Below are 452557 nucleotides of genomic sequence, written 5' to 3' on the forward strand. Positions count from 1 at the left end.
AGACCTGGGATGACAATGGTACGCTGCCCACCGCTGCATCTTACCAAATCATGCGGCTGCCACAGATAAGGATGACGCGGTGGGTGGGGGATCGCCTTGCACACCAAGAAAACCGACAACAAAAAAGGCGGTGCCTTGCGGCACCGCCCTTCTTCATTCCTAAACGAAGCGAAAGATCAGTTGGTCTGCGCTTCGATCTGCTTGGCTTCGCGGTTGACGGCCGAAATCTCGATACGGCGCGGCTTGGCGGCTTCCGGAATGTCGCGCAGAAGATCGATGTGGAGAAGGCCATTCTTCAGCGAAGCGGCGCGCACTTCCACATGATCGGCGAGCTGGAAGCGGCGCTCGAAGGCGCGCTTGGCAATGCCGCGGTAGAGATACTGGCTTTCCTCAGCCGTTTCGTCCTTCTTCTCGCCCTTGACCGTCAGTGCATGTTCGCGCGCCTCGATCGACAGTTCGCTTTCATCGAAACCGGCAACCGCCATGGTGATGCGGTAGGTGTTTTCGCCGGTGCGTTCGATGTTGTAGGGCGGATAGGTCTGGGCCTGCTCGGGCTGGCCGAGGCTATCGAGCATGGTGAAGAGACGGTCAAAGCCGACGGTGGAACGATAGAGGGGGGAGAAATCGACGTGACGCATGGTGTCCTCCTTCAGAGCAACGGTTGCGATCGATAAAAGGCGGCACCCGATTTCTGGAAGGTGCAGCCCGGTTCATCCGGCGTCCGACCCTCTTTGGCGACGGAAGCCTCGACGGACCCTTTCGGCGCCCGTGACGATGAAATGGGAACGCTTTTCCGACGGTTCAAGGGGTGCCGGACGGCCGAAAATTGCCCGGTGAAGAAATTTTCGAGATGAACGGCGGATGAACGCCCGCTTCGGAAACCGTTCAGCTTCACCTTGCTAGAACCGCATCATCGGAAGCGAAAACTTCTGAGACCGGGGTGCAACGTCCCTTCCTCCCTGGTCAAATTGCGCCGGACTGCATGAGGGCTACCCCCGTTGCCCCATGCATCCGGCTTTTTTCTTTGACGGCACGAAACCCAGCGCCTATCCATCCAGGAAGCAATTCCCGCCGAGACCCGCCCCGCGCCATGGATTCCATCCTGCACGCCACCGCCGACAATCCCGTTCCGGAGAACCATTTCGCGGGTTTCCTGGAAGGCCGCGGCGGCGTGAAGATCCGCTATGCCGTGTTCCGCTCGAAGGAGCGTGAGGCCAAGGGCACGGTCGTGCTGCTGCAAGGCCGCAGCGAGTGCATCGAGAAATATTTCGAGACGATCAACGACCTCACCGCCCGCGGCCTGTGGGTCGCCACCTTCGACTGGCGCGGCCAGGCGGGTTCCGACCGGCTGATCAAGGGCAACCGCGCCGGCCATATCGGGCGATTCGCCGATTACGAGGCCGACCTCTCGCTCTTCCTTGAAAAGATCGTGCTGCCGGACGCCCGCCTGCCCTTCTTCATCGTCGCACACTCGACCGGGGCGCTCGTCGCGCTTTCGCAGGCGCCCTATCTGGAAAACCGGATCGAGCGCATGGTGCTGGCCGCCCCCTTCATCGCGCTTGCCGGCCAGTCGATGAGCCAGAGCAAGATCACCGTCATCGCCCGCCTCGCCTCGCTTTTCGGGCTTGGCAAGCATACTTTCCGCAAGGGCGATCCCGGACACGATTTCCCGCGCAATGTCGTGACCTCAGACGAGCGCCGCTTCATCCGCAACGCCGCCATCTTCACCGAACATCCGGAGCTTTCCATCAGCTGGCCAAGCGCGCGCTGGCTGAACGAGACGCTGCGCACCATGGCCCGCGTGACGCATCAGGATCACCTGACGCGCATCCGCATCCCCACCCTGCTGCTCTGCCCGACCGCCGATGCGCTGGTGCCGCGCCGGACGATCGGTGACCTCGCGCGCATCTTCCGCGCCGCCCGCCTCATCGAGATCGATGGCGCCAAACACGAACTGTTTCAGGAAGCCGACCGTTTTCGCGCGCAGGCGCTGGCCGCGATCGAGGCCTTCATTCCGGGCAGCGACGCCGAAGACACCAGCCTCGGCGCCTGAAGTTCGATTAAGCCTTGAGAAGCGCCATCGCCTCGTCATAGACCTTGCGGCTGCCGGCCGCGATGATCTCGCCGCCCATTTCCGCCGGCCCGCCATCCCACGCCGTGATGATGCCGCCCGCCTGCTCGATGACGGAGATCAGCCCGCCGACGTCATAGGGCTTGAGCCCGCATTCGACAACGAGGTCGACATGGCCGGCCGCGAGCAGCGCATAGGCGTAACAATCGACGCCATAACGAAACAGCCGCACCTTGTCCTGCACCGCCTCGAACCGCGTCTTGCGGGTGTCCGTAAAGAGATGCGGCGAGGTGGTGAACAGGATCGCGTCCGAAAGCCTTTCGCATGACCGCGTCGAGAGCACCTTGCTGCCATCCGGGCCGGCATAATGCGAAACCTTGCCATCCGCGAAATAGCGCTCGCCGGTGAAGGGCTGGTCGATGAGGCCCATCACCGCCTCGCCATTGCGATAGAGGCCGATCAGCGTGCCCCAGACGGGCACGCCGGAAATGAAGGCGCGCGTGCCGTCGATCGGGTCGATGACCCAGACATATTCCCGGTCGAGACCGACCGAGCCATGCTCCTCGCCCAGGATGCCATGCTCGGGAAAATGCTCTTCGATCAGCGCGCGGATCGCCGTCTCGGCGGCGCGGTCGCCTTCCGTCACCGGATCGAAGCCGGCGGCCTCCTTGTTGACGACATCGGCGCCGACGCGAAAGCGCGGCAGGGTCTCCTTGGCCGCAGCATCGGCAAGGCGGTCGAAAAAGGCGCGATCAGGCAACATGGGGGATCTCTCGGAGGGGACTGCGGACTGCCCTTCCCTTACGCTATCGCGCGGCAAAACGGAACCGGATTGACGCAGAACATGTCCGCAGCCCCGCGCAGGAAAATTGCTTAACGGATCTCAAATTTGTCCCGCAGTTGCGCTTGACATTTGTGCAGCGCAACATTATTGTTTCCTTACAGTCATTCGTGACTGTAAATACCCTCCTTGGGTGTTTCCTCCCTAGACTTAACCGCGCCCAAAGCGCGGTTTTTTTTGAGAGGAACGTGGCCTATTCGGCCGCCAGCGCCCGGTCCGCGGCATATTCCTCAACATGGTCGGAAAAATCCTGGAGGAAGGCGGAAATCGCCGTCTGCAACACCGCGAAATCCGGCTTCTTGGCGAGCGTCGTCTCGTCGACGTAAAGACCGCGGTTCACCTCGATCTGCAACGCATGCAGCCCCTTGGCGGGCCGGCCATAGTGCTCCGTGATGAAGCCGCCCGCATAGGGCTTGTTGCGCACGACGGAGAAACCCATGTCCTCCAAGAGCCGCATGGCGGTGCGCGAAAGCTCCCCGGAGGCGCTGGTGCCGTAGCGGTCGCCGATGATGAAATCCGGCCGCACGCTGGTGCCCGAAACCCGGATATTGCCCGGCATGGAATGGCAATCGATGAGCACCGAAAAGCCGAAGGTTACATGGGTGCGCACGACGAGACGGCGCAGGCACGCATGATAGGGCTTGTAGACCGTCTCCACCCGCTCCAGCGCGTCCGCCACCGGAAAGCGGTTACGATAGATCTCCATGTTCTCCGCCACGACCCGCGGCACGGTGCCAAGCCCGCCGGCAACGCGGATGGAGCTGATATTGGCATAGGACGGCAGCGAGCCCTCGAACATGCGCGGGTCGAGCTCGTAGGGCTCGCGGTTGACGTCGAGCCAGGCGCGCGGGAAATGCGCGACCAGCATCGGCGCCCCGAGGGCCGGAGCGACCGAGAAGAGTTCGTCGACATAATGGTCTTCCGAACGGCGGATGCCGAGCGCGTCGAGGCGCGACTGCGCGAGGAAGCTCTGTGGATAACGCCGGCCGCTATGGGGAGAATTGAAGACGAGGGGCACGCTCTGCGAAACCGGCTCCAGCACTTCGAAGTGGCTGTTTTCGCTCAGAGCCTCCGCCATTGCCGTCCTTTACCATGCCTGAAAGTCATACCGTCACCCATGTTGCCAGCGCCCCCCGCCCGTGTCCATACTGAGAAACGAGGGATTAGGGGCTTGCCCTGCCCCATTCACCGGATATTTACCGGAATACGCTCTTGTAACAGAACCGCCCGTCCGCGGGCCGACAACCTTAGCAACGGTTCCCGAATTCCATGACACCCAAGATTCTCCTCGCAGAAGACGACAACGATATGCGCCGGTTCCTCGTGAAGGCGCTCGAAAAGGCGGGCTACCAGGTGCTGTCCTACGACAACGGCGCCAGCGCCTATGACCGGCTTCGCGAAGAACCCTTCTCGCTGCTCCTCACCGACATCGTGATGCCGGAGATGGACGGCATCGAGCTGGCGCGCCGCGCGACCGAACTCGATCCGGATCTCAAAGTGATGTTCATCACCGGCTTTGCCGCCGTGGCGCTGAACCCGGATTCCAAGGCCCCGAAGGATGCCAAGGTCCTCTCGAAACCCTTCCATTTGCGCGATCTCGTCGACGAGGTCAACAAGATGCTGGCCGCCTAAGACCCGGAAAACACCACAAAATCGGGCCGTAAAAAAAGCTTCAAAAAGCTATTGACGGCGCCCAAGGTTTTGTGGTCTATCCGCCGCATCGGATGGGCGTGTAGCTCAGCGGGAGAGCACTACGTTGACATCGTAGGGGTCACAGGTTCAATCCCTGTCACGCCCACCATTCGAATTCGAAAGGCCTTGCGGGAAACCGCGAGGCCTTTTTCTTTTGCCGGTTGGCCAGTGCGCCGGCAGGGGCGTTTTGTAGGAAGAGCATCAGTCGAGCGCGATTTTTGAGGTGGCGATGCTCTGCCAATGGGTGCCAATCTCTTAGAGGGCCGCGCTGTATTTCGCCGCTTCGGCATGGTTCCCGTCAATGCCGGCCTCGATTCCCTTTTACGCGAGGGCGAGGCTTTCGACTCACTGGGATTTTCAGGCTATTTTCGAGGCATTCGCCGCCCCTTCAGGCAGTTTTTGCACCGCAACAGGCGGTTGCGCGGAAATACACATATGCCGTTCAGGAAACAGTTGACGGCGGAAGGTATTTTGCGTTCAAATGAACCTTGGTTCAGGTCGTTATTCCAGTGCCAACACTATGAAATGGCGCTCAAATTCCGGAAAATGCCGGCACGCGGCGAAGGCTTCCCACCGCGCGATTACCCCATGAATGCGTAAAGTGTTTATTGCCTGGCCATGCTTGAGCTCTCCACCGCCGCGCGAAAGATAGCGCACCCCGTTGGAGGACGGGCTGTGGTTGGTCGACGTGATGGGAGGAGTATCCATGAGCGACATATCCAGCATACACCCGGTGGACGAGAAGCTGCCTGCGAGCAGGCTCGCGACGCTGGGCATCCAGCATGTGCTCGTCATGTATGGCGGCGCCGTCGCGGTGCCGCTGATCGTCGGGCGGGCCTTGCAGCTGAGCCCGCAGGACGTGGCCTTCCTGATTTCCGCCGACCTCTTCGTCTGCGGCCTGGTCACCATCATCCAGTCGCTCGGCATCAGCCGCCATGTCGGCATCCGCCTGCCCGTCATGATGGGCGTTACCTTCGCTTCCGTCGGCCCGATGGTTTCCATGGCGACGATGGCCCCCGGAGCGGAAGGGGCGCGCATGATCTTCGGCGCCATCATCGGGGCCGGTTTCGTCGCCCTCCTGATCGCGCCGATCATGGGGCGGCTGCTGCGCTTTTTCCCGCCCGTGGTGACCGGCACCATCATCCTCGTCATCGGCGTGTCGCTGATGCGCGTGGGCATCAACTGGACCTTCGGCAACCCCTTCGGCCCGACCGCGCCCAAGCTGATAGACCCCACCCACACCGAGTGGCTCGCCCAGATGAAGACGCTTGCCGAAACCGGCGGCCCGGCGGTTCCGGACGGTTTCGCCATCGCGCCGACCGTTTCCAACCCGGTCTATGCCGAGCCGAGCCACATCGCGCTTTCGGCGCTGGTGCTGATCTCCATCCTGGTCATCGCCCGCTACGGCCGGGGCCTCATCAGCAATATCGCGGTGCTGGCCGGCGTCGTCATCGGCTGCATTGCCGCGTCGATCCTCGGCATGATGCATTTCGACCGTGTGGCCGATGCCGGCTGGTTCGCCGTGGTCACGCCGCTGCGCTTCGGCATGCCGATCTTCGATCCGGTGCTGATCGCCACCATGACGCTGGTGATGATCGTCGTCATGATCGAATCGACCGGCATGTTCCTGGCGCTCGGTGAAATCACCGACAGGCCGGTGTCGCAGCAGCAGCTCACCGCCGGCCTGCGCGTCGATGGCATCGGCACGATGATCGGCGGCCTGTTCAACACCTTCCCCTATACGAGCTTCTCGCAGAATGTCGGCCTCGTCGGCGTCACCGGCGTGAAGAGCCGCTACGTCTGCGTCGCCGCCGGCATCATCATGATCATTCTCGGCGTCATTCCGAAGATGGGCGCGCTGGTGGAAGCCGTGCCGACCTTCGTTCTCGGCGGCGCCGGCCTCGTGATGTTCGGCATGGTGGCGGCGACGGGCGTGCGCATCCTCTCGAATGTTGACTTCAAGACCTCGCGCAACAACCTCTTCGTGGTCGCGGTCTCCGTCGGCTTCGGCCTGATCCCGCTGCTTGCGCCGAACTATCTGATGTGGATGCCGCACGCGATCCACCCGATCATCGAATCGGGCATCGTGCTCGCCTCCATCGTCGCCGTGCTGCTGAACGCCTTCTTCAACGGCGTCCGCTTCGAGCAGGCCGACGCCGTGGAAGCAGCCCGCCTGGCCGACAGCCACTAGGCAAGCCACGCTCTTCGGGAAAACCCGGCTTGCCGCGAGCGAGCCGGGTTTTTTAATGCCCAATGTGGGCCACGGCATTTTCTTGCGCCCGCTGACAAGGCATAGCAGGGGAAAGAAACCGCGGCTTCGGGAGCATTCATGGCGGGCATGATGAGGGCGCGCGAGGCGCTCATTCTGGCGGTCACGCTCTGGACGGCGCTTTCCATCAACGATTTCCTGCTGCTGCCGGGCGGTTTTCTTATCCTCGCCCCCGGCTGGATAAGCAGCATCCTGCTGGCCCTCCTGCTGGCGCAGGTGCTGCAACGCCTGGAAAACCTGCCGCGGCAACAGGCGATCGGCTTCGGCGTGATGGCCGTAATGGCAACGGCGGCAAGCCAGGCCGCCTTCGATGTCACCGCCATCATGATGATCGGCCCGCATGTGCTTCCCGGCGGCACCGGCGTGCCCGGCTTTGCGATCGCCGACACCTTTGACAAGGCCATCCTGCAATTCCGTATGGGCCTGATGTGGAACACCGTCGCGTTCGGCTTTTATGCCGCTGCAATCTCGCTGCTCAACGCGCAGCGGCGAAAGCTCGATGCGGAAATGCGGGCGCTACGCTACGAGCTCAATCCGCACTTCCTTTTCAACACGCTGAATTCCATTGCCGGCCTCATCGAGGAGGGATCCGGCGGGCGGGCGGACCGCATGGTGCTGTCGCTCTCACGCTTCCTCCAGACAACGCTCACGCTCGACCCGCTGCATGATGTGCCGCTTGTGGACGAGATCGCGCTCCAGCGCGACTATCTGGAAATCGAGCGCGAGCGCTTTGCGGACCGCATGGCCTTCGACATCCGCTTGCCGGCCGGGCTGGAGACGGCGCTCGTTCCTAGCCTCATTCTCCAGCCGCTGATCGAGAATGCGGTGAAACACGGCGTTGCCGCATCGCGCACACCGGTGACCATCGTGCTGGAAGCGCGGCGGGAGGCGGATCGTCTTTTGCTGAGCGTCGAAAACGGGCTGCCGGAGGAGGGTTTGGCTTATGGCAAGCCCGCGGGCATGGGGGTTGGTCTCAGGAACATCGCCGACCGGTTGCAGGCGCGTTTCGGAAACCGGTGGCGTTTTTCGACGGGCCCGGTGGAGGGCGGGCTTTACCGCGCCTCAATCGAGCTGCCGCTTCGAATGGTCTGAGGGTGCAGTCCCGGCGAAATCCGGCCGGAACTGCATGGCGCCTATCAGTTCAGCGGGATCTGAAAGCCGCCCGAATCCGCGGGCCGGGCATAGGTCGTGTTGTTGGCTGCGGTCGTGCTGCAGCCTGCGAGCACCAGAACCGCGAGTGCCGCGACGACGAAACCAGATATGGGGCGCATGTGCCTCTCCTTTGTGTTTGCCCGTATGACATAGGGATGCGAAGCGCTTCCGTCTACCGAGGTGCGGACATGAAAAAGCCCGGCGCGGGGCCGGGCTTCTCCAATTCGTTCCGAGGGCGGGTTTACCACTCGGCCACGCTGCCATCTTCATGGCGCCAGACGGGGTTGCGCCAGCGATGGCCTTCCTTGGCCCGCTCGATGACGTAAGCCTCGTCCACCTCGATGCCGAGGCCCGGCCCCTGCGGGATCGACACGAAGCCGTCGGCGTAGTGGAACACCTCCTTGTTGGAGATGTAGTCGAGGATGTCGTTGCCCTTGTTGTAATGAATGCCGAGGCTCTGTTCCTGGATGAAGGCATTGTAGGAGACGGCATCGACCTGGAGGCAGGCGGCAAGCGCGATCGGCCCCAGCGGGCAATGCGGCGCCAGCGCCACGTCATAGGCCTCCGCCATCGCCGCGATCTTGCGGCATTCCGTGATGCCGCCGGCATGCGACAGGTCCGGTTGCAGGATATCGACGTAGCCATCGGACAATACCGACTTGAAGTCCCAGCGCGAATAGAGCCGTTCGCCCAAGGCAATCGGTGTCGAGCAATGGTTGGCGATCTCCTTCAGCGCCTCGCGGTTTTCCGACAGCACCGGCTCCTCGATGAACATCAGCTTGAACTGTTCGAGTTCCTTCGCCAGCACCTTGGCCATCGGCCGGTGCACGCGGCCGTGGAAATCGACGCCGATGCCGATATAGGGGCCGACGGCCTCGCGGATCGTCGCGATGGTTTCCACCGCCTTCTCGACCTTGTCCCAGGTGTCGACGATCTGCATCTCCTCGCAGCCGTTGAGCTTGATCGCCTTGAAGCCGCGAGCGACGACTTCGCGGGCATTGTTGGCGACGTCGGCGGGGCGATCGCCGCCGATCCACGAATAGACCTTGATCTTGTCGCGCACCTGGCCGCCGAGCAGGGCATGGATCGGCTGGCCGTAAGCCTTGCCCTTGATGTCCCAGAGTGCCTGGTCGATGCCGGCGAGCGCCGACATATGCACGGCCCCGCCGCGATAGAAGCCGCCGCGATACATGACCTGCCAATGGTCCTCGATCAGCAGCGGGTCCTTGCCGATGAGGTAGTCCGACAGTTCCTCCACGGCCGCCTGCACCGTCAGCGCGCGGCCTTCCACCACCGGCTCACCCCAGCCGACGATGCCCTCGTCCGTCTCCACCTTCAGGAACAGCCACCGCGGCGGCACGATATAGGTCGTCAGCTTCGTGATCTTCATGGGTTTGCGTCCCTCGTCAGTTTGTCTTCAAATCGCCGGCGTCGCCCATCAGGCGGGAGAGGTCGCGTGCGGCGAGATCGAGAACGTGGCGCGAGCAGGTTTCCGCCCGCGCGCCATCGCGCAGGCGCAGCGCATCGACGAGCTCACGGTGCACGTCGAGCGCCTCGTCGCGCTTGACCGCTGCGCGGTTGGACGCGTGCAGCGCATAGGAGAGTGCCGCGTGGATGATCGAGGAGAGCTGGTGGAAGACCTTGTTGTGGCTCGCCTTCAGCAGGGTCTCGTGAAAGCGGGCATCGGCGGCCGTGAAGGCTTCGAGGTCACCCTCCGCATCGCCCATGTCGTCGCAGGCCCGTTCCAGGTCGGCGATTTCCTGCGCCGTGGCGCGCGAGGCCGCGAGGAAGGCGGCAGCGGGCTCGACCGTGCGGCGCGCCTCGAGGATCGAGCCGAGCAGTTCCGCCGACAGCACGTCCGGCCCCATCCATTCGAGGATCTGCGCGTCGAGCACGTTCCATTCCGCCCGGTCGCAGACGAGCGTGCCGACCCGCGGGCGGCCGCGCACGAGGCCCTTGGTCTCCAGCACCTTCAGCGATTCGCGGATAACCGTGCGGCTGACGCCATAGGTCTCGCAAAGGTCGCTTTCGCGTGGCAGAACCGTGCCGGGCGGAAAACGCCCGCCGCAGATATCCGCGCCGATCGCCGCCGTCACATTGTGGCGCACGCGCGGCCGGCGCGCCGGCGACCGCTGCGCCTGTCTCGTTGCCTTGTCAGCCAAAGTGCCTCCCGCAAGCCACGCTAAATCATCATACAATTAGTCAATAATTATACGACAAATTGATGGCAAGCGCCAAGATACCCGGCCGTATCGGTGCGTAAAATTCCTGATATTGACTTTTGCTGACAGAGTGCATAATGCGCCGAACCCAACCGCAGGAGCCGCCATGCTCGCCGAACTTCCCGCCGTTCTCGTCCTCAACGCGAAAGACAATGTCGGGGTCGCGCCCGGCAATGTCGATGCCGGCCGAGCGCTCGTCAACGGCGTGACGGCCGCCGAGCGCATACCGCGCGGCCACAAGGTGGCGCTCGCGCCGATCGCCGAAGGCGCGCCTATTTTTAAATACGGCCAGATCATCGGTTACGCGACGAAGGCGATCCGTCCCGGCGAACATGTGCACCTGCAGAACCTCGCCATTCTCGACGTCGCGTTGAAACACGAATTCTGTGTCGACAATGCACCGCCGGTGATGGTGCCGGAGGCCGAGCGCCGCACCTTCGAGGGCTACGACCGCGGCAACGGCCGCATCGGCACGCGCAACTATATCGGCATCCTCTCGACCGTGAACTGTTCCGCCACGGTCTCACGTTATGTGGCGGAGCACTATGCCCGCAAATTCCGCGAGACCGGTCATGAGAACATCGACGGCGTGGTGGCCCTCACCTATGGCGGCGGCTGCGCGCTGAACCTGAAATCTGAAGGCGGGCGCATCCTGACACGCACCTTCAAGGGCTATGCCCGCAACCCGAATTTCGGCGGCATCCTGATGATCGGGCTCGGTTGCGAGACCTTTCAGTATGGCCCGCTGGTCGAAGAGGCTGGGCTGGAGGAGGGAAAGACCTTCCGCAAGATGATGATCCAGGAACAGGGCGGCACGCGCAAGACGATCGAGGCGGCCTGCGCGATGATCGACGACATGCTGCCGGATGTCGGCCGCATCCGCCGCACGCCGCAGCCGCTCTCCGGCATCAGGCTCGCGCTCGAATGCGGTGGCTCCGACGGCTATTCCGGCATTTCCGCCAATCCGGCGCTGGGCGTCGCCTCCGACCTCCTGGTCAAGGAGGGGGCGACGACCGTGCTCTCCGAAACGCCGGAAATCTACGGCGCCGAACATCTTTTGACACGCCGCGCCGCCCGGCCGGAGGTCGCGGAAAAGCTGCTTTCCCGCATCGACTGGTGGCGCGACTACACCGCCAGGAACGACGCCGAACTCAACAACAACCCGTCCTTCGGCAACAAGGCCGGCGGCCTCACCACCATTCTGGAAAAATCGCTCGGCGCCGTCGCCAAGGGCGGCTCCATGCCACTGAACGCCGTCTACGAATATGCCGAAGAGGTGACGGAAACGGGCTTCGTCTTCATGGACACGCCCGGCTATGACCCTGCCGCCGTCACCGGCCAGATCGCCGGCGGCTGCAACCTCGTTGCCTTCACCACCGGCCGCGGCTCGGTTTCCGGCTACAAGCCGGCGCCCTGCATCAAGATCGCCACCAACACGCCCATGTACGAGCACATCAAGGAAGACATGGACATCAATTGCGGCACGATCGTCGACGGCAAGGAGACGATCGAACAGGCCGGCCGCCGCATCTTCGAATTCGTCATCGACACCGCCTCCGGCCGCAAGACGGCCAGCGAAGCCTACGACTACGGCGACAACGAATTCGTCCCCTGGCAGGTCGGTGCGATCACCTGAGGCGGCCTCCAAAAGACATCACACGAAGAGAATGAATCTCCCCTGAAATATCCATTATAAAACAGTGAATTATCAGCAGTTTCAAACCGTTCTGTTAATGCCGCCACCAAACATGCCTGGTGCGGCTTCCCCAGCCATTTTGGCGGGGAGGACGGGCGGGAGCCCAGAGGAGTACTTTCTTGAAGAAACTGGTGATGTTCGTGCTTGCCGCAGGCCTGTTCTCTTGCGGTAGCGCAATCGCTCACGCCCAGACAAAGGGCGACTGGGTACTCGGAAACTACAAGGGCGCCGGCTACTGGTTCCCGGGGGTCGTTGAGAAGATGGGCGGTGGCCAGATCACCATTCGTTACGACGACGGCGACCGCGAAACCGTATCGGTCAACGACGTCCGGCCCTATGACTGGATGATCGGCATGAAGGTCGAATGCAACTACAAGGGCCAGGGCGAATGGTACGGCGGCACGATCGCGTCGCTGGCCGGCGAGAAGATCGGCATCGCCTATGACGACGGCGACAAGGAAACGACCAAGACGGGCCGTTGCCGCACGCAATAATAGGCTCGAAAAAAGGGGGCGGGTTCGACCTGCCCCCAGACCAGCGCATTCAACTGACCATTAGACGTGCATGAGGATATTGACGAGCGTGTCGGCGGGATCGCGCACGAAGAAACGCCGTACGCCCCAGGGCTCGTCCGCCGGACCGTATTCGATCGCGTAACCGCCCTTCAGCGCGGCCTGATAGGCCGCCTCCACGTCGTCCACCTCGACCGAAAGGCCTGGCACCGGCGTGCCGGAGCCGCCTTCCGAGGCAAAACTCACCTGCAAGGGCATGGTGCCGCCGGTGCCATAGGTGGCGATCCAGCCGTGATCCATGAGAAGATCGAGGCCGAGAACGTCGCCGTAGAATTTCGCGACGGCCGCCGGGTCGGCTGTTTCGACATTCGCGACGATGCGTTTGACCTTCACGACGACCTCCTCAGCGCGCAATGGGGCTGGCATAGACCGGCATGTCGGGCCGGTGCGCCGCGCGCAGTTCCGCGACGCGCTGGATGACCTTGGGCAGCGACACGGTGATGTGGTGTTGCAGGGTCTCGGCGGCACGCTCGCTGTCGTCCACGTCGAGCGCGCGGAACACCGCGAGATGCTCGGCGATGAAAGGCTCGCTTTCAGGCATGCGATGCGAGACGCCGATGATGTGCTTGCTGACATTCAGCATGAACCGCGCGCGACGCAGCGCGATCAGCAGCTCCCGGTTGGGGCAATAGCCGAGGCAGGTGATGTGCAGGTCGGTTTCGAGATCGTCCATCGCCGGAACCGAGAGGTCCGGATAGACCGCCAGTGCCTCCTCCAGCCGATGCGTCATCGCACGGCGCTCGGCGGGTGGGATGAAGGGCGCCGCCCGGGTCAGCGCCAGAGGCTCCAGCGCCACGCGGATATCGTGCAGGTCGCGCATGCGGCTTTCGTCGAGCGGCACCAGCGTCCAGCGCATGCGCTCGTCCTTTTCCATGATGCCGAGCGCTTCGAGCCGCGTCAGCGCATCGCGCGCCACCTGCCGGCCGACGCCGCGGGCGCGCGCCAGCTCCACCTCGTTGATGCGGTGGCGGCCGAAAACGGAGATATGCACCATCTCGCGCTCCAGGCTCTCATAGATCGCCTCCCAGCCGGGCGCCTTGCGCAGGCCCGGCGCCTCTTCGTCGAGGCCGAGCATCTCGGCGGTCAGCGCCACGCGCTTCGGACCGCTGCGCCCCTGCCCCACGAGGAAACCGCGCCCATCGAAACGCCGGATCGAACCCGCCGCCTCCAGCAGCGCGAAGGCCTGACGGACGGGCGTGCGCGTTGAGGCAAAAACACCGGCGACCGGGCCTTCGAGCAGCAGCGCCCCCCTCGGCAGGCGGCCGGCGGATATCGCATCGGCCAAGACATCGCGAATGCGCAGGTAAAGCGGGCTCTTGTCGAGCGCCGCTTCGGCGCTTTCCGCGCCCGTCTCTGCCAAAACCTGACCCGCTTCGTTCATGGCGCGGACCATGGCATGAATGCCTTATGCCGACAACGGTCATGTCCGGCGCAAGTAGGCAGCAAGGAAATTGCGCCGCACCGTCAAAAAATCGTCATTCCTTTCGTGACGCGCGGGGCGTTTTGCGCTAGGGAAACCCTCTCAAGGCTCGCAATCCGGCCCTCGAAGGGCCATATGCGAGCAACGTCCTATGTCAAGGAATGGAACCATGCCCGCATACCGCTCCCGAACCACCACCCACGGCCGCAACATGGCCGGTGCCCGCGGCCTCTGGCGCGCGACCGGCATGAAGGATTCGGATTTCGGCAAGCCGATTATCGCGGTGGTGAACTCCTTTACCCAGTTCGTGCCCGGCCACGTGCACCTGAAGGACCTCGGCCAGCTCGTCGCGCGCGAGATCGAGGCTGCCGGCGGCGTCGCCAAGGAATTCAACACGATCGCCGTCGACGACGGCATCGCCATGGGCCATGACGGCATGCTCTATTCGCTGCCGTCGCGCGAGATCATCGCCGACTCGGTCGAGTACATGGTCAACGCGCATTGCGCCGACGCCATGGTCTGCATCTCGAACTGCGACAAGATCACGCCCGGCATGCTGAATGCCGCCATGCGCCTCAACATCCCCGCCGTCTTCGTTTCCGGCGGACCGATGGAGGCCGGTAAAGTCGTGCTGCACGGCAAAACGGTTGCGCTTGACCTCGTGGACGCCATGGTCGCCGCCGCCGACGACAAGATCTCCGACGAGGACGTCAAGGTCATCGAACGATCGGCCTGTCCGACCTGCGGCTCCTGCTCCGGTATGTTCACGGCCAATTCGATGAACTGCCTGACGGAGGCCCTCGGCCTGTCGCTGCCCGGCAACGGCTCGACGCTGGCGACGCATGCCGACCGCAAGCGCCTCTTCGTCGAGGCCGGCCACCTGATCGTCGATCTCGCACGCCGCTATTACGAGCAGGACGACGAGAGCATCCTGCCCCGCTCGGTCGCCAACAAGCGCGCCTTCGAGAACGCCATGTCGCTCGATGTCGCCATGGGCGGCTCGACCAACACCGTGCTGCACATCCTCGCCGCCGCCTATGAAGGCGGCATCGATTTCGACCTCAGCGACATCGACGCGCTGTCGCGTCGTGTGCCCTGCCTCTCCAAGGTCGCGCCCGCCAAGCAGGACGTGCACATGGAAGACGTGCACCGTGCTGGCGGCATCATGCGCATCCTCGGCGAACTCGACCGCGGCGGCCTCATCCACCGCGACACGCCGACCGTGCATGCCGAAACGCTCGGCCACGCGATCGACCGCTGGGACATCACCCGCACGACCAGCGAGACGGTCCGCACCTTCTTCCGCGCGGCGCCGGGCGGCATCCCGACGCAAGTCGCGTTCAGCCAGTCGGCCCGCTGGGACGAACTGGATACGGACGGCGAAAACGGCGTCATCCGCTCCGTTGAGCACCCGTTCTCCAAGGACGGCGGTCTCGCCGTGCTTTCGGGCAACATCGCGCTCGACGGCTGCATCGTGAAGACGGCGGGCGTCGATGAATCGATCCTGAAGTTCTCCGGCCCGGCGGTCGTCTTCGAAAGCCAGGACGCGGCGGTCAAGGGAATCCTCGCCAACGAGGTGAAGGCCGGCGACGTCGTCGTCATCCGCTACGAAGGCCCGAAGGGCGGCCCCGGCATGCAGGAAATGCTCTATCCGACGAGCTACCTGAAGTCGAAGGGTCTCGGAAAGGCCTGCGCGCTCGTCACCGACGGCCGCTTCTCCGGCGGCACCTCGGGCCTGTCGATCGGCCACGCCTCGCCGGAAGCCGCCCAGGGCGGCACGATCGGCCTCGTGCGCCAGGGTGATCTCATCGAGATCGACATCCCGAACCGCACGATCAACCTCGCGGTTTCGGAGGAAGAGCTGGCCGTGCGCCGCGCCGAGCAGGACAAGCTCGGCTGGAAGCCGGCAGCACCGCGCAAGCGCAACGTCACGACCGCGCTGAAGGCCTATGCCGCCTTCGCCGCCAGTGCCGACAAGGGCGCCGTGCGCATCCTGCCGGAATAAGCTTTTGCCGGGCGCCAGGTTTTCCTCGCGCCCGGTCTCGTCTCAGAGGTGCCGCGTCTCTTCCGGCGTGTTCCACCAAGCATTGTTCCGCCCGTCGAAATATTGCACCGGCAATGCCGCAAGCTCGCTGTGCTCGATATCATCGAGGCAGGCGACATTGATCGAGACATAGGCGCCGCCGATCGCCTCAACATAGCCTTGGCCGAACGGCGAGACGCCGCAGTTCTTGCAGAAGTGGTGGTGCCCGCTCATCGTGCCGAACTGGTAGTCGCCGAGATCCGCCTCGTCGCATTGCAGGCGAAAGGCATCCGGCTTGATCTGGGCACCCCAATACCGCTTCTTCGAGCAGATCGAGCAATTGCAGCGGCCCGTGCCCTGCGAGAGGTCGATATCCGCCTCGTAGCGGATCTTTCCGCAGTGGCAGCTTCCCTTGTAGGTCTTCAACATGATGTTTCCTCGCTTGCGCCACGCGCCCATAAATGACAATATGCTGTCAAATTCACTTTTGCAGAATGACAACATGTTGTCAATATGAATCCGGATCGCACCCCCGCCGGCGACGCTTTCGCCGCCTTCGCCATTTCCGTGCTGCGCCTTGCCGGGCACTTGCAGACGGCCGGCGATGCGCTGGCCAAACCCGCCGGCCAGACCAGTGCCCGCTGGCAGGTGCTCGCCGCCGCCGACCATGCGCCGATGTCCGTGGCAGACGCCGGCCGGGCGCTCGGTATGACGCGGCAGGGCGTGCAGCGCGTCGCCGACCTGCTCGAAAAGGACGGCCTGATCCTCTATGCGGAAAACCCCGCCCACCAGCGCGCCAAGCTGATGGTGCTGACCGACGCGGGAAAGACGACGCTCGACGCCATCAAGACCCGCCAGGCCGTCTGGGCCAATGCCCTCGGCGAGCTCTTCGATAAAAAGCAGCTCCGCGAGGCAACCGAGACCGTCATCACGGCGTTACAGGTCGTTGAGAAACAGTCCGTGCCGGACGACTGAAACCGGTCGATGCTTTGACACGGGCGATAAATGTTGATACCAACTTATTTGTCGAAAGCCCGTGAAAGAGGAGTCCCGAGCATGAGACCGAACCACGAGATCGTATCCCAGGAAGAATGGCTCGCCGCCCGCAAGGCCCTGCTGGCCCTGGAGAAGGAGGAGACCAAGCTGCGCGACAAGGTGCGCGCCGAGCGCCTCACCCTGCCCTGGGTCAAGGTGGAGAAGAACTACACCTTCGAAACGCCCGAAGGCCGCAAGACGCTGGCGGAACTGTTCGATGGGCGCAGCCAGCTCATCGTCTACCACTTCATGTATGGTCCCGACTGGGATGCCGGCTGCCCCGGCTGTTCCTTCATGGCCGACCATATCGACGGCATGCTGCCGCATCTCAACAATCACGACGTCACGATGGTCGCCGTTGCCCGCGCGCCGTTGGAAAAGCTTGAGGCCTACAAGAAGCGCATGGGCTGGGAGTTCCCCTGGGTCTCGTCCTTCGGCAGCGATTTCAACTTCGACTACCATGTCTCCTTCACCAAGGAGGAGCTGGCCCGCGGCAAGGTGATGTATAACTTCCGCGAGACCGACGCCGCCGATGCGCATGATGAACTCCCGGGCCTCAGCGCCTTCTTCAAGGACGAAGACGGCATCGTTTACCACACCTATTCGGACTATGCCCGCGGCGGCGAAGAAGCGCTCGGCACCCTGATGATCCTCGACCGCGCACCAAAAGGCCGCAACGAGACGGGAACGCTCAGCTTCGTCAAGCGCAAGGACGAATATGACGATGCGCCGAAGGCGCATTCCTGCTGCGACTAAGCCCAGAAGACAACGAAGGAACGACGACATGCACAAGGACTATGGCCGGTTCTGCTGGTACGAACTGATGACGAACGACGTCGCGGCCGCCGAGCGTTTCTACGCATCGGTCGTCGGCTGGTCGATCCGCGATTCCGGCATGCCGGACATGAACTACCTGCTCGCCTATGCCGGCGACACGCAGATCGCCGGCATGATGGCCCTGCCGGCGGAAGCGAGTGGCATGCCGCCGGCCTGGATGGGCTATATCTTCACCGACCGGATCGAGGAGACCGCCCGGGAGATCACCCAAAACGGCGGCTCGGTCATGCGCGAACCGGCCGACATTCCCGGCATAGGCCGCTTCGCCGTCGTCGCCGATCCGCACGGCGCCGTCTTCTCGCTCTTCGCTACCCAGGACGAGAGCCCGGCCCGGCCCGAAATGATGACGCCCGGCCATATCGGCTGGAACGAGCTGATGGCCGGCGACCTCGACACCGCCTGGGCGTTCTATTCGAAGACCTTCGGCTGGACCAAGGACCAGGCCGTCGACATGTCGGACGCCGGCATGGGCATCTACCAGACCTTCGCCGCGGGCGGCGGCAACGCCATCGGCGGCATGATGACCACTCCGCCCGGCATGCCCATGCCGCCGGCCTGGGGCTATTATTTCGTGGTCGAAGGCCTCGATGCCGCCGGCAAACGCGTCACGGATGGCGGTGGCAGCCTCATGATGGAGCCGATGGAAGTGCCCGGCGGCGCCTGGATTCTCAATTGCGTCGATCCGCAGGGCGCCTATTTCTCGCTGGTCTCCATGACCCGCTAGAACTCTGTTCTGCGTGGGGCGGCCTTGCCTGCTCCACGCAGCTTTCACAAAACCGTCACAGACACGTCATGACCAAGGGCCATATTGACGACGGTCAGAACCGGGTCTCGCCCCGGCCGCAGGATGCGCTTTCTGGTAGCCGCTATCGGCATGATCTGTAGCTGCGTATTTTTCAGAAATCATCCCCATGCGTCTTTCCATAAAGCTTTCGCTTGCAGCCCTGCTGCTGGCCGTCATTGCCATTTCCGCAACCAGCGTCGCGAGCCTTTATCTCAGCGCCAGCCAGTCGACCGAGGCGGCGGTGACGAAGCTCGAAACGCTGGCCGACGGCCGGCGCAACGAGTTGGCGCAGTACCTGCAATCGATCGTCAAGGAGACCCGCGACCTGGCCGGCCAGAAGGTCGTCGCCAAGGCGCTCGACGATCTTTCGGGTGAACTCGGCGCGATCGGGGGCGACCGCGCCGCCGAGTTGCAGCGGCGCTATGGCGGCAAGGCGGAGCTGAAATCCGCCGAGATCGACAAGTTCGACCAGATGCATGGCCGCTACCACGGCTTCTTCCTTCGGCAGGCGGAGGCGCAGGGTTTCGACGACATGCTGCTCGTCAATCTCAGCGGCGACGTCGTCTATTCGCTGAAGAAACACGATGATTTCGGCGCCAACCTCACGACCGACGCACGCTTCGCCGGCACCGGCCTTGCCAAGGTCTTCGCCGAGGCGGCCCCCAGCACGGAAACCGCCATCGTCGCCTTCGGCGACTACCAGGCCTATGCGCCGGCCGGCCGTGCCACGGCCTTCCTCGCCGCCCCCGTCGCCTCCGTCGCCGGCAAGATCGGCGTGCTCGTCGTGGCCCTGCCGACCGAGCGCATCGCCGCCCGGCTGAACAATCCGGTGGGCCTCGGCGAGACCGGTGAAGCCATGCTGCTGAACGCCGACGGCACCCTCCTCACCCGCCCCTCGCATGGCACGGATGCCGACGTGCTCTCGATGCGCATCGCACCGGAGCTTCTGGCCGCCGATGGCGGTGCGATCGCCAAGGCCACCCTGCCCGATCACCGCGGCCGCGAGGTGAAACTCGCCGCCGCCAGCTTCGATTTCCTCGGCCGCACCTGGACCGTCGCCGCCGTCATGGCATCGAGCGAAATCTTCGCCGGCCTCACCCGCCTCATCCACTGGACGCTGCTCGTCTCGCTTTGCGTGCTCGTGGTGACGGCCGCCGTCGGTTTCCTCTTCGCCAGCCGCCTTTCACGCCCGATCACCGCTCTTGTCTCCGACATGAACCGGCTTGCCGGCGGCGACACGACGATTGCCTGCGACGGTCAGGCGCGGCGCGACGAGATCGGCGACATGGCCCGCTCCGTGCTCGTCTTCCGCGACGCGGCAATCGAAAAGGAACGCCTGCAACGCGAAACCGCGACGATCCGCGAGGAGGCCGACAGCGAACGGGCGGCCCGCGAGGAGGCCAAGCAGGCGGAAGACGCCGAGACCGAGGCGGCCGTGCTGCGCCTCGCGGGCGCGCTGCAGCACCTCGCCCGCGGCGATCTTACGCAGCGCATCGACACGCCCTTCATGCCCGCGCTCGACCGTATTCGCACCGACTACAATGCCTCCATCGAGCGCCTCGCCGAGGCTATGACGACGGTGCGCGTCAACACGCACCGCATCCGCGACGATTCCAGCGAGATGCAGGAGGCGCTCGTCCAGCTCTCCAGCCGCACCGAGCGGCAGGCCGCCTCTTTGGGCGAGGCCGCGACGGCACTTGCGGAAATGACGCAGGCCGTGCAGTCCGCCGCCGAGCGCACGACGGTCGCCGAACGCCTCGCCTCCGACACCAAGAAGAGCTCGGCCACATCCGAACAGGTCGTCGACAACGTCGTCAGCGCCATCGGCAAGATCGAGACATCGTCGCACGAGATCGGCAATATCATCGGCGTCATCGACGACATCGCCTTCCAGACCAACCTTCTGGCGCTGAATGCCGGCGTGGAAGCGGCGCGGGCGGGCGAAGCTGGCAAGGGCTTTGCGGTCGTCGCGCAGGAAGTGCGGGAACTGGCGCAGCGCACGGCGAGTGCGGCGCGTGAGGTCAAGGCGCTGATCACCAAATCCGCCGACGAAGTGGCGCGCGGCGCAGGCCTCGTGCGCGAGACCGGCAGCGTGCTGCGCGACATCGCCGGCAAGATCAACGCGATCGATACGGAGATCAAGGAGATCGCGCGCGCCGCCCGCGACCAGTCCGTCGGCATCCACGAGATCAACACGACGATCCGCCAACTCGACGCGGTGACCCAGCAGAATGCCGCGATGGTCGAGGAAAGCAGCGCCGTCACGCACCGCCTTTCCGACGAGTCCGCCACGCTTGCGCGCCTCGTCGGCCAGTTCGAGACGCCCAGCGAGGCGTCGCGCCAACCGGCGGCAAGGCCGCACCTGCGCGCCATCGCCTGATCGACGGTGACGGTGGGCAGCGATCCCGCTTGCAATCTCTCTTCGCATTGCACAAACTCTCCTCGATGGCGGCAACAGACCGTCACCGAGGGGAAAAAGAGAGCGCATGTCGATCAAGGCCGGTATCTACCACCTCACCCATTACAAGTACGACAACCCGGTCCGGCTCGGACCCCAGATCATCCGGCTGAAGCCGGCCGCCCATTCCAAGACCAAGGTCATCAGCCATTCGCTGAAGGTTTCGCCGGCAAACCATTTCGTGAACCTCCAGCAGGACCCCTACGGCAACTATCTCGCCCGCTACGTCTTCCCCGATCCGGTCACCGAGCTGAAGATCGAAGTCGACCTCGTCGCCGACATGACGGTCTACAACCCCTTCGACTTCTTCATCGAGGAAGAGGCAGAGCACTGGCCCTTCGATTATCCGGAGGATCTGCGCGAAGACCTGAAGATTTATCGCGCACCCGAGCCCATGGACCCGGCGCTCGAAGCCTATATGAAGACGATCGACCGCTCGCGCCGGCGCACGCTGGACATGGTCGTCGCCCTCAATGCACAGGTCCAGCAATCGGTCGGCTACGTCATCCGCATGGAGCCCGGCGTGCAGACGCCGCAGGAGACGCTGACGACGGCGCTCGGTTCGTGCCGCGATTCGAGCTGGCTGCTCGTGCAGATCCTGCGCAATCTCGGCTTCGCCGCCCGCTTCGTCTCCGGCTATCTCATCCAGCTCAGCCCCGACCTGAAGGCGCTGGATGGCCCTTCCGGCACCGAGGTCGACTTTACCGATCTGCATGCCTGGTGCGAGGTCTATCTCCCGGGCGCAGGCTGGATCGGCCTCGACCCGACCTCCGGGCTGCTCACCGGTGAAAGCCACATCCCGCTTGCCGCCACACCGCATTTTCGCAATGCAGCGCCGATCAGCGGCGGTTATTTCGGCGAGGCGAACACCGAATTCGATTTTGCCATGACGGTGGCGCGTGTCGCCGAGCACCCGCGCATCACCAAGCCGTTCTCCGACGAGAGCTGGGAGGCGCTGAATGCGCTGGGCCGCAAGGTCGACACCGTGCTTTCGGACAACGACGTGCGCCTCACCATGGGCGGAGAGCCGACCTTCGTCTCCATCGACGATTTCGAATCCGAGGAATGGAACACCGCTGCCGTCGGCCCGACCAAGCGCGAGAAGGCCGACGAGCTGATCCGGCGCCTGCGCGAGCGTTTCGCGCCCGGCGGCTTCCTGCATTATGGCCAGGGCAAATGGTATCCTGGCGAAAGCCTGCCGCGCTGGACCTTCTCGCTCTACTGGCGCAAGGACGGCAAGCCGATCTGGCACAATCCGGACCTGATCGCCACCGAGGGCGCCGACACCGAGGTCACCGAAAAACAGGCCGAGGCGCTTCTCGCCGGCATCGCCGCCGAGCTCGAGATCGAGCCGGACATGATCATCCCCGCCTTCGAGGACCCGGCGGAATGGATCATCAAGGAAGGCAGCCTGCCGGAAAATGTCGACCCGTCGAACTCCAAGCTCGAAAGCCCGGAAGAGCGGGCGCGCATCGCCAAGGTGTTCGAGCGCGGCCTGACGACTGCGACCGGCTATATCCTGCCGGTGCAGGCCTGGAACGCCAAGGCGGGCGGGCGGCGCTGGGTGAGCGAACGGTGGCGCACCCGCCGCGGCAAGATCTTTCTCATTCCCGGCGATTCGCCGATCGGCTTCCGCATGCCGCTCGGCACCCTGCCCTACGTGCCGCCGTCGCAATATCCCTATATCCACCAGGCCGACCCCTCGATCCCGCGGGAGCCGCTGCCCGACTACAGCGCCCCGGCGAGGACATTGGCGCAGGCATCGCTGCGGGCGAGCGAGCCCCAGCAGGACCGCAACGAACAGAACATCGCCGGATCGACGGGCGACATCCGCGGCGCCGTGCGCACCGCTCTCAGCGTCGAGCCGCGCGATGGCCGCCTGTGCGTCTTCATGCCCCCCGTCGAGCGCATCGAGGACTATCTCGACCTGATTGCCGCCGCGGAAAAGGCTGCAGCCGATCTCGGCCTGCCGGTCCATATCGAAGGCTATGCGCCGCCGCACGACGAGCGCATCAACGTCATGCGGGTCGCACCCGATCCGGGCGTCATCGAGGTCAATATCCACCCCGCCGCCAACTGGCAGGACTGCGTCGACATCACCACCGCGGCGTACGAGGAGGCCCGCCTCACCCGGCTCGGCGCCGACAAATTCATGATCGACGGCCGCCACACCGGCACGGGCGGCGGCAACCATGTGGTCGTCGGCGGCGACAACCCCAACAACAGCCCGTTCCTGCGCCGGCCGGACCTCCTGAAGAGCCTCATCCTCCACTGGCAGCGGCATCCGTCGCTCTCCTATCTCTTTTCGGGCATGTTCATCGGCCCGACCAGCCAGGCGCCGCGCATCGACGAAGCGCGGCACGACACGCTCTACGAGATGGAGATCGCCTTCGCGCAGGTCCCGCCGCCCGGCCAGGGTGCCGCACCGCTGCCCTGGCTCGTCGATCGCCTTTTCCGCAACCTGCTCACGGATGGCACCGGCAACACGCACCGTTCGGAAATCTGCATCGACAAGCTGTTCTCGCCGGACGGCCCGACCGGCCGCCTCGGCCTCGTCGAGTTCCGCGGCTTCGAAATGCCGCCGAATGCCCGCATGAGCCTTGCCCAGCAATTGCTGATCCGCGCGCTCATCGCCCGCTTCTGGCAGAACCCGGCGGATGGCGGCTTCGTGCGCTGGGGCACCACGCTGCACGATCGTTTCATGCTGCCGCACTATGTCTGGCAGGATTTCCTGGACGTGCTGGCGGACCTCAAGACCAACGGCTTCGACCTCAAATCCGAATGGTTCGCCGCCCAGCTCGAATTCCGCTTCCCCTTCTGCGGCGAGGTCGAATACGAGGGCGCCAATCTGGAAGTGCGCCAGGCGCTGGAACCGTGGCATGTCATGGGCGAGCAGGGTGCGGTCGGCGGCACCGTGCGCTACGTCGATTCGTCCGTCGAACGCCTCCAGGTGAAGCTGGAGACCGCCAATCCGGAACGCTACACCGTCGCCTGCAACGGCAGGCCCGTTCCGCTGCGCTCGACCGGCACCAAGGGCGTCTCCGTCGCCGGCGTGCGCTACAAGGCTTGGCAGCCCGCCTCTGGCCTGCATCCGGCGCTGCCCGTCAACACACCGCTTACATTTGACATTTATGATACATGGTCGCGGCGGGCGATCGGGGGCTGCATCTACCACGTTGCCCATCCGGGCGGACGCAGCTATGACACCTTCCCGGTGAACGGAAACGAGGCTGAAGCGCGCCGGCTGGCGCGATTCGAGCCCTGGGGGCACAGGGCGGGCGGCTATACGCTGTGGCCGGAACCACCGTCGGCGGATTTTCCGCTGACGCTGGATCTGCGCCGGCCGTCCGGCATCTAGCCCTCCATTGGAGTACAGGAATTGAAGACCACGAGTGTGGAGGCAGAACGCGTCAAGGCCGGTACGGCGCAAAAGCCGACGCGCGCCTATGCACCGCCTCCGGGCGTCGCCGACGAGATGGTCGACACGAACGGCGAAGTACGGCCGGTCTGGCGGCATTTTCTCGCCGCACTCGGCAAGATGGACGAGACCGAGCTTGCCGGCCGCTTCGCCCGTGCCGACCGCTACCTGCGCGACGCCGGCGTCTTCTACCGGGCCTATGGTAAGGAGGCCGGCGCCGAGCGCGCCTGGCCGCTCTCCCACATTCCCGTGCTCATCGACGATGCCGAGTGGGAGACCCTGTCACGCGGCCTCATCCAGCGGGCGGAACTGCTGGAGGCGGTCGTCGCCGACATCTACGGCAAGAACGAACTCGTCGCCAACGGCCTGCTGCCGCCGGCCCTCGTCGCCTCTAACAGCGAATTCCTGCGCCCGCTCGTCGGCGTGCAGCCCGCCGGCAAACATTTCCTGCACTTCGTCTCCTTCGAAATCGGCCGCGGGCCGGACGGCAACTGGTGGGTGCTTTCCGACCGCACGCAGGCACCATCGGGCGCCGGCTTCGCGGTCGAAAACCGCGTGGCGACGACACGCGCCTTCTCCGATGTCTTCGCGGAAACCCACGTCCACCGCCTCGCCGGTTTCTTCGGCGCCTTCCGCAGCACGCTGCAGGGCAACAAATCCGCGGAAGACCGCATCGCGGTCCTGACGCCGGGCCTCGCCAACGAAACCTATTTCGAACACGCCTATATCGCCCGCTATCTCGGCTTCATGCTGCTGGAAGGCGAGGACCTGACGGTCGTCGGCGGCAAGGTCATGGTGCGCACCGTTGCCGGCCTCAAGCCGGTCGGCGTGCTCTGGCGCCGCCTCGATGCCTCCTTTGCCGATCCGCTGGAATTGAACCAGAACTCCCATATCGGCACGCCCGGCATCGTCGAGGCGCTGCGCTCCGGCTCCGTCAGCATCGTCAACGCGCTCGGCGCCGGTGTCGTCGAGACCCGCGCCATGCTCGCCTTCCTGCCCAACATCTGTCGCCAACTGCTCGGCGAGGACCAGATGCTGCCCTCCGTCGCCACCTGGTGGTGCGGCCAGAAGAGCGAACGCGAACACGTCGCGGCCAATATCGAGCGCATGGTCATCGGCCCCGCCTATTCGACCCGCCCTTTCTTCGACGACAACGAGCAGTCGGTGCTCGGCTCCTCGCTGCGCGACACGGCCAAACAGTCGATCGCCGAATGGCTGGCAACGGACGGCGTGAAACTGGTCGGCCAGGAAGCGGTGACGCTGTCCACCACGCCCGCCTTCGTCGATGGCAAGCTCGTGCCGCGGCCGATGTCGCTGCGCGTCTTCGCTGCCCGCACGCGGAGCGGCTGGCAGATCATGCCGGGCGGCTTTGCCCGCATCGGCGCCGGCGACAATGTCGCAGCGATCGCCATGCAGGAGGGCGGCTCCGCGGCGGATGTCTGGATCGTCAGCCGCAAGCCGGTCGAGCGCACCTCGCTGCTGCCGGCCGAAGAGATGTTCACCCGCAACATGCCCGGCAGCCTGCCGAGCCGCGCGGCCGACAACCTCTTCTGGCTCGGCCGCTATATCGAGCGGGCGGAAGGCGCATTGCGCGTGCTGCGCGCCTGGCACGGGCGCTACGCCGAATACGCCAATCCCGAGCAGCCGCTGCTGAAGGACGTCAGCGACTATCTCGACGCGCTCGGCATCGACACGGCGGAGGCCATGCCGACGAGCCTGATCCGCAGCATCGACAGCGCCGTCTTTTCCGCCGGCAACATCCGCGACCGCTTCTCGCCGGACGGCTGGCTGGCGCTGAACGACCTGTCGAAGACCGCTCGCCGCTTCCATGTCAGCGTCCAGCCCGGCGACGACGCCACGCGCGCCATGACCGTGCTCCTGCGCAAGCTCGCGGGCTTCGCCGGCCTCGTGCACGAAAACATGTACCGCTTCACCGGCTGGCGTTTCCTCTCGATCGGCCGCTATCTCGAACGCGGCCTGCACATGACGCGCCTGCTTGGCCACATGTCCGGCGAAGACGCGCCCGACGGCGCACTCGACATGCTGCTGGAGATCGGCGACAGCGTGATGACCCACCGCCGCCGCTATAACGTGGCGACGGCGCGGCTGACGGTCACCGACCTACTGGCGCTCGACGCCCTCAACCCGCGCTCGATCCTCTACCAGCTGAACGAGATCAAGAACGAGGTCGAGCAGCTGCCGAACGCCTATGCCAATGGCCAGATGTCGCCGTTTTACCGCGAGGCCATGCGGCTTCATGCGGGGCTGGCGGTAATGACGCCGGAAACCATGACGGATGCGGTCTACAAGCGTTTCGAGACCGAACTCGAAAAGCTTTCCGACATCCTCGCCCAGACCTATCTGAGCTGAACAGGGAGGAGACGCTGTGACCATGCTCTACGACGTCAACCTCCAGATCAGCTATCTCTACGACACGCCGGTTTCCGGCGGCCGGCATATCGTGCGGGTGCTGCCCCTGTCGATCGGCGGCCGCCAGCGGCTGGTCGCCGGCACGGTCGGCGTCAATCCCGGCCCCGGCGAGCGGGTTGACCACAACGACTTCTTCGAAAACCCGATGAGCTCGATCCTCTTTCGCAACGCGCATGAGCGGCTGGACATCCGCATGCAGGCCCGCGTCCATGTCGACATGCCGGAGCCGGCCGCGGATTTTTCGCCGCGCGTCGCCGACTTGCCGGAGGACATCGCCAATTACTGGTCGCTCGATGCCGGTTCGCCCCATCACTACACCGGCGCGAGCCCGCGGCTGAAGGATTGCCCCGAGATCGCCGAATACGCCCGCGCCATCGCCAAGCCGGACATGACGATCCGCGCCATCGCGACCGCCATCTGCGCCCGCATCCACAAGGATTTCACCTACGATCCGAAGGCGACCAATGTCGACACCACCCCGCGCGAGGCCTTCAAGCTGAAGCGCGGCGTCTGCCAGGATTTCACCCATGTGATGATCGTGGCGCTGAGAAGCCTCGGCATTCCCGCCGGCTATGTCAGCGGGTTCCTGCGCACCATTCCGCCTGCGGGCAAGGAGCGGCTGGAAGGGGCGGATGCCATGCATGCCTGGGTGCGCTTCTGGTGCGGCCGGGTGAACGGCTGGATGGAGCTCGACCCGACCAACAACATCCCCGCCGGCACCGACCATATCGTCGTCGCCTATGGTCGGGACTACGCCGACGTCGCCCCCGTCATCGGCATCCTGAAAGGTTACGGCCAGCACAAGACGACCCAGGCCGTCGACGTCATCCCGGTGCGCCAGACCGCGTGAAATCCCGTTTGGAAACAACGGGAAAAGCCGGAACTGCGGGATCGGCGCAATTTTACGAAAACTATACCACGCGCCCGAACCGTTAAATAACACTTCGCTGCTAGTTTCGCCCCACATTATGAAGATGCTGGGTGAACGCTCATGACGAAGAATACGGAAAAACGGTCCTGGCTCTCCCGCCTCCTGCGGGATCGTCGCGGTAATTTCGGAATGATGACGGCCCTCGTCTTCCCGGTCATGCTGGCGGCCGGCGGCGTCGCCATCGACCTCACCAAGATGGTCATGATCAAGGCCGAGCTGCAGGACGCGACCGACGCGGCCGCCCTCGCCGCCGCCTCCTCGCTTGCCAATGATGGCAAGACCGTCGCGCAGGCGAAGGAACTCGCCATGCGTTTCCTGAAGAGCCAGATGACGACCGGCGGCAGCGCGAATGCCGAAGGGGAACACGAGGACAAGGACAAGAACGACTACTCGACCTCCACCGTCATCGACATCAAGGAGACCGTGCTTTCCGGCACCGCCAAGTCGTTCCAGGTGGATGTGGCAACGAGCTATACGCTGGATTTCAATCCCTTCACCCGCCTTCTCGGCCAGACATCGACCCAGATGCATGCGAGAAGCACGGCCGAAAGCGGCACCGCGGAAAAGAAACAGTCGGTTTCGATGTTCCTCGTGCTCGACCAGTCCGGTTCGATGTCCTTCATCACCAACGAAAAGGACCCGACCCCGAACAAGAAGTGCCAGAATCACACGTCGAGCAATTGGTACACAGCCAATCTGAAGGAAACCTCGCCGTGCTATATCTCGAAGATCGCGGCGCTGAAGACTGCGGTGGCAAGCCTCGTCACGCAGCTGAATACCGCCGATCCGGACAAAAAATACGTCCGCACCGGCGCCGTATCCTACAATGACAAGATGCTGACCACCGTCGATCTCGCCTGGGGCACGGCGGGCGCGCTCGCCTATGTCAACGCCATTGCGGCAGTACCGCAGGGCGGCACGGATTCGAGCGGCGCCTTTGCACAGGGCCTGAAAAAGGTGAAAGACACCGCGGAAGACACCATCCACAAGAATAAGAGCGGCCAGACCCCGACACGCTTCATCGTGTTCATGACCGACGGCGAGAACACCCACTATAACGGTTCCCCGAACGATACAAAGTCAGACGAGGAAACGAAGAAGAGCTGCCAGGCTGCCCGTGAGGCCAAGATCGAGGTCTATACCGTGGCTTTCATGGCGCCAAAGCGCGGCCAGGATCTCTTGAAAGCCTGCGCCACCACCGGATCGAACTATTTTGAAGCGACGAACATGGCGGGTTTGGTCAGCGCCTTCAAGGAGATCGGTAGCCGCACGGCCGCAGCGGTTGCCCGCCTGACCAAGTAAACCGCAAAACCATCGCCAAAACGGACCCGCCGCGCATTGCGCGGCGGGTTTTTTAGCATGTTCGGCGTGTTTCAGGCATGTCGAAAATGCATGTGGCCTTTCTTGAAAAGGCGTATTGCAAGCGCTTCGGATAGATGCATAAATTGATTTAAACGCGACTTTCGCGAGAACGACGCACCAAATGCGAGGGGACAAAAGTTCACCATGATGAACCGGGTTACCAACAACGATCTCGCCCCGGCCCTCCGATCTTCGGACCGAGAACAACTCGCCACCGAACTTCTGGAGCGCCTCAAATACCGTATCGGGAAAGACCCGAAAGTGGCCAAGCCCCATGACTGGCTGACGGCCGCGATCCTGGTGGCGCGAGACCGCATCACCGACAAGTGGATGGACTCCACCCGCCGCACCTATGCGACGGGCGCAAAGCGCGTCTACTACCTGTCGCTCGAATTCCTCATCGGCCGCCTGATGCGCGACGCGATGACCAATATCGGCATCATGGACGAGATGCGCCACGCGCTCGCCTCCCTCGGCGTCGATATCGACATCATCGCCGAGCTGGAGCCGGATGCCGCCCTCGGCAATGGCGGTCTCGGCCGCCTTGCCGCCTGTTTCATGGAAAGCATGGCGACGGTGGACGTGCCCGCCTACGGCTACGGCATCCGCTACGTGCACGGCCTCTTCCGCCAGCAGATGGCGGACGGCTGGCAGGTCGAGCTGCCGGAAACCTGGCTCGCCCACGGCAATGCCTGGGAATTCGAACGCCGCGAAAGCTCCTACGAAATCGGCTTCGGCGGCGCCGTTGAGACCATCAATATCGGCGAGGACAAGCAGCGTTTCGTCTGGAAGCCGGCCGAGCGCGTCATCGCCACCGCCTTCGACACACCGGCCGTCGGCTGGCGGGGCAAACGCGTCAACACGCTGCGCCTGTGGGCCGCCAACCCGATCGACCCGATCCTGCTCGACGCCTTCAATGCAGGCGACCACATCGGCGCTCTGAAGGAAAGCAACCGAGCGGAAAGCCTGACGCGCGTGCTCTATCCGGCCGATGCCACGCCCGCCGGCCAGGAACTGCGCCTGCGCCAGGAGTTCTTCTTCTGCTCCGCCTCGCTGCAGGACATCCTGCGCCGCCATCTCCAGCAATATCCGGACTTCACGTCCCTGCCGGACGCCGTCGCGATCCAGCTCAACGACACGCACCCGGCCATTTCCGTGGTCGAACTCGTGCGCCTGCTGATGGACGTTCACGGGCTGGATTTCGACGTCGCCTGGGATATCGGCCGCCGCACCTTCTCCTACACCAACCATACGCTGCTGCCCGAAGCGCTGGAAAGCTGGCCGGTGCCGCTGCTCGAACGGCTGCTGCCGCGGCATATGCAGATCGTCTATGCGATCAATGCCAAGATCCTGGTCGAAGCCCGCAAGGAAAAAGGTTTCGAGGACCAGCGCATCCGCAGCATCTCGCTGATCGAGGAATCCGGCGAGCGCCGCGTGCGCATGGGCAACCTCGCCTTCGTCGGCTCGCACTCGATCAACGGCGTGTCGGCGCTGCACACCGAGCTGATGAAGGAAACGGTCTTCGCCGACCTGCACAAGCTCTATCCGAACCGCATCAACAACAAGACGAACGGCATCACGCCGCGCCGCTGGCTGATGCAGTGCAATCCGGGCCTGTTCAACCTGATCCGCGAATCGATCGGCGAAGCCTTCATGGACGACGCCGAGGCGCTGAAGGCGCTCGACGCCTTCGCCGACAAGAAGGACTTTCAGGAGCGTTTCGCGGCGATCAAGCGGGAGAACAAGAACCGTCTCGCCAACCTGGTCGGTAGCCGCATGGGGGTCCGCATCGATCCCGCCGCGATGTTCGACATCCAGATCAAGCGCATCCACGAATACAAGCGCCAGCTCCTCAACATCATCGAGGCCGTGGCGCTCTACGACCAGATCCGCTCGCATCCGGAACTCGACTGGGTGCCGCGCGTCAAACTCTTCGCGGGCAAGGCGGCGCCGAGCTACCACAATGCCAAGCTGATCATCAAGCTCGCCAACGACGTGGCGCGCGTGATCAACAACGACCCCGCCGTGCGCGGCCTGCTCAAGGTCGTCTTCGTGCCGAACTACAATGTCTCGCTCGCCGAGATCATGGTGCCGGCCGCCGACCTCTCGGAGCAGATTTCGACCGCCGGCATGGAAGCGTCGGGAACCGGAAACATGAAGTTCGCGTTGAACGGTGCACTGACCATCGGCACGCTCGACGGCGCCAATGTCGAGATGCGTGACCATGTCGGCGAGGAGAACATCGTGATTTTCGGCATGACGGCGGAAGAAGTGGCGAAGGTGAGGGCCGAAGGGCACAATCCGCGCGCCATCATCGAGCAGTCGAAGGAACTGTCGCAGGCGCTGGCCGCGATTTCTTCGGGCGTCTTCTCGCCGGATGACCGCAACCGCTTCACCGGCCTCGTCGACGGCATCTACAATCACGACTGGTTCATGGTGGCGGCCGATTTCGACGCCTATTCAAAGGCCCAGCGCGATGTCGACGCCATCTGGCTCGACAAGACGGCCTGGTACTCCAAGACCGTGCGCAACACGGCCCGCATGGGCTGGTTCTCGTCCGACCGCACCATTCGCCAATACGCCAAGGAAATCTGGAGAGCCTGATGACCGCACCGCCGAAAAAAGGCACGACGGACCAACCGTCAGAGCTTCTGGCAAAAGCGGACATCGATGCAATTTTGGAAAGCCGGCACTGGGATCCGTTCGCAGTGCTCGGCCCCCATCCGGCGGGCGACAAATATATCGCCCGCTGCTTCCTGCCGGGTGCCGCCGAAGTCACCGCCGAGACATTGGCGGGCAAGGAGATCGGCGCGCTCACCCAGGTCGATCCGGCCGGCATCTTCGCCGGCGAGGTCTCCCTCAAGAAACTCCAGCCGATCCGCTATCGCGCCCGCAACGAGGGCGGCGAGTGGGTGGTGATCGACCCCTATAGTTTCGGGCCGGTGCTCGGCCCGATGGACGACTATTATATCCGCGAAGGCTCGCATCTGCGCCTTTTCGACAAGCTGGGCGCCCATCCGATGACGCTCGACGGCATCGAAGGCTTCCATTTCGCCGTCTGGGCGCCGAATGCCAAGCGTGTCTCCGTCGTTGGCAATTTCAACGAATGGGACGGGCGGCGCAACGCGATGCGCCTGCGCCGTGACACCGGCATCTGGGAAATCTTCCTACCCGGCATTACCGAAGGCCATGCCTACAAATACGAGATCGTCGGCATTAACGGCGAGGTCCTGCCGCTGAAGGCCGACCCCTTCGCCCGCCGCTCGGAACTGCGCCCCAACAACGCCTCGATGACCACCGGGCCGATCGCGCAGGAATGGGAGGACGAGGCGCATCTCAAGCATTGGGCGACCGCCGATGCGCGCCGCCAGCCGATCTCGATCTACGAGGTGCATGCCGCTTCCTGGCAGCGCCACGGCGACGGGGCCATGCTGACCTGGGACGAGCTCGCCGACCGGCTGATCCCCTACTGCGTCGACATGGGTTTTTCCCATATCGAGTTCCTGCCGATCACCGAATATCCCTTCGACCCGTCCTGGGGCTACCAGACGACCGGCCTTTATTCGCCGACCGCCCGCTTCGGCGAGCCGGAAGGTTTTGCCCGCTTCGTCAACGGCTGCCACAAGGTCGGCATCGGCGTCATCCTCGACTGGGTGCCAGCGCATTTCCCGACGGATGCGCATGGCCTGCGCCAGTTCGATGGCACCGCGCTCTACGAACACGAGGACCCGCGCCAGGGTTTTCACCCGGACTGGAACACGGCGATCTACAATTTCGGCCGCGCCGAAGTGCTCGCCTACCTCATCAACAATGCGCTCTACTGGTCGGAAAAATTCCACCTCGACGGGCTGCGCGTCGATGCGGTCGCCTCGATGCTCTATCTCGACTATTCGCGCAAGCACGGCGAATGGGTCCCGAACGAATATGGCGGCAACGAGAACCTGGAGGCGGTCCGCTTCCTGCAATCGATGAACGCCCATGTCTATGCCGCCCATCCCGGCATCCTGACGATCGCGGAAGAATCCACCTCGTGGCCGAAGGTGTCGGCACCCGTGCATGACGGCGGCCTCGGCTTCGGCTTCAAGTGGAACATGGGCTTCATGCACGACACGCTGCAATATCTGTCGCGCGAGCCGGTGCACCGCAAGTTCCACCACAATGACATGACCTTCGGCCTGCTCTATGCCTTCACGGAGAACTTCGTGCTGCCGCTGTCCCACGACGAAGTGGTGCACGGCAAGGGCTCGCTGATCGCCAAGATGGCGGGCGACGACTGGCAGAAATTCGCGAATCTGCGCGCCTATTACGGTTTCATGTGGGGGTATCCCGGCAAGAAGCTGCTGTTCATGGGCCAGGAATTCGCGCAATGGCAGGAGTGGAGCGAGGAAAAGTCGCTCGACTGGAACCTGCTCGAATATCCGCTGCACGAGGGCATGCGCCGGCTGGTGCGCGACCTGAACGGCACCTACCGCCGCAAGGCCGCGTTGCATGCGCGCGACTGCGAAGGCGACGGCTTCGAATGGCTGATCGCCGACGATCGCGAAAACTCGGTCTTCGCCTGGCTGCGCAAGGCGCCGGGCGAGAAGATGATCGCCGTCGTCACCAACTTCACCCCCGTCTACCGCGAGAACTACGGGGTGCCGTTGCCGGTGGAGGGCCGGTGGCGCGAGATCCTCAACACCGATGCCGAAATCTACGGCGGCAGCGGCAAGGGGAATGGCGGGGCCGTTCAGGCCAAGAAACAGGCAAATGGAAGAATCTCAGCCGCCATCACGCTGCCCCCGCTGGCAACGCTGATGCTGGAACTGGACGCGTAAAAAATCGACTGTCGGGAGGACACTATGGAGCAAAAGCGGATTCAACCCCTCGCCCGTGACGCGATGGCCTATGTTCTTGCCGGCGGCCGAGGAAGCCGCCTCAAGGAGCTGACCGACCGGCGCGCCAAGCCCGCCGTCTATTTCGGCGGCAAGGCGCGCATCATCGACTTCGCGCTGTCCAATGCGCTGAATTCCGGCATCCGCCGCATTGGCGTCGCCACGCAGTACAAGGCGCATTCGCTGATCCGCCACCTGCAGCGCGGCTGGAACTTCTTCCGCCCCGAGCGAAACGAAAGCTTCGACATCCTGCCGGCCAGCCAGCGCGTGTCCGAGACGCAATGGTACGAGGGCACCGCAGACGCCGTCTACCAGAACATCGACATCATTGAGGACCATGGCGTCGAGTACATGGTTATCCTGGCGGGCGACCATATCTATAAAATGGACTACGAGCTGATGCTCCAGCAGCACGTCGATTCCGGCGCGCAGGTGACCATCGGCTGCCTGGAAGTGCCGCGCATGGAAGCGACCGGCTTCGGCGTCATGCATGTCGACGAGAAGGACCAGATCATCGCCTTCGTCGAGAAGCCGGCCGATCCGCCGGGCATTCCCGGCCAGCCGGACCTGGCGCTCGCCTCCATGGGCATCTACGTCTTCCACACCAAGTTCCTGATGGACCTCCTGCGCCGCGACGCCGCCGACCCGACGTCGAGCCGCGATTTCGGCAAGGACATCATTCCCTACATCGTCCAGCACGGCAAAGCCGTCGCCCACCGCTTCGCCTCCTCCTGCGTGCGCTCGGATTTCGAGCGCGAGGCCTATTGGCGCGACGTCGGCACGATCGATGCCTACTGGCAGGCCAATATCGACCTCACGGACATTGCGCCGGAACTCGACATCTACGACAGTACCTGGCCGATCTGGACCTTCGCCGAGATCAAGCCGCCGGCAAAGTTCGTGCATGACGACGAGAACCGCCGCGGCTCGGCGATCTCCTCGCTGGTTTCGGGCGATTGCATCATCTCCGGTTCGACGCTGCACCGCAGCCTGCTCTTCACCGGCGTGCGCGCCAATTCCTTCTCCAGGCTGGAGGGCGCGGTCGTGCTGCCCGATGTCAGGATCGGCCGGCACGCGAACCTCAAGAATGTCGTGATCGACCGCGGCGTCATCATTCCCGAGGGCCTCGTCGTCGGCGAGGACCCGGAAGCCGACGCCAGGCGCTTCCGCCGGTCGAGCGGCGGCATCTGCCTCATCACCCAACCGATGATCGACAAGCTGGAGCAGTAGTCGTCCTGATGAATATCCTTTCGGTGGCATCCGAAGTATTCCCGCTGATCAAGACGGGAGGCCTCGCCGACGTCGCCGGCGCCTTGCCGATCGCGCTTGCCGGGCACGGCGTGCATATGCGCACGCTGATGCCCGGTTATCCCGCTGTCATGCAGCGGCTGGAGTCGCTTCAGGAGGTCGCGCGCTTCGACGACCTGCTCGGCGAACCCGCCCGCATCCTCGCCGCCAAACACGAGGGTCTCGATATCCTCGTGCTCGATGCGCCAGGCTTCTTCGACCGGACAGGCGGCCCCTATTCGGACGCCACCGGCAAGGATTTCGTCGACAACTGGCAGCGCTTCGCCGCCCTCTCGCTTGCGGGCGCCGAGATCGCCCGCGGCCTGTTGCCGGACTGGCGGCCGGATATCGTACAGGCGCATGACTGGCAGGCGGCGATGACCGCCGTCTACATGCGCTATACCGGCCTGCAGCACATTCCGACCGTGCTCACCGTGCACAACCTCGCCTTCCAGGGCCAGTATGGCGCCGATATCTTCCCCGACCTCGGCCTGCCGCCGGAGGCCTTCACCGTCGACGGGCTGGAATATTACGGCGATGTCGGTTTCCTGAAGGGCGGGCTGCGCACCGCCTGGTCGATCACAACCGTCAGCCCGACCTACGCCCACGAGATCATGACGCCGGAATACGGCATGGGTCTCGAAGGCCTGATCAATGCCCGCGCCAGCGACCTCGTCGGCATCGTCAACGGCATCGACACCGCCGTCTGGAACCCCGAGACCGACACGCATATCGCCCGCCCCTATGCGCCCGGCGCGCCCAAGCAGCGCGCCGCCAATCGCCGCGCGCTTGCCGAACGCTTCAGCCTCGGCGATGACGACGGCCCGATCTTCTGCGTCATCAGCCGCCTCACCTGGCAGAAGGGCATCGATCTCATCGCCGAGGTCGCCGACTGGATCGTCGAGCAGGGCGGCAAGCTCGCCGTGCTCGGCTCCGGCGACCAGGGCCTCGAAGGCGCGTTGCTGGCCTCTGCCTCCCGCCACCGCGGCCGAATCGGCATCGTCATCGGCTATAACGAACCGTTGTCGCACCTCATGCAGGCGGGCGCCGACGCGATCCTCATCCCCTCGCGCTTCGAGCCCTGCGGCCTCACCCAGCTCTACGGCCTGCGCTATGGCTGCATCCCCGTCGTCGCGCGCACCGGGGGGCTGGCCGATACCGTCATCGACGCCAACGAAGCCGCGCTTTCCGCCCGCGTCGCCACCGGTTTCCAGTTCACGCCGATCAATGCCGAGGGCCTGCGCCAGGCGCTGCGCCGCGTCTTCAAGGCCTATAACGAACCGAAAATCTGGGCACGCATCCAGAACCAAGGTATGAAGTCGGACGTTTCCTGGGAAAACAGCGCCGCGCGCTACGCTGACCTCTATTCCAGCCTTCTTTCGAGAGCCAACCTTTCCTGAAGAGCCAATCTTTCCTGAAGAGTATGAGCCGATGACCGTCAAGACCGTAACGACCACGCCTTACACCGATCAGAAGCCGGGCACCTCGGGCCTGCGCAAGAAGGTCCCCGTCTTCCAGCAGCCGAACTATGCGGAAAACTTTATCCAGGCGATCTTCGATTCGCTGGAAGGCTTTGCCGGCGAAACGCTGGTGATCGGCGGCGACGGACGCTACTACAACCGCGAGGTCATCCAGCTCGCCATCAAGATGGCGGCCGCCAATGGTTTCGGCCGCGTTCTCGTCGGCCGCGGCGGCATTCTCTCCACGCCCGCCGCCTCCAACGTCATCCGCAAATACAAGGCTTTCGGCGGCATCGTGCTGTCCGCCAGCCACAATCCCGGCGGCCCGACGGAAGATTTCGGCATCAAGTACAATATCGGCAATGGCGGCCCGGCGCCGGAAAAGATCACCGACGCGATCTTCGCCCGCACCAAATCGATCGACAGCTACAAGATCGCCGACGTCGCCGACGTCAATCTCGACCATGAAGGCACGCAGGACGTCGACGGCATGACGGTCACCGTCATCGACCCGGTCGCCGACTATGCCGAGCTGATGGAACAGCTTTTCGACTTCGCCGCCATCCGTGCGCTGCTCGCCGGCGGCTTCCGCGTCGTCTTCGATGCCATGAGCGCCGTCACCGGCCCTTACGCCAAGGAAATCCTCGAAAACCGCCTCGGCGCCACCAAGGGCTCCGTGCTGAACTTCATGCCGCTGCCCGATTTCGGCGGCCACCATCCGGACCCGAACCTCGTGCACGCCCGCGCGCTCTACGAGACGATGATGGCGGACAACGCGCCGGACTTCGGCGCCGCCTCCGATGGTGACGGCGACCGCAACCTGATCATCGGCAAGGGCATCTTCGTCACCCCCTCCGACAGCCTCGCGCTGCTCGCCGCCAATGCCCATCTCGCTCCCGGCTATGCCGCGGGTCTTGCCGGTATCGCCCGCTCCATGCCGACCTCGGGTGCGGCCGACCGGGTTGCCGAAAAGCTCGGCATCGGCATCTACGAGACGCCGACCGGCTGGAAGTTCTTCGGCAACCTGCTCGATGCGGGCCTTGCCACGATCTGCGGCGAGGAAAGCGCGGGCACCGGCTCCAACCATGTGCGCGAGAAGGACGGCCTCTGGGCCGTGCTGCTCTGGCTCAACATCCTCGCCGTGCGCAAGGAAAGCGTGCTCGACATCGTCCAGCAGCACTGGGCGACCTACGGCCGCAACTACTATTCCCGCCACGACTACGAGGAAGTCGATACCGACGCCGCAAACGGCCTGGTGGCGAACCTGCGCGATCAGCTCGCCACGCTGCCCGGCAAGAGCTTCGGCGCCCTCACCGTCGCGACGGCCGACGACTTCGCCTATAACGACCCGGTCGACCAGTCGGTCAGCAAGAACCAGGGCATCCGCATCCTTTTCGAAGGCGGCTCGCGCGTGGTCTTCCGCCTCTCCGGCACCGGCACGTCGGGCGCGACGCTGCGCGTCTATATCGAGCGCTTCGAGCCCGATGCCGCGCGCCACGACGTCGAGACGCAGGAGGCGCTTTCCGACCTCATCGCCGTCGCCGACGAGATCGCCGGCATCAGGACCAGAACCGGCCGCGACGCGCCGACCGTGATTACCTGATATGACCACCGCCCCCTCCTTCGCACCGGGCGCAACGCTCTCCGGCGACGGAGTGGAGTTCGCGGTCTATTCGCACGATGCCGGCCGCGTCGAGCTCTGCCTGTTCGACACGGACGGCAACACGGAACTCGCCCGCCTCACCATGGGGCGGGATGAAAACGGCTTCCACCGCGTCTTCGTCGAGGGCGCAACCGCCGGCACGCGCTATGGCTTTCGCGCCGAGGGCGTCTATTCTCCCGACCACGGCCTGTGGTTCGATCCGGCAAAACTGCTCGTCGATCCCTACGCCAAGGAACTCGACCGCCCCTTCGTGCATGACGGCCGGCTCACCGTCTTCGGCACGGACACGACCGATATCGTGCCGAAGGCGATCGTCACCCGCGACCGGCCGGTCACCGTAAAACCACCGATCTTCCGCCCCGGCGGTTTCGTCTACGAGATCGCCGTGCGCAGCTTCACCATGCTGCATCCGGATGTGCCCGAGGCAATGCGCGGCACGGTCGGCGCCCTCGCCCACCCCGCCGTGCTCGCGCATCTCAAGCGCCTCGGCGTCGATGCGGTCGAGCTGATGCCGATCACCGCCTGGATCGACGAGCGGCACCTGCCGCCGCTCGGCCTGTCCAATAGCTGGGGTTACAATCCGATTGCCCTGATGGCGCTCGACCCGCGCCTCGTGCCCGGCGGCATGCAGGAACTGGCCGACACGGTCGCAGCCTTGCGGGCGGAAAATATCGGCGTCGTCCTCGACCTCGTCTTCAACCATTCCGGCGAAAGCGACCGCCATGGCGCCACGCTCTCCATGCGCGGCCTCGACAACCTCACCTATTACCGCCATGTGCAGGATCGTCCTGGCGACCTCATCAACGACACCGGCTGCGGCAACACCATTGCCGGCGAGCACCCGGTCGTGCGCCAGCTTGTGCTCGACAGCCTGCGCCATTTCGTCCGCCATGCCGGCGTCGACGGCTTCCGCTTCGACCTCGCCACCATTCTCGGCCGCGAGGCGGACGGTTTTTCCGCCCGGTCCGCGCTTCTCTCCGAAATCTGCGCTGATCCGCTGCTGAAGGACCGCGTGCTGATTGCCGAACCCTGGGATATCGGCCCCGGCGGCTACCAGCTCGGCAATTTCCCGGCACCCTTCCTCGAATGGAACGACCGCTACCGCGACGACACGCGCACCTTCTGGCGCGGCGACAGCCACCGGCTCGGCGCCTTTGTCACCGCCTTTGCCGGCTCCTCCGACATCTTCTCCCGCCACGGCGGCGAAGCGACGCGCAGCGTCAACTTCCTCGCCGCCCATGACGGCTTCACGCTGATGGACCTCGTCTCGAACACGGTGAAGCACAACGAGGCGAACGGCGAGCAGAACCGCGACGGCCACAACGAAAACCACTCCTGGAACAACGGCGCCGAGGGCGCGACGAACGACGGCGCGGTGCTCTCCGCCCGCCGTGCGGACGTGAAGGCGCTGCTTTCCAGCCTCTTCCTCTCGCGCGGCACCGTCATGCTGACGGCCGGCGACGAGGGCGGGCGCAGCCAGCAGGGCAACAACAACGCTTATTGCCAGGACAATGCCATCACCTGGATGCACTGGGACCAGCTGGACGAAGGCCTGATCGAACACACCAGCATGCTCTCGGCCATCCGCAAGCGTTTTTCGGCCCTTGGCGAAACGACCTTCTGGAGCGGTGCCGGCGATGTCGACTGGCGAACGCTCGCCGGCACGCCGATGACGGCCGGCGACTGGGAAGCGCCGTTTGCCGGAACATTGCTTGCCATCCTCAAGACGCCCGACCTACAACAGCAGCGGATCGTCCATCTCGCGATCGCCATCAACCGGACGCACGGCGAGCAGGCGCTCGCTTTGCCACCACCGGAGGGGCGCGACTGGACGAGCCTGCTTTCCGCCAACCATCCCGCGATCGGCATGCTTCATTCACGCACCGTCGAGATTTTTGTCGAAAAGCACTGATCTTCATTACCCGGACAAACCGCCTCGCTAAAGCATGTCGCGCAAAAGTGTGCCGCGGTTTTGCGACAACGACATGCGAGACGCAAAAGCCGGGGCGCGAATCAAGCGGCGGGAAAGCCAAATGCCAGCACATATCCACCTGAAGGACATCGATGCCCTCGTCGGCACGGAGATCGGCCTGTCGCGCTGGTTCACCGTCGACCAGACCATGATCGACCGTTTCGCCGGGGCGACGGAAGACCATCAGTTCATCCACACCGACCCGGTGCGCGCAGCGGCGGAAACGCCCTTCGGCGGCACGATCGCGCACGGTTTCCTGACGCTCTCGCTGCTCTCCGCGATGAACTACGATTGCGTGCCACGCATCATCGAGCAGACGATGGGCATCAATTACGGTTTCGAGAAAGTGCGTTTCATGACGCCGGTGAAAAGCGGCGCGCGGGTGCGCGGCCGTTTCATGCTGGCGGAAGCCCGCTTCCGCGGCGCCGGCATGGTGACGATCCGCTACGACGTGACCGTCGAAATCGAGGACGAGCGCAAGCCCGCGCTCACCGCCGACTGGATCACCATCATCCAGTTCGACCCGAAGGACCGGCCGGAACATGTCTGAGGCGGGCACGCGCAGCGCGGTCATCCGGGCATCGTTCGATGACCAGGCTGCCGCCTGCGCCGCCCTCGGCTCAGCCTTCACGGCCCGCCTGTGCAGGCTTCTCGGCACGCGGCTCGATGAGGAAAATGCGGTGGGCCGGCGCGTCCTCGCCTGGCCCGGAGATCCCTCCGGAAAACACGACGCCCTCGCCCTGCGGCTTGCCGGCGCCCTGCATGCGCTGGTCCTCGCCCACACAAACCCCGCGCTCGCCGCCTGTTATCCGCCCGCAACGCCTTCGAAACCGACGAGGCCCTCCTTCTCGAACGGCTCCTGTCGCCGCCGCAAACCAATGAAGTCCGCCGGTCCGGCGCCCTCCTGCCGGGTTTCCTGACCATCGCCGCCCTCTGCGGCAAGCCGCTCGTCCTGTCGGAAGTCGGCGCCAGCGCCGGCCTGAACCTGCAATGGGATCGCTACGCCTACCAGCTCGGCCAATCGTCTTGGGCGATCGAGAATTCCGATATCCTCATTGCCCCCGAATGGTCCGGCCCCGACCCCGAAATGGCGGACATGCAAGTAATCGACCGGGCCGGTTGCGATCTCCGGCCGGTCGACCCGGCCGATGCACAGGAACGGCTGCGGCTCCTCTCCTATATCTGGGCCGACCAGGCGGACCGGATCGAGCGGACGGGCAAGAGCCTGGCCCTTGCCGCCGAAAGGCAGCTTCCCGTCGAGCAGGCCGACGCCGTGGAATGGCTGGAGCGGCGGCTTTCGACGCCCTTTCCGGGCGCTGTGCACGTCGTCTACCACTCGATCGTCTGGCAATACCTGCCGGCCGAAAAGCGTGAAGCCGGCCGGCGCGTCCTCGAAGCCGCCGGCGCCAGGGCGACAGTGGATGCGCCGCTCGCCCACCTTCAGATGGAAGCCGACGACCAGCCAAAAGATGGCGCCGCGCTGACTCTCCAAGCTTGGCCCTCGGGCCGCAAGAAGATGATCGGCCGGGCCGATTTTCACGGCCGGTGGGTGCGCTGGTTCGGATGGCCGAAACCGTGAGAGCCACCGCTGGGCCTGGTTAGAGGCCAACGTCCTCCGCGCCTTCCGCTAGCAGGCCGAAGGCATAGGGCGAGAACGAGCGCCAGCATTCGACACGATAATCCTCTTCGCCCGTGCGCAACAGCACGATCTCGATCTTGCCGAGCACGGTGCGGGCAGCCGCACCGACCGGGAAGATCGCGTTGCCTAGATCGAGCGGGCAGGCGCTGGCAATCGCGCCGGCCGCTTGCGGGCCGGAGACGAGGACGGCCGTGTTGCGGTGGGAGACATCCGTCGCCGAATGCAGCACGCCGGAGCTTGCGGCCGCCGCCATCAGGTCCGCGCCGTTTTCGTCGATCAGCAGCCATTCGTCCGGGCCGAGCCAGAGCGCGTGGCGACCGTTGGCCGAGGCCGAGGTTTTCGGGCGCGTCGGCAACGTCAGGCCGAAGGCGGCCGACAGCGCGCCGAGCGCGTCGCTGCCGGCACGCAGCGACAGGCGGGTTGCGGGACCGGCGGGCGTGACGCGCGCGCCGGCGGAGCCACCATGACGGCCGGCGAGCGGCGCCTTGCGAAGTGCTTGATCAGCCATTGAGGCGTGCTCCTTCCTTGTCGATGAAGACCATGTCGCTGACCTCGACCGCGATCGTGCGGTCGGGCATCGGCACGTAGAGCGTCTGGCCGAGACGGGCCTGGCCGCCGGCGACGAGCGCCATGGCGATCGACCGGCCGCAGTTTTCCGACCAGTAGGACGAGGTGACGTGGCCGAGCATTTTCATCGGCTTCGGCTCGTTCGGATCGGCGACGATCTGCGCGCCCTCCTCCAGAACCACGTTCGGGTCCTTCGTGAGAAGGCCGACAAGCTGCTTGCGGCCCTCCTTCACGAGGTCCGGCCGCTTCAGGCCGCGGATGCCGACGAAATCCGTCTTCTTCTTGGAGACGGCCCAGCTCAGGCTGGCATCGTGCGGCGTGACCGTGCCGTCCGTATCCTGGCCGACGATGATGTAGCCCTTTTCGGCGCGCAGGACGTGCATGGTCTCGGTGCCGTAGGCGCAGGCGCCGAGCGGCTCGGCCCGCGCCCAGATTGCCTCCAGTACGGACTGGCCGTAATCGGCCGGCACGTTGACTTCGAAGCCCGCTTCACCGGTGAACGACATACGGAAGAGCCGGGTCGGCACGCCGCAGATCTTGCCTTCGCGCACGCTCATATGCGGGAAGGCCTCGTTGGAAATGTCGATGCCCTCGACGAGCGGCTCGATGATCTCGCGCGCCTTCGGCCCCTGCACGGCGATGACCGCCCACTGTTCGGTGGTGGAGGTCAACCAGACCTTGAGGTGCGGGAATTCCGTCTGGAGATAATCTTCCATGTGGTTCATGACACGCGGCGCACCACCCGTCGTGGTGGTTACGTGGAAGCGATCCTCGGCAAGGCGACCCACGACGCCGTCGTCATAGACGAAGCCGTCCTCGCGCAGCATGATGCCGTAGCGGCAGCGGCCGGGCTTCAGCGTATCCCAGGCGTTGGTATACATGAGGTTGAGGAACTCGGCGGCATCCGGGCCGACGACCTCGATCTTGCCGAGCGTCGAGGCATCGAAGACGCCGGCGGCGTTGCGCACCGTGCGGCACTCGCGGTTGACCGCGTCGTGCATCGTCTCGCCGGAGCGCGGATAGTACCAGGCACGCTTCCAGTTGCCGACATCCTCGAAGACGGCGCCCTGCGCCTCTTCCCAGGCATGCAGCGGCGTCTTGCGCGCGGGATCGAACAGGTCGCCGCGCGAATGGCTGATCAGCGTGCCGAAGGTCACCGGCGTATAGGGCGCGCGGAAGGTGGTGAGGCCGATCTTCGGGATCTCGCGGTTCAGCACTTCCGAGGCGATGGCCAGGCCATGGATGTTGGAGAGCTTGCCCTGGTCGGTCGCCATGCCGTTGGTGGTGAAGCGCTTGATATGCTCGATCGAATGCATGCCCTCGCGCACGGCAAGGCGGATATCCTTGGCGCAGACGTCGTTCTGAAAGTCGACGAAGGCCTTGACCGTCGTGTCGACGCCAGCGCCTTCGCCCGCCCCGGCCATGCCGCCGGTCCATTCGAAGGCGTTTTCGCCACGAAGCTCGACCTTGCTGCCGCCCTCGTTGCCGGTGGCGCGCGCCATCAGCTCGCCGGCTGCCAGCGATTCCTCGATGGTCGCCTGAAGGCCGTCCGTGCCGTTGCACGAGCCGACGGAAAGGCAATCCTGCGCATAGGTGCCCGGCAGGAAGCGGCCGGAGGCGGCGTCATAGGCGACCTTGCCGCGCGACTGCGAGAAGAGGTGCACGGAGGGCGTCCAGCCGGCGGACATCAGCAGCGCATCGACCGGGATCGAGCGCGCCGAGCCGCCGCCATTGCGGGCGACCGAGATGGAGGAGACGCGCAACTTACCCTTGGTATCGACGACCGAATGGCCGACGAGCACTTCGATGCCGAGCTTGCGGGCCTCGGCGAGAACAGCCTCGCCGGGCTTGTCGCGATTGTCGACGATGGCCGCGATCGTGACGCCGGCGCGCTTCAGGTCGAAGGTGGCTTCATAGGCCGAATCGCTCGCCGTATAGACGCCGACCTTGCGGCCGACGGCGACGCCGAAATGGTTGAGATAGGTGCGCGCCGCCGACGCCAGCATGATACCCGGCCGGTCATTGTTGGCGAACACCATATGGCGCTCGATCGAGCCGGTGGCGAGAATAACGCGCTTGGCGCGGACCTGCCACATGCGTTCGCGCGGCAGCTTCTTGTCGGGACGCGCGAGGTGATCGGTGACACGTTCGACGAGGGCGACGAAATTGTGGTTGTAATAGCCGAAGGCCGTCGTGCGGGTGAGAACGGTGACGTTCTCCATCGCCTTGAGTTTAGCGGCCGTCGCCTGCGCCCAGGCATAGCCGCTCTGGCCGTCGATGGTGACCGACGTGTCGTAGTGCAGCGCACCGCCGACTTCCGGCTGCTCGTCACAGAGGATGACGCGGGCGCCGGTTTCCGCGGCCGCAAGCGCAGCGGACAGGCCGGCAACGCCGCCACCGGCGACCAGCACGTCGCAATAGGCGTAGCGGCTGGCATAGTGGTCCGGGTCTTCTTCCGTCGGGGCGACGCCGAGGCCGGCGGCCTTGCGGATGAAGGGCTCATAGACCTTTTCCCAGGCGGCCTTCGGCCACATGAAGGTCTTGTAGTAGAAGCCGGCGGCAAAGAACGGCGACAGCAGGTTGTTGATGCCGCCGATATCGAAGGACAGCGACGGCCAGCGGTTCTGCGATTCAACCTGCATGCCGTCGAAGACTTCCTGCACCGGCGCGCGCACGTTCGGCTGGCGGCGGGCGGCATCGCGGGAAACGTCGATCAGCGCATTCGGCTCTTCGGGGCCGGCCGAAAGAATGCCGCGCGGGCGATGGTACTTGAACGAGCGGCCGACGAGGTGCACACCGTTGGCGAGCAGCGCGGAGGCAACCGTGTCACCCTCCAACGCCTGGTAGGTCTTTCCGTCGAAAGTGAAACGCGCCGTCCTGGCGGGCGTCAGGCGGCCCTGACCGGCAATGCGATTAGCACCGCTCATTTCGCGGTTCCTTCCGTGGCTTCATAGGTTTCGACGGTTTTCTCGGTGGCGGGGGCGTTGCCGGAAAGATCGGGCTTCGGCTCGCCGGCCTTGTAGCTCATCACGAACTTGTCGCTCACCGTGTCGCGCGCCGCATTGAAGAAGCGGCCGCAGCCATGGATATGGCGCCAGCGTTCGAAGATCAGGCCCTTCGGGTTGTCGCGCAGGAAGAAGAACTCCTGGAACTCCTCGTCGGTGATGTCGGCCATGTTGGTCGGCCGGGCGATGTGCGCGTCGCCACCGTGGCGGAATTCGAGTTCCGAACGCTCTTCCTCGCAGTAGGGGCAGTAGATCAGCAGCATTGTTTCCTACCTGTTAAAGCTCTGGACCCGTCACGAACGTGCCTGGGTCCTGGTCGCAAAGTCGTCGGCCCATGGTGACGAAGGGTGCAAGCCGGTAAATCAGCTGCCGGGTGTCGTCATAGGGAGCCAGAACGTCCGTCATTCCCAGATTGGCAATACTCATCGCAAAGAGATCGACATCAATGTTGAAGGCGCGGCTTGAGTCCGTTTCATCCGGAACGAAATAGATCGTCCGCTGACCCAATATCCTTATGCAACTCAACATCCCGCTCTCGGCGACGAATGGCCATTCCTTCTCGCCCGCTGCCTTCTGGATCTTCTGAAACCGAAAATCTCCCGGTGTCGGGATGATATCGCCGACCGGCAAGACACCGGCCGCCATCAGAAATCCCGCAAGCAGCGCGCCGTTCATCAATGGGCGACCGCCGCCGCCGCTGCCTCGTCGATCAGGCGTCCGGTGCGGAAGCGGTCGAGCGTCAGGCCCGACGCCAGCTTGTGCGGCTCACCCTTCGCGATGAGATGCGCGAAGAGATGCGCCGAACCGGGCGTCGCCTTGAAGCCGCCGGTGCCCCAGCCGCAGTTGACGAAGAGGTTCTTCACCGGCGTGACGCCCTGAATCGCCGAACGGTCCGGCGTGTTGTCGGTGATGCCGCCCCACTGGCGCATCATCTTGACGCGGCGGAACATCGGGAACAGTTCGCAGATGGCGTCGAGTGTATGCGTGATGATCTGGAGACCGCCGGTCTGGGAATACGAGTTGTACTGGTCCGTACCCGCACCGATGACGAGCTCGCCCTTGTCCGACTGCGAGATATAGGCATGCACCGTGTTGGACATGACGACGCAGGGAAAGATCGGCTTCATCGGCTCGGACACCAGCGCCTGGAGCGGCACCGAATGCAGCGGCAGCTTGACGTCGGCCATCGACAGGATGACCGAGTTGTGGCCGGACGCCGACACGGCGACCTTCTTGGCACCGATGAACCCCTTGGAGGTCTCCACGCCCGTCACGGCGCCGTCCGGTCCGCGGCGGATGCCCTTGACCTCGCAGTTCTGGATAACATGCACGCCGCGATCGGATGCCGCACGGGCATAACCCCAGGCGACGGCGTCGTGGCGGGCGGTGCCGCCGCGGCGCTGGAGGGCAGCACCGTTGATGGGGTAGCGGGCGCTGGCCGAGATATCGAGCGGCGGGCAGAATTCCTTCGCCTGCTGCGGCGTCAGCCATTCGTTGTCGATGCCGTGCAGGCGGTTGGCATGGATGTGCCGGCTGAAGGACTGCTTGTCGTGCACATTGTGCGACAGCATCATCACGCCGCGCGGCGAATACATGACGTTGTAGTTGAGATCCTGGCTCAGGCCCTCCCAGAGCTTCAGCGAGTGCTCGTAGATGTCCATGCTCTCGTCATAGAGATAGTTCGAGCGGATGATGGTCGTGTTGCGGCCGGTATTGCCGCCGCCGAGCCAGCCCTTCTCGATCACCGCGACATTGGTGATGCCGTGCTCCTTGGCGAGGTAATAGGCAGCACCCAGGCCATGGCCGCCGCCGCCGATGATGATCACATCATAGTCCTTGCGCGGCTCGGGCGAGGTCCACTGCGCCTCCCAACCCTTGTGGCCGCGCATCGCCTCGCGGGCGACGGCGAAAACCGAATATTTGCGCATCCTAAGTCCTCAACGTCTCGCCGGCATCGGCCGGCTGTTTCCTGCCCTGATAGAAAGCAAATCTTGCGCGCGGACGCCGTATCCTTTGCGACGCATTCGGGCGCACCTTGTACCACATGCGACATGAGCCCCGCCGAAGCTTTTTCCCGGCGTTTGTGAGGGCCACGCGCAAATATCCTTAACATCGCGGCGTGCAAGGCTGGACTTTCCCGTGGCGATCTGGTATCCGACGCGCCAATTGCCAGCCTGTTGGGCTGCGCGACCGCAATCTATTTGCCTGGCGACCTGTGCTCGCCCGGGCTTACAACGAACGAAGGAACGGGATTCTCGTGCAGGTACTTGTCCGCGACAACAACGTTGATCAGGCTCTCCGCGCTCTCAAGAAGAAGATGCAGCGCGAAGGTATTTTCCGTGAAATGAAGATGCGCGACTTTTATGAAAAGCCGTCGCAGAAGCGTGCGCGTGAGAAGGCTGAAGCCGTTCGTCGCGTCCGCAAGCTGGCCCGCAAGCGCGCCCAGCGCGAAGCCGGCGGCGTCAGCGCTCGTCCGAGCGCCCGTTAATCGGCCGTCTTTTCGACGTTTTCGGATGCAAGACCGGGCGGGGGCGAACATTTCGCCGCCGCCTTTTTTGACGTGACCGGATGTTTTTTCACCATTGTGAAAGACTTCCCATGCAATTCCGGGCGCTTCCGCTACGCTCCTTCGCCGGAACTGCTTTCAAGGCGTAGCGTCTTTCTTCGCGCATGAGGCGCGGTAGAAGCCCACTTTGAGGATTCGCACTTGGACATGGCTGCATCGACCGGGTTCCGGACTGACCGCATTTCTCTTTCGGCACCCCGCGCCGTCCACATTCGCCGCTCCCTGATGGCTGCCGTCGCCGCCACCTCGTTTGCCCTGCTTCTGTCCGGCTGCCAGTCGACCACGTCCACCGACGTGCTGAAGGTCGAGCGCGCGCAGGGCTCGGAAGAGAACATCTCGTCGCTGTCGGCCGTCATCGCCGCCAACCCGCAGGACCCGGAAGCCTATAACGTGCGCGGTTCGGCCTATGGCCGCGCCGGCCAGCACCGCCGGGCGCTTGAAGACTTCAACCGCGCAATCGAGCTCAATCCGCGATTCTACCAGGCCTATGCCAACCGCGCGCTCGTGCAGCGCAGCCTGGGCGAGCAGGCGCAGGCGGCGGCCGACTACAACATGGCGCTGCAGCTCAACCCGAACTATGACGTCGCCTATATCGGCCGCGGCAATCTCTATCGCCAGGCCGGCCGTCTCGACGACGCGTTCAGCGACTTCAACCGCGCCATCCAGCTGGATACGACCGATCCGCGCGCCTATCACAATCGCGGCCTGATCTATCAGGCCCGCCGCCAGCACGATCCGGCAATCGAGGATTTCTCCAAGGCGATCTCGCTCTCGCCGAACTCCGCCGAACCCTATAACGGCCGCGGCATTTCCTATGCCGCGCAGGGCGACGACGACAACGCGTTCTCGGATTTCAACACAGCGATCAACCTCGACGGCAAGCTCGCCGAATCCTGGGCGAACCAGGCGCTGATCTACGAGCGCCGCGGCGAGATGGCGCGCGCTGCCAAGTCCTATTCGCACGCGCTGAAGCTCGACCCGAACTACACGCCGGCCAAGGACGGCCTCGCCCGCACCCGCGGCGCCGTCGCGACCGCGGCCAAGCAGCCGGCCTGATCCAGAAAATCATCGACAAACAAAAAGCCCGCGATCATCTCGCGGGCTTTTTCGTTTCAGGCTTTTGCCAGATCAGTGGTTCATCGCCTTGACGATGTCATCCGTCATCTTCTTGGCGTCGCCGAGCAGCATCATTGTGCCGTCCTTGTAGAACAGCGTGTTGTCGATGCCGGCATAACCCGAGCCGAGCGAGCGCTTGACGAAGAGGCAGGTCTTGGCCTTGTCGACGTCGAGGATCGGCATGCCGTAGATCGGCGAGGACTTGTCGTCGCGCGCGGCCGGGTTCGTCACATCGTTGGCGCCGATGACATAGGCGACGTCCGCCTGGGCGAACTCCGAGTTGATGTCCTCAAGCTCGAACACTTCGTCATAGGGCACGTTCGCTTCAGCGAGCAGCACGTTCATATGGCCGGGCATGCGGCCCGCGACCGGATGGATCGCGTATTTGACCTCGACACCGTTCTTCTTCAGCGCGTCGGCGAGCTCACGCACCGCATGCTGTGCCTGCGCCACCGCCATGCCGTAGCCCGGCACGATGATGACCTTGGAGGCGTTCGCCATCAGGAAGGCCGCGTCGTCGGCAGAACCCTGCTTGACCGTACGCTGCACGCCGTCGTCGCTGGCAGCGGCACCGCTATCGCCGCCGAAGCCGCCGAGGATGACGGAAATGAACGAGCGGTTCATGCCCTTGCACATGATGTAGGACAGGATCGCACCCGAGGAGCCCACCAGCGCGCCGGTGATGATCAGCGCGAGGTTGCCGAGCGTGAAGCCGATGCCGGCTGCCGCCCAACCCGAATAGGAGTTGAGCATCGAGACGACGACGGGCATGTCCGCGCCGCCGATCGGCACGATGAGCAGCACGCCGAGCGCCAGCGCCAGGATGACGATCAGCCAGAAGTCGAAATGGCTTTCCGACAGCGTCAGGCCGACGATGAAGAAGACGATCGCGGCGAGCAGCACGATGTTGATGACATGCCGGTAGGGCAGCATGATCGGCTTGCCGGACATGCGCCCGTCAAGCTTCAGGAAGGCGATGATCGAGCCGGTGAAGGTGATCGCACCGATGGCGGCACCCAGCGCCATTTCGATGAGCGCCTGGCCGTGGATTTCGCCGACCTGGCCGAGGCCGAAGGAGACCGGCGAATAGAGCGCGGCCGCGGCCACCAGCACGGCGGCAAGGCCGACGAGCGAGTGGAAGCCGGCGACGAGCTGCGGCATCGAGGTCATCGGGATCGAGCGGGCGATATAGGCGCCCGCACCGCCGCCGATGGCCAGGCCGAGCACGATGAGCACCAGGCCGCCGAAGGACGGCGTTGCCAAGAGCAGCGTCGTGCCGATGGCGATGCCCATGCCGACCATGCCGAGCGTGTTGCCGCGGCGGCTGGTCGTCGGATGCGACAGACCGCGCAGTGCCATGATGAAGAGCACCCCGGAGACGAGGTAGAGGAAGGCTGCGAAATTTGCGTTCATCGGGCCGGCCTCACTTCTCTTTTTTCTTGTACATCGCCAGCATGCGCTGGGTGACGAGGAAGCCGCCAAAGATGTTGACGGAGGCGAGGATCAGCGCGACGAAGCCGAAGCCGGTCGCCACACCCGAAAGCGAGATGCCGACGGCGAGCAGCGCGCCGACGACGATGACCGAGGAGATGGCATTGGTGACGGCCATCAGCGGCGTGTGCAGCGCGGGCGTCACCGACCAGACGACATAATAGCCGACGAAGATCGACAGCACGAAGATCGCCAGCCGGAAGACGAAGGGGTCGATTGCCCCGCCCGACACGCCATGCGCGGCAGCGGCGGCGGCGTCCGGCAGATAGTCGGAGGCCGTGCGCACGGCTTCCACGGCGCGCTCCAGATCGGTGATCGCCTTGTCCAGAAGTTCGTTTGCCATCACTTGCCCTCCCCTAGCTGAACGGCACCGCCGAAGTTCGGATGCACCACGGCGCCGCCGTGGCTCAGCATCGTCGCCTTGACGAGTTCATCCTCGACATTGACCGAGACCGATTTCTTCTCCTTGTCGACCATCGTTTCGAGGAAGGTCAGCAGGTTCTTGGCGTAGAGCGCGGAGGCGGAAGCGGCGATGCGGCCCGGCACGTTGAGATAGCCGATGACCTTGACACCCTCGACCTCGGCGACGCTGCCGGCCTCGGAGCCTTCGATATTGCCACCGCGTTCGACCGCGAGGTCGACGGCGATGGAGCCGTTGCGCATGGCCGATAGCATCTGGCGCGTCACGAGACGCGGCGCCGGGCGGCCGGGAATGAGCGCGGTGGTGATGACGATGTCCTGCTTGGCGATATGGTCGGCAACAAGTGCTGCCTGCTTCGCCTGGTATTCGCGGGACATTTCCTTGGCATAACCGCCGGCGGTTTCGGCGGCCTTGAACTCATCGTCCTCGACGGCGATGAATTTTGCGCCGAGCGAGGCGACCTGCTCCTTGGCGGCGGGACGAACGTCCGTCGCGGAAACGGCGGCACCGAGGCGGCGCGCGGTGGCGATCGCCTGGAGGCCGGCGACGCCGGCGCCCATGACGAAGACCTTGGCGGCCGGCACGGTGCCGGCGGCGGTCATCATCATCGGCATGGCGCGGTCGAATTCATGGGCGGCGTCGATGACCGCCTGGTAACCGGCAAGGTTTGCCTGCGAGGACAGGATGTCCATCGACTGGGCGCGCGTGATGCGCGGCATTAGTTCCATGGCAAAGGCGGTGAGACCGGCATTCGCCATCTCGGCGATGGCGGCTTCGTTGCCGTAGGGGTCCATGATGGCGATGACGATGGCGCCGGACTTGTAGCCGGCGATCTCCGACGAGGTCGGGCGACGCACCTTGAGGATGACATCCGCCGATTTCGCCTCTTCCGGCCCGACGATGCGGGCACCGGCGGCCTCGTAATCCGCATCCAGGATGCGGGACTTGAGACCTGCGCCGGCTTCCACCAGCACCTCCAGCCCCAAACCCTTCATTTTCTTGATCGTTTCAACGGAACCCGCAACGCGGCCTTCCGCCGGATCACTTTCCCTTGCCACAAAAATACACTGACTCAAACCGTGGTCCTCCCCCCGAGACTGGCCGTGTTGAAGCGCGACGCCGGATGGCGCCGCCACCAAACCGCAAATGCGGTTGTTCAGATCAACGCAGCAGGAAGAAGCCGGCGACGTTGAGAATGATGAACAGAAGCACCGCGCTGAAGAAACCAGCGCTGGTGAAGAAGCCGGCCGCCATGGCGATCAGCAGGGCGACGCAGAACAGCGTGCCGTACTTGGCTGCACCGATGAAGAAATTGTAGGTCTTCTCGTGCTCGGGATAATCCATCGGAGCGCCCATTTCGACCGGTCCGGAATGATGTTCAGCCATAGTCACCTTCTCCTAAGCAACCACGCCCGCGAGACGGAAAACTCCATCCGATGAGCGCTTAATACAGGCCGGAACCCGAAGTTCCGGCGATTCCCTCAGGCGCGACAAGCGCGCGTCTTTCAGGCCTTACACAATGGATCGGCAAAGCGCAACGGCATGGAAGGTGAGAGCGTTCGACCTGTAACGTTTCCGAAACAGAACGGGCCGGTTTCTTGCGAAACCGGCCCGGCATGCGACATCAAAACGCAAGTTATCCGGCGTAGGCACCGCCGGAAAGCTGGATCCGCTCGCCGCCGAAATGGGCGCGGCGGGCGGTCGGGCGCACGGTCAGTGGGCTGAACGGCAGGTCGTCGCCGCGGGCGAACATCATGCGGCGCTCATAGGGCTCCGACTTGAAGAAGGGAAAGCGCTGGTAGAGCGACGGCAGCGTCTCCTTGACGTTGGTCGCCAGCAGCATCAGGTCGATGATGAACTTGCCCTGGTTGCTCTTCGGCGAGGCGACGAAATCGGCGTCGAAGACGCGCTTGTAGAAGGCCGCATGGGCAGGCTTGACCATCTGCACGCAGCGATCCGTCTGGAAATAATCCGTCGCCATCGTGGCGATGCGCAGCGTGAGATATGGAATGGCCGGCATCTCGCTCCAGATTTCCGGGTCCGCCGCAAGGCGCACCGGATCGATCAGCGACATTCCCGCATCGAGGAAAGCGTTGATCTCGTCCGGGAAGACCTTGCCCGACGAGGTGACGCGATGGTCCGGCGTCACATGGTGCAGGCGCACCGTCGAGATCAGCCGCTCCTCGTAATAGATGCCGAAGACATAGGCATGGCTGTCGAAATCGGAATCGTCGATGAGAACCGACTGTTCGCCCAGATGCATCACGGCGCCGGCCTTGTAGGCCTTATAGCGGATGCGGGCGACGTCTTCCATGTCCTCGCCCGTCTCGACGCGGCGGTACTCGATCTTGTCGAGCAGTCCCAGAAGCTTGTCCGAAAAGCGATTGGTCGCCGTCTCTACGCTGGCCATAGTCCCCGTATCCCCGATTGAAAAACACCGGCAGCCACCGCGCTGCCCTACCTACAATCGCCGATATAAGACAATTTGTGTAAAATACCATTCATTAACCTTAATATATGGTTAACGCTAAATTTGAATAAGCTGATATAGCTTATCGACTTTGCACATCACGGGAAATGGCGGCGGGAAGGATCAGGCGACGCGGCGGCCGCGACGGCGGGGTTCGCCGGGCTTGCGGGCCAGCGTCTCGTAGAGATCGCGCAGCGCATCGGGCGACATGGGCGCAGCGAAGACGTAGCCCTGGACGAGGTCGGCGCACTGGTACTTGTTGATAAGGGCGAGTTGCTCGCGCGTCTCCACCCCCTCCACCACGATCCGCAGCCCCAGTTCGCGCGACAGGTTCACCGTACCGCGAAGCAACTGGAAGCGGCGCGGGTCCTCGCCGATATTGCGCACGAAGGACCGGTCGATCTTGATGACGTCGAGCGGCAGCTGGTCGAGATAGCTGAGGCTCGAATAGCCGGTGCCGAAATCGTCGATGGCGATGGTGATGCCGCGGGCGCGAAGCTCCTGCAGGATCGCCTGCACCTTGACCGGCTCCTCCATGAGGCAGCTTTCGGTGACTTCCAGGTGCAGCCGGTGCGGCGCGAGACCTCCTGCCGCCAGCGCCTCGGCGACGAGGTCGATAATGCTGGTGCCGCGCAGGTCCTGCACGGAGAGATTGACCGAAACGCCCATATGCTCCGGCCAGGTCGCGCAATCGGCGCAGGCCCGCATGATCATGAAGCGGGTGATCTCGGAGACGATGCCCATCTCTTCGGCGATCTGGATGAACACGTTCGGCGGCACCGGCCCGCGTTCCGGATGCGTCCAGCGCGACAGCGCCTCGCAGCATTCGATGCGCGAACCGTCCGGCACGAACATCGGCTGGTAGGCGACGGAAAGCGTGTTGGTGGCGAGCGCCTCGCGCAGGTCGTCCTTGAGCTTCTGGCGGTCGATGTAGCGCGCATCCATCTCCTGCTCGAAGACGGTGACGCTGCCCTTGGCGCGCGACTTGGTCTCGAACAGCGCGAGATCGGCGCGGATCTGCATTTCCTCCAGCCGGAAATCGCCGCTCGGCACCATCACGCAGCCGGCGCTGAAGGAAACGAGGAAGGTCATGCCGTCGAATTCGTAAGTGCCGCCCAGCTGCTCATGGAAGCGGCGCATGCGGGCTTCGAGGTCGCGGCGGTTGCTTTCGTTCGGGAAGAACAGGATGAACTCGTCGCCCATCAGGTGGCCGGCGATCACCTTGTCGCCGGCAAGCCGGCGCAGCCGCTCGGCAATGGCACAGAGCAGCCGGTCGCCGGTGACGTGGCCCTTCATGTCGTTGACATGCTTGAAGTCGTCGATGTCGAGCACCATGAAGCCGACCATGCCGGGCTTTTTGCGATCGGCAAGCGCCTCCTGCACGAGATCGGAAAAGTAGGTGCGGTTCGGCAGGCCGGTGAGGCTGTCGTAACGCACCATGTGCAGGATCTTGTTTTCCGCCCGCACGCGCGCCGTCACGTCTTCGAAGATCAGCACGGCGCCGCCGTTCTCGCGCGGGGAAGCGGTGAATTCGAGATAGAGGCCGTCCGTCACCTGCACGAGCGCGCGGGAACGCTCACCCTTCAGAAGCTCGTCGAGCTGGCGCAGGATCGCCCTGCTCTGGTCGGCATTCAGGAAGGTATTGCGCACGCCGAAACGCAGGACCACGTCGAGGTGACAATCCTTCAGGCGCTCCTGGTTGCCGAGATGCAGAAGCTCGCAGGCGCGACGGTTGGCGACGAGAATGCGGTGGTCGGCATCGAGCATGAACAGGCCGTGCGGCATGTTGTTGAGCGCCGTGTCGAAACGATCGGCGATGATCGAAACCTCGCGCGTCGCCAGCACGTTCTTGTAGAGGAATTCGCGCACGCCGTTCGCCATCATGCGCGTCGTCATCACGAAGGGCAGGATGAGGACCGCCAGGACCGCGTGGTAGAAATCCCCCAGGCCGAGAAAGCCCACCACCATCGGGAAGCAGGCGGAAAAGGTCATGTAATCGACGGCCCGCTTCGAGCCGCAGTTGCGCCCGACGACGGAGACCATGGTGGCGAGCGTCACGGCAATTGTGGCAAGTTCCGCAAAACTGTCGCGGCTGAAGAGCAGGCTGTAGCCACAGGCGGTGCCGAGCGCCATCGTCGTGCCGACGGCACCGAGATTGTACCAGTTCTCCCAATAGCGGATGCCGTCCATGTCGAGGGCGTCCTGGTCCACCCGGTCGAAGTGGCGCATGCCGACGGCGCGCAGCGACCAGATGAGCACGACGAGCCCGCTCCAGGCGAGGAAAAACGGGTCGGCGGTTTTTGCGTATACGAAAGAGAACGTGATGACATGCGAAATCATGCCCACGAAAAGGGTCTGGCGGTTCCCGTACAGCGAACTGACGAACGACAGGTAGACATCGGCCGGCAGTGTGTTTTGACCCTTATCCTTCATGGACTAGGCACTCCCTTGACGAGAGAGGGTTACCGACCAAAATTTAATGAATGATTTCGGGAAATTACCCAATAACGAGGGTATAGTCCGACATAATTGCACGCAAGTTCAACCGATGGAAGTGGTATTCAACCCAATATTGCAATATTGCCGGTTTCAGCCCGCAAAGTTCAACCTGGCATGAGTAAAAGACGCAACTTCCTGACTCCACTGCGACACAGTATTGCGTGAAAGCGGAGGGAGAAAAACCTTTTGTACAATCGCTGTTTGCAAGCCTTTGGTTAACGACCTGTCGCTGTAAGACTATCAAATATCATCACGCAAGGACAGGGCCTCCAACCCGCCTACCGCCTGAAACAGCGCTTCCGTCGTCATTTCGCCCGAAAGGGGGAATTGACTGGGACGGGATTTGATAGCAAATCCTCAATTGGTATTTCTTTTTCCGGAGTCCATCATGTCGAAACCCGTCGTCGCCATTCCCGCCGATATCAGGGAAATCGAAGGCAACGTCTGGCAGGCCACCCCGAACCAGTATGTGCGCGCCGCCGTCAAGGGCGCCAACGTGACCGTCTTCCTCGTGCCGGCGCTCGAAACCGACAACGATTTCGACGGCATCCTGGACCGGGTCGACGGGCTTCTGGTCAGCGGCTCGCGCACCAATGTGCACCCCTCGCTCTATGGCAAGGAAGCCACCGAGGCGGAAGGCCCCTATGATCCCGCGCGCGACGCAACGAGCCTGCCGCTCATTCGCCGGGCACTGGAGCGCGGCATTCCGCTGCTCGCCATCTGCCGCGGCATCCAGGAACTGAACGTCGTGCTCGGCGGCACGCTCGCCAACGAGATCCAGGAACAGCCCGGCATGTGGGACCACCGCAAGCCGGACACGCCCGTGCTCGACGTCGCCTACGGCATCCGCCAGACGGTCACGGTCAAGGAAGGAAGCTGCCTGGCCGCGGTCGTCGGCGCCGGCGAAGTGCAGGTGAACTCGCTGCACCGGCAGGCGATCTCCGAGATTGCGCCGCGCCTTGCCGTGGAGGCCGTCGCCGAAGATGGCACGATCGAAGCCGTCTCCGTCATCGGCGCCAAGGCCTTCGCAGTCGGCGTGCAGTGGCATCCGGAATATTGGGTCGGCTCCGACCAGCCGTCGAACAGCCTGTTTGCCGCTTTCGGCGAGGCGGTGCGCGACTATGCGGCCACCAAGCAGGGTGTTGCCCGTCCCGCCGAGGCCGACGTGCTGGCCTTCGGCTCCGTCAAGTCCGCCTGATCGCATCCCGCGACCAGAGAGCGAGCGCGGCGAGACTGAAGGCCGCGCCGGCGACGCACACGCCCGTCCAGCCGAAACGCGCATAACTCGCCGTCGACGTGATCGCGCCGAGCGCGCTGCCGGCTGAATAGAACACCATGTAGCCGCCGACGAGGCGGCTTCGTGCTTCCGGGCGCCGGGCGAGGATCAGGCTCTGGTTGGTGACATGCACCGCCTGCACCGCGAAATCGAGAACCACGACACCCAGCGCGAAGACGACGAGCGAGCGGGGCAGAAACCCGATCGCCAGCCACGACAGGCAAAGCAGTGCCAGCGAAAATCCGGTCGCGCGTTCCGCAAAACCCCGATCGGCGAGGCGCCCGGCGCTGCCCGCCGCAAGCGCTCCGGCCAGTCCCGCAAGCCCGAACAGGCCGATCTGCGTGTGCGAGAGCGAAAACGGCGCGGCGCTAAGCGGCAGCACCATCGCCGTCCAGAGCGTGCTGAAGCTCGCGAAGACCAGGAAGGCGAGGCCGGCGCGCAGGCGCAGCACTGGCTCCTGCCAGAAGAGAAGCGGGATCGATTTCAGCACCGCCGCATAACGCTCGGAACTGCCAATGGGAATATTTCGCGGCAGGACGCGGACGAGAAGCAGGCCGAGGACCAGCATGAGGCCGGCGGAGGAAAAATAGACCACCCGCCACCCCCCGACATCCGCCAGCACGCCGGCCACGAACCGCGCCGCCAGAATGCCGACCACCACGCCGCTCGTCACCAGCCCGACCGCCTGCCCCCGCTCCGCCGGCCGCGCCAAAGTCGCGCTCAATGCCACTAGCACCTGCACCACGACGGCCAGCAAGCCCACCACGATCATGCCGGCAAACAGCGCGAAAACATGGGGCGCACTGCCGATGGCGGCCAGTGCGATGGCGGAAAGCAGCGTCTGGGCGACAATGAGCTTGCGGCGATCGACGAGGTCGCCAAGCGGGACGATGAAGACGAGGCCCGCCGCATAACCCACCTGCGTCAGCGCCACGACGAGGCCGACGGTGCCCGGCGATATGCCGAACGTTACCGCGATCGCGTCGAGCAACGGCTGCGCATAATAGATATTCGCGACGCTGGCGCCGCAGGTAAAGGCAAAGACCAGCAGCGTCCAGCGCGGCAGGGCCTGTTGTGTGGCGGTCGTCGCATCCATCATCGGTCTCCAGTCATCAAGTCCTATGATGAGACCACTTGCGGCAAACGCATTCCAGTTCTATTTTAAGACCAGTTTAATGTCAGGAAAGCAGACGATGAAGCGCAAGAGTTTTCGCGAAGCGGAGTGCCCCGTCGCGCGCACGCTGGATGCGATCGGCGACTGGTGGTCGCTGCTGATCGTGCGCGACGCCTTCGACGGCATCCGGCGTTTCGGCGCGTTCCAGCAGAATCTCGGCATCGCCAAGGGCATGCTGAGCACGCGCCTGCGCGATCTCGTGGAAGCCGGTGTTCTCGACCTCGCCCCCGCGTCCGATGGCAGCGCCTACCAGGAATATGTGCTGACCGAGAAGGGCCACGGCCTGTTTCTCGTCATCGTGGCGCTGCGGCAATGGGGGGAAGACCACCTCTATCGCGAAGGCGAACGGCGGTCCGTTCTGGTGGATGCGGCAACGAGCACACCGGTCTCGCGGCTCGCGCTGCATGCGTCCGATGGACGCCGGCTTGAGTGGGCGGATACGCGCCTGGTCTAGTCGGCGGAAATCATCGTGACCATGGCATCGGCGGGTTCAACCGCCTCATAGGCGAGCCCATCGCCATCGACGACGGTGAGGATCGCCTCGCCCCGCGCGTCGGCGACGACCACCGTGCCGTCGCCATTGCTGATCCAGGTCCGCGCCGCCGAGAGGCCCGGCCATACGGCCTCGCAATCGCCATTGGCCGTAAAACGTTCGCTGCGGCTGGAAATCCGGCTGCCCCGCTCGGCAAGGCAGGCGGTGTTCGCCACCACGTTGGAAATCGTATAGCTGTGGCCCGTTGTCTGTGCCGGAATGGAATTCGAGATCACCGGATCGATCGCCGGCGTCTCACGGCTGACCACGCTCCAGAGACCCAGCGACAAAACGCCGGCCGCGGCGGCAATCATCAGCGTCTTCATGGGGTCTCCTTTCGGCTCGTTCCGACGCACAAAGCATGCGCCCGCAAACTTGCCGAAAGGTTAATGAAGGCTTTCCAGGGCCTACCCGGCTTTTCGCGTAAAGGGCGTTTCCGGCACCGGCGTCACCGCCGTTCCGCGTTCGAACCAGGCAAAAAGATTGTCCGCCACGAGATCGGCCATGGCATCTCGCGTCGCGACCGACGCCGAGGCGACATGCGGCAGCAGCGAGACGTTCGGCAGGTCGAGAAGCGCCTGCGGCACATGCGGCTCATCATAGAACACATCGAGGCCGGCCCCCGCGATGACGCCATCCTTCAACGCCGCCGCAAGGGCCGCCTCGTCAACCGTCCAGCCGCGCCCGACATTGATCAGCACGCCATTGGGGCCGAGCGCCTGAAGGATTGCCGCATCGATCGTGCGGTGCGTCTCCGGCGTCTTCGGCACGATGGCGATGAGGATATCGACCGCCTCGGCAAGCTCCGCCAGCGACGGATAATAGGCATAAGGCACGTCCTCGCGCGGACGCCGCGTGTGGTAGGCGATGTCGATGCCGAAACCCTTCAGCCGTTCGGCGATCGCCATGCCGATGCGCCCGAGGCCGTAGATGCCGGCCTTGCGTCCGCGCAGGCTGAGCGGCGTCAGCGGAAACGCGCCGTCGCGCACCCAGCGGCCTTCGCGCAGCCAGCTTTCGGCCTGCGGGAAACGGCGCACGGTGTTGAGCAGCAGGCCGATCGCCGTGTCCGCAACCTCGTCGTTCAGCACATCCGGCGTGTTGGTGACGACGATCCCGCGCGCGGCAGCCGGCGCCACATCGATCCCGTCATACCCAACGCCGAAGCTCGCGATGATTTCCAGCCCCGGCAGGTGTTCGATCAGCGCCGCACCACAGCCGCCGGAGACGGCGATGCCGGAAATGCTCGCGGCTTCAGAACGGGCCAGCAATGTCGGATCCGGCCGCTCGATGCGCACGACATCGAAGGCCTCCGTGATGCGGTCGAGCACCCGCTCGCGGATTGTGCCCGGCACGAGAATGCGTGTCTTGGCCGCCATGGCAAAACCTCCCTGCTGTCTGAAATGCCTCAGCCTTCCGGATGGGGCTTCAGCGGTCCGGTGGATTGCCGGATGCGCATTTCCGGCTTGATGAGGTGGATGCCGTCCGGCTCGTGGCTGCCCGAGAGCTTGTCGAGCAGCGCGCGCGCGGCATTGCGCCCGACTTCGGACTGGCCGTTCCAGACGGTGGTGAGCGCGGGTGTCGCGATTGCCGCCTCTTCGAGGTCGTCATAACCCGTGACGGAGACGTCGCGGCCGGGCACGAGGCCGGCGCGCGCAATGCCGTTCATCAGGCCGATCGCCACGAGGTCGTTCCAGCAGACGGCCGCCGTCGGCTTCTGCGGCAATGAGAGGAAATGCACCGCCGCCTCGAAGCCGCCCTGCTTGGTGCGGGGGCCGGGAATGCGCAGGCTCGGATCGACCTCGATATTCGCCTTGCGCAGCGCGTTGACATAACCCTGGTAGCGGTCGCGGCCGGTCGACGTCTGGTCCGTGCCGCCCACCATGGCGATGGTGCGATGGCCAAGCCCAATCAGGTGGTTGGTAGCAAGCGAAATGCCATAACTGTCGTCGCCGCGGAAAATCGGCACGTCCAATCCCTCGATGGAGCGCGCAATGAGGATCGCCGGCATGCCATTGTCCTCGGCAAGCTGGATATCCTCCGGCGGCGTGCCGATGGCCGGCGACATGATGACGCCGTCGCCGCCGAGCTGCAGCAGCGTCTCGACGAAATTGCGCTGCTTCTCGACCGAATCGTAATGGTTGGAGAGGATGAAGGTCTGCCGGTCGCGATCGAGCTCGCTTTCGATGGCCTTCAGGATTTCCGCGTAGAACGGGTTCATGATGTCGTGCACGACGACGCCTATGATGCCCGAGCGGGACGTTCGCAGGCTCGCCGCGCGGCGATTGTAGATATAGCCAAGCGCGCGGGCCTGTTCCTTGATGCGATCCCGGGTCGAGGCCGCGACGAGCGGACTGTCCCTCAGCGCAAGCGATACCGTCGCCGTGGAAACGCCGAGCGTCTCCGCGATGGTGGAAAGCTTGATTTTCTGGGCCACGACCCCTCCCCAGACGAATGCGTTTAAAACCGTTTATTTAAACAGTTTAAATGTCCTCGGCAACAGGCTTTTCGCCGTTGAGTGGTGGGTCAGTTTGAATTGTTCACCAGGGCGTTTCTGATGGCTGCCACGCCGACAAACAGGACAACACCGCAGATCATTGCCCCCGTCAGAAACCCCATCGTCTCCGCAAAATTGGCAGGCATCACGCCGCCCAGAACAGCACGAAGGATGGCGATCGGAAATCCGAAAGCGATCCCGTAAAGAGCCGCCTTCTTTAAATTCCATTTTTGAGCGCTTATTTCCCGAAACCTTCGGAAGCCGATATGCCTTCAGTCTGCCGCACTATCGCCGTTGCGTGGGCCATCCGGCAGGTTGGCGTGGAGGTTCTCGTCCATGGTGCGCAGCAGCTTGAGCAGCTGGCGCACATCCTTTTCGCTCAGGCCTTCGGCCGCCTGCTCTTCGCTGAGCCGCCCGGCTTCGGTGATCGTCTCGACGGTGGCGCGGCCGGACTCGGTCAGGTGCACGACGGTAAGCCTCCCGTCGGTCTCGTCGGGCCGGCGTTCCACGAAACCCTGCGCCTCCAGCCGGCCGATCGTGCGCGTCATGGTCGGCGCCTTGACGCCGAGGCGGGTGGCGAGCGCGCCGGCGGTCAGTCCCCCCTCCTCCGAAAGCGCGAGGATCACGCCGTCCTGACCGGCATAGAGGCCGGTCGCCAGAAGATTGCGCGACAGCACCGTGCGCATGGAGCGGGCCGCATTGACGACCGCGCTAGCAAGGCCGGCACCCGTGACGTCATCGTGCGACTTCTTCTTCTTGCTCTTCTTCGCGTCCTTGCCGTCCTTGTGCTTCTTGCCCATCGATCGCCTCTCCCGAATGCTTCGCCGCCCTTGCGTCGCGGGCCCCGCCTTCATATGACTCAGGTTACAGGCGCGCGGCAAGTCAGGATCGGAGCGGAAGGAATGACGCATCCCAAGATGCGATGGACCGAAAACGATCCGGACCTGCCAGCGGAAGCACGCGCGGACTGGATCGCCGTCCTGCCGCTCGGCGCCCATGAGGGCCATGGCCCGCATTTGCCGCTCGAAACCGACACGCTGATTGCCGAGGGCGTCGCCGCGCGGCTGATGGCCGTGCTGCCGGCGCACCTGCCCGTCACCTTCCTTCCCGTCGAGCCGGTCGGCTATTCGCCCGAACATCTCGACGTGCCGGGCACGCGCTCGCTCGATTATGCCGAGGCCATCGAGCGCTGGCTTGCGATAGCCGGGGACCTGCGCCCCTTCGGCATCCGCAAGCTCGTGCTGCTCAACGCCCACGGCGGCAATTCCCCGCTGATGACCATCGTCGCGACCGAGGCGCGCATCCGCTTCGACATGCTCGTCGTCGCGACCGCCTGGACCCGCTTCGGCCAGCCGGACGGCTGGATCACGCCGGAAGACAAGGCAATCGACATCCATGGCGGCGACATCGAGACCTCCGTCATGCTCGCGCTTCATCCCGACGTGGTCCATATGGAGAAGGCGCAGCGCTTCGGCTCGCGCCAGGCGGAATTCGCCGCCCGCTTCGCGCATCTGCGCGCCTACGGGCCGCATGCCTTCGGCTGGAAGATGTCCGACCTGAACCCCAAGGGCGTTGCGGGCGATGCCAGTGCGGCGACCGCGGAAAAGGGCGAGCGGCTGCTCATGCATGCCGTGCGCGGCCTCGTCGCCCTCCTCGAAGACGTCGCCGCCTTCGATGTGAAGGCACTGGACTAAAGCAACTCCAGCAAAAGTGCGGAACGCGGTTTTGCGTCCGGAATTGCGCAACGACAAGGCCGGATCGCATTTGCGCTGGCCCGTTCGATCTCCTATATCAGACGCCAACCGGACGTCTCAGCCGTCCCCGCAATCGCTCGAGGTTCCCATGACCGAAACAGCCCTCCCGAAGCCCATTCCCGTCACCGTGCTCACCGGCTATCTCGGCGCCGGCAAGACGACGCTGCTCAACCGCATCCTCACCGGCAATCACGGCAAGCGATACGCCGTCATCGTCAACGAATTCGGCGAGATCGGCATCGACAACGACCTGATCGTCGAATCCGACGAGGAAATCTACGAGATGAACAACGGCTGCATCTGCTGCACCGTGCGCGGCGACCTGATCCGCGTCGTGGAAGGCCTGATGCGCCGCCCCGGCCGCTTCGACGCGATCATCGTCGAGACGACGGGCCTTGCCGATCCGGTGCCGGTCGCCCAGACCTTTTTCATGGACGACGACGTGCGCCAGAAGACCGAGCTCGACGCCGTCGTGGCCCTGGTCGACGCGAAGCACCTGCCGCTGCGCCTGAAGGACAGCCGCGAGGCGGAAGACCAGATCGCCTTCGCCGATGTCGTGCTGATCAACAAGACCGACCTCGTGAGCCCTGAAGAGCTGGCCCGCATCGAGGCGACCGTTCGCGTCATCAACCCGTCCGCCCGCATCCACCGCACGACCCGCTCGGAAATTGACCTCACCAAGGTTCTCGACCAGGGCGCGTTCAACCTGGAGCGTGCGCTCGAAAACGATCCGCACTTCCTCGACCACGATGCGCCGGACCATGTCTGCGGCCCGGATTGCGGCCATGACCATGATCATCATGGTCACGACCACGATCATGCGCACCATGATCACGATCATGAACACCACCACCATGATCACGACCATCACCACCACGATCATGACCATGACCACGACCACGGCGTCTCGCCGATCCATGACGTGACGGTGCAGTCGATCTCGCTGCGCGGCGGCGAGATGAACCCGGACCGCTTCTTCCCCTGGATCCAGAAGATCACCCAGACCGACGGCCCGAACATCCTGCGCCTCAAAGGCATCATCGCCTTTGCCGGTGATGACGAGCGTTACGTCGTGCAGGGCGTGCACATGATCGTCGAGGGCGATCACCAGCGCGCCTGGAAGGACGGCGAGAAGCGCGAAAGCCGCCTCGTCTTCATCGGCCGCGATCTCGACCGCGAGAAGATCGAACGCACCTTCAAGGCCTGCGAGGCACAGGCATGACGCCGAAAAGTGTGAAACGGTTTTCGGGCAACGTCATGCATGGGGAAAAGACTTACTGATGCCGACTGTCGCTCCTCTTGATCTCGACGGCCACGTCGTCGCGGCCGCCTTTCTCGGTGACGTGCCGTTCTTCGCCTCCGCCTCCGGCGCCATTAACCGCCTCGACCATGGCCACAAGGTCACCGAGGCGCATGACGGCCTGCTCGCCTGCGTGCGCGACGAGGCGAACGACACGCTGATCACCGGCGGTGAAGATGGCAAGGTGATGCGCATTGCCGCCGACGGCAGCGTGAGCCTTGTCGCCGAAGTGCCGCGCAAGTGGATCTCGATCGTCGCCGCCGGGCCGCAGGGCGTGGTCGGCTTCGCGGAGGGCCGCACGGCCCGCGTCCGGCTTGCGGACGGCACGATCAAGGAGTTCGTGGAGGCACGCTCCGTCGAGGGCGTCGCCTTCGCGCCGAAGGGGCTGCGGATCGGCCTGGCGCGCTACAACGGTGCGTCTTTGCACTGGGTGGCGATGGCGGCCCAGCCGGTCGATCTCGAATGGAAGGGCGCCCATACCGGCATCACCTTTTCGCCGGACGGCCGCTTCGTCGTCACCAGCATGCAGGAAAATGCGCTGCACGGCTGGAAGCTCGACTCGAAGCCTGGCGGCGATACCCGCCACATGCGCATGACCGGCTATCCGGCGAAGGTGAAGTCGCTCTCCTGGTCGGCGAAGGGCAAGTGGCTTGCCTCTTCCGGCGCGCCGGCCGCGATCGTCTGGCCTTTCTCCGCTAAAGACGGCCCGATGGGCAAGCCGCCGCTGGAACTCGGCACCCGCAGCGACGTGATGGTCACGGCCGTCGCCTGCCATCCGGCGGAAGAGGTCGTCGCCATTGGCTATTCGGATGGCATGGTGCTCGCCGCCCGTTTCGCCGACAGCCGCGAAGTGCTGCTGCGCCGCCCCGGCAAGGGCGCCATCACCTCGATCGCCTGGAGCAAGAGCGGCAAGCTGATCGCCTTCGCCAGCGAAGCCGGCGATTGCGGCGTCATCGATATCGCGGGATAACAGCATAAACCCGGAAGAGCGACGCTCTCCCAGGCCCACGGACCGCAAGGGTGGGGATGGTGCGGTCAGTGTTTGCGCTTCTTGCAGCCGCAATCGCTGCCGCCGAGAATGCCGAGCGTGTTGCCATTGAGGATGCCCGACAGGGTGCCGTTGAGCACGCCATTCAGGACCTTGTTGTTGTCGTTATCGGTGAGGATATCGCCGATGCCGAGCCCGACGCTCGGGGCGATAACGATGCCGCCCGTCTTGTTGCCGTTCAGAATGCCGAGGCCGCCGAGAAGGCCGCCGGCGGACGCCTGGCTGGCGCCGGCAAATGCGAAGATGGTTGCGATGAGGATGGTGGTGCGGGTCTTGCTCATGTTCTCTCTCCTTCGGTTGTGTACCTCGGTGGTACGCAACTGAAGGTAATATAAGCGCCGATTTACTCAACCAGATTTCCCAATCGTAGCAAATAGTTAACCATAACAGAGACAAGTTTAACGATCTGATACCAATCACAACTCATAATAGATAAAATCGCAATATCGACACGAAATTCAATCATTGAGAGAAATTTTAACCATGCAACTCTAGGATTCTGTTCCATTAACAGACAGGGGCAGGATCCGATGCGCTTCCTTCGTGGCTTCATTTGCACGGCTCTGGCGCTTGCCGGATACAACCAGGCTTCTGCGGATTCAACCGTCGATTACAAGGTGGGCGGTGGCTGGACCTCGAATATTTTCCAGGACCCAAGCAGCATTTCGGCCGCCTTCAGCGAGGCAAAGCTAGGTTTGCGCGGCAGCCTGGCGCTGGAAGATTCCCATCTCGCCTATGCCCTGAGCGCCGGTGTGCGCCGCGTGCCAAAGTATCGTTTCGCCGACCAGCGCATCGCCGGCGTCGAACTCGGGTATAGCCATGACCTCAGCAAGACGGTGAAGCTGACATTGAAGGGCGGCGTCGAGCATCGGCGCACCGGCGACATTTTTCTCGACCTGCCCGGCGCGCTGATCGGCTACCGCAAGGTGGACGTCGTCGCCACCGCCAGCGCCGGCATCACGGTCGAGCGCTGGGGCGGCCGCAACCACCTGACTGCAACCGTCTCCAAGCTCGACCGCGGCAAGGCGCATTTCACGTTGCGCGGGCTGAGGCCGACCCAGCTCGAAGCGGGCTACACCCTGTTCGACGTCACCGGCGGCCATATCCGCCCGCTCTTCGGCGGCGAGGTGGGTGCCACGCTGCAATATCGTGCAAGCCAGATCGCCAGCTCCGAACGCAGGGCCTTCGAGCGTTTTCCGGCCGAGACCCTGCGGGGATCGCTCGCCTATGGCCGTGTCTTCGGCAAGAGCATCACGCTGATGGCGGAAGCCGGCGTGGTCGGCGTGCAAAGCCCGCATCTCGGCAAGACCGTAGAACGCGCGCGGCCCTTCCTGAAAGGCGAGTTGACCTGGCAGCTCCCGCATGAGGCCGTGCTGAAGGCGAAAATCACGCGCGACATCCAGCTTGGCGACATCGACGATTCGCTCGGCGAAGACGTGCGCACGGTCGGCCTCTCGCTGGAAAAGGCGCTGACGGAGAAGCTGAAGCTCGCGCTCGCCTATGAGCAGGCCTATAGCGACTGGCTCTATTACGATTATCGCACGCGCACGAAATCGATCTCGGCGACGCTGAGCTATGCATTTTCCAAGAGCGCCACCGCCTCGCTGGAATACAGCCACCTCGTGCGCCGCGAAAACGACAAGGCCGCCGACTTCGAGGTCGACGGCCTTGCGGCACGGTTTTCGGGCTCGTTCTGAGCGTTCACCACTCCAGCTCGACCTGGGGCCGGCCGTTCGAGGTTTTCTCGGTCGTGCGCCCCGTCTCGTCGACGGTGCAGTTCACCCGCTGACGGAAGGCGGAGAAGCTGTCGAAGGTCACCACGTCCACCGGCTCGTCGAAATGCAGCGTCATGCGGTAGCGGCCGGGCTGGCTGGTCAGCGCCTGCACGCCGAGGATTTCGGCGTCGAAGGGCTGGCCGAGATAGTGCCCGCGCACGCGCGAGCCGAGCATCCACGGATTGAACGGCGGCCGGTTGCCGACGACGGCATGCAGCGTGTTCCAGTCGCGAAAGCCATATTGCGCGGCGATGAGTTCCAGTGCGCGGGAATGGGAAATCGCCTGGTCGTCTTCGGCAAAACGCGCACGCAGCCGCTTCGCCTGGTCTTTCAGGGCATCGAGGGATGGTAGGGGCGTCGATGTTGGACGCATGTCGGATCTCCAGTGTCTGCATGCGTCATTTCGGAGGGAGCCCGCATTGCCACCGGTTCGCATGCATGATGCTGGAAGACCGATCGTCATTCAGAGAGACTTCACCAAAGCTAACGCTCGCGGACGGCAGGGGCTCTCACCCTGCCCCGCACATAAGGCTTCGCGCGCCGCCTGTCAAATGGCGGGCTCTTGCATCGCCGGCTGAGGCATGGGAGCAATCGCAGCGGGAGGAACCACCATGACCCTCGTCACCCTGCTCGCCTTCGCCGCCGTCGCCTTCATCGGCATCGCCACGCCCGGCCCGACCGTCCTGCTCGCACTCACCAACGGCTCGCGCTACGGCATCGGCCGCGCACTGCCCGGCATGGTCGGCGCCGTGCTGTCGGATTTCGTGCTGATCGGCGCCGTCGCACTCGGCCTCGGCGCGCTTCTTGCGGCGTCCGAATTCTGGTTCACCGTCGTCAAATGGCTGGGTGCGGCCTATCTCGCCTTCCTCGGCATCCAGATGCTGCGCTCCACCGGCACGCTCGGTCGCGCCCTCGACGACGCACAGGCCACCGGCCGCACGACAGCGCGGGCGATCTTCTCGAAGAGCCTGCTGGTCGCCGTCACCAATCCCAAGGGCTACCTGTTCTTCTCGGCCTTCCTGCCGCAGTTCATCGACCCATCCGCCCCGCAGACGCAGCAATATGCCCTGCTCGCGCTGGTCTTCGCGGCCATCGATTTCGTGGTGATGTTCGGTTATGCGGCGCTGGGCTCGCAGGCTGTGCGCCTGCTCAAGACATCCGGTGCCGCCTGGCTCGACCGCATCTGCGGCGGGGCGCTGCTGGCGCTTGCCGGCTCGCTCGCCTTCTATCGCCGCGCCGCGAGCTGATCAGCTCTCGGCGGTGCCGATAATCTTGGCCAGGAGATCATGCAGGTCGTCGCGGTAGCCGGAACGGGCGGAAGGGTCGCCCTCGTCGGAGGTCATGGCGACCGTCAGGCCGAGGTCCGGCACGATATAGAGCATCTGGCCGCCAAAGCCCCAGGCATAATGCACCGTCTTGCCGCCGATGACCCGCTCGAACCAGCCGTAGCCATAGCCGTCGTTGGAAAAGCGCGAATTGGTGCGCGACTGCCAGGACTGGCGGATCCAGTCCTCCGGCACGAGCTGTGTGCCGTCCGCGGTGCGCCCGCCATTGCGGTAGAGCTCACCGAAGGCCAACAGAGAGCGCGCGCTCATCGCCATCTGGTTGCCGCCGAGATAGATGCCTTGCGGATCGCGATCCCAGGCGCCGATACGGAAACCCTCGAGCGGACCGAGCCAGTCGCGGGCAAGCGCCAGCGTCGACTTGCCGCCGACTTTCGTCAGGATCGCCGAGAGAAGATGCGTCGAGCCGGTGGAATAGAGCATCGCCCCGCCCGGCTCGTCGGCGAAGGGCATGGCGAGAGCCGCGCGTACCCAGTTGCGGCTGGCGACCCAGCGGCCGTAATTGCCGCCGGAGGTGCGCTCCAGCCCCGCCTGCATGGAGAGCAGGTTGCCGATGGTGATGCGGTCGAGCCGCGGGTCGCGTTCCACCGGCAGGTCGCTGGCGAGGATCGGCGCGATCGGCTGGTCGACGCCTTGGAGCAGGCCCTTGGAAATCGCGATCCCGACAAGGGCCGAGATGATCGATTTCGACGCCGACTTGATGTTCGCGCTCTCGGCCGGCGTATGCCCGCCATAGCCACGCTCGGCAACGATCTTGCCGTCGCGCGCCACGACGACCGCCTTTAACTGCGACAACGAGGCGGCCGCAGACAGCGTCTCGGCGATCGTCTGCGCCGGCTGGGCGAAAACGGGCTCCTGCGCGCGGGCGCCTGCGAGCGGCATCGCCAGGGCAAGACCGATGATGAAAAGCTGCTTCCTCATGGGAAGGCAGATAGGCGACGGGCGGCGCAATTTCATGGCCGATGGCCAGGCTTCACGCAGTGTTGAAAACCCGTGTACACCGGCCATGAACGGCGCGTTCCTCAGAAGCGGTAGGTGACGCCGGCGCCGACCAGCCAGGGATTGAGCTTCGCCTTGCCGGTCAGCGGCGTGCCGTTGAAGTCGACCTTCCATTTCGGTTCGAGAAAAATCTTCTTCACGTCGAAGTTCACGCCCCAATGATCGTCCAGCATGTAATCGAAACCGACCTGCAGGGCGGCGCCGACCTTGTTCTCGATATCGAGCTTTGAAAAATCGCCCGAGCCGGACTGGTTGTAGAAGACCGTATAGTTCACGCCCGCGCCGACATAGGGCTTGAAGGCGCCGAAATCGGTGAAGTGGTATTGCAGCGTCACCGTCGGCGGCAGCAGCCAGGCCTTGCCCACCTTGCCGAGCCCGGCGATCGAGCCGGCCGCATCGACATGCGCATAGGTCGTGCCGAGAATGAGCTCGGCCGCGATGTTGTCGGTGAAGAAATAGGAAATATCGAGCTCCGGAATGACCGTATCCGAATAGGAGAGGTCGGACCCCGCGATCCCGTTCACGGCACCCGAATCGTTCGTGATGACGCCGAGGCCGCGCACGCGGATCTGCCAGGGGCTTTGCGCCGCAAGGTCGATGGTCGCCTCCGGCGGCGCCATGCGCTCTTCCAAGTCTGCTGCAAACGCCCCGTTGCCCACCAGCACCAGCCCGGCGGCAAGCCCCATCCAATTCCCAATCATGTCGTCTCTCCTGATCGTCTTTGCGGAGCGACTATGGAGCTGGCGGAACAGGCCTTCCCTTGAGATGGATCAAACGGCGACGAGATCGGTGCGAAATTAGCACCGATCTTGACAATTTCACAATTAAAACAATGACAAGCGTCAAGTCCGGCCGGAAATCAGGCCGCCTTGCGCATCTCCGCGCCGGCCAGGCGGCGGCCGCTGGCGACGAGCATGCCGGCAACACCGTCGAGCCAGCCGTCCTTCAGCTCCAGCGCAAGGAAACGCCGGCGCTCGAACGGGCCGGGCATGACGAGGTGCTGCGCCTTGTCGGCAAAGAAGCCGAATCGCTCGTAATATTCCGGATCGCCGACGAGCAGAACCGCGCCGTGGCCGCGGCCACGCGCTTCGGTGATGGCAGCCCGCATCAGCGCGCCGCCGATGCCCTTGCCCTCATGCTCGCAATCGACGGCGAGCGGGCCGAGCAGCAGCGCCTGCACGGCATTGCCGTCGGAATCGACGCCCGCCTCGACATTCCAAAGGCGAACGGTGCCGATGACATGGCCATCCGCATCGCGGGCGACGAGTGCAAGGCCTTCCGCAGCCACGCGGCCGCGGCGGATCTTTTCCGAAGACTTGCGGAAACGCCCCTCGCCCATGACCCGGTCGAGCAAGCGCTCGCGCGCGACGACGTCGCCGGCATTTTCCCGGTCGATGGTAAAGGCGGCATGCGCGAAGAACGCGCGGACAGAATCAAGAACAGTGGCCATCGTTGGGCCTCCCGAACTCAAAACCGATTCAAACGGTATCTGGAAGGAATTGTGAATTTGGCGCTCCCGCTCGAAACGGGAGCGCCGATAGGCTTAGATGACGTAGGCCTTGAGCGGCTCGAAGCCGTTGAAGGCGACGGCCGAATAGGTCGTCGTATAGGCGCCGGTGCCCTCGATCAGAACCTCGTCGCCGATCGAAAGGGTGATCGGCAGCGGATACATGTTCTTCTCGTACATCACGTCGGCCGAATCGCAGGTCGGGCCGGCGAGCACGCAGGGCTCCATCTCGTCCTGATCGCGCGCGGTGCGGATCGGGTAGCGGATCGCCTCGTCCATGGTTTCGGCGAGACCGCCGAACTTGCCGATGTCGAGGAAGACCCAGCGGTGGTTGTCATTGTCCGACTTCTTCGAGACGAGAACGACTTCCGCCTTGATCACACCCGCATTGCCGACCATGCCGCGGCCAGGCTCGATGATGGTTTCCGGGATCTGGTTGCCGAAGTGCTTCTTCAGCGCACCGAAGATCGCCTTGCCATAGGCTTCGGCCGACGGAACGTCGCGAAGATACTTCGTCGGGAAGCCGCCGCCCATGTTGACCATCTTCAACTCGATGCCCTGCTTGGCAAGCTGCACGAAGACGCGCTTGGCATCGGCAAGGGCCGAATCCCAGGCATCGACCTTCGTCATCTGCGAGCCGACATGGAACGACACGCCGTAAGAGACGAGACCGTTCTGGTGGGCGTAGACGAGCACGTCGACGGCCATCTGCGGTACGCAGCCGAACTTGCGCGACAGCGGCCATTCGGCACCTTCGCCATCCGTGAGCACGCGGCAAAACACGCGTGCACCGGGAGCGGCACGGCCGATCTTCTCGACTTCCTCATGGCTGTCGACCGCGAAGAGCGAAACGCCGAGCGCATGCGCCTTGGCGATATCGCGTTCCTTCTTGATCGTGTTGCCGAAGGAGATACGGCTCGGGGTGGCACCGGCATCGAGCGCCATTTCGATTTCGGCGACGGACGCGCAATCGAAGTTGGAGCCCATGGAGGCGAGCAGGCGCAGGACTTCCGGCGCCGGGTTGGCCTTGACGGCATAGTAGATCGAGCTGTCGGGCAGCGCGTGGCGGAAAGCCTTGAAATTGTCACGCACGACATCGAGGTCGACCACGAGGCACGGGCCGTCGGGACGTCGGGTGTTCAGGAAGTCGATAATACGTGCAGTTGCCATTTCGGTATTCCCCATATCCAGGTTGCTCCGGGAAGCCCGGAGGACAAAGGGCAGAATGCAAGCACGCTTTGGAACCAGCCGGTGGAGACCCCGGAACCAAACGTGCGCATCATGCGCGATCGGTGAACCGAAGCCCGCCTAGGCTTCAATTCGGCTTTGTCTGCCTTGGATTGGCGGGAAAACCCGACCGCACGTCCGGCAATGAAGGTGTGCCTCTTCAGTAACCCCGGCTGTTGGAAAGCCGGCAGACACCAGAAAGGCCCGCACCGTCGTTGCTTCAAGATGTCCTCGCTCTTCCGGTTGGCCGGAGAAACGACTGGAGGGGTTAATTCCAGGTACCTTACCGAGTTCCTCACCAAATCGAGGGTCGGCGGACACCCACAGGCACGTGCGACTTTGGGCAAGGGGGAGATAAGAAGAATCGCTGTCGTAATCAAGAGGTTTTTTGAAAGTCGCTATTGAAAATATTTTGACAGCCACGACATTCGCCGGACTGGTTTTCACAGAATGGTGATTACGCACCGGCCACCGTTTCGGCCGCAGCCGCGTGGGGACACATGGACACTCTGACCCGAATCCGGGCCTTCATCGACGTCGTCGACGCCGAAGGCTTTTCCGCAGCCTCGCGCAAGACCGGCCGGTCCAAGGCGCTGCTTTCGAAATATGTGCGCGAACTGGAGGACGAACTGGGCACGCTCTTGCTCAACCGCACCACCCGCCAGTTCTCGATGACCGAGGCCGGCCACACCTATTACCGCACCGCCTCCGATATCCTGAAGGAGATCGACAACCTCGCCGATCTCGTGCGCGAGAAGAACACGGACCTGCGCGGCAAGCTGAAGGTTTCCGCGCCCCGCACCTTCGTCGATGCCGATATCGGCCAGTCGATCATCGATTTCGGCAAGGAGCATCCGGAACTGTCGCTGGAAATCGTCTCCGACGATCGCTTCGTCGACCTCGTGGAAGAGGGGTTCGACGTGGCGATCCGCATCACGCGACTGGAGGATTCCGCGCTCATCGCGCGAAAACTCGGCGATTTCTTCCTAAAGATCTGCGTGAGCGAAGAATTCCTCGCCCAGGCCGGCCCGATCAACCATCCAAGCGACCTCGCCCGCCTGCCCTGCATCATCGACACCAACGGCAAGTCGCACAGCAACTGGCGCTTCATCGACGAGAAGGGGGCCGGCTTTTCCGTGCCGGTCGGCGGGAATATCGAAGTGAACAGCCCGACGGCGGCGGTGCGTGCGGCGGCAAGCGGGCTCGGCGTCGCGCAGGTGCCGGCCTTCATCGCGCGCCATTGCCTGGAAACCGGCAAGATCGTCTCGATCCTCGAAGATTACCTGCCCACCGACCGCGGCATCTACGCGATCTATCCGCATCGCCGCTACCTGCCGGCGAAGGTGCGCACCTTCGTCGATTTCCTGCACGCCTGGTTCCGTCGCAATCCCGGCATCGAGGCCTGATAAAGTCCCAATTCCGACCCATTTGCGTTACATTCAACCGGACGATTCTGAACGCCCGCGAGAGGACTGACACCCATGCGATTCCTCCCCCTCCTCCTTGCCGGCGCAGCGCTTGCCGCCCCGGCGGCGGCGCTCGCCCATCCGCACATCTTCGCGGAAGCCCGGCTGGAAGTGGTGGCGGGCGAGGACGGCACGGTCAGCGAGCTGCGCAATGTCTGGCGCTTCGACGAGATGTTTTCCGCAAGCGTCGTGATGGATTTCGACAAGAACAGCAATGCGGCGCTCGATCCGGACGAACTGGCGGACGTCGGCAAGACCGTTCTCGAATCGCTCGAAGAGTTCAGCTACTACACGACGATCACCGAGGACGGGAAAACCATCAAGGTCGGCAAGCCGGACGCGATCAACGTCGACTACAAGGACGGCCAGCTTCTGATGTTCTTCACGGTCAAGCCCGGCGAGACGATGCCGCTCAAGGGCAAGCTCACCTTCGGCGTCTACGACCCCACCATGTACGCCGCGATGGATTTTGCCTCGGATGACGATCTCGTCGCTGTCGGCGACAAGTTTTCCGCCTGCAAGCGCGCCGTCGTGCGGCCCGATGCTGACGAAGTGCTTGCCCAGAACCAGGATAGCCTGACGGAAGCCTTCTTCAACGACCCGGCCGGCACCGACATGTCGAAACTCTTCGCCACCCGTCTGGAGATGACATGCTGACCCGCGGCCGCGCCCTCACGCTTTTTACCCTGACGCTCGCCATCGCCGCGACCGCCGGCCTCGCCCACGCCGCGTCCCCGCTCGGCATCGGCTCGGCGGAGCCGGGCTTCAACACGACCGGCACCTTCGGCAGCCTGTTCGGCTGGATCAACGCGCAGCAGCAGGGTTTCTACCGGCTGATGACCGGCGCGCTGAAGGATATGCGCGAAAACCCGTGGGCGGCCTCCACGCTCGTGGCCCTCTCCTTCGGCTACGGCGTCTTCCATGCCGCCGGCCCCGGCCATGGCAAGGCGGTCATCTCCTCCTACATGCTGGCAAACGAGGTGGAACTGAAGCGCGGCGTGCTGCTCTCGTTCCTCTCATCGATCCTGCAGGGCGTGGTCGCCATCCTGCTCGTCGGCGCCGCCTTCCTGTTCCTGCGCGGCACGACCGTGTCGATGACCGACGCCACCCGCGCGCTCGAAACCGGCAGCTACGCGCTAATCGCCCTCTTCGGCGCCTGGCTGCTGTTCCGCAAGCTGCGCCCGGCCCCGCGCCGCGCCTCCACGCTCGGCGCACAGGCCGTCGAGGTCCATGACCATCATCACCACGGCCACGATCACCACCACCATCATGCCGGCGAAATCTGCTCAACCTGCGGCCATGCCCATGCGCCGGATCCGTCGCTCCTGAAGGGTGAGCGTTTTGCGCTCAGAGAAGCCTGGTCGGCGATCGTCGCCGTGGGGCTGCGCCCTTGCTCCGGCGCGCTCATCGTGCTGAGCTTCGCGCTGTTGAACGGCCTCTATCTCGGCGGCCTGCTCGCGGTCTTCGCCATGTCGATCGGCACGGCCATCACCGTCTCGACGCTCGCCACCCTCGCCGTCACGGCCAAGGGTGCTGCCGTGCGCTTCGCCGGCAACGGCTCCGCCGCCTTACGCGTCGGCACCGCCATCGAAATCGGCGGCGCGGCGCTGGTCATGGTTCTGGGATTGCTGCTGCTCGGAGCCTCGCTCCAGGCCTAGTTTTCGTGGTTGCGCTGGTAGCGCGCGCGAAGCCAGAACAGCAGGAAGAAGCCGAGCACGAGCAGCGTGCCGAAGATGCCCGCCAGCCAGGGCGAGACGCCGCCGAGCGCGATCATGATGCGCGGCAGGAAATAGAAGGCCACGCCCGTTCCCAGAAGGATGGCGAGTGCCGCCAGCACCGGCGACTTTGCCTTGCGATCCCCGCTCATGCCGACAACCCGGCGCGGATGTCTTCCAGCTTGCGCTTCTGCTGGCCGTCCGCATCGAAATTATCCGGCGACAGCCAGGTATCGAAGGCCTTGGCGACGACGGGCCATTCGCCGTCAATGATCGAGAACCAGGCGGTGTCGCGGTTCTCGCGCTTGGACAGCATGTGCTGGCGGAAGACGCCCTCGAAGGTGAAGCCGAGGCGGGCCGCGGTGCGCTTGCTCGGCTCGTTGCGGTTGTCGCACTTCCACTCGTAGCGGCGGTAGCCGAGATCCTCGAAGACGTGTTTGGCGAGCAGGTACTGCGCCTCGGTGGAGAGCGGCGAGCGGGACATGGCGCCGCCATGGGCGATGCCGCCGATCTCGACCACGCCGTTCGCCGGGTCCGGCCGCATGTAATGCGCCATGCCGACGACCGTGTCGTTCGCCTTGTCGATGATGACCTCGCGCACCCAGCCGGACTTGAGCACGGCCTCGGACCAGGCGTCGAAACCCTCGATGCCGGTAAAATCGTCCTGTGCGAAATATTTCAGCAGCGGATTGATCGCCATGCCGCCGAAGGCATCCCAAAGGGCCTGAAGGTGTTTTGCGCGATCATAGGGCTCGAGGCGCACGGTGCGGCCTTCGAGAGCCACGGGGGCCGGCGGCGGGCAGCCTTTCCAATCCTTGAGGTCGCGCATGAAAAATCCTCCTTCGGTCTTTGCCGAAGGGATAGAGCAGCGCGCGGGCGCACGCAATGTCGAAAGCAGGGAGCGGCGTTCGGCCGCTCCCCTCATGAACTTAGACGGTGGCGGCGGAAACCGTCGCTTCGATATGGTCGACCAGCGCATCCGGCAGGTTGAGGCGGCCGGCGAGCAGGTCGAGATAGCCGCGTTCGGCGCGCGACTTCGGCTCGATGGCGAGGCGCGAGGCGGTGTAGAGCTCGACGCGCTGCTCTTCGGTCGTGGCGGCGGAAATGATCGCGTCGAGATCGACCGGGTTGGCAAGCTCCTCTTCAAGGAACTGCGCGGCATCGGCGCCAAGGCCGGAGACCTTCAGCTTGTCCATGATGCGGGCGCGCTCGGCCTCGTCGATATGACCGTCGGCACGCGAGGCGGCGATCATGGCGCGAACGAGGATGAGGGCGAAATCGGTGCTGACGGCTTCGGGGTGGAAGCCGGAATCGCTCGGCGGGGGCAGCAGTTCAGGGGTCGTGCCCTGCGTCGTCTCAACCGGGTTCTGGCCGGCCTTGTAGTTCTTGTACGCCTGGTAGCCGAGGCCCGCGATGGCGGCGAGGCTGCCGAGCTTCAGCGCGGAGCCTGCCACCTGGCGGCCGGTGCCCGTACCGAGAAGAACTCCGGCAATGGCGATCGAGGCGAGCGGGTTGTCCTTGGCGAGCTGGGTGACCTGGCCGGCGCGATCGCGCACGGATCCACCGGCGCCGGGCACCTGCGAACCGAGGAACTGGTCAAGCAACTTCTTGGCGTCAAACATAGGGCGTCTCCGTTTCGCTTGTTCTCTTGTCATCGCAAGGGCCGACTGCAAGGCAAGATAGGAATGCGCGCGGAGGATTACAAACGCATAACGGGCGACCAAAGGCCGCCCGCTTGCAAATCCGTTGAACTTGGGCCTCAGCTCTTGAGCGCTGCGGCTTCCGCGGCGAGCTTGGTGATGCCGGCCCAGTCGCCCTTGGCGACGAGGTCCTTCGGCGCGACCCAGGAGCCGCCGACGCAGATGACGTTCGGCAGCGAGAGATAGTCGCGGGCATTCGACAGCGAGATGCCGCCCGTCGGGCAGAACAGCGTGCCGGCCAGCGGCGAGGCGAGCGACTTGAGGTAAGCGGCCCCGCCTGCCTGTTCGGCCGGGAAGAACTTCAGCACCTGGTAGCCCTCTTCGCGAAGGCCCATGACTTCGCTTGCGGTCGCCGCACCCGGCAGCAGCGGGATGTCGGAATCGTGCGCCGCGTCGATCAGTTCCTGCGTCGTGCCGGGGCTGACGACGAACTGCGAGCCGGCTTCCACGGCCGCCTCAAACTGCGCGGCATTGAGGATGGTGCCGGCACCGGCGACGGCGCCCTCGACCTCGTTGGCAACGGCGCGGATCGCCTCCAGGGCGGCCGGTGTGCGCAGCGTGATCTCGATGGCCTTCAGCCCGCCCGCGACCAGCGCCCGCGCCAGCGGAACGGCCGTCTTGACGTCGTCGATGACCAGCACCGGCACCACCGGCTGCAGCTTCAGGACGGAAAGGAGCTTGGCGTTTTTCTCGCTCATGGCATGACCTTTTAAAACGATTGAATTGGGACCCGAATAGCGCGTCTGCGACGTCATGTCGAGCTTAAAGCAAGATTCATGGACTTGTCATGACACACTTATCGTGTAGTCTGCCCGTCGCCTTAAGCCTGTCTCAAACAGCGAAAGCGTGCCTATGGCAAAAGAGATCGAGCGGAAGTTCCTGGTGTCCGGTCAGCGTTGGCGCACCTTTGCAGATGAAGGCATCGCCATACGGCAGGCCTATATCGTTGCCCAGGAGGACCGGTCGCTCCGCGTCCGCATCTTTGGCGACGGGAAGGCCCGCATGACCCTCAAGATCGGCCACGCCGTGCTCGTCCGTGACGAATACGAATATGACATCGACCGCGACGAGGCCGAGGACATGCTCCGCCATGCGATCGGCAATGTCATCGAGAAGGTGCGCTACAAGGTGCCGCACGCGGGCTATGTCTGGGAAGTCGACGTCTATGGCGGCGCCCATCATGGCCTGGTGATCGCCGAGGTCGAGCTTGCATCGATCCACGACGACCCGGACCTGCCGAACTGGGTGGGCCGCGAGGTTACCGGTGAAAGCCAGTATTCCAACCAGTCCATGGCGCTCGGCGCCAGCAACGGCGCGAGCCTGCGCCAGCTCGCCTGAGAGCTGCAACAGAGCGCCGCATTGCCTGGAATGCGCCGAAGCTGTATGTGGCGGCGATGACAAACGAGATCTCCTCACCCGCTCCGGAAAGCGGCTTCCTGGTTGCCGCGCTCTATCATTTCGTCTCGGTTCCGCGCTTTGCGGATCTGCGCGACCCCTTGCAGGCGCTCTGCGAGGAAAACGGCGTGCGCGGCACGCTGCTTCTCGCCCATGAAGGCATCAACGGCACGATCGCCGGCCCCCATGCCGGCATCCGCACGGTGCTCGCCTTCCTGCGCAGCCAGCCGGAATTTTCCGGGCTGGAGCACAAGGAAAGCTTTGCCGCCGACATGCCGTTCCTGCGCATGAAGGTGCGGCTCAAGAAGGAGATCGTCACCATGGGCGTCGAGGATATCGACCCCACCCGCTCCGTCGGCACCTATGTGGCGCCCGCGGACTGGAACGCGCTGATCTCCGATCCGGACACCATCGTCATCGACACGCGCAACGACTACGAGACGGCGATAGGCATGTTCAAGGGCGCGGTCGACCCGAACACCAAGACGTTCCGCGAGTTTCCCGACTGGGTGCGCAACAATACCGGCCTGCACAACAAGCCGAAGATCGCCATGTACTGCACCGGCGGCATCCGCTGCGAGAAGGCCACGGCCTTCATGAAGGAACAGGGCTTCGACGAGGTCTTTCACCTCAAGGGCGGCATCCTGAAATATCTCGAAGAGGTGCCGGCGGAAGAGAGCCTGTGGGAAGGCGCCTGCTTCGTCTTCGACGAGCGCGTCTCCGTGCTGCACGGGCTGGAGGAAGGCGAGCACAAGCTCTGCCGCGCCTGCCGCCATCCGCTGACGGCTGAAGACACCACCTCGGCGCTCTACGAGCCCGGCGTCTCCTGCCCGCATTGCCACGCGAGCCGCAGCGAAGAGGACCGCCTGCGCTTCCGCCAGCGCCAGAAGCAGATGGACCTCGCCAAAAAGCGCGGCGAACGCCACCTCGGCAAATAATCAGCCCGCGACCGCCTGCACGTCGGTCGGCGGCGCCAGCAATTCGCCGATCGCCTTCTCGCTCATCGGCCGCGCGAAAAAATAGCCCTGGAGCTGGTCGCAGCCGCAGAGATGCAGGAACGCGGCCTGTTCCGCGGTCTCCACGCCTTCCGCCGTCACCGGCATGTCGAAGGAGGCGGCGAGGGCCACCGTCGCCTGCAACATCGCTCCGCCCTTTGCCGATTGTTCGCCGGCAATGGTCAACGAGCGGTCGATCTTCAGGCGATCGAAGCCGAAGCGGATGAGGTAGCCGATGCTGGAGAAGCCGGCGCCAAAATCGTCGAGCGCGATGCGCACGCCGCCGGCCTTCAGCCGGTCCATGACGAGCTTGGCGCGGCCGGGATTCTGGATGAAATAGCCCTCGGTGATCTCCAGCGTGACGCGCGACGGCTCGATGCCGGTGGCCTCGATGATGCCGAGCGCCTGGTCCGGGAAATAGGGATTGCGGAACTGCGCCGGCGAGACATTGATCGAAACGCCGATCTCCGGCCAGTTGCGGGCCGCCTCGCAGGCACGGCGCAGCACCAGCGGCCCGAGCACATCGATGACGCCGGTCGCTTCCGCCAGCGGAATGAACACATCCGGCGGCACCGACACCGTGCCGCCGCGATACCAGCGGGCGAGCGCCTCGACGCCGCAGATCTCGCGCCCGCGCGCCTTGACGATCGGCTGGAACACCACGTCGATCTCGCCGCGCACGACAGCGGCGCGCAGCGCATCCTCCATCTCGCGCCGCTCGTCGCGGTCGTCGTCCATCAGCGTTTCGTAGTGCATGGCGCGCCCGCGCCCAGCATGTTTTGCCCGGTACATGGCGACGTCGGCGCGGCGCAACAGTTCCTCGCCCAGGACCACGCCCTTGCGCGAGACGGCAAGGCCGATGCTGGCGCCGACGACGGCGACACGCTCGCCGATCGCAAAGGGTTCTGAGAAGAAGTCGAGGATGGAGCGGGTGAGGCGCTCGGCCTCTCCGCCGTCGGCACTGTCGAGGAAGACGATGGCGAACTCGTCGCCGCCGATGCGGGCGAGCATAGCCTTTGCCGGCACGAGGCGGGACAGCCCGGCAGAAACGCCTCGGATCAGCCGGTCGCCGACCGCATGGCCGTAAAAATCGTTGACGTCCTTGAAGCCGTCGAGATCGAGATAGAGCATCACCACGTCGCGCGCCTCGACGATTGCGCGGGCGTTCAACTCGTCGAGGCCGAGATAGAGGCCCGTGCGGTTCCTGAGCCCACTCAGCCGGTCGGTCAGGGCCTGGGTGCGCGCCGTGTTCTCATCGGCCTTGAGGCGGATCGCGAAGGCGGCGCCCGTCAGCACGAGCAGCGCGAAGAAGAAGATCACGCCGGCAAGCGCCAGCAGGACGAGCGGGCGCACCTGCGCATAGCTCTGGTCACCGGGCGAACTCGGCGTCCAGGAAAGGAAGCCCAGCGTCTTGCCGTCGGGATCGGTCAGGACCACGCCGTTGTGCCCCTCGGGAGACCCCTCCTCCAGCATCAGGCCGGAGATCAGGAAGTTTTCGGCAATGCGCGCGATGCGCGCCGGCGTGAGATGCCGGATGATGAAGAGCGTGCGCAGCGCATCCGCCGGCGCCTTCACCGCATCGGAAACCGGGCGGATGGCCGAAACGGCCGCGACCGCCGGCCCGTCCGGCGTCTGCAGGAAGGCGCCTAGTTCCTCACCCGGCTCCAGGCCGGCATGCAGGATCTTGCGGTGCATCTCCACGAAGGCTGCCCCGCCATAGGCGCGTGCGTCCGCCTCGAAGGGCGCGCCGTCGCGATAGGCGAGCATGGTGCCGCCCTTCTCATCGACGATAAAAACGGTATCGAAAAGCGGTCCGCCTTCCGTTGCGAGCCCCATATTGGTGGTGAGCCAGGGCATGTCGGCCTTGCCGTAAACGGCCGTTACCGCATCGTCCCACACCGAATAGTCCCGCACGGTGGTGACCATGGAACTGCGCATGGAGGAGAGCGCACCATACACCGTCTGGCGCGTGCGCTCCTGGTCGAGCTCGTTCGCCCGGGTCGCGAGGAAACCGAGCGCCATCATGACGAGAATGGTGGCAAGGCTGACGACGACGGCAAACGACGCAAGCACGCCCAGGACGACCGCAAGTCGTCGGGCGCCGATCATGCCAGAAAGGTGGCGCGCAAGTCGCAGCATCGTCTTCTCCGACCAAGCTGCGATGATGCGGCAGAACCGTTATGAATCCTTTACGGTACAGGCGACAATGCGAGGGATAACAGCCTCAGGTCGTGCGGTGGTTGCCCTTCGGAAACTGGACGGCAAGGGCTGCATACCAGTGGCCGCTCTTCTTCACGGTGCGCAGCTGCGTCTCGTAGTCCACATGCACGATGCCGAAGCGCATGCGGTAACCCTCCGCCCACTCGAAATTGTCCATCAGGCTCCAGGCGAAATAACCGCGCATGGGATAGCCCTCGCCGATCAGGTCCGCCGTGATGCCGAGATGGTCGGCGATGTAGTCAAGGCGTGGCTGGTCGTCGACCAAGCCGTCCTTGATGCCCATATTGTAGCAGGCGCCGTTTTCCGTGATGTAGCAGTCGGGCAGCGTATAATCCGCATTGAGCTTGCGGATGAGATCGCCGAGCGCGGGTGCAAAAACCTCCCAGCCGATATCGGTCTTGACGTCCACGACCGGCGGGGCCGGCACCGTTGCCGGGAACTCCGCGCCCTCCGCCGGATCGTCTGAAACGCGCATGGGCGTATAATAATTGAGGCCCCACCAGTCGAGCTTCTGGCTGATCGTCTCCATGTCGCCCGGCTCGATTGCCGGCATGCGGTGGCCGAGCGCGGTGAGGAAGGATGCCGGATATTCGCCCTTGAAGACCGGACCGAAAAAGACGCCGTTGTGGAAATCGAAGGCGCGGGCGGCGGCCGCCTGATCCGCAGCATCGTCGCTGCCAGCATGGATGGAATGGGCGTTCAGCACGAGACCGACGGGAAGCGACGGCCGCTCGGAGCGGATGGCCGCGACGCCGAGGCCGTGCGCCAGGTTGGTGAAATGAAGGGCGTGCAGCGCCGCATCCATGTTGCGCTCGCCGGGCGCATGGATGCCATAGAGATGGCTGAGCCAGACGGAACACCAGGGCTCGTTGAAGGTCGCCACCGCATCCAGCCGGTCGCCGAGCCGGGCGATGACCGTTTTTGCGTAGCGCTGGAAGGCATAGGCCGTCTGCCGCGCCGTCCAGCCGCCGTCGCCCGCCAGCATCAGCGGCAGGTCCCAGTGGTAGAGCGTCGCAAAGGCCTTGATGCCGCGCGCCTTCAGGCCGTCGACGAGGCGGTCGTAGAAATCCAGCCCCTTCTCGTTTACCGGCCCGGTGCCTTCCGGAATGATGCGCGGCCAGGCGATGGAGAAACGATAGGCCTCGACGCCGAGTGACTGGATGAGATCGAGATCCTCCTCCAGCCGATTGTAATGGTCGCAGGCGACGTCGCCATTGTGGCGGCCATAGACCCGGCCCGGCATGTTGGAAAAAGCATCCCAGATCGACGGCTTGCGGCCATCGGTCTTCGTCGCCCCCTCGATCTGGAAGGCGGCCGTCGCCACGCCGAACACGAAATCACCGGGAAAACGTCCGGCAAAGGTCTTGGGATCCATCGTCATCGTCTCTGAAATGCGGCGGGAGGGGCGCCCGCGAGCCTACTGCAACGTTGCAGTATTGCCGTTTTCAGCAAAAATCAATGGTCTTCATGCCCTGCGCGACCAGATTGGCCACCGTCAATCCACCTCACCCAGGCGCGTATTAATCAGCCATTCCTTAAACGAAGGTTAGGACCTTGCCCTTTAAAGTGTCCATGGCTTGGGACGGAGACACTTACGTGGTACGGCGAATTCCAAAGCATCTTGTCCGAAAGGGCATGTTCGTGGAATCGGTGGAATGCCCAAACGCCGAGTTTTCGGACCGGCGGTTCCTCGTGCAGTCCGATGAGACCGTGCGCGCCATCCTCGCTACCTCCGCCGCCTATGCGCTGGTCAATCCGCAGAAGAGCACCGTCGACATCGACACGGCCACCGCCCTCTCGCCCGCGCAAAAGCAGGCGGAGGAGCGCAAGCTCACCACCGAAACGGTGGCGCAGTCCGCCCGGTCGCTGCGCGAAAGTTTTGCCGCCGCGCAAGCCGGCCAGCTTGAAATCGAGGCACTCGGGCCGGTCGCCGACGATATTTCCGACCGCATCGACGCTGCCCCGGATATCTTTTTGAAGGTCACGCGGCTGAAGACCAAGGACGAAGGCACCTACGTGCATTCGCTGGCCGTCAGCGCGCTGATGATGCGGCTGGCCCGCCTGATGCATTATGAGGACGGCGCGGTGCGGGAGCTGGGCGTTGCCGGCCTGCTGCACGATGTCGGCAAGCTGATGGTGCCGAACGCCATCCTCAACAAGAAGGGCGGGCTCGATACGGACGAAAGACGCCTGGTGCGCGGCCATCCGGAGATCGGCTACCGCCTGTTGAAGAAACAGGGCAACGTCTCCGACACCGTGCTCGACATTTGCCGCTACCATCACGAGATGCTCGACGGCAGCGGCTACCCGCTCGGCCTGAAGGCTGAACAGCTCAGCCCGGAAATCCGCCTCGCCACCGTCTGCGACGTCTTCGAGGCGCTGACCAGCACGCGCCCCTACAAGCGGCCGTGGACGACGCGCGACGCGCTCAACTGGATGTACGACCGCGGCCACCTGTTCGACAAGAAACTGGTGCTCCGCCTCGGCAGCATTTTTCCCTGACGGGAACACCGGCCGCCGCGATGGCGCGGCAGCCGGCGGCTTTGCCTAGACCTTCACCCAGGCACCGTTCTTCTTCGAGGACTGCACGCAGGCATCGACGAAGACCATGCCCTTGAGGCCATCGTCCACCGTCGGATAGACGACGGCGGGATCGAGCGTTGTGCCGTTGCGCTTGGCGTGGATGGCGCGCGCGGCTTCCGAATAGATGTTGGCGAAGCCTTCGAGATAGCCTTCCGGATGGCCGGAGGGCACGCGGCTCATGCGCGCGGCCGCGGCACCGGCGCCTGCACCATTGCGGGTGATCAGGCGCTTCGGCTCGCCGAAGGGCGTGTACCACAGGTAGTTCGGATCGGCCTGCACCCATTCGATGCCGCCCTTGGTGCCGTAGACGCGCACCTTCAGGCCGTTCTCGTGGCCGGGCGCGACCTGGCTGCACCAGAGCATGCCCTTGGCGGCGACACCGTCCTTCTCCTTGAAGCGCATCATGACATGGGCATTGTCATCGAGACGGCGGCCCGGCACGAAACTGTCGAGATCGGCGGAAAGCTCGGCAAGGTCGAGGCCCGAGACGAAGCAGCCAAGATTGTAGGCATGGGTGCCGATATCGCCGGTGGAGCCGCCAGCACCCGATTTCGTCGGGTCCGTGCGCCACGCCGCCTGCTTCTGGCCGCCCGATTCGATGTCTTCCGTCAGCCAGTCCTGCGGATATTCCATCTGCACGAGGCGGATCGTGCCGAGCTCGCCATTCGCGATCATCTCGCGCGCCTGGCGGACCATCGGATAGCCGGTGTAATTGTGGGTGAGCACGAAGAGCGCGCCGCTCTCCTCCGCCAGCTTCTTCAGCTTGCGGGCGTCCGACAGCGTCGAGGTCAGCGGCTTGTCGCAGATGACGTGGATGCCGCGCTTCAGGAATTCCTTGGCCGCCTCGTAATGAACGTGGTTCGGCGTGACGATCGCCACCGCCTCGATGCCGTTCTTCAGCTTCGCCTCGCGGATCGCCATTTCCTTGAAGCTGCCATAGCTGCGCGACGGATCGAGCCCGAGTTCGCGCGCCGACTGCACGGCTTTCTCCGCCGAGGACGACAGCGCGCCGGCAACGAGTTCGTAGTGATCGTCTAGCCGCGCGGCAAAGCGGTGCACCGCGCCGATGAACGCGCCGGAGCCGCCGCCGACCATGCCCAGCCGAATCCGGCTCTCCCGCGCTTCGCTTGCGCTTCCTTCGATTGCCATGGGTATTCCTCCTTAAAGTCCGAGCATACGGCGGTTGGCGGCCTCATCGGTGCCGGAATCGGCGAAATCGTCAAACGCCTTCTCCGTCACGCGGATGATATGCGCCTTGACGAATTCCGCCCCCTCGCGCGCGCCATCCTCCGGATGCTTCAGCGCGCACTCCCATTCGACCACGGCCCAGCCGGCAAAGTCGTTGGCCGCCATCTTGGAGAAGACCGCGCCGAAATCGACTTGGCCATCGCCCAGCGAGCGGAAGCGCCCGGCGCGGTTGACCCAGCCCTGGAAACCGCCATAGACGCCCTGCCGGCCGGTCGGGTTGAACTCGGCATCCTTCACATGGAACATGCGGATGCGGTCCTTGTAGATGTCGATATTGTCGAGATAGTCGAGGCACTGCAGCACATAGTGCGACGGGTCGTAGAGCATGCAGGCGCGAGCATGGTTGCCGGTGCGCTCCAGGAACATCTCGTAGGTGATGCCGTCGTGCAGATCCTCGCCCGGATGGATCTCGTAGCAGACGTCGACGCCGTTATCCTCGGCATGATCGAGGATCGGCTTCCAGCGTTTCGCAAGCTCATCGAAGGCAGTCTCGACGAGGCCCGCCGGCCGCTGCGGCCACGGATAGACGAAGGGCCAGGCGAGCGCGCCGGAAAAACTTGCCATGGCATCGAGGCCGAGGTGCTTGGAGGCAGTCAGCGCCATCTTCACCTGCTCCACAGCCCAGGCCTGGCGCGCCTTCGGATTGCCGCGCACTTCGGGTGCCGCAAAACCGTCGAAGGCTTCGTCATAGGCGGGATGAACCGCGACGAGCTGGCCCTGGAGATGGGTGGAAAGCTCGGTGACCGCGACGCCGTTTTCGCGCGCCTTGCCGGCGAATTCGTCGCAATAGGTCTTGGATTCCGCGGCCTTCTTCAGGTCGATGAGGCGCGCATCCCAGGTCGGGACCTGCACGCCCTTGTAGCCGATATCGGCGGCCCATTTGGTGATCGAGTCCCAGGAATTGAACGGCGCGGCATCGCCGGCAAACTGCGCGAGAAACAGGGCCGGGCCCTTGATCGTCTTCATCGGTGACTTCCTCCCATGACCTGACCGCACCGGGCGGCCAGTCGAAGATATTTTTGCGGTACGTACCGCAACGTGCGGAAAGCTATCGGCCTTTGGCGGGTCGGGCAATGCTGAAATCACCGCCGCGCGGCAAAAAGCGCTTGTGACATTGGGGCTGGCAACACTCCTACCTCTCCTCCGTCATCCTCGGGCTTGACCCGAGGATCCATGGCCTCTGCTGGAGAGTGGATCCTCGGGTCAAGCCCGAGGATGACGTCGAGAATGGAGCGTGGGCTTGCAAACCAGCAAAATAAACCGCCCGGGTCATCATGTCCCGGGCGGCTCGATTGCTGTCAGATCAGAACGGGGAATCCGGGAAGTAGAAGTCCTTCGCGTTCTCCTTGGTCACCAGCGTCGCGTCGATCGTGTAGACGCCGCGCACCGGAACCTGACCGTAGAAGTTGGCGACGGTCATCTCGAGCGCCGTGCCCACCATTGCCGGCGGATAGAGCACGTCGACCGGGATCATCTTGTCGCCGTCCATGACCTTCTTGATCATGTCCTTCGAACCGGCACCGGCGATGACATACTGGATGTCCGTGCGGCCGGCCTGCTCGATGGCCTGAAGCACGCCGACAGCCATGTCGTCGTCCTGGCACCATACGACGTCGATCTTCTGGTACTTGGTCAGGTAGTCCTGCATGACCTTGAAGGCGTCATCGCGGTTCCAGTTGCCGTACTGGCGGTCGAGGATCTTGACGCCCGAGCCTTCGATGCCCTTGTCAAAACCGTCCTGGCGTTCCTGGTCGATCGGGATCGCCATGCCGCGGATGACGACGACTTCGGCTTCCGGCGTCGTGGTCTTGATATATTCGCCGGCCGTCTGGCCGAGCGCGAAGTTGTTGCCGGCAACATAGAGGTCACGCACGGAATTGTCGTTGGTGCTCGGCGCACGGTCGACGAGGGCGACGAACGTGCCCTTGCTCTTCACTTCCTTGATGGCGTTGACCAGCGGATCCGGATCGGTCGGCAGGATGACGAGCGCGTCGATGCCCTGCGTTTCGAGGTCCTGCACGGCATTCGCCTGGCTTGCCGGGTCCGGCGAGGTCTTGACGATGACGTTAAGGCCCGGATTGCGCTCCATGAGGAGCTTGGCGACGCGTTCGGCATGGAAGACGACGCCGGACGTCCAGCCGTGGTCGGCGGCCGGGATCGAAACGCCGATCGTTACCTTCTTTTCTTCCTGTGCGTGGACGACGCCGGCCACCAGCGCCATCGCGGCAACCGTCAGGCCCAATAGTTTCTTGCGCATGAGTTTCCTCCCAAATGCAGGTCTTTACTTCGCGGCCGGGCGACCTGTGGACCCGGCTAGAGGTTTACGACTTCCGCACCAGCGAGCGCTGGACGAGCATCGCAATGATGATGATCGCGCCTTGGATGGCCCCGATCAGATATTCGCTGATGAAGTTGGAGAGCAGCATGATGTTGCCGACCAGTTCGAGAATGAAGGCGCCACAGATCGTGCCCCAGACGCGCCCTGCCCCGCCCTTCAGCGCCGTGCCGCCGACGACGACCGCGGTGATCGCCTGCAACTCCCACAGGATGCCGGTCGTTGCCGAGGTGGAGCCGAGGCGCGGCACGTAGAGAAGCACGGCAATCGCGACGCAGAGCCCCTGGATGACGAAGGCAATTGTGCGCACGCGGTTCACCGGAATGCCGGAATAACGCGCGACGTCGCTGTTCGAGCCGACCGCCACCACATGGCGACCATAACGCGTGCGGTAGAGAATGAAGGCCGCGACGGCTGTGACGGCGAGGATGACGACGATCGGCACCGGCACGCCGAGGATGTAGCCGAAATAGGCCGGGCGATAGAGCGCCTGCAATTCCGGCTCGCGCAGCGTGATCGCGCCGCCCTGCGACAGCCAGGTGGTCAGCCCGCGATAGATACCCATCGTGCCGAGCGTGGCGATGAAGGGCTCGATCCGGCCGACGGTGGTGATGAGGCCGTTCGCGAGACCACAGGCGCCGCCGATGACCATGGTCAGCACGACCGCGGCCGCCAGCATGAGGCCCGGATCGGCGATCGCGCCGGAATTCATGAAGATGATCATGATCGAGGCGACGAAGGCCACCATGGAGCCAACCGAAAGGTCGAGGTCGCCTGACGAGATGACGAAGGTGGCGCCCACCGCGATGATCGCGATGAAGGCGCTGCGCGTCGCGACATTCGCCAGGTTGTTGATGCCGATGAAGTTGGGATTGACCAGCGCACCGACGATCAGAAGCAGCGCCAGCGCCGCAAAGGGCGCGACGGCCCTCAGATCGATGTCCCGCCAGCTGCGGCCCCTGCTCTTCGTTTCGACCGCGTCTTCGCCTGCCGTCATGTTCGTCCCCGACGTAATTTGTTGTTTGATGCCGCCCGGCCGATGGCTCAGGCGGCGGCCTTCTTCTTCAACCCTGCCGAATAGCGCATGATCTCCTGTTCAGAGATCTCCTCGCCTTCGAGAATGCCGACGATCCGCCCTTCCCGCATCACGGCGACGCGCGTGCAGAGCCCGATGATCTCCGGCATCTCGGAGGAGACGACGATGATCGACTTGCCATCGCGGGCGAGTGCGGAAATGAAGTGATAGATCTGCTGCTTGGTGCCGACATCGATGCCGCGTGTCGGCTCGTCGATGATGATGATGTCCGGCTCGGTCTCCATGACCTTGGCGAGCAGCAGCTTCTGCTGGTTGCCGCCCGACATGCGCCCGGCGACGACCCGGCCGTCGCGCACGCGGATATCGAAGCGCCGGCGTGCCCGCTCCAGCGCCTCCGCCTCGCTCTTCGGGTTGAGATAGCCATAGCGGCCATGCCGATCGAGCGATTGCAGCGTCAGGTTCGCGGTCATGCGGGAGTTGAGCAGCAGGCCCTTGTGCTTGCGGTCCTTGGTCATATAGGCGATGCCGACGCGGTTGGCGGCATGCACGTCGCCTCCAGGCACACTTTCACCGCGCACCAAAACCTCGCCGGAAAGGCGCGAGCGGAGCCCCGCCACCGCCTCCATGAGCTCCGTGCGGCCGGAGCCGATCAGGCCGGAAAAGCCGAGGATCTCGCCCTTGCGCACCTCGAAGCTCGCATCCTTGACATAATGCGTCGTGAGCCCCTCGACGGAGAGCGTCACCTCCTCGTCGATGCTCGGCTCCTGCTTGGACGGGTAGAGGCTGGAAAGCTCGCGGCCGACCATGAGCTGCGCAATCGACTCGCCGTCGAGAATGCTGGTCGGCGCCGTCTTGATCCATTGCCCGTCGCGCAGCACCGTGACGCGGTCGGTGAGTTCCATCACCTCGTCGAGCTTGTGCGAGACGAAGACGAAGGAGGTGCCCTTTTCCCGCAGCTTGCGCACCTGGCGGAACAGGTAATTGGTCTCCTCGCGGGAGAGCACGGCGGTCGGCTCGTCCATGAAGATGATGCGCGCATCGCGGCTGATCGCCTTGGCGATCTCCACCATCTGCTTGTCGGCGATCGACAGCGAGCTGATCAGCGCATTCTCGTCGACATGCGAGCCGAGCTGGTCGAGCACGCGGCGCGTCTCGCCGCGCATGAACTTGCGGTCGAGCATGCCGTAGCGCGTCACTTCGCGGCCGAGGAACAGGCTCTCGGTCACGGTCAGGTGTTCGGCGAGGTTGAATTCCTGGTGGATGATGACGATGCCGAGCGATTCCGCCTGCCCGTTCGGCGGCAGTTTCACCGGCTGGCCATCGAGGAGGATTTCACCGGAGGTCGGCTGCTCGAAGCCGGACAGGATCTTGACGAGCGTCGATTTACCGGCGCCGTTCTCACCCATCAGAGCATGGATTTCGCCGGCGCGAAGCTCGAAATTGACGCTGAAAAGCACCTGCACGCCGCTGAAAGACTTGCTGATGCGGCGCGCGGAAAGAACGACGGGAGCCCCGTCGGCAGCGTCCGGATTCATGATTTCCTCCCTGCGGCTCCTCGACCGCTTGAGCCATGATGTAAACCTTTACATGATCTATGTAAAGGTTTACATCACTGGATATCCGCAATTTTCACCAAGCGCCGTTTGACCCTCAGACAAGTCTGTGTAGTGTCGCCGCAATGCGAGCCGAGTGAGAAAATAGAGTGTCATCTTCCAGCCCCGCCACGATCGAAGATGTCGCGCGGATCGCGCAAGTCTCGATCGCGACCGTTTCCCGGGCGATCCACACGCCGGAAAAGGTGGCGAACTCGACGCGGCTGAAGGTCAACCAGGCCATCGCCATTACAGGCTATACGACGAACGCCATGGCGCGCAGCCTGCGCCTCGGTCGGTCGAACATGATTCTCGTCGTAGCGCCCGATATCGGCGACCCGAATTTTTCCAACATCCTGGTCGGCCTGGAAAACGAGGCGCGCTCGCACGGCTACGGCATCCTGATCGGCCATACCCACAACGACCCGCAGCGCGGGCTCGAATATCTGAAATTCCTGAATTCCAACCAGGCGGCCGGGCTGATCCTGTTCACCGGCATCCTGCCCTTCGGCCACCAGTCCATGACGGCCCGCCTGCCGCCGAGCGTCGGCGTCTTCGAGCCGGTCTATAATGGCGGCATTCCCTATGTCGGCGTCGACGATATCGAGGGCGCGCGCAAGGCGGTCGATCTTCTGGTCGCCGAGGGCCACCGCAAGATCGCCTTCATCGGCGATTCGCGCACGCGCCTCGCCTATAGCCGCCGCCGCCAGGGCTACGATGCCGGGCTCGATGCCGCAGGCGTGCCACCGGGAGAGCGCACAATCCTGGAAGGCGACGGCACGATCGAAAGCGGGCGCCTCGCGCTCGAACAGCTCTTCATGCGCGACACGCTTCCCACCGCCTTCATGTGCGTCAACGACCAGACGGCGATCGGCGTGATGATCGGGCTTGGTGCTCGCGGCTACGACATTCCCGGCGATTTTTCGGTCACCGGCTTTGACGACGTGCCGCAAGCGACCTTCATGACGCCCTCCCTCACCACCATCCGCCAACCCCGCACCGCCATCGGCAAGAGCGCCATGGCGCTGCTGCTGGAACTGCTTTCCGGCAGCGAACCGCCGGAAACCGAGATCCTGCTGCGGCCGGACCTGATCGTGCGGAACTCCGTGACGGCGCCCTCGCGGCGGTTTCAGAAACGGTAGGCCTATCCCCCTTGAGGGGAGTGTTCATGTTGGACTCGCGAGGCGTTTTCTTGCGAGGAAGATGTCGAGTGTGATCTGGAGCATTTCGAGTGTCTTTGAGGCGCGCTTTGTTTTCCGGTTGAAGCGGGCCAGCATGTCGCGGAACGAGGCGTTCGAGGACTCGATGAGGTGGGTCTGCGCCTTGGTCTGCCGATGCGGTTCGTCCGCCTCGATCCGCTCGAAGGCCAGATGATAGCAGGAGTTGGCATCGGTGAAGATGGTACTGATCTGGCCGACGGTCGCTTTGGCCAAAGCGTAGATGGCCATGGCACTGCGCACGCCCTGATCGCCGATATGGTATGCGACGACCCGGCGGTGGCGACGGCTATAGGCCGTCCAGATCACTGCCCGCTGCTGTTTTTTTGGACATAAGTGTAAATCTCGTCCATCTCGATGACATCGGGCATGGCGGTGTCCATCGGCTCGGCCTGGGCCACTTTGCGCTGCAAGGCAGCATGCTCCTTGCGGATCCAGTTCAGGACCGTTGCAGGCGATGCCTCCAGCACTCGGCCGATCGCCCGAATGCCCATGCTATTCATGTACATCTCGATCGCAATGGCCTTGGTCTTCGCGCTAAACCGGGGCTGACTGTCGGTGCTATAGCGGCCGCAGGTGCGACATCGATAGCGTTGATGGCCGGCCTTGCTGCCGCGCTTGACCAGATCGACACCACCACAGCCCGGGCAATCCATCACCTGCCTCCACGCAAATCACCCCCATAGCAGAACCTCAAAAGCGTTCCGTGTAAACACTCCCCCCTTGAGGGGGAGATGCCCGGCAGGGCAGAGGGGGGAGCCTCACCCGTAGCGGCGCTGGCCCGCCTTGGCCGCCCGCTCCCCCCGCCCCGCCGACACTGTGAACCGGTCGACCAACCCCTTCAGCGTCGTGCTGATCTGCATCAGATTGTGCGTGGCCGCGTTGGTCTCTTCCACCATCGCGGCGTTCTGCTGGGTCATCTGGTCCATGCTGCCGACCGCCTTGTTGATCTCCGAAATGCCGGCGGATTGCTCGCGGGCCGAGCTGGCGATCGCGTCGATATGCCCGTTGATATGCACAACCTGCTCGCCGATATGGTGCAGCGCCTCGCCGGTCTTGTTGACCAGCGACACGCCGAGCAGCACGTCCTCGAAGGACTTGTCGATCAGAGCCTTAATCTCCCGAGCCGCGTCCGCGGATTTCTGCGCGAGTTCGCGCACCTCCTGCGCCACCACCGCAAACCCCTTGCCCGCCTCGCCCGCCCGCGCCGCCTCGACGCCGGCATTCAGCGCCAGAAGGTTGGTCTGGAAGGAAATCTGGTCGATGACGCCGATGATCTGCGTGATCTTGCGCGAGGAATCCTCGATCGCGCTCATCGCCGAAACCGCCTGCTCGACCACCGCGCCGGAGCGTTTCGCCTCTTCGGTCGCGCTGCCGACGACGCGGCGCGCTTCCTCCGCCCGGTGCGCCGCCTCGCGGGAAATGGTGGTGATCTGCTCCACGGCGGCCGCGGTTTCCTCCAATGAGGCCGCCTGCTGCTCGGTGCGTTTCGCCATGTCGTCCGTGGCGTTGACCAACTCGCCGGAATTGCCGGCCGCATCCTCCGCCGCCGTCACGATGGCGCCGAGCGTGTCGTCGAGCTTGTCGATCGCGGCATTGAAGTTGGAGCGCAGGCCCTCGAACTGCGAGGCGAGCGGCCTGGTGATGGCAGCAGTCAGGTCGCCGCCGGCAAGACGGTTGAGCGAGGTGTCGAGTGCGCCGAGCGCCTCTTCCTGCTCGGCATTCAGCACCTGCCGCTCGGCCTCCACCTTCTCACGCTCCTCCTGAAGGGCCTCCAGATAGACCGAGATCGCATAGTCCATATCGACCAGCGCCGCCTTGACGATGGCCGAAATCTCTTCGCCGAGCGCGGCCGCTTTCTTGCGGTAGAGGAAACCATCGAGATGCTTGGCGACGACGCTCTCGACGATCGCTTCGAGGATCAGCGCATAACCGCCGATATACCAGCGCGGCTCCAGGCCGAGACGGGCGTGCGTGCGGCCGATCGTGGTGACGGCATCGACATATTGCGCATCGAAGCGCGCCGAGCCGATCAGCTCCCAGTGCTTGGCCTGCCGGCCCTTGGCACTCTGGATATGCGCCTCGCTGGAAAAGAAGCGGGCCGTTTCCGGCGTGGCGCGGGCCTTGCGGTAGAAGATGTCGAGCGCGCCGTCGAGCGAGGCCGAAATCGTCGGCAGCGCCCGCTTCAGGGCATCGCGCTGGCCACTGTCGAGCGCGACGAACTGCAGGCGTTCATTCAGTTGCTGGGTCTTGGCATCCTGCGCTGACATCGGACAAATCCTCAAGCTGTTGGAATGGTGGCCGGCGCCAAGTCCCGAATCGGGTTTCTCGCATCCAGCCTGTCGCGATTCTTTGCAGGAGACAGTAAACAAACACTATAGTCGCCGATGAATTACTTGAACCAGAATTGATAAATCGCAATTGAATCGCAAATTTATATGGATCTCTCGCTTATTGTTATCAAACACATCAATATATACGAAGGTCGTACGAGACTCAGTTTACGTAGGCAAAAGTATATCTCACCTTACGTGAGGCATGACTTCGCAAACAAAAAGGGCGCCGGAAGGGCGCCCTCTTGTTATCGTCGGGAAGTGTTCGGTCAGACGTAGCGGTTGACCACGTTTTCCAGAAGCTCCTGCTTGCCGGAGCGCGGCTCCGGGTTGATGCCGTCCTTGAGCACGTAGGCTTCCAGCGCTTCCAGCGAGGAGCCGCCGGACAGGATCTTTTGCGCCTCGGGCTTCTGCCAGCCGGCATAACGATCGGCGAGCGGCGCGGAGAGCGCCTTGTCCTCGATCATCTTCGCCGCCGCCCGCAGGCCGCGTGCGCAGCAATCCATGCCGCCGATATGGCCGATCAACAGGTCCGCCGGGTCGATCGACTGGCGGCGCAGTTTTGCGTCGAAGTTGGTGCCACCCGACGTGAAGCCGCCGCCAGCGAGGACCTGGTAGTAGGCCAGCGCCATTTCCGGCACGTTGTTGGGGAACTGGTCGGTGTCCCAGCCGGACTGGTAGTCGTTGCGGTTCATGTCGATGGAACCGAAGACGCCGAGCGCGTTGGCGAGCGCCAGTTCATGCTCGAAGGAATGGCCGGCGAGGATGGCGTGGCCCTGCTCGATATTGAGCTTCACCTCGTTCTCGAGGCCATACTTCTTGAGGAAGCCGTAAACGGTGGCGACGTCGTAGTCGTACTGGTGCTTGGTCGGCTCCTGCGGCTTCGGCTCGATGAGGATCGCGCCCTTGAAGCCGATCTTGTGCTTGTATTCGACGACCATGTTGACGAAGCGACCGAGCTGGTCGAGCTCCTGGCCGATATTGGTGTTGAGCAGGGTCTCATAGCCTTCGCGGCCGCCCCACAGCACGTAATTGTCGCCGCCGAGGCGATGGGTGGCGTCGATGCAGGTCTTTACCGTCGCGGCGGCGAAGGCGAAAATATCCGGATCCGGATTGGTCGCCGCACCGCCCATATAGCGGCGGTTGGAGAAGAGGTTGGCGGTGCCCCAGAGCAGCTTGACGCCGGTCTCCGCCTGCTTCTTCTCGAAATAATCGACAATTTCGTTGAGGTTCTTGGTGTTTTCAACGAAATCCTTGCCTTCCGGCCGCACGTCGGCGTCGTGGAAGCAATAGAAGGGCACGCCGAGCAGCTGGAAGAATTCGAAGGCGACGTCCGCCTTCAGCTTCGCCGCCTGGATCGAATCCTCGAACCACGGGCGCTGGAACGTCTGCCCGCCGAAGGGATCGCCGCCCGGCCAGACGAAGGTATGCCAATAGGCGACGGCGAAGCGCAGGTGGTCTTCCATGCGCTTGCCCGCAACGATTTCATCGGGATTGTAGTGACGGAAGGCGAGCGGGTTGGTGCTTTCGGGACCTTCATACTTGATCTTGGCGATATCGCCGAAGAAGCCGGTGGCCATGGGTGTCTCCTCTGTTGTGTTTGTTCGGTCAGTAAGCGGCGCGGATCGCCGGGTAGAGGCGGCGGTAGCGCTGGTAGGCGTCCTCGTAGGCGGCCGTGAGCGCCGTCTCGGGTTCGATGGTCTCGGCTGTCGCCGGTGCGCTGCACACCGCGACCGGGTCGGCACCCGTCGCGGCGATGAGGCCAAGGCGGGCGGCGCCGAAAGCGGCACCGAAATCGCCGTCTGCCGGCAGGTCGACGGGCAGGTCGAGCGCCGTGGCGATGGATTTCAGCCAGTAGCGCGAACGCGACCCGCCACCGATGGCGGTGACGCGGGAAAGCTGCGTGCCGGCGGATTTCAGGGCTTCCAGACTGTCGCGGATGGCGAAGGAGACGCCTTCCAGCACTGCCTGCGTCAGCACCGCGCGGCCGCTCTCATGGCCGAGGCCGAGGAAGGCGCCGCGGATCGCCGCGTCATTGTGCGGCGTGCGCTCGCCGGAGAGGTAGGGCAGGAAGGTGACGCCGGATGGCGCCTTCAGCGTCTCGCCGAGTTCCCCGGTGAGATCGGCGGCGGAGGCGCCGGTGACGCGCGAATGCCAGTTCAGCGCGTCGGTGGCCGAGAGGATGACGCCCATCTGGTGCCAGGTGTTCGGAAGCGCATGGCAGAAGGCGTGCACGGCGCTTTCGGGGTTCGGCAGGTATGTCGCATTGGCGGCAAAGAGCACGCCGGAGGTGCCGAGCGAGACGAAGGCCGCGCCCTCGCGGACCGTGCCCATGCCACAGGCAGAGGCGGCATTGTCCCCCGCCCCGCCGGCAACGACGATGCCGTCGCCAAGTCCCCATTTCGCGGCCAGCTCCGGCCGCAGCGTGCCGGCGGCGTCGGTGCCTTCGACGAGCGTCGGCATCTGGCGCTCTTCGAGCCCGGTCGCGGCAAGCAGTTCACCGGACCATTTGCGCGCACCCGTATCGAGCCAGGCGGTGCCGGCGGAATCCGACATTTCCGACATATGCTCGCCGGTGAGCCAGACGCGCAAAAAGTCCTTTGGCAGCAGGACCCAGCGGATTTTGGCGAAGAGATCCGGCTCGTTCGCCTTCACCCAGGCGAGTTTTGGCGCGGTGAAGCCGGGGAAGACGATGTTGCCGGTGATCTTGCGAAAGCGCGGATCGGCATCGAGCGCCGCTGCCTCGCGGTGGCTGCGCGTGTCGTTCCACATGATGCAGGGGCGCAGCACCTTGTCCTCGCCGTCGAGCAGGGTCGCGCCGTGCATGTGGCCGGAAAGGCCGATGCCGCGCACGGCCGCCAGTTCCGCCGGGTGGGCGGCACGCAGGCCGGCGATCGCCTCCTCCGTCGCGCGGACCCAGTCGGCCGGGTCCTGTTCCGACCAGCCGGCATGCGGGCGCGTGGTCGCAACCTCCTTGCTGGAGGCGGAGCCGATGACGGCCTGGTCGGCGGCGATCAGCATGGCCTTGACGCCGGACGTGCCGAGGTCGATCCCGAGATACATGGTGTTGCTCCCTAGTTGTTATCGTCCTCGTCCGGGCCGGCCGGGAGGTTGTCCTTGATGAAGATGTCGAGGCGGATGCGCTCCTGCGCGGCAATGACCGGCAGGCCGTCCGCCTTGGCGCGCAACACGCGGATGGCGCTGCGCACCTCGTGGCCGGCATCCTGGTTGAGCACGGCGTCAATGATGCCGGTTTCGAGGGCTGCGCGGGTGTGGGCCGTCAGCTCGTGGGCGATGACGCAGAGATCCGTCCTGTCGGCGAGGGCCGCGACGAGGCCCTGGTTGCCGGCGCCGAGGCTGTAGATGCCGGCGAGGTCCGGCGTGGATTCCAGGCAGCCGGAAACCAGCGACAGCGACAGCTTCGGATCATCCTGCCCTTCCAGCACCGGCAGCACCGCGCGGCCGACCGGCATGTCCGCGATGGTGGCGAGGAAGCCGTCGAGACGTTCGCGGTGGTCGCGCACGCGCATCGAGCCGGCGAGTACCGCGACGGAGCCTGGCCGGCTGCCAAGGAAACGGCCCATCAGGCTGCCTGCGGTGCGGCCGGCGGCGACGTTGTCGACGCCGACGAAATGATCACGGCCGGAATTTGCGAGATCCGAGACGAGCGTGACGACAGGAACGCCGGCCGCATGCGCCCGGCCGATCGCCGCAGCAACCTCCGGCGCATCGACCGCGACGGCGGCGATGCCGGAGACCTGCTCGGCGATGGCCGCTTCGATCGCGGCGACCAGGGCCGCGGCATCGAAGGCCGGCACCGGCACGACGGAAAGCCGCGTGCGCTCGGCCGCCGAATGAAAGCCGGCACGGCGAACCTCCGCCTCCAGCCCGCGCATGAAGGGATTGTCACCGGCGGGCAGGATGAAGACGAGCGGATAGACGCGGCTCTTCGCCAGGTTCGCCGCCGCCACGTCGCGCACATAGCCAAGGGACGCGATGGCCGCCTCGACCTTGGCCTTCGTCACGCCGCGCACACCCGGCCGGTCGTTCAGAACGCGGTCGACCGTCGCAAGGCTGACGCCCGCCGTATCGGCAATATCGTGAACCGTGGGTCTCATCGCTCCTCCGTCCGAGACCCTTTAGAGGAATTTTTGATGTACGTAAATCAGAAATTTCCAGGCGAAGGATTCGAGCGCATTTTTCGCTTTAGAGGCGCTTGCTGAACGCGTGGGTGAAGACGATGTCGCCCGGATTCTGTCCCGCGTGGGCGAGCGCCACGTCCATGACGGTGTCGGTGATGCGGACCAGCGCGAAGCCGCCGAGGAAGGTCGCAATGGGCTTGAAGATGTCATAGCCCTCGCGGTTGTAGATCATCGGCGTCGGATGTTCGTGGCCGTGGAAGATGCCGACGACATTGTGGTTTTTCAGCGTGGCGATGAGACCGGCGCGCTCCTCGTCGCTCCACCAGTGCGCGGGGCCGGCGCCATGCGGATCGAAGGTCTTTGCCGCGGGATCCCAATGCTCGGTGGAAAACTGGTCCCAGCCGTAATGCTGGAAGAGCACGACAGGCCGGCCGTCCGCGGCGTAGGTGGCGAGGTCTTGCTGGAGCCAGGGCAAGCCGCTGATCGCGCCCTTCGTATCATCCCCGCCAAAACGCTGGAGCTGCACGAGATGCAGCCCGCCCCAATCCCAGGAATAGTTGTCGGAATCGATGTCATAATTCGTCACCGGCACGGGCGCCTTGTAGAACACGGTCGAACGATGGTTCAGTTCGACATAGTCGCGCAGTTCGCGGCGATACCAGTCGAGATGCGGCGACACGCCGTCCTGGTCGAGATCGTGATTGCCGAGGCCGTTATAGACGGGATAGTGCACCCGGTCCGGGCCGGTGCCCTGCTGGTAGCGGCTGGCGAATTGCTGGAGCTGGCGCCCCTCGCCCGGCACCTTCACCTGCCCGCCGCCGTCGTCCGTCATGTCGCCGCCCAGCACGAGGCCGAGCGGCGTGGCGATGCGCGTGCCGGCGCTCGCAAGACCGGACGGCTTGCCGTCGATCTCCGCCGGCCAGATGAGACCGCCGACGGTGTTGACCGCCGCGACATGCCGGAGCAGCGCCGCATCCGTCTTGCCCTCATCCGCACAGTTCGGGCTGAGGCTGTCGGCCGAGACGAGGCAGGCATGCACGTCGCAGGAGAAGAGAAAGGTCGCATCCGTCGCCGGCCGCGCGGTCTGCGCCAGAAGGGGCATGCGGGGCAAGGCGAAGGACAGACCGAGGCCGGCGGCCCCGGTCAGGAGATGGCGGCGGGTGGGCTGGAAGGGCATGCGGATCTCCGGCGCAAACTGATGTCCCGCATTTTGCGGCAGGACGACGCTGGCGTACAGAGGCCGAACGATCCAGCCTTGAGCGATGCCTTCCGACTTGTTACCACCAAGCTTTCAGGGAGGCGGATGATGAAGCTGCGTTTTCACACGGTCGATGTGTTCACCCGGACCCGGTTCGGCGGCAATCCGCTCGCCGTCGTGCTCGATGCCGATGGCCTGACCGGCGAAGAGATGCAGATGGTTGCCCGGGAATTCAACTATTCCGAGACGAGCTTCGTGCTGCGCCCGAAAGACGACCGGCATACGGCGCATGTGCGCATCTTCACGCCCACCGTCGAGGTGCCCTTCGCCGGCCATCCCAATGTCGGCACGGCCTATGTGCTGGCGGCAATGGAAGAGGCCGGACCGGTGGAGGAATTCGTCTTCGAGGAGGCGGCGGGGCTCGTGCGGGCGCAGATCCTGCGCGAGGAGGGCGAGGTCGACCAGGTTCAATTGACCGCGCCGCAGCCGCTTTCGGTCGGGCGCAGCATCGCGCCCGAAAGCGTTGCCGCTTGCCTGTCGCTGTCGGAGGCGGATATCGCCTTCCGCCTGCACCAGCCCTGCATCGCCTCGGTCGGCCTGCCGTTCATCATCGTCGAAATCGCCACGCGCGAGGCCCTGCAACGCGCCAAGCCGGACCTCTCGGCCTTTTCCGCCATCCTGCCGGCGGATGGCGTCGATGCGATTTATCTCTACTGCCGGGAACTGCGGGAAGACGACGGCACGGTGGATTTCACCGCCCGCATGTTCGCGCCCTTCGACGGCCTGCCGGAGGACCCCGCAACGGGAAGTGCCACAGCGGCAGCCTGCGCGCTGATCGCCAGCCTGGAGGGCGGCAGGCCGCGCCGTTTCCAGGTGGCGCAGGGTATCGACATGCAGCGGCCGAGCCTGCTCTCCGTCGAGGTCGTCGACCGGGACACCGTCCGCATCGGCGGCGCCTGCGTGCCGGTGATGAGCGGAACCCTGAGCGTCTAGATTCAGTGCCCGCCGCCACCACCGCCGACGGCCTGGGGTTTCTTGATGATGAAGGCGCAAAACACAAGGGAGCCGAACAGCACTGTCAGCAGCACGAAGACATCCGCGAAGGACAGGATCGTCGCCTGCCGCTGCACGAGGCCGGCCATCTTCTGGATGGCGATGGTAGCACCGTCGAGGCCGTGTGACGTATAGGTCGCGGCCATGTTGCGCATCTGGTCCATGGCTTCCGGATTGCCCCACTGCACATGCTCGGAGAGCCGGGCATAGTGCTCCTGCTGGCGCTGGGTCAGGATTGTGTTGATGATGGCGAGCCCTACGGCACCGCCGAGGTTGCGCGTCAGGTTGAACACGCCGGAGGCGCCGCGAACCTTGTCCGGCGACAACGTGCCGAGCGCGACGTTGTTGATCGGCACCATGCAGATCATCAGGCCGAAACCGCGCAGGATCTGCGGAACGAGCAACTCGTAAAAATCCCAGTCCACCGTGAGGCTGCTCATGATCCAGGTGCCGTAGGAGAAGCTCGCGAAACCGATCATCATCATGAACCGCGGATCCATGCGGCTCGACAGCGCCCCGGCAATGGGCGCGGTGAAGAACATGGTGAGGCCGCTGACGAACATGGTCTCGCCGATCATCAGCGAATCATAGCCGCGGATGCGCCCGAGATAGAGCGGATAGATATAGGTGAGCCCGTAAAGGCCGATGCCCATCACGAAGGAAAAGAGCGAGCCGAAGGCGAAATTCCGGTTGGAAAAGGCGCGCAGATCCACCACCGGGAACTCGACCGAGAAGACCCGGTAGAAGAAGATCAACCCGCCGATCACCGAGGCGACCGCGCCCAGCACGATGTGCTCGTCGTTGAACCAGTCGTTGGCATTGCCCTCTTCGAGCACATATTCCAGCGCGCCGAGGAAGACGGCCATGGCGGCAAGGCCGAACCAGTCGAACTTCTTCATCAGCGAAAGCTGCGGCTTGTCGAAATCGATGAAGTTCCAGGTCACGATCGTCACGATGATGCCGGGAACGATGTTGACGAGAAACAGCCAGTGCCAGGAAAAGGCGTGGCTGAGATAACCGCCTACCGTCGGGCCGATCGTCGGTGCAAGCGTCGCGACGAGGCCGATCATCGGCGAGACGACGCTGCGCTTGGAGGGCGGGAAGATGGTGAAGGCGGCCGCGAAGACCGAGGGGATCATGCCGCCGCCGATGAACCCCTGGATGGCGCGGTAGACGATCATCTGGTCGATATTCGTCGCGGTGGCAGCGAGCGCGCTCGCGGCGGTGAAACCCGCGGCGGACACGGCAAACAGCACGCGGGTCGAGACGATGCGCGCGAGCGTGCCCGACAGCGGAATCATGATGACTTCCGCAATCAGATAGGAGGTCTGCACCCAGCCGATCTCGTCCGTGCCCGCACTCAGGCCCGCCTGGATTTCGGCAAGCGAGGCGGAGACGATCTGGATGTCGAGGATCGACATGAACATGCCGAAGACCATCGCGAAGAACGCGATGACGCGGCGGACGGGAACCTTGTCGGATTGGGCGGGCGCCGCCGCAATCGCGCCGGCTGTGGGTTGAGCGGTCGCGGCCATGGCCCGCGCTCCTTTGCTGGATGAAGCCTATTCGGCCTTCGCGGCGACCGCCGTCGAAGTCGGCGCCGTACGGCTGTCGACGTCGACGACCACGCTCAGGCCCGCCCTGAGCTTGCCCGTGTCCAGCGCCTCCTTGGGGATGGCGATGCGGACGGGCACGCGCTGCGTGACCTTGGTGAAGTTGCCCGTGGCGTTTTCCGCCGGCAGCAGCGAGAAGACGGAACCGGAGGCCGGCGCAATCGAATCCACCGTGCCGAGAATGTCGTCGTCCTCATAGGCGTCGACATGCAGGTGCACCTTGGAGCCCGGCACGAGATGGGCGATCTGCGTTTCCTTGAAATTCGCCTCGACATAGAGGTCGCGCACCGGAACGAGTGCCGCAAGCCGCTGGCCGGCCGAGACGAGATCGCCGACCTGCACGGCGATATTGCCGACGACGCCGTCATAGGGCGCCTTGAGCACGGTGAAGCCGAGGTCGCGCTCCGCCTTGTCGCGGGCGAGTTCCAGAGAGCGGACCTCGCTTTCGGATTCGTTGCGCTGCGCCTGGAGCACGGCGATGCTGGCCTTGGCAGCAACGATATTGGCATCCGCGCCGACGAGATTGGCCTTGGCCTGGTCGAGCGCGACGGTGGCGCTGTCGAGCGAGGCCGTGGTGCCGACCGCCTTGGCGTTCAGCTCCTTGGCACGATTTTCGGCAACTTCGGCGCCGCTGAGCGCTGCCTGATAGGCCGTCTTCTGGGCCTCCGCCTGGGCGAGGCTCGCCTTGGCGCCCTCGATCTGCGCATCGATGCGGTCGAGCGCCAGCTTCTGCGTCGCGATCTGGGCTTCCGCCTGCTCCTTGGCAAGGCGGTAGTCGCCGTTGTCGAGCGTCACGAGCGGGTCGCCGGCCTTGACGGCCTGGTTGGCCACGACGTTCACCACCTCGACATAGCCGGAGACCTTCGGAGAGATGGAGGCGATGTCGCCCTCGATATAGGCGTCGTCCGTCGAGATCATGAAGCGGCCGTTCGTCCACCACTCGTGACCGTACCAGCTGCCGGCGGCGACGAGCACGAGGCCGAGGAGCGGCAGCACGAAACGGCGGCTGCTCTTTTTCTTCTCGGGCTGGGCGACGGTGGCGGCAGGGGCCGCTTCGGCCGTCGTCACCGGCCGCGCCTCTGCGGTTTCGGCCTGGAAATCATCATTGACCGGACGAACCTTCGCCGTGCCGGCGCCATGGGTAGTCGACATGGACGTGCCACCATCTCTGGGATAAAAATTCCGAACTGAACCGTTCGGTTCGATTTGACATAGTCTTCTTTCTCGCGCATATCAAGAGGAAATCGAACCACGCGGTTCGAAATAGTTTACACCAGGTTGCGAGCACGGAAAACGGAGATGCAGACGACGGAAGAAAAACTGGCCGCCCCGCAGACGGGCCGCCGCGTCGCCGGCGAGGACCCCGCCAAGCGCGAGCAGATCCTCGACGGGGCGAAACGCGTGTTCATGGAACAGGGTTTCGAAGCCGCCAGCATGAACGACATCACGCGTGCGGCCGGCGTCTCGAAGGGCACGATCTACGTCTATTTCGAGAACAAGGAAGACCTGTTCGGCGACATGATCGAGCGCGAGCGTCGGAAACTGACCGAAACCGTGCGCCATGCGCTGGACAGCGACCAGCCGCTCGACAAGGCGCTGCACGATTTCGGCATGCTCTTCGCCACCCATATGACGGCGGACCAGACGATCCGCGCCATGCGCATGGTGATCGCGGCCAACCATCGCCTGCCGAAACTCTGTAGCCGCTTCTTCTCCGCCTCGGCGATCAATCCGGTCTCCGTGCTGCAGGATTATCTCGACCGGCAGGTCGCCGCAGGCATCGTCGTGTCGGACGACACCGCGCAGGCCGCCAAGCAGTTCATCGAGCTCACCACCGTCGGCCTCTTCAAGCCGCGCATCTTCGGCTCCATGGAAGACGTGCCGCCGCGGGCCACAATCGAGAAGAATGTCGCCTCGGCCATCCGGGTTTTCCTCGCCGCCTATGGCGCGAAGGCCTAAAAGCGCAACCGCGATCAAGTGACGAGTATCCGGGGACGCCATAAGATGGCTGTCCATGAGGAGCGACACGTCCATGCATCCCGTTGCCAAGGCCATCTGGTTCATCGAAAGCCATTTCGGCCGCGCCATCGCGCTTTCCGAAATCGCCGCGATGGCCGGCATGTCGCGCCATCACCTGTCGCGGCGCTTCGGCGAGATGACCGGCCAGAACCTCAACCGCTATCTGCGCGCCCGCCGCCTTTCCGAGGCGGCCCGCCAGCTTGCCGCGGGTGCCGAGGATATCCTGGCGGTGGCGCTCGATGCCGGCTACGGCTCCCATGAGGCATTCACCCGCGCCTTTCGCGAGGAATTCGGCCTGACGCCGGAAGCCCTGCGTGCGAAGGGCGACCTCGCCGGCCTCGCGCTTCAGGAGCCCATCCGCATGTCCGCCATCGAAAAGACCGATCTTCCCGCCCCGCGCATCGAAACGCTGGATGCCTTCACCATCACCGGCCTCGCCGCCGACTTCGCGCCCGGCAAGGCCGCCGGCATTCCAGCACTCTGGCAGAAGTTCAATGACTATTTCGGCCACATCCCGGGACAGGTCGACAAGACCGCCTATGGCCTCTGCACCATGCTGAGTGATGGCAAGGCCGGTTTCCGCTACCTCGCCGGCGCCCGCATCTCGACGGACGACGACCTGCCGGCGGAGTTCGAGACGGTCACGATACCGGCGCAGACCTGGGCGATTTTCCAGCACCAGGGCCATGTCAACGGCATTCCGGCGACGGTCGACGCCGCTTTCCGCACCTGGCTGCCGGCCTCCGGCCGCACGGTCGGCGCGTTTCCGGACGTGCTCGAATTCTACGGCGAGGATTTCGACCCGGAAACCGGGCTCGGACGGGTGGAAATCTGGCTTCCGCTCGCCGATCGGATGACGAATCCGTGAAATCCGCACAGAGCGCGGCCGGCCTGCTTGCCAGCGGTTGAAATCTGCATAAATACGGGAGGCCATTCTCAAAACGTATTCATGGAGAGGAAGACCGGATGGACAGTATTCTTGCACTCATGCAAGACCCGGCCGCCTGGATTGCGCTCATCACGCTGATCGTGATGGAAGTCGTTCTCGGCATCGACAACCTTATCTTCATCTCGATCCTGACGAACAAGCTGCCGCCTGAACACCGCGTTCAGGCGCGGCGCATCGGCATCGGGCTCGCACTGATCATGCGTCTCGGGCTGCTCGGCACCATCGCCTGGATCGTCCAGCTCACTACCCCGGTGTTCGAGGCCTTCGGCCACGGATTCTCGTGGAAGGACATGATCCTGATTGCCGGTGGTCTCTTCCTCGTCTGGAAGGCGACGAAGGAGATCCACCACAATGTCGACCCCGTCGACCACAAGGAAGACATGGTGGGCGGCGCGGTCGCATCGTCGTTTACGGCGGCGATCGGCCAGATCCTGCTGCTCGACCTCGTCTTCTCGGTCGACAGCATCATCACCGCCGTCGGCATGACACCACATCTGCCGATCATGGTGGTTGCCGTCGTCGTCGCCGTCGCGGTCATGCTGCTGGCCGCCAACCCGCTCGCCAACTTCATCGAGAAGAACCCGACGATCGTCATGCTGGCGCTCGCCTTCCTCCTGATGATCGGCACGACGCTGATTGCCGAAGGCATGGGCTTCCACGTACCGAAGGGCTACGTCTACGCGGCCATGACCTTCTCGGCCCTCGTCGAAATCCTGAACATGGTCTCGCGGCGCGCGCGCCAGAAGAAACAGGGCACCACCACCCACTGAAGACAAAACCGGCGGGACCATCATCCCGCCGGTTCTTTTTGAATTGTATCGAAGACGAGACGGACGGGTTGGGAGCTCGTCTGCCGTTTCGTTGGCCACGGGAAGAAACCGGAAAAATCCCCGTGTTCTCCATCCCCGCCGCGTCCGGTTGACACGACCCGCCTTCTCCTGGAAAAGCGTTTGAGCGGCGGGATTGTTCCGCTAAAATTGATGAATGGTTTTCGTCGTTTAACGGTGGAACCGAAAAGGCCCTGACGGAATTCATGTCGAGCATCGTCCTGCCGCACGGGCCATTAACAGTATGACAATCGAGCAGACCTTCGCCTTCGTCGTCATCGGCCTGATGATGGCGGCGTTCATCTGGGGACGGTTTCGCTACGACCTTGTCGCCTGCTGTTCGCTGCTGCTGGCGCTGGCGCTCGGCATCGTGCCCTTCGACAAGGCATTTTCCGGCTTCAGCGACGACATCGTCATCATTGTCGGCAGCGCGCTGATGGTGAGCGCCGCCGTCGCGCGCTCCGGCATCGTCAATCTCGCGGTCAAGCGCTTCTTTCCGAACCTCACCGAACGGCGCGCCCAGCTCGCGTTGCTGCTCGTCTCGGTGGCGGTGCTGTCGGCCTTCATCAAGAATATCGGCGCTCTCGCCATCATGATGCCGCTCGCCTTCCAGTTCGCCAGGAAATCCCGCACGCCGGCCTCGAAATTCCTGATGCCCATGGCCTTTGCGGCGCTGCTTGGCGGCCTGATGACCCAGATCGGTACCTCGCCGAACATCGTCGTCTCGCGGCTGCGGGAAGAAATCACCGGCACAAGTTTCACCATGTTCGATTTCACCCCGGTCGGTGCGGTGCTCACCGTCTGCGGCATCCTCTTCATGCTGTTCTTCAACCGCATCGTGCCGGAGCGGGAAAACAGCAGCGCCAGCATCGAAGAATCTCTGGAGGCGGCCGCCTATTCCTCCGACGCCACAGTGGAGGAAGGCTCGCCCTCGGTCGGCAAGTCCTTGAACGAAATATTGAAGAACGGCGACGGCGAGGTCATCGCGACCGCCATCATTCGCGGCCATGTCCACCTGGCGCCATTGCCGGACGTGCGGCTTGCCGTCAACGACACGATCCTGATGGAAGGCACGGCCGGCGCGCTCGACAAGGTGGTCTCCGCCACGGGCCTGACGCTCTCCGGCAAGCCGATCCGCGCCGGGCGGGGCGAAGAGGGCGAGATCAGCGCCATCGAGGCCGTCGTCGGCAATGACAGCCGCCTCATCGACATTTCGGCGCGCAGCATCGCGCTGTTCCATTCCTACGGCATCAACCTGCTCGCGGTCAGCCGGCAAGGCCAGCGCCTGCGCGAAAAACTCTCCGAGGTGCGGCTTCGCCCCGGCGACATGATCGTGCTTCAGGGCAACAACCGCACGCTGCCGACACTGCTGCCGGAACTCGGCCTGCTTCCGCTTGCCCAGCGCGAAATCCTGCTCGGCGCACCCCGCCGGGCGATCATCCCCGTGCTGATCCTGATCGCCGCCATGGCCTCCACCGCGCTCGGCCTCGTGCCGGTCGCGACCGGCTTCTTCGCCGCCGCGGTCGCCATGGTGCTGTTCAAGGCCGTGCCGCTGCGCGAGGCCTATACCGCACTCGACGGGCCGATCCTCGTCATGCTTGCCGCCCTCATTCCCGTCTCCGACAGCCTGCGCACGACCGGGGCCAGCGAACTCATCGCCGGCTGGCTCGGCGATGTCGCCGTACACCTGCCACCCTTCGGCGCGCTTGCCCTCATCCTGCTCACCGCCATGGCGGTGACGCCCTTCCTCAACAATGCCGCAACCGTGCTCGTCATGGCGCCGATCGCCGCCAGTTTCGCCGGTGCGCTCAGCTATCGGCCCGAGGCCTTCCTGATGGCAGTGGCGATCGGCGCAGGCTGCGACTTCCTCACGCCCGTCGGTCACCAGTGCAACACGCTGGTCATGGGGCCGGGCGGCTACAAGTTCGCCGATTATCCGCGCGTCGGCCTGCCGCTTTCCTTCCTCATCGTCATCGTCAGCGTGCCGACGCTGCTCGCCGTCTGGCCGGTCAAGTAACGCTGGCGGAGTTTTTCTTGACGCGCCGGGCTGAATATGGTCTCAACCCAGCCCAACGGAAAGCCTCTTCCCGCCGTTTAAAACGGCACAAAATCGGGCTCTCCCTCCCATAAGTCAAGACGGGCCATATCATGAGCACTTCCGGAACCGCCTCCGGCGTTCGCGTACGCATCGCACCCTCCCCGACCGGCGAGCCGCATGTCGGCACTGCCTATATCGCGCTCTTCAACTATCTCTTCGCGAAGAAGCACAACGGCACCTTCATCCTGCGCATCGAGGATACGGATGCCACGCGCTCCACGCCGGAATTCGAGCAGAAGGTGCTGGACGCGCTGAAATGGTGCGGGCTGGAATGGTCGGAAGGCCCGGATATCGGCGGCCCCTACGGCCCCTACCGCCAGTCCGACCGCAAGGACATGTACCGTCCTTACGTCGATAAGATCGTCGCCAACGGCCACGGCTTCAAGTGTTTCTGCACGCCCGAGCGGCTGGCCGAAATGCGCGAGGCCCAGCGCGCCGCCGGCAAGCCGCCGAAATATGACGGCCTCTGCCTGCACATTTCCGCGGAAGAAGTCACGCGCCGCGTCGATGCCGGCGAACCGCATGTCGTGCGCATGAAGATCCCGACCGAGGGCTCCTGCAAGTTCGTCGATGGCGTCTACGGCCCGGTCGAAATCCCGTGGGATGCCGTCGACATGCAGGTCCTGCTCAAGGCCGACGGCATGCCGACCTATCACATGGCGAATGTGGTCGACGACCACCTGATGAAGATCACCCATGTCGCGCGCGGCGAGGAGTGGCTTGCCTCGGTGCCGAAGCACATCCTCATATACCAATATCTCGGCCTCGAACCGCCGGTCTTCATGCACCTGTCGCTGATGCGCAATCACGACAAGTCGAAGCTGTCCAAGCGCAAGAACCCGACCTCGATCTCCTACTATTCCGCGCTCGGCTACCTGCCGGAAGCGCTGATGAACTTCCTGGGCCTGTTCTTCATCCAGATCGCCGAGGGCGAAGAACTCCTGACCATGGAGCAGCTTGCCGAAAAATTCGACCCGGAAAACCTCTCCAAGGCCGGCGCGATCTTCGACATCCAGAAGCTCGACTGGCTGAACGGCCGCTGGCTGCGCGAGCAGCTGACGGAAGAGGAATTCACGGCGCGCGTGCTGAACTGGGCGATGGAAAACGACCGTATCCGCCAGGGCCTGAAACTCTCGCAATCGCGTATCTCCAAGCTCGGCGAACTGCCCGACCTCACCGGCTTCCTGCTGAAGTCGGATCTCGGTCTGACGCCGGAGGCCTTCGCCAAGGTGAAATCCACGCCGGAAGAAATCCTTGAAGTGCTGAACCAGGTGCAGCCGGACCTCGAAAAGATGCCGGAATGGACCGTTGAGAGCATCGAGGCGGAACTGCGTGCCAGTGCCGACCGGCTCGGCAAGAAGCTGAAGGTCGTCGTGGCCCCGCTCTTCGTCGCCGTCTCCGGCTCGTCGCGCTCGCTGCCGCTGTTCGACTCGATGGCGATCCTCGGCCGCTCCGTCGTGCGCCAGCGCCTGAAGATTGCGGCGCAGGTCGTCGCCTCGATTGTCGGTAGCGGAAAGTAAGGAGTAAAATGATGACTGATTTGATGGGATTTCAGCCTTCCGGTGCCGCAGTCGAGAAGACAGAAACCACCCTTTCCTCCGATCCGACGGAAGTCCGCCGCCAGAAGCTCGATCAGCTTCGCCAGACCATCGGCGACGTCTATCCGGCGCATTTCCATCGGACGATGACCAATGCCGAGCTTGCGGCAAAGTACGAGACGCTGGAACTCGACACCGAGAGCGGCGACGTCGTGACGGTTGCCGGCCGCGTCTATTCCTCGCGCAATTCCGGCATGTTCATGGATATCCATGATGCCTCGGGCAAGATTCAGATCTTCAGCCACAAGGACACCACGCCGGAAGAGGCGCGCGCCCTGCTGCCGATGATCGACATCGGCGACATCATCGGCGTCACGGGCGTCGTGCGCCGCACCAAGCGCGGCGAGCTGACGATCAATGCCCAGCAGATCGTCATGCTGACGAAGACCCTGCTGCCGATGCCGGAAAAGTGGCATGGCGTGGCGGATGTCGAAATCCGCTACCGCAAGCGCCATCTCGACATCATGACCAACGAGGAATCGAAGCTGCGTTTCCAGCAGCGTTCGAAGATCGTCTCCGGCATCCGCCGCTTCATGGAAAACGACGGCTTCATGGAAGTCGAGACGCCGATGCTGCACTCCGTCTATGGCGGTGCGACGGCCGAGCCCTTCAAGACGCACCACAACACGCTGAAGCTCGACATGTTCCTGCGCATCGCGCCGGAACTGTTCCTGAAGCGCACGCTGGTCTCGGGCCTGACCGACAAGGTGTTCGAGATCAACCGCAACTTCCGCAATGAGGGCGTGTCCACCCGGCACAATCCCGAATTCACGATGATGGAATGCTACTGGGCCTATGCCGACTACGAGGACATCATGGACCTCGTGGAGCGCCTCTTCGCCGAGCTGGCGGTCAAGATCCATGGCTCGACGGAATTCGCCTATGGCGACAAGGAACTCTCCTTCAAGGGTCCGTTCAAGCGCGTGCCGATGCCCGATTCCGTCAAGGAAGCGACCGGCATCGACTTCCTCGCCATCAAGACCGACGAGGAAGCGCGCGCTGCCGCCAAGGCGGCCGGCTTTGAAGTCGAGAAGGACTGGACCTGGGGCGAATGCCTCGCCTTCATCTTCGAGGAGAAGGTCGAGCCGACGCTGATCCAGCCGTCGCACGTCACGCATTTTCCGAAGGACATCTCGCCCTTCGCCAAGGAAGTGCCGGGCGAACCGCGCCTCGTCGAGCGTTTCGAGACCTATTGCAACACCTGGGAACTCGGCAACGCCTTCTCCGAACTCAATGACCCCGAAGAGCAGCGCGCCCGCATGGTCGAGCAGCTCGAACAGGCCCATGCCCGCGGCGAGAAATCCAAGCAGCTCGACGACGAGTTCCTGGACGCCATCGACCAGGGCATGCCGCCCGCAGGCGGCCTCGGCATCGGCGTCGACCGCCTGATCATGCTCTTGACCAACGCCCCGTCGATCCGCGACGTCATCCTCTTCCCGGCCCGCCGGGCGAAGGCGGACTGAGACCCACACGCCGCCGGCATGACCCCTCATCCGCCTGCCGGCACCTTCTCCCCGCAAGCGGGGCGAAGGGACAAAGCTCCATGGTCTCCTAAAATCGGGAAGTCGGTTCCGCATATCCCTTCTCCCCGCTTGCGGGGAGAAGGTCGCGGCAGCGGGATGAGGGGGCAAATCGCCTCAGCGCATTTAATGTTCGCTCGCGGCAACCTCATGCGAGCCTTCTTCGGCCGCAGCATGCTCGCCACCGCCCTCGCCTTCCGCAGCATGGCCTTCCGCCGGTGCCTCGTGGCCGCCTTCAGCCTTCGCCTCGCCATGGCCGCCGGCTTCTTCCGCCACCGCATTCGGATCGACGCAGTCGGCCCGCTCGTCCATCGCCGTGACGATGGTCTTGATCTCGTCCAGCGACAGCTCCTTGCGCTCGCCGTAGAATTCGCCGTTGCCGGCGGGCGTGCCGTCCGTGTAGCGCGCGACGAAGGGCGCCGTCATGCCGGGGATTGACGAGGGATCGCGGGCGAAAAGCACCTCGGCGCCGATGGCGCGGCCGCGCATGTCGGCGCGGTTCACGGGACCTGCCGCATCGAGCAGGATGACCTGGTAGAGATCGGCTTCCTCGTGATTGGACACGGCACCGGCAACGCGCAGCGCCGTCTTGATGCGAACCGCCCCGTCCTTGGCGTCGGAGCGCACATATTTGCGCAGCCAGTGCTGCCCGTTGCGGTCGAGCCGCACGGTGGTGATGGTCGTGCAGGCGACGCCGGAAACCTGTTCCGCCGGCGGGCCGAGCAGTGCGTCACGGCCGACGAAGATCGCAGCGGCGCCCGACGCGCCCGTCAGCACGACGACACCGGCGACGATAATCAGAAGCTTCCGCGACAAGCGGAACGAGGTCGGAAGGAGCTTCACGGGCGACAAACTTCTCTTTGAACGCAGAACACGGACGCGCCGAGAGCGCGCGAACTCCGTGCACTCTACCCACGGGGCGTTTCGGAAGTTTAAACGCGATGCGTGCGATTTCGGCACGTTTTTGCGAATGATTTGCAATTGCGTTGACAGGCGCCAAAAGCGCCTTATAGTTTAATGCAACTCATTCGCAAAAGCAGATCAGGAGAGCCTATGCTCCGCCGTTCGTTTCATGCCCTTCTTCTCAGCCTGCCGCTTCTGTCAGCCGCACCCGCCATCGCCCAGGAAAAACCGAAGGTCGTGACGACCTTCACCATCATCGCCGACATCGCCTCCAACGTGGCGGGCGACGCCGCCGTGGTGGAATCGATCACCAAGCCGGGTGCCGAAATCCACAACTACCAGCCGACGCCGCGCGATATCCTCAAGGCGCAGGATGCCAAGCTGGTTCTGTGGAACGGCCTCAACCTCGAACTCTGGTTCCAGAAATTCCTCGCCAATCTCGGCGACGTGCCGAATGTCACGGTCAGCGAGGGCATCGAGCCGATGAGCATCGTGGAAGGTCCCTATGAGGGCAAGCCGAACCCGCATGCCTGGATGTCGCCCAGCAATGCGCTGATCTATGTCGAGAATATCCGCAAGGCGCTGGTCGCCCTCGACCCCGCCAATGCCGCGACCTACGACGCCAATGCCAAGGCCTATAGCGAGAAGATCACGGCGCTCGGCGCGGAGATGAAGGCGAAGATCGATGCGCTGCCGGAAGACAAGCGCTGGCTCGTCACCAGCGAAGGCGCCTTCAGCTACCTCACCCGCGATTTCGGTTTGAAGGAACTCTTCCTCTGGCCGATCAACGCCGACCAGCAGGGCACGCCGAAACAGGTGAAGGCGGTGATCGACGCGGTGCGCGAGCACAATATCCACGTCGTCTTCTCCGAAAGCACCGTCTCGGCCGACCCGGCAAAACAGGTCGCCGCCGAGACGGGCGCCACCTATGGCGGCATCCTCTATGTCGACTCGCTGAGCGAGGCGGACGGCCCCGTGCCCACCTACCTGGATCTGCTGCGCGTGACCTCCGAAACCATCGTGAAAGGCCTTTCGCAATGATGATGGGCAGCAAGCCGAAGAGGGTGGACGGCATCGTCGCCGAGGATGTCACCGTCACCTATCGCAACGGCATGACGGCGCTGCGCCATGCGAGCTTCTCCGTGCCGAAGGGCACGATCACCGCTCTCGTCGGCGTCAACGGTGCGGGCAAATCCACGCTCTTCAAGGCGATCATGGGCTTCGTGCCGGTCGCCGCCGGCAAGGTGACGATCCTCGGGCTCTCCGTGAAGGAAGCGCTGAAGAAGAACCTCGTCGCCTACGTGCCGCAGGCCGAAGAGGTCGACTGGACCTTCCCGGTGCTGGTCGAGGACGTGGTGATGATGGGCCGCTACGGCCACATGAACTGGCTGCGCATCCCCACCAAACACGACCACGACCTGGTCGATGAGGCGCTGACGCGCGTCAACATGGCCGCCTTCCGCAAGCGCCAGATAGGCGAACTCTCCGGCGGCCAGCGCAAACGCGTCTTCCTCGCCCGGGCCTTGGCGCAGGAGGGCCAGGTGATCCTGCTCGACGAGCCCTTCACCGGCGTCGACGTCAACACGGAAGAACAGATCGTCGAGCTGCTCGGCAAACTGCGCGACGAAGGCCGCGTCATGCTGGTCTCCACCCACAATCTCGGCAGCGTGCCGGATTTCTGCGACCGCACCGTCTTCGTCAAGGGCACGGTCATCGCCTCCGGCCCGACGAAGGAAACCTTCACGGAAGCCAACCTGGAACGCGCCTTCGGCGGCGTTCTGCGCCACTTCATCCTCGGCGGCCATGATCTGCACGACGACGAGGACAAGCGCACAGTCAAGGTCATCACCGACGACGAGCGCCCCTTCGTCATCTACGGCGAGCGCGACACGGAGAAGACACCGTGATCGATACCCTGCTCGAACCCTTCGGCTACGGCTACATGGTCAACGCCATGTGGGTCAGCGCGCTGGTCGGCTGTATTTGCGGCTTTCTCTCCGCCTATCTGATGCTGAAGGGCTGGTCGTTGATCGGCGATGCACTTTCGCACTCGATCGTGCCGGGCGTTGCCGGCGCCTATATGCTTGGCCTGCCCTTTGCGGCCGGCGCCTTCCTGTCCGGCGGGCTCGCCGCCGCCGCCATGCTCTTCCTCAACCGCAAGACCAAGCTGAAGGAAGACGCGATCATCGGCATGATCTTCTCCTCCTTCTTCGGCCTCGGCCTCTTCATGGTCTCGCTCTCGCCGACGCCGGTGAACATCCAGACCATCGTACTCGGCAATATCCTCGCCGTCAGCCCGGAGGATACGATCCAGCTCGCCATTATCGGCGCCGTCACGCTGCTCATCCTGCTTTTGAAGTGGAAGGACTTGATGGTCACCTTCTTCGACGAGAGCCACGCCCGCTCGATCGGCCTCAACCCGACGGGCCTGAAGATCCTGTTCTTCACCCTGCTCAGCGCCTCCACGGTCGCCGCCATGCAGACGGTCGGCGCCTTCCTGGTCATCGCCATGGTGGTGACGCCGGGGGCCACCGCCTATCTGCTGACCGACCGCTTCCAGCGCCTCATCGTCATCGCAGCAGCGCTTGGCGCCGGCACCAGCTTCGTCGGCGCCTATATCTCCTACTTCCTCGATGGCGCCACCGGCGGCATCATCGTCGTGCTGCAGACGGTGATCTTCCTGCTCGCCTTCCTCTTTGCCCCGAAACACGGCCTCCTCGCCGCGCGCCGCAAGGGCCGGCTGGCGCTTGAACCCGCGGAAGGCGCCCAGCCATGAACGAGACGCTCGAACTCGCGATCATGCCCTTCCAGCTCGCCTTCATGCAGAACGCCTTCCTGGTGACGCTGATGATCGCCGTGCCGATGGCGCTGCTCTCCTGCTACCTCGTGCTGAAGGGCTGGTCGCTGATGGGCGACGCGGTCTCCCATGCCGTGCTACCGGGCGTGGTCATCGCCTATGTCGTCGGCCTGCCCTTTGCGGCCGGCGCCTTCGTCGCCGGCCTGTTCTGCGCGCTCGCCGCCGGCTACCTCAAGGACAACAGCCGGGTGAAGGAAGACACGATCCTCGGCATCGTCTTCTCCGGCATGTTCGCGCTTGGCCTGGTACTCTACGTCAAGATCCAGCCGGATATCCATCTCGATCATATCCTGTTCGGCGACATGCTCGGCATCGCCGTGTCCGATCTTGTGGAAACCGCAGCGATCGCCACCGCATCCACGGCCTTCATCCTGCTCTTCCGCAAGGACCTGCTGGTGCATGCCTTCGACCGGCAGCACGCGTCCGCCATCGGCCTGCCCGTCAACCTGCTGCATTACGGCCTGCTCGCCGTGCTGTCGCTCGTCGTCGTCGGCGCGCTGAAGGCGGTCGGCATCATCCTGGCCATCGCCATGCTGGTGGCACCGGGCGCCATCGCCGCCCTCGTCACGCGGCGCTTCCCGAGCATGCTGATGGTCGCGGTCAGCGTCGCCCTCGGCGCCACCTTCTTCGGTATCTGGCTGAGCTTCATCATCGACAGTGCGCCAGCCCCGACCATCGTGCTTTTGATGACCATCCTCTTCGTCTTCGCCTTCCTCTGGAACGTGCTGCAAAGCCGCAAGCCCGCGCAGGAGACCTGATCCGGCGCGGGCGGGGGTCTGTCGACAGACGTCCGGTTTACGTCTATCGTCCCGCGCGATCGACAGGCGGTGCTTCGCGGCCGGTCGCAACGAAAGATAGAACAAGCACGGGACGGCATGGCGCATATCGGTATCGTCGGCAGCGGCCTCATGGGCTGCGCCACAGCGCTCAATCTGCTGGAGCAGGGCCACAGCGTCACCATCCTGGAGCGGGACGCCGGCGGCCTGCCGGCTTCCGTCGGCAATGCCGGCATCCTGGCGGTGCCGGAGATCGATCCGCTCGCCCGGCCCGGCATGCTGCTGTCCGTGCCGAAATGGCTGCTCGACCCGCAGGGGCCGCTCACCGTGCGCTGGCAGGATCTGCCGGCACTCGCCCCCTGGCTCATCCGCTTCCTGATTTCGGCAAGCGCGGACAAGGTCGCCGCCAGCCGCGCCGCTATGCTCTCCCTCATGAAGACCGCGGAGGCCGATCATGTGCGCCTCGGCACCCTGGCCGGCATCAGCGGCCATCTGCGCGACACCGGCGCGCTCACCGTCTTCGATAGCACTGCTGCCCGCGACAAGACCTTCGCCCATGAGGCGGAAAATGCCCGGCTGATCGGCTGCAATATCGAGAAGCTGACGGCCGAGGAAGCCCGCCGCCGCGTGCCCGCCTTGCAGGGCGCCTTCGCGGGCGCAATCTTCAGCGACGGCTACAAGACCTTCGACTATCCGCTGACCTTCCTGCGTCGCCTCCAGGCGGTGCTGCGCGAACGGGCGACGCTGCTGGACGCCACCGTGTCTTCGGTTGCGCGCGCGGAAAACGGCGTCCTCGTGCGGACGGAAGGCGGACGGGAATTCACCTTCGATCGCCTCGCCATCACCGCCGGCGTCTGGTCGCGCCGCTTCGTCGCCGATCTCGGCCTGACGGTGCTGCTCGAAACCGAGCGCGGCTACAACACCACCTTCATGAACCCGTCGACCACGCTGGAAATGCCGGTCTTCTTCTCCGAGCACGGCTTCGTCGCCACGCCCTTCGAGAATGCGCTGCGCATCGGCGGCGCGGTGGAGCTCGCCTCGCCGGAAGCTCCCGCCAACTACAAGCGCGCCGCCGCCATGCGCAAGAAAATGCGCCGCTATGTGCCGGATCTCCAGGAAGAGGGCGGCACGGAATGGATGGGCCGCCGTCCCTCGACGCCGGACACGCTGCCCGTGATCAGCCTGCATCCCGGCGATCCGCGCATCGCCTTTGCCTTCGGCCACGGCCATCTCGGCCTGACGCTGTCGGCAACGACCGGCCGCCATGTCGCGCGCCTGCTCGCCGGCGAAGGCGACGCGGCGCTCGCCCCCTTTTCCATCGCCCGTTTCCAGTAGGCGCGCGATCTCCATAACAACAACAAACAAGAGACCGACCATGCATAAGGTTATTTTCGATACGGATCCCGGCGTCGACGACGCGATGGCGCTGCTGTTCCTGCACAATCACCCCGAGATCGACCTGATCGGCATCACCACCGTCTTCGGCAATGCCTCCATTGAGACGACGACGCGCAACGCGCTGTTCCTGAAGCGTGAATGGGGTATCGAAGCACCTGTCGCCAAGGGTGACGGCAAGACTTACAACCCGATGCGCAACCCGATCGACTGGCCGGTGATGATCCACGGCCATGACGGGCTCGGCAATATCGACGTGCCGGAAACGATCGACCTGCCGCTCGACCCGCGTTCCGCGTCCCGCTTCATCATCGAGACGGTCCGGGCAAATCCCGGCGAGGTGACGCTGATCGCCGTCGGCCGCATGTCGAACCTCGCTTATGCGCTGAAGGAAGACCCGGCGATTGCAGGCCTCGTCAAACAGGTCATCATCATGGGCGGTGCCTTCGACGTGCCCGGCAACATCACGCCCGCCGCCGAAGCGAACATCCATGGCGACCCGGAAGCCGCCGATGCGGTGATGATGGCGCCGTGGAAGGTGGTCGTCGTCGGCCTCGATGTGACGATGAAGACCGTGATGACGCGCAAGCGCCTCGCCGAACTGACCGCGCAGAACGGCAAGCACCTGAAGCTGCTCTCCGACATCTCGCAGTTCTATATCGACTTCTATGGCCAGCATGTGAAGGACGAGGGCATGGTGGTGCATGATAGCTGCGCCTGCATCTACCTCGTGGCACCCGACCTCTTCACCACCCGTTCGGGCGCGATCCGCGTCGTGGCCGGCGGTATCGCCGATGGCCAGACAATCCAGAAGCCTGACGCGCGCAGCTTCCCGCCCGGCAACTGGGACGACCAGCCCAGCCAGCACGCCTGCATCGGCATCGATTCGGAAAAGGTGATGGCGCTGCTCGACGAAACGCTCGTTCGCTGAAAAACCCGCCGGCCGATGCCCGTCACCGGCCGGCGTATTCCTCCCACCATTTGAGGACGCGCAATGCCCGAAGCGTAACCCAGCGCGAAGGCTCTCCCACCACCTCCATCTCGAACCACACCGGCCCCTTGAGCTGCCAGTCGAGCGGCCAGGTGCCATCCTGCGATTGGCGGGCGCGCAGATGGTCGATGGCCTCGCCGAGGCGGGGATCGGGCGCCGCGCCGGTCGCAAGAGACGCTGCGCGAAAATATTCGAGCCCGCGCAAGACATCGTAGCGCCAGCGGTTCGGGTGCAGGAATTTCAGATAACGCTCATCGGCCGGTGCGCCGGTGCTCAAACGGCGAAACAGGCCGCGTTCCAGCAGATATTCCTCACCCGCCGCCCGTGCCGCCCGCGTTTCGGCCGTGGCGCCCACCGCCTCCTCATAGGCGAGAAGGCCTTCCAGCACATTGATCGTTGAATGGAAGGAAGAGCGGTGCGAGCCGTTGCAGCGCTCGCAGTTCCAGCCGCCATCGGCCTGGCGTTCGCCGAGCAGGCGCGTGACGATCGGCGAGACATCGACGCCGAAATAGGCCCCGGCTATCACCGTGCGCCCGTTGATGCACTCCTCCACCTCACCGTCCCAGTAAGGCTGGCCGTCATGGTCCCAGCGGGAATTCCGGCCGATAAGATCCACCGTGCGCTGCGCGCGTTCCGATGTGGGATCGAGGCCGAAATCGTAAAGCTGCTGGAGCGAAAAGCAGGTGGCGGTCCAGGCCTGGCCGAGTTCGCGCCATTTCTCTTCCGAATAATCCGCCGGCATGAAGGCGCCGCCGGCCCATTGCCCGTCCGCATCCTGATGGGAGAGAAGTTCCGCGCCCCAGCCTTCGGTTTCCACCTTGGCGCGCTCGGCCTGCCACGCCGCTTCCGGCGCATCGAGGAGATCGCGCAGCACCTGCCAGCGGATCGCGGGATCCGAAGCGAGAAGCCAGTCGATGACCGAGCCGGAGGGAGCCATGGAGCGAAGTCTAGCAGCCCCGCATGGCAATTTCTATTCCGGCGTCGCGGGAAGCTGCCAGTCAATCGGCTTGCGTCCATGTTCTTCGAGGAATGCATTCGCCTGCGAAAACGGCTTGGAACCGAGGAACCCATTATGCGCCGAGAGCGGCGACGGATGGGCGGAGCGCAGCACGAGATGGCGGCTGCGATCGACGAAGGCCGCCTTCTTCTGGGCATAGGAGCCCCAGAGAATGAAGACGACGGGCTTTTCCTGCTCGTTGACGGCGCGGATGACGGCATCGGTAAACCGCTCCCAGCCGCGACCCTGATGCGAGGCCGCGCGGCCCATCTCCACCGTCAGGACGCTGTTGAGCAGCAGCACGCCCTGCTTGGCCCAATGTTCCAGAAAGCCATGGCGCACCGGTGCGATGCCGAGGTCCGTCTGCATCTCCTTGTAGATATTGACCAGCGACGGCGGGATGCGCACGCCCGGCTGCACGGAGAAACACAGGCCATGCGCCTGCCCCTCGCCGTGATAGGGGTCCTGTCCGAGGATGACGACGCGCACCTCGTCGAGCGGCGTCAGGTCGAGCGCGCGAAAATATTCCGCACCCTTCGGGAAGATGCGCCGCCCCTCCTGCTTCTGCTCCAGCAGGAACTTCTTGAGGTCGGCCATGTAGGGGCTGGAGAATTCCGCCGAAAGAGGGGCCTTCCAGCTCTCGCCGATCTTCACATCCGTCATCGTCCGCTCCCGTCCAGCACTTGCGAAAGGAAGCGGAGTTTAACGCCGGATGGCCGGGAGGACCGGCCAAAGGGCCGGTCATCCACAGCTAATCTCAGGCGACGCCCAGCACCGTCATCAGGCTTTTCATGCGCGCGGCCGCCAAGTCCGGCTTGTCGAGCACATTCGCCTGGTCGGCAAGGCGGAAGACATCAGCATAATGCATGACGCCGCGGGCGGACTGCATGCCGGCCGGCATGGTGAAATGGTCCTGGTGGCCGTTCAGCCAGGCAAGGAACACGACGCCCGCCTTGTAATATTGCGTCGGCGCCTCGAAAATCTTGCGCGACAGCGGCACCGTCGGCTCGATGACGGCGCGGAACGTCTCGACATCGCCAGCGGCAAGCGAAGCGAGTGCCTTGGAGGCCTGCGGCGCCACCGCATCGAAAATGCCGAGCAGCGCATGGCTGTATTTACGGCCATCGCCCTCGATCAGTTCGGCATAGTTGAAATCGTCACCGGTAAAGCACAGCACGCCCTCCGGCAGCCGATCGCGCAGTGCCACTTCCTTGGCGTTTTCGAGCAGCGAGATCTTGATGCCCTCGACCTTTTCGCGGTTCTCCTCGATGATCGAGAGCACGGCATCCAGCGCCGGCTCGAAACTGTCCGAACCCCAATAGCCTTTCAACTGCGGATCGAACATGTCGCCGAGCCAGTGCAAAACGACCTTGTCCTTCGCCTGGCCGAGGATGTGGCCGTAGACCTTGCGGTAATCGTCCGGCGACGTGGCAAGGCGGGCAAGCGCGCGGCTCGCCATCATGATCGCCCGGCCGCCATGTTTCTCGACGAAGCCGACCTGCTCCTCATAGGCCCGGATCACATCGTCCAGCGAACGCGCATCGGCCGGGTTGAGATGGTCCGTGCCGGCACCGCAGGCAAGATCGGCGCCCGGCACCGTGCGCGCCTCGGCGAGCGAACGGCTGATCAGCTCCTGCGCACCCGCCCAATCGAGCCCCATGCCGCGCTGCGCCGTATCCATCGCCTCGGCGATGCGGAAACCGAGCGACCAGAGATGGTGCCGGAAGGCCAGCGTCGCGTCCCAGTCAACCGCCGGCGCTTCCCACGGCCGCACATCGCGGCGCGGGTCGGAGACCACATGCGCCGCCGCATAGGCGATACGGTTGAAGCGCGGCAGCGCGGACGGCCGGGCAAGCGGCGTGCCGATAAGATCGTAACGGGCAAGGCCACCATCCGTCTGCGGCAGGGTAAGGCTGATCGACATGAAATCCTCCCAAGGGGTTTTCCACGGCAATAATTTAGATCGTTCCAAATTTCAAGGTGATTTTTAATGCCTGGCGCCGCGACGTCCCCAACCATGACGCCTCCTCAACAAAGAGAGCGTGGCGCAGCATTTCCGTAAGTATTTGAAAATACACAAAATATTGATCAGGATGTCAACTCCGACCTCTCCCGAAAACACGCGCAATTCAGAAGAACATTGGCAACCGATACTCCTTTCCTCGAATCCAACCGACAAAATATCTGGCAGTCCCGCTTGACAAATTTGGAACGATCCAATTAATTAGAACCAACAAGCGGGCAGACTTCGCACCGCTGAGGGAGGATGACAGTGAACAAGAGCCGGGTGACCGTCGTCGATATTGCGCGCGCCGCCGGCGTGTCGAAATCGACCGTCTCGCTCGTCCTCCAGTCAAGCCCGCTCGTCAACGAGACGACGCGCGCCAAGGTCAACGCCACCATCCGCGAACTCGGCTATGTCTACAATCGTGGTGCTGCGAACCTTCGTCAATCCGCCTCCTCGCGCATCATCGGCATCATCGTCAACGACCTCACCAACTCCTTCTTCGCCGAGCTTGCGGTGGGCATGGACATGGTCATGCAGTCCGCCGGCTATGTGCAGTTCCTGTCGAATTCCGCCGAAAGCGTCGATCGCCAGCGCGAGGTCATCGCCTCGATGCGCGAACACGGTATTGCCGGCCTCATCATCTCCCCCGCCCGCGGCACGGAAGCGTCCGACCTGAAGCCGCTCGCCGCAAGCGGCATCCCGGTCGTCGCCGTGGTGCGCAACGTGGTCGGCGCGAAGGTCTCGACGCTGTTTTCCGACAATTATGCCGGCGCGAAGGATGCCGTGCGGCACCTGATCGACCTCGGCCATCGCCGCATCGCCTTTCTCGGCGGCATCGCGAACACCACGGTCTTTGCCGAACGCGTGCAGGGCTGGCGCGATGCGCTGGCGGAAGCCGGCCTCGACGCGCCCGACAGCTGCGTCATCGGCTCGACGGCATCGCGGGCCGGCGGGGTCGCCGCCATCGAGCGCGCGCTCTCGCTGCCCGAGCCGCCGACGGCCGCCCTCTGCTTCAACGACGCGGCCGCCTTCGGCGTCTGCGACGGCCTGCGTACCGCCGGCAAGGAGCCCGGCCGCGATTTCGGTGTGGTCGGCTTCGACGACGTGATCGAGGCCGAGACCGCCGTGCCGGCGCTGACGACGGTGTCCGTCGATCCGCAGGGCATGGGCCGGCGGGCGGCACAGATGCTTTTGAAACAGGTCAATGCGGGCCGGGTGGAGCCCGAGGCGATCGTCAGTTCCGTGCGCCTCGTGGTGCGCCAGAGCTGCGGCGCCGGGCTGAAGGATAAGACGAGGAGGATTTCGGCATGACACGGTGGGGTTTGATCGGGGCGAGCACGATCGCCAAGGAATGGATGATCGGCGCGATCCGCGCGACGGGCGGCGAAATCGTCTCCGTGATGAGCACGAACGCCGAGCGCGGCAAGGCCTATGCGGCCGAGCAGGGCATCGCGAAATCGGTAACGACGCTCGCCGAAATCGTCGATGATCCCGGCATCGACGCCGTCTACATCTCGACGACCAATGAACTGCACCGCGACCAGGCGCTGGCCGCCGCCAAGGCGGGCAAACACATCCTCTGCGAAAAGCCGCTCGCCATGTCGCTCGATGATGCCCGGGCGATGGTCCAGGCCGCCCGCGACGCAGGCGTCGTCATGGCGACCAACCATCACCTGCGCAATGCGGCGACGCACGGGGCGATGCGCGAGGCGATCAAGGCCGGCCGCATCGGCACCCCACTCTCCGCCCGCGTCTTCCACGCCGTCTATCTGCCGCCGCACCTGCAGGGCTGGCGGCTCGATCGCCCGGAAGCCGGCGGCGGCGTCATCCTCGATATCACCGTGCACGACACCGACACGCTGCGCTTCGTGCTCGACGACGATCCGGCGGAGGCGATCGCCTTCGCGCAGGCCGGCGGCATGGGCAAGGCGGGGCTGGAGGATGCCGTGATGGGCGTGCTGCGCTTCCGGAATGGCGTGATCGCCCAGTTCCACGATGGCTTCACCACCAAATTCGCTGAAACCGGCCTGGAAGTGCATGGCACGGACGGCTCGCTGATCGGCCGCAATGTCATGACGCAGCGCGCCGCCGGCACCGTGACGCTGCGCGACGCGAGCGGCGAGCAGGAATTGCTGCTCGACCATCGCAATCTCTATGAAACCGCCCTTGCGGCCTTCTATGCGGCCATCAAGGGCGAAGGCAAACCGTCCGCGACCGGCGAAGACGGCGTCTGGTCGCTCGCGGCGGGGCTTGCCGTCGTCGAGGCGGCGCGCACGGGCCGGGCGGTCCGTATCGAACCTGGAATTTAAGTCCTATGAGCAAGCATATCACCCCGCGCCAGGCCGCGGACCTGATCCCGGACGGCGCCGTCGTTTCGGTCTCCTCCTCCTCCGGTCTCGGCTGCCCGGACCTGATGCTGAAGGCGATCGGCGAACATTTCGACGAGACCGGCAGCCCGAAGAACCTGACGACGCTGCACCCAATCGCCGCCGGCGACATGAGCGGCATCAAGGGCGTGGATTACATCGCGAAAAAGGGTCTTTTGAAGAAGATCATCGGCGGCTCCTACCCGTCCGGCCCCTCCTCCTCCGAACCGCCGCTGATCTGGCAGATGATCGGCAGCGACGAGGTCGCGGCCTATAACATCCCCTCCGGCATCCTCTTCGACATGCACCGCGAGGCCGCTGCCAAGCGCCCCGGCGTCATCACAAAGGTCGGCCTCGAAACCTTCGTCGACCCGTGCCGCGAAGGCTGCGCGATGAACGCCTCGGCCGCACGCGAACCCGTGGTGGAAAAGATCACTTTCGCCGGTGAGGAATGGCTCTATTTCAAGGCGATCGCGCCACAGGTGGCGATCATCCGCGCCACCACCGCAGACGAACGCGGCAACCTGACCTATGAACACGAGGGCGCCTATCTCGGCGGACTCGATCAGGCGCTCGCCGCCCGCAACAATGGCGGCATCGTCATTGCGCAGGTCAAGCGCATCGTCAAGGAAGGCTCGCTGAAGCCGCATGATGTGCGCGTGCCGGGCGTGCTGGTCGATTATGTCGTGGTCGATCCGGACCAGAAGCAGACGACGCAGACGTTGTACGACCCTGCCATTTCCGGCGAGATTTTCAGGCCGCTAGACACATTCCGCGTGCCGGAATTCAATATCCAGAAGGTCATCGCCCGCCGCGTGGCGCAGGAGCTGGAGGGCGGCAGCGCCGTCAATCTCGGCTTCGGCATTTCCGCCAACGTGCCGCGCATCCTGCTCGAAGAGGGCCTGCATGGCGCCGTCACCTGGGTGATCGAACAGGGTGCGGTCGGCGGCGTGCCGCTGCTCGACTTCGCCTTCGGCTGCGCCTCCAATGCCGATGCCTTCATGCCCTCGCCCTACCAGTTCACCTATTTCCAGGGCGCGGGCTTCGATGCCTCGCTGCTCTCCTTCCTGGAAATCGGCAAGGACGGCTCGGTCAACGTCTCAAAACTTTCCTTCCGCCCCCATGTGACGGCAGGTGCCGGCGGCTTCGTCGACATCACGGCGCGGGCGAAGAAGATCGTCTTCTCCGGCATGTTCAATGCCGGCGCCAAGCTCGCCGTCGAGGGCGGCAAGCTGGTGATCGAGAAGGAAGGCAAGCTGAAGAAGCTGGTCAATGCGGTCGAGCATGTCACCTTCTCCGGCCCGCGCGGCGTCGCGCAGGGGCAGGACATCACCTATGTCACCGAGCGCTGCGTGCTGAAACTGACGCCCAAGGGTGTCGTGCTCACCGAGATCGCGCCGGGTGTCGATCTCCAGGCACATATCCTCGACCAGTCGGAATTTGCGCTGATCGTTTCGCCTGACCTGAAGGTGATGGATGCCGCACTCTTCACCGATGCGCCGATCGGCCTGACGCTGCCGCAGAAGGCCCCGCGCCAACTGGCAGGAGCGCACCATGGCTGAGCCGCGCATCCGCATCTCCATCGAAGGCGCCATCGCGACGATCACCGTCGCGCGGCCGGAAAAGCTGAACGCCTTTGATATCGACATGCTGAAGGAACTGTCCGCCGCCTGTGACGAGGTCGAGGCGAATGCCGCGATCCGCGTCGCGATCCTTACCGGCGAGGGCAAGGCCTTTTCCGCCGGCGGCGACATCCGCGCCTGGGGCGGCATGGATGCCAATGAATTCGGCCACGCCTGGGTGCGCTTCGGCCACCGGGTCTTCGAACGGCTGGCGACGCTGCGCATGCCGCTGATCGCCGCCGTCAATGGCCACGCACTCGGCGGCGGGCTGGAACTGGCGGCTGCCGCCGATATCCGAATCGCCGAAACGCAGGTGAAGATAGGCCTGCCGGAAGCGGGCCTCGGCATGGTGCCCGGCTGGTCCGGCACGCAGCGCCTCGTCAAGCGTTTTGGCGCGCAGGCCGTGCGGCGCATGCTGCTCGGCGGCGAAGTGCTGACGGCGGCGGAAGCGGAAACACTCGGCATTGTCGATCAGGTCGTGGAGACCGGAACGGCCGTCGAGGCCGCGAAGGCCTATGCGGCGCGCATCGCGGCACGCGGGCCGGCGGCGACGGAAGTGTCGAAGCTGATGATCGCGGTGGCGAACAACGAAGACAATGGTGCGGCGGTGGAGGCCCTGGGCTCGATCCTCGTCGCCAAGACCGGGGACCTCAAAGAAGGCGTCGCCGCCTTCACGGGAAAACGCCCCGCAGACTTCAAGGGAGAATGGTAATGACCGCGCATGTGAAACCCAAGGCGCTCGACAATTTCCAGGCACGCGATTTCCGCATGCTGATCGACGGCGTCTGGACGGAAGGTGCCGGCCCGGCACTTGAGCGCGTGGCACCCGGCCACGGCATCGTGGTGAGCCGCTATCCGGCCGGCACCAAGGCCGATGCGGAGCGCGCCATCGCGGCAGCCCGCAAAGCCTTCGACGAGGGTCCGTGGCCGAACATGACGGGCGCTGAGCGCTCCAACATCCTGCTGAAGGCCGCCGACCTCATCGCCGCACGCGCCGACGAACTCGCCTTCCTCGACTGCATCGAGAGCGGCAAGCCGATCAGCCAGGCGAAGGGCGAACTCGGCGGTGCCGCCGATATCTGGCGCTATGCGGCGGCTCTTGCCCGTGACCTGCACGGCGAAAGCTACAACACCCTCGGCCAGGGCACGCTCGGCGTCGTGCTGCGCGAGGCGATCGGCGTCGTCTCGATCATCACGCCCTGGAACTTCCCCTTCCTGATCGTCAGCCAGAAGCTGCCCTTCGCACTCGCCGCCGGTTGCACGACGGTCGTCAAACCCTCGGAACTCACCTCCGGCTCGACGCTGGTGCTCGGCGAAATCCTGATCGAGGCCGGCGTGCCGGCAGGCGTCGTCAACATCCTCACCGGCACCGGCCCCGAAGTCGGCGCACCGATGACGACGCATCCAGATGTCGACATGGTCTCCTTCACCGGTTCGACCGGCGTCGGTCGCCTGACCATGGCCAATGCCGCGCAGACGCTGAAGAAAGTCTCGCTGGAACTCGGCGGCAAGAACCCGCAGATCGTCTTCCCCGACGCCAATCTCGACGAATTCATCGACGCCGCCGTCTTCGGCGCCTATTTCAACGCCGGCGAATGCTGCAATGCCGGCTCGCGGCTGATCCTGCACAAGTCGATTGCCGCGGACGTGACCGCGCGCGTCGCGGAGCTGGCGAAAAAGGTGAAAGTCGGCGATCCGCTCGATCCGACGACCCAGGTCGGCGCGATCATCACGCCACAGCATCTCGAAAAGATCGGCTCCTATGTGGACGGCGCCACCAAGGCCGGCGCTTCGGTCGCCCTTGGCGGCGGTGCGCTCGATCTCGGGCTCGGCCAATTCATGGCGCCGACGATCCTCTCCGGCGTGCTGCCCGACATGACGGTCGCCCGCGAAGAGGTTTTTGGCCCGGTGCTTTCGGTGCTGACCTTCGAGACGACGGAAGAAGCGATCCGCATCGCCAACGCCATCGACTACGGCCTGTCGGCCGGCGTGTGGAGCCGCGATTTCGACACCTGCCTGACGATCGGCCGCAAGGTGCGCGCCGGCACGGTCTGGATGAACACCTTCATGGACGGCGCCTCGGAACTGCCCTTCGGCGGCTATCGGCAGTCCGGCCTCGGCCGCGAACTCGGCCGCCATGCCGTGGAGGACTATACCGAGACCAAGACGCTCAACATGCATATGGGTGCGCGCACCGGCTGGTGGATGCCGCGATGAGCAAACCCTTCCCGGCAACCAAGGCAGGGACCGGCTCCGCCGCCCGCTCAGGGCGTCGGGAAGCTGAATTGCGGGTCCTGCAGGATCGTCAGGTCCTCGACCGGCTCGCCGCCGATGCGCTGAAGGAGCAGCTGCCCCATCGCCTCGCCGGCCGCCTTCAAATCCTCGTAGATCGTCTCGACCTTGGGCTGGATTTGGCTGAGCAGCAGCGAGGTCTGCTTGGCAACGATGTCGTATTCCGTGCCCAGCGTAAAACCCTGGTCGCTCATGCCGGTGATGGTGGCGAGCGCCGAGACTTCGCCGGGACAGGCGAAGCCATCCGGCGCATCGGGCTCGGCGCTGCGGCGGCGCACATAGTCGCGGATCATGTCGGCGGGACTATCGAGATCGAGCGTCTCGGGGATTTCGTAGGCGATGCCCGCCTCGCGCACCGCGGTCATGAAACCGTGCAGCATGTGCTGGTAGAAGGTGAGGCGTTTCGGCGGCAGGATGATCGTCACCTTGCGCCGGCCCTTGACGATCAGCCGCTTGGCGGCCTCGTAGGCGAAGGCGAAATTGTCGTAATCGACGAAGGCATGCGGGGTGGAGAATTCCGTGCGGCCATGCGTGACGAAGGGAAAGCCGTTTTCGAGCAGCAGCCGCACGCGCGGGTCAAAAGGTTCGGTGCGCGAAAAGATCAGGCCGTCGGCCATGCCGTTGCGGATGATGTAGTTGACCGCATCGACATTGCTGCCGTCGAGAAAATTCGGCGTGACGATGAGATGGTAGGGCGTCGCCTGGAGCGCGCGCGCCAGGCCATGCATGATGGACGTGCCGAAGCCCAGAATTTCCTCGTGCGGGTCGAGCAGCACGGAAATGACATTGGTGCGGCCGGTCTTGAGGCGCTGGGCTGCGCGGTCCGGCAGGTAGCCGATCTCGGCGGCCACCTCGTGCACGCGCCGGCGGGTGTTTTCCGAAATCTGCGGCGCATTGCCGAGCGCGCGGGAGACCGTGGTGATCGCAAGGCCCGTCAGTTCGGCAATGGTCTTCAGCGTCGGCTTGCCGGCTCGGGGCGGGCTGCGGGCGGGTTCACTGTCGGCGGGCTTTTCGATGCGGGACACGGGTGCGTTTCTTTGGATGGCGGACGTCGATCGGCGGCACCATACCGGCGCACCCCGCCTCTAGCAATCTTGCGCTGCACAGAATTTAAAACGTTTTCCGTGCACTGCAAAAAGCGCCCTGATTTGCGGCAATTGCCTGCACTGCCTGAATTTACTGCATTTGCGAAAGCACATGGCCTCCGCTACCGGAGCGACTTGACTCCGCAAATTTACAACGTTTTAAATTGGCGCGGCACTTTGAGCCGCAAACGGAATTCCGATGCCTTCAAGGGCGTCGGGGAAATCGGCGGGAGGAGGCTCTCGCCCTCGAACTTGCAAACGGGAGGAATACGATGCGCAAGTTTCTGACAACCACTGCGATCGCCGCGGTGATGATGACCATGGGCGGCATGTCCGCTACCAAGGCAGCCGAAGGCGTCGAGGTTCTGCACTGGTGGACCTCCGGCGGCGAGGCAGCCGCCCTCGACGTCCTGAAGAAGGATCTGGAAGCCAAGGGCATTTCCTGGACCGACATGCCGGTTGCCGGCGGTGGCGGCACGGAAGCCATGACGGTTCTGCGCGCCCGCGTCACGGGCGGCAACGCCCCGACCGCCGTGCAGATGCTCGGCTTCGACATTCTCGACTGGGCCAAGGAAGGCGCACTCGGCAATCTCGACGACGTGGCCGCCAAGGAAGGCTGGGACAAGGTCATTCCGACCGCACTCCAGCAGTTCTCGAAATATGACGGCCACTGGATCGCAGCACCCGTCAACGTGCACTCCACGAACTGGGTCTGGGTCAACAAGGCAGCCCTCGATGCAGCCGGCGGCAAGGAGCCGACGAACTGGGATGAACTCGTCGCCCTTCTCGACAAGTTCAAGGAACAGGGCATCACGCCGGTGGCGCATGGTGGCCAGCCGTGGCAGGACGCGACGATCTTCGACGCGGTCGTGCTCTCCTTCGGCAACGACTTCTACAAGAAGGCCTTCATCGACCTCGATCCGGAAACGCTGGGCAGCCCCCAGATGAAGGAAGCCTTCGACCGCATGACGAAGCTGCGCTCCTACGTGGACGACAACTTCTCGGGCCGTGACTGGAACCTCGCGTCCGCCATGGTCATCGAAGGCAAGGCCGGCGTGCAGTTCATGGGCGACTGGGCGAAGGGCGAATTCATCAAGGCCGGCAAAAAGCCGGGCACGGACTTCGTCTGCATGCGCTTCCCGGGCACGCAGGGTTCGGTCACCTTCAACTCCGACCAGTTCGCGATGTTCAAGGTTGCCGAAGACAAGGTTCCCTCGCAGCTCGTGATGGCATCCGCCATCGAGAGCCCGGCCTTCCAGTCGGCGTTCAACGTGGTCAAGGGCTCTGCCCCGGCGCGCACCGACGTCTCCGACGAAGCCTTCGACGATTGCGGCAAGAAGGCCATCAAGGACCTCGCGGAAGCCAACACCAACGGCTCGCTGTTCGGCTCCATGGCACACGGCCACGCCAACCCGGCCTCCGTTAAGAACGCCATCTATGACGTCGTAACCCGCCAGTTCAACGGCGAGCTTTCCTCCGAGGAAGCCGTGACGGAACTCAAGGCCGCCGTCGAGGCCGCGAAGTAAGGGGCTAGCCCCTCACCATACCCTCTCCCCGCTGGGGAGAGGGGATTTGAACGTCGCGGCAAAGCCCTTCTCCCCGGCGGGGAGAAGGTGGCGGCAGCCGGATGAGGGGGCCACGCGCCGCCCTGCAACCCGATTTCAACGGTGGTATCGACCATGGATAGCCGCAGCCGGCTGCAGGAGCTTTTGCCGAAGCTCGTGCTGGCACCCAGTTTCCTCATCGTGCTCGTCTTCGTCTACGGCTTCATCGCCTATACGGGCTTCCTGTCGCTGACGGACAGCAAGATGCTGCCCTCCTACAATTTCGTGGGGCTGAGCAACTATTCCAAGCTCTGGGCGCTGCCGCACTGGTGGCGGGCGATCTCGAACCTCGCGATCTTCGCCTCGCTCTACATCGTCATCTGCTCGGTGCTGGGCCTGGGGCTCGCCATCCTGCTCGACCAGAAGATCCGCGCGGAAGGCATCCTGCGACCGATCTATCTTTACCCGATGGCGCTCTCCTTCATCGTCACGGGCACCGCCTGGAAGTGGTTCCTCGATCCCGGCATCGGGCTTGAGAACACCATGCACCTCTGGGGCTGGGAAAGCTTCGCCTTCAACTGGATCAAGGACCGCAACTACGCCATCTACTGCGTGGTGATCGCCGCCGTCTGGCAGTCCTCCGGCTTCGTCATGGCCATGTTCCTCGCCGGCCTTCGCGGCGTCGACAACGAGATCATCAAGGCCGCCCAGATCGACGGCGCCTCGACCACCACCATCTATCGCCGCATCATCATTCCGCTGATGCGCCCGGTCTTTCTGTCGGCCTTCGTCGTGCTCGCCCACCTCGCCATCAAGGCCTATGACCTTGTGGTGGCGCTGACCGGCGGCGGCCCCGGCCAGGCGACCGAACTGCCGGCGACCTTCATGTATTCCTACACCTTCACCCGCAACCAGATGGGCATCGGCGCCTCGTCGGCCATCATCATGCTGGTCATGATCTTCTCGATCATCATCCCCTACCTCTATTCCGAAATCCGCGGAGGCAAAGGCCGATGAGCGCTCAAAATCCCGACAACGTCATCTCGCACAACAAGCTGACGCGCGCCCTCATCTACACCGCGCTCATCCTGTTCGCCGTCTACTACATGCTGCCGCTCTACGTGATGCTGGTGAATTCGCTGAAGCCGCTCGACGAGATCCGCCAGGGCGGCATGCTGAACCTGCCGCAGGTCTGGACGATCGAGCCCTGGCTGCAAGCCTGGTCGACCGCGCAGATCGGCGTACAGCCGACGGGCCTTCGCCCCTTCTTCATCAACTCGATCCTGATGGTCGTTCCGGCCGTGGCGATCTCCACCATCATCGGCGCGCTGAACGGTTACGTGCTCACCAAGTGGCAGTTCAAGGGCTCGAACATCTTCTTCGGTCTGTTGCTGCTCTCCTGCTTCATCCCGTTCCAGATCGTGCTGATCCCTATGGCGCGCATCCTCGGCATGCTAGGACTAGCCGGCTCGCTCTGGGGCCTCATCCTGGTGCACATCGTCTACGGCCTCGGCTTCACCACGCTCTACTTCCGCAACTATTACGAAAACTTCCCGACCGAGCTGGTGCGCGCGGCCCAGATCGACGGAGCGAGCTTCTTCCAGATCTTCTACCGCATCCTGCTGCCGTCCTCGGGGCCGATCATCGTCGTCTCCGTCATCTGGCAGTTCACCAATATCTGGAACGACTTCCTGTTCGGCGCCTCCTTCTCCGGCGCCAACACCACGCCGATGACGGTGGCGCTCAACAACCTCGTCTCGTCCTCGACCGGCGTGAAGGAATACAACGTTCACTTCGCAGGCGCGATCCTCGCCGCACTGCCCACCCTCATCGTCTACATCGTCTCCGGACGGTACTTCGTGCGCGGCCTGATGTCCGGCGCCGTGAAAGGATAAGCCCCATGTCTTCAACACAAACGTCATTCCTGAAGATCAGCAATCTGCGCAAATCCTACGGTTCGCTCGAAATCCTCAAGGACATCAACCTCGAGATCGAGCAGGGCGGCTTCCTCGTGCTGGTCGGCCCGTCCGGCTGCGGCAAGTCCACGCTGCTCAACACCATCGCCGGCCTGGAGCCGATCACCTCGGGCGACATCGCCATCGACGGCCGCTCGGTCGCGGGCCTGCACCCGTCCAAGCGCGACATCGCCATGGTGTTCCAGTCCTACGCGCTCTACCCCAACATGACGGTCGGCGGAAACATCGCCTTCGGCATGGAAATTCGCGGCGTGCCGAAGGACGAGCGCGACAAGGCGATCAAGCAGGTCGCCGACATGCTCCAGATCGGCCACCTCTTGGAGCGCAAGCCCGGCCAGCTCTCCGGCGGCCAGCGCCAGCGCGTCGCCATGGGCCGGGCGCTGGTGCGCGATCCAAAGCTGTTCCTGTTCGACGAGCCGCTGTCCAACCTCGACGCGAAGCTGCGCGTCGACATGCGCACCGAGATCAAGCGCCTGCACCAGCGCATGAAGACCACCATCGTCTACGTGACGCATGACCAGATCGAGGCAATGACGCTCGCCACCAAGATCGCGGTCTTGAAGGACGGCGTGCTGCAACAGTTCGGCTCGCCGGCGGAAATCTACAACAACCCCGCCAACATCTTCGTCGCCGACTTCATGGGTTCGCCCGCGATGAACCTGCTTTCGGCGAAGATCGAGCAGAACGGCGCCGGCATGGCGGTCTCACTCGCCCGCCACCAGGCGGAGCCGCTGGTGCTGTCCGTGCCGAACGCCCCCGGCGGACTTGCCGCCTACAAGGGCAAGGATGTTATCTTCGGCATCCGCCCGGAAGCCCTGACGGACCCGGACGGCGCGGACCGCAATGCCCGCACTGTTGCCGAGGGCGATTGCCTGATCGAGGTGGTGGAGCCCGCCGGCGCCGACACCTTCGCCGTCACCCATCTCGGCGGCAAGGAGATAGTCGCACGGCTTCGCGCCGACGTGCGCATCTCCGCCGGCCAGACCGCGCGCCTCGCCTTCAACCTCGACAAGGCCGTGTTCTTCGACCCCGCCAGCCAGCTTCGCATCGCCTGAGCAGACCATGACAACGCAGCCGGACATCGTCATCATCGGATCGGGCATCGGCGGCTCCACCATGGCCGCCGCGCTTGCCCCGACGGGCGCAAAGATCGTCATCCTGGAAGCGGGCGACCACCTGCCCGACCGTCCAGAAAACCGCGACCAGCGCGCCATCTTCCAGCGCGGCCATTTCCGCCCGAAGGAGATGTGGTACGAGGCCGACGGCACCGCCTTCAATCCCGGCAACTACTACAATGTCGGCGGCAACTCGAAATTCTACGGGGCGGTGCTCGTGCGCTACCGCAAGGAAGATTTCGAGGAGATGCGCCACCGCGACGGCGTCTCCCCCGCCTGGCCCTTCCCCTATGAAGAGCTGGAACCGTGGTACTCCGCCGCCGAAAAGCTCTACAATGTGCGCGGCACGCTCGGCGAGGACCCGAGCGAACCGCACCATTCCGCGCCCTACCCCTTCCCGCCCGTGCCGGACGAACCGCCCATCGCGAAGGTGCGCGCGAAGATGAAGGCGAACGGCCTGCATCCCTATTCGCTGCCGCTCGGCGTCGATATCGACCGCTGGCTCGCCAAGGCGAAGACGCCGTGGGATGCGCATCCGAACGCCAACGACGGCAAGATGGATGCCGAAAGCACGGCGCTCGCCGAAGCCCTCAGGCACCCGAATGTCGAGCTGCGCACCAATTGCCGGGTGACCCGGCTCGCCACCGCCCCGCATGGCCGCACCATCTCGACCGTGCACTACATGCGCGACGGCGAGGCGCACAGCATCTCGCCAAAACTGGTGATCCTCTCGGCCGGCGCCGTGCAATCGGCCGTGCTTTTGCTGCGCTCGGCCTCGGAAGCCTTTCCGAAGGGGCTTGCCAACAGCTCCGATCAGGTCGGCCGCAACTTCATGAACCACAATTCGAGCGCCGTGATCGGCGTCTCGCCGTTCTACCGCAACACCTCCGTCTACCAGAAGAGCTTTGGCTTCAACGACTACTACCTCTCGGACGGCAATGGCGGCGCGCCGCTCGGCAATGTGCAGCTCCTCGGCCGCGTCTCGGGAAAGATCCTGAAGGCCAACATGCCCTCCGTGCCGGAATGGCTGCTGGAACAGGTCGCCTCCCGCGCCATCGATTTCTACGCGATGAGTGAAGACCTGCCGCATCCGGAAAGCCGCATCACGGTGGACCGCGACCGCATCGTCATGAAATGGACGCGCACCAACTGGCAGGCCCATCTCGACCTCGTGACCAAGCTGAAGGCCGCGCTGAAGAAAGCCGCCTTTCCCATCGTGCTCGCCCGCGCCTTCGACAAGCGCACGCCGTCGCACCAGTGCGGCACGGTGCGCATCGGCAACGATCCGGCGACGGCGCCGCTCGATATCTGGAGCCGCGCCTATGACCATCCGAACCTCTTCGTGGTCGACGCCTCCTACCTGCCGACCTCGGCCGCGGTGAACCCGGCGCTGTCGGTCGCCGCCCAGGCGCTGCGCGTCGCGGACCGCATCAAATCGAGGGATCTCGCCGCATGACGACACCAGCACGCCCCGTCGCCATCGTCACCGGCGGCCGCCGCGGCATCGGCCTCGGCATCGCAAAAGCGCTCGCGGCGCAGGGCTTCGACATCGCGATAACCGGTATCGGCGACAGCGATGCCGCGACCGACGCCATGCTCGCTGAATTCGAAGGCCGCGCGATCTACCTCAAGGCCGACCTCGCAGACCTCTCCGGCCATGCCGCAACCGTCGCGGCGATAGAAGACCAACTCGGCGCCATCGGCTGCCTCGTCAACAATGCCGGCGTCGCTTCCGTCGTGCGCGGCGATTTCCTCGATCTTGCACCGGAAAACTTCGACACGATCGTCGCCACCAACCTTCGCGGCACGGTCTTCTTCACTCAGGCCGTGCTGAAGGCGATGCTGCATTCGAAACAGGCCGCCGGCCCGCGCTCGGTCATCAACATCACCTCCGTCTCCGCCTCGCTCGCCTCGCCGGAACGGCTCGACTACTGCATGACCAAGGCTGGGCTCGCCGCCTTCAGCCAGGGGCTGGCGCTGCGGCTCGCGGACACCGGCATTTCCGTCTTCGAAATCCGCCCCGGCATCATCCGCTCCGACATGACGGCCGGCGTTTCGGGAAAATACGACACGCTGATCGAAGGCGGCCTCGTGCCGATGAAGCGCTGGGGCGAACCGGACGACATCGGCTCCGCCGCCGCCGCGCTCGCGACAGGCCAGTTCGCCTTCGCCACCGGCTCGGTGATCAATCTCGACGGCGGGCTTTCGATCGGCCGGCTGTAAGCCGCCGCGCCCGCGAAAAATTCTGAGGACGAAGACATGACCTACGACTACATCATCACCGGCGCCGGGCCTGCCGGCTGCGTGCTGGCAAACCGCCTCTCGGAAGACCCCAGCGTGCGCGTGCTGCTGCTGGAAGCCGGCGGCGGGGACTGGAACCCGCTGTTCCACATGCCCGCCGGTTTCGCCAAGATGACCAAGGGTGTCGCGAGCTGGGGCTGGGAGACCGTGCCGCAGAAGCACATGAAGGGGCGCGTGCTGCGCTATACGCAGGCGAAGGTTCTCGGCGGCGGCTCCTCGATCAACGCGCAGCTTTATGCCCGCGGCAATGCGGCCGACTATGACCTCTGGGCCAGCGAAGACGGCTGCGAGGGCTGGAGCTATCGGGAAATCCTGCCCTATTTCAAGCGTGCCGAGGACAACCAGCGTTTTGCCGACGACTACCATTCATATGGCGGGCCGCTCGGCGTCTCCATGCCGGTCTCGGCGCTGCCGATCTGCGACGCCTATCTGCGCGCCGGCCAGGAGCTCGGCATTCCCTACAACCACGATTTCAACGGCCGCCAGCAGGCAGGCGTCGGCTTCTACCAGCTCACCCAGCGCAACCGCCGCCGCTCTTCCGCCTCGCTCGCCTATCTCTCGCCGATCAAGGATCGCAAGAACCTGACGATCCGCACCGGCGCCCGCGTCGCCCGCATCGTGCTGGAAGGCACGCGCGCCGTCGGCGTCGAGGTGGTGACGGCGAAGGGCATGGAGACGATCCGGGCGGAACGCGAGGTGCTCGTCTCCTCCGGCGCCATCGGCTCGCCGAAACTGCTCCAGCAATCCGGCATCGGCCCGGCCGACCACCTGAAATCCGTCGGCGTTGCGGTCAAACACGACCTGCCCGGCGTCGGCTCCAACCTGCAGGATCATCTCGACCTGTTCGTGATTTCCGAATGCACCGGCGACCACACCTATGACGGCGTCGCCAAGCTGCACCGCACGCTCTGGGCCGGCCTGCAATATGTGCTCTTCCGCTCCGGCCCCGTCGCCTCCTCGCTCTTCGAGACCGGCGGCTTCTGGTATGCCGATCCGGATGCGCGCTCGCCGGACATCCAGTTCCACCTCGGCCTCGGCTCCGGCATCGAGGCGGGCGTCGAAAAGCTGAAGAATGCCGGCGTGACGCTGAACTCCGCCTACCTACATCCGCGCTCACGCGGCACGGTCCGGCTGTCCTCCGCCGATCCCGCCGCCGCGCCGCTGATCGACCCGAACTACTGGGAAGACCCGCATGACCGGAAAATGTCGATCGAAGGCCTGAAGCTCGCCCGCGAGATCATGCAGCAGGCCGCGCTGAAACCCTATGTGCTGGCCGAGCGCCTGCCGGGACCGAAGGCGATGACCGACGAAGACCTGTTTGCCTATGGCTGCGCCAATGCCAAGACCGACCACCACCCGGTCGGCACCTGCAAGATGGGCACGGGGGCGGACGCCGTGGTCGGCCTCGATCTGAAGGTGCACGGGCTTGAAGGCCTGCGCGTCTGCGACAGTTCTGTCATGCCGCGCGTTCCTTCGTCCAACACCAATGCGCCGACCATCATGGTGGGCGAAAAGGGCGCCGACATCATCCGCGGCCTGCCGGCGCTGCCGGCCCAGGTCTTCCTGCATGAACGCAACGATGCGCGGCCCCGTGCCCGCGCCGACATAAGATAGGGGATACCATGATCCGCCACTGCGTCTTCATCCACTTCAAGCCGACCATTTCCGCCCACTACAAGGCCGAGCTCTTCAACGAGATCGACGCCTTGAAGGAGCGCCTGCCGGGCATGCTTGCCGTGCATATCGGCACGAATGTCAGCCCGGAAGAGGGCATGGACAAGGGCTTTGCCGACGGCTTCATCGTCGACTTCGCCGATAGTTTCGCGCGTGACGCCTATCTGGAGGACCCGGAGCACAAGCAGACCGGCGGCCGGCTTGTCGCCGCTGCCGAAGGCGGCATCGCGGGCATCCTCGTCTACGACCTCGAAACCGACGACTAAACCCGTCCAGCCCGACGCGACAACACCCGCTCGACGGCGGAAAAGGCGTCGTAGATCAACACCGCCAGCACCGCGACCACCAAGCCGCCCTGCAGCACGAAGGCGAGGTTGTTGGATTGCAGGCCGGCGAGAATGACCTCGCCGAGCGTCTTGGCCGCCACCGTCGAGCCGATGGTGGCGGTGGCGAGGCTGATCGTCACCGAGAGACGGATGCCCGCGAGAATGACGGGCAATGCCAGCGGCAGTTCCACCTTGGTCAGCCGCTCCCATGCCGTCATGCCCGTGCCGCGCGCGGCCTCGACGATGGCCGGCGGCAGGGTGGAAAGACCCGTCATGGCATTCTCGAAGATCGGCAGCAGGCCGTAGAGGAAGAGCGCGATCAGCGTCGGCTTCTCGCCGAAGCCGACGGCGGGAACGGCGAGCGCCAGCACCGCGACGGGCGGAAAGGTCTGGCCTATATTCACGAGGCTTCGCGACAGCGGCAGGAATTCCGCGCCGATCGGCCGTGTGACGAGAATGGCAAGCCCGACGGCGACGATGGTCGCGGCGAGCGTCGCGGTGAAGACCGTCGCGAGATGCGAAAGCGTCAGCGACAACAGGCTGCCCTGGTTATAGACCGCCGGGGCATTGGCCTGCACGAGCGGCTTCAGCAACGGCTCGAACAGCATGGGCTGCACGAGGAAGGCGATCAGGATCACCAGCACCGCCAGTCGCAGGAGATTGGGCAGGAGCCGCTTCATTGCGGCCTCGCGGCACGGCGCGTCAGGGAGGCAAGCGTCACGCGGCCGAGCGGCGCGCCATCGGCGCCCACGACCGGCAGGGCCTCACGGCCGGACCAGAGCAGCGCGGAAAGCGCATCGCGCTGGCTGAGCGCTGCGGCAATCGGTTCCCCCTCCGCCTCGCCGGCCTCCGCGGCATCGGCGACGGTGCCGATCGACAGCAGCCGGAACGGCCGCTCGCCGGCGCCGATCAGCGTCTCGACGAAATCGGTCGCCGGGTTCACCAGCATGTCCTGGGGCGCGGCATATTGCACGATCTTGCCCTTGTCCATGACGGCGATCTTGTCGGCGAGGTGGAAGGCCTCTTCCATGTCATGCGTGACGAGCACGATGGTCGTGCCGAAATGTTTCTGGATCGCCAGCAGGTCTTCCTGCGCCTTGGCCCGGATAACCGGGTCCAGCGCGCCGAAGGGTTCGTCCATCAGCAGGATGTTCGGCTCGGCCGCAAGCGCGCGGGCCACCCCGACGCGCTGCTGCTGGCCGCCGGAAAGCTCGTGCGGATAACGCGGACCGAAGGCGGCGGGGTCGAGCTGGAAGAGCGTCAGCAGTTCCTTCACCTTGGCATCGATGCGGGATTTGTCCCAGCCGAGCAGCGTCGGCACCGTGGCGATGTTTTCCGCGACGGTGCGGTGCGGAAAGAGGCCGTGGCCCTGGATGGCATAGCCGATGCGGCGGCGCAGCTCGTAGCCGGGGATCGCGCTGTTCGGCTCGCCGTCGATCAGGATTTTTCCAGATGTCGGTTCGACGAGGCGGTTGATCATGCGCATCAGCGTCGTCTTGCCGGAGCCGGACGTGCCGACGATGACGGTGATCGTGCGCGGCGCGATCGTCATCGAGACCGTGTCGACGACGGTCGTCTCGCCGTAGCGCTTGGTAATGGTGTCGATCTCGATCATGCGGCCCTGCCGGGTTTGTTGCTGGAAAGTTCGGTTGCGGCATCGAGAACGATGGCGGCGGCGAAGGCGAGCGCGACGGTCGGCACCGCGCCGAGCAGCACGAGGTCCATGGCCGTCTGGCCAATGCCCTGGAAGACGAAGACGCCGAAACCGCCGCCGCCGATCAGCGCCGCAATCGTCGCAAGCCCGATATTCTGCACGAGCACGATGCGGATGCCGGTGAGGATGACCGGGAAGGCGAGCGGCAGTTCGACGCCGAAGAGCCGCTGGCGATCCGTCATGCCGATGCCGCGGGCCGCGTCGTTCGCATCGCGCGGCACGCCGGCAAGGCCGACAACCGTATTGGCGACGACCGGCAGCAGCGAATAGAGAAAGAGCGCGACGAAGGCGGGCGCTGCGCCGATGCCGCGAATGCCGATTGCCGCGGCCCCGGGAACATTGAGCGCGATCCAGCCGAGCGGCGCGATCAGCAGGCCGAACAGCGCGATCGACGGGATCGTCTGGATGATGTTCAGCACGTTGAGCACGCCGGCCCGCAGCGCCTCGACGCGGTGGCAGAGGATGCCGAGCGGCAGGCCGACGAGCACCGCCGCCGCCAGCGAGCCGAGCGCCAGAACGACATGCCGGCTCGCCTCCAGCCAGAAGGTTTCGGCGCGGCTGCCATATTCCTTGAGGATCGACAGGCCATCCCAGACGCCGGACATCAGCAGCGCCGCGGCAGCCGCAGCGACGGCGGCGAGCAGCGCGACCCGGGCAAGCGGCGAGAGCTTCAGCCGCGCCAGCGCATCGGTGGTCACCAAGGCGAAGGCAAAGCTCGTGAGCCAGAAACCGGAGGCCGGCGAAACGCGGGCATAGGTATTTTCCGGCGGCGTCAGGTGGCCGGCGGCAAGACCGATGAGGATGGCGAGCGCAAGCAGCGCGACAAGGCCGAGCACCAGTCGAAAGAAGGTCGGCGTCTTCGCCACGATGAGAACGATGGCGACGATGGCAAAGGCGAGGAACGCGGCGCCAAGCCCCGCGGGAAGCGCCTCGATGATCGACCGCGCCTCGCCGGGCACGATGCGGTTAGCCCGAAAATTGGCGAACGGCGCCAGAAACGCGCCATAGGCCAGCAATGCGGCGATCACCACGCCGAGCTTGTCGATCCTGAACCGCATGCGCACCTTTCGGGGAGAGACGTCCTCCGCCCGGCCGGGCGGAGGACAAGCGAGCTTACTTGATGAAGCCGTTCTTCTTCAGGAAGTCCTCGGCAACGGCTTTGGCCGGCTCGCCGCCGACCTGGACGCGACCGTTTAGATCCTGCAGCGTCACGAGATCGAGCTTTTCGAAGACCGGCTTCAGAATTTCCTCGATCTGCGGATTGGCCTTCAGCACCTCCTCGCGAATGATCGGCGACGGCTGGTAGACCGGCTGCACGCCCTTGTCGTCTTCCAGAACGACGAGGCCCGACGGCGCGATGCCGCCATCCGTGCCGTAGACCATGGCGGCATTGGCATTGTTGGTCTGGTTGGCGGCGGCGGCAATCGTCGCGGCCGTGTCACCGCCCGAAAGCGTGATCAGCTGTTCCGGCTTCAGCGTGAAGGCATAGGTCGTCTGGAAGGCCGGAAGGGCCGCAGCCGAGTTCACGAATTCGGAGGAAGCGGCAAGCACCACCTGGCCGCCACCGGCGACATATTTGCCGAAGTCGGTCAGCGTCACGAGCTTGTTCGGCTCGGCCACATCCTTGCGCAGCGCGATCGCCCAGGTGTTGTTGGCCGGCGACGGCGTCAGCCAGACGATCTTGTTGGCGTCGAAATCGAGCGTCTTGGCGAGCTCGTAGGCCTTGGCCGCATCCTTCCAGGCCGGGTCGTCTGCCTTCTCGAAGAAGAAGGCGGCGTTGCCGGTATATTCCGGGTAGATGTCGATCTCGCCCGCGATGATCGCCTGGCGCACGACCGGGGTGGCACCAAGCTGCACGCGGTCGGTCGTCTCGATGCCGTTGGCGTTCAGCACGGCGAGGATGATGTTGCCGAGCACGCCGCCCTCGGTGTCGATCTTCGACGAGACGACGACCTGGGCCTGGGCGGCACCAGCCATGAGGCCGAGGGCCAGAGCGGCTCCGATGAATTTGACTGCAGGGCGCATGAGAAAACCTTTCGTTCTGTGCGGGAACCCGGAGTGGCATTCAGACCACGTTTGGGAACGCCCGTCCGGGCAAAGCATTTCATATATGGCAGTGAATCGCAAAAAATAGACCGCGCCAGCGAGACTTTGCACGACGTTTGTTGCCGCGTTCAAAGCGCTTTCAAGATTGTGCGACGAGAACGGTTTTGGCAACAGAAACGCGTTGCAATTGCCGGTCGCATCCGACACTCTTCGCGAAGGCCCGCTCCCATTTTCAAAGACCGCATTTCATCACCTTGCCGGGGAAACGTCCCGGGCCGATGTCCGGCGCAGATTTCATGAGGGGACACATGAGCATCTATATTCTTGCCTTGCTGATCGGCGTGGTGGCGGGGCTTCGGGCGATGACGGCACCGGCCGCCGTCAGCATCGGCGCCGCGCTGGGCTGGCTGCCGGTTTCCGGCACCTGGGCGGCCTTCATGGGCTATCGCTTCACGCCCTACATCTTCGGCATCCTGGCGCTCGTCGAATTCGTCACGGACCAGTTGCCGAGCACGCCGAGCCGCAAGGTGCCGCAGCAATTCGGCGCACGCATCGTCAGCGGCGCCTTCTGCGGCGCTGTCATCGGCACGGCCGGCGGCGCGCTGATCGGCGGCCTGGTTGCCGGCGTCATCGGCGCAGTCATCGGCACGCTCGGCGGCGCGGAAGCCCGCCAGCGCCTCGTCGCGGCCACCGGCGGCAGGGACCTGCCGATCGCGCTCTTGGAAGACGCCGTCGCCGTGCTGCTCGGCCTCTTCGTCGTTTCATCGGTCGTCTGATGCGCACGTTCGACGCCATCATCATCGGGGCGGGCCAAGCCGGCCCGTCACTCGCCGGCCGGCTGACGGCCGCCGGCAAGACGGTCGCCCTCATCGAGCGAAAACTCGTCGGCGGCACCTGCGTCAACACCGGCTGCATGCCGACCAAGGCCATGGTCGCCAGCGCCTACGCCGCCCACCTCGCCCGCCGCGGCGCCGAGTATGGCGTGGTGACGGGGGATATCTCGATCGACTTCACGAAGGTCATGGCCCGCAAGGACAAGGTGCGCTTCGATGCCCGCAAGGGCAACGAGGATTGGCTGGAAGGCATGCAGGGCCTCACCTTCATCCGTGGCCATGCCCGCTTCGAAAGCCCGACCGAGGTCCGTGTCGGCGACGAGCTGCTATCGGCCAAACAGATCTTCCTCAATGTCGGCGGCCGGGCCGTCGTGCCGGATTTCCCGGGCGTCGGCGACGTGCCCTATCTCGACAACGTGTCGATGATGGACCTGACCGAGGTGCCGAAACACCTGGTCGTCATCGGCGGCAGTTACATCGGGCTGGAATTCGCCCAGATGTTCCGCCGCTTCGGGTCGGAGGTAACGGTCGTCGAGAAAGGCCCGCGGCTGATCGCCCGCGAGGACGAGGACGTCAGCGCCGCCGTGCGAGACATCCTGGAGCGCGAAGGCATCCATATCCGCACCGGCGCGGAGTGCATCCGTTTCTTCCGGCAGGAGGACGGCGTCGGGGTGGGCGTCGATTGCACGGCCGGCCCGCCGGAGATCGTTGGCTCGCACATCCTGCTTGCCACCGGCCGGCGGCCGAACACCGACGACCTCGGCCTCGACAAGGCGGGTGTGACGGTGGACAAGCGCGGCTATATTTCCGTCGACGAGCGGCTGGAAAGCAACGTGCCGGGCATTTTCGCGATGGGTGATTGCAACGGCCGTGGCGCCTTCACCCACACCGCCTATAACGACTTCGAAATCGTCGCCGCCAACCTGCTCGACAACGAGCCGCGCAAGGTCTCGGACCGCATCCAGACCTACGCGCTCTACATCGATCCGCCCCTCGGCCGCGCCGGCATGAGCGAGACGGAGGCGCGCAAGACCGGCCGCAAACTGCTCGTCGGCACCCGCCCGATGACACGGGTCGGCCGCGCCAAGGAAAAGGGCGAAACGCTCGGTTTCATGAAGGTGATCGCCGATGCCGAAACGAAGGAAATCCTCGGCGCTTCTCTCCTCGGCACGGGCTGCGACGAGGCGGTGCAGAGCATCCTGGACGTCATGTATGCGGGCAAGCCCTACACGACGATCACCCACGCGGTGCATATCCACCCGACGGTGGCGGAGCTGATCCCGACGGTGTTTGGGGACATGCAGCCGGTGGAATGAGAAAAGCCCGGGATCGCTCCCGGGCTTTTTACATTTGTGAGGGGCAGCGCCGAGGCTACTTCCTGATCGTCAGCGCCGGGTTATGGGCGAAGAAGTTGTGCGGCATGATGTGCACGGTCTTCCATTCCGTCGACATGACCGGCCAATCCTCCATGCGCGGAATGTGGTGGAAGCCGGCGGAGAACCAGGTGACGATGTCCTTGCCCATCAGGCTCTGGTCCTTTTTCACCCATTCGGCGAGCGTATCCGAGCCATCGCTCTGCATGGCGAACTTGCCACCGGCATAACGCTGTTCCGGATCGTAGACCGTGTTCCACACCGAATATTCGATATAGGCATTGCGCTTCATCGGCGGGTCGTTCTCGAAATCGAACGGGCCGTAGGACACGTCGCCATGGTGGATCATGTAGCCCGGCTCATGGCCGAGATACCCTTCACGGGACGGGTCGGAGATATGGAAGTAGCGCGGCTGCGAGGACGAGAGCTTGTAGCGCGCCTCCAGCTCCGTCATCGGCATCTTGTGCTCGACCGTCCACATCGACTTGCGCGGGCTCGACGCATCGAGCTTGGCGGGCACGATGTCCATCGTCGAAAAATGGTTGATCGGCTGGTCGACGTCGAAGTCGATGCGGAAGTTGAAGTAGTGGTCGTGGTTGGCAGCGACGAGGTTCGGCGCGATCAGCGTGCCATAGGCCGTGTCCGCCTTCGCCGTCGGGTCCTTCATCGAGGTGGAGGCAACGCCCTTCACCGCATCGAGGCCGGTGGCGCCGACATAGATGTTGACCTGGCCGTTCTGCTGCAGGCGGTAGTCGATCAGGTAGTCATAGTTGCCGACTTCCGAGGCCGTGCGCACCACGAGTTCGGTCGCCGGCCGCCCTTCCGCCGGCACCGGGTTTTCCGGCGTCTGCGCGAAAACTTCGAAGTGGCGCCAGGCGGGATCGCCGATATTGCGCTCGAAGACGCAGATCGCGTCCGGAATGACGAGCGGCGCGCCCTTGTCGTCGGCAATCGTCGCCGGCAGGAAGGTGGCGTGCGAGGGGCAATCGATACCGGCGCGCAAGGGGCTCAGGAACAGGCCGAAACCATATTCCCCGCTGTCCATGTAGGTGCGCCAGTACCAGCCTTCCGTCGGGTCCATATAGGGCACGAAGACTTCGGAAAGATGCGCCTGGTAGATGACAGAGCGCCAGGTGCCGGCGTCGTTGACATCGAGATTGGAGACGACGAGGCCGGGGCGCTTGTCGACGCGGAAGTTGAAGCGCCACATATCCCATTCGATATGGCTGCCATCGATCTTGTAGTTAGGGCCGCCTTCCTGCACGAGCTTGACGGGCTTGGTTTCCGGCCTGAGCGGCAGCCGCTTGGCGACCTCCTCCTCCGTATAACCCCAGCCATCCTTCGGGCCTTCGACGACGCCCGTGTCGATGACGCGCAGCACTTCCTTCTTGCCGATATCGTAGACGGCGAAGAGGCCTTCGACCGGCTTGGCATAGAAGTTGGAGCCTTCCGGCACCTGGTAACACGGCACCTTCATCAGGCGGGAATTCTGGTATTCCTCCGTGAAGAAATTGCCGCCGGTCAGCGGCAGGCAGAAGGCCTGTTCCGGCTTCAAGCCGCGCTTGGCAAGCCCCGCCACCATGTCCGGATGGCCGAGCGCGCCTTCCAGCGCATTCATGAACTCGGTGAAGAGCACCATGGGCTGGCCGGCCGTCTTGGCATTGCTCTCGACCGTGCCCTTGGTGATGTTGACGACCGCCTCGCTGAAACCTTCGGCGCTGGTGAAATAGACCGTCGCCTTGCGGTCGAGGCTGTCGCCTTCCTTCCACGCCAGCACATCGGCCTTGGCGGGCTCCTTGAGCTCGATCAGCGGATAGAGCGTGTTGTCGTCCGCAACCTTCTCACCGCGCAGGATCTGGTTGATCTTCTGGTATTCCTCGGCCGTCAGCCCGTCGAGCGGATGCGCGGCCGCAGCACCGGCGGCAAGGCCCAGCGCCAGCGCCGTCGAGGCCAGGTGTTTGAAAAGTCTCATGATCGTTCCCTCTTCTTGCTTGGTTCTGTCAGGCGAAGACCACCTGGATATCGGTGTATTCGGCAAGCCCCTCTTCGGCGAACTCGACGCCGATGCCCGAGGCCTTCACGCCGCCGAAGGGCGCATTGGGCTGGATGGCGCCGTGTTTGTTGATCCAGACCGAGCCGCAGGCGAGCCGGCTCGCGACCTTCTTCGCGGCCGCGATATCGGAGGACCAGACGGAACCGCCGAGCCCGTTCGGGCTGTCATTGGCAAGCCGGATCGCCTCCTCCACATCGGAATAGCGAATGATCGGCAGCGCCGGGCCGAACTGTTCCTCGTCGACCAGCGCATCGCCGTTGCGAAGCCCGGAAACGATGGTCGGCGGGAAGAACAGGCCTTCGCCCGGCTCGCCGCCGAGCAGCACCTTGCCGCGCGACTTCGCATCCGCGACGAGCCGCAAAACCTTGTCGAACTGCATGCGGTTCTGGATCGGCCCGAGAATGCTCGCCTCCTCCATGCCGTTGCCGACCGGGATCGCCTTCGCATAGGCGACAAGCGCATCACAGACGGCGTCATGGATCGAGTCATGCACATAGAGCCGCTTCATCGCCGCGCAGGTCTGGCCGTTGTTGATGAAAGCGCCCCAGAAAAGGCCTTCGGCGATCTGCTGCGGATCGGCATCCGGCAGCACGATGCCGGCATCGTTGCCGCCGAGTTCAAGCGTCAGCCGTTTCATGGTTTCGGCGGCAGACTGCATGACCTTCTGCCCCGTGGCGCAGGAGCCGGTGAAGACGATCTTGCGGATATCCGGATGAGCCGACATCGCACCGCCGAGATTGAACGCCTTGTCATCGCCCGTCACCACATTGACGACGCCCGGCGGCAGCACCTCGTTCATGATCTCGACAAGGCGCAGCGTCGAAAGCGGCGTATAGGGCGAGGGTTTCACGACGACCGTATTGCCGGTGCGCAGCGCCGGAAGAATGTGCCAGACGGCAATCATCACCGGGAAATTCCACGGCGTGATGGAGCCGACGACGCCGAGCGGCTTGCGGGTGAGTTCGATCCGGCCCTGCTCGTTGTCCTGCAACACCTTGACGGGCATTAAGAGCCCGGTCGTGTAACCCGCCCAGGCGACGGCGCCGCCGATCTCCCAGCGCGAGCCGAGCCCGTTCAGCGGTTTGCCCTGCTCCAGCGTGATGATCTCGGCAAGTTCTGCCGCATGCTCCTCGATCTTCGCCGTCACGGCGGCGCAGGCGGCCTGCAAGGCTTCGTCGCTCTGCGCCGACCACGTCACGAACGCCGCCTTGGCGACAGCGACGGCGGCATCGAGCTCCGCTCCGCCCATGTTCGGCGCGCGGCCGACTTCTTCGCCCGTCGCCGGGTTCAACACGGCAAAATCCGAGCCGACACTGGCCGGCTTGCCGCCAATCGTTGCCTTGAATTCCATCATTTCCGCCTCCTCCAAGGAACGGCCCACCTCCGGCGGGCACATCTGGTGGCAGAGAATAGGCGTTGGCGGGGCGTCAGACTTGGACGGTGCCGTCCCGCCTTTTGGACAAAAGCGTCAATGGCAGCGCGCGACCGCACCCGGCGTCGTGCCGTATTTCTTGCGGAACTCGCGGTAGAAATAGGAAAGGTCGTTGAAGCCGCAATCGAAGGCGACAGCGGTGACGCCTTCCGCGGGCTGATCCCCCTTGCGGATGGAAAGCCGCGCATGGGCAAGCTCCAACCGGCGGTTCAGCAGCCGGTGGCCGGGCGTCTCACCGAGCGGCCGGAAATGCCGTTGCAAAGTGCGCTCCGGCACATTGAGGCGAGAGGCCAGTTCGCGCGGGCCGAAAGCCGGGTCTGCGCGATGACGGTCGATCATCGCCAGCGCCCGCGAGAGCAGCGTCTCGGCCGGGCTGGCCGCGCCCATCACGCGCGTCGAATGCAGGTAGGCACCCATCAGGCAGAGGAAGGCCTCGCCAAGCTGCGCCTGCGCGCCCTCCTCCATCAGCATCTTGGCGATCACGGCGCGCATGGCGAGCCAGAGCGGATCGTCACGCGAGATCGAAAGCCCGCCGGTGCAGGCATTGCCGAAGCGGTGCACCATCTCGTCGCGCGGAATGTGCAGCGACACCTGGTTCGAGCGCTCGCCACGATAGAGAAAGGTCGAGGGTTTGACGGAATCGACGAGGAACATGTCGCCGGGCGAGAGTTCCGCGACATGATCGCCCTGCTCGACGCGACACTGGCCGGCATCCTGCACCAGAAGGAAGAAATACTCGCCGGGATCCTGCCGGATGGAGCGGGTGTTGCGCGCGACCTCCGAGGCATCGAGCGCCACGATCGCCGTATCGAACGGCCCGACGCGCCGCGTGGTGACGTCGCCATTGACGACACCGCCCCGTCGCATCGGCTCCAGGTCGAACGAGCCGCAGACCCGGCGGATCTCGGCCTCCAGAATTTCCACCGCCACCGGCTTGTGTCCCGGCGTCATCAGCGACTGCATCGCGCCCTCCCCGGCTCCAGCAGAATGCCCACACTCCCAAACTATCTCATCACAGTCCGCAGCGCTTGCCTATCGTCTCTATTTCGCAAGCGCTGAAAAACTGCCGGCTTCCACCGACCGACGCAGACCCTCGCACGGCGGATCGGCAAGGCCGTCCGAAGCAAGCCGGTCCAGCACGGAAACGACCTCGGCAAGCCCACGCGCCTCCGCATAATGCATCGGCCCGCCGCGCCAGCGCGGAAAACCGTAGCCGTGGATTTTCACGAGATCGATATCGGCCGCGCGCAGCGCCACGCGCTCCTCCAGAATACGCGTCGCCTCGTTGACCATCGGCAGCAGGATGGCGTCGGCGATGTCAGCCTCGTTCCACACGCGCTGCGGGCGGCCCGCCGCCTCTTCGGCAATGATTGCCGCCACCGCTTCCGACGATTTTGGCGCACGGTCGCCCGGCTGGTAATCGTACCATCCGCCGCTGGATTTCTGGCCGAAGCGTTCGATGGCGCAAAGCCGGTCAGCAACGGGCGCGAAGGGTGTTTCGCCGCGTGCGCGCGCCGCCTTGCGCTGGAAGGCGGCGATGTCGAGGCCACCGAGATCCTGCGCCTCGAAAGGCCCCATCGGCAGGCCGAAGGCGCGCATGGCGGCATCGACCGTGGACGGCGTTGCGCCGGAGAGCAGCAGCCGCTCGGCCTGCGCGCGCGTGACCTTCAGGATGCGGTTGCCGATAAAGCCATCGCAGATGCCGGCACGGACGGGGATTTTTCCCAGGAGGCGGGCGAGTGCGAAGCCGGTTGCCAGAACGTCCGGCGCTGTCGTTTCCGTCGGCACGATCTCCAACAGCTTCATGATATGGGCCGGGCTGAAGAAATGCAGGCCGAGGAAGCGTTCGGGATGGCTTATGCCTTCGCTGATCGCATTCGGATCGAGATAGGAGGTGTTGGTGGCCAGCACCGCATCCGGCCGGCAGACCGAAGAGAGTTTTTCGAAGACGGCGCGCTTAACGGCGAGGTCCTCGAACACCGCTTCTATCACGAGATCAGTGTCGGCCAGCAAACCATAATCGTCGCCACCGGTGACACCGTTGATGCGCTCATCGGCGACCGCCTGCGTCATGCGCCCGCGCTTCACCGAACCCTCATAGATGGCCCGCACATTGGCAAGCCCGCGTTCGACCGCCGCCGCATCACGCTCGATGAGAACAACCGGCAGGCCGGCATCGCGCAGCGCGGCGGCGATGCCTGCGCCCATCGTGCCGCCACCGATGACGGCCGCGGAGCGGATATCGCGCGCCGTGATTCCGGCAAGCTCCGGCGGGCGCGGCGCGGCACGCTCGGCGAAGAAGACATGGCGCAGCGCCGCCGCCTGTTCGGAACCACGCAGTTCCAAGAAAGTCTCGCGCTCGAAGGCCATGGCGCTGGAAAAATCTGTCTCACTGGCTTTGCGCAGCGAGGCGAGCGCCCGGAGCGGCGCGATTTCGCGCCTGGCCTTGGCGGCGACCGCCTTTTCGGCGCTTTCCCAGAAACCCGCTTCGACCGCCGGCACGTCGCGGCTGGAGATCGGCTGCGGCAGGAGTTTTTCCGCCACGTCCCCGGCGAAGGCGATCGCGCCGGCCCTGAGGTCGCCGTCAAGAACCGCATCGATAAGGCCGAGCCCTTCGGCCTTCTTGGCGCCGACCGGGCTGCCACTCGTCACAACATCGACGGCTGCCGCGGGACCGATCAGCCGCGGCAGGCGAACGGTGCCACCGGCACCCGGAATGATGCCGAGCTTGACTTCCGGCAGGCCGAGGCTGGCGGAGGCGACCGCCACGCGATAGGCGCAGCCGAGCGCCACTTCCAGCCCGCCGCCAAGCGCGCTGCCATGGATCGCCGCGACCCAGGGCTTTTTCGCCGCCTCGATGCGCGCCACCACATCCGGCAGATGCGGCGGCTGCGGCGGCTTGCCGAATTCGCTGACATCCGCCCCGGCGATGAAGGTGCGGCCGGCGCAGATCAGCACGACGGCCTTGACCGTCGCGTCCGCATCCAGCTCCGCCACCGCCTCGACGAGCGCCTGCCGCAGCGCCTGCGACAGGGCGTTGACGGGCGGGTTGTCGACGGTGACGACGGCGATGGCGTTTTCGCGGGCGATGGTGACGGTCATGGTGTCATATTCCCAGATAAGCGGCGCGGATGCGTTCGTCCGCGATCAGTGCGGCGGCGGGTCCGGCCATGGTGATGCGCCCCGTCTCCATGACATAACCGCGATCGGCGACCGAAAGCGCGCCAAAAGCGTTCTGCTCGACGAGAAGCACGGTGACGTCGAGCGCCTTCAGGCTCTTTACCACGTCGAAGATCTGCGCGACGAGGATGGGGGCGAGGCCCATGCTCGGCTCGTCGAGCAGCAGGCAGGAGGGGCGCGCCATCAGCGCGCGGGCGATTGCCAGCATCTGCTGCTGCCCGCCGGAAAGACCGCCCGCCGCAAGGTTCCGCTTCTCCTTGAGGATCGGGAACATCGCGAAGGCGTCCTGCATGTCGCGCTCCACCTTGTCGTCGGCGAAGAGATAGGCGCCGAGCCGGAGATTTTCCTCCACCGTGAGGTTGGTGAAAATCTGCCGGCCCTCCGGCGACTGGGCGAGGCCGCGGCGCACGCGGGCATGCGCCGGCACGGTCGTCAGCGCCTCGCCGCGAAAGACGATGGAGCCAGACGACACCGGCTGGATGCCCGAGAGGCATTTCAGCAGCGTCGTCTTGCCGGCACCGTTCGCGCCGACCACCGTGACGATCTCGCCGGAGGCGACGTCGAGGTCGATGCCGTGCAGCACCTCGATGCGGCCGTAGCGTGAACGCAGTCCCTCAACCGTCAGCATTCTGGACCTCCGTCGCCTGGGCGCCGAGATAGGCTTCGATGACGCGCGGATTGCGCGAGATCGCCGCGGGCTCGCCCTCGGCGATCTTCTCACCGTGATCGAGCACCACGATATGGTTGGAAATGCGCATGACCATCTTCATGTCGTGCTCCACCAGCAGGATCGACACGCCCTCGGCCGCGACCTTGGCAATGAGATGATCGATCTCCTCCGTCTCGACGGCATTGCAGCCGGCGGCGGGCTCATCAAGCAGCAGCACGCGCGGTTTCAGCGCCAGCGCGCGTGCGATTTCCAGCCGCTTCAGCGCGCCGTAGGAGAGCGAGCCCGCCTCCTGTTCGGCGGCGCGGCCGAGGCCGACGCGGTCAAGCAGCGCGCGGGCGCTGTCCTCCGATGCCTTGCTGCGGCGCCGCGCGGCCGGAAGCGAGAAGAGATCGGCGAAGACCGAGCCGCGCTCATGCAGGTGATGGCCGGCGACGGCGTTTTCGAGCACGCTCATCGACTGGAAGATCTGCAAATTCTGGAACGTGCGCGACAGGCCGCGGCGCGCCAAAAGGTGCGGCGGCATGCGGGTGACATCCTCGCCGTCCAGCACGACGCGGCCGCGCGCCGGGGCGTAGACGCCGGAGATCATGTTGAACAGCGTCGTCTTGCCGGCGCCGTTCGGGCCGATGACGGAGACGATCTCACCGGGTTTCAAGGAGAAACCGACATCGTGGACGGCGCGCAGGCCGCCGAAATCGATCCCCAAACCTTCGATCTGAAGCAGGCTCATTCTGCCCTCCCCCGGATGCGGCGCACGATGGAGGGCAACAGGCCCTCGCGCATGAAGATCATGACCAGCATCATCACGAGGCCGAGCATGAGCTGCTCATATTCCTGGAAGACCGTCAGCACCTGCGGCAGCGTGGTGAGGATCGCCGCCCCCAGGATGGCGCCGAGGACCGAACCGGCGCCGCCGAGCACCGCCATGGTGACCATCTCGATCGAATGCATGAAGCCCGCGACATCCGGCGTGATGAACTTATTCTGCAACGCCAACAATGACCCGGAAACCGAGGCATAGACCGCCGAGATGACGAAGGCGACGAGCTTGTAATGCGCGACATCGACGCCGACCGTGCGGGCCGCGACCTCCGAGCCATGAAGCGCGCGAAGGGCGCGGCCGGTCGGGCTGTGATAGAGGTTGAGCGCCAGCCAAGCCCCGATCACCAGCACGAGGCCGGAGAAGACATACCAGAATTCGGTGTTCGACAGGTCGATGCCGATGGCCTTCAAGACGGCGCGCAAGCCCAGTTCCGGCACCGCCATGCCATCCGGCCCGCCGGTCAGCTGCGCCTCGTTGGACAGCACCATGGAAACGAGGATGCCGAAGCCGAGGCTGGCGACGGCGAGGTAATAGCCCTTGAGCCGCAGGATCGGCCGGCCGACCAGGAAGGCGATGGCGGCGGAGAGAAGCGCGCCGAGCACGGCGGCAAGTGCGGGATGCAGGCCGAGATGAACCGGCGCCAGCGCGCAGGCATAGGCGCCGATGCCGGCGAAACCCGCATGGCCGAGGCTGATCTGGCCGGCATAGCCGATGAGGATGACGAGGCCCGTCACCGCCAGGCCGTTGACGAAGATCAGCGAGCCGACGCGGAAATAATATGACGAGGGAAAGAACACCGGCGCGATCGCGATGACCGCTGCGAGGATGAGGAGCGTGGTTGCCTTGCTAGAGAGCCGCATGGTCACACCCGATCCGTCGACTTGCGGCCGAACAGGCCCTGCGGCATGGCGAAGAGCACCGCAAGAATGACGACGAAGGCGGCCGCATCCTTGTATTGCGAGCTGATATAGCCGGCCGTCATCGCCTCAAGAACGCCGAGCAGCAGGCCGCCGACCAGCGCGCCCTTGGGGTTACCCATGCCGCCGAGCATGGCGGCGGCGAAACCCTTCAGCGCCAGCGCAAGGCCGACATCGTAGCTCGTCAGCGTGATCGGCGTCACCAGCACGCCAGCGAGCGCGCCGATCGCGGCGGACATGGCGAAGGAGAGCGTCATCACATAGTTGGTGTTGATGCCGACGAGCTGCGCAGCGACGCGGTTATTCGCCGTCGCCAGCACGGCGCGGCCGATCAGCGTGCGGGTGAAGAACAGCCAGAGACAGACGAAGACGGCGAGCGCGCCGGCAATCACCCACAGGCTCTGCGGCAGGATGGTCGCGCCGCCGATGAGGATCGGCTGGTCGCCGGAAAAGGCCGGGAAGCGATGGATCTGCTTGTCGAAGACGAGCTGCGTCGCGCCGCGGATGAAGATGGAGGCACCGATGGTGATGATGATCAGCGAGACGACCGGCGCGCCGCGCGCGGGCTCGATGGCGAGCTTGTTGAGCGCCACGCCGATGCCCGCCGTGACGATGATGGCGATGAGGGCTGCAAGCGGCAGCGGCAGGCCGGCGGCATGCGCAAAGAAGGTGATCATGCCGCCGAGCATGACGAACTCGCCCTGGGCGAAGTTCACGACATCGGAAGCGTTGTAGATGATCGTGAAGCCGAGGGCGACCAGCGCATAGACCGCGCCGACCGTGATCCCGGACAGAAGGAATTGCAGGAGTTCGGGCATGGATGCCTCCGCGGTCCGCGCGATGGTTCCGCCGGCCGCACCATCGTGCAGGCCGGCGGCACGAGAGGATTATTCGACGATCTTCCAGCCGCCCTTTTCGATCTGCAGCATGCGGAAGGCCGAGAGATCGAGGCCGAGATGGTCTTCGGTCGACATGGTCACCGTGCCTGTAGTACCGACGAGGCCGGACGTGCCCTCGATCGCATCGCGGATCGCCGACGGCTCGGCGCTGCCCGCCCGCTTGATCGCATCGACGAGGATGCGCAGCGCATCATGGGCATAGCCGCCGAAGGTCGAGACCGGCTTGCCGGTCGCCTTCTCATAGGCTTCCTTGTAGGCGACGACCACGGCGCGCTGCGGGTCGCTTTCCGGCAGCAGGCCGGCGACGAGCAGCGCGGTGCCCGGCAGGCGCACGCCTTCCGCAGCCTCGGCGCCGGCAAGCTCGATGAAACCATCCGAAGCGACGCCATGCGACTGGTAGAGCGGCAGGCCGACGGCAAGCTGCGCATAGTTGCGCGTGACGATCGCCGGACCCTGGCCGAAGCCCGGGTTCAGCACGGCCTGGATGCCGTCCTTGCCCTTGATGTTGGTGAGCTGCGGCGTCATGTCGGCGTCGGTCGGGCCGTAGGTCTCGTCGGCCAACACCTCGATGCCGTAGTCGCCGATGATCGCAAGGCACTGCTTGTGCATCGAGGCGCCAAAACCGTCGGAGCCGGAGATCATGCCGATCTTGCTGATGCCGGCCTTCTTCATGTCTTCGAAGATTTTCGCGCAGGCCATGCGGTCCGTGTGCGGCGTCTTGAACGTATAGGGTTTGACCGGATCGATGATCTCGATGGCACCGGCCAGCGAGATGAAGGGCACTTCGGCATCCTCGAAAACCGGGATGATGGCCATGGAGGTGCCGGTCGTCGTGCCGCCGATCACGGCGACCACTTCGTCGTCCTCGACGAGGCGGGTCGCGAAGGTGCGCGCCTTGTTCGGGTCACCGCCGTCGTCGTAGATAACGAGTTCCAGCTTCTCGCCGTTGACGCCGCCGGCCGCATTGATCTCCTCGACCAGCATTTTCAGCGTTTTCGCTTCCGGATCGCCGAGGAAGGAGGCGGGGCCGGTTTCAGAAATGGTGGCGCCGATCTTGATGTCGGCAAGGGCGGGCGCGGCAAGGCCGAGCACGAGGGCAAGCGCAGTTGTGGTGAGCGAAAGTTTCATGTCGGTTTCTCCTCCCAACAAAGACAAAGGTTTACGCCGCCGCGGGGCGACGCCACATCACCACGCGGAACCGGTTGGCGACAAAAGCCGCATCCGTCAGGCTGGCATTGCCCGCGGGGTTCGCACCGGTGACGTGGAAATCGCTGAAGGCGGCGCTCTGGTTCACATAGATGCCGCCGGTCAGGTTAACCGAAAGATTGACGCCCGCCGTCGCAAAACGATCGGCGGCGGCAAGGATATGCGCCTCGTCCGTCTCGTAGAGGGCGGCGGTGATGGCGCCTTTGCGCTCGGCAAGGTCGGCGGCACGGTTCACGCCGTCGGTCACGTCATCGACCGCGACGACGAAGGCGATCGGTCCGAAACGCTCCTCCCCATAGGCCTCCGCATCCGTCGCATCGACGGCGAGGATCAGCGGGGTGGCGGTGCGCGCATCGTCGAGGCCTTCCACGGGTGCAGAGTCGCGCACGACGCGGCCGAGCGGCCGGCTCGTGGCGATGCGGGCGAGCGTCGCCGGGTTGGCGATGGCGCCGCAGACACCGGCGGCGCGCGCCGGATCGGCGAGCAGGCCATCGACGGCAGCGGCGATGCCGACCGCAACGTCGTCAAAACTCTTGTGGCCCTCATCCGTCTCGATGCCGCCGCGCGGCACGAAAATATCCTGCGGCGCGGTGCACATCTGACCGCTATAGAGCGACAGCGAGAAGGCGATATTGCCGCACATGCCGGCAAAATTGTCAGTGGCGCCGATCACGATGGAATTGACGCCCGCCTCTTCCGTATAGACATCGGCCTTGCCGGCATTTTCGCGCACCCAGGTGCCAAACGCGTTGGAGCCGGTGTAGTCGACGATGGCGACCGCCGGGTGCTGCACGAGGTCCTTGGTGATTTCGGCACCGGGCGCGTCGGCAGCGAGCAGCACGATATCGGCGGCAAAACCCTCTTCCACCAGCACCTGCCGGGCAATCTCGACGGTGATGGCGAGCGGCAGGATCGCCGCCGGATGCGGCTTGACGATGACGGTGTTGCCGGTCGCAAGGCTGGCGAAGAGACCGGGATAGCTGTTCCAGGTCGGGAAGGTGTTGCAGCCGATGACAAGCGAAACGCCGCGCGGGAGAATGCGCCAGTGTTTTTCCATGACGATCGGCGCGCCCCTGCCCTGTGGCTTGGTCCAGGTCGCCTGCGCCGGTATGCGGCTCATCTCGGCATAGGCATAGGCCACGGCTTCGAGGCCGCGGTCCTGCGCATGCGGGCCGCCGGCCTGAAAAGCCATGGCGAAAGCCTGGCCGGTCGTGTGCATGACGGCGTTCGCCATCTCGAAACTGCGGGCGTTGAGACGGGCGAGGATTTCGAGACAGATGCCGATGCGCACCTCCGGCGATGCGGCAGCCCATTGCGGCGCTGCGGCGCGCGAGGCCATGATCAGCATGTCGGCCGAGGCGGCGGGATAGGTGATGCCGAGGGACGATCCGTAAGGTGAGACTTCCGCACCAACCGTGCCTTCCGACGGATGGTCGGGCAGATCGAAGGCCTTGCCGAGCCGCGCCTCATAGGCAGCGAGGCCGTCATCCTTGGCGGTTTCACCGTAGATCTTGCCGCTGGGCACTTCGGGATAGGCGGACCAGTAGTCACGCTTGGAGGCGGCAGCAAGGGCCGCTTGCAGCGTCGGGCGATGGCGCTCGAAAAGTCCGGTCATCTCTGGCTCCTCCCAGTCAGTGCTTTTATAATTGACTGACCGGTCGGTTTATGCAAGAGTTTTTTACGGTCGCCGCTGGGAAGGGCGACAGGGAGGAAAAATGTCTCAATCCGACACCATTCTGTCGGCGCTCGCCGATGGCGTCCTCAGCCTCACGCTGAACCGCCCCGACAAGCTCAACGCCTTTAACGAAGAGATGCACCTTGCGCTGCGCGCCGGCTTCGAGCGCGCCCATGCCGACGAGAGCGTGCGCGCCGTCCTGCTGACCGGCGCCGGCCGCGGTTTTTGCGCGGGGCAGGATCTCGGCGACCGCGACCCGAAGAAGGGCGTGCCGGATCTCGGCCACACGATCGAGACCTATTATAATCCCCTGCTCCGCCTCATCCGCAGCCTTGAAAAGCCGGTGATCTGCGCCGTTAACGGCGTCGCTGCCGGGGCCGGCGCCAACATCGCCTTTGCCTGCGACATCACACTTGCCGCCCGCTCCGCCCGCTTCATCCAGGCCTTCGCCAAGATCGGCCTCGTGCCCGATTCCGGCGGCACCTGGAGCCTGCCGCGGCTGATCGGCGAGGCACGCGCCAAGGCGCTGACGCTGACCGCCGAACCGCTCGGCGCCGAAACCGCCGCCGACTGGGGCCTCATCTGGCGCGCCGTCGACGACGACACGCTGATGGAAGAGGCAGCGGTACTTGCCACCCGCCTCGCCGCCGGCCCGACCCGCGGCCTCGGCATGACCAAGCGCGCCATCCAGGCCGCCGCCACCAATTCGCTCGATGAACAGCTCGACCTCGAACGCGACCTGCAACGCGAGGCCGGCCGCAGCGCCGACTATGCGGAAGGCGTCTCAGCCTTCCTCGAAAAGCGCAAGCCGGAGTTCAAGGGCAAATGAGCGCCGCCAGCCTTTCCCCGCAGGCGCTGGCCGAAGCCTGCGCTAAAGCCATGTGGGACGACGACAACGCCACCCGCCATCTCGGCATGGAACTCGTCTCCGTCGCCCCCGGCGAAGCGACGATCACCATGACGATCGCGGAAACCATGACCAACGGCCACGGCACCTGCCATGGCGGCTACATGTTCACGCTGGCGGATTCCGCCTTCGCCTTTGCCTGCAACACCTACAACCAGCGCACCGTCGCCCAGCACTGTTCGGTGTCGTTCCTCGCGCCGGCCTTCCGGGGCGACCGGCTGACGGCGACGGCGCGGGAAGTCTCGCGCCGCGGGCGGGGCGGCATCTACGATATCCGCATCACCAATCAGGAGGGCGAGCACGTCGCGGAATTCCGCGGCCACTCGCGAACAGTCAAGGGCACCCATCTGCCGGAGTGAGGCAGACCATCCCGCATTCTCGGAGGAGATTTTCATGGAAGACCTGTCCCCCCGCCCCGGCGAGCTCGAAGCCATCGAGACGGCGTCGCGCGACGAGATTTCCGCGCTGCAGCTCGAGCGCATGAAATGGTCGCTGACCCACGCCTACGAGAATTCCCCCTTCTATCGCCAGCGCTTCGACGAGGCCGGCGTACACCCCTCCGACCTCAAGACCTTGTCGGACCTCGCGAAATTCCCCTTCACAACCAAGAAGGACCTGCGCGATACCTATCCCTTCGGCATGTTCGCCGTGCCGCGCGAAAAGCTCGCCCGTATCCACGCCTCCTCCGGCACGACAGGCAAGCCGACCGTCGTCGGCTACACGGCCAAGGACATCGACACCTGGGCGACCGTCGTCGCGCGCTCGATCCGCGCCTCCGGCGGCCGGGCCGGCGATATCGTGCATGTCGCCTATGGCTACGGCCTCTTCACTGGCGGCCTCGGCGCGCACTATGGCGCGGAAAAGCTCGGCTGCACCGTGGTGCCGATTTCCGGCGGCATGACGGAGCGCCAGGTCACGCTGATGCAGGATTTCAAGCCGCGCATCATCATGGTCACACCCTCCTACATGCTCTCCATCCTCGACGAATTCCGCAAGCACGGCATCGACCCGCGCGAAAGCTCGCTCGCCGTCGGCATCTTCGGCGCCGAGCCCTGGACCAACGCCATGCGCGAAGAGATCGAGCAGGCCTTCGACATGCATGCCGTCGACATCTACGGCCTGTCGGAAGTCATGGGTCCGGGCGTCGCCAACGAATGCGTCGAGACGAAGGACGGCCTGCATATCTGGGAAGACCATTTCTACCCCGAGATCATCGATCCGGTAACCGGCGACGTGCTGCCGGATGGCGAGATGGGCGAACTGGTCTTCACCACGCTCACCAAGGAAGGCCTGCCGATCATCCGCTACCGTACGCGCGACCTGACGCGACTGTTGCCCGGCACCGCCCGCGCCATGCGCCGCATGGAAAAGATCACCGGCCGGTCCGACGACATGATGATCCTGCGCGGCGTCAACGTCTTCCCGACGCAGATCGAGGAGCAGATCCTGAAATGTCGCGGGCTGGCACCGCATTTCCAGATCGAGCTGACCCGCGCCGGCCGTATGGACAACATGACGGTCCATGTCGAATGTACGCTGGACGCGACCGACGAGGGTTCTCGCGCGGGATCGGCGAAGGAACTCGCCCACCACATCAAGAGCGTGGTCGGCGTCTCCACCAAGATCCTCGTGCACGAGCCGGGCGGCGTCGCGCGCTCCGAGGGCAAGGCAAAACGGGTGGTCGACAACCGCCCGAAAGAATGAAACGCCGGGATAGCCCGGCACCGGCTTGACTGTGTATAGGAAGGGCGGCCGCCCTTCCCGCGACCCAATCAGCCTGGAATAAGCAGAGCAGGACGACATGGCACGCACGCGCGCAGTGGATTTCGAGGAAAAACAGCGGGGCATTCTCTCGAGTGCCGCGGCGGTCTTCGCCGAGATGGGCATGGAGAAGGCCTCCATGTCACTGATCGCCTCGCACAGCAACGTCTCCAAGGCTCTGCTCTACCACTACTACCCGAGCAAGGACGCGCTGATCTTCGATATCGTGCGCACGCATCTCTCGGAGCTGGAAAGCGCAATCGAAGCCGCGGACCGCCCCGACGTCGCGCCGCAGGAGCGGCTGCGCCTGCTGGTAAAAGCCGTACTGGCAAACTACGAAGGCCGCGACAACGAGCACAAGGTGCAGCTCAACGGCACCAGCGCGCTCTCGGAGACACAGCTCGCCGAATTGCAGGCAATCGAGCGGCAGATCGTCAAACGCTTCTCCGGCGTCATCCGCGACATCAACCCGGACCTCAACAAGGATCGCCCACTGCTGATGCCCGTCACGATGTCGCTCTTCGGCATGATGAACTGGGTCTATATGTGGTTCCGCCCGAACGGGCCGATCACGCGGGACGAATACGCGGACATCGCGACGACGCTGATCCTTGAAGGCGTCAAGGCCGTTACGTAAGCCTTACCTAACCGTCCTCCGACCGCTCGACATCCTTGCCCGTCGCGGCAACCGATTCCAGCCGCTCTGCGAACTCGCGCCGCAGCGTGCGGCGCAATTCGGCCGCCTTGTAGCGGCGGATATCGACCGTGCTCTTCGGCTCCAACTCCGGCACCCGCACTGGCCTTCCGGCTTCGTCGACCGCGACCATCGTGAAATAACAGGAATTGGTGTGCCGGCGATGGCCGGTGCGGATGTTCTCCGCCTCGACGCGAATACCGACCTCCATGGAGGTGCGGCCGGTATGGTTGATCGACGCGCGGAAGGTGACGAGTTCGCCGACATTGATCGGTTCCTTGAACATCACCTGGTCGACCGAAAGCGTCACCGCATATTGCTGCGAATAGCGCGAGGCGCAGGAGAAGGCGACGCGATCAAGCAGGTTGAGCAGCGCGCCGCCGTGAACCTTTCCGGAAAAATTCGCCATTTCGGGCGTCATCAAGACGGTCATTTCCAGGCGGCGCGGGTCCTGCTCGATCGGCGTCATGCGGTCACTCTCTCGTTTTGGCCACCATCGTCAGAACATCGTATTGCGCGACGGTGGCGCCCGTCTGGTTCGTCACGTTGCAATCCCAGCGCACCTCGCCGTGTTCGGCATTGGCACGCGGATTGATCTCCTTGCAGGTGAGCTGCACCTTCAGCGTATCACCCGGATTGACCGGTGTCAGGAAGCGCAGGTTGTCGACGCCGTAATTGGCGAGAACCGGACCCGGCGCCGGATCGACGAACAGGCCGGCCGCAAACGACACGATGAGATAGCCATGCGCCACGCGCCCGTCGAAGAACGGGTTCGCCTTGGCGGCTTCCTCATCCATGTGAGCGTAGAACGTATCGCCGGTGAAGTTGGCGAAGTGCTCGATATCGTCGAGCGTCACCGTGCGTGTCGCCGTGATCAGCTGGTCGCCGATCTTGAGCTCTGCCAGCGACTTGCGGAACGGATGCTCGCCGCCCGCCCGCGCCTCAGCGCCCGGCAGCCAACGGCCGGTGACGGCGGAAAGCATGGTCGGCGCGCCCTGGATGGCGGTGCGCTGCATGTAATGTTTGACGCCGCGCATGCCGCCCAGTTCCTCGCCGCCACCCGCGCGGCCGGGGCCGCCGTGCACGAGGCCCGGCAGCGGCGAACCGTGGCCGGTGGAGGACTTGGCGCTGACGCGGTTGCCGATCATCACGCGGCCATGGAACGGCGCAAGGCCGAGCACGACCTCTTCGGCAAAAGCCGGATCGTTGGTGAAGACCGAGGCGACGAGGCTGCCCTTGCCGCGCCGGGCGAGATCGACTGCTTCTTCCGCGGTGTCATAAGGCATCACGGTGCTGACCGGGCCAAAAGCCTCGACATCGTGGATGGCGCGGGCAGAACCCGGCTTGTCGCAATAGAGCAGCACCGGATTGAGGAAGGCACCGGCCGCCGCATCGCCGGATGTGATGCTCGGATTGTCGGGATCGCCGGCGACGATCTCGGCATCGGCAGAGAGATCGCGGATGCGGGCGCGCACTTCCTCGCGCTGGTCGAGGCTGGCAAGCGGGCCCATGCGCACGGCTTCGTCGGCGGGGTTACCGATCGCCGTCTTACCGAGGCGCGCGCCGAGGCTTGCGATCAGCGCCTCGCTATAGGTGCGCGGGGCGATGACCCGGCGGATCGCCGTGCATTTCTGACCGGCCTTCACCGTCATCTCGCGGGCGACTTCCTTGACGAAGAGATCGAATTCCTCCGTGCCGGGCGCGGCATCGAGGCCGAGTACGGCAGCGTTGAGGCTGTCGGCCTCCATGGTGAAGCGCACGGAGTTTTCGACGATCGCCCTGTGCGTCTTGAGGCGCTGGCCGGTCGAGGCCGAGCCGGTGAAGGTCACGGCATCCTGGCCTTCGACATGGTCGAGCAGGTCGCCGACCGAGCCGCAGACGAGTTGCAACGCGCCTTCCGGCAGGATGCCGGTCTCGACCATGCGGCGAACCATCAGTTCGGTGAGATAAGCTGTCTGGCTTGCCGGCTTGACGATGGCCGGAACGCCGGCCAGCAGCGTCGGCGCCAGCTTTTCCAGCATGCCCCAGCAGGGGAAGTTGAAGGCATTGATATGCACAGCGACGCCCTGCAACGGGCTCAGGATATGCTGCGCGGAAAAGGTGCCGTCCTTCGAGAGCAGCTCCACGTCGCCATCGAGCAATACGCGGGTGTTTGGAAGTTCGCGCCGGCCCTTGGAAGCGTAGGACAGCAGCGTGCCGATGCCGCCCTCGATATCCACCCAGCTGTCGGCGCGGGTGGCGCCGGTCGCGGTCGAGAGCGCATAGAACTCTTCCTTGCGTTCCATCAGGGCCTGGCCGAGCGCCTTCAACATGGTGGCGCGTTCGTGGAACGACAGGCGCCGCAGCGCCGGGCCACCCTTTTCGCGGCCGTAGGCGAGCGCTGCCTTGAAATCCACACCGGTGGAATCGATGAAGGCGACCGGGGCGCCCGTCGAGGCGTCGAACAGCGGCACGCCTTCCCGGGCGCCAGCGACCCACTGGCCGCCGACATAGCTTTCGAGCCGGCGCGGCCGGTTTGCCATGACGTTCATCTCATTATCCTCTCACTTCAGTCCGAGCGCAGAAAGCTGCGCATCGACTTCGGCCCGCCATTCGGCAAGCAGGGTCTCGTTGGGTGTGTGCCGCAGGCCGAAACGCGACTGCGTCTCGAAGCGGGCCGAGCCGGAATGGCCGAAACTCGCGGCGACGCGCGGATACCAGTAGGCGATGGAGGCCTTGGCCTTTGCGCGGCCTTCCGCATTATCGACGATGCGGATGAGGCCCGCGAGGCCGAGTTCCGCATGCCGCGTCTCGCGCGGCAGGATGGCGCGGAAAACCTCGGCGAGCGGCTGGTAGGAAACGCGCGACAATTCCTTGAGCTGCACGACGCTCGCCCGGCCCATCAGCACGTTCATGACCACGGCATCGACCCAGCCTTCCAGCGGATAGTGGAAGACGGAAAGGCGCATGTCGCCCTCCCGCCGGGCCGCGCCGATATCCGCGTCACGGGTGAGCCGCACGGCCCAGGGGTGATGCACAGCGTAGCGCCCGCCGTCCGCGCCAAACGTTTCCATGATCGTCAGCACCTTGCCGGCATGGTCAGCCTTTTCCAGCACGATGCGGGCGGCGGAGATGCGCTCCTGGATGCCCGGCGCATCGTTGATCGTATCGGCAAAACCGGCGGAACCGGCCAGCTCGCTGTCGACGAAACTCGCCATCAGGCGCAGCAGTTCGCCGCGGTAGCGCGGTGACACATTGGCCGGCGACGTGAGCACGCCGCCTTGCGCCAGATAATCCTCGATCGGCATCGTATCGGACATGCGCGTTCCCCCTACTGGTCGTAGCTGACGACGATGCGGTCGGTGAGCGGGTAGCACTGGCAGGTCAGCACATAGCCCTGCCGCACCTCGTAATCTTCCAGCGCGTGGTTGGTCTCCATCTCGACTTCGCCTTCCAGAACCTTGGCGCGGCAGGTGGAACAGACACCGGCCTTGCAGGCGTAAGGCGCGTCCATGGCGTTTTCGAGTGCGGCGTCGAGCAGGCTCTGGCCGTGCTTGGGGAACTTGAAGATGCGGGTCGCGCCATCGAGCGTGACGGTCGCCTCGCAGGCGGCGGCGTGATCGGCACCGTTGACCTGCTCCACCTTGCGCCGCGCCCGGCCGGGCTGCGAGGAGGCGAAAAGTTCGAACTTGATCTGGTCGTCTCGAAGCCCATGCTCGCGAAGGGCGGCGGCGATCGCCAGCATCATCGGCTCGGGGCCGCAGATGAAGGCCGTCGTCACCGACTTCGGGTCGATCCAGTTCTTGAACAGCGCCGCGCATTTCGCGCCATCGATGCGACCGGTGAAGAGGTCGATATCCTGCGCCTCGCTCTCCAGCACATGCAGCACGGAGAGGCGGCCGAGATAGAGGTTCTTCAGGTCCTCCAGCTCCTCGCGGAACATGATCGAGCTGATCTGCCGGTTGGCATAGACCAGCGTGAAACGGGCGCGCGGCTCGCGCGACAGCACCGTCTTGATGATCGACAGCACGGGCGTGATGCCGCTGCCGCCGGCAAAGCCGAGATAATGTTTGGCCGTTTCGGGCTCCAGCGCCGTGAAGAAGGCGCCCATCGGCGGCATGGCCTCCAGCGTATCGCCGGCCTTCAGGTTCTCGTTGACCCAGGTGGAAAAGCAGCCGCCATCGATGCGCTTGATGCCGACCTTCAAGACGCCCTCGTCCTTGCCGGCACAGATCGAATAGGAGCGGCGCAGCTCTTCGTCCTCGAACTTGCGGCGGAAGGTCAGGTACTGGCCTTGCGTGAAATCGAAGACGGCGCGGTCCTCGTCGGATGGCTGAAGCGTGACCACGACCGCATCGCGCGTCTCGCGGCGAACGTCGGTCACGGTCAGGGGATGAAAACGTGCCATGCGCGGGCCCTCTCTAATGGGTCAGATGCACTTGAAATAGTCGAACGGTTCCAGGCAGTCGGTGCAGCGGTAGCTCGCCTTGCAGGGCGTCGAGCCGAACTGGCTGATCTTTTCGGTATTCGCCGATCCGCAGCGCGGACAGGCGATGGTCAGGTTCGAGCGGCCCGAAAGCCGGTCGACGCGTTTCATCAGAACGCCATCGGCGGCCGTGCCGTCGATCGGCGGGGCGATGCCGTAGTCGCGCAGCTTTTCGCGGCCCGCGGCGCTGATCCAGTCCGTCGTCCAGGCCGGCGAGAGCTGGCGTTCCAGCTTCACCTTGGAAAGGCCCTTTTCGGCGAGCGCCGTCTCGATATCGAGATTGATGATCGTCGTGGCGGGACAGCCGGAATAGGTCGGCGTCACCGTCACCACCAGCGTATCGTCCCGCCAGGCGACATCGCGGATGATGCCAAGGTCGGTGAGCGAGATCACCGGGATTTCCGGGTCCGGCACTTCAGCCAGCCAGTGCCAAACCTCATCGATCGAGGGACGGAGCGCCGGGTCCATGACCGCCCCCTACCAGGTGGCGCCCGGATAGGCGCGCTGGAGGAACTGCATCTCCGACAGGATGAAGCCGAGATGCTCCGTATGAACGCCGCGCCGGCCGCCCTTGTGCATATAGCCGTCGGCGGGCTTCTTCAGCGTGCCTTCGGTGAGCGCTTCCGCAACGATCTCGTCCCAGCCGGCCTTCAGGCTCTGCGGTTCGGGGATGATCCCGGCTTCCACCAGGGCTGCATCCACCGCATCGGCAGCGAACATCTCGCCGGTATAGGGCCAGAGATCGTCCAGCGCCTCCTGCATGCGACGGTGGCTTTCCGCCGTGCCGTCGCCGAGGCGGATGACGAGGTCGCGGCTGCGGTCGAGGTGGTAAGAAACCTCCTTGAAGGCCTTTTCCGCAATCTCGGCGATGCGCTTGTCCGTCGAGCCCTTCAGCGCCTTCAAAAGCAGATAGTGCCAGGCATCGAACAGGAACTGCCGCATCAGCGTCTTGCCGAAATCGCCGTTCGGGCGCTCGACCAGCAGGATGTTGCGGAAGTCGTAGCCGTCGCGCAGATAGGCGAGATCGTCCGCCGAGCGACCCTTGCCCTCCACCTCGCCGGCAAGGCCGAGCCAGAGCTGCGTCTGGCCGATCAGGTCGAGAGCGGTGTTGGCAAGCGCGATATCCTCCTCCAATGCCGGCGCGTGGCCGCACCATTCGGAAACGCGATGGCCGAGGATCAGCGCATTGTCGCCGATGCGCAGCAGGAATTCGAGAAGCGCGGCCTGATCGACCGCCGGTTCAAGTGCTGCGGTCGCCATCACATGTGCCCCACTTCATCCGGAATGTCGAAGAAGGTCGGGTGACGGTAGACCTTGGAATTCGACGGGTCGAACAGCGGACCCTTTTCCGACGGGGCGCTGGCGGTGATCTCGGATGACCGCACCACCCAGATGCTGACACCCTCGTTGCGGCGCGTATAGACGTCGCGGGCATTGTTGATCGCCATTTCGGCATCGGGCGCGTGCAGGCTGCCGACATGGCGATGGTTGAGGCCGTGCTGGCCCCGGATGAAGACTTCCCAAAGCGGCCATTCGCTGGACATCGTGCTCTCTCCCTTACTCGGCGGCGATCTTGGCGGCGGCGCGGCGGTCGGCGGCCTTTTCGGCATGCGCCGTCAGGCCGTCGCGGAACCAGGCGCCGTCATTCCAGGCCTTCTTGCGGGCGTCGAGGCGTTCCGCATTGCAGGGGCCGTTGCCGGCGATCACGTTGAAGAACTCTTCCCAGTCCGGCTCGCCGAAATCGTGACCGCCCTTTTCCTCGTTCCACTTGAGGTCCGGGTCAGGAATGGTCAGGCCAAGGTATTTGGCTTGCGGCACGGTCTGGTCCACGAATTTCTGGCGCAGCTCGTCGTTGGAATTCTGCTTGATCTTCCAGGCCATCGACTGGGCCGAATGCACGGAGGCATCGTCCGAGGGGCCGAACATCATCAGCGACGGCCACCACCAGCGGTTCAGCGCATCCTGCACCATGGCCTTTTGCGCCGGTGTGCCCTTCACCATACGCATCAGGGCGTCATAACCCTGGCGCTGGTGGAAGCTTTCTTCCTTGCAGATGCGCACCATGGCCCGCGCATAGGGGCCGTAGGAACAGCGCTGCAACGGCACCTGGTTCATGATGGCCGCGCCGTCGACCAGCCAGCCGATCGCGCCGATATCGGCCCAGGTCAGCGTCGGATAGTTGAAGATCGAGGAATATTTGGCCTTGCCGGAATGCAGCTGCTCGTACATCTGGTCGCGGCTGATGCCGAGCGTCTCGGCGGCGCAGTAGAGGTAGAGGCCGTGGCCCGCCTCGTCTTGCACCTTGGCGAGCAGGATCGCCTTGCGCTCCAGCGTCGGCGCGCGGGAAATCCAGTTGCCTTCCGGCAGCTGGCCGACGATTTCGGAATGGGCGTGCTGGCTGATCTGGCGCACCAGCGTCTTGCGATAGCCTTCCGGCATCCATTCCTTCGGCTCGATCTTCTGACCGGCGTCGACGCGTTCCTGGAAGGCGCGCTCCACGGGATCCATCTCGTCGAGGGACCGGACGCGCGCCGCGTCAGTCTTTACCATCTGTGCATACATGGTCTTCTCCTCAGGCTGTGCGCGTCAGACGCGTTCGAGAATGATGGCGATGCCCTGGCCGACGCCGATGCACATGGTACAGAGTGCATAACGCCCGCCCTGGCGATGGAGCTGATAGGTGGCTGTCGCCACGAGCCGCGCGCCGCTCATGCCGAGCGGATGGCCGATGGCAATCGCGCCGCCGTTCGGGTTCACATGCGGCGCATCGTCCGGCAGGCCGAGATCGCGCAGCACGGCAAGCGCCTGCGAGGCGAAGGCCTCGTTGAGTTCGATGACGTCCATCTGGCCGAGCGACAGGCCGGCGCGTTCCAGTACCCGGCGCACCGCCGGCGCGGGACCGAAGCCCATGATGCGCGGCTCAAGACCAGCCGCCGCCATGGCGACGACACGCGCTTTCGGCGTTAGGCCTTGCGCCCGTGCAGTTGCTTCGCTGGCGATGAGCAATGCGGCTGCGCCGTCATTGACGCCCGAGGCATTGCCGGCGGTGACGGACAGGTCCGGGCCGTTGACACCCTTGAGCTTGCCGAGCTGTTCGGCCGTCGTGCCGGGACGCGGATGTTCGTCGCGGTCGACGACCAACGCATCGCCCTTCTTCTGCGGCACATGGACGGGCAAGATCTCATCGGCAAAGACGCCGGCCTCGTGCGCGGCGGCCCAGCGGGCCTGGCTGCGCGCGGCAAAGGCGTCCTGGTCCTCGCGGCTGACGGCAAAATCGGCGGCGACGTTATCGGCGGTTTCCGGCATGGAATCGACGCCGAACGCCTTCTTCATCTTGGGGTTGACGAAGCGCCAGCCGATCGTCGTGTCATAGACGGCATTGGCGCGCGAGAAGGCGCTGTCGGCCTTCGGCATGACGAAGGGCGCACGGCTCATGCTTTCGACGCCGCCGGCAATGACGAAATCGCAGTCGCCGGCGCGGATGGCGCGCGCGGCCATGCCGACGGCGTCCATGCCGGAGCCGCAGAGGCGGTTGACGGTGGTGGCGGGAATGGAAACGGGAAGGCCGGAGAGCAGCACGGCCATGCGGCCGACATTGCGGTTGTCCTCGCCGGCCTGGTTGGCGCAGCCATAGATAAGATCATCGACCTTCGACCAGTCGACGCCGGGATTGCGTGCCATCAGGCCCGAAAGCGGTAGGGCCGCCAGATCGTCGGCGCGGACCGACGACAACAGGCCGCCATAACGGCCGATGGGCGTACGGACAGCATCGCAGATATAGGCTTCGGACACGCGGTTTCCTCCCTGTACCGAAGGCCGGCTTGCCTCTCCCGAAACATTCGCCGACCGATCGGTTGGTTATTTACCACCCAATGCGTCACAAATCAATGGCAATTTCTCCAGATTCTGTGATGTTTCATTTCAGCAGCCGATATCATACCACAAATAGGGTTTTTCCGCGTGAAAAGTGCCTCAGATGGCGTCGCGCAACAGCGAAAGACGGCGCAGGGTCGCCTCGCTCGCCTCGGGCAACGCACCATCCGCCGTCACGAAATGGTGCGCCACATGCTGGTCGGCCTCGGGCGAAAGGCGAAGGTAGAGCTCGTTGAAAAGCCGACGCGCCTCCTCGCCCGGCCAATCGGCCGGCAACGCCGCCTGCGGCAGGCGCGGATCGCGAAGCACGACGAGGCGGAACTGATGCACCAGCACCAGCCGGGCGACAAGGCTTTCGGCCGCCCCCAGCCGCACGCCGCCACCGAGCAGATCGGCAAGCCGCCTGAACCTTCCGATGAAGCCGCGATAGGCATCCGCATGCTGCGCAAGGTTCCAGTGGTCCGCCGCAAAGGCGCCGAGGTCGCCTTCACCGCTCACCACCTCCGCCCGGAAGAGCACGGCCGGCTGTTTCAAGGACGGCATGGATCGTGCGCCCACCGCGAGCCTCGGCCCCAGCCGCGCATGGCCCGCGCGCTCCAGCACCTGCATCGCCTCGTCCGGCGCCGAACCCGTCAATTGCACGAAATGCCAGTCCGCCACTTCCGGCGGGCCGAAGAGCATGCGGGCGGCGGCGGCAAATTCGGTGCGCGCCGGCGCTGCCAGCCGATAGAAGCTGCGGCGCCCTTCCCGCTCGCCGGACAATTGCCCGGCGGCAACAAGACGCGAGACGGCGGTGCGCACCAGCGTTTCGCTGATGCCGACATCGGCGCAGGTCTCGATCAGGTTGCCGGTCCATACGACGCCGCCGCGCGGCTCCACCACATCGCCATAGATGGTGACGATAAAGCCGGCAGCCTTCAGCGGGCTTTCCTCGATGATCGCCCGGATGAGCGCGCCGAATGCGCTTTCCGTCCTGTCGTTCTCCGGCAAACCCGCCCCCTGTGATTTCGATTGTGCCGAGGACTACCCCAGAATGGCCCCGCCGGCAAAGCCCGTTGGACAAGATAGGGCCATCCCGCAACCTGGCCGGAGAGGCCCGCCTCTCGTCAGTAAATATTAAGCTGCATCTGCAATGGTCTCCCGATAGCCAAAAATCCCGCCCGAAAACCCCGAATGGAGACGAACGGACCGCGATGAACGACCGGAATGCGCAACTATCCTTCCGGGGGTTGGGATACTACGTCCCCGCCATCGTCGTTGCGTTCGCCGTGTTGATCGCCGTCCTGCTGGCCGATGCGCAGAAGCGCCGGCTGGAGGAGGAGTATCTGCGCTCCTTCACAACGGAACAGCTCGGCCTGCTGCGCTCCCGCCTGCAGGGCAATATCCTCGGCGACGTCAAGCTGGTTCAGGGCTTGGTCGCGACAGTATCGACCGAGCCCGACATGTCGCCGGAACGTTATGCGGACCTCGCGGGACGCCTTTTCCGCGAAGAGACGCAGCTGCGCAGCGTGGCCATCGCTCCGGATTTCGTCGTCTCGCTTGTCTATCCGGTCAAGGGCAACGAGCGCAGCCTCGGCCTCGACTATCGCAAGAACGAGCGCCAGCGCGCCGCGGCGTTGCAGGTGCAGGAGCTCGACCGCATGGTCGTCACCGGCCCCGTCGATCTCGTGCAGGGCGGGCGCGGCGTGATTGCGCGCTATCCAATCCATGCCGGCAAGGACAATGGCTTCATCGGCATCGCGTCTGCTGTCATCGACCTCGACAAGCTGCTTGAGAAAAGCGGTTTCAAGAGCGCGCTGAAGATCGCCGTGTCGCTTTCCAGCCGGGCGCACGACGGCAGCGAAAACAACGTCTTCTTCAATTCCGCGGCCGCCGTCGATGCGGACCCGGTCGTGATGACCATCGACATCGGTCACGAGGCCTGGACCCTGTCGGCCGCGCCGCTCAAGGGCTGGCAGCAGCCCTCCGCCGATCTCGGCCTCTTCCGCGGCGGGCTTCTGGCGATCGCCCTCATCATCGTCGTGCCGATCTTCTGGGCCGGTTATCTGATGAAGGACCGTCACCGGCATATCCTGGCGCTCCAGGATCGGGAAGACCGGCTCGAAATCGTCTCGCAGCGCCTGCAACTGGCGCTCGACGCCTCGCGGGTCGGCGTGTGGGAATATGACACGCAGCATGACACGCTCACCTGGGATGCCCGGATGCGCGAGATCTACAACGTGCCGCCGAAGCAGCTGATCTGCGGCTATGCGGATTGGCGCAAGGCGCTGCATCCCGATGATATCGAGGAAGCCGAACGGGTCTTCGCAAGCGCCATCGAAACCGAAGAGCCTTACATCACCGAGTTTCGCGTGCTGACGCCCAGCGGCGCGGCACGCCACATTCGCGCGCATGGCATGACATACCACGCCTCCTCCGGCGCAAAACGCATCGTCGGCGCCAACTGGGACGTGACCGAAGACATCCGGTTGCAGGCCGAGCTGCTGCAGGCCAAGCTCAACGCCGAGGGGCAGAACCGCGCGCTCGAAGACGCCCGTCTGGTGCTGGAGCACAATTCGCTGCACGACGCGCTGACGCGGCTTCCCAACCGGCGCTTCTTAGACCAGCAGCTCGCACTGGCGGGTGCCGTCGGCGACGGGCGCCCGCTGACCCTGCTCCACATCGACCTCGACCGCTTCAAGGACATCAACGACACGCTCGGCCACGCCGCCGGCGACGAGGTGCTGAAACAGGCGGCCGGCGTGCTGCGCGCCCATGTTCCGGCGGCGGATTTCATCGCCCGCATCGGCGGCGACGAGTTCGTGCTTCTGTCGCGTCGGGACCCGGCAGAGGCCGATTTCAGCGCGCTTTCCGCCCGCCTCATCGAGGCGATCAGCGAGCCGATGACGATCGAGGGCCATGATTGTCGCATCGGCGCAAGCATCGGCATCGCCACGCGCAACGAGGCGGAGGAATCCGCCGAACAGTTGCTCGTCAATGCCGATATCGCGCTCTACGAGGCCAAGCGCCGCGGCCGCAACCGCGTCGAGGCCTTCAACGACGAGCTGCGCCTGCGCACCGTGGAGGTGAAACGGCTCAGCGACGATATCCTGCGCGGCCTGGAGCGCGGCGAATTCCACCCGTTCTTCCAGCCGCAATTCGATGCGGAAACGCTGGAGATCGTCGGCGTCGAGGCGCTGGCACGCTGGAACCATCCGAAGCGCGGCTTCATCGCGCCGGATACTTTCCTGCCGGTCGCCGAAAGCCTCAATGTCGTGGCCCGCATCGACGAGGCGATCCTTGACCAGGCGCTGTTCCAGGCGATGCGCTGGGAGGGCCAGGGGCTCGGCATTCCGCGCGTCTCGGTCAACGTCTCCTGCCAGCGCCTGCGCGACGAAAACCTCATCGCCAAGCTCAAGGCGATGAACATCAGGCCTGGCACGCTGACCTTCGAACTTTTGGAGTCGATCTCCTTCGATACGGCGGACGACGGGCTGAAACAGGCGATCGAGGAAATCAAGGCGCTCGGCATCGACATCGAGATCGACGATTTCGGCACCGGCCATGCCTCCATCATCAGCCTGCTCGAACTGTCGCCGAAGCGGCTGAAGATCGATCGCCGGCTGGTGCAGCCGCTTCTGGAATCGACCGCGCAGCAGAGCCTGGTGCGCTCGATCATCGAGATCGGCAAGGTGCGCGATATCGAGACGGTGGCCGAAGGCGTCGAGACGCTCGCCCATGCCGAGCTGCTGCGCCGCCTCGGCTGCCATACGCTCCAGGGTTATGCCTTCGCGCGGCCGATGGGCGCGGAGGATTTCCTCGCCTTCGCCAAGGCGCGCGCATGGATGCCGAAAACTAAGCCGACGGCGGTAAAAGCGAGCTGAGCACGTCCGCGACCGTGCGGCCATCGTGTTGGCCGCGTTGCCACGGGTCCTCGAATTCCCCGATCAGCACCTCGGCACCAAGCCGGGTGCCGACATCCTCCAGCGCGCCGTTGCCGAGATAGGCGAAGGGGCCGACAGTCTTTTCGAAGGGCAGCAACTGGCGGTTCGCCAGCACATGGGTGAACGGCCGCACATCCGCCCCGCCGCGCGCGCGCCACACCTCCGCCGCCACCTCCAGCATGCTGGCGACGTCCATCCCGCGCGTTTCACGGCATTGCAGGATGTTGCCGATGAAAATCCGGCGGGCATGAACGTTGCGCGCCATGGCAGGAACGATGTCCTCGACGAAGAAATGCGGCAGCACGCTGGTGAAGAAACTGCCCGGGCCGAAGACGATGGCATCGGCACTTTCCAGGCTCTCGATCACCGCCTCGTTGGCCGGCACCCCCGCCCCGTCCTTGCCGGACAGCACGATCTCCCGAATGCCGACGTCGCTTTCCGCGTCATCGAGCGCCGTCACCCGATGTTGACCCTCGACGGACGTGCCGTCGTTCAGCACGGCGGAGAGATCGACGCCATCGGCCGCCGTCGACGGCCAGACGTGGCCTTCTATGTCGCAGAGCTTGCGGAAGACGAAGATCGCGGTGTTGATGTCGCTGTTATGGGCGAGATGCGCGCCGGTGAGGATGAAATTGCCGATGCTGCCGTTGCGGAAATCGAAATCCGACCCGATCGCCGCACGGAACGTGCGCAGATAGTTGAGGATCGCCCCGCGCAGGCCCGGCTCCATGCGCTCCAGAAGCGGATGCACGCCCTCGGCATAGAGCGCGAATTCCGTGCGGGCATCTTCCTCCTTGCCGCTGGTCATGCGGGCGTTGCAGACCTTGACGACGTCGCCCGCCCGGCCCTCGCCGTGGGCCATGGTCATCAGCGCCTGGCGGATATCGCCGACGGCGAGCACGCCGAGGCTTTCGCGGATGACCTTGGAACTGCCGCCGCTGTCCCAGGCCGGCACGATGCGCGTCAGCCGCACCGGCTTGGACAGCAGCGCCAGATTGGTCGAGCGGCACGCGGTGCCGCCCGAAAAGAGCACGATATGCGGCAAGCGGCTCTCGGCCATCGATCCCCCTGGATTTACGGCCCGATATTGTAGGCGGCGCCGATCAGGGTCTTTGTATAGTCTGCCCGCGGCGCGCTGAAAATGGCGTCCGTCGGTCCCTCCTCGACGATCTTGCCGTCCTTCATCACCACGACATAGTCAGACATGGCGCGCACCACCGAAAGGTCATGGCTGATGAAGACGTAGGACAGCCCGTGTTTGGCCTGGAGATCGCGCAGCAGCTCGATCACCTGGCCCTGTACCGAACGGTCGAGCGCCGAGGTCGGCTCGTCGAGGATGACGGCCTGCGGTTTCAGGATCATGGCGCGCGCAATCGCGATGCGCTGGCGCTGGCCGCCGGAAAACTCGTGCGGATAGCGGTTGCGCGCCGCAGGATCGAGCCCCACCTCCTTCAGCGCCTCGATCGCCCGCTTGTCCCGGTCGGCGCGCGAAAGCTGCGGCTCATGCACGTAGAGCCCTTCGGTGATGATCTCGCCCACCGTCTGGCGCGGCGAGAGCGACCCGTAGGGGTCCTGGAAAACGAGCTGCATGCTGTGGCGCAGCGGCCGCATGCCGTTGCGGTCGAGGTTGGAAATGTCCGTCCGGCCGAAACGATAGGCACCCTTGCTGGAGATGAGGCGCAGCAGCGCCCGGCCCAGCGTCGACTTGCCGGAACCGGATTCTCCGACGACGCCGATCGTCTGGCCCTCGTGCAGACTGATGCTGACATTGTCGACCGCGCGGAAGGTCGAGGCGCGTTTCTTGAGCAGGCCACCGTCGATCTTGTAGTCGACGACGACATTGCGGCCTTCGAGGATGATCGGCGCATTGTCCGCCGGCGCAAACTTGCGGCCGTGCGGCTCCGCCTCGATCAGCATGCGCGTATAATCGGCCTGCGGGTTCTCGAAGATATCGGCCGTCGCCCCCTGCTCGACGATCTCGCCGCGCCGCATGACCGCGACGCGCTCTGCAAAATGCCGGACGATGCCGAGATCGTGCGTGATGAGCACGATCGCCATGTCGAAACGCGTCTGGAGATCGCGGAGCAGTTTTAGGATCTGCGCCTGGATCGTCACGTCGAGCGCGGTCGTCGGCTCATCGGCGATCAGGATGTCGGGCTCGTTGGCAAGCGCCATGGCGATCATCACGCGCTGGCGCTGGCCACCGGACAATTCGTGCGGATAGCTGTCGATGCGCCGTTCCGGTTCCGGAATGCCGACGAGCTTCAGCAGTTCCAACACGCGCGGGCGGGCCGCCCGGCGCGAGCCGCCGCGGTGATGCACGATCACCTCGGCGATCTGCTTGCCGACCGGGTAGAGCGGATCGAGAGAGGTCATCGGCTCCTGGAAGATCATGGTGATCTTGGCGCCGCGGATCTCGTTCAGGCCCTTGGGCGGCAGGCCGACCATCTCGCGGCCGCGATATTTCGCGGACCCCGTGACGCGACCGTTCGAGGCGAGCAGGCCCATGATGCCCATCATGGTCTGGCTCTTGCCGGAACCGGATTCGCCGACGACCGCGAGCGTCTCGCCGGGGCGCACGTCGAGGTCGATGCCCTTGACCGCATTCACGTCGCCGTCCGGCGTCGTGAAGGAGACTTTCAGGCCCCGCACGGCGAGGATCGGTTCCATGGTGTTTTTGGTGTCTGCCATGTCAGCGATCCTTCGGGTCGAATGCGTCACGCAGGCCATCGCCGACGAAATTCAGCGAGAAAAGCGTGAGGACGAAGAAGATGGCGGGGAAGATGAGCAGCCACGGCGCCGACTGGATGTTGTTGGCGCCTTCTGCGATCAGCGAGCCCCAGCTCGTCAGCGGCGCCTGAACGCCGAGGCCGAGGAAGGAGAGGAAGCTTTCGAGCAGGATCACCTTCGGCACGATGACCGTCACGAAGATGACGACGGGACCGATCGTGTTGGGGATGACGTGCCGGCGGATGATCTGCCAGTCGGTCATGCCAAGAGCTTCCGCCGCGCCGATGAATTCGCGGCGTTTGAGCGACAGCGTCTGGCCGCGCACGATGCGGGCCATGTCGAGCCATTCCACCGCCCCGATGACGATGAAGATCAGCACGAAGCTGCGGCCGAAGAACACGACGAGCACCACGACGAGGAAGACGAAGGGCAGCGAATAGAGGATCTCGACGAAGCGCATCATGACATTGTCGACGCGCCCGCCCATATAGCCCGAGATCGCGCCGTAGACGACGCCGATGCCGAGCGAGACGAGGCTGGCGAGCAGGCCGACGGCGAGCGATATCTGCCCGCCGAGCATGACGCGCGCCATCAGGTCGCGGCCGTTGGTATCGGTGCCGAACAGGAAATATTCCCGGTCGACGACGCCGGTCAGCGTTAGCTTGCGGCCATCGTCCTCGGTCGAGGTGACCGCGGTCTTGTCGAATTCGTTGGCGCGGTCGAAGTAGCGCGTGGTGCGCGGATCGATCGGTTCGGCCGCCGTGATGACGGCCGTGAAGGTCTCGCCTTCGACGGAGAAGGACTGGAGTTCGACGCGGGCGCGCGTCGCGACACCGTTCATCGCCTCTTCCAGTGAATCCTCGCCCGGCCGCGGCTCGAGGCTCGGCGGGATGGTCACGTAGGAAGAGAAGACCTGGTCGTAGCTGTGACTGATGAAAAACGGCCCGAAATAGGAGAAACACGCGATCAGCACCAGCATGACGCAGCCCGCCATGGCGGGGCGGTTGCGGCGGAAGCGCATGACGGCGAGCTGGAACAGGCTTCGCCCCTTCACCTCGCTGTCGGGAACGGGGGAAACGACGGCATCAGTCATGGCGAACCCTCGGATCGAGCAGGCCATAGAGGATGTCGACAGCCAGATTGAAGACGATGACGAAGATCGCGATCAGCACGACGGTGCCCATGACGAGCGTATAGTCGCGGTTGATCGCGCCGAGGACGAAATAGCGCCCGACGCCGGGGATGGTGAAGATCGTCTCGACGACCGCTGAGCCGGTGAGGAGTGCGGCCGCGCAGGGTGCCAGATAGGACACAACCGGGAGCATGGCGCCGCGCATGGCGTGCGTGATCACCACCGATTTTGCCGGCAGGCCATAGGCCCTCGCGGTGCGGATATGGTCGGTGCGCAAGGCCTCGATCATCGAGCCGCGGGTAAGCCGCGCGAAGACGGCGAGCTGCGGCAGCGCCAGCGCGATCATCGGCAGGATGAGGAAGCGCAGCGACCCGTCGCCCCAGCCGCCGGCTGGCAGCCAGGCGAGCACGATGGCGAAGATCAGCGTCAGCACGGGGCCGACGACGAAGTTCGGCACCGTGACGCCGACGGTGGCGACCGACATGACCGCGAAATCGAGCACGCTGTTCTGGCGCAGGGCAGCGATCGTACCGACGGTGACGCCGCCAACGAGCGCCAGCAGCAGCGCGTAGAAACCGAGTTCGATCGAGTACGGCAGGCCCTTGCCGATGAGCTCGGCGACGGAATTGTCCTTGTAGATGTAGCTCGGACCGAAATCGCCGGTGACGGCATTGCCGATATAGGTGAGATATTGTCGCCAGAGCGGCTGATCGAGCTGGTAGGCCCGCATCAGGTTTTCCATCGTGGCGGGCGGAAGGGGTCGTTCGAGGTTGAACGGTCCGCCGGGCGCAAAGCGCATCAGGAAGAACGAAATTGTGACGACGATGAATAGCGTCGGCACGGCGCTAGCGAGGCGCCGTAGAACGAAAGCAAGCATGGCCAAGACTCCCGAGCAAACAGTGCGCGGCTCGGTGGAGCCGCGCACCCGTCAGCGGATCATTCCGAAACGCTGAGGAAGCGGCTCAGGTGCTGGTTGGCGGCATTGTCCTGCCAGCCCTGGACCTTGCTCGAAACGAGCCAGAGGTCGGCCTGCGTCAGGAACGGCGCGATCGGCTGTTCCTTCATGAGAAGGGCTTCGGCCTCATGCAGGACCTTGGCGCGGGCCGCCTGGTCACGTTCTTCATACGACTTCTTCATGAGCGCGTCGTAGTCGGCATTGTTGAACTTGCCGTAGTTGAAGGTCTTGTTGGTGCTGACGCTCAGCGCCAGGAAGTTCTCCGCATCCGCATAGTCGGCGACCCAGCCGGCACGCGCCACGTTGAACGCGCCGCCTTCCTGCAGGTAGGCGTAGTGCGAGGACACGTCGAGGTTCACCAGAGAAACCTCTGCGCCAAACGTGTTCTTCCACATGTCGGCCACCGCCGTCGCCACGCGCTCGTGGTTCGGGTTGGTGTTGTAGCGGATCTCGATCTTGAGCGGCTTGCCGCCCTCGCCGTAGCCGGCGGCCTTCATCAGTTCGAGCGCCTTGTCTTCGCGGTCGAGCTGCGAGAGCGAGCCGAAATCGGCCATTGCCGGCTCATAGCCTTCCATGCCCGGGGGCACCATGGAATAGGCCGGGAGCTGCGAGCCCGAATAGATTTCCTTGGCCAGGAAGTCGCGGTCGACGGCCATGGAGAGCGCGCGGCGCACGTTGACGTCGCTATAGGGCTCCGTGCGGGTGTCGAAGGCATAATAGTAGGTCGCAAGCGTCGGCGAGACGTGGACCTGTTCGCCATAGCTCGTCTTCAGGCGGTCGATCTGGTCGGCCGAGAAGTTGTAGACGAGGTCCATTTCCTTGGCTTCGAAGCGGCGCACCGAGGCAGCCTGGTCGTCGATCGGGTAGAAGATCACCTTGTCGAGCTTGACGTTGGCGGCGTCCCAGTGGTTCGGGTTCTTTTCCATCACCAGATTGTCGTTCGGCACATGGCTGACGAGCTTGAACGCGCCGTTGGACACCATCACGCCGGGCTTGACGAAGTCTGCGCCGTTCTTCTCGACGCTGGCCTTGGAGACCGGCAGTGCCGTCTGGTGCGCGAGCAGTTCGAGGAAGAAGGGTGTCGGGCGCTCCAGCGTCACTTCCAGCGTCTTGGCGTCGACGGCCTTGAGGCCGAGCTGGTCGAGGTCGACCTCGCCCTTGTTGGCCTTTTCGGCGTTCTTGATCGGGTAAAGGATGTTGGCGTAGCCGGCCGCCGTCTTCGGGTCCTCGACACGGGCGAAGGAGAATACAAAGTCTTCCGCCGTCACCGGCGAGCCGTCCGACCATTTCGCGTTTTCGCGCAGCTTGAACGTGTAGACCGTGCCGTCGTCGGAAACGGTCCAGCTTTCGGCAGCACCGGGAACGATCTTGCCGGCGGCGTCATAAATGGTCAGGCCCTCATAGAGGTCCTTGAGGATGAATTCCTCGATATTGATGGAGGTGTGCGCCTGGTCGAGCGTCTGCGGCTCGCCGGCATTACCGCGGTGAAGCACCGTTTCTGCGAGGGTCGGACCTGCGCCAAGCAGGATCGCACCGGCCAGAAGCGCTGCACGAAAGCCAATCAGTCTGTTTGCCATTTTTTGTTTTCCTTCCCCGTTGTTTTTTTGGGTGCCCAATCAATTGTCCCTGTTTTCGCGCTTGGCAAGTCCCCAAAAACAGGAAATGCACACCCGCGGCTCAACTCCCGCGCGGCCCGCCAAACCGGGCAAAACGAGGGCCTCAAGCCCGATCCACCGAAAAAATTGAGAAGAATATTTCAAATCGCCGAATTTATTCGCAGTTTTCTGCCCATCGTTTTGCACGGATTTCTGCGATCAATCGCCCAATCGAATTCACGCAGAACCCAATCGAATTCACGCAAAAACGGAGTCCCAAGATGAACTGGTTGAAGACCATCGCCGCCGCTGCGGCTCTCCAGGTCGCAATCCTCGCCCCCGCGCATGCCGGCGAAAACCTCGCCGCCATCCAGGCGGCCGGCGCGCTGAAGATCGGCACCGAAGGCACCTATGCGCCCTTCACCTTCCACGACACCGATGGCAAGCTGGTCGGCTTCGACGTCGAGATCGGCGAGGCGATCGCCAAGAAGCTCGGCGTCAAAGCCGAGTTCCTGGAAGGAAAGTGGGACGGCCTGATCGCCGGCCTCGACGCCAACCGCTACGATGCCGTGATCAACCAGGTCGGCATCACCGATGCGCGCAAGCAGAAATACGACTTCTCCGAGCCCTACATCGCTTCCAAGGCCGTGCTGATCGTGCGCGCCGACGATGACAGCATCAAGGGTTTCGCCGACCTCAAGGGCAAGAAATCCGCCCAGTCGCTGACCAGCAACTTCAGCAAGATCGCGGAAGGCGCCGGCGCCGAACTCGTCGGCACCGACGGCTTCGACCAGTCGATCCAGCTCGTTTTGACCGGCCGCGCCGATGCGACGATCAACGACAGCCTGTCCTTCCTCGACTTCAAGAAGCACAAGCCCGACGCCAACGTGAAGATCGCCGCCGAACAGGCCGACGCCGACTATTCCGGCGTGATCATCCGCAAGGGCGAGCCGGAGCTGCTGGAAGCCATCAACAAGGCGCTGACCGAGATCAAGGCCGACGGCACCTACAAGGCGATCGCGGACAAGTATTTCGGACAGGACGTCTCGAAGTAATTCTTGCCTCAAGGGCCGCTTCGCGGCGGCCTGTTCCTCGCATATAGATAAACGCATCAACTGGCCGGGGATCGCCCCGGCCAGCCGCATTTCCGGAGGTTTGCCCGTGCCGCCGTGGCTTCAACTGATGCTGGACTCGCTTGTGCCGCTCCTCTGGGCCGCACTCGTCTTCACCATTCCGCTCACCCTCTTGTCCTTTGCGCTCGGTCTTGCGCTTGGCCTCGTTACCGCCGTCGTGCGGCTGTTCGGGCCGCGGCCGCTCTCCGCCATCGCGCGCTTCTACGTCTGGGTGATCCGCGGCACGCCGCTCCTGGTGCAGCTCTTCGTCATCTTCTACGGCCTGCCGAGCCTCGGCATCCTGCTCGATGCCTTCCCCGCCGCCCTCATCGGCTTCACGCTGAATGTCGGCGCCTATACGTCGGAGATCATCCGCGCCGTCATCGCCTCCGTGCCGCGCGGGCAGTGGGAGGCGGCCTATTCGATCGGCATGAGCTGGTCGCAGGCCATGCGCCGCACCATCCTGCCGCAGGCTTCCCGCGTCGCCGTGCCGCCGCTCTCCAACACCTTCATCTCGCTGGTGAAGGACACCTCGCTGGCCGCCGCCGTCACCGTGCCGGAACTGTTCCAGACCGCGCAGCGCATCGTCGCCACGACCTATGAGCCGCTGATCCTCTATATCGAGGCGGCACTCATCTATCTGGCGCTGAGTTCGGTGCTCTCGGCGCTGCAAGTCAGGCTCGAAAAGCGCTTCGCCCGCTATGGCGGCTTCCTGGAGGCGCGCACATGATCGAGCTCAGCCATATCGAAAAGCGCTTCGGCGACAATCACGTCCTGCGCGATATCAGCCTGACGCTCGCCGAAGGCACCGTGACGGCGCTGGTCGGCCCCTCCGGCGGCGGCAAGAGCACGCTGCTGCGCTGCATCAACCTGCTCGAAACGCCGACATCGGGCGCAATCAAGCTCGGCGACGAAAAGATCGATTTCGCGCCCGGCCGCAAGGTCGGCTGGCCGGCGATCCAGAAGCTGCGCCGCCAGACCGGCATGGTCTTCCAGAATTTCCAGCTCTTCCCGCACCAGACGGCCATCGCCAATGTCATGGAAGGCCTCGTCACCGTGCTGAAATGGCCGGCCGACAAGGCGCGTGTCCGCGCGCTGGAACTGCTCGAAAAGGTCGGCATGGCGCACAAGGCCGATGCCTGGCCGGCGACCCTTTCCGGCGGGCAGCAGCAGCGCGTGGCGATCGCCCGGGCACTCGCCCCCTCGCCCCGCGTGCTGCTCTGCGACGAACCGACCTCCGCGCTCGACCCCGAGCTTGCCGAAGAGGTGGTCGAAGTGTTGAGCCGGCTTGCCCGCGAGGGCACGACCATGGTGATGGCGACGCACGACCTGCGCCTCGCCTCCCGCGTCGCCGACACCGTCGTCTTCCTCGATGGCGGCGTGATCGTCGAACAGGGACCGCCGCGTGCCATCTTCTCGACGCCGGAGCGCGACCGCACGAAAAAATTCATCGCCTCGCTCAGCGCGCCGCACAGCTACGATATCTAGGATACTCCCAGAATACCCCCAGGTTCACGCTACGGTAGTGATGAAATGTGCTTCCCGGCAGTTGCATCGCACCGGCGATTCAAGCAGAGTGAGGAGATACCAGTGCCTCGCCATGCCCCGGCATGTCCTATAGGGGAGAAAGCCTCATGATCAAGAAAACACCGAATCCGATCGACGTCTTCGTCGGTTCCCGCGTCCGCCTGCGCAGGCTGATGGTCGGCATGAGCCAGGAGGCGCTCGCCGATCGGCTGGGCGTGACCTTCCAGCAGGTGCAGAAATACGAAAAGGGCACCAACCGCATCAGCGCGAGCCGCCTCCAGGCGATCTCGGAGGTCTTCCGCGTGCCGCCGAGCTTCTTCTTCCAGGACGAAGACAGCGCCATGCCGTCCGCCGGTGCCGGCCACGAAACGGGCGACGTCTCGACCTTCGTATCTTCCAAGGAAGGTCTCGACCTCAACCGCGCCTTCCTGAAGATCGAGGATGCGGGCGTTCGCAAGTCGATCATCTCGCTCGCAACCGCGCTTTCCAAGGCAAGTGCCGCCGCCGCAGAGGCGAACGAACGCGCAGACAACGCACCGGAACTACGGATCTGACCGCAAATGCCGGCACGGCTGCAGACGCTTGGACATCTGCGCCTGCTCGACGAGGGCGGTGAGGACATCGTCTTTCCTGAAAAGGCGCTGCTGATCCTTTGTTATCTCCAGACGCGCGGCGTGCCGGACATGCCGCGTGCCGACGCGGCGAACCTCTTCTGGGACGACGCCAACAGCGCCGCCTCCTTCGCGAGCCTGCGCCAGACTATCTCCCGTGTGCAGAAACGCCAGCGGGAACTCGACCGGACCTACCTCACCTTCACCGACACGACGATCGCGCGCGGGCCGGAGCCCATCGAAAGCGACGTGGACAAGGTGCGCGATGGCGCGAGCCTCGATGTGCTCGCCGACCTCCTGACCGACGATTTCCTGAAACAAATCAAGCCGGGCAACCGGGCGCTTTCGAACTGGATCGCCCTGCAGCGGGCGGGCCACGCAGCCTTGTTGCGCAGCGCTCTGCTGGACAGCCATACGCGGGATCGCGGAACTCGGGCCGCCCGCGCCACCGCCGCCCTCCGCCTGCTCGAAAGCGCTCCAGAGGATGACGAGGTGCGCGCCCTGCTGACCGGCCACGCAGCCGCGACCTCCAGCCTGATGACCCTCCATCCGCCCGCTCGAGTGCTGACACCGGACGAAGGTGATATCGCGCCGGCGCGGCAGAACCCGCCGCGTGTCGTACTATTGCCGCCGGTCACCACCCTCACTCAGCGCAATGCTGCGCGTTTTGCCGAAGCGCTGATCGAGGACGTGACGATCGGGCTCTGCGCGCTGCGCTCCATCTCGATCATCGCGCCGCACACCGCAGCACAGATCTCGCTCCAGGCCGACCGGGCCACGACCTACGAGCGCCACAAGATCAGCTATATCCTTGAGACGCGGCTGCGCGACGAAGGCGCCAGCCATACGCTCTTCGCCCAGCTCATCTTCTTCGGCAGCGACGAGGTGATCTGGGCCGAGCGTTTTCCGCTGTCGGCGGAAGGGCTTGCCCGCTCGCGCCAGATGATCGCCCACCAGATCGCTGGCGCCATCGCCACCGAGGTGGAACGCAACGAACTGGTACGCGGTGACTATGAGCGGGACGCCGACGCCTATCGGAGCTTCCTCATTGGACAGGGGCAACTCAAGAGCCTTGACCTGCGTGATATCCGCCGTGCTCGCAAGAGTTTTCGTGAGACCCTGCAGGTCAGTAATGGCTTCGCCCCGGCGATGGGTGGCCTCGCACGTAGTTATTTCCTTGAATGGCTGGTAACGGCGCGCGGTGACGCGGATCTTCTGCGCCAGGCCGAACATCATGCGGAAGAAACCATTCGAGCCGATGACCGCCTGTCCTCGGGCTATCGCGAACTCGGCGTTGTCAAGCTTTATGCCCGACAGTTTGACGAAAGCGCCGCCTATCTAGACCGCGCCGAGGCGTTGAGTCCTCGTTACGCCAATGTCATCGCCAGCTATGCCGATACGCTTGTGCAGGCCTCGCGGCCGGATATCGGCCTAAAAAAGATCGAGCAAGCGATCGAGCTTAACCCGCTGCCGCCGGATGAATATTTCTGGACTGCGGCAGGCGCCGCATATGGACTCGGCAAATATGAGGAGTCTCTGGCTTACATAAACCGGATGAAGGACAAGGAGCCGGTGCACCGTATATCTGCGGCATGCTGGGCCATGCTTGGGGACCTCAAGAAGGCTCGACTGTTTGTGCGTCGTACCTACGAAAGCAATCCCAATTTCGATCTCGAATCTTGGATCGCGATTATCCCTTTCAAGGAGGAATGGCAGCGTAAACACTATTACGACGGGCTTAAAAAAGCTGGATTTTGATTAACTAAACAAAAGGAGAATGAGCATGGCAAGAATCGTTGTTTTGGGGACCAAGGGTGATGACGGTCTCTGGGTCGCCGACCTCGATGCAGGGACTGTTACACAGATCGCCGCGCCGGCCAGCGGCCCCCTGAAAACAGCAGACGATCTCCGCAAGGCGGGCGCTACGATAGTAGCAGGCGTCAATCTCGCGGTACGCGCGCCGGCTGACGCGACCGTTAACAATTTGACGGAACTGTCTGGCGGCTTTTACGATACATAATCTTGGGATAAGGGGCCGAGCCACGATGGTGCCCGTCCCCTTGTGATCCACTATAAGGAATCCCGCTTTTCTTGAAGCGGATTAACTGCAGTAGCGCTAAGCATCAACATTCTCAGCTTCAACCAACCTAGGAGGAATGAAAATGTCGAAAGTCGTCGTTCTTGGACTCGAAGGCGAAAACGGTCTTTGGGTCGCTGATCTGGAGGCGGGCACCATTACGGCGGTTACAGCCGATGCCGCAGATGGTCTGCGCAAAGCTGGTGAAATGGCTCCGCGTGGCGTCAGCTTCGCGACAGTGGCCGAAACGGCTGATCCGCTCTCCGGTGGCTACATGGACAGGTGAGCCCTGGCAAAATTCAGCCTGTGTTATCTTACTCGGACCGCATCTGCGGCCCAGAGCAGACCTGGAACCGGATCGAGGCGCTTCTGCCTCGGTTCGGCATCACGCGGCTGTCGCGCCTGACGGGGTTGGACCGTATCGGCATCCCCGTCTGGAACGCCGTCAGTCCCAATGCCCGCTCGATCGTCATCAACCAGGGCAAGGGCATCACCGATATCGACGCAAAAGTCTCCGCCGCCATGGAGGCGCTGGAACGGGCCATTGCGGGCGAACCGCTCGTGCCGGTGCGCCACGCATCGCGACGCGATTTTGCAGATGCCGGCGAGAGCTGCCTGCCGCTCGATATCTTCGTTGCGGCTGGGCAGGCGTTCCTCGCCGAGGAGGAGAAGCTCGACTGGCTCGCCGGCCGGGATGTCACCACGGGTGAGCGCGTCTGGGTGCCGCGCGAGGCGATCTGCCTTGACAGGACCGATCGTGCACCGCGTTTCTGGCAGTCCTCCGACGGCCTCGCCTCCGGCAATTCCGAAACCGAGGCAACCCTGCACGGCCTGCTGGAGCGCATCGAGCGGGATGCCGACCGTCTCTGGCGCCTGCTGCCGCGCGACAAGCGCCTCGCGACCGCCATCGACCCCGCCGGTTTCGACGATCCGGTCGTCGATGCGCTCGTTGGCCGTTTTCGCGAGGCCGGGCTGGAGTTGCGCTTCTTCGATATCACCAGCGACCTCGCCATCCCGACCTATGCTGCCGTGCTGGGCGATGCCGGCATCCTCGACAAGAGGGAGCCGCTCTTCCACGATGCCACGGTCGGCTACGGCACCCATCCCGTCGCTGCGCGCGCCATCATCCGAGCGCTCACCGAGGTCGCGCAATCGCGCCTCACCTATATCAGCGGCGCGCGGGACGATCTTTTCGCCGAAACCTTCACCCGGCCACTGGCGCCGGAAACCCTCGCCCTCTTCGAGGCCCGGCCCGGCCCGCTGAAAACCTACCCAGCCCCCTCGGGCGACGCCGCGGCCTTGCTCGCCCATTGCCTGGAGGTGCTCGCCGCATCCGGCATAGTACCCGTCGTCGCCGTGCCGCTGACCGACGCCTCGCTGCCCGTCTCGGTGGTCAAGATGGTCGTGCCCGCCCTGGAAAACCCGGAGGGCGCGCGCCGCCATGCCGTCGGCTCGCGTGCACTCTCCCGCATGTTGTTCGGAACCTCATGAAAATTCTCTTCGCCGGTCCCAGCCTGCCCGATGCCGCCAGGCTCTGCGGCGACGCCATCCGCGTCCGCCCGCCGGCTGCGCATGGCGACGTGCTGGCCGCCGTGCGCGAAGGCGCCACCGCGATCGGCATTATCGACGGCAATTTCGAGCATGTGGCGCCCGTCTGGCACAAGGAGATCCTCCATGCGCTCGACCAGGACGTGGCAGTCTTCGGCGCGGCCAGTATGGGGGCGCTGCGCGCCGCCGAATGCGATGCCTTCGGCATGATCGGCATCGGCCGCATCTATGAGGACTATGCCGGCGGCCGCCGCGTCGACGATGCCGACGTCGCCCTGCTGCACGGCCCGGCCGAACTCGGCTATCCCGCCCTCTCGCTGCCGCTCGTCAATGTCGACGCGACGCTCGATCGGCTGGAGGCCGACGAGGCCCTTGATAAGACGGATATTTCCCGCTTGCGGGATGTCGCGCGGCAGCTCTTCTACAAGGACAGGACGTGGTCCGCGATCATCCATTCGGCCGGCAAGGCCGGGGAGCGGCAACACCTCCTGCAACTTCTCCACGCAACAACCGTGAACCAAAAGCGCGAAGACGCCGTCGCGCTGGTGCGAATCCTCGCTGATTTTGCCCCGCAAAGCCCTGCAAAACGGGGAAACTGGGTCTTTCGGGCAACGACACTCTGGCGGACCGTCGCGGATCAACCTGAAACCTCATAAAACGTGCAGTTTCCCATTCCGCGTGTGTCACGCTGGAGTCACGCGCACCATCCGGATGTCACGCCTATACTGCGACGCAGGGGCTGAGAGTGAGCGTTGCTCCGGGGGCATAGGACATGAAAATAGAAACCATGGAAATTGAAGACCGCGGCGCGGAGATGATGGCGCTGGCACGGCTCGTCGCTTTCGCGCTGGAATCCGCCAAGGCAATGGATGCCGAGGTGGTGGAATTCTGCCTGGATAAGGCGCTGCGTGCCGTGCTGGACCAGATCGACGAGCCGTCGCGCATGACGCTGACGTCGAGCGATATCATGCTGATGAACCGGTCGGCGCTCTGCTGACCGGAGAGGAATCGACCGGCCTGCTAGTCACCTGGCTGGCCCGCCGGCCGAACCATAGCCGCCGTCCTCCTCCGCGGCGCTGATCGCGCGGCCGGCCCGGACCTGCGGGCCGCCGCCGATCTTCCTGGATTTCTCCAATTGCGAAACGAAAACACACGGTTGCGCTGATCGCGGAACTCTGAAAAGTTCTCCTCCGAAAACGCCCGGCAAACGGGGCGAAAACACGGGAGAGGAGAACAGCATGCGGACGTTCCTGACGAGCGGCGTGACAGCCCTTGCGTTGATGACGGCGGGCGCGGCGCAGGCCGAGCCGGTGAAGATCGGCGTCATCACCACGCTTTCCGGCGGCGGCGCCGGCCTCGGCGTCGACATGCGCGACGCCTTCGTGCTCGCGATCAAACAATCCGGCAACAGCGAGATCGAGCTCGTCGTCGAGGACGACGCGCAGAAGCCGGAACTCGCGGTGCAGATCGCCGAGAAGATGATCCAGAGCGACAAGGTCGACCTGATGACGGGGATCATCTGGTCGAACCTCGCCATGGCGGTCATTCCGAACACGGTGGCGCAGGATATCATCTACCTGTCGCCGAATGCCGGCCCGTCGGCGCTTGCCGGCGCAAACTGCAACCCGAACTACTTCAACGTCGCCTACCAGAACGACAATTTCCACGAGGCGATGGGCGAATATGACAACAAGGACTACAAGAACACCTTCATCCTCGCGCCGAGCTACCCCGCCGGCAAGGACGCGCTGACCGGCTTCAAGCGCTACTACAAGGGCGCACTCGCGGGCGAAGTCTATACGCAGGTCGGCCAGACCGACTATGCCGCAGAGATTGCCGAAATCCGCGCGTCCGGTGCTGATTCCGTCTATTTCTTCCTGCCCGGCGGCATGGGCATCGCCTTCATGAAGCAATATGCCCAGTCGGGCGTGAACATCCCCGTCACCGGCCCCGGTTTCTCCTTCAGCCAGGACGTGCTGCCGGCGATCGGCGATGCCGCATTGGGCGTCAAGAATTCCGGCACCTGGGCGAAGGACCTCGACAACCCGGCCAACAAGGCCTTCGTCGAAGCGTTCCAGAAGGAATATAACCGCCTGCCGTCGATCTATGCCGCGCAGAGCTGGGACACCGCAAACCTCATCCTCTCAGCACTCGGCAAGGCGAGCGTCAAGGACAAGGCGGCCTTCCGCGCGGCGCTGAAGGAGGCGGATTTCGCCTCGGTGCGGGGGAAGTTCAAGTTCAACAAGAACAACCATCCGATCCAGGACATCTACGTGACCGAGGTTGTGAAGGAAGGCGACGTGCTGACCAACAAGATCATCGCCACGGCCTTCACCGATCATGGCGATGCCTACGCCGACAAGTGCGCGATGTAATCCGCAAGCAAGCACCCGCCCCCACGGCGGGTGCCCTCCCTGACCTTCCGGATCGGTTGCCTTGCCCCTAGCCCATATCCAATGAGCACGCTCGCAGCCTATGGCGGCCTTTTCCTGGCCGCGCTCATCGCCGCGACCATCCTTCCCGCCCAGTCGGAAGCGGTTCTGGCTGGCCTGCTGGCGACCGAAACCTACTCGCCGGCATTGCTGATCCTCGTCGCCGGCATTGGCAATGTGCTCGGGTCCGTCATCAACTGGCTGCTCGGCCGCGGCGTGGAGCGTTTTCGCGAGGCCCGCTGGTTTCCCGTCAGCGCCAAGAACCTCGACCGCGCCGGGCGCTGGTATCGCAAATACGGCTGGTGGAGCCTGCTTTTGAGCTGGATGCCGATCATCGGCGATCCGCTGACGGTTGCCGCCGGCATCATGCGCGAGCCGTTTCCGCGGTTCCTGCTCGTGGTCGCAATCGCGAAGTTCGGCCGCTACATCGCGCTGGCCGCCATCGTGCTGCACTGGCTGTGAACTTTTTTATGCGCGCGATGGAATGAGGATCGTTCGGCTCTCGTATACTGGGTCATGAACGGAAAGACACCCGGCTTCAACGTGATCGGACAGCTTGCAGCGCTCAGGCGCTACGCGCTGTCGCTCGTCCGCAATCCGGACGATGCCGAAGACCTCGTGCATGACGCGCTGGTGAAGGCCTATGAGCGCCAGTCGACCTTTCGCACCGGCGCCAATGTGCGCAACTGGCTGATGTCGATCCTGCACAACGCCCATGTCGATCGTCTGCGCCAGCGCCGCTCGCAACAGCGCCGTCACGACGCGGCCGCGGAACTGGGCGAGACCTCCGTGCCGGCGAACCAGGATCATTCGGTGCGCCTGACGCAACTACGCAACGCCTTCTTCGCGCTCTCGGAAGAGCAGCGCGCCGCGTTGCATCTCGTTGCGATCGAGGAACTTTCCTATCAGGAGGCTGCCGATACGCTCGGCATTCCGGTCGGCACGCTGATGTCCCGTGTGGCCCGCGCCCGGGAGCGCCTGCGCGCCTTTGAACAGAACGGTGCTACCGCGACCGTCCCCCATCTCAGAATCGTCGGAGGCACTGGCGATGACCAGCAATGACCCGATCCTCGAATCCGATCTCAATGCCTATGTCGACGACCAGCTCGCCGTCGGCCGGCGCATCGAGGTCGAGGCTTACCTTTCGGAACGGCCGGAGATCGCCGCACAGATCATGAAGGATTTGCGCGTGCGCGACGAACTGCGTCTGGCGCTCGCCGATCACCGTGCTGTGACGCGGCAGGCGACGCGCGAAGCCGCGCGCCTGCTGGAACGCTCGCTCGCCCGCCGCCGCATCTTCTCCGTCTTCCGTCGCGCCGCTGCCATCGCCCTGTTCGTGGCCGCCGGCTGGACCGCGCATGCCGTGCTCGGCCCCTTCGGCGCGACCGAGGTCATCGCCTCCACCCCGCCGCCCGCCTTCGTGGAAGAAGCCGTGCGGGCGCACAAGACCACCCTCATCCGCGATGCGATGAGCTCGCAGCCGGAGGCCGCCGTCTTCGACCCGGCCGAAATCCGCTCCGCGACGGCGATCGTCCTGCCGGACCTGCCGAAGGGCTGGGCCGTGGTCGACACGCAGGTCTTCCCCTCGGCCTATGGCCCGAGCGTCGAGCTGGTGCTGGAGCCGAAAAAGGACGAACGCCTGTCGCTCTTCGCCGTGCGGCCCGACTCGTTCGGCGTGCAGCACGTCCTGCTCTTCCACGCCGACAATGCCCGTGCCGCCTACTGGCAGATCGGCGACGTCGCCTATGCGCTGGTGTCGGAAAGCCGCAAGGCCGACGACCTGGCAGAGACCGCGCGGGACCTCTCGCGCACGCTTTACTGATCAACCGTTCCACCGAAGGAGACCCATGATGGAACCCGTACAACAGCGATTTGGCTATGGCGCGCAGGCGCAGTCGGCCGCCCTCTTCGACGAGGGCCTGCGCAAGCACATGCTGCGCGTCTACAACTACATGGGCGCAGGCCTGGTCATCACCGGCCTCATCGCCTTCTTCGTCGGCTCGACGCCGGCACTCTACGTGCCGATCTTCTCCTCCCCGCTCAAGTGGGTGGTGATGCTGGCGCCGCTCGCCTTCGTCTTCTTCTTCTCGTTCAAGATCCAGACGATGTCGGCCAGCACCGCACAAGCGACCTTCTGGGCCTTCTGCGCCGTCATGGGCCTGTCGCTCGCCTCGGTGTTCCTCGTCTTCACCGGCATGAGCATCGCCCGCACCTTCTTCATCGCCGCCACGATGTTCGGTACGACGAGCCTCTACGGCTACGTCACGAAGCGTGACCTGTCGAAGTTCGGCTCGTTCCTGATCATGGGCCTGATCGGCGTGGTCATCGCCTCGATCGTCAACATCTTCCTCGGCTCCACCGCCCTGCAGTTCGCGATTTCCGTGATCGGCATCGTCGTGTTCGTCGGCCTCACCGCCTGGGACACGCAGAACATCAAGGAACAGTATGCCGAAAACATCGACCAGGAATCGCAGCAGAAGATGGCTGTGTTTGGTGCGCTCTCGCTCTACCTGAACTTCGTCAACATCTTCCAGCTGCTGCTGAACTTCACCGGCGAACGCGAATAGTTTTCGCTAATGATTTCAAAGGGAACGGCGGGGAAAAACCCCGCCGTTTCTTTTTGTATGCGGCGCAACTTAAAGTAAGTAAAAACTTACATATTTTACCGTGTTGACAAATCATCTCCGAGCGTCTTTGCTTAAAGCATTCACCAGGGGGGTCCCGACAAGGGGCTGAGATTCTGCTGGCTTTCGCAGCGCAGTGACCCGTTGAACCTGATCCAGTTCATACTGGCGTAGGGACGGTGCAAGCGCTGTAGACTCGTATTCCGCTCCCCGGATTCCGTGTCGGCGTCTTTCCATCATTCCGGCTCTAGGACTGGGTCTCCAACTTTGAACCTTGGAGCCTCACGATGAATATTGCCGCCCAAAAGCTCACCCCCACCGTCACTACCGGCGCCCTGCCCGCCTCGCGGAAAATCCACATTCCCGGCGAGCAGCACCCGGATATCCGCGTGCCGCTGCGCGAAATCGCCCTGCACCCGACCGCCGGCGAACCGCCGGTCGTGGTCTACGATGCCTCCGGTCCCTACACCGACCCCACCCATGTCGTTGCGATCGAAAGCGGCCTGCCGCGGCTGCGCGAAAGCTGGGTCGCCGCCCGTGGCGACGTGCAGGATTACGAGGGCCGCCATATCCGCCCGGAGGACAACGGCTTTGCCACCGGCGAGCGGCTGACGCCGGAATTCCCCATCCGCAACCACCCGCGCCGGGCGAAGGACGGCAAGGCGGTGACGCAGCTTGCCTATGCGCGGGCCGGCATACTCACCCCGGAGATGGAATTCATCGCCATCCGCGAAAACCTCGGCCGCAAGGCCGTGAAGGAAGCGCTCATCCGCGATGGCGAGAGCTTTGGCGCGCATATTCCGGATTTCGTCACGCCGGAGTTTGTCCGCCAGGAAGTCGCGAGCGGCCGCGCCGTCATCCCCGCCAACATCAATCACCCTGAAGCCGAGCCGATGATCATCGGCCGGAATTTCCTGGTGAAGATCAACGCCAATATCGGTAATTCCGCCGTCACCTCCTCCATGGCCGAGGAAGTGGAGAAGATGGTCTGGGCGATCCGCTGGGGTGCCGACACGGTCATGGACCTGTCGACCGGGCGCAACATCCACAATATCCGCGAATGGATCATCCGCAATGCGCCGGTCCCGATCGGCACCGTACCGCTCTACCAGGCTCTGGAGAAAGTGAACGGCATTGCCGAGGACCTCACTTGGGAGGTCTATCGTGACACGCTGATCGAGCAGGCCGAACAGGGCGTCGACTATTTCACCATCCATGCCGGCGTGCGGCTCGCCTATATCCCGCTCACCGTCAACCGCGTCACGGGCATCGTTTCGCGCGGCGGCTCGATCATGGCGAAGTGGTGTCTTCATCACCACCGCGAAAGCTTCCTCTACGAACATTTCGACGAGATCTGCGACATCGCGCGGGCCTATGACGTCACCTTCTCGCTCGGCGACGGCCTGCGCCCGGGCTCGATTGCCGACGCCAACGATGCCGCACAGTTTGCCGAACTGGAGACGCTTGGCGAGCTGACCAAAATCGCGTGGGCGAAGGACTGCCAGGTCATGATCGAAGGCCCCGGCCATGTGCCGATGCACAAGATCAAGGAGAACATGGACAAGCAGCTGAAGGTCTGCGGCGAGGCCCCTTTCTACACGCTCGGGCCGCTGACGACCGACATCGCGCCCGGCTACGACCACATCACCTCCGGCATCGGTGCTGCGATGATCGGCTGGTTCGGCACCGCCATGCTCTGCTACGTCACGCCGAAGGAACATCTCGGCCTGCCGGACCGCGACGACGTGAAGGTCGGCGTCATTACCTACAAGATCGCCGCGCATGCCGCCGATCTCGCCAAGGGCCACCCGGCGGCGAAACTGCGCGACGACGCCCTGTCGCGCGCCCGTTTCGAGTTCCGCTGGGAGGACCAGTTCAACCTGTCGCTTGACCCGGAGACGGCACGATCCTTCCACGACGAAACGCTGCCCAAGGAGGCGCACAAGGTCGCGCATTTCTGCTCCATGTGCGGCCCGAAATTCTGCTCCATGCGCATCTCGCACGATATCCGCGCCGAAGCGCAGAAGGAGGGGCTGGAGGCGATGGCGGCAAAGTTCCGCGAGGGCGGCGATCTCTACATGCCGCTCGAAACAACAGCCGGAGAGTGACCATGCGCATCCTCGTCAAGGGGGCCGGCGTCGCCGGCCTCACGGTCGCCTGGCAACTCTATCGCCACGGTTTCGACGTCACGATCAGGGAGCGCGCCGAAAAGGCCGGCGCCGGCGCCTCCGGTTTCGCCGGCGGCATGCTGGCGCCGTGGTGCGAGCGGGAAAGCGCGGAAGAGCCAGTGCTCACACTCGGTCGCCTCGCCGCCGACTGGTGGGAAGCGGCCGTCCCCGGCCATGTGCACCGCCGGGGAACGCTGGTCGTCGCCGGCGGGCGCGATGCCGGCGAACTCGACCGCTTCGCTGGCGGCACTAGCGGCTGGGAATGGCTGGACGATGCGGGGATTTCGGCTCTGGAGCCGGATCTCGCCGGGCGCTTCCGCAAGGCGCTGTTCTTCCGGCAGGAGGCGCATCTCGATCCGCGGAAGGCGCTTTCCGCTTTGACCGCCGGGCTTGAGGACGGCCGCATGCGCTTCCTCTTCGGCCAGGCCGGGGAGCCGAACGAAGGCCGCTACGACCGGGTGATCGACTGCACGGGCGCCTCGCGGATCGGCCACATGCCGGAGCTGCGTGGCGTGCGCGGCGAGATGTTTTGCCTCGAAACCGGCGAAATAAAACTCTCCCGCCCCGTCCGCTTACTGCATCCGCGCTATCCCATCTACATCGTGCCGCGCGAAAAGAACCGCTTCATGGTGGGCGCGACGATGGTCGAAAGCGAGGATGCCGGCCCGATCACCGCCCGCTCGCTGATGGAGCTGCTGAACGCCGCCTATGCGCTGCACCCCACCTTTGGCGAGGCGCGGCTTGCGGAAACCGGTGCCGGCGTGCGCCCCGCCTTCCCCGACAATCTTCCGCGCGTGACGGAGGACGGCAACACCATTCATGTCAACGGACTCTACCGCCACGGCTTCCTGCTGGCGCCGGCCATGGCCGGAGAGGTCGCGCGGCGCCTCGTCGCGCAACAGCAGCAACCGGAAAGGAGGGCGTCATGACCTTCATCATCAACGGCGAGGAACAGGATGTCGCGGCCAAGACGCTCGCCGACCTGCTCTCCGCCCTCGACTACGAGGGTGACTGGTTGGCGACAGCCGTGAACGGCGAGCTGGTGCACCGCGAGGACCGCGATGCCTTCACGCTCGCCGCGCGCGACCGCATCGAAATCCTCTCGCCCATGCAGGGAGGCTGAGATGCTGAAGCTCTACGACGTCGAGGTACAGTCCCGCCTCCTGCTCGGCACCGCCCGCTATCCCTCTCCCGCCATCCTCGCGGAAGCCGTGCGGCGCTCGAAGGCGGAAATCGTCACCGTATCGCTGCGCCGGGAGACGGCCGGCGGCAAGGGCGGTGGCGCCTTCTTCGAGCTGATCCGCGAGCTTGGCGTGCGCGTTCTGCCCAACACGGCCGGCTGCCATAGCGTTCAGGAGGCCGTGCTGACGGCGAAGATGGCGCGCGAGGTTTTCCGCACCGACTGGATCAAGCTGGAGGTGATCGGCCATCACGACACGCTGCAACCCGATGTCTTCGGCCTCGTCGAGGCAGCGCGCATCCTGACCGACGAGGGTTTTCAGGTCTTCCCCTATACGACCGACGACCTCGTCGTCGCGGAAAAGCTGCTCGAAGCCGGCTGCCGCGTGCTGATGCCCTGGTGCGCGCCGATCGGCTCGGCCATGGGGCCGGTGAACCCGATGGCGCTGCGCACCTTCCGGGCACATTTTCCGGATACCCCGCTGATCGTCGACGCCGGTATCGGCCGCCCCTCGCATGCCGCATCCGTCATGGAACTCGGCTACGACGCCGTGCTGCTCAACACCGCCGTCGCCGGCGCAGGTGATCCCGCCGCCATGGCCGAGGCCTTCGCGCTCGCCATCGATGCAGGCCGGCTTGCCCACAAGGCCGTACCGCTGGAGCCGCGCGACATGGCGGTTCCTTCCACCCCCGTCATCGGAAAGGCCGTCTTCTCATGAAGCTCGACCCCTTCTACCTCATCGTCGACAGTGCCGACTGGATCGAGCGCCTCGTGCCGATCGGCGTGAAACTCGTGCAACTGCGCATGAAGGATTTGCCGGACGAGAGGCTGCGCGCCGAAATCCGCCGCGCCAAAACCATCTGCGCCGACCACAACTGCCAGCTCATCATCAACGACTACTGGCAGATCGCCATGGAGGAAGGCTGCGATTTCGTGCATCTCGGCCAGGAGGACTTGGCAGAAGCCGACGTCGCCGCCATCCGCGCCGCCGGACTGAAGCTCGGCCTCTCCACCCATGACGAGGCCGAACTTGATATCGCGCTCAGGGAAAAACCCGACTACGTGGCGCTCGGCCCGGTCTGGCCGACGATCCTCAAGAAAATGAAATGGGCGCCGCAGGGCTTCGAGCGGCTAAGCGACTGGAAAGCGCGCGTCGCGCCCATCCCCCTCGTCGCCATCGGCGGCCTCAATCCGGATCGCCTGGAGGCCGTCTTCGAAAACGGTGCCGACAGCGCCGCCGTGGTGACCGACATCACGCTGAACGCCAATCCCGAAGCGCGCACGCGCGAATGGATCGAGCGCACGGGGCGCTGGCGCTAGCTCAGACCTTCCAGAGCCGTTTGGCGTTTTCCGCAAACACGCGGGCCTTGTCCTCCAGGCTGACGCCGGAGAGCAGCGCCTGTGTCGCGCCGATCCAGGTGGAAAGCCCGCCGCCGAGCGTGCAGACCGGCCAGTCGCTGCCCCAGACCATGCGGTCGAAACCGAAACTTTCCGCCACATGGGCGAAATAGGGTTTCAGGTCCTCCAGCGTCCAGCTTTCCGCGCCATAGGCCGGGATGCCGGAGAGCTTTACCGTCACGTTCGGCCGACGCGCGATCTCCGCGACCGGCCCCTTCCACACATCGAAGCCGCCGCCCTTGATGTCCGGCACGCCGCAATGGTCGAGCACGAAGGAGACGTCCGGCGCGAGATCGGCAAGTGCAATCGCCTTGCCGATCTGGTGCGGCAGCACGCAGAGATCGAAATTGAGCCCGGTGCCCGCGAGCCGCTTGATGTTTTCCCGAAAGAGCGCACCTCCGGACAGATCGTCCGGCACGACATGCAGCACACGGCGGAAACCACGCACGAAGGGAATGGCGCGCACGCTTTCGAGATAGGCCGGAAACTCCGGTAATTCCGGCCGGCAGGCGGCGATGGCCCCGGCAAGCAGGCTCCCCTCCTCATCGGCCAGCGCCTCGATCATCGCCGTCTCGCGGGTAATGTCCGCCTCAGCCACGTCGACTTCCATATGCAGCGCCGCGACGATGCCGAGCCGGCGGGCTTCGCGCGCATAGGCATCGTGGGTGAAATCCGCATCGAGCGCCGGCACACCGGAGAGCCAGGGGTAGGAGAGCCGGTCGCGATAGATGAGATGCAGGTGCGTGTCGATGATCATGCGGGTCTCCTCCAGACGTCCAGACACTGCCACAGAAGAATGATCCATTCAAATACGAATCACAGCCGGATCATTGGACGACTGCGCCTTCCAATTCGGCACCTCCCCTCTAGGTTCTCTTTCGAACAACAGGAGAAAATGATGAAGATCAGCGCACGCAATCGCCTCAAGGGCAAGATCGTCGAAGTCGTTCTCGGCGCCACGACGGCGCATGTCCACATTGATATCGGCGGGCAGGTCATCACCGCGTCGATCACCAACGACGCGGTGAACGAACTCGGCCTTGCCGCCGGCCACGACGCCTATGCGGTGATCAAGGCATCGGATGTGATGGTGGCGATCGACGATTAATCGTCGATCTTCTTGCACATCTGCACCGCACCGGTTTCGAAATCGCCCTTCTGGGGCGGCGCGATCGGCTTGAAGAGGCTGCGGTCCGGCTTGAGGTCGAGCAGCGGCGTGCCGTCCAGGCAATCGAGGCCGCGCACGAAGAGCCGGTTGCCCTCGATCCTTTCCAAGACGACGATCGACGTGCCGATCGGATTGGGCCGCACCGGCGAGCGTAACGAGAAGGTGCCGTGCACCTCGCCGTTCGAGGCGGGGCTTTGCAGCACGAGATCGCGGCGCGACTCGTGCAGCCAATAGAGCACCTCCAGCCGCTCGAAACGCTCGACGCCGGCGAGCGCCTCCACCCACGGCTCGAAAATCTCGATTTCGCAGACCGGCCCGTCGGGACGGCCCTGCCGTGGCGTTTCGAGGCGCGAGGTCCAGGGCGTCGAAATCCGGCCGATGAAGATCAGCGTGGCATCCGTCGGTTCCGGCGGCGTGATCGCGACCTCGTTCTCGCGGATTTCGTTCAGCCGCACCATGCAAATCTCCCACGCTGTATCTTTCAGAATACGACGATAGCGGGCGGGCAAATGTTTTTAAAGATATAAATCTCGATATATCTTGATTTCCGATATATCGAGATTTATATCGGCACTATGAGACACAGAATGGGATGCGGCCCACACCGCCACTTTTCACCCCCCGACGATCGTTCGGGTCCCTTCCATCGCGGCCGCGGTGGCCGCCACGGCGGACGCCTGTTCGACTATGGCGAGCTGCGCCTGCTGCTTCTCGCCATCATCGCGGACGCGCCGAGCCATGGTTATGAGCTGATCAAGACCGTCGAAGATCGTTTCGGCGGCAGCTACAGCCCGAGCCCCGGCGTCATCTACCCGACGCTCGCCTGGCTGGACGACATGGGCTACACCGTGATCGAGCCGGCGGAAGGCGGGCGCAAGCGCTATCGCATCACGCCGGAAGGCGAGGCTTTCCTCGCCGCCAACCGCGCCGCCATCGACGAACTCATGGCCCGCGCCGGCCATAGGGGTCCCGGCGGACGCGAAGGCGTGCCGGCGCCTGTCGTGCGCGCCATGGAAAACCTCAAGCTCGCCATGCGGCTACGCCTCCGGCGCGGGGAAATGAGCGAAGAGGCGTCGGAAGCCATCGCCGCAGCACTCGACCTTGCGGCCAAGACCGTGGAGAAAAGCTGATGAGCACTCTCAAGAGCGAAGCCGCCATCGCCACCGAACAGGCGAGCCGCTACCTGCAACAACTCTGCAAACATTTCGCCCACAAGCGCCCCGTCACCTTCGACGCGCAGGCCGGCGAAATTTCGTTTTCGGTCGGCGACTGCCGGCTGAAAGCGGAGGACAATACGCTGCGCCTTTCCCTGACGGCGCCAAACGCCGAAGACATGGAGCAGTTGAAGGACGTGGTGGTGCGCCACCTCGTGCGCTTCGCCTTCCGCGAGGAATTGCAGGTCGATTGGCAGGATGCCTGATCAACCCGCGCCGGCAGCTTCCGAATTCTGCCGGCGCCACTCGGTCGGCGAAACACCCGTGCGCTTGCGGAAGAACCGCGAAAAATAGGCGGGATCCTCGAAGCCGGTCTCCCGGCCGATATCCTCCACGGGGCGGATGGTGAAGCGCAGCAGGCGCTTGGCCTCCAGCAGGCGGCGCTCCAGAACCATGTCCTTCACCGTCTGGCCGAAAACCGTGCGCGCCGCCTTGTCAAGCAGGTGCGGCGTCGTTGCCAGACGCTCTACATAATGACTGACCGGCCAGTCCTCGCGATAGTGCCGGTCGATCGCGCGGCGTAGGTCCAGCCCCAGCGCCACCGCGGGCGATGCGCCTTCGAAACCGACATTGCCGCCGAGCCGGGCCATCAGCGACAGGACCACGCCGATCAGCCCCGCCAGCACCCGCTCGCTCGCGGCAGCACCGCCGCGATAATCCTCCATCACCATGTCGAGCAGCATGCCGATCCGCACCCAGCCCGCCGCATCCGCCTCGCCGGAAAGCAGCACCGGCGCGTCGAGCGCCAGGTCCACCTGCGGCGCCATGGCCCGCAGCAGGTCGTCGGAGATCGACACGACGATCGCATCCGACTGTTCGCCGACATCGAAACCGTGCACGACATTGCTCGGCACGAAGCTGATTGCCGGAGCGGAAAAATTCCAAGTGCGATCCTCGACCCGGTAGCAGCCCTCGCCCTTGAACCAATAGGTGATCTGCCCCATCAGCGGGTGCTTGTGCGGCGCGACACTGCCGAAATGCAGGCTTTTTCGCTCCATCACCGTTTCGACATGCAGAAAGCCGACGTCGAGCACGCGGCTCGGCTCGCCGTAGACGAAGAAGGCGGGGACATCGTTGCGTGCGCTCATGGCCGGAAAAAGTACCAGCGAATTGCCCGGTTTGTCCATGGCGCCCGCCGCCCGGCGGACTTAGCCTTTGCCAGGATTTTTTGGGAGGATCACCATGCGCGCCGAAGACCATCGCAGCGACAAGACACGGCCGTTCACCGGCGCCGAATATCTCGCGAGCCTGCGGGACGGGCGCGAGGTCTATATCAACGGCGAGCGCATCGCCGACGTAACGACGCATCCCGCGATGCGCAATTCGGCCCGCTCGCTGGCCCGCATGTACGATGCGCTGCACGACCCGAAGCGTAAGGAGCGGCTGACGTCACCGACCGATACGGGCTCCGGCGGCTACACGCACAAATATTTCCGCGTCGCCCATTCCGCCGCCGATCTTGTTGCCCAGCAGGGCGCGATCGCCGATTGGGCGCGCATGTCCTACGGCTGGATGGGCCGCACGGCCGATTACAAGGCGGCGCTGATGAACACGCTCGGCGCCAATGCCGACTGGTATGGCCCCTTCAAGGACAATGCACTTTCCTGGCACAAGCGCGCGCAGGAAAGCGTGCTCTTCATGAACCACGCCATCGTCAATCCGCCGATCGACCGCCACAAGCCGGCCGATGCGGTAAAGGACGTCTTCGTACACATTACCAGGGAGACGGATGCCGGCATCTACGTATCAGGCGCCAAAGTCGTCGCCACCTCCTCGGCGCTGACGCATTACAATTTCCTCGCTCAGAGCTCGGCGACCGTCACCGAGGACCCGTCGCTGTCCGTCATGTTCATCGTGCCGATGAATGCGCCGGGTGTAAAAATGTTCTGCCGCACCTCCTATGAGCAGACGGCGGCGACCGCCGCCCATCCCTTCGACTACCCGCTCTCCTCGCGCTTCGACGAGAACGACGCGATCCTCGTGCTCGACAATGTTTTCATTCCCTGGGAGGACGTGCTGGTGCTGCGCGATGCGGCAAAGATCCTCTCCTTCCACCCGGCCTCCGGCTTCATGCACGGCTATTGTTTCCAGGGCTGCACGCGGCTTGCGGTGAAGATGGATTTTCTGGCCGGCCTGCTGGCAAAAGCCCTGCGCGCCACCGGCGGCGATGCCTTCCGCGGCAACCAGGCGATGCTCGGGGAGGTCATCGCCATCCGCCACCAGTTCTGGTCCTTCTCCAATGCCATGGCCTATAACCCGATCCCCTGGGCGAACGGCGCGGTGCTGCCGAACCTCGAAGCCGCGCTCTGCTACCGCACCTTCATGTCGGAGGCCTATCCGAAGGTCATCGACATCGTGCGCCGTACGGTCGCCTCCGGCCTCATCTACCTGCCCTCCTCCGCCAAGGATTTCGCCAATCCGGAGATCGACCGCTACCTCGCGCAATATGTCCGCGGCTCGAACGACATGGGCCATATAGAACGCATCAAGATCATGAAGCTGTTGTGGGATGCGACCGGCACGGAATTCGGCGGCCGCCATGCGCTCTACGAGCTGAACTATGCCGGCGCGCCGGAAGAGGTGCGGCTTCAGGTGCTGAAGGGTGCTGAGCGCGGCGGGCGCCTCAAGGAAATGGAAGCGCTGGTCGACCAGTGCATGGCCGATTACGACGAGACCGGCTGGACGGGCGACACCTGGCTGCCGCCACGGGACGACGATGCCCTCAGCAACGCTGCCGAATGAGGGCCGTGTCATGGACCTCAATGTCTCGAAGACCGAATTCCGCAACGCGATGGCGCGGGTCTGCGCCCCCGTCAACGTCATCACCACCAAGGGAGCCGCCGGCCGCGGCGGTTTTACCGCCACCGCCATGTGCTCGGTAACGGACGAGCCGCCGACGCTGCTCGTCTGCATGAACAGCCGCTCGGCGCAGACGGGGCTTTTCATCGAGAACCGCCGCTTCTGCGTCAATGTGCTGACACAGGAGCACAAGGCACTCGCCGCCTCCTTCGCCGGCCAGCAAGCCGACATGGAGGCGCGTTATGCCGATGCCGCGTGGACGGACCTGCCCTCCGGCAACCAGGCGCTGGCGGACGCCATCGTCTCCTTCGACTGCCGGCTGACGGAGGCGCGGCTGGTCGGCACGCACAATATCTTCATAGGCGAGGTCGTGGATATACGCTGCCGGCGCGATGGGCATGCGCTGATCTATTTCGACCGCAACTATGTGCACGTCCCGACCCAGGCCGGCAGTTTCGGCGGCTGATGCCTCTTGACAAGTGGCCTTATATTTAACACGTTAAATAAAAAGCTGCGCGCCGGGAGGAACCATGCCGCACCTGACCGTCGAATATTCCGCCAATCTTGAAGGCCGCACCGATCTCGATGCGCTCTGTGCGGCGCTGCTGGAGACGGTGCTCGCAACCGGTCTTTTCGAGGTCGGCGCCGTCCGCGTGCGGGCGCTCCGGGCCGATCACTACGCGATTGCCGACCGTTTGCCGGAAAACGCCTTCATCGACCTCAACTTCCGCATCGGCAAGGGGCGCAGCGCGGAAGAAAAGAAACAAACTGGCGACGCGCTTTTTGCCACGGCAAGCCGACTGCTCGCCCCCCTCTTCGAGACGCCGCACTTCGCGCTTTCGCTGGAAATCCGCGAGATCGACGCGGAGCTGAGCTGGAAGAAGAACGCCATCCATCCGCGCCTGCGCGGCAAATAACAGGAAATCCCATGTCGAAACTTCAGGAAAACAGCGCGAAGGCGGAGGCCTATCTCGCCCGCTTCAAGGAAAAGGGCGTTCTCAACCGCATTGGTGGCGAGGACCTGCCGGCCGAGGACGGCGCGACCTTCGAGACCATTTCGCCCGTCGACCTGAAGCCGCTCGCGACCGTCGCGAAGGGCGGGGCCGCAGATATCGACCGCGCGGCGAAAGCCGCCAAGTTCGCCTTCGCCGATTGGGCGGCCATGCCGGGCGATGCGCGCAAAAAGCTGCTGCACAAGATCGCCGACGCCATCGTGGCGCGGGCGGAGGAAATCGCCTTCGTCGAATGCATGGATACCGGACAGTCGCTGCGCTTCATGGCCAAGGCGGCACTGCGCGGGGCGGAAAACTTCCGCTTCTTTGCCGACCGCGCGCCGGAAGCCCGCGACGGCAAGACGCTGCGCACCGAAGGCCAGGTCAACATGACGACCCGAGTGCCGATCGGCCCGGCCGGCATCATCACGCCCTGGAACACGCCCTTCATGCTCTCCACCTGGAAGATCGCCCCGGCGCTCGCCGCCGGCTGCACCATCGTGCACAAGCCGGCGGAATTCTCGCCGCTGACGGCGCGGCTGCTGGTCGAGATCGCCGAGGATGCCGGCCTGCCGAAGGGTGTCTGGAACCTCGTCAACGGCTTTGGCGAGGATGCCGGAAAGGCGCTGACCGAACATCCGCTGATCAAGGCGATCGGTTTCGTCGGCGAAAGCCGCACCGGCTCGATGATCATGAAACAGGGCGCCGATACGCTGAAGCGCGTGCATTTCGAACTCGGCGGCAAGAACCCCGTCATCGTCTTCGCCGATGCGGACCTCGAACGCGCCGCCGACGCCGCCGTCTTCATGATCTACTCGCTGAACGGCGAGCGCTGCACCTCCTCCTCGCGCCTGCTGGTGGAGGAAAGCGTCTATGACAGCTTCACGACGCTTGTCGCGGAGAAGGCCAAGCGCATCAAGGTCGGCCATCCGCTCGATCCCGAAACCGTCGTCGGGCCGCTGATCCATCCGGTGCACGAGAAGAAGGTGCTGGACTACATCGCGATCGGCCGGGAGGAAGGCGCGACGGTCGCTGCCGGCGGTGAAAAATTCGACGGACCCGGGAGCGGATGTTACGTCTCGCCGACGCTGTTCACGAAGGCGAACAACGGCATGCGCGTCGCACAGGAGGAAATCTTCGGCCCGGTGCTGACCGCCATTCCCTTCAAGGATGAGGCCGAAGCCTTGGCGCTCGCCAACGACGTCCAGTACGGCCTCACCGGCTATCTCTGGACAGCGGATGTCACCCGTGCTTTCCGCTTCACCGATCATCTGGAGGCCGGCATGATCTGGGTGAATTCGGAGAATGTGCGCCACCTGCCGACGCCCTTCGGCGGGGTGAAAAATTCCGGCATCGGCCGGGATGGCGGCGACTGGTCCTTCGATTTCTACATGGAGACGAAGAACATCGCCTTTGCCACCAGCGCCCACGCCATTCCGAAACTCGGCGGCTGATCCGCCCGACAAGACTGCGCTTGAGGAGGACCCCATGCCCGTACCCCAGCCGAACCTCTACCCGCCGTTCAACATCGTGCGGCTCTCCCATGTCGAATTCGGCGTGACGGACCTCGCAAAATCCCGCGCCTTCTATGTCGATACGCTCGGCCTCCAGGTGACGGACGAGACGGCGGACACGATTTATCTGCGCGCCATGGAAGAGCGCGGCCACCATTGCATCGTGCTGAAAAAATCGGACAAGCCGGAAGCCCGCGACCTTGGCTTCAAGGTCTTTGACGAGGAGGATCTCGAAAAGGCCGTGCATTTCTTCAAGGGCAAGGGCCTGCCGGTGGAATGGGTGGAACGCCCTTACCAGGGCCGCACCTTTCGCACGCGCGATCCGCAGGGCATTCCGCTGGAATTCTACACGAAGATGGACCGCCTGCCGCCGATCCACCAGAAATACGCGCTCTATCGCGGCGTGAAGCCGCTGCGCATCGACCATTTCAACTGCTTCTCGCCGGATGTCGATGCCAGTGTCGCCTTCTACAACGAGATCGGTTTTCGCGTGACGGAATATACCGAGGACGAAGAGTCCGGCCGGCTCTGGGCAGCCTGGACGCACCGGAAGGGCGGCGTGCACGACATCGCCTTCACCAACGGCTGCGGCCCGCGCCTGCACCACACCGCCTTCTGGGTGCCGACGCCGCTCAACATCATCGACCTGCTCGACCTGATGGCGACGACCGGCTGGGTTTCCAACATCGAGCGCGGCCCCGGCCGGCACGGCATTTCTAACGCCTTCTTCCTCTATATCCTCGATCCGGATGGCCACCGCATCGAAATCTATTGCTCGGATTACCAGACCGTGGACCCGGACCTCGAACCCATCAAATGGGACCTGAAAGACCCGCAGCGCCAGACGCTCTGGGGGTCGCCGGCGCCAAAATCGTGGTTCGAGCATGGCAGCCTGTTTGCCGGCACCGAGGTCACGGATTCGCTCCTGAAGGCGCAACCGATCATCGCCCCCTGACGGGCATTGCAAATCGACGGCCGAGCGCCGAGAAGAACCAATGCCGACAAGGGAGTGAAACATGGACAGCGAAGAATTCCGTCAGTGGTCGCGAACGGTGGCCGATTGGGGCGCCGATTATCGCGCAGGCCTGCGGGAGCGGCCGGTGCGCGCGCAGACGAAGCCGGGCGACATTGCCCGCCAGATCGACGCCGCCGCCCCGGAAGCAGGCGAGACGATGGAGGCGATTTTTGCGGATTTCGAGCGCATCATTCCCGACGGCCTGACGCATTGGCAGCATCCGCGTTTCTTCGCCTATTTCCCGGCCAATGCCGCGCCGGTCTCGGTGATCGCGGATTATCTCGTCACCTCCGTCGCCGCGCAATGCATGCTGTGGCAGACATCACCGGCGGCGACCGAACTCGAAACCCGCGTGGTCGACTGGCTGCGCCAGGCGCTTGGCCTGCCGGATGGTTTTGCCGGCGTCATCCAGGATTCCGCCTCGACTGCGACGCTTGCCGCCGTGCTGGTCATGCGCGAAAAGGCGCTCGGCTGGAAGGGCAACAGCGAGGGGTTGTCAGTGCACAAGGCGGTGCGCGTCTATGCCTCGAAACAGGTGCACACCTCCATCGACCGCGCCATATGGATTTCCGGCATCGGCGAGGCAAACCTCGTGCGCATCCCCACCAAGGGGCCGTTGAACGGCATGGACCCGGAAGCGCTCGACGCCGCGATCAAGGCCGACCGTGCCGCCGGCCATATCCCCGCCGGCGTCATCGCCTGCACCGGCGGCACCTCGATCGGCGCCTGCGATCCGATCCGCGCGGTGGCTGACGTCGTCAAGGCGCATGGGCTCTATCTGCATGTGGATGCGGCATGGGCGGGTTCGGCGATGATATGCCCGGAATTCCGATCCCTCTGGGAGGGCGTCGAGGCGGCGGATTCCATCGTCTTCAACCCGCACAAATGGCTCGGTGCCAATTTCGACTGCTCGGTGCAGTTCATCCGCAGCCCGGAAGATCAGGTGCGCACGCTCGCCATCCAGCCGGAATATCTGAAGACGCACGGCCATGACGGCATCATCAACTATTCCGAATGGTCCGTGCCGCTCGGCCGCCGTTTCCGGGCGCTGAAACTGTGGTTCCTGATGCGCTATCACGGGCTCGAAGGCCTGCGCACGATGATCCGCAACCACGTAAAATGGTCGGAGGAACTGGCCGCACGGCTTGCCGCCGAACCGGATTTCGAGATCGTCAGCGAGCCGGTGCTCTCGCTCTTCTCCTTCCGCCACAAGGGCGGCGGCGATGAGCACAATATCGCGCTGGTCAACGCCATCAACGACGATGGCCGCATCTACCTGACGCAGACGCGCGTCGATGGCCATATCGCCATCCGCTTCCAGGCCGGCCAGTTCGAAATGACCCGCGACGACGCCGACACCGCCTTTACGGTGATCACCGAGATCGCCCGCAGATTGAGATAGGAGACCATCGTGACCGAACGGCCCCGCCTCGCCGGCTTTTCCCATCAGGGTGCCTTAAAATATGGTCTCGTCAAGGATGACGGCATCGTGGACCTTTCGGCGCGCCATGGCGGACGCTGGCCGAGCCTGCGCGAGGTGATCGAGGCGGGGGCGCTCGGCACGCTGGCGGAAGAAGCCTCGGCGCTCCTCGCCGATTACGCGCTCGCAGATGTGACGTACGAAATCCCGATCCCGGCGCCGGAAAAGATCATCTGCGTCGGCGTGAATTTTCCCGATCGCAACGAGGAGTACAAGGACGGCCAGGCCGCGCCCGCCAATCCTTCGCTCTTCATCCGCTTCCCGCGCTCCTTCACCGGCCACGACCGGCCGCTGATCCGCCCGCCGGAAAGCCCGCAGCTCGACTACGAGGGCGAGATCGTCATCATCATCGGCAAGGGCGGGCGGCGCATCGCCGAGGCCGATGCGCTGAACCACATCGCGGCACTATCACTCTGCAACGAGGGCACGATCCGTGACTGGGTGCGGCATGCCAAGTTCAACGTCACGCAGGGTAAGAACTTTGACAGCACCGGCGCGATCGGCCCGTGGCTGGTGCCCTATACGGACGAAAGCCAGCTCGCCGACATCAAGCTGCAAACCCGCGTCAACGGCGAGGTGCGCCAGAGCGACCGCACCGGCCGCATGATCTTTTCCTTCCGCAAGATCATCAACTACATCTCCACCTTCACCACGCTCATTCCCGGTGACATCATCGTCTGCGGCACGCCGACCGGCGCGGGCGCGCGCTTCGACCCGCCGATCTGGCTGAAGCCGGGCGACGTGGTCGAGGTGGAAGCCGAGGGTATCGGTACGCTGCGCAACACCATCGCCGACGAGGTTTGACCATGATGACGCCGGACGAAATCCGCCTTGCGGCGGAAAGCCTCGACGAAGCTGAGCGCACCCGCATCCAGACGGGCCTGCTTTCGCTAAAATACCCCGCCATCGACATGGACGACGCCTATGCGATCCAGAGCGCCTGGGTGAAGAAGAAGATCGCCGATGGCCGCAGGGTGATCGGCTGGAAGATCGGCCTCACCTCCAAGGCCATGCAATATGCGCTGAACATCGACATTCCCGATTCCGGCGTGCTTTTCGACGACATGGTGTTCGAGGACGGTGCGACGGTGCCGGCGGGCCGCTTCATCCAGCCGCGCGTCGAGGCGGAAATCGCCTTCGTGATGAAGGCGCCGCTGAAAGGCCCCGGCGTGACCGTCTTCGACGTGCTGAACGCCACGGATTACGTGACGCCGGCGCTCGAAATTCTCGACACGCGCATCCAGCGCGTCGATCCGCAGACGAAAAAGGCGCGCACCATCTTCGACACGATCTCCGACAATGCGGCCAATGCCGGCATCGTCACCGGCGGCCGTGCTGTGCGGCCGGACCAGATCGACATGCGCTGGATGAGCGCCATCGTCAGCCGCAATGCGGAGGTGGAGGAAACCGGCCTCGGCGCCGGCGTACTCAACCAGCCGGCCCGCGGCGTCGCTTGGCTCGCCAACCGGCTGGCGCAATATGGCGATGGCATCGAGGCAGGGCAGATCGTGCTCGCCGGCTCCTTCATCCGGCCGATAGAGGCGCGCCACGGCGATACGATCGTCGCGGATTTCGGCCCCTATGGCACCGTCAGCCTGTTTTTCGCATAAGGATTTTGCCATGGCCGCTCAGAAAAACCGTTTCAAGCAGGCACTGAAGGAAGGCCGTGCGCAGATCGGCCTCTGGCAGGCGCTCGCCAATCCCTACACGGTCGAAATCTGCGCCGAGGCGGGTTACGACTGGCTGCTGCTGGACGCCGAGCACGCGCCGAACGACGTGCCGCTGCTCGTCTCGCAGCTCCAGGCGATGAAGGGTTCGGCGAGCCACGCCGTCATCCGCCCGCCGATCGGCGAAACCTGGATCGTCAAGCAGTTGCTCGACATCGGCGCGCAGACGCTGCTCATCCCCATGGTCGACAGCAAGACGATGGCACAAACCATGGTGAAGGCCGTGCGCTATCCGCCGCATGGCGTGCGCGGCGTCGGCGCATCGCTCGCCCGCGCCTCCGCCTTCAACCGCACGACGGACTATCTGCAGACGGCCAATGACGAGGTCTGCCTGCTGCTGCAGGTCGAAAGCCGCGCGGGGCTCGAAGCGCTCGACGACATTGCCGGCATGGAGGGCGTCGACGGCGTCTTCATCGGCCCGGCGGACCTTGCCGCCGACATGGGCTTTCTGGGCAGGCCCGGCGCACCGGAAGTGCAGGCCGAAGTGGAGACGGCGCTCCAAAAAATCCAGTCGCATGGCAAGGCGGCGGGCATCCTCACCGGCGATCTCGGGCTTGCCAAGCGCTACCTCAACCTCGGCGCGACCTTCGTCGCGATCGGCAATGATGTCACGCTGCTCGCCAATGCCACGACGAAGCTGCTCGCCGATTTCAAGGCCACGGATCCGGCGAAAGCCCCGCAGAACGCCAAGGTCTATTGACCCTCTATTCCTCGCCGCCCGCCTTGCCGTCGAGCTTGAGGGCGGCGAGTTCTTCCAACATGTCGAGAAGCTGTTCGGTGCGGCCGGCGCCGAAGCGGGCGTCGATATCCGCGTAGACGCGGCGGCTGTCCGGCATCACCTCGTCGATGATCGCCTGCCCGGCCGGCGCAAGCTTGAGCAGGACGCGGCGGCCGTCGTCCTTGTCCTTGTGCCGGGTGATGAAACCACGCTCCTCGAGCGAACGCAGCATGCGGGTGAGGCTCGGCGCGAGAATGAAGGCCTTTTCCGCCACTTCCGTCGCATCGAGCAGGCCGGCTTCCGAAAGCGCGCGCAGCACCCGCCATTGCTGCTCGGTCACGTCGTGATCGGCAAGGATCGGCCGGAAATGGCTCATCACCGCCTCGCGCGCCCTGAGCAGGCCGATCGCCAGCGACCGCCGGCGGTCGCGTGGCGGCAGATCCTTCGTGTCGTCGAGAGAAGCAACTTTCGTCATCCTGCCTCTATCTTCGATTTTTCCGGTCCGTGCAATGCGCGCGAACCGATCGGCCTCACCGCGAGCGCGCGAGCCAGGCATCGAGGGACAGCAGGCCTGGGCCTCGGCCCGCGATGAACAGCAGGCAGGCGGCCCAGGTGCCATGCGTCGGCCAGGCGCCGGGATAGACGAAGATCTGGATGACCAGCGTCATCGCCAGGAGCGCCAGCGCGGAGAAGCGGCTGGCAAGGCCGATGACCAGCAGGACCGGGAAAAGATGTTCGGCAAAGGCGGCAAGGTGCGCCGCCAGCCAGGGATCGACGAGCGGCAGCTTGTATTCGTTTTCGAACAGATAGAGCGCGCTGTCCGACACCATGAAACCCTGCACCTTCGTCTGGCCCGACTGCCAGAAGACGGCGGCGATCGAGAGGCGCGCAACGAGGGCGATGAGATCGTTCGGGATGCGGGTCAGCGCCTGCAAAGCCTGGTCATAAAGTCTGCGCGGCAGCGGCAAAGCGGCATCAGGCATCGTGTCGGTGTTCATCGGGGTTTTCCTCTCTGATGGCGGTGAAGGCTCCGGAGCGGAGCAGGACCGCGAGGTTTGTCGAAAGGTCGAAACGTTCATCCGCCGCCATCGCGGCCTCGGCCGCCAGCCCGAGCGTTTCGCCCGCGGCAAGTAGCCGGTGAAACATCGCACCGCCCGGTGGCAGCGGGATCACCTCGACGATCATCTGCGGACGGACGACCAGGGCATCTTCACCCTCCCAGCGGTCGAGGGATGTCAGCGGGCGCTCGCCGGCATTCATCGCCCAGATCGTCACGGCCGGATGCGGCGAGGAGAAGATCGACAGCGCGGGATGCGGCTCGAAGACGAGATCGCCGAGCCAGGCCGGATCGACCGCCGTCAGCGCCTGCGGATTGAGCGGCGCCGCATCGGCGGCGTGGTAGGCACGGCCGCGGGCGACCTCCAGGCGCATCACATCGGGCAAATAGGCAATGTCACGCGCCGGCTCGAAGGCCGCGACGAAATCCGGAAAATCATCGCCATAGGCGAGAAGCAGCGGCGAGCGCGGCGGGTGGAGCCGGACGAAGGCCTGCGCCATGGCCTGGAAGAACTCTGTCCCGACGATGCGCTCGGCCATCGGGAAGCGCGAGGACAGCGCGCCCGTGAGGCTTGCCGAGACATTGTTGCGATAGACGCCGTAGCGGCGTTCGGGCGCGGGCGAATTCCACGCGGTCAACCCGGCGGGCGGCGGCGTGGCCGCGAACAGGCCGGCGGCGAAGGCGGTCTGGGTGGCGGCGGACATGGTTCACGCCGCCCTTTGGCGGGTGGCCGCATCGAGGATGCGCTGGGCGGCCATCGCCTCGTCGCGCAGCACGGGCCAGGCGGGCACGTCATTGTCCCATTCGACGAGGCTGGCGACCGGCCCGATGCGGCCGATCACCGTCTCGTAGAGCGCCCAGACCGGATCCTTGACGGGCGTATCATGGCTGTCGATCAGCAGGGCCGCGCCAAGATCGTCCACCGTCTCGGAATGACCGCTCAGGTGGATTTCGCGCACCGCATCAAGCGGGAAGCGGGCGATATAATCGCGGGCGTCGAGATTGTGGTTCGTCGCGGCGACGAAGACATTGTTGACGTCGAGCAGCAAGCCGCAGCCGGTGCGCCTCGCGATTTCGGCGAGGAAGGCCGTCTCCTCGATCGTGCTTTCCTCGAAGAGCAGATAGGTGGCGGGGTTTTCGAGCAGCATCTGCCGCTTCAATACGTCCTGCACCTGGTCGACATGCTCGACGACACGGACGAGTGTCTCCTCGGTATAGGGCAGCGGCAGCAGGTCGTTGAGGAAGACGCTATCATGCGTCGACCAGGCGAGATGCTCGGAAAAGCTCTCCGGCTGGTAACGGTCGCACAGCACCTTCAGCCGGGCGAGGTGATCGCGGTCGAGCGGCTGCATGGAGCCGATCGACAGGCCGACGCCGTGGATCGACAGCGCATGATCCTCACGCAGCTTGCCGAGCTGGGCATGCGGCGGGCCGCCGGCGCCCATGTAGTTTTCCGCGTGGACCTCGAAGAAGCCGATGGGCTCAGGTGCGGAAAGAATATCGGCAAAATGCTCGGGCTTGAAACCGACGCCGGCACGGCGCGGAAGGCGGGAGGGGATCATGTCGAACCTCTTCGAAGGGAAGCGACGGCGCCGGAAAGACGCCGTCCGTTGCGGGCGAAGCGAAGGCCTCAGGCCGGCGCCATGCCCTGTTCCAGCGTGCCGTGGCCGTTCGGCGTCTTCATCGAGACGCAGGTGCCGGTCGGAACCAGCTTCCAGGCGTTCTGCTGGTAATCGATCTTCGAGGTGCCGGCGCAGGTCGTGCCCGGGCCTGCCGCGCAGTCGTTCTGGCCCTTCATTGCGATGCCGTAGCATTTTTCCTTGCCATCCTCGGCGGCGGCCGGCATGGCGATGGTTGCGAGCGCCGAAGCAAGCGAGCCGGCAAGGGCGAGGGTAACGATCGTGGTCTTCATGTCTGTCTCCATTTGTGGCCAGCCGCGATTGGCTGTTGCATTGGGGGCTACGGAGACAGGTCCGGCTTCGTTACAGCCTGGGGCGTCGTTTTTTCCGCGCGCCCCTTGCCGAAAGGTCGGCGGCGTAAGAAAAAGGCTCGGCGCATCAGGCTCTTGGCGCGTTACGAATTTCTTTCGGGATCACGCGGTAACAAAATCGTGTGCCCTGGCGTAGGGGAAGGAAACGGTGAAACAGTCGGCGCGCGAAGAGGAATGGGCGGATTGGCTGCGTCTCGCCATCAAGGGCGATGTGCAGGCCTATAACCGTTTCCTCGTGGCGGTGACGCCGCATCTGCGCCGCATGGCGCGCCGGCGCTGCGACCAGTATGGTGCGCCGGCGAGCGAGGCGGAGGATGTCGTGCAGGAAGTGCTGCTCGCCATTCACCTGAAGCGCGGCACCTGGGATCCGGCCCGGCCGCTCGGCCCCTGGCTGACGACGATCGTGCGCAACAAGCTGGTCGACAGCCTGCGCCGCCGCGGCCGGCAGGTCAGCGTGCCGATCGACGACGTCTCCGATTTCCTGGAGGCGGGCGACGAGACGCACGAGGCCGCCGACCGGCTGGATACGGAGACGATGCTGGCGCAGCTCAGGGATCCGCAACGCGATATCGTCCGCTCGATCTCGATCGAGGGGGCGGGCATCCGGGAAACCGCGGCACGGCTGAAGATGACGGAGGGCGCGGTGCGCGTCGCCCTCCACCGGGCGCTGAAATCGCTCGCCGCCCTCTATCGGAGCGACTGACATGAAGACCGACGACCTGATTACCCTGATGACGCAAGACGCGCCCGTCGGCCTGCGCTACGGCCGCGCGCTCGCCATCGCGCTCGTCGCGGGCGTTGCCGTCTCCGGCGTGCTGCTCGTCATCACCGTCGGCCTGCGGCACAACATGGCGAGCGTCTTCGAGACAGCGCGCGTGCTGTTCAAGATCGTCGTGACGATCGCGCTTGCCGTGCTCGCCGCCCGGCTCGCCATGCGCATCGGCCGGCCGGGAGAGGCACTGCGCCTGCCGGCCTTGCTGCTCGGCCTGCCGGCGCTGCTGGTCGGTGCGGCGGTCGCGGCCGAACTCGCGGTGCTGCCGCAGGCGACGTGGAAGGCCAACATGGTCGGCGGCAATGCGCTGTTCTGCCTGTTCTTCATCCCGGTCCTGTCGCTGGCGCCGCTTGCCGGCCTGTTCTGGGCACTGAAGCAGGGCGCCCCGGAAAACCCGACGGCGGCCGGTGCGGCCGCCGGGCTTGCGGCCGGCGCGATCGCCGCCGCCATCTATGCCTGGCACTGCCCGGACGACAGCCCCCTTTTCCTCGCCGCCTGGTACACGATCGCCATCGGCGTCGTGACCGGCGCCGGCGCATTGCTTGGTCGCCGCTGGCTGCGCTGGTAAGCCAAAACCCGGAGGCCTGCGACAGCACGCCACGCGCCATCGCGGTCTTGTTTGATCAACGTCAAAGAAGGCGCGACGCGGCGGGGCTACCTCCTTCGCCATGAACGAGAGACGTTCGGCAGCAAGGAGACTTCCAGTGCGTATCATGGCAACCAGCATCGTCGGTGCTGCAGCAATCCTCATGGCGCTCGCCCTTCCGGCGGCGGCGGCAGATTTCGAAGTGCATATGCTGAACAAGGGGGCCGAGGGCGCCATGGTGTTCGAGCCGGCCTTCGTGAAGGTCGCGCCCGGCGACACCGTCACCTTCATCCCGACGGACAAGGGGCACAATGTCGAGACGATCAAGGACATGATCCCCGAGGGTGCTGCGGCCTTCAAGAGCAAGATGAACGAGACCTACAAGGTGACCTTCGACAAGCCGGGCGCCTATGGCGTGAAGTGCACGCCGCATGCCGGCATGGGCATGGTCGGCGTGGTCGTCGTCGGCGATGCACCGGCTAATCTCGATGCCGTCAAGACCGGCAAGCTGCCCAGGAAGGCGCGCGAGCGCATGGACGCCGCCCTTACGGCGCTGGGGCTGTAACCGCCTCCACCAGACCGCCGGCAGCCGTCACGATCGCGGCCGGAAGCGGCAGGGATTTTCGACCTGCCAGATCGAAATAGACGGAGACGGCGAGCAGTTCCGCACACAGCACGCCGTCCGCCTTGTTCGTCAGCCAGTGCCGGGTGGTGAGCGAGGTGCGCCCAACCTTCACCACGGCACTATGGATCTCGAACAGGCTGCCGACCGGCAATTCCTGGCGAAAATCGATCTCGTAGCGGCGATCCGCCCACCCCTCCCTGCGCTCCGCGATCCACGCCGCCGAATAGCCGCTAGCGGCCATCAGGTGCCAGAGCGACTGGTCGAAGGCGGCGATATAGAACTGCACGTTCATGTGGCCCATCGCGTCACATTGCGCGGGATAGACGACGCCCTGATAGGTGAGAAGCGGCACGGCAAACCTCCTTCGTGCGGGTGAGAGACCTTTGACGGACGATTGCATCATGCAATAGTTACCGCCGGAAGCATAAATTCAGGGAATGATGCACATGGCACGGCAGAGACGGCGTTTCGTCTGGGAAATCGACTGGAACCTGCTGCGCACCTTCATGGTGATCGTGCAGGAACGCGGCCTGACGGCGGCGGGCGAGAAACTGTCGCTCAAGCAGCCGACCGTCAGCAATGCGCTGAAACGGCTGGAGACGCATATGGGCTGCCGGCTCGTCGAGCGGAACGCCTCGCATTTCGCCGTCACCCCCGCCGGCCAGCGGCTGTTCAGCGAATGCGTGGCCCTCTTCGACATCGTCTCCGGCCTGCCGCAGCACATGGAGGAACAACCCGGCGACCTCACCGGCCATATCGAGATGACGCTGGCGAGCCACGTCGTCTGCCCGTTCCTCGACGAGGTCCTGGCGGGCTTCCACCGCGCGTTTCCGCAGGTCACGATCTCGCTCTCCGTCGCCTCCAGCCAGGATGTGGTGGCGGCCGTGCTCAATCGCGACGCCTGCTTCGGCTTCTGCCTGATGCAGGAGCGGCATCCGAAGCTGGAATACGAGGTGCTCTACCGCGAGAGTTTCGGCTATTTCTGCGGCGCGCGGCACCCCCTGTTCGGCATACCCGACCTGCCGCTTTCGGCGCTGCGCAACGAGCCCTACGTCTCCTTCAAGACGGACCAGATGTCCGGCGCGCTCTGGCCGGTGGCGCTGCTGCGCCAGCAGGAAGGTTTTGAAGGTCAGACCGTCGGCACCTCCTCGCATCTCGAAGAGGTGAAGCGGCTGATCATCGCCGGCTTCGGCTTCGGGCCGCTGCCGATCCACGTCGTGGAAGAGGACCTGCGCGCCGGCCGCCTCTGGCGCCTGCCGCCCTACGAGAATGCGCCGGTCATCGACGTGCATCTCGTCTATGACGGCGCTGCCCGCCGAAGCCGCGCGGAAAACATCCTGCTGGCCGAACTGCGCCAGGCGATCGCCGCCATTCCCTTCGACCAACGGACCTATCCCGACAGCGCCCCGAAGCCGGTGAGGAAGGATGTCAGGTTGTCGCCGAGTTCGTCGCACAGATAACCGCCCTCCTGCACGATGACCGTCGGCAGGCGTAGCGCCCCGATCGCCTCCGCGATGCGCGCGAAACCGGGTGTCGAGACCGAAAGGCCGCCGAACGGGTCGTTCTCGAAGGCATCGAGGCCGAGCGCCACGACCAGCGCGTCCGGCGAAAAGGCCTCGATCCGGCGGATGGCGACGGCAAGGGCATAGAGAAAGATGTCGTCGCCGGATTTGCGCGCCAGCGGCAGGTTGAGATTGTAGCCGAGGCCGAACCCTTCGCCGCGCTCATCCGCATGGCCCCAGAAGAACGGGTAGAAGCGCACCGGATCGGCATGGATCGAGACGGTCAGCACGTCGCGGCGCTCGTAGAACATGCCCTGCGTGCCGTTGCCGTGGTGCAGGTCCACGTCGAGGATGGCGACGCGTTTTGCATCCTTCAGGAGATGCTCGGCGGCGATGCCGGAATTGTTGAAGAAGCAGAAGCCGCCGGCGACATCGCGGAAAGCATGGTGGCCCGGCGGACGGCAAAGCGCATAGGACCAGGCGTCGCCGGCCATCACAGCTTCGGCCGCGGAAACGGCCGTCGAGGCGCTCCAGCAGGCGCTCTCAAACGTATGTTCGGAGATCGGGCAGGACGTATCCGCCATGTGATATCCCGCCTGCCCGACGGCGGACGCCGGATAACTCCCGGTTCGGGCAATCGGGTGGATGTTCGGGATCACCTCCTTCGACGCCCCTTCGATGCGCTGCCAGCGCTCATGAATGCGGCCGAGGAAGTCGATATATTCCGGCGTGTGCACGGCGGAGACCGGGCCAAGCCCGTGATCCTTTGGCCGCACGATCTCCAGGCCCGCCGCCCGTGCGCCGGAAAGCAGGCGCTCGACGCGCTCCGGCTGCTCCGGATTCGGCTGCGGCGCGCCGCTCGAGAGGAAGAAGCTCGGATCGTGGCGCTTCTGTTCGTCCGCAAAAAACGTCTTCATGGCTCTTCCCGCTCTGCAAATGCATCGAAATCCGCACCCTTGATCATGTGGATCTGCTCGTCGCGGGCGTGGCGGATGCCGAGCCGCTCATAGAAGGCCTGCGCGCGGACATTTTCCACATCGACCGAGAGCCGGAGATAGCGCGCACCCTGCGCCCAGCCGCGCTTTGCCGCCGCATGCAGCAACCGTTCCCCGATGCGCCGGCCGCGAAAGGCGGTCTCGACGATGAGGTCCTGCACGTAGATGCCCGGCGTGCCCATCCAGGTGGAGAAGATGGGAAAGGTCAGGCAGAGGCCGGCGAAGGTGCCGTCCGCCTCCGCGATCAGCACCTCGAAGGCCGGTGCTTCGCCAAAACCGTAGCGGCGGACGTTCTCCACCGTCGCGACGAATTTCTCCTCCGCATCCATGCTCGTCGCCAGCGCCTTCAGCCCGGCATGGATCGTCTCGGCGTCATCCGCCACCGCCAGCCTTAGCCGGATATCGTCCTGCATGATCCCTCTCAGAATGCGACGCGATCGCCGCCCTTGAGGCCGAGCATAATGCGCGCCTCGTCCGGCGTCGCCACCTCCAGCGAAAGACCTTCAAGGATCGCGCGGATGCGGCGCACCTGATCGGCGTTCGAGGTGGCAAGTTCGCGACCATCGAACAGACTATCCTCCAGCCCGACGCGAACGCTGCCGCCCATCGTTGCGGCCATGGTGATCATCGGCATCTGCTTGCGGCCGGCGGCGAGCACGGAGAAGCGGTAGTCGTCGCCAAAAAGCTTGTCGGCGATGCGCTTCATGTGCATCAGGTTTTCCGGATCGGCGCCGATGCCGCCGAGCACGCCGAAGACGAACTGCATGAAGGGCGTGCCGGGAATGAGCCCGCGATCGCGGAAATGCGCGAGCGTATAGAGATGCCCGACATCGTAGCATTCGAACTCGAAGCGCGTGCCGCAACCTTCGCCGAGCCGGCGCAGGATGGCCTCGATATCGGCAAATGTGTTGCGGAAGATCGTGCCGCGGGTCGCTTCCAGCAGTTCCGGCTCCCAGGCATGCTGCCACTCGCGCGGCCGCTCGAGCATCGGGAAGAGGCCAAAATTCATCGAACCCATGTTGAGCGAGCACATTTCCGGTTCCGCCGCGACCGCCGCCGCCAGCCGGTCCTCCAGCGTCATGACGGAGGAGCCGCCGGTGGTGATGTTGATCACCGCATCGCTCGCCTGCTTGATGATCGGCAGGAAGCGCATGAAGATTTTCGGATCGGCCGTCGGCCGCCCGTCTTCCGGATTTCGCGCATGCAGGTGCAGGATAGAGGCGCCCGCCTCCGCCGCCTCGATCGACTGGGCGGCGATGTCCTCCGGCTTGTAGGGCAGATGCGGCGACATGGAGGGCGTGTGCACCGAGCCGGTGACCGCGCAGGTGATGATGACCTTGTTCGACTTCATGACGGCACCTTATTTGCGGATCGGCAGCGAGAGTTCGCCGGCAAGCTGGGCGAGTGTCGCGTCAAGGATCGCCACGATCTCGCCGACCTGCTCTTCCGTGGTGATCATCGGCGGGCAGACGAGGAAATGATCGCCCTCCACGCCGCCGCGCGTGCGTCGCGAATAGATGATCAGGCCGCGCTCATAGGCGATATCGACGACACGCTGGTGCGCCTCCAGCGCCTTCGGCAGCGGCGCCATGGTCTCCCGATCCGAGACGAATTCGGCAGCGAGCAACAGGCCCTTGCCGCGCACGTCGCCGATGAAGGGGTAGCGTTCCGCAAGCGCCTCCAGCTCGGACCGCAGCAGAGCGCCGATGCGGGTGGCGTTGCCGAGCAGATCCTGCCGCTCGATCTCGTCGAGCACGGCAAGCCCCGCCGCGCAGGCGAGCGGATTGCCGGCATAGGTGTAGCCATGGGCGAAGCCGCCGCGATCGAGCACGGGCTTGACCAGCCGCGAATGGGCGATCATCGCGCCGAGCGGGCAATAGCCGGCGCCGAGCCCCTTGGAGAGCGCGATGATATCCGGCCGGCAGCTCCAGTGGTCACCGCCGAGATAACGGCCGGTGCGGCCGGCCCCGCTCATCACCTCGTCATGGATCAGCAGGATGCCGTATTTGTCGCAGATCTCGCGGATGCGCGGATAATAGCTGTCGGGCGCGACCAGCGCGCCGGTGGAGGCGCCGCCGATCGGCTCCATGACGAAGGCGAGCACGCTTTCCGGCCCCTCCTCCAGGATCTTCTCCTCAAGAAGGTCCGCATAGCGCACGCCGCGTTCTTCCAACGAAAAGTTGTCGCGGTCGAGATAGGCGGTCGGCGCCTTGATGTGCGGCATGTCGCGCAGCATCGGCAGGAAGGGCTTTTTCAGCGCGTCATAGCCGGTGACGGCGAGCGCGCCGAGCGTCGAGCCGTGATAGGAGGGAAAGCGCGAGATGACCTTCCAGCGCTCCGGCTGGTCGGTCGCGAGCGCCCATTGCCGGGCGAGCTTCAGGCAGGATTCCACCGCTTCCGAGCCGCCGGAGACGAAGAACACCCGGTCGAGCCCTTCCGGCATATAGCCGGATAGGCGACGTGCCAGGTCTTCCGCCGGCTGGTTTTCGAAATGCAGGCGATAGGCGAAGGTCGCCTTGTCCATCTGCCGCTTCATGGCATCGAGCACGTTGCGGTTGGAATGGCCGATATTGACGACCATCGCCCCGCTCGACCCGTCGATGACCTTCCTTCCGTGTTCGTCCCAGATGTAGATGCCCTCCGCGCGGTCGGCGAGCGGCCGGCGCATGCGCGACTGGTAGAAGAGGTGCGATGCCGGGCGTTCGCCCGTCGATGTCGGTTGCTGGCTCATGATCGGTCCAATGGATTTTAATGCGGCATCTAGCCGTTGAGGAATTTCTTGAGGAAGCCGCGGGTGCGCTCCTGCGTCGGGTTGCGGAAGAGGTCTTCGGGCTTGCCCTCCTCCACCACCGCTCCGTCCGCCATGAAGATCACGCGGTCGGCGACTTCTGCGGCAAAGCGCATCTCGTGGGTGACGATCACCATGGTCATGTGCTCGGCCGCAAGCTGCTTCATGACGAGGTTGACCTCGTCCACCAGCTCCGGATCGAGCGCCGAGGTCGCCTCGTCGAACAGCATGACCTTCGGCTGCATGGCCAGCGCCCGGGCAATCGCCACGCGCTGTTTCTGGCCGCCGGAAAGCCGGGCCGGGAAGGCATCGATCTTGTCGGCGAGGCCCACCTTGTCGAGCATTTTCAGGGCAAGCCTGCGGGCTTCCGCCTTCGCCATGCCCTTCAGCTTGATGGGGGCGATGGTGATGTTTTCCAGCACGCTCAGATGCGGGAACAGGTTAAAATGCTGGAACACCATGCCCATCTGCTGTCGCACGCGGTTGATGTGGCGTTCGAAGGCGCGGCGGGGAAGCGTCTGGTTGACCTTCACGCCGTCCAGCCAGACCTCGCCGCCATCCAGCGTTTCGAGATGATTGATCGAGCGCAGCAGCGTGCTCTTGCCGGAGCCGCTCGGGCCGATGACGGCGACGATCTGCCCGCGCGCCACGCTGAAATCGATGCCCTTCAGCACCTCCAGCGGCCCGAAGAACTTTTTCGCCCCGCGCACCTCGATCATCGGACGGACATCGGTCATCGCGAAAGCTCCACTTTGCGTTCGATCCCGCGCAGGACGGCTTCGAGGACGAGATTGAGAATGTAGTAAAGGGCGGCGGCCGTCAGGTAGAATTCGAAGGGCCGGTAGGTCTCGCTGATGACGAGCTGCGCGCTGTGCACCAATTCGGCAATGCCGATCATCGAGACGATCGAGGATTCCTTCAGGAGCGCGATCATCATGTTGCCGACGGCCGGCACCGTGTTGCGCACCGCCTGCGGCACGACGATGTAGAAGCGTGTGCGCCAGGCGCCGAAACCGAGCGACCGCGCCGCCTCCGTCTGCCCCTTGTCGAGCGAGGCGATGCCGGCGCGAAAGATATCGGCATTGTAGACAGCGAAATGCAGGCTGAGGCCGATGATGCCCGACCAGATGGCCGGAATGTCGATGCCGATCTGCACGAGGCCGAAATAGATGAGGAAGAGCTGCAACAGCAGCGGCGTGCCCATGAAGAGCCACATGAAGAGGCGCAGCGGATAACGCACCACGGGCGAGGCATAGAGCACGAGCAGGGCAAAACCGATGCCGGCGATCACGCTCAACACGGCGGAGGCGGTGGAGATGACCACGGTCCACCACAGGCCCTTGCCGATCAGCGGCCAGTATTCCGGAACGATGCTGAAATCCAGTCCCTGCATGGCTCAGGCCTCCCCGGCATAGGCGCGGTCGAGACGGTCGATGATAACAGTCAGACCGTAGACCATGATCATGTAGAGCACCGCCGTCACGGCAAAAATCTCGAAGGGTTTGTAGGTGGAGCCGATGAAGCGCTGCGCCGTATAGGTCAGTTCGACGACGGAAATGGTGGCGACGAGCGCCGTGCCCTTGACCAGCGCCACGGCATTGACGCCGAGCGGCCGGATCATCAGCTTGGCGGCCTGCGGCAGCACGATCCAGCGCATGGATTGCCCCTCGGCGAAACCGAGCGAGCGCGCCGCCTCCATCTGCCCGCGATCGACCGAGAGCACGCCGCCGCGGATCGATTCCGCCATATAGGCGGCGATGTTCAGCCCCAGCGCGATGGCGCCCGCCGCTAAGGGCTCAAGCTGGATGCCGACCTGCGGCCCGCCGAAATAGAGCAGGAAGATCTGGATGAGCGCCGGCGTGCCGCGAAAGACGCTGACATAGGCCGTACCGAAGAACCGCAGGATCGCCACATGCGACAGGCGAAGCCCGGCGATCAGCGCCGCGACGGCGAGCCCGATGGCAAGCGAGATCAGGGAGAGTTCGACGGTCGTCCAGGCCGCCTGGACGAAGACAGGAATGATGCGGCCGACAAGAGCGATATCCATACGGACCCTCGGCAATCGGTGAGGCTGCCGGCGGGTGCGATCACGCGCCGGCCGGAGCCACCATTTCAAGGACGATCAGCGGATATCCGAGCCGACCCACTTCATGGCGATGGCTTCATAGGTGCCGTCGGCCATCATGTCGTCCAGTGCCTTCTGCATGGCGGCCTTCAGCTCCGGATTGCCCTTGCGGATGGCGATGCCGATCTTGTCCTCGGTGCCGGCAAATTCCGCGACGTCGAGCTTCACGACCTTCTCGCCGGTTTCCTTGACGGCGATCGAGACCGGCACGGCATCGACGATCATCGCCTGGATACGGCCGGCCTTCAGCTCGAGGAACAGTTCCGGCAGGCCCTTGTAGGTGCGGATTTCCCAGCCGCCGCGCTCGCGCGCCCATTTCTCGTGGGTTTCGCCGAGCGTCACGCCGATGGTCTTGTCCTTGAGGTCGTCGATGGACTTGATGTCGGAGCCTTCGGTCACGAAGACGCCGCGGCCTGACTTGTAATAGGGACCGACGAAATCGACGGCCTTTTCACGCTCCGGCGTGATGGTCATGCTGCCGATGACGGAATCGTATTTGCCGGCAAGCAGGCCGGCGATGATGCCGTCCCAGGCGGTGCTGACGCCGGCACCCTTCACGCCGAGGCGCTTGGCGATCTCGTTGCCGATATCGACATCGAAACCGACCACTTCGTTCTTGTCATCAACGAAGCTGAAGGGCGGATAGGCGCCGCTGTTGGCAAACCTGAACTCGCCGGCGGACTTGATGGTTGCGAGCTCATCCGCGCTTGCGGACAGCGGCAGTGCGACGGCGGAGAAGGCGAGGCCGGCGGCCACGGCATAGGACAGAATGGTCTTCAACATGATCGTTCCCCTTTTTGGCTCCAGGGAAGATCGGGCAGGATCATGCATTACACAAATAGATAGTCAAAATGCCAAGCATTCTGAAAAGGAATGATCAATCCGCCCATTCGGGATCGGTGGTGAAGGCGATGGTCAGCCAGCGATCCGGCCCCTCGTCGCCGATCGCGATGCCGATCTGGTCGCGGATCTCGTCCCATTCCTGCAGCTTCTTCGCCGGAAAATCCTCCGGCACGATGAAGAAGAGCTCGATCTGCCGGCCGCGGCCGACGCGCGCGACATAGGCACGGTAGGAGAGGAAGCCATGCTTCTCGACGATCGCCTGCGCCACCTTATCGACATGGCCCTTCAGGTCCGCCGGCGTGACCAGCAGGATGTCGGCGAGCGCCTGGCGGATCGTGTCGGCGGGGATGGGGATGATGACGAGGCAGACGAGCGCCAGCGCAACCGGGTCGATGTAGGGCGACAGCCATTCGTAAGGCGAGCCCTGGATCAGGTAGCCGAAGACGAAGGCGATGAGCAGCGCGGCGGTCAGCCCCGCGGACATCATCCAGGCCTTGGCGTCGAGCGCCACGAAATCCGACTTGATGGTGCGGTTCGCCCGGCTGCCGAGGATCGCCATGGCGATGGTGACCGTGAGCGTCACGACGGCGTAGATGATCGCCTGGTCGAAATCGAGCGGCCGGCCGCCCTCCATGATGCTGCCGATGGCGTTGATCAGCGCGTAGATCGCCGCACCCGTCAAAAGGATGCCGTTGAGGCCCAGCACCATCGGCTCCAGGTGCCAGAAGCCCATGGTGAAATGTTTGACGAGCCGGCCCTTGGCCGCGCCGCCGACGCCCGACGAGGCGATTAGGTTGGAGACGAGCAGGGCGAGCACGGTCATCGCCGCATCCGTCAGCGCATAGACACCGTCGAAGACGATGGCGAAGGAGCCGGAGAGAATGCCGAACAGGATGCCGAAGCCGGCCAGCAGGACCGTGACGGCGATAGAAATGCGCAGCAGCCCCTGTTCCGTCTTCATGGCTTCGCCTCTCCTTCATCGATACGGCAGGCCGCCCCGGGCCTTTTCCGCTTATAGCCGGCGGCAAGCGCGAATTCCATCTTCTGCATGATGTGGATTTACACATTTAATTTTCTAATGGCCTCGCCCCCTGCTAATTTCAGGCTCACAAACCAATGGGATAGCGCATGCTGAAACTTGCCCTGCTGTCGGCCTGGCTGTTCCTGGCAGCCTCTACCTTTCTTGCCGCGGGCTACGCCATGGATCTTTCTTTGCACAAGGCGGCCGCCGCCGATGATGCCGCGGAAATCGCGGCGCTTCTCGCCAAGGGCGCCGAGATCGATGCGCGGGACGGGAGCGGGGCGACCGCGTTGCTCGTCGCAACGCACGGCAACAAGGTGGACGCCGCCCGCGCGCTGATCGAGTCCGGCGCCGATGTGAACGCCAAGGATGACATTAACGACAGCCCCTATCTCTATGCCGGCGCGCGCGGCCATCTCGACATCCTCAAGCTGACGCTCGCCCACGGCGCCGACCTCAAGAGCATCAACCGCTATGGCGGCACCGCGCTCATTCCCGCCGCCGAGCGCGGCCATGTCGAGACGGTCGACACGCTGATCAAGGCGGGTGTCGACGTGGACCACATCAACCGGCTCGGCTGGACGGCGCTGCTGGAGGCGATCATCCTCGGCGATGGCGGGCCACGCCATGTGAAGATCGTCGGCCTGCTGCTGGATGCCGGCGCCAAGGTCGATCTCGCGGACAATGACGGCGTCACGCCGCTTCAGCATGCCCGCGGGCGCGGTTACGGAGAAATCGTCGCGCTGCTGGAAAAGGCGGGCGCGAAGTAACCAAAAACAAGGCGGCGGCGCAGACCGACGTCAGAAAATACTGGAAACACTCAAGACAAAGGGCCTGAGACGATGCAACGCAGCTACTATTCCTCCCTCGGCGGCCATCCGCCGCAGAGCGACCTCCTGACCGGACGCGCCGTCTTCACGGAGGCCTATGCGGTGATCCCCAAGGGGGTGATGCAGGACATCGTCACCAGCTTCCTGCCCTTCTGGAACGGCACGCGTCTCTGGGTGATCGCCCGCCCGCTCTCCGGCTTCGCCGAGACCTTTTCGCAATATGTCGTGGAAGTGGCGCCGGGCGGCGGCAGCGACCGGCCGGAGCAGGATGCGGGTGCCGAAGGCGTGCTCTTCGTCGTCGATGGCGAGGTGGAACTGACGCTGCCTTCCGGCAAGCACACGCTCCAGCCGGGCGGCTACGCCTTCCTGCCGCCGGGCCTGAAATGGTCGCTGCACAACCGCTCAGGTGCCCATGCCCGCTTCCACTGGATCCGCAAGGCCTATGAGGCCGTCGATGGCCTCGATCATCCCGAACCGCTGATCCTCAACGAGAAGGACATCAAGCCCTCGGAAATGCCCGGCACGAATGGCGGCTGGGCGACGACGCGCTTCGTCGATCCGAACGACCTGCGCCACGACATGCATGTGACGATCGTCACGCTGCAACCCGGCGCCGTCATTCCCTTCGCGGAAACCCATGTCATGGAGCACGGCCTCTATGTGCTTGAGGGCAAGGCCGTCTACCGGCTCAACCAGGATTGGGTGGAAGTGGAGGCCGGCGATTTCATGTGGCTGCGGGCCTTCTGCCCGCAGGCCTGCTATGCCGGCGGCCCCGGCCCGTTCCGCTACCTGCTCTACAAGGACGTCAACCGCCACATGACGCTGCGCCCCTTCGGCGCGCGCCGCTAAGCCCCGATAGAACTCGCGCCCGAAAACGGCGCGGGTTTTCTCGTTCAGCCGGAAGCGGGCATCGCCGCCGGATAGTGCCGAGGATCGAAGCGCAGGTAGAGCAGCGCCGTGACGAGCACGCAACCGAGATGCAGCGCCCAGCCAGCGGCAAAGCCGCCGGTCCAGTCATGCAGTAGGGCCATGGCATAGGGACCGATCGCGGCGATCAGGAAACCGCCGCCCTGCATCAAGGCGGCAAGTGAGCCAGCCTGTTCGGGGCGCGGCAAATGGTCGAGCGCGGTGACGATGGCGAGCGCGAAACTGCCGCCGAGGCCGGCGCCGCAAAGCCCGGCCCAAACAGCCGGCGCCATGGCGGGAAAGCTTGCAAGGCCGAAGAAACCAATGGCCTGGAAGGCGATCGTCAGCCACAGCCAGCGGCGGCGATCGACATTGCCGCGGGCGAGGATGGGCAGGCCGAGTGCGGCGGCGGCCTGACAGGCGGCCATGACGGCAACGAGGCCGCTGCTATCGGTACTCGTCCAGCCCTGCGCCTGGTAATAGGGCGCAAGCCAGGCGATCATCGAGGTATAACCCGCATTGATCAGCCCGAAGGCTGCCATCAGCACCCAGGTGCGCGGCCGCCGCAGTAATTGGCGGGTAAGCGTGCCGTCGGGCTTGTCCGACTGCACATCGGAGAGGACACGCCAGGAAGCGGCCAGCGCGATTGCCACCGGCAGCGCCAACCAGGCAAGCGCCGCGCGCCAGCCATAGCCGGCATGCACCAGCACCGGCATCAGCCGAGCGCCAAAAGCGCCGCCGGCCATGATCATCGCGGAATAGAGGCCGGTGACGACAGGCACATGCGCCGGGAAGCGCGCCTTGATGATGCCCGGAAAGGCCGCCTGGATGAAGGCAACGCCCATGCCGGAGAGTGCGGCCGTGAGGATCAGCGACGCGCCGTCCCACACAACGAGGCGCAGTGCCGAGCCGGCGAGCAGGATGAAGAGCGCGATGAGCAGGCCGCGGCGCGCGCCGAGCTTCATCTGAAGGCCGGGCGCCACGAAGGCGCCAAGCCCCATCAGGAACATCGGCAGCAGCGTCAGCATGGCGATGCCGCCATAACCCAATCCGGTATCCGCGACGATTTCCGCCAGGATCGGCGCCGGCGCGGCAAGGAAGGGCCGCAGGTTGAGGCCGATCAGGACGACCAGTGCGAGCATGGCCCAATCGCGTCCGGCATGCGTATCCGTCATGGTTCGACTTTCGTGCTGAAAATGCTTGTCCCGGCGACGAGGGTGCCGCCGATCATGGCCTATCGCTAGCACCGGCTTGAATCATGCGCAAATTAGATGTTTAGATAGCGACTATTCCGTTTTCCAATGGAGATGCCGTGCTCGATCCGCGTTTGCTCCGGGCCTTCGTGGCGATCGCCGATGCCGGCAGTTTCACGGCGGCCGCCGACCGCCTGCACATGACCCAATCGACGATGAGCCAGCAGATCGCCCGGCTGGAGGAAGCGATCGGCCGCGATCTCGTCGATCGCGCCGCGCGGCCCGTGCGCCTGACGGTGACGGGCGAGCGCCTGCTCGGCCACGCCCGGCGCATCCTGGCGCTTCAGACCGAGGCGCTGACGCTGGTCGCCGAAACCTCCGGCACCACTTCCGTCAGGATCGGCATGCCGGACGATATCGCCACACCGGAAATGGCCCATGCCTTCGCGGCCTTCGCCAAGCGCCACAAGGAGGCCCGCCTCGACGTTACCACGGGGCTGCGCTCGGACCTCACGCGACGCTACCGTTCCGGCGAGCTCGACATCGTCGTGCTGAAGGAGGACGTGCCGAGTTCCGACGCGTGGGCGAGCTTCGAGGAGCCGATCGCCTGGTTCACGGCGCTGGATGCGGCAAGCGACCTGCCCGATCCGACCCCGCTCGTCACCTTCCCGCCTGGCGGGCTCTATCGTGACGCCATGTTCGAGCGCATGGAGCGCGAGCGGCGGCGCTGGTATGTCGCCTTCACCTCCGCGAGCCTGCGCAACGTGCTGATGGCGATCGAGGCGGGTCTTGGCCTGTCGCTGCTGCCGGTCGATTCGGCGAAGGGATGGCGGGTGAAGCCGCTCGCCGAATTCGCGCCGGAACCGCCGGTCGTGGCCTCGCTCTATTCCTGGGAGCGCGGCGGCATCGTCGGGGAACTGGCAAGCGAGGTGCTCGACATCCTCAAGCGGCATTTCGCGCCGGAGCGGCGTCAGGCCTTGTAGAGCTCCGCATAGGTGTCGCGCAAAACATTCTTCTGCACCTTGCCCATCGTGTTGCGCGGCAGGTCGTCGACGAAGAGCACGCGCTTCGGCTGCTTGTAGCGCGCCAGCCGGTCCTTCAGCCCGTCGAGCACCGCCCTTTCGTCGAGCGCCGCGCCCTTCTTCAGCACCACGACGGCCGTCACGCCCTCACCGAAATCCGGATGCGGCACGCCGATGACCGCACTCTCGATGACGCCCAGCATACCATCGATCTCGGTCTCCACTTCCTTGGGATAGATGTTGTAGCCGCCGGAAATCACGAGATCCTTGCCGCGCCCGACGATGTGCACGTAGCCGCGCTCGTCGACCTTGCCGAGGTCGCCGGTGATGAAAAAGCCGTCCGTGCGGAATTCCGCGGCGGTCTTTTCCGGCATGCGCCAATAGCCCTTGAAGACGTTCGGGCCTTTCACCTCGATCATGCCCGTCTCGCCGTCCGCCAGGGGTTTTCCGGTCTCCGGCTCGGTGACGCGCAGCGAAACGCCGGGCAGCGGGAAGCCCACCGTGCCGGCGACACGATCGCCGTCATAGGGGTTGGAGGTGTTCATGTTCGTCTCGGTCATGCCGTAACGTTCGAGGATGGCATGACCCGTCTTTTCCGAAAAGCTGCGATGGGTTTCCGCAAGCAGCGGCGCGGAGCCGGAGACGAAGAGGCGCATGCCGGCGGTCGCCTCCCGCGTCAGGCCGGCATGTTGCACGAGCCGGACGTAGAAGGTCGGCACGCCCATCATCACCGTGGCGTTTTCCATCAGCCCGAGCACCTCGTCGGCGTCGAATTTCGGCAGCAGGATCATAGAGGCGCCGGAGAGCAGCGTGACATTCGAGGCGACGAACAGGCCATGCGTGTGGAAGATCGGCAGCGCATGGATCAGCCGGTCGGCGCTGGTGAAACGCCAATGCTCACTGAGCGTCAGGGCATTCGAGAGCAGGTTGTCATGCGTCAGCATGGCGCCCTTGGAGCGGCCGGTCGTGCCGGAGGTGTAGAGGATCGCCGCGAGATCGTCGGCCCCGCGCTCCGCATCGGCAAAATCCGCTTCCTCACCCCCGGCCCGTTGGATCAGGCTGCCGCCGCCGATCGCATCGAGCGTCTCGACCGTGCTGCCATAGGCCTCGGCGACCGCCGTGACGCCACCCACGGATTTCGGGTCGACGACCACGAGCCGCGGCTCGGCATCACCGATGAAATAGTCGAGTTCCGTCAGCGTATAGGCCGTGTTGAGCGGCAGGTAGACCGCGCCGGCCCGCACGCAGGCGAGGTAGAGCATCAGCGCCTCCGGGCTCTTTTCCACCTGCACCGCGACGCGGTCACCCGGCTGCACGCCGAGGCCCACGAGCGCTGCGGCCAGCCGGCCGGAAAACGCGATCATCTCGCCATAGGTCCAGCGCCGCCCCTCGGCGGTTTCGATGAAGACGGCCTCCGGTGTTGCGGCGGCGCGGATCGCGTCGAAAAGATGATTGCCCATGGTGACCTCCTGCACTGTTTTCCCGCACCTTGCACAAGGTCGGCGGGGAACGCCAGAGGGTCAGCGCAACAGGCCCTGCCCGCCGTCGATCCACAGCGGAATGCCGGTAATGTGGCGGGCCTTCGAGGAGGCGAGGAAGAGGATGGCGTCGGCCACCTCGTCGGCCGTTCCGGGCTTGCCGTCGGAGACGGGAATGTCGCCCTCCGGCCAGACGACGGGAATGCCGGATTCGCCGGCACCGCGCTGCTTGGTGTTTTCGTCGATGCTCGTTTCGATCGCGCCGGGGCAGACGGCCGTGACGCGGATGCGCGCCTTGCCGAGCTCCAGCGCGAGCTGCTGCACCATGGCAAGCTGTGCTGCCTTGGTCGCGGCATAGGCGGTGGCGCCGGGCGTGGAGAAGGTGCGCGTGCCGTTGATTGAGGAGACGACGACGATGGCACCCTCGCCCGCCTTTTTCAGGAAGGGTACGGTCAGGTGCAGCGTCAGATAGGTGCCGCGCAGGTTGACGGCGATCGTCTCGTCCCACTCCGCGGGCTTCAGGTCGTCGATCGGCGCCCAGACGCCATTGATGCCGGCATTGGCGATGACGACGTCGAGGCTGCCGAAGGTGTCGACGAGCTGTTCCACGGCGCCGCGCATCGAGGCCTCGTCCGTCACATCCGCCGCAAGCGCAAGGCCAGCGCCGCCGAGTGCCAGGATTTCCTTCGCGACGGCCTCGACCTCTTCCGCGGTACGGCTCAGCACGCCGACGCTGGCGCCATGGCGAGCGAAGGCCAGAGCCGTGGCCTTGCCGATCCCCGATCCGGCACCGGTGACGAGGGCGACCTTTCCTGCAAACAGCATGGGCAACTTCCTCTTCGTTATGCCGGTTCGGCTCGACAACAATGCCCGGGAGACACGTCGGTTCCCCGGTTTTTTGGGAACCAAGCCGCAGCACCCGCGTTTGGTCAGCAGTCGAAGCCCGTTCGCAGGAGTGTACCCGTGCGCCAGAAGAAGAAGCCGCTAGCCCGCAAACCCGCTGAAACCCCGGACGCCGACCTTCGCAACACCCGCAAACGCCGCAATTCCTGGGAGCCGCAGGTCATCGTGCCGCAGCAGGTCGATCTGCCGCTTCGCCAGCCGGAGCGGGACGAGGTGGTCGTGCCCGCCGCGCCGAACGGCCGCAGCCTCATCAACGGACGGCTTTGAAGGGGACTGACCAAGATGCTTGTCAAGGACGTGATGTCCGCCCAGATCGTCACCGTCTCCCCCAATGACACCGCACAATCGGCAGCCCGGCTGATGGCCGAAACCGAAGTGGGCGCGCTTCCGGTCGAAGTGCCGGGCGTGGGCGCCATCGTCGGCATCATCACCGATCGCGATATCGTCGTGTCGGTCCTGGCGCGGGGACATTCCACCTCCACCGCCATTGCGGAATTCATGACCGTGTCGCCTGAGCTGTGTAACGAGAAGGACGACACGGAAACGGTGGCGGCCCGCATGCGCGAACTCGGCGTGCGCCGCCTCGTGGTGGTGAACGACGACCGGCGTGTCGTCGGCATCGTCAGCCTTGTCGATATTCCGGCCGAAACCCAGAGAGCGGAGGGCCAGCAATGACCATTTTTGCAACCGACCGGCTGTGGGACGAGGCGGTCGTGCTCGAGGGCGACCAGCAGGTCCTACGCGTGCAAAGCACGCGCGACGCCCTGCTCTGCATAAAGAACCATTGGCCGATCAAGGACGGACCTGCGGCACTGACGGCGAAAAGCGTCTGCGAGCAGGGGCTGGCAAGCGACGACGACCCGGCCTTCGCGCGCCGGGCCTTTATCGAGGCCGCCAAGGAGGCCGGCTTCCGCGTGAACTCATGGACGGCGGCATAGACCGCTGCCACTTGTCGAAGGGACATATCATCGTGAACGACGAACGCCAGGAATGGATCAGCAAGCGTGCCTATGGCCTGTGGGAGGCGGAAGGCCGCCCGCAGGGCAAGGATGGCGACCATTGGGAACAGGCGGCGCGCGAACGCGCCGACCTCGAAAAGGTCGCGCTGCCCGAACATGCCGCAAGACACAATTCGCATGAGGCGGACGAAGCGACCCGCGCCGCCGTCGACCTCACCCGCCAATCGCTGCCCGAAGACAGCGACGAGGAATCTTCGCTCCGCCACTGAGGCGGCGGCGAAGGCATTCCGCAAAGCCCCGATGGGGCACCACACATGAGAAAGGATAAGCCATGCCCTCCATCAAGGAAGCACGCGTACTCATTCTCGCCACCGACGGCTACGAGCGCTCCGAACTGCGCGTGCCGCTGGATGAACTGAAAAAACGCGGCGCGGCGGTGAAGATCGCCTCGCTGGAAAAGCGCCCGATCAAGAGTTGGGACGAGAAGGACTGGGGCGATACGGTCGACGTCGACCTGACCGCGGAGGAAGTTTCCTCGAAGGATTTCGACGCGCTCGTGCTGCCCGGCGGGCAGATCAACCCGGATCTCCTGCGCGCCGACGAGAAGGCGATGCGTGTCGTCAAGGACTTCCTGGCTTCGGGCAAGGTGGTGGCGGCGATCTGCCATGCGCCCTGGCTGCTCGTCGAGGCGGATGCGCTGCGTGGCCGCAAGGCGACCTCCTATGCCTCGATCCGTACGGACCTCGTCAATGCGGGGGCGGACTGGCGCGACGAGAAGGTGGTGACCGACAAGGGCATCATCACCTCGCGCTCGCCGGAGGATCTCGACGCCTTCGTCGCGAAGATCGTCGAGGAAATCGAGGAAGGCCGGCACGAACGCCGCGCGGCCTGAGATCATCTAACCGCTGAAGCGCCGGCTATGCGTCCTGCATGGCCGGCGTTTTCTTGCGCGCACGGCGGCGTGCATTGCGGCGGCTTTCGAGGAAGCGCAGCAGGCGTTCCTCCTCCGCCCGCAATCCGGTGATGGCGAGTGACGGGAAGCGTAGCGCCAGGCGCAAGGCCTCGGGCGCTTCGGCGAGCGCGATGATATCGGGATGAATGTAGCTCGACCGGGCGATGGCCGGCGTGTTGTGCAGCGTGTCCGCCGCCGCCTGCGCCATGCCCTTGATCGTCGGGCGGCCGTCCTCCTCGACCGCATGGCGCGCCATGGCGAAGGCGGCAAGGCTGCCGGCCCAGGTGCGGAAGGTCTTGGCGGAAACGGCAATGCCGGAAATATCGGCGAGATACAGGTTGAGCCGGCCGGAATCGATCGGCCGCACGAGATCCGTGTCGTCCTTCCAGACGAAGAGCTGGCGGCCCGGCAGGTCGGCGCAATCTTCCAGCAGGCGCTGGAGGCGGGGATGTTTCAGCGTTCGCTGCACACGCTTGCCGCCCTTGGCATTGAAGCGCAGTTCGATTTGCCCCTCGGCAAGCCGGACATGGCGTTTGAGCAAGGTCGTCGCGCCATAGGTCTTGTTTTCCACCGCATAGGCCCTGTTGCCGACGCGAAGCTGCGCCTCGTCGAGCAGCACGGTGATGGCCGCCAGCATCGTATCGACCGTGCCGGGTGCGCCATCGAGATCGCGCCGCACCGCGCGCCTGAGTTTCGGCAGCGCGCGGCCGAAGGCGATCAACTGGTCGAACTTGTCGCCGCTTTTCAGCGCCTGCCAGTCGGGGTGGTAGCGGTATTGTTTTCGCCCGCGCGCGTCGAAACCGGTCGCCTGCAGGTGACCGTGCTCGTCGATGCAGATCCAGACATTCTGATAGGCCGGCGGCAGGCCGAGCGCGGCGATGCGCGCCTTCAGCGCCGCATCGCGCACCAGCGAACCGTCCGGCAGGCGATAACAGAAGCTGCGGCCGGCGCGCTGGCGCCGGATTCCGGGCTCGCTGTCGGAGACATAGACGAGACCGGTCTCTTTGAGGTTGTCCGGCGCCATGTTTTGCGGCTCATCCCACCGGTTCGAAGACGGCGACGCTGCCGCCATAGACCATGGCCGGGCTTTGCGCCGGATGCTCGGCATAGGCGTCATCTTCCGCGCCGGTATCGAGTACGCGCTTCCACGCCTTGATGCCGTTCACCTCCGGCAGCTTCACCTGGCAATCCCCGCCGGCATTCAGGACGAGGAAGAGCTGGTCCGGTCCCTCGCCGTTCGCCGGCTTCGAGAGGAACAGGCCGAGTGCCCTCAGGTTGCCGTCTTTCCAGGCGGCATCGGTCATGAAGGCGCCATCGGGCCGATACCAGGCGATCTCGATCGTGCCGTCCTCGGCGGCGTCGCCCGTCAGGAACCGTTCCTGCCGCAGCGCCGGATGGGCCTTGCGGAACGCAATCGCACCCTTGCAGAAATTCAGGAACGGATCGTCGAGGCCGTCCCAATCGGTCCAGCCGACCGCATTGTCCTGGCAATAGGCATTGTTATTGCCCTGCTGGCTGTTGCCGAGTTCATCGCCGCCGAGCAGCATCGGCACACCCTGGCTGAGCATCAGCGTCGCGATCATGTTGCGCCGGCGGCGGTCGCGGGCGGAAAGGATGTTAGCGTCGTCGGTCGGGCCTTCGGCGCCCATATTGTGCGAATGGTTGTCGGAATGGCCGTCACGATTGTCCTCGCCATTCGCTTCATTGTGCTTGCCGTCATAGGAGACGGTGTCCATCAGCGTGAAACCGTCATGCGCGCTGAGCAGGTTGATCGACGAGGTGGAGCCGCGATCGGAGTGGTTGAACTGCGGTGCGGAGCCGGTAAGACGCGATGCGAGCCCGGAAACGAGGCCGCCGTCACCCTTCCAGAAGCGGCGCACGTCGTCGCGATACTTGTCGTTCCATTCGCGGAACGGATGCGGGAAACCGCCGACCTGGTAGCCGCCGTCACCGACATCCCACGGTTCCGCGATCAGCTTGACGCCGGAGAGGATCGGGTCCTGCCGGATCGCATCGAAGAAGGTGCCGTCGCGGTCGAATTCGATGTGGCGCGTGCGGCCGAGCGTGCTTGCAAGGTCGAAGCGGAAACCATCGACATGCATGACGCCGACCCAGTAGCGCAAGCTGTCCAGCACCATGCGCAGCACCATCGGATGGGCGATGTTGACCGTGTTGCCGGTGCCGGTCGTGTCGTAGCTGTGGCGCAGGTCATCCGGTGACAGCCGGTAATAGCTGAGATTGTCGAGCCCGCGGAAGCTGAGCGTCGGGCCGCGCTCCGAGCCTTCCGCCGTGTGGTTGTAGACCACATCCATGATGACCTCGATGCCGGCGGCATGGAAGCGTTTCACCATGGTCTTGAACTCAGTTACGGCGCGGCCGGAAAGGAAGCGCGGCTGCGGCGCAAAGAAGCCGAGCGTCTGGTAGCCCCAATAGTTGCGCAGGCCCTTTTCCAGCAGATAACGATCATCCGGGAAATACTGGATCGGCAGGAGTTCGATGGCGGAAATGCCGAGATCGACGAGATGTTCGACGATCGGGTCGCTTGCCATGCCCATGAAAGTGCCGCGCAGCTCCTCCGGCACACCCGGATGGCTCATCGTCATGCCGCGCACATGCGCCTCGTAGATGATCGTCTCGGTCCAGGGCCGGCGGATGGCGGCGTCACCCGCCCAGTCGAAATCCGGATCCTGCACCATGCCCTTCACCATGAAAGGCGCGCTGTCGCGCTCGTCGAAGGACAGGTCTTCCGCCGCATCGCCGATGCGGTAGCCGTAGAGCGCATCGTCCCAGGCGATTTCGCCGACGATCTGCTTGGCGTAAGGGTCGAGCAGCAGCTTGTTAGGGTTGAAGCGGTGGCCGTTTTGCGGATCGTACGGCCCGTGCGCACGATAGCCGTAGACCGTGCCGGGTTTCAGCCCGGCAATATAGCCGGACCAGATGTCACCTTCCCGCTTGGGCAGCGCCAGACGGGCGGTCTCTTGCTTGCCGTCCTCGGAAAACAGACAAAGCTCCATCTGCTCCGCATGGGCGGAAAACACGGCGAAATGCGTGCCTTCGCCGGTAAATTCGGCGCCGAGCTCCGGCTTCATGAAATCGAGTTCGGAAAATGAGTAACTCATGCGATAGGTCCCCTTCGGTCGAGCATTGGCCTCCCCTGGATGAACCTGCGGATGGCGCCGAGAGCGAACGCGCCGTCGCAGATGTCTGATCGCACCCGCACAGCAGAATCCTCCGCCGGGGCTTTGAAAAGCGATGGTGCAACGCGAAAAGAAGCGGATTGTTCCGGAACTTTTTCGCCGCCTTTCGGTTCATTCTTGCTGCAAAGCAACAAAGAGGAAGCGTATGAGCGAGCCAGCACCGACGCCGAGAACCTGGGGACCGCGCATATTGGAGGACGGAAGGGTACGGTTCCGCCTGTGGGCGCCAGCCGAAAACGCCGTGACACTGCTTGTCGGCGGCCACGAGATCGGCATGCAGGCGGAGGACGACGGCTGGCATGCGGTGGCAACCGACCGCGCCCGGCCCGGTGATGCCTACACGTTCCGGCTCGCCGACGGCAGCGAGATCGCCGACCCCGGCTCCCATGCCCAGAAAAACGGCGTCGAAGGCCCGTCCGTCATCGTCGATCATGGCCGCTACGCCTGGCAGAACCCGGGCTGGAAGGGGCGGCCGTGGGAAGAGGCGGTGGTCTACGAGCTGCACATCGGCACCTTCACACCGGAAGGCACGTTTCGCGCGGCGATCGAGCAACTCGCCCATCTGCGCGATATCGGCTTCACCGCCATAGAGATCATGCCCGTTGCCCATTTCGCCGGACAGCGCGGCTGGGGATATGACGGCGTGCTGCACTACGCGCCGCACAGCGCCTATGGCACGCCGGACGACCTGAAGGCGCTGGTCGATGCGACGCACGGCCATGGCCTGATGGTGCTGCTCGACGTGGTCTACAATCACTTCGGCCCGGCCGGAAACATCCTGCCGCGCATCGCCCCGCCCTTCTTCCATCCGGAACGCCACACGCCCTGGGGCGCGGCCCTCGCCTTCGAGCGGCAGGCCGTGCGGCGCTATTTCATCGAGAACGCGCTACACTGGATCGTCGACCACCGGTTCGACGGCCTGCGCTTCGACGCGACCGAGGAAATCGAGGACGAGAGCGAAAGCCATATGCTGCTCGAAATGGCGCAGACCATCCGCCAGGCGGCGCCGGACCGCCAGATCCATCTCGTCGTCGAAGACCAGCTCAGCCGCAAGGGCCTGCTCAATCGCGACGGCGGCATCGTGCATCACTATACGGCCGGCTGGAACGACGAGTTTCACCACGCCCTGCATGTCATCGCGACGGGTGAAAAGCAGGGCCACTATGCGGCCTTCGTGGAAAAACCCTACGAGGCGCTGAGCGCAGCGACCGCCCGCGGTTTCATCCACGCGGATCGCAACCGGGATCGCGTCGGCCCGGCCCCGCAAGATCCTTTACCGCCGCAGGTCAACGTCAACTTCCTGCAGAACCACGACCAGATCGGCAACCGCGCCTTCGGCGACCGGCTCGTCACGGTCGCCGATCCGACGCTCCTCAATGTGATGACCGCGCTCCTGCTGCTCGCCCCGCCGGTTCCCATGATGTTCATGGGCGAGGAATACGGCGAGGACCGGCCGTTCCTGTATTTCGCCGATTTCGAGGGAGACCTGGCGCGGGCCGTGCAGGAAGGCCGCAAGCAGGAGGCGGAAAAATTCGGCGGCCTGAAGCCGGGCCAGACCATCGCCGACCTCCCCGATCCCGTGTCCGAGGAGACGCTGCAACGCTCGAAGCTCGACTGGTCCCGCGCTGCCTCAATCGATGGCCGACGGCAGATCGCTTTCGTTCGCGAGCTGATCCGGCTACGACAGATGCATGTCGCCCCGTTGCTCACCGAAGGGGCACCCGAGCCGCATGTGTTTTCCACCGAGGAGGGTGTGCTCGCCATCGACTGGCGTTTTGCGACGGCAACGCTTGGCATTCGCACGAACTTCACGCGGGAAGGCAAACCGTGGCCGTCGATCGGCGGCGAGGCTATCTTCGAGCTCACCGCCGGCACCGCGCCCGGCCCCTCGATCATCGTCGCCGTCGACCGCCGCCGGAACTAGGGCTGTTGGAACCAACATCCCCGTCGTCTGTTCTTAGAGAAAGTGCAAAAAGAGGTCCCCCATGTCCATCGGCGATATCATGACCCGCAATGTCCACCTCGTCCGGCCGGAGGAGACCTTGCAATATGCCGCAAGCCTGATGGCCGAGTGGGATATCGCCTTCCTGCCGGTGGCAGATGCGAGCGGCCTGGTTGGCACGCTGACGGATCGCGACATCATCCTGCGCGTGGTCGCGCCGGGGCTCAACGCGGAAACCACGAAGGTCGGCGACGTCATGACGACCAACATCACCTATTGTTACGACGACGAGGCGCCGGAGGGCGTGCTTGCCAACATGCAATCGCTGCACCTGCGCCGCCTCGCCGTGCTCGACCGGCAGAACCGGCTGGTGGGCGTCGTTTCGCAGACGGATTTCAAGCGCCACCGGGCAGCCTGACGGAAGCGGATGGAACAAATCGGGAGGATATGCGTTACTGAGGCGCTGAAACCGCACGCCCAGGACCTCATGACACTCCCCCACTCGACCTATCGCCTCCAGTTCCGCAACGGCATGGACTTCGCAGGCGCATGCCGGCTTGTGCCCTATCTGGAGCGACTGGGCATCAGCCACCTCTATGCGTCGCCGGTCATGACGGCGGTCGGCGGATCGACCCATGGCTACGACGTCACCGACGCCAACGAGATCGACCCGGCGCTGGGCGGCCTTGAGGGCCTGCGCACGCTGGCGGAGGTGCTGCATGCACGCGGCCTGGGGCTCATCCTCGATATCGTGCCCAATCACATGGCGGCACACCTCGAAAACCCCTGGTGGCACAGCGTCGTGGCCTTGGGCGCAGACAGCCCATTCGCCCGCCACTTCGATATAGACTGGACGGAACCGCTGACGCTGCCCTTCCTCGGCAAGGCTTTCGAGGAGGAGGTCGCGGACGGCACGATTCACCTCGCTCACGACCCCGCGCACGACACGCTGGCGCTGCGCTACCACGACAGCTTCTATCCCCTGCACCCCGGAACCCACGGTCAAGCGCTGCAGGGATCTGAGGGCCTGGAGCAGATTTCCAGCAATCCGGCACGCATCGCGGCCATTCACGCGGCGCAGCCATGGCGGCTGACAGACTGGAAGACGGCGGGGCGGCATCTGAGCTACCGGCGCTTCTTCGAGATTGCCGGTCTCGTCGGTTTGCGCGTCGAAGACTTGCAGGTCTTCGACGACAGCCACCGCCTGACGCTTGCGCTCGTGCGCGACGGCACCGTGGATGGCCTGCGCATCGACCATATCGACGGGCTTGCCGATCCGGCGGCCTATCTGGAGCGGTTGCGCAGCGCCGTCGGCCCGGACCTCCCCATCTTCGTGGAAAAAATTCTGGAGAAGGAGGAGCCCTTCGCCACGTCATGGCCCGTCGAGGGCACGACGGGCTACGAATTCATTGCCTCGCTGGCGGATGCGCTGGTCGACGAGCAGGAGGGCGGCAGGCTGGCGAAGACCTTCGCGCCGCTGCGGCACGAGGGCCATGCCGGCAGCTACGGCGAGGAGATGCAGGCGAGCAAACGGCAGATGCTTTCGGAAAATTTCGAGGGCGAGGTCAAGCGCGTCGCCATGCTGGCAAAAGCGCTCGCCGACAGGGCACAGGCGGACCTTTCGCGCGCGACGCTCGTCGACGCGATCCGCGGCCTGGTCATCGCGCTGCCGGTCTATCGAACCTACACGACCGCCGCCGGCGGCGACGAGCGCGACCGGCTCGTCCTCTCGGCCGCCCGCCAGCAGGCGCTGGACGCGGCGCGCCCGGAGGTTCGCGAAGCGATCGATTTCATTTTCGAGCTGCTCGTCGACGACGAGACCTGCAAGGCGCTGCCGGACTGCGTCGAATTCCGCACCCGCCTCCAGCAGCTGAGCGGCCCGATCATGGCGAAGGCGCTGGAAGACACGCTCTTCTATCGGGAGAACGCCTTCATCGCGCTGAACGAGGTCGGCGGCGATCCCGGCCGGCCGACCGGCGGCCCCGAAGCCTTCCACGCCGCCATGGCGGCGCGCTCGCAAACCATGCCGAAGGGCCTGTCGGCAACCTCGACGCACGACACGAAGCGCGGTGAAGACGCGCGGGCGCGGCTCTACACGCTGAGCGAGGCCCCGGACCGCTGGATTGCCGCGACGGAGCGCTGGGCCACCCTCAACGCCCGTTTTCGCCGCGCTCATGTGCCGGAGCCGGATGTGGAATGGCTGATCTATCAAGCGCTTGCCGGCATCTGGCCGATCGGCGGCCTGGAGGATCGCGAGGCCATGCAAATGCTCGGCGTGCGCATGACCCCCTACATCGAAAAGGCGTTGCGAGAGGCAAAACTCGCCTCCGACTGGAGCCAGCCGGATGTCGCTTATGAGGAAAAGGTCACGGGCTTTGTCACCGACCTGCTCGGGCACGCGCCGTTCCTCAAGGATTTCGACGAGACGCTCTCTCCCTTCATCGATGCGGGACTGATGAATTCGCTGGCTCAGACGCTGATCAAGCTGACGGCGCCCGGCATTCCAGACATCTACCAGGGCAGCGAGCGCGCCGACTTTTCGCTTGTCGATCCTGACAACCGGCCCTTGCTCGACGTCGCGTCCCTTACAATACCGGAGAGACCGCGGCCGGCACGCGCCCATTTCATGGGCTACAAACAATGGCTGGTCGCGACCGTGCTCGCGGAGCGGGCGCGACACACCGATCCGTTCGCCGCGCCTTACGTTCCGATCGACCTGTCCGATGGCAACCGTCAGGCCCTCGCCTTCCTGCGCGGCACGCCGCAGGCCTTTGCCCTGACCATCGTTCCGCGCCTGACCTTCGGCAAGACGCGGCCCGACGCCCTGCTCCTCACCGAAGATGCCACACGCGGCCTTGCCCTGACGCTTCCCGCCGGCTTCGAAGGCCACTCCGTGCGGTCGGCACTCGACGGCCGCGCATTCACGCTCGACCGCACGACGGCAATTGCCGAGCTTCTGCGAACCGAGCCTGTCGCCCTGCTCGTCAGCGCCTAGGCGGGCGTCACTCCTGGTCGACGACGAGCCGGTATCCGACGCCGGGTTCGGTGCGCACGATGGCGGGATGGGTCGGGTCGCGTTCGATCTTCTGGCGGAGCTGGCCGATGAAGACGCGCAGGTAATGCAGGTCCTCGCCATGCGCCGGCCCCCAGACGGAGGTGAGCAGCGTCTTGTGCGTGACCACCCGGCCGGCATGGCGAGCGAGCAGCGTCAGCAGGTCGTATTCCTTCGGCGTCAGGCGCACCGCCTCGTCATCGCGCGACACCAGCCGCCGCACGGTATCGATCACCAGCCCATCGGTGGAAAGGGTTGCGGGTGCCGCCTCCGCGCGCTCGCGGTGGCGTAGCGCGTTGCGGATGCGGGCAGTCAGCTCGCCGATGCCGAAGGGCTTTTCGATATAGTCGTCGGCACCGAGATCGAGGGCCGCGATCTTCTCGCTTTCGCGCTCGCGGGCCGAGAGGATGATGATCGGGATGGTCGTCCAGCCACGCAGGCTGGCGATGACCTCCTTGCCGTCCATATCCGGCAGGCCGAGATCGAGGATGACGAGGTCGGGTGCTGCGGTCGCCACCGCCTTCAGCGCCTCGCCGCCCGTGGCCGCCTCGACGACGTCGTAACCGGCCGCCTTGAGCGCCGGCCGCAGGAACCGCTGGATCTGCGGCTCGTCATCCACCACGAGGATACGCTCGTTCGTCATGGCGTCTTGCAAGCCTTCGTCTTGTCGCCGGCCGGGAAACGGATGACGATGCGCGTGCCCTTCTTCTTCAGCGCCGGGCTTTCCGCATGGATCTTCCCGCCCATCGCCTCGACGAAACCGCGGGCAATGGAGAGACCAAGCCCCGTGCCCGGCGAGCGCCCGTCCGGCTTGCCGCGCCGATAGAACTTTTCGAAGACGCGATCGATTTCGGCGGGTGGAATGCCCTTGCCGAGATCGGTGACGGAAATCAGCACATCCGCCCCGTCGCGCCGGGCATAGACGTTGACCGGCTCGTCGCCGCCATATTTCACCGCATTGTCGAGCAGGTTGAACAGCACCTGGCCGAGCAGCACGCTGTCGCCCTCGACGAGCGGCAGGTCCGGCGCAATGCCCGTCTCGATCAGCCGGCCCGGGAAATATTTTCGTGCCCGCTCGACGGCCGACTGCACGACATCGGAAACATCGACCCAGTCGCTCTTCGGCTTCAGCGTGCCGGCTTCGATGCGCGTCATGTCGAGCAGATTGCCGACGAAGCGGCTCATACGGCTGCCCTCTTCCTCGATCGACTGGAGAAGGTCGACGCGGCTCTCCGGCGTCATCTTGTCGCCGAGCTGGCGAAGGCTGGTGACCGCGCCCATGATCGTGGCGAGCGGGGTCCGGAGATCGTGCGAAATCGAGGAGAGCAGCGCCTCGCGATAGCGTTCGCCCTCCAGTCGCGCCGCCTGTTCCACGCTCGCCTCCGAAAGCCGCGCCCGGTCGAGCGCGATTGCCGTCTGGTCGAGAATGGCGGAGAGCGCCCGTTCCGCATTGATGTCGAGGCGCACATCCGTCTGCTGGATGCCGCAGACGCCGACGAGCCCGTGCGGCCCCATCAGGGGACGAAACTCGAAGCGGCTGTTCGGCAGGGTGCCGGTGCCGAAACCGGCCTGCTCCTGCTTGTCGCGCGTCCAGCGCGCCGCCGTGAAATCGGTGACGTCCAGTTCCGTATCCGGCGGCCAGACGGCGGCAACCTTGAGATCGCTCTTGTCGGGCAGCAGCAGCACGATGTTGCGCTTGAGGCTCGCCTGGAGATGCGAGACCGCCACCCAGATCGCATCGTCCGCCTTGGCCGTCGTCGAGAGCTTGCGCGAGAAATCGTAGAGCGATTGCAGCGCGGTGGCGCGCACGCGGGCGACCTCCGCCTGCTCCTTGATGCGCGAGGCGAAGCCGCCGGCGATGATCGCGACCGACAGGAAGACGACGAGCGCGAAGACTTCGTGTGGCGCGGTGATCGTGAAGGTGTGCAGCGGATCGATGAACAGGAAGTTGTAGGCGAGCGCCGACAGGACCGCGGCGATGAAGGCCGAAACGTAGCCCCCCATCACCGCCGCGCCGAGAACGGCGAGCAGGAAGAGCAGCGAGATGTTCGGAAGCTCCGCGACCATGTCGATCATCTTGCCGACGGCCGCCGTGGCGCCGGTGAAGGCGACGGCGATGAGCGCGGATTGCCGGAAGGAGGCGACCCCAGGCAGCGAAAGGCGCGTCGGGACGGGCAGCTTTTCCTTCTTGTCCGGCGTCACGAAATAGACGCCGAGGCCGGCCGCGCGGCGAGAGAGCGCATCCGGCAGCGAGGGGGAGAAAAACCGCGTCCAGCCGTGATGCCGCCTGGCGCCGATCACGATCTGCGTGGCGTGCTCGCGCCGCGCCAGCTTCAGGATTTCCTCGACGAAATCATTGCCGACCACGCGGCGCGTTTCAGCGCCGAGCTGTTCGGCCAGCCGGAAGAGCCCCTCCATGCGCTGCAGGCGCGCCGTCGTCTCGACTTCGCGGTCCGCCCGCTCGATCGAAACCACGAGCCAGGGCGCATTGAGGCCGGACGCAAGGCGGCTTGCCACGCGCACGACCTTTTCGGACAGGTCGTCCGGCCCGACGCAGACCAGCAGCCGCTCGCCGGCCGCCCACGGGCCTTCGATGGCGTTCTGCTTGAGATAGTCGACCATCTGGTCGTCGACCCGGTCGGCGGTGCGGCGCAGCGCGAGTTCGCGCAAGGCCGTCAGGTTGCCGAGGCGGAAGAAGCGGTCGACGGCGCGGCTGGCGCTTTCCGGCAGGTAGACCTTGCCCTCCTTCAGCCGCTCGATCAGCTCCGTCGGCGGCAGGTCGACCAGCACCACCTCGTCGGCCTTCTTCAGCACGACATCCGGCACGCGCTCGCGCACCGTGACACCCGTGATCTGCGCCACCAGGTCGGCGAGGCTTTCAAGATGCTGGATGTTGAGCGCCGTCCAGACGTCGATGCCGGCGGCGATCAGCTCCTCGATATCCTGGTGACGTTTCGGATGCCGGCTGCCCTCGGGATTGGAATGGGCAAGCTCGTCGACCACCACGATGCGCGGGTGGCGCGCGAGCGCGCCATCAAGGTCGAATTCTTCAAGCACGCGACCGCGATGGGCGACGCGCGTGCGCGGCAGCACCTCCAGGCCGTCGAGCAGGGCGGCGGTCTCGCTGCGCCCGTGGGTTTCGGCAAGGCCGACGACGATGTCGGCCCCTTCCGCCTTCAGCCGCCCGGCGCGCGCGAGCATGGCGTAGGTCTTCCCCACGCCGGGCGCTGCCCCCAGGAAAACGGTCAATTTGCCCCGGCGGTCTTTCTCCGCCAGGGCAAGCAATGCATCGGGATCGGGTCTGCGATTGTCGTCGCGGTCGTCGTCCGCCATTCGTCCTCTCATGATCCCCGCGCGTCGAGCGCCAGATTGAGCTTTAGCACGTTCACCCGCGGCTCGCCGATGAAACCGAAAAGACGGTCTTCTATCTGTTGCGCCACGAGGTCCGCAATGGCCGTTTCCGGCAATCCCCGCGCCTTCGCGACCCGGGCGACCTGCGCGCGGGCGAATTCGGGGGAAATATGCGGGTCGAGGCCGGAGCCGGAGGTCGTCACCGCATCGGCTGGGATGGGCGTGGTGATCCCCGTCGCCTTCAGCCGGTCGATATCCGCCTGCACGCGATCGCGGAGCTTGACCGAGGTGGTGCCGAGGTTCGAGCCCGACGAGGCGGCGGCGTTGTAGGCCTCCGGGCCGGTCGCGGAGGGGCGCGGCCAGAAATATTTGTCCGTGGCGAAGGCCTGGCCGATCAGGGCGGAGCCGATGACGGCGCCGTTTTTTTCGATCAGCGAGCCGTTGGCCGCAGCCGGCATGACGGCCTGCGCGATGCCGGTGACGGCAAGCGGATAGGCCAGCCCCGTCAAGAGCGTCAGGGCGAGGAGAAGCGTGAAAGCCGGGCGAAGATGGTTCAGCATGATTACACCAGATGTAGGGCGCTGACGGCAAGGTCGATAGCCTTGATGCCTGCAAAAGGCAGAAGGAGACCGCCGACGCCATAGACGAGAAGGTTGCGGCGAAGCAGCGCGGCCGCATCGGCTGGGCGATAGGCAACGCCGCGAAGTGCGAGCGGGATCAGCGCCACGATGATCAGTGCGTTGAAGATGACCGCCGAGAGGATGGCCGACTGCGGCGAGGCGAGGTCCATGACGTTGAGCGCGTTCAGCGCCGGATAGGTCGCGACGAACAGCGCCGGGATGATGGCGAAATATTTTGCCACGTCGTTGGCGATGGAGAAGGTGGTCAGCGAGCCGCGCGTCATCAGCAACTGCTTGCCGATCTCGACGATCTCGATGAGCTTGGTCGGGCTCGAATCGAGGTCCACCATGTTGGCCGCCTCGCGCGCCGCCTGCGTGCCGGTCTGCATGGCGACGCCGACATCGGCCTGCGCGAGCGCCGGCGCGTCGTTTGTGCCGTCGCCGCACATGGCGATCAGGCGGCCGCCCTGCTGCTCGCGGCGGATATAGGCGAGCTTGTCCTCCGGGGTCGCCTGGGCGAGGAAATCGTCGACGCCGGCTTCGGACGCGATGGCCGCGGCGGTGACCGGGTTGTCGCCCGTCACCATGACCGTGCGGATGCCCATGGCGCGAAGGGCGGCAAAACGCTCCTTGATGCCGGGCTTCACGATGTCCTTGAGGTGGATGACGCCGAGCAGGCGCTGGCCATCGGCAACGGCCAGCGGCGTGCCGCCACTGCGCGCGATCGTCTCGACGGCGCGGCGGAATTCGGCCGGCGCATCGCCCTCGTTGAGGCCGGCAAAACGCAAGACGGCATCGACCGCGCCCTTGCGCAGCCGCCGGCCGCCGATATCCACGCCGGACAGGCGGGTTTCGGCGGTGAATTCGATGACCGCATCGAAGCGCGCCTGCGGCATGGCGACGCCGAATTCGCCCGTAGCGAGCGCCACCACGGAACGGCCTTCCGGCGTTTCGTCGGAGAGGCTGGCGACCAGCGCGGCCTCAGCAAGTTCCGACTGTGTCACGCCCGGCGCCGGCGCAAAATCGCTCGCCATGCGGTTGCCGAAGGTGATGGTGCCGGTCTTGTCGAGCAGCAGCGTATCGACGTCGCCCGCCGCTTCCACCGCGCGGCCCGAGGTGGCGATGACGTTGAAACGCACGAGGCGGTCCATGCCGGCAATGCCGATGGCCGACAGCAGGCCGCCGATCGTCGTCGGGATGAGCGTGACGAGCAGGGCTGCGAGCACCGTGACCGTCAGCACCGTGCCGGAATAGCCAGCAAGGCCCCAGATGGCGACGCAGACGAAGAGGAAGATCAGCGTCAGGCCGGAAAGCAGGATCGACAGCGCGATCTCGTTCGGCGTCTTCTGCCGCTGCGCGCCCTCGATCAGCGCGATCATGCGATCGACGAAGGAGGAGCCGGGTGCCACTGTGATCTTCACACTGATCTCGTCGGACAGCACCTGCGTGCCGCCGGTGACGGCCGAACGGTCGCCGCCGGATTCGCGGATCACGGGCGCGGATTCGCCGGTGATGGCGCTTTCGTTGACCGAGGCGACGCCTTCGATCACCTCGCCATCGCCGGGGATCAGCTCGCCGGCAGCAACGAGCACGACATCGCCGACGGTGAGGGTGGTGGCGGGCACTGTCTCGGTCGCGCCGGACGCCGTCAGGCGCCGGGCGACGAGTTCGGACTTGGTGCGCTTCAGGCTATCGGCCTGGGCGCGGCCGCGGCCTTCCGCAACGGCCTCCGCGAAGGTCGCGAAGAGAACGGTGAACCAGAGCCAGGCGGCGATCTGGCCGGAAAAGCCGGCCTGGCCGTTGCCCGCGACGAGGTCGCGCAGGAAAAGGATCGTGACGACGGCGGCGACGACCTCGGTGACGAAGATCACCGGATTGCGCAAGAGCTGGCGCGGATCGAGTTTCACGAAGGCGTCGCGGGCGGCCGGCAGCACGATGGCGGGGTCTAAAAGGCCCGGCGCTTGATGGTCCTTTGACATGGAATGTTCCTTTAGAAAGTCTGGCCGGCGAGCATCGCGAAATGTTCGACGATGGGGCCAAGGGCGAGTGCTGGGAAGAACTGCAGGCCGCCGAGGATGAGGATGATGCCGACGAGAAGGCCGACGAAGAGCGGTCCATCCGTGGGCATGGTGCCCGGCGACGGCGGAACCTTGACCTTCGCGGCCAGCGAACCGGCAATGGCCATGACCGGCACGACATAGGCGAAACGGCCAAGCAGCATCGCGATGCCGAGCGTCGTGTTGTACCAGGCGGTGTTGCCCGTCAGCCCGCCGAAGGCCGAGCCGTTGTTGGCGGCCGCCGACGTGTAGGCATAGAGGATTTCCGAAAGCCCATGCGGACCGGCGGTGCCGACGCTGGCCACCGCGACGGGCAGCACGGCGGAGACCGCGGTGAAGCCCAAAATGGCGAGCGGCAGCACGAGCACGGCGAGCATGGCATATTTCATCTCGCGGCCCTCGATCTTCTTGCCGAGGAATTCCGGCGTGCGCCCGACCATCAGGCCGGAGACGAAGACGGCAAGCAGCGCGAAGACCAGCATGCCATAGAGCCCGGAGCCGACACCGCCCGGCAAGACTTCGCCAAGCTGCATCAGGAACATCGGCACGAGGCCGCCGAGCCCGGTGAAGGAGCCGTGCATGCCATTGACGCCACCATCCGAAAGGCCGGTGGTGACGGCGGCATAAAGGGCCGTCATCGCCTGGCCGAAACGGACTTCCTTACCCTCCATGTTGCCGGCAGACGCATCGACGCCGAGCGCGGTCAGGATCGGGTTGCCCTGCGCTTCCGCCCAGTAGACGACGGCAACGCCGGCGATGAGCAGGATGGCCATGGCGCTGATCAGCGCCCAGCCCTGGCGGCGATTGCCGACGAGCTGGCCGAATGAGTAGACGAGGGCCGCGGAGATCGACAGCATCGCGAAGATGTTGAGGTAGTTGGCGAAAGCCGTCGGGTTCTCGAAGGGATGGGCGGCATTGACATTGAAGAAGCCGCCGCCATTGGTGCCGAGCTGCTTGATCGCTTCCTGGCTCGCGACGGGGCCGAGCGAAATCGTCTGGCTGGCGCCTTCAAGCGTGGTGGCGGTGACGGAACCATCCAGTGTCTGCGGCAGGCCCATGGCGACGAAGGCGAGTGCAATGACCAGCGCCATCGGCAGGAGCACGTAGAGCGTCGCCCGCGTCATGTCGACCCAGAAGTTGCCGAGCGTCGAGACCTTGGAGCGGGCAAGCGCCCGGGTCAGCGCGACGGCTAGCGCCATGCCGGTTGCGGCGGAGAGGAAGTTCTGCACCGTCAGGCCGGCCATCTGGCTGAAATGGCTGAGCGTGGTTTCGCCGCCATAGTTCTGCCAGTTGGTGTTGGTGACAAAGGAGACCGCGGTGTTGAAGGCGAGATCCGGCGCCATGCCGGCAAAACCCTGCGGGTTGAGCGGCAGATAGGCCTGGAGACGCAGCATCGCGTAGAGCAGGACGAAGCCGGCGACGGAAAAGGCCAGCATCGACACCGTATAGGCGAGCCATCCCTGCTCTTTCTGGGGCGAAACGCCCGAGACGCGATAGAGATCGGCCTCGAGCCGTCCCAGAACCGGCGAAAGCGCGGTGCGCTCGCCGGCAAAGACGCGGGCCATGTAAAGTCCGAGCGGCTTGATGGTGACAAGCACCGCAAGGAAGAAGAGGGCGATCTGTAGCCACCCGATAGCAGTCATCAAGATTCTCCTGGAGGCTCAGAAGCGTTCGGGCCGCAGAAGCGTGACCACGAGATAGGCGCCAAGCGCAAGCGCAACGAAAAGGCCGAAAAGAGGTTCGAGCACGGGTCTCTCCTCACAGTCGGTCGAGCGCGCGGGCATAGGCGGCAAAGACGATGAAGGTGCAGCAGCCAAGCGCGAGAAAGATGAAATCGGACATGTCCGTTCTCCTGTTTATGCGAAGGGCAAAATAGGCGCGGAGCGGGTCAGGTTTCGATTGGGAAGGCGCAAGCGCGACGTAAGGAAAAGATAAAGGCGCGAGAATTTTTCGGCCTCGATGGAATAATCCGGCAGGGGCTGGTGTCTTGGCATAGGCGGCTCATGAAAGTCGCTTAACGATGGGAGACGACCATGAAGCTCTTAATCCTCGTGCCACTCGCCGTTGCCGTCCTGGCGGGCAGCGCCTTCGCCGCCGAACCCTTCAAGACCGTGAAGACCGACAAGGGCGACGTCCTTGCCGGCGACAAGGGCATGACGCTCTACACCTTCAAGAAGGACACGGCCGGCGAATCCAACTGCTACGACAAATGCGCCACCAACTGGCCGCCGGCGATCGCCGCTTCCGATGCGGTGGCGGAGGGTGCATATTCGCTCGTCACCCGCAAGGACGGGGCCAAACAATGGGCCAAGGACGGCATGCCGCTCTACTACTGGATCAAGGACACCAAGGAAGGCGACACCACCGGCGACGGCGTGAACGAAGTCTGGGATGTCGCAAAGCCCTGACCCGAACGACGTTCCGGGCGATAGTGGGCGGGAGGGCATAGCCTCCCCGCCCCCGTCCTTCGACGCCCAGATTCTCGCCCTCCTGCCGCAGCTTCGGCGATATTCGCGCAGCCTGACGCGCTCGGATGCGGAGAGCGAGGACCTGCTGCAGGATTGCGTCGAGAAGGCGCTGACGCATCGCTCGCAATGGCAGGGCGCCAACATCCGCGCCTGGGCCTACAAGATCATGACCAACCTGCACCTCAACGCGCGCCGGGCCATCGCGCGGCGCCCCTCCGTCGGTATCGAGGAGGCCGAAACCGTGGCCGCAAGCGCCCTGCCCTCGGATCCGCTGGCGCGCAACCGGCTCGTCCAGGCGCTGGAAATCCTGCCGAAGGAGGCGCGCGCCGTGCTGATGCTGGTCGCCGTCGAGGGTCACTCCTACCAGGAGGTCGCCGATATGCTCGCGATTCCCGTCGGCACCGTCATGTCGCGGCTGTCGCGTGCGCGGCAGATGCTGCGGCAGAAATTGCAGGAGGAAAACGTCATTCACTTGCGGAGCCCCAGATGAGCGAGAGCCGCCCCGTCTCCGAAACGGACCTGCACGCCTATGCCGACGGCTTCCTCGGCGAGGCCGAGCGCCAGCGCGTGGAAACCCACCTCGCCGGAAACCCGGAAGCCGCCCAGATGGTCGCCGATTGGCAGGCCCAGAACGACGAGCTCCGGGGCGCCTTCGCGCCCTATGCGACGTCGCGGCCGTCCGATCTGGCGCTGCTCTCGGCGGGCTCGGCCGCGTCCAGGGCATCTGCACCATCCCGTCTTGCCATGGCGGCAGCGGCAGCCCTCGTCTTCATGCTCGGCGGCCTCGCCGGTCATTTCGGGCCGATGTTCTTCGAAAAGACCCCGGTGATGACGGCCATGGATGCGCTGCCCAACGAGGCACGCAACGCCTATCTGATCTACGCGAGCGAGGTGCGCCATCCCGTCGAGGTCTTTGCAGACCAGGAGGCGCATCTGGCGACCTGGCTCGGCAAACGCCTCGCCATCACCGACCTGAAGGTGCCGAACCTGCAAGCCATCGGCTTCAAGCTGGTCGGCGGCCGCCTGCTGCCCGTGGCGGACAAGCCGGGCGCGATGTTCATGTACGAGGACGATGCCGGCAGGCGCGTCACGGTGCTCGTCGGCCGCAACGGCGAGAACAAGACGACGAGCTTCCGCTTCGCCTCCGCCAGCGGCATCGAGACCTTCTACTGGATCGACGGCGACCTCGGCTACGCCGTGACCGGTGACATTTCCCGCGACCTGCTCCAGAAGATTGCCGAGGAATGTTACCGCCAGTTCCCGAGCTAGATCACGCGCGGCCGGCGCGGATCATGGAAAAATAGTCGTCGCCGCCGACCTGCCCGCCCTTCAGCGCGATCTGCAAGCCATCTGCCGCCCCGCCATGGGCGATGCAGAGCGGCGAGCCTGGTGTCTGCGGCAGCGGCATCTTCAGCGTCAGCGCCGAAATGCCCATTTCGCCGAGCGCGTGGCTCGACGTATCGCCGCCCGCCACCACCGCACGGGAAAGCCCGGCGCGCGCGACGAGCGCCGACTGGATGCGGCCGAGCGCGCGGCCAAGACGCTGGCGCGCACCGCCGTCGAGGTCGCCACCCCGGTCCGCCGCCGGCCCCAGCGCCGTGTAGAGCACCACGCTGCTCCCACTCTCCAGCACATTGAGCCCGGCCTCGATCGCCGCAGCAATCGCCGGCCCTCCATCATCGCCAGCAAGGGCGAGCGGATCGAGCGTGACGCCCGCAAAGCCATTTGCCAGCGCATGGCGGATCTGCCGCTCGGTGGTGGGCGAAACGCTGCCGGAGACGACGGCGATGCGATCCACCGGACCGGCATCGGCAAAGACCGGTTTTTCGCCGATCAGGCCCTCGTTCCGCCAGGCCGGGATCAGGGCATATTCGACGCCGGACGATCCGCAGGCGAAGCGGCTTTTCTGGCGCAGGCTCCACAGCAAGGCTCCAGCGGCGCCCTGTGTCGCCGCGTCGAGCACATCGATGAGCAGGATATCGGCCGCTTCCGGCGCGGGCGCGGCAAGAAGCGCGACATTGTCGACGAGCGCCGACGAGAGCGTCGTCTGGCGCGCGAGATGCATCAGCAGGTTCGCCTCGTCCATCGGCGTGACGGGGTGGCGCGACATGACGGGGTGACGGTCGATGCGGTAGTTGCGACCCTGATAGGCCGCAAAAAGCTCGCCGAACGCGGTATAACGCCGGATCTGCGGCGCGCCGACGACGAGCGGCACCGTCGCTTCGCCAAAAACCCCGCGGCCGATCTCGATCGCCCGACCGATGCTGCCGACCTGCGGGGCGGAATCGAAGGTCGAGCAGACCTTGTAGTGGCAGAGTTCGGCGTCGAGCGTCTTCAGCCAGCCGAAGGCCTCGCGCAGATGCACGTCCATCCAGTCCGGCGTCTCGCTGCGGCTGGTGCCGGCAAGCCCGAAGGCGCGCGCACCGGCAAAGCGCGACAGCAGTCCCGCATCCGGCACGTTCAGGAACAGCACGGTCTCGATGCCGTTCGAGGCGAGCGCCTCCATGACGTCGGTCGAACCGGTAAAGTCGTCGCCATAATAGCTGATCAGCGGTCGCGTCATGGGTCAGGCCGCCTTGCCATCGGCAAATTTTGCGATGGATTGCGCGAGTTCCGGATGGTCCTTCGCATAGGTTTCGAGCGGCACGCCGGCAACCGCCGCCTCCCAGGCCTGCCGGACGGCCTTCACCCCCGCTCCCGGCCCGCCCGGATGGCTGACGATACCGCCGCCGCACAAATAGAGCAGGTCCGTCGAGCCGCCCGTCGCCGCGATCGTATCCGGCGCCTGTCCGCCCCATTGGCCGGAACCGATCACCGGCAGCGCCACATCGCCTTCGAAAAACAGCGGTGTCGTGACCGCCTTGTATGAGCGCACGAAGCTCTCGTCCGGCTCCCAGTATTTCACACGGATGCCGTTGATCTGGAACTGGTCGACGCCGAGGAGGCGCCAGAACTGCTGCCAGACGGAAAATTCGAAGCCAAGGCCAGCATGGCGCGTAAAAATATCCCAGCCGTTGCGGTGGGCATGCAGCACGAGGCCGGAGCGCTTGCGCAGGAAGGCCATGCCGCCGAAGCCGATCGAATTGATGTTGACGACGGCGCAATTGCCGCCCGCCGCAAGCACGAGATCGTGGTTGCGCATCATCTCGTCGGGATCGGCATGGCTGATGCCGAAGGCATACATCACCTTCTTGCCGGTCTTCTGCTCGTGATCGAGGATTTTCGGCATGATCGCCGCCACGCGGTCCTTCAGCGGCGAATAGGCCGGGCTCATCAGTTTCTCATCGTCCTTGATGAAATCGACATCCGCCGCGATCAGCTCGCCGACCATCTCCGCCGTCTCGTGCGGCCGCAATCCCAGCGCCGGCTTAACGATGGTGCCGATGATCGGCCGGTCCTTCACGCCGGTCAGCGCGAAACTGCCGGCCACGCCGAACTGCGGCCCCGGATGCGCGATGGCAAAATCCTGCGGCAGCTGCATGCCGACAATGCGGATGCCTGTCATGCCCTTGATGGAAAACACACCGCCGATCGCGATGGTCATCAACGCGGAAAGATCGGTGCCGACGGCATCCATCGGGAAATCGATATCGACATCCGCCCGGTTGAACAGCGTCGCCCCTCCGGCCTCGTCGGGAAAGGACGCACGGTCGGTGGGCGGCAGGGGGCGGATGGCGGCGACACGGGCGGCCACGCGGGCCTTCAGCTCCTCCGTCTCCCCCGGCAGCGCCACAAAGGTGCCGGTCGACTGGTCGCTGGCGATCTTCACCGCCATCGCCTCCACCGAACCGGGCGTCTCTATCCGATAGGTCAGACGGATCACGCTTTCTCCTCCCATGGCCTGCTTGTTAAAACCCATCAGCTGGTATAATGAGTATTTATGTTATTGCAAGCTGGCCGTCGCGAAACCTGTTGCAGCGATGGAACTTGGTGCATATTCAAACCTGTCGAAACCAGGTGACCCATGAACGTCGTTTCCGAACCGATCCACCGCAAAAAACTCTCCGACGAGGTCTTCGCGCGCCTGAAGTTGATGATCGAGACCGGCGAGCTGAAGGCCGGCGACGACATGCCCTCCGAGCGCGAGCTGATGGAGCGCTACGGCGTTGGCCGCCCGGCCATCCGCGAGGCGATGCAGGCGCTGGCCGGCAAGGGCCTCGTCGAGATTTCGCAGGGCGAGCGCGCCAAGGTGCTGCGCATCACCGCCGAATCCATCATCCGTCAGGTCGACCTGCCGGCCAAGCTGATGCTCTCCGGCTCGTCCGATTCGCTGGAGCACCTGAAGAGCGCACGCATCTTCTTCGAGCGCGGCATGATCCGCGAGGCCGCCGCCAAGGCAAGCCCGGTGCAGATCGCCGAATTGCGCGCACTGCTCGACAAGCAGAAGCAGAGCCTGGGCGATGCCAATGCCTTCATCGATGCCGACATGGAATTCCACCAGGCCATCGCGCAGATTTCCGGCAACCCGATCTTCGTGGCCGTCAGCGGCGCGATGCTGGGATGGCTGAAATCCTATCATACGGAAATGCTCATCTGGACGGGCCGCGAGAATTTCACGCTTGCCGAACACGAGGAAATCATCCGCGCGATCGAGAAGGGCGACGCCGATTTTGCGGAAAAGGCGATGATCAAGCACCTGGAACGGTCCCGCGCGCTCTATGCCCTCAAGGCTCGAACGTAAGCCTTAAAGCACGATCTCGACACAGCCATAGGGCGGCAGCGTGATCTGCGCCTCCGCCGGCAGTTTCGTCCCTTCGGCGCCAATCTCCAGAACCTTGCGCGGCTTGGTGGCAAGTTCGATCACCTTTGCCTCCGGCGTGATATTGGCCAGCAGCAGCCGGTTCTTCGAGGCCAGCCCCAGCACCGCATCCGGCCGCGACGTTTCGACGGCAACCAGCTCCTCGCCTGCCAGCGTGCCGAGCCGCGCCAGCACATGCGCGAGCGGTCGCGGCGCGTCCTTCGTCGTCGGCTCGCCCTCGCCGGCCACCAGCCCGAAGGGGCCTGCCAGCGTCGAAAGCGTCAGGACCTCCAGCCCCGCCGACGCCACCGTCGCGGCATAGGCGAGCGTCCAGGCCGCGCCGAACTGGCCATTGTGCCGCGGATCGACATTGGCCATGGCGATACGGGCGCCTGCCGGGTTCTCCTTCGTCGCGCTGCCATAGGGGTTCTGCCGCATGGCGATCGTCGAGGGGCCGATTCGGTAGGGCTTGTCGCCATAGAGGGCTCGGGTGGAACTCACCACATAGCGCAGCGCCTCGAAGGTCTGCATCACGGAGAGATCGTCGGCCGCATGCACGATCGGGTTGGTGCAATGGCTGATATAATCGATGGGATCGCCCGGCACGCGCTTGCGGTTCAGCTCCGTAAAATAGCTCATCATGCCGCCGCCAAGCCGGATGCCTGGAAAGGCCGCGCGCGCGGCGGCATAAAGGTCCTCCAGCGGCGGGCAGTCCGGCCAAGCGCTGCCCGGCGGCGTCGATTGGCGATCGACCGAGGGGCAGACGAACAGCGTATCGAGCGTCAGGTTGCAATGACCGACAAGGGCGGCGAATTCCGTCATCTCCTCGTCGAGCGGGCGCAGGCAGGGCACGGCAAGTTCCAGCGTCACCTTGAGGCCGGAGCGGGTGGCAATCTCCGCGTAGCTCTTCAGCGCCGCCTCGCCATGGCCCGCGTCAGCGTCGAAATGTGCAATCAGGTGCCGCGCGCCGAGCATCCCGAGAAGATCGAGCGCGGCCACTTCCTCCGCAAAACATTCCGGCCGGAGACCGATGCCGAGTTCGGGAAAACGCAGCGGCGTCGATTTCAACTCGACCGAAATCACCTCGTCCGTGCCCGCGGCGGTGGCCGCGACCTCCTCCGCCTGGATTGCGACGGAAATCCGCTGGCTGAACGGCTGGTTCGCCTGCACGAGATAGGGCCAGGGCAGCGCCAGCGGCCGCACATAGGTCTTGTAGGACCCGTCGGTCCAGTTGCGCTGGTCCTCCATCTCGAAAATATCGCCACCGAATTCCGTCGTCGCCTCGATGCCGGGCGCGACGCTATGCATGATCGCGGCGATATCCTTGAACGGCTGCCAAGGCTCGATCTCGTCTGGCCAGCGTGCTAATTCGAGGCTGCCATCGCCATGCCGGACCTGCACCGGCTGACCCGCCAGGCCGGCCACCGGATGCAGCACAACGAAGCCGGCCCGCGCCGTTTCGAAATCGGCATCGCTCACGCAATCGGCCGAAAAGCTCACGCCCTCGGCAGTGCCCGAGATACCGATATTGCAATCGAGATGGGCACCGGATGGTGCGGTAAAACGGGCGCGATAGCTGACCGAAAAGCCGCGTTCGGTCTCCTCGATAGCGAGGTCGGCGATCGCCGCGCTGCATGTGCCCCAATCCTTGTCGCGCACCAGGAAGGCGATGGCGCGCAGGACCTCATGGCCGCGAAAACGCAGGGTGCGAAGATTGCCGTCCTGAAGCACGACGCCGAGCGCACCCACGGCAAGAGACCAGCTTTCCGGCTCGCGCTCGTCGGTGCCATAGAGCTGGAACACGTCCGCACTCATCCGAGCAGGTCTCCCAGCCTTACGGTCTCGCCGCGCTCGGCACTGAGATAGGCGGCTTCGACCAGCGCAAAGGTTTTGAGATTGTCCCGGCCGGATGTATCCGGCTGCTTCCCCTCAGCCAGCCGCTCGATCCAGTGCTTCTGGATGAGCGCCACGCTCTCCTGGATATTGTGCCAGGGACGTGAGGCCCAGGGCAGCAGGTTCGGCGCAACGGTACTCTCCGTCGTTCCATTCGGGCCATGCACGGTGAGCCGGTAGTCCTTGCCGAGCCGCAAGGTGCCCTCGCTTGCGTCGATCTCGACAAAGGTTTCCGGGAAGGGTTCTTCCGGCAGCTTGGTGGCGTAGCTGACGTCGACGATGGAGGTGATGCCATTGTCGTGGTCGAGCAGCATCGTCGCCACGTCCTCGCCGGCAATGGCCGGATTGATGCGGCGCGTGCGGGCGGTCATGCGGCTGGCATCGCCGAACAGGAAGCGGGCGATATCCAGCGAATGGATGCCGAGATCCTCGATGATGAAGCGCTTGCCCTTGGCGAGATAGGGCTGGCCGGAGAAGACATCGAAACCGGAGCGGAAGGACACGCGACCCCAGAAGGGCGAGCCGATCGCACCGCTCTCCAGCACCGCCTTGACGGCGAGGATCGGCGTCTGCCAGCGGAAATTCTCGTGGATCATCAGCGGGATGCCGGCCTTTTCGGCGGCCGCCACCATGGCCTTGGCATCCTCCAGCGTCGGCGCAAAGGGCTTTTGGCAGATCGCCGGCACCTTGTGGCTGGCGGCAAGTTCCACCAGCGCCCGATGGCTGCCGACCGTCGTGGCGATATCGACGAAATCGAAGTCGCCATCGGCAAACATCTCTTCCGCCGACTGGTAGCGCCGCGCGACGCCGAACTGGTCACCGACGATTTTCAGCCGCTCCGGATCACGGTCGCAGATTGCCACGATCTCCACGTCGGCCAGGTCCTGCCAGCCATGCATCTGGTTGACGGCGAAGAAGCCGCAGCCGATCAATGCACCCTTGAATGCCGCCATGCTCAGCCTGCCTTTGCCATCTGCATCAGGGTCACGCGCTGTTGCAGCCGCCGTTGCGCCTGGTCGACCACCACGGCGACGATGATCACCAGACCCTTGATCACCATCTGCCAGAACGAACTCACGCCCATCATCACCAACCCGTCGGACAGAATGCCGATCACGAAGGCGCCGATGATCGTGCCGCCGATCGTGCCGCGCCCGCCAGACATGGATGTACCGCCCAAAACCGCCGCGGCAATGGCATTGAGTTCCAGATTGGTGCCGGTCGCCGGATGCGAGGCCATCAGCTCCGACGAAATGACGAGGCCGACGATCGCCGCGCAGAAGCCGGAGAACATGTAGACGAACATCTTGACGCGGTTGACGCGGATGCCGGACATGCGCGAGGCGCGCTCATTGCCGCCGACCGCAAAGATATGCCGGCCGAGCGGCACGAAGCGGGCGAAATAGGCGGCCCCCAATGCGACGACGATGAGAATCCAGACGGAGACCGGAAGCCCGAGGATCGAACCGGAGCCGAGATAGGAAAAACCCTGGTTGCCGAGGTCTTCGCGGCCCGTGAGATTGGGCAATGTCTGTCCATCGGAATAGAGCAGCGCCATGCCCCTCGCCACATAGAGCGTGCCGAGCGTCGCGATGAAGGGCGCAACATTCAGGCGGGTGATCAGCAGGCCGTTGACGGCGCCGATCAGGATGCCTACCACCATGACGATGATCGCGACCTCGACGATATTGAAATAGACCGTGTAGCCGAGCGGCAGCGCCACGCCATACATGATGAGCCCGCCGGCGATCATGCCGCAGAGGCCGACGATCGAGCCGACGGACAGGTCGATGCCGCCGGTGATGATGACGAAGGTCATGCCGATCGCCAGGAATGCGTTCTGCGTCGCGTGCTTGGACATCAGGATCATGTTCGCGGTCGACAGGAAGTTCGGCGCGAAGATCGAGAAGAAGATGATCACCGCGAAGAGCGCGATGAAGGTCCGGAGCTTCATCAGCGTAAGCAGTGCCGCGCCGGTCGAGAGGTGGTTGCCGGTGGCGGCAGTTTGTGTTGCTGTCGTCATCACGCATGCATCCTTTTGGTTTTATGTCCCTCTGCGGAGGCCGAAACGATCATCTCCTCGGTGGCATCCTTGCGATCCACCACCGTCACGAGCCGGCCGTTGCTCATGACGGCTATGCGGTCGGAGAGCGCCATGACCTCTTCGAGGTCGGAGGTGGAGAACAGGATGGCGAGCCCCTCGCCCGCCAGCCGCCGCATGGTGCGGAAGACGTCCGCCTTGGCGCCGACATCGATGCCGCGGCTTGGCTCGTCCATCAGCAGAACCTTCGGCCCGGTCATCAGCGCCTTGCCGATGACCACCTTCTGCTGGTTGCCGCCGGACATGGAGGTGACGTCGAAATCCGGGTTCTTCGCCTTGATCGAAAGGTTGCGGATCGCCTCCATGATCGCGCTTTTCTCAAGCTTCAGATCGATGTGAAAACCGGCCTTGAGGAACTGGCCGAGGCTCGCCATGGACAGGTTGTCGGCAATCGACATGGACTGTACGAGCCCCTCGCGCTGGCGATCCTCCGGGATCAGCGCCAGCCCCTCGCGGATACGCCGGGTCGTGTCACGCCCTTTCAGCTCCTCGCCCTCGACGAAGATCTTGCCGGTATAATGCTCGTGCCGGCCCATGATGCATTCGAAAAGCTCGGAGCGCCCTGCGCCCATCAGGCCGTAGATGCCGAGAATTTCGCCCTTGCGCACGCCGATCGAGACATGATCGACGGCATAGCCGCCTTGGGCGCGTGGCAGGCAGATGTTTTCCGTGCGAAACACTTCCTCACCCGGTTCATGCTCGACCTGCTTGGCAAAATCCTTGGCATCCGAGCCGATCATCGAGCGCACGATCCAGCGCGTGTCGATGTCCTTCACCATGGCATGGCCGGTGATCTGGCCGTCCTTCAAGACGGTAATATAGTCGCCGATGCGCATCAGCTCTTCCAGCCGGTGCGAGATATAGACGATCGCGACGCCGCGCGCCTTGAGGTCTGCAATCACCCGGAAGAGCACGTCGACCTCGGCGGCACTCAGCGCCGAGGTGGGCTCGTCCATGATGAGGATGCGGGTGTCGAGCGAGACGGCGCGGGCGATCTCAACGAGCTGCTGCTGGCCGATCGGCAGGTCTTCAGCGAGCGTATCGGCCGAAATGCCGGCTTCGAGCCGGTTCAAAAATTCATTGGCCTTTTCCACCTGTGCCTTGTGGTCGATGCCGCGCAGGCCGCGGGTGATCTCGCGGGTCGCAAAGATGTTTTCGGCGACGGAGAGATTGCCGAAGAGGTTCAGCTCCTGGAAGACGATGCCGATGCCATGGCGCACCGCGTCGGCCGGGCTGTTGAGGTGGATGCACTCGCCATCCATCCAGATTTCGCCGAGCGTCGGCCGCTCGACGCCGGCGATGATGCGCATCATCGTCGATTTTCCGGCGCCGTTTTCGCCCACGAGCACATTCACCGCGCCGCGCCGAAGCTTGAGGTCCGCCTTCTTCAGCGCCACGATGCCGGAATAGGCCTTGGTGATGTCCTTCAGTTCGAGAATGACGTCATCGGGTTCGGCCATGTTCAGCCTCCGACCGTGATGGTGGCAGGCACGAATTGCGGCAGCTGGCCCTTGGCCGGCAGCGGATAGGCACCGGTCGCCTTAATCGTCTTGCCGGTCAGGCCGTCCCGCGAAAGCTTTTCCAGCAGCGTGCCGTTCACATGGGTGTTGAACGACTTGCCGTACTGCGCCCATTCGATCTGGTTCTTGAACTCGTTGAAATTCACGAATGTCAGGCTGTCGCGCAGCGCCGTGCCGCGGATCGCCGGGCCGATCGAGACGCGCACATCCGCCCTGCTGTCGCCATCGACATCCACGTCGACGTAAGCCGCGCGCGACTTCGTCTCCTCGCCGACGATCACGCCGTCGATTTTGGCCGCAAAGGTCCAGGGCGCATTGCCCTGCTTTTCCTTGTGGCCGTATTTTTCGGCGGCCGCATTCAGGTCGCTTGCGGCGAGCGCGGAAACCTCTTGGAAGGGGCCGGCGCGTTCTTCGAGATAGGGAACGACCTTGGTGTCCCAGATATCGGCGACCAGCTTGTCCGGATTGAAGGCGCCGGCTGCCGCCTGCTTCTGCTCGTCCTCCGTCTTGACGAACTTGCAGCCGCCAAGCACCAGCGCGCCGGCAAGCAGAACCGTACAGGCAGCCTGAAATTTCGGCATTCCCATTCTCCGTCGTGAACAGCAAACGCGAGGCAGGACCGCACCCTGCCTCGCGCCATCGCGGGAGGATTATTCGGTGAGCGCGAAGGTTTCGAGCTTGCCGGCATTGTCCGCGGTGATGAGCACGCAGTCCATGAGCTGCTTTTCCTCGGCCGGCGCCTTGCCGGTCGTGATGTATTCATGCGCCTGGGTGACGGCGAGCTGGGCCTGGGCATAGGCCGGCTGCATGACGGTGGCCTTGATGCCGCCTGCCTTGATGGAGTCGCGCACGTCGTTCGAGCCGTCGAAGCCGACGACGATGACATCCTTGCGGCCGGCAGCCTGGAGGGCGGCGATCGCGCCCATGGCCATCGTGTCATTGCCGGCGATCACGCCCTGGATATCCGGGTTCGCCTGAAGGATGGTCTCCATCTTGGAGTAGCCTTCGGTCTGGCTCCAGTTGGCCGACTGCTGGGCGACCATCTTCATGTCCGGATATTCGTCGATGACGTCGTGGTAGCCCTTGGAGCGGATGCCGGCATTGAGATCGGCTTCGCGGCCGAGCAGCTCGACATAATTGCCCTTCTCGCCCATCAGCTTGACGAACTCTTCGGCACCGAGCTGCGCGCCCTGGTAGTTGTTCGAGACGATCTGCGAGACGGCGACGCCGGTGGCGTTGATTTCGCGGTCGATCAGGAAGGAGGGAATGCCCGCATCCTTCGCCTTCTGTACGGCGGCGATCGAGGCTTCCGAGCCGGCATTGTCGAGGATGATCGCCTTGGCGCCGCGGCCGATCGCGGTGTCGATGAGCTGCGACTGCTTGTTGGCGTCATCGTCATGAACCAGCACCAGCGTCTCGTAGCCGAGTTCCTTGGCCTTGGCTTCTGCACCGACCGCTTCCGCCTTGAAGAACGGATTGTCATGGCTCGGCGTGATGATGGCGATGAGATCGGCGGCGAAGGACGGCATGGCGACGCTTGCGGCCATGACGGCAGCAAAGCCGACGGTGATCAGTCTGCGGGTAATGTTCATCTTTTCCTCCCGGTTAGGCACCGGTCTCCAGCGGCCATCCCTCCATTGAAAATGGCCGCCCCGGTGCAAGTCTTCGTCGGCGGGCAAAACCCGCCGGAAATCAGGTGATGCGCTGGATGCTGGCGGCGATTTCCGCGGGCTCGAAGACCCGCTTCCAGTCGTCTTTCATCAGCACCGGCTTGCCGAATTCGATCGCCTTGTTGCAGGCATCGGAGAAGACACCCGGCGTCTCCTCGAAGATCACGGCGCCGAGCACGTTCATGTGGCCGAGCAGGAAGTCGCGCGCGGCCTCCTTGGCAACGCCGCGGCGCACGCATTCGTCCATGGCCTCGCGCATGACGACGAGCAGCGAGGCGCAGACCGTTTCGGAAAGGCCCGGCTCCAAAAGCGCCATCTGCTCGACGGTAACCCGATGCGAACGCATGACCGGCGCCCAGATGACCTTGGCGATCTCCTCGCCCAGCGCATAAGCCTCTTCCGGCCCCTGCATCAGGGCGGAAACGATGTGCTGTTTGGCGGCGATACCGCCGAAGAAGTCGCGCTTGGCGGAGGGGTCCGTCTCGTCGTTGAAGATCGGCGGATGGCAGGGATGCGTGACGAAATAGGTGAGGTCCGCGCGCTCCGGCAGGTGGCCGGCAAAGGGTGCGGCGGCGTCGAGCGCCACGACCATCGTGCCCGGCTTCAGCTTGTCGGCAATGCCCGCCGCGATCTTGCCGATCGCCGTATCCGGAACCGCGAGGATGACGACGTCAGCGCCGTCGAGGCCTTCCTCAGCCGAGACGCAGGAGAGACCGAGATCGCCGGAAAGCCGCGCCTTGCCGGCGTCGCTCACCTCGATGTGGCGAACATCGAAGCGCGAACCCTTCAGATTCTTGGCGAGCCGATAGCCCATTTTGCCACCGGCACCGAACAGCGCGATCGATGTCATCGAAGACCTCCCTGAATGCATTTCCTTCCCCGGTCGCCCGGTGTGAGCCTATATTTCCCAACTGGTATAACATGTCAATAAGCGTATCTAAAAATATGTGATGTTATAGCAAGCGTAATAGGTGCATGCACGCGACGCCGCGATGCCGAACGTCGCAAGACGTTCGGTGCACCTTCCAATCAATTCGATGGAAGCGCCTTAACGGCGCGCGGCAATCGCCTTCGCGATGAGGGCCAGCGAGACCGCGCCGGCATCGGGATGGCCGATGCTGCGCTCGGCGAGCGGGCGGGCGCGGCCAAGCCGTGGCGTCAGCGGCGCGGTGGCCTGGGCGGCCTCGTCACAGGTGATGCTCGCCTTATGCCACGCCTCCTTCAGGGAGAGGCCATCCTTCCGGGCGGTTTCCAGCGCCGCGACGAAGGGCAGGAAGGCATCGACGAGCGTCTTGTCCCCTGGCCGCGCGCCGCCGAGCCGCATCACATCGTCGAGCGCAAGGCGTGCACCGCGCACGACATCCGCATCCGAAATGGCCTTGTCATCCGAGAAGGCCGAACTCCAGGAACGCAACAGCAAGCCCCAGATCGCACCCGACGTCCCGCCGGCACGGTCCGCCCAGGCGTCACCCGCCGCGGCGAGAGCGCTTTTGGCGCCGGCCCCGCTCGCGACGGCCTGGTTGATGGCGTCGCGGGCGGCATTGGCCCCGCGCCGCATGCCTTGCCCATGGTCGCCATCGCCGGCAAAGGCGTCGATCCGCCCCAGTTCTGCCTCCGCCTCGGAGAGAACGGACACCATCGTATCGAGAATGCCGCCAAGGCAACGGGCGCTTTCGCGCGATGCGCTAGAGGCTGGGCCGAAGGTGGGCACCTCGTCCTCCGCACTCACCTTGAACGCGGCCAGCTCGGTCGCGAATGTTTCGCCGCGGCGGAAGACGGGCGTATCGCAGGGCGCCAGCCAGTAGCGCTCCAGCTCCTCGTCGAGCCACATCACGGTGAGCGAGCAACCTTGCATGTCGAGGCTCGTCACATATTCGCCGACCTCCGGCGCGACGAGATCCACACCGGCCGCCTGCAACTGGCTTTCGACCGCACCCCAGAGAACGAAGAGTTCCTCATATTTGGTGGCGCCGAGACCGTTGAGAAGCACGGCAGCGCGGCGCGCACCGGCCGGGCGCTCGGCAAGCACGGTCTCCACCAGCAGCTTCGCCAGCTCCCCCGCCGGCACGATGCGCGCATCCCGAATGCCAGGCTCGCCATGAATGCCGAGGCCGAGCGCCATCATGCCCTTCGGCACGGTGAAGAGCGGCTCGGTGGCGCCCGGCAGCGTGCAGCCGCCGAAGGCGACGCCAAAGGAGAAGGTCCGGTCATTGGCAAGCCGCGTCACGCGTTCCACGTCATCGATGGCGAGGCCCGCCTCCGCAGCCGCCCCCGCCACCTTGAAGACGACGAAATCGCCGGCAATGCCGCGGCGCTGCAAATGGCTGTCCGCCGGCGCGCTCGCCACGTCGTCCGTTACCGTCACGATGCGCACGTCGATGCCTTCCGCCCGTAGCCGTTCCGCCGCGACGCCGAAATTCAGCACGTCGCCGGCATAGTTGCCGAAGCCGAGGATGATGCCGCCGCCATGATCCGCATTGCGGCAGACGCGGGCGACCGCCGCCGTGGAGGGCGAGGCGAAGATTTCGCCGGCCACCGCCGCATCCGCCATGCCCGGCCCGACATAACCGGCAAAGGCTGGATAGTGTCCGGACCCACCGCCGACGATGACCGACACCTTGCCGCGCGGCACCGCGGTAGCGCGCACCACGCCGCCCTTCACCAGCCGGACATAGCGCCCATAGACGCGCGAAAACCCTGCCAAAGCCGCGGACGCAAAAGTCTCGGGATCATCGACGATCTTGGTCATGGGTCTGCTCCTTGCCTGCCATTGAGCCGCGAAGATGCAACATCGGCCGCATGGAGAAAAGGGCAAACCCGCGATGTGTCAGTTGGAACGTTCGCCGTCCGCCACGATGACGTTGATGCCCTTGGCGCGCATGCGCGACAGGTGGGAGATCGGGATATCCTCGTCGACGATCACCGCGTCGAACTCTTCGAGCGTCGAGAAGTGGTGGAGCGCTCGCCGCTCGAACTTGGTGTGGTCCGCCAGAAGGACGCGCCGGGCAGAGCTTTCAAACATCGCGCGCTTGGTCGCCACCGTCTCCGGCGACTGGTGATAGACCACGTCGTCGACGATGGCCGAGAGCGACATGAAGACCGTATCGGCCCGCAGGCGGCGGATTTCATTCGTGGTGATATGGCCCATGAAGGCGTTGCACCAATTGTAGAACTGGCCGCCGAGACAGATCAGGTTGACGTCGTTGACGTCCTTCAATTCGTTGATGAGCACGAGCGAATTGGTGATGACGGTCAGCGGCACCTTGGCCGGCAGAAACGCCGTCATCTCATGCACCGTGGTCGCATCGTCAAGGAAAATCGCTTGGCCGGGTTCGACGAAGCTCATGGCGGCCCTGGCGATCGCCTTCTTCTCTTTCGCCTGCCTCGTCGCGCGGTAGACGTCGGAGGATTCGATGAGGCTGGTGGGCGCCGCGGAAACGATGCCGCGCGTCTTGCGGAACAGGCCGCGGCTGACGAGCTCGTCGACATCGCGGTGCGCCGTCATCAGGCTGATGCCGAAACGCTCGGTCAGATCCTCGATGCGGATGGAGCCTTCGGCGATGACCGTCTCGGCGATCATCTGGCGGCGCACGAGCTGGCGCGCATGGCGGCTGTCGCTCGGCAGCTCCTCCGAAAGCAAATCCTTGACGTCGACTTTCTTGTTCACGGGAAGACCCTGCCATGCTTCGAGGATAGCGTTTCGTATCTCGTATCGGGCGGCAAGGAAAATGCCAAGCTGGCCCCGGACGACCCGGGTGCGAAATGGGAGCGCCCCGAAAGGCGCTCCCGGTCTTGATTATTCGCTCAGGACGAAGGGAGCGGTGTACTTGTCGACATTGTCCTTGGTGATCAGCAGGCAATCGAACAGCTGCTTTTCGGTGTCGACACCGGTCGAGCCGTTCTTGATCACGTTGTCGGCCTGCTTGACGGCAGCTTCCGAGAAGACGGCGACGGGCTGGAGCACGGTGTACTGCAGTTCGCCAGCCTTGATGGCGGCGACGGCATCCGGCGAACCGTCGAAGCCGCCGACCTTCACCTGTTCCAGCTTGCCGGCTTCCTTGAGGGCGGCGATGGCACCGAGCGCCATTTCGTCATTGCCGCTGATCACGCCGATGATGTCCGGGTTTGCCTGAAGCAGCGACTGCATCTTGGCATGGCCCTTGGTGCGATCCCAATCAGCAACTTCCTTGCCGGACTTTTCGAGGTCCGGATACTGCGTCAGGACGGTTTCGTAACCGTTCGAGCGCGTTGCGGCGTTGTTGTCGGAGGGAGCGCCGAAGAGCTCGACATACTTGCCCTTGTCGCCGACCGCTTCGACCCACTGCTGGGCACCAAGCGCTGCGCCCTGGGCATTGTTCGAGACGAGCTGCGCCTTGGCGAGGCCTTCCTGGTTGATCTCGGCATTGACGAGGATGACCGGGATACCGGCCGCAACGGCCTTCTTGACCGCGCCGACCGAACCATCGGCATTGGCCGGATCGAGAATGATCGCGACCGACTTGTTGGTGATCGCGGTGTCGATCAGGTTGCTTTCGGTGTTGGTGTCGCCCTTGTGGGCGCCGACATTGGCGGTGTAGCCAAGGCTTTCGGCCGTCTTCTTGGCGACTTCGCCTTCCGTGAACCAGTAGGGGTTCGACGGATCGTTGACGATGACGGTGATCAGGCCTTCGGCCCAGGCGGTGCTGAACAGCAGCGGCAGAGCGGCAGTTGCTGCGAAGAGTACACGCATACCTTTTTTGAACATGGTCTCACTCCCTTTGTTGAGGCCGGCCCTTTGTCGAGCCCGGTTGCGCCGATTATCGGCAATACTTTCCGCTGCCAGGCCGATCATCGATCCACCTCTCCCGGTCGCGGTCGGTTCCAGTCAGCCGTCGCTGCTTAGCGGCGGCCGTATTTCAGGCTGTTGAGCAGGACGGCGGTGACGATCACGGCGCCGGTGAAAACCGTCTGCCAGTAGGCCGAGACACCGATGATCACGAGGCCATCCGACAGGAAGCCGATGACGAAGGCGCCGAGCATGGTGCCGATCACCGTGCCGCGGCCGCCGGTCAGCGCCGCACCGCCGATGACGACGGCGGCAATCGCCGTCAGCTCGTAGGTGGTTCCGGCCGTCGGGCCTGCGGAGGTGAGCTGCGAGGAGAGCACGAGGCCGGCGACGGCCGCGCAGATGCCCGACAGCACATAGACGGCGATCTTCACGCGCTTCACCGGCACACCGGAAAGTTCCGCCGCACGCTCGTTGCCGCCCGACGAGTAGAGCCAGCGGCCGAAGGCCGTGCGGGCCAGCAGGATGTGGCAGGTGACGGCGAAGACGAGGAGCACGAGCACGCCGATCGGCACGCCGGCCAGGCGGTTGAAGCCGAGCCAGTCGAAGCCGGTATTGCCAAGCTCCGGGCGGCCGCCGAGATTGTTGTAGGTGAGGCCGTTGGTCATGAGCAGCGCGATGCCGCGGGCGACATAGAGCACGCCGAGCGTCGCAACGAAGGCCGGCACGCGCAGATAGGCGATGAGCACCCCATTCACCGCACCGACGACGGCGCCGAGCAGGCAGGTGAGCACGACCACGACCCAGACCGACGGATAGAGGATCACGCCGATCTGCGGGATCGTGACACCCTGCATGAGGAAGCCCGCGACCACACCGGCAAGGCCGAGCGTCGAACCGACCGACAGATCGATGCCGCCGTTCAGGATGACGAGCAGCATGCCGATCGCCAAGAGGCCGAAGATCGCCACATGCGAGGCCATGATCAGGAAGTTGCTGACCGTCAGGTAATTCGGCGACATGGCCGAGAAGACCACGATGATGGCGATGAGGGCGAAGAAGGCGCGGCCTTCGAACAGAAGCTCGACAAAGCCCTTCTTGCGCTTGCCGCCGCGAACCGCTGCTTTTGTGTCGATTGCAGGTGTGACTGACATTGCTTCAGCGCTCCTAATGGGCATGCACGGCTTCGCCAGAGGCGGCCATGATCTGTTCCTTGGTCACATCAGGACCGAATTCTGCGGAGATGCGGCCGCGCCGCATGACGAGGATGCGGTGCGCGATGCTCAGGCACTCGCCGACCTCGGAGGTGGTATAGACGACGGCGAGGCCTTGCCGGGCGCGCTCGGCGAGCAGCTTGAAGACCTCGGCCTTGGCGCCGATATCGATGCCGCGGCTCGGCTCGTCGAGCAGGATCACTTCGGGATCGGTCGCCAGCATCTTGCCGATGACCACCTTCTGCTGGTTGCCGCCGGAAAGCGAACCGATGGGCGCGCCGCCGCCATCCGTCTTGATATGCACCTTGCGGATCGCCTCGCCGACCAGCCCCGCCTCGCGCGAAGTCGAGGTGAAGAGGCGGCGCGTAAAGGCGCCGATGCTGGCAAGCGACAGGTTGCGGCCGACCGTCATGGTCTGAACCAGGCCGTCGCGCTGCCGGTCTTCCGGCACCAGCACGAGGCCATCGCGAATGCAGCTTGCAATCGACTGCCCGGTAACGTCCCGGCCCTTCAGCACGACCTTGCCGGCAGATGCCTTCAGGCGTCCCGCGACCGCTTCGAGAAGTTCCGTGCGCCCCGCGCCCATCAGGCCATAGATGCAGACGATCTCGCCGGCGCGCACCGAGAGCGACAGCCCGTCCACCACCGAATAGCCGGCACCCGCCGGATCCGGCACGGTGATGCCCTCGATCGACAGCGCGACATCGCCCTTCTCGTAGCCCGTCGGCGGTGAGCCAAGGTCGAAATTGTCGCCGACCATGTGGCGCACGATCCATTCGAGATCGATGTCCTTGCGCTCGGCATAGGCCGTCATCGCGCCGTCGCGCAGCACCACCGCATGGTGGGTGATCTGCAAGGCCTCTTCGAGATGGTGCGAGATATAGACGATCGACACGCCGCGGCCCGTGAGGTCGCGGATGACCTTGAACAGCACTTCCACTTCCGTGGCCGACAGCGCCGAGGTCGGCTCGTCCATGATCAGGATGCGCGAATTGACCGAAAGGGCGCGCGCAATCTCAACGATCTGCTGCTGGCCAAGGCGCAGGTCCTCGACGGGGGTCAGAGGATCGATGTTCTCTTCCAATTCAGCCATCAGGAGGCGCGTCTGGCGCTCTTCTTCCGCGAAGTCCACGCCCGTCGCCGTCATGATCTCGCGACCCATGAAGATGTTGTCGCGCACGTTCATGTTGGGAGCGAGGCTCAGCTCCTGATGGATGATGGAGATACCGCGATCACGTGCTTGGGAGGATGACGCGAAAACGATTGGCTCTCCATCTAGGACGATCTCGCCGGAGGTGGGCTGCACCACGCCGGAGAGAATTTTCATCAGCGTCGACTTGCCGGCGCCGTTCTCGCCGAACAGCGTCGTCACCTGGCCGCGGTGAATGTCGAAGTTCACGCCCTTGAGGGCATGGATATTGCCATAGGCCTTCGCCACGTTGCGCGCGGCGAGAACGACTTCACCCTTCTGATACGAGCCATCGAGCGCACTCATTGGACGTCGATCCTCACGGGGGTGACGATCCAGCTCTTCGGATTGACGAGCTTGAAGACGCCGATGACCGTCACGGTCTTGCCGGTGAGCGCCGCCGGGTCGAGGCTGCCGAGCACGACCTTCTTGACCTCGTTGTTGATGGCCGAGCCGGCATCCTGATATTCGATCTGGTTCTTGAACTGGCCGAATTCGATCTGGCCCGTCGCATCGCGCAGGTCCGTGCCGTTCAGCGCCGGGCCAGTCTGCACGCGCAGCGTCAGCTCGGCGGGAAGGCCCTCGACGGCGACCACGTTGTAGTTCGCCTTGCGCTCGCCGACGACGCCGGTGAACTTGACCGGGAAGACAGGGCCGACGGAGGTCGCAACACCGTATTTTTCACCCGCCACCTTCTTGTCGGCGGTAATCGCCTGCGCCAGTTCCGCAGCCTCGACGGCGCGGGTCTCGACGCTCTGCTTGATCAGCGGGAACTGCTCGGTTCCGAACGCTTCCGGCGAGAACCGCTGCACCTGCACGTCCCTCTCGGAACCGATCTGCACGATCGTCGTGTCGAGCGCCATGGCCACGAGCAGCGCGACGACGGCGACGCCACCGATCCAGCGATAGCTCTTCGCGGGCTGGGGCGATTTGGAAATCGTGGTGTCAGTCATGTCGATTGGCCTTGGATGGAATGGGAGATTTCAGCGGGGATGCCGGCGATAGGCCGATGACATAGGCAGGCCCTCGGGTGGACGCGCAGCGCAGCGCCCAGGCATCGCTCTCTTCCGTAAAGACCATGTCATGATGACCTCCCCATGAACGGCGCCGGCCAGGTCTCCTCACCCGCCTTGCGCTGCATTGCACACATCTTCGCAGTTGCGATATCTGCATGTTATATGTCGCAGTATATATGTTAAATTAACACAGCCTGTCAATTGGGCTTTTTCGCTTAGGCTTCGATCATATGCTCACTATTTCGTCATAAAAGGGCGAGCCTGTGCGTTGAAATGAACGCCCGATGCAGAGGCGCACTGTACGCGAAACACTCCAACGAACCGAAAGATAAACGGCACAACTACCAGATTTTATTAGATAAAAATCTGAATTTCGTTACGATTGAAGCGCTATTCCGCCAAGTGCAACGACGATTTGCGACGGCAGCGCCCTACGAAAGAAGCCATCAGACGCTTTCATTCCCTCCGTCTATCATACCTGAAAAAAAATTCTTGGTGCGCAAAATTTTACGAGACATAAGGTATCTTTGTGTTATGTTCGGTATGAGGTCCGGGAGGCCCGTGGTAAATCCTCTGAAACAGGTCGCAGGACCTCTGCCCTGCGGTACAAAGGGACCACGCGCACTTTCGCGAGAGAATTTCGGGAGGAAATCATGCTCTGTTTCGGGTCAGGCGAAGCGACGTGCGTCGTCGTGCGGTCCGTGGAGCAGCAGGCATGACTGAACGCGCAGACCTGATCATCGGCATCGACGCCGGCACCTCCGTCATGAAGGCCATCGCCTTCACGCTCGCCGGCCGCCAGGTCGCCAGCGCCTCCGTGCGCAACACCTATACCACCGGCGACGACGGCTCCGTCACGCAATCCCTCGACCAGACCTGGCTCGACTGCACACGCGCCCTGCGCGGGCTGGCCGACAAGGTCGAAGGCCTAGCCGAGCGCACCGCCGCCATCGCCATCACCGCCCAGGGCGACGGCACCTGGCTTGTCGGCGCCGGCAACCGCCCGGCCGGCGACGCCTGGCTCTGGCTCGATGCCCGCGCGGCCCCCACCGTCGAACGGCTTGCCGCAACCGAGGCCGACCGCGCCAGGTTCGAGGCGACGGGCACGGGCCTCAACACCTGCCAGCAGGGCACGCAGCTTGCCCATATGGACCGTTATTTCCCGGAACTGCTGGCCGGCGCCGAAACGGCGATGCACTGCAAGGACTGGCTCTATCTGAACCTGACCGGCATTCGCGCCACCGACCCCTCCGAAGTGAGCTTCACCTTCGGCAACTTCCGCACGCGTTGCTATGACAGCGACGTGCTGGCGGCCCTCGGCCTGACGCACCGCCGCGCCCTGCTGCCGGAGGTGATCGAAGGCACGGAAACCACCCACCCGCTGACGGCGGAAGCCGCAGCCGCCTCCGGCCTGAAGGCCGGCACGCCCGTCTGCCTCGGCTATGTCGACATGTGCATGACGGCGCTCGGCGCCGGCGTACGCAGCGAAGGCCGCAACGCCGCCTGCTCCGCCATCGGCTCGACCGGCGTGCACCTCCTCGCCAAATCCGTCTCCGAGGTGGTGCTGAACGCCGAGCGCACCGGCTATGTCATCGCGCTGCCGATCCCGGGCGTCGTCACCCAGGTGCAGACGAACATGGGGGCGACGATCAACCTCGACTGGCTGCTCCAGCTCGGCGCCGACCTGCTCGGCGAATTCGGCGTCACCGTCAGCCTCAATGAGATGATCGCCCGCGTCGACCCGTGGTTTGCCGCAAGCAAGCCGGGCAACATCCTCTACCACCCCTATATTTCCGAGGCGGGCGAGCGCGGCCCCTTCGTCAATGCGCGGGCGCGCGCCAACTTCACCGGTCTTGCCAGCCGCCACCGCTATCCGGATCTCGTACGTGCCGTCGTCGAGGGCCTCGGCATGGCAACGCGCGATTGTTACGCGGCGATGGGCGCGCTCCCGCCGGAGCTGCGCGTCAGCGGCGGGGCAGCCCGCTCGGCGGCGCTGCGCAGCACGCTCGGCGCCGCCCTTGGCGCACCGGTCCGTATGAGCCTTCGCGAGGAAGCGGGTGCGGCCGGCGCCTCGATGATGGCCGCGGTCGCCATCGGCGCCTACCGCACCATGGACGATTGCATTGCCGACTGGGTGACGCCCGAACTCGGCGAGGCCGAAAAGCCGAAGCCCGAAGACACCGAACGCATGACGCGCCTCTTTGCCGCCTATGCGGATGTCCGCCGGGGCATCGCGCCCGCCTGGGACATCCTGGCCGCGCGCTGACACGAATGACGATTGCGCCTTCCCAAGGGGTGCCGAAGGAGACTTTGATGAACGAGCCCGAGCTTATTGACCTCTTCGTGATCGGCGGCGGCATCAACGGCGCCGGCATCGCGCGCGATGCGGCGGGCCGCGGCCTTTCCGTCGTCCTCAGCGAAAAGGACGATCTGGCCGAAGGCACCTCGTCGCGCTCGGGCAAGCTGGTGCATGGCGGCCTGCGCTACCTCGAATATTACGAATTCCGCCTGGTGCGCGAGGCGCTGATCGAGCGCGAGGTGCTGCTCAACGCAGCACCGCACATCATCTGGCCGATGCGCTTCGTGCTGCCGCACAGCCCGGAGGATCGCCCGGCCTGGCTCGTGCGGCTCGGCCTGTTCCTCTACGACCATCTCGGCGGCCGCAAGAAGCTGCCCGGCACGCGCACGCTGAATCTGGCACGCGACCCCGAAGGCACGCCGATCCTCGATCAATATGCCCGCGGCTTCGAATATTCCGACTGCTGGGTGGACGACGCCCGCCTCGTCACCCTCAACGCGGTGGGTGCTGCGGAAAAGGGCGCCGTGGTGCTGACCCGCTCGCCCACCGTCTCCGCCCGCCGCGAGAATGGCGCCTGGAGCGTGACGACGAAGAACAGCGTGACGGGCGAAACCCGCACCTTCCGCGCCAAGTGCCTCGTCAACTGCGCCGGCCCCTGGGTCTCAGACGTCATCAACCGCGTCGCCGGTTCGAATTCCAGCCGCAACGTGCGCCTCGTCAAGGGCAGCCACATCATCGTCCCGAAATTCTGGGCGGGCTCGAACGCCTATCTGGTGCAGAACCACGACAAGCGCGTCATCTTCATCAACCCCTATGAGGGCGACAAGGCGCTGATCGGCACCACCGATATCGCTTACGAAGGCCGCGCCGAGGATGTCTCCGCCGACGAGACGGAAATCGACTACCTGCTCAAGGCGGTGAACCGCTATTTCAAGGAAAAGCTGCGCCGGCAGGATGTGCTGCATTCCTTCTCCGGCGTGCGCCCGCTGTTCGACGACGGCAAGGGCAACCCTTCCGCCGTCACGCGCGACTATGTCTTCGATCTCGACGAGACAGGCGGCGCGCCGCTGCTCAACGTCTTCGGCGGCAAGATCACCACCTTCCGCGAGCTTGCCGAACGCGGCCTGCATCGCCTCAAGCACATCTTCCCGAACATGGGCGGCGACTGGACGGAAAAGGCGCCACTTCCCGGCGGCGACATGCCCGGAGCCGACTACGAGACCTTCGCCAACAGCCTGCGTGACACCTATCCCTGGATGCCGCGGAAGCTCGTTCATCACTACGGCCGCCTCTACGGCACCCGGGCCAAGAATGTCGTCGCCGGCGCCACCAGCATTGAAGGCCTCGGTCGGCATTTCGGCGGGCAGTTCTATGAGGCGGAAGCCCGTTATCTCGTCGCGACCGAATGGGCGCAGAGGGCCGAAGACATCCTCTACCGCCGCACCAAACACTACCTGCATCTGACGGAAGCCGAGCGTTCGGCCTTTGCCGACTGGTTCCATTCCGCCCGCCTTGCCGCCGCCTGAGGACGACCATGCCGCTGACGCTCTCGCTCAACACCAATCCGCTGGTCAACCGCTTCGCCGATCCCGACGACCTCATCGAGACCGTGGCGCGCGACCTGCGCCTGCGCGATCTCCAGCTAACGCATGAATTCATCAACCCGAGCTGGAACGCTTCGACGATCCGCCGGCTGACGCGGCAGATGGACAGGGCGCTCCAGCGCACCGGCGTGCGCGTGTCCTCCGGCATGACCGGCCCCTATGGCCGCCTCAACCATTTCGGCCATCCGGATGCGGATGTGCGGCGCTACTATGTCGACTGGTTCAAGACTTTTGCCGACATCATCGGCGATCTCGGCGGCACCTCCGTCGGCACCCAGTTCGCCATCTTCACCTACAAGGACTTCGATGATTCGGCGCGCCGCGAGGAGCTGATCCGGATCGCCATCGACTGCTGGGCGGAAGTCGCCGAGCATGCGAAGGGCGCGGGCCTTTCCTATGTCTTCTGGGAGCCGATGAGCATCGGCCGCGAATTCGGCGAAACCATCGCCGAATGCGTGAAGCTTCAGGATCGCCTCACCGCCGCGGACATGGCCATCCCCATGTGGATGATGGCTGATATCGACCATGGCGACGTGACATCCAGCAATCCCGACGATTTCGACCCCTATGCCTGGGCGCGCGCGGTGCCGAAGGTGTCGCCGATCATCCACATCAAGCAGAGCCTGATGGACAAGGGCGGCCACCGGCCGTTCACTGCCGAGTTCAATGCCCGCGGCCGCATCCAGCCGGAACCGCTGCTCAAGGCCTTTGCGGAGGGCGGTGCGGTCGACAACGAGATCTGCCTGGAACTCTCCTTCAAGGAGCGTGAGCCGAACGACCGCGAGGTCATCCCGCAAATCGCCGAAAGCATCGCCTTCTGGGCACCCCATATCGATACCGGCGTTTCCGATCTCAAGCTGGGCTGACCGTCCGACGGCCGCTTGCTAAGACGGACCTGAAAACCGCTTCCGGTTGCAAAGCAAGGCAGGACATCGCTGATGACCGACAATGAAGACTCCCTCGCCGTCCGCGCCGCCTGGCTGCACTATGTCGGCGGGTTCACCCAGTCCGCCGTCGCCAAGCGCCTGGGGATTCCCTCGGTGAAGGCGCACCGGCTGATTGCGCGCGCGGTCGCCGAAGGGGTGGTGAAGGTCAGCATCGACGGCGATATCGCGGAATGCGCCAACCTGGAGGTCGCGCTTTCCACCCGCTACGGGCTCGACTATTGCGAAGTGTCGCCCGATATCGACGACGACCCACTGGCGCTGACGACGCTCGGCCAGGCGGGCGCCAATTTCCTGCGGCGCGAGATCGAGCGCGGCGAGGCGTCCGTCATCGGCCTCGGCCATGGCCGCACGCTTTCGGCGGCCGTGCGCCACCTGCCGCGCATCGGCGCGAGCGGCACGCGCTTCGTCTCGCTGCTGGGCGGCCTCACCCGCAACTACGCCGCCAATCCCTATGACGTCATGCATCGCCTGGCCGAAAAGACCGGCACGCAGGCCTATGTCATGCCCGTGCCCTTCTTCGCCAATACGGAGGAGGACCGCGAGGTGCTGCTCTCCCAGCGCGGCGTCAGCGAAGTGTTCGATCTCGCCCGCAGCGCCGATCTCAAGATCGTCGGCATCGGCACCGTCGACAACCAGGCGCATCTCGTGAAATCCGGCATGTTGCAGCCGGATGAACTGGAGGAGATCGCCAGCCTCGGCGGCGTCGGGGAACTGCTCGGCCATTTCTTCGACAACCGGGGCCGCATCCTGCAGACGTCGGTGACTGCCAGAACGCTTTCCGCATCCTTCTCCGAGAACGGCAAGGACCGGATCGTCGCCATTGCCGGCGGCCCGGTGAAGACCGAGGCGATCCGCGCCGTGCTTCACAGCAACAAACTCTACGGGCTGATTACGGACGAGCGCACGGCGACGGCTCTGTTGCAAGGCGCCCCATAAGAAAATCACAAAATCACAAAATCTGTGTTATATTCTGCGAAGAATGGTGTTATAGACCTCCCCACGGCGTGAGGATGGAGAACGCGGTGAAACGGGAAGAGCGCAGGCAGGAGATCATCAACCTTCTGGTCGAAAGCCGGGCCGTCGAACTCGACGACATTGCGGCGCGCTTCGGCGTCTCCAAGATGACCATCCACCGCGACCTCGACGATCTCGAACGCGCCGGCGTGCTGCGCAAGGTCCGCGGTGGAGCGACGATCGATGCCGGAACCCAGTTCGAGAGCGATTTCCGCTTTCGCGAGTTACAGGAGGCAGACGTCAAGCGTGAGCTGGCGGAGACCGCGGCAGAGCTGGTCGAACCCGGCATGACGGTCATGATCAACGACGGCTCGATGGCCGCCGTGCTCGGCGACGTGCTGGCCGGCAAAAAGCCGATCACGCTCATAACGAACAATGCGGCGATCATGGAGCGCCTGAAGGGTGTCTCCGGCGTCACGCTGATCGGCCTTGGTGGTGTCTATTCCGCAAAGTTCAACGCCTATTTCGGCATCGTCACGGAAGAGGCGCTGTCGCGCCTGCGCGCCGACATCGCCTTCGTCTCGGCGCCCGCCGCCTCCGGCCGGCTCGCCTATCACATGGACGAGGCGGTGGTGCGCACCAAGCGGGCGATGATGACCGCCAGCCGCCAGACCTGCCTCCTGATCAACAGCCGCCGCTTCGGCCATACGGCGCTCCATGTGCTGGCCGATCTCGCGGAATTCGACACGGTCATTTCAGACAAACCCCTGCCCCACGATACCGCCGCCGAACTCGGCAGCGGCAAGACCGTGGTGACGATTGCCAAGGAGACAACGACATGACGTTCTGGGTTGGCACCAGTTGGAAGATGAACAAGACGCTTGCCGAAGCGAAGCTTTTTGCAGACGGCCTCGCTGCCGCGGATGGCGATCGCGACCCGCGCATCCAGCGCTTCATCATCCCGCCTTTCACGGCCGTGCGCGAGGTGAAGGCGATGCTCCAAAACACCTCCGTCAAAGTGGGTGCACAGAACATGCACTGGGCCGATGAAGGCGCGTGGACCGGCGAAGTCTCGCCGGTGATGCTGAAGGATTGCGGCCTCGATATCGTCGAGCTCGGCCATTCCGAACGCCGCGAACACTTCGGCGAGACGGACGAGACGGTCGGCCTCAAGACGGAGGCCGCCGTGCGCCATGGCCTCGTGCCGCTGATCTGCATCGGCGAAACACTTGCCGACCGCGAAGGCGGCCATGCAACCGAGGTGCTGGCGCAGCAGGTTCGCGGCGCGCTTGCGCGGCTCGACACAACGCAGAAACAGGCGGAAATCCTGCTCGCCTACGAGCCCGTCTGGGCGATCGGCGAAAAGGGCATTCCGGCAACTGCCGACTATGCGGATGCGCGTCACGCCGAAATCGCCGAGGTGGCGGAAAAGATCCTCGGCCGCCGCATTCCCTGCCTCTATGGCGGCTCGGTCAACCCGCAGAACTGCGAGGAACTGATCGCCTGCCCGAACATCGACGGGCTCTTCATCGGCCGCTCAGCCTGGAAGGTTGAAGGCTATCTCGACATCCTGGCGCGCTCAGCCGCCACCATCTGAAAGGAGATTTTCCATGAAACTCGCTATTGCCGGTGACAGCGCGGGCGAAGGCCTCGCAAAGGTTCTCGCCGATCACCTGAAGGACCGCCACGACGTGCACGAAGTCTCGCGCACCGACGCCGGCCCGGATGCCTTCTATGCCACCCTCTCCGACCGCGTCGCCTCCGCCGTCATCGCCGGCGAATACGACCGCGCGATCCTCGTCTGCGGCACCGGCATCGGCGTCTGCATATCGGCCAACAAGGTGCCGGGCATCCGCGCCGCGCTGACGCACGACACCTATTCGGCCGAGCGCGCCGCCCTTTCCAACAATGCGCAGATCATCACCATGGGCGCCCGCGTCATCGGCACGGAGCTCGCCAAGGCGATCGCCGACGCCTACCTCGCCCAGACCTTCGACGAAAACGGCCGCTCGGCCGGCAACGTCCAGGCGATCAACGAGGTCGACGCCAAGTACAACGCCGGCAAGTAAGCCGGGCGGCACGAAGCGGAATGCGATCGCCCGATCGCGTTCCGCTCTTCGCGTAAGCTTTGACTAACCGAGAGCCGCCTCGAGCTTGCTGGCCGGCGGCGGTGCATAGCCGCCAAGGCGGGATGTGCGCATGTTGAGGCCGGCCATGGCCTCGGCGAGCTTCACCGCGCAGGTGACGCCGTCGAGCACCGGCAGGCCGTGTTCCTGCGCAAGATCGTTCGCGAGGCCCGCCATGCCGGCACAGCCGAGCACGATGGCTTCCGCCCGGTCCTCGCTGACGGCAAGGCCGATCTCGGCGCTGATCTTCTGGCGGGCGTTGGAGCCCGGCTGCTCCAGCTCCAGCACCGCCACTTCCGAGGACCGCACGCGGGCGCAACGAACCGAAAGGCCGTAGCGCGAGAGGTTGTGCTCCAGCGCCGGCACGGAGCGTGCCAGCGTCGTCACCACCGAGAACTTGTTCGAGATCATCGAGGCGAAGTGATAGGCCGCCTCGCCGATGCCGATGACCGGCCGGTCGGTGAGGCAGCGCGCCGCATCGAGCCCGGTATCGTCGAAACAGGCAATGACCACGGCGTCGCAATCCGGATTGCTGCGGATGGTGGAAAGCAGGCCGGAGAGGCTCATCGCCTCGTCGAAATAGCCCTCGATCGAGACCGGACCGTGCGCCGGGTTGACGGCAACGATCTCGGTGCCGGGGGAAGCGGCGTTGCGCGCCGCCACCCCGATATGCGCCGTCATCGATGCGGTCGTGTTGGGGTTGATGACGAGGATTTTCATGTCAGAGTTCGCCTCCGAGGTAGGCAGCCTTGATGCGGTCGTCGTTCATCAGGTCCTTGGAATTGCCTGACAGCGCGATCGACCCGGTGGAAAGCGCATAGGCGCGGTTGGAGATGGAGAGCGCCATGCGGCTGTTCTGCTCGACGAGCAGGATGGAGACCTTCTCGTCGCGGCTGATGGCGACGATGGCGCGCGCAATGTCCTGCACGAGCTTTGGCGCGATGCCGAGCGAGGGCTCGTCCAGAAGCAGGAGTTTCGGGCGGGCCATCAGCGCCCGGCCGATCACCATCATCTGCTGCTCGCCGCCCGACATGGTGCTCGCCTGCTGGTGATAGCGCTCGCGCAAGCGCGGAAAACGCGTCAGCACGTTTTCCAAGGTCTGCTCGATTTCCGCCTTGTCAGAGCGCGTGAAGGCGCCCATCAGCAGGTTGTCCTTCACCGACATCAGCGGGAAGGCGCGCCGCCCCTCGGGCACCATGGAGATGCCCTTGCGCACGACATCGGCGGCCGACGTGCCGTCGAGCCGCTCGCCCTGGTAGAGGATCTGGCCGGACTTGATGCCCCGAAGACCGGTGATCGCCCGCAGGATCGAGGACTTGCCCGCCCCGTTCGCGCCGATCAGCGCGACCGTTTCGCCTTCCGCAACGTCGATGGAGACGCCCTTCAGCGCGTAGATGTGGTCGTAGTAGAGCTCGACATTCTCAACACTCAAGATCTTGGTCATGGCTTACATCCCGATCGCAGCATCTTCGGAACCGAGATAGGCTTCGATCACCTTCTCGTTCTCGCGGATTTCCTGGGGCGTGCCTTCGGCGATCTTCTGCCCGAAGTTGATGCACACGATGCGGTCGCTGATCTTCATCACCGCAGGCATGTCGTGCTCCACGAGGAGAACGGTGACGCCACGCTCGTCGCGAAGCCGGCGGACAAGGCCCACCATCTTCATCGTCTCGTCGTGGTTCATGCCGGCGAAGGGTTCGTCGAGCAGGATGACCTTCGGATCGGTGGCAAGGCCGATGGCCATGCCGAGCGCGCGCAGGTGCCCCTGCGGCAGGTTGGAGGCGAGCTCGTTGCGGATCGCCTGGAGGCCGAGGAAGTCGACGATGTCGTCTGCCGAGGAGGCAAAGGCCGCTTCGTCTTCCTTGGCCTGTTTCGTGCCGAGGAAGAAGCCGAAGAGGCTCGCCTTGGAGCGCAGGTGATGGGAGACGATGATGTTCTCGCGCACCGTCATGGAGCGGAAGATCGTCGTTTCCTGGAAGGTGCGCACGACCCCCATCTGCGCGACCTTGTGGGGCGCGAGGCTGGAGATGCGCCCGCCGTTGAAGAGAACCTCGCCGGAGGTTGCCGGCACGAAGGAGGAGATCAGCTTGAACAGCGTCGACTTGCCGGCGCCGTTCGGACCGATCACCGAGAGGATTTCTCCCGCCTTCACGTCGAAGGAAACATCGTTGACCGCGGTGAGGCCGCCATAGCGCTTGGTGATGTTCTTGATTTGCAGGATGGGTGTCATCTGCTGCCCTCCTTCTTGTCGAGAAGACTCAGGACACCGTTCGGCAGGACCAGCATGAGCAGGATCATGACGCCGGAGTAGATGAGGAGCTGGTATTCGCGGGCGATCGACAGCAGGTCCCAGCCGAAATAGAGGAGCAGCGTGCCGAGCATCGGGCCGAAGACGTAACCGAGGCCGCCGAGGAAGCAGTAGAGCATGAAGTTCACGCTATCGGCGACCACGAAGGAGGACGGATAGATCGACTGCGCGATGGAGGCGAACATGGCGCCCGCAATGCCGCCGAAGAACGAGGAGATCGCATAGGCGAGCACCCGGAGATAGGCGGTGTTGACGCCGATCGAGGCCGAAAGCTCCTCGTTCTGCTGGAGGCTGCGGCAGAGATGCCCGAGCCGCGAGTTCACGATGCGCCAGAGCACCAGGTAGGTGATGATCATCAGAAGCACGGCCATGATGTAGAAGCCGAAGCGCGGATTGGACAGCGTGCTGAAGGCCGGGATGATCGTGAGGCCGAAGATCGACAGTTCGCCCGGCAGCGGGATGGAGGTGATGCCCTTCGCGCCGTTGGTGATGGGAAGGGCGAGTGCCGTGAGGCGCGCGACTTCGGTCAAAACCAGCGTGACCATGGCGAAGTAGACGCCGCGGAGCCTGAGGATCGGGAAGCCGATCGCCACCGAAATGATGGCGCAGAACAGGCCCGCCAGCGGCAGCGTCAACCAGAAGGAGACGTTTGCCTGGGTGACGAGGATGGTCGACACATAGCCGCCGATCAGGGCATAGGCGCCCTGGCCGATATTGATGCGGCCGATATAGAAGGTGAGCCAGACGCCGGCGGCACCGACGGAAAGCAGCGCGACCGACGTCAGCGTGTAGAAGAAGTCCCAGCGTCCGGTGGCGCTGATGAACAGCGGCACCAGCACGAAGACGACGACGAGGAAGGCGATAAAGCCAAGGAGTTTTTTACCGATCATCGCCTCAACCCCACGGCTTGCCCATCAGCCCCTGCGGGCGGACGGCCAGGAACACCATCAACGATGCGAAGATGACGAGGTAGGTGATATCGCCATAGGCGGAGAGCACGGTGAGGCCGACGCTCTCCATCATGCCGAGGATGAACCCGCCGGCAATCGCGCCGGAAATCACGCCCGCACCGCCGATCATGATCATCAGGAAGGCTTTGACCGAGGTCGGACCGCCCATGCCGAGATTGACGCCCGTAATGGTGACGAGCAGCCCGCCGACCAGGCCGGCCAGCATGGCACCGAGCGCAAAGCCGATCATCGAGTAGCGGGAGACATTCACGCCCATCAACTGGGCGGCTACCTTGTCCTGGGCGAGTGCGCGCATGGCGCGGCCGGTCCGGGAGTAGTGCATGAAGGCGATGAAGGCCACGATCAGCAGGATGGCGAGAACGCCGATCAGGATACGGTCGTAGGGCATGATGATGCGCATATCGAGATTGAGAACGCCGTTGACGATCTTCGGCACGCCGCGCTGCTTTTCGCCGAAGAACAGCAGGATGACGGCATCGAGGAAGAAGGCGATGCCCGCCGCAAGCAGCATGGTCGATTCATCGCGTTTGGAGCGGCGCACCACCGGTGCGAAGAGGAATTTCTCGATGGCCGCGCCCATGACCGCAAGCACGATCGCCGAGGCGAAGAGGCCGACGATGAAGGGCAGGCCGAGCTGCACGACGACCGTGTAGGTGACGAAGCCGCCGAAGACGTACATCTGCCCGTGGGCAAAGTTCAGCACGTTCATCAACGAGAAGATCAGCGTCAGACCAAGGGCGATCAACGCATATTGCGCCCCGAGGTAGAGACCGTTGGCGATTATCTGTTCCATCGTGAGCCTCCAATGGAAGGTTCAGGCAAAGGGGGATCCGGCCGGAACTGCACGCGCGGTCCGGATCCCGTTTCTTTGTAAAGTCCTAGGCTCGGATCAGTCGACCTGGCCGACGAACAGCGTCTCGAACTTGCCGCCCTTGTACTCGTTCACCACGAGCGGAACGGAGACCTGGCGCTTCTGGCCGAAGGAGGTCATGCCGACATATTTCAGCTTGGCGTCGCCCTTCATGAAGGGGTTGGCGGCTTCGAACGTGTCCATCGTCTTCTTGAATTCATCGACATTCTCGATGGCGGCGGGGTTCGCCTTCAGCGTCTCGAGGATGTATTCGAGCGCATAGACCTTGGTGTTCGACTCGTCGTTATATTCGCCGAACATCTTCGTATAGCGGTCGACGAATTCCGTCATCGTTTCGCTGGCAAGCTCCGGCGTGGACGCACCGCCGACGGAGATGAAGCCGTCCGCGAGCTCGCCCGCACCTTCCTGCAGGACGCTCGCATCCTGGCCGGTTTCGGTCGAGATGAGGCCGGTATAACCGAGCTCGCGCGCCGAGCGGATGAGCTGCGGCGCATTGGCCGGCGAGACGCCCGAAAGCACCAGCAGATCCGGCGACGCCTGGATGACGGGCAGCAGAACCGGCGTGAAGTCGGTCGTGTCCACCTGGTAGGTCACGTTGCCGGAGACGACTTCCAGCCCGAGCGCCTCGGCGGCGGCAATGCCGGATTCACGCTGGCTGAGCGGGTCGGATTCGTTGGCGGCAACGAAGGCCACCTTCTTCACGCCCTTGTTTTCCTTCAGGAACTTGTAGATGGCGGGACCGGACTGGTAGTTCGCCACCATGCCGAGGATCGCGTTCGATGCCGGCGCCGTGAAGAGTTCCTTCGGGAAGGCATACGGGAAATACATGATGCCGTTCTGTTCGGCGACCGGGCGAACGGCCGCGGCACCGTCATCGACGTTCGGGCCGACGACGTAATGCACGCCGTCCTGCGCCATCTTTTCCATGCCGGCGATGGCACGCTTGGGGTCCTTCTGGTCGTCGAAGGGGACGATCTCGATATTATAGGTCTTGTCGCCGATCTTGACGCCGCCGAGCTCGTTCAGCCAGGCCGCCCGGGTTTCCATCGAGCGCTGGTTGGAAACGCCCCAGGATGCGGCCGGGCCGGACGTGACGCCGACGAAGCCGATCTTCAGCGTCGCGTTCTGGGCATATGCCATGAGCGGCAGCGACAGGACGGTCGCTGCGGCAAGGGCGGAAAATTTCAGAAATGTGCGCTTTTGCATGATGTTCCACTTCCTCTGGGCCATTGATCTGTTTTCTATTGGCGAGCGGGCCGCTGAGCGCGGCCTCATTCGGCCTTTGGCATGGGCATTACGCGCATTGTTAACGATCCTGTCAAGTGGTTGTGAACAAGACATTTTGATCATGTCAACGAAATCGCGGCTTGTTGGTGAACCGAATGCGACATATTAGATGGATCATGCGAGTGCAGGCGGAGCGTATCGAGGTAAACGGCAGTGGTTGAACTCAGCAGCGGAGCGCCCTTCGAAGCGGACGAGATCGACGAGAGCGATATCGTCGAGCGTATTTTCGAGGCGGTCATCGAACAGCGGTTGCCCCCGGGCACGAAATTGTCGGAATCCGCCCTGTGCGATGCCTTCGGCGTCGGGCGCATGCGCATCCGGCGCAGCCTGCTGCTGCTCGCCAGCCGCGAGGTCGTGGAACTACATGCCAACCGCGGCGCCTTCGTCGCCTCCCCGACACCCGAGCAGGCGCGCGAGGTCTTCGAGGCCCGCCTGGCGCTGGAGCCGAACATCGCGCGCCTCGCCGTCCACCGTGCCTCGGAGGAGGATATTTCCGCGCTGACGCGCCACCTGGAAATGGAATATGTCGCGCACAAGGAACGGCGGCGCCACGATGCGATCCGCCTTTCCGGCCAGTTCCACACCCTGATGGCGCAGGTCGCCGGCAATGCCATCCTCATCCGCACGATGAAGGAACTGGTGACCCGCACCTCGCTGATCATCGGCCTTTTCGGCTCCGGCGTCAGCAATTGTCGCGACGACGACCACGCGGCGATCGTCGGGGCGTTTCACACGCGCGATGCGGAAAAGGCGGCGTGGATGATGACGCTGCACCTGCGGCACATCCAGAACCATCTGGAACTCGGCGCGAAGACCACGGATTCCGTCGACCTCATGGCGCTTTTCGGCAAGGCATGAGGCGGCTTACGGAACCCGCATCAGCGCCTGGCCATCCGCATCGGTGACGAGCACGCTTACCTTTTCGGTCACCGCGATTTCCCGCACGATCCGCCGCGCATAGGCGGCTGCGGCCGCCGTGTCATCAAGGATGATGCCCTTTTCGTCCGGCAAGGTCTCGGTGTCGTTGGATATGTGGAAATAGAACCTGGGCATCCCGGCAGGAACTTGCGTTTCATCAGTTTTGAGCATGTTCCTCGCTCTTGGCATAAAACCTCCGACCGCAATATTGATAAAAAATCACTGTGTTGAGATGAGCTTTCCGGTCGCTAGCGGGGCACTTCCACGCGGATAGCGGGATCGAAACGGTAGCGTGTCGTCGCGACGACCTTGTAGCCGTTCACCTCCGCCTTGGAGACGACCGCCACCGGCAGGCGGGTTGCAGGATCGAACCAGGCGGTCACCCGGCTCTCCAGCACGCCGACCGTCTGATTGAAGACGAAGCGTTCATGCGGCTTGCCCTCGAACGCCGCCTCGCCCAGGCATTCGAAATCCCGCGCATCCCGGTCGTAGACATAACGATCGGCGATGACGCCTTGCAGCGCCAGCGTCCGCTGCTCGGCCGGCATCGGCGTCCACTGTCCTGCCGCGAGCGTCCAGCCCTCTTCGCCAATCAGGATGAAATCGGCCTGGGTGTTGAGCCCGGAGGTCTTCATGCGCAGGCCATCCGTCAGGTCGAACAGCGACGAGGAGGCCATGTGCTTGACCACGCTGCCCTCGGGCGAAAGCACATCCGCCGAGACCTCCAGCGCATAACGGGCGGTGTCACGCCGCTGGCTGTTGATCGCGTTGAAATCGGCAAGGCAATCCGCCCGACCGGCCTCAGCCCCCAAGACCGCCAGCAGACCCCCAAGAAAAACCGTTCTGGCTTGCAAAACCCTCTCCCCTGCAAACAGCAGCGCTCCTGCGCATCCAGACAGGTGACGCCTCAAGCCGTGGTGCTATTCGCCGGCGCCGCAAATTCGTGCCGCGAAGGCTGAGTGATGTATAAAATGGACGCATAGAGATTACATTCAGTGAATCAAACTCAACAGCTTGAGTTTTTCTCAACAAAATGCGGAAGAGAACGCATATTTTCTAGCATTATTGACGATCTATACGACAGTTAATTCAAACTTTAATTACAACTTAACAATTCACGCAAATATTGACAGCACAAGCCCTTCGCTTGCCATGATGGCATCTTCGCGTGCGATGCAGAGTGTTGCGCGTTACCAGCGTCAGTCAGCGGCCCTACACAGGTCGCGTTGCCGATATGGAGGGGCGATGTTGATCATCCCGGCTTCCGCCATCCTCACGAGGCAACCATGTCTTTCCTGCAAAATGCCAAGATCATCACCAAAGTACTGGCGCCGCTCGTCATGTTGAGCGTCATCACTATCGCCAGCACAGTTTATTTGGCCTGGAACTACCTCAAAGCCGACACGGCCTACAGCGAATTCATCGCGAACGACAACAAGGCGACCTTGCTGGTGGCACGCGCCAATACCAGCATCCACACGATGATCTATGTCGCCTACAAAGTGGTCGTCTATGACGCGAACTCACCGGAAATGCCGGGACTGAAACAAAGCTATGCCGATAATGCCAAGACCGCGATCGAGCGGCTAACAGCAGCCAAGGAACGGCTTCCGGAGGCAGGCGCGGACATCCAGGCCTTCATCGACACGGCTCAAGCCATTGTCGGAGAGCTGGACACGGCCGTCCGATATGCATCCAGCAACAGGAATGACGAAGCGATGGTCATCCTCGCGAAGCAGGATGGCGAGATCATCAAGCTCAGGAAGAGCATTGCCGCCTGGGTCGACAAGGGCATCGCTGCCGTCGATGCACGATCGGATACATTGACCGCCGACGCCCATTTCACCGTCGAGACCTCGCTGGTCGTCCTGGGCGCCGTTCTTCTCGCTGCCATCATCGCCTCGCTGGCCGTAACGGTTTATGGCATCACCCGGCCCGTCAATGCGCTGCGCCAGCGCATGCTGACGCTTGCCGAGGGCGAGACGGCAGCGCCGGTCTCCGGGCTTGCCCGCAAGGACGAAGTCGGCCAGATGGCCGCAGCCGTCGCCGTCTTCCGCGACAACGCGATCGAACGCATCCGGCTTGAACAGGAGGCCGAGGCGAACCGCGGGCTTTCCGAGCAGGAACGCCGGCAGCGCGAGGAGCAGAAGGCGCAGGAGGCGGCGACCATCCAGCACGCCGTGGACGCCCTTGCCACCGGCCTGGAGCGACTCTCCGGCGGCGACATGACCCATCGCATCGAGCAGCCCTTCGGCCTCAATCTCGATGGCCTGCGCGCCAACTTCAACGACTCGATGCTCAAGCTCCAGACGACCCTGCGCCGTGTCGAGCAAAGCACCCGCAGCATCAATGCCGGCGCCAACGAAATGCGCTCCGGCGCCGATGATCTCGCCCGCCGCACCGAACAGCAGGCCGCCTCCGTCGAGGAGACCGCAGCCGCGCTGGAGGAGATCACCACCGCGGTCAAGGATTCCGCCCGCCGCGCCGAAGAGGCCGGCAGCCTCGTCGCCCGCACCCGCGAAGGAGCCGAGCGCTCCGGCATCGTCGTCAGCGATGCGATCGAGGCGATGCAGCTCATCGAAAAGTCCTCCGGCGAGATCACCAACATCATCAGCGTGATCGATGAAATCGCTTTCCAGACCAACCTCCTGGCGCTGAATGCCGGCGTCGAGGCGGCACGCGCCGGGGAAGCGGGCAAGGGCTTTGCCGTCGTCGCGCAAGAAGTTCGCGAACTGGCGCAGCGCTCGGCGGCGGCCGCCAAGGACATCAAGAGCCTGATCAGCGCCTCCAGCCTGCAGGTGCAGGCGGGCGTGCAGAAAGTGCGTGAAACGGGTGCGGCGCTGGGCACGATCGCGACGGAGGTGCAGCAGATCAACCGCAACGTCTCGGCCATCGTCGAGGCGGCGCGCGAACAATCGATCGGCCTTCAGGAGATCAACACCGCGGTGAATTCGATGGACCAGGGTACGCAGCAGAATGCAGCGATGGTCGAGCAGACCACGGCCGCGACGCACAGCCTCTCCACCGACGTCTCGACACTCTCGCAGCTTCTGGCGCAGTTCAAGCTGGACGAGCGCCAAAGCGGGCCTGCCACGGTGACGGCGATGAACCCGGTCGCCGCAAAAGCCTCCCCCGCCCGCACGCTCGCCCGCAAGGTGGCGACCGCCTTCTCGAACTCTTCCGCCCTCGCCCATGCTCCACAGGGCGATCAGTGGGAGGAGTTCTGAGCGGCGTGGGGAGAGTGGCCTCCCGCTCTCCCCATGCCATGTCAGCAACTGCGATCGGAGACCTCATGTCCAACGTCCTCGCCTTCCCCCATGCCCGGCTGATCACCAAGGTGCAGGGCAGCGTCTTCGACGAGGCGCAGATTCAGGCCTATGCAGAGCGGCATCCCGACCGTGTGGCTGAAATGTCCGCCAAGCTGCACCTGGCCGTAAAGGCCGCCGTGATCCTGCATGCGCTCATGGACGACATCAATGCGGAAATCAGGTCATAGGCATGGTGGCCGGTCCGGGCCGCAACAATCCTGCGGCCCGGATGATGGTGTTTACTGGCCGCCCCAGGCTACCGGATAGTCGGGTAGCTTCTCGCAGCCGCACATGGCATGATGCAGCGGCGGCATCTTGTCGTTGACATACTGGTCGAGCGTTTCAGCCGTGATGGACGGCTGCGGCATCACCCATTCCGGCCCCGGCACCGGCTCGCCCTTCAGCACCTTGACGGCAGCGATGATCGGCGTGCGCCACTGGTAGGTCGGATAGGTCGGCGCGATCGCCTTGAAGCCCTCGGCCTTCCATTTCATCAGAAAGTCCTGCTGGTCTTCGCCGGTGATGATCGGCAGCGGCAGGCCGGAATCCTCGAAGGCTTCGAGTGCCGCGACGGCCGTCGCACCCGCATCCATCCAGATCGCATCGATCGAGCCGCGTTGCAGGTAGTCCTCGACGATCGACTTGGTCTTGGCATTGTCGCCCTCGGTGAATTCCTCGCCGATGACGGTCAGCCCCTTCTCCGTGAAGATGCGCTTGGCAGCGGAGGCACGGGTTTCAAGCACGTCGACGCCGGGTACGATGCGCAGCATCAGCACGTTGGCGCCGGCAGGCGCCGTCGCCGCGACGAACTCGCCGGCCTGGATGCCGAAACCGTAGCCGCCGACCGGGTGGATGAAGGTCACCGGGCACTTGGTGTTGACGCCGCGATCGAAGACGATGACCGGCAGCTTGGCGCAGGCTTTTTCGACAGCGGGCGTCAGCGCTGCGGTGGTGTTCGGCGAGACGATCAGCACCGAGCACTTGCCGCCGTTGATCAGGTCGTCGATGTCGGAAATCTGCTTGTCGTCGGAGCCTTCGGCATCGACATGGATGAGTTCCTTGATCTCCGGATGCAGCTTCACCTCGGCCTGCATGTTGGTCCAGCCGGTCACGCGCCAGGCATTGTTCACGCCGGCATTGGAGAAGCAGATCGTGTAGGGACCTTCCTTCTTGTACTGCGCGGTGTCGGCTATCTGGTCACCGTAATATTGCACCCAGGGCTCCCCCTCCGGGCCATTGGCCTTCGCCGTCAGCATCTCGCGCTGCCGGGCAAATTCCGCGGGGTCGTCGAAGTTCAGCTGTTGGGCCTGCGCGGTGCTGGCAAAGAGGGCAGCCGAAAGGGCGGCGGTCAGCAGTTTTTTCATGTCTCACTCCCATTTGATCATGATGTTCAGGTTCCTCCCGACGGCCTTGCGGCCGGCGAAATTCAGGTCCCGCCGGCGCGGTTGCGCCGGTAGGTGGCAAGCACGACGGCGACGATCAGGATCACGCCCTGCACGACATCGCGCACCGGTTTCGGCAAGCCGATGAAGTTGAGCAGCGTGAAGATCGCCGTCAGCGTCAGCGCACCGGCAATCGAGGCCGGCACCGAGCCGCGCCCGCCGAGAAGCTGCGCGCCGCCGATGACGCAGGCGGTGATCGCCTGCAATTCGTAGCCGACGCCAACATCCGTCGAGACCCCGGCAAAGCCGCCAAGCAGAATGCCGGCCGTCACCGCGCTCAGCGACGAGACGACGAAGGCGATGATGCGCACCCGTTCCAGCGGCACGCCCGACATCTGCGCTGCCCGCGGATTATCACCGATCGCATGCAGCAGACGCCCGAGATTGGTGCGGTGCATGACCCAGAACAGGCCGATCCCGACCACGATGAGCACCACAAGGGCCACTGGCAGGAACTGGATCAACGGAATGCCCTGGATATTGGTGCGCCCGAAGAAGCGGAACGTCTCCGGCAGATAGCCGCGCGGCGAGCCGCTCGACCACATGAAGGCCGCCCCGTTTAGCGTGATCATCATGCCGAGCGTGGCGATCAGCGAGGGTACGCGGAGATAGCTGACCACAAGCCCGTTGACCACGCCGACGGCAAGTCCGACCGCATACATGACCGGGATCACCCACCAGGTCGCATCGGCATTGTTGTTGAGCAGCATGGAGGAGCCGACCACCGTCAGCGTGATCACCGAGCCGACGGAGAGATCGAAGCCACCCGAGACGATGACATAAATCTGCCCGGCGGCGAGGATCGCCAGCGGCGCGGCCCGCTTCAGGAAATTCATGTAGCCGGTGGGCTCGACGAAATTCGGGTTGGACAGTGTGATGGCGACAAGCAGCGCTGCGAGCACGAAGAAGATGGGATTGATCTTCGGCAGACGGCCGCCCCTTGCGGCGCCAGGCGCCTTGGCGGAACCGACGGTTTCTTGGATCATGCCACTATCCTCTTCGAACGCACGGCATAGAAGGCGACGGCGGCGACGATGATGATGCCGCGCATCACCTGCTTGGCGAAGGCATCGACGCCGGCGAGATTGAAGATCGAATCGATCAGCGAGAAGATGATGACACCCGCCACGGTGCCCCAGATGCCGCCCTTGCCGCCGGAAAGGATCGTGCCGCCGATGACGACCACTGCGATCGATTCCAGATCATAGGCACCCTCCGTGCCGATCCACGGGGAGCCGGATTTCAGCCGGCTTGCGAGATAGAGGCCGGCGAGCGAAGCGCAGAGGCTGCAGATGATATGGCTCACCATCACCACGCGCGCCGTCTTGATGCCGGCCGCGCGCGCCGTGTCGCGATTGCCACCGACCGAATAGATGTTCGAGCCGAAGCGAGTGAAGCGAAGCACGGCCCAGGCCGCCAGCACGAGCAGCGCCAGAACGATGAGGCTCACCGGCAGGCCCAGCACTTCGCCATAGGCGAAATACTGGAACGCATCCGGCACCGAACCGCCGAAACGGCCGTGGAAGGAGGCGAGGCAGCCTTGGATGATCAGCGCCATGCCGAGCGTCGCGATCAGCGGATTGACCTCCAGCTTGGTGATCATCAGCCCGTTCAGCGTGCCGACCACGGCGCCCATCAGCAGCACGGCGAGGACCGCGGGCAGCATCATTGCTGGGTCGCCGTTCATGATCGCCGAGGAGACGACCGCGGAAGCCGATATCAGATGCGCCACCGACAGGTCGATCGAGCCGACGAGGATCGCAAAGGTCTGGCCGACGGCGGTGATGCCGAGCGCGATGGAGCGGTTGAGGATGGAGACTGCCGCTTCCGGCGTCAGGAACCGCGTGAGGCCGAGGCTGAGCGCGATCACGATATAGATGGCGAGCGCTGCGGCAAGCAGCAAAGCCGGTGCGTAGCGCTCCATGCGCCAGGCGGGACGTTTGGTCAGGGTCGCCGTGTTCATGCCGCCACCGCCTCTTCGCCGGTTGCGGCGAGCATGACATCGGCCTCCGATACGCCACGCGGGAATGCGGCCACGAGTTCGCCGGCGCGCATGACGAGGATGCGGTCGGCGGCGCCCAGCACCTCCGGCAGATCGGACGACACCATCATGATCGCCGTGCCCTTGCGCGCAAGATCGCGCATCAGGTGATAGATGCCGGCCTTGGCATTGACGTCGATGCCGCGTGTCGGCTCGATGAAGATCAGCAGCCGCGGCGCCAGCGCCAGCCAGCGCGCGACGATCGCCTTCTGCTGGTTGCCGCCGGAGAGCGCCTTGATCTCCTGCGAAAAACTGCCGGCCCTGACATCGAGCTCGTGCAGCAGCTTGTCCATCTCTTCGGCGGAGGCAAAGGGCGTGGCATCGGCCTTGCCCGCCAGACCCGATAGCGCCCGTGCCGTCAGCAAACCATTGTCCGAAACCGACTGCATCAGCACCAGTCCCTCGGCCTTGCGGTCGCCCGGCAAAAGGCCGATGCCGGCGCGGATGGCGTCGCGCGGATTGGTGAAGCGCGCCGGCTTACCGGCAAGCTCCACCTCGCCTTCGGTGAAGGGCGCAAAGCCGAAGATCGCCTGGGCCAGCGCCACGCGTCCTGCCCCCTGCAATCCGGCAAATCCGACGATCTCGCCCGCGCGCAACTCGAAGGAAATATCCTTCAGCCGCTCATTGCCGGCATGGCGCACGGACAGCACGACCTCGCCGATCTCCTGTGGCGTTGCCGGCGCGGCATAGAAATCGCCGATATCGCGGCCAACCATGGCGCGCACGATCGCGTCGGGCTCCGGCACATGGTCGAAGCTCGCCGCCGTCTCGCCGTCCTTCAGCACGGTCACCCGATCGGCCAGCCGCGTGATCTCGCGCATGCGGTGGGTAATGTAGACGATCGCCACGCCTCGCTTCTTCAGCGTATCCACAAGGCCGAACAGCACCTCGCATTCCGCCTCGTTGAGCGCCGCCGTCGGCTCGTCCATCACGATGACCTTCGCATCGAGCGAGACAGCTTTGGCGATCTCGACCAATTGCTGGCTCGCGACGTCGAGATCGGCGACGACCGTATCCGGCTCGATGCGGTGCGCCGAGCCGAACAGCGCCAGCACCCGCCGCGCCTCCGCGTTCATCGCCCTGTAGTCGATCAGGCCAAGCCGCGTCGGCTCGCGGCCGAGAAAGATGTTCTGCGCCACCGTACGCTCCGGCAGCAGGGAGAATTCTTGGTAGATCACCGCGATACCGTCGCGGATCGCCTCCAGCGGATGGCTGAAATGCCGCTCCTCGCCGCCAACGACGACGGCGCCGCCATCCAGCCGGTAGACGCCGGAGAGGATCTTCATCAATGTCGACTTGCCGGCGCCGTTTTCGCCGGCGAGCGCATGCACCTCGCCCGGATAGGCCGAAAAACTCACGCTCCTCAGCGCCTTCACGCCGGGAAAACTCTTGGTGATGCCGCGCATCTCGATTGCGGGACTATTCATGCTTCTGCCCATGTCTTGCGAATGAACGTTGCGCTTTCGGAGAACAGCGTCTCGAAATCCGGAAACAGCGGCCGCCAGACGCGGGTCGCCGTCGCGATGGCCGGCAGGCCGGCCCCGAAGGCCTCAAGCGTCAACCAGCCGTCATAACCGATCTCCTTCAGCACGGTGAACATGGCCCGGAAATCTATGTGCCCGCGCCCGGGGATGCCACGGTCGTTTTCCGAGACGTGGAAGACGCCGATATCCGGGCCGATCAGCCGGATCGCTTCCTCCGGCCGCCGCTCCTCCACATTGGCGTGGAAGGTGTCGTACATGATCTTGAAGGCGGGATGTCCCACGCGGTCGACATAGGCGCGGGCCTGCTCCATCGTGTTGAGGTAATAGGTCTCGAAACGGTTGAGCGGCTCCAGGCTCAGAAGCATCTCGTTGGTCGCCGCCCGCTCCGCTAGTGCCCGGTGTGCGTCCGCGCCGTACTTCAGTTCGTCCTCGCTTGCGCCCGCGCCGGTGAAAAAGCCGATCGGCGCATGGAACGGCCCGCCCATGCTTTCGGCGCCCAGCGCGATGGCGCAATCCAGCGCCCAGTCGAGATGGGCAAGCCCCCGCGCCCGCACCTCGGCATCGCTGCTGACCGGATTGGCCTCCGGCGTCGGCACGATCGACGTGGTCGATCGGCCAAGGCCGAGTACATCCAGCTCCCTGCCGAGGTGCTCGTAGTGGCCGATGTCCCCCTTGAGGACCGGAACCTCCACGCCGTCATAACCGAGGTCGCGCAGCCGCCCGATACTTTCGAGATGCTGGTCCTCGACGAAATCGGTCAGGCACAGCAGGTTGATGCCGAGTTTCATGGCGCGCTCAATGCAGCTTGATGCCGAGATCGCGGCAGGTGCCGCGGATCCAGGCGAGCGATTTCTCGATCATCGGCCCGGCCGCCCCCTCGCATTCGAGGCTCAGCACGCCGTCATAACCATGGTCGCGCAATTGGGCGAGACAGGCCTTGATATTCTCGGCGTTGACGCCGTCGCCGAGCGCGCAATGGCTGACGGCAATGCCGGTCTGCCCGCCGCGCACCGCATCCGCCAGCGACTGCGACACGTCCTTGACGTGCACATGGCTAACCTTGTCGATGAAGCGCGGCAGGAATGCCGTCGGCTCCTGGCCGGCGATGAAGGTGTTGCCGGTGTCCATGTTCATGCGCAGCCACTTAGAATCCACGAAGGCCAGCATGCGCGCCATGAATTCGGGACGCGTCGTGAAATAGCCGTGCGGCTCGATGTTGATGATGATCTCGTGCGCCTCCGCGACCTCGATGATCTTCTCGTAGCTGCGCTTCATCAGCGCCATCGATTCCTCTTCGCTCAAACCCGCCGGCATGTGCAGCCCGTCGGTCGTGTCGACGCAGGGGCTGCCCGCCTGCGCGGCCCAGGCGATCGATTTCAGCACATAGGGCACGCCGCGGAGCGGGCCATCCTCGCCGGAAAGCGGATAGGCAGCATCGACCTGGGAGAAGCGCACGCCGTAGCGATCCATCTTGCGGCGCAGCAGCGCGGGGTCCTCGTAAAGCGCGACATGCGGCTGGTAGCCGAGACCATGGATCCAGCTCACCCCGTCGATCAGGCCGCACTCGATGAAGTGCACATCGTTGTCGCTCGCCCACTGCAAGCATTTTTCGAACGACCAGTAGGCCGAGTTGAACGCGTCCGTGTGGAAGCCTATCCGCACCGGCAAATCCTCCCTGATTCTCCTCCATGCCGTTGAGTTTCAACGACAAATCACCAGCGCCTCCATTTGTCGCTTGATGATGTCCCAGCATTGCGCAATAAATCGCTGTCCGCGTTCGAAATAGACGACCGGTAAATTTTAGACATCGACGGAGGGGGAGCGATGAGCAAGGGCAGCAATGAACGGGCCGTCAACCGGCCGGCGGTTTTCCGCGAGCCGGGCGCCCTGCTCTATGCCGGAAACTGCCAGGACCTGATGAAGGCCTCGCTTGCCGGGCAGGTCTCGCTCAATGCCTGGACGCGGCGCGGCTATCCGGGCATCGACCTCGGAAACGCGCTGCCACAGGTCTGCTCCGTCGGCGGCTGGGACGCAACGATCCCGCAGGACTGGGGCCTGCGCGAACATTGCAACGAGGGCGTCAAGATCGCCTATCTCGCCCGCGGTTCGCTGGCGATCACCATGGATGGTCGAAGGACGGTCATCAACGAGGGCCAGATGTTCGTTGTGCGGCCCTGGCAGCTGCATGCGCTCGGCGACCCGAATATCGGCGCCAGCCACATCATCTGGGTGCTGATGGACATGGGCGTGCGCCGACCGCACGAGACCTGGCTCTGGCCGGACTGGATCGGGTGGCCGGAGCGCGACCGCAAGCGGCTGAGCGAGCTCCTGTCGAAAAACGAACAGCTCTCCTACCTCGCCTCGCGCGACGTTGCGCGCACCTTCCTGGAGATCCACGAGGTGGTGGCGGGTCGCGATATAGACGGCGGAGAGGCGCGCCTGCGCCTGCTCATCTCGATGATGCTGCTGCAGTTCCGCCAGATGCTGGAAAGCCAGTCGCCCGTGCTGGACCTCGCGCTCGCAAGCTCGAAGCGCACGGTGGAAATCTTCCTGAAGCGGCTGAAACATGCGCTCGACGAGGACTGGACGCTGGAAAACATGGCGGCGGAGTGTAACCTATCACGCACACAGTTCACCCAGCATTGCCAGGTGCTGACCAACATGACGCCGGTGCGCTATCTCCAGATGCTGCGGCTCAATGCAGCGCGCCAACTGCTGGAAAGCGGCCAGCAGACCGTCACCAACATCGCCTATGACTGCGGCTTCTCCTCCAGCCAGTATTTTGCGACCTGCTACAAGAAACGCTTCGGCTTTTCCCCGATCGAGACCCCGCGCCAGCAGGCTCACATGAACGGCTAACTCAAAAATGCTCGGCAACCCAAGGCGGCGGGCCGGCAAAAATGCGGTCGGCGAGCACAACAGCCTCGGGATCGCCGTCGACATGGCCGGCGCGTTGCAGGAAGCTCGCCGAGCGGAAGCCGGAGAACAGGCTTGGAAGCTGGGCCGCTTCGATCGACAGCGACGGCCCCTCGCCACGACTAGGCGTGCAGCTTGCCTTGCCGTCGCGAAGGGCAAGGTGCAGGATCTGCGGTTCGGTGCCTTCTATCGTAAGCGTCAAATTACCATCAGCACAAGCATAACCGCGCGCGTTCAGGGCGGCGACGGGGTCCAGCACGCGCATGAGAAACTCTTCCTGGTGGACCAGCGACCATCCCTTGTCCGGCATGGCGAAGACCAGCGCATCCTGCGGCGCGCCGTGCCAGCGCACCGTGCGATAGACCGTCGAAAACGTACCGATGAATTTCAGGATCTGTCGCGCGGCCGCACCGTTCAGGGCGGCCCAATCGCGGATTTCCAGGACGTCTTCGCTGGGCGTCTCGATCACCACATAGCCTTCGTCATCGCCCAGGACGAAGGCTGAGGGAATGTATGTCGTTTCGTCGAGGCGGGCGTTCCAGTGCGCGTCGTTGCGGTCGAGCAGGCCGGATTCATTGCGGCAGGCGCGCCGGTAGATCGGGTCGAGGACGGCCTGCGCCTCGGCGAGGGGTATGCGGCGGACGCGGATGTCCTGCCGGATCTTGTAGAATTCCGCGGTTTGCGCCTCGTAGATCATCTCGTGGCCGGCGAGGTTGAAACCAGAGCGGCGATAGACCGGGCGCGTCGAAGCAAAAAGGCTGGCGAGGCAAGCGCCGCCTTTGCGCGCATCGTCACAGGATAGCTCCATGATCTCCGCGGCGAGCCCCCCGCCGCGGAATTCCGGCTGGATCGCGATATGGGCGATGTTGGCCGCTGGCACGGCTCGCCCGCCGAACCAGTGGCCGCAGGGCACGACCGCCCAGACCGCGGCAGGCACACCGTCCTTTTCGAGGATGCGGAAGCACTCGATGCCCGTCATGCGCACATAATTGCGCGTCCACGCTTCGTTGACGGCAAAGGCCAGGCGATAGGCATCCATGATGAAGGCCATGTCCGCCATGGCCGCGTTGCGAACCGACATCCGGTTCCTCCTTTTCGACAAATGGGGACGGCGCGCCTTAGCGGCCCTGCCCCGAAAATGCGATACGCGCGAGATCCGCGACCCCAAGGATGCCGGCGCGAACACCGAGCTCGGCGCGGTGGATCGGCACCGGCGAAACGGCGCCGAGCGGCGGCCGGAGAGCGTTGACCCGATCGATGAAACCTTCCGCCAGACCGATGCCGCCACCGAGCACGATGCGGGGCGGATCGAGCGCCAGCTGGATATTGCGGCAGAGCCGCGCCACGCGCTGGGCGGAGGCCGCGACGATGTCCATCGCCCATGTCTCGCCGCGCGATGCATGGGCAAAAACCTGGCGCGCATCGGCCTCATGTCCCTGGCGCCGGGCTTCCGCCGCCATCCAGCGTCCGGAAACGCGGTCTTCGAGGAAGGCGCCGTCGTCGCCATCGGTGGTGAGCCCGAAGTGCCCGGCGAGGCCCTTTTGCAGCCGGCCATCGAGCACGATGCCGCCGCCGATTCCGGTTGATATGGTGAGGAAGACGAGGTCTCCGCTGCGTCCGGCACCAAAGGCATGTTCGCCCCAGGCGGCGGCCTGCGCATCGTTGACGGCGATGGCCGGCAGGGAGGTGAGCGCTTCGACCCGGGCGATGAGCGGATAGTCCGGCGGAATACCCAATGTCGCCGGGTTCATCGCCGACCAGCAGCCATTCCGCACGAAGCCGGTGACGGCAAGGCCGACGCCATGGAACCGCCCCTGCCAGGGTTTTGCGGCGGAAAACGCCGCTTCGAGCCAGTGGTCGGGGCCGTCGTCCCGGGCAGTCGCGACCGTGACCTCTTCCACCACGCCGGACGCGTCGACAAGGGCGACCAGGGTTTTCGTGCCGCCAATATCCACGGCCAGGATTGCGCTATCGTCCGTCATAGGCACGATCCTAGCCGATCAACCGGCCGCTGGCGGCATCGAAAAGCGAAACCTTGTCGGCCGCGATCGTCACCGGCACGGTGGAACCCTGCGAGACGCTGCCGGTCTCCATGCGGGCGACCAGCAAATGGTCGTGCACCGACAGCGTGACATTGTCCTCCGGCCCGGTGGATTCCACCATTTCGACCTTGGCGTCGATCGCCTGCGACCCCTCCCGCGCAAGCCGTATATGTTCCGGCCGGATGCCGAGCAGCACGTCGCTGTTTGCCGCGGCATCCGCCGGCAGGGAGAGCGGCAGCGTCCAGCCCTTCCCGTCGCTGAAGGACGGTTTCCCGTCAGCGAGCGCAAGTGCGCCGGGCACGAAATGCATGGCGGGCGAGCCGACGAATTTTGCGACGAAGAGATTGGCCGGGCGGTGGTAGATTTCGTAAGGGCTGCCGATCTGCTGCACCTCACCCTTGTGCATCACGACGATCTTGGTGGCGAGCGTCATCGCCTCGATCTGGTCGTGCGTCACATAGATCATCGTCTTGCCGATGCGCTCATGCAGCTGCTTGATCTCCACCCGCGTCTCGACGCGAAGCGTGGCATCGAGATTGGAGAGCGGTTCGTCGAAGAGGAAGACTTTCGGGTCACGCACCAGCGCCCGGCCGATCGCCACGCGCTGCCGCTGGCCGCCGGAGAGTTCGCGCGGCTTGCGCTCCAGCAGTTGTTCGATCTGCAGGAGTTTTGCCACCTGCATCACCTTGTCTTGCATGTCCGCCGCATTGGTGCGGCGCATGCGCAGTGGAAAGGCGATGTTCTGCCGGACCGTCATGTTCGGATACAGCGCGTAGGACTGGAACACCATGGCGATGTCGCGCTCGCGCGTCGGCACGGCCGTCACGTCCCGCCCGTCGATCTCGATCAGACCGCCGTCGATCGGGTGCAGTCCGGCAATGGCATGCAGCAGGGTGGATTTCCCGCAGCCCGAGGGGCCGAGCAGCACCACGAAATCACCCTCGTTGACCTCGATGTCGATGCCCTTCAGCACGCTGACATTGCCATAGGATTTGCGGATGCTTTTCAAGAGAAGGGACCGCGTCATTGTGTTGGTTTCCATCATCGTTCTATCCCTTGATGCTGCCGAGCGACATGCCGCGCACGACCTTGCCCTGAACCAGCATTCCCAGAACCAGCATCGGCAGCATGACCAGCGTCGCCGCCGCCGTCAGCGGTCCCCATTGCACGCCCTGGAAGGTGAGGAAGGAGGTGATGCTGACCGGCAGGGTCTGCGTATCGCGGCCCGTCAGCACCAGCGCGATGAAGAATTCGTTCCAGGTGAAGAGCACGCAGAGAATGAAGGTGGCAACGATGCCGCCGAATGCCACCGGCAGGAAAATCTCGCGAAAAATGGTGAATTCGCGCGCACCATCGACCTTCGCCGCATCCCGCAATTCCCGCGGAATATCCTCGAAGAAGGTGATCAGCAGCGAGATCGCGAAGGGAATGTTGACGAAGGCATAGACGCCGATGACGATCCAGTGGTTGTTGAGCAGCTTCATCTGCGCCGCCAGAAAATAGGTCGGGATGATGAAGATTAGCGGCGGCGCGATGCGCAGGCTGAGAATGAACTTCTCGTTCTGCCGCTTGGTCGCTTCGTCCTGCGCCACAAGGCCATAGGCGACGAGCGCGCCGACGCCGACGGAGATCAGGCTTGCCGAAAACGAGATCACCACGCTGTTGAAGAAGGCGCGGATGAAGACGCCGTTGTTCAGCACCTTGGCATAGTTCTCCCAGGTCGGCGCAAACAGCCAGACCGGCGGCATGGCGAAGGCGTCGCGCTGGGTCTTCAGCGAGGTCGCCACCACCCAGTAGAGCGGGAAGAGCACGCAGAGGAGAAGGATGGCGAGCGCGATCCAGAAGATGATCCGGCGCATCAGGCTTCTCCTTGCTTCGGCGCCTTGAAGGCGAGGTTGTAGAGCAGCAGCAGGGCGACGTTCGTGAGAATGGTCAGCACCATGGCTATTGTCAGCGAATAGGAGATGTCGAAATTGGTGAAGGCGGAGATGTAGCCGTAGAGGTTGAGCGTCTCCGTGGAGAGCGCCGGCCCGCCGCGCGTCATGATGTAGAAGATATCGAAGGCCTTGACCGCGTCGATCGCGCGGATGAGGGCCACCACCATCAGCGCCCGCTTCAGCGCCGGCAGCGTGATGTACCAGAGCACCTGCCATTCCCGCGCGCCATCGACACGCGCGGCGTTCTGCGGGTCGCCCGGCAGCGATTCCAGCGAGGCCATGGTGAGCAGCACGACGAAGGGCGTCCATTGCCAGATATCGGCCATCAGCAGCGAGAACAGCGCGACATTCGGATTGCCGAGCCAGTCGACCGGGCCGAGGCCGATGGTGGACAGCAGGTAATTCATCATGCCGTTTGACGGATCGAGCAGGAAACGCCAGGTGAGACCGACGACGACCGGCGTCATGACGATCGGCACCAGCAGGATGCCGCGCACGATGCGTTTTCCCAGGAACTCCCGATCCACCAGCAGCGAGATCGCAAGCCCCAGAGAGACTTCGATGACGGTCGCCGCGACCGTGAACAGCACGGTGCGCCCGAGCGCGTTGATGGCGCGGCCGTCGAACAGCAGCCGGACATAGTTGTCGAAGCCGATGAAGCTTTCCTGCCCCGGACGAAGCAGACTGATATTGTGCAGCGTCAGCCACACGACATAGACGGTCAGGATGACCGAGACCGTGCCGAAAAACAGGACGACCGGACGGTAGAAATAGGTGGTCGCATCCTTCATGGTGCCGCTCCCCGTGAGGCTGGCCATGCCCGGCGAACCGGGCACGGCCGGGATGATCAACGGCTGAGGGCCGCGTCGTTGGCGGCGTTCGCCTCGGCGAGCGCATCCTTGGCCGTGGCCGTGCCGGCGAGCACCTTCGATACCGCGATGCCGGCATTGTTGATGACTTCGTTGGCGGCCTCGACGGTCGGCAGATACTGCGGATTGCCGGCATTGATCGAGGCGAGCATGGCATCCTTGAAGGCGCCGTAGCGCTTGTTGAACTCCTCCGAGTTCAGCGCCGCAAGCGAGGTCACGCCGGAATTCGGCGCGAGACCGAAGGACTTGACCTGCTGCTCTTTCGCCGTCGCCCAGGAGGCGAAGAGCCAGGCCGCTTCCTTCTGCTGCGAGGCCTCGGAGATGTAGAGGCTGTGCACGGCAAGCGAGGAAGAGCCGCCCTTCAGCTTGTCGGTCTCCACCGGCACCGGCACGTAACCGACCTTGCCGACGACGGAGGAAATGGAAGCGTCCTCGTTGAAGGCGCCGTTGACGGTGGCATCCATCGTCATGCCGGCCTTGCCCTGCTGGAAGAGCACGCGGTTTTCCTCCCAGCCGAAATTGGCGACGCCGACCGGGCCATAATCCCGCAGCACGCCGGCAAAGGCATCGAGCGAGGCGGCCGCCTCATCGCTGCCGAGCGCCGACTTGCCGTCCGCGCCGATGAACTCGCCGCCATAGCCCCAGAGCCAGCCGGCCCAGACATAGACGTTCTGGATGCCCTGCGCACCGCGCATGGTGATGCCGGCGACCGCGCCGTTCGATTTTTCCTTGATCGTCTTCGCGGCCGCCGTCACCTCGCCAAAGCTCTTGGGAGGAGCAATGCCATATTCTTCGAACAGGTCCTTCCGGTACATCAGGAAGGTGCTTTCGCCATAGACCGGCAGGCCATAGAGCTTGCCGTCGACGATATTGGTGTTGAGGTAGCCGGGCACGAAGTCGGCCTTGTCATAATTGGCGGGGAACTTGCCCGCCAAGTCGTCGAGCGGCGCGATATAGCCGGCCTTCAGGAAACCCGGAATGTAGATGATGTTGTTCTGGACCACGTCATAGCGGCCGGAGCCGGAGGAAAACTCCAGCAGCATCTTCGCGGTGATGTCGGATTCCGGCACCACTTCGAGCTCGACCTCGATGCCGGTCGCCGCCGTGAATTCCGGCAGCAGCGCCTGGATGCCCTCGGTGGTCGGGTGACCTTCCATCAGCACGGCAAGGCGGGTTCCCTTGTAGGGCTGGTCCGCATCCTGCGCGAAGGCCGGCACCGCCACGGACGAGGACAGTGCAAGTGTCAGAGCAATAAATTGACGTCTTTTCATGTCGTTCCCCTTTTTTGGATAGCGCTCGTCAACGAGCCGTCAGTTGCACTTCGCAGCGCCTAGCCGCGCTGTATTTCTGTCGAGTTCAGAACCGCTGCACCTCGCCCGTATCCGCTGAGCGCACGAGCGCCTGCGTGAGTTCGAGGGACAGCAGCGCCTCCTCGCCGGTCGCGACCTGACATTCGGCGCCGTCGATCCATTCGAGCACGCCGGAAAGCTGGAGGCGGAGATCGCCGCCGACCTTGCCGCCAATCTCCGGCCAGTGCTGGGTGTCGATCTCGCGCGAGGCCTGGTTGTCGGCGAAATAGAGGCCGCTGTCGCCGCACTGCACTTCGAAGGAGCCTTCCGTGCCGATCATTTCGAGGCGCGCATCGATCATGTGGCGGGCGCCCGCCGGCAGCGACCAGGCGCTTTCGAAAGTCACCACCGTGCCGCCGGAAAGGCGCACGACGCCGGCAATCGTGTCCTGCGTGCCCATCTTGCCGAGCAGGATTTCGGTCTGTTGCGCATAGGCGGTGACCGGCACCTGGCCTTTCAGCATCCACAGCACCATGTCAACGTCGTGCACGGTGACGTGCATGGCGAGCGGCAGCGTGCCGGCATACCGCTTCGGCCCCTCGGTGCGGGCGCTGTTGCGGCGGGCGTAGACATGGATTGGCGTGCCGATCTTGCCGGTCTCGATCAGCTCACGCGCCTTGTAGTAGCGCGGGTCGAAGCGCAGCAGGTAGCCGACGCCGAGCTTCACATTGGCCGCCTTGCAGGCCGCGACGATCTTGCGGCCGTCCTCCAGCGTCGAGGCGATCGGCTTCTCGATGAACAGGTTGATGCCCTTGGCGGCGATCGCCAAAGCGGGTTCGAGGTGAAGATGGTCCGGCGTGCAGATGCTGACGAGGTCGAGCGTTTCGGCCGCAAGCAGTTCGTCATGCGAGCCGTAGACGCGCACACCGCCGCCGAGCCCATCCGCCACGGCCTGCGCCCGAGCAACATCCCGGTCGACGATCGCCACCAGCTCCGCCCGCGGGTCGCTGGAAAAGATCGAGGCGTGCATCGAGCCCATGAAACCGGCGCCGATGACGGCGACTTTTTTCGTCCTGATCATGTCATCCTCCAAAATCTCAACGCGCACCGCCGGCAAGGGCGTCGGCAAACCGTCTGGTAATCTCGTCCGGCCGGGTAATGGCGGAGCCGACGACGACGAAGGCCGCGCCAAGCTCCAGGGCGCGCCGCGCCTGCTCCGGCTCCCAGATCCGCCCCTCCGCGACGAAGGGGATGCCCGCTGTCGCAAGGTCCTGCATCAGCGCGAAGTCCGGGGCCGTGGTGCCGGTCGTATAAGGCGTGTAGCCGGACAGCGTGGTGCCGACGAAATCCGCGCCGGCGGCGACCGCCTGCTTGGCCTCCGCCAGCGTGCTGATATCCGCCATGCTGATTTTCTTCAGCCGCGCGATTTCGCCGACAATGTCGGCGACCGGCACCGGGCGCGGCCGGTCCGTCGCATCGAAGGCGATGACGTCGGCACCTGCCGCGGCAAGGCCCTGCACGTCGTCGAGCGAGGGCGTGATGTAGACGTCGGAGCCCGGCTGGGCGATTTTCGTGATGCCGATGACCGGCAAGCTGATAGCGCCGCGCACCGCCTGGACATTGCGCACACCCTCGATCCGCACGCCCGAAGCGCCGCCGAGAACGGCCGCGCGGGCAAGCGCCACGATATGCTCCGTGGCATAGAGCGGGCTGGTTTCCGCCGCCTGGCAGGACACGACAAGCCGGCCCCGCATTGTTTCCATGATGTCCATAAACGCCGCATCTCCTTGACTGGAGACGACGTTACGGCTTTTGGCGAAAACCGTCAATAATTTTTTTCATCTGAAGATTATCTTCAAGGGAAATCTTCAGATGTTGCGGTCGCTGACGCTCTCCGCCGTATCCCTGATCGTTTCGAGACGTGCCGGATCAAGCTTGGTGATCGTGTTGGCGATGGCGTCGACGATCAGTAGCTGGCTGATCTTCGACGGGAAGGCCCCGCCCGTCAGCGGCGTTTCCGGCGAGGAAGCAAGCAGCACGAAGTTGCAGATCGCGGCCAGTGGGCTCTTCGTGCGGTGCGTAATGCCGACGATGCGGGCGCCGCGCGCATGGGCATTTTCCGCCACGCGCAACGTATCGATGGTCGAGCCGGAGGTGGAAACGAGGATGTAGAGGTCGGCGGGCGAGGCGGTCGCGGACGCCATGGTGGCAAGGTGCGCATCGCGGCCGATATGGGCGGAAATGCCGAGGCGGGCGAGCTTGTATTCGAGATATTGCGCCGTGATGGCAGACGCCCCGACGCCGAAAATCTCGACATGGCGGGCCGAAAGCAGCAGCGAGGACACCTCCTCGATGGCCCGCCGATCGAGCATCCTTTCGGTTTCCTCCAGCGCGATGCGGGCGGTCTCGACCAGTTCCTGGACCATGTCGCCGGGGGCGGAGGTGGAAGCGGTCTGCTGGAGGGTGGCAAGCTCATGCGCGAGCGCCAGCTTGAAATTCTGGAAGCCGGGATAGCCGAGTTCGCGACAGAACCGGATCACGCTCGCCTCGGAGGACTGCGCCTCGTCGGCAAGCTCCGTGATGCTCTTGAAGAGCACGGATTGCGGATCGGCCAGCACGAAGGAAGCCACGCGCTCCAGCGCCCGGGTCATGGCCGGTCCCTGCGAGCGGATTCGCGCGATCAGCGGCGGTTGAGGATGTACGTCCACCTTGTTTCCTTGCAGCAGGCTGAGCTTCGGATCGGCCGATTCATATGCGACGGCTGGAGGAAAGGAAACAGGCCCGGCGGCGGGCAGGTCGTCAGGGCGCGGGTAAACCGCGCCCTGAACTATATCATCGATCAGACGAGATCGAAGCGGTCGGCGTTCATCACCTTGTTCCAGGCCGAGACGAAGTCCTTGACGAACTTTTCCTTGGCATCGGACGAACCGTAGACTTCGGCGAATGCACGCAGCTGCGAATGCGAGCCGAAGATCAGGTCGACGCGCGTGGCAGTCCACTTGGGTTCGTTCGTCTTGCGATCGCGGCCCTCATAGACGCCCTTCTTGTCGGCGACGGGCGCCCAGACGGTGCCCATGTCGAGCAGGTTGACGAAGAAATCGTTCGTCAGCGCTTCCGGACGGGTCGTGAAGACGCCGTGTTCCGGTTCACCGGCCTTCAGCACACGCAGGCCGCCAAGGAGCACCGTCAGCTCCGGCGCCGTCAGCGTCAGGAGCTGCGCGCGGTCGATGAGCGCCTCTTCCCCCTTCAGGAACTGATGACGGTTGGCGTTCACATAGTTGCGGAAGCCATCGGCGCGCGGCTCAAGGGCTGCGAAGGATGCGGCATCGGTCTGGGCGTCCGACGCATCCGTGCGGCCCGGCGTGAACGGCACGGCGACAGCGTAACCGCCAGCCTTCGCCGCCTTCTCGACGCCGGCCGCACCGGCCAGCACGATCAGGTCCGCGAGCGAGATCTTCTTGCCGCCGCTCTGCGCCGCGTTGAAGTCTGCCTGGATGCCTTCGAGCACGCCCAGAACCTTGGCGAGCTGCGCCGGCTGGTTGACCTCCCAGTCCTTCTGCGGCGCAAGGCGGATGCGCGCGCCATTGGCGCCGCCGCGCTTGTCGGAACCGCGGAAGGTCGAGGCCGACGCCCAGGCGGTGGAGACCAGTTCCTGCACCGAGAGGTCGGTGGCGAGAACGCGCGCCTTGAGATCGGCGACGTCCTTGTCGTCGACCAGCGGATGATCAACGGCCGGGACGACGTCCTGCCAGATCAGGTCTTCCGCCGGCACTTCCGGACCGAGGTAGCGGGCCTTCGGGCCCATGTCGCGGTGGGTCAGCTTGAACCAGGCACGCGCGAAGGCATCGGCGAACTGGTCCGGGTTTTCGAGGAACCGGCGCGAGATCTTCTCGTAGATCGGGTCGAAGCGCAGCGCGAGGTCGGAGGTGAGCATCTTCGGCAGGTGCTTCTTCGTGGAATCGAAGGCATCCGGGATCGTGGCGCCGGCACCCTTCGCGACCCACTGGTGCGCGCCGGCCGGGCTCTTTTCCAGTTCCCATTCATAGCCGAACAGGTTCCAGAAGAAGTTGTTGCTCCACTTGGTCGGCGTCGAGGTCCAGGTGACTTCGAGGCCGCTGCCGATCGCATCCGTGCCGACGCCCGAATTGAACGTGCTCTTCCAGCCGAGGCCCTGCGCTTCGAGTGCGCCGCCTTCCGGGTCGATACCGACAAACGACGCGTCACCGGCACCGTGCGTTTTGCCGAAGGTGTGGCCGCCGGCGATCAGCGCCACGGTCTCTTCGTCGTTCATCGCCATGCGGGCGAAGGTGTCGCGGATGTCGCGGGCGGATGCCAGCGGATCGGGATTGCCGTTCGGGCCTTCCGGGTTGACGTAGATGAGGCCCATCTGCACGGCGCCGAGCGGTTCTGCCAGCTCGCGTTCGCCGCTATAGCGCTCGTCGCCGAGCCAGGTGCCTTCCGGACCCCAGTAGAGTTCTTCCGGCTCCCAGACGTCGGCGCGGCCGCCGGCGAAACCGAAGGTCTTGAAGCCCATGGATTCGAGCGCGACGTTGCCGGTGAGGATGAGAAGGTCGGCCCAGGAGATCTTGTTGCCGTATTTCTGCTTGATCGGCCAGAGCAGGCGGCGGGCCTTGTCGAGGTTGACGTTGTCCGGCCACGAGTTGAGCGGCGCGAAACGCTGCTGGCCCTGGCCGGCGCCGCCGCGGCCGTCGGTGATGCGGTAGGTGCCGGCTGAGTGCCAGGCCATGCGGATGAACAGGCCGCCGTAATGGCCGAAGTCGGCCGGCCACCACTCCTGCGAATCCGTCATCAGGGCGGTGAGGTCCTGCTTGACGGCATCGAGGTCGAGCGTCTTGAAGGCCTCTGCATAGTCGAACCCCTTGCCGAGGGGATCGGAAAGATTGGAGTGCTTGTGAAGAACCTGCACGTCCAGCTGGTCCGGCCACCAGTCGCGGTTCGATCTGGCTTTCGGTGCCGCATGGGCGACGGGACACTTGCCCGCGGTGTCAGTTTTCTGGTCCATGATTCTCTCCTGTTGTTTCCTGGGCCTGCCGCTCGGGGCAGCCTTGCGAAGGCTTGAGGAGAAGCCTGTGCCCTCCCCTTGATACCTTCTTATCGGAAGCCTGCGATAATTTTAAGTTGGATTTACTGATCGCCGCGATAAGCTAAGATTATGACCAACCTTACACTGAAACAGCTACGCTATTTTGAAGCCCTGGCGCGCCATGGCCGGTTCCGCCATGCGGCCGATGCCTGTGCGATTTCCCAGCCGGCATTGTCCATGCAGATCAAGGAGCTGGAAGAGGAACTCGGCAACGACCTCTTCGAGCGCAGCGCCCGCGAGGTGAAGCTGACCGCCTTCGGCCAGACCTTTGCCATGCGGGTGCGCGGCATCCTGCGCGCCGTCGACGAGCTTGGCGACCTTGCCCGCGCCTCGCGCACGCCGTTCCTGTCGCGCCTGCGTATCGGCATCATCCCCACCGTCGCGCCCTACCTTTTGCCCGCCATCATAAACGATCTGAACAAAACCTTCGACGGCATCCAGATCGAGGTGCGCGAGACGATGACGGCAAAGCTGATCCAGGAACTCGGGCAGGGCGATCTCGACATGGCGATCGTCGCCCTCCCCGTCTCGGAACCTTCGCTCACCGAACTCAAGCTGTTCGAGGAGGAATTCGTACTGGTGCGCCATCGGGAGGACGAGGGCAAGCCGACGCCCGAGCCCGACAAGCTGCGCGAAATGCGCCTGCTGCTCTTGGAAGAAGGCCATTGTTTCCGCGATCAGGCGCTGTCCTTCTGCCGCATCGGCTCGGCGCGGCCGCGCGAGGTGATGGAGGGCAGTTCGCTGTCCACGCTCGTGCAGATGGTCGGCGCCGGCATCGGCATCACGCTGATCCCGGAAATGGCGGTGCCGGTGGAAACCCGCTCGGCGCAGGTCTCGATCGCCCGCTTCCAGAGCCCGCGGCCCGCCCGCACCATCGGCATGATCTGGCGCAACTCGACACCGCTCGCAAAGCAGCTTCTTGAGATTTCCGAGGTGGTGCGCCGCTCGTGCGACGCCATGCGCGAGCGCTGTGGGCCGCTGTAGCGATCAGCTGCGCTCGATATCCCGCCGCAGCACGATGGAGGTGGTGAGGTCCTCGACATTGTCCATGGTCGAGACCTCGTTGCGCAATTCGTTGAGCGCATTGATCGAGCCGACCTCGACTTCCACCACCAAATCGAGCTGGCCGCTGACGGAAGAGACCTTGCGCACGGCCGAAAAGCCCGCGAGGCGATCGAGTACGCCGATCGAGGGTGTGCGTTTCAGGGTGACGAGCAGGAAGGCCTGAACCTGCCCGTCATCGAGCTGGCCGATATCGGCGCGGTAGCCGCGGATGATGCCGGCCTTTTCCAGCCGACTGACGCGTTCGGTGGTGGCGCTGCGCGAAAGCCCGATCCGGCCGGCAAGCGACTTCATGGGGATGCGCGCCTCCTTCGACAGGATGCTGAGGATCGTCCGGTCGATGGCGTCCGTATCCTGCATGGCCCCTCCTCCAATCCCGCCGACAAGATGACGGTTATTATAAACAGAGTGCCGGCACAACCGGCATAATGCCGGATGCGCCCAACCGCCTCCCGTGCAACTCTTGTCGCCACGAAGAGGATTGCCATGAACGACATGCTGAAGACGACACCGGATTTTTCCATCGAGGCCGCAGCCGCGCTACTTTCCGAGCATTACGGGCTTTCCGGCACGCTCTCGCCGCTCGCCAGCGAGCGCGACCAGAATTTCAAGGTGGAAACAGCGGATGGAACCTTCATCCTGAAGATCGTCAACGCCGCCGAGCCGGAGGTCGAGAGCGACTTCCAGACGGCGCTACTCGCCCATGTCACCGCGCATGCCGGCGATTTGCCGGTGCCGCATATCCGCCCGACGCTTTCCGGTGCAAGCCTTGGCCGCACCACCAGCCAGCACGGCGTCGACCACCGCATCCGGCTGGTCGGCTGGGTCGTCGGCCAGCCGCTTGCCGAAACGGACCGCAGCGATGCCGCACTCGTATCGCTCGGCCGCATGCTCGGCCGCTTCGATGCGGCGCTGAAGGGTTTCATGCATCCTGGCGCGCTGCGCGATCTCGACTGGGACATCCGAAAGGCCGGCCACTCGGCCGAACGCCTGCAACACGTCGCCTCCGCCGAAGACCGGGCCCTGCTGGAACGCTTCCTCAAGCGTTTTGCGTCCCTCGCCCCGCGCCTGGCGAAATTGCGCGCCGCCGTCATCCACAATGATGCCAACGACTGGAACGTTCTGGTCGACAGCGCGAATCACGACCGCATTTCCGGCCTGATCGACTTCGGCGACGCGCTACATGCGCCTGTGATCGCCGAGGTGGTGATCGCCGCCGCCTATGCCGGTCTCGACCATGCCGACCCGATCGGCGCCGCCGCCGCCATCGCCCGCGGCTTCCACGCCGAATATCCGCTGCTGGAAGAGGAAATCGACCTCCTCTACGACCTCATCGCCATGCGCCTCGTCACCTCCGTGACGATCTCCGCCTCGCGCCGCAGCCACACGGAAGACAACCCCTACCTCGCCATCAGCGAGCGTCCCGCCTGGACGCTGCTGCGCAAGCTCGATCGTATGAACCCGCGCTTCGCGACTGCCATTCTGCGCAAGGCCTGCGGCTTCGAGGCAGCGCCCGGCGCGCATGCCGTTGCCGACTGGATCGCGAAGAACCGCAAATCGCTTGCCCCCCTGCTGGAACGCCCGGCCGCCACCTACCCCGCCGCCCTCGTGCCCTATGGCGACCCGCAGCATCCGATGACCGTCAAATCCGCCGCCGAACAGCCGGACGAGGCGCAGGCGATCTGGGAGGCCAATTGCCGGGAAAACGGTATCGCGCTCGGCATCGGCCCCTTCGGCGAGGCGCGCACCGTCTATGCAGGCGACATGTTCGTCTCGCGCTTCATCGAAAACACCCGCCGCACCCATCATCTCGGCCTTGACCTCTTCATGCCCGCCGGCACGAAGGTCTTCACGCCGCTGCCGGCGACCGTCGTCAGCGTCGAGATCGAGCAGGACCCGCTCGGCTACGGTTGCCTGATCGCGCTCAGCCACGAACCGGAAGGCTGCCCGCCCTTCGTCTCGCTCTGGGGCCACCTCGCCCATGAGGCCATGCAGCGCCTCAAGGCCGGTGACCGGCTGGATGCCGGCGTCCTTGTCGGAGAAATGGGCGCGCCTGCGGAAAACGGCGGCTGGGCGCCGCACCTGCACCTCCAGCTTTCCACTGACACCAACCTCTCCGCCACGGAAATCCTCGGCGTCGGCGAACCGCGCTATCTCGACGTCTGGGGGGAACTCTTTCCGGATGCCCGCACCTTCGCCGGCATCGCCGAGGAATTCTACGAACGGCACGGCCGGTCGCACGACGAGATCGTCAAGCTGCGGCACGAGCTGCTGCTGCCAAACCTCTCCATCTCCTACGACAAGCCGATCAAGTTTGTGCGCGGCGAGGGCGTCTGGCTGATCGACGACAGCGGCCGGGCCTATCTCGATTGCTTCAACAATGTCTGCCACATCGGCCACGCCCACCCGACCGTCGTCGAAGCGATGGCGAAACAGGCGGCGACGCTCAACACCAACACCCGCTACCTGCACGACAATATCGTCGCCTATGCCGAGCGGCTGACGGCAACACTGCCGAAGGAGCTGACGGTCGCCGGCTTCGTCAACAGCGGCTCGGAGGCCAACAGTCTGGCCTTGCGCATGATGCGCGCGCATACGGGACGCGAAAACGCGATCGTGCTCGACTGGTCCTATCACGGCACGACGCAGGAGCTGATCGACATCAGCCCCTACAAGTTCCGCCGCAAGGGCGGCAAGGGGCCGAAGCCACACATCCATGTGGCGGCTATCCCCGATAGCTACCACGCACCGGAGGACTGGCCGATCGAGGAGCACGGCAAGCGTTTTGCCGAAAGCGTCGCCGAACTGATCGCAGCGATGCAGGCAAAAGGCGAAGCCCCCGGCTTCTTCATCGCGGAATCGATCCCGAGCGTCGCCGGCCAGGTCTTCCTGCCGAACGGCTATCTCAAGGAGGTCTACCGCCTGGTGCGCGAGGCCGGGGGTGTGTGCATCGCCGACGAAGTGCAGGTCGGTTTCGGTCGCGTCGGCAGCCACTGGTGGGCCTTCGAGACGCAGGGCGTCGTGCCCGACATCGTCACCATGGGCAAGCCGATCGGCGACGGCCATCCGCTGGCGGCGGTGGTGACCACACGAGAGGTCACCGACAGCTTCAACAACGGCATGGAATATTTCAACACCTTCGGCGGCAACCCGGTCTCCTGCGCCGTCGGCCTCGCCGTGCTCGACGTCATCGAAAGCCAGGATTTGCGCGGCAACGCGCTCACCATCGGCAACCACCTGATGGACGCCTTCCGCGACATGCAGAAGCGCTACGACGTGATCGGCGACGTGCGCGGCCTCGGCCTGTTCCTCGGCATCGAGCTGGTGACCGACCGCAGAACCAAAGCGCCCGCCACGGATTTCGCCCGCGCCGTCTCCAATGGTGCGCGCCGCCGCGGCGTGCTGATGGGCACCGAAGGCCCGCATGATAACGTGCTCAAGATGCGCCCACCGATGATCTTTTCGAAACGCGACGCCGATCACTTGATCGCCGTGCTCGAGGAAACCTTCGCCGACGTCGCAAGAACGCTCGGCTAAGGCGAACCGCACCACCGCTCAAAACCTGTCAGCCGGGAGGCACACCTCCTCCCGGACGCGACCACGCATGCCGAAAAATCAACCAAGGAGGAGAACCACATGAGGATGACAATTCTAGCCATGATCGCCGCTGGCCTTGCCGCCGGCACAGCACATGCAGGCACGTTCGACGTCATCAAGGAGCGCGGCGAGGTGCGCTGCGGCGTCAGCCAGGGCGTGCTCGGCTTTTCCGTGCCCGACAAGACCGGCGTCTGGAGCGGTTTCGACGTCGATTTCTGCCGCGCGATCGCCGCTGCGACGCTCGGAAATCCGGACAAGGTCGCCTATGTGCCGCTGTCCACCAAGGATCGCTTCACGGCGCTGCAATCGGGTGAAGTGGACCTGTTGTCGCGCCAGACGACGTGGACGCTGTCGCGCGATACCGACCTCGGCATGAGCTTCGTCGGCGTCAATTATTATGACGGCCAGGCCTTCATGATCAACAAGGACGTCGGCGTGAAGAGCGTCAAGGAGCTCTCCGGTGCCTCCGTCTGCACGGAAACCGGCACGACGACCGAGCAGAACATGGCCGACTATTTCAGCGCCAACAAGATCGAATACCAGGTCATCGCCTTCGAGAAGCCGGACCAGACGATCCAGGCCTTCAACACCGGCCGCTGCGACGTCTATTCCACCGACGCCTCGGCCCTCTATTCGCAGCGCCTGACGCTCAACGATCCGGAACGTTTCATCGTTCTGCCCGAGGTGATCTCCAAGGAGCCGCTCGGCCCGGCCGTGCGCCAGGGCGACGATCAATGGTTCAAGATCGTGCGCTGGACGCTGTTCGCGCTGGTCGAGGCGGAGGAGATGGGCATCGGCAAGGAAAACGTCGCCTCGCTTCTCGAAAGCGGCACCGTCGCCCAGAAGCGTTTCCTCGGCATCGACAACGAGGCCGGCAAGACGCTCGGCCTCGATCCGAAATGGGCGTACCAGGCGGTCTCGGCCGTCGGTAACTACGGCGAAATCTTCGAACGCCACCTTGGCAAGGACAGCCCGCTCAAGATCGACCGCGGCCTCAACCGGCTGTGGAACGACGGCGGCCTGATGTACGCCCCGCCCGCCCGCTAAGGACGCGGGACGAACGCCGCGGGGTCGAACCCGCGGCGTTTTGCCGATCAGAAATCCCAGTCCGCATCCTCGGTCGCCACCGCCTTGCCGATGACATAGGACGAGCCAGATCCCGAGAAGAAGTCATGGTTCTCGTCGGCATTCGGCGAGAGCGCGGAGAGGATGGCGGGATTGACCTTGCAGGCTTCCGGCGGGAAGAGCGCCTCGTAACCGAGGTTCATCAGCGCCTTGTTGGCGTTGTAGTGCAGGAATTTCTTGACGTCCTCGGTCAGCCCGACGCCGTCATAGAGCGCCTCGGTATATTTCGCCTCGTTGTCGTAGAGTTCGAGCAGCAGGTCGAAGGCAAAGTCCTTGATTTCCTGCCGGCGCTCCTCCGAAAGAGGCTCCAAAGCACGCTGGAACTTGTAGCCGATATAGTAGCCATGCACGGCCTCGTCGCGGATGATGAGGCGGATCATGTCGGCGGTGTTGGTGAGCTTGGCGCGGCTCGACCAGTACATCGGCAGGTAGAAGCCGGAATAGAACAAAAAACTTTCGAGAAAGACGCTGGCGACCTTCTTCTTCAGCGGATCGGCGGAGGCGTATTGCTCCATGATCAGCGCGGATTTCCGCTGCAAAAACTCGTTTTCCTCCGACCAGCGATAGGCGTCGTCGACATCCGGCGTCGAGCACAGGGTAGAGAAGATCGAGGAATAGGAGCGTGCATGCACCGCCTCCATGAAGGCGACGTTGGAGAGCACGGCCTCCTCATGCGGCGTGGCGGCGTCTTCCATCAGCCGCACGGAGCCGACACCGTTCTGGATCGTGTCGAGCAGGGTCAGCCCGGTGAAGACGCGGATGGTGAGCTGCTGCTCCTCCGGCCGCAGGGTCGCCCAGGAGGGGATGTCGTTGGAGAGCGGCACCTTTTCCGGCAGCCAGAAGTTTCCGGTGAGCCGGTTCCAGACTTCGAGGTCCTTGTCGTCCTCGATGCGGTTCCAATTGATGGCGCGCACGGCGGCGGCTGCCTTCGGGGCCTTGGTCTTCACTTGGATGTTCATGGTCTTCCCCGATGTCACAGCGCGCAGGAAACGCAGCCCTGCACTTCCGTGCCGGACAGCGCCATCTGGCGAAGGCGGATGTAGTAGATGGTCTTGATGCCCTTCTTCCAGGCGTAGATCTGCGCCCGGTTGATGTCGCGCGTCGTCGCCGTGTCGCGGAAGAACAGCGTCAGCGACAGACCCTGGTCGACATGCTGGGTCGCCGCCGCATAGGTGTCGATGATCTTCTCCGGGCCGATCTCGTAGGCGTCCTGATAGTAATCGAGATTGTCGTTCGTCATGAAGGCCGCCGGGTAATAGACGCGGCCGATCTTGCCTTCCTTGCGGATCTCGATCTTCGAGACGATCGGGTGGATCGAGGAGGTCGAGTGGTTGATATAGGAGATCGAGCCCGTCGGCGGCACGGCCTGGAGGTTCTGGTTATAGAGCCCGCCATCCATGACGGCCTTCTTCAGTTCCAGCCAGTCCTCCTGTGTCGGGATATGGATGCCGGCCTCCTCGAAAATGCCCCGCACCTTCTCCGTCGCCGGCAGCCATTCGGCCTCGGTGTATTTGTCGAAATACTCGCCGGAGGCGTATTTCGAATTCTCGAAACCCTTGAAGCTGACGCCCTTTTCGACCGCCAGGCGGTTGGAGGCGCGCACGGCGTGGTACGTCACGGTGTAGAAATAGATATTGGTGAAATCGATGCCTTCTTCCGAGCCATAAAAAATGCGCTCGCGGGCGAGATAGCCGTGCAGGTTCATCTGGCCAAGGCCGATGGCGTGGCTGTCGTCATTGCCTTTCTCGACGGAGGGAACCGAGGAGATATGGCTCATCTCGGAGACCGCCGTCAGCGCGCGGATCGAGGTCTCGATCGTCTGGCCGAAGTCGGGTGAGTCCATGGCCGCTGCAATGTTGAGCGAGCCGAGATTGCAGGAAATGTCCTTGCCCATTTTCGAATAGGACAGGTCGTCGTTGAACTCGCTCGCCTCGCTCACCTGCAGGATCTCCGAGCAGAGATTGCTCATCGAGATGCGCCCGGCGATGGGATTCGCACGGTTCACCGTGTCCTCGAACATGATGTAGGGATAACCGCTCTCGAACTGGATTTCGGCGATGACCTGGAAGAAGTCGCGCGCCTTGATCTTCTTCTTCTTGATGCGGGCGTCCTCGACCATCTCGCGGTACTTTTCCGTCACCGATATCTCGCTGAAGGCCACGCCATAGACGCGCTCCACGTCATGCGGCGAGAACAGGTACATGTCCTCGTTGTTCTTCGCGAGCTCGAAGGTGATGTCGGGGATGACCACGCCGAGCGACAGGGTCTTGATGCGGATCTTCTCGTCGGCATTTTCGCGCTTGGTGTCGAGGAAGCGCATGATGTCCGGGTGGTGGGCGTTGAGATAGACCGCGCCCGCACCCTGCCGCGCGCCAAGCTGGTTGGCGTAAGAGAAAGAATCCTCCAGCAGCTTCATCACCGGAATGACACCGGAGGACTGGTTTTCGATCTGCTTGATCGGCGCGCCCATCTCGCGAAGGTTGGTCAGCGACAAAGCCACCCCACCGCCGCGCTTGGAAAGCTGGAGCGCCGAATTGATCGAGCGGCCGATGCTCTCCATGTTGTCTTCGATGCGCAGCAGGAAGCACGAGACCAGCTCGCCACGCTGCTTCTTGCCGGCATTGAGGAAGGTCGGCGTCGCGGGCTGGAAGCGGCCGGAAATGACCTCGTCGACGAGGTCGCGGGCCAGCGCCTCGTTGCCGCGGGCCAGCGCCAGCGCCACCATGCAGATGCGGTCCTCGTAACGCTCCAGATAGCGCTTCCCGTCAAAGGTCTTCAGCGTATAGGACGTGTAATATTTGAAGGCGCCGAGGAAGGTCGGGAAGCGGAACTTCTTGTCATAGGCGTGGTCGAACAGATCGCGCACGAAGTTGAACGAATACTGGTCCAGCACCTCCTGCTCGTAATAGCCTTCCGTCACCAGATATTCGAGTTTCTCCCGAAGATTATGGAAGAACACGGTGTTCTGGTTGACGTGCTGGAGGAAATATTGCTTGGCCGCGAGCCGGTCCTTGTCGAGCTGGATTTTTCCTCCCTCGTCATAAAGGTTCAGCATCGCATTGAGGGCGTGGTAATCCAGCGCCGTGATTTCCGGGACCTTCGCCGGCTTGTCGAGCGTCATCGTGTCCAAAATCGTTCCAATCCGTCTTTGACATTGGCGACGTCCTCCGCGGTGCCCAGAAGCTCGAAGCGGTAGAGATACGGCACCCCGCATTTGGCGGAGATGACATCGCCGGCGATCCCGAAGGTCGCGCCGAAATTGCTGTTGCCCGCGGCAATCACGCCGCGAAGGTGCGACCGGTTGTCCGCATCGTTGAGGAAGCGGATCACCTGCTTGGGCACGGCGCCTTTCCCGTCCTCGCCGCAATAGGTCGGCACGACGAGCACGAAGGGTGCTGCGGCCTTCAGCGCCTCATCGGCGCGAAGGGGAATGCGGGCGGCGGAAAGGCCGAGCTTGGCGACGAAGCGATGGGTGTTTTCCGACCGCGTGGAAAAATAGACGAGATCGCCCATCGCCCGAAGCTCAGGCGAGCGCGCTGATCATGTCGGGGCGGAAGCCGGCCCAATGCTGCTCGCCGGCAACCACCACCGGAACCTGCCGGTAACCGAGGCCCTGGACGAGCGCGAAGGCGTCGCTGTCCTCGGAAATATCGACGACGCTGTAATCGATGCCCTGGCGGTCGAGCGCGCGGGTGGTCGCGGTGCACTGGACGCAGGCGGGCTTGCTGTAAACGGTGATGGACATGGTTTTCCTCGTGACTTGGCAATTGGACATGGGGCAATCGGGCATGGGAAATCGTCCGGTCATCCGCCGATGGCCGTGCGATGGACTGGGAATGGATCAGGCAGCCGCAGGCGTGCAGCCGGGATTACCGCCTACTCGCGCGGATATGCTGGAAACTGTATCGACATGGACTTCACCCCGAAGCAATTCATGCGGGGGCCATTCGGGAAACGACAGGGCGGCATCATTCCGCAACCCACCGTTCGCCTGCCGGGCACCCCGCCCGTGGACGTTCATGCGCGAGGCAGGTCTCCTGGCTTGCGGGTCGGCGCATCCGTTCACCTTCCCAAGGCATTTGCGCCCCAGTGGCTTATCGAACGAACGCTCGCCGCTTACAGTTGCGGGGGCAGCTCCGGATTGACAGGACCATCATGGCCCCACCGGATTCCCGTCTTAGCTTCCGATCCTCTCGAATCGGAAGAACCTCGAACACAAGATATAGTAGACGAGGTAAAAAATGCGTCAACAACTATGATGTGTCGCCGCAATATCGCTTGGGGATAAGGAAGGCGCATGCCGGAAAATCCGGCACGCCCAAGGCTTACGCCCTGCCGTTCGGCCGGCTGATCTCGTCCAGATACCAGTCGATATAGCGCAGCTCGTTCTGCTCCATCGGCGCGATCGGACCGGGCACGAAATAATGCGACTGCACGCCGCGCGCCGTGTGCTCGATGATCGCCTTGTCTTCCGCCGTCGTGACCTTCCAGAGCCAGGTGAGCTTTTCGAGGTCGTAATCCGTGCCCTCTTCCGCCTTGCCGTCGACGAGCCAGATCAGCTCCATCTCGCAGCTCTGCGCGGTCTTGGGGATGAAGCGGTAGATCATGCCGTGGTCGGGATAACAGACGAGGAAGGTCGTGCCGCCGAGATGGATGGAGGTGACGCCGCCGTCGAAATCGGAAAAGCGGCCCATCAGCGGCGCGACCGCCGTGCCGTCCTCGCTGCCGCTCTGCACACCGTCATAAAGCGCATAGCGGAAGGCATGGATCGCCTCGCGGCCCTCGCGCGACGTCTGCCAATGGTTGCCGGAGCCGACCTCGATGCCGAGCGCGCAGGTGCGCTCCTCCATCGCGGCGTTCAACGCCTCGATCATGTGCAGCGGCTGCTCCAGCGCGTGGGTCTGCGAATATTCCGGATGCGCCGGGCCGCAATGGTAACACTCGACATAGTTTTCCACGGCGAGCTTCCAGTTGGCATCGACCGGATAGGTTTCGCGGTGCGCGATCTTCGCGCTCGCCCAGCCATATTGCCCGCAGGTCGCATGCAGCAGGCGCTCCACCTCGGAAAAATCGAGCGGCTCGTCGGCAAAGGAGATGAAGATCAGCCCCTCGACGACGCGCACATGCAGCGTCTTCAGCCCATGGTCCTCGCGCTTGAAATCCTTCGGCATCAGGCGGGCGGCCCGCAGGCTGCCGTCATTGCCGTAGGTCCAGGCGTGGTAGGGACAGACGAAGACGCGCGCATTGCCCTTCTGCTTGGTGCAGACTTCCGCCCCGCGATGGCGACAGACGTTGAGGATCGCATTGATCGAGCCATTCGCCGCCCGGGTGACGATCACCTGCTCGGTATCGATGCGGAAAACCTCGAAATCGTTGATGTTCGGAATGACGCTCTCATGCGCGATGCAATGCCAGTGGCGGCGAAACACCCGCTCCATGTCGCGCTGGTAGATGTCCGGATCCTGGTAGAACGCGCGGGCGAGGCCGTGCCCCGGCCGATGGTCCGCCACAAGGCGGTCGATACGGTCGGCGATGTTGTCGATTACGGCTTCGGCGATATGTGCCATACCAGCGGACCCCTCAATGGCTTTTTCTCGCGGCAGTATCCAGAGGATAAAACCTCCCGGCAAGATGACCGGAAGGCCACGATTAATCGACATAGTCGATTAGCGCCCCCGCGGACGCCACGCGCCCGCCGCGTCCCGATGGCCCACATTTCGCGAATTTCGACAGGGCCTCGGCCGTCTCTATGATAGGTCTGCGCGTTCCGGGCAAAGCCCAGGGGCACATTCCACCGGGCCGGCAGAGGTGCACATGTTTCGAATTCTGTACCAGGGCGACATCTTCGCCGACTATTTCCAGATTTACCTGCGCGACGAAGCGCATGCGGACCTGCCCGACGACTACACGGAAGAGACGATCGCGTGCCACCTCATGGCCGGGCCGCATGCCGTCATCCTTCACACCGTGCGCAAAATGATGGTGCCGGTCTGCGTCGAATGGCACCAGCAGCGCCCGGACCTCGATCTCGACAGCCACCAGCACGTCGTCGAGGCGGGCATCGCCTGCCCGTCGGGCCAATTGGTGCTTGCCGGCATGACCGAAAACGAAATGGACTCTCCGCGGCTTGCCGTGAAGGCGGGTCCGCTCGGCATTCGCGCCAGCCTCGCCGGCCTCGACACGCTCAGCACCGACGGGCTGGAAGGCGACGACCGTTACCTCTTGCAGCTTTGGCCCGGGGTGGAGGCGAAAGGCGTGCGGGTGCTGAAGGCCTGGCAGACGGCCTAGGATCGCTACCGCCCTCTCGCGGCGGTAGCGGCTTTGCAAAAGAGGCTTTAGCCGATGCTCATCAGGCTAGCATTTCCGCCGGCGGCGGCCGTGTTGATCGAGGTCGAGACCTCTTCGAGCAGCCAGTTCAGGCAATAGGCTTCGCTGCCCGCCTGGATTTCCTGCGTGGAGGCGGCCTGCGTCAGGACGAGCGGACCCGGCAACGTCGCGATGCGGCGCGCAGCCTCGACAACCCTGTCGCCATCCCCTTCGATCAGCGCACCCGCGTAAGGGCCATCGGCCGCCCAGTCGGTCGACCAGGTGATGAGGGCGGCAAGGCTCGCCGGCAGATCGGTCAGGCTGGCCTTGAGGCCGGAGGCCGCATCGATCACCGCCTTGTTGCCCGTGGCGAGAACGGCGCCGAGCTGGGCGAGCAACCCCTCTTCCGTCGCTGGAACGAGGAGGATGCGGCCGCGCGGGTGGAGCGAATAGAGGTTGCGCTCGCCGACGGGGCCGGGGAGTTCGAGGTCGAGCCCGAGTGCCGAATTGCTGCCGAGATCGCGCACGCGATCCGCCAGTTCGGCCTTGCCCTTGCCGCGCAGCCATTGCGCGAAATCGGTCACGGCCGGCTGGAGATGCACGGACGAATGCTGCGGCGGCACCGGCGGCGTCTGCACGAGGCGGCCGATATAGAGCGGTCCGCCGGCTTTCGGGCCGGTGCCGGAAAGCCCCCGCCCGCCAAACGGCTGCACGCCGACGATGGCGCCGATGATGTTGCGGTTCACATAGATATTGCCCGCCTTCACGCGGCTGGTGACATGGGCGATCGTCTCGTCGAGACGCGTGTGCAGGCCGAAGGTCAGGCCGTAGCCGGTGGCGTTGATGTCGTCGATCAGGCGATCGACATCTTCGCGCTTGAAGCGGATGACATGCAGGACCGGGCCGAACACCTCGCGCTCCAGATCGGCAAGCGATTGCAGCTCGATGATGGTGGGCGAGACGAAGGTGCCGCGCGCGGCTTCCGCCGGCAGAGCCACCTGCTCGACCTTGCGGCCGCGGGCGCGCATCTTTTCGATATGCCCCTCGATCGTCTGCTTGGCTTCCGCCGTGATGACCGGCCCGGTATCGACGTTCAGCCGGTCGGTGCGGCCGATCTTGAGTTCCGCGAGCGCGCCCTTCAGCATGGTCAGCGTCCGGTCGGCGACGTCTTCCTGGAGGCAGAGCACGCGCAGCGCCGAGCAGCGCTGGCCGGCGCTGTCGAAGGCGGATGCGATGACATCCGCCACCACCTGTTCGGCAAGCGCCGACGAATCGACGATCATCGCATTCTGCCCGCCGGTTTCGGCGATCAGCGGAATGGGTTTTCCCGAGGACGACAGGCGCCCCGCAAGCTCCTTCTGGATGAGGCGGGCAACCTCCGTCGAGCCGGTGAACATCACGCCCGCCGTCTCCGGGGCACCAACGAGGGCGGCGCCCACGCGGCCATCACCTGGCAGCAATTGCAGCGCGCCGGCCGGAATGCCGGCCTCGTGCAGGATGCGCACGGCCTCCGCGGCGATCAGCGGCGTCTCTTCCGCAGGCTTCGCCAGTACCGGATTGCCGGCGACGAGGGCGGCGGCAATCTGGCCGGAAAAAATCGCCAGCGGGAAATTCCACGGGCTGATGCAGACGATGGGGCCGAGCGGCTGGTGGGCGGCGCCGAGCGTGCGGCGCGCCTGTTCCGCATAATAACGCAGGAAGTCGATCGCCTCGCGCACTTCGGCAATGGCATTGGCCGCCGACTTGCCGGCCTCGCGGATGGCAAGGCCGATCAGCGTCGAAATCTTGGCCTGCATCAGGTCGGCGGCGCGGTCGAGGCGGTCGCCACGCTCGCGCGGCGGCACGGCGGCCCATTCGGACGCGGATGCCAGCGCCAGCTTCGCGGCCTTCGCCACGCCCTCGCTGGAGGCTTCCGTCACATAGCCGACGACATCGGACTGGTCGGCTGGGTTGAGCACCGCCCGCTTTTCGCCATCGCTGGAGCCGTCCGCGATCTGCGGCACGGCCTGCCATTCCACGGCGGCGGTCCTGGCGAGGTCCTGCGCCAGCGCTGCGAGCACCGTCTCGTTCGACAGGTCGAGACCGGCGGAGTTCAACCGGCCCTTGCCGTAGAGCTCTGCCGGAAGGGCGATCCGGTCATGTTTACCGCCCGGCACCGGCATGGCGCGAACGACGGCGGCCGGATCGGCGATCAGCTCATCGACCGAGATGGCCGGATCGGCAATGCGGTTGACGAAGGAGGAGTTCGCGCCGTTTTCGAGCAGGCGGCGGACGAGATAGGCAAGCAGCGTCTCATGCGTGCCGACCGGCGCATAGATGCGGCACGGCCGATTGAGCTTTTCCGCGCCGACCACTTCGTCATAAAGCGGCTCGCCCATGCCATGCAGGCACTGGAACTCATATTGCCCGACGCGGAAATCCGGGCCGGCGAGCTGGTAGATCGTGGCCAGCGACTGGGCATTGTGCGTTGCGAACTGCGGGAAGACCGCGTCCGTCGCCGCCAGCAGCTTTTTCGCGCAGGCGATGTAGGAGACATCCGTGTGGATCTTGCGCGTATAGACCGGGAATTCCTCCAGGCCGTCGAGCTGCGCGCGCTTGATCTCGGCATCCCAATAGGCGCCCTTGACGAGGCGCACCATGATGCGGCGGCTGGAGCGGCGGGCGAGATCGATGATGAAATCGAGCACGAAGGGGCAGCGCTTGCCGTAGGCCTGCACCACGAAGCCGACGCCATCCCAGCCCGTCAAAGCGGGATCGTAGCAAAGCTCTTCGAGCAGGTCGAGCGACAGTTCCAGCCGGTCGGCCTCTTCGGCATCGATATTGAGGCCGATATTGTAGGATTTTGCGATCGCCGCCAGCGCCTTCACCTTGGGTAGCAGCTCACCCATCACGCGCCCGGCCTGGGCGCGCACGTAGCGCGGATGCAGTGCCGAAAGCTTGATCGAAATGCCGGGGCCGTCATAGATGCCGCGGCCGGCGGATGCCTTGCCGATGGCATGGATGGCGTTCTCGTAGTCGCGGTAGTAGCGCTCCGCATCGGCAGCCGTCGTCGCCGCCTCGCCGAGCATATCGTAGGAGTAGCGGAAACCCTTGCGCTCCATGGCGCGCGAGTTGCGCAGCGCCTCGTCGATCGTCTCGCCGGTGACGAACTGCTCGCCCATCATGCGCATGGCCATGTCGACGCCGCGGCGGATGACCGGCTCGCCGCAGCGGGCGATGAGGCGCGTGAGTGCGGCGGAAAGGCCGCGGTCGTTCACCGTCGAGGTCAGCTTGCCGGTGACGACGAGGCCCCAGGTCGCGGCATTGACGAAGAGCGAGCGACCGCCCCCCATATGCGACTTCCAATCGCCTTCGGAAATCTTGTCACGGATCAGTGCGTCGCGGGTGGCGTTATCGGGAATACGCAGCAGCGCTTCGGCAAGGCACATCAGCGCGACGCCCTCCTGGCTGGAGAGCGAATATTCATGCACCAGCCCCTCGACGCCGGAGCCCTTGTGCTTGGCGCGCAGCGCCACGATCAGCTTGCGGGCCGTTTCGCGGATGCGGGCAATCACTTCGTCCGGCAGTGTCGCCTGGTCGAGAAGCGGCCGCACGGCCTCCACCTCGGGAATGCGATAGGCGGCGGTGATGCGCTGCCGCAGTTCGCTCTGCGCCCGGATGGGCGGTGCGAAATCGGCGAAAGCGGGCGTGTTGTGTTCGTTTGCAGACTGGACCATTTTCATCACCATCTCGGGCTATCGGCCATTCCATCCGAGCGCAGAATACATCGCCTGCCGGCGCATTCCACCCTCGTGGCGCTGGCCGGGAACATAGTGGATTGCTACGAGACTTTCTCACCAATATAAGGCTTCAAACGAGAACTATCTCCAAATGAATCCTGATTTGGTGGCCTTAATGTCCAAAGCAAAGCAACTTTTTAGTGAAATCGATGCGATCGACCGGAAAATCCTCGACCTTCTCGTTGAAAATGCACGCATTTCCATCACCGAAATGTCGGAAATCGTCGGCCTTTCGAAGACCCCGTGCACGCTGCGCCTGCAGCGCCTGATCAACGACGGCTATATCGACGGCTTCCGCGCTGTGCTCAATCCGAAGAAGCTCGGACTGGACCATGTCGCCTTCGCGGAGGTCAAGTTGTCCGACACGAAGGAGGCAGCGCTCATCGCCTTCAACAATGCGGTGCGCAAGATCAAGGAAGTCGAGGAGTGCCACATGATCGCCGGCCGCTTCGACTACCTGATCAAGATCCGCACCTCCGATATCCGCAGATACCGGGAGGTGCTGGGCGAGAAGATTTCGAGCCTGCCGAATGTCGCAAGCACCTCCACCTCCGTCGCGATGGAATCCATCAAGGAAAGCGGCCGCTGATATCCGTCAGGCCGGCTGCGCGGCCTGCGGCACCGGGAAGACCCGGTCATAGGCGAGATTGTAGGCGAAGGTGTAGACCACGTAGAAGCCGACGATCGCCATGTCCATCATCAGCGCCTGCCACACGGTGATGCCGAGATACCAGGCGATCGGCGGAATGAGGATGGCGAGCAGGCCGCCCTCGAACAGCAGCACATGCACCATGCGCGCCTTCAGGCTCTTGCGGGTATGGCCGACGAACCGCAGCATCGCGTGGTCGAAGCCGAGATTGTAGACGAAGTTCCACAGCGTCGCGATGGTCGCCGAGACGACGCCGACGACGCCCATATGGCCGACCGGCTGGTTGAACAGCGCCGCCGCGACGGGAACGAAGATCGCGAGGCCGAACGCCTCGAAGAGGACCGCATGACGGACGCGATCGGGGAAAGTGCGCATGGACATGACGCTTATCCTTTTGTTGTTTTCGTTGACTTGCGCGCTTTCTATCTCAATATCGCCGATTATAAAGTTAGCTACTATCCGGATTTGAGATAGATGACCGTTTCGATGGAACAGCTGGAGGCCTTCGCGGCGGCCGCCGAGCATGGCTCCTTCTCCGCCGCCGGCCGGGCGCTGCGCAAGGTGCAGTCGGCGATCAGCGTGCTGGTGTCGAGCCTGGAGGACGATCTCGGCGTCCAGCTCTTCAGTCGCGCCTCACGCAATCCTGTCCTCACGCCGGCCGGCGAACGGCTGCTGGCGGAAGCGAAGGTCATCCTCGATCGCCGCGAGCACCTGATCGGCGTCGCGGCCAGTTTCGAGGCCCATGTGGAAACGCGCCTGGTCGTCGCCATCGACGAGCTCTATCCGGAGCGGGCGCTGGGCACGCTCTTTGCGGAATTCGCCGAGCGGTTTCCCCATGTCGAGCTGGAGCTGCTGTTCCCGATGATGGAGGATGTCAGCCGGCTGGTGCTCGACGGCAAGGCCGATATCGGGGTGATGTGGCGGCAGGAGACACTGCCGGCTGCCCTCGCCTTCCACACGATCGGCTGGGTGCCGCTGAAACTGGTCTGCGGCCGGAACCATCCGCTCGCCGGGACGGCGGTCGACTGGGAGGAGCTGAAACGCCATCGCCAGCTGATGGTCGCCGTGCGCAGCGAAGGCCCGGAGAAGCAGCGCCTGCGCACCGCCGCGGAAGTCTGGTGGGTGGAAAGCCACTGGGTGATCCTGCAAATGGTCAAGCAGGGCATCGGCTGGGCGCTAGTGCCGGACCATATTATCGACTATTCGCCGGTCATCGACGATCTCGTGACGCCCGCCCTCCAGTTCGACGACGCAGACTGGCCGGTCGCCCTGGAAATGGTTTGGCACAAGCAGAAACCAAGCGGCCCGGCCGCCGAATGGCTGCGCGAGCGCTTCGCCTCCACGCGCATCAACACCACGCCGGGATAAGGGCCGCAGGAGTGCGGCCCTCGCCTCACCGCCCGTCGCTGAACTGCACGAGATCCCAGAGATTGCCGTAGAGATCCTCGAAGACCGCCACCGTGCCGTAATCCGCCTGCTTCGGCGCGCGCACGAAGCGGATGCCCCGCTCGGTATAGAGCGCGTGATCGCGCCAGAAATCGTCGGTGGACAGGAAAAGGAAGACCCGCCCGCCCGCCTGGTTTCCGATGAAGGCCTCCTGGTTGGCGGCAGAGGCGCGCGCCAGAAGCAGCGACGTGTTGCCGCCGCGCGGCCGCACCACCACCCAGCGCTTGTCCTGCTCGGGCTGGTAGCTGTCCTCGACCAGCTCGAAGCCGAGCTTTTCGACATAGAAGGCGATGGCCTCGTCGTAGTCGCGGACGACGAGCGCTATATGCGCGATGCTGTGCTTCATTCCGGCTCCGGCGGCAGGGGTATTGGCCCGGCAGATCAGCACGAGTTTCCGGCGGATGCCATCGTTTTCTAGCTAGCGCACGACGATCAGCGGCCCGATGCGGTGTGTGCGCACGTTCAGCGCCGTGCGGAGGAATTGCAGGGCGGCATCCGTATCCGTCACCGACAGTGTGCCACTGACACGGCGGCTCAACAGGGCATTGCTGCCAATGACGATGCGGCCGGGGAAATGCCGAGCGATCTCCTCGATCACATAAGAAAGCGGCGCATTGTCGAGCGAAAGCTGGCCGCGCCGCCAGGCAAGCGCGGTCACGCCGTCGGCCTTGCGCACGTCGCTGACCCCGGTGTCCTCGGCATAGGAGACCTGCTCGCCCTCCTCCAGGCGCAAAGGCGCGCGCCCGTCCTCGGTGAATTCGACCAGCACGGCATGCTGGGTGACCGTGACGTCGGTTTCCGTCTCGCCCGCACGCACATCGAAGGCCGTGCCGAGCGCCGTGACGCGGGACCGCGCGGTTTCCACCGTGAAGGGACGGGTCGCATCGGGCGCGACCTCGAAGAAGGCCTGGCCGCGCAGGAGGCGCACCGTGCGCCGCTTGCCGCTGAAATCGAAGGCGACGGCGGAGGAGGCGTTGAGCTGCATGGTCGAGCCGTCCGCGAGCGTTACCACGGGCATGTCGCCGGCGCCGGACATCACGTCGGCCTGGAGCCGCATCGGCCCATCGGCCGCGAAGAACAGGGCGCCGGCAGCCGCCAGGACGAGTACCGAGGGCAGCACGACCGAGCGGGCGGGGCGGATTTTCAGCGCGTGCAGGGAGGGTTCCGACTGGATCGCGGTGCGGGCATCGCCGAGCAGGCGCTCGGCCGCCTGGTAGGCGCGACAGTTTTCCGCGTCCCTGTCGAGCCAGCGCCGGAAGGTTGCCTTTTCCGCCTCGGGCTGCGCGGCCTCGCGGTTGCGCAAAAGCCAGTCGGCCGCTTCTCTGTTGCGCTTGCGTTGCGCGGGCGTGAGCCGTCGACCTGGCATGAAAGATCCCGATTGTGCGTCTTATCAAGGAGACGAATGAAAAGACCGTTTTGGGACGTCTATTCCATTTCCATCAGGCGATCGAGGCAATGGCTGAGCGCGCGGCGAAGATGACGGTCGACCATGTTGCGCGAAATGTTGAGCCGTCCGGCGATCTCGTCGGGAGAGAAATGGTGCAGCCGGTGCAGGATGAAGGCGGCGCGGCGGCGGATGGGAAGCTCCGCGATCGCCTGTTTCAGGACGGCGACGCGCGCCTCGATCTCCAGCCCGCGATCGGGCGCGGCGCTGTCGGCAACCACCGCCTGCGCCTCCTGCTCGGAGCCGGAAAACAGCCGCGCCTCGAACTGGTTGCGCCGGAAATGATCGATGCCGAGATTGACGGCGGCACGGCACAGGAAGGCCTTGATCGACCGCTTGTCGCGCAGCACATCCGGCCGCATCGCGAGCTTGACGTAGAGATCATGCACGATCTCGCGCGAGGCACCGCGCGAATGGCCGCCCCGGCCGACGGCCGCGACGATATCGTGATAGTGCGCCTCGATGGCACGATTGAGCAGCTCGGCGCCATCGACGTCGTCGAAGCAGGAGATCGTGCCTCTCGAGGTTGCCATCGCTTCTCTTTCCTGCCGCCAGCTTTGCGGTCCCAGTTTTTCTAATAAACGGGAAAAAACATCGCAAGGGCAATGGCTTAGAAGATGCCAAGCGTGACCGGATAAAACAAGACTACAAAAGTCATGTTTGTCCCTGAATCTGTTGTATCTTTTGGTCTGTCGAGGTGAGGGACGACACCGGTCGGACTAGGCGAGAATTTGCGACGTGTTGCAGCAAGGTCACATCTTCGTTGCGCCGGCTGACGGAACCGGAACGCACATCGGCGTGCCGGTCAGCGGATCGGGCATGACGACGACGGCGACGCCGAAGGCCTCGCTGACGCGCTGCGCGGTGACGACGGCCGCCGGCGCGCCTTCGCCCACGAGCTTTCCGGCCTTCATGAGGACGATGTGATCGGCATGGCGCGCCGCCTGGTTGAGATCGTGCAGCACGGCGACGACAGTTTTTCCGTGATGGCGCACCAGCTCGACCACCAGCTCCATCACGTCGATCTGGTGCGACAGGTCGAGGAAGGTGGTGGGCTCGTCGAGCAGGAGGATATCCGTCTCCTGGGCGAGCGTCATGGCGATCCAGGCGCGCTGGCGCTGGCCGCCGGAAAGGGTCTCCAGCAGTCGCCCGGCGAGATGCGTCGTACCGGTCAGCGCCAGCGCGTTCGCGCAGGCAGCTTCGTCCGCCACCGTCCAGCGGCTGAACAGCGGGCGATGCGGATAGCGCCCCTGCCGCACGAGGTCGCGTACCGTCAGGCCTTCGGGCGCGGATGGGCCTTGCGAAAGCACGCCGATGCGCTTTGCCAAAGCGCGGGCGGAAAACCGGCGGATCTGTTGTCCGTCGAGCAGGATGTGCCCCGATTTGGGTTTCATAAGCCCCGCGAAAGCCCGCAGAAGCGTCGACTTGCCGGAGCCGTTCGGACCGAGCAGCACGGTGAAGAGGCCCGGCTTTATGGTGAGGTCGAGAGCATCGACGACAAGCGTGTGGCCATAGGCGAGGCTCAGGTTTTCGGCACGCAGCCCTTGCGGTTCAGGCGGCGACATGACGACCTCCGCGCAGCAGCCAGGCGAAGAACGGCGCGCCGATCAGGGCGGTGACCAGCCCGGTCGGAAGCTGGGCCGGCGCGATGACGGTGCGCCCGACAAAATCGGCGGCCATCAGCAGCAGCCCGCCGAGCAGCGCCGAAACGGGCAGCACGCCGGCATGGCCGGGGCCGACGAGTTTGCGCGCAAGATGCGGCGCGACCAGACCGACGAAGCCAATCAGCCCGACGGCGGCGACCGTCGCACCTGAAATCAGCGTGCACAGGAGGAGCAGGCTGGCGCGGGTAAGGTCGACGCGCTGGCCGAGGCTGCGCGCCGCATCGTCGCCGAAACGGATGAGATCCAGCTGGCGGAAGGAGAGCCAGGCGAGCGCCATGGGGCCGGCGAGCCAGAAGAGGAGGACGTGGACCTTGTTCCAGTCGGCGCCGTAGACGCTGCCGGCAAGCCAGATCATCGCCCGCTGCACGTCGATCACCCGGCCGAAGACCGTCAGGAAGCTGGTGCCGGCGGCGGCAAGCGAACTGAGGCCAATGCCGACGAGGATGATCCGCAGCGACGACGTGCCCTTGCGCCAGGCAAGCCCGAACACCGCCGCCGCCAGGACCAGCGCGCCGAGGAAGCCCGCCCAGGGCAGAACGCCGGGATGCACGCCGGGAAAGGCGACGATGACGAGGCTGGCGGCGAAGGCGGCACCAGCATTGATGCCGAGAATGCCGGGCTCGGCAAGCGCATTGCGCATCACCGCCTGCGCGATCGCGCCCGCAACGGCAAGCCCCATGCCCGCCAGCATCGCCAGCAGCATGCGTGGCAACCGCAGTTCCAGCACGATGAAACGGGCTTCCGGCGAACCGCTTCCCCGCAGCATCGCGTGCAAATCGGCCCACGCGATGGATTGATCGCCGTAGGCGGACCCGACCAGCAGCAGGCCCGCGGCCAAAAGCAGAAGGCAGGCGACAAGGCGGATCATGCGCCGCTCCTGACACGATAGCGCGCCAGCCACAGGAAGAACGGCGCGCCGATCAGCGCCATGGTGACACCGACGGGCACCGTCAGGTTCGCGAGCACGCTGCGCCCGGCCATGTCGGCAAGAACCAGCAGCATCGCGCCGCCGACCGCGCTGAAGGGAATGAGCCAGCGATAATCGACGCCGACGGTGAGGCGCATGACATGCGGCACGACGAGGCCGGCGAAGCCGACTGGGCCGACCAGCGCCACAGCGCCCCCGGCAAGCAGCACGACGATGGCGAGGTTGAGCGCACGCCAGATCACCGGATCCTGCCCGAGCGATTGCGCCACCTCGGAGCCGAGGCTGAGCGTGGTGAGCTGGCCGCGCAGCAGGAAGGCCGCCGCGAGGCCCACCCCGATATAGGGTGCGACGGCCGCGACCTCGCCCATGGTGCGCCCGGACAGCGACCCCACGGTCCAGAGGCGGACGGTATCGAGCGTCGCCTCGTCGAAGATCAAGAGCGCAGTGGTGAGCGAGGTGAGGAAGGTGCCGACCACCGCACCGGCGAGCACGAGCTTCAGCGGCGTCGCGCTGCCGCCGAGCGAGCCGAGGGTGAAGACGATAAGCGCTGCCGCCGCCGCACCGCCAAAGGCGAACCATATATAGGCCTCCGCCGAACCGAGCCCGAACAGGCCGAGCGCCACGACCACGGCGAAGGCCGCGCCGGCATTGACCCCGAGAAGCCCCGGCTCGGCCAGCGGATTGCGCGTGAGCGCCTGCATGATCGCACCGGCGACGGCAAGCGCCGCGCCGGAAAGCAGGGCGGCGAGGACGCGCGGCAGGCGCAGCATGGTGACGACGAGATGCTCGCGCGATCCATCGAAGGCGAAGATGGCGGCAAAGACCGTGGAGAGGGACAGGGAGCTCGCCCCAAGCATCACGGCCGAGAGCGAGAGCGCGACGAGAAGACAGAAAAGCGCTGCGAGGCCGAACAGCCGCGCCCCCTCGCCTCTCCGGCTTTCCGGGTGTGCGTTCACCGCAACCCCGGTCACGGCGCCGTCAGGATATAGCGCTCGATATCGTCGAGGACCTGGTGCGCCGAGGCGACGCCGTGGAAGCCATTCCACGCCGCCCGGCCGACCCGGTGGGCGCGCCCGGCCTGGACGGCCGGCAGCATCTGCCAGAAGGGATTAGCCGTGACGTCCGCCGCCAGCGCATCGTCTGGCGCGGTATCGTAGCCGCTCACCGCGACATAGAGCAGGATATCGCCGGAAAGCTGCGCCAGTTCCTCCCAGTCCGGCCGTTTGACGACGGCGTCGTCGGTCGTGGTTTCATAATCCGTGCGCCGCACGCCGGCCTCGTGCAGCACCGCGTAGGGCGCATAGGCCGCCGGCCCGTCGAGATAAACGTTGAAGCCGAAGGGGGACAAGCGGACCATCGAGACGCGCTTGTCCGGTACGCGTTTGCGGATATCGGCCAGCCTTGCCTCATAGGCAGCAAGGTCCGCCTCCGCCGCCTCGCTGCGGCCGACGATTTCGGCCAGAAGCCGCACCTGCCGCTTCCAGTCGACATGGTTGATCAACAGGGTCGGCGCGATCTTGGAGGCGGTGTCGTAGCTGCCGGTCTGCACGATGGACGTGCCGATGATGAGATCCGGCTTGAGGGCGACGAGCCTTTCGAGGCTCGGCTGCTTGGCATCGCCGAGATCGACCAGCGACTGGCGCTCCGCCTCGGCCCGGATCGCGTCGTCCTGGATGGCATGGAGGGGTGCCGCGATGACCGGAACCTTCAACTCGAAGAGAATGCCAAGCGCCATCAGCGGATCGAGCACCGCGATGCGCTGGGGATTGGCCGGAACGCAGACGGGCGGCCCGAAAATATCCTGAGAGATCACGCGTCCGTCGCAGGCCGCCGCCCACGAGACCGGCAAAAGGTAGAAAATGAGAAAAGCAAAGAAACGCAAGGCACTATCCCGTTCGATGCAAGAGGCCGCTGCGGGGCGAAAACCCCGCAGCCGATAAATCAGAATTTCGCCCGGATGTTGAGGCCGAAGGAGCGTCGCTGGCCCACCTGGCCGTAGATCGGCGTCGCATCGCGGTCCACGACGGTGAGATAGCGTTCGTCGAGCAGGTTCTCGGCAAAGGCGGTGATCTCGAAATTGTCCTTCTTGAAGCCCGCCTGGCTGTTCACGATGACGCGCGATTCCACCTTGTCGAGCGGCGCCACGCCGAAGCGGGCGGTGTAACCCGCGGTATATTTGGCATCGCCGCCGACGAAGAAGCCGTTCTCGAATTCGTACCGGCCGCCAAGGCCGACGGTCCATTCCGGCGCTTCCGGGAAGGCCTCGCCGGAGAGATCACCATAGTCGCCGTGGTCGAAGGTGAGAAACTTCGTGTTGAGATAGCCGATCGAGGCGAAGGCGGTGAACTGGTCCGTCACCTCGAAGGTCGGCTCGATTTCGAAACCCCAGACGCGCGAGGAGGCCGCATTGGTCGTCTCGCGATAGGACGGGAAGGCCGGGTCCGGCCGGATCTCGACCTGCTGGTCGTCGTAGCGCGTGTAGAACAGGTTGGCGTTCAGCATCAGCCGGTCGTCGAAGAAGTGGCCCTTGTAGGAAAGCTCGAAACTCTGGGCGAATTCCGGATCGTAATATTGCGGCTCGAAGGTCCGGTAGTTGACGTAGAAGCCGCCGGTGCGGAAACCCTCGGTATAGGTGAGCCCAACGGTATGGCCATCGCCGATCTCCTTGGAGATGCCGAGCTTCGGCACGAAGTTCACCTCGGAGAAATCCGCCCGGTTGATGGTAACCGGCAGGGCCGTGCCGTAAGCCCCTTCGGCGTTGCGCTCGAAGGTCTGTTCGCGCAGATAATCCAGCCGCCCGCCCGCGGTGACGAACCAGCTCGGCGCGAATTCATAAGTCGCCTCGCCGAAGACCGCGAGGTTGTCGGTCTTGCGGTTCTGGTACTGGTCCCATTGCCAGGAGGAATAGCCGATCGCATCGAACTTGCTGTCGAAATTCTGGTGGCTGCCGAAGACGCCCGCCACCCATTTCCAGCGATCGCCGTCATAGTTCAGGCGAAGCTCCTGCGAAAACAGCGTGTCGTCGACATCGCCGTAAATGCCATCGACGAGCCCCGCCGTGCCGGCATCGACGGAGCGGCGCGTGGTCTGGCCGAACTGGTAGCCGGTCTGCGAGGTGAAGCGCAGCACATCGGAAAAATCATGGGTGATTTCGAGGCCTACATTGTGAACCTTGACGGCGCGGAATTCCGCGAAGGTCACCGGCACGTAGAAATCGCCGCGTTCGTCATCCAGGTCGAAATCGGTGCCGACGCCGATCAGCCGCTCGTTGGGGCGATCGTTCGAATAGGAATAGGTGAGCAGCGCTCGCGTTTCCGGCAGTTCCGATGGCGTCAGCAGCAGCTTGGCGCGCAGGTTGTGGCTGATTTCCGTCGTCAGGTCGTCGTAGCCCGCATAGTCCTTGTAGGTCGGATAACGCACGGTGGTCTTCGCCTGCTCGAACGCGCCGGAGATGCGCAGCGCGATCTGGTCTTCCATCAGCGGCGTATTGACCATGAAGGCGGTGCCGACGAGATCGTTGTTGCCGACGGTGCCGGAAAGCTCGGCTTCCTTCTCGAAGGTGGGGTCCTTCGATTTCAGGTAGACGGCGCCTACCATCGCGGCACGGCCGCTCAGTGTCGACTGCGGCCCGCGATAGACCTCGACCTGCTCCATGTCCCAGAGGCTTCTAGCGCCAAAGCGGGCATTATAGCGGGTCTGTAGGATGCCATCGACATAGAGCGAGCCGGCGGGCGCACCCGCCGGCACGAACCCTTCCGAGCTCATGCCGCGAATGACGAAGCCGGCATTGAGCGTCGCGCTGTCCATGACGTTGCCGAGGCGGCGGAAGGCATCCTGCGTGTAGCGGATTTCGCCGTTCTCGATAGCCTCCGCATTGACGATGCCGACACTCGCCGTCGTGGCATCGAGTGTGGTGGCGTTGCGTGCGCCGTAGATGGTGATGGCCGCGAGATCGGTCGCGCCCGCAGCCCCCTCCTCGCCCTCGACCGAGGCGGTGGTGATGCTGAGCAGGACCTGGTTGCTGCCGGCAAAACGCGCGCCGATGCCGGTGCCGGCAAGCAGCGCGTCGAGCGCCTCTGCCGGGGTCAACGTGCCGCGGACGCCGCGCGTCGTCTTGCCTTGCGCGAGAGAAGCATCGAACAGAACCTGCAAGCCGGTCTGGGCGGCGAGGCTGTTGAGAGCGGGCGTCAGGGGGCCGGCCGGAACCGAAACGGCCGTTGCGGAGGCAAGCGCCGGGGCCGCCTCCTGCGCCATGGCGGGTGCGGCCGACCCGAAAGCCAGCACCGTGCCGGCCAGCAAGGCGGCCGTGAAGGCGCGCGCGCTCCTGCGGGACGTCCCCACATCCCCAACTCTCATCGTCATCAATGCCCCCGTTCCGGCGGCGTTCAAGGCGCCGCGTTGCATGTCCATGCCGCGGCCGATTCGGTCCGCATATTTTGTTGACGACCGAACTCCTGTTTTAGGGACTCTGCCTTGCGAAAAAATCTCGATGCGCGCTCAGGTCTCGTTGTGCGCCAGGCGATGCACATGCGCGCGCATCGCCTCAAGCAGTTCCGCGTCCCGCTCTTCCGGGTCCTTCAGCACGCAGGTCGAACAGAGCGCGCCGTTCGGCACCGTATAGAAACGGCAGCAGCCGCCCCGGGCGCGGAAGGTCCAGGAACCGAGGGGGATGTTTTGCGTATCGTCGTAAAGGGTGAGGTCGAAATAGCGCAGTTGCCGGTTATGGAGCGGCGAGCCCGGCTGTTTCACCACCTGCATGCCGATCGCCTTCGCTTCGTCGATGCAGCCGCGTTGCCGCCCGACTTCCAGGCAGCGCCCGGCCACCGCATCGGCGACAAGCCGCCACAGCGCGTTTCGCGACAGGCCGGTCTTGCGGAACAGCACATCGACCAGCGGCGCGAAATGCGCCTCGACGCCCGCGCGAAAATGGCTGCAAAGCGCTGCGCGATCGTCGAAGAATCGGGGCGAAAGGTAACGCACATGAGCGCGGCGGTCGTTATGGCTGCGGCCGCCATGCTCATGCCGGCGGTCAAAGAATTGGAACGCCATGTTGGACGGCGAAAGGTCGGGCACGATGCCGGCGCCGACCAGCAGCGGCACGCTCGCCAGCATGAAGACGTAACAATATTCGAGCATCAGCAGCGCGGCGCGGGTTTTGGCATCGCTGCCCGGATTGTGCGTGCCCTCATGGTCGAGAAAAGCGTCGATCGCGTCGCTGTCCGCGAAGAAGGCGGCCGCCGTCACCCACCCGGAATCGAGAGGGCCGACCGCGACCGAAAATTCTGCATTGTCGGACGCGCAGGCCAGAAGCGCATCCTGCAAAGCTTCGTGCCGCGCCCCGCCACCCCTGCTGTCCGCGCCGATGCTACCCATGCCCTCTCGCCGATGCCGCCGGACCCAACAGGTCCCACTTCACAGACGATTGGCGCGGTCGTTTCGGGACTCGACCCCACGATCTTTCCGGGTCAGCTACCGCTTCAGATTCAGATGATGCACGGGATCGCTGGCGGTCTGCGCGGCCTGGAGGTTCTTGTAGCGTCCGTTCTTGCGGGCGATGAGGTCGGCATGGTTGCCGCTCTCGACGATGCGGCCATCGTCGACGACAAGGATGCGGTCGGCATTCGCAATGGTCGCGAGCCGGTGGGCGATGACCAGCGTCGTGCGGCCGGCCGAAAGCTCGGCGAGCGACTGCTGGATGGCGCGTTCGGTTTCCGTGTCGAGCGCCGAGGTCGCCTCGTCGAGGATGAGGATCGGCGGGTTCTTCAGGAAGATGCGGGCAATCGCCAGACGCTGCTTCTGCCCGCCGGAGAGTTTCACGCCGCGCTCGCCAATCATCGTATCGAGACCGTCCGGCAGGTTGGCGATCACATCGTCGAGCCGGGCGCGCTTCGCGGCGTCGAGAATCTCCGCTTCCGTGGCGTCGAGCCTACCATAAGCGATGTTCTCGCGGATCGTGCCGGCAAAGAGGAAGACGTCCTGCTGCACGATGCCGATATTGGAGCGCAGCGATTTCAGCGTCATGTCGCGGATGTCGATGCCATCAACGGTGATCGCGCCGGCGGTGATTTCGTAGAAACGTGGCAGCAGCGAGCAGATCGTCGTCTTGCCGGCGCCCGAAGGGCCGACGAAGGCGATGGTCTCGCCTGCCTCGATCGAAAGGTCCAGCCCGTCGAAGACCGGCCTTTCGGCGCTGTAGCCGAAACGCACGCCGCGATATTCGATGTCACCTTTCAGCCGGCCCGCCTCCCGGGCGCTGTCGCGGTCCATGATGTCGGGCTGCGTGTCGAGGAACTGCGTGTACCGCGCAAAACCCGCAATGCCCTTCGGGTAGGTCTCGATGATCGAGTTGATCTTGTCGATCGGCCGGAAGAACACGTTGACCAGAAGCAGGAAACCGACGAAGCCGCCGGCGGAAAGTTCGCCGCGTGTCACGAACCAGGCGCCGGCCAGCATCACCACCACCTGCACGAAGCGCATCGAAAGGTAGGACAGCGACATGGACGCCGCCATCACCTTGTAGGCTTCGAGCTTGGTAACGAGGTAGTTGCGGTTGCTCTCGGCAAAAAGCTTGCGCTCGTGATCCTCGTTGGCGAAGGCCTGCACGACGCGGATGCCGCCGACATTCTCCTCGATGCGGGCGTTGAAATCCGCGACGCGGCCGTAGAGCGCATGCCAGTTGGAGGTCATGCGCGCGCCATAATGCGTGGTGACCCAGGCCGTCAGCGGCACGATGACGGCGGTGATCAGTGCCAGCGGCACATGCACCCAGAGCATCAGCAGGAAGGCGCCGATCAGCGTCATGATGGCGATGAACAGGTCTTCCGGCCCGTGATGGGCAACCTCGCCGATCTCTTCAAGGTCCTTGGTCAGCCTGGCGACGAGATGGCCGGTCTTCTGGTTGTCGAAGAAGCCGAAGGAGAGCTTTTGCAGGTGGTCGAAAGCCTTGCGGCGCATCTCGGCCTCGATGCGCACGCCGAGCATGTGGCCCCAATAGGTGACGATGACCTGAAGGCCGGCATTGATGAGATAGATCAGGAACAGGCCGACGGCGGCGAGCGCGATGAGATCGAGCCGCCCGGTCGGCAGCAGCCGGTCGATGAAGAGCGTCACCGCGACGGGAAAGGCCAGTTCCAGCAGGCCGGCGGCGACGGCGCTGCCGAAATCCAGCGCAAACAGGCCCCGGTGTGGGCGGTAATAGGCGGCGAAGCGCTTCAGATGGTCGGACATGAACGGCATGCTTTCGATATCGGTCTTATTGCTAAGACGATCAACTACCGCGTCTCATCCCACAGGTCGCAAAATTTTTCTTCCCCGACACGGTTTTGTGATTGGCGCCCCTTTCACGGGCGCCAACCGTTCTCCTGGCAAAAGCCGCTCAGTTCGCGGCGCTAGCCAGGGAAACACCCGTCAGCCGTTCGGACAACGCCCAGAGACGCTCCGCCGCATCCGGGTCCATCGCCCAGGGTGCCACACCCTTGTTGCCTGCCGCCTCGCCCTGCGGGAGCGACACCTCGCAATCCTCGCAATAGACGCCGCCGATGCCGTCGAGTTCGGGGCGTGTCGCCGCCCAGACGCTGGTTGCGGCACCCTGCTGCGGGCTCTTCAGATCGCGCGCGGGATCGACACGGCGGTTGCCGTTCTCGTCATAAACGTCGAAGGCATTGATCTCCTCCTCGCTGAGATGGCGGGCTAGATCGGTGAGGATGACGCCCGGATGCAGCGAGAAGGCGCGCACGCCATGCTCCGTCCCGCGCCGGTCGAGCCCCAGCGCAAAGAGCGCATTCGCCGTCTTCGCCTGGCCATAGGCCTGCCACTTGTCATAGGCGCGCGTGCGGAAATCGATATCGTCGAAATCGACCGGCCCGATCTGGTGCCCGCGCGAGGAGACGGACACAACCCGCGCGCCGCCGGCCGCAGCCAACACCGGCCAAAGCCCCGCCACCAGCCGGAAATGGCCGAGATGGTTCGTGGAGAACTGGCTTTCGTGCCCCTCGGCATCGCGCGCCAGCGGCGTCGCCATGATGCCGGCGCTGTTGACGAGGATCGACACCGGCGTGCCGGCCTTAACGATCCTGTCCGCGAAGGCGGCGATGGATGCGGGGTCTGAAAGATCCATCGCCTCGATGCGCACATTGTCGATGCCGGCCAGCGTGCGCTCCGCCTTGGCGCGGTCGCGCGCCGGCACGATGACCGCGGCGCCGGCGCTGGCAAGTGCCCGCGTCGTCTCGACGCCGAGGCCGGAATAGCCGCCGGTCACGATCGCCGTCTTGCCGGAAAGGTCGAGCCCCGCGACCACCTCTTCGGCGGTGCTGGCGGCATTGAAACGGGACCCGATGGGTTTTTGCTCGGACATGTCGTCACTCCTTCGTTCTCTCGTGCTGGTGTCCGTGCCTCATATCGGGTAAAGTTTCGGCGTCTCCAGCTTGCAAACTCCAGGTTTTTGTCGTGATCGTCCAGAATGCACAGGATGCCCTGTCAGACGTGCTAAGCGCCATCGATGCGCGCGCGCTCTTCTCCGTGCGCTTCGCCGCCGGCGGCCCGTGGGCGGTCGCCTTCCCGCCGCCGTCCTATGTGAAGTTCAACGCCATCCGCCACGGCGGCGCCTGGGTGATCCCGGAAGGCGAGGCACCGATGCGCATCGAGGCGGGAGATTGCCTGGTGGTCAGCGGCAAGGCCTTTACGCTTTGCAGCGATCCGCGGGTCAAGCCCATCCCGGCACGCGACGTCTTCATCGGTGGCAGTCTCGATGTGATGGTCGGCGACGGCCGCGATTTCGTGCTTCTCGGCGGCAGCGTGAACCTCGATACGGTGGACGGCACCCTCCTGACCGATGCCCTGCCCCCGGTCGTGGTCATCGCGCGCGAAGAGGCCGGGCCGATCGCCTGGCTGCTGGAACAGTTGGATGCGGAGTGGAACAGCACGGCACCGGGATCGCGCATTGCCTGCAACGACCTCCTGCGCCTGATCTTCATCCATGTGCTGCGCGCCTATCTCGCCCGCGAGACGTCGCGGCATCCGGGCTGGCTGGCCGGCCTCACCGACCGTCGCCTTGCCCCGGCGCTGCGGGCCATCCATGCGGATCCCGCGCGCCGCTGGACGGTGGATGAACTCGCCGGCATCGCGGGCCAGTCACGCTCGGCCTTTGCCGAACGGTTCCGCGACACCGTCGGCGCCTCACCGATCGATTATCTTGCGGCATGGCGCATGCGGCTTGCGGCCGCCCGGCTGCGGCGCGGCGACGAACCGCTGCCGCGGATCGCCCAATCGCTCGGCTATGCCTCGGACAGCGCCTTCGCCGCCACCTTCCGCCGTGTCCTTGGCCACTCGCCCGCCCGCTACCGCAGCCTGCACCGCGGCGCGGCGGCCTAGCTTTGCCCGATCAGACCTTCAGGGCGCTCGCGGTGTAGATCTCGTCGATCGTCCGGCCGAGGCTGGCGTCGAACTCGGCATCACTCATCTGCAGGCGCAGGTCTTCCGTCAGCGCACGCGAGAAGCTGGCGATCATGCCGTGGTTGCGGCTGAGCTTTTCGCAGGCGTCGGCGCGGCTGTAGCCACCCGAAAGGGCCACGACGCGGGCGACCGCCTGGTGGGCGATCAGCGGCTTGTAGAAATCCGCGACTGTCGGGATGGTGAGCTTGAGCATGACCTTCTCGCCCGCCGGCACCGCGTCAAGCTGGCTGGCGATCTCGTCGCGCAGGATGGCTTCGGCCTCCTCTTTCGTCGCACTTTTGATCGAGACTTCCGGCTCGATGATCGGGACGAGGCCATGGCCGAGGATCTGGCGTCCCACCTCGAACTGCTGCTTCACCACGGCGGCGATGCCGGCCTTGTCGGCATGGGCGATCACCGAGCGCATCTTGGTGCCGAAAATGCCCTTCTTCACGGCGCGGGCGAGCAACTCGTCGAGATCGGGCGTCGGCTTCATCACCTGCGCGCCGTTCTCCTCGGCGGCCAGCCCCTTGTCGACCTTGAGAAAAGGTACGACGCCGCGGTCTTCCCACAAATAGGAGGGAACCGGCTTGCCTTTGGCCTCGCCGTCCATAGTCTTTTCGAACAGGATCGCGCCGATCACCTTGTCGCCGGAGAAAGCGGGCGCCGTCATGATGCGCACGCGCATCTCGTGCATCAGGCGGAACATCGCCTCGTCACCGCTATAGTCGGTGTCGGCAATGCCGTAGAGACGCAAGGCACCGGGGGTGGAACCACCGCTCTGGTCGAGGGCGGCAATAAAACCCTCCTTGCCGGACATCTGCGCCATCATCTTTGCGTCAGCCATGCTTTCCCCCCTTTTCGGACCGGCGCGTGGTGCGCTCGGACACGCTGCTCTGCCAATTTGCTCGGAGCATAACCGACGATATCTCGTTCTCATACCCCTTGCCGAAGTCGGCGCAGGTGGATTTTACCGGCTCAAAACAAACTCATGTCGCCGACCAGGAGGTTTCGCGCGAGCCATGGGCTCTGCCGGCCCTCGGTGTCGCGCAGCACGCGGGATTTGACGGCGGAATAGAATTCGCCGAGGTCGATGACGCCGTTGGCATCGACGTCCGCCGTGCCGCGGCCGGTCCCGAGCACCTCGACGATGGCCGAGGTGAAGACGCCGCCGCCCTTTCCGGCACTTTCCAGCGCCACCTGCCGCCCTTTCGACGCGGCAAGCACGACCATGGGCGCGCCGGCTGACGTCAGCAAGGCACCGGCGACATCGTCGTTCGTGGCGAAGGCGCTGCTGCCGGCAAGGCCGGTGTGGCAGGCGTCGAGCAGGATCACCACCGTTCCCTTTGCCTTGGACAGCACCGCCGCGACGTCGCTCCAGGCAAGCGCGGTCTCGCGCAGCGCGCCGGTGCGCGTATCCGGCAGGGCGAGCAGCAAGTCGCCGGTCGTACCCGTGCCGCCGGAACCGACGGCATGGCCGGCAAAAGAGAAGAGCAACGTATCGTCCGGCCCCGTCGCGGCGACGGCATCGGCCACCGCCTTGAGGATCGCTTCGCCCGTCGCCGCACGATCGCTCAGCACGGTCAGCTCCGGCAATGCCGCACGATGGCCGCCGACGCCCGCCAGAACCGCTTTCAGGCGCTCCGCGTCGCTGCGCGCGAAGGACAGCGCGGGAATGCCCGGATCACCGGCATAGGCGTCGATGCCGACAAGCACCGCGCGAAGACGCCCCTCACCGCGCGATGGCGGCGGCAGGAGCAGGCCTTTCGGGGTGCTGACCAGGCCGTCCGCATCGTCGGCAAGCACGGTGATCCACCGGCTGCCGCCGGGATCGGCAATGTCGAAGACCTCTTCGGCCGCTTGTCCCTGCACATTCCGCTCGGTGATCAGCCGGCCATCGACGAACACACGCAGCCGCGCGAGCCCGGTATCGTCGGTGGCGCTCACGGCCAGGCGGCGTTTTCCGGCCTCGGCCACGCTCACCGTGAAGGAAACCAGCGGCGGCGAACCCAGCGTTTCCGGCCGCGCGGCGACCTTCCGCCCTTCGAGCACCGCCTGCGCAAGACCCGGCCGGTGGAGGGCCGCCCCGAACTGGTACACGGTCTGCAATGCGGGCATACCGGCAAAACGCACATTGAGCGCGTGCGCCCCTTCGTAAGTCGTGTCGAACCGACCGTCGGGCAGCATGACGACGATCTCGTCATCGATATGTGCACCGCCCAGAATCTGCTCGCCCGTTTCGGCGCGAAACACGGTGAAGCGACCATCGTGGTTGAGCTGCACCAGAAACCGGCCGTCCCGGGTCAGGCGCATGGCGCGCACCAGCGTCGGATCGGCAAGCGGAACGAGGTTTCCGACGCGCTTGCCGGTGCGCGTATCGATGAAGGCGGCCTGTCCGATATAGCTGGCGGAGACGAGAATCCGGTCGTCGCGCACCGCGAAGACCCGGATCTCACTCGCATCCGTCGAGCTCCACCCGAACGCGCTCGCGTCGTCGGGTGCGTTTTCCGGCACGAGTTCCCGGTCGATATTCACGATGAGGTCGGGCGAAACCAGAATGAGGCCGGCCATGCTGACCCGGGAGCTGCCGGCATAACAATTGGCAAACAACAGCGCATGGGCCTGCTCACCCTCCCCCCAGCGCCAGGCCTGTTCGATCGAGGCCGGATCGAACGCCTCGGCGGAGGTCTTGCATTCGAAGGCGCTGTTTTCCGGGGCGACGGTGCTGAAGCGCTTGCGGATGGCGGGAGCGATGCGCGCGACGGCATCGATGAGCGTGTCGATCTTCGGCTTTCGATCGGCATTCACATCCATGTAGTGGCCATAGGTGCTGTGAGCGACCGACGACACCCGGTCGATCGCGCCGATGACCGCGCCGATCCGGTCGAAGACCGTCGCCTCGGAAGGCTGGAACGACGATTGCGGCAGGCGCCCAAGGCCGCGCCCGGCGATCTGGACCGCGCAAAACACGCCGCCCTCGGCGCGCGCCAGACCACGTCCATCGCCGAAATTCCCGCATCGGTCATCCGCAGCCACAACCGCCGTACCATCCATCAGCGGCTTGCGAACGAGCTTGTCGACGGGCACGAACAGTTGCTCGTCCGGCGCGGATGCATTGATGAGATAGCTCTCCATGCCATGCGTGACGCGTATCGGCTCGCCGAAACGCCAGAGGTGTTTTTCCAGAGGGATATCAATGCCGCGATGGGTCCTGACGAGCTGGCGAAGCGCTTTTCGCGCGCCGTCCGGGTCAAAGTCGTCGAAATTGCCTTGCGAAGCCGACAGGTAGTAACCCGGCCCGCTTTCCTCCAGGTCGTAAACCTCGCCGGAGACGATGTCCCATAACCGCCCGCCATCCTTGGTGCCGTCGGCGCTCGGGCCGGTCATCGCCGCGAACATGCGGTCGACATCGAGCACGATTTCGGTGCGCCAGCCGACCCCCATGTTCCGCATATAGGTTCCGGTGCCGATATCGCCGTTGAGGGTGGAGACGACGGAATTCTCCATCTGCCGGATTTCTGCCCCGAGCACGATGAAACTGTCGTTGCGCGCCCAGGCGAGCAGCCCATGGCGCAAGTTCTGGACGACGGCGCCATCTGCGAGGTCGATGACCTCCAGCCGCCTGTCGACCGAACGCACCGCTGCCACGAAGCGTCCCGTCGGCGAGAAGCGCGGCTGCAACCCTGCACGCGAGAACAGCAACGCGCCCATTTCGCGGTCGAAGACGTCGTAGCGGTCCTTGTAGACCTTCATCTCATAGCGCCCGGACGGATCGGCCAGAACCTCGTCCGGCGCATCGCTCGTGAAGCGGTCCTGCACGACGATTTCCGGCAGCCCGAGTTCCACCGTCAGGCGCGGCGAGCGCTCCGTGCGCAGCACATGCTCGCCGCAGGCGCCACCCGTCACGAGGCTGACGCCGATATCCTGCTGGCCGGCGGAAAGCAGGAAGACCGTAATGGCACCGCTCGCCACAGGCATGCGCCCATGCAGCGGAATGATGGCGCGCGTGCGCTCTTCGGCATGCTTCAGGCCGTTCGGTCCTTTCGCCCCCGCCGTCAGCGGCAGGAAACCCTTGCCCTTGAAACGCGTGGCCACCGGGAAATCGGCGACGATGAAAAGCGGCAGGGGCGCGGGTTTTGCCGCTTTCAGCTGATAGCCGAGCTGAAAGCCCGTGCCCGGCGTCAGTTTCTGCGTCATGCCGATGGTAAACTGGATGCCGGCGACCATCGCCCGCACCTCATTAAGAGCCTCGGGACAGGCAAGCGCCACGGTCTGCGTTGCGGGCATCTGCCGAAGTTCGGCGATGCGTTCCCGCATCTGCGTCGCAAGACAGGTCGCGTCACCCCGGCATCGGCTTCGCTTGCGAATCCACGCGCGCTGGTCCGCCACCAGCTTCTCGGCCGCCTTGCCTTCAGCCGCAGAGCGCTGCTGCGAATAGACGGCGGCCATTTCGGCGTCGAGCGCCGCCAAAGTGGGATCGCCGCATATCGCATGCTCCACCGCATTGGAGGCCTTGGCGCAATCGAAACTGGGCTGCGCGGACACCGATCCGGCGCCCAGCAGCAAGAGGACGGTGCAAACAGCCGCCATCATCAGAACATGCAGTCGCGTGCCGGAACCGGTCATGCCGTCCCCCTCCGCATACGGCGTGCTCCCCTGTCCGGAAGCAGGCCTCACCACTCGGCTTCACTGACAATTCCTGAAATTCCTGCGCTGGCGGGGCCAGGTATACTCAATTCTTCTAACGTACCAGCCAGGCCGTTCATTCGGCCGACGAAGGCTGCGTTCAAAAACGGCACACTTTCCGCAGGTCGTGCCAAAATTCATTAACCCTGGCGTTCCAGTCGAAACAACACATACGAGTTGTAGTTGCAGTTTTGCAAAACTCATTTAGCGTGCCGGAAGCGGAGTGCCGCGCGGCTGCAAGTGGGAAAACGCATGAACTATCTGCACGCGATCTTCCAGCAATCCCCCGAGATTGCTCTCTTCCTCGCCCTTGCCGGCGGCTACTGGATCGGCAAGTTCCAATTCGGCAAATTCCAGCTTGGCGGCGTCGCCGGCTCGCTGCTGGTCGCCGTCGTCCTCAGCCAGGTCGGCGTGACGATCGACAACGGCATCAAGACCGTGCTCTTCGCACTGTTCATCTATGCCGTCGGTTTCGAGAGCGGGCCGCAGTTCTTCCGCTCGCTCGGCCGCAAATCCATTCGCGAGATCGTCATGGCCGCCGTGCTGGCGCTGAGCGGGCTTGCCACGGTGGTGGTGCTCGCCAAGATATTCTCGCTGGACAAGGGCCTCGCCGCCGGCATTGCCGCCGGCGGGCTCACCCAGTCGGCGATCATCGGCACCGCAAGCTCCGCCATCGGCAAGCTCGGCCTTTCGGCGGACCAGACCCAGGCGCTCCAGGCCAATGTGGCGATCGGCTATGCCGTCACCTACATCTTCGGATCCTTCGGCGCGATCCTGGTCTGCGTCAACATACTGCCTTGGTTCATGGGGCGCGGCATCCGCGACGACGCGGTGAAGGCTGAGGCCGAGATGCTGGCCGGCGCGCAGGTCTTCGGCCCGGGCGAAAGCGCTGCCCTGCCGGATCTCGTCGGGCGCCTCTTCACGGTGGAGAAGGCGGCCGGCCGCACGGTCGCGGACCTGGAGGCCAGCGCCACGGCCGCGCCGATCGCCGTCGAGCGCATCAAGCGCAAGGGCAGCATCGTCGGCGTCGATCCCGGTTTCGTTCTGGAACGCGGTGACATCGTGCTCGTCGTCGGGCGCCGCTCCGGCGTCGTCGGGCTGGAGGCGGTCGTCGGGCCGGAACTGCAGGCCTCCGATGGCATGGAGATGGTTCTCGCCACACGCGACGTCGTCGTCGCCAATGCCGAATTCGCCGGCCACACGGTCTCAGACATCATCGAGGCGACGCGCGACCTGCGGCACGGGGTTTTCGTGCTCTCCGTCAAGCGCGGCGGCACGCCGCTGCCCCTCGAAGCGAAAACCCGGATCGATGCCGGCGATATCGTCACGGTCTACGGCCTCCAGGAGGATCTCCAGCGCATCGCCAAGCGCGTCGGGCCGGTCCTCGTTCCGAGCGACAAGACGGATTTCGTCTTCCATGGCCTCGGCATCGTCGTCGGCCTGCTCATCGGCCTTCTCGTCGTGCGCATCGGCTCGATCCCGCTGACGCTCGGCAGCGGCGGTGGCGCGCTTCTGGCGGGCCTTGCCTTCGGCTGGTATCGCAGCCGCAACATGACGCTGGGCAACATGCCGACCGGCGCATCCACCCTGCTTCGCGACCTCGGGCTTGCCGGCTTCGTTGCGGTGGTCGGCCTCCAGTCCGGCCAGCAGGCTGTGCACACCATCATCGAGAGCGGCCTGTCGATCTTCCTGATCGGCGTCGCCGTTACCATCATTCCCATGCTGATCACCATGGCCGTGGGACGATACGTGCTGCACTACGACAATGTCGCCGTGTTCGCCGGCTCTCTCTCGGGTTCGCGCAGCGCCAATCCCGCCTTCGGCGAGGTGCTCGACAAGGCCGGCAATTCCGTGCCGACGACATCCTTCGCCATCACCTACGCCCTCGCCAATGTGTTCCTGACCCTACTCGGGCCACTCGTCGTCGCCCTCGTATGACCGACCCCCTAGGTCAAGCCTTCGGAGAAAGCCCCATGACCGACTACAGCCAATACGCCAAGCTGAGCCCGTTCGAACTCAAGGACGAGCTCATCAAGCTGGCCACGAGCAAGAAGAACCAGACGATGCTGAATGCCGGGCGCGGCAACCCGAACTTCCTGGCCACCCTCCCCCGCCGGGCCTTCTTCCGGCTCGGCCTGTTCGCCACGGCTGAAGCGGAGCTTTCCTACTCCTACATGCAGCAAGGCATTGGCGGCCTTCCCAACATCGAGGGCATCGAGGGCCGGTTCGAGCGCTTCATCAGCGAGCATCGCGACCAGGAGGGCGTCGTCTTCCTGAGCCGCAGCCTGTCCTATGTCCGCGACCAGCTCGGCCTTTCCGCCTCGCAGTTCCTGCATGAGATGGTCGAGGGCATCCTCGGCTGCAACTACCCCGTCCCGCCCCGCATGCTGCGGGTGAGCGAGGAGATCGTCCGGCAATATCTCGTCAAGGAAATGATCGGCGGCTTCACGCCGGCCGGCGATGTCGACGTCTTCGCGGTGGAAGGCGGCACGGCCGCCATGACCTATATCTTCAACACCATGAAGCAGAACGGGCTCGTCGAGCGCGGCGACAAGGTGGCGATCGGCCTGCCCGTCTTCACGCCCTATATCGAGATCCCGCAGCTCGACGAATACGGCCTGAAGGAAGTCGCGATCAATGCGGACCCGGCCGCCGGATGGCAATATCCCGATTCGGAACTGGAAAAGCTGAAGGACCCCGCCATCAAGGTGTTCTTCTGCATCAATCCGAGCAATCCACCCTCCGTCAAGCTCGACGAGCGCAGCCTGAAGAAGATCGCCGACATCGTCGCCAACGACCGGCCGGACCTCATCATCCTGACCGACGACGTCTACGGAACCTTCGCCGACGACTTCCAGTCGCTTTTCGCGGTCTGCCCGAACAACACGATCCTCGTCTATTCCTTCTCGAAATATTTCGGGGCCACCGGCTGGCGGCTCGGGGCCATCGCCACGAACCGGGAAAACGTGCTCGACCGGAAGATCGCGGACCTGCCGAAGAAGACGCGGGAGGCGCTGGAAAAACGCTACAACTCGATCGTGACCGACGTCAGCGCGCTGAAATTCATCGACCGGCTCGTCGCCGACAGCCGCACGGTCGCCCTCAACCACACGGCCGGGCTCTCGACGCCGCAGCAGGTGCAGATGGTGCTGTTCTCGCTCTTCGCCCTGATGGACGAGCACGACATGTACAAGGCATCGCTGAAGAAGGTCATTCGCCGACGCGAAGCGGCCCTCTACCGCGAACTCGGCATCGAACTCACCGAGAACCCGAACCAGGTGGATTATTACACGCTGCTCGACCTCGAAGACATCGCGCAGAAACTCTACGGCTCGGAATTCGCAGCCTGGGTGAAGAAGACCTTCACCGCCAACGAGCTTCTCTTCCGCATCGCCGACGAAACCGGCATCGTCCTCCTCCCCGGCCGAGGCTTCGGCACGCAGCACCCCTCCGGTAGAGCCTCTCTCGCCAACCTCAACGAGTACGAATATGCGAGGATCGGCCGTGCGCTGCGCGACATGGCGGACGAGTACCACCGGCAGTTCACGAAGAAGAAGGCGAAACGCTGAGGTCGCCGAACGACCTCTCTTGGAGCGTACCCGCAACAGACGCGCTAACCCTAACGGATAGGTTGCCGCCGTAAGCCGCGTCGGCAACACTCTTCGGGGCAAGAGCAAAAAGCCTGTGCTAAGAAAATTCGAGCCGATCGGACTGGTGTTCTTCAGACACGGGGGCTTGTCGTATGCGTTTTTTCCTGACCGCGCTCCTCGCCATCCTCGTGCTGCTTTGCGCAGATGGTGCGGAAGCCCAGAGGCGGAAGGGCGACGTGCTGTTGGGGCCGGTCGAGATGTTCCGGGGCCTCGCGCGTCGCCAGGCGCAGCAGCGGGCCGATCCGGCGGGACGCTGGATAGCCCTTGCCCCGGCCAATGGCATGGGCGGCACGGTCTGCAACACGACGGGCGACAAATATTCGTGTTTTGCCGTGCGTTGCAGCGCTGACGACAGGCCCGAATTCGCCTTCTTCTACAATGTCGGAAACTATGCCGCGAGCGTGCAATCCGCGATCGTCGTCGACGAGCGGCTGGCGTTCTCGATCCCGCTGTCGCGCATTTCCAACGGCGTGATGGCCGGGGCGATCGATGCCACCCGCGACCGGGTCCTTCTCGAAGCCTTGAAGGCGGGACGGAGCTTTGCCTTCGATCCGGGCTTTCGCCACGTCTTCAGCCTGGCCGGGTCTTCCGCGTTTATCGACAAGACGCTCTCTGGATGCGAGCCCGCCGAAACCCCGTCCTTCGTGGCGCAGGACACGACGCAAACACAGACGGCCGAGGCCGGCAGCGGGCCACGTAGCGGCCTCGAACTGATCTGGAACACCGACCTGCCCGGCCATGACTACCGCAGCGGCCTGACGGACCCGACCTTGCGCGGGGTCAGCCGCGACCAGTGCGCCACCTTCTGCGAGATCGACAACCGATGCCGCGCCTACACGCATAACGGCGCGAACAATGTCTGCCTGCTGAAGGAGGAGGCAGGCGGTCGGGAACCTTTCCCCGGCGCGACATCCGGAATTTTCCACGCCAAACAGTTCCGCGCCGAAGCGCGCACGGGCGTTGCGGCAACCTTCGCCGAGGGCCTTTTCTGGCGAAAGGACGATACGCGCGAAACCTATGTGGAGCGTATAAGGACGAATGCGGTTGCCTCCGGCGGCGCCTGCGATGGCGATCGGGCGGCGCTGAAGGCGCTGGCCTCCGGGTTCAGCGCCAGGATGCCCGGCGCGGACGCGACTGCGGGGAAGGCTGTCGACATCGGCTGGGCGGGCAAAACCGACCCCGGTATCACCGCCTATTTCGTGCTGAGCGCCAACCGCCCCGTCCGCTTTGCCGGAAAGGGTTTCGTGGCCCTGACACCGGATGCAATCGGCCCCTACGGCATTGAACAGGCAGGCGATAAAAGCCGGGCCATCGTGGCACTCCATAGCCGCGGCGCAGGCGCAGCCGGCACGATTTCCGTCGTGCCGCTGGCAGCCGGCTCGGTAGAGCTGAACGCGGCGCTCGTCGGCTATGTTCGTGCCTGCAAGGAGGTGATCGTCCTTCAGCAATGGAAAGGCACGCTCACGGTCAACCCGGCAGCGCCGGAGATCGTGCTGAACGATCCCGTGGCCGGCAATCTTTACGACAAGCGGATCGACATCCCTACGATGGGGCGCAGCATCCTGTTCAACGAGAGCCGGTTTGCAGTGATCGATGCGGCAACGGGAAGCGAGGTGCTGGAGCGCGAGGGGCGCGACATCGCACTCTCGCCGACGAGGCGCTTTCTCGGCGTGCGCAGCAACGAGAATTTCGACATCATAGACCTCGTCGACGGCGCGCGGATCGCGACGCTCGGCGGCAGCGATCTCGCCTGGTTCAACAAGGATTCCTTCGTGATCGGCGAGGCCGGGCCTTGGGGCCGCACCTGGCTGGCCTCGACGCTCTCCACCGGCGTGCTGGTCGAAGAGCAGCGGACCGCTTGCGCCGCATGCAGCAGTTCGCTCTCCGCCTCTGTGACGATGGATCTCGAAAACATGCTTGGCATCGTGGCCGGGCCGCTCGGTTATGCCGCCTTCGATTTGCAGGACCGGGATTTCATCGCGCAGGATCCAAACCTGATCATTGCCGACGAGGGCCTGAAGGGCGTGCGCGAACTCATCCGTGTGCGGGCCGAGGAGATCGGCACGACCACACCGATCGCCCTGGATGCCGGGTGGAATGCACCGCTCGGCCTCGCTTTCACGCACTATACGGGGCAACGCACGGGCGGAGGGAACCTCGATGCGCAAAATGCAGCGCTCGCCGCCCTGTTTTTGAAGCGGGACTACATCATGCCGAACCGCGGCGTATCGAATTCGCAGGCCGCAATCGATCTGCCGCAAGAGGAAACGGTGCTGCGCGGCCTTGCGCCGGTGCGGGTAGATCTGTCTTCCGTCGGCGTCGTGTCCCGGCGCACGCTGCTCGATGCCTTGCAGCCGTTCGGCTTTACCGAGGCCAAGGTCACCCTCCCAGATTTTGCCCTGGAGCCGCTGGACGACGCACTGCGCTTCGATGAAACGGCGAAGGCGGCATTTGAAAAGCGCGTCAAGGCGGCAAGCAAGCGCCTCGCTGACGACCTCGCCGCCCTGAAGGCGCCGCTCGCCTGGGCACGCCCGGCCGATAGCATGGAGGCGCTCTATTGCCAGCATGTCGAGGATGGGCTGGAGGGCGGGAAACTGCCGGAGACGCTGGACCTTGCCTATCACCTACGGCTTGGCGAGCGGACCATCTGGATCGCCCGAGGCATATGTTACGGCGGCCCGACGGCGGGAACCCAGCTCAGCAAATCCTACCTGGCGATCTTCGACCAAGGCACCGGCGCGCTCGGGGCGAGGCAAGCCGTGGTTGCCCAGCACCAGATTTTTGGCGGCGGCGTAGCCCGGGTTTTCCATGAGCAGACGCTTGACGTGAAGGCCATCGGCACGACCGCGCTGCTGTTCTACGCCAAGAAAGCCGGGACGATTGGCCTTTTCGAACTCAAGACGCGCCGGTTCCTGTTCGAGAAAATGGATCTGCCGCGCGGCGACATGCTGAAGGACGCCTTTGCGGACGAGAGCGGCCGCTACATTCTCCAGGAGAATGCCGACGGCACCTTCTATCTGCACGGCGTCGCGGACGGCGCCGTGCTTCTCTCCGGCCGCTTCATCGATGACGAGGTGGTGTTCTGGAACGAGCATTTCCAGTTCGACGCGACGCCCGAAGGCAGTGCCTTCGTCAATCTGCGTTTTCCCGGCTCCGGCGGCCAATACAGTTTCCAGCAGTTCGATAGGCGGCTTCGTATCGACGGGCTGATGCAGGTAGTGCTTTCCGGCACCGGGACGGGCACGGCGCCGACCATCGGCGCGCCGCCCTCCCTGGAGGGAACGCTGGATGGCAGCGAGACCCGCATCAAGGGTGACGTCACCGTGCGCGGCCTTCGGCCGGTCATCGCCGTCAGCGTCTACCAGGATGGCGTCCTGACCGATAGGGTCGCAGTGGCGGATGCGTCGAAGCCCGTAACGATCGACGTGGGGCGCTTGCCGGCGGCGCGTTGGATAAGCCTCGTCGCGGAGGATGCGGACGGGCTGCAAAGCCTGCCGATCGGGCGGGATTTCGGCGACCAGGCGCAAAAGCCGGTCACTAATGTGCTGGCGATCGGCATCGACGTCTATAAGGATAAGCGCATTACGCAGCTCGCCTTCGCAAAGAGCGATGCGGAGCGTGTCATCGCGCGTTTCCGGTCCCTGTCCGGCAAGACGATCGATGCCCCGCCGGAGGATGTGCTGCTGCTCGCCGACAAGGCGGCGGACAAGACGGCGATCCTCGCCGCCGCGGAAAGGCTGGCGCAGAGTGCCGGGCCGGGCGAAACAGCAGTGTTCTTCTTCGCGGGCCACGGGCTGCAGGGCGCCGACGGCAAATTCTATATCGCGACCTCGGCGACGCGCGCCGACAATGTGGAAGCGACCTCGCTCGCCTGGGATGAGCTCGCCGCCGTTCTCTCCCGGACCAAGGGGCGGCTGATCGTGCTCCTCGACGCCTGCCATTCGGGCGCCGCCGGCACCGGCCTTTTCGCCACCAACGACGACGCCGTCTCCGGCCTCCAGCGCTCGATTCCCGCCGGCCTTGTCGTGCTCTCCGCCTCCAAGGGCCGCGAGCTTTCCCGCGAATCCGCAAGGTCAAACGGCGGTATTTTCACCACCGTGTTGACGGATATCATGGGTGAGGGTCGGGCAGGCGCCGACCTCAACGGCAACGGCACTTTGGAAGTTTCCGAACTGTTCCGCGCCGTCAAAGTGGGCGTTTCCGAGGAGAGCGGCGGTCTCCAGACACCCTGGCTCGCCCGCAACCAGATGATCGGCGAGTTTTCTCTGTTTTGACGGCTGACCTCAAACAACGCTGGCGCCGTTTCGCGACAGGCAGCCGACCGGCAAAGATTGACCGGGCGGCTCCCAGACCGGCAAGGTCGCGGACTGGCGGCTGTCCGCCAGAAGTCCCGTGCCGACGCTCGCGTCGACATTCGCCTGCATAATTTCCGCCAGGATCGAAAGCGCGATGGAGGAGGCGCTCTTGCCGCTTTCGAACAGGCCTGCCGGGCCGCGGATGCGGCCGAGTTTTTCCGGCTCCACGCCAAAACGCCCGAGAATGTCGAGGCGGCGTTGGTGGGTCTTCCGGCTGCCCATCGCGCCGACATAGAAGGCGTCCGTCTCCAGGATCGGCGGCAGGAGGTTGGTTTCCCATTCGTGATCGTGGAACATCACCGCGATCGCCGTGTGGCGGTCGGCGTGGATGGTCGGCAGGTTCGCCGGGCCGGGGATCGGCACCACCTCGACGCCGGAGGTCTTCAACACCTCCTCCCGCGTCTCGCGGTCCGGCGAATAGAGCACCACCTCGAAGCCGGTGAGCAGGCTGAGCCGCGCAAGCTGCACCGCCGAAGGCCCGATGCCCGCGATGATGAGGCGCGTGCGCGGCGCATAGATCCGCGTCAGGGTCTCGCTATCGTCTTCCGCCAGGGACGGCACATGCATGATGGCCGGCAGGCGGCGGTGCAGGCGGGCGTCGATCGCCACCAGGTCGTCGTCCGCGATGGACACGTCGAAGACGAGTTCGATCGCGCTGCCGCAGGGAAGCTGGATGTCGAAATATTTCGATCCGCGGCCGTAGCGCACCCGCCGGCTCTCGCCCTCGTGGATCGCGGCGATGGCTTCCGTGACGACGGCGCGCTCGATGCAGCCGCCCGAAAGATACCCCGTCCAGTGCCCGCTCTCCGAAACCGCCATCTGGGCGCCGAGCGGGCGCGGCGAGGAGCCCTCGATCTGCACGAGCGTGACGATCGCGATGCGTTCGCCGCGGCGCCTGCGGTCGATGGCGAAATCCACGACATAGTCGTCGAACTGGTCCCACGATCCGGCCGGCATTTTCATGGCGTACTCCTCTTTCGTCTGTTTCAGGCAGGCTCGCACACATCCGCCGGCGTCCTGACTGGCGGCGACACGGCATTGGGCACCAGCTTGTAGAGATGGTCCGCCTTGAAGGGCGTCGCATAGAGGCGCACGCCGATCGCGTCGCGAATGGCATTGCCGAGGGCGGCCGCGACGGGGTTGTAGGGGCTTTCGCTCATCGACTTGGCGCCAAGCGGGCCGATGCGGTCGTAGGTGTCGGCGAAATAGACCTCCGTGCGCGGAATGTCGGCGAAGGCGGGGATGTGGTAGCCGCGGAACGTCGGGTTGCTCACCCTGCCCTCGCCGTCGATCTTCAAGTCCTCGTAGAGTGCGGCGCCGATCGCCTGGGCGACGCCGCCTTCCACCTGGCCGCGGCACTGCATCGGGTTCATCACCGTGCCCGCATCCGCCGCATGGACGGAACGCAGGATGCGGATTTCGCCGTAGCGGCGATGGATGGCGACCTCGAAACCCTGGACATTGAAGGCAACCGAGCGCGGCGTGCCGCCGCTGCGGCCCTTCCCGGACAGTTTTACACCTGCTTCGGCCGCCGCCGCCGCAAGATCCGAGAGCGCAATGCGCCTGCCGCCCGCCACCACCACGCCTTCGCCCAGCACGCAATCCGAGCGCCAAACCTTGGCGAAGGTGGCGGCGAAATCGAGGATGACGCCGGCAAGGTCCTCCGCCGCCTCCCGTGTCGCCGAGCCGGCCACGACCGTGCCGGTGCTGCCGAAGGCGCCCGTATCGTGCGATATATGGTCGGTATCCGACTGCTTGATGCGCACATGGGCGAGCGTCGTGCCGAGCAGCGAGGCGACGATCTGGCCGTGCACGGTCGTCGTGCCGTTGCCGAACTCGGCCGTGCCGGTCTTCAGCTCGAAGGCGCCGTCCGGCAGCAGGGTCACCCGGCTTTCGGCGCGGTGGCCGCGCGGCGGGATCGTATCGATCATGCCGGCCGCGACACCGCGCCCGACCAGCCAATCGTCGGAAAGGTCGGGAGCGGGTCCGCGCGCAAGCCCCGCCTCCACCATGTCCAGGCATTGGTCGAGGCCGTAGCTGCCGTATTCCACGTCGTGCGGCCCATCGTCCGCCGAGGTCATGGGGTCGCCCGGCACCACGACATTCCGCCGGCGGAATTCGATCGGGTCCATGCCGATCTGGCGGGCGACCTCGTCCATCGCGGATTCGACGGCAAAGTTGCTCTGGCTGAGGCCGTAGCCTCGAAAGGCGCCGCTCGGCATTTCGTTGGTATAAACGGCGACGGAATCAACCTTCTTGTTGGCGCAGCGATAGAGCGCGATGCACTCGCCCGAGCCGTGATACATGACGCCCGGCCCGTGATTGCCATAGGCCCCGGTGTTGGACAGCAGGCGCATGGAAATCGCCGTCAGGCGGCCCTCGCGCGTGGCGCCGACCTTCACCGTGATGCGCATCGGATGACGGCTGGTGGAGGCGGAAAACTGCTCCGTCCGGGTATATTCCAGCTTCACGGGCCGGCCGGTCCTGAAGACGGCGAGCGCGACGATATCCTCCGTGATCATCTCCTGCTTGCCGCCGAAACCACCACCGACGCGCTCCGCAAAGACGCGCACCTTCTCCTGCGGCAGGTCGTAGAGCATGCACAGGGCATCGCGCGTCAGGAAGGGCACCTGCGTGCTGGTGCGCATGTTGAGCCGCCCGTCGCCATCCAGCCAGCCGATGGCGCCGTGGGTTTCGAGATGGGCGTGCTGGACGCGCTGGATGTGATAGGTGCCCTCGTGAATGGCGTCCGCCTCGGCAAACCCCTTCTCGACATCGCCGAGATGGCCATGCAACTCCGCGACGATGTTGCGCTGCGGATCGGCGATACGCGAGGAGAGCGGCTTGTCGTGAACGACGGGCGCGCCGGGCCGCATCGCCTCCTCCGGGTCGAAGACGGCCGGCAACAGCTCGTATTCGACTTCGATCAGCTTGCAGCCGGCCTCAGCCACTGCCTCGCTCTCGGCGATGACCGCCGCCACGCGCTGGCCGATATGGCGAAGGATCGGGTCCAGCACCAGCGTATCGTCGGGATCGTCGGTGTACATTTCGTGGCGGGCGGTCGAGAAATAGCGTTTCGGCGCATCCTCATGGGTCAGCACCGCGACGACGCCCGGCAGCGCGAGCGCGGCGCGCGTATCGATCGACAGGATGCGCGCGGAGGGGTGCGGCGAGCGCAGGATCTTCATATGCGTGAGGCCGGCGAGATCGCCCTCCGGCGCGACGTCCATTGTGTAGCGCACGCGGCCGGTCACGACGCCCGGCCCGGCGGGTGCGGGCAGGTTGCGGCCGCACGCGGCACCCGCCTCCGGGCGCTCGACATGTTTCACGCCCTCGATTGCGTCCGCGATGGCGCGGTAGCCGGTGCAACGGCAAAGGTTGCCCTTGAGGGCTGCAGGAAGGTTGCGGCGCTGCGCCTGGTCGAGTGCCGCCGCCGTCATGATCGCGCCCGCCGTGCAGAAGCCGCACTGGAAACCCTGCGCATCGAGGAAGGACTGCTGCACCGGATGCAGATGCCCCGGCGTGCCAAGCCCTTCGATGGTCGTGACCTCCAGGCCTTCGGCGCGAAAGGCGGGAACGAGGCAGCTATGCACCGGACGGCCGTCGAGATGCACCGTGCAGGCGCCGCAATCGCCGGCGTCGCAGCCCTTTTTCACGCCGAGACAGCCGAGTTCGCGCACGAAGGTGCGCAGGCATTGGCCGGGGCGGGGCGTCGCCTCGTGGGTCTTGCCGTTGACGAGATAGGTCATGGCCGACCCCCGAGTTCCAACCGGATCTCCTCCGCGAAAAGCTGCGTCATGTGTCTGCGCCAATCGGGCAGGCCGTGGATGTCGTCGTAATAGAGCGCATCCGGGATAGCCTTCTCCAGCCGGTGCGCCAGATCCGCAGCACTCGGACGGGCGGCAAAGGCGAGCCGCACCGGCCGCCGCGTCGAGGCCGTCACGGTGAGAACGAAGGCGCCATCGGCGGCGAGCGTGCCGATCAACAGCACGCCGGAGCGGCCGAGCGGGGTGAGGCTGGCGCGGCGGAAGGCTGTCCGACGCGACAGCGCCTCCGCGGGCAGGTGGATGCTGCGAAGAATCTCGCCCGGGCCGAGATCGTTGCTGAGCGGTCCCTTCACGAAATCGACGACCGACACCTGCCGTTCCGAATCGTCCGGCGACCAGATCGTGCAGACACCTTCGAGCGCCGCCGTCAGCGAGATCATCGGGCCGGCCGGCAGCGACATGCAGAGATTGCCGCCCACCGTCGCCATGTTCCAGATCTTGAACGAGGCGAGGAAGGCACGGCAGCACGGGCCGATCAGCCGCGCTGCGGGCCAGGCGACCGGCGGCTCGAAGGCGTCGAGCGTCGCCACCTTGCAGGTCGCAGCAATCGAGAGCCCCGCATCGTCGACCGTCAGGGGCTGCCAGTCGAGCAGCGACAGATCAACGAGCCGGGTGAGCTTCGGCTGCGGCTCGGAAAACAGCCAGGTGCCGCCGCCAAGCCAGGCATCACCCTCCTGGAACGGCCAGAGCCCGGCGCGATCGCGTGGCCTCCTGTGCGCCGTAATCGTGTTGATGTCCAAGTCGATCGCCTCCGGTTCGCCTGCCGCGCCAAGCCAATGTCGCGCATCCGGATTGATCTTGCTATTTCCGATTCAAGAGCGGATTGTTGCCGGAAAGGCATCAACGGAGCGGCAGAACGGATGGAAACCCCGAAAATCAATCGCCCGGCACCGCCGCGCGAAAGGGCGCTCTCCGCCGCCCTGCTCGCCCGCATGTTTCACCAGCCGGCAATGATCTACTTCCAGACCGTCGCCGAGCTGCTGTCGATCCGCGAATGCGCGCGCCGCCTCAACATCGCTTCCTCCGCCGTCTCGCGGCAGATCGCCCAGCTTGAAGACGCGCTCGGCATGGCGCTGTTTACGCGGGAGGGCCGGCGGCTGAAGCTGACGGCGGCAGGCGAGATTCTCTACCGGCATGTCCGGCGCGTCGCCTCGCCGCTGGAGGCGGCGGTCTCGGAGCTCGACATGCTGCGCGGGCTGAAGACCGGCTCGGTGCGGATCGCGACGGTGGAGAGCGTCGGCCTTTCCTTCCTGCCGTCGCTGCTTGCCGATTTCTCGCTGCGCTACCCGACCCTGCATCTCAATGTCGAGGTCACCTCCTCCGCCGAGGTCGTCGCACGCCTTGCCGACGAAAGCGTCGATGTCGGTTTCGGCTTCCTCACCGCTCCGTCCCGCGAGATCGAGATGGCGGTCCGGCGCGATGTGCGCGTCGGCGTGCTCATGCAGCCCGGGCATCCTCTGACGCGCATCCCGCGCCTGACGCTCGCCGATTGTTTCGCCCATCCCGTCGCGATCGGCACGAGCGAGCTGTCGATCCGCCGTGCCATCCAGCCGATCCTGGATACCTCCGCGTCGGTGCGTCCGCCGCTGCTGGAGGTGGCCTCGATCCGCATGCTGGTCGAGCTGGCGCAGCTCGGGCGCCACGTCTCCATCATGACGCCGATCGGCGCCCATACCGAGATCAGCAACGGATCGCTGATCTTCCGCCCCTTGGAAGACCCCGGCCTGCCCACCAACCGTTTCGGCCTGATGGTGCGAACGGGCGCCGACCTGCATTTTGCGCCCGCCGTGTTCTACGACCAGGCGCGGGAGCATTTTCGCAGCCTCGAACTGCCCGGCACGGTCACGGCCTAGCCGGTGCTCACACCGACAGCAGGGTTCGCGTCAGGGCATGTCCGGGGTCGGCAAGGCCGTCGTTGATGGTGAAGTGATGCCTGTCCGGCTCGATGATCGTCGCTGTTGTGGCGCCCAGCCCCGTCCAGATATTGGCGAGCAAGGCGTTCTGGCGCAGGAATTCCGGGCGCTCGCTTCCACCCACCCAGCAGGTGATTCGGGCATTGTGCATGGGCCGCAGCAGCGCCGGGCTTTCCGCAAGCGCCTCCGCTTCGTCGATGGCGAGCCTTTCGTTCATCGCGGTCGATAGGAGGGGGCGCAGGTCGTGCAGGCCTGAAATCGAGACGACGTTGCGGATGCGTTGCTGGACCTGTGGCACAAGCGGCGCCGTCGTGGTGATCATCCGGCTGGCGAGATGGCCGCCGGCCGAATGCCCGGTCAGGATCAGCGGTCCCTCGACCAGTCCCGCCGCTTCGGTGATGGCCGCCGCGACCTCCCTGACGATTTCCGCAATGCGGACCTCCGGGCAGAGCGTGTAGGACGGCATGGCGACGGCATAACCGTTGGCGACGGCGCCTGCGGCCAGATGCGACCAGAAGCTCTTGTCGAGCTGCAGCCAGAAACCGCCGTGTAAGAAGACCACCAGGCCCTTGGCGGGACCTTCCGGGAGAAAGAGGTCCATGCGGTTTCGAGGCCGCTCGCCATAGGCAAGGTCGAGTTTTGCGCGGCCGGCCGACAGCAGCGCGCTTCGGAATGTCTCGGCGGGCGTGACCCAGGCCTCCGGCCATCGATCGCCGCGCGGGATGTTCACGCCGTTGGCATAGGCGTTGTCCCAGTCCGAAATGCGGTATTCCAGCATCGTTGCACCCCTCCCTTGATGGCCGACGGCACTAGAAATCACCCGGACGGCGGCCAAAGGCAATGCCATCCGTCGAAAAAACTTTAGGCTTGAAATAATTTTTGACAGATGCGATGCTGCACCATGTTCAGCGCAGAAGTGGAGGTCTTCGCTGTGCCCATCACAATCGATGACATTTCCTGCGCGACGACATGGCCCCTCGGCTCGGCGAAGCTGCGCCTTGCTGCCCGCGCCAACACGACCGCAAAAAATCTAGCCGATGCAGCCTGAACAACAGGCACGACACGAACAGGGGGATGGCCGCCACATGCTTGGACCGACCGCACATGTCGACACGTTCACACGCGACAACCTGCCGCCGCAGCAGGAATGGCCGGATTTCCTGCTCGACGGTTTCGACTATCCCGACCGCCTCAATGCCGCCGTCGAACTGACGGATGCGATGGTCGCAAAGGGTGTCGGCGACCGCACCGCGCTGATCGGCAACGGGCGCCGCCGGACCTACAAGGAACTGTCCGACTGGACCAACCGGCTGGCGCATGCCCTCGTCGAGAACTATGGCGTGAAGCCGGGCAACCGGGTGCTCATCCGCTCGGCCAACAACCCGGCCATGGTCGCCTGTTGGCTCGCCGCCACCAAGGCCGGCGCCGTCGTCGTCAACACGATGCCGATGCTGCGCGCCGGCGAACTCACCAAGATCGTCGACAAGGCCGAGATCAGCCTGGCGCTGTGCGACACGCGCTTGATGGATGAGATGATCGCCTGCGCCAAGGACAGCCGCCACCTGAAACAGGTCGTCGGTTTCGACGGGACCGCGAACCATGATGCCGAACTCGACCGGGTCGCCCTCGACAAGCCGGTGCGCTTCGACGCCGTGCCGACCGGCCGCGACGACGTGGCGCTTCTCGGCTTCACCTCCGGCACGACCGGCGTGCCGAAGGCGACCATGCACTTCCACCGTGACCTGATGGCGATCGCCGACGGCTACGCCCGGGAGGTTCTCGGCGTGACGCCGGAAGACGTCTTCGTCGGTTCGCCGCCGCTCGCCTTCACCTTCGGCCTGGGCGGTCTTGCGATCTTCCCGCTGCGCTTCGGCGCGGCGGCGACGCTGCTCGAACAGGCAACGCCCGCGATGATGGTGGAGATCATCGAGACCTACAAGGCGACGATCTCGTTCACGGCGCCCACGGCCTACCGGGCCATGCTGAAGGCGATGGATGCCGGCGCGGACCTGTCGTCGCTGCGCGTCGCGATCTCGGCGGGCGAAACGCTGCCCGGCCCGATCTTCGAGGAATGGACCGAAAAAACCGGCAAGCCGATCCTCGACGGCATCGGCGCCACCGAAATGCTGCACATCTTCATTTCCAACCGCTTCGAGGATCGCAAGGCCGCCTCGACCGGAAAGCCGGTCGGCGGCTATGAGGCGAGGATCGTCGACGACGCGATGCGCGAAGTGCCGCGCGGCACGGTCGGCAAGCTCGCGGTGCGCGGGCCGACCGGCTGCCGCTACATGGCCGATGCCCGCCAGCGAGACTATGTCCGCGACGGCTGGAACATCACCGGCGACGCCTTCTTCCAGGACGAGGACGGCTTCTTCCATTTCGCGGCCCGATCCGACGACATGATCGTGACCGCCGGCTACAACATCGCCGGTCCCGAGGTCGAGGCGGCGCTGATCGCGCACCCCGAGGTGGCGGAATGCGCGGTGGTGGGCGCGCCGGACACCGAGCGCGGCCAGATCGTCGAAGCCTATGTCGTATTGACCGCCGGCGTGCTCGCGGACGAGGCGACGATCAAGCGCCTGCAGGATCATGTGAAAGCGACGATCGCACCGTTCAAATATCCCCGTTCGGTGAAGTTCGTCGAGGCCCTGCCGAAGACCGCGACGGGCAAGATCCAACGGTTCCGTTTGCGGGCGGAGCACTGACATGAGCGACCCATACGACCCTTCGAAGGAAGGCGCACAAATGTCGTTCGAGGGGCGCATGTCCTACAGCGACTATCTCAAGCTGGAGAAGGTTCTCACCGCGCAGGCGCCGCTTTCGCAGGCGCATGACGAGATGCTGTTCATCATCCAGCACCAGACCTCCGAGCTCTGGATGAAGCTCGCCTTGCACGAGATCAGCTCGGCGATCCGCTCCATCCGCGAGGACCGGCTGGAACCGGCCTTCAAGATGCTGTCGCGGGTCGCGCGCATTTTCGAGCAGCTGAACAATGCCTGGGACGTGCTGCGCACGATGACACCCAGCGAATATACCGAATTCCGGGATTCGCTCGGGCAGTCCTCCGGCTTCCAGTCCTGGCAATATCGGGCAATCGAGTTTTCGGCCGGCAACCGCAACCTCGCCATGCTGCGCCCGCACGCCCATCGCCCCGATATCATGGAGAAGCTGGAGGCGATCCTCGCCGCCCCGTCGCTCTATGACGAGGCGATCCGGCTTCTGGCACGCAACGGCTTCGATGTCGGCGACGAGGCCGAGCGCGACGACTGGCGCGAGACGCGCAGCGAGAACGACAAGGTCTTTGCGGCGTGGCAGACCGTCTACCGCAATCCGGAGCGCTACTGGATGCTCTACGAGCTTGCGGAAAAGCTGGTCGACTTCGAGGATTATTTCCGGCGCTGGCGCTTCAACCACGTCACCACCGTCGAACGCATCATCGGCTTCAAGCGCGGCACGGGCGGAACGTCCGGCGCCTCCTATCTCAAGAAGATGCTCGAGGTGGAGCTCTTCCCCGAACTATGGCATGTGCGTACGGATCTTTGATAGAACACGATAAAAATCGAACCATAATGAGGAGAACAGCATGAACCGCATTCTGGCAGCAAGCCTCTTCGGCCTCTCGCTCGCGACATCCGGCCTCGCCCATGCCGAGCCGGTGAAGATCGGCGTCATCACCACGCTTTCGGGCGGCGGTGCCGGCCTCGGCATCGACATGCGCGACGCCTTCACGCTCGCGATCAAACAGTCGGGCAACAAGGACATCGAACTGGTGATCGAGGACGATGCCCAGAAGCCGGAACTTGCGGTGCAGATCGCGGAAAAGATGATCCAGGGCGACAAGGTCGACCTCATGACGGGGATCATCTGGTCGAACCTCGCCATGGCCGTGGTGCCGAATGCGGTGGCGCAGGATGTGATCTATCTTTCGCCCAATGCCGGTCCCTCGGCGCTGGCCGGTGCGAACTGCAATGCGAACTACTTCAACGTCGCCTATCAGAACGACAATTTCCACGAGGCAATGGGCCAGTACGCCAACCAGGACTACAAGAACGCGTTCATCCTCGCGCCGAACTATCCCGCCGGCAAGGATGCGCTGACCGGCTTCAAGCGCTTCTACAAGGGCGACCTTGCCGGCGAGGTCTATACCCAGGTCGGGCAAACGGATTATGCGGCGGAGATCGCGCAGATCCGCGCTTCGGGCGCCGATTCCGTCTACTTCTTCCTGCCCGGCGGCATGGGCATCGCCTTCATGAAGCAATATGCCCAGTCCGGCGTCGGCATTCCGGTCATGGGGCCGAGCTTCTCCTTCGACCAGGATGTGCTGCCGGCCGTCGGTGACGCAGCACTCGGCGTGAAGAATTCCGCCAGCTGGTCGCCGGACCTCGACAACGAGGCCAGCAAGGCCTTCGTCGAAAGCTTCAAGGCCGAATATAACCGCCTGCCGTCGATCTACGCCGCACAGAGCTGGGATACGGCAAACCTGATCCTGTCGGCGCTTTCCAAGGCGAGCGCCAAGGACAAGGACGCCTTCAAGGCGGCGCTGAAGGCCGCGGACTTCAAGTCCGTGCGCGGCGCGTTTTCCTTCAACACCAACCAGCACCCGATCCAGAACATCTATGTGCGCGAGGTTGTGAAGGATGGCGACGTGCTGACCAACAAGATCGTCGCGACCGCCTTCGAAAACCACAAGGATGCCTACGCCGAACAGTGCGGCCTGTAATACCCTTGCACGTCCTGTCGTCCGGCGTCCGGCCTTCATGCCGGCGCCCGGACGATGCCCACGCGATCCCGACCTGAAGCTTGGACCGACGCCGTGTTCACCGCACTCCTGATCGAACAATTGCTCAATGGGCTTCAGCTCGGCGTGATGCTGTTTCTGATGGCCGCCGGCCTGACGCTGATCTTCGGCGTCATGGGCCTGATCAACCTGGCGCATGGCTCGCTCTACATGATCGGCGCCTTTGCCTGCGCGACGGTCGCCGCGGCCACCGGCTCCTTCTGGCTCGGCCTGATCGCCAGCCTCGCCGCCGCCGCCGGCGTCGGTGCCCTCATCGAGGTCGCCGTCATCCGCCGGCTCTACGACCGCGACCATCTCGACCAGGTGCTTGCCACCTTCGCGCTGATCCTGATCCTGTCGGAAGGCGCGCGCTGGGTCTTCGGCTCTTTCCCGCTCTATCTCGACATTCCCCCGCAGCTTCAGGGCGCAGTGCCGCTGCCGGGCGGCGGCCAGTACCAGCTCTACCGCCTGGCGATCATCGCCGTCGGCATCGCCGTTGCGGCAGGTCTCCATCTCCTCATCTCCAAGACTCGGCTCGGCATGCGCATTCGCGCCGGCGAATCCGACCGCGAGATGATCGCGGCACTCGGCGTCGATATCAGCACGCTCTATACGGTGGTCTTCGCGCTCGGCGCCGCACTGGCGGGTTTTGCCGGCGCGCTGGTCGGCGCCCTCCAGTCGGTCCAGGTCGGCATGGGCGAACCCGTGCTCATCCTCGCCTTCGTGGTCATCGTGATCGGTGGCATCGGCTCCATCAAGGGCGCGCTTGTCGGCGCAGTGATCGTCGGCGTCGTCGACACGATGGGCCGCTTCCTGCTGCCCTCGCTTCTCGCGCTGACGATGCCGGCGTCGCAGGCGACGACGATCGGCGCGGCACTGGCCTCGATGCTGATCTACGTCGTCATGGCCCTCATCCTCGCCTTCAGGCCGAGCGGCCTGTTCGCGGCGCAGTCGTGAGGACAAGATGACCCGCGAAACCACGATCAACCTGTTGCTCGCCCTCCTCCTGCTCGCCATGCCGCTTGCGGCCGCAGCGCTCGGAGAACCCTTCTACGTCACGCTCGCGACCCGCGTCGTCGTCCTTGCGCTTGCCGCCACCGGCCTCAACCTGGCGCTCGGGCTCGGCGGGCTGATTTCGTTCGGCCATGCCGCATTCTTCGGGCTCGGCGGCTATGTCGCCGGCATCCTGGCGACGCATGCCTTCAATGCAGAGCCGCTGGTGGCCGGCATCCCCGGCACGACGTCGATGCCCATCATCTGGCTGACGGCCGTGGTGATCGCCGGGCTCGTCGCGCTGCCGATCGGCATCATCAGCCTGCGCACCACCGGCATCTACTTCATCATGATCACGCTCGCCTTCGCGCAGATGATCTATTATTTCGCCATCTCCTGGCCGGCCTATGGCGGCGAGGACGGCCTGTCGATCTATGTGCGCAACGCCTTCCCCGGCATCAACACCACGCAGCCCCTGCCCTATTTCCTGGTCTGCTTTGCCGTCCTGATGGCGACGCTTCTGCTGTTCCGCCTCGTCGAAGGCTCGCGCTTCGGCAGCGCCCTGCAGGCGGCGCGGCAGAACGGCACGCGGCTTGCCGCGGTCGGCATTGCGCCCTTCAACATCCGGCTCGTCGCCTTCGTGCTCTCCGCGATGATCACCGGTTTTGCCGGCGCGCTCTATGCCGATCTCAACCGGTTCGTCGGCCCATCGATGTTTTCCTGGCACATGTCGGGCGAGCTGATCGTGCTGATCATCCTCGGTGGCAAGGGGCGGCTGTTCGGCCCCGTCGCCGGCGCGATGATCTTCGTCTGCCTCGAATATGTGCTCGGCGGCATCACCGAGCGCTGGCAGTTCTTCCTCGGCCTCATCCTGCTCGGCATCGTGCTCTTTGCGCGCGGCGGGCTGCTTGGCCTACTCTCGGGAAAGCCGCGTCATGCCTGAGCCCATTCTCGAAATCCGCGATCTGCGCAAATCCTTCAATGCGCTGAAGGCCACGGACGGGGTGAGCCTCGACCTTTACCCCGGCCAGATCCACGCCCTGATCGGCCCGAACGGAGCCGGCAAAAGCACGCTCATCCACCAGATCGCCGGTTCGCTTGCGGCCGACAGCGGCACGATCCGCTTTCTCGGCCAGGACATCGGCGGGCTCGACATGGCGGCGCGCGCGCGGCTGGGCCTTGCGCGCAGCTTCCAGATTTCGTCGCTCGCGCAGGAATTCTCCGCGCTTCGCAACGTCATGCTGGCGGTGCAGTCCAGGCAGGGCAGCAGCTTCCGGTTCTTCCGGCAGGTCGCGAGCGACCGCAGCCTGATCGACCCCGCAATGGCCATGCTGGAGCGTGTCGGCCTTGCCGCCCGCGCCCATGTGCCGGCGGCGGAACTTTCCCACGGCGAGCGCCGGCAGCTCGAAATCGCCATCGCGCTCGCGCTTGCGCCAAAAGCCTTCCTCTTCGACGAGCCCATGGCCGGCATGGGGCCGGAAGGCTCCAAGCAGTTGACCTCGTTCCTCGACGGCTTGCGCCACGAGGCGCCGATGCTGCTGGTGGAGCACGACATGGACGCGGTCTTTGCGCTGGCGGACCGCATATCGGTGCTCGTCTACGGCCGCATCATCGCGACGGGCACGGTCGATGAAATCCGCAGCGACCCCGAAGTGCGCCGCGCCTATCTGGGAGAAGCCGCGTGACCCTCCTCGACCTGAAAGGCCTCGAAACCTTCTACGGCGCCTCGCAGGCGCTCTTCGGCGTCGATCTCGATATTCGCGAAGGCGAAGTGGTCGCGCTGATGGGGCGCAACGGCATGGGCAAGACGACGACGATCAATTCGATCATCGGCCTCGTCCGCCCGCGCTCCGGCGCGATCCGCTTTTCCGGCAAGGCGATCTTCGGCATGCGACCCTACCGCATCGCTAGGCTCGGCCTCGGCCTCGTGCCGGAGGGACGGCGCTGCTTTCCCAACCTGACGGTGATGGAAAACCTGATCGCCACGGCCCGCGGCAGCGAGTGGACCTTCGACAAGGTGGTCGATCTCTTCCCTCGCCTCGGCGAGCGACGCGACCAATATGCCAAGACGCTTTCCGGCGGCGAACAGCAGATGCTCGCCATCGGCCGCGCGCTGATGACCAATCCGCGCCTCCTCATCCTCGACGAGGCGACCGAAGGTCTGGCCCCGGTCATCCGCCAGGACATCTGGTCGGCGATCCGCAAGCTGAAGGCCGCCGGCCAGTCGATCCTCGTCGTCGACAAGACGCTGTCGGAACTGCTGCCCGTGGCCGACCGATGCTTCGTGCTGGAGAAAGGCACGACGGTTTTCGAAGGCGCCCCGACGGCCCTGACACCGGAGCTTCAGGACCGCTATCTCGGCGTCTGATCCTCAAGCGGCCGGAATGCCGCCCCCAAGCACCATGGAATAGGCCGCCGCGTCGATATTGCCGCCGGAGATCACGCAGACGATATTGCCCGTCAGGTCGGGCCGCGCGATCGCGGCGGCAAGCGAGGCGGCACCCGCACCCTCGGCGACGACCTTCGCCTTGCTGAACAACAGCCGCATCGCCTCCGTCACCTCGGCGGGGCTGACGGCGATGGCGCCGTCGAGCAGGTCGCGCGCGACGGGCCAGAGCTGCGGCACCAGCGAGGGGCCGCCGATGCTCTTGATGAAGGACGGCCGGGTTTCGATCGTCACGATTTTCCCGGCTGCAAGGGCCGCGGTGACCGGCGCCGCACTGTCGTCCTCGACCGCGAAGACGCGCACCCGCGGCGAAACGGCCTTGAGAGCGCTGGCGACGCCGGTGGTCATGCTGCCGCCGCCATAGGGTGTCAGCACCACGTCGACATCGGGCAAGTCCTCAACGATTTCCATGCCGATGGAACCATTGCCGTTGAGCACCGCCTGGTCGGTCACCGGGTTGATCAGCAGTTCCGGCGCATCCGGCCGGCCGGCGCCGATGATGTAGTCCCACCAGGTCTCGGCGCTGACGAAGCGCACCGCGCCGCCGAGGTTCCGCACGCCGTCGATCTTGGTCTGTGGCGCGCCGCGATACATGTAGGCGACCATCGGCACGCCGATGAGACGCGCGGCGAAAGCCATGCCATAGGCCATGTTGCCGGAACTGGTGACCGCGACGCCTTCCCTGAGCGCCGCGGGATCGCGGGACAATACGGCGTTCAGCGCCGGGCGAAGCTTGAAGGCGCCGATCGGTGACAGCGTCTCCAGCTTCAGGAAGATTTGCCGGTCCGCCAGCCCGAGATCGAGTTTCACCAGCGGCGTGCGTGCAAGATGCGGTGCGATGCGCGCCCGCGCCGCGGCAATCTCATCAAGCGTCGGACGGCGTGGTGCTGTCATGGCGGCCCCGGATCAGGTGACGGCGGCGCGCACGGCGAAGCGTGCGTCCTGCCATGAACCTGTGCGCAGGATGTCCTCCAGGATCACCACCGCATGCCATACGTCCGCGTAGCTGACGTAAAGCGGCGTGAAGCCGAACCGCATGGTGGAAGGCGCGCGGAAATCGCCGATGACGCCGCGGTCAATCAGCGCCTGCATGACCGCATAGGCGTTCGGATGGCGGAACGAGACCTGGCTGCCGCGTTTTGCCCGGTCGCGCGGGCTTTCCAGCTCCAGACCGTAAGCCCCGCATTTCGCCTCGACGAGCGCGATGAAGAGATCGGTGAGGCCGAGGCTCTTTTCGCGCAGCGCCGCCATGTCGACCTCGTCCCAGATGTCGAGCGCGCCCTTCAACGCGCGCAGCGACAGGATCGGCTGCGTGCCGCACAGGAACCGGCGGATGCCTTCGCCGGCCGCATAGTGCTTTTCGAAGGCGAAGGGCCGTGCATGACCCCACCAGCCGCTGAGCGGCTGGCTGATGGCGCCGTGGTGGCGTTCGGCGGCATAGATGAAGGCCGGCGCGCCGGGGCCACCGTTCAGGTATTTGTAGGTGCAGCCGACGGCGAAATCGACATTCGCGCCGTCGAGATCGACCGGCAGGGCGCCTGCCGTGTGGCAGAGGTCCCAGATAACGAGCGCGCCGTTCTCGTGGGCTTTCCTTGTAAGCGCCGCCATGTCGCGCAGTTCGCCCGACTTGTAGTTGACGTGGTTGACAAGAACCACGGCGACATTGCCGTCAATCAGCTCCTCGATGTCAGGCGCATCGACGCCTTCAAGGCGAAGCGATGCTCCGGCACGCGTCGAGATCACGCCCTCGGCCATGTAGATATCGGTCGGGAAGCTGCCGCCCTCGCTGACGATGACCGACCGGTCGGAGCGGAGCGCCATCGCCGCGTGAAGAGTCTTGTAGATGTTGATCGACGTCGTGTCGCAGACGACCGTCTGGCCGGCGGCGGCCCCGATCAGCCGCCCGACGCGGTCGCCGAGTGAGAGCGGCATGTCGAACCAGCCTGCCGTGTTCCAGCTGCGGATGAGGTCCTGCCCCCATTCCTCGGTTGCCGCCTTCTGAAGTTCGGCGAAGGCGGCGTGCGAGGCGACACCAAGGGAATTGCCGTCGAGATAGACCAGGCCCTGCGGCAGGATGAAGCGCTCGCGCAGGGAGCGCATTCCATCGGCCGCATCCATGGCCTCGATTGCAGCGAAATCGGGAAGTGCAGTCATAAGGTCGTCCTTGGATTATTCTCGAATGGTTTCGCGGGCGGCCGCCGGCCCGCGGCTGCGCTTGAGGCTCGGCAGGGCGAGCATGGCGAGCACGAACAGGCCCGTCGCCAGCTTCAGGTCCGGCGGCGGCATGCCGGCGGCAAGGCAGAAGGAGACGAGCTGGTAATAGACGATTGCGCCGACGAAGGGGGCGGCGAGCTGGCGCGGCACGCTGCTCTTGCCGACGATCGCCTCGCCGATCATCAGGGCCGCAAGCCCGTTGATCAGGATGCCGAGGCCCATATTGACGTCGGCAAAACCCTGCGACTGCACCATCAGCGCGCCGCCGGCCGCCGAAAATGCCCCGGCAAGCCCGACGCCGCCGATCGTCGCGAGCCACACATTGATGCCCTGCGCCTCCGCCATGTCGGGATTGGCCCCGACGGCGCGCACGGCCGTGCCTTTTTCGGTGCGGAAGTAATGCAGCAGCAGCGCGAAAACGAGCAGACCGAAGGCGCCGGCCATGACGATCTTGCTTGCCGGAAAGCCCGGTTGCAGGAACGGCACCCAGTCGAAGACGGTCTCCGAGCCGAAGACCGAAAGGTTCGAGCGGCCCATGATGCGCAGGTTGATCGAATAGAGCATCGTCATCATCAGGATGCCGGCGAGCAGGGTATGGATGCGGAAGCGCAGGTGGATGAAGGCCGTGCAGCAGCCGGCGACGAAGCCGGCGAGGAGAGCGATGAGGATTGCCGCGAGCGGCGACATGCCGGCGGCCATCAGCACGCCGCAGACGCAGCCGCCGAGCGGGAACGCGCCTTCGCTGGTCAGGTCCGGAAAGCTCAGCATGCGGAAGGGGATCATGATCCCCAGCACGACGAAGGCGAGGATCAGGCTCTGCGCGAGCGTGACGGGAACGAGCGCGATGAAGCTCGAAGCGGTGTTTTGAAGCAGATCCATGGTCGTCAGCTCGCCAGAAACATGCGGTCGGTTTTGACGGAGAAATGGCCGATCAGGTCCGGCACCGTGATGGCCGCCTTTTCCCTGCCGGCGATTTCGAGGCGCACGCGGCCGGCATCGAGCATGATGACCCGGTTTCCGAAATCCACGGCGTGCTGCATGTTGTGCGTCACCATCAGGGTCGTCAGCTTCAAGGCTTCGACGGCGCGGATCGTCGCCTGCATGACGATGTCGGCGGTGCGCGGATCGAGCGCCGCCGTGTGTTCGTCGAGCAGCAGCAGTTCCGGCGAACCGCCGACCGCCATGATCAGCGACAGCGATTGCCGCTGCCCGCCGGAAAGCAGCTCCACCCGGGTATCGAGGCGGTTTTCGAGGCCGAGCCCCAGCAGCGAAAGCCGCTCCTTGTAGGCCGCAAGCCGCGTCGGATTCAGGCCGCGGCGCAGCGTCCGCCTGGCGGCCCTCAGTTCCGCCAGCAGCATGTTCTCCGCCACGGTCATCGAGGCGGCAGTGCCCTTCATCGGGTCCTGGAACACGCGGGCAAGGCGCATGGCGCGCTTGTGCACGGGCATGGCGGTCACGTCGTCGCCGTTGATGAGGACCTTGCCGCTATCGAGGACAAGCGCCCCGGAAATGGCGTTGAGCATGCTGCTCTTGCCGGCGCCGTTCGAGCCGATGACGACGCCGAAGTCTCCTGTTTCGAGGCGCAGGCTGAGATCGTTCAGCGCGATCTTCTCATCCGCCTGCCCCCTGTAGAACATCTTGCGGGCCGACCTGATTTCCAGCATTGGCTCCCCCTTTTTATTATGGGGCGACGGCGCGACGAGCGCCGCCACCTGTTGGAACCGAGCCGCGATCAGTCGATCAGGCAGCCGCAATCGGCGAGCGATGCCGGCACTTCCAGGCCGAAGGCGGCGAGCGTCTTCTTCGAGATCAGCGGCTGGTGGTCCTCATAGGCCGGGCGCCACGGCGCGATGGACTTCGGGTCCTTGCCCTTGAGGATTTCCGCGGCGATCCTGCCGGCGGCAAGGCCGACCTGCTCGTAGTTCACGGCAAAGCTTGCCGGAACGACGCCGTTGCGCACGGCACCGTCGTCGGAATTGACGATCGGGATCTGCGCCTGGCGCGCGGCGGCCGAGACGGCGGCGATTGCCGGCTGGAGCAGGTTGGAGGCCGGCGTGTAGATCACGTCCGCCTTGCCCGCGAAGGAGGCGATACGCTGCTGGATGTCGTTGACGTTATCCACGCCGACATCCACGACCTCGAAGCCGGCGGCGGGTGCCGCTTCCTTGATCTTGTCGAGCAGCGCCGTATCGTTCGCCTCGCCGGGGTTGTACGGCACGCCGAAGCGCTTGGCATTCGGCAGCAGCTTGTGAGTGAACTCCATCACGGCGGCGACGTCCTGAAGGTCCGTCGCTCCGGTCATGCCCTCGTCGCCGGCCTCCCAGGAAGGAACCAGCTTGGCGGCCACCGGATCGGTGACGGCGGAAAAGACGACCGGAATGCCCGAGCCAGCCAACGCCTTCTTGGCGATCTGCGAGACGGGGGTGGTGATCGTATAGATCAGCTTCGGCTGCTCCGCCTGCAGCTTGGCGATCATCTGCGGCACCAGCGATGCGTCGAAATTGGTGTGGCTCTCGGTGTAGACGACGTCGGTGCCCTCGACGAAACCGTTCTCCGCCATCGCCTTCTTAAAGCCGGCGATCGATGCGGAGAGCTGCGGATGTTCGCCGAAATTGGCGATGCCGATGCGGATCGGCTCGGCGGATGCCGTGGCGGCGCCCAATGCGAGCGCACCGGCGACGACCAATCCCGAAAACCACGTCTTTGTAAGCCTGCCCATAAGATCCTCCCAGATACGATAAGCGGCCGCCGTTCCTCAGCGGCTTGGGCGGATCATGGCGGCGACATGCTTTCTTGTCAAACAAATATATATAGTTTTGCGTAACGCTCAGAACTATATATATTTGTCTGCATCACAGGGAGACGCTAAGGGAACTTGATGCAAGACCTTGAGCAATCGACCAAAACGGAATCGGCCTACCGGCTGCTGCGGCGCGACATCCTCACGACGCGGCTCCTGCCGGGTGCGCCGATGAAGCTGAGCGCGCTGCGTGACCGCTATGAACTCGGCTGGACGCCGCTGCGCGAAGCGCTGTCACGGCTTGAGGCCGAGGGTCTCGTCACCGCCATCAGCAATCGCGGTTTTGCCGTTGCCCCGGTGTCGCGCGAGGCACTGGAGGATCTCACCCGCGCGCGTCTGGTCGTCGAAGTCCCGCTTCTCCTCGAATCGATCGAGAATGGCGGCAGCGACTGGGAATCCGCCGTCGTCACGGCGCACTACCGGCTGTCCCGCTGCAAGATCGCCGTCGAGAACGCCACCGAAAGCGAGATCGACGAGTGGGACGAGAAGCACACGGCCTTCCATGCGGCGCTGATCAGCGCGGCCCGCTCGACCTGGCTGTCCCGTTTCCAGGCGACGATTTCCGACCAGCTTCGCCGCCACCATCGTTTCCTCGGCCTCGCGCCCACCTTGCGCGCCGCCGAAGGCATGAGCGAGGGTTATCAGGAAGCGGTCGCGGCGCTGCACGACGCCATGTCCATCGGGCACCATACCGAACTGATGGAGGCGGCGCTCGACCGGAACGTGGAGCGCGCCAAGGCGCTGATGGCCGACCACATCGGCATTACGGTCCATGTCTACGACCAATCCAAGGACGGCACCGGCACCGTGCTGTCGGCGCCCCTGCAAGCGTCTTCCAAATGACGCGCGGCCTGTCCAAGAGCCCGAAACATCTCTAAAAGGCTAGGCGACATGAAAGCGGGTGTTGACAATGACGGGTGAAGACAAGTTCGACATCTCGCCGGAATGGCTGGATGGCGAGACCAAGGTCCTTGAGGCGCCGCACGATCACCGCGCCGAGCTCCGGCTCTGGCTGCGCCTCCTGACCTGCTCGACCCTGGTGGAGAGCGAGGTCCGGCGACGACTGCGGGAAGAATTCGATTCCACGCTGCCGCGCTTCGACCTGATGGCGCAGCTCGAACGCGCGCCGGACGGCATGGTGCTCGGCGAAGTCTCCAAGCGCATGATGGTTTCGCCCGGCAATATCACGGTGCTGGTGGAGCGGCTCACCGAGAGCGGCCACATCAGCCGCACGACGCTCGCGACGGATCGGCGCGTGCAGATCATCGCACTCACCCCCTTCGGCCGCGCCGAATTCGAGAAGATGGCGGCCCATCACGCCGACTGGATCTCCGACCTCTTCGCCGGCCTCGCGCCGAAAGACAGCGTCGTGCTGATGGACACACTTGCCAATCTCAAACGCTCCATCGTCGCCTCGCTAGCCAAGGGCGCCTGAGGCGCACCTTCCTTTTCTGACATTCCTTGCGGTGCGACCTATTCGGCGCGTGCCCAATTTTGCGTCTTCGCGCCAAAAACAATTTTAAGCTTGAAATTTCTTCCGAACGGGTCCACCTTGCCTTCGACGCGGCCGGACCTCGGGAGGAGAACGACATGCGGATTGTCTGTATCGGCGGAGGGCCTGCCGGGCTCTACTTTGCGCTGCTGATGAAGCGCCAGCATCCGGACCATCACGTTACCGTCGTCGAGCGCAACCGGGCCTTCGACACGTTTGGCTGGGGTGTGGTCTTTTCCGATGCCACCATGCAGTCGATGCGCCGATGGGATCCGGAGACGGCCGAGGCCATCGAAGTCTCCTTCAACCATTGGGACGATATCGAGCTGGTGTTCAAGGGCCGCAAGATCCGCACCTCGGGGCACGGTTTCGTCGGCATCGGCCGCCGCAAGATGCTCAACATCCTGCAGGAGCGCTGCCTGGAACTCGGCGTCGAACTGCTCTTCGAGCGCGACGTGGAAAGCGACACGGAATTCGCCGACGCCGACCTCATCATCGCCTCGGACGGCGTCAATTCGCGCATCCGCAACAAATATGCCGAGGTCTTCCGGCCCGACATGGTCGTCAGGCCGAACCGCTATATCTGGCTCGGCACCAACAAGCTGTTCGACGCCTTCACCTTCGATTTCCAGCGCACCGAACACGGCTGGTTCCAGTCGCATATCTACCGCTTCGACGACACGACCTCGACCTTCATCGTCGAGACCACGGACGAGGTTTTCAAGGCCCACGGGCTCGACCAGATGGACCAGGATCAGTCCATCGCCTTCTGCGAAAAGCTCTTTGCGGAAACCCTCGACGGCCACAGCCTGATGACCAATGCGCGGCACATGCGCGGCTCCGCCTGGCTGAATTTCGGGCGGCTGATCTGCGACAAGTGGAGCCATTTCAATGGCAACAGCCATGTCGTGCTGATGGGCGACAGCGCCCACACCGCCCATTTCGCCATAGGCTCCGGCACCAAGCTCGCCATTGACGATGCGATCGAGCTGACCCGGCAGTTCGATATCCTCGGCCACGACAAGGCCAACATCCCCGCCGTGCTCGCCGCCTACGAAGACGTGCGCCGCGTCGACGTCGCACGCATCCAGAATGCGGCGCGCAACGCCATGGAATGGTTCGAGGTCGTCGGCACGCGCTATGCCGATACGCTGGAGCCCGAGCAGTTCATGTATTCGATGCTGACCCGCTCCCAGCGCATCAGCCACGAGAATCTTCGCCTGCGCGACAAGGAATGGCTGGAGGGCTTCGAGCGCTGGTTCGCCGAACGGGCGGGCGCCGAACCCATGGCGAACGGCGCGGTCCCGCCGCCGATGTTCACGCCCTTCAAGATCCGCGGCCTGACGCTTCGCAATCGCATCGTGGTCTCGCCGATGGCGATGTATTCGGCGACGGACGGGCTGCCGGGCGATTTCCACCTGGTCCATCTCGGCTCCCGCGCCATGGGCGGTGCCGCGCTCGTCTTTCCGGAAATGACCTGCGTCTCGGCCGATGCCCGCATCACGCCCGGTTGCCTAGGCCTGTGGAACGACGAACAGGCACAGGCCTTCAAGCGCATCGTCGATTTCGTCCACCACCAGACGCCGGCCAAGATCGGCCTCCAGCTCGGCCATGCGGGGCGCAAGGGTGCCACGAAACTCGCCTGGGAAGGCATCGATCAACCGCTCGCCGAAGTAGGCTGGCCGCTGATCTCCGCCTCCGCCCTGCCCTATCTCGCGCATTCGCAAACGCCGCGCGAAATGACCCGGGCGGACATGGACCGCGTCATCCAGGACTTCGTGCGAGCCACCGAACGAGCCCGCGACATCGGCTTCGACATCATCGAACTGCACGCGGCACACGGCTACCTGCTGTCGAGCTTCCTGTCGCCGCTGACCAACACGCGTACCGACGACTACGGCGGCGACCATGCGGCCCGCGCCCGCTTCCCGCTCGAAGTGTTCCACGCCATCCGCAAGGTCTGGCCGGAAGACAAGCCGATCTCGGTGCGCCTGTCGACTCACGACTGGCACGAGGGCGGCAACACGCCGGAGGATGCGGCCATTTTCGCCGGAATGTTCAAGGCGGCCGGTGCCGACCTGATCGACTGCTCCTCCGGCCAGGTGGTGAAGGAGGAGAGACCGGTCTACGGCCGCCTGTTCCAGACACCCTTCTCCGACAAGATCCGCAACGAAATCCAGGTGCCGACCATCGCGGTCGGGGCGATTTCCGAGGCCGACCACGCCAATTCCATCATCGCGGCCGGCCGGGCGGACCTCTGCGCCGTCGCCCGCCCGCATCTGGCGGATCCGTCCTTTGTGCTGCACGAGGCGGCGCGGATCGGCTATGACGGCCAGCCCTGGCCGAAACAATACCACTCCGCCCGGGCGCAATATGTCAACAATCTCGCCCGCGCGGCAACGACGGCGGGCAAGCCATGAGCAAGCGGCACGCCCTCGTCACAGGCGCCGGAAGCGGCATCGGAAAGGCGATCGCGCTCGCCTTGGCGGCCGACGGTCATGTCGTGAGCCTCGCCGGGCGGCGCACAGCCCCCTTGCAGGCCGTGCGGGACGAGATCCGCGCGACGGGCGGAGAAGCCTTCGTGCATGACGGGTTCGACGTCGGCGACGCCGCTTCCGTCGAGCGCGGCCTTGCAGCCGCCATCGCTGACGCCGGCGACATCGCCGTCCTCGTCAATTGCGCCGGCGAGGCACCCTCGGCACCGTTCGAAAAGACCGACCTCGCCCTCTGGCAGCGGGTCCTCACCATCAACCTGACGGGCGTCTACCTGGTCACGCATGCCGCACTCGCGTCCGTGCGCCGGGCCGGAAACGGGAGGATCGTCAATATCGCGAGCACGGCCGGCCTTACCGGCTATGCCTATGTGTCCGCCTATTGCGCCTCCAAACATGGCGTCATCGGCCTGACGCGGGCGCTGGCACTCGAACTGGCCCGCACCGACGTCACCGTCAACGCCGTCTGCCCCGGTTTCACCGACACGCCGCTCATCGACGGCGCGCTCGACACGATCAGCCAGAAGACCGGCCGCACGCGCGAGGATGCCCGCGCCAGCCTCGCCCGCGCCAATCCGCAGGGCCGGCTCGTGACGCCCGGCGAGGTGGCCCACACCGTTTCCTGGCTCGTCTCGGAAAAGGCGACAGCAATCACCGGCCAGGCCATCGCGGTCGCCGGCGGCGAAGTTCTCTAGGGATACAGACATGACGAACCCCATGCAGGCCAAGAAACGCCCCTTCAAGAACCACGCAGCAAAGCACTTCCTGTTCGAAACGGATGCCGACGGCCGTGTCGCGACGATCACGCTCAATCGTCCGGACAAGAAGAACCCGCTGACGTTCGAAAGCTACGAAGAGCTCGGCGATCTCTTCCGCTCGCTGACGCGTGCCAGCGATGTGCGCGCCGTGGTGCTGACCGGCGCGAAGGACAACTTTTCCTCCGGCGGGGACGTGTTCGAGATCATCGAGCCGCTGACGCGCATGGAAATGCCGGACCTTCTCGACTTCACCCGCATGACGGGCGAGCTGGTGCGCCAGATGCGCGCCTGCCCGCAACCGATCATCGCTGCCGTCGACGGCATCTGCGCCGGCGCCGGCGCCATCCTGGCGATGGCCGCCGATTTCCGCGTCGCGACGCCGGAAGCCAAGACCGCCTTCCTCTTCACCCGCGTCGGGCTTGCCGGCGCGGACATGGGCGCCTGCGGCATCCTTCCCCGCATCATCGGCCAGGGCCGCGCCGCCGAGCTGCTCTTCACTGGCCGCGTCATGAGCGCGGTGGAAGGCCTGAACTGGGGTTTCTACAACGCCCTGCACGAGCGTCCCGCGCTGCTGGCCGAAGCCCAGCAATTCGCCCGCACCGTCGCCGACGGTCCCTGGTTCGCCCATACGATGACGAAGAAGATGCTCGACCAGGAATGGGCGATGGGTATCGACCAGATGATCGAGGCGGAGGCGCAGGCCCAGGCGATCTGCATGGCGACCGGCGATTTCCAGCGCGCCTTCGAAGCCTTTGCCGCCAAGGCGAAGCCGGTCTTCCAGGGAAACTGACCATGCCCAATGCCACAAAGGGGCCGACCCGCGACCACCTCGACTGGCCGTTCTTTGACGAGAGCCACCGCGCGCTTGCAAAAGACATAGACAGCTTCGTCGCCAAAGGCGGCCTCGACGGCGTCGATCACAGCAATGTCGACGCCGCCTGCCGCCATCTGGTCGCAGCGCTCGGCACCGCCGGCCTCCTTCGCCATTGCGTGCCAAAAGCGTTCGGCGGCGCGAGCGAAGAGATCGACAGCCGCACGCTCTGCCTCGTGCGCGAGACGCTGGCCTATGCCGATGGCCTCGCCGACTTCGCCTTCGCCATGCAGGGCCTCGGCACCGGCGCGATCAGCCTGTCCGGCACGCCCGCACTGAAGGAACGCATCCTGCCGAAGGTCGCGCGCGGCGAATGGATATCCGCCTTCGCCCTTTCAGAACCCGATGCCGGATCGGACGTCGCCGCCATGGCCTGCGCCGCCCGGCGCGATGGCGACGATTTCGTGCTCGATGGCGAAAAAACCTGGATTTCCAACGGCGGCATCGCCGATGTCTACACGGTCTTCGCCCGCACCGGCGAAGCGCCCGGCACGCGCGGCATTTCTGCCTTCGTCGTCTTCGCCGATACGCCCGGCTTTACAATTGCCGAGCGCATCGAGACAATCGCGCCGCACCCGCTCGCCCGCACCCGCTTCGAAAACTGCCGCATCCCCGCCGAGCAGCGTCTCGGCAGCCCCGGCGAAGGCTTCAAGATCGCCATGCGCACGCTCGATATCTTCCGCCCCTCCGTCGCCGCGGCCGCCACCGGCTTTGCCCGCCGGGCGCTCGATGAAGCCGTGGCGCATGCCAAAAGCCGCAAAATGTTCGGCGCGACGCTGGCCGACCTGCCGACGGCGCAAAGCACGCTTGGCGAAATGGCGACCGCCATCGACGCCGCAGCCCTTCTCACCTGCCGCACCGCCTGGAGGCGCGACGTGCAGAAGCTGCCGACGACGCGCGAAGCCGCGATGGCGAAGATGACCGCGACGGAAAATGCCCAATGGGTGATCGACCAGGCGCTCCAGCTTTTCGGCGGCCGCGGCGTGCGCACCGGCGAGATCACGGAGCGGCTCTACCGCGAGATCCGGGCGCTGCGCATCTACGAGGGCGCGACGGAGGTTCAAAAGCTCATCATCGGCCGCGAGCTGATGAAGGACGCAGCACGATAACGGGAGGTGCCGACATGCATTTCAGGCTCCGTCCGCTTCGTAAGCGCAACTGACGATACGCCAAGTTACTTGCCCGGCCGGACGACATCCGCGCCGCACTGAAACATCATCTGGAGACGCCCCATGCACACCATCCTGCAACCTGAAGGCTGGGCAAAGCCCATAGGCTATGCGAACGGCGTGGCGGCGACGGGCCGCACGCTCTTCGTCGGTGGCCAGATCGGCTGGAACGAACGCTGCGAATTCGAAACCGACGATTTCGTCGAGCAGGTACACCAGACGCTGAAGAACGTCGTGGCCGTGCTCGCGGCAGGCGGCGGCGAACCGCACCACATCACCACGATGACCTGGTACTTCACCGACAAACAGGAATATCTCGGCAACCTGCGCGGCATCGGCCAGGCCTACCGCGACACGATCGGCCGGCATTATCCCGCCATGGCGGCCATGCAGGTGGTGGCGCTCGTCGAGGACCGCGCCAAGATCGAGATCCAGGCCACGGCCGTCATCCCCGCGTGAGGCTTTCCGAAATGCGTTTTTCGCAGAGCGTTTCCGCCCGCCTTGAGGGGGGCGTGCTCGTCGTCACCATCGACAATCCGCCCGTCAACGCCCTGTCGGCGCATGTCAGGTCCGGCCTGATGGCGGCGCTGGATCACGCTGCGGCGACCACGGAAATTATGGGCCTCGTCATCTCCGGCACCGGCTACACCTTCATCGGCGGGGCGGATATCAAGGAGTTCGGCCAACCGATTGTCGAGCCGACACTTCCCGACGTCATCGGCCGCATCGAAGCCTTCGAAAAACCGGTCGTCTGCGCCATCGACGGCGCGGCGCTGGGCGGCGGCTGCGAGGTAGCCCTTGCCTGCCATGGCCGCTTTGCCGGCGAAAACGCCACGTTCGGGCTGCCGGAGGTAAAACTCGGCATTGTTCCGGGCGCCGGCGGGACACAACGCCTGCCGCGCCTGATCGGCCCGATCGCCGCCATCGACCTCATCGGAACGGGACGCGCGGTCAAGGCGCGCGAAGCCGTCGCGCTCGGTCTTGCCGATACCGTCGCCGCCGACCCTCTCGCCGCAGCCGTCGCGGTTCTACGCGCCGGGCAGCTGCTGCGCCGGACCAGCAGCATCGATGTTCCCGTAGCCGATGCCGCCGCCATGGACGCCGCGGAAGCAAAGGTGCTTGCCAGAGGTCGGGGACAACTGGCGCCGTCGGAGGCCGTGCGCCTCGTCAAAGCGGCAGGCCAGCTCGACCTTGAACAAGGTCTGGCGGAGGAGCGCGCCACGTTCCTGCGTCTGCGCGACTCCGAGGAATCCGCGGCCCTGCGGCACGTCTTCTTTGCCGAGCGCGCCGCCGGCAAAGTCGAAAAGCTCACTGACGTCTCGCCACGCCGGATCGAAACCGTCGGGATTGTCGGCACGGGGCTGATGGGTTCCGGCATAGCGGTCTCGGCTCTCACCAGCGGTTACCGCGTCATCGCGCTGGAACAGACGCAGGAGGCCGCCGCCGCCGGGCACGCCCGCATCGCCGGCCTCCTCGACAAGGCCGTCCAGTCCGGGCGCCTGACCGCGGAGGCGCGCGAGGCCTGCCTCGCCCGGCTCAAAACGACGGCCGAGGCGACAGACCTTGCGGCAGCTGACCTCGTCGTCGAAGCCGTCTTCGACGATTTCTCCGTCAAGACGGAGCTGTTTCGCAGGCTCGACGCCATCGTCGCGCCTGGCGCCATTTTGGCGACCAACACGAGCTACCTCGATCCTGATGCGATCGCCGCCGCGACGGCCGATCCGTCCCGCGTGGTCGGCCTGCATTTCTTCTCGCCCGCCCATGTCATGCGGCTGGTCGAAGTCGTCGATTGCGCCAAAACCGCGCCCGACGTCCTGGCGAGTGCGCTGGCTTTCGTCAAACGCCTCGGCAAGCTCCCGATCGTCTGCGGCGTCACGGAAGGTTTTATCGGAAACCGCATCTTCTCCGCCTACCGCCGCGCGGCGGAGTTCATGCTGGAGGATGGCGCCCTGCCGCACGAGATCGATGCCGCGCTGGAAGCCTACGGTTTTCCGATGGGCATCTTCGCCGTCAACGACATGGCGGGCCTCGAAATCGCCTGGGCACGCCGCAAACGGCTGGCCGCAACGCGCGATCCCGCCGAGCGTTATGTCGAAATCGCCGACCGGCTCTGCGAAGCCGGCCGTCTCGGCCGCAAGACCGGCCTCGGCTGGTACGCCTACCCCAATGGCGAACGCACCACCGATCCCGCCGTGACGGCAACGATCGAAGCGGCACGCGCAGCGAAAAACATCGTGCCCCGCGCGTTCACCGCGCAGGAGATCATGGACCGCCTGCTCAAGGCGATGGTGGATGAAGGAACGGCCCTGCTCTCAGACGGCATCGCCGCCCGTCCCGGCGACATCGACCTGGTGATGATCAACGGCTACGGCTTTCCCGCGCAAAAGGGCGGGCCGATTTTCGCCGCCGAACAATGATCGATGACGAGCCGGATCAAACCGGCCCGTCCTGCCCGTCAGGACTTTTCGGAGGCGCTCAGGCCGGCGAGGAAAAGATCGATGCCTGCCTGCGCGCAATCGCTGTCCTGCGCGGGCGTTCCCGAACTGACGCCGACCGCACCAACAACCTGCCCGTCCACGATGACGGGAATACCGCCGGCTACGACCAGCAGGCGCCCGCCGATGGCCGAGTTGATGCCGTAAGCGGGCTTGCCGGGCTGGCTCGCCTCCCAATAGCTCTCGGTGGTCCGCTTGGCGCCGGCTGCCGTGAAGGCCTTGTCCTGGGCGATCGTGGTGCTCGTGACCTTTCCGCCGTCCATGCGTTCGAACGCGATCAACTGGCCCGATTCATCGGTCACGGCGATGCACATCGGCACGCCGATTTCCGCGGCGCGGGCGCGGGCGCCCTCGATCAGGGTGCGGGCGTCGGTAAGGCTCAGTCTCTGGATTGTCAGCACGGTATGGCTCCTCTTCGATTTTCAACGACGCGCGGCGAGCGCAGATGCGCTCTCTTGCGGCCTGTCGGCAAGAAATGCCAGAGCCGCCGCGCCGACCAGACCGGAATTTTGACCAAGTGCTGCCCGAACGACGTTCACATCCTTGAAGGCGAGCATGGCCCAGCGAGCAATATAATCCTGGATTCCGGGGCGAAGACGGTCGAATTCATGGGAAAGACCACCCCAATATTTCCGCTTCCTCGATCTGCTTTCAGAACTCCTGCCAAGTTAGGTTCACGAGCCGGTTCACGAAGGCATCGGTGCCCGGCGGGGCAGCCTGGAAGAGATCGCCCGCAGGGCCGTCGTAGCTTGATGCTGCGTGGTCAGATCCACCGGTCACGCTAGAAACGTCAAAACCTCGCAGCCATACCGGAAACTTAGCGAACTTCAGGAAGGCTTCATTCCATGTATGAGCCAAGCCCAGGTTCTGAGAAAATGAGCGTCCGCAGCATCCGAGGTATCAAAATCGCTTCCCCCCATCATCGCTACCGAGGTCGGTAGCGCGACGAGACAGTGGATCAAGTGACTTGCAATTGCAGACGCGTCACCTTGAGCGATCATGCCTTCCGTCTGCGCCGCACTGACAGCGTCGATCAAGCGGGACATGATGGGGTCCGGTTGCGGAGGGATTGGCCCAGCCTTCTCAAAGACCACCGCCTCGCTGAATGTGATGCGCTTGAAGGCGATCAGTTCCGGCTGCATGTTGATATGCAAGAGCTCCAGCGACAGGGCGCGCAACCGCTCCATGGCGTCACCATCGCGGCTCGGCAGGTTTTCGAGCCTCGCGACCGCACGCTTATGCGCATGGTCCACGACTGCCTCGAACAACGCAACTTTTGAGGGATAGCGGCGATAGACAGTGTCCTTGCCTGCACCGCATCGCGATGCCACCTGCTCCATTGATGTGCCGGCAAATCCCCTGGTCGAGAACAATTCGGTGGCCGCCTCTATAATCCTCTCCGCCGCCGCGTTTTTCTCCGCGTTCGGCGGGCGGCCCACTCTGGTCATGGAGTTCGCTTTTCGCGATGTCATCGTGTCTCTTTTCATCTTATGGCCGCCAACCTCTCTGGAGAGCTTCGTGGTGATTGCCAATACGAAAGTTGATAGGGACTCTCATATTAACTGGACAGGACGGTCCCGTTTGATTAATGCCTACCAGACATCGCAAGCTTCGACCATGGGGGCAATTCGTGAAGCACGGTATTTCCATAAGACAGATCCTTCTCGCATCCACCGTGCTCATGGTCTCGGGCCAAACCTTCGCCCAGGAGCAGAACACGCAGTTGGCTCCCGTCGTTGTCGATGGCGAGAGCACGAGCGATAGCTCCGGCAAGATTCTCGTCAAATCGGCCCGGTCTGCAACAAAGACGGCGACACCGATCGGTGAAACGCCACAGTCAATATCCACGGTGACGCGCAAGCAGATTGACGACCAGAATCCGCAAACAGTCGGCGAGGCTCTTCGCTACACGGCCGGTGTTCTTTCCGATCGCGACTCCAACTCTCGATACGACTCCGTGTTTCTGCGTGGTTTCGGCGCCTTCGGCACCTCAACCAACTATGTCAGTTACCTCGACGGGTTGAAGCTGCCGCGCGGCCAGGCCTTTGCCAATACGTCTGTCGATCCGTTCTTCCTTGATCGGGTGGATGTCCTGAAAGGACCATCCGCCCTGCTATACGGCCAGATCAGCCCGGGCGGCCTCGTGAACCAGATAAGCCGCACTCCTTCGGACATCCAGGCAAATGAAGTCCGGATTGAGGGTGGAAGCGACGGCCGCGTCCAGGGCGGCGTCTATTCCAGCGGACCGCTCACCGCCGATGGCACCTGGCAATATGGTCTCGCCGCGATCGGCCGCTCGTCGGGCACGCGCTATAATGACGTGGATGAACGCCGCATCGGCATCGCGCCGTCTCTCAGATGGCAGCCGGATGCGGATACGTCGCTTATCATCTCAGGCTATTTCCAAAGAGACCCGGAGGGTGGCTACTTCAACTCGATCTACCCCAAGTTCCTGGCGCCCGCTGGCCTTGCCGGCTTTCTCGACCGCGACTTCAATATCGGCGATCCATCATACGACGCGTTCGAACGGGACCAGTACGGCATCGGCTATCAGTTCGAGCACCGGTTCAATGACCTGGTGACACTGCGCTCGAACTTCCGCTATTCGGGCGTGGACGTCGACATGCGGTCGCTCCAGATGGCAGGCCCGATGTCGGTTGACGGTGTCATTCCGCGTTATGCCGTCCATTCGATCGAAGACGTTTCCGGAGTTTCGTTCGACAACCAGGCAGAGTTCAATTTCGAGACCGGCGCCTTACAGCACACGCTGCTTGTGGGTCTGGACGTTCAACATTCCAAGAGCGGATGGCAGTACCTTATGGGAGGCGCAACGTCGATCGACGTCACCAATCCCCTTTATGGCCAGCCGGTCGGTCCCTTTGCGCACGTCATCAACAATGACCAGTCTCTTCGCCAGACCGGCATTTACGTGCAGGACCAGATCGAGCTTGGTCGGCTGCGCGCCATCTTCGGGGTGCGGCACGATTGGACCAACCAGGAAACGGACAACCTCCTTGCGGGGACGTCATCGGAACAGACAAGCGAGGCCACGAGCTATCGCGCCGGTCTTCTCTATCTCTTCGACAACGGCGTGGCGCCCTACGCGAGCTATTCCACCTCCTTCGAGCCCGTCATCGGGGTCGATGCCGGTGGCAATCCGTTCAAGCCGACAGAAGCACAGCAATACGAAGTCGGGCTCAAGTATCAGCCGCCTGGCCTCGATGCGCTCTTCACGATTTCCGCCTTCGACATTCGCCAACAGAACGTGCTTTCCCCCGGAAGTGTCGCGGGCTTTAACGTCCAGCAGGGCGAGGTGCGATCGCGCGGCCTGGAGTTTGAAGCGCGCGGCAATCTCACCGACAATATCGAACTGATTGCCGCACTTTCGCTGCTCGACACAGAGGTATCGAAATCGACCGATGCTTCCGTCATAGGCAAGCGCCCACAGGCGGTGCCGCGTTATTTTGGTTCGGTATGGGCGAACTACGCAGTGGACGGCGGGCCGCTTGAGGGCGTGACGATCGGCGGCGGCGTTCGCTTTGTCGGCGCCAGCTATGGCGACGACGCCAATACGGTCAAGGCCGACGGATACGCTTTGCTCGATGCCGCGCTTCGCTACGATTTCGGTGCGAAGAACCCGGACCTGAAGGGACTGGAGGCGACGCTGAACGTCACCAATCTGCTCGACAAGGACTACTACTCGAGCTGCAGCTACAACATCTATTGCCAGTACGGAAACGGCAGAACGGTGCTGGCAGGCCTGAAGTACAAGTGGTGAAACGACCATGACGATAACACGACGCCGATTGTGTGCATTCGCCGCCGCCACTCCCCTTCTTGCCATGACCGGGCCGGCAGCAGCAGATCGCCGGTTTGACCTGATCGACCTGGCGGGGCGAAGGGTTCAGCTGGCAGCGCGGCCGCAACGAATTGTCCTGCTTGAGGGCCGCGACCTCCTGACCATGTCCCTGCTTCATCCGGACCCTGCCGCATCGGTCGTCGGCTGGGCCGCGACGGATCGAATCGACAGCAAGGAATTGCAAGAGAAGCTCGAAAACGGTCGCTCGATCCCGATCGTCGGAAAGCAGACCCCCGAGACGATAGCGCTCGAGGGCGTAATAGCGCTTTCGCCGGATCTCGTCGTTACAAACGCGTTCATGACGCCACAGGGAGATGCCGACCCGCTCATCGAGCAGTTGACCAAGGTCGGCATTCCGGTCGTCTTCAGCGACGCCTCCAGCAACACGGCAACCGAACAAAGTCCCTCCGGTCCCGTCAACAAGCTCAAAGCTAACATGCGCCTCTGGGGCGCACTGCTCGGCGCAGGCACGAAGGTCGATCAACTCCTGTCGTTCCAGGAGCGGACACTTCTCGATATCGAGGCGCGCCTGTCGAATGTCGCTCCAGTCACGACTTACCTCGAAGTGCAATCTACGCCTGATGACTGCTGCTGGGCTGCCGGAAAGAAGGTCTGGGGAGAGCTGCTGGCCCTGGCCGGCGGTCGGTCCCTTCCGGAGGTGACAGCGCCCTGGTTCCAGAAACTCTCGCTCGAATATCTCCTGACCACACCCCACGATGTCTATATCGCGACGGGTGGTGGATGGGCTTCTGGCAATCGGCCGGCAATCGGACCTGGCCTGGAGCCGGAATTGGGGCGCGAAGGGTTGAAACGCCTGATTGATGGCAGGCCGGGCTTCAGCGAACTTGCGAGCGTGCGCAGCAATCGTGTCCACGGAATCTGGAGCGGCCTCATCACCAACCTGCCCTTGAACATTGTCTTCGTGGCGCTCGCCGCAAAATGGCTGCATCCGGAGCAATGTGCCGACGTCGACCCGGCAGCAATTCTCGCTGCGATCAACAGGGATTTCGCGGCGTTTCCAATAGACGGCCCGCTATGGGCCTCGATTTGATATTGAGAGGTACCTGATATGTCCTCATCTGTCGGCAAGCAGTACCGCGCGACTGCCATTGTGCCCTTTCCGAGGGTCAGGAATTACATTGGCCCGCTCATCGACTCCATCGCCACCCACGACATGACGGTGCATGAGGTCAACGGCGTCCATCACATCGTCTCGCCATTCGGCAGGGCCTCGTTTCAGGAAGTCGAAGGCGGCTTCAAACTGACGGCGGAGTCAAGCGAACCCGGCGGACTCAACCGCCTCAAACATGCGCTCGTCGGACCGATTTCCTTCATCGCTGCGCGCGAAGCCCCGGTCATCTCGTGGAATGGCGACCATGCCGATCCCGCACTGCCAGACGATCTGCGTGTGTTGCACGTCGCAACCATCGACGACATAGCGCCCCGCTTTCGGCGGATCGTATTCCAAGGTGAAAACCTGGAGCGGTATGACCGCGTCGACCAATTGCACTGTCGACTGATCTTTCAACAACGCGGTGTGGCCCGCTTCCTGTGGCCGATGCTCGATCACAGAGGCCATATCGTCTGGCCGGACGATACCGTCATCCCAACGCGCGTCTACACGATCCGCCGAATTGATCGAAGCAGGCAGCAGATAACGGTCGATTTCGCGATCCATCCGAACGCAGGACCTGCAACGCAATGGGCATTGAATGCGCGCATCGGCGACGTCGTCGGTATTCTGGGCCCTGCGGCCAACGGGCCGAAGGATGCGGATTTCTATGTGCTGGCGGGCGACGAAACGGCATTGCCCGCAATCGCCCGGATCCTTGAAAACCTGACGCCCGCCGCGTTGGGAGTTGCCTTCATCGAGGTAGACGGGAAATCAGACGAATTGCCTCTCCCCTGTCCCGCCGGCATGACGATTTCATGGCTATATCGCGACGGGTCATCCGCCGGGACGACCACGCTGCTGGAGAACGCCATCCGATCCCTAAGATGGCCGGACGATCTTGGCCGATCATTTTTCTGGGGCGGGTGCGAGCACAAGGCATTCAGCGCGATCTACCGATATTTGAGGCGGCAGGTGATGCTTTCCAAGGACCGGATGGTCTTCTATTCCCATTGGCACCGCACTCTCAGCGAAGACGAGATCGTTGCTCGCGGCGCTGATGCCTACCTCCCTCAGTGAAACAGGCTAAGAGCGCGTCCTGTCCGTACCCTATAGAAACTGTATCGGTGCTTGACGCATGGGGAGCGAGGAGTAGTTAGAGCTTCATGCAATGACCTCTCCATCGGCGCAAAGTGCCTCTCCAGGCCCGCCGCCTCAGCCTGAAAGCCATCCATGTCGGAAAGAAGCTCCCATCGTGGGCTCGTCGTCGCCGCGATCATGGCAAGCATGGCAATGATCGCCATCGAGGCAACGATCGTTTCTACTGCAATGCCGCAGATCGCCGCCCAGCTCGGACAAATCAATCTGTATTCCTGGGTCTTTTCGTCCTTCCTTTTGACCCAGACGGCGACGACGGTGGTCTTCGGCAAGCTCGCGGATATTTATGGCCGCAAGCCGATGATCCTGATCGGCATCGCGCTCTTCCTGTTTGCCTCCGTGCTCGCGGGCTTCGCATGGTCAATGCCGTCGATGATCGCCTTTCGTCTTTTGCAGGGAATTGGCGCGGGGGCGATTCAACCCGTGGCAATGACGGTGGTCGCTGATCTGTTTCCAGGCAATCAGCGTGGCAAGGTTCAAGGTTACCTGGCAAGCGTCTGGGCGTTGTCTGCCGTTATCGGACCGCTTCTCGGCAGTCTCATCATTCATAACCTCCCATGGGCGTGGATCTTCTGGATCAATGTGCCGGTTGGACTTCTTGCGGCACTTGGGTTCGTTCTGTTCCTGCATGAGAAGAAACGGACACGCGTCGTCTCCATCGATATCCTCGGCGCTTCCCTTTTTGCGGTGTCCATTTCCGCCCTGATGATTGCCCTGACGGAAATGGAGACTAAGATCTCCAGCACCGCTATGGTGGCCCTGGCCATCGCCATCGCAGCTCTTTTCGCGTTCATCTGGCAGGAGCGGCGCGCCGAGGCGCCCATGGTCGCTCCAGATTTGTGGCTGAAGCGACCCATAGCGTTCTCGAACCTGGCCGTTTTCTTCGCAAGCATGTCGATCATGGGGCTGACGACATTCCTGCCGATGTACGTGCAGACCGTTCTCAACGGCTCGCCGCTGGTGGCGGGTTTCGCCCTGACCATGCTGCTCCTGGGCTGGCCCTGCGGTGCAACGATCGCGTCGCGCCAGTTTGCCCGGTTCGGCCTGCGGCCCATCATGATCACCGGCAGCATCTGCATTCCGGTCGGCACATGTCTCCTCGTGCTGCTCACGCCGTCGAGCTCCGCGATACTGGCCGGCGCCGGCTCACTGATAATGGGTTTCGGCATGGGCCTGCTGAACATCAGCGCGCTGATTCTTACGCAGGATAGCGTGAGCTGGACCGAGCGCGGCAGCGCCACGGCATCCAATGTTTTTTCGCGCAATCTCGGCAGCACGCTCGGCGCCGCCGTGCTGGGTGCGGTGCTGACCTACGGACTGGCGCATTCCACCAATGGCCAGCCGATTACACCAGAACAACTGCGAGCCCTGCTGAATGGCACCGGCACCGTCATGGCGGATGGAGAAACTATCCGGTTTGCATTGCAGCAAGCCCTGCATTCCACCTTCGTCGCCATGCTTTTGATCGCCGCACTGATCGTCCCTGCTTGCCTGCTCGTCCCTCGACACGAGCCCATTCGGGAAATGCCGCAATAGAGCTGAGCTTGACAGGATCGTGAAAAATTCCTGGCAGACCAGACCCGCATTCATCCAAGGATCGCGGCTCCTCAGCGGCGGTAATATTTACTTTTTCTAATAGGCGTGCTAACCACACGATCATCCGTTCCAGGCATTGCCAATATATTCGCCGTTGGATTTTCCTCCGAGGAATTGAACATGCTTGTGAAAAGTTTGCTCGCCTGTGCAGTGCTTGCGCTCGGCTCGGTATTTTCACAAACCTGCGCCGGAGCATGGGCGGCAACGCAAGAGTTTCCCACCGATAGGTGCCAAGAGGTCGCGACTGCCCGCACACCCGCTTCAGGCGATGCAGTTCAAAGCGAGGCGGGCAAGCTCGCCCTTGTGATTGGAAACGCGGCTTATAGCGGAGGAATACCACCGCTCCGCAACTCGGCGCATGATGCCTCCGCCGTGAGCGACGTCCTTCGAAAGCTGAACTTCACGGTGTTCCTGGCGATCGATGCGCGAGGGGCAACGATACGCGACTGCGTCGCGCGTATGCAGGCCGCCCTTTTGGGTGACGATATCGCGCTCATCTATTATTCCGGCCACGGCATCCAGATCGACGATCGCAACTATCTGGTTGCAACCGACGCCAAGGCCGGCGACGGCCTTTCCGATGCCTTCGTCTACATCGATGAGATCATCGACCGCATGAAGGAAAAATCGGCATCGACCCTCGTTTTCCTTGATGCTTGCCGGAACAATCCCTTCGCGGGCGAGGGCAACCAGGGTTTATCGGTATCGACCGGCCGCGGCCTCGACAGAGGACTGGCAAAGGTCAATCCAGGGACGGCCGGCGCGAGAAAGGAAGCGCGCGGCATCTTCGTTGCCTATTCGACATCGCCGAATGCAACGGCGACAGATGGCGAGGGCGACCTCAGCCCCTTCACCGCTGCCTTCGTCAAAGCCGTAAAGACCCCCGGCTTCTCGGTTCAGCGCGCCCTTAGCGAGGTTTCTCGCAGCGTCGGCGAGGCGACGGACTGGTCGCAGACACCATGGATAAAATCGTCGCTCACCGCCGAGATCCTGTTGAACGGTGTCCTGACGCTCGATCAGGCAATTGCGGTCTCCCAAAATCATGCGGCGGCGTCGAAGCGCCTGCTGGCGGCAGGCAATATCCAGGGTGCGATCGTCGAAGCCTTTCGCGGGCTTCCGCAGCGAATAGACGAGACGACCGCCATACAATATCCATCCGCCTATCAGGCGCTGACGGCAGCTGCGCGGTCCAGCAGCATCGTTCTTCCCGTCCCTGCAAACAACATTCACGTCGTCATCGTCAATGCGAGCGGCAGCCGGGCCGTTGTCGCCTCCGTCGACCGCGAATATCGCGGAACAGGCAAGGGCACACTGGAAATCTGGGATACGACCACCAAGAGGGTGATCGGCGCTCTGGGTGATTTGGGCACCGCAGTTCCCAGCGCAAAATTCTCCGCGGACGGATCGCGCGTGGCAGCCTATCTTGGCAAAGGCATCACAAAAGTCTCCGATGCCATCACGGGCGAGACCGTCGCGACGATCACACTCTCTGCAGACAATCTCGGCCCAGCCCATGGCGCCCTCAATCCCCCGATATTGGTGTTCAGCCAGGATGGAGCCCTTCTTGTCAGCACGCTCCACAAGAAGGGCATGGCGTTGGTGCAGGGCTGGGATGTGGCGAGCGGCGCGAAGCGTTTCGAGTTTGATCTCGGCTCCAGGTGCAACGGGCTGGTGAAGATAGCCGGCTGGAGCCTGGACAGGGGTTTTGCCGTGCTGAACGCCGACGGCGCATCCCTTTCATTCGTTTGCACCAACAATTCCCCCCAAATAGGAAAGGCGATCGTCGTCGGCCGATGGTCATTGTCGCAGAACGCCATGATCGGCTCCGGTGTCTTGCCGGTTGCGGACGAGATTTATCCGATCGGATTCGGCTTTAGCCCCGACGGGACGAGGATGACTGTCCAGGAACTCGACAATGGCGGCTCGTACCAAATAACCGTCCTGGATACGCAGACCGGGCAAAAGATCGGAGACGTGACGAAAGGGCTCTATTCGTCGTTCTCCCCGGAAGGCGCCCTCTACTCCGTCGTTGATGAAGGAGGTGCCACGATTTTCTCCGCGCGAAATGGCGAACGCGTGAGCGAGATCACGGATTATGCCTATACCGTGCCCGCAGCCTTTCGGAAATTCGGCGAGAAGTTTGCCGACTACATCCTTCTCGACAACGACATGTCCACGCTGACCCACGACGTATGGTGGCGGCCGGCGGGCACCCTCACGGTCGCGGAGGCGGCACGATCGAGGCTGACGGCGGAGCAAAAGGCGGAGGCGGAGGCCGGCGCACTGGCTTACAATGAAATTCCATGAGGGTCGGGCGAACGTCGACCTTCCGAGGGCGCGCGGCCGAGCTGCGATATAAACCTGTCACGTGACTTTCCACTGCGATAGTCTTGGCTCATGAAACTCGACCAGACCATACGGTTCTGCAGCTCGGCAGATGGCACCCGTATCGCCGTTGCGTCCTGCGGGAAGGGACAGGTGCTCCTGCGCGCTGCCCACTGGCTCAGCCATGTCGACTATGATCTTCAGAGCCCCGTCTGGCGGCCATGGCTTCAGGCACTGTCGGCCCGCAACCGGTTCGTGCGGTACGATCCACGCGGCTGCGGACTGTCGGATCGCTACGTCGCCGACCTCTCGGTCGACGCATGGCATGCGGACCTGGAGGCCGTGGCCGACACAATCGAGGAGCCGCAATTTGTCCTCCTCGGCCTTTCGCAGGGCGGCGCTCTTGCCATCGCCTATGCCGCAAGGCATCCCGAGCGTGTCTCCCAGCTGGTGCTTCTGAACGCCTACGGCCAGGGCGCCCGGGTCCGGGCGCAGACTGATGCGGAGCGGCTGGAAGCCGAGACCCTCGTCAATTTCATCCGCGTGGGCTGGGGACGCGACAACCCGGCATTCGCCCAGTTCTTCACCAATCTCTTCATCCCGGATGGCACACCCGAGCAGCATCGCTGGTGGGGCGATCTCGAACGCCTGACGGCAGCAGGCGACGTTGCCGCGCAACTGCTATGGAACATGCAGGGCATCGATGTGCTGGAGCTCGCGGCGACCCTGCGCGTGCCGACATTGATCGCCCATAGCCGCGGCGACATGCGCGTGCCGTTCGACCAGGGCTGCAAGCTTGCGGCGGCAATTCCGGGCGCTCGCTTCGTACCGCTTGAGAGCAAGAACCACGTCTTGCTGCCGGACGAACCCGCCTGGGCCGTCTTCCTGTCCGAACTGGCCATCTTCCTTGGGCAGGATCGGCCCACGCGGCCGCTTGCGGTCCGCGAAGCCGGTTTAACGCCCGCGGAGGCGGTACTTCTCGACCTCGTCGCAGAAGGGCTCGACAACCGCGCGATCGCCGAACGCCTCGGCAAGAGCGTGAAGACCGTGCGCAACCAGTTGTCGGCGCTCTTCGGCAAACTCGGCGTGCGCAGCCGCTCGCAAGCGATTGTCATCGCGCTCTCTCGATAGCCGGCGTCGTGAGCCGGAGTCCTCTCCCGCAAGGCGGAACGGGACATCTGTCCCCTGCATTGTTGTATTTCCTCGCCGGTCCGGGACTTGCGCCTCATGCCATCCCTAGGGATGAAGCCCATCCTCTGGTCGTGGGCGGCAGCATGTCGTCCGGAACAGGAGGAAACCCACATGACGGAACTCAATGAAACAGCGCTCAATGAACTCGTGGGCCGCGTGCTTGGCGATCTTGGCGGAGCCGTCAGCGTGCCGCTGGTGCGGATCGGCGATGCTCTCGACCTCTACAAGACGCTCAAGGAGATCGGGCCGTCGACGGCCGATGAATTCGCAGATGCTGCGGGATGCTCGCCTCGATACGTGCGGGAGTGGCTCGCAGCGCAAGCGGCTTCGGGGTACGTGCGCTACGAGAACGACCGGTTCTCGCTCACCCCCGAGCAGGCTTTCGTGTTTGCGGAGCCCGACAGCCCCGTCAATCTGATCGGCGCATTCGATACCGCTGCTGCAATGGCTGAAAACCAGCCGAAGGTGCAAGCGGCCTTCAAGACCGGCCGGGGCGTCGCCTGGGGCGACCAGGCCGGCTGTATGTTCTGCGCTGTGGCACGGCTGTTTCGCCCGGGTTACGTCAATGCCCTCGTGCAGGATTGGCTTCCGGCGTTGGAGGGTGTCGTCGACAAGCTGAAGGTGGGAGCGACCATAGCGGACGTCGGATGCGGCCACGGACTGTCGACGATCACGATGGCCCAGGCTTTCCCGCACTCCCGGTTCACCGGCTATGATTTCCACCCGGACTCGATCGCCGCTGCAACCGCGCACGCCCGATCGCATGACTTGGCGAATGTGCGCTTCGAAGTCGGCCGAGCCCAGGACTTCAATGGGCGCGATTTCGATCTGATCACCTGCTTCGATTGCCTGCACGACATGGGCGACCCCAAGGCAGCGGCAACGCATATTCGCCAGGCACTGAAGCACGATGGGACATGGATGGTGGTCGAGCCCATGGCCGGGGACGAGCTGGAAGACAATATCAATCCGATCGGCCGTCTCTACTACTCAGCGTCGACGATGATCTGCATTCCCACATCGCTGGCGCAGGAGACGGGACTCGCGCTCGGTGCCCAGGCTGGGGAGAAGCGGCTTGCCGAAGTGATCCGATCCGGTGGCTTCACCCGCGTTCGGCGCGCCGCCGAGACTGCCCTCAACATGGTTCTGGAGGCAACCTGAACGTGGTATCAGTACAACGATCACTTACAAGGGCGAATGCTCCCGCGTCTTGTTCTCACCGGCGTCGCCGTCAGCTTCGTCGTCATGGCGGCGGCAAAATATTGATCCTCATCGTTGACACGCGCGCTGATCGGACAGATCGGCACACGCAAAGGGTGGCCAGATTGCCGCATTGAGGGTGGGAAACTTTCTGGTTATCGTTACCCCGTGTCATCCATGACACCGAGGGTGGGATGGTCAAGAGCTTGAGCTTCGTCGAGCAATGTGTGGTGCGAGTTCTGTGCGCGCTCGCCCTGTTGCTCGTCGGCTTTGCCCATACCCCGCCGGCGATCGCGCAGCATTTTCTTTCGCCAAGCGAGCTGGCCGAATTCATCCTCCCGGACGGCACGCTTCCCGTTCTCTGCCTGCCCTCTGAAGACGGCACGTTCAAACAGGTGGACCATGCCGGCAGGTCGGGCTGCGAAGCCTGCCGACTTGCTGCGTCCGTGCTGCTGCCCTTGCCCTCCGATACCTTTGGCGAGCGCATCCTGCGCGCGGCCGAACGCGTCGAGCCCGTTCGCATCGAAGCGTTCTACCGGCAGCTTTTCCCTCCGAACACATCGCCGCGCGGTCCTCCATCCGGCCTGACCGCTTGAAGCGTCGCCGCTCCAGCGGCTGCAAGCTCAGCCTGCGCCGGGAAGGGTCCGTTTAATCGAACCATGCCGGTGCCCTGCCGGATTTCGTTCCATGTTCGCTAGGACCATCGTGGGTGCCGCGACACCCGTTCAACACGCGTCTCGGCGCGCGCGCCAATCATTCCATGGCGTGGACCGGGCGCAAGCTGGACTGCCTTTACGCTCTACCAGGCACGCACCGACCTCACCCGACATCCATGGGCCGCCAAGGAAGGCTGTCGCGATTTTACCGTGCACATGACCGCCATCGGCGCCCGTCGCATCCGCGATTAGCGACCTCTCGAACGATAGGCATACACTCAACGCTGGCCAAGCCAGCAGTCCAAGGAGATTTTTTAGATGTTGAAGCCACTGATCCTAGCTCTCGGAATGATGCTGTCATTCGCGCCGGTCTTTGCGCAATCCGAACAGTCTTCCGCCTCCGGCGGGGCCGCGGAAAAGCCCGCCGAGAAGACCAAAACCATCGGCATCGTTCTGTTCCCGGATTTCGAGACACTCGACGTCTATGGCCCGGTGCAGATGTGGGGGCGCCTGCCGGACCACAAGGTCGTCTTCGTCGCGCAGAAGGCCGGCCCGGTCCGATCCTCGCAGGGCGTGGAAGCGGTCGCCACCTACTCGTTCGAAGACGCGCCGCAATTCGACATCGTGATGGTGCCGGGTGGCGGGGGGACGCGCAAGGAAGTTGACAACGAGATCCTCCTGAACTTCATCCGCAAGCAAGACAAGGGAACGGAGCTGACGACCTCCGTGTGCACCGGTGCTGCCCTTCTTGCCAGGACTGGCCTTCTGGACGGGCGCAAGGCCACCACGAACAAGCTTGCCTACAAATGGGCGACCAGCCAGAGCGAGAAGGTCGATTGGGTGGGCCACGCCCGGTGGGTCGTTGATGGCAAATACATTACTTCGTCGGGCGTCTCTGCCGGAACAGATATGGCGCTCGCCGTGGTCGAGAAGATTTACGGCCGCGAGGCTGCCGAACGTCGCGCAAAGGGTGCCGAATACATCTGGAACGACGATCCCAACAACGACCCCTTCGCAGTCGAGATCAGCAAGTCGGACGCAAACGAATAAACCGTGGCAACGCACCGGGCGCAAGTATCAGGCGCCCGGTGCCTCAGCACTGCGTGTCGATCCGTTTTTTTAGCGACCAGGAATGTCCTATTCAGCCGCGTCCGCTCTGGCACTTTCCGTGGTGTGCGCGGTTCCCGTTGCCCTCCCACTCGCCAAACCAAGGTTCTGCCGCAGCGTCCGGCCTTCATATTCGTGCCGGAAGAGGCCGCGGCGGCGGAGTTCGGGGACGACGAGTTCAATGAAGTCCTCGATCCCGCCCGGCAGCGTCGGGGGCATGACGTTGAAGCCGTCCGCCCCTTCGCCCTTGAAACGCTCTTCGAGCTCATCGGCAATATCCTCCGCAGTGCCGACGAGTTGCCAGTGGCCGCGCGCGCCGGCAATGCGTCGAGCGAGCTGGTTGATCGTCAGGTTTTCGCGTCGTGCAAGGTCGAAAAGCAGGGCCTGACGGCTTTTGCCGCCATTGGTTTCGGGAAGTTCCGGTATGGGGCCGTCTGCGGGATAGGCGGACAGATCGAAATCTCCGATCATGTAGGAGAGCTGGGCTATGCCGACGGCGGGGTGAATGAGTTCCTGCAGCTCCTCGAACTTTGCTTGGGCTTCCGCGCGGGTGCGGCCAACCACCGGAAAAACGCCGGGCATGATCTTCAATTCATCCGGATGGCGACCGTATCTGGCCATTCGGCCTTTCAGGTCGGCGTAGAAGGCCTGTGCGTCGGCAAGCGTCTGCTGCGCCGTGAAGACGACTTCGGCCGTGCGCGCCGCAAGGTTCTTGCCTGGTTCTGATGACCCGGCCTGCACGACGACCGGCTGGCCCTGCGGCGAGCGCGCAACGTTCAGGGGTCCGCGCACGCTGAATTGGCGCCCCTCGTGGTTCAGGGCATGCTGCTTGTCGGGGTTATAGTAGAGGCCGCTGTCCTTGTCGTAGAGGAAGGCGTCGTCATCATAGCTGTTCCACAGTCCGGTCACCACATCGACGAACTCTTCCGCCCTTTCATAGCGGTCGCCATGCGAAAGATGGCGCCCCGGATTGAAATTCGCCCATTCCTCCTGGGTGTTGGAGGTGACGAGGTTCCACCCCGCCCGCCCGGAACTGATGAGGTCGAGCGATGCGAATTTCCGGGCAAGATTGTAGGGCTCGTTGAAGGTGGTCGAGACCGTCCCGACGAGGCCGATCGTCTCCGTCAGCGCCGCGAGACCGGAAAGCAGGGTGAACGGTTCGAAGAAGGCCGCCCGGCTGAGGCGTGGGCCGACGTCCCTGCTGGTGTTCTTGACGGCCACGGTATCGTCGAGAAACAGGAGGTCAAACTTCGCGGCCTCCAGAGCCTTCGCTATCTTCGCGTATTCCGCAAATGACTTTCCGAGGTCGGCGCGGGCGGAGGGGTGACGCCACGCTGCCACATGATGCCCAGGGGCCATGAGGAACGCGCCAAGCTTTAACTGTTTTTGGCTCATGAGGAGCTCCTGAAATCAGAGGGTTTCGAGTTGCGCCTCTTGCGGGCGCAGATGTGCATGAGGTCGGCCGGGAACGTCGTGATCCAGGGCCGCGAGAATGCGACGGCGCAGACCGACAAACGCTGCGCTGGTGCGGTCGGCCCCGGCACCGGGCGGGATTTCGACGATTTCGCGTATACGGCCGGGATGGGGCTGCATGACGACGACCCGGTCAGCGAGGGTCACTGCCTCCTCGACATCATGGGTCACCAGGATGGCGGTAATGCCTTCGGCACCGACGATGCGGCGAAGCTCCTCCTGCAGATGCGCCCTCGTCATGGCGTCCAGCGCACCGAACGGTTCGTCCAGCAGAAGAACCGGCGGGTGGGGAGCGAGCGCACGGGCAATGGCCACGCGCTGGGCCATGCCACCGGAAAGCTGCGCGGGCAGTGCATCGGCAAACTGCGACAGTCCGACTAGCGCAAGATGGTCGCGCGCCGTTGCGGTGCGTTCTGCCGCCGTAAGGTTCGATTTCCGCAGGCCAAGCTCGACATTCCCAAGAGCCGTCAGCCAGGGAAAGAGCCGGTGTTCCTGGAAAACGATGGCGCGATCGAGCGTGGGTTCGCCAAGGCGGCGCCCGTCGAGGAGGATTTCACCCTCGTATCGGCGTTCCAGACCGACGATCGCTCTCAGCAATGTCGACTTTCCGCAGCCGGATGCACCCACGAGCACGACGAACTCACCGGGTTCGACCGCCAGGTCGAGGTTTTGAAGCGCGGTGAAAGGGCGGCCCGAAACGGTAAATTCCTGCGTCAAGCCACGGATTTCCAATCGGCCGCGGCGCTGGGGTTCGGCTGAAGCGTTCATCTGATCACTCTTTCTTCTCGCGGGCAGCGCGCTCACGCTTGTTTCTTCCAACGGGTCAGGCGGTGTTCCACCAGCCCGGCCACAACACTGAGAGCAAAACCGATGCCGCCCAGGAGGATGACACCTGACATCACGAGATCCATTTCAAGCAGCTCCCGCCCGGCCGTCATCTGGCTGCCGATACCGGGCGCGACGGTCATGAAATATTCCGCACCCACAGTTGCCAGCCAGCCGTAGATCAGCCCCAGGCGCAGCCCGGTGAAAATCGCCGGCAATGCCGAGGGCAGGATAAGAAAGCGAAGGCGATCGAACGGCGAGAAGCGGTAAATGGACGTGACTTCCCTGAGGCTCGGCGGAACCTGCGCCGCCCCCTCCCAGGCATTGATCACCACCGGCGTGAACACGGCCATCGTCACGAACGCCACCTTGGCCGCCTCCCCCGTACCGAGCCACACGGAGATGAGGGGTATCCAGGCAAACAGCGCAATCTGCTTGACGACATTGAAGCTCGGCCCGACAAAAAGCCGCGCGATGCGGCTTGACCCAAGCAGCAGGCCGAAGGGTGTCGCAAGCACACCGCCGATCACGAAACCGCTTGCGAGCCTTAGAAGGCTGGCACCGATGTCGATCCAGAATTCGCCTCGTGCGAGACCGCCCACAAGCCGCCAGATCACGGTGGTCGGCGGCGGCAAGAGCAGCGGGTTGACCTGCCCGCTCCGCGCCACGACCTCCCACGCAATGAGGAGCGCCAACGGCAACAACAGCCCTTCAGGCAGACGAAGTGGTCGATGTTTACGCTCGGCCTGAGCGACCGGGCGCTGCGGGAGGGAGACGTCGCTCATGCCGCAACCCTCTGCCACTTCAAGAGACGGGCCTCGACGGCAGCCAGGGTTGCATCGAGTGCAAAGCCGATGAAGCCCACGAAAACCATCGCCAGCAGGACGAATTCCATCGCAAAAAGCTGGCGGCCCCAGACCATGAGGTAGCCCAGCCCCTCCGACGAGGCGAGGAGTTCGACCGCGACCAGGGCAAGCCATGCGTTTGCGAGGCCATAGCGGATGCCGGAGAAGATCGTCGGAAGGGACGCCGGCAGGACGATGTAGCGAAGCTGCATCGACTTGTTGAACGTCATCACCTCACCGACCTCGCGCCAGGCGATCGGAACATTGCGAATACCGGCATAGGTGTTGACTGCCATCGGTATCATGGCGGCCTTGGCGATGATGACGATTTTCAGGCCTTCGCCGATGCCGAGGAAGAGGATCAGCATCGGGATCCACCCGATCGGCGGTACCTGGGCGATGGCGAGGAAGATCGGGTCGAGATATTTCCGCGCCGTTTCCGATATGCCCATCACCGCGCCAAGTGGCAGGCCAATGACAGCGCCGAGGGCAAATCCCCACAGAACGCGCTCCAGGCTGATCAACGTATGCGCCTGAAGCTCGCCGGTGGCGGTCAGCTCGAAAAACGCGTCAACCACCATCGACGGCGGCGGCAGAATCTGCACGGGGATCCAGCCCAGGCTGGCCGTCACGCTCCAGATCAGGAGAAGCGAGACGGGCAGCACCAATGCGGCGAGCAAAACACCCAGGCGCGACTTGCCGACTTGTTGGAGCCCTTTCCTCGACAGCGCCGAAAGAGCCGGGCGTTCAAGCCTTATAGGAGGGATATCAGCCGAAATCTCGGTCATTCCATTCTCCAAAAACCGGCGTGGACGCTCAGCTGTTTACAGGCTTGCCGTCCGGACCATAGGCGGTCCAGAAGCTCTCCAGCTTCAACTCGGCCAGCGCCTTGTTCAGGAACGAGGGGTCAAACCATTCCGCAGTCGCACGCTCCCGCCGGATGAGGGCGAGTTCGCGTGCCCGTGCTTCCTGTCCCGCAAAACCTTCGACGAGGAACGGATCCAGAAGCGGGCTGAGACGGAAGCGGAGTTCCTGCCCTTCGTGATCCCGCACGAAACCTTCGCGCGGGCGACCCGTCAGGGCGTAGGTGTCGAACACTTCCTCTCGTCGGCTTTCGTCGGACCCCCATTGTGCGGCCTTGACGAAACCATTGACGATACGCTGGGTCACCTCGGGCTGTGCATCCAGGAAGGCGCTTTGGGCGTGAATGATGGCATGGCGGGTGAAACGGCTGTCTTCCTTGGTATTGAAGAAGACCTTTGCGATGCCTTTCGCTTCCAGATCGTACAGGTCTGCCTGTCCCACCGTGGCGTCGATGTCGCCCGAGGCGATCGCTGCATTGGCCGACGCGAAATCGAGATTGATGATCTTGACGTCACGTTCGGTCAGGTCGTAGGCGGCGAGAACCTTGGCGGCCGCCAGGTGCAGGTTGGTGCCGCGAAACAAGCCGAGCGTGCGCCCCTTGAGGTCCGCGACCGAGGCGATTCCCGAATCCGGACGTGCCGCGATATAGATGTTGGAGCGCGCATCGCTGCCAAGCAGGATTCTGGTCTCAAGTCCGTTCGAGCGTCCGACGAGAGCCGGAAGATCGCCATGGAAAGCGAAGTCCGCCTGATTGTTCGCCAATGCCTCGTTGACCGAGGGACCGGCGCCCTTGTGGAAGGACCATTCGAGCTTCACATCGGGATCATCCTTGAACTCGCTTGCGACGAATTCGCGCGCATGGCCGAGCGCACTGACGCCGGGGCCGGCATATTGACGGTTGCCGACACCGACCTCCGCAAAAGCGAGGCGAACGGTCAAGGGAGACTGGGCACGGACAATGGACGGGGCGCCGATCGCGGCTGCGACGATGCCGGCGCCACTCGCGGCCAGAAAGCTGCGGCGGCTGAAATTGTTAGAGACGCTCATGAGGATAGTCCTTGCTATTGGAACGCCCGGTCCTGACGTCCCCTGGTCAAATCGGAGATGCAGAAATCAAGCGGCCTTTGCGTTCGCTGGCTTGCTCGTCTTCACGCGCGTCGAGCTGCGGCGTCCGTCGGTGCTGACCGGAACATCGCCATCGACCGTCGAGCGACGAACCACGCGGTGCTGATCGCCGTAGTCGTTGACTGCGATATGCTGGGTGGCCCGATTGTCCCAGATGGCGACGTCGCCTTCCCGCCACCGCCAGCGCACGGTATTCTGCGGCGCCGTCACATAGCTTTGGAAGATTTCGACCAGCTTGGTGGAGTCGCTTCGTGGAAGGCCCACCAGCCGCTGCACGAAATTACCGAGGATCAGAGACCTCTCCCCTGTCTCGGGATGAACGTGCACAACGGGATGCTCGGTCTCGTAGATCGTCGATGTGAACACTTCCTCGTATTGCTTTTTTTCGTTTTCCGTTGCCCGCGGGCGCGCCGCTGCATAGTCGTAGACATTGCTGTGAACCGCCCAGAGGCTATCGGCCAGCACCTTGAGCGGCAACGGCAGGTCCTCATAGGCAGCATGCGTGTTCGACCAGACGGTATCCCCGCCGGCAGCCGGGATCACCTGGCCACGCAGCACCGAGATTTTGGGATAAGCGTCGACGAAGGTGACGTCGGTGTGCCACTGGTCCGCCCGCCCGCCGCCATGTCCGGAATCGAGCTCCAAGATGGATGAGGTCCCCCCGACCGACGTTTGCGTGGGATGGGGCACGAGTTTGCCAAGGCGGCTGGTGAACGCTTCCTGCCCGGCATCATCAAGGTGGTGCTGATCGCGGAAGAAGATGACCTTGTGCCGCAGCAACAGGCGATTGATCTCCGCAACGGTGCTCTCCGGCAGGTCGCCGGAAAGCCTTACTCCCCTGAGCTCTGCACCGACCCTCGATGTCAGCGGAACAACTTCGACTGCATTCTCAATCGCTTTACTCATGGAATCCTCGTAAAAATCTGATCGGACGGGTCACATACCCTGGCGATGTTCATCTGCCGCGCGCCGAATTGGCGGCTTCGCCAAGGCATCGCAATGTCCGCATTAAAGACATTATTCTAGTAATTCTATAGATTATATCATCTAATTATGAGGCCGGCTGGGGAAGATTTTCCTGCTCGTTCCCCTGTATCGAGGCGCCGCCACCCCACGGGTTTAATCCAGCCTCTTCGCCCGCCGCCGGCACGATTTCCGTATCACGGAGGCAGACCATTTTACCGTTCTGGCGCCTCCAGGCCGATGCGGCGGTAGGCTTCCGGTGGCGCGTCGTTTTCCGCCATCAGTTCGACCAGCCTTGCGACAAGGCGTGCCTCGGTTTCCGGATCGTCGAGGGATCGGGCTTGTGAGGGATCGGCAGCGACGTCGTAAAGGCGCGTATCGCTTTCGATGAGCGAACCCGGGCCGTAGTTCATGTAGAACGGCGAGCGGGTCTGGACGGGGATTTGCAGCAAAGGGACGTCCTTGGTCCAGTCGAACGGCGGGTGCAGCCGGGCCGCGCGCAGCTCTTCCGGCGTGAAGCGCGTCTTCAGGTGCGTCGGCATGAGCGTGTACTGGTAGATTTCCTGTGCGGCGATATCGTCCGGATAACGATGGTAGGTGTAGGTGCCGTCCGTGATGTTCACGGCACCGCCGAAATAGCCGAAGATCACCGCATCATGGTGCTGCTCGCCCACCAGCGCGCGACCTTTCATTTCCTCCGCCGGCGGCAGGCCGAAGAGCGCCAGCAATGTCGGCGCGATGTCGATCGATTGCGTCACGTCGCCCACACGTCCCGAACGTGGTGTGCGGGGATCGTGGATGAACAGCGGAATGTTGGCGATCTCCTGGTACATCGTCATCCGGTTCTTCGCCCAGAGATCGTGTTCGCCCAGCAGGAAGCCATGATCGGTGGTTAGGACGAGCGCCGTATCCTTCCACAGATCGTGCTCATCGAAGGCATCGAGCAGCTTGCCGAGCAGATGATCGCAATGGGCAAGTGTCGCCCGATAGTTGGCGCGCAGCTCGTCTGCCTCGCCCGGCTCGTCGTTGCCGCGGCCATAGGTCGGCCAGTCGCGGATAGGCCCGTTCCATCCGGTGCGGAACGAATCCTTGAAGCGATCCGGCGCGTGGAAGGGTTCGTGCGGATCGAAGGTTTCGATCTGGAGCAGCCAATTGTCCGCCGCATGATTACGCGCAAGGAAATCGAGGCCGTGAGCGAAGGTCTTGTAGGAGGGAAACTCCTCTTCCTCGGTGATGAAGTCGCGGTTGACGATATAAGGCTCGAAGATGTGCTTGATGCCGCCGCCCCGCTGCTTCGGGTGGTATTTCTCGCTGAGTTCGCCGAGGTCCTTCGACTTGTCGACCTTCCAGGGGTCTGCTTCCTGCCCGCGCACGAATTCGAACGTGGTGTAGCGGTTGTGATAGGTCGCGCCGCCGTCTTCCCAGTAGTGATAGTGGTCGGTCACCAGATGGGAGTGGACGCCCGCCTCCTGCAAAAGCTCCGGGAACGCATTGTCGAAGGGCTCCAGCGGCCCCCAGCTCCGGTGCAGGAAGGAAAGCCGGCCCGTCATCATATCGCGGCGCGCCGGCATGCAGGGCATGGAGCCGACATAGTGTTTGTCGAAGACCACAGAGCGGGCGGCCAGCCGGTCGAAATTCGGCGTCGGCACGTCGGTTCCGCCATAGGGGCCGAGCAGATGACGGTTCAGGCTGTCGAAAAGCAGGAAGACGGCTTTCATGACGAAATGGCTCCAGTGATCGGCGGCAGCACGCGGCCGGTGGTTTTGTCGAAGAGATGAACGCGGCCGGGCTCCGGCCTGAGCCAAACGGTCTCACCGGCCTGCCCCTGCGATCCCGGCCGGCGCCAGCAAATCTGCCGGCCGCCATGATCGCCGAAGACATAGGTCTCGGCGCCGAGGTGCTCCACGATGCCGAAGGTGAGCGGCAGGGCGTCGGATGCGCCGTGTTGCGCAAGCACAAGATCTTCTGGCCGGATGCCGATATCGACTGGTCCGGGCGCCGCCGAACTGTGGCCGAGAACGAGATCTCCCGCGCGCACCGTGCCATCGGCCGCGATGTCGCCGTCGATAATGTTGATGCCGGGCGCACCGATGAATTCGGCGACGAAACGGCTGACCGGATTGGCATAGACCTCCAGCGGCGTGCCGATCTGGACGATCCGGCCATGATCCAGCACGACGATGCGGTCGGCCATGGTCATCGCCTCTACCTGGTCGTGCGTGACATAAACCGAAGTGGCGCCGAGACGCTCATGCAGCGCGCGGATCTCCGTGCGCATCTGGACACGCAGCTTCGCGTCGAGATTGGACAGCGGCTCGTCGAACAGGAACAGCGCCGGCTTGCGCACGATCGCCCTGCCCATCGCGACGCGTTGCCTCTGGCCGCCGGAAAGCTGCCGCGGCTTGCGGTCGAGTAACGCTGAGAGACCGAGTAGCCGGGCGGCGTCATCGACCGCTGCATCGATCTCGGCCTTTGGCCGGCCCGACAGCTTCAGGCTGAAGCCGATGTTCTGGCGCACCGTCATGTGCGGATAGAGCGCGTAGGACTGAAACACCATGGCGATGTCGCGATCGCGCGGCTCCAGCCCGGTAACGTCGCGGCCGTTGATGCGCACGGTCCCGGCATCCGCATCTTCGAGGCCGGCGATCACGCGCAACAGCGTCGATTTCCCGCATCCCGATGGGCCGACGAGCACGAGGAATTCCCCCTCCTCGATATCAAGCGCGATTTGCGACAGCACGTCGGTGCTGCCGAAACGCTTGTCTATGCCTTCAAGATCAACTCTGGCCATGGTTTCCCCTATTTCAAGGCGCCGCCGGTCAGGCCCTGCACCACGAAACGCTGGCCGAAGATCATCAGCACAAGCGCCGGTACGATCGCGATCATGGAGGCAGCCGCCATCGGGCCGTTCTGGATTTCAAATTGCTGTGCGAACTGGGCGATACCGATCGGCACCGTGGCAGACGCCCGCGATGCGAGCGTGAGGGCGACGGAAAACTCGTTCCAGCTGAACACGAAGGCGAGCACGCCCGCCGCGATCAGCCCCGGCGTCACAAGCGGCAGGACTACCTTCCAGAACACCTGGAACGGCGTGCATCCATCGACGCGGGCAGCATCCTCAAGCTCGACCGGAATGTCGCGGACGAACCCCATCAGCAACCACACCGTCAACGGCAGGTTCACCACGACATGGACGAGGACCAGCGCCGTCAGCGTGTTGTAGAGGCCGAGCCAGCTAAAGATCATGTACCACGGGCCGACCAACGTCAGCGTCGGCATGACATGGAATAGCAAAGTCCACCCCAGGAACAGCCGGGAGATGAGCCTGGCGTGCTTTTGCCGTTCCAAGGCATAGGCTGCGAGCAGGCCGATCGCCAGCGTGATCACCGTGCTGACGAGCGCCACCGTCACGCTGTTGAACAGATTGCGCCCGAAATTCGAGCGCCGCCCGAACAGCACCTGCTGATAGTTGGCAAGCGTCGGATCGAACAGGATCTCTCCGGTCGCAATCGATATCTCGGTCTTGAACGAGGTCGCCAGAATGTAGATGAACGGCGCCAGCGTGAAGATGACGGACAGCGCGAGGAGCGTATGCCCGAGAACGAGGCTTCGGCCTCTCAATTCAAACATTGCGAGCCTCCACCCAGCGCATGCCGATCCGTGCGGTCAGAAGGAAGACCAGGATCATCGCGACGGTGACCAGCGACAGAAGCGCGCCGTAGCCCATGGCGTTCTGTTCGAAATAGACCTTGTAGAGGCGAAGGCTGACAACCTCCGTCGAAGTGCCCGGCCCGCCGCCGGTCAGGAGCACGATCTGATCGAACACCTTGAAGGCCGCGATCGAACGGAAGATGAAGGCGACAGCGATCGCCGGCGCCAGAAGCGGCAGGATGATGTGGCGCAGAAGCTGGCGGCGGTTGGCGCCGTCGATCCGCGCCGCCTCGATCACCTCGCGCGGCAAGCCTTCGACACCCGCAAAGAGGATGAGAAAGACGAGCGGCGTCCAGTGCCAGATATCGACAATGACGACGGACAGAAGGGCGATCGAGGTTTCCGAAAGCCAGCCGACCTTGGCAAGTCCGACGGCTTCGAGGATCTGGTTGAAGAGGCCGAAATCATAGCTGTACATCAGCCGCCACATCGCGCCGATCGCGACGGGCGAGACGAGGATCGGCAGGATGGTGACGGTGCGGATAAGCCCCTTGCCGCGGCGCACCGAGGCAGCCAGAAGCGCCAGGGCGATGCCGAGCACGAGCTCCACCGACACGGACAGAACGACGAAGAGGATGGTGTTCCAGGTGGCTGTCAGGAACAGCGTATCGCCGAACAGCAGATCGAGATTGGCGAGCGGATTGAACACCCATTCTGTCTTGCCGCGTGAGATCGTAATCTCCGCGAGCGCCATCGCAAACAGGTTCAGCATCGGAACGACGGTCAGAAGAAAGAGAAGGATCGTCGCCGGCCAGAGGGCAAAACGCCGAAACGCCTGTTTGCGGCGGGTCGCCCCGGAAGGGCGCCCCGCACCATCTTGAATGGCTGCATGTGCAGTCATCGCGCTGCCCGCCTCATTGCACGAGATCCGGCAGGCGGCCGGTCTTGCGGCCCGATTTCTTGAAGATCGTCTCGATCTCGGCGGCAGACGTGTTGAGCGCCACAGCCGGCGTCAGTTCGCCGATCAGCGCCTGGTTAAGGCGCAGGCCGAGAACCTGGTCAACTTCCGCCGCCTCGGCATAACCGAACAGGCTCACGGCGCCATCGAGGTTCGACAGGTAGGCTTTGACCCAGAAATAATCCGGATCGTCGGCGAGTGGCTCCAGCACATCGCCACGAACCGGCACGCCGCCGGCCGCGACATAGGCTTCCTGCGCGGGCTTCGACACGAACCACTTGAGGAAGGCGAGTGCCGCCTGCTTTTCTTCCGGCGAGATGTTCTGCGGGATCGCGGAAACCCAGTTGCCGATGGGCGAGGAAAGCTTCTTGCCACCGACAATCGGGTTCGGCACGGCGCCGAGCTTGCCGGCGACAACGGACTTAGCCGGATCCGTCAGGCTCGACATTGCCGCGACGACGACCTGTATCTCGGCGGCCTTGCCGGCGGCCATCAGCTGGATCACGTCGTTCTGGGTCAGTGCTGCGACATTCTCCGGCCCGCAGCCCTTGATGATGTCGAGGAACTTGGTGAGCGAGGTCAGCGCCTCGGGGCTGTTGACGGTGACGGTATAGTCGCCGTTCTCCATGTCGGCGGCGATATCGGCGCCATGCGCCAGCAGGTATGGCGACCACTCGAAGCGGATGGAGCCGCGCTCGCCACGCGTCACATATCCATAAAGGCCCGACGCCTGCTGCACGGCCTTGCAGCTCGCCGCGACATCATCGACCGAGACGGGCGGCGTCAGCTTGGCCTGCTCGTAGAGATCGGTGCGATAGACCTGCATGTGGGTGTTGCAGTTCGGCGGAACGCCATAGAGCGCGCCGCCATCGGGCGTGCGCCAGCGCTTGTCGGCATTCCACCAGTGCGTTAGCCCGCAGGCGAAGACCTGTTCCGGCAGCTTGAATTCAGGGTCGATCTCGTTGAGCGGCGTCAGCGTGCCGGCCTCATAGAACTCTACGGTCCAGCCGCCATCGATGTTCAGCAACTGGTGAGTGCTCTCCGCGCCGCGAACGGCGTTGCGCGCCTTTTCCAGCATGCCCGAATAGGGCGTGACGTCGAGTTCCACCTCGTTGCCGGTCTGCTCCTCGTAAAGCGCGACCGCAGCCTCATAACCCGAGAACCAGGGTGACGCGTTGATGAGAACGGTGATCGGCACCTGCTCGCCGACCTCCGGAAATTCCTCCTGCGCAGTCGCCGGCGCTGCTGCCAGGCCCGTGGCCAGCAGCGCCGCGCCGAGCGTCAAACGCCCGCGCTGGCTGCCAAACCGAAACGTCTTATCCATCGTTCCATCCCTCTCCGTTGGCATGCCGAATAGACGACATACTTTATAGACTTTGTTGACAAAACTCCCGGCGAGGCGATGATGTAAAATGAAATGATTGGGCCTGATCGATAACTTCAGGGAATGAGATGGATAGAAATCTTCGAGCGTTCCTTTCCGTAGCAAGAAAGGGCAATCTGACCGCCGCTTCGGAGGAAATTGGTCTCACGCAGCCCGCTGTGACGAAAACGATCCGCCGACTCGAATCCGAGCTCGGAGCCGAACTTTTCTCCCGAACGGCCCGCGGAATGTTCCTGAACGGCACCGGGAAGCGCTTCTTGGAGCGCGCCGAGGCGATCGAAAACCAATACCGTTTCGCGGCGGAAGAAATGGCGGCGGAGCAGCGCCAGGAGAAGGCGGTCCTGCGTATCGTCGCCGGCGTCGCCTATCAAAGCGGCCTCGCCGCCCGGTTCGTGAGCCGGCTCCACAGCGAGTTTCCGCGCACGATGATCGAGTTACGCGCGGACCTGCTCAATCCCACCCGGCCGGAACTGATGCGCGGCGACGTGGACATCATTCTCGGCGCGCTGGTCGGCGCACCGCCGGAAGGGATCGTGACGCACAGGCTGCTTTCCGCCAGCGTCATGGTCTTCGCCGGGCCGCTCAATCCGCTCTACCGGCAGGAACACGTCACATTGGCGGATACCGCGCCCTATTCCTGGGTGCTTCTCCACCGTGACGACCATACGGTCGGCCGCCTCAGGCGCGCGTATGATGATCTTCGCCAGCAGCCACCCAAGATCGCGCTCACGGCCCACACGATCGAGGCCTGTCTCGATATTGTCGGGAACTCCGCCGCACTGACCGCAGCGGTCGATCCCGTTTGTCCTCTCGCGGAGGAACGCGGCCTGCGCATGCTGCCGATTGCGGCTCCTCTGTGGAGCTTTGAATCCGGTGTCTGGGTGCGCGCATCGTCGACGGGTTATCCGATCATCCAGCGGGCAATCGAAATCCTCGAGGAGCTGTGCAAGCCGCTGCGCGATAAAAATTGGTCATGACCGAGGGACCGCAATTTCATTTCCCGCTCCGCGGAGCCGTCGCTACGGTCCATCACCCTTCCACCAGCAGCGGAGCTCTCGGTGACAAAACGGCCTAACGTGATTGTCTTCTTCACAGATCAGCAGCGGTTCGACACGACCGGCGTGCACGGAAACCCGATGGGGCTAACGCCGAATTTCGACCGGATCGCGCAGATGGGCACGCATGTCGCCAATGCCTTCACCTGCCAGCCGCTCTGCGGGCCTTCGCGTGCAGCCTTGCAGACCGGGCGCTACGCGACGGCGACTGGCGTCTTTCGCAACGAGATAAATCTCGATCCCCAGATCCCCACCCTTGGCCGCGTCTTCGCCGAAAACGGCTACCGCACCGGCTATATCGGCAAGTGGCACCTGGCCGGTGAAGACCCCGTTCCGCCAGGCATGCGTGGTGGCTACGAGGAGTGGCTGGCGGCAAACCACCTCGAATTCGTCTCCGACGCCTATGACACACGCTTGACCGACGGGGACGGCGTCGAACACCGCCTGCCCGGCTACCGCGTCGATGCGATGACGGACGCCGCCATCCGATACATCGACGCTCACAAGGAAGAGCCCTTCCTGCTGTTCGTCTCCTTCCTGGAACCGCACCACCAGAACCATACCGACGACTATCCCGCACCGACCGGTTATCGCGAAGAGCTCCAGAAGCGCCTGTGGACGCCGCCGGACCTGCAGACGTTGCAGGGCACATCGAGCTGGCACCTTCCCGGCTACTACGGAATGGTCAAGCGCCTCGACGAGGCCCTCGGCCGGCTGCTCGATGCCGTCAAAAGCCTCGGCCTGCAAGACGATACGATCGTGCTCTTCACCTCTGATCACGGCTGCCACTTCAAGACGCGCAACGACGAATACAAGCGCTCCTGCCATGAATCGTCCATTCGGGTGCCGATGGCGCTGGCCGGGCCGGGCTTCGACGGCGGCGGACGCGTGCGCGCGCTGGTCAACAACACCGACATCGCGCCTACCCTGATCGAAGCCGCCGGCCTTGTGGTTCCGGAAAGCATGCAGGGTCGCTCCATCCTGCCGTTGCTGCGCGATCCGAAATCCGAATGGCGCGAGGAGACGTTTGTTCAGATATCGGAAACCGAAACCGGGCGGGCAATCCGCACCGCACGCTGGAAATATGCGGTCACCGCGCCTTACGACGCCGCACAGTCGGGTGCCGCGGAATACGAAGAAAAGGCGCTCTACGATCTGGAGAACGATCCCTACGAGCTGGTGAACCTGATCGGCATGCCGGCCTTCGCCGAAGTAACGCATGATCTTCGCGCGCGCCTGCTCGACTGGATATCAAGGATCGAAGGCGAAAGCCCGACGATCGTGCCACATCCCGAGCAATACCAGCGGCAGCACCGTCTCAATCCGCGGGAGTTGCTCGACGACTATCGCAGCGGTCAGGTTGGACGCGGCCATGGCGGCGCATGAGGGCAAAGGCTGCTGCGTGCCCAATCGCGGGCCTCGCCTCGCGGAAGGCCCGGTCGCAGCCGCTCAGGCAACAGGTCACGTCAACCATGCCGACATGGCCCTCATCCCGTCCGGAACGTTCCGCATGGGAGACGACGGCCCGGATGGCTTTCCCGCCGATGGCGAGGGGCCGGCGCGGCTGGTGCACATCGACGCTTTCCTGATCGACAGGGCCGCTATCACCAACGCCGAATTCGAACATTTCATCGCGGCCACCGGTCACGAAACGGACGCGGAGCGATACGGCTGGTCCTATGTGTTCCACGCTGCCCTGCACCCCGCCGCCGCCCGCTCGGTAATGGATGCCGGCGTGCCGACCACTCCATGGTGGCTGGCCGTGCGCAATACGACCTGGCGGTCGCCGGACGGCCCCGGATCCGACATCCTGGGCCGAGAGGATCACCCCGTGGTGCATGTCTCCTGGCGAGACGCATCGGCCTATGCGGCCTGGGCCGGCAAGCGGCTTCCCACGGAAGCGGAATGGGAAAAGGCCAGCCGCGGCGGTCTGGACGGAAAGCGATTCCCCTGGGGAGACGAACTCCAGCCGAACGGCACACATCGCTGCAACATCTGGCAGGGCGAGTTCCCGATGCGAAATACCGGCGAGGACGGCTTTCTCGCCACCGCACCTGCACGAAGCTTCGAGCCCAATGGCTACGGCCTCTGGAACACCTCCGGCAATGCCTGGGAATGGACCAGCGACCGCTGGAGCGCGTCCTGGCACGTTGCCGATCGCGCAGAAACGCGGCGAAATCCGCGCGGGCCGCTTGACGGCACCGCACGGGTGATCAAAGGCGGCTCCTACCTGTGCCACGCGTCCTACTGCAACCGCTACCGCAACGCGGCACGCAGCTTCAACGACGAGGACACAACAACCGGCCACATGGGCTTCCGCTGCGCCAGCGACGTATAGGCGAACGACAGGCACCGTACCTATAAAACTCTACCGCGCGACGATGGTATGAACCCCAGCCGGCAACCTGATCTGCCGGCCCGTGTTGACAAGGGCCGTCGCTCCTTCGGTTTCGATCCGCCAAATCTCGACCGAACCGCCCAGCGGCACCTTCTCGTCGCGGTAGCGGTTAACACCGACAAAGAGGGAACGGCCGGTCTTGTCGAAGGCAAGGCCCTGCGGGAGCACGCCAGCCACCGGGTACTCGCCGTGCTGTGTCAACCGGCCCGTTTCAGGGTCCAGTTCGTAGAGGCTGATCGACGCGTGTTCCGTCCAATCGGGGGAGCCATCCGGCTTGCCGGTGCCGCGCAGGTTGGACGAGACAAGGAACCGCCCATCCGGAGAGAATGCGATCGTTTCGCCGCCCCATCCTCCCAGCGCGATATGCGGCACCGTGTGTCGCGCGGCATCACCCGTCGAGCCGGCATCCGCCACGCGAACTGTGGTCAGAATACCTTCCCGAACGCCATAGAAACCGGCGGTATCGACACCCCATTGCACGTCTGATGTCACATAGTAGCGGCCATCGGGCGAGAAGCGCCCAACAAAGGGAAACTTGTTTGTCTGGACGCGGTTGCCCCACGGGCGAACCGCCGTCACCGCGCCCGCGGCGGTGCGTTCGATCTCATAGAAGGCGACCTGGCCGCGATCGACCAGATTGACGGCAACATATCGGCCGCTCGGGTGCCATTGCAGCCAGGTCGATTTCAAAGGAATGAAGCCGGTTGAAGGCTCAAGGCCGAGGCCAAAAGCGGCAACCTCGCCGAACTTTCCGTCCTTGACCGGTACGAATGCAAGCTCCTTGTCGGCATCGACCGTAATGGCGGCGATCAGGTCTCCCGCCGGATTGAGGTGAATGGCCTGAGGTTGTTTGCCAATCCGGACGCTGTCGATTTCTCGGGCGGTGGTGCCCTCTATATGTAGGGAACGCACAAGATTGCCCTGCTGCAACTCGTCAAGGCGCTCCGCGCCGGCGGGCCGCTTCAGAAAGGTCTCCGCTATGAAAGCGAAACGGCCATCGCCAGAAATGTCGAGTGCGCCGGGAGGGCCGAATGTGGAATTCGATACCGACGTCAAACCAGGCTTCAGCGAGTCAAACGGCGATGCGATTATGGAAAGGGTATCGCCGTGATTTGTGTCCACCGGCCCGAGAAGGCCAGTCTCATAGACAGTCGGCACCATATCGGTGTCGGACAGGACAAAAAACCGCTCCTGCGACGCGGCTTGGGCGAAGGCGGCAGAGTTGAGGGCTGACAGCGCTACCGCCGTCGCCAAAGATAAAATTCGCACGATTGGGTCTCCATTGAGGTTTTGCTCCTCAAGCATTCCCACGGACGCTTGCATTCCTCAAATCGATATTGAATATCTCTATATTCTGTTTTGGAATAATGCCGATGAACCTTGCCGCCGTAGACCTCAACCTCCTCGTCGCATTCGACGCCCTTCTCAGCGAAGGCTCCGTCAGCGCGGCGGCCAGCCGTATCGGCATCAGCCAGCCAGCGATGAGCAAGCGCCTCGCCAACCTTCGGGCACTGTTTGCAGATGACCTGTTCGTTCGCCATGCCGATGGCGTGCGTCCAACTGAGAAGGCCCTGGATCTTGCAGATCCGATCCGGATGTCCCTGCGCCAAATCGAAGAGGCTCTGGGCGACATTGCCAAGTTCGAGCCCGGGCGTTCCCGCAGAGTGTTCCGCATCGCCACCACGGATCACGTTGCCGCCACCCTGATGCCGCTTGTGGCAGCAGCCCTTCAGGAAAAGGCGCCGAAGGTTTCGATCATCCTGCGCAGCCTGCATCGACAGGACATCGAAGAGGGCCTGGAAAGGGGATCGATCGACCTTGCCATCACAATTCTCCCGGACGCCTCGACCACGATAAAGCGCGCCCAGCTCTTTCACGTCGACTGGGTCTCCATTGTTTCCACCGCGCACCCAGAAATTAGGGACGAGCTGACGCTGGACCTCTTTCTAAAATATCCCCATCTCGTGGTAACGCATGTCGGAGACCTGAAAGGCTACATCGACAGGATGCTGGACGACCGCGGCTTGAAGCGGAATGTCGTCTTGAGCCTGCCCTATGCGTTGGCGGCGCCGTCCATCGTCGCGCAGACATCTTTTATCTGCACCCTGTCGGCGAACATCCTTCAACTGTCTGACGCAAAGGGCATCAAATCGTTCCCGGTTCCGCTCGAATATTCCGGTTACCGGGAGACCATGCTCTGGCATCGACGCAATGACAGCGAACCCGGCCACAACTGGTTGCGACGCCTCATCATCGAGTCTAGCGAACGCCTTGGGGCTTGAGAGCCTCTCAAAACTCTCCAGCCCCAAACGCTCAAACTGCACTATTTAGCGGAATTTCGCTCGCCTGCCCTTCTCACCAGGTCGCGATCTCCCCATTCGTGGGTATAGACCATCGTCAGGCCGGTTATCTTCCAGTCCCCGCCCTGCTTGGCCAGTTGATACCTGTAGTGCCCCAGCAGCACCCACAGGTCTTGCCCAATACGGTGGGACGCCTGAAAATCGGCCTCCGCCACTGCATTGTCCTGACCACTCTCGACGATTGCGTGATTGGTGACGAGATGAAGCGTCTGATCGAAACCGGGCAGGAAACCGGACCATTGCGCGACGATATCAGCGCCGGATTGCGTGGTGGGAGAACCGCCCCACAGGCTTGTATAGTCGAGGGTAACCTCGCTGGAGAAGGCATTGCGGACCCGTTCCCATTGGTGCCGATCGGCGCCGGCGGCCACGTCCGTGATGGTGTCGATGATGGCGAGACGATCCTCGACACTCAAGGGTTCCGCATTCGCACCCGAATTTTCTGTCGCGATCATGGCTGCGGCCAGCAGGAGAGTTTTCGCGTTCATTGCTTGCCACCTTCCTTGCCGAAATGTGCCGCGACTGCGTCCGCGGCGGCATCCACCGCGCCCGGCTGGTCGTAGAAGTCGAACTGGGTGATATTCTCCAGCCAGACCTGCGAGGCATCGCCGCGGAGTTGGCTGAAGAATGCATGCGCCCCCTGCGGAACGGCAGCCGCCTCCGAATGGACGATCAAGGTGGGCTTGGAAAGCGCCGCGCCAATCGCGACCGAATCGTATGTCAGCCAAGGCTCCCAGGAGGCTAGGTTGAACTTGTTGTCGTATTGCGGGACAAGCCCGCGCCCGGTTTCGGTGTAATAGGGAACCTGGTACATCAGCGCGCCCGCATCGGATGCGCTCGCAGCCAAAATCACGCGGGGTTTGCCGTTGGCCTCGGACGCCTCGGCCTCCCGTGAAGCGCCGATCAGCTTGGCCACCCCTTCCGCCCCGCCATAGACATCTTCGACGATTTCCCTGTTGTGCAGCCACGGGGCCACCAGCGCGACGCGGGTGAACGCCGCGCTTTTGGCAACGGCCGAGGCCATGTAGCCCGACGAGGCGCAGATGCCGAGGCCGGAAATCCTGGCGGGATCCACCTCCTCGACCGTCGACAGGAATGCGGCCGCAGCCAGAATGTCTGCGGTCTTCTCGGCAGGATCTTCCTTGAAGCGGATTGACCCGCCGGATTCTCCCCAGCCGCGAAAATCGAAGGCCAAAGCGACATATCCCCGTTCGGCCATCTCGCGGGCATAGTGGCCCGACATCTGTTCCTTGATCGACGTCCACGCGCCGGTTACGACAACGGCCGGCGAGCGTGCGTTCTCGCCCGCCTCGTCCGGAATGTAGAGCGTGCCGACAAGGGGCTCGCCCTCGTTCTCGAATGTCACACGCCTCGTCTCCACCTCGGCGAAGGCCGATGAGGACAGCAGCACACTACCCAATGCCGACACAATCCTTGCCCATTTCATGAAACATCTCCCTTGCATGAGTGCTCCATGAAACTTGCGCAGGGAACGGCTTTGCGCAGGCGCAAATCCGGGCAAAAGGCAGGTCAATCTTGCTCTAAAGCGTGACGGCGTCAGTCGCGGCGGAAGGTGCCGGGTGTCGCACCGGCATGACGCTTGAAGTGGACGGAAAAACGGGAAACATCACCGTAGCCGACACGATAGGCGATTTCGCCCACCGGCAGGGATGTCGCGCGAAGCAGCAATTTCGCCTGCTCCATGCGCCGACGAATGACATATTGATGCGGAGGCTGGCCAAAAGCCGCCTTGAAGGCGCGCGCGAAGTGATAGCGGCTCATAGCCGCTTCGCGCGCAAGCGTCGTCAGGGAAAAGTCGCAATCCAGATGGGCCTCGATATAGTCGACCGCACGCCGCAGGCGGCGGTCCACCCGATCTTTAGCCGGGAGCCGATTCTGCCAGAGCACCGCGCCAAGATGCGATGTGAGCGCGAGGTCCATTGTCTCGCGATACAGCGCCGTCCGATCGGTTCGCTCCGCGGCATTCCGGATCAAGTGAACGAGCAGAGGATCGAGGGTGCCGACCAGCGGTTCGAAGGCACGCGAGGCGTCGATATCGACATCTTCCAGCAGTTCAGGAGCGAATTCGGCATAGATGTAGGAATGCGGCTCGTCATATTCACAAATGCCGGATGTCCCCGCAGGCAGAACCCATCCCTCTCCGGCGATAAGCGGCCTGTGTCGCAGCCGGTCCGATACGATGGAGATACGGTGCATTTGCTGCGAGACGTTAAAAAGCCCTAAGGCCAAACGTGGCAGCGTAAACGCCCCGCCCCCGGGCGGTACGTCCATCTGCTGCACAACAAGGCCATCTGTTCCCATCACATCGTTTCACATGACTTCGCCATCGGACCGACGGCGGCGCCTCATCCTTTTAAAGGCGATCATAGTGCATGGACGATTGAAATTGAATGGGCGCGCACTCGTCTTCCCGCACGCCGCGCCCGCGCGGGTGTTTTGCATCGCGCTCATCCTGGCAGGAATCACCGGCCTCTAAACATCGACGGAGGCACCCAGCACCGAGCCGATCAATCCCGGGAAGCGCGCCTCCAGGTCGTCGTGGCGGATGGTGAGGCGGCGGCCGCGGCCGAGCGGTTCGTTGCGGATGACGCCCGCCTCGCGCAGAACCTTCATCAAATGCGATTTGGTCGATTTGGGCATCGAGGGGTCGGAGAGATGGCATTGCGCCATTTCGAGCGGTCCATCGGCGAGCTGGCGCACGATGGCCAGACGTTCCGGATCGCTCAAGGCGAAGAGCACGTCGGTCAGCCGCAAATCGTGGCGGGCGGGGTGGTGAAGGTCGGTATCGGACGCCATGGTTCGAATTTAGTTGAACCGTTGTGAAAATGATAGTAGAGAATTGTTCGAAATTATTCGAACTATCAGGTGTACCTTGACGGATATGACGCAATCCATGCCGCTGCGCAGCCTTACGGGCTTTCGCATTACCCTTGCCGGAATGGCCGTCATGATGGCCGGCGCCAGCGCGCCCTCGCCCTTCTATCCCGTGCTTCAGCAGGAGATCGGCTTTTCGGCGGCGATGCTGACCGGCATCTTCGCCGTCTATACCGTTGCCCTGCTTGCCTCCTTGCTCGTCACGGGATCGCTGTCCGATCATGTCGGCCGGCGGCCAGTCATATCGGGGGGCTTTGCGCTGATGGCGCTGAGCCTGCTGCTGTTCTGGCAGGCGGGCGACGTGGCCGGATTGATGGTGGCGCGGGTGCTGCAGGGCATTGCGGCCGGGATGCTGCTTTCGGCGCTGTCTGCAGCGGTGGTCGATTTCGAGCCGCAGGACAGGCCGGGCAGCGCCTCGGTGTGGAACTCGGTCATTCCATTGGGCGGACTTGCCATCGGGGCTCTCGCGGCGGGCATCTTGATGGACGTAACCGAGATGGCGGAAGCGGATGTGTTCGGCACCCTGGTCGCCGCCTATGTCCTGTTTGCCGCCGTGATCTGGTCCATCCCCGAGACCGCGCCGCGGCACGGGGGTGTCTGGGCCTCGCTTCGGCCGCGGATCGGCGTCCCGGCTACGGCCGCCAAGCCCTTCTGGCGCAGCGCGCCGGCCGTTATCGCTGGCTGGGCGACGGGCGGGCTCTATCTTGCGCTCGGCGCACCAATCATCCGGCACGTCTTCGGCGCCGAGCATCATCTGACGCAGGCGAGCGTCATCGTGCTGCTCTGCGCGGCCGGCGCCGCCGCCTGTTATGCCGCGCGCGGCCATTCCTCGCGGCAGGTGACGCTTTACGGAACCTCGGCGCTTTCGATCGGCACGGCGTTGACGCTTGCCGCGATCGCCTGGCAGTCCCTGCCGGCCTATCTCGCCGCCCTCGTCATTGCCGGGACGGGCTTTGGAACCTGCTTCTACGGCGTGTTGCGGTCCATCGTCCCCACCGTTCGACCAAACGAGCGCGGCGAACTCTTCGCCGCCCTGTTCACACTCAGCTATCTCGCCTTCGGCCTGCCTACCCTGCTCGCCGGTATCGCCGTCGGCGCCTTCGGCCTGACAGCGACGACGCTCGGTTATGGCACGCTGATCGTGCTGTTCTCGGCGACAGCGGGCCTGTTGCGGAAGTTCGGGACCCAGTCTTGAGTCGATTGAGCTGGATTTGTGATGGATAGGTGTTGAACCGGTCCCTATGTTCCAGATCTCACTTGATCTCAACGATTTGAGCAGTCACCTGCAGACCTTTTGCAGGCTGAAAATTGGTTGTGCCCCACTACAGAATGCAGCGGGCAGTGTGACCGGTCGAAATTTCGGTCATCTCGGGCATCGCCGCATTGCATTTAGGGATAGCCTTCGAGCAGCGCGGGGCGAAGGTGCAGCCTGGAGGCAGGTTTGCCAGATCAGGGGGCGAGCCAGGGATTGGATTGAGCCGGTCACCGCGCGTTCCGGCGTGCACAGTCGATCGAAGCAAACCTTCGCAATACGGGTGCGATGGATTTTGAACGACGTCCTCTATCGACCCGTATTCGATAAAGCGTCCTCCATACATGACCCCGACCTTGTCGGACACTTCGCAAGCGACACCGAGGTCATGGGTGACGATGATGGTGGCCATTCCAAGTTCGCGCTGTAACTCGCGAAGAAGCAACAAGATTTGGATCTGCACGGTGGCATCCAACGCCGTCGTGGGCTCGTCCGCAAGAAGCAGTCTCGGCCGGCACACCAGTGCCAGCGCAATCATCGCTCTTTGCCGCAAGCCACCCGACATTTCATGAGGGTAAGCCGCAAGTCGCGACTTTGCGGAGGGAACCTGCACAAGTTCGAGAAGTTCGAGCGCACGCCGAACACTTTCGGCATGCGAGACGCCATCATGATAGCGTACCGACTCCGCGATCTGCGTTCCGATGGTGAAGACTGGATCCAAGGCCGTCATGGGTTCCTGGAAAATCATCGAGATCAGGCGCCCCCGGATTTTTCGCAATTCGCCTGGCCGTTGCTTGAGGATATCCACGCCGCCCACCACGATCGATCCCCCTATTCTCGCGGTGGAAGGAAAGAGACGCATGAGCGCGCGGACGGTGACGCTTTTTCCCGAACCCGATTCACCGAGAAAGCACAGGGTCTCGCCGGCGTTTAGCTGGAAGCTCACGCCATTGACGACGCCAACATCGAAATCCCGTGAGACAAAGCGGACCGTCAGATTCCTGACATCGACCAATGGCGCGGCAGTGGGCGCCATAGAAATATCGTTCGATAGCATTTGGACTTGCATCGTCGTCTCCTCAACGAGATTAAGCTAGGCCGCGCCCGGAACTCGCATGACAGGCGGCAAAGTGGCCGTCATCTCGCGCGGAGAGGACTGGTTCTTTCTCCGAACAGATCTTCTCCGCAATTGGGCATCGTTTACGGAAACGGCACCCCTGCTGTAACTGGATGGGATTGGGAGGATCGCCGGTCAGGGGAGGATTCGATACCCGCCGCTTCGGGTCCATCGACAAGCGAGAGGCCAGGAGTGCACGCGTATAGGGATGGCGAGGCGTCTGATAGATGTCGCGAACCGGCCCGATCTCGACCACGGTGCCGAGATACATGACGAGGACCCTGTCGCTGATGTACTGGACGACATTCAGATCATGGGAAATGAAGAGATATGTCAGCTTCAGCTTGGCCTTCAGATCCTGGAGCAGATTCAGCACCTGGGCCTCGACGGATTTGTCGAGCGCCGAAACGGCCTCGTCGAGGATTGCCAAACGTGGACGCAACGCCAGTGCGCGCGCGATGTTGACACGCTGGCGCTGCCCACCGGAAAGTTCGTGCGGATAGCGCTGGGCGAACATCGATGGCGATAACCCGACCATGCCGAGCGTTTCGCGCGCCTGCTCCACAGCCGCGCGTCTGGGCATTTCGTTCGCCCTAAGCCCGAACACGATCGAATCTTCGATCGTCAGGCGCGGATTGAGCGTGGCATAGCTGTCCTGAAAGACCATCTGCACCTGCCGCCGCAGGCCGCGGACACTTTCCGCAGACGAAAAGTCGACCGACCTGCCATCGATGCGGATATCTCCGGTATCGGCATGCAGCAGATGAACGAGAAGTCGCGCCGTTGTGGACTTGCCGCAGCCCGACTCCCCCACTATCCCCAAAGTCTCCGCTGCCGCGACGTCGAAGGAAACATCGTCGACACTTCGCACATACTGCTTGCCGGAGCCGAAAAAACCTCCGCCGACCGGGAAGTATTTCCGGAGATTTCGCGCAGCCAGGAGCGGCGACGGAGCAGGTACGATTGCAGCGTTTGCGCTGCCTGAATCACGGGCGTCCATATCGATCATACCCTTACGTCCATTGCCGAGCGCAAACCGTCGCTGATCAGGTTGGTGCACATCGAGACGACAAAAATTAGAACCCCGGGGAGGATGCAGTTAAGCGGCGCAACGTAAATCGCTTGCCGGAGCGTGTTCAGCATCAGCCCCCATTCGGCTTGCGGTGGCTTGATGCCGAGACCCAGAAAGCTCAGGCCCGACGCCAGCACGATCGATACGCTGACGAGGCTGGACGCGAAGATCAGGATGGGCGCGACCACGTTGCTCAGCACATGGACCAGCACGATCCTCGTCGCGGACGCGCCTGTCGCCCGCGCTGCCTCGATGTAATCCTGGCTCCGAACTTGGGTCGTCACACTTTCGGCAACGCGTGCAATCGGAGGAATGAAGACCAGGGTCAGAGAAACCAAGCTGTTCAGCAGCCCGGCACCGAGAACGCCCGATATGGCGACTGCGAGCAGGACCGACGGAAAAGCATAAAAGACGTCGATCGTCCGCATGATCATCATGTTGACACCGCCACCCGCGTAACCGGCGATGACACCAAGGCTGCCTCCAATCAACGCCGCGATGATCACCGGGGCAAAACCCATAAACAGGGACACGCGGCCGCCATGGAGCAGGCGCGTCAGCAGATCACGCCCGAGCTCGTCGGTGCCGAGCAGATGACTATCGTGACCAACGGGCAGAAGCCTTTTGGAAATGCTTGTCTGGTAAGGATCGAAAGGCGAAATCAAGGGAGCGAATATCGCCAGCAACACGATCGCGAGAAGGATCGCCGCACAGATAAGCGAGACTTTGTCGCGACGGAGTCTTTTCCAGACAATTCGCCAGAAGCTGCGGGAAGGTCTGGTTTCCTCCATAGGTCCGGCAACCTGCGTAATGGTTATATGCTCGACCATTGAATTGCCCCTAGCTTCGCTTGATGCGTGGGTCGAAAAGGGTCTGCGCGATGTCTACCGCCAGATTGATGACCACGAAGAACATCGACAGGATGAGGATCGTCCCCTGGAGGATCGGAAGATCGCGCGTGAAAATCGCGCCGTTCAGGAGAAAACCGGTTCCCGGCCAGGAGAATACGGTTTCGATGAGTATCGACCCGCCCATCAGATAGGCCAGCTGAAGACCCATGATGGCGAGTATGGAGGGAGCCGCGTTCTTGAGGACATGTAGGAAGACGCGCCTCGGCGGAAGCCCCTTCGCATAAAGTGTCTGGACGAAATCCTGCTTGCGCAGCTCCGCGACGGTGCCGCGGACGGAACGGGCGATAATGCCGGCCGGGATCACGGAGAGTGAGATTGTCGGTAAGATCAGGTGACGCAAGCTTTCCCAGTTCATCGAGAAGCCGGCCGAGCCGCCGGAACCCATGCCCATGGCCGGGAGGAGATCCAGATTTACGGCAAACATGACGATCAGCACCATGCCGAGCCAGTAATTCGGAACGCTGATGCCGCCGACCGACAATGCCATGACCCAGCGGTCAATATAGGAACCGTCGTGATAGGCCGCAATCAGACCGAGACTGAGCCCCAGGATGAAACCGAGACAGACGGCGGCAAGCGCAAGGATCAATGTATTGACGACAGCCGGCAACACCTCGTCGAGTACCGGTCGGCGGGTCATGATCGAGGTTCCGAAATCGCCTGTGACGACATGCTGCAGCCATGTCAGATACTGGATCGGCAAAGGTTTATCGAGGCCGTAGGCTACTGTCAGCTCACGCACCACCTCTTCGGAAGCGCCTTCGGGAATCACCGCGCTCAATGGATCTCCGGGCGCCATGTGGATCAATGAAAAGCAAAGAATGGAAACACCGATGGCGATCGGAATCGTAAAGAATACCCGCCTCAGGATGTAAGAAAGCATGGAACTGTCCTCGGGACACGGAGCGACGCGCAAACGCGCGCCGTCCCATTCGTCCGGTTGTTTAGCGTATCTCGACGGGCGTCAGATCCTGCAGCCAGCTCTGGGCCTGAACGAATCCACTGACTGTAGGTGCAAGGGCGCGCGGATTGAGGTCATGCACCATCCAGATCCACATGGCCTGATCGACCATCACCCCATGGAGTTCAGCAAGGATCTTGTTCCGCTCCTCCGTATCGAAGGCATTCTTCGCAGCAGCCGCGAGTTCATCCGCTTTTGGATTCGTGAATTTACCCCAGTTGTATCCGCTCGGCGGCGGTTCGAACGAAGCCGCCGCCTTGATCAAGCCAATATCTGGATCCCAGAAGGCCCAGCTGTTGTTGACACCATCGCGCCCCTTGTTTTCCGGTGCGAAGGCCCCCGCACGACGGCGCGCGCGCAGCGCTTCCCAATCAAGCACTTCAAATTCCATGTCGATGCCGACGTCTCGGAAGTTTTCCTTGATGAACTCATTCATCTGGATCGGTTGCATCTGGCCCGAGCCCGACGGGGCAATGACGATCTTTATCTTGGCGGGCTTGTCCGGTCCGTAGCCCGCTTCCGCCAGAAGCCGCTTGGCCTCCTCCGGATTGTAGGTAAGGTCGAACGTCGGCTTGCCGAACCAGGGATGGCCTGGCGTGATCATACCCTTGGCAGGAAGCGCCATTCCTCCCAGAAGCGCGACGAGACCCTCCCGGTCGACCGCAAGATTCGCGGCCTTGCGGACACGCACGTCATGGAAGGCCGAGTCTTCCATTGCGCTGATTTCGTAGCACCAGACATGGGGATAGCTGTTCGTCACAATCTGCATGCCCGCGGACTTGAGCCGCGGAATGGCATCCGGCGGCGGCGCCTCGATCCAGTCGACCTGACCGGACAAAAGAGCAGCGACGCGGGTGTTGGAATCGGGCATCGGCAAGAGTATCAGGCGCCCTGCCTTCGGCACGCGGCGCTTGTCCCAGTAGGTTGCGTTGCGGACGAGTTCCACTCTCTCGCGCGGGACGAGGCGGTCGAGCACCCAAGGCCCAGTTCCGGCCGGATTAAATGCGATCTTGTTCCAATCCCCGCCAAGCTCCTTCCAGCGCGAAGGGCTGGAGAAATAGATGTTCGCCAGATTGTAGACCAGCACCGCATCCGGCTGCTTGGTCCTGATCTCGACTTCGTATTCGCCAAGCTTGGCCCATGAGACTATACTGACGAAATATTGCGAGGCCTGGATGGATTGTGCCTGATCGAATTGCGGGGCGTCCTTCTTACCCAGTTTTTCGAAGTTCCAGATCACGGCGTCCGCATCGAAGCCCGTCCCGTCGTGGAATTTCACGTCGCGCCGAAGCTGGAAGATCCAGCGCGTCCTGTCCGCCGGATCGACGGACCAGCTTTCCGCCAGTGCGGGAATAAGCGCGGCCGCCTTGTCCGCCGACGACAGGTCCCACTGAACCAATCCGTCATAGACGGTGATCCCCATGAAGCGCAGGCCTTCCGTTCCCTGGCTTGGCGCGCCCGTGGTAAGCGGTATGTCGGCGACCGTCATTGCGACGCGGACAGCCTTCTCCTCAGCCGCCACCGCGATATCCCACCAAGGAAGCGCTACAGCCGCGGATCCACCGGCCACCGCCGCCAGAAGCCTCCGCCGCGATAGACCACCGCTCTCCACGTGATCCGATGAATTTTCACTTTCAAGCATTGATGCCTCCCGTTTGAAATCCCCGCAGCGCCTTATCGAGCGCTTGCTACGAACCGAACTTCGCAAATGACGTGCCAGATGATTTTTGGCCGGGTTCCGCGTGCTCTGGTCGTCCCCAGAGCAGATCAAGTGTCGTTGCCGAAGACAGCCCTGTTCCGGGGGAAGTCAGTTTCGGGGAAGGGTCGGAAGCGTCAGTTCCCCCCAAGCCTCGTACATTTTCACGATGGTTGTGAAATCTTCCGTCTGCCTGCCGCTCGTCCAGCCGCGCCACAACTGAAAGACATGCGCGGCCAAGGGCGCCGGCATATCGACGTTTTCAGCAAGTTCCAAAAAGAGGGAAAGGTCCTTGCATGCCAGCGCGTTGGTCGCGCCATAGTCAAATGTCCGTGGCAAGATGGCCATCGGGAACTTGGCTTCCGTTGCCGAGTTTCGGCCTGAGCCGGTGTTGACGATGTCTACCAGGACTTTCGGGTCAAGACCGGCCTTGGCGCCGGTGACAATGGCCTCGCAAGTCGCCACGAGAGCTGTGAAGTTCAGCATATTATTGATAAGCTTTGCTTTTTGCGCCTGCCCTGGTTCCGGTCCGACCACGAACACGTCGGAGGCGATCGCTGAGAATGCCGGGCTGGCAAGCTCGATCAGGGACCCTCTACCGGCGGCGATCACGGTCAACTTCCCTTCCCTCGCCCGCGGCACGCCGCCTGTGACCGGCGCGTCCACGAAGCCTATGCCGGCGGCTTCAAGTCGCCTGGCAGCCGATAGGGCCGCCTCCGGTCCCGTGGTCGCAAGATTGACGATGCAACGCGGCTTCCCGCCGGAAAGAATGCCCTTTTCGCCGAAGTAAATTTCCTCGTCGGCTTCCAGCCCCGGAAGGCAGGTGAAGACGATTTCCGCCCTCTCGGCCGCTTCGCCGGCTGTATCAGCCCATTCAGCCCCACGTTCGACAAGCGCAGTACCGGAAACCCTTCTTCTGCTTGATACCGTTAGGGGAAAGCCTGCCTTGAGAAATCTTTCCGCGATGGGAGCGCCGATAGCGCCAAGGCCGATGAATGCGAGAGATGGGCCGGTCATGCGTACCTCCTGGATGCCAATCCAACCCAACCAGCAAATTTCAGGCCAGAGGCACGATGGCATTCAAATTGCTTGGTTCTCCTCGACGACAATTTTGCAGGAGGTGGATGATGAACGGCTTCCATTTAACGGCGGAACTCTCGCGTTACGTTTCCCAAACCGGCTGGCCCGATTTGCCAGTGCCGGTTCGCCACGAAGCGAAACGCGCGCTGCTGAACTTCTTCGGAACCGCGATATCCGGTTCGCAGCAGCCTGCAATCGACATCGTGCTCGACTCGATGCGCGAACTGACCCCCAGCAACGCCGCCGCGGTGATCGGGCGCAAGGAAAGGTGCGATCTTCTAACCGCGAGTTTTCTCAATGCGGCAAGCGCCAATATTGCGGATTTCGACGATACGCATATCCCGACGATCATCCACCCCACAGCACCGATCGCTCCGGCAATCCTCGCGATCTCGGAGCGCCAGCATCTCAACGGCGAAGCATTCCTGACGGCCTTTGTTCTCGGTGTTGAAATCGCCTGCCGGATTGGCTTGGCACTTTCACCTGGTCACTACCGCAAGGGTTGGCATATCACGGCCACCTGCGGAGTCCTGGGCGCTGCCTTCGCTTCGGCCAAGGCGCTGGCCTTATCACTGGAGGCAACGACCTGGGCGGCGGGAAATGCGGCCACCCAGTCAGCGGGGCTGGTGGAGTGCCTTGGCACCATGTCGAAAAGCCTCGGAGTGGGCAATGCAAGCCGGAACGGACTGTGGAGCGCCCTTCTCGCACAACGGGGTTTCGAGGCTCCGGCCACGACCCTTGAGGGCGCGCAAGGTTTTTTTGCCGTGATGGGAACCGGCGGCGATCTTGCCGGCATCGTTGAAGGTCTTGGAACCCGATGGGAGATCCTCAACAACACCTACAAGCCCTACGCCTGCGGCGTCGTCATCAACCCGGTGATCGACGCCTGTCTTGAACTGCGCAGGCAATTGGCCGCGCCGGGACATGCACCAACCGAAAGTGTCATCTCTCGCGTGACCGTGCGCGGCACTCCTCTTCTGCTCGATCGTGCCAATCGCCCGAACATCCAAACGGCACGCGAGGCGCAGGTCAGCGCGCAGCATCTCGCAGCCGTCGCCCTTCTTCATGGCGCGGCCGGTTTGCAGCCCGTTACCGACAGCACGGTCTCCGATCGCCAGATCCACGCGCTTCGCGAGCGCATCGATCTCGTCTCGGACGAATCAATCGGACTTCAGTCCTGCGTCGTAACGCTTCAACACAGGGATGGACGCACGTTGAGCTCCTCCGTTTCCCAGGCGCGCGGAAGCCTGGAAAATCCGCTGACGGACAAAGAGATCGAGGAGAAATTCGAGCGGCTAACCGACGAAACCATTTCCCGAACGCAACGTGAAGCCCTGGTGGACGCCATCTGGTCCCTGGAAGAACAGTCGTCGGTGTCGCGCCTCCTGCCGCTGACAATACCGCGCTGACACAATGGAAAGACCGCAATGACCCACCTCGATATTCCATCATGCCCATCCGATCTGACGATTGCCGAGGCCGCGGCGTTAATGCGTGCCCGTCGCCTTTCTCCACTCGAACTGGCCGACGCTCTTTTGGCGAGAATCGACAGGATCGACGGCAGCCTGCACGCGTTCATCACGGTGACGGCAGAGGAGGCGCGTCAAAACGCCCGGGCGGCGGAGCAGAGATTTGCCGCAGGAACGCATCGCGGCGACATGGACGGCATTCCCTATGCGCTGAAGGACGTTTTCGACACCGCAGGTATCCGTACGACCTGCCACTCGAGATTCCTGATCGACAACATTCCTGCTCGCAACGCCCATGCGGTGGATCTCCTGAACGCATCGGGCGGGGTTCTCATGGGTAAAACGGCAACGTTTGAATTCGCTCACGGAGGACCATCCTGGGATTTACCATGGACTCCGGCCGTCAATCCTTGGAGCAGCCAGCACCTTCCGGGTGGTTCCTCATCGGGATCGGGCGCGGCGGTGGCCGCGCGCCTCGTTCCTGTGGCGCTCGGCACAGATACCGGCGGCTCGGTACGCTGGCCCGCTGCCGTCTGCGGCATCGTCGGCCTCAAACCGACCTACGGTCTCGTCAGCCGCACCGGCGTGTTCCCCAACAGCTTCTCGATGGACCACTGCGGCGTCATGGCACGGTCGGTCGAGGATTGCGCCATCGCTCTCCAATGCATTGCAGGGCACGATCCCGAAGACCCGACCAGCGCCCGCCACTCCCTGCCGGATTACAGGGCGGGTCTGAGCCGGCCATTGAAGTCGGTGAGGATTGGCCTCGTGCGGCACTGGTACGCGGGTAGCGCCGAACCATGCGTTGTCGATGCGATCGACAGGGCCGCCGCTCACCTCGAGCATCTGGGGGCTCTTGTCGAAGAAGTCCAGCTTCCGCCCCTGCAGGCGTTCGAAGACTGCAAATCCTTGATCGCCATGAGCGAGATTCATTCGATCCATGCCTGGCGCCTGGACCATCAGCCGCACGAATTCGGCCAGTCGATGCGATCGCGGCTCATGCGGGGAGAATTCCTGTCCTCAAGGGACTATATCCGTGGTCTTCAATGGCGCGGTGAACTCGCATCGATAATGGTCGGCCACTTCCGTCAGTACGACGCCCTGGCCACAGCCGGCTGGCTTCGTACCGCCGAACCGAACCTGCCGGGAAATCCATTGTCAGGAGCGGGTTCCGCACCACTGGTAACGACACCGTTCAACGTCAGCGGCGCTCCCGCCATCGTCGTTCCATGCGGCGTTTGTCCGGATGGCCTGCCGGTGTCGCTCCAGATTGCAGGAAGGCCGTTTGACGAGACCACGGTGCTTCGTATCGCTTACGCCTATCAACAGAGCACCAAATGGCAGAGTAGGAAGCCTGCGGACCCGCTGGAGCCGCCCGCAACCCAGGGCAGACCAAAACCCGTTTCCTCAGAAACCTATTCTGAGGAACTGTTGCAGCAAGAACGGGAGAAAGCGATGCAAACCATCACAGCCCTGCGGAGCCGGGTGTGCCAAGACAACGACGGGCTCCGTGAACCGGCCCATGTCTTCGACCCATTGCGCCACGTCGGACGCAATCCATCCTGACGAGAGGTCAACCAAGATCGGAGACCTCCCTTCCCCTCGTCAATTGGGAAACCGTAACCGCCAGTATCAGCGCGCCGCCATTAAAGACATTTGTGACCCACAGCGGAATACCCAGCATGGTCAGGCCAGTTATACCCGTTCCCAGCACATAAACCGCTGTAATCGATCCCCACGCGTTGAACCGCCCAGGCTGCACCGATGTCGCCCCGAGGAAAGCAGCGGCAAACGCCGGCAGGAGGAAATTGAGCCCGGAATAAGGATCCGCCGAACCGAGCACCCCCGCATAGACGACCCCTGCGACGGACGCCAAAACACTGGACGTCAAAAGAGCGCCGGCCCGCACCCGGTCGACGGCAATCCCGTTGAGCCGGGCAACCTCACGTCCACGCCCGACAAACAGCATCTGGCGCCCCAAAGGCGTGTAGTCGAAGATGTACCAGAGCGCGGCACCCGCCGCCAAAGCGTAGTAGAACGCGTAGGGAATGCCCAGCAGTCTGCCGCCCACGACAGCTGTGACTAGGGTCGCATCAATTCCACCAATCGTGGTGGAATCCGTCATCCATTGCATTAGGCCCGTGATGAGGGACGTTGTCCCGAGCGTTACGACGAGGGACGGAACGCGAAAGAATATGATGAAAATCGTATTCACGGCGCCGACGGCACATCCCGCACCCATTGCAGCCAGAATTGCGACCCCGATCGGCAACTGATGCCAGACATTCAGCACGCCGATGACGCAGGACGACAAGGTCAATGTCGCTCCGACCGAAAGATCGTAGTCGCCAGTCGTCAGCGGAACGATGATCGCAAGCCCCAGCAAGGCGGCCGGCGCATAGGAGGCGAACATGATGCCGAAATTGCCCCAGGAGAGGAAGGAGTTCGGCATCAACGCGCCGAAGACGACAATGAGCATCAGCCAGACAACAAAAAGCGCCACACGCTCCAAGGTCTGCATATAGTCGGCACGCCGTTCCTTCAGGATCGCTTTCGCGGACATGGTGTTTTCCATTTCATTCATTATCGTTGGCTCCGGCCTTCCGGCTCGATTTCATTGGCCGCGTAGCAAGCTTCCGCGATCGCTTCCTTGCTGATCGCCTTGCCGGCGATTTCGCGGCTGACCTTTCCCCGGGCGAAGACCAACACCCGATCGCAAAGCTGCGCGAGTTGGTTGGCATCGGAGCTGGCGCAGATCACCGACATTCCCTGCGCGGCGGCGGCCCGCATGACCGAGAAGATTTGCGCCTGCGTCCCGACATCGACGCCCTGCGTCGGCTCGTCCAGCAGGAGCAGGGAGGGATCGAGTGCCATCCAGCGCGCGATAAGCACCTTTTGTGCATTGCCTCCTGACAGCATCGACAACTTCATCGCCGGGTTGGCCGGAGAAACCTGATAGGAAGCGCAGAGCGAGCTGGCCTCGCGCGCCATTGTGCGACCGTCAAGACGGCCACCTCGGTAAAACCGCCTGAAATCGGGTAAGAACATGTTCTCCGATACGGAGAGGGTTCCGATACCTCCCTCTTTTTGACGGTCGCCCGGCAGCAACGCGAATTTCAACCCCATCGCCCGCTTTGGTGTCAGGTCTGTGAGATCGATCGGCTCGCCGCCATCGATGGAGACCGTTCCGCTGCGGATCTTCCTCGCACCGAACGCAAGATAAGGAATGTCGTCATATCCCGAACCGACGAGGCCGGTGACACCGAGGATTTCCCCCTTCGCAACATGGATGCTGGTCGACTGCAATCTTCCGGCTGCCATATTATCAAAACGGAAGCGAACGGCTGTTTTCGTCTTCGTGCCTTGCGGGCGTGGCAGGACAGCCACGCGCCGACCTACGATCATTTCGACGATTTCCTCGTGTGCGGTGCCGGCCGTGCGACGTGTCCCGGAAAGAACACCATCCCGCAACACAGTTACCCTGTCCGTGATCGCGAGGATCTCCTCGATGTCATGGGAAATGAAGATGACGGACGATCCGTTGCGAGAGATCGAACGCATCAGCCGGAAGAGCTTTTCTACATCCGCCCGCCCCAGAAAAGGCGTCGGCTCGTCAAGCAGCAGCAAACCGGGCAGCCCGGTAATGCGCCTGGCGCTTTCAACGTCCTCGAAGGCGCGCGCGATCGCGAGTTGCACCTTCTGGACCGGAGACAGCCGATCCACCCTCGATGCCGGATCAAGATCGATATCCAGCCTTTCAAAAGCGTCCGCGGTGATGGCGCGTTCGCGGCGCCAGTCGATGAAGGAGCGCCGTGGTGCCGTTAGATCCTTGATCCTGAAATTCTCCAGAACACTCAGCGACGGCACGAGGCCAAGGTTTTGATGGACAAACGCCATCCCGAGGCTCCGGAACGCGCCGGGCTTCAGCGGAAGAGGAACAGCGGCCCCGTTGAAGCTCATGCGTCCGCCAGGATCCGGAGCGTGAAAGCCCGCGAGAATCTTGACGAGGGTCGACTTGCCCGAGCCGTTTTTCCCAAGCAGGCCATGTACCTCTCCGACATCCACGGCAAAGGATATGTTCTGGAGGGCGCGGGCGCCGCCAAAGCTCTTGGCGATCGCATCGAGTTGCAGAACGGGAGGAAGGCCGGGCGTCGCAATCATGGCGTCCGCTCCGCTCATTCTGCGTCCAGTCCCCAGAGTGTGCGGAAGCCGCTCACATAGCTGTCGCCAAAGCCCTTGTCGAAGGCAGCCGGCGTGCCTGCTTCGGCGATGTTGTTCTTGTCGAAGATGTAGAAGGGAACATTGAGAGCGGCCGGCGGCGTCAGCCCGCAAAGGCGTCGCAGATACCCGTCGATCGTTGCATAGGCGATCCAATCTAGGCTCTCACCGATATCCATCGTGATCTCGCCGCTGCGGATGAAATCGAGCGCGAACGGCGTACCGTTAAAACTTGCGACCTTGACCCTGCCTACCGACCCCGTCAGCCGCAAGGCAGGAACGACGAACTGGGTCATTCCGTCATAGATCGGTACGATTACATCAATGTCGGGATTTGCCTGAAGTGCCGACTGGACAGCCGGCTGGATCTTCGTGGCCCATTCGGTGACACCGGTATTGATTTCCTGCGCGATGGTGCACCCGGGGCAGTTTTCCTCCAGGGCCTTTTTGAAGCCTCCCACGAGCGGGCGCGTCGGCGGCGCCTCGTTCAGCACAAGCAGCAGTATGGTCGCCTTGCCCGCGGTATTGGCTGTCGTCCAATTGGCGAGGATCTTTCCGACCTCGTTGAATCCGATCGTCAACGATGCCGCAAGCAACGGGTGCGGCACATCGGACGGGTCATAGAAATGCGACGTCATCACCTTGATGCCGGCCTCGGTCGCCGCCCTGACCTGCGGCTCGACGGTCGCGGGATCGATCCCGGAAATAAGGCCGATCATATCGAACTTGTCTCGGATGGCGTATTCGAAGCCCTGCACCCATTGGGTGGGCTGGCCCTGACTTTCCCATTCCCGAACCTCAAGTCCGAGCATCCGCCCGACCTTGATCTCCCGCTCGATGATACCCTTGAGGAAAGGATTTGCGCTCGATGTTGGAATGGAAAGCAGCTTTTTGCCGGCGGCACAGCGTCTCGCATCGAAAGGCTCGCCCGGCGCCGTGAAGGACGGGTTTTCAGTGTATTTTTCCAGCGCCGCCTTGGCGCGCTCCAAACCCGATGCGGCGTCGTCGGCCAGAGCGTTTCCGGCCCATGCGAAAATAACCGAAGATAGCGTCAGAACGCTAAACAGCTTACCAAACATTGGAATCTCCCAGTATGCGGCCGTGTCCCGGTTTTATTTTGTCGGCGCGCATTTCATTGTTAAAGGCAAAGCAAAAGATCGATAATTACACCCGCCGTCTGAACAGTTCGGATTTTTGATCCTGAATGACGGCGAGCGAAAAAGCCGATCAGCCCGCTACGACCGCCTGCTGCTGGCGATACCAGTCCGCAATCTCGCAGCCCGTCGCAAACCACACCTCCTGGCGCGAAGCGATATGGGCGAGAGCCTTGTCGAAATGCTTGCTCCGGTGCGGATGCCCGATCAGGAAGGGATGCAGGCAGATCGCCATAACCCGCCCGGTTGTTGCCCCGTCCTCGTAGAGGACGTCGAACTGATCGCAGATGCTCTGCGCGAACGCCTCACCGCTCTGGCTGCGTTCGATAAAAGAAATATAATCGTTGATCTCGGCGGAATACGGTAACGACAACATCTCTCCGGACCTGACCTTCATGGGATAGGGCTGCTCGTCGTTGACCCAGTTTGCCACGTAGTTGATCCCGAACTCCGCGAGGATGTCGAGGCTGTTGCCCGACTCGGTCAGCGCAGGGCTGAGCCAGCCCGTCGGCGCGGTGCCGGTGGCGTCCGTAATCGTCTTCAGAACACGACCGATCAGTTCACGCTCTTCATCCTCCGGCTGACTGTTGATCATCGTATTGTTGTTCGGACCGTGCCCCATCCACTCCCACTTGAGAGCATTCCCGGCCTCTATGATCTGCGGGTAGTGCTGGCATACGTCGGAGTTCAAGGCGACGGTTCCGCGAATGCCGTGTTTGTCCATCACGTCCATGAGGCGCCAGATCCCGACACGCGCGCCGAAATCGCGCCAGGAATAATTGAGGACATCAGGTACGAAACCAGTCGTTGCCGGAACGACGGCTGGGCCTGGCCTGTCGAACATGAAATGCTCGATGTTGGGAATGATCCATACCGCCACCCGCGCACCGTTCGGCCACCGCAATGGCGGACGATCGACGATCGGCAAAAAGGGGAAGCGGTTGTGCTCCTGCAGCACGACTTTCGATAGCATGTAAATCTCCTCGGATGAAAACGGCGCGGTCGCATGCCGTCCGAACATCAGACTATCAAGCGAAGGACTATTGATAATGAGGCTGGAATTCATAATACTTCGGACTTAGTTTCCGAAATGGAGATCCGATGGACAGCCTCAGTTCGATCAGCGCATTTCTCCAGACCGCAGAAACCCTGAGCTTCACCCAGGCCGGACGGCAGCTCGGCCTGTCCTCATCCGCGATCGGAAAGACCATCGCCCGTCTCGAGGACGATTTGGGTGTTCGGTTGTTTCATCGCTCGACGCGAACCATGACCCTGACCGCCGAGGGGATGTTGTTTCTAGAACGCTGCAGGCGGGTCGTATCCGAGATGGAAGCTGCCAAGGCGGAGTTGGCGCATACGCAAGGCAAGCCGCGTGGCAAGCTGCGGGTGAGCTTGCCACTGGCAGGGATGCTGATGATGCCGACGCTCTCTGCGTTCATGCGTGCCTACCCTGAAATCGAGCTCGACCTGGATTTCACGGACCGGCTTGTGGATGTGATCGAGGAAGGATTCGACGGGGTCGTGCGTGCCGGCGAAATCCGCGACTCCCGCCTGATGACCCGCGTCCTGGGCACCTTTCGGTTCCAGCTCGTTGCATCTCCGGCCTATCTGGACCATCGTGGCGTGCCGCGTCGCCCGGCCGAGCTACTGTCTCATGCTTGTCTGCATCATCGATTTGCCACGAGCGGCAAACTGGAGCCCTGGCCGCTGAAAGACCGATATAGGGACATCGGCCTGCCGGTCACGGCCGTAGTGAACACCATCGAACCGCTGATCTACATGGCTGAACATGGTCACGGCATCGCCTGCCTTCCGGATTTCGCCATCCGCAACAAGCTCAGCGACGGCGCCCTGGTCTCGGTTCTGGAGGAGTTCCTAAGCCACGAAGGGACGTTTCGGATGCTATGGCCCTCCAGCCGATATCTCGCGCCAAAACTGCGCGCCCTGGTCGACTTCCTGGCCGAACACCTTTTCCCGCACGCGCCTCGTTGAGGCAGCTTATCTACCATCGACACCGTCTTCGAAAAAGACATGCCAAAGACAAGCCTCGGGCCTGGGTAAATCAGTGCCGCCCGGCTTTCGCAGCCGCGTATTCCCTCACCGCGGCGGCGGTGCACAGATCGCCGTATTTCATCCAGATGTCCAGAAGCGTCACGGTATGCGATATGGCAAGCCGATCTCCGACCGCGTCGACGACGACCGTCGGTCGCAGTCCGCGCGCCGCGGCGTCGACCACGGTCGCGCGCACACACCCGCTTGTCGAAAGCCCTGTGACGATGAGGGAATCGATGGCGTTTTCCGTGATAAACGCATCCAGCGGCGTTCCATAAAAAGCGCTCGCGGCGGACTTGTCGACAAGCACCTCGCCATTCCCGACCGTCAGTTCTCCAGGCAATTCCGTATACTTCGAGCCTATGGCAAAACTGCCCGGCATCGTTCTCTTGCACGCGAACGATACGTCTTTGCGCGTGTCGAGATCGAACGCCACCCGCGTCATGAAGACAGGCATGGCAATCGAGCGGGCTGCTTGCAGTACGGTCATCGCGTTTCGGAACGCTGCCCAGCCTTTGGAACCGGACGATGCCGGATATTCGTCGATCTGATCCAGAAGCGGTTCGTCGCGACCGAGATATGCGAGTTGGAAGTCGATCATCACAAGCGCGGGGCGCCTGCCAAGCCCGACGGATCGACCGTAGCGCAAAATCACTGCCTGCTCTTCTTCGCCGTGGATCAGGTCACGCCAGTTGGAAAGACACTGGTCTGGGTGCGTCAAGGTCAGGACGGCGTCGGAATCTATGGTCATTATGTGCTCCCATCCTGTCGTCGCGACCGTCCCGTCCTCACGATGCGGCCGCTTTGGGGAAATCCGTCAGCCCCTTTCCTGCTATCACACCGCCTCGGGCCAGCGCATTGATCTCCAGGCCCGAAAACCCGATCTGTTCCAGTATATCGCGCGTATCTCCGCCAATGGGAGGAGGATTGCTCCGCAAACCCAGATCCATATCGGGCATGACAATGGGAAGGCGCGGCAGGGCCGTTTCGACACCATTCGGCAACCTCGTCGGCATCAGCCCTCCTCGCGCCTGTAAATGTGGATCGCCGAACAGGTCTTCCGGCACAACGATCGGCGAGAAGGGAATTCGCGCCGCTTCGCAAACCGCAACGGCCTCCTCCATCGACAACTGACCGAAGAATTCGGCCAAGATCGGGAGCAACCGGTCACGGGCTTCGATCCGCATGTTGTTCGTCGACAGGCTGGGATCCTCGGCAAGATCGTTACGGCCTATCTGCGTGCAGAACCTTTCCCAATGATTGTCGGAGGTTATGCCGACGAAGATCATCCGGCCATCTCGGACGCCCAGAATATCATACACCGCCCAGGCTGAGACTCTCTCGGGCATAGGCGGGATGGGACCTTCCGATTGCGACGCATAGCAGAGATGCTGCCCCATCAGAAAAACCGCCGTCTCGTAAAGCGCCAGCTCGACCACCTTCCCGCTTCCAGAGTTTTCCCGCTCAAGAACGGCCACGAGAATGGCGATCACGGCAAAGAGGCCGCCGGTAATATCCACCACGGACGTGCCGGCCCTCAAGGGCCGCCCAGTCGGCCCGGTCATATACGCGAGGCCGGACATCATCTGAACGACCTCGTCCAGCGCCAGGCGATCTTGGTAGGGACCCGGCAGGAAGCCTTTCAGGCTGGCATAGATCAGCCTGGGATTGAGATGGGTAACCACGTTCTTACCCAGACCGAGCCTGTCCATCGTGCCCGGAGCGAAATTCTCGATCAGTACATCCGCCTTGCGAACGAGCCGATGAGCGATCTCCTGACCCTGGGCGGTCTTAAGATCGATTGCGATTGACCGCTTGTTTCGGTTGAAATAGCCGAAGTAGCCGCTGCCGAAACCCTTCAATCGACGGGTCGGGTCGCCGTCTGGAGCAGGCTCCACCTTGATGACATCGGCCCCGAGATCCGCGAGTACTAACCCACAGGACGGCCCCATTACCGTATGTCCGAAGTCCAGGACGGTAATGCCCTGGAGCGGCAGCTTTTTACCGGCGATCATTCTGCGCTCCCGTACCCTTCCTTCGGCATTTCCGTGAACAATGCTCTCGGCGCTGCCCCTTCGAAAAGATAGGGAACGGATGGCGGCATTGGCCCCTTGATACGATGGCCCTGCTTGCTCTGTTCACGAGCATGGGCGAGGATTCCGACCGAGCGTGAGAGAATGAACAGTCCTCGCGCATCGTCCGGGCCGAAACCGAGTTCGGAGAGAACGGTCGCGGTCGCGCCATCGATGTTCATGGCGAGCCGCCGGCCTTTGACCTTTGCAAGTTCGGTTTCGACGGCGCGAGCTATGGCTGTAAACCTGCCTTCAACTGCGCTGCGAGCGGCTGCGGCGTCAAGCATGTCGAGAAGCCTCACGGCTCGCGGATCGACGCGATGAAAACGATGACCGAACCCTTCGATCATCTGGCCATTGGCCAGCCTCAGGGCGATCTCCTCTTGCGCTGCAACCACCACCGATGCGCCGGCATGAACGCGCTGGTCGACGGTCCGATAGATTTCCATTGCCTGCTGGCCTGCTCCTCCATGAACATCACCAAGGACATTCACGGCCGAAGCCATGGCGTTGTTGATGGCAACGCCACACGTTGTCGCCATGCGCGCGATCGCGATCGAGGGAGCCTGCGGGCCGTGATCGACCGCGGCCACGAGCGCCGCCGCCAGCAAGGCGGATTGGTCAGCGGAGGCGAGCTCACCTCTGAGCATGAGCCAGATCATGTCCGAGAAGCTGATCGCGCCGATCAGATCCTCGATCGCATAGCCCCGAACCCGGATAGTATCCGGTGCGATGTCGATGATCGATGTTCGCCACCATTCCTTCATCGAATCCAGCGAAGCGTGATCCGTCATGCGAGTACTCCTCTGGACATGCATTGCGCTTGCGCAGGGGTCCAATCGTCGAATTCTCAAGTCTTGCCGCGTGATCCAGATTCATCATCGGAGTGAGCCAGGCGCAACCAAAAAATTCTGTTTAGCAGCATAATATTCTTTCTAGTAGAATTATGGGTGTTGCCTGTCGCTGTCAACTATCTGTTTCGATGATTGCCCGGGAGCGACGCCCTTGACCCGGGATCGGCAGCATTTTAGAAAACTGAGGTCGAGACACGTCCGAGCTTTCGGCAACGCACCGTGCTGAAGGAGACGACAATCGTCGAAAAAGAACAATCTGCTGCAAAGGTCGCCGGCGGCGTCGATGCGGTCGATCGCGCTCTGAGCATTCTGGCGTGTTTTCAGGAAGACGATACGTCTTTGTCGCTCCATGAATTGTCCGAACGCAGCAAGCTATACAAGAGCACTCTGTTGCGCCTCGCCGCCTCTCTGGAACGGGCTCATTATCTTATCCGCCTTCCCGACAAGAACTTTGCCCTTGGTCCGGCGGTCATGCGCCTGGGCAACATCTATCAGCGCAGTTTCAGGCTGGAGCACCTGGTTCGCCCGATCTTGCGCAAGCTTGTCGAGGAAACCGGCGAGAGCGCTTCCTTCTATCGGCGTGAAGGCAAGATTCGTATTTGCCTGTTTCGCGAAGATACCAGGCACGCCATCCGCGACCACATCAGGGAAGGTGACGTGCTGCCGATCAGTCAAGGTGCCGCCGGCCACGTTCTGGCCAGTTTCCAAAATCCGCCCGGAAACCCTGCCGAATGGGCAAGGCTTGTCGCCAGCCTGCCTTTGAAATCGTTTGGGGAACGTGATTCCGAGACGGCTGCCATTGCCGTCCCGATCTTCAACGGCTCGCGGACGCTGATCGGCGCTCTGGCTCTCTCCGGCCCGATCACCCGGTTTTCGGAACAGCGGGTCACAGAAATGTCGCGATCGCTGATGGGCTATGCGGAACAGTTAACAACCTCGCTGGGCGGCCGCTGGCTTTGAAATATCACTGCGACCCCGGTACGATTCCGGCAGGCAGGCTTTCTATATAGCTGCAGATATCACCCGGACGCGTGATCCAGATATCCTTGCGGTGGGCGACGATATGTTCGACAACACGGCGGAACTGCCGGATACGATATGGCTGCCCCAGAACATAACTGTGCAGCACAATCGGCATGACAAGTGGCCGTCTCGCGGATTCCTCCAGCATTTCGTCGAATTGATCGACCAGATTGTCGCAGAACACCTGTGACGGTGTCTTTCGGGTCACGCATTCGAGCGTATCGTTGAGGTCGTGTGCGTAAGGAACCGACAAGATCGGCCCATGCTTCGTGCGAAACCAGATGGGTTGATCGTCGAGCGACCAATCCATCATGTAGCGATAGCCGGCCTTTTTGAGCAGGTCGAGCGAATCGTGGCTCTGCACGAGATAAGGAGCGAGCCAGCCGGCGGGACGCTTGCCCTCATGCCGGGCGAGCGTTTCGGTCGCTTCGAAAATCATCGTCTGTTCAGTTGCGAAGTCCATAGCGTCCTGACGCTCGGAGTTCGTGCGGCCATGACCGACAATCTCGTCCCCACGCTGGGAAAAGGCGGCGATCATCTCGGGGCAGTAGTCGTAAAGTTCGCTGTTGACCAGCAACCCGTAGGGAAGGTCGTAAGCCTGGCCCAGGTCGAGCAGCCGCCAGGCCCCCACCCGGTTTCCATAGTCTCGCCACGCAAACGACCGCGTCGCCGGCTGCGGTGGCGCCGTGGGCGCTGCATAATCATTGCCGAGTCCCTCGCCGAACGAGAAATGCTCGACATTGAGGCTGAAATGGACAGCCAGCCCGGTTCCGTTGGGCCAGCGATAGTCAGGCCTCGTGTTGATTGGGGAATAGTCGTAGCGATCGTGAGATTTTAGCACGCGGTTCTCCTCCTGGTTTTACCGACAACAGCTTGGGGATTTTGGGCTAGGACCAATGAAAGGCGCCCTCATCGACATGTTTCGCCCTTGCCCAGACGTCCTGCCAGGACCAGGGATGATTTCCGACGACGCGTCCCCGCCTATTGCGGAAACGGCTTGCAACCTTTCCCGCCGACCAGACCATCGTCTCCAACCCTTGGTCCAGTTCCCGGTTAAACGCGTCGAACGCGCCCGTTGTGCATTCGATCGTCGAAGCCCCGCGCCGGAGCATGGTGCGCAGCCCATTGCGAATGAAAGTGGCCTGGCAATGTGCGGCAAATGTTAGTGAGCCACCGTGACCCGCCCCGGTATTGGGACCTTGCATGACGAAAAAATTTGGAAAATCCGGCAGGCATACGCCCATATACGCCCGGATCTCATCATCACCTCCTGCCAGATCAGCAGGCGTTCGCTCGGAGCGTCCTCGAAGATCCAGCGACCAGAGGAACTGCGTGCTGCGATAGCCGGTGGCCAGCACGATCACATCAAGTCCGTGATGACGGCCATCAGCGGTCCATAAACCAACCGCGTTTCCGGCAACGATTGGGTCCGTCACCACAGAAGAGTCCGGTGCTGCCAGTGCGGTATAAAAGTCGTTGTCCACGACCATCCGCTTGGCAAAGGGAGGATAGTCGGGAACAAGTTTTTCCAACAATTCCGAACGGTTGGGGATTTTGCTTCTGATGTATTTGACCAGATCGCGGCGGATCGCCTCGTTATGGGCGTTGATCCCCTTCCCGCCCTTCCAGGACGGATCGAGCCGGAGATTACGGAAGTTCTTATCTCCCAGTTCCCAGGAGAGCCGCAGGCGGAACCAGCGCTCGTATCCCGGGATGGACATGAACAGATGCCGATGGCATTCGTCGAGCAGCGGCTTGTCAAAGTCGGGACGGCGCGGGATGATCCAGGCCGGCGACCTCTGGAACAGCGTCAGACTTCCCTGCTCCGAGAGATGCTTGGCGACCTGCACACCACTGGAGCCGTTGCCGATGAGTCCGATCCTCTTGCCTTTCAGGTTGACATCATGGCGCCAGCCGGACGTGTGGAAAATCGCGCCGGCAAAGGTCTCGATGCCGTCGATGGGCGGAGCCTTGGGTTTGCTCAGAGCGCCGACAGCGGCAATCAGAATGTCGGCGCGCGGTCCTGTACCCCCATCTGCCACATCCAGAACCCATTGCCGCAGCGCGCCGTCCCAGCGGGCACCGCGAACCTCAGTGTTCCAGACGATTCTGTTCGTCAGGTCCCAGCGCTCGATCAGCCAGTCGATATAAGCAAGGATATCCACCCGGCTGGCATAACCTCTACGCCAACCGGAGAAGGGAGCGTCGGAGAATTCATACTGGTAGGGATGGGTGTCGAGACCGCAATCCGGATAGGTGTTTTCGCGCCAGACCCCGCCTGCCGACGAGCCGGCCTCGTAAATGGTCACGTCAAAACCGTCCGCCAGGAGCTTCTCGGCCACCCGCAGCCCGGAAAGGCCCGCACCGATGACCGCCACCTTGATATTCTGTGAGCCATCGACCTTCGACATCGCGTCGTGATCGCTGTCCAGGCCGAGATCGTGACGCAGTTTCTGAATATGCGGCGCCTCAAGCTCATCGCCCGTGACAAGCCGGAAAAGGTCAAACAGAAGCAACTCCGCGATTTCGAGTTGATGCTGGTGGCTGTTTTGAGAACGTTGCCGCAACCAGTTCATGACCGCGTCCAGAATCTCCTTACGAACCCCGCCGCCGGCCACGCTTGCCGGACCTAGCCGGGATTGCCCCAAGGCACTCCAGTATGGCTCCTCCAGCCAACGGGTATCGCCCGTCCCGCAAATGAGCGATGCGGCGAGGACGGGAAGATCGCGATCGCCGATCGTGTGAAGATGACCCGCGATATCTGCCAGCCATCCCTCTGGCACGGTCACAGGTTCTCGTCTTTCGGCCGATGCATCTCGGCGCGCTTGTGCAGCACATTGATGATCTCGAACGCCATGCCGGCGTCATAACCGGCATTGAAGCGCTGGAGGAGGTCTTGATTGAGAACCCGCTTTGTCCAGGCCAAAGCATAAGGCGGGCGACGCTTGAGCCGCTCGCACATATCGAGAACCTTCGCATCCAGCTCCGCCCGAGGGACCGCGTAGTTGATCACGCCCCTGTCGGCGAGTTCCCGCGTGGTCCATGTCCGCGCGAGCATTAGGTATTCCTTCGTCATGGAAAGCGTCATATGCGTGGGAACGAAGATCGCTCCCCCATCGCCGGCAACGAAACCCCATGCCTTGTTGCCATAGGGCAAGTCGCCCATGCCGAGATGCATGTCACCGATCAGCGCATCTTCGCTGGCAACGATGAAATCGCAGGCATAGAGCAGGGACGAGCCGTATCCGATCGCGTCGCCATTGACCTTGGCGATGACCGGCTTGGTGAGCGAGATGACGGCCAAGAGCGTCCGCCGCAAGCCTTCGATGAGATCCCAGTCCTCCGCCGCGGAAAGATCCTGCAGCAGCTTGCCGCCCTTTGGCGGCACGACAAATGTGTCTCCCGCGCCCTCTAGGACCACGACGCGGGTAAGATCGTCGCGGCCCAGCCATTCCAGAGCCTCGCCAATATCCTTGTGCAGGGCGAAGAGAACGATCCGCTCGCGATCGGTCTTTCCGTCCACGAGCCCGTCATCCGGCAGCATCCCGATCGTCGCCACGCCATTGGAGCGGGTAACGCGAATAGACTGGAAGCCAGCCGGGTTGATGAAGTGGTCCAGGGATTCTTCTGGCATGGCGTATTTCCTGAAATTTGGCCGAGGGGAGTAAGGAGCGTACTGGAGCATCCGATTGAAATCCGGTTCACCGGAATGGCTCCAGAGCATTATCCAACGACGAGGCGGAACCGCCTCGACTGAAAGGCCCTACCAGATGGACCGGCCGCCATCGACCGTCAGCGTGGCGCCAAAGATGTAGGACGAATCGTCTCCCACGAGAAACGCGACCGCCGCCGCAATTTCCTTTGGCAGGCCGATCCGGCCGGAAGGCTGATGGGATTCCGACAGCTTGCGCGCCGCGACGGGGTCCGGGGCGTTCTCAAACATCGAGGTTACCATCGGCGTTTCCGTCGTGCCGGGGTTGACCGCATTGATCCTTATCCCCGACTTGCTGTGATCGACGGCCATTGCCCGGGTCATGCCAACCAGGCCCGCCTTGGCGGCACAATAGGCGACCCGCTCGCGAAAGCCGATTTCGGTGCCTATGCTGCCGATGTTCACGATGACGCCTGCACCTCTCTCGATCATGTCGGGCAACACCGCCCGGCACAGCTTGAAAGGCGCGGTCAGATCGGCGGCCAGAATGCGCGCCCAGTCCTCATCCGTCGTGGTTACCGCGCTTCCGGAGTGGAGCAGCGCTCCGGCATTCACCAGCGCATAGGGCGCGCCAAGAACACGGGTGATATCGGCAACGCCCTGCGCGGCATCTTCGCTGGCGTCGAACTCAAAGGTTGCGAAACAATCCGACGCGGTGATCCGCTCGGCCAGCGTCCGAAGACCGGCCCTGTTCACATCCACCGCCGCAACCGCAAAGCCGTCCGCGAGCAGACGCTGGACGATAGCAGTACCGATACCGCCCGCCGCGCCGGTGACGACGGCAACCCGTTTTCCATGTTCTTTCAAAGTCGTCGACATGTGCTCGATCCTTTTAAGGCGACGTAAGCCACCACTTTCCAAACGCAATGCTGCAAAAATCCTCGATCAACCCGCGCGGGCGTTTTCCGATCGCCGATGCAGGATGTTGATAACCTCGAATGCCATGGCGGCATCGTAGCCGGACACGAAACGCTCCATAACCGGCTGGTTGAGTATCCGCTTTGTCCAGGCAAGGGCATGGTATGGCCTTCGCTTCAAGGCGGCGCACATCCGGTCGACCACGGCATTGAGCTCACCCGGCGCAACGGCGTCGTTGATCATGCCTCTCGCCGCCATTTCCCGCGGCGTCCAGTGCCGGGCGACCGTCAGGTAGTCGCGGGTCTCCGCTTGAGACATCGCGAAGGGCACGAAGACTGTCCCGCCATCACCGGGAACGAAACCAAAATCAGGCTTTCCATAGGGAAGCTCGCCCATGCCGAGATGATGGTCGGCAATCAGGGCGTCTTCGCTGGCAATGATGAAATCACACGCGAACATCAGGCTCGATCCGTATCCAACCGCATTGCCATTGACCTTGGCGATGATCGGGCATGGATGCTGCAGTATCGCCAACAGCGTTCGCCGCAGCCCTTCGATGAGGCCCCAATCCTCTTCCGGTGGAAGATCCTTGAGCGTGACCGATCGTTTCGAGGGCGCCACGAATGTGCCATCCACACCGGTCAGCACGATCACCCGGATCGACGGATCCGCAGAGAGCCGATCGAGCGCCGTGGCGATCTCCTTATGCTGGGCGAAAGCGATCGGCACCGCACCCGCTTCCAGGCTATCCAGACCATCATCCGGAAGCAGCGTTATGGTCGAAACGCCACCGGAAGAAGAGACCCGGATGGACTGGAAGCCATCGCTCGCTGGGCAGAGGTCCGACACTAGATTTGAAGCCAAGGCACGTCCCCAGGTTCGATATCAGGCCGCATCACGATTGAACGATGCTTCAAGCGACTTGAAAGCCCTGTATTTATGGTCGCGGAACTCCTCTGATAGCAGAAACTCCGTCGTGCGCGGCTTGGATTGGCTGACCACCAGCTCCTCGACGATATGACCGGGACGTGCGCTCATGACGAGCACGCGGTCGCTGATGTAAATGGCCTCATCGACATCATGTGTAATGAACAGGATCGTGCAGCCGAACTCCCGCTGAACCTTCATAAGGAAGTTCTGCATTCTCAGCCGCGTCTGGGCATCGAGGGCGCCGAACGGTTCGTCCATGAGCAGGATATCGGGATTGTTGATCAATATCCTGGCGATCGCCGCCCGCTGCTGCATGCCGCCGGAAAGCTGAGAGGGCCGGTGCCCATGAAACTCGTCCAGTCCGAACTCGTGCAGAAGCTGTCTGGCCCGCGCCTTGCGGTCGGCGTCGAACACGCCCTGCGCCTTCGGGCCGAAGGCGATGTTTTCCCAAAGGCTGAGCCACGGAAACAGAGCGGATTGCTGGAAACAGACGCCGCGATCCGGGCCCGGGCCGGTCACTTCGTGGCCGGCGACCTTGATCGATCCCTGGCTTGGCGGGATGAAGCCAGCAATCATGTTGAGGACCGTGGATTTGCCGCAACCGCTCGGGCCGAGGATCGACACGAACTCACCTTGTTCGATCCTGAGGTTCAAATCCCTGACAACCGGCAACCCGTGAAACTCTTTGTTCAACCCGTTGATATCGACTGTGGACATAGACCCCTCCCTAAACCCGAATGACTTTTCGAGCGACGAACCCGACCGCTCGGTCCGAGATCAGGCCGAAGACACCCAGTGTGAACATCGTGCCGACCAGGATGTCCATGCGCCCGAACTGATAGGACTGGTAAAGGCTGTAGCCGAGGCCGTTCTTAACCCCTACCAACTCGCTGACCACGACCGCGATCCAGGCCATTCCCGCACCCAGCCGCAAGCCGACGAAGATGAAGGGAAGCGCAGCGGGAACCAGAACACGCCTCCAGATGTAGAACGGCCGGGCGCCGAGCATCTGTGCCGCATCGCATAACAGGGGCGATACCTGCTGAACGCCGCCGACCGTATTCACGACGATGGGAAAAAATGCCACCAGCGAGATAAGCCAGACAGTCGCCAGCGGGCTAAGCCCAAAGAACGCCAGGGTGAACGGTACCCAGGCCGGCGCCGGCACGGTTCTCAGAGCCTGGATTACATGGTCGAGCAAGGCATATGCGATCTTGTTGGCACCGATCAGCACGCCAAGCGGGATACCAACCAAAGCGGCAAGCGCATATCCGACGAGAACCCGCTGACCGCTCGCCAATACGTGGCCCAGCCAGGTACCTGCGTAGACATCGACGCTGGATTTCGGAACACCGAACATCCAATGCCACAGGGTTTTGGCGGCCTCCACAGGAGAGGGCATGCTGCTGATCAGCATGCCTCGATCGGCCAGGAACTGCCAGAGCAGAACGCCTGTGACCGGCACGGCGATGAACATCAGAAGCTTGGCCAACCTGCGGTCGGACCACTTCACGTCAACCTCGTCAGGCAGCTTCCCGTTGATCGCCAGCGGATGATCCACCATGCTTTGCGGCGCGGACATCGTTATTCCTTCTTATATGGAGCCTTACTGCCTGCTCTTTCCCAATTCTTCAGCAGACTTGCCGGTGATCCTGGAAAGCGGGCCGTAGTTGTAGTTTACGCCAATTGTGTCCGCGAGATCTTCGCTTCTGACCAGACCCTTGTCATACATGAACGTGGAGAAGCTTTTCAGTTGGTCCTCCGAAAATGTCAGGTCGAGATGGACCCGCTGCAGAGACAGCTCCGCCACCTTCCGTTCGACGCCGGTATATTCTTGGTAAGTCGTCACCCACAGTTCGCGATCGTCCTGCAGCCGCTTGGTCTCGTCGACATAGGCCTTCAGCACCTTGTCGAGAACATCCTGTTTGTCGAGCAGTTTCTTGTTAGCGACGAAGAGTGAGTTCTGTCCGCCGAGCTTCGAGCTGTTGATGTCAAGTTCGTCGGCATATTCTGCGTAGCCTTCCAACACCGCTTGGGCGATAGCGGGATCGACATTCATGGTAACCTGTGCCTTGCCGATCTTGACGTTTTGCATGACGTCCTGGATCGTGCCGGCAACCTTGATCTCATCGACCTTGCCGAAATCAAATCCCTTTTCATCCATGGTCGCGACCGTCTTGAGCCATGCGATGCCGCCCCCGAAGCTACCGAACGGAATCTTTCCGGAGGCCAGCTGCTCCCACGTTATCGGCCCCAGCCCGACCTTCTTAGCGATCAGGTCGCCGCCCTTGGCCTGCCCGGCGATCACCGAGAAATTCGGTTCGCCCGCATCGGCAACCACGTTGACGTCCGTCGGGCTGATGCTGCCGAAATCGATGGAACCGTTCTCAAGCGCGACGCGCATATCCGAGTAGCGGTTGAAATGGATAAGCTCGACGTCGAGACCGTGGCTCTTGGCGTTCTGGCCAATCAGATAGCTCGCAGCCAGCATGGGGATCTTCTGCCAGCCGATCTTGACGCTTGGAATAGCCTCATCCGCCCTTGCCGCAATCGTCGCGGAGAGGATGATTCCGGCCGTAATGAGCACCGGAAGAAACTTACGCACGTATGATTTTTCCATAAAACTCCCCTGATTTAGATTTTTGGACGTCCAGACAATCCGCAGGCGCCAAATTCTACCTAACAGAATATTATTCTGTTAAGTGATATTGCACAACAACATTCTAGTCAATTAGTAGAATTCAACTTCGGCGCTGAAAGTGCCGAAACGCCAGACACCAGGGCGGCACTGTCAAAGGTTTAATCTGCCCGCGTTGGCAGCATCACGCGTGCCTTAAAGGCGTGCCTCACCACGCTTTTTGCCGGAAAACTTAGTCGGATGATGCAAACCTCAAATGAACCCTCGCCTGACGAAACAGGCGAGGGAAACCCTATGGACATTGAGCCGCGCTATGCGCCGCGTGTGGCGCCGCCATCCAGATCGATGGCCGTGCCATGAATGTAGGCGGCTTTGGTCGACGCCAGGAAAACAGCCAATTGCCCCACCTCCTGCGGCAGACCGAAACGCTCGATCTGGTAGTGTTGCAAAAGCTCGGCGCGGATTACATCGGGGCTTTCCGACCGCTCGCGCGAGAGCGACTGAATGCGCGATGAGAGGCGGTCGCTATCGATGTAGCCGGGATTGATGGCATTGACCCGCACGCCGTCGGCAATACCGATATCCGCAAGTGCCTTGGAGAAGGTCAAAAGCGCGGAATTGACGGACGCGCCGATGGTGAAGTCAGCGGTCGGCGTGTGCGTGCTGACGCCAGCGATGTTGATGATGCTTCCGCGCTGGGCCACGAGATGCTTCCATGCGGCCCTGCACATGCGGACGCTTGCATGCAGCTTCAGCCCGTAACCGCTTGCCCAGTCCTCATCGGTCAGCTTGGCGAATTCCCCCCGCTTGGTCGAACCGGCGCAGTTGACCAGTATATCCAGTTTTCCGAACCGGGCGACGGCCGCCTCCACGCAAAGCTGCGCAGCATCAAGGTCCGTAAGGTCCGCCTGGAAAATCTCGATGCCGCGCTGGTCGAGCGCTTCAAACTCGTCGCGCACCGCCTTCAGCGTCTCGTTATTTCTTGCAACCAAGAAAATCGAAGCGCCGGCGAGAAAAAGCTCCCGCGCGATCGCCTTTCCAAGCCCCCCGCTCCCGCCGGTGATGATAGCTGTTTTTCCGTGAAGTTCTCGTGTCAATGGATACCTCCTTTGCGTAATGCCCATCACTTACGCAAGGCGCGTGCCAACGGCAGCCACACCGGCTCAGGCACCATTCTCCCGTAGAATCTTGTAGAGATAGGACCTGGATATCCCGAGATCCTCCGCCACCCTTTTTTTGTTTCCATTGTGAAGCGCCATAGCCTCCCGCACGAGATCGAACTCGGTGCTGTCGACGGCCTCCTTCAGCCGTGGCACAGCTATTCCGCCCTGCCGGCTCGTTGCACTCTGCGGTGCGGCGAACATTAGGTTCGTGTCGCCGTGGCGCACAAGGGTGTCCACGGTGACAACGCCCTTTTCCGCAAACACGAACGCCCTTTCGATCTCGTGGCGCAATTGGCGCACGTTGCCGGGCCATGGCTGATCCATGAGATAGGCGAGAGCGCTCTCCGTGATCTGCGGCGCCGGCCGGCCATGGATCCGGGATATGTCGCGCAGGAAATACGCCACCAATTCTTCTATGTCGGTCACTCGCTGCCGAAGCGGCGGCACTGCGATCACGATCGGCGATATGCGATAGTAGAGGTCGAGCCGAAACTTCTCCTCCGAGACAAGAGTATGAAGGTCTCGATTGGTGGCCGAGATAAGCCGGAAATCGACATTTCGCGGACGATCGCTACCTATCCGTTCCACGACCCTGTCCTGAAGCACACGCAGCAACTTCACTTGGACGTCGAGCGGTGTATCGCCGATTTCGTCGAGAAAAATGGTGCCTTCGTCAGCCTGCTCGAACTTGCCTTTGCGCCCCTTCTTGTCTGCTCCGGTAAAAGCGCCGGGCTCGTAGCCGAACAGTTCAGATTCGACGAGCGTCGCGGGAAGAGCCGCGGCATTCACCATCACGATGGAGGCGTCTCGCCTTGAACTCAGTTGATGAAGCGAATGTGCCACGAGTTCCTTGCCCGTGCCGCTTTCGCCACGAATGAGGACGGGAACATTGAGTGGCGCGACCTTTGTGATTTCCGCGCGGAGTCGACGCATGGCATCGCTGCTGCCGATAAGATCGTTCGATCCGTAGGTGCGGCGCCGCAAAGCGGCGGCCTCACGCCGGTGAAACTCAACTTCACTTTCCAGTACGCTGACGCGTTTGCTGAGTGAGGTAACCTGTTCCGGCCCCTTGAACATGACCCGGCCCACGGCGCCGAGCACGGCACCGTCGCGCGTAATCGCCAGGCGGGAGACCACCCGCTCCACGCCCTTCATTCTCTGCAATTGGCCGATCTCCGACTTGCCGGATTGAACGACGGTGTCGAGCCGGGTGTTTTCGATGACCTGCCGCACAGGAAGGCCGTTGGCCTCGCCGTGCTCCAGGCCGAAGAAATCCTCATGAACCGGTGAAATATATGCGATGCGGGCGGCCGCATCGACGACCGTGAGGGCATCGAACGGATCCGTCAGCATTCTGTCGATGATATCATAGGCGAAGTCGACAGAGCCGATGAACTCCAGAACCGCATCCCGAGCACGGCTGATAATGATGAGATCACCATCGTTGGATGGCACCACCACGAGGGCAAGGTTGAACTGGTCGAGATGAAGGGGCTGCAAGCGGCGGCGTTTTGCCTCGCCCATCCACACGGCATCGGTCGCCAGTGCCTTTACCCGCGGATCCGCGCCGAAGCCGCTGGAAAAGATCAGGCTTCCTCCGCGAACAATAACCACACCTTCCACTACCGGCATATCCGACCTCCAGTGATGAGGCTGCGTCCATCCGCGGCGGCGCGTCCTTCACACGAACACTTCCTAGGGACGGTGTAGCAGGCAAAGACACGATCTATCAAGCAGAATTATATTCTGTCTAACGAAACTCTACGCAGCGCCAGCCTTTTGATCGGGACAAGACCGCCAAAAATCTCGCGGCGCACCGTTTGGCATGGCCTTTGCAAAGCTTGGGATGATCTGGAGGACCATCCGTGCTTGAAAACAACCCGTCGCCCAAACCGGAAACACTTCCCTATGAAAGTCTTCCCGTGGTCCGTTGCGGTGACGGGTTCGACATGCTTGCAGGCATCCGGGTGCTGGACCTGACAAGCTCGATTGCCGGACCTTACGCATCCATGCTCCTCGGTGACATGGGCGCCGAAGTCATCAAGGTCGAGAGAGCCGGCGGCGATGACGCGCGCGCCTGGGGACCACCGTTTCTGGATGGCGAGTCGCTGTGGTTTCTCAGCGTGAACAGAAACAAGCAGAGCATCGTCATCGACTATTCCACCACTGAAGGGCTCGCCGTGCTGCGCTCGATGGTGTCGAAGAGCGACGTCATGATCGTGAGCTCTCCCAGGCACGTTCTTGAGAAGCTGGGCATAGGGCCGGACGACATGCAGGCCTGCAACCCGAAACTGATCTATGCCGCAATCACCGGATTCGGGCTGGATGGGGAGCGAGCAGATTGGCCCTGCTATGATCTGATCGCCGAAGGATATTCCGGTGTCATGGATGTGACGGGGGAACACGACGGGCCGCCCCAGAAAGTCGGCGCGCCAGCGGCGGACATGCTGGCGGGGCACGACGCCGCCTTTGCCACGGTCTCGGCGCTTGTGAGGCGGATCAGCCGAGAGAAGGGCGCTTTGATCGACATTTCGCTCGTCGATTCGATGACGCGGTTCCTGACCTGCAGGATTGTCCCCTACCTCGGCTCGGGTAACGTCCCGAACCGTTCCGGCGGCACCGACAGTGTCATCTCCGTCTATCAGGCCTTTCGTACCGGCGATGGCTCCATCACCGTCGGGCTTGGAAACGACGGTATCTGGCGGCGCTTCTGGAGCGCGCTGGAGCGCCCGGAATTCCACCAGGATCCTGCCTTTGCGAGCAATGCCGCAAGGCGGGCGAAGCGCTCGCAGATCGTGGGCGAGATTCAACGCATCCTGCTTGAAAGGCCTTCTTCCCACTGGCTGTCCCTGTTGCGTGCCGCGCGTGTTCCTTGTGGCCCGATCAATCGGATTGACGAGATCGCCGGGGATTCGGAACTGATCCGAAGAGGTGTTTTCTATCGCCTGGAGCAGAACGGTCGGTCCGTGCCGCAAGTCGGTCCATCGATGCTGATCGACCGGCAGGCCGGGAGGCCGCAACGCGCCCCGCCCCTGCTTGGCGAGCACACCGAACAACTAATGCGCGAGGCCTTCGGATTCCAGGATCGGCAAATCGCCGACCTCGCGGAGAGGAAGATCATTTCAGGAGGACCCAATGGCCTATAAGACAATCCTTTATCACGAAGACGGCCCGGTCGGTACGATCACCCTCAATCGTCCCGAAGACGGCAACATGTTCAACGTGGAGATGTGTCACGAGTTGCGGGACTGCATCGAGCAGATCCGCCGGGAGACGCGCACGAGGGTCGTCGTGCTGACGGGCGCGGGCGAGCAGTTCTTCTGCATCGGCGGCCGCAAGGATGGAATGGAGGACACCACCCTCTATGCCGGAACGCTTCCAACCCTGGAAATGTACGAGGCGATCGACAAGCTTCAGAAACCCGTCATCGCGTCCGTGAATGGGTTTGCCGTCGGCGGCGGAAATGTCCTGCAGATGGTTTGCGACTGCACCATCGCCAAGAAGAGCGCGATCTTCCGTCAGGTCGGCCCCATGGTGGGCTCGTTCGACGCGGGATACGGCACCTGGTATCTCGAGGATCTTGTGGGCAAGAAGAAGGCCAAGGAGATCTGGTATCGCAACCCGAAGATCACGGCTGACGAGGCCCTTAGCCTCGGCCTGATCAACAAGGTCGTGCCCGACGACAAGCTCAAGGAGGAGACGAGATCCTTCGCGCTGGAAATCGCCGAACGCGGCTCCTTTGCAATCGCCTCGATCAAGGCGGCGTTTAACGCCCGGCACGGCGGCGTATCGGGACTGTCCCGCATGGCGCACGACCTGTTGCTGCGGTCCTACCTGGAAAGCGACGAAAGCCACGAGCTCGCAGAAGCCTTTTCCGCGCGCAGGACGCCGGACGCGTCGAGGTTCGGGCGCTAGACCATGCATTCTTTCCTCACGCTTCACCACCCCGCAAAGGCTCGCGAATATTATGAGAAAGGCCTCTGGCGTTCGGATACATTCTACTCGCTGCTCCGTGACAACGCAGCCGCCTATCCGGACAAACTCGCGCTCCAGGACGGCCGCCAGGCGCTGACTTGGGCCGAAACCCTCGCGCGGGTGGATGGCCTGGCCGCAGAGATGCAGGTCTACGGCCTGAAGCCCGGAGATCGCGTCTCGATCTGGCTGTCCAATCGCGTCGAGGCGATCCTCATCTTTCTCGCCTGCTCGCGCGAAGGTTTCGCCTGCAACCCATCTTTGCACCGTTCCCACACATGCGCGGAAATCGGAACGCTTCTCGATCGTCTGTCCGCGCGCATTCTGCTGACAGAAGACGGCTGGGGCGCCGATCGCCAGACAGGTCGTTTCGAAAACATCCTGGCGCGGATCGAAAGCCTCCGAATGGTGTTCACGCCGGACAACTTTCCCTCGGCCGCACCCAACCTGACGGATTATTCGAGGGATCCGGACAAATTGCTTTACCTCGCCTTCACGTCCGGCACGACTGGCCAGCCGAAGTGCGTCATACACTCGGACAACACCTTGCTCGCCAATGCGCGGGAGCTCGTGCGTGACTGGCGACACAGCCCGGACACCACCATCCTCAGCCTCGCCCCGCTTTCTCATCACATCGCCTGGGTGGCCGTCGCCCAGTGGCTTCTGGCGGCCGGGCGCTTCATTACCGACGACGCGCCGCGGGGAATGGACCGGCTCGACTGGATCCTCGAAACGAGGGCGACCTACGTCCTCGGCGTCCCCACCCATGCCATGGATATTCTCGCCGAACAGAAACGGCGTGGGCTCGAACGCATGGGGAATGTCGAGATCTTCTACATGGCCGGCGCCCCCATACCGCCCACGGTCGCGGAAAAATTCCTGAGCCAAGGCATCAAGGCGCAGAACGTCTATGGGATGACGGAGAATTCATCCCATCAATACACCCATCCCGAAGACGACGTGCGCACCATCGTCAACACTTGCGGACGCGGGGGCAGCGCCTACGAAATCCGGATTTTCGATCCCTCGGACAGGGACGTCCAGCTTCCCGCCGGCCAGATCGGCGAAATAGGTGGTCGCGGCGCGACGTTGATGCTGGGCTATTTCGACAATCAGGCTGCAACGGAGGCAAGCTTCAACAGGCACGGCTGGTTCATGTCCGGTGATCTGGGCGTGGTCGACAGCGCTGGAAATCTCAGGATAGAAGGCCGCATCAAGGATGTGATCATCCGCGGCGGGCACAATATTTACCCCTCGCATATTGAAGCGCTTGCAATGCGCCATCGCGATGTCGCCCGTGCCGCCTGTTTTCCTATACCGGATACCCGGCTCGGGGAACGGGTCTGCATCGCGATTGCCGGCACCGCTGATCCCTCCGAATTGCTGGAATATCTGGCCAGGGAAGGACTGTCGAAATACGACATGCCGGAATATTTCCTGCGCGTCGATGCGTTTCCGCTGACTGCCAGCGGCAAGATCCTGAAGCGGGAACTCGCAGACCAGGCCAAGAGGCGGGAAATCTCGCCCGTGCCGGTGCGGCTTCCACCCAGCTCGGAGGTGGCCCGATGATGGTGACGCTGGAATCCCATGGCGACTATGCGCTTCTTACGTTGAACCGCCAGGATCGCCTGAATGCGCTATCTTTCGCCGTTCTTCGCGAGATGGACACGGCCTTGAACACCGTGACGACCCTTGGGGTCAGGGCGCTTCTGATCACAGGGGCTGGCGACAAGGCGTTCTGCGCGGGCGCCGATATCGAAGAACTGCGCGACAGAGGCCTTCTGGAGCAGAAGCGTGGAGCAGAAATAGGACAGGCGGTTTTCGAGAAGCTGGCTCGCCTACCGGTCATTTCCGTAGCCTGCATCAATGGCTACGCCTTCGGTGGCGGGCTGGAAATGGCGCTTGCCTGCACGTTTCGGATCGCGGCGACGGACGCGCGCCTTGGCCTTCCCGAGGTCAAGCTTGGCCTGATTCCTGGATATGGCGGAACCCAGCGCCTGCCGCGGCTGGTGGGAGAAGGCCGCGCACTCGATCTGATCCTGACGGGACGCAGCGTCTTGCCGGACGAAGCCGAAAGGATCGGCCTGGTGCACCGGGTCGTGGACGGCGACTGTGTGGCGGCCGGCGCGGAGTTCTCTCGCGAGATCACCCGCCATGGCCTGGCAGCCATACAGTTCGCCCGTGACGCCGTCCTGCGCGCAAGCGACACGCCGGTCGCCGAAGGCCTGAAGATCGAGGCCGACCTGTCCACCCTTGCATATCGCACGCGTGACGCCGCCGAAGGCCTCACTGCTTTCATCGAAAAGAGAAAACCGGAGTTTCGCGATGAATAGGCCGCAAATCGTCGTGACAGGCGCCAGCCGAGGAATAGGGGCGGCGATCGCTATCGAGCTCGACCGTAGAGGATTTGTCGTCGCCGGCCTGTCGCGAACGGGAGACGTGCCCTGCGGCTTCGGCCTCGCCTGCGATGTTCGCGTTGAATCGGAGATCACCGCCGCCGTTGAAACGATCGCGGAACGCGGGCCTATCGTCGGTCTGGTCAACGGCGCCGGGGCGCATGAGGGCAAACCGAGCATCGATCTTTCGATGTCCGACTTCGATCAGGCGATGCGGCTCAACGCCTATTCGGTGCTGACGATGTCGCAGAGCATCCACCCTCATCTCGTCCGGTCGGGCACTTCGCTGATTGTGAACATCGGCTCCTTCTTCGACAAACTTGGGGTGCCCGAAAGTCTGGCTTACTGCGCATCGAAGGCCGCCGTCGGCGCTATCACGCGTTGCCTTGCTACCGAATGGGCGTGCGACGGCATCGCTGTTCTGAATGTTGCGCCCGGCTATGTAGAAACTGATCTCAACCGCGACTTTCTCAACAACGAAAAAGTCCGGAAATGGCTTTCGAAACGGATACCGGGCGGAAAACCGGGGCGGCCGGAGGAGATCGCCCGGTTGGTCGCCATGCTCTTCCAGGAGCAAATCCCCTTCTTGACAGGAGAGACCCTCTACGTGGATGGCGCACAAGGGATCAATCACTGATGAAGATATTCGAACAGCTCCACAACAACCGGCAATGGTCGGACGAGGAAACCATCGTCCTCGAACAGGTCCGCCGGCTTTCGCGCGAGGTCATCGCCAAGAATGCCGAGCATTACGATCGCACCGGTGATTTTCCGCAAGGAAATATTGACGCCATCAATGCGCTCGGTCTCAACACGCTCTTCCTTCCCGAGGAGGTCAGCGGCAACCCCATGCGGTTCCGCCTATATCTGGAGGTCGTCAAGACGATAGCGGAAGCCTGCGCATCAACTGCCATCATATACGCCACCAACTTTCACGCGATGAAACCGCTGATCGACTACGGCACCGATGAGCAGCGCGAAAGGCTTCTGCCACAGATCGCCGAAGGCGGGCTTGCCTCCCTTGCCATTACCGAATCGAATGCCGGGTCTGACGCGACGGGAATGCGGACCAGCTTCCGTCCAGATGGCGACGATATCCTCGTGACAGGCTCGAAACTCTTTATCACCACGGGCGACCGCGCGGACCTGATTCTCCTCTTCGGCAAGTGGAGCGAGATCGACGATGCCAAAAAAGCCATGTCCGTTCTGGTTTTCGAGAAAGGCACTCCCGGCTTCGAGGTGGTCCGGCTGGAGGACAAGATGGGCCATCGCGCCTCCTCCACCGCGGCGCTCTCGTTCAGCAATTGCCGGGTGCCGCGCGCCAACCTGATCGGTGCGCCGGGGGATGGTCTGGCGATCCTTCTCGGCTCGCTGAACAAATCCCGCCCCAGCATCGCTGCCCACGCCCTCGGAATCGCAACCGCGGCTTTCAAGGACATGACAGCCTACGGCAATGAACGCCGGCAGTCTGGACGCCGGATCGTCGAGTTCCAGGCCAATCAGTTCACACTCGCAGATCTAGCGACCGACCTCGCTTTCGCCGAGTGCTGGCTCGACCATGTCGCGGGCCTGGTCGATGCGGGCGAGAAGGACTTCGGACTGGAAGCCTCCATGGCAAAGATGCGGGCTTCCGATCTCGCCATGCGCATGACGACCGAGGCTGTCCAGATGTATGGCGGCTACGGCTACTGCACGGACTACCGGGTCGAGCGCCTCATGCGCGACGCCAAGATTACGCAGATCTGGGAAGGCACCAACCAGGTCCATCGTCAAATTATCGGACGGAGCTTCGTACAAAGATGACAGGAACGATCAAGACTGTCGGTGTGTGCGGCGCGGGCGGAACCATGGGAGCGGGCATCGCGATCGTCGCAGCGCGCGCGGGATTTCGAACCATCGCATTCGATCGATCGCAAGAAGCGCTCCAACGCTCGATGATGTCGACACACGCCTTTCTCGCCAAGTCGGTAGAGCGCGGAAAGCTGACGGAGGCAGAGCGAAGCATTATCCAGGACGATTTGATCGCAACAGACGACATCGGCGATCTCGGCGAATGTGATCTGGTCATCGAAGCCGTGTTCGAAGATCTCAATGTCAAGCGCCAGCTGCTGAGCGAGCTCGACGCCGTCTGCGGTTCCGGCACGATCGTCGCCTCCAACACCTCGACACTCTCCATCACCGAGATCGCCAGCGGCTCGCGCCGGCCGGAAAACGTTGTCGGGATGCATTTTTGCCTTCCGGCGCAGTTGATGAGGCTGGTCGAAATGACCCCCGGCATCCTCACCTCCGAGGCAACATTTGATGCCGCGCTGCAATGGGTGGAGGAATCCGGCCAGATTGCCGTAAAGACCCAGGACAAACCGGGGTTCATCTTGAATGCCCTGCTCGTGCCCTTCAACAACGATGCGATCCGGGCGGTCGAAGCCGGCGTTGCGAAACCGCAGGACATCGACACGGCGATCAAGGCGGCGCTTGGCTACAAGATGGGACCGCTCGAACTGATCGATCTCGTCGGCCTCGATACGCAGGTCAGACTATCGGAGGCCTTCTATCCAATCACGCTTGATCCGCGGGCTTCGGCGCCGCCGCTGCTGCGCCGCATGGTCGCCGCCGGCCTCCTCGGCCGAAAGTCGGGACGCGGTTTCTTTTCCTATGACGGAAACGGGATGTTCGGAGCCTGATATGCCCTACGCGATTGTTTCCAAGACGCCAAGCACCTCCTTTCCGGACGACGATCCGCTGCATGCAAATGCGGTGTCAGTCGATCGAGCCGACATCGTCATGTTCCTGAAAGGCACCAAGCCCAAGCCCGACGATACGAAGAAGGCCATCCTGGTCGAACTAGGCATGGAGTGCCTTGGCGATCTGACCGGCGAAGACAGGGGGGAAGAGGGAACGAATTTCATCGGCTTCGCCCGATATCGAAATGGATCGGATAAACCTTCGACACTCGTGGAACTGGTCGTCCAGAAGAACACCCCTCCAGAGGCAATCGCGACCGCCCGAGACCTTTTTGCATCTGCCGGCCTCGTCACTGTCGTTTGCACCGACCATGTTGGCCGCATTGTCGACCGTCTGGTACGGCCGAAATACAATGCCGCCCTACGCTTGCTGGATGAGGGTCTGGCGACGCAGGTGGATATCGATCTCACCTGCCGATCCGGTCTTGGCTATCCCGATGGCCCTATCGAGCGGACCATCCGCGGCGGTTTGGCAAATCATTACGATATTTCGGCCGCCCTTTTCGAGGCCTATGGCACGCCGGCCTACACTCCTGCCCGTCGAGCCGCTGTCGCCAAGCGGGGAGTACGCTCCTGATGCGCCCTCTCGAAGGTATCAAGATTCTCGACTTTTCGACCCTGCTGCCAGGCCCCATGGCCTCGCTCATCCTGGCCGAAGCCGGCGCAAACGTCGTCAAGGTTGAAAGACCGGGCTCCGGCGAGGAGATGCGGGCCTACCAGCCCACCTGGGGAGCATCCGGAGTAAACTTCGCACTCCTCAATCGCGGAAAGAAAAGCGTCGTGCTCGATCTGAAGTCGGATGCCGATCGTGCCAGGCTCATGCCGCTTGTGGAATCTGCGGACGTTCTGCTGGAGCAATTCCGCCCCGGCGTCATGGACCGCCTCGGCCTCGGATACGAATGCCTTCGCAAGAGAAATCCGGGCCTGATCTACTGTTCGGTGACCGGCTACGGGCACACAGGTCCGAAAGCGAGTGTTGCAGGTCACGATCTCAACTACATCGGCGACTCGGGACTGCTGCACCTGTCCATGGGTACCCCCGACCATCCGGTCATCCCCCCTGCCCTGATTGCCGATATCGCTGGAGGCGCATACCCGGCCGTCATCAATATCCTTCTCGCTCTTTCCGAGCGCCAAACGACAGGCCGCGGCCGTTTCCTCGACGTCGCCATGGCCGACAACCTCTTCCCGTTCATGTACTGGGCGATCGGCAATGGGACTGCTGCCAATCAATGGCCTGGCAACGGGACCGATCTCGTGACCGGCAGCACGCCGCGATACCGTCTTTATGTCACCTCAGACGACAAGTTCGTCGCCGCCGCACCCATCGAACAGAAATTCTGGGACGCGTTCTGCACCATCGTCGGACTGCAAGAAGACCTCCGCGATGACAGGCTGAACCCTGCCGTGACGACCGCGCGCCTGTGCACCATCATCCGTTCGGCGCCGGCTGATCATTGGGCGCGCGCATTCGCCGGCAAGGACTGCTGCTGCTCCGTGGTGGCCGACATAGAGCAGGCAATGAACGATCCGCATTTCATCGCGAGAGGCTTGTTCCGGCACACGCTGGTGAACGAGGAAGGCGCCGTCATCCCAGCCTTGCCGCTCCCGATCGATGCCGCATTCCGCGCTTCCCCAGAGGTTCCTGTCTCCGCTCCTTCACTCGGAGCCCATAACGAGGAATTTTTTGGTGCGCGCGGTTCTCGCTCATAATTCCGGGCCGATCGAAAACCCTCGGGTCGAGAGTGTTCGAAGTCGTGGAGATGAAGTCGATGATCAAGAACGCAAGCGCGACGAGGAGACTTATCTTGGAGATGCAATCGTGAGCGCATTGTCGACGGAATATATGGTGGCCATCATCGGCAGTGGGGCGATGGGAAA

413 protein-coding genes, 1 tRNA gene, 2 pseudogenes and 2 riboswitches (1 of these 418 cut by a window edge) are annotated in these 452557 nt (G+C 63.9%); of the genes and pseudogenes, 191 read left to right on the forward strand and 225 right to left on the reverse strand.

Annotated features, from left to right (window positions below; translation table 11 throughout):
• Positions 1-176: 176 nt before the first annotated feature.
• Positions 177-638: an Hsp20 family protein gene (locus AC1RWL_RS21305; RefSeq protein WP_256120927.1), complete on the reverse strand. Its 462-nt coding sequence runs from the start codon at positions 636-638 to the stop codon at positions 177-179.
• A 452-nt stretch (positions 639-1090) separates the two neighbouring features.
• On the opposite strand from AC1RWL_RS21305, the gene AC1RWL_RS21310 reads away from it, so the two are divergent.
• On the forward strand, positions 1091-2053 hold the full coding sequence (locus AC1RWL_RS21310; protein WP_493097172.1) for an alpha/beta fold hydrolase: 963 nt from the start codon (positions 1091-1093) through the stop codon (positions 2051-2053).
• A gap of 7 nt (positions 2054-2060) precedes the next feature.
• Here the strand turns inward: AC1RWL_RS21310 and hisN are convergent, their stop codons facing one another.
• Positions 2061-2834: a histidinol-phosphatase gene (hisN, locus tag AC1RWL_RS21315; protein WP_493097173.1), complete on the reverse strand. Its 774-nt coding sequence runs from the start codon at positions 2832-2834 to the stop codon at positions 2061-2063.
• Between the two features lie 271 nt (positions 2835-3105).
• Positions 3106-3990, reverse strand: coding sequence for an N-formylglutamate amidohydrolase (locus tag AC1RWL_RS21320; protein ID WP_493097174.1), 885 nt, complete (start codon positions 3988-3990; stop codon positions 3106-3108).
• 191 nt (positions 3991-4181) lie between these two features.
• On the opposite strand from AC1RWL_RS21320, the gene cpdR1 reads away from it, so the two are divergent.
• The 5 genes from cpdR1 (at position 4182) to AC1RWL_RS21345 (ending at position 7965) form a co-directional block, all read left to right on the forward strand.
• Positions 4182-4544 carry a response regulator CpdR1 gene (gene cpdR1 / locus AC1RWL_RS21325; protein ID WP_069061148.1) on the forward strand — a complete coding sequence of 121 codons (363 nt, stop codon included), beginning with the start codon at positions 4182-4184 and terminating at the stop codon, positions 4542-4544.
• Positions 4545-4638: 94 nt separating this feature from the next.
• Positions 4639-4713, forward strand: a tRNA-Val gene (locus AC1RWL_RS21330).
• Positions 4714-4844: 131 nt separating this feature from the next.
• Positions 4845-5204, forward strand: a complete 360-nt coding sequence (locus AC1RWL_RS21335; protein WP_493097175.1) for a hypothetical protein — start codon at positions 4845-4847, stop codon at positions 5202-5204.
• A 106-nt stretch (positions 5205-5310) separates the two neighbouring features.
• Positions 5311-6795, forward strand: coding sequence for a nucleobase:cation symporter-2 family protein (locus AC1RWL_RS21340; RefSeq protein ID WP_435266294.1), 1485 nt, complete (start codon positions 5311-5313; stop codon positions 6793-6795).
• Positions 6796-6933: 138 nt separating this feature from the next.
• On the forward strand, positions 6934-7965 hold the full coding sequence (locus AC1RWL_RS21345) for a sensor histidine kinase (protein ID WP_493097176.1): 1032 nt from the start codon (positions 6934-6936) through the stop codon (positions 7963-7965).
• Positions 7966-8009: 44 nt separating this feature from the next.
• On the opposite strand, the gene AC1RWL_RS21350 is transcribed toward AC1RWL_RS21345, so the two are convergent.
• The 3 genes from AC1RWL_RS21350 to AC1RWL_RS21360 form a co-directional block, all read right to left on the reverse strand.
• The gene (locus AC1RWL_RS21350; RefSeq protein ID WP_493097177.1) at positions 8010-8144 is read right to left on the reverse strand and encodes a hypothetical protein; all 135 of its coding nucleotides are present in this window, start codon (positions 8142-8144) and stop codon (positions 8010-8012) included.
• A gap of 122 nt (positions 8145-8266) precedes the next feature.
• Entirely contained in the window at positions 8267-9415 is a 1149-nt protein-coding gene (dgoD, locus tag AC1RWL_RS21355) for a galactonate dehydratase (RefSeq protein WP_493097178.1), read from the reverse strand.
• Between the two features lie 16 nt (positions 9416-9431).
• A complete protein-coding gene (locus AC1RWL_RS21360) occupies positions 9432-10187 on the reverse strand; it encodes a FadR/GntR family transcriptional regulator (protein WP_493097179.1) in 756 nt (251 codons plus the stop codon).
• A gap of 166 nt (positions 10188-10353) precedes the next feature.
• Between AC1RWL_RS21360 and AC1RWL_RS21365 the strand changes: the two genes are divergently transcribed.
• Together AC1RWL_RS21365 and AC1RWL_RS21370 are read left to right on the forward strand one after the other, a co-directional pair.
• A complete protein-coding gene (locus tag AC1RWL_RS21365) occupies positions 10354-11883 on the forward strand; it encodes a UxaA family hydrolase (RefSeq protein WP_493097180.1) in 1530 nt (509 codons plus the stop codon).
• A 179-nt stretch (positions 11884-12062) separates the two neighbouring features.
• A complete protein-coding gene (locus AC1RWL_RS21370) occupies positions 12063-12437 on the forward strand; it encodes a tudor domain-containing protein (protein ID WP_493097181.1) in 375 nt (124 codons plus the stop codon).
• Positions 12438-12497: 60 nt separating this feature from the next.
• Here the strand turns inward: AC1RWL_RS21370 and AC1RWL_RS21375 are convergent, their stop codons facing one another.
• Together AC1RWL_RS21375 and AC1RWL_RS21380 are read right to left on the reverse strand one after the other, a co-directional pair.
• Positions 12498-12848 (reverse strand): VOC family protein, encoded by a 351-nt coding sequence (locus AC1RWL_RS21375; protein ID WP_493097182.1) that lies wholly within the window; start codon positions 12846-12848, stop codon positions 12498-12500.
• A 10-nt stretch (positions 12849-12858) separates the two neighbouring features.
• Positions 12859-13896 (reverse strand): GntR family transcriptional regulator, encoded by a 1038-nt coding sequence (locus tag AC1RWL_RS21380; protein WP_493097183.1) that lies wholly within the window; start codon positions 13894-13896, stop codon positions 12859-12861.
• Between the two features lie 208 nt (positions 13897-14104).
• Between AC1RWL_RS21380 and ilvD the strand changes: the two genes are divergently transcribed.
• Positions 14105-15940, forward strand: a complete 1836-nt coding sequence (gene ilvD / locus AC1RWL_RS21385) for a dihydroxy-acid dehydratase (RefSeq protein ID WP_493097184.1) — start codon at positions 14105-14107, stop codon at positions 15938-15940.
• Positions 15941-15982: 42 nt separating this feature from the next.
• Here the strand turns inward: ilvD and AC1RWL_RS21390 are convergent, their stop codons facing one another.
• Positions 15983-16387 carry a GFA family protein gene (locus tag AC1RWL_RS21390; RefSeq protein ID WP_493097185.1) on the reverse strand — a complete coding sequence of 135 codons (405 nt, stop codon included), beginning with the start codon at positions 16385-16387 and terminating at the stop codon, positions 15983-15985.
• An 84-nt stretch (positions 16388-16471) separates the two neighbouring features.
• On the opposite strand from AC1RWL_RS21390, the gene AC1RWL_RS21395 reads away from it, so the two are divergent.
• From AC1RWL_RS21395 to AC1RWL_RS21470, 16 genes and pseudogenes are all read left to right on the forward strand, one after another.
• Positions 16472-16933, forward strand: a complete 462-nt coding sequence (locus tag AC1RWL_RS21395) for a MarR family winged helix-turn-helix transcriptional regulator (protein ID WP_493097186.1) — start codon at positions 16472-16474, stop codon at positions 16931-16933.
• A gap of 81 nt (positions 16934-17014) precedes the next feature.
• Entirely contained in the window at positions 17015-17749 is a 735-nt protein-coding gene (locus tag AC1RWL_RS21400; protein WP_493097187.1) for a DUF899 domain-containing protein, read from the forward strand.
• A 28-nt stretch (positions 17750-17777) separates the two neighbouring features.
• Positions 17778-18554, forward strand: a complete 777-nt coding sequence (locus AC1RWL_RS21405; RefSeq protein WP_493097188.1) for a VOC family protein — start codon at positions 17778-17780, stop codon at positions 18552-18554.
• A 187-nt stretch (positions 18555-18741) separates the two neighbouring features.
• Positions 18742-20994, forward strand: coding sequence for a methyl-accepting chemotaxis protein (locus AC1RWL_RS21410; RefSeq protein WP_493097189.1), 2253 nt, complete (start codon positions 18742-18744; stop codon positions 20992-20994).
• Positions 20995-21100: 106 nt separating this feature from the next.
• Positions 21101-24430, forward strand: a complete 3330-nt coding sequence (locus AC1RWL_RS21415; RefSeq protein ID WP_493097190.1) for a transglutaminase family protein — start codon at positions 21101-21103, stop codon at positions 24428-24430.
• A 36-nt stretch (positions 24431-24466) separates the two neighbouring features.
• Complete coding sequence (locus AC1RWL_RS21420; RefSeq protein ID WP_256119922.1) at positions 24467-26860, forward strand: circularly permuted type 2 ATP-grasp protein; 2394 nt, start codon at positions 24467-24469, stop codon at positions 26858-26860.
• Between the two features lie 22 nt (positions 26861-26882).
• Positions 26883-27770, forward strand: coding sequence for a transglutaminase family protein (locus tag AC1RWL_RS21425; protein ID WP_493097221.1), 888 nt, complete (start codon positions 26883-26885; stop codon positions 27768-27770).
• Between the two features lie 141 nt (positions 27771-27911).
• A complete protein-coding gene (locus AC1RWL_RS21430) occupies positions 27912-29153 on the forward strand; it encodes a vWA domain-containing protein (RefSeq protein ID WP_493097191.1) in 1242 nt (413 codons plus the stop codon).
• A gap of 204 nt (positions 29154-29357) precedes the next feature.
• Positions 29358-31817, forward strand: coding sequence for a glycogen/starch/alpha-glucan phosphorylase (locus AC1RWL_RS21435; RefSeq protein ID WP_435266309.1), 2460 nt, complete (start codon positions 29358-29360; stop codon positions 31815-31817).
• Positions 31817-34030 carry a 1,4-alpha-glucan branching protein GlgB gene (gene glgB / locus AC1RWL_RS21440; RefSeq protein ID WP_439617536.1) on the forward strand — a complete coding sequence of 738 codons (2214 nt, stop codon included), beginning with the start codon at positions 31817-31819 and terminating at the stop codon, positions 34028-34030. The genes AC1RWL_RS21435 and glgB overlap by 1 nt, the downstream gene beginning before the upstream one ends.
• 24 nt (positions 34031-34054) lie before the next feature.
• Entirely contained in the window at positions 34055-35317 is a 1263-nt protein-coding gene (gene glgC / locus AC1RWL_RS21445; protein WP_256119777.1) for a glucose-1-phosphate adenylyltransferase, read from the forward strand.
• Between the two features lie 8 nt (positions 35318-35325).
• Complete coding sequence (gene glgA, locus AC1RWL_RS21450; RefSeq protein ID WP_493097192.1) at positions 35326-36774, forward strand: glycogen synthase GlgA; 1449 nt, start codon at positions 35326-35328, stop codon at positions 36772-36774.
• 31 nt (positions 36775-36805) lie between these two features.
• Positions 36806-38437, forward strand: coding sequence for an alpha-D-glucose phosphate-specific phosphoglucomutase (locus AC1RWL_RS21455; RefSeq protein WP_493097193.1), 1632 nt, complete (start codon positions 36806-36808; stop codon positions 38435-38437).
• 1 nt (position 38438) lies between these two features.
• A complete protein-coding gene (glgX, locus tag AC1RWL_RS21460) occupies positions 38439-40409 on the forward strand; it encodes a glycogen debranching protein GlgX (RefSeq protein WP_493097194.1) in 1971 nt (656 codons plus the stop codon).
• 121 nt (positions 40410-40530) lie between these two features.
• On the forward strand, positions 40531-41019 hold the full coding sequence (locus AC1RWL_RS21465) for a MaoC family dehydratase (protein WP_256119781.1): 489 nt from the start codon (positions 40531-40533) through the stop codon (positions 41017-41019).
• Positions 41012-42048, forward strand: a pseudogene (locus tag AC1RWL_RS21470) (DUF2332 domain-containing protein). The gene AC1RWL_RS21465 and the pseudogene AC1RWL_RS21470 overlap by 8 nt, the downstream one beginning before the upstream one ends.
• A gap of 19 nt (positions 42049-42067) precedes the next feature.
• Here AC1RWL_RS21470 and AC1RWL_RS21475 read toward each other — a convergent pair.
• The 5 genes from AC1RWL_RS21475 to AC1RWL_RS21495 are packed head-to-tail and all read right to left on the reverse strand — an operon-like array spanning position 42068 to position 47608.
• Positions 42068-42616: a sarcosine oxidase subunit gamma gene (locus tag AC1RWL_RS21475; RefSeq protein ID WP_493097195.1), complete on the reverse strand. Its 549-nt coding sequence runs from the start codon at positions 42614-42616 to the stop codon at positions 42068-42070.
• On the reverse strand, positions 42609-45602 hold the full coding sequence (locus AC1RWL_RS21480) for a sarcosine oxidase subunit alpha (protein WP_493097196.1): 2994 nt from the start codon (positions 45600-45602) through the stop codon (positions 42609-42611). The genes AC1RWL_RS21475 and AC1RWL_RS21480 overlap by 8 nt, the downstream gene beginning before the upstream one ends.
• Positions 45599-45943, reverse strand: a complete 345-nt coding sequence (locus AC1RWL_RS21485; protein WP_256119785.1) for a sarcosine oxidase subunit delta — start codon at positions 45941-45943, stop codon at positions 45599-45601. Before AC1RWL_RS21485 ends, AC1RWL_RS21480 begins: the two co-directional genes overlap by 4 nt.
• A 13-nt stretch (positions 45944-45956) precedes the next feature.
• On the reverse strand, positions 45957-46355 hold the full coding sequence (locus AC1RWL_RS21490; protein ID WP_493097197.1) for a hypothetical protein: 399 nt from the start codon (positions 46353-46355) through the stop codon (positions 45957-45959).
• A complete protein-coding gene (locus AC1RWL_RS21495; protein ID WP_256119787.1) occupies positions 46355-47608 on the reverse strand; it encodes a sarcosine oxidase subunit beta family protein in 1254 nt (417 codons plus the stop codon). Before AC1RWL_RS21495 ends, AC1RWL_RS21490 begins: the two co-directional genes overlap by 1 nt.
• 329 nt (positions 47609-47937) lie before the next feature.
• Between AC1RWL_RS21495 and rpsU the strand changes: the two genes are divergently transcribed.
• On the forward strand, positions 47938-48168 hold the full coding sequence (rpsU, locus tag AC1RWL_RS21500) for a 30S ribosomal protein S21 (protein WP_256119788.1): 231 nt from the start codon (positions 47938-47940) through the stop codon (positions 48166-48168).
• Between the two features lie 225 nt (positions 48169-48393).
• Positions 48394-49302 (forward strand): tetratricopeptide repeat protein, encoded by a 909-nt coding sequence (locus AC1RWL_RS21505; protein ID WP_256119789.1) that lies wholly within the window; start codon positions 48394-48396, stop codon positions 49300-49302.
• 72 nt (positions 49303-49374) lie between these two features.
• Here the strand turns inward: AC1RWL_RS21505 and AC1RWL_RS21510 are convergent, their stop codons facing one another.
• The 6 genes from AC1RWL_RS21510 to AC1RWL_RS21535 all read right to left on the reverse strand — a co-directional run bounded on the left by AC1RWL_RS21510 (position 49375) and on the right by AC1RWL_RS21535 (position 56177).
• Positions 49375-50775 carry an NAD(P)(+) transhydrogenase (Re/Si-specific) subunit beta gene (locus AC1RWL_RS21510; protein WP_256119790.1) on the reverse strand — a complete coding sequence of 467 codons (1401 nt, stop codon included), beginning with the start codon at positions 50773-50775 and terminating at the stop codon, positions 49375-49377.
• 10 nt (positions 50776-50785) lie between these two features.
• Complete coding sequence (locus AC1RWL_RS21515) at positions 50786-51196, reverse strand: NAD(P) transhydrogenase subunit alpha part 2 (RefSeq protein ID WP_256119791.1); 411 nt, start codon at positions 51194-51196, stop codon at positions 50786-50788.
• Positions 51196-52350, reverse strand: coding sequence for a Re/Si-specific NAD(P)(+) transhydrogenase subunit alpha (locus AC1RWL_RS21520; RefSeq protein ID WP_439623897.1), 1155 nt, complete (start codon positions 52348-52350; stop codon positions 51196-51198). The genes AC1RWL_RS21515 and AC1RWL_RS21520 overlap by 1 nt, the downstream gene beginning before the upstream one ends.
• 85 nt (positions 52351-52435) lie before the next feature.
• Entirely contained in the window at positions 52436-52660 is a 225-nt protein-coding gene (locus AC1RWL_RS21525; RefSeq protein WP_256119793.1) for an aa3-type cytochrome c oxidase subunit IV, read from the reverse strand.
• Positions 52661-52910: 250 nt separating this feature from the next.
• A complete protein-coding gene (locus AC1RWL_RS21530) occupies positions 52911-53684 on the reverse strand; it encodes an N-acyl amino acid synthase FeeM domain-containing protein (protein WP_256119794.1) in 774 nt (257 codons plus the stop codon).
• A 183-nt stretch (positions 53685-53867) separates the two neighbouring features.
• The gene (locus tag AC1RWL_RS21535; protein ID WP_256119795.1) at positions 53868-56177 is read right to left on the reverse strand and encodes a putative bifunctional diguanylate cyclase/phosphodiesterase; all 2310 of its coding nucleotides are present in this window, start codon (positions 56175-56177) and stop codon (positions 53868-53870) included.
• Positions 56178-56631: 454 nt separating this feature from the next.
• On the opposite strand from AC1RWL_RS21535, the gene AC1RWL_RS21540 reads away from it, so the two are divergent.
• Positions 56632-57441 (forward strand): gamma-glutamyl-gamma-aminobutyrate hydrolase family protein, encoded by an 810-nt coding sequence (locus AC1RWL_RS21540; protein WP_493097198.1) that lies wholly within the window; start codon positions 56632-56634, stop codon positions 57439-57441.
• On the opposite strand, the gene AC1RWL_RS21545 is transcribed toward AC1RWL_RS21540, so the two are convergent.
• Complete coding sequence (locus AC1RWL_RS21545; RefSeq protein ID WP_493097199.1) at positions 57428-58615, reverse strand: MFS transporter; 1188 nt, start codon at positions 58613-58615, stop codon at positions 57428-57430. The genes AC1RWL_RS21540 and AC1RWL_RS21545 overlap by 14 nt on opposite strands.
• Positions 58616-58712: 97 nt before the next feature.
• Between AC1RWL_RS21545 and AC1RWL_RS21550 the strand changes: the two genes are divergently transcribed.
• The gene (locus AC1RWL_RS21550; protein ID WP_493097200.1) at positions 58713-59147 is read left to right on the forward strand and encodes a winged helix-turn-helix transcriptional regulator; all 435 of its coding nucleotides are present in this window, start codon (positions 58713-58715) and stop codon (positions 59145-59147) included.
• Here AC1RWL_RS21550 and AC1RWL_RS21555 read toward each other — a convergent pair.
• The 4 genes from AC1RWL_RS21555 to AC1RWL_RS21570 form a co-directional block, all read right to left on the reverse strand.
• Complete coding sequence (locus AC1RWL_RS21555) at positions 59144-59551, reverse strand: hypothetical protein (RefSeq protein ID WP_493097201.1); 408 nt, start codon at positions 59549-59551, stop codon at positions 59144-59146. The genes AC1RWL_RS21550 and AC1RWL_RS21555 overlap by 4 nt on opposite strands.
• A gap of 81 nt (positions 59552-59632) precedes the next feature.
• A complete protein-coding gene (locus AC1RWL_RS21560) occupies positions 59633-60601 on the reverse strand; it encodes a 2-hydroxyacid dehydrogenase (protein WP_493097202.1) in 969 nt (322 codons plus the stop codon).
• A gap of 29 nt (positions 60602-60630) precedes the next feature.
• Entirely contained in the window at positions 60631-61659 is a 1029-nt protein-coding gene (locus AC1RWL_RS21565) for a LacI family DNA-binding transcriptional regulator (RefSeq protein ID WP_256119801.1), read from the reverse strand.
• A 332-nt stretch (positions 61660-61991) separates the two neighbouring features.
• Positions 61992-62519, reverse strand: coding sequence for a MarR family winged helix-turn-helix transcriptional regulator (locus AC1RWL_RS21570; protein ID WP_439617551.1), 528 nt, complete (start codon positions 62517-62519; stop codon positions 61992-61994).
• A 102-nt stretch (positions 62520-62621) separates the two neighbouring features.
• On the opposite strand from AC1RWL_RS21570, the gene AC1RWL_RS21575 reads away from it, so the two are divergent.
• The 3 genes from AC1RWL_RS21575 to AC1RWL_RS21585 all read left to right on the forward strand — a co-directional run bounded on the left by AC1RWL_RS21575 (position 62622) and on the right by AC1RWL_RS21585 (position 65743).
• Positions 62622-63413 carry a creatininase family protein gene (locus AC1RWL_RS21575; protein WP_493097203.1) on the forward strand — a complete coding sequence of 264 codons (792 nt, stop codon included), beginning with the start codon at positions 62622-62624 and terminating at the stop codon, positions 63411-63413.
• A gap of 148 nt (positions 63414-63561) precedes the next feature.
• Positions 63562-64695, forward strand: a complete 1134-nt coding sequence (locus tag AC1RWL_RS21580; protein WP_493097204.1) for a CobW family GTP-binding protein — start codon at positions 63562-63564, stop codon at positions 64693-64695.
• A 58-nt stretch (positions 64696-64753) separates the two neighbouring features.
• Entirely contained in the window at positions 64754-65743 is a 990-nt protein-coding gene (locus tag AC1RWL_RS21585) for a WD40 repeat domain-containing protein (protein WP_493097205.1), read from the forward strand.
• A 65-nt stretch (positions 65744-65808) separates the two neighbouring features.
• On the opposite strand, the gene AC1RWL_RS21590 is transcribed toward AC1RWL_RS21585, so the two are convergent.
• Positions 65809-66102 (reverse strand): hypothetical protein, encoded by a 294-nt coding sequence (locus AC1RWL_RS21590; RefSeq protein WP_439623874.1) that lies wholly within the window; start codon positions 66100-66102, stop codon positions 65809-65811.
• A gap of 249 nt (positions 66103-66351) precedes the next feature.
• On the opposite strand from AC1RWL_RS21590, the gene AC1RWL_RS21595 reads away from it, so the two are divergent.
• Entirely contained in the window at positions 66352-67518 is a 1167-nt protein-coding gene (locus tag AC1RWL_RS21595) for a hypothetical protein (protein WP_493097206.1), read from the forward strand.
• Positions 67519-67522: 4 nt separating this feature from the next.
• Here AC1RWL_RS21595 and AC1RWL_RS21600 read toward each other — a convergent pair whose 3' ends face one another.
• Positions 67523-67969: a glyoxalase superfamily protein gene (locus AC1RWL_RS21600; RefSeq protein ID WP_256119808.1), complete on the reverse strand. Its 447-nt coding sequence runs from the start codon at positions 67967-67969 to the stop codon at positions 67523-67525.
• 238 nt (positions 67970-68207) lie between these two features.
• Between AC1RWL_RS21600 and AC1RWL_RS21605 the strand changes: the two genes are divergently transcribed.
• Positions 68208-68843, forward strand: coding sequence for a LysE family translocator (locus AC1RWL_RS21605; RefSeq protein ID WP_493097207.1), 636 nt, complete (start codon positions 68208-68210; stop codon positions 68841-68843).
• Here AC1RWL_RS21605 and AC1RWL_RS21610 read toward each other — a convergent pair whose 3' ends face one another.
• The 4 genes from AC1RWL_RS21610 to odc2 form a co-directional block, all read right to left on the reverse strand.
• Positions 68844-69860: a serine hydrolase domain-containing protein gene (locus tag AC1RWL_RS21610; RefSeq protein WP_493097208.1), complete on the reverse strand. Its 1017-nt coding sequence runs from the start codon at positions 69858-69860 to the stop codon at positions 68844-68846.
• Positions 69861-69961: 101 nt separating this feature from the next.
• Positions 69962-70639: an OmpW/AlkL family protein gene (locus AC1RWL_RS21615; protein WP_493097209.1), complete on the reverse strand. Its 678-nt coding sequence runs from the start codon at positions 70637-70639 to the stop codon at positions 69962-69964.
• Between the two features lie 158 nt (positions 70640-70797).
• Positions 70798-71388, reverse strand: coding sequence for a GNAT family N-acetyltransferase (locus tag AC1RWL_RS21620; RefSeq protein ID WP_493097210.1), 591 nt, complete (start codon positions 71386-71388; stop codon positions 70798-70800).
• A 93-nt stretch (positions 71389-71481) separates the two neighbouring features.
• A complete protein-coding gene (gene odc2 / locus AC1RWL_RS21625; protein WP_493097211.1) occupies positions 71482-72615 on the reverse strand; it encodes an ornithine/lysine decarboxylase in 1134 nt (377 codons plus the stop codon).
• A gap of 557 nt (positions 72616-73172) precedes the next feature.
• On the opposite strand from odc2, the gene AC1RWL_RS21630 reads away from it, so the two are divergent.
• From AC1RWL_RS21630 to AC1RWL_RS21640, 3 genes are all read left to right on the forward strand, one after another.
• Positions 73173-74078, forward strand: a complete 906-nt coding sequence (locus tag AC1RWL_RS21630; RefSeq protein WP_256119814.1) for a LysR family transcriptional regulator — start codon at positions 73173-73175, stop codon at positions 74076-74078.
• Positions 74079-74153: 75 nt separating this feature from the next.
• Positions 74154-74795, forward strand: coding sequence for a DUF1007 family protein (locus AC1RWL_RS21635; protein WP_256119815.1), 642 nt, complete (start codon positions 74154-74156; stop codon positions 74793-74795).
• Entirely contained in the window at positions 74789-75796 is a 1008-nt protein-coding gene (locus AC1RWL_RS21640; RefSeq protein WP_493097212.1) for a nickel/cobalt transporter, read from the forward strand. Before AC1RWL_RS21635 ends, AC1RWL_RS21640 begins: the two co-directional genes overlap by 7 nt.
• On the opposite strand, the gene AC1RWL_RS21645 is transcribed toward AC1RWL_RS21640, so the two are convergent.
• From AC1RWL_RS21645 to AC1RWL_RS21660, 4 genes are all read right to left on the reverse strand, one after another.
• A complete protein-coding gene (locus AC1RWL_RS21645; RefSeq protein WP_493097213.1) occupies positions 75793-76005 on the reverse strand; it encodes a hypothetical protein in 213 nt (70 codons plus the stop codon). The two genes, AC1RWL_RS21640 and AC1RWL_RS21645, sit on opposite strands and share 4 nt — an antisense overlap.
• Positions 76002-76682: a GNAT family N-acetyltransferase gene (locus AC1RWL_RS21650; RefSeq protein WP_493097214.1), complete on the reverse strand. Its 681-nt coding sequence runs from the start codon at positions 76680-76682 to the stop codon at positions 76002-76004. The genes AC1RWL_RS21645 and AC1RWL_RS21650 overlap by 4 nt, the downstream gene beginning before the upstream one ends.
• Positions 76683-76782: 100 nt before the next feature.
• Entirely contained in the window at positions 76783-77475 is a 693-nt protein-coding gene (locus AC1RWL_RS21655) for a tellurite resistance TerB family protein (RefSeq protein WP_256119819.1), read from the reverse strand.
• A 137-nt stretch (positions 77476-77612) separates the two neighbouring features.
• The gene (locus AC1RWL_RS21660) at positions 77613-78251 is read right to left on the reverse strand and encodes a 2-dehydro-3-deoxy-phosphogluconate aldolase (RefSeq protein WP_493097215.1); all 639 of its coding nucleotides are present in this window, start codon (positions 78249-78251) and stop codon (positions 77613-77615) included.
• 154 nt (positions 78252-78405) lie between these two features.
• Here AC1RWL_RS21660 and AC1RWL_RS21665 point away from each other — a divergent pair, with 154 nt between their 5' ends.
• The gene (locus AC1RWL_RS21665) at positions 78406-78891 is read left to right on the forward strand and encodes a CYTH domain-containing protein (protein WP_256119821.1); all 486 of its coding nucleotides are present in this window, start codon (positions 78406-78408) and stop codon (positions 78889-78891) included.
• 56 nt (positions 78892-78947) lie between these two features.
• Complete coding sequence (gene trhO, locus AC1RWL_RS21670) at positions 78948-79886, forward strand: oxygen-dependent tRNA uridine(34) hydroxylase TrhO (RefSeq protein WP_493097216.1); 939 nt, start codon at positions 78948-78950, stop codon at positions 79884-79886.
• Here trhO and AC1RWL_RS21675 read toward each other — a convergent pair whose 3' ends face one another.
• On the reverse strand, positions 79887-82082 hold the full coding sequence (locus AC1RWL_RS21675; protein WP_493097217.1) for a putative bifunctional diguanylate cyclase/phosphodiesterase: 2196 nt from the start codon (positions 82080-82082) through the stop codon (positions 79887-79889).
• Between the two features lie 85 nt (positions 82083-82167).
• Positions 82168-83538, reverse strand: coding sequence for a GH1 family beta-glucosidase (locus tag AC1RWL_RS21680; protein ID WP_493097218.1), 1371 nt, complete (start codon positions 83536-83538; stop codon positions 82168-82170).
• A gap of 197 nt (positions 83539-83735) precedes the next feature.
• Here AC1RWL_RS21680 and AC1RWL_RS21685 point away from each other — a divergent pair, with 197 nt between their 5' ends.
• Complete coding sequence (locus AC1RWL_RS21685) at positions 83736-84665, forward strand: cyclic di-GMP phosphodiesterase (protein ID WP_439623851.1); 930 nt, start codon at positions 83736-83738, stop codon at positions 84663-84665.
• 45 nt (positions 84666-84710) lie between these two features.
• Here the strand turns inward: AC1RWL_RS21685 and AC1RWL_RS21690 are convergent, their stop codons facing one another.
• The 5 genes from AC1RWL_RS21690 to AC1RWL_RS21710 all read right to left on the reverse strand — a co-directional run bounded on the left by AC1RWL_RS21690 (position 84711) and on the right by AC1RWL_RS21710 (position 90900).
• Positions 84711-85895, reverse strand: coding sequence for a Gfo/Idh/MocA family protein (locus AC1RWL_RS21690; protein ID WP_493097219.1), 1185 nt, complete (start codon positions 85893-85895; stop codon positions 84711-84713).
• Positions 85896-85907: 12 nt separating this feature from the next.
• The gene (locus AC1RWL_RS21695; RefSeq protein ID WP_493097220.1) at positions 85908-86960 is read right to left on the reverse strand and encodes a sugar phosphate isomerase/epimerase family protein; all 1053 of its coding nucleotides are present in this window, start codon (positions 86958-86960) and stop codon (positions 85908-85910) included.
• Positions 86961-87297: 337 nt separating this feature from the next.
• On the reverse strand, positions 87298-88251 hold the full coding sequence (locus AC1RWL_RS21700; RefSeq protein WP_435266343.1) for a substrate-binding domain-containing protein: 954 nt from the start codon (positions 88249-88251) through the stop codon (positions 87298-87300).
• 64 nt (positions 88252-88315) lie between these two features.
• Positions 88316-89326 (reverse strand): ABC transporter permease, encoded by a 1011-nt coding sequence (locus tag AC1RWL_RS21705; RefSeq protein ID WP_256119829.1) that lies wholly within the window; start codon positions 89324-89326, stop codon positions 88316-88318.
• A gap of 47 nt (positions 89327-89373) precedes the next feature.
• A complete protein-coding gene (locus AC1RWL_RS21710; RefSeq protein ID WP_435266344.1) occupies positions 89374-90900 on the reverse strand; it encodes a sugar ABC transporter ATP-binding protein in 1527 nt (508 codons plus the stop codon).
• A 167-nt stretch (positions 90901-91067) separates the two neighbouring features.
• Here AC1RWL_RS21710 and AC1RWL_RS21715 point away from each other — a divergent pair, with 167 nt between their 5' ends.
• The gene (locus tag AC1RWL_RS21715; protein ID WP_256119831.1) at positions 91068-92099 is read left to right on the forward strand and encodes a LacI family DNA-binding transcriptional regulator; all 1032 of its coding nucleotides are present in this window, start codon (positions 91068-91070) and stop codon (positions 92097-92099) included.
• Positions 92100-92123: 24 nt separating this feature from the next.
• On the opposite strand, the gene AC1RWL_RS21720 is transcribed toward AC1RWL_RS21715, so the two are convergent.
• The 7 genes from AC1RWL_RS21720 to AC1RWL_RS21750 form a co-directional block, all read right to left on the reverse strand.
• The gene (locus AC1RWL_RS21720; protein WP_493158476.1) at positions 92124-92483 is read right to left on the reverse strand and encodes an IS1 family transposase; all 360 of its coding nucleotides are present in this window, start codon (positions 92481-92483) and stop codon (positions 92124-92126) included.
• Positions 92480-92830 carry an IS1/IS1595 family N-terminal zinc-binding domain-containing protein gene (locus AC1RWL_RS21725; protein WP_493158477.1) on the reverse strand — a complete coding sequence of 117 codons (351 nt, stop codon included), beginning with the start codon at positions 92828-92830 and terminating at the stop codon, positions 92480-92482. The genes AC1RWL_RS21720 and AC1RWL_RS21725 overlap by 4 nt, the downstream gene beginning before the upstream one ends.
• A gap of 105 nt (positions 92831-92935) precedes the next feature.
• Positions 92936-94444 carry a methyl-accepting chemotaxis protein gene (locus AC1RWL_RS21730; RefSeq protein WP_493096184.1) on the reverse strand — a complete coding sequence of 503 codons (1509 nt, stop codon included), beginning with the start codon at positions 94442-94444 and terminating at the stop codon, positions 92936-92938.
• 332 nt (positions 94445-94776) lie between these two features.
• Entirely contained in the window at positions 94777-96087 is a 1311-nt protein-coding gene (gene xylA / locus AC1RWL_RS21735; protein WP_256119833.1) for a xylose isomerase, read from the reverse strand.
• A gap of 28 nt (positions 96088-96115) precedes the next feature.
• Positions 96116-97570: a xylulokinase gene (xylB, locus tag AC1RWL_RS21740; protein ID WP_493096183.1), complete on the reverse strand. Its 1455-nt coding sequence runs from the start codon at positions 97568-97570 to the stop codon at positions 96116-96118.
• An 11-nt stretch (positions 97571-97581) separates the two neighbouring features.
• The gene (locus AC1RWL_RS21745; protein ID WP_493096182.1) at positions 97582-98625 is read right to left on the reverse strand and encodes a LacI family DNA-binding transcriptional regulator; all 1044 of its coding nucleotides are present in this window, start codon (positions 98623-98625) and stop codon (positions 97582-97584) included.
• An 88-nt stretch (positions 98626-98713) separates the two neighbouring features.
• The gene (locus AC1RWL_RS21750; protein WP_493096181.1) at positions 98714-99826 is read right to left on the reverse strand and encodes a metallophosphoesterase; all 1113 of its coding nucleotides are present in this window, start codon (positions 99824-99826) and stop codon (positions 98714-98716) included.
• A gap of 129 nt (positions 99827-99955) precedes the next feature.
• Between AC1RWL_RS21750 and AC1RWL_RS21755 the strand changes: the two genes are divergently transcribed.
• A complete protein-coding gene (locus tag AC1RWL_RS21755) occupies positions 99956-100840 on the forward strand; it encodes a PhzF family phenazine biosynthesis protein (RefSeq protein WP_493096180.1) in 885 nt (294 codons plus the stop codon).
• A gap of 2 nt (positions 100841-100842) precedes the next feature.
• Here the strand turns inward: AC1RWL_RS21755 and AC1RWL_RS21760 are convergent, their stop codons facing one another.
• Entirely contained in the window at positions 100843-102435 is a 1593-nt protein-coding gene (locus AC1RWL_RS21760) for a DHA2 family efflux MFS transporter permease subunit (protein WP_439623832.1), read from the reverse strand.
• A gap of 27 nt (positions 102436-102462) precedes the next feature.
• On the reverse strand, positions 102463-103665 hold the full coding sequence (locus AC1RWL_RS21765) for an HlyD family secretion protein (protein WP_256119838.1): 1203 nt from the start codon (positions 103663-103665) through the stop codon (positions 102463-102465).
• A gap of 147 nt (positions 103666-103812) precedes the next feature.
• On the opposite strand from AC1RWL_RS21765, the gene AC1RWL_RS21770 reads away from it, so the two are divergent.
• The 6 genes from AC1RWL_RS21770 (at position 103813) to lysS (ending at position 111467) form a co-directional block, all read left to right on the forward strand.
• Positions 103813-104472, forward strand: a complete 660-nt coding sequence (locus AC1RWL_RS21770) for a TetR/AcrR family transcriptional regulator (protein ID WP_256119839.1) — start codon at positions 103813-103815, stop codon at positions 104470-104472.
• Between the two features lie 73 nt (positions 104473-104545).
• Positions 104546-105400: an AraC family transcriptional regulator gene (locus AC1RWL_RS21775; protein WP_493096194.1), complete on the forward strand. Its 855-nt coding sequence runs from the start codon at positions 104546-104548 to the stop codon at positions 105398-105400.
• A 98-nt stretch (positions 105401-105498) separates the two neighbouring features.
• A complete protein-coding gene (locus AC1RWL_RS21780; protein ID WP_435266354.1) occupies positions 105499-106251 on the forward strand; it encodes a TerC family protein in 753 nt (250 codons plus the stop codon).
• Between the two features lie 301 nt (positions 106252-106552).
• Positions 106553-108325 carry an SLC13 family permease gene (locus AC1RWL_RS21785; RefSeq protein ID WP_493096179.1) on the forward strand — a complete coding sequence of 591 codons (1773 nt, stop codon included), beginning with the start codon at positions 106553-106555 and terminating at the stop codon, positions 108323-108325.
• A 131-nt stretch (positions 108326-108456) separates the two neighbouring features.
• The gene (gene gltX / locus AC1RWL_RS21790) at positions 108457-109926 is read left to right on the forward strand and encodes a glutamate--tRNA ligase (protein ID WP_493096178.1); all 1470 of its coding nucleotides are present in this window, start codon (positions 108457-108459) and stop codon (positions 109924-109926) included.
• Between the two features lie 11 nt (positions 109927-109937).
• Positions 109938-111467 (forward strand): lysine--tRNA ligase, encoded by a 1530-nt coding sequence (gene lysS / locus AC1RWL_RS21795; protein WP_493096177.1) that lies wholly within the window; start codon positions 109938-109940, stop codon positions 111465-111467.
• 183 nt (positions 111468-111650) lie between these two features.
• Here lysS and AC1RWL_RS21800 read toward each other — a convergent pair whose 3' ends face one another.
• The gene (locus tag AC1RWL_RS21800; RefSeq protein WP_493158479.1) at positions 111651-112340 is read right to left on the reverse strand and encodes a hypothetical protein; all 690 of its coding nucleotides are present in this window, start codon (positions 112338-112340) and stop codon (positions 111651-111653) included.
• Between the two features lie 237 nt (positions 112341-112577).
• Between AC1RWL_RS21800 and AC1RWL_RS21805 the strand changes: the two genes are divergently transcribed.
• From AC1RWL_RS21805 to AC1RWL_RS21830, 6 genes are all read left to right on the forward strand, one after another.
• Positions 112578-113468: a metal ABC transporter substrate-binding protein gene (locus AC1RWL_RS21805; protein ID WP_493096175.1), complete on the forward strand. Its 891-nt coding sequence runs from the start codon at positions 112578-112580 to the stop codon at positions 113466-113468.
• Positions 113465-114334, forward strand: coding sequence for a manganese/iron ABC transporter ATP-binding protein (locus AC1RWL_RS21810; RefSeq protein WP_327508727.1), 870 nt, complete (start codon positions 113465-113467; stop codon positions 114332-114334). Before AC1RWL_RS21805 ends, AC1RWL_RS21810 begins: the two co-directional genes overlap by 4 nt.
• Positions 114331-115203 carry a metal ABC transporter permease gene (locus tag AC1RWL_RS21815; protein WP_435266361.1) on the forward strand — a complete coding sequence of 291 codons (873 nt, stop codon included), beginning with the start codon at positions 114331-114333 and terminating at the stop codon, positions 115201-115203. The genes AC1RWL_RS21810 and AC1RWL_RS21815 overlap by 4 nt, the downstream gene beginning before the upstream one ends.
• Positions 115200-116042, forward strand: a complete 843-nt coding sequence (locus AC1RWL_RS21820) for a metal ABC transporter permease (RefSeq protein ID WP_493096174.1) — start codon at positions 115200-115202, stop codon at positions 116040-116042. The genes AC1RWL_RS21815 and AC1RWL_RS21820 overlap by 4 nt, the downstream gene beginning before the upstream one ends.
• Positions 116043-116159: 117 nt before the next feature.
• On the forward strand, positions 116160-117395 hold the full coding sequence (locus AC1RWL_RS21825; RefSeq protein WP_493096173.1) for an NAD(P)/FAD-dependent oxidoreductase: 1236 nt from the start codon (positions 116160-116162) through the stop codon (positions 117393-117395).
• A 40-nt stretch (positions 117396-117435) separates the two neighbouring features.
• Positions 117436-118386, forward strand: coding sequence for a nucleoside hydrolase (locus tag AC1RWL_RS21830; RefSeq protein ID WP_493096172.1), 951 nt, complete (start codon positions 117436-117438; stop codon positions 118384-118386).
• 22 nt (positions 118387-118408) lie between these two features.
• On the opposite strand, the gene AC1RWL_RS21835 is transcribed toward AC1RWL_RS21830, so the two are convergent.
• From AC1RWL_RS21835 to AC1RWL_RS21845, 3 genes are all read right to left on the reverse strand, one after another.
• Positions 118409-119383: a squalene cyclase gene (locus tag AC1RWL_RS21835; RefSeq protein ID WP_493096171.1), complete on the reverse strand. Its 975-nt coding sequence runs from the start codon at positions 119381-119383 to the stop codon at positions 118409-118411.
• Between the two features lie 33 nt (positions 119384-119416).
• Positions 119417-120106 (reverse strand): uracil-DNA glycosylase, encoded by a 690-nt coding sequence (gene ung, locus AC1RWL_RS21840; RefSeq protein WP_493096170.1) that lies wholly within the window; start codon positions 120104-120106, stop codon positions 119417-119419.
• 94 nt (positions 120107-120200) lie between these two features.
• Positions 120201-121367 (reverse strand): dihydrodipicolinate synthase family protein, encoded by a 1167-nt coding sequence (locus AC1RWL_RS21845; protein ID WP_493096169.1) that lies wholly within the window; start codon positions 121365-121367, stop codon positions 120201-120203.
• Between the two features lie 348 nt (positions 121368-121715).
• Here AC1RWL_RS21845 and AC1RWL_RS21850 point away from each other — a divergent pair, with 348 nt between their 5' ends.
• The 5 genes from AC1RWL_RS21850 to AC1RWL_RS21870 are packed head-to-tail and all read left to right on the forward strand — an operon-like array spanning position 121716 to position 127656.
• Positions 121716-122762 (forward strand): LacI family DNA-binding transcriptional regulator, encoded by a 1047-nt coding sequence (locus tag AC1RWL_RS21850; protein WP_493096168.1) that lies wholly within the window; start codon positions 121716-121718, stop codon positions 122760-122762.
• Positions 122759-123760, forward strand: a complete 1002-nt coding sequence (locus tag AC1RWL_RS21855; RefSeq protein WP_493096167.1) for a Gfo/Idh/MocA family protein — start codon at positions 122759-122761, stop codon at positions 123758-123760. Before AC1RWL_RS21850 ends, AC1RWL_RS21855 begins: the two co-directional genes overlap by 4 nt.
• Before the next feature lie 5 nt (positions 123761-123765).
• On the forward strand, positions 123766-125379 hold the full coding sequence (locus AC1RWL_RS21860) for an acyl CoA:acetate/3-ketoacid CoA transferase (RefSeq protein ID WP_493096166.1): 1614 nt from the start codon (positions 123766-123768) through the stop codon (positions 125377-125379).
• Positions 125372-126151 (forward strand): enoyl-CoA hydratase/isomerase family protein, encoded by a 780-nt coding sequence (locus AC1RWL_RS21865; protein ID WP_493096165.1) that lies wholly within the window; start codon positions 125372-125374, stop codon positions 126149-126151. The genes AC1RWL_RS21860 and AC1RWL_RS21865 overlap by 8 nt, the downstream gene beginning before the upstream one ends.
• Positions 126151-127656: an aldehyde dehydrogenase family protein gene (locus tag AC1RWL_RS21870; protein WP_493096164.1), complete on the forward strand. Its 1506-nt coding sequence runs from the start codon at positions 126151-126153 to the stop codon at positions 127654-127656. Before AC1RWL_RS21865 ends, AC1RWL_RS21870 begins: the two co-directional genes overlap by 1 nt.
• Before the next feature lie 47 nt (positions 127657-127703).
• On the opposite strand, the gene AC1RWL_RS21875 is transcribed toward AC1RWL_RS21870, so the two are convergent.
• The gene (locus AC1RWL_RS21875; RefSeq protein WP_493096163.1) at positions 127704-128756 is read right to left on the reverse strand and encodes a LacI family transcriptional regulator; all 1053 of its coding nucleotides are present in this window, start codon (positions 128754-128756) and stop codon (positions 127704-127706) included.
• 371 nt (positions 128757-129127) lie between these two features.
• Between AC1RWL_RS21875 and AC1RWL_RS21880 the strand changes: the two genes are divergently transcribed.
• The 8 genes from AC1RWL_RS21880 to AC1RWL_RS21915 all read left to right on the forward strand — a co-directional run bounded on the left by AC1RWL_RS21880 (position 129128) and on the right by AC1RWL_RS21915 (position 137692).
• Positions 129128-130342 carry an ABC transporter substrate-binding protein gene (locus AC1RWL_RS21880; protein WP_435266569.1) on the forward strand — a complete coding sequence of 405 codons (1215 nt, stop codon included), beginning with the start codon at positions 129128-129130 and terminating at the stop codon, positions 130340-130342.
• Between the two features lie 153 nt (positions 130343-130495).
• A complete protein-coding gene (locus AC1RWL_RS21885) occupies positions 130496-131377 on the forward strand; it encodes a carbohydrate ABC transporter permease (RefSeq protein WP_493096162.1) in 882 nt (293 codons plus the stop codon).
• Complete coding sequence (locus tag AC1RWL_RS21890; protein ID WP_256119859.1) at positions 131374-132255, forward strand: carbohydrate ABC transporter permease; 882 nt, start codon at positions 131374-131376, stop codon at positions 132253-132255. The genes AC1RWL_RS21885 and AC1RWL_RS21890 overlap by 4 nt, the downstream gene beginning before the upstream one ends.
• 5 nt (positions 132256-132260) lie before the next feature.
• Positions 132261-133391, forward strand: a complete 1131-nt coding sequence (locus tag AC1RWL_RS21895) for an ABC transporter ATP-binding protein (RefSeq protein WP_493096161.1) — start codon at positions 132261-132263, stop codon at positions 133389-133391.
• A 7-nt stretch (positions 133392-133398) separates the two neighbouring features.
• On the forward strand, positions 133399-134907 hold the full coding sequence (locus AC1RWL_RS21900; RefSeq protein WP_493096160.1) for a GMC oxidoreductase: 1509 nt from the start codon (positions 133399-133401) through the stop codon (positions 134905-134907).
• Complete coding sequence (locus tag AC1RWL_RS21905; RefSeq protein WP_493096159.1) at positions 134904-135674, forward strand: 3-ketoacyl-ACP reductase; 771 nt, start codon at positions 134904-134906, stop codon at positions 135672-135674. Before AC1RWL_RS21900 ends, AC1RWL_RS21905 begins: the two co-directional genes overlap by 4 nt.
• A 36-nt stretch (positions 135675-135710) precedes the next feature.
• Positions 135711-137366: a GMC family oxidoreductase gene (locus tag AC1RWL_RS21910; protein ID WP_493096158.1), complete on the forward strand. Its 1656-nt coding sequence runs from the start codon at positions 135711-135713 to the stop codon at positions 137364-137366.
• Positions 137367-137374: 8 nt separating this feature from the next.
• Complete coding sequence (locus tag AC1RWL_RS21915) at positions 137375-137692, forward strand: Dabb family protein (RefSeq protein WP_256119864.1); 318 nt, start codon at positions 137375-137377, stop codon at positions 137690-137692.
• Here AC1RWL_RS21915 and AC1RWL_RS21920 read toward each other — a convergent pair.
• The 4 genes from AC1RWL_RS21920 to osmF are packed head-to-tail and all read right to left on the reverse strand — an operon-like array spanning position 137689 to position 141491.
• The gene (locus AC1RWL_RS21920; protein WP_493096157.1) at positions 137689-138432 is read right to left on the reverse strand and encodes an ABC transporter permease; all 744 of its coding nucleotides are present in this window, start codon (positions 138430-138432) and stop codon (positions 137689-137691) included. The genes AC1RWL_RS21915 and AC1RWL_RS21920 overlap by 4 nt on opposite strands.
• Positions 138429-139367, reverse strand: coding sequence for an ABC transporter ATP-binding protein (locus AC1RWL_RS21925; protein ID WP_493096156.1), 939 nt, complete (start codon positions 139365-139367; stop codon positions 138429-138431). Before AC1RWL_RS21925 ends, AC1RWL_RS21920 begins: the two co-directional genes overlap by 4 nt.
• Positions 139364-140524 carry an ABC transporter permease gene (locus AC1RWL_RS21930; RefSeq protein WP_493096155.1) on the reverse strand — a complete coding sequence of 387 codons (1161 nt, stop codon included), beginning with the start codon at positions 140522-140524 and terminating at the stop codon, positions 139364-139366. The genes AC1RWL_RS21925 and AC1RWL_RS21930 overlap by 4 nt, the downstream gene beginning before the upstream one ends.
• Positions 140525-140579: 55 nt before the next feature.
• Positions 140580-141491, reverse strand: coding sequence for a glycine betaine ABC transporter substrate-binding protein OsmF (gene osmF, locus AC1RWL_RS21935; RefSeq protein ID WP_256119868.1), 912 nt, complete (start codon positions 141489-141491; stop codon positions 140580-140582).
• A gap of 329 nt (positions 141492-141820) precedes the next feature.
• Between osmF and AC1RWL_RS21940 the strand changes: the two genes are divergently transcribed.
• Entirely contained in the window at positions 141821-142288 is a 468-nt protein-coding gene (locus AC1RWL_RS21940; protein ID WP_439629153.1) for a DUF4126 domain-containing protein, read from the forward strand.
• Complete coding sequence (locus tag AC1RWL_RS21945) at positions 142285-143661, forward strand: FAD-containing oxidoreductase (RefSeq protein WP_493096193.1); 1377 nt, start codon at positions 142285-142287, stop codon at positions 143659-143661. The genes AC1RWL_RS21940 and AC1RWL_RS21945 overlap by 4 nt, the downstream gene beginning before the upstream one ends.
• Positions 143662-143716: 55 nt before the next feature.
• On the opposite strand, the gene AC1RWL_RS21950 is transcribed toward AC1RWL_RS21945, so the two are convergent.
• The 10 genes from AC1RWL_RS21950 to paaN all read right to left on the reverse strand — a co-directional run bounded on the left by AC1RWL_RS21950 (position 143717) and on the right by paaN (position 156513).
• Positions 143717-145690, reverse strand: a complete 1974-nt coding sequence (locus AC1RWL_RS21950) for a copper amine oxidase (RefSeq protein ID WP_435266383.1) — start codon at positions 145688-145690, stop codon at positions 143717-143719.
• A gap of 28 nt (positions 145691-145718) precedes the next feature.
• Complete coding sequence (locus tag AC1RWL_RS21955; RefSeq protein ID WP_493096154.1) at positions 145719-147125, reverse strand: aldehyde dehydrogenase family protein; 1407 nt, start codon at positions 147123-147125, stop codon at positions 145719-145721.
• 114 nt (positions 147126-147239) lie between these two features.
• Complete coding sequence (locus tag AC1RWL_RS21960; RefSeq protein ID WP_493096153.1) at positions 147240-148166, reverse strand: helix-turn-helix domain-containing protein; 927 nt, start codon at positions 148164-148166, stop codon at positions 147240-147242.
• Positions 148167-148244: 78 nt separating this feature from the next.
• Positions 148245-150305 (reverse strand): 3-hydroxyacyl-CoA dehydrogenase NAD-binding domain-containing protein, encoded by a 2061-nt coding sequence (locus AC1RWL_RS21965; protein ID WP_493096152.1) that lies wholly within the window; start codon positions 150303-150305, stop codon positions 148245-148247.
• A 4-nt stretch (positions 150306-150309) separates the two neighbouring features.
• The gene (locus tag AC1RWL_RS21970) at positions 150310-151011 is read right to left on the reverse strand and encodes an ABC transporter ATP-binding protein (protein WP_435266386.1); all 702 of its coding nucleotides are present in this window, start codon (positions 151009-151011) and stop codon (positions 150310-150312) included.
• On the reverse strand, positions 150998-151783 hold the full coding sequence (locus AC1RWL_RS21975) for an ABC transporter ATP-binding protein (protein ID WP_493096151.1): 786 nt from the start codon (positions 151781-151783) through the stop codon (positions 150998-151000). The genes AC1RWL_RS21970 and AC1RWL_RS21975 overlap by 14 nt, the downstream gene beginning before the upstream one ends.
• Positions 151780-152736: a branched-chain amino acid ABC transporter permease gene (locus tag AC1RWL_RS21980; RefSeq protein ID WP_493096150.1), complete on the reverse strand. Its 957-nt coding sequence runs from the start codon at positions 152734-152736 to the stop codon at positions 151780-151782. Before AC1RWL_RS21980 ends, AC1RWL_RS21975 begins: the two co-directional genes overlap by 4 nt.
• A 2-nt stretch (positions 152737-152738) precedes the next feature.
• Positions 152739-153611: a branched-chain amino acid ABC transporter permease gene (locus tag AC1RWL_RS21985; protein WP_493096149.1), complete on the reverse strand. Its 873-nt coding sequence runs from the start codon at positions 153609-153611 to the stop codon at positions 152739-152741.
• A 69-nt stretch (positions 153612-153680) separates the two neighbouring features.
• Positions 153681-154820 (reverse strand): ABC transporter substrate-binding protein, encoded by a 1140-nt coding sequence (locus AC1RWL_RS21990; RefSeq protein ID WP_493096148.1) that lies wholly within the window; start codon positions 154818-154820, stop codon positions 153681-153683.
• Between the two features lie 31 nt (positions 154821-154851).
• The gene (gene paaN, locus AC1RWL_RS21995) at positions 154852-156513 is read right to left on the reverse strand and encodes a phenylacetic acid degradation protein PaaN (RefSeq protein ID WP_493096147.1); all 1662 of its coding nucleotides are present in this window, start codon (positions 156511-156513) and stop codon (positions 154852-154854) included.
• Between the two features lie 100 nt (positions 156514-156613).
• Here paaN and paaG point away from each other — a divergent pair, with 100 nt between their 5' ends.
• From paaG to AC1RWL_RS22015, 4 genes are all read left to right on the forward strand, one after another.
• Positions 156614-157402: a 2-(1,2-epoxy-1,2-dihydrophenyl)acetyl-CoA isomerase PaaG gene (gene paaG / locus AC1RWL_RS22000; RefSeq protein WP_493096146.1), complete on the forward strand. Its 789-nt coding sequence runs from the start codon at positions 156614-156616 to the stop codon at positions 157400-157402.
• A complete protein-coding gene (gene paaI / locus AC1RWL_RS22005; protein ID WP_493096145.1) occupies positions 157399-157839 on the forward strand; it encodes a hydroxyphenylacetyl-CoA thioesterase PaaI in 441 nt (146 codons plus the stop codon). The genes paaG and paaI overlap by 4 nt, the downstream gene beginning before the upstream one ends.
• A gap of 34 nt (positions 157840-157873) precedes the next feature.
• Positions 157874-159184: a phenylacetate--CoA ligase PaaK gene (paaK, locus tag AC1RWL_RS22010; RefSeq protein WP_493096144.1), complete on the forward strand. Its 1311-nt coding sequence runs from the start codon at positions 157874-157876 to the stop codon at positions 159182-159184.
• Between the two features lie 97 nt (positions 159185-159281).
• Positions 159282-159878, forward strand: coding sequence for a TetR/AcrR family transcriptional regulator (locus tag AC1RWL_RS22015; RefSeq protein WP_492646452.1), 597 nt, complete (start codon positions 159282-159284; stop codon positions 159876-159878).
• A gap of 7 nt (positions 159879-159885) precedes the next feature.
• Here AC1RWL_RS22015 and AC1RWL_RS22020 read toward each other — a convergent pair whose 3' ends face one another.
• From AC1RWL_RS22020 to paaX, 10 genes are all read right to left on the reverse strand, one after another.
• On the reverse strand, positions 159886-160404 hold the full coding sequence (locus tag AC1RWL_RS22020; protein WP_493096143.1) for an acyl-CoA thioesterase: 519 nt from the start codon (positions 160402-160404) through the stop codon (positions 159886-159888).
• A gap of 4 nt (positions 160405-160408) precedes the next feature.
• Positions 160409-162466, reverse strand: coding sequence for a phenylacetic acid degradation bifunctional protein PaaZ (paaZ, locus tag AC1RWL_RS22025; RefSeq protein ID WP_493096142.1), 2058 nt, complete (start codon positions 162464-162466; stop codon positions 160409-160411).
• A 12-nt stretch (positions 162467-162478) separates the two neighbouring features.
• Positions 162479-163234, reverse strand: a complete 756-nt coding sequence (locus tag AC1RWL_RS22030; RefSeq protein ID WP_493096141.1) for a Phenylacetic acid catabolic protein — start codon at positions 163232-163234, stop codon at positions 162479-162481.
• An 11-nt stretch (positions 163235-163245) separates the two neighbouring features.
• Complete coding sequence (paaE, locus tag AC1RWL_RS22035) at positions 163246-164322, reverse strand: 1,2-phenylacetyl-CoA epoxidase subunit PaaE (RefSeq protein ID WP_493096140.1); 1077 nt, start codon at positions 164320-164322, stop codon at positions 163246-163248.
• 21 nt (positions 164323-164343) lie between these two features.
• Positions 164344-164868 (reverse strand): 1,2-phenylacetyl-CoA epoxidase subunit PaaD, encoded by a 525-nt coding sequence (gene paaD / locus AC1RWL_RS22040; RefSeq protein ID WP_493096139.1) that lies wholly within the window; start codon positions 164866-164868, stop codon positions 164344-164346.
• A 9-nt stretch (positions 164869-164877) separates the two neighbouring features.
• Positions 164878-165660, reverse strand: a complete 783-nt coding sequence (gene paaC, locus AC1RWL_RS22045) for a 1,2-phenylacetyl-CoA epoxidase subunit PaaC (RefSeq protein WP_493096138.1) — start codon at positions 165658-165660, stop codon at positions 164878-164880.
• Positions 165660-165944 carry a 1,2-phenylacetyl-CoA epoxidase subunit PaaB gene (gene paaB, locus AC1RWL_RS22050; protein ID WP_069061017.1) on the reverse strand — a complete coding sequence of 95 codons (285 nt, stop codon included), beginning with the start codon at positions 165942-165944 and terminating at the stop codon, positions 165660-165662. Before paaB ends, paaC begins: the two co-directional genes overlap by 1 nt.
• 13 nt (positions 165945-165957) lie before the next feature.
• Positions 165958-166962: a 1,2-phenylacetyl-CoA epoxidase subunit PaaA gene (paaA, locus tag AC1RWL_RS22055; protein WP_493096137.1), complete on the reverse strand. Its 1005-nt coding sequence runs from the start codon at positions 166960-166962 to the stop codon at positions 165958-165960.
• A 24-nt stretch (positions 166963-166986) separates the two neighbouring features.
• Positions 166987-168192, reverse strand: a complete 1206-nt coding sequence (pcaF, locus tag AC1RWL_RS22060) for a 3-oxoadipyl-CoA thiolase (RefSeq protein ID WP_493096136.1) — start codon at positions 168190-168192, stop codon at positions 166987-166989.
• Positions 168193-168372: 180 nt separating this feature from the next.
• Positions 168373-169263, reverse strand: a complete 891-nt coding sequence (gene paaX, locus AC1RWL_RS22065; RefSeq protein WP_493096135.1) for a phenylacetic acid degradation operon negative regulatory protein PaaX — start codon at positions 169261-169263, stop codon at positions 168373-168375.
• 239 nt (positions 169264-169502) lie between these two features.
• Here paaX and AC1RWL_RS22070 point away from each other — a divergent pair, with 239 nt between their 5' ends.
• Positions 169503-172136, forward strand: coding sequence for a bifunctional diguanylate cyclase/phosphodiesterase (locus AC1RWL_RS22070; protein WP_493158481.1), 2634 nt, complete (start codon positions 169503-169505; stop codon positions 172134-172136).
• Here AC1RWL_RS22070 and AC1RWL_RS22075 read toward each other — a convergent pair.
• From AC1RWL_RS22075 to AC1RWL_RS22095, 5 genes are read right to left on the reverse strand one after another with little or no spacing between them, the layout of a single operon-like run.
• Complete coding sequence (locus AC1RWL_RS22075) at positions 172108-173256, reverse strand: gluconeogenesis factor YvcK family protein (protein ID WP_493096133.1); 1149 nt, start codon at positions 173254-173256, stop codon at positions 172108-172110. The genes AC1RWL_RS22070 and AC1RWL_RS22075 overlap by 29 nt on opposite strands.
• A 14-nt stretch (positions 173257-173270) precedes the next feature.
• Positions 173271-174887: an ABC transporter ATP-binding protein gene (locus AC1RWL_RS22080; protein WP_493096132.1), complete on the reverse strand. Its 1617-nt coding sequence runs from the start codon at positions 174885-174887 to the stop codon at positions 173271-173273.
• 1 nt (position 174888) lies between these two features.
• Positions 174889-176019 (reverse strand): ABC transporter permease, encoded by a 1131-nt coding sequence (locus AC1RWL_RS22085; protein ID WP_493096131.1) that lies wholly within the window; start codon positions 176017-176019, stop codon positions 174889-174891.
• Positions 176012-176935: an oligopeptide ABC transporter permease OppB gene (oppB, locus tag AC1RWL_RS22090; RefSeq protein WP_492646438.1), complete on the reverse strand. Its 924-nt coding sequence runs from the start codon at positions 176933-176935 to the stop codon at positions 176012-176014. The genes AC1RWL_RS22085 and oppB overlap by 8 nt, the downstream gene beginning before the upstream one ends.
• A 59-nt stretch (positions 176936-176994) precedes the next feature.
• Positions 176995-178590, reverse strand: a complete 1596-nt coding sequence (locus tag AC1RWL_RS22095) for a peptide ABC transporter substrate-binding protein (protein WP_493096130.1) — start codon at positions 178588-178590, stop codon at positions 176995-176997.
• A gap of 299 nt (positions 178591-178889) precedes the next feature.
• Between AC1RWL_RS22095 and AC1RWL_RS22100 the strand changes: the two genes are divergently transcribed.
• From AC1RWL_RS22100 to AC1RWL_RS22195, 20 genes are all read left to right on the forward strand, one after another.
• Positions 178890-179663, forward strand: coding sequence for an amino acid ABC transporter substrate-binding protein (locus AC1RWL_RS22100; protein ID WP_493096129.1), 774 nt, complete (start codon positions 178890-178892; stop codon positions 179661-179663).
• Between the two features lie 106 nt (positions 179664-179769).
• A complete protein-coding gene (locus tag AC1RWL_RS22105; RefSeq protein ID WP_256119908.1) occupies positions 179770-180450 on the forward strand; it encodes an amino acid ABC transporter permease in 681 nt (226 codons plus the stop codon).
• Complete coding sequence (locus tag AC1RWL_RS22110) at positions 180447-181208, forward strand: amino acid ABC transporter ATP-binding protein (protein ID WP_493096128.1); 762 nt, start codon at positions 180447-180449, stop codon at positions 181206-181208. Before AC1RWL_RS22105 ends, AC1RWL_RS22110 begins: the two co-directional genes overlap by 4 nt.
• Before the next feature lie 146 nt (positions 181209-181354).
• The gene (locus tag AC1RWL_RS22115; protein WP_256119910.1) at positions 181355-181801 is read left to right on the forward strand and encodes a helix-turn-helix domain-containing protein; all 447 of its coding nucleotides are present in this window, start codon (positions 181355-181357) and stop codon (positions 181799-181801) included.
• Positions 181802-181807: 6 nt separating this feature from the next.
• On the forward strand, positions 181808-183616 hold the full coding sequence (locus tag AC1RWL_RS22120) for a hypothetical protein (RefSeq protein ID WP_493096127.1): 1809 nt from the start codon (positions 181808-181810) through the stop codon (positions 183614-183616).
• A gap of 25 nt (positions 183617-183641) precedes the next feature.
• The gene (locus AC1RWL_RS22125; protein ID WP_493096126.1) at positions 183642-183878 is read left to right on the forward strand and encodes a hypothetical protein; all 237 of its coding nucleotides are present in this window, start codon (positions 183642-183644) and stop codon (positions 183876-183878) included.
• 142 nt (positions 183879-184020) lie between these two features.
• On the forward strand, positions 184021-184221 hold the full coding sequence (locus AC1RWL_RS22130) for a hypothetical protein (protein ID WP_493096125.1): 201 nt from the start codon (positions 184021-184023) through the stop codon (positions 184219-184221).
• A 20-nt stretch (positions 184222-184241) separates the two neighbouring features.
• A complete protein-coding gene (locus AC1RWL_RS22135; RefSeq protein ID WP_493096124.1) occupies positions 184242-185426 on the forward strand; it encodes a YcaO-like family protein in 1185 nt (394 codons plus the stop codon).
• Positions 185423-186139: a TfuA-like protein gene (locus AC1RWL_RS22140; protein WP_493096123.1), complete on the forward strand. Its 717-nt coding sequence runs from the start codon at positions 185423-185425 to the stop codon at positions 186137-186139. Before AC1RWL_RS22135 ends, AC1RWL_RS22140 begins: the two co-directional genes overlap by 4 nt.
• A 131-nt stretch (positions 186140-186270) precedes the next feature.
• A complete protein-coding gene (locus AC1RWL_RS22145) occupies positions 186271-186480 on the forward strand; it encodes a hypothetical protein (RefSeq protein WP_493158482.1) in 210 nt (69 codons plus the stop codon).
• Between the two features lie 241 nt (positions 186481-186721).
• The gene (locus tag AC1RWL_RS22150) at positions 186722-187858 is read left to right on the forward strand and encodes an ABC transporter substrate-binding protein (protein WP_493096122.1); all 1137 of its coding nucleotides are present in this window, start codon (positions 186722-186724) and stop codon (positions 187856-187858) included.
• Positions 187859-187939: 81 nt separating this feature from the next.
• Positions 187940-188377 (forward strand): YqaA family protein, encoded by a 438-nt coding sequence (locus tag AC1RWL_RS22155; RefSeq protein WP_493096121.1) that lies wholly within the window; start codon positions 187940-187942, stop codon positions 188375-188377.
• A gap of 54 nt (positions 188378-188431) precedes the next feature.
• Positions 188432-188977, forward strand: coding sequence for a sigma-70 family RNA polymerase sigma factor (locus AC1RWL_RS22160; RefSeq protein WP_256119919.1), 546 nt, complete (start codon positions 188432-188434; stop codon positions 188975-188977).
• Positions 188964-189737, forward strand: a complete 774-nt coding sequence (locus tag AC1RWL_RS22165) for an anti-sigma factor family protein (RefSeq protein WP_493096120.1) — start codon at positions 188964-188966, stop codon at positions 189735-189737. The genes AC1RWL_RS22160 and AC1RWL_RS22165 overlap by 14 nt, the downstream gene beginning before the upstream one ends.
• Positions 189738-189765: 28 nt before the next feature.
• On the forward strand, positions 189766-190482 hold the full coding sequence (locus tag AC1RWL_RS22170) for a Bax inhibitor-1/YccA family protein (RefSeq protein ID WP_256119921.1): 717 nt from the start codon (positions 189766-189768) through the stop codon (positions 190480-190482).
• Between the two features lie 135 nt (positions 190483-190617).
• Positions 190618-190734, forward strand: a riboswitch (TPP riboswitch).
• A gap of 92 nt (positions 190735-190826) precedes the next feature.
• On the forward strand, positions 190827-192647 hold the full coding sequence (thiC, locus tag AC1RWL_RS22175; RefSeq protein WP_493096119.1) for a phosphomethylpyrimidine synthase ThiC: 1821 nt from the start codon (positions 190827-190829) through the stop codon (positions 192645-192647).
• Between the two features lie 2 nt (positions 192648-192649).
• Positions 192650-193636: a glycine oxidase ThiO gene (thiO, locus tag AC1RWL_RS22180; protein ID WP_493096118.1), complete on the forward strand. Its 987-nt coding sequence runs from the start codon at positions 192650-192652 to the stop codon at positions 193634-193636.
• Complete coding sequence (gene thiS / locus AC1RWL_RS22185) at positions 193633-193830, forward strand: sulfur carrier protein ThiS (RefSeq protein WP_493096117.1); 198 nt, start codon at positions 193633-193635, stop codon at positions 193828-193830. Before thiO ends, thiS begins: the two co-directional genes overlap by 4 nt.
• A 1-nt stretch (position 193831) precedes the next feature.
• On the forward strand, positions 193832-194605 hold the full coding sequence (locus tag AC1RWL_RS22190) for a thiazole synthase (RefSeq protein ID WP_493096116.1): 774 nt from the start codon (positions 193832-193834) through the stop codon (positions 194603-194605).
• Positions 194602-195207 carry a thiamine phosphate synthase gene (locus tag AC1RWL_RS22195; RefSeq protein ID WP_493096115.1) on the forward strand — a complete coding sequence of 202 codons (606 nt, stop codon included), beginning with the start codon at positions 194602-194604 and terminating at the stop codon, positions 195205-195207. The genes AC1RWL_RS22190 and AC1RWL_RS22195 overlap by 4 nt, the downstream gene beginning before the upstream one ends.
• A 1-nt stretch (position 195208) precedes the next feature.
• On the opposite strand, the gene AC1RWL_RS22200 is transcribed toward AC1RWL_RS22195, so the two are convergent.
• Positions 195209-196042, reverse strand: coding sequence for an amidohydrolase family protein (locus AC1RWL_RS22200; RefSeq protein ID WP_493096114.1), 834 nt, complete (start codon positions 196040-196042; stop codon positions 195209-195211).
• Positions 196043-196183: 141 nt separating this feature from the next.
• On the opposite strand from AC1RWL_RS22200, the gene AC1RWL_RS22205 reads away from it, so the two are divergent.
• A complete protein-coding gene (locus tag AC1RWL_RS22205) occupies positions 196184-196393 on the forward strand; it encodes a TOBE domain-containing protein (RefSeq protein WP_493096113.1) in 210 nt (69 codons plus the stop codon).
• On the opposite strand, the gene tsaA is transcribed toward AC1RWL_RS22205, so the two are convergent.
• Positions 196390-196911, reverse strand: a complete 522-nt coding sequence (gene tsaA / locus AC1RWL_RS22210) for a tRNA (N6-threonylcarbamoyladenosine(37)-N6)-methyltransferase TrmO (protein ID WP_493096112.1) — start codon at positions 196909-196911, stop codon at positions 196390-196392. The genes AC1RWL_RS22205 and tsaA overlap by 4 nt on opposite strands.
• 129 nt (positions 196912-197040) lie before the next feature.
• Between tsaA and AC1RWL_RS22215 the strand changes: the two genes are divergently transcribed.
• Positions 197041-197583 (forward strand): PadR family transcriptional regulator, encoded by a 543-nt coding sequence (locus tag AC1RWL_RS22215; protein WP_439617644.1) that lies wholly within the window; start codon positions 197041-197043, stop codon positions 197581-197583.
• Complete coding sequence (locus AC1RWL_RS22220) at positions 197583-197873, forward strand: DUF2218 domain-containing protein (protein WP_493096111.1); 291 nt, start codon at positions 197583-197585, stop codon at positions 197871-197873. Before AC1RWL_RS22215 ends, AC1RWL_RS22220 begins: the two co-directional genes overlap by 1 nt.
• Here the strand turns inward: AC1RWL_RS22220 and AC1RWL_RS22225 are convergent, their stop codons facing one another.
• Positions 197874-198755 (reverse strand): helix-turn-helix domain-containing protein, encoded by an 882-nt coding sequence (locus AC1RWL_RS22225; RefSeq protein ID WP_493096192.1) that lies wholly within the window; start codon positions 198753-198755, stop codon positions 197874-197876.
• A gap of 94 nt (positions 198756-198849) precedes the next feature.
• On the opposite strand from AC1RWL_RS22225, the gene AC1RWL_RS22230 reads away from it, so the two are divergent.
• The 9 genes from AC1RWL_RS22230 (at position 198850) to hpaI (ending at position 207894) form a co-directional block, all read left to right on the forward strand.
• Positions 198850-200409 (forward strand): 4-hydroxyphenylacetate 3-hydroxylase N-terminal domain-containing protein, encoded by a 1560-nt coding sequence (locus tag AC1RWL_RS22230; protein WP_493096110.1) that lies wholly within the window; start codon positions 198850-198852, stop codon positions 200407-200409.
• A gap of 10 nt (positions 200410-200419) precedes the next feature.
• Positions 200420-200932, forward strand: a complete 513-nt coding sequence (locus tag AC1RWL_RS22235; RefSeq protein WP_492647223.1) for a flavin reductase — start codon at positions 200420-200422, stop codon at positions 200930-200932.
• A 64-nt stretch (positions 200933-200996) separates the two neighbouring features.
• Positions 200997-201383: a 5-carboxymethyl-2-hydroxymuconate Delta-isomerase gene (locus AC1RWL_RS22240; RefSeq protein ID WP_493096109.1), complete on the forward strand. Its 387-nt coding sequence runs from the start codon at positions 200997-200999 to the stop codon at positions 201381-201383.
• Positions 201384-201394: 11 nt separating this feature from the next.
• Positions 201395-202912, forward strand: a complete 1518-nt coding sequence (gene hpaE / locus AC1RWL_RS22245) for a 5-carboxymethyl-2-hydroxymuconate semialdehyde dehydrogenase (protein WP_493096108.1) — start codon at positions 201395-201397, stop codon at positions 202910-202912.
• A gap of 34 nt (positions 202913-202946) precedes the next feature.
• Positions 202947-203927, forward strand: a complete 981-nt coding sequence (gene hpaD, locus AC1RWL_RS22250; protein ID WP_493096107.1) for a 3,4-dihydroxyphenylacetate 2,3-dioxygenase — start codon at positions 202947-202949, stop codon at positions 203925-203927.
• Positions 203928-203988: 61 nt separating this feature from the next.
• Complete coding sequence (locus AC1RWL_RS22255; protein WP_493096106.1) at positions 203989-205389, forward strand: pyridoxal phosphate-dependent decarboxylase family protein; 1401 nt, start codon at positions 203989-203991, stop codon at positions 205387-205389.
• A gap of 9 nt (positions 205390-205398) precedes the next feature.
• Positions 205399-206271 (forward strand): fumarylacetoacetate hydrolase family protein, encoded by an 873-nt coding sequence (locus AC1RWL_RS22260; protein ID WP_493096105.1) that lies wholly within the window; start codon positions 205399-205401, stop codon positions 206269-206271.
• Positions 206272-206273: 2 nt separating this feature from the next.
• Positions 206274-207077: a 2-oxo-hept-4-ene-1,7-dioate hydratase gene (hpaH, locus tag AC1RWL_RS22265; RefSeq protein ID WP_493096104.1), complete on the forward strand. Its 804-nt coding sequence runs from the start codon at positions 206274-206276 to the stop codon at positions 207075-207077.
• A gap of 10 nt (positions 207078-207087) precedes the next feature.
• Entirely contained in the window at positions 207088-207894 is an 807-nt protein-coding gene (gene hpaI, locus AC1RWL_RS22270; RefSeq protein WP_493096103.1) for a 4-hydroxy-2-oxoheptanedioate aldolase, read from the forward strand.
• A 4-nt stretch (positions 207895-207898) separates the two neighbouring features.
• Here the strand turns inward: hpaI and hpaR are convergent, their stop codons facing one another.
• The 5 genes from hpaR to AC1RWL_RS22295 all read right to left on the reverse strand — a co-directional run bounded on the left by hpaR (position 207899) and on the right by AC1RWL_RS22295 (position 210881).
• The gene (gene hpaR / locus AC1RWL_RS22275; RefSeq protein WP_439617655.1) at positions 207899-208387 is read right to left on the reverse strand and encodes a homoprotocatechuate degradation operon regulator HpaR; all 489 of its coding nucleotides are present in this window, start codon (positions 208385-208387) and stop codon (positions 207899-207901) included.
• A 55-nt stretch (positions 208388-208442) separates the two neighbouring features.
• Positions 208443-208910, reverse strand: a complete 468-nt coding sequence (locus AC1RWL_RS22280; RefSeq protein WP_493096102.1) for a DoxX family protein — start codon at positions 208908-208910, stop codon at positions 208443-208445.
• Positions 208888-209673, reverse strand: a complete 786-nt coding sequence (locus AC1RWL_RS22285) for an HvfC/BufC N-terminal domain-containing protein (RefSeq protein WP_493096101.1) — start codon at positions 209671-209673, stop codon at positions 208888-208890. The genes AC1RWL_RS22280 and AC1RWL_RS22285 overlap by 23 nt, the downstream gene beginning before the upstream one ends.
• 3 nt (positions 209674-209676) lie before the next feature.
• Positions 209677-210531, reverse strand: coding sequence for an MNIO family bufferin maturase (gene bufB, locus AC1RWL_RS22290; protein ID WP_493096100.1), 855 nt, complete (start codon positions 210529-210531; stop codon positions 209677-209679).
• A gap of 68 nt (positions 210532-210599) precedes the next feature.
• A complete protein-coding gene (locus AC1RWL_RS22295; protein ID WP_439629011.1) occupies positions 210600-210881 on the reverse strand; it encodes a BufA1 family periplasmic bufferin-type metallophore in 282 nt (93 codons plus the stop codon).
• Positions 210882-211107: 226 nt separating this feature from the next.
• Here AC1RWL_RS22295 and AC1RWL_RS22300 point away from each other — a divergent pair, with 226 nt between their 5' ends.
• From AC1RWL_RS22300 to AC1RWL_RS22310, 3 genes are all read left to right on the forward strand, one after another.
• Positions 211108-211662: a sigma-70 family RNA polymerase sigma factor gene (locus AC1RWL_RS22300; protein ID WP_256119728.1), complete on the forward strand. Its 555-nt coding sequence runs from the start codon at positions 211108-211110 to the stop codon at positions 211660-211662.
• A gap of 1 nt (position 211663) precedes the next feature.
• Complete coding sequence (locus tag AC1RWL_RS22305; RefSeq protein WP_256119727.1) at positions 211664-212299, forward strand: NrsF family protein; 636 nt, start codon at positions 211664-211666, stop codon at positions 212297-212299.
• A gap of 145 nt (positions 212300-212444) precedes the next feature.
• Positions 212445-212882, forward strand: coding sequence for a pseudoazurin (locus AC1RWL_RS22310; RefSeq protein ID WP_493096191.1), 438 nt, complete (start codon positions 212445-212447; stop codon positions 212880-212882).
• On the opposite strand, the gene AC1RWL_RS22315 is transcribed toward AC1RWL_RS22310, so the two are convergent.
• Complete coding sequence (locus AC1RWL_RS22315) at positions 212863-213294, reverse strand: acyl-CoA thioesterase (protein ID WP_493096099.1); 432 nt, start codon at positions 213292-213294, stop codon at positions 212863-212865. The genes AC1RWL_RS22310 and AC1RWL_RS22315 overlap by 20 nt on opposite strands.
• 94 nt (positions 213295-213388) lie before the next feature.
• Here AC1RWL_RS22315 and AC1RWL_RS22320 point away from each other — a divergent pair, with 94 nt between their 5' ends.
• Positions 213389-214402, forward strand: coding sequence for a LysR family transcriptional regulator (locus tag AC1RWL_RS22320; RefSeq protein ID WP_439617662.1), 1014 nt, complete (start codon positions 213389-213391; stop codon positions 214400-214402).
• Here AC1RWL_RS22320 and AC1RWL_RS22325 read toward each other — a convergent pair.
• From AC1RWL_RS22325 to AC1RWL_RS22365, 9 genes are all read right to left on the reverse strand, one after another.
• A complete protein-coding gene (locus tag AC1RWL_RS22325) occupies positions 214333-215361 on the reverse strand; it encodes a histone deacetylase family protein (RefSeq protein WP_493096098.1) in 1029 nt (342 codons plus the stop codon). The two genes, AC1RWL_RS22320 and AC1RWL_RS22325, sit on opposite strands and share 70 nt — an antisense overlap.
• Complete coding sequence (locus tag AC1RWL_RS22330; RefSeq protein WP_493096097.1) at positions 215358-215852, reverse strand: GNAT family N-acetyltransferase; 495 nt, start codon at positions 215850-215852, stop codon at positions 215358-215360. Before AC1RWL_RS22330 ends, AC1RWL_RS22325 begins: the two co-directional genes overlap by 4 nt.
• Positions 215853-215860: 8 nt before the next feature.
• On the reverse strand, positions 215861-216790 hold the full coding sequence (gene kce, locus AC1RWL_RS22335) for a 3,5-dioxohexanoate:acetyl-CoA acetone transferase (RefSeq protein WP_493096096.1): 930 nt from the start codon (positions 216788-216790) through the stop codon (positions 215861-215863).
• A 9-nt stretch (positions 216791-216799) separates the two neighbouring features.
• Positions 216800-218170 carry an aminotransferase family protein gene (locus AC1RWL_RS22340; protein WP_493096095.1) on the reverse strand — a complete coding sequence of 457 codons (1371 nt, stop codon included), beginning with the start codon at positions 218168-218170 and terminating at the stop codon, positions 216800-216802.
• Positions 218171-218199: 29 nt separating this feature from the next.
• Complete coding sequence (locus tag AC1RWL_RS22345) at positions 218200-218964, reverse strand: amino acid ABC transporter ATP-binding protein (protein ID WP_493096094.1); 765 nt, start codon at positions 218962-218964, stop codon at positions 218200-218202.
• Positions 218961-219620 (reverse strand): amino acid ABC transporter permease, encoded by a 660-nt coding sequence (locus AC1RWL_RS22350; protein ID WP_493096093.1) that lies wholly within the window; start codon positions 219618-219620, stop codon positions 218961-218963. The genes AC1RWL_RS22345 and AC1RWL_RS22350 overlap by 4 nt, the downstream gene beginning before the upstream one ends.
• A 3-nt stretch (positions 219621-219623) precedes the next feature.
• Positions 219624-220274 carry an amino acid ABC transporter permease gene (locus AC1RWL_RS22355; protein WP_493096092.1) on the reverse strand — a complete coding sequence of 217 codons (651 nt, stop codon included), beginning with the start codon at positions 220272-220274 and terminating at the stop codon, positions 219624-219626.
• Positions 220275-220349: 75 nt separating this feature from the next.
• Positions 220350-221135, reverse strand: coding sequence for an ABC transporter substrate-binding protein (locus AC1RWL_RS22360; RefSeq protein WP_493096091.1), 786 nt, complete (start codon positions 221133-221135; stop codon positions 220350-220352).
• A gap of 94 nt (positions 221136-221229) precedes the next feature.
• Entirely contained in the window at positions 221230-222156 is a 927-nt protein-coding gene (locus tag AC1RWL_RS22365) for a cation diffusion facilitator family transporter (protein WP_493096090.1), read from the reverse strand.
• Positions 222157-222395: 239 nt separating this feature from the next.
• On the opposite strand from AC1RWL_RS22365, the gene AC1RWL_RS22370 reads away from it, so the two are divergent.
• Together AC1RWL_RS22370 and AC1RWL_RS22375 are read left to right on the forward strand one after the other, a co-directional pair.
• Positions 222396-222986 carry an ankyrin repeat domain-containing protein gene (locus AC1RWL_RS22370; RefSeq protein ID WP_493096190.1) on the forward strand — a complete coding sequence of 197 codons (591 nt, stop codon included), beginning with the start codon at positions 222396-222398 and terminating at the stop codon, positions 222984-222986.
• 72 nt (positions 222987-223058) lie between these two features.
• Positions 223059-223895, forward strand: coding sequence for a bifunctional allantoicase/(S)-ureidoglycine aminohydrolase (locus AC1RWL_RS22375; RefSeq protein WP_439617670.1), 837 nt, complete (start codon positions 223059-223061; stop codon positions 223893-223895).
• A gap of 44 nt (positions 223896-223939) precedes the next feature.
• Here the strand turns inward: AC1RWL_RS22375 and AC1RWL_RS22380 are convergent, their stop codons facing one another.
• Positions 223940-225127: a cyanate transporter gene (locus AC1RWL_RS22380; protein WP_493096089.1), complete on the reverse strand. Its 1188-nt coding sequence runs from the start codon at positions 225125-225127 to the stop codon at positions 223940-223942.
• Positions 225128-225264: 137 nt separating this feature from the next.
• Here AC1RWL_RS22380 and AC1RWL_RS22385 point away from each other — a divergent pair, with 137 nt between their 5' ends.
• A complete protein-coding gene (locus AC1RWL_RS22385; RefSeq protein WP_493096088.1) occupies positions 225265-226128 on the forward strand; it encodes a LysR family transcriptional regulator in 864 nt (287 codons plus the stop codon).
• Here AC1RWL_RS22385 and AC1RWL_RS22390 read toward each other — a convergent pair.
• Entirely contained in the window at positions 226116-227627 is a 1512-nt protein-coding gene (locus AC1RWL_RS22390; RefSeq protein WP_493096087.1) for a malonate--CoA ligase, read from the reverse strand. The two genes, AC1RWL_RS22385 and AC1RWL_RS22390, sit on opposite strands and share 13 nt — an antisense overlap.
• A gap of 60 nt (positions 227628-227687) precedes the next feature.
• A complete protein-coding gene (locus AC1RWL_RS22395) occupies positions 227688-228470 on the reverse strand; it encodes an SDR family oxidoreductase (RefSeq protein WP_493096086.1) in 783 nt (260 codons plus the stop codon).
• 138 nt (positions 228471-228608) lie between these two features.
• Between AC1RWL_RS22395 and AC1RWL_RS22400 the strand changes: the two genes are divergently transcribed.
• The 5 genes from AC1RWL_RS22400 (at position 228609) to AC1RWL_RS22420 (ending at position 230399) form a co-directional block, all read left to right on the forward strand.
• Positions 228609-228815 (forward strand): hypothetical protein, encoded by a 207-nt coding sequence (locus tag AC1RWL_RS22400; protein ID WP_439617674.1) that lies wholly within the window; start codon positions 228609-228611, stop codon positions 228813-228815.
• A 15-nt stretch (positions 228816-228830) separates the two neighbouring features.
• The gene (locus AC1RWL_RS22405) at positions 228831-229223 is read left to right on the forward strand and encodes a CBS domain-containing protein (protein ID WP_493096085.1); all 393 of its coding nucleotides are present in this window, start codon (positions 228831-228833) and stop codon (positions 229221-229223) included.
• Complete coding sequence (locus tag AC1RWL_RS22410) at positions 229220-229486, forward strand: DUF982 domain-containing protein (RefSeq protein ID WP_435266457.1); 267 nt, start codon at positions 229220-229222, stop codon at positions 229484-229486. The genes AC1RWL_RS22405 and AC1RWL_RS22410 overlap by 4 nt, the downstream gene beginning before the upstream one ends.
• 32 nt (positions 229487-229518) lie before the next feature.
• Positions 229519-229776 (forward strand): DUF2934 domain-containing protein, encoded by a 258-nt coding sequence (locus tag AC1RWL_RS22415; protein WP_439628973.1) that lies wholly within the window; start codon positions 229519-229521, stop codon positions 229774-229776.
• A 62-nt stretch (positions 229777-229838) separates the two neighbouring features.
• Positions 229839-230399 (forward strand): type 1 glutamine amidotransferase domain-containing protein, encoded by a 561-nt coding sequence (locus AC1RWL_RS22420; protein ID WP_493096084.1) that lies wholly within the window; start codon positions 229839-229841, stop codon positions 230397-230399.
• A 25-nt stretch (positions 230400-230424) separates the two neighbouring features.
• Here AC1RWL_RS22420 and AC1RWL_RS22425 read toward each other — a convergent pair whose 3' ends face one another.
• Both AC1RWL_RS22425 and glgX (AC1RWL_RS22430) read right to left on the reverse strand, forming a co-directional pair.
• Positions 230425-231483, reverse strand: a complete 1059-nt coding sequence (locus AC1RWL_RS22425; protein WP_493096083.1) for a DNA topoisomerase IB — start codon at positions 231481-231483, stop codon at positions 230425-230427.
• A gap of 10 nt (positions 231484-231493) precedes the next feature.
• Positions 231494-233578 carry a glycogen debranching protein GlgX gene (gene glgX, locus AC1RWL_RS22430; protein WP_493096082.1) on the reverse strand — a complete coding sequence of 695 codons (2085 nt, stop codon included), beginning with the start codon at positions 233576-233578 and terminating at the stop codon, positions 231494-231496.
• Between the two features lie 223 nt (positions 233579-233801).
• On the opposite strand from glgX (AC1RWL_RS22430), the gene treZ reads away from it, so the two are divergent.
• The 3 genes from treZ to treY all read left to right on the forward strand — a co-directional run bounded on the left by treZ (position 233802) and on the right by treY (position 238593).
• On the forward strand, positions 233802-235580 hold the full coding sequence (treZ, locus tag AC1RWL_RS22435; protein WP_493096081.1) for a malto-oligosyltrehalose trehalohydrolase: 1779 nt from the start codon (positions 233802-233804) through the stop codon (positions 235578-235580).
• Positions 235581-235641: 61 nt separating this feature from the next.
• A complete protein-coding gene (locus AC1RWL_RS22440) occupies positions 235642-236016 on the forward strand; it encodes a CBS domain-containing protein (RefSeq protein ID WP_493096080.1) in 375 nt (124 codons plus the stop codon).
• A 69-nt stretch (positions 236017-236085) separates the two neighbouring features.
• Positions 236086-238593, forward strand: a complete 2508-nt coding sequence (gene treY, locus AC1RWL_RS22445; protein WP_493096079.1) for a malto-oligosyltrehalose synthase — start codon at positions 236086-236088, stop codon at positions 238591-238593.
• Between the two features lie 7 nt (positions 238594-238600).
• Here treY and AC1RWL_RS22450 read toward each other — a convergent pair whose 3' ends face one another.
• From AC1RWL_RS22450 to kdpF, 6 genes are read right to left on the reverse strand one after another with little or no spacing between them, the layout of a single operon-like run.
• Positions 238601-239293, reverse strand: coding sequence for a response regulator (locus AC1RWL_RS22450; RefSeq protein WP_492646391.1), 693 nt, complete (start codon positions 239291-239293; stop codon positions 238601-238603).
• The gene (locus AC1RWL_RS22455) at positions 239290-241983 is read right to left on the reverse strand and encodes an ATP-binding protein (RefSeq protein WP_493096078.1); all 2694 of its coding nucleotides are present in this window, start codon (positions 241981-241983) and stop codon (positions 239290-239292) included. The genes AC1RWL_RS22450 and AC1RWL_RS22455 overlap by 4 nt, the downstream gene beginning before the upstream one ends.
• A gap of 8 nt (positions 241984-241991) precedes the next feature.
• Positions 241992-242561, reverse strand: coding sequence for a potassium-transporting ATPase subunit KdpC (gene kdpC, locus AC1RWL_RS22460; RefSeq protein WP_493096077.1), 570 nt, complete (start codon positions 242559-242561; stop codon positions 241992-241994).
• A 2-nt stretch (positions 242562-242563) separates the two neighbouring features.
• Positions 242564-244600 (reverse strand): potassium-transporting ATPase subunit KdpB, encoded by a 2037-nt coding sequence (gene kdpB / locus AC1RWL_RS22465; RefSeq protein ID WP_493096076.1) that lies wholly within the window; start codon positions 244598-244600, stop codon positions 242564-242566.
• A gap of 11 nt (positions 244601-244611) precedes the next feature.
• Positions 244612-246321, reverse strand: coding sequence for a potassium-transporting ATPase subunit KdpA (gene kdpA / locus AC1RWL_RS22470; RefSeq protein WP_493096075.1), 1710 nt, complete (start codon positions 246319-246321; stop codon positions 244612-244614).
• An 18-nt stretch (positions 246322-246339) separates the two neighbouring features.
• Positions 246340-246462: a K(+)-transporting ATPase subunit F gene (kdpF, locus tag AC1RWL_RS22475; RefSeq protein WP_369431707.1), complete on the reverse strand. Its 123-nt coding sequence runs from the start codon at positions 246460-246462 to the stop codon at positions 246340-246342.
• A gap of 249 nt (positions 246463-246711) precedes the next feature.
• On the opposite strand from kdpF, the gene AC1RWL_RS22480 reads away from it, so the two are divergent.
• The 3 genes from AC1RWL_RS22480 to AC1RWL_RS22490 are packed head-to-tail and all read left to right on the forward strand — an operon-like array spanning position 246712 to position 248415.
• Entirely contained in the window at positions 246712-247086 is a 375-nt protein-coding gene (locus AC1RWL_RS22480; protein WP_493096074.1) for a COG4315 family predicted lipoprotein, read from the forward strand.
• Entirely contained in the window at positions 247070-247636 is a 567-nt protein-coding gene (locus tag AC1RWL_RS22485) for an RNA polymerase sigma factor (RefSeq protein WP_493096073.1), read from the forward strand. Before AC1RWL_RS22480 ends, AC1RWL_RS22485 begins: the two co-directional genes overlap by 17 nt.
• On the forward strand, positions 247633-248415 hold the full coding sequence (locus AC1RWL_RS22490; RefSeq protein WP_493096072.1) for an anti-sigma factor family protein: 783 nt from the start codon (positions 247633-247635) through the stop codon (positions 248413-248415). The genes AC1RWL_RS22485 and AC1RWL_RS22490 overlap by 4 nt, the downstream gene beginning before the upstream one ends.
• Before the next feature lies 1 nt (position 248416).
• Here AC1RWL_RS22490 and AC1RWL_RS22495 read toward each other — a convergent pair whose 3' ends face one another.
• Complete coding sequence (locus AC1RWL_RS22495; RefSeq protein ID WP_493096071.1) at positions 248417-249709, reverse strand: four-carbon acid sugar kinase family protein; 1293 nt, start codon at positions 249707-249709, stop codon at positions 248417-248419.
• Positions 249710-249712: 3 nt separating this feature from the next.
• Complete coding sequence (gene oiaX / locus AC1RWL_RS22500; RefSeq protein ID WP_493096070.1) at positions 249713-250969, reverse strand: 3-oxo-isoapionate-4-phosphate decarboxylase OiaX; 1257 nt, start codon at positions 250967-250969, stop codon at positions 249713-249715.
• 141 nt (positions 250970-251110) lie between these two features.
• On the opposite strand from oiaX, the gene AC1RWL_RS22505 reads away from it, so the two are divergent.
• Positions 251111-251827, forward strand: a complete 717-nt coding sequence (locus AC1RWL_RS22505) for a transcriptional regulator NanR (protein WP_493096069.1) — start codon at positions 251111-251113, stop codon at positions 251825-251827.
• Positions 251828-251830: 3 nt separating this feature from the next.
• Here AC1RWL_RS22505 and apnL read toward each other — a convergent pair whose 3' ends face one another.
• From apnL to AC1RWL_RS22570, 13 genes are all read right to left on the reverse strand, one after another.
• The gene (apnL, locus tag AC1RWL_RS22510) at positions 251831-253699 is read right to left on the reverse strand and encodes a D-apionate lactonase (RefSeq protein WP_493096068.1); all 1869 of its coding nucleotides are present in this window, start codon (positions 253697-253699) and stop codon (positions 251831-251833) included.
• Positions 253696-254730: a Gfo/Idh/MocA family protein gene (locus AC1RWL_RS22515; protein WP_493096067.1), complete on the reverse strand. Its 1035-nt coding sequence runs from the start codon at positions 254728-254730 to the stop codon at positions 253696-253698. The genes apnL and AC1RWL_RS22515 overlap by 4 nt, the downstream gene beginning before the upstream one ends.
• 2 nt (positions 254731-254732) lie before the next feature.
• A complete protein-coding gene (locus tag AC1RWL_RS22520; protein WP_493096066.1) occupies positions 254733-255800 on the reverse strand; it encodes an ABC transporter permease in 1068 nt (355 codons plus the stop codon).
• On the reverse strand, positions 255800-257338 hold the full coding sequence (locus AC1RWL_RS22525) for a sugar ABC transporter ATP-binding protein (RefSeq protein WP_493096065.1): 1539 nt from the start codon (positions 257336-257338) through the stop codon (positions 255800-255802). Before AC1RWL_RS22525 ends, AC1RWL_RS22520 begins: the two co-directional genes overlap by 1 nt.
• Before the next feature lie 2 nt (positions 257339-257340).
• A complete protein-coding gene (locus AC1RWL_RS22530; RefSeq protein WP_493096064.1) occupies positions 257341-257979 on the reverse strand; it encodes a DUF2291 family protein in 639 nt (212 codons plus the stop codon).
• A gap of 69 nt (positions 257980-258048) precedes the next feature.
• Complete coding sequence (locus tag AC1RWL_RS22535) at positions 258049-258990, reverse strand: D-ribose ABC transporter substrate-binding protein (protein ID WP_256119687.1); 942 nt, start codon at positions 258988-258990, stop codon at positions 258049-258051.
• Between the two features lie 100 nt (positions 258991-259090).
• The gene (locus tag AC1RWL_RS22540; RefSeq protein ID WP_493096063.1) at positions 259091-259918 is read right to left on the reverse strand and encodes a phosphogluconate dehydrogenase C-terminal domain-containing protein; all 828 of its coding nucleotides are present in this window, start codon (positions 259916-259918) and stop codon (positions 259091-259093) included.
• Positions 259919-260116: 198 nt separating this feature from the next.
• Entirely contained in the window at positions 260117-261817 is a 1701-nt protein-coding gene (locus AC1RWL_RS22545; protein WP_493096062.1) for a dihydroxyacetone kinase family protein, read from the reverse strand.
• A 78-nt stretch (positions 261818-261895) separates the two neighbouring features.
• Entirely contained in the window at positions 261896-262648 is a 753-nt protein-coding gene (locus tag AC1RWL_RS22550) for a DeoR/GlpR family DNA-binding transcription regulator (RefSeq protein ID WP_493096189.1), read from the reverse strand.
• Between the two features lie 216 nt (positions 262649-262864).
• Positions 262865-263812, reverse strand: coding sequence for a D-ribose ABC transporter substrate-binding protein (locus tag AC1RWL_RS22555; RefSeq protein ID WP_256119684.1), 948 nt, complete (start codon positions 263810-263812; stop codon positions 262865-262867).
• Between the two features lie 134 nt (positions 263813-263946).
• Positions 263947-264987 carry an ABC transporter permease gene (locus tag AC1RWL_RS22560; protein WP_493096061.1) on the reverse strand — a complete coding sequence of 347 codons (1041 nt, stop codon included), beginning with the start codon at positions 264985-264987 and terminating at the stop codon, positions 263947-263949.
• 13 nt (positions 264988-265000) lie between these two features.
• Positions 265001-266542 carry a sugar ABC transporter ATP-binding protein gene (locus AC1RWL_RS22565; RefSeq protein WP_256119682.1) on the reverse strand — a complete coding sequence of 514 codons (1542 nt, stop codon included), beginning with the start codon at positions 266540-266542 and terminating at the stop codon, positions 265001-265003.
• Positions 266539-267189, reverse strand: coding sequence for a DUF2291 family protein (locus AC1RWL_RS22570; RefSeq protein ID WP_493096060.1), 651 nt, complete (start codon positions 267187-267189; stop codon positions 266539-266541). The genes AC1RWL_RS22565 and AC1RWL_RS22570 overlap by 4 nt, the downstream gene beginning before the upstream one ends.
• A 778-nt stretch (positions 267190-267967) precedes the next feature.
• Between AC1RWL_RS22570 and AC1RWL_RS22575 the strand changes: the two genes are divergently transcribed.
• The 7 genes from AC1RWL_RS22575 to derI all read left to right on the forward strand — a co-directional run bounded on the left by AC1RWL_RS22575 (position 267968) and on the right by derI (position 275125).
• Positions 267968-269518, forward strand: a complete 1551-nt coding sequence (locus AC1RWL_RS22575; protein ID WP_493096059.1) for an FGGY-family carbohydrate kinase — start codon at positions 267968-267970, stop codon at positions 269516-269518.
• Positions 269519-269565: 47 nt separating this feature from the next.
• On the forward strand, positions 269566-271077 hold the full coding sequence (locus AC1RWL_RS22580; RefSeq protein WP_493096058.1) for a glycerol-3-phosphate dehydrogenase: 1512 nt from the start codon (positions 269566-269568) through the stop codon (positions 271075-271077).
• A gap of 8 nt (positions 271078-271085) precedes the next feature.
• Complete coding sequence (locus tag AC1RWL_RS22585) at positions 271086-272021, forward strand: sugar phosphate isomerase/epimerase family protein (RefSeq protein WP_493096057.1); 936 nt, start codon at positions 271086-271088, stop codon at positions 272019-272021.
• Between the two features lie 72 nt (positions 272022-272093).
• On the forward strand, positions 272094-273038 hold the full coding sequence (locus tag AC1RWL_RS22590) for a sugar-binding transcriptional regulator (protein WP_493096056.1): 945 nt from the start codon (positions 272094-272096) through the stop codon (positions 273036-273038).
• Between the two features lie 86 nt (positions 273039-273124).
• Entirely contained in the window at positions 273125-273898 is a 774-nt protein-coding gene (locus AC1RWL_RS22595; protein ID WP_493096055.1) for a DeoR/GlpR family DNA-binding transcription regulator, read from the forward strand.
• A complete protein-coding gene (locus tag AC1RWL_RS22600; RefSeq protein ID WP_493096054.1) occupies positions 273895-274653 on the forward strand; it encodes a triose-phosphate isomerase in 759 nt (252 codons plus the stop codon). Before AC1RWL_RS22595 ends, AC1RWL_RS22600 begins: the two co-directional genes overlap by 4 nt.
• Before the next feature lie 13 nt (positions 274654-274666).
• Positions 274667-275125 (forward strand): D-erythrulose-4-phosphate isomerase, encoded by a 459-nt coding sequence (gene derI, locus AC1RWL_RS22605; RefSeq protein WP_256119673.1) that lies wholly within the window; start codon positions 274667-274669, stop codon positions 275123-275125.
• 63 nt (positions 275126-275188) lie between these two features.
• Here derI and AC1RWL_RS22610 read toward each other — a convergent pair whose 3' ends face one another.
• The 6 genes from AC1RWL_RS22610 to AC1RWL_RS22635 all read right to left on the reverse strand — a co-directional run bounded on the left by AC1RWL_RS22610 (position 275189) and on the right by AC1RWL_RS22635 (position 280538).
• The gene (locus AC1RWL_RS22610) at positions 275189-275902 is read right to left on the reverse strand and encodes an aspartate/glutamate racemase family protein (RefSeq protein ID WP_493096053.1); all 714 of its coding nucleotides are present in this window, start codon (positions 275900-275902) and stop codon (positions 275189-275191) included.
• A gap of 1 nt (position 275903) precedes the next feature.
• Positions 275904-276626: an ABC transporter ATP-binding protein gene (locus AC1RWL_RS22615; protein WP_256119671.1), complete on the reverse strand. Its 723-nt coding sequence runs from the start codon at positions 276624-276626 to the stop codon at positions 275904-275906.
• Between the two features lie 3 nt (positions 276627-276629).
• Positions 276630-277412: an ABC transporter ATP-binding protein gene (locus AC1RWL_RS22620; protein ID WP_256119670.1), complete on the reverse strand. Its 783-nt coding sequence runs from the start codon at positions 277410-277412 to the stop codon at positions 276630-276632.
• The gene (locus tag AC1RWL_RS22625) at positions 277409-278380 is read right to left on the reverse strand and encodes a branched-chain amino acid ABC transporter permease (RefSeq protein WP_493096052.1); all 972 of its coding nucleotides are present in this window, start codon (positions 278378-278380) and stop codon (positions 277409-277411) included. Before AC1RWL_RS22625 ends, AC1RWL_RS22620 begins: the two co-directional genes overlap by 4 nt.
• A gap of 4 nt (positions 278381-278384) precedes the next feature.
• The gene (locus tag AC1RWL_RS22630; RefSeq protein WP_256119668.1) at positions 278385-279254 is read right to left on the reverse strand and encodes a branched-chain amino acid ABC transporter permease; all 870 of its coding nucleotides are present in this window, start codon (positions 279252-279254) and stop codon (positions 278385-278387) included.
• A gap of 96 nt (positions 279255-279350) precedes the next feature.
• Positions 279351-280538: an ABC transporter substrate-binding protein gene (locus tag AC1RWL_RS22635; RefSeq protein WP_305112339.1), complete on the reverse strand. Its 1188-nt coding sequence runs from the start codon at positions 280536-280538 to the stop codon at positions 279351-279353.
• 234 nt (positions 280539-280772) lie between these two features.
• Here AC1RWL_RS22635 and AC1RWL_RS22640 point away from each other — a divergent pair, with 234 nt between their 5' ends.
• A complete protein-coding gene (locus tag AC1RWL_RS22640) occupies positions 280773-281477 on the forward strand; it encodes a GntR family transcriptional regulator (RefSeq protein ID WP_256119667.1) in 705 nt (234 codons plus the stop codon).
• 6 nt (positions 281478-281483) lie between these two features.
• On the opposite strand, the gene AC1RWL_RS22645 is transcribed toward AC1RWL_RS22640, so the two are convergent.
• On the reverse strand, positions 281484-281672 hold the full coding sequence (locus AC1RWL_RS22645; RefSeq protein ID WP_493096051.1) for a DUF6894 family protein: 189 nt from the start codon (positions 281670-281672) through the stop codon (positions 281484-281486).
• A gap of 113 nt (positions 281673-281785) precedes the next feature.
• Entirely contained in the window at positions 281786-282391 is a 606-nt protein-coding gene (locus AC1RWL_RS22650) for a hypothetical protein (RefSeq protein WP_493096050.1), read from the reverse strand.
• Between the two features lie 432 nt (positions 282392-282823).
• Between AC1RWL_RS22650 and AC1RWL_RS22655 the strand changes: the two genes are divergently transcribed.
• Both AC1RWL_RS22655 and AC1RWL_RS22660 read left to right on the forward strand, forming a co-directional pair.
• Positions 282824-284764 (forward strand): methyl-accepting chemotaxis protein, encoded by a 1941-nt coding sequence (locus AC1RWL_RS22655; protein WP_493096049.1) that lies wholly within the window; start codon positions 282824-282826, stop codon positions 284762-284764.
• Between the two features lie 65 nt (positions 284765-284829).
• On the forward strand, positions 284830-285033 hold the full coding sequence (locus AC1RWL_RS22660) for a hypothetical protein (RefSeq protein WP_493096048.1): 204 nt from the start codon (positions 284830-284832) through the stop codon (positions 285031-285033).
• A gap of 51 nt (positions 285034-285084) precedes the next feature.
• Here the strand turns inward: AC1RWL_RS22660 and AC1RWL_RS22665 are convergent, their stop codons facing one another.
• From AC1RWL_RS22665 to AC1RWL_RS22690, 6 genes are all read right to left on the reverse strand, one after another.
• Complete coding sequence (locus tag AC1RWL_RS22665; RefSeq protein ID WP_493096047.1) at positions 285085-286209, reverse strand: substrate-binding domain-containing protein; 1125 nt, start codon at positions 286207-286209, stop codon at positions 285085-285087.
• A gap of 62 nt (positions 286210-286271) precedes the next feature.
• Positions 286272-287273, reverse strand: a complete 1002-nt coding sequence (locus AC1RWL_RS22670; protein WP_493096046.1) for an ABC transporter permease — start codon at positions 287271-287273, stop codon at positions 286272-286274.
• Positions 287270-288250: an ABC transporter permease gene (locus AC1RWL_RS22675; protein WP_493096045.1), complete on the reverse strand. Its 981-nt coding sequence runs from the start codon at positions 288248-288250 to the stop codon at positions 287270-287272. The genes AC1RWL_RS22670 and AC1RWL_RS22675 overlap by 4 nt, the downstream gene beginning before the upstream one ends.
• Positions 288247-289755 (reverse strand): sugar ABC transporter ATP-binding protein, encoded by a 1509-nt coding sequence (locus AC1RWL_RS22680; protein ID WP_493096044.1) that lies wholly within the window; start codon positions 289753-289755, stop codon positions 288247-288249. The genes AC1RWL_RS22675 and AC1RWL_RS22680 overlap by 4 nt, the downstream gene beginning before the upstream one ends.
• A complete protein-coding gene (locus tag AC1RWL_RS22685; protein WP_493096043.1) occupies positions 289752-290600 on the reverse strand; it encodes a sugar phosphate isomerase/epimerase family protein in 849 nt (282 codons plus the stop codon). The genes AC1RWL_RS22680 and AC1RWL_RS22685 overlap by 4 nt, the downstream gene beginning before the upstream one ends.
• A 7-nt stretch (positions 290601-290607) precedes the next feature.
• On the reverse strand, positions 290608-291474 hold the full coding sequence (locus AC1RWL_RS22690) for a sugar phosphate isomerase/epimerase family protein (RefSeq protein WP_493096042.1): 867 nt from the start codon (positions 291472-291474) through the stop codon (positions 290608-290610).
• Positions 291475-291636: 162 nt separating this feature from the next.
• On the opposite strand from AC1RWL_RS22690, the gene AC1RWL_RS22695 reads away from it, so the two are divergent.
• Positions 291637-292671: a helix-turn-helix domain-containing protein gene (locus tag AC1RWL_RS22695; RefSeq protein WP_493096041.1), complete on the forward strand. Its 1035-nt coding sequence runs from the start codon at positions 291637-291639 to the stop codon at positions 292669-292671.
• Between the two features lies 1 nt (position 292672).
• On the opposite strand, the gene AC1RWL_RS22700 is transcribed toward AC1RWL_RS22695, so the two are convergent.
• The 10 genes from AC1RWL_RS22700 to katG all read right to left on the reverse strand — a co-directional run bounded on the left by AC1RWL_RS22700 (position 292673) and on the right by katG (position 303888).
• Positions 292673-293809 carry a GNAT family N-acetyltransferase gene (locus AC1RWL_RS22700; RefSeq protein WP_493096040.1) on the reverse strand — a complete coding sequence of 379 codons (1137 nt, stop codon included), beginning with the start codon at positions 293807-293809 and terminating at the stop codon, positions 292673-292675.
• 37 nt (positions 293810-293846) lie between these two features.
• Complete coding sequence (locus AC1RWL_RS22705; RefSeq protein WP_493096039.1) at positions 293847-294710, reverse strand: ROK family protein; 864 nt, start codon at positions 294708-294710, stop codon at positions 293847-293849.
• Between the two features lie 10 nt (positions 294711-294720).
• Positions 294721-295797, reverse strand: coding sequence for an ABC transporter ATP-binding protein (locus tag AC1RWL_RS22710; RefSeq protein WP_493096038.1), 1077 nt, complete (start codon positions 295795-295797; stop codon positions 294721-294723).
• Positions 295798-295819: 22 nt separating this feature from the next.
• Complete coding sequence (locus AC1RWL_RS22715) at positions 295820-296629, reverse strand: carbohydrate ABC transporter permease (RefSeq protein ID WP_435266501.1); 810 nt, start codon at positions 296627-296629, stop codon at positions 295820-295822.
• Positions 296629-297498: a carbohydrate ABC transporter permease gene (locus AC1RWL_RS22720; RefSeq protein ID WP_256119652.1), complete on the reverse strand. Its 870-nt coding sequence runs from the start codon at positions 297496-297498 to the stop codon at positions 296629-296631. The genes AC1RWL_RS22715 and AC1RWL_RS22720 overlap by 1 nt, the downstream gene beginning before the upstream one ends.
• 56 nt (positions 297499-297554) lie before the next feature.
• Positions 297555-298847 (reverse strand): ABC transporter substrate-binding protein, encoded by a 1293-nt coding sequence (locus AC1RWL_RS22725; protein ID WP_493096037.1) that lies wholly within the window; start codon positions 298845-298847, stop codon positions 297555-297557.
• 85 nt (positions 298848-298932) lie between these two features.
• Positions 298933-299946 carry a Gfo/Idh/MocA family protein gene (locus tag AC1RWL_RS22730; protein WP_493096036.1) on the reverse strand — a complete coding sequence of 338 codons (1014 nt, stop codon included), beginning with the start codon at positions 299944-299946 and terminating at the stop codon, positions 298933-298935.
• Positions 299947-299962: 16 nt separating this feature from the next.
• Positions 299963-300637: an N-acetylmannosamine-6-phosphate 2-epimerase gene (locus AC1RWL_RS22735; RefSeq protein WP_493096035.1), complete on the reverse strand. Its 675-nt coding sequence runs from the start codon at positions 300635-300637 to the stop codon at positions 299963-299965.
• A gap of 96 nt (positions 300638-300733) precedes the next feature.
• On the reverse strand, positions 300734-301573 hold the full coding sequence (locus AC1RWL_RS22740; RefSeq protein ID WP_493096034.1) for a MurR/RpiR family transcriptional regulator: 840 nt from the start codon (positions 301571-301573) through the stop codon (positions 300734-300736).
• Between the two features lie 131 nt (positions 301574-301704).
• Positions 301705-303888 carry a catalase/peroxidase HPI gene (gene katG, locus AC1RWL_RS22745; RefSeq protein WP_493096033.1) on the reverse strand — a complete coding sequence of 728 codons (2184 nt, stop codon included), beginning with the start codon at positions 303886-303888 and terminating at the stop codon, positions 301705-301707.
• A gap of 150 nt (positions 303889-304038) precedes the next feature.
• Here katG and AC1RWL_RS22750 point away from each other — a divergent pair, with 150 nt between their 5' ends.
• Complete coding sequence (locus tag AC1RWL_RS22750; protein WP_493096032.1) at positions 304039-304953, forward strand: hydrogen peroxide-inducible genes activator; 915 nt, start codon at positions 304039-304041, stop codon at positions 304951-304953.
• Positions 304954-304956: 3 nt separating this feature from the next.
• Here AC1RWL_RS22750 and AC1RWL_RS22755 read toward each other — a convergent pair whose 3' ends face one another.
• Positions 304957-305391, reverse strand: coding sequence for an Lrp/AsnC family transcriptional regulator (locus AC1RWL_RS22755; RefSeq protein WP_256119645.1), 435 nt, complete (start codon positions 305389-305391; stop codon positions 304957-304959).
• Positions 305392-305517: 126 nt separating this feature from the next.
• Between AC1RWL_RS22755 and AC1RWL_RS22760 the strand changes: the two genes are divergently transcribed.
• On the forward strand, positions 305518-308568 hold the full coding sequence (locus tag AC1RWL_RS22760) for an aminotransferase class III-fold pyridoxal phosphate-dependent enzyme (protein ID WP_493096031.1): 3051 nt from the start codon (positions 305518-305520) through the stop codon (positions 308566-308568).
• 99 nt (positions 308569-308667) lie between these two features.
• The gene (locus tag AC1RWL_RS22765; protein WP_493096030.1) at positions 308668-309675 is read left to right on the forward strand and encodes an amino acid ABC transporter substrate-binding protein; all 1008 of its coding nucleotides are present in this window, start codon (positions 308668-308670) and stop codon (positions 309673-309675) included.
• 47 nt (positions 309676-309722) lie between these two features.
• Here the strand turns inward: AC1RWL_RS22765 and nrdF are convergent, their stop codons facing one another.
• From nrdF to AC1RWL_RS22790, 5 genes are all read right to left on the reverse strand, one after another.
• Positions 309723-310712 (reverse strand): class 1b ribonucleoside-diphosphate reductase subunit beta, encoded by a 990-nt coding sequence (gene nrdF, locus AC1RWL_RS22770; RefSeq protein WP_493096029.1) that lies wholly within the window; start codon positions 310710-310712, stop codon positions 309723-309725.
• Between the two features lie 14 nt (positions 310713-310726).
• Complete coding sequence (gene nrdE / locus AC1RWL_RS22775) at positions 310727-312874, reverse strand: class 1b ribonucleoside-diphosphate reductase subunit alpha (protein ID WP_493096188.1); 2148 nt, start codon at positions 312872-312874, stop codon at positions 310727-310729.
• Complete coding sequence (gene nrdI, locus AC1RWL_RS22780) at positions 312871-313266, reverse strand: class Ib ribonucleoside-diphosphate reductase assembly flavoprotein NrdI (protein ID WP_493096028.1); 396 nt, start codon at positions 313264-313266, stop codon at positions 312871-312873. Before nrdI ends, nrdE begins: the two co-directional genes overlap by 4 nt.
• Positions 313267-313276: 10 nt before the next feature.
• On the reverse strand, positions 313277-313498 hold the full coding sequence (gene nrdH / locus AC1RWL_RS22785; RefSeq protein ID WP_256119640.1) for a glutaredoxin-like protein NrdH: 222 nt from the start codon (positions 313496-313498) through the stop codon (positions 313277-313279).
• Between the two features lie 265 nt (positions 313499-313763).
• A riboswitch (cobalamin riboswitch) is annotated at positions 313764-313980 on the reverse strand.
• Between the two features lie 98 nt (positions 313981-314078).
• Entirely contained in the window at positions 314079-315320 is a 1242-nt protein-coding gene (locus tag AC1RWL_RS22790) for an aromatic ring-hydroxylating oxygenase subunit alpha (RefSeq protein ID WP_493096027.1), read from the reverse strand.
• A gap of 247 nt (positions 315321-315567) precedes the next feature.
• Between AC1RWL_RS22790 and AC1RWL_RS22795 the strand changes: the two genes are divergently transcribed.
• Entirely contained in the window at positions 315568-316041 is a 474-nt protein-coding gene (locus tag AC1RWL_RS22795; protein WP_493096026.1) for a hypothetical protein, read from the forward strand.
• A 47-nt stretch (positions 316042-316088) separates the two neighbouring features.
• Here the strand turns inward: AC1RWL_RS22795 and putA are convergent, their stop codons facing one another.
• On the reverse strand, positions 316089-319775 hold the full coding sequence (putA, locus tag AC1RWL_RS22800; protein ID WP_493096025.1) for a trifunctional transcriptional regulator/proline dehydrogenase/L-glutamate gamma-semialdehyde dehydrogenase: 3687 nt from the start codon (positions 319773-319775) through the stop codon (positions 316089-316091).
• 178 nt (positions 319776-319953) lie between these two features.
• Between putA and AC1RWL_RS22805 the strand changes: the two genes are divergently transcribed.
• On the forward strand, positions 319954-320427 hold the full coding sequence (locus tag AC1RWL_RS22805; RefSeq protein ID WP_493096024.1) for an Lrp/AsnC family transcriptional regulator: 474 nt from the start codon (positions 319954-319956) through the stop codon (positions 320425-320427).
• Between the two features lie 6 nt (positions 320428-320433).
• Here AC1RWL_RS22805 and AC1RWL_RS22810 read toward each other — a convergent pair whose 3' ends face one another.
• On the reverse strand, positions 320434-320868 hold the full coding sequence (locus AC1RWL_RS22810) for a PACE efflux transporter (protein ID WP_493096023.1): 435 nt from the start codon (positions 320866-320868) through the stop codon (positions 320434-320436).
• 93 nt (positions 320869-320961) lie between these two features.
• Here AC1RWL_RS22810 and AC1RWL_RS22815 point away from each other — a divergent pair, with 93 nt between their 5' ends.
• Complete coding sequence (locus tag AC1RWL_RS22815) at positions 320962-321855, forward strand: LysR family transcriptional regulator (RefSeq protein WP_493096022.1); 894 nt, start codon at positions 320962-320964, stop codon at positions 321853-321855.
• A gap of 25 nt (positions 321856-321880) precedes the next feature.
• On the opposite strand, the gene AC1RWL_RS22820 is transcribed toward AC1RWL_RS22815, so the two are convergent.
• The 11 genes from AC1RWL_RS22820 to AC1RWL_RS22870 all read right to left on the reverse strand — a co-directional run bounded on the left by AC1RWL_RS22820 (position 321881) and on the right by AC1RWL_RS22870 (position 334322).
• A complete protein-coding gene (locus AC1RWL_RS22820; RefSeq protein ID WP_492646343.1) occupies positions 321881-322279 on the reverse strand; it encodes a VOC family protein in 399 nt (132 codons plus the stop codon).
• Between the two features lie 72 nt (positions 322280-322351).
• Complete coding sequence (locus AC1RWL_RS22825; protein ID WP_493096021.1) at positions 322352-323299, reverse strand: FecR family protein; 948 nt, start codon at positions 323297-323299, stop codon at positions 322352-322354.
• Between the two features lie 59 nt (positions 323300-323358).
• On the reverse strand, positions 323359-323910 hold the full coding sequence (locus AC1RWL_RS22830; protein WP_493096020.1) for an RNA polymerase sigma factor: 552 nt from the start codon (positions 323908-323910) through the stop codon (positions 323359-323361).
• Between the two features lie 219 nt (positions 323911-324129).
• On the reverse strand, positions 324130-324942 hold the full coding sequence (locus AC1RWL_RS22835) for an ABC transporter ATP-binding protein (RefSeq protein WP_493096019.1): 813 nt from the start codon (positions 324940-324942) through the stop codon (positions 324130-324132).
• Positions 324929-325909: a FecCD family ABC transporter permease gene (locus tag AC1RWL_RS22840; protein WP_493096018.1), complete on the reverse strand. Its 981-nt coding sequence runs from the start codon at positions 325907-325909 to the stop codon at positions 324929-324931. The genes AC1RWL_RS22835 and AC1RWL_RS22840 overlap by 14 nt, the downstream gene beginning before the upstream one ends.
• Positions 325906-326925, reverse strand: a complete 1020-nt coding sequence (locus AC1RWL_RS22845; RefSeq protein ID WP_493096017.1) for a FecCD family ABC transporter permease — start codon at positions 326923-326925, stop codon at positions 325906-325908. Before AC1RWL_RS22845 ends, AC1RWL_RS22840 begins: the two co-directional genes overlap by 4 nt.
• 11 nt (positions 326926-326936) lie before the next feature.
• The gene (locus AC1RWL_RS22850; RefSeq protein ID WP_493096016.1) at positions 326937-327782 is read right to left on the reverse strand and encodes an iron-siderophore ABC transporter substrate-binding protein; all 846 of its coding nucleotides are present in this window, start codon (positions 327780-327782) and stop codon (positions 326937-326939) included.
• A gap of 128 nt (positions 327783-327910) precedes the next feature.
• Complete coding sequence (locus tag AC1RWL_RS22855) at positions 327911-330331, reverse strand: TonB-dependent receptor (RefSeq protein WP_493096015.1); 2421 nt, start codon at positions 330329-330331, stop codon at positions 327911-327913.
• Positions 330332-330466: 135 nt separating this feature from the next.
• Positions 330467-331342 carry an IucA/IucC family C-terminal-domain containing protein gene (locus tag AC1RWL_RS22860; protein WP_493096014.1) on the reverse strand — a complete coding sequence of 292 codons (876 nt, stop codon included), beginning with the start codon at positions 331340-331342 and terminating at the stop codon, positions 330467-330469.
• A gap of 96 nt (positions 331343-331438) precedes the next feature.
• The gene (locus AC1RWL_RS22865) at positions 331439-333196 is read right to left on the reverse strand and encodes an ABC transporter ATP-binding protein (RefSeq protein ID WP_493096013.1); all 1758 of its coding nucleotides are present in this window, start codon (positions 333194-333196) and stop codon (positions 331439-331441) included.
• Between the two features lie 148 nt (positions 333197-333344).
• Positions 333345-334322 carry an oxidoreductase gene (locus AC1RWL_RS22870; RefSeq protein ID WP_493096012.1) on the reverse strand — a complete coding sequence of 326 codons (978 nt, stop codon included), beginning with the start codon at positions 334320-334322 and terminating at the stop codon, positions 333345-333347.
• Positions 334323-334414: 92 nt separating this feature from the next.
• Here AC1RWL_RS22870 and AC1RWL_RS22875 point away from each other — a divergent pair, with 92 nt between their 5' ends.
• Positions 334415-335338, forward strand: a complete 924-nt coding sequence (locus tag AC1RWL_RS22875) for an AraC family transcriptional regulator (protein WP_493096011.1) — start codon at positions 334415-334417, stop codon at positions 335336-335338.
• A 10-nt stretch (positions 335339-335348) separates the two neighbouring features.
• On the opposite strand, the gene AC1RWL_RS22880 is transcribed toward AC1RWL_RS22875, so the two are convergent.
• On the reverse strand, positions 335349-336245 hold the full coding sequence (locus AC1RWL_RS22880) for a fructose bisphosphate aldolase (RefSeq protein ID WP_493096010.1): 897 nt from the start codon (positions 336243-336245) through the stop codon (positions 335349-335351).
• Between the two features lie 131 nt (positions 336246-336376).
• Positions 336377-340024, reverse strand: a complete 3648-nt coding sequence (locus tag AC1RWL_RS22885) for a caspase family protein (protein ID WP_493096009.1) — start codon at positions 340022-340024, stop codon at positions 336377-336379.
• 312 nt (positions 340025-340336) lie between these two features.
• Here AC1RWL_RS22885 and aspT point away from each other — a divergent pair, with 312 nt between their 5' ends.
• From aspT to AC1RWL_RS22900, 3 genes are all read left to right on the forward strand, one after another.
• The gene (gene aspT, locus AC1RWL_RS22890) at positions 340337-342022 is read left to right on the forward strand and encodes an aspartate-alanine antiporter (RefSeq protein WP_493096008.1); all 1686 of its coding nucleotides are present in this window, start codon (positions 340337-340339) and stop codon (positions 342020-342022) included.
• Positions 342023-342057: 35 nt separating this feature from the next.
• Complete coding sequence (locus tag AC1RWL_RS22895) at positions 342058-343653, forward strand: bifunctional aspartate transaminase/aspartate 4-decarboxylase (protein WP_439617740.1); 1596 nt, start codon at positions 342058-342060, stop codon at positions 343651-343653.
• 173 nt (positions 343654-343826) lie between these two features.
• A complete protein-coding gene (locus AC1RWL_RS22900; protein WP_493096007.1) occupies positions 343827-348008 on the forward strand; it encodes a caspase family protein in 4182 nt (1393 codons plus the stop codon).
• 9 nt (positions 348009-348017) lie between these two features.
• Here the strand turns inward: AC1RWL_RS22900 and AC1RWL_RS22905 are convergent, their stop codons facing one another.
• From AC1RWL_RS22905 to AC1RWL_RS22915, 3 genes are read right to left on the reverse strand one after another with little or no spacing between them, the layout of a single operon-like run.
• Positions 348018-349052 (reverse strand): XdhC family protein, encoded by a 1035-nt coding sequence (locus tag AC1RWL_RS22905; RefSeq protein WP_493096006.1) that lies wholly within the window; start codon positions 349050-349052, stop codon positions 348018-348020.
• Between the two features lie 23 nt (positions 349053-349075).
• Complete coding sequence (locus tag AC1RWL_RS22910; RefSeq protein ID WP_493096005.1) at positions 349076-351838, reverse strand: molybdopterin-dependent oxidoreductase; 2763 nt, start codon at positions 351836-351838, stop codon at positions 349076-349078.
• Positions 351835-352656 carry an FAD binding domain-containing protein gene (locus tag AC1RWL_RS22915; protein ID WP_493096004.1) on the reverse strand — a complete coding sequence of 274 codons (822 nt, stop codon included), beginning with the start codon at positions 352654-352656 and terminating at the stop codon, positions 351835-351837. The genes AC1RWL_RS22910 and AC1RWL_RS22915 overlap by 4 nt, the downstream gene beginning before the upstream one ends.
• A 120-nt stretch (positions 352657-352776) precedes the next feature.
• On the opposite strand from AC1RWL_RS22915, the gene AC1RWL_RS22920 reads away from it, so the two are divergent.
• Positions 352777-353769 (forward strand): LysR family transcriptional regulator, encoded by a 993-nt coding sequence (locus AC1RWL_RS22920; protein WP_493096003.1) that lies wholly within the window; start codon positions 352777-352779, stop codon positions 353767-353769.
• Positions 353770-353776: 7 nt separating this feature from the next.
• Here AC1RWL_RS22920 and AC1RWL_RS22925 read toward each other — a convergent pair whose 3' ends face one another.
• Entirely contained in the window at positions 353777-354607 is an 831-nt protein-coding gene (locus tag AC1RWL_RS22925; protein WP_493096002.1) for a hormone-sensitive lipase, read from the reverse strand.
• A 123-nt stretch (positions 354608-354730) separates the two neighbouring features.
• Here AC1RWL_RS22925 and AC1RWL_RS22930 point away from each other — a divergent pair, with 123 nt between their 5' ends.
• The 8 genes from AC1RWL_RS22930 to AC1RWL_RS22965 all read left to right on the forward strand — a co-directional run bounded on the left by AC1RWL_RS22930 (position 354731) and on the right by AC1RWL_RS22965 (position 361967).
• Positions 354731-354877: a hypothetical protein gene (locus tag AC1RWL_RS22930; protein ID WP_493158486.1), complete on the forward strand. Its 147-nt coding sequence runs from the start codon at positions 354731-354733 to the stop codon at positions 354875-354877.
• A 37-nt stretch (positions 354878-354914) separates the two neighbouring features.
• A complete protein-coding gene (locus tag AC1RWL_RS22935) occupies positions 354915-356534 on the forward strand; it encodes a benzoate-CoA ligase family protein (RefSeq protein WP_493096001.1) in 1620 nt (539 codons plus the stop codon).
• A gap of 1 nt (position 356535) precedes the next feature.
• A complete protein-coding gene (kynA, locus tag AC1RWL_RS22940; RefSeq protein ID WP_493096000.1) occupies positions 356536-357372 on the forward strand; it encodes a tryptophan 2,3-dioxygenase in 837 nt (278 codons plus the stop codon).
• 40 nt (positions 357373-357412) lie between these two features.
• Positions 357413-358549, forward strand: coding sequence for an ABC transporter substrate-binding protein (locus AC1RWL_RS22945; RefSeq protein WP_493095999.1), 1137 nt, complete (start codon positions 357413-357415; stop codon positions 358547-358549).
• 93 nt (positions 358550-358642) lie between these two features.
• Positions 358643-359563: a branched-chain amino acid ABC transporter permease gene (locus AC1RWL_RS22950; protein ID WP_493095998.1), complete on the forward strand. Its 921-nt coding sequence runs from the start codon at positions 358643-358645 to the stop codon at positions 359561-359563.
• A gap of 7 nt (positions 359564-359570) precedes the next feature.
• Positions 359571-360542 (forward strand): branched-chain amino acid ABC transporter permease, encoded by a 972-nt coding sequence (locus tag AC1RWL_RS22955; protein ID WP_493095997.1) that lies wholly within the window; start codon positions 359571-359573, stop codon positions 360540-360542.
• The gene (locus AC1RWL_RS22960) at positions 360535-361284 is read left to right on the forward strand and encodes an ABC transporter ATP-binding protein (RefSeq protein WP_493095996.1); all 750 of its coding nucleotides are present in this window, start codon (positions 360535-360537) and stop codon (positions 361282-361284) included. The genes AC1RWL_RS22955 and AC1RWL_RS22960 overlap by 8 nt, the downstream gene beginning before the upstream one ends.
• Positions 361281-361967 carry an ABC transporter ATP-binding protein gene (locus tag AC1RWL_RS22965; protein WP_493095995.1) on the forward strand — a complete coding sequence of 229 codons (687 nt, stop codon included), beginning with the start codon at positions 361281-361283 and terminating at the stop codon, positions 361965-361967. Before AC1RWL_RS22960 ends, AC1RWL_RS22965 begins: the two co-directional genes overlap by 4 nt.
• 3 nt (positions 361968-361970) lie before the next feature.
• Here the strand turns inward: AC1RWL_RS22965 and AC1RWL_RS22970 are convergent, their stop codons facing one another.
• From AC1RWL_RS22970 to AC1RWL_RS22990, 5 genes are all read right to left on the reverse strand, one after another.
• On the reverse strand, positions 361971-362939 hold the full coding sequence (locus AC1RWL_RS22970; RefSeq protein ID WP_493095994.1) for a pyridoxal-phosphate dependent enzyme: 969 nt from the start codon (positions 362937-362939) through the stop codon (positions 361971-361973).
• A gap of 12 nt (positions 362940-362951) precedes the next feature.
• Positions 362952-364199, reverse strand: coding sequence for a kynureninase (gene kynU / locus AC1RWL_RS22975; RefSeq protein WP_493095993.1), 1248 nt, complete (start codon positions 364197-364199; stop codon positions 362952-362954).
• A 15-nt stretch (positions 364200-364214) separates the two neighbouring features.
• On the reverse strand, positions 364215-365138 hold the full coding sequence (locus AC1RWL_RS22980) for an ABC transporter permease (protein ID WP_493095992.1): 924 nt from the start codon (positions 365136-365138) through the stop codon (positions 364215-364217).
• 5 nt (positions 365139-365143) lie between these two features.
• On the reverse strand, positions 365144-365923 hold the full coding sequence (locus AC1RWL_RS22985; protein ID WP_439617750.1) for an ABC transporter ATP-binding protein: 780 nt from the start codon (positions 365921-365923) through the stop codon (positions 365144-365146).
• 68 nt (positions 365924-365991) lie between these two features.
• Positions 365992-366978, reverse strand: coding sequence for an ABC transporter substrate-binding protein (locus tag AC1RWL_RS22990; protein ID WP_493095991.1), 987 nt, complete (start codon positions 366976-366978; stop codon positions 365992-365994).
• Positions 366979-367137: 159 nt separating this feature from the next.
• Here AC1RWL_RS22990 and AC1RWL_RS22995 point away from each other — a divergent pair, with 159 nt between their 5' ends.
• The 8 genes from AC1RWL_RS22995 to AC1RWL_RS23030 all read left to right on the forward strand — a co-directional run bounded on the left by AC1RWL_RS22995 (position 367138) and on the right by AC1RWL_RS23030 (position 376258).
• Positions 367138-367902: a GntR family transcriptional regulator gene (locus tag AC1RWL_RS22995; RefSeq protein ID WP_493095990.1), complete on the forward strand. Its 765-nt coding sequence runs from the start codon at positions 367138-367140 to the stop codon at positions 367900-367902.
• A 67-nt stretch (positions 367903-367969) separates the two neighbouring features.
• On the forward strand, positions 367970-368494 hold the full coding sequence (locus AC1RWL_RS23000) for a MarR family winged helix-turn-helix transcriptional regulator (RefSeq protein WP_493095989.1): 525 nt from the start codon (positions 367970-367972) through the stop codon (positions 368492-368494).
• Positions 368495-368649: 155 nt separating this feature from the next.
• Positions 368650-370971: a bifunctional salicylyl-CoA 5-hydroxylase/oxidoreductase gene (locus AC1RWL_RS23005; protein WP_493095988.1), complete on the forward strand. Its 2322-nt coding sequence runs from the start codon at positions 368650-368652 to the stop codon at positions 370969-370971.
• Positions 370968-371738 (forward strand): SDR family NAD(P)-dependent oxidoreductase, encoded by a 771-nt coding sequence (locus AC1RWL_RS23010; RefSeq protein ID WP_493095987.1) that lies wholly within the window; start codon positions 370968-370970, stop codon positions 371736-371738. Before AC1RWL_RS23005 ends, AC1RWL_RS23010 begins: the two co-directional genes overlap by 4 nt.
• Positions 371739-371748: 10 nt before the next feature.
• On the forward strand, positions 371749-372591 hold the full coding sequence (locus AC1RWL_RS23015) for an enoyl-CoA hydratase family protein (protein ID WP_493095986.1): 843 nt from the start codon (positions 371749-371751) through the stop codon (positions 372589-372591).
• Positions 372592-372593: 2 nt separating this feature from the next.
• A complete protein-coding gene (locus AC1RWL_RS23020; protein WP_493095985.1) occupies positions 372594-373781 on the forward strand; it encodes an acyl-CoA dehydrogenase family protein in 1188 nt (395 codons plus the stop codon).
• Between the two features lie 123 nt (positions 373782-373904).
• Positions 373905-374300, forward strand: a complete 396-nt coding sequence (locus AC1RWL_RS23025; RefSeq protein WP_256119606.1) for a RidA family protein — start codon at positions 373905-373907, stop codon at positions 374298-374300.
• A gap of 11 nt (positions 374301-374311) precedes the next feature.
• Positions 374312-376258 (forward strand): 3-hydroxyacyl-CoA dehydrogenase NAD-binding domain-containing protein, encoded by a 1947-nt coding sequence (locus AC1RWL_RS23030; RefSeq protein WP_493095984.1) that lies wholly within the window; start codon positions 374312-374314, stop codon positions 376256-376258.
• Between the two features lie 38 nt (positions 376259-376296).
• On the opposite strand, the gene AC1RWL_RS23035 is transcribed toward AC1RWL_RS23030, so the two are convergent.
• From AC1RWL_RS23035 to AC1RWL_RS23045, 3 genes and pseudogenes are all read right to left on the reverse strand, one after another.
• The gene (locus tag AC1RWL_RS23035; protein WP_493095983.1) at positions 376297-376737 is read right to left on the reverse strand and encodes a GlcG/HbpS family heme-binding protein; all 441 of its coding nucleotides are present in this window, start codon (positions 376735-376737) and stop codon (positions 376297-376299) included.
• 21 nt (positions 376738-376758) lie between these two features.
• A pseudogene (locus AC1RWL_RS23040) lies at positions 376759-376959 on the reverse strand (hypothetical protein); the annotation flags it as partial.
• A 204-nt stretch (positions 376960-377163) separates the two neighbouring features.
• Positions 377164-377784: a TetR/AcrR family transcriptional regulator gene (locus AC1RWL_RS23045; RefSeq protein ID WP_493095982.1), complete on the reverse strand. Its 621-nt coding sequence runs from the start codon at positions 377782-377784 to the stop codon at positions 377164-377166.
• A 182-nt stretch (positions 377785-377966) separates the two neighbouring features.
• Here AC1RWL_RS23045 and AC1RWL_RS23050 point away from each other — a divergent pair, with 182 nt between their 5' ends.
• From AC1RWL_RS23050 to AC1RWL_RS23090, 9 genes are all read left to right on the forward strand, one after another.
• Positions 377967-380114 (forward strand): TonB-dependent siderophore receptor, encoded by a 2148-nt coding sequence (locus tag AC1RWL_RS23050; RefSeq protein ID WP_493095981.1) that lies wholly within the window; start codon positions 377967-377969, stop codon positions 380112-380114.
• 7 nt (positions 380115-380121) lie between these two features.
• Positions 380122-381246: an ABC transporter substrate-binding protein gene (locus AC1RWL_RS23055; RefSeq protein WP_493095980.1), complete on the forward strand. Its 1125-nt coding sequence runs from the start codon at positions 380122-380124 to the stop codon at positions 381244-381246.
• Positions 381247-381264: 18 nt separating this feature from the next.
• Complete coding sequence (locus AC1RWL_RS23060) at positions 381265-382386, forward strand: SIP domain-containing protein (RefSeq protein WP_493095979.1); 1122 nt, start codon at positions 381265-381267, stop codon at positions 382384-382386.
• A gap of 153 nt (positions 382387-382539) precedes the next feature.
• Positions 382540-384000, forward strand: coding sequence for an MDR family MFS transporter (locus tag AC1RWL_RS23065; RefSeq protein WP_493095978.1), 1461 nt, complete (start codon positions 382540-382542; stop codon positions 383998-384000).
• Positions 384001-384180: 180 nt separating this feature from the next.
• Positions 384181-386367, forward strand: coding sequence for a caspase family protein (locus AC1RWL_RS23070; RefSeq protein ID WP_493095977.1), 2187 nt, complete (start codon positions 384181-384183; stop codon positions 386365-386367).
• Positions 386368-386457: 90 nt separating this feature from the next.
• Entirely contained in the window at positions 386458-387516 is a 1059-nt protein-coding gene (locus tag AC1RWL_RS23075) for an alpha/beta fold hydrolase (protein ID WP_493095976.1), read from the forward strand.
• Positions 387517-387687: 171 nt separating this feature from the next.
• On the forward strand, positions 387688-388737 hold the full coding sequence (locus tag AC1RWL_RS23080) for a class I SAM-dependent methyltransferase (protein ID WP_493095975.1): 1050 nt from the start codon (positions 387688-387690) through the stop codon (positions 388735-388737).
• A gap of 233 nt (positions 388738-388970) precedes the next feature.
• Positions 388971-389372, forward strand: a complete 402-nt coding sequence (locus AC1RWL_RS23085; RefSeq protein ID WP_493095974.1) for a hypothetical protein — start codon at positions 388971-388973, stop codon at positions 389370-389372.
• Between the two features lie 378 nt (positions 389373-389750).
• Positions 389751-390482 (forward strand): DJ-1/PfpI family protein, encoded by a 732-nt coding sequence (locus tag AC1RWL_RS23090; protein WP_493095973.1) that lies wholly within the window; start codon positions 389751-389753, stop codon positions 390480-390482.
• Between the two features lie 87 nt (positions 390483-390569).
• Here the strand turns inward: AC1RWL_RS23090 and AC1RWL_RS23095 are convergent, their stop codons facing one another.
• The 11 genes from AC1RWL_RS23095 to AC1RWL_RS23145 form a co-directional block, all read right to left on the reverse strand.
• Positions 390570-391934: an LLM class flavin-dependent oxidoreductase gene (locus tag AC1RWL_RS23095; protein WP_493095972.1), complete on the reverse strand. Its 1365-nt coding sequence runs from the start codon at positions 391932-391934 to the stop codon at positions 390570-390572.
• 15 nt (positions 391935-391949) lie between these two features.
• Positions 391950-392816 (reverse strand): ABC transporter ATP-binding protein, encoded by an 867-nt coding sequence (locus tag AC1RWL_RS23100; protein ID WP_493095971.1) that lies wholly within the window; start codon positions 392814-392816, stop codon positions 391950-391952.
• The gene (locus AC1RWL_RS23105; protein WP_493095970.1) at positions 392813-393622 is read right to left on the reverse strand and encodes an ABC transporter permease; all 810 of its coding nucleotides are present in this window, start codon (positions 393620-393622) and stop codon (positions 392813-392815) included. Before AC1RWL_RS23105 ends, AC1RWL_RS23100 begins: the two co-directional genes overlap by 4 nt.
• On the reverse strand, positions 393619-394470 hold the full coding sequence (locus tag AC1RWL_RS23110; protein ID WP_493095969.1) for an ABC transporter permease: 852 nt from the start codon (positions 394468-394470) through the stop codon (positions 393619-393621). The genes AC1RWL_RS23105 and AC1RWL_RS23110 overlap by 4 nt, the downstream gene beginning before the upstream one ends.
• 28 nt (positions 394471-394498) lie before the next feature.
• Positions 394499-395593 carry an ABC transporter substrate-binding protein gene (locus AC1RWL_RS23115; RefSeq protein WP_493095968.1) on the reverse strand — a complete coding sequence of 365 codons (1095 nt, stop codon included), beginning with the start codon at positions 395591-395593 and terminating at the stop codon, positions 394499-394501.
• A gap of 66 nt (positions 395594-395659) precedes the next feature.
• Positions 395660-396577: a TauD/TfdA dioxygenase family protein gene (locus AC1RWL_RS23120; RefSeq protein WP_493095967.1), complete on the reverse strand. Its 918-nt coding sequence runs from the start codon at positions 396575-396577 to the stop codon at positions 395660-395662.
• 272 nt (positions 396578-396849) lie between these two features.
• On the reverse strand, positions 396850-398352 hold the full coding sequence (locus AC1RWL_RS23125; protein WP_493095966.1) for a sulfatase: 1503 nt from the start codon (positions 398350-398352) through the stop codon (positions 396850-396852).
• A complete protein-coding gene (locus AC1RWL_RS23130; RefSeq protein ID WP_493095965.1) occupies positions 398349-399425 on the reverse strand; it encodes an ABC transporter ATP-binding protein in 1077 nt (358 codons plus the stop codon). The genes AC1RWL_RS23125 and AC1RWL_RS23130 overlap by 4 nt, the downstream gene beginning before the upstream one ends.
• An 8-nt stretch (positions 399426-399433) precedes the next feature.
• Positions 399434-400264 carry a carbohydrate ABC transporter permease gene (locus tag AC1RWL_RS23135; protein ID WP_493095964.1) on the reverse strand — a complete coding sequence of 277 codons (831 nt, stop codon included), beginning with the start codon at positions 400262-400264 and terminating at the stop codon, positions 399434-399436.
• Positions 400257-401186 (reverse strand): carbohydrate ABC transporter permease, encoded by a 930-nt coding sequence (locus AC1RWL_RS23140; protein WP_493095963.1) that lies wholly within the window; start codon positions 401184-401186, stop codon positions 400257-400259. The genes AC1RWL_RS23135 and AC1RWL_RS23140 overlap by 8 nt, the downstream gene beginning before the upstream one ends.
• A gap of 13 nt (positions 401187-401199) precedes the next feature.
• Positions 401200-402567: an ABC transporter substrate-binding protein gene (locus AC1RWL_RS23145; RefSeq protein ID WP_493095962.1), complete on the reverse strand. Its 1368-nt coding sequence runs from the start codon at positions 402565-402567 to the stop codon at positions 401200-401202.
• A 128-nt stretch (positions 402568-402695) separates the two neighbouring features.
• Between AC1RWL_RS23145 and AC1RWL_RS23150 the strand changes: the two genes are divergently transcribed.
• The 3 genes from AC1RWL_RS23150 to AC1RWL_RS23160 all read left to right on the forward strand — a co-directional run bounded on the left by AC1RWL_RS23150 (position 402696) and on the right by AC1RWL_RS23160 (position 406020).
• The gene (locus AC1RWL_RS23150; protein ID WP_439624800.1) at positions 402696-403604 is read left to right on the forward strand and encodes a LysR family transcriptional regulator; all 909 of its coding nucleotides are present in this window, start codon (positions 402696-402698) and stop codon (positions 403602-403604) included.
• A gap of 81 nt (positions 403605-403685) precedes the next feature.
• A complete protein-coding gene (locus tag AC1RWL_RS23155; RefSeq protein WP_493095961.1) occupies positions 403686-405068 on the forward strand; it encodes a sulfatase family protein in 1383 nt (460 codons plus the stop codon).
• On the forward strand, positions 405055-406020 hold the full coding sequence (locus AC1RWL_RS23160) for a formylglycine-generating enzyme family protein (protein WP_493095960.1): 966 nt from the start codon (positions 405055-405057) through the stop codon (positions 406018-406020). Before AC1RWL_RS23155 ends, AC1RWL_RS23160 begins: the two co-directional genes overlap by 14 nt.
• 30 nt (positions 406021-406050) lie before the next feature.
• Here AC1RWL_RS23160 and AC1RWL_RS23165 read toward each other — a convergent pair whose 3' ends face one another.
• The gene (locus tag AC1RWL_RS23165; RefSeq protein WP_493096187.1) at positions 406051-407385 is read right to left on the reverse strand and encodes a lactonase family protein; all 1335 of its coding nucleotides are present in this window, start codon (positions 407383-407385) and stop codon (positions 406051-406053) included.
• A 68-nt stretch (positions 407386-407453) separates the two neighbouring features.
• Here AC1RWL_RS23165 and AC1RWL_RS23170 point away from each other — a divergent pair, with 68 nt between their 5' ends.
• On the forward strand, positions 407454-408362 hold the full coding sequence (locus AC1RWL_RS23170) for a LysR family transcriptional regulator (protein WP_493095959.1): 909 nt from the start codon (positions 407454-407456) through the stop codon (positions 408360-408362).
• A 41-nt stretch (positions 408363-408403) separates the two neighbouring features.
• On the opposite strand, the gene AC1RWL_RS23175 is transcribed toward AC1RWL_RS23170, so the two are convergent.
• From AC1RWL_RS23175 to AC1RWL_RS23190, 4 genes are all read right to left on the reverse strand, one after another.
• On the reverse strand, positions 408404-408928 hold the full coding sequence (locus AC1RWL_RS23175) for a nuclear transport factor 2 family protein (protein ID WP_493095958.1): 525 nt from the start codon (positions 408926-408928) through the stop codon (positions 408404-408406).
• Entirely contained in the window at positions 408925-409974 is a 1050-nt protein-coding gene (locus AC1RWL_RS23180; protein ID WP_493095957.1) for an alpha/beta hydrolase, read from the reverse strand. The genes AC1RWL_RS23175 and AC1RWL_RS23180 overlap by 4 nt, the downstream gene beginning before the upstream one ends.
• A 23-nt stretch (positions 409975-409997) precedes the next feature.
• Positions 409998-410762 (reverse strand): helix-turn-helix domain-containing protein, encoded by a 765-nt coding sequence (locus tag AC1RWL_RS23185; RefSeq protein WP_493095956.1) that lies wholly within the window; start codon positions 410760-410762, stop codon positions 409998-410000.
• 171 nt (positions 410763-410933) lie between these two features.
• Entirely contained in the window at positions 410934-411257 is a 324-nt protein-coding gene (locus AC1RWL_RS23190) for an ArsR/SmtB family transcription factor (RefSeq protein WP_493095955.1), read from the reverse strand.
• An 85-nt stretch (positions 411258-411342) separates the two neighbouring features.
• Here AC1RWL_RS23190 and AC1RWL_RS23195 point away from each other — a divergent pair, with 85 nt between their 5' ends.
• On the forward strand, positions 411343-412530 hold the full coding sequence (locus AC1RWL_RS23195; RefSeq protein WP_493096186.1) for an MFS transporter: 1188 nt from the start codon (positions 411343-411345) through the stop codon (positions 412528-412530).
• A 127-nt stretch (positions 412531-412657) separates the two neighbouring features.
• Here AC1RWL_RS23195 and AC1RWL_RS23200 read toward each other — a convergent pair whose 3' ends face one another.
• The 6 genes from AC1RWL_RS23200 to AC1RWL_RS23225 all read right to left on the reverse strand — a co-directional run bounded on the left by AC1RWL_RS23200 (position 412658) and on the right by AC1RWL_RS23225 (position 419361).
• Entirely contained in the window at positions 412658-413656 is a 999-nt protein-coding gene (locus tag AC1RWL_RS23200) for an ABC transporter ATP-binding protein (RefSeq protein WP_493095954.1), read from the reverse strand.
• Positions 413657-413675: 19 nt separating this feature from the next.
• Complete coding sequence (locus tag AC1RWL_RS23205; protein ID WP_493096185.1) at positions 413676-414704, reverse strand: ABC transporter ATP-binding protein; 1029 nt, start codon at positions 414702-414704, stop codon at positions 413676-413678.
• Between the two features lie 5 nt (positions 414705-414709).
• Positions 414710-415606, reverse strand: coding sequence for an ABC transporter permease (locus tag AC1RWL_RS23210; protein ID WP_493095953.1), 897 nt, complete (start codon positions 415604-415606; stop codon positions 414710-414712).
• Positions 415607-415616: 10 nt separating this feature from the next.
• Positions 415617-416570, reverse strand: coding sequence for an ABC transporter permease (locus AC1RWL_RS23215; RefSeq protein WP_493095952.1), 954 nt, complete (start codon positions 416568-416570; stop codon positions 415617-415619).
• A 61-nt stretch (positions 416571-416631) separates the two neighbouring features.
• On the reverse strand, positions 416632-418290 hold the full coding sequence (locus tag AC1RWL_RS23220) for an ABC transporter substrate-binding protein (RefSeq protein WP_493095951.1): 1659 nt from the start codon (positions 418288-418290) through the stop codon (positions 416632-416634).
• A gap of 165 nt (positions 418291-418455) precedes the next feature.
• On the reverse strand, positions 418456-419361 hold the full coding sequence (locus tag AC1RWL_RS23225) for an NAD(P)-dependent oxidoreductase (RefSeq protein ID WP_493095950.1): 906 nt from the start codon (positions 419359-419361) through the stop codon (positions 418456-418458).
• A 110-nt stretch (positions 419362-419471) separates the two neighbouring features.
• Between AC1RWL_RS23225 and AC1RWL_RS23230 the strand changes: the two genes are divergently transcribed.
• Together AC1RWL_RS23230 and AC1RWL_RS23235 are read left to right on the forward strand one after the other, a co-directional pair.
• Positions 419472-420833: an MmgE/PrpD family protein gene (locus AC1RWL_RS23230; RefSeq protein ID WP_493095949.1), complete on the forward strand. Its 1362-nt coding sequence runs from the start codon at positions 419472-419474 to the stop codon at positions 420831-420833.
• A gap of 18 nt (positions 420834-420851) precedes the next feature.
• Entirely contained in the window at positions 420852-422459 is a 1608-nt protein-coding gene (locus AC1RWL_RS23235; protein WP_493095948.1) for an amidase, read from the forward strand.
• A 7-nt stretch (positions 422460-422466) separates the two neighbouring features.
• On the opposite strand, the gene AC1RWL_RS23240 is transcribed toward AC1RWL_RS23235, so the two are convergent.
• The 4 genes from AC1RWL_RS23240 to AC1RWL_RS23255 form a co-directional block, all read right to left on the reverse strand.
• Positions 422467-423477 carry an ABC transporter permease gene (locus tag AC1RWL_RS23240; RefSeq protein ID WP_493095947.1) on the reverse strand — a complete coding sequence of 337 codons (1011 nt, stop codon included), beginning with the start codon at positions 423475-423477 and terminating at the stop codon, positions 422467-422469.
• Positions 423477-425054, reverse strand: coding sequence for a sugar ABC transporter ATP-binding protein (locus AC1RWL_RS23245; RefSeq protein ID WP_493095946.1), 1578 nt, complete (start codon positions 425052-425054; stop codon positions 423477-423479). Before AC1RWL_RS23245 ends, AC1RWL_RS23240 begins: the two co-directional genes overlap by 1 nt.
• A gap of 14 nt (positions 425055-425068) precedes the next feature.
• Positions 425069-426190 (reverse strand): sugar ABC transporter substrate-binding protein, encoded by a 1122-nt coding sequence (locus AC1RWL_RS23250; RefSeq protein WP_493095945.1) that lies wholly within the window; start codon positions 426188-426190, stop codon positions 425069-425071.
• A gap of 148 nt (positions 426191-426338) precedes the next feature.
• Positions 426339-427331: a polysaccharide deacetylase family protein gene (locus AC1RWL_RS23255; RefSeq protein ID WP_493158488.1), complete on the reverse strand. Its 993-nt coding sequence runs from the start codon at positions 427329-427331 to the stop codon at positions 426339-426341.
• Positions 427332-427366: 35 nt separating this feature from the next.
• Here AC1RWL_RS23255 and AC1RWL_RS23260 point away from each other — a divergent pair, with 35 nt between their 5' ends.
• Positions 427367-428257 (forward strand): LysR family transcriptional regulator, encoded by an 891-nt coding sequence (locus AC1RWL_RS23260; RefSeq protein WP_493095943.1) that lies wholly within the window; start codon positions 427367-427369, stop codon positions 428255-428257.
• A 70-nt stretch (positions 428258-428327) separates the two neighbouring features.
• Here AC1RWL_RS23260 and AC1RWL_RS23265 read toward each other — a convergent pair whose 3' ends face one another.
• The 3 genes from AC1RWL_RS23265 to AC1RWL_RS23275 are packed head-to-tail and all read right to left on the reverse strand — an operon-like array spanning position 428328 to position 431183.
• The gene (locus AC1RWL_RS23265) at positions 428328-429068 is read right to left on the reverse strand and encodes an isochorismatase family protein (RefSeq protein WP_493095942.1); all 741 of its coding nucleotides are present in this window, start codon (positions 429066-429068) and stop codon (positions 428328-428330) included.
• Positions 429069-429105: 37 nt separating this feature from the next.
• The gene (locus tag AC1RWL_RS23270) at positions 429106-430332 is read right to left on the reverse strand and encodes a CaiB/BaiF CoA transferase family protein (protein WP_493095941.1); all 1227 of its coding nucleotides are present in this window, start codon (positions 430330-430332) and stop codon (positions 429106-429108) included.
• The gene (locus tag AC1RWL_RS23275; protein ID WP_493095940.1) at positions 430329-431183 is read right to left on the reverse strand and encodes a citryl-CoA lyase; all 855 of its coding nucleotides are present in this window, start codon (positions 431181-431183) and stop codon (positions 430329-430331) included. Before AC1RWL_RS23275 ends, AC1RWL_RS23270 begins: the two co-directional genes overlap by 4 nt.
• A 279-nt stretch (positions 431184-431462) precedes the next feature.
• Here AC1RWL_RS23275 and AC1RWL_RS23280 point away from each other — a divergent pair, with 279 nt between their 5' ends.
• A complete protein-coding gene (locus tag AC1RWL_RS23280) occupies positions 431463-432203 on the forward strand; it encodes an IclR family transcriptional regulator (protein ID WP_493095939.1) in 741 nt (246 codons plus the stop codon).
• Between the two features lie 4 nt (positions 432204-432207).
• Here the strand turns inward: AC1RWL_RS23280 and AC1RWL_RS23285 are convergent, their stop codons facing one another.
• From AC1RWL_RS23285 to AC1RWL_RS23330, 10 genes are all read right to left on the reverse strand, one after another.
• A complete protein-coding gene (locus AC1RWL_RS23285) occupies positions 432208-433107 on the reverse strand; it encodes a polysaccharide deacetylase family protein (protein WP_493095938.1) in 900 nt (299 codons plus the stop codon).
• A gap of 46 nt (positions 433108-433153) precedes the next feature.
• The gene (locus AC1RWL_RS23290) at positions 433154-435055 is read right to left on the reverse strand and encodes a flavin-containing monooxygenase (RefSeq protein ID WP_493095937.1); all 1902 of its coding nucleotides are present in this window, start codon (positions 435053-435055) and stop codon (positions 433154-433156) included.
• Positions 435052-435951, reverse strand: coding sequence for an enoyl-CoA hydratase/isomerase family protein (locus tag AC1RWL_RS23295; protein WP_493158489.1), 900 nt, complete (start codon positions 435949-435951; stop codon positions 435052-435054). Before AC1RWL_RS23295 ends, AC1RWL_RS23290 begins: the two co-directional genes overlap by 4 nt.
• Before the next feature lie 78 nt (positions 435952-436029).
• Positions 436030-436797, reverse strand: a complete 768-nt coding sequence (locus AC1RWL_RS23300) for an SDR family NAD(P)-dependent oxidoreductase (protein ID WP_493095935.1) — start codon at positions 436795-436797, stop codon at positions 436030-436032.
• 66 nt (positions 436798-436863) lie between these two features.
• Entirely contained in the window at positions 436864-437700 is an 837-nt protein-coding gene (locus tag AC1RWL_RS23305) for an enoyl-CoA hydratase/isomerase family protein (protein ID WP_493095934.1), read from the reverse strand.
• 21 nt (positions 437701-437721) lie between these two features.
• Positions 437722-438483 carry an ABC transporter ATP-binding protein gene (locus tag AC1RWL_RS23310; RefSeq protein WP_493095933.1) on the reverse strand — a complete coding sequence of 254 codons (762 nt, stop codon included), beginning with the start codon at positions 438481-438483 and terminating at the stop codon, positions 437722-437724.
• Between the two features lie 10 nt (positions 438484-438493).
• Positions 438494-439348 (reverse strand): ABC transporter permease, encoded by an 855-nt coding sequence (locus tag AC1RWL_RS23315; protein WP_493095932.1) that lies wholly within the window; start codon positions 439346-439348, stop codon positions 438494-438496.
• Between the two features lie 24 nt (positions 439349-439372).
• Positions 439373-440386: an ABC transporter substrate-binding protein gene (locus tag AC1RWL_RS23320; RefSeq protein ID WP_493095931.1), complete on the reverse strand. Its 1014-nt coding sequence runs from the start codon at positions 440384-440386 to the stop codon at positions 439373-439375.
• Between the two features lie 329 nt (positions 440387-440715).
• Complete coding sequence (locus AC1RWL_RS23325) at positions 440716-441528, reverse strand: SDR family oxidoreductase (protein WP_493095930.1); 813 nt, start codon at positions 441526-441528, stop codon at positions 440716-440718.
• A 39-nt stretch (positions 441529-441567) separates the two neighbouring features.
• Complete coding sequence (locus AC1RWL_RS23330) at positions 441568-443199, reverse strand: sigma-54 interaction domain-containing protein (RefSeq protein ID WP_493095929.1); 1632 nt, start codon at positions 443197-443199, stop codon at positions 441568-441570.
• Between the two features lie 233 nt (positions 443200-443432).
• Here AC1RWL_RS23330 and AC1RWL_RS23335 point away from each other — a divergent pair, with 233 nt between their 5' ends.
• The 10 genes in view from AC1RWL_RS23335 to AC1RWL_RS23380 are tightly spaced (at most 3 nt apart) and all read left to right on the forward strand, a layout consistent with a single transcriptional unit that may run on beyond the window.
• On the forward strand, positions 443433-444713 hold the full coding sequence (locus tag AC1RWL_RS23335) for a CaiB/BaiF CoA transferase family protein (RefSeq protein ID WP_493095928.1): 1281 nt from the start codon (positions 443433-443435) through the stop codon (positions 444711-444713).
• Entirely contained in the window at positions 444703-445482 is a 780-nt protein-coding gene (locus tag AC1RWL_RS23340; protein ID WP_493095927.1) for an enoyl-CoA hydratase-related protein, read from the forward strand. The genes AC1RWL_RS23335 and AC1RWL_RS23340 overlap by 11 nt, the downstream gene beginning before the upstream one ends.
• A 3-nt stretch (positions 445483-445485) precedes the next feature.
• Positions 445486-447108: a class I adenylate-forming enzyme family protein gene (locus AC1RWL_RS23345; RefSeq protein ID WP_493095926.1), complete on the forward strand. Its 1623-nt coding sequence runs from the start codon at positions 445486-445488 to the stop codon at positions 447106-447108.
• A complete protein-coding gene (locus tag AC1RWL_RS23350) occupies positions 447105-447872 on the forward strand; it encodes an enoyl-CoA hydratase/isomerase family protein (protein WP_493095925.1) in 768 nt (255 codons plus the stop codon). The genes AC1RWL_RS23345 and AC1RWL_RS23350 overlap by 4 nt, the downstream gene beginning before the upstream one ends.
• Positions 447865-448572 carry an SDR family NAD(P)-dependent oxidoreductase gene (locus AC1RWL_RS23355; RefSeq protein ID WP_493095924.1) on the forward strand — a complete coding sequence of 236 codons (708 nt, stop codon included), beginning with the start codon at positions 447865-447867 and terminating at the stop codon, positions 448570-448572. Before AC1RWL_RS23350 ends, AC1RWL_RS23355 begins: the two co-directional genes overlap by 8 nt.
• Positions 448572-449738: an acyl-CoA dehydrogenase family protein gene (locus tag AC1RWL_RS23360; RefSeq protein WP_493095923.1), complete on the forward strand. Its 1167-nt coding sequence runs from the start codon at positions 448572-448574 to the stop codon at positions 449736-449738. The genes AC1RWL_RS23355 and AC1RWL_RS23360 overlap by 1 nt, the downstream gene beginning before the upstream one ends.
• Positions 449735-450616 (forward strand): 3-hydroxyacyl-CoA dehydrogenase family protein, encoded by an 882-nt coding sequence (locus AC1RWL_RS23365; protein ID WP_493158491.1) that lies wholly within the window; start codon positions 449735-449737, stop codon positions 450614-450616. Before AC1RWL_RS23360 ends, AC1RWL_RS23365 begins: the two co-directional genes overlap by 4 nt.
• Before the next feature lies 1 nt (position 450617).
• Positions 450618-451253, forward strand: coding sequence for a 3-hydroxyacyl-CoA dehydrogenase family protein (locus tag AC1RWL_RS23370; RefSeq protein WP_493095921.1), 636 nt, complete (start codon positions 450618-450620; stop codon positions 451251-451253).
• Positions 451253-452389 (forward strand): CaiB/BaiF CoA transferase family protein, encoded by a 1137-nt coding sequence (locus AC1RWL_RS23375; protein WP_493095920.1) that lies wholly within the window; start codon positions 451253-451255, stop codon positions 452387-452389. The genes AC1RWL_RS23370 and AC1RWL_RS23375 overlap by 1 nt, the downstream gene beginning before the upstream one ends.
• Positions 452367-452557: the 5' end (the start) of a 3-hydroxyacyl-CoA dehydrogenase NAD-binding domain-containing protein gene (locus tag AC1RWL_RS23380; protein WP_493095919.1), read on the forward strand. 1387 nt of this gene lie beyond the right edge of the window; only the first 191 of its 1578 coding nucleotides appear in the window; the start codon lies at positions 452367-452369; its stop codon lies off the right edge, out of view. Before AC1RWL_RS23375 ends, AC1RWL_RS23380 begins: the two co-directional genes overlap by 23 nt.

It is taken from the genome of Shinella sp. GW821-FHT10F02 (assembly GCF_058809275.1).

What these genes read in the sequence shown, in the direction of transcription:
- AC1RWL_RS21305 (WP_256120927.1), bottom strand. Translation starts at nt 638, where the DNA reads ATGCGTCACGTCGATTTCTCCCCCCTCTATCGTTCCACCGTCGGCTTT.
- AC1RWL_RS21310 (WP_493097172.1), top strand. Translation starts at nt 1,091, where the DNA reads ATGGATTCCATCCTGCACGCCACCGCCGACAATCCCGTTCCGGAGAAC.
- hisN (WP_493097173.1), bottom strand. Translation starts at nt 2,834, where the DNA reads ATGTTGCCTGATCGCGCCTTTTTCGACCGCCTTGCCGATGCTGCGGCC.
- AC1RWL_RS21320 (WP_493097174.1), bottom strand. Translation starts at nt 3,990, where the DNA reads ATGGCGGAGGCTCTGAGCGAAAACAGCCACTTCGAAGTGCTGGAGCCG.
- cpdR1 (WP_069061148.1), top strand. Translation starts at nt 4,182, where the DNA reads ATGACACCCAAGATTCTCCTCGCAGAAGACGACAACGATATGCGCCGG.
- AC1RWL_RS21335 (WP_493097175.1), top strand. Translation starts at nt 4,845, where the DNA reads ATGGGTGCCAATCTCTTAGAGGGCCGCGCTGTATTTCGCCGCTTCGGC.
- AC1RWL_RS21340 (WP_435266294.1), top strand. Translation starts at nt 5,311, where the DNA reads ATGAGCGACATATCCAGCATACACCCGGTGGACGAGAAGCTGCCTGCG.
- AC1RWL_RS21345 (WP_493097176.1), top strand. Translation starts at nt 6,934, where the DNA reads ATGGCGGGCATGATGAGGGCGCGCGAGGCGCTCATTCTGGCGGTCACG.
- AC1RWL_RS21350 (WP_493097177.1), bottom strand. Translation starts at nt 8,144, where the DNA reads ATGCGCCCCATATCTGGTTTCGTCGTCGCGGCACTCGCGGTTCTGGTG.
- dgoD (WP_493097178.1), bottom strand. Translation starts at nt 9,415, where the DNA reads ATGAAGATCACGAAGCTGACGACCTATATCGTGCCGCCGCGGTGGCTG.
- AC1RWL_RS21365 (WP_493097180.1), top strand. Translation starts at nt 10,354, where the DNA reads ATGCTCGCCGAACTTCCCGCCGTTCTCGTCCTCAACGCGAAAGACAAT.
- AC1RWL_RS21380 (WP_493097183.1), bottom strand. Translation starts at nt 13,896, where the DNA reads ATGAACGAAGCGGGTCAGGTTTTGGCAGAGACGGGCGCGGAAAGCGCC.
- ilvD (WP_493097184.1), top strand. Translation starts at nt 14,105, where the DNA reads ATGCCCGCATACCGCTCCCGAACCACCACCCACGGCCGCAACATGGCC.
- AC1RWL_RS21390 (WP_493097185.1), bottom strand. Translation starts at nt 16,387, where the DNA reads ATGTTGAAGACCTACAAGGGAAGCTGCCACTGCGGAAAGATCCGCTAC.
- AC1RWL_RS21395 (WP_493097186.1), top strand. Translation starts at nt 16,472, where the DNA reads ATGAATCCGGATCGCACCCCCGCCGGCGACGCTTTCGCCGCCTTCGCC.
- AC1RWL_RS21400 (WP_493097187.1), top strand. Translation starts at nt 17,015, where the DNA reads ATGAGACCGAACCACGAGATCGTATCCCAGGAAGAATGGCTCGCCGCC.
- AC1RWL_RS21405 (WP_493097188.1), top strand. Translation starts at nt 17,778, where the DNA reads ATGCACAAGGACTATGGCCGGTTCTGCTGGTACGAACTGATGACGAAC.
- AC1RWL_RS21410 (WP_493097189.1), top strand. Translation starts at nt 18,742, where the DNA reads ATGCGTCTTTCCATAAAGCTTTCGCTTGCAGCCCTGCTGCTGGCCGTC.
- AC1RWL_RS21415 (WP_493097190.1), top strand. Translation starts at nt 21,101, where the DNA reads ATGTCGATCAAGGCCGGTATCTACCACCTCACCCATTACAAGTACGAC.
- AC1RWL_RS21425 (WP_493097221.1), top strand. Translation starts at nt 26,883, where the DNA reads ATGCTCTACGACGTCAACCTCCAGATCAGCTATCTCTACGACACGCCG.
- AC1RWL_RS21430 (WP_493097191.1), top strand. Translation starts at nt 27,912, where the DNA reads ATGACGAAGAATACGGAAAAACGGTCCTGGCTCTCCCGCCTCCTGCGG.
- AC1RWL_RS21435 (WP_435266309.1), top strand. Translation starts at nt 29,358, where the DNA reads ATGATGAACCGGGTTACCAACAACGATCTCGCCCCGGCCCTCCGATCT.
- glgB (WP_439617536.1), top strand. Translation starts at nt 31,817, where the DNA reads ATGACCGCACCGCCGAAAAAAGGCACGACGGACCAACCGTCAGAGCTT.
- glgC (WP_256119777.1), top strand. Translation starts at nt 34,055, where the DNA reads ATGGAGCAAAAGCGGATTCAACCCCTCGCCCGTGACGCGATGGCCTAT.
- glgA (WP_493097192.1), top strand. Translation starts at nt 35,326, where the DNA reads ATGAATATCCTTTCGGTGGCATCCGAAGTATTCCCGCTGATCAAGACG.
- AC1RWL_RS21455 (WP_493097193.1), top strand. Translation starts at nt 36,806, where the DNA reads ATGACCGTCAAGACCGTAACGACCACGCCTTACACCGATCAGAAGCCG.
- glgX (WP_493097194.1), top strand. Translation starts at nt 38,439, where the DNA reads ATGACCACCGCCCCCTCCTTCGCACCGGGCGCAACGCTCTCCGGCGAC.
- AC1RWL_RS21465 (WP_256119781.1), top strand. Translation starts at nt 40,531, where the DNA reads ATGCCAGCACATATCCACCTGAAGGACATCGATGCCCTCGTCGGCACG.
- AC1RWL_RS21475 (WP_493097195.1), bottom strand. Translation starts at nt 42,616, where the DNA reads ATGGCTGATCAAGCACTTCGCAAGGCGCCGCTCGCCGGCCGTCATGGT.
- AC1RWL_RS21480 (WP_493097196.1), bottom strand. Translation starts at nt 45,602, where the DNA reads ATGAGCGGTGCTAATCGCATTGCCGGTCAGGGCCGCCTGACGCCCGCC.
- AC1RWL_RS21485 (WP_256119785.1), bottom strand. Translation starts at nt 45,943, where the DNA reads ATGCTGCTGATCTACTGCCCCTACTGCGAGGAAGAGCGTTCGGAACTC.
- AC1RWL_RS21490 (WP_493097197.1), bottom strand. Translation starts at nt 46,355, where the DNA reads ATGAACGGCGCGCTGCTTGCGGGATTTCTGATGGCGGCCGGTGTCTTG.
- AC1RWL_RS21495 (WP_256119787.1), bottom strand. Translation starts at nt 47,608, where the DNA reads ATGCGCAAATATTCGGTTTTCGCCGTCGCCCGCGAGGCGATGCGCGGC.
- AC1RWL_RS21505 (WP_256119789.1), top strand. Translation starts at nt 48,394, where the DNA reads ATGGCTGCATCGACCGGGTTCCGGACTGACCGCATTTCTCTTTCGGCA.
- AC1RWL_RS21510 (WP_256119790.1), bottom strand. Translation starts at nt 50,775, where the DNA reads ATGAACGCAAATTTCGCAGCCTTCCTCTACCTCGTCTCCGGGGTGCTC.
- AC1RWL_RS21515 (WP_256119791.1), bottom strand. Translation starts at nt 51,196, where the DNA reads ATGGCAAACGAACTTCTGGACAAGGCGATCACCGATCTGGAGCGCGCC.
- AC1RWL_RS21525 (WP_256119793.1), bottom strand. Translation starts at nt 52,660, where the DNA reads ATGGCTGAACATCATTCCGGACCGGTCGAAATGGGCGCTCCGATGGAT.
- AC1RWL_RS21530 (WP_256119794.1), bottom strand. Translation starts at nt 53,684, where the DNA reads ATGGCCAGCGTAGAGACGGCGACCAATCGCTTTTCGGACAAGCTTCTG.
- AC1RWL_RS21535 (WP_256119795.1), bottom strand. Translation starts at nt 56,177, where the DNA reads ATGAAGGATAAGGGTCAAAACACACTGCCGGCCGATGTCTACCTGTCG.
- AC1RWL_RS21540 (WP_493097198.1), top strand. Translation starts at nt 56,632, where the DNA reads ATGTCGAAACCCGTCGTCGCCATTCCCGCCGATATCAGGGAAATCGAA.
- AC1RWL_RS21545 (WP_493097199.1), bottom strand. Translation starts at nt 58,615, where the DNA reads ATGGATGCGACGACCGCCACACAACAGGCCCTGCCGCGCTGGACGCTG.
- AC1RWL_RS21550 (WP_493097200.1), top strand. Translation starts at nt 58,713, where the DNA reads ATGAAGCGCAAGAGTTTTCGCGAAGCGGAGTGCCCCGTCGCGCGCACG.
- AC1RWL_RS21555 (WP_493097201.1), bottom strand. Translation starts at nt 59,551, where the DNA reads ATGAAGACGCTGATGATTGCCGCCGCGGCCGGCGTTTTGTCGCTGGGT.
- AC1RWL_RS21560 (WP_493097202.1), bottom strand. Translation starts at nt 60,601, where the DNA reads ATGGCGGCCAAGACACGCATTCTCGTGCCGGGCACAATCCGCGAGCGG.
- AC1RWL_RS21570 (WP_439617551.1), bottom strand. Translation starts at nt 62,519, where the DNA reads ATGGGCAAGAAGCACAAGGACGGCAAGGACGCGAAGAAGAGCAAGAAG.
- AC1RWL_RS21575 (WP_493097203.1), top strand. Translation starts at nt 62,622, where the DNA reads ATGACGCATCCCAAGATGCGATGGACCGAAAACGATCCGGACCTGCCA.
- AC1RWL_RS21580 (WP_493097204.1), top strand. Translation starts at nt 63,562, where the DNA reads ATGACCGAAACAGCCCTCCCGAAGCCCATTCCCGTCACCGTGCTCACC.
- AC1RWL_RS21585 (WP_493097205.1), top strand. Translation starts at nt 64,754, where the DNA reads ATGCCGACTGTCGCTCCTCTTGATCTCGACGGCCACGTCGTCGCGGCC.
- AC1RWL_RS21590 (WP_439623874.1), bottom strand. Translation starts at nt 66,102, where the DNA reads ATGAGCAAGACCCGCACCACCATCCTCATCGCAACCATCTTCGCATTT.
- AC1RWL_RS21595 (WP_493097206.1), top strand. Translation starts at nt 66,352, where the DNA reads ATGCGCTTCCTTCGTGGCTTCATTTGCACGGCTCTGGCGCTTGCCGGA.
- AC1RWL_RS21600 (WP_256119808.1), bottom strand. Translation starts at nt 67,969, where the DNA reads ATGCGTCCAACATCGACGCCCCTACCATCCCTCGATGCCCTGAAAGAC.
- AC1RWL_RS21605 (WP_493097207.1), top strand. Translation starts at nt 68,208, where the DNA reads ATGACCCTCGTCACCCTGCTCGCCTTCGCCGCCGTCGCCTTCATCGGC.
- AC1RWL_RS21610 (WP_493097208.1), bottom strand. Translation starts at nt 69,860, where the DNA reads ATGAGGAAGCAGCTTTTCATCATCGGTCTTGCCCTGGCGATGCCGCTC.
- AC1RWL_RS21615 (WP_493097209.1), bottom strand. Translation starts at nt 70,639, where the DNA reads ATGATTGGGAATTGGATGGGGCTTGCCGCCGGGCTGGTGCTGGTGGGC.
- AC1RWL_RS21620 (WP_493097210.1), bottom strand. Translation starts at nt 71,388, where the DNA reads ATGGCCACTGTTCTTGATTCTGTCCGCGCGTTCTTCGCGCATGCCGCC.
- odc2 (WP_493097211.1), bottom strand. Translation starts at nt 72,615, where the DNA reads ATGGCAACTGCACGTATTATCGACTTCCTGAACACCCGACGTCCCGAC.
- AC1RWL_RS21630 (WP_256119814.1), top strand. Translation starts at nt 73,173, where the DNA reads ATGGACACTCTGACCCGAATCCGGGCCTTCATCGACGTCGTCGACGCC.
- AC1RWL_RS21635 (WP_256119815.1), top strand. Translation starts at nt 74,154, where the DNA reads ATGCGATTCCTCCCCCTCCTCCTTGCCGGCGCAGCGCTTGCCGCCCCG.
- AC1RWL_RS21640 (WP_493097212.1), top strand. Translation starts at nt 74,789, where the DNA reads ATGCTGACCCGCGGCCGCGCCCTCACGCTTTTTACCCTGACGCTCGCC.
- AC1RWL_RS21645 (WP_493097213.1), bottom strand. Translation starts at nt 76,005, where the DNA reads ATGAGCGGGGATCGCAAGGCAAAGTCGCCGGTGCTGGCGGCACTCGCC.
- AC1RWL_RS21650 (WP_493097214.1), bottom strand. Translation starts at nt 76,682, where the DNA reads ATGCGCGACCTCAAGGATTGGAAAGGCTGCCCGCCGCCGGCCCCCGTG.
- AC1RWL_RS21655 (WP_256119819.1), bottom strand. Translation starts at nt 77,475, where the DNA reads ATGTTTGACGCCAAGAAGTTGCTTGACCAGTTCCTCGGTTCGCAGGTG.
- AC1RWL_RS21660 (WP_493097215.1), bottom strand. Translation starts at nt 78,251, where the DNA reads ATGAGCGAGAAAAACGCCAAGCTCCTTTCCGTCCTGAAGCTGCAGCCG.
- AC1RWL_RS21665 (WP_256119821.1), top strand. Translation starts at nt 78,406, where the DNA reads ATGGCAAAAGAGATCGAGCGGAAGTTCCTGGTGTCCGGTCAGCGTTGG.
- trhO (WP_493097216.1), top strand. Translation starts at nt 78,948, where the DNA reads ATGACAAACGAGATCTCCTCACCCGCTCCGGAAAGCGGCTTCCTGGTT.
- AC1RWL_RS21675 (WP_493097217.1), bottom strand. Translation starts at nt 82,082, where the DNA reads ATGCTGCGACTTGCGCGCCACCTTTCTGGCATGATCGGCGCCCGACGA.
- AC1RWL_RS21680 (WP_493097218.1), bottom strand. Translation starts at nt 83,538, where the DNA reads ATGGATCCCAAGACCTTTGCCGGACGTTTTCCCGGTGATTTCGTGTTC.
- AC1RWL_RS21685 (WP_439623851.1), top strand. Translation starts at nt 83,736, where the DNA reads ATGGCTTGGGACGGAGACACTTACGTGGTACGGCGAATTCCAAAGCAT.
- AC1RWL_RS21690 (WP_493097219.1), bottom strand. Translation starts at nt 85,895, where the DNA reads ATGGCAATCGAAGGAAGCGCAAGCGAAGCGCGGGAGAGCCGGATTCGG.
- AC1RWL_RS21695 (WP_493097220.1), bottom strand. Translation starts at nt 86,960, where the DNA reads ATGAAGACGATCAAGGGCCCGGCCCTGTTTCTCGCGCAGTTTGCCGGC.
- AC1RWL_RS21700 (WP_435266343.1), bottom strand. Translation starts at nt 88,251, where the DNA reads ATGCGCAAGAAACTATTGGGCCTGACGGTTGCCGCGATGGCGCTGGTG.
- AC1RWL_RS21705 (WP_256119829.1), bottom strand. Translation starts at nt 89,326, where the DNA reads ATGACGGCAGGCGAAGACGCGGTCGAAACGAAGAGCAGGGGCCGCAGC.
- AC1RWL_RS21710 (WP_435266344.1), bottom strand. Translation starts at nt 90,900, where the DNA reads ATGAATCCGGACGCTGCCGACGGGGCTCCCGTCGTTCTTTCCGCGCGC.
- AC1RWL_RS21725 (WP_493158477.1), bottom strand. Translation starts at nt 92,830, where the DNA reads ATGGATTGCCCGGGCTGTGGTGGTGTCGATCTGGTCAAGCGCGGCAGC.
- AC1RWL_RS21730 (WP_493096184.1), bottom strand. Translation starts at nt 94,444, where the DNA reads ATGTCAGCGCAGGATGCCAAGACCCAGCAACTGAATGAACGCCTGCAG.
- xylA (WP_256119833.1), bottom strand. Translation starts at nt 96,087, where the DNA reads ATGGCCACCGGCTTCTTCGGCGATATCGCCAAGATCAAGTATGAAGGT.
- xylB (WP_493096183.1), bottom strand. Translation starts at nt 97,570, where the DNA reads ATGTATCTCGGGATCGACCTCGGCACGTCCGGCGTCAAGGCCATGCTG.
- AC1RWL_RS21745 (WP_493096182.1), bottom strand. Translation starts at nt 98,625, where the DNA reads ATGAGACCCACGGTTCACGATATTGCCGATACGGCGGGCGTCAGCCTT.
- AC1RWL_RS21750 (WP_493096181.1), bottom strand. Translation starts at nt 99,826, where the DNA reads ATGCCCTTCCAGCCCACCCGCCGCCATCTCCTGACCGGGGCCGCCGGC.
- AC1RWL_RS21755 (WP_493096180.1), top strand. Translation starts at nt 99,956, where the DNA reads ATGAAGCTGCGTTTTCACACGGTCGATGTGTTCACCCGGACCCGGTTC.
- AC1RWL_RS21760 (WP_439623832.1), bottom strand. Translation starts at nt 102,435, where the DNA reads ATGGCCGCGACCGCTCAACCCACAGCCGGCGCGATTGCGGCGGCGCCC.
- AC1RWL_RS21765 (WP_256119838.1), bottom strand. Translation starts at nt 103,665, where the DNA reads ATGTCGACTACCCATGGCGCCGGCACGGCGAAGGTTCGTCCGGTCAAT.
- AC1RWL_RS21770 (WP_256119839.1), top strand. Translation starts at nt 103,813, where the DNA reads ATGCAGACGACGGAAGAAAAACTGGCCGCCCCGCAGACGGGCCGCCGC.
- AC1RWL_RS21775 (WP_493096194.1), top strand. Translation starts at nt 104,546, where the DNA reads ATGCATCCCGTTGCCAAGGCCATCTGGTTCATCGAAAGCCATTTCGGC.
- AC1RWL_RS21780 (WP_435266354.1), top strand. Translation starts at nt 105,499, where the DNA reads ATGGACAGTATTCTTGCACTCATGCAAGACCCGGCCGCCTGGATTGCG.
- AC1RWL_RS21785 (WP_493096179.1), top strand. Translation starts at nt 106,553, where the DNA reads ATGACAATCGAGCAGACCTTCGCCTTCGTCGTCATCGGCCTGATGATG.
- gltX (WP_493096178.1), top strand. Translation starts at nt 108,457, where the DNA reads ATGAGCACTTCCGGAACCGCCTCCGGCGTTCGCGTACGCATCGCACCC.
- lysS (WP_493096177.1), top strand. Translation starts at nt 109,938, where the DNA reads ATGACTGATTTGATGGGATTTCAGCCTTCCGGTGCCGCAGTCGAGAAG.
- AC1RWL_RS21805 (WP_493096175.1), top strand. Translation starts at nt 112,578, where the DNA reads ATGCTCCGCCGTTCGTTTCATGCCCTTCTTCTCAGCCTGCCGCTTCTG.
- AC1RWL_RS21810 (WP_327508727.1), top strand. Translation starts at nt 113,465, where the DNA reads ATGATGATGGGCAGCAAGCCGAAGAGGGTGGACGGCATCGTCGCCGAG.
- AC1RWL_RS21820 (WP_493096174.1), top strand. Translation starts at nt 115,200, where the DNA reads ATGAACGAGACGCTCGAACTCGCGATCATGCCCTTCCAGCTCGCCTTC.
- AC1RWL_RS21825 (WP_493096173.1), top strand. Translation starts at nt 116,160, where the DNA reads ATGGCGCATATCGGTATCGTCGGCAGCGGCCTCATGGGCTGCGCCACA.
- AC1RWL_RS21830 (WP_493096172.1), top strand. Translation starts at nt 117,436, where the DNA reads ATGCATAAGGTTATTTTCGATACGGATCCCGGCGTCGACGACGCGATG.
- AC1RWL_RS21835 (WP_493096171.1), bottom strand. Translation starts at nt 119,383, where the DNA reads ATGGCTCCCTCCGGCTCGGTCATCGACTGGCTTCTCGCTTCGGATCCC.
- ung (WP_493096170.1), bottom strand. Translation starts at nt 120,106, where the DNA reads ATGACGGATGTGAAGATCGGCGAGAGCTGGAAGGCCCCTCTTTCGGCG.
- AC1RWL_RS21845 (WP_493096169.1), bottom strand. Translation starts at nt 121,367, where the DNA reads ATGTCGATCAGCCTTACCCTGCCGCAGACGGATGGTGGCCTTGCCCGT.
- AC1RWL_RS21855 (WP_493096167.1), top strand. Translation starts at nt 122,759, where the DNA reads ATGACACGGTGGGGTTTGATCGGGGCGAGCACGATCGCCAAGGAATGG.
- AC1RWL_RS21860 (WP_493096166.1), top strand. Translation starts at nt 123,766, where the DNA reads ATGAGCAAGCATATCACCCCGCGCCAGGCCGCGGACCTGATCCCGGAC.
- AC1RWL_RS21865 (WP_493096165.1), top strand. Translation starts at nt 125,372, where the DNA reads ATGGCTGAGCCGCGCATCCGCATCTCCATCGAAGGCGCCATCGCGACG.
- AC1RWL_RS21870 (WP_493096164.1), top strand. Translation starts at nt 126,151, where the DNA reads ATGACCGCGCATGTGAAACCCAAGGCGCTCGACAATTTCCAGGCACGC.
- AC1RWL_RS21880 (WP_435266569.1), top strand. Translation starts at nt 129,128, where the DNA reads ATGATGACCATGGGCGGCATGTCCGCTACCAAGGCAGCCGAAGGCGTC.
- AC1RWL_RS21885 (WP_493096162.1), top strand. Translation starts at nt 130,496, where the DNA reads ATGGATAGCCGCAGCCGGCTGCAGGAGCTTTTGCCGAAGCTCGTGCTG.
- AC1RWL_RS21890 (WP_256119859.1), top strand. Translation starts at nt 131,374, where the DNA reads ATGAGCGCTCAAAATCCCGACAACGTCATCTCGCACAACAAGCTGACG.
- AC1RWL_RS21895 (WP_493096161.1), top strand. Translation starts at nt 132,261, where the DNA reads ATGTCTTCAACACAAACGTCATTCCTGAAGATCAGCAATCTGCGCAAA.
- AC1RWL_RS21900 (WP_493096160.1), top strand. Translation starts at nt 133,399, where the DNA reads ATGACAACGCAGCCGGACATCGTCATCATCGGATCGGGCATCGGCGGC.
- AC1RWL_RS21905 (WP_493096159.1), top strand. Translation starts at nt 134,904, where the DNA reads ATGACGACACCAGCACGCCCCGTCGCCATCGTCACCGGCGGCCGCCGC.
- AC1RWL_RS21910 (WP_493096158.1), top strand. Translation starts at nt 135,711, where the DNA reads ATGACCTACGACTACATCATCACCGGCGCCGGGCCTGCCGGCTGCGTG.
- AC1RWL_RS21915 (WP_256119864.1), top strand. Translation starts at nt 137,375, where the DNA reads ATGATCCGCCACTGCGTCTTCATCCACTTCAAGCCGACCATTTCCGCC.
- AC1RWL_RS21920 (WP_493096157.1), bottom strand. Translation starts at nt 138,432, where the DNA reads ATGAAGCGGCTCCTGCCCAATCTCCTGCGACTGGCGGTGCTGGTGATC.
- AC1RWL_RS21925 (WP_493096156.1), bottom strand. Translation starts at nt 139,367, where the DNA reads ATGATCGAGATCGACACCATTACCAAGCGCTACGGCGAGACGACCGTC.
- AC1RWL_RS21930 (WP_493096155.1), bottom strand. Translation starts at nt 140,524, where the DNA reads ATGCGGTTCAGGATCGACAAGCTCGGCGTGGTGATCGCCGCATTGCTG.
- osmF (WP_256119868.1), bottom strand. Translation starts at nt 141,491, where the DNA reads ATGCGCCCTGCAGTCAAATTCATCGGAGCCGCTCTGGCCCTCGGCCTC.
- AC1RWL_RS21940 (WP_439629153.1), top strand. Translation starts at nt 141,821, where the DNA reads ATGAGCATCTATATTCTTGCCTTGCTGATCGGCGTGGTGGCGGGGCTT.
- AC1RWL_RS21950 (WP_435266383.1), bottom strand. Translation starts at nt 145,690, where the DNA reads ATGAGACTTTTCAAACACCTGGCCTCGACGGCGCTGGCGCTGGGCCTT.
- AC1RWL_RS21955 (WP_493096154.1), bottom strand. Translation starts at nt 147,125, where the DNA reads ATGATGGAATTCAAGGCAACGATTGGCGGCAAGCCGGCCAGTGTCGGC.
- AC1RWL_RS21960 (WP_493096153.1), bottom strand. Translation starts at nt 148,166, where the DNA reads ATGCAGTCGCTGATGACGCCGGGACACAAGCCGGTGGCGGTGGAAATT.
- AC1RWL_RS21965 (WP_493096152.1), bottom strand. Translation starts at nt 150,305, where the DNA reads ATGACCGTCACCATCGCCCGCGAAAACGCCATCGCCGTCGTCACCGTC.
- AC1RWL_RS21970 (WP_435266386.1), bottom strand. Translation starts at nt 151,011, where the DNA reads ATGCTGACGGTTGAGGGACTGCGTTCACGCTACGGCCGCATCGAGGTG.
- AC1RWL_RS21975 (WP_493096151.1), bottom strand. Translation starts at nt 151,783, where the DNA reads ATGAGCCTGCTTCAGATCGAAGGTTTGGGGATCGATTTCGGCGGCCTG.
- AC1RWL_RS21980 (WP_493096150.1), bottom strand. Translation starts at nt 152,736, where the DNA reads ATGCGGCTCTCTAGCAAGGCAACCACGCTCCTCATCCTCGCAGCGGTC.
- AC1RWL_RS21985 (WP_493096149.1), bottom strand. Translation starts at nt 153,611, where the DNA reads ATGCCCGAACTCCTGCAATTCCTTCTGTCCGGGATCACGGTCGGCGCG.
- AC1RWL_RS21990 (WP_493096148.1), bottom strand. Translation starts at nt 154,820, where the DNA reads ATGAAACTTTCGCTCACCACAACTGCGCTTGCCCTCGTGCTCGGCCTT.
- paaN (WP_493096147.1), bottom strand. Translation starts at nt 156,513, where the DNA reads ATGACCGGACTTTTCGAGCGCCATCGCCCGACGCTGCAAGCGGCCCTT.
- paaG (WP_493096146.1), top strand. Translation starts at nt 156,614, where the DNA reads ATGTCTCAATCCGACACCATTCTGTCGGCGCTCGCCGATGGCGTCCTC.
- paaI (WP_493096145.1), top strand. Translation starts at nt 157,399, where the DNA reads ATGAGCGCCGCCAGCCTTTCCCCGCAGGCGCTGGCCGAAGCCTGCGCT.
- paaK (WP_493096144.1), top strand. Translation starts at nt 157,874, where the DNA reads ATGGAAGACCTGTCCCCCCGCCCCGGCGAGCTCGAAGCCATCGAGACG.
- AC1RWL_RS22015 (WP_492646452.1), top strand. Translation starts at nt 159,282, where the DNA reads ATGGCACGCACGCGCGCAGTGGATTTCGAGGAAAAACAGCGGGGCATT.
- AC1RWL_RS22020 (WP_493096143.1), bottom strand. Translation starts at nt 160,404, where the DNA reads ATGACGCCGATCGAGCAGGACCCGCGCCGCCTGGAAATGACCGTCTTG.
- paaZ (WP_493096142.1), bottom strand. Translation starts at nt 162,466, where the DNA reads ATGAACGTCATGGCAAACCGGCCGCGCCGGCTCGAAAGCTATGTCGGC.
- AC1RWL_RS22030 (WP_493096141.1), bottom strand. Translation starts at nt 163,234, where the DNA reads ATGTCCGATACGATGCCGATCGAGGATTATCTGGCGCAAGGCGGCGTG.
- paaE (WP_493096140.1), bottom strand. Translation starts at nt 164,322, where the DNA reads ATGGCACGTTTTCATCCCCTGACCGTGACCGACGTTCGCCGCGAGACG.
- paaD (WP_493096139.1), bottom strand. Translation starts at nt 164,868, where the DNA reads ATGGACCCGGCGCTCCGTCCCTCGATCGATGAGGTTTGGCACTGGCTG.
- paaC (WP_493096138.1), bottom strand. Translation starts at nt 165,660, where the DNA reads ATGGCGACCGCAGCACTTGAACCGGCGGTCGATCAGGCCGCGCTTCTC.
- paaB (WP_069061017.1), bottom strand. Translation starts at nt 165,944, where the DNA reads ATGTCCAGCGAATGGCCGCTTTGGGAAGTCTTCATCCGGGGCCAGCAC.
- paaA (WP_493096137.1), bottom strand. Translation starts at nt 166,962, where the DNA reads ATGTATGCACAGATGGTAAAGACTGACGCGGCGCGCGTCCGGTCCCTC.
- AC1RWL_RS22075 (WP_493096133.1), bottom strand. Translation starts at nt 173,256, where the DNA reads ATGGCCGAGAGCCGCTTGCCGCATATCGTGCTCTTTTCGGGCGGCACC.
- AC1RWL_RS22080 (WP_493096132.1), bottom strand. Translation starts at nt 174,887, where the DNA reads ATGGCAGACACCAAAAACACCATGGAACCGATCCTCGCCGTGCGGGGC.
- AC1RWL_RS22085 (WP_493096131.1), bottom strand. Translation starts at nt 176,019, where the DNA reads ATGACTGATGCCGTCGTTTCCCCCGTTCCCGACAGCGAGGTGAAGGGG.
- oppB (WP_492646438.1), bottom strand. Translation starts at nt 176,935, where the DNA reads ATGCTTGCTTTCGTTCTACGGCGCCTCGCTAGCGCCGTGCCGACGCTA.
- AC1RWL_RS22095 (WP_493096130.1), bottom strand. Translation starts at nt 178,590, where the DNA reads ATGGCAAACAGACTGATTGGCTTTCGTGCAGCGCTTCTGGCCGGTGCG.
- AC1RWL_RS22100 (WP_493096129.1), top strand. Translation starts at nt 178,890, where the DNA reads ATGAACTGGTTGAAGACCATCGCCGCCGCTGCGGCTCTCCAGGTCGCA.
- AC1RWL_RS22110 (WP_493096128.1), top strand. Translation starts at nt 180,447, where the DNA reads ATGATCGAGCTCAGCCATATCGAAAAGCGCTTCGGCGACAATCACGTC.
- AC1RWL_RS22115 (WP_256119910.1), top strand. Translation starts at nt 181,355, where the DNA reads ATGATCAAGAAAACACCGAATCCGATCGACGTCTTCGTCGGTTCCCGC.
- AC1RWL_RS22120 (WP_493096127.1), top strand. Translation starts at nt 181,808, where the DNA reads ATGCCGGCACGGCTGCAGACGCTTGGACATCTGCGCCTGCTCGACGAG.
- AC1RWL_RS22125 (WP_493096126.1), top strand. Translation starts at nt 183,642, where the DNA reads ATGGCAAGAATCGTTGTTTTGGGGACCAAGGGTGATGACGGTCTCTGG.
- AC1RWL_RS22130 (WP_493096125.1), top strand. Translation starts at nt 184,021, where the DNA reads ATGTCGAAAGTCGTCGTTCTTGGACTCGAAGGCGAAAACGGTCTTTGG.
- AC1RWL_RS22140 (WP_493096123.1), top strand. Translation starts at nt 185,423, where the DNA reads ATGAAAATTCTCTTCGCCGGTCCCAGCCTGCCCGATGCCGCCAGGCTC.
- AC1RWL_RS22145 (WP_493158482.1), top strand. Translation starts at nt 186,271, where the DNA reads ATGGAAATTGAAGACCGCGGCGCGGAGATGATGGCGCTGGCACGGCTC.
- AC1RWL_RS22150 (WP_493096122.1), top strand. Translation starts at nt 186,722, where the DNA reads ATGCGGACGTTCCTGACGAGCGGCGTGACAGCCCTTGCGTTGATGACG.
- AC1RWL_RS22155 (WP_493096121.1), top strand. Translation starts at nt 187,940, where the DNA reads ATGAGCACGCTCGCAGCCTATGGCGGCCTTTTCCTGGCCGCGCTCATC.
- AC1RWL_RS22160 (WP_256119919.1), top strand. Translation starts at nt 188,432, where the DNA reads ATGAACGGAAAGACACCCGGCTTCAACGTGATCGGACAGCTTGCAGCG.
- AC1RWL_RS22165 (WP_493096120.1), top strand. Translation starts at nt 188,964, where the DNA reads ATGACCAGCAATGACCCGATCCTCGAATCCGATCTCAATGCCTATGTC.
- AC1RWL_RS22170 (WP_256119921.1), top strand. Translation starts at nt 189,766, where the DNA reads ATGGAACCCGTACAACAGCGATTTGGCTATGGCGCGCAGGCGCAGTCG.
- thiC (WP_493096119.1), top strand. Translation starts at nt 190,827, where the DNA reads ATGAATATTGCCGCCCAAAAGCTCACCCCCACCGTCACTACCGGCGCC.
- thiO (WP_493096118.1), top strand. Translation starts at nt 192,650, where the DNA reads ATGCGCATCCTCGTCAAGGGGGCCGGCGTCGCCGGCCTCACGGTCGCC.
- thiS (WP_493096117.1), top strand. Translation starts at nt 193,633, where the DNA reads ATGACCTTCATCATCAACGGCGAGGAACAGGATGTCGCGGCCAAGACG.
- AC1RWL_RS22190 (WP_493096116.1), top strand. Translation starts at nt 193,832, where the DNA reads ATGCTGAAGCTCTACGACGTCGAGGTACAGTCCCGCCTCCTGCTCGGC.
- AC1RWL_RS22195 (WP_493096115.1), top strand. Translation starts at nt 194,602, where the DNA reads ATGAAGCTCGACCCCTTCTACCTCATCGTCGACAGTGCCGACTGGATC.
- AC1RWL_RS22200 (WP_493096114.1), bottom strand. Translation starts at nt 196,042, where the DNA reads ATGATCATCGACACGCACCTGCATCTCATCTATCGCGACCGGCTCTCC.
- AC1RWL_RS22205 (WP_493096113.1), top strand. Translation starts at nt 196,184, where the DNA reads ATGAAGATCAGCGCACGCAATCGCCTCAAGGGCAAGATCGTCGAAGTC.
- tsaA (WP_493096112.1), bottom strand. Translation starts at nt 196,911, where the DNA reads ATGGTGCGGCTGAACGAAATCCGCGAGAACGAGGTCGCGATCACGCCG.
- AC1RWL_RS22215 (WP_439617644.1), top strand. Translation starts at nt 197,041, where the DNA reads ATGGGATGCGGCCCACACCGCCACTTTTCACCCCCCGACGATCGTTCG.
- AC1RWL_RS22220 (WP_493096111.1), top strand. Translation starts at nt 197,583, where the DNA reads ATGAGCACTCTCAAGAGCGAAGCCGCCATCGCCACCGAACAGGCGAGC.
- AC1RWL_RS22225 (WP_493096192.1), bottom strand. Translation starts at nt 198,755, where the DNA reads ATGAGCGCACGCAACGATGTCCCCGCCTTCTTCGTCTACGGCGAGCCG.
- AC1RWL_RS22230 (WP_493096110.1), top strand. Translation starts at nt 198,850, where the DNA reads ATGCGCGCCGAAGACCATCGCAGCGACAAGACACGGCCGTTCACCGGC.
- AC1RWL_RS22235 (WP_492647223.1), top strand. Translation starts at nt 200,420, where the DNA reads ATGGACCTCAATGTCTCGAAGACCGAATTCCGCAACGCGATGGCGCGG.
- AC1RWL_RS22240 (WP_493096109.1), top strand. Translation starts at nt 200,997, where the DNA reads ATGCCGCACCTGACCGTCGAATATTCCGCCAATCTTGAAGGCCGCACC.
- hpaE (WP_493096108.1), top strand. Translation starts at nt 201,395, where the DNA reads ATGTCGAAACTTCAGGAAAACAGCGCGAAGGCGGAGGCCTATCTCGCC.
- hpaD (WP_493096107.1), top strand. Translation starts at nt 202,947, where the DNA reads ATGCCCGTACCCCAGCCGAACCTCTACCCGCCGTTCAACATCGTGCGG.
- AC1RWL_RS22255 (WP_493096106.1), top strand. Translation starts at nt 203,989, where the DNA reads ATGGACAGCGAAGAATTCCGTCAGTGGTCGCGAACGGTGGCCGATTGG.
- hpaH (WP_493096104.1), top strand. Translation starts at nt 206,274, where the DNA reads ATGATGACGCCGGACGAAATCCGCCTTGCGGCGGAAAGCCTCGACGAA.
- hpaI (WP_493096103.1), top strand. Translation starts at nt 207,088, where the DNA reads ATGGCCGCTCAGAAAAACCGTTTCAAGCAGGCACTGAAGGAAGGCCGT.
- hpaR (WP_439617655.1), bottom strand. Translation starts at nt 208,387, where the DNA reads ATGACGAAAGTTGCTTCTCTCGACGACACGAAGGATCTGCCGCCACGC.
- AC1RWL_RS22280 (WP_493096102.1), bottom strand. Translation starts at nt 208,910, where the DNA reads ATGAACACCGACACGATGCCTGATGCCGCTTTGCCGCTGCCGCGCAGA.
- AC1RWL_RS22285 (WP_493096101.1), bottom strand. Translation starts at nt 209,673, where the DNA reads ATGTCCGCCGCCACCCAGACCGCCTTCGCCGCCGGCCTGTTCGCGGCC.
- bufB (WP_493096100.1), bottom strand. Translation starts at nt 210,531, where the DNA reads ATGATCCCCTCCCGCCTTCCGCGCCGTGCCGGCGTCGGTTTCAAGCCC.
- AC1RWL_RS22295 (WP_439629011.1), bottom strand. Translation starts at nt 210,881, where the DNA reads ATGAAGACCACGATCGTTACCCTCGCCCTTGCCGGCTCGCTTGCTTCG.
- AC1RWL_RS22305 (WP_256119727.1), top strand. Translation starts at nt 211,664, where the DNA reads ATGAAGACCGACGACCTGATTACCCTGATGACGCAAGACGCGCCCGTC.
- AC1RWL_RS22310 (WP_493096191.1), top strand. Translation starts at nt 212,445, where the DNA reads ATGGCAACCAGCATCGTCGGTGCTGCAGCAATCCTCATGGCGCTCGCC.
- AC1RWL_RS22320 (WP_439617662.1), top strand. Translation starts at nt 213,389, where the DNA reads ATGGCACGGCAGAGACGGCGTTTCGTCTGGGAAATCGACTGGAACCTG.
- AC1RWL_RS22325 (WP_493096098.1), bottom strand. Translation starts at nt 215,361, where the DNA reads ATGAAGACGTTTTTTGCGGACGAACAGAAGCGCCACGATCCGAGCTTC.
- AC1RWL_RS22330 (WP_493096097.1), bottom strand. Translation starts at nt 215,852, where the DNA reads ATGCAGGACGATATCCGGCTAAGGCTGGCGGTGGCGGATGACGCCGAG.
- kce (WP_493096096.1), bottom strand. Translation starts at nt 216,790, where the DNA reads ATGAAGTCGAACAAGGTCATCATCACCTGCGCGGTCACCGGCTCGGTG.
- AC1RWL_RS22340 (WP_493096095.1), bottom strand. Translation starts at nt 218,170, where the DNA reads ATGAGCCAGCAACCGACATCGACGGGCGAACGCCCGGCATCGCACCTC.
- AC1RWL_RS22345 (WP_493096094.1), bottom strand. Translation starts at nt 218,964, where the DNA reads ATGACCGATGTCCGTCCGATGATCGAGGTGCGCGGGGCGAAAAAGTTC.
- AC1RWL_RS22350 (WP_493096093.1), bottom strand. Translation starts at nt 219,620, where the DNA reads ATGCAGGGACTGGATTTCAGCATCGTTCCGGAATACTGGCCGCTGATC.
- AC1RWL_RS22355 (WP_493096092.1), bottom strand. Translation starts at nt 220,274, where the DNA reads ATGGATATCGCTCTTGTCGGCCGCATCATTCCTGTCTTCGTCCAGGCG.
- AC1RWL_RS22360 (WP_493096091.1), bottom strand. Translation starts at nt 221,135, where the DNA reads ATGTTGAAGACCATTCTGTCCTATGCCGTGGCCGCCGGCCTCGCCTTC.
- AC1RWL_RS22365 (WP_493096090.1), bottom strand. Translation starts at nt 222,156, where the DNA reads ATGAAGACGGAACAGGGGCTGCTGCGCATTTCTATCGCCGTCACGGTC.
- AC1RWL_RS22370 (WP_493096190.1), top strand. Translation starts at nt 222,396, where the DNA reads ATGGATCTTTCTTTGCACAAGGCGGCCGCCGCCGATGATGCCGCGGAA.
- AC1RWL_RS22375 (WP_439617670.1), top strand. Translation starts at nt 223,059, where the DNA reads ATGCAACGCAGCTACTATTCCTCCCTCGGCGGCCATCCGCCGCAGAGC.
- AC1RWL_RS22380 (WP_493096089.1), bottom strand. Translation starts at nt 225,127, where the DNA reads ATGACGGATACGCATGCCGGACGCGATTGGGCCATGCTCGCACTGGTC.
- AC1RWL_RS22390 (WP_493096087.1), bottom strand. Translation starts at nt 227,627, where the DNA reads ATGGGCAATCATCTTTTCGACGCGATCCGCGCCGCCGCAACACCGGAG.
- AC1RWL_RS22395 (WP_493096086.1), bottom strand. Translation starts at nt 228,470, where the DNA reads ATGCTGTTTGCAGGAAAGGTCGCCCTCGTCACCGGTGCCGGATCGGGG.
- AC1RWL_RS22405 (WP_493096085.1), top strand. Translation starts at nt 228,831, where the DNA reads ATGCTTGTCAAGGACGTGATGTCCGCCCAGATCGTCACCGTCTCCCCC.
- AC1RWL_RS22410 (WP_435266457.1), top strand. Translation starts at nt 229,220, where the DNA reads ATGACCATTTTTGCAACCGACCGGCTGTGGGACGAGGCGGTCGTGCTC.
- AC1RWL_RS22420 (WP_493096084.1), top strand. Translation starts at nt 229,839, where the DNA reads ATGCCCTCCATCAAGGAAGCACGCGTACTCATTCTCGCCACCGACGGC.
- AC1RWL_RS22425 (WP_493096083.1), bottom strand. Translation starts at nt 231,483, where the DNA reads ATGGCGCCGGACAACCTCAAAGAGACCGGTCTCGTCTATGTCTCCGAC.
- glgX (WP_493096082.1), bottom strand. Translation starts at nt 233,578, where the DNA reads ATGAGTTACTCATTTTCCGAACTCGATTTCATGAAGCCGGAGCTCGGC.
- treZ (WP_493096081.1), top strand. Translation starts at nt 233,802, where the DNA reads ATGAGCGAGCCAGCACCGACGCCGAGAACCTGGGGACCGCGCATATTG.
- AC1RWL_RS22440 (WP_493096080.1), top strand. Translation starts at nt 235,642, where the DNA reads ATGTCCATCGGCGATATCATGACCCGCAATGTCCACCTCGTCCGGCCG.
- treY (WP_493096079.1), top strand. Translation starts at nt 236,086, where the DNA reads ATGACACTCCCCCACTCGACCTATCGCCTCCAGTTCCGCAACGGCATG.
- AC1RWL_RS22450 (WP_492646391.1), bottom strand. Translation starts at nt 239,293, where the DNA reads ATGACGAACGAGCGTATCCTCGTGGTGGATGACGAGCCGCAGATCCAG.
- AC1RWL_RS22455 (WP_493096078.1), bottom strand. Translation starts at nt 241,983, where the DNA reads ATGGCGGACGACGACCGCGACGACAATCGCAGACCCGATCCCGATGCA.
- kdpC (WP_493096077.1), bottom strand. Translation starts at nt 242,561, where the DNA reads ATGCTGAACCATCTTCGCCCGGCTTTCACGCTTCTCCTCGCCCTGACG.
- kdpB (WP_493096076.1), bottom strand. Translation starts at nt 244,600, where the DNA reads ATGTCAAAGGACCATCAAGCGCCGGGCCTTTTAGACCCCGCCATCGTG.
- kdpA (WP_493096075.1), bottom strand. Translation starts at nt 246,321, where the DNA reads ATGACTGCTATCGGGTGGCTACAGATCGCCCTCTTCTTCCTTGCGGTG.
- kdpF (WP_369431707.1), bottom strand. Translation starts at nt 246,462, where the DNA reads ATGCCCGCGCGCTCGACCGACTGTGAGGAGAGACCCGTGCTCGAACCT.
- AC1RWL_RS22480 (WP_493096074.1), top strand. Translation starts at nt 246,712, where the DNA reads ATGAAGCTCTTAATCCTCGTGCCACTCGCCGTTGCCGTCCTGGCGGGC.
- AC1RWL_RS22485 (WP_493096073.1), top strand. Translation starts at nt 247,070, where the DNA reads ATGTCGCAAAGCCCTGACCCGAACGACGTTCCGGGCGATAGTGGGCGG.
- AC1RWL_RS22490 (WP_493096072.1), top strand. Translation starts at nt 247,633, where the DNA reads ATGAGCGAGAGCCGCCCCGTCTCCGAAACGGACCTGCACGCCTATGCC.
- AC1RWL_RS22495 (WP_493096071.1), bottom strand. Translation starts at nt 249,709, where the DNA reads ATGACGCGACCGCTGATCAGCTATTATGGCGACGACTTTACCGGTTCG.
- AC1RWL_RS22505 (WP_493096069.1), top strand. Translation starts at nt 251,111, where the DNA reads ATGAACGTCGTTTCCGAACCGATCCACCGCAAAAAACTCTCCGACGAG.
- apnL (WP_493096068.1), bottom strand. Translation starts at nt 253,699, where the DNA reads ATGAGTGCGGACGTGTTCCAGCTCTATGGCACCGACGAGCGCGAGCCG.
- AC1RWL_RS22515 (WP_493096067.1), bottom strand. Translation starts at nt 254,730, where the DNA reads ATGGCGGCATTCAAGGGTGCATTGATCGGCTGCGGCTTCTTCGCCGTC.
- AC1RWL_RS22520 (WP_493096066.1), bottom strand. Translation starts at nt 255,800, where the DNA reads ATGACGACAGCAACACAAACTGCCGCCACCGGCAACCACCTCTCGACC.
- AC1RWL_RS22525 (WP_493096065.1), bottom strand. Translation starts at nt 257,338, where the DNA reads ATGGCCGAACCCGATGACGTCATTCTCGAACTGAAGGACATCACCAAG.
- AC1RWL_RS22530 (WP_493096064.1), bottom strand. Translation starts at nt 257,979, where the DNA reads ATGCCGAAATTTCAGGCTGCCTGTACGGTTCTGCTTGCCGGCGCGCTG.
- AC1RWL_RS22535 (WP_256119687.1), bottom strand. Translation starts at nt 258,990, where the DNA reads ATGAACATTACCCGCAGACTGATCACCGTCGGCTTTGCTGCCGTCATG.
- AC1RWL_RS22540 (WP_493096063.1), bottom strand. Translation starts at nt 259,918, where the DNA reads ATGACATCGATCGCGCTGTTCGGTGCCGGTGGCAAAATGGGCTATCGG.
- AC1RWL_RS22545 (WP_493096062.1), bottom strand. Translation starts at nt 261,817, where the DNA reads ATGACCAAGATCGTCGATGATCCCGAGACTTTTGCGTCCGCGGCTTTG.
- AC1RWL_RS22550 (WP_493096189.1), bottom strand. Translation starts at nt 262,648, where the DNA reads ATGATCGCCGAGACGGTCATCGCCGAAGGCTCCATCCGCATCGAGGAT.
- AC1RWL_RS22555 (WP_256119684.1), bottom strand. Translation starts at nt 263,812, where the DNA reads ATGTTCAAAAAAGGTATGCGTGTACTCTTCGCAGCAACTGCCGCTCTG.
- AC1RWL_RS22560 (WP_493096061.1), bottom strand. Translation starts at nt 264,987, where the DNA reads ATGTCAGTCACACCTGCAATCGACACAAAAGCAGCGGTTCGCGGCGGC.
- AC1RWL_RS22565 (WP_256119682.1), bottom strand. Translation starts at nt 266,542, where the DNA reads ATGAGTGCGCTCGATGGCTCGTATCAGAAGGGTGAAGTCGTTCTCGCC.
- AC1RWL_RS22570 (WP_493096060.1), bottom strand. Translation starts at nt 267,189, where the DNA reads ATGACTGACACCACGATTTCCAAATCGCCCCAGCCCGCGAAGAGCTAT.
- AC1RWL_RS22575 (WP_493096059.1), top strand. Translation starts at nt 267,968, where the DNA reads ATGACTGAACGCGCAGACCTGATCATCGGCATCGACGCCGGCACCTCC.
- AC1RWL_RS22580 (WP_493096058.1), top strand. Translation starts at nt 269,566, where the DNA reads ATGAACGAGCCCGAGCTTATTGACCTCTTCGTGATCGGCGGCGGCATC.
- AC1RWL_RS22585 (WP_493096057.1), top strand. Translation starts at nt 271,086, where the DNA reads ATGCCGCTGACGCTCTCGCTCAACACCAATCCGCTGGTCAACCGCTTC.
- AC1RWL_RS22590 (WP_493096056.1), top strand. Translation starts at nt 272,094, where the DNA reads ATGACCGACAATGAAGACTCCCTCGCCGTCCGCGCCGCCTGGCTGCAC.
- AC1RWL_RS22600 (WP_493096054.1), top strand. Translation starts at nt 273,895, where the DNA reads ATGACGTTCTGGGTTGGCACCAGTTGGAAGATGAACAAGACGCTTGCC.
- derI (WP_256119673.1), top strand. Translation starts at nt 274,667, where the DNA reads ATGAAACTCGCTATTGCCGGTGACAGCGCGGGCGAAGGCCTCGCAAAG.
- AC1RWL_RS22610 (WP_493096053.1), bottom strand. Translation starts at nt 275,902, where the DNA reads ATGAAAATCCTCGTCATCAACCCCAACACGACCGCATCGATGACGGCG.
- AC1RWL_RS22615 (WP_256119671.1), bottom strand. Translation starts at nt 276,626, where the DNA reads ATGACCAAGATCTTGAGTGTTGAGAATGTCGAGCTCTACTACGACCAC.
- AC1RWL_RS22620 (WP_256119670.1), bottom strand. Translation starts at nt 277,412, where the DNA reads ATGACACCCATCCTGCAAATCAAGAACATCACCAAGCGCTATGGCGGC.
- AC1RWL_RS22625 (WP_493096052.1), bottom strand. Translation starts at nt 278,380, where the DNA reads ATGATCGGTAAAAAACTCCTTGGCTTTATCGCCTTCCTCGTCGTCGTC.
- AC1RWL_RS22630 (WP_256119668.1), bottom strand. Translation starts at nt 279,254, where the DNA reads ATGGAACAGATAATCGCCAACGGTCTCTACCTCGGGGCGCAATATGCG.
- AC1RWL_RS22635 (WP_305112339.1), bottom strand. Translation starts at nt 280,538, where the DNA reads ATGCAAAAGCGCACATTTCTGAAATTTTCCGCCCTTGCCGCAGCGACC.
- AC1RWL_RS22645 (WP_493096051.1), bottom strand. Translation starts at nt 281,672, where the DNA reads ATGCCCAGGTTCTATTTCCACATATCCAACGACACCGAGACCTTGCCG.
- AC1RWL_RS22655 (WP_493096049.1), top strand. Translation starts at nt 282,824, where the DNA reads ATGTCTTTCCTGCAAAATGCCAAGATCATCACCAAAGTACTGGCGCCG.
- AC1RWL_RS22660 (WP_493096048.1), top strand. Translation starts at nt 284,830, where the DNA reads ATGTCCAACGTCCTCGCCTTCCCCCATGCCCGGCTGATCACCAAGGTG.
- AC1RWL_RS22665 (WP_493096047.1), bottom strand. Translation starts at nt 286,209, where the DNA reads ATGAAAAAACTGCTGACCGCCGCCCTTTCGGCTGCCCTCTTTGCCAGC.
- AC1RWL_RS22670 (WP_493096046.1), bottom strand. Translation starts at nt 287,273, where the DNA reads ATGATCCAAGAAACCGTCGGTTCCGCCAAGGCGCCTGGCGCCGCAAGG.
- AC1RWL_RS22675 (WP_493096045.1), bottom strand. Translation starts at nt 288,250, where the DNA reads ATGAACACGGCGACCCTGACCAAACGTCCCGCCTGGCGCATGGAGCGC.
- AC1RWL_RS22680 (WP_493096044.1), bottom strand. Translation starts at nt 289,755, where the DNA reads ATGAATAGTCCCGCAATCGAGATGCGCGGCATCACCAAGAGTTTTCCC.
- AC1RWL_RS22685 (WP_493096043.1), bottom strand. Translation starts at nt 290,600, where the DNA reads ATGAAACTCGGCATCAACCTGCTGTGCCTGACCGATTTCGTCGAGGAC.
- AC1RWL_RS22695 (WP_493096041.1), top strand. Translation starts at nt 291,637, where the DNA reads ATGAGCAAGGGCAGCAATGAACGGGCCGTCAACCGGCCGGCGGTTTTC.
- AC1RWL_RS22700 (WP_493096040.1), bottom strand. Translation starts at nt 293,809, where the DNA reads ATGTCGGTTCGCAACGCGGCCATGGCGGACATGGCCTTCATCATGGAT.
- AC1RWL_RS22705 (WP_493096039.1), bottom strand. Translation starts at nt 294,710, where the DNA reads ATGACGGACGATAGCGCAATCCTGGCCGTGGATATTGGCGGCACGAAA.
- AC1RWL_RS22710 (WP_493096038.1), bottom strand. Translation starts at nt 295,797, where the DNA reads ATGACGCGGTCCCTTCTCTTGAAAAGCATCCGCAAATCCTATGGCAAT.
- AC1RWL_RS22715 (WP_435266501.1), bottom strand. Translation starts at nt 296,629, where the DNA reads ATGCGCCGGATCATCTTCTGGATCGCGCTCGCCATCCTTCTCCTCTGC.
- AC1RWL_RS22720 (WP_256119652.1), bottom strand. Translation starts at nt 297,498, where the DNA reads ATGAAGGATGCGACCACCTATTTCTACCGTCCGGTCGTCCTGTTTTTC.
- AC1RWL_RS22725 (WP_493096037.1), bottom strand. Translation starts at nt 298,847, where the DNA reads ATGAAAAGACGTCAATTTATTGCTCTGACACTTGCACTGTCCTCGTCC.
- AC1RWL_RS22730 (WP_493096036.1), bottom strand. Translation starts at nt 299,946, where the DNA reads ATGATCAGGACGAAAAAAGTCGCCGTCATCGGCGCCGGTTTCATGGGC.
- AC1RWL_RS22735 (WP_493096035.1), bottom strand. Translation starts at nt 300,637, where the DNA reads ATGGACATCATGGAAACAATGCGGGGCCGGCTTGTCGTGTCCTGCCAG.
- katG (WP_493096033.1), bottom strand. Translation starts at nt 303,888, where the DNA reads ATGGACCAGAAAACTGACACCGCGGGCAAGTGTCCCGTCGCCCATGCG.
- AC1RWL_RS22750 (WP_493096032.1), top strand. Translation starts at nt 304,039, where the DNA reads ATGACCAACCTTACACTGAAACAGCTACGCTATTTTGAAGCCCTGGCG.
- AC1RWL_RS22755 (WP_256119645.1), bottom strand. Translation starts at nt 305,391, where the DNA reads ATGCAGGATACGGACGCCATCGACCGGACGATCCTCAGCATCCTGTCG.
- AC1RWL_RS22760 (WP_493096031.1), top strand. Translation starts at nt 305,518, where the DNA reads ATGAACGACATGCTGAAGACGACACCGGATTTTTCCATCGAGGCCGCA.
- AC1RWL_RS22765 (WP_493096030.1), top strand. Translation starts at nt 308,668, where the DNA reads ATGAGGATGACAATTCTAGCCATGATCGCCGCTGGCCTTGCCGCCGGC.
- nrdF (WP_493096029.1), bottom strand. Translation starts at nt 310,712, where the DNA reads ATGAACATCCAAGTGAAGACCAAGGCCCCGAAGGCAGCCGCCGCCGTG.
- nrdE (WP_493096188.1), bottom strand. Translation starts at nt 312,874, where the DNA reads ATGACGCTCGACAAGCCGGCGAAGGTCCCGGAAATCACGGCGCTGGAT.
- nrdI (WP_493096028.1), bottom strand. Translation starts at nt 313,266, where the DNA reads ATGGGCGATCTCGTCTATTTTTCCACGCGGTCGGAAAACACCCATCGC.
- nrdH (WP_256119640.1), bottom strand. Translation starts at nt 313,498, where the DNA reads ATGTCCATCACCGTTTACAGCAAGCCCGCCTGCGTCCAGTGCACCGCG.
- AC1RWL_RS22790 (WP_493096027.1), bottom strand. Translation starts at nt 315,320, where the DNA reads ATGGCACATATCGCCGAAGCCGTAATCGACAACATCGCCGACCGTATC.
- AC1RWL_RS22795 (WP_493096026.1), top strand. Translation starts at nt 315,568, where the DNA reads ATGTTTCGAATTCTGTACCAGGGCGACATCTTCGCCGACTATTTCCAG.
- putA (WP_493096025.1), bottom strand. Translation starts at nt 319,775, where the DNA reads ATGGTCCAGTCTGCAAACGAACACAACACGCCCGCTTTCGCCGATTTC.
- AC1RWL_RS22805 (WP_493096024.1), top strand. Translation starts at nt 319,954, where the DNA reads ATGTCCAAAGCAAAGCAACTTTTTAGTGAAATCGATGCGATCGACCGG.
- AC1RWL_RS22810 (WP_493096023.1), bottom strand. Translation starts at nt 320,868, where the DNA reads ATGTCCATGCGCACTTTCCCCGATCGCGTCCGTCATGCGGTCCTCTTC.
- AC1RWL_RS22815 (WP_493096022.1), top strand. Translation starts at nt 320,962, where the DNA reads ATGACCGTTTCGATGGAACAGCTGGAGGCCTTCGCGGCGGCCGCCGAG.
- AC1RWL_RS22820 (WP_492646343.1), bottom strand. Translation starts at nt 322,279, where the DNA reads ATGAAGCACAGCATCGCGCATATAGCGCTCGTCGTCCGCGACTACGAC.
- AC1RWL_RS22825 (WP_493096021.1), bottom strand. Translation starts at nt 323,299, where the DNA reads ATGCCAGGTCGACGGCTCACGCCCGCGCAACGCAAGCGCAACAGAGAA.
- AC1RWL_RS22830 (WP_493096020.1), bottom strand. Translation starts at nt 323,910, where the DNA reads ATGGCAACCTCGAGAGGCACGATCTCCTGCTTCGACGACGTCGATGGC.
- AC1RWL_RS22835 (WP_493096019.1), bottom strand. Translation starts at nt 324,942, where the DNA reads ATGTCGCCGCCTGAACCGCAAGGGCTGCGTGCCGAAAACCTGAGCCTC.
- AC1RWL_RS22840 (WP_493096018.1), bottom strand. Translation starts at nt 325,909, where the DNA reads ATGATCCGCCTTGTCGCCTGCCTTCTGCTTTTGGCCGCGGGCCTGCTG.
- AC1RWL_RS22855 (WP_493096015.1), bottom strand. Translation starts at nt 330,331, where the DNA reads ATGACGATGAGAGTTGGGGATGTGGGGACGTCCCGCAGGAGCGCGCGC.
- AC1RWL_RS22860 (WP_493096014.1), bottom strand. Translation starts at nt 331,342, where the DNA reads ATGGGTAGCATCGGCGCGGACAGCAGGGGTGGCGGGGCGCGGCACGAA.
- AC1RWL_RS22865 (WP_493096013.1), bottom strand. Translation starts at nt 333,196, where the DNA reads ATGTCCGACCATCTGAAGCGCTTCGCCGCCTATTACCGCCCACACCGG.
- AC1RWL_RS22870 (WP_493096012.1), bottom strand. Translation starts at nt 334,322, where the DNA reads ATGTCCGAGCAAAAACCCATCGGGTCCCGTTTCAATGCCGCCAGCACC.
- AC1RWL_RS22880 (WP_493096010.1), bottom strand. Translation starts at nt 336,245, where the DNA reads ATGGCTGACGCAAAGATGATGGCGCAGATGTCCGGCAAGGAGGGTTTT.
- AC1RWL_RS22885 (WP_493096009.1), bottom strand. Translation starts at nt 340,024, where the DNA reads ATGACCGGTTCCGGCACGCGACTGCATGTTCTGATGATGGCGGCTGTT.
- aspT (WP_493096008.1), top strand. Translation starts at nt 340,337, where the DNA reads ATGAACTATCTGCACGCGATCTTCCAGCAATCCCCCGAGATTGCTCTC.
- AC1RWL_RS22895 (WP_439617740.1), top strand. Translation starts at nt 342,058, where the DNA reads ATGACCGACTACAGCCAATACGCCAAGCTGAGCCCGTTCGAACTCAAG.
- AC1RWL_RS22900 (WP_493096007.1), top strand. Translation starts at nt 343,827, where the DNA reads ATGCGTTTTTTCCTGACCGCGCTCCTCGCCATCCTCGTGCTGCTTTGC.
- AC1RWL_RS22905 (WP_493096006.1), bottom strand. Translation starts at nt 349,052, where the DNA reads ATGAAAATGCCGGCCGGATCGTGGGACCAGTTCGACGACTATGTCGTG.
- AC1RWL_RS22910 (WP_493096005.1), bottom strand. Translation starts at nt 351,838, where the DNA reads ATGACCTATCTCGTCAACGGCAAGACCCACGAGGCGACGCCCCGCCCC.
- AC1RWL_RS22920 (WP_493096003.1), top strand. Translation starts at nt 352,777, where the DNA reads ATGGAAACCCCGAAAATCAATCGCCCGGCACCGCCGCGCGAAAGGGCG.
- AC1RWL_RS22925 (WP_493096002.1), bottom strand. Translation starts at nt 354,607, where the DNA reads ATGCTGGAATACCGCATTTCGGACTGGGACAACGCCTATGCCAACGGC.
- AC1RWL_RS22930 (WP_493158486.1), top strand. Translation starts at nt 354,731, where the DNA reads ATGTTCAGCGCAGAAGTGGAGGTCTTCGCTGTGCCCATCACAATCGAT.
- AC1RWL_RS22935 (WP_493096001.1), top strand. Translation starts at nt 354,915, where the DNA reads ATGCTTGGACCGACCGCACATGTCGACACGTTCACACGCGACAACCTG.
- kynA (WP_493096000.1), top strand. Translation starts at nt 356,536, where the DNA reads ATGAGCGACCCATACGACCCTTCGAAGGAAGGCGCACAAATGTCGTTC.
- AC1RWL_RS22945 (WP_493095999.1), top strand. Translation starts at nt 357,413, where the DNA reads ATGAACCGCATTCTGGCAGCAAGCCTCTTCGGCCTCTCGCTCGCGACA.
- AC1RWL_RS22955 (WP_493095997.1), top strand. Translation starts at nt 359,571, where the DNA reads ATGACCCGCGAAACCACGATCAACCTGTTGCTCGCCCTCCTCCTGCTC.
- AC1RWL_RS22960 (WP_493095996.1), top strand. Translation starts at nt 360,535, where the DNA reads ATGCCTGAGCCCATTCTCGAAATCCGCGATCTGCGCAAATCCTTCAAT.
- AC1RWL_RS22970 (WP_493095994.1), bottom strand. Translation starts at nt 362,939, where the DNA reads ATGACAGCACCACGCCGTCCGACGCTTGATGAGATTGCCGCGGCGCGG.
- kynU (WP_493095993.1), bottom strand. Translation starts at nt 364,199, where the DNA reads ATGACTGCACTTCCCGATTTCGCTGCAATCGAGGCCATGGATGCGGCC.
- AC1RWL_RS22980 (WP_493095992.1), bottom strand. Translation starts at nt 365,138, where the DNA reads ATGGATCTGCTTCAAAACACCGCTTCGAGCTTCATCGCGCTCGTTCCC.
- AC1RWL_RS22985 (WP_439617750.1), bottom strand. Translation starts at nt 365,923, where the DNA reads ATGCTGGAAATCAGGTCGGCCCGCAAGATGTTCTACAGGGGGCAGGCG.
- AC1RWL_RS22990 (WP_493095991.1), bottom strand. Translation starts at nt 366,978, where the DNA reads ATGGGCAGGCTTACAAAGACGTGGTTTTCGGGATTGGTCGTCGCCGGT.
- AC1RWL_RS22995 (WP_493095990.1), top strand. Translation starts at nt 367,138, where the DNA reads ATGCAAGACCTTGAGCAATCGACCAAAACGGAATCGGCCTACCGGCTG.
- AC1RWL_RS23000 (WP_493095989.1), top strand. Translation starts at nt 367,970, where the DNA reads ATGACGGGTGAAGACAAGTTCGACATCTCGCCGGAATGGCTGGATGGC.
- AC1RWL_RS23005 (WP_493095988.1), top strand. Translation starts at nt 368,650, where the DNA reads ATGCGGATTGTCTGTATCGGCGGAGGGCCTGCCGGGCTCTACTTTGCG.
- AC1RWL_RS23010 (WP_493095987.1), top strand. Translation starts at nt 370,968, where the DNA reads ATGAGCAAGCGGCACGCCCTCGTCACAGGCGCCGGAAGCGGCATCGGA.
- AC1RWL_RS23015 (WP_493095986.1), top strand. Translation starts at nt 371,749, where the DNA reads ATGACGAACCCCATGCAGGCCAAGAAACGCCCCTTCAAGAACCACGCA.
- AC1RWL_RS23020 (WP_493095985.1), top strand. Translation starts at nt 372,594, where the DNA reads ATGCCCAATGCCACAAAGGGGCCGACCCGCGACCACCTCGACTGGCCG.
- AC1RWL_RS23025 (WP_256119606.1), top strand. Translation starts at nt 373,905, where the DNA reads ATGCACACCATCCTGCAACCTGAAGGCTGGGCAAAGCCCATAGGCTAT.
- AC1RWL_RS23030 (WP_493095984.1), top strand. Translation starts at nt 374,312, where the DNA reads ATGCGTTTTTCGCAGAGCGTTTCCGCCCGCCTTGAGGGGGGCGTGCTC.
- AC1RWL_RS23045 (WP_493095982.1), bottom strand. Translation starts at nt 377,784, where the DNA reads ATGACCAGAGTGGGCCGCCCGCCGAACGCGGAGAAAAACGCGGCGGCG.
- AC1RWL_RS23055 (WP_493095980.1), top strand. Translation starts at nt 380,122, where the DNA reads ATGACGATAACACGACGCCGATTGTGTGCATTCGCCGCCGCCACTCCC.
- AC1RWL_RS23060 (WP_493095979.1), top strand. Translation starts at nt 381,265, where the DNA reads ATGTCCTCATCTGTCGGCAAGCAGTACCGCGCGACTGCCATTGTGCCC.
- AC1RWL_RS23065 (WP_493095978.1), top strand. Translation starts at nt 382,540, where the DNA reads ATGTCGGAAAGAAGCTCCCATCGTGGGCTCGTCGTCGCCGCGATCATG.
- AC1RWL_RS23070 (WP_493095977.1), top strand. Translation starts at nt 384,181, where the DNA reads ATGCTTGTGAAAAGTTTGCTCGCCTGTGCAGTGCTTGCGCTCGGCTCG.
- AC1RWL_RS23075 (WP_493095976.1), top strand. Translation starts at nt 386,458, where the DNA reads ATGAAACTCGACCAGACCATACGGTTCTGCAGCTCGGCAGATGGCACC.
- AC1RWL_RS23080 (WP_493095975.1), top strand. Translation starts at nt 387,688, where the DNA reads ATGACGGAACTCAATGAAACAGCGCTCAATGAACTCGTGGGCCGCGTG.
- AC1RWL_RS23085 (WP_493095974.1), top strand. Translation starts at nt 388,971, where the DNA reads ATGGTCAAGAGCTTGAGCTTCGTCGAGCAATGTGTGGTGCGAGTTCTG.
- AC1RWL_RS23090 (WP_493095973.1), top strand. Translation starts at nt 389,751, where the DNA reads ATGTTGAAGCCACTGATCCTAGCTCTCGGAATGATGCTGTCATTCGCG.
- AC1RWL_RS23095 (WP_493095972.1), bottom strand. Translation starts at nt 391,934, where the DNA reads ATGAGCCAAAAACAGTTAAAGCTTGGCGCGTTCCTCATGGCCCCTGGG.
- AC1RWL_RS23105 (WP_493095970.1), bottom strand. Translation starts at nt 393,622, where the DNA reads ATGAGCGACGTCTCCCTCCCGCAGCGCCCGGTCGCTCAGGCCGAGCGT.
- AC1RWL_RS23110 (WP_493095969.1), bottom strand. Translation starts at nt 394,470, where the DNA reads ATGACCGAGATTTCGGCTGATATCCCTCCTATAAGGCTTGAACGCCCG.
- AC1RWL_RS23115 (WP_493095968.1), bottom strand. Translation starts at nt 395,593, where the DNA reads ATGAGCGTCTCTAACAATTTCAGCCGCCGCAGCTTTCTGGCCGCGAGT.
- AC1RWL_RS23120 (WP_493095967.1), bottom strand. Translation starts at nt 396,577, where the DNA reads ATGAGTAAAGCGATTGAGAATGCAGTCGAAGTTGTTCCGCTGACATCG.
- AC1RWL_RS23125 (WP_493095966.1), bottom strand. Translation starts at nt 398,352, where the DNA reads ATGAAAGCCGTCTTCCTGCTTTTCGACAGCCTGAACCGTCATCTGCTC.
- AC1RWL_RS23130 (WP_493095965.1), bottom strand. Translation starts at nt 399,425, where the DNA reads ATGGCCAGAGTTGATCTTGAAGGCATAGACAAGCGTTTCGGCAGCACC.
- AC1RWL_RS23135 (WP_493095964.1), bottom strand. Translation starts at nt 400,264, where the DNA reads ATGTTTGAATTGAGAGGCCGAAGCCTCGTTCTCGGGCATACGCTCCTC.
- AC1RWL_RS23140 (WP_493095963.1), bottom strand. Translation starts at nt 401,186, where the DNA reads ATGACTGCACATGCAGCCATTCAAGATGGTGCGGGGCGCCCTTCCGGG.
- AC1RWL_RS23145 (WP_493095962.1), bottom strand. Translation starts at nt 402,567, where the DNA reads ATGGATAAGACGTTTCGGTTTGGCAGCCAGCGCGGGCGTTTGACGCTC.
- AC1RWL_RS23150 (WP_439624800.1), top strand. Translation starts at nt 402,696, where the DNA reads ATGGATAGAAATCTTCGAGCGTTCCTTTCCGTAGCAAGAAAGGGCAAT.
- AC1RWL_RS23160 (WP_493095960.1), top strand. Translation starts at nt 405,055, where the DNA reads ATGGCGGCGCATGAGGGCAAAGGCTGCTGCGTGCCCAATCGCGGGCCT.
- AC1RWL_RS23165 (WP_493096187.1), bottom strand. Translation starts at nt 407,385, where the DNA reads ATGCTTGAGGAGCAAAACCTCAATGGAGACCCAATCGTGCGAATTTTA.
- AC1RWL_RS23170 (WP_493095959.1), top strand. Translation starts at nt 407,454, where the DNA reads ATGAACCTTGCCGCCGTAGACCTCAACCTCCTCGTCGCATTCGACGCC.
- AC1RWL_RS23175 (WP_493095958.1), bottom strand. Translation starts at nt 408,928, where the DNA reads ATGAACGCGAAAACTCTCCTGCTGGCCGCAGCCATGATCGCGACAGAA.
- AC1RWL_RS23185 (WP_493095956.1), bottom strand. Translation starts at nt 410,762, where the DNA reads ATGGGAACAGATGGCCTTGTTGTGCAGCAGATGGACGTACCGCCCGGG.
- AC1RWL_RS23190 (WP_493095955.1), bottom strand. Translation starts at nt 411,257, where the DNA reads ATGGCGTCCGATACCGACCTTCACCACCCCGCCCGCCACGATTTGCGG.
- AC1RWL_RS23195 (WP_493096186.1), top strand. Translation starts at nt 411,343, where the DNA reads ATGACGCAATCCATGCCGCTGCGCAGCCTTACGGGCTTTCGCATTACC.
- AC1RWL_RS23200 (WP_493095954.1), bottom strand. Translation starts at nt 413,656, where the DNA reads ATGCAAGTCCAAATGCTATCGAACGATATTTCTATGGCGCCCACTGCC.
- AC1RWL_RS23205 (WP_493096185.1), bottom strand. Translation starts at nt 414,704, where the DNA reads ATGGACGCCCGTGATTCAGGCAGCGCAAACGCTGCAATCGTACCTGCT.
- AC1RWL_RS23210 (WP_493095953.1), bottom strand. Translation starts at nt 415,606, where the DNA reads ATGGTCGAGCATATAACCATTACGCAGGTTGCCGGACCTATGGAGGAA.
- AC1RWL_RS23215 (WP_493095952.1), bottom strand. Translation starts at nt 416,570, where the DNA reads ATGCTTTCTTACATCCTGAGGCGGGTATTCTTTACGATTCCGATCGCC.
- AC1RWL_RS23220 (WP_493095951.1), bottom strand. Translation starts at nt 418,290, where the DNA reads ATGCTTGAAAGTGAAAATTCATCGGATCACGTGGAGAGCGGTGGTCTA.
- AC1RWL_RS23225 (WP_493095950.1), bottom strand. Translation starts at nt 419,361, where the DNA reads ATGACCGGCCCATCTCTCGCATTCATCGGCCTTGGCGCTATCGGCGCT.
- AC1RWL_RS23230 (WP_493095949.1), top strand. Translation starts at nt 419,472, where the DNA reads ATGAACGGCTTCCATTTAACGGCGGAACTCTCGCGTTACGTTTCCCAA.
- AC1RWL_RS23235 (WP_493095948.1), top strand. Translation starts at nt 420,852, where the DNA reads ATGACCCACCTCGATATTCCATCATGCCCATCCGATCTGACGATTGCC.
- AC1RWL_RS23240 (WP_493095947.1), bottom strand. Translation starts at nt 423,477, where the DNA reads ATGAATGAAATGGAAAACACCATGTCCGCGAAAGCGATCCTGAAGGAA.
- AC1RWL_RS23245 (WP_493095946.1), bottom strand. Translation starts at nt 425,054, where the DNA reads ATGATTGCGACGCCCGGCCTTCCTCCCGTTCTGCAACTCGATGCGATC.
- AC1RWL_RS23250 (WP_493095945.1), bottom strand. Translation starts at nt 426,190, where the DNA reads ATGTTTGGTAAGCTGTTTAGCGTTCTGACGCTATCTTCGGTTATTTTC.
- AC1RWL_RS23255 (WP_493158488.1), bottom strand. Translation starts at nt 427,331, where the DNA reads ATGAATTCCAGCCTCATTATCAATAGTCCTTCGCTTGATAGTCTGATG.
- AC1RWL_RS23260 (WP_493095943.1), top strand. Translation starts at nt 427,367, where the DNA reads ATGGACAGCCTCAGTTCGATCAGCGCATTTCTCCAGACCGCAGAAACC.
- AC1RWL_RS23265 (WP_493095942.1), bottom strand. Translation starts at nt 429,068, where the DNA reads ATGACCATAGATTCCGACGCCGTCCTGACCTTGACGCACCCAGACCAG.
- AC1RWL_RS23270 (WP_493095941.1), bottom strand. Translation starts at nt 430,332, where the DNA reads ATGATCGCCGGTAAAAAGCTGCCGCTCCAGGGCATTACCGTCCTGGAC.
- AC1RWL_RS23275 (WP_493095940.1), bottom strand. Translation starts at nt 431,183, where the DNA reads ATGACGGATCACGCTTCGCTGGATTCGATGAAGGAATGGTGGCGAACA.
- AC1RWL_RS23295 (WP_493158489.1), bottom strand. Translation starts at nt 435,951, where the DNA reads ATGCTCCAGTACGCTCCTTACTCCCCTCGGCCAAATTTCAGGAAATAC.
- AC1RWL_RS23300 (WP_493095935.1), bottom strand. Translation starts at nt 436,797, where the DNA reads ATGTCGACGACTTTGAAAGAACATGGAAAACGGGTTGCCGTCGTCACC.
- AC1RWL_RS23310 (WP_493095933.1), bottom strand. Translation starts at nt 438,483, where the DNA reads ATGTCCACAGTCGATATCAACGGGTTGAACAAAGAGTTTCACGGGTTG.
- AC1RWL_RS23315 (WP_493095932.1), bottom strand. Translation starts at nt 439,348, where the DNA reads ATGTCCGCGCCGCAAAGCATGGTGGATCATCCGCTGGCGATCAACGGG.
- AC1RWL_RS23320 (WP_493095931.1), bottom strand. Translation starts at nt 440,386, where the DNA reads ATGGAAAAATCATACGTGCGTAAGTTTCTTCCGGTGCTCATTACGGCC.
- AC1RWL_RS23325 (WP_493095930.1), bottom strand. Translation starts at nt 441,528, where the DNA reads ATGGGCATTACGCAAAGGAGGTATCCATTGACACGAGAACTTCACGGA.
- AC1RWL_RS23330 (WP_493095929.1), bottom strand. Translation starts at nt 443,199, where the DNA reads ATGCCGGTAGTGGAAGGTGTGGTTATTGTTCGCGGAGGAAGCCTGATC.
- AC1RWL_RS23340 (WP_493095927.1), top strand. Translation starts at nt 444,703, where the DNA reads ATGGCCTATAAGACAATCCTTTATCACGAAGACGGCCCGGTCGGTACG.
- AC1RWL_RS23345 (WP_493095926.1), top strand. Translation starts at nt 445,486, where the DNA reads ATGCATTCTTTCCTCACGCTTCACCACCCCGCAAAGGCTCGCGAATAT.
- AC1RWL_RS23350 (WP_493095925.1), top strand. Translation starts at nt 447,105, where the DNA reads ATGATGGTGACGCTGGAATCCCATGGCGACTATGCGCTTCTTACGTTG.
- AC1RWL_RS23355 (WP_493095924.1), top strand. Translation starts at nt 447,865, where the DNA reads ATGAATAGGCCGCAAATCGTCGTGACAGGCGCCAGCCGAGGAATAGGG.
- AC1RWL_RS23360 (WP_493095923.1), top strand. Translation starts at nt 448,572, where the DNA reads ATGAAGATATTCGAACAGCTCCACAACAACCGGCAATGGTCGGACGAG.
- AC1RWL_RS23365 (WP_493158491.1), top strand. Translation starts at nt 449,735, where the DNA reads ATGACAGGAACGATCAAGACTGTCGGTGTGTGCGGCGCGGGCGGAACC.
- AC1RWL_RS23370 (WP_493095921.1), top strand. Translation starts at nt 450,618, where the DNA reads ATGCCCTACGCGATTGTTTCCAAGACGCCAAGCACCTCCTTTCCGGAC.
- AC1RWL_RS23375 (WP_493095920.1), top strand. Translation starts at nt 451,253, where the DNA reads ATGCGCCCTCTCGAAGGTATCAAGATTCTCGACTTTTCGACCCTGCTG.